This is a genomic window from Olleya sp. KKT75 (assembly GCF_055635485.1).
In genome coordinates this window covers 511,200-972,572 of sequence record NZ_CM145759.1, presented here as the reverse complement: position 1 = coordinate 972,572, position 461,373 = coordinate 511,200, and the positions used below count along the sequence as shown (strand labels likewise).

General features: G+C 33.0%; 418 protein-coding genes, 5 tRNA genes, 1 pseudogene and 1 riboswitch (2 of these 425 running past the window's edge). Of the genes and pseudogenes, 207 read left to right on the top strand and 217 right to left on the bottom strand.

Annotation, left to right across the window (positions count from 1 at the left end):
• Positions 1-162 carry the start of a cell division protein FtsX gene (locus ACZ2G2_RS04355; RefSeq protein ID WP_101204186.1) on the bottom strand. It extends 714 nt beyond the left edge of the window, so the window shows 162 of its 876 coding nt (coding positions 1-162); the start codon lies at positions 160-162; its stop codon lies beyond the left edge, outside the window.
• 139 nt (positions 163-301) lie between these two features.
• Here ACZ2G2_RS04355 and ACZ2G2_RS04350 point away from each other — a divergent pair, with 139 nt between their 5' ends.
• Complete coding sequence (locus ACZ2G2_RS04350) at positions 302-3,355, top strand: leucine--tRNA ligase (RefSeq protein WP_470394170.1); 3,054 nt, start codon at positions 302-304, stop codon at positions 3,353-3,355.
• A 172-nt stretch (positions 3,356-3,527) separates the two neighbouring features.
• On the top strand, positions 3,528-3,830 hold the full coding sequence (locus ACZ2G2_RS04345; RefSeq protein ID WP_470394168.1) for a DUF6370 family protein: 303 nt from the start codon (positions 3,528-3,530) through the stop codon (positions 3,828-3,830).
• A gap of 666 nt (positions 3,831-4,496) precedes the next feature.
• Here the strand turns inward: ACZ2G2_RS04345 and ACZ2G2_RS04340 are convergent.
• Entirely contained in the window at positions 4,497-5,882 is a 1,386-nt protein-coding gene (locus ACZ2G2_RS04340; RefSeq protein WP_470394166.1) for a TlpA family protein disulfide reductase, read from the bottom strand.
• A gap of 32 nt (positions 5,883-5,914) precedes the next feature.
• Positions 5,915-9,253 (bottom strand): transcription-repair coupling factor, encoded by a 3,339-nt coding sequence (gene mfd / locus ACZ2G2_RS04335; RefSeq protein ID WP_470394164.1) that lies wholly within the window; start codon positions 9,251-9,253, stop codon positions 5,915-5,917.
• A 262-nt stretch (positions 9,254-9,515) separates the two neighbouring features.
• On the opposite strand from mfd, the gene ACZ2G2_RS04330 reads away from it, so the two are divergent.
• On the top strand, positions 9,516-9,947 hold the full coding sequence (locus tag ACZ2G2_RS04330; protein ID WP_470394162.1) for a tellurite resistance TerB family protein: 432 nt from the start codon (positions 9,516-9,518) through the stop codon (positions 9,945-9,947).
• 54 nt (positions 9,948-10,001) lie between these two features.
• Here ACZ2G2_RS04330 and ACZ2G2_RS04325 read toward each other — a convergent pair whose 3' ends face one another.
• From ACZ2G2_RS04325 to fbp, 5 genes are read right to left on the bottom strand one after another with little or no spacing between them, the layout of a single operon-like run.
• Positions 10,002-11,525 (bottom strand): ATP-binding protein, encoded by a 1,524-nt coding sequence (locus tag ACZ2G2_RS04325; protein WP_470394160.1) that lies wholly within the window; start codon positions 11,523-11,525, stop codon positions 10,002-10,004.
• Positions 11,525-12,031: a Rab family GTPase gene (locus ACZ2G2_RS04320; RefSeq protein WP_470394159.1), complete on the bottom strand. Its 507-nt coding sequence runs from the start codon at positions 12,029-12,031 to the stop codon at positions 11,525-11,527. The genes ACZ2G2_RS04325 and ACZ2G2_RS04320 overlap by 1 nt, the downstream gene beginning before the upstream one ends.
• A complete protein-coding gene (locus ACZ2G2_RS04315) occupies positions 12,018-12,836 on the bottom strand; it encodes a cell envelope biogenesis protein OmpA (RefSeq protein ID WP_470394157.1) in 819 nt (272 codons plus the stop codon). The genes ACZ2G2_RS04320 and ACZ2G2_RS04315 overlap by 14 nt, the downstream gene beginning before the upstream one ends.
• A gap of 15 nt (positions 12,837-12,851) precedes the next feature.
• Positions 12,852-13,208: a fructose 1,6-bisphosphatase gene (locus ACZ2G2_RS04310; RefSeq protein ID WP_090838239.1), complete on the bottom strand. Its 357-nt coding sequence runs from the start codon at positions 13,206-13,208 to the stop codon at positions 12,852-12,854.
• Positions 13,209-13,257: 49 nt separating this feature from the next.
• Entirely contained in the window at positions 13,258-14,265 is a 1,008-nt protein-coding gene (gene fbp / locus ACZ2G2_RS04305; RefSeq protein ID WP_090838237.1) for a class 1 fructose-bisphosphatase, read from the bottom strand.
• A gap of 119 nt (positions 14,266-14,384) precedes the next feature.
• On the opposite strand from fbp, the gene ACZ2G2_RS04300 reads away from it, so the two are divergent.
• From ACZ2G2_RS04300 to ACZ2G2_RS04285, 4 genes are read left to right on the top strand one after another with little or no spacing between them, the layout of a single operon-like run.
• A complete protein-coding gene (locus ACZ2G2_RS04300) occupies positions 14,385-14,864 on the top strand; it encodes a GNAT family N-acetyltransferase (RefSeq protein ID WP_101204178.1) in 480 nt (159 codons plus the stop codon).
• Positions 14,865-16,115: an aspartate kinase gene (locus ACZ2G2_RS04295; RefSeq protein WP_470394155.1), complete on the top strand. Its 1,251-nt coding sequence runs from the start codon at positions 14,865-14,867 to the stop codon at positions 16,113-16,115.
• Positions 16,116-16,159: 44 nt separating this feature from the next.
• The gene (locus ACZ2G2_RS04290; RefSeq protein ID WP_090838229.1) at positions 16,160-17,977 is read left to right on the top strand and encodes a GNAT family N-acyltransferase; all 1,818 of its coding nucleotides are present in this window, start codon (positions 16,160-16,162) and stop codon (positions 17,975-17,977) included.
• Positions 17,978-18,005: 28 nt separating this feature from the next.
• Positions 18,006-19,082: a carboxypeptidase-like regulatory domain-containing protein gene (locus ACZ2G2_RS04285; protein ID WP_470394153.1), complete on the top strand. Its 1,077-nt coding sequence runs from the start codon at positions 18,006-18,008 to the stop codon at positions 19,080-19,082.
• An 84-nt stretch (positions 19,083-19,166) separates the two neighbouring features.
• Here ACZ2G2_RS04285 and ACZ2G2_RS04280 read toward each other — a convergent pair whose 3' ends face one another.
• The 15 genes from ACZ2G2_RS04280 to ACZ2G2_RS04210 form a co-directional block, all read right to left on the bottom strand.
• Positions 19,167-19,493: an ArsR/SmtB family transcription factor gene (locus tag ACZ2G2_RS04280; protein ID WP_470394152.1), complete on the bottom strand. Its 327-nt coding sequence runs from the start codon at positions 19,491-19,493 to the stop codon at positions 19,167-19,169.
• Positions 19,494-19,607: 114 nt separating this feature from the next.
• Complete coding sequence (locus ACZ2G2_RS04275; protein WP_470394150.1) at positions 19,608-20,150, bottom strand: hypothetical protein; 543 nt, start codon at positions 20,148-20,150, stop codon at positions 19,608-19,610.
• 49 nt (positions 20,151-20,199) lie between these two features.
• Positions 20,200-20,589: a VOC family protein gene (locus ACZ2G2_RS04270; RefSeq protein WP_101204173.1), complete on the bottom strand. Its 390-nt coding sequence runs from the start codon at positions 20,587-20,589 to the stop codon at positions 20,200-20,202.
• Positions 20,590-20,624: 35 nt separating this feature from the next.
• The gene (locus tag ACZ2G2_RS04265; RefSeq protein WP_470394148.1) at positions 20,625-21,047 is read right to left on the bottom strand and encodes a DUF1801 domain-containing protein; all 423 of its coding nucleotides are present in this window, start codon (positions 21,045-21,047) and stop codon (positions 20,625-20,627) included.
• A gap of 25 nt (positions 21,048-21,072) precedes the next feature.
• Positions 21,073-22,011 carry a 2-hydroxyacid dehydrogenase gene (locus tag ACZ2G2_RS04260; protein WP_470394147.1) on the bottom strand — a complete coding sequence of 313 codons (939 nt, stop codon included), beginning with the start codon at positions 22,009-22,011 and terminating at the stop codon, positions 21,073-21,075.
• A gap of 19 nt (positions 22,012-22,030) precedes the next feature.
• Positions 22,031-22,396: a cupin domain-containing protein gene (locus ACZ2G2_RS04255; protein ID WP_470394145.1), complete on the bottom strand. Its 366-nt coding sequence runs from the start codon at positions 22,394-22,396 to the stop codon at positions 22,031-22,033.
• 120 nt (positions 22,397-22,516) lie between these two features.
• Positions 22,517-23,890 (bottom strand): magnesium transporter, encoded by a 1,374-nt coding sequence (mgtE, locus tag ACZ2G2_RS04250; protein ID WP_470394143.1) that lies wholly within the window; start codon positions 23,888-23,890, stop codon positions 22,517-22,519.
• A 4-nt stretch (positions 23,891-23,894) separates the two neighbouring features.
• Positions 23,895-24,692 (bottom strand): 16S rRNA (adenine(1518)-N(6)/adenine(1519)-N(6))-dimethyltransferase RsmA, encoded by a 798-nt coding sequence (gene rsmA / locus ACZ2G2_RS04245; RefSeq protein ID WP_090838212.1) that lies wholly within the window; start codon positions 24,690-24,692, stop codon positions 23,895-23,897.
• Positions 24,693-24,722: 30 nt separating this feature from the next.
• Positions 24,723-25,046 (bottom strand): DUF4286 family protein, encoded by a 324-nt coding sequence (locus tag ACZ2G2_RS04240; RefSeq protein ID WP_090838210.1) that lies wholly within the window; start codon positions 25,044-25,046, stop codon positions 24,723-24,725.
• A gap of 41 nt (positions 25,047-25,087) precedes the next feature.
• Positions 25,088-25,603 (bottom strand): GNAT family N-acetyltransferase, encoded by a 516-nt coding sequence (locus tag ACZ2G2_RS04235; protein WP_470394141.1) that lies wholly within the window; start codon positions 25,601-25,603, stop codon positions 25,088-25,090.
• 8 nt (positions 25,604-25,611) lie between these two features.
• Positions 25,612-27,396, bottom strand: coding sequence for a tetratricopeptide repeat protein (locus ACZ2G2_RS04230; protein WP_470394140.1), 1,785 nt, complete (start codon positions 27,394-27,396; stop codon positions 25,612-25,614).
• A 331-nt stretch (positions 27,397-27,727) separates the two neighbouring features.
• Entirely contained in the window at positions 27,728-29,005 is a 1,278-nt protein-coding gene (gene serS, locus ACZ2G2_RS04225) for a serine--tRNA ligase (protein ID WP_470394138.1), read from the bottom strand.
• A 165-nt stretch (positions 29,006-29,170) separates the two neighbouring features.
• Complete coding sequence (locus tag ACZ2G2_RS04220) at positions 29,171-30,490, bottom strand: HTTM domain-containing protein (protein WP_470394137.1); 1,320 nt, start codon at positions 30,488-30,490, stop codon at positions 29,171-29,173.
• On the bottom strand, positions 30,480-31,394 hold the full coding sequence (locus ACZ2G2_RS04215; protein ID WP_272021742.1) for a bifunctional riboflavin kinase/FAD synthetase: 915 nt from the start codon (positions 31,392-31,394) through the stop codon (positions 30,480-30,482). The genes ACZ2G2_RS04220 and ACZ2G2_RS04215 overlap by 11 nt, the downstream gene beginning before the upstream one ends.
• Before the next feature lie 79 nt (positions 31,395-31,473).
• Positions 31,474-34,290 carry a T9SS type A sorting domain-containing protein gene (locus ACZ2G2_RS04210; protein WP_470394134.1) on the bottom strand — a complete coding sequence of 939 codons (2,817 nt, stop codon included), beginning with the start codon at positions 34,288-34,290 and terminating at the stop codon, positions 31,474-31,476.
• Positions 34,291-34,709: 419 nt separating this feature from the next.
• Here ACZ2G2_RS04210 and ACZ2G2_RS04205 point away from each other — a divergent pair, with 419 nt between their 5' ends.
• Positions 34,710-38,048 (top strand): zinc-dependent metalloprotease, encoded by a 3,339-nt coding sequence (locus ACZ2G2_RS04205; protein WP_470394133.1) that lies wholly within the window; start codon positions 34,710-34,712, stop codon positions 38,046-38,048.
• Between the two features lie 54 nt (positions 38,049-38,102).
• Here ACZ2G2_RS04205 and pth read toward each other — a convergent pair whose 3' ends face one another.
• The 3 genes from pth to ACZ2G2_RS04190 all read right to left on the bottom strand — a co-directional run bounded on the left by pth (position 38,103) and on the right by ACZ2G2_RS04190 (position 40,425).
• Positions 38,103-38,738, bottom strand: coding sequence for an aminoacyl-tRNA hydrolase (pth, locus tag ACZ2G2_RS04200; RefSeq protein ID WP_470394131.1), 636 nt, complete (start codon positions 38,736-38,738; stop codon positions 38,103-38,105).
• Positions 38,739-38,812: 74 nt separating this feature from the next.
• Positions 38,813-39,433, bottom strand: coding sequence for a 50S ribosomal protein L25/general stress protein Ctc (locus ACZ2G2_RS04195; RefSeq protein WP_470394130.1), 621 nt, complete (start codon positions 39,431-39,433; stop codon positions 38,813-38,815).
• A 50-nt stretch (positions 39,434-39,483) separates the two neighbouring features.
• Positions 39,484-40,425 (bottom strand): ribose-phosphate pyrophosphokinase, encoded by a 942-nt coding sequence (locus ACZ2G2_RS04190; RefSeq protein WP_470394128.1) that lies wholly within the window; start codon positions 40,423-40,425, stop codon positions 39,484-39,486.
• A 150-nt stretch (positions 40,426-40,575) separates the two neighbouring features.
• Here ACZ2G2_RS04190 and ACZ2G2_RS04185 point away from each other — a divergent pair.
• Positions 40,576-40,655, top strand: a tRNA-Leu gene (locus ACZ2G2_RS04185).
• Positions 40,656-40,708: 53 nt separating this feature from the next.
• Here ACZ2G2_RS04185 and ACZ2G2_RS04180 read toward each other — a convergent pair.
• Positions 40,709-41,719 carry a LacI family DNA-binding transcriptional regulator gene (locus tag ACZ2G2_RS04180; protein WP_090838344.1) on the bottom strand — a complete coding sequence of 337 codons (1,011 nt, stop codon included), beginning with the start codon at positions 41,717-41,719 and terminating at the stop codon, positions 40,709-40,711.
• A gap of 8 nt (positions 41,720-41,727) precedes the next feature.
• The gene (locus ACZ2G2_RS04175) at positions 41,728-42,699 is read right to left on the bottom strand and encodes a type I phosphomannose isomerase catalytic subunit (protein ID WP_090838192.1); all 972 of its coding nucleotides are present in this window, start codon (positions 42,697-42,699) and stop codon (positions 41,728-41,730) included.
• 153 nt (positions 42,700-42,852) lie between these two features.
• Between ACZ2G2_RS04175 and ACZ2G2_RS04170 the strand changes: the two genes are divergently transcribed.
• The 3 genes from ACZ2G2_RS04170 (at position 42,853) to ACZ2G2_RS04160 (ending at position 45,590) form a co-directional block, all read left to right on the top strand.
• The gene (locus ACZ2G2_RS04170) at positions 42,853-43,443 is read left to right on the top strand and encodes a HupE/UreJ family protein (RefSeq protein WP_090838342.1); all 591 of its coding nucleotides are present in this window, start codon (positions 42,853-42,855) and stop codon (positions 43,441-43,443) included.
• A gap of 120 nt (positions 43,444-43,563) precedes the next feature.
• Entirely contained in the window at positions 43,564-43,995 is a 432-nt protein-coding gene (locus tag ACZ2G2_RS04165; protein ID WP_090838190.1) for a deoxycytidylate deaminase, read from the top strand.
• Positions 43,995-45,590: a S41 family peptidase gene (locus ACZ2G2_RS04160; protein ID WP_470394126.1), complete on the top strand. Its 1,596-nt coding sequence runs from the start codon at positions 43,995-43,997 to the stop codon at positions 45,588-45,590. The genes ACZ2G2_RS04165 and ACZ2G2_RS04160 overlap by 1 nt, the downstream gene beginning before the upstream one ends.
• On the opposite strand, the gene ACZ2G2_RS04155 is transcribed toward ACZ2G2_RS04160, so the two are convergent.
• From ACZ2G2_RS04155 to ACZ2G2_RS04145, 3 genes are read right to left on the bottom strand one after another with little or no spacing between them, the layout of a single operon-like run.
• The gene (locus ACZ2G2_RS04155) at positions 45,587-46,192 is read right to left on the bottom strand and encodes an FAD-dependent oxidoreductase (protein WP_470394124.1); all 606 of its coding nucleotides are present in this window, start codon (positions 46,190-46,192) and stop codon (positions 45,587-45,589) included. The genes ACZ2G2_RS04160 and ACZ2G2_RS04155 overlap by 4 nt on opposite strands.
• The gene (locus ACZ2G2_RS04150; protein ID WP_090838184.1) at positions 46,192-46,389 is read right to left on the bottom strand and encodes a hypothetical protein; all 198 of its coding nucleotides are present in this window, start codon (positions 46,387-46,389) and stop codon (positions 46,192-46,194) included. Before ACZ2G2_RS04150 ends, ACZ2G2_RS04155 begins: the two co-directional genes overlap by 1 nt.
• Before the next feature lie 35 nt (positions 46,390-46,424).
• Positions 46,425-47,006, bottom strand: coding sequence for a MarC family protein (locus tag ACZ2G2_RS04145; protein ID WP_090838182.1), 582 nt, complete (start codon positions 47,004-47,006; stop codon positions 46,425-46,427).
• Between the two features lie 158 nt (positions 47,007-47,164).
• Between ACZ2G2_RS04145 and ACZ2G2_RS04140 the strand changes: the two genes are divergently transcribed.
• From ACZ2G2_RS04140 to ACZ2G2_RS04120, 5 genes are all read left to right on the top strand, one after another.
• Positions 47,165-47,734: a DUF3109 family protein gene (locus ACZ2G2_RS04140; protein WP_470394122.1), complete on the top strand. Its 570-nt coding sequence runs from the start codon at positions 47,165-47,167 to the stop codon at positions 47,732-47,734.
• 610 nt (positions 47,735-48,344) lie between these two features.
• The gene (locus ACZ2G2_RS04135) at positions 48,345-49,325 is read left to right on the top strand and encodes a ribonucleotide-diphosphate reductase subunit beta (protein WP_090838178.1); all 981 of its coding nucleotides are present in this window, start codon (positions 48,345-48,347) and stop codon (positions 49,323-49,325) included.
• A 216-nt stretch (positions 49,326-49,541) separates the two neighbouring features.
• On the top strand, positions 49,542-52,022 hold the full coding sequence (locus tag ACZ2G2_RS04130; protein WP_470394120.1) for a ribonucleoside-diphosphate reductase subunit alpha: 2,481 nt from the start codon (positions 49,542-49,544) through the stop codon (positions 52,020-52,022).
• A gap of 132 nt (positions 52,023-52,154) precedes the next feature.
• Entirely contained in the window at positions 52,155-52,661 is a 507-nt protein-coding gene (locus tag ACZ2G2_RS04125; protein WP_101204155.1) for a zinc ribbon domain-containing protein, read from the top strand.
• The gene (locus ACZ2G2_RS04120; RefSeq protein WP_282069194.1) at positions 52,661-53,407 is read left to right on the top strand and encodes a CPBP family intramembrane glutamic endopeptidase; all 747 of its coding nucleotides are present in this window, start codon (positions 52,661-52,663) and stop codon (positions 53,405-53,407) included. Before ACZ2G2_RS04125 ends, ACZ2G2_RS04120 begins: the two co-directional genes overlap by 1 nt.
• Before the next feature lie 58 nt (positions 53,408-53,465).
• Here the strand turns inward: ACZ2G2_RS04120 and ACZ2G2_RS04115 are convergent, their stop codons facing one another.
• The gene (locus tag ACZ2G2_RS04115) at positions 53,466-54,317 is read right to left on the bottom strand and encodes an OmpA/MotB family protein (RefSeq protein ID WP_101204153.1); all 852 of its coding nucleotides are present in this window, start codon (positions 54,315-54,317) and stop codon (positions 53,466-53,468) included.
• A gap of 64 nt (positions 54,318-54,381) precedes the next feature.
• The gene (locus ACZ2G2_RS04110; RefSeq protein ID WP_470394118.1) at positions 54,382-55,110 is read right to left on the bottom strand and encodes a DUF6503 family protein; all 729 of its coding nucleotides are present in this window, start codon (positions 55,108-55,110) and stop codon (positions 54,382-54,384) included.
• 118 nt (positions 55,111-55,228) lie between these two features.
• Between ACZ2G2_RS04110 and chrA the strand changes: the two genes are divergently transcribed.
• A complete protein-coding gene (chrA, locus tag ACZ2G2_RS04105) occupies positions 55,229-56,353 on the top strand; it encodes a chromate efflux transporter (RefSeq protein WP_470394116.1) in 1,125 nt (374 codons plus the stop codon).
• A gap of 56 nt (positions 56,354-56,409) precedes the next feature.
• On the opposite strand, the gene ACZ2G2_RS04100 is transcribed toward chrA, so the two are convergent.
• Positions 56,410-58,695, bottom strand: coding sequence for an inorganic phosphate transporter (locus ACZ2G2_RS04100; protein WP_470394114.1), 2,286 nt, complete (start codon positions 58,693-58,695; stop codon positions 56,410-56,412).
• A gap of 77 nt (positions 58,696-58,772) precedes the next feature.
• The gene (locus tag ACZ2G2_RS04095) at positions 58,773-59,975 is read right to left on the bottom strand and encodes a porin (protein ID WP_470394112.1); all 1,203 of its coding nucleotides are present in this window, start codon (positions 59,973-59,975) and stop codon (positions 58,773-58,775) included.
• A gap of 396 nt (positions 59,976-60,371) precedes the next feature.
• Between ACZ2G2_RS04095 and ACZ2G2_RS04090 the strand changes: the two genes are divergently transcribed.
• Positions 60,372-60,731, top strand: coding sequence for a toxin-antitoxin system YwqK family antitoxin (locus tag ACZ2G2_RS04090; protein WP_090838160.1), 360 nt, complete (start codon positions 60,372-60,374; stop codon positions 60,729-60,731).
• 60 nt (positions 60,732-60,791) lie between these two features.
• Here ACZ2G2_RS04090 and ACZ2G2_RS04085 read toward each other — a convergent pair whose 3' ends face one another.
• On the bottom strand, positions 60,792-61,964 hold the full coding sequence (locus ACZ2G2_RS04085) for a multidrug transporter (protein WP_101204149.1): 1,173 nt from the start codon (positions 61,962-61,964) through the stop codon (positions 60,792-60,794).
• 42 nt (positions 61,965-62,006) lie between these two features.
• Entirely contained in the window at positions 62,007-64,811 is a 2,805-nt protein-coding gene (locus ACZ2G2_RS04080; protein ID WP_470394110.1) for a TonB-dependent receptor, read from the bottom strand.
• A 201-nt stretch (positions 64,812-65,012) separates the two neighbouring features.
• On the opposite strand from ACZ2G2_RS04080, the gene dgt reads away from it, so the two are divergent.
• Positions 65,013-66,356 carry a dGTP triphosphohydrolase gene (gene dgt, locus ACZ2G2_RS04075; protein WP_090838153.1) on the top strand — a complete coding sequence of 448 codons (1,344 nt, stop codon included), beginning with the start codon at positions 65,013-65,015 and terminating at the stop codon, positions 66,354-66,356.
• Here the strand turns inward: dgt and dxs are convergent.
• Together dxs and ACZ2G2_RS04065 are read right to left on the bottom strand one after the other, a co-directional pair.
• Entirely contained in the window at positions 66,353-68,122 is a 1,770-nt protein-coding gene (gene dxs, locus ACZ2G2_RS04070; protein ID WP_470394109.1) for a 1-deoxy-D-xylulose-5-phosphate synthase, read from the bottom strand. The two genes, dgt and dxs, sit on opposite strands and share 4 nt — an antisense overlap.
• A gap of 22 nt (positions 68,123-68,144) precedes the next feature.
• Positions 68,145-69,140 (bottom strand): energy transducer TonB, encoded by a 996-nt coding sequence (locus ACZ2G2_RS04065; protein WP_470394107.1) that lies wholly within the window; start codon positions 69,138-69,140, stop codon positions 68,145-68,147.
• A gap of 79 nt (positions 69,141-69,219) precedes the next feature.
• Between ACZ2G2_RS04065 and ACZ2G2_RS04060 the strand changes: the two genes are divergently transcribed.
• Positions 69,220-69,669 (top strand): nucleoside deaminase, encoded by a 450-nt coding sequence (locus ACZ2G2_RS04060; RefSeq protein WP_470394105.1) that lies wholly within the window; start codon positions 69,220-69,222, stop codon positions 69,667-69,669.
• Positions 69,670-69,809: 140 nt separating this feature from the next.
• Here the strand turns inward: ACZ2G2_RS04060 and ACZ2G2_RS04055 are convergent, their stop codons facing one another.
• The 8 genes from ACZ2G2_RS04055 to ACZ2G2_RS04020 form a co-directional block, all read right to left on the bottom strand.
• Positions 69,810-70,049, bottom strand: a complete 240-nt coding sequence (locus ACZ2G2_RS04055) for a hypothetical protein (RefSeq protein ID WP_090838146.1) — start codon at positions 70,047-70,049, stop codon at positions 69,810-69,812.
• A 43-nt stretch (positions 70,050-70,092) separates the two neighbouring features.
• The gene (locus ACZ2G2_RS04050; protein WP_470394103.1) at positions 70,093-71,874 is read right to left on the bottom strand and encodes a chloride channel protein; all 1,782 of its coding nucleotides are present in this window, start codon (positions 71,872-71,874) and stop codon (positions 70,093-70,095) included.
• 59 nt (positions 71,875-71,933) lie between these two features.
• Positions 71,934-72,497: a hypothetical protein gene (locus tag ACZ2G2_RS04045; RefSeq protein ID WP_470394101.1), complete on the bottom strand. Its 564-nt coding sequence runs from the start codon at positions 72,495-72,497 to the stop codon at positions 71,934-71,936.
• A complete protein-coding gene (gene aspS / locus ACZ2G2_RS04040; protein ID WP_470394099.1) occupies positions 72,497-74,245 on the bottom strand; it encodes an aspartate--tRNA ligase in 1,749 nt (582 codons plus the stop codon). Before aspS ends, ACZ2G2_RS04045 begins: the two co-directional genes overlap by 1 nt.
• Before the next feature lie 92 nt (positions 74,246-74,337).
• Entirely contained in the window at positions 74,338-77,850 is a 3,513-nt protein-coding gene (locus ACZ2G2_RS04035) for an efflux RND transporter permease subunit (protein WP_470394097.1), read from the bottom strand.
• 11 nt (positions 77,851-77,861) lie between these two features.
• Entirely contained in the window at positions 77,862-79,031 is a 1,170-nt protein-coding gene (locus tag ACZ2G2_RS04030; protein WP_090838138.1) for an efflux RND transporter periplasmic adaptor subunit, read from the bottom strand.
• A gap of 20 nt (positions 79,032-79,051) precedes the next feature.
• Positions 79,052-80,359 (bottom strand): TolC family protein, encoded by a 1,308-nt coding sequence (locus tag ACZ2G2_RS04025; protein ID WP_470394095.1) that lies wholly within the window; start codon positions 80,357-80,359, stop codon positions 79,052-79,054.
• Positions 80,360-80,362: 3 nt separating this feature from the next.
• Positions 80,363-80,968 carry a TetR/AcrR family transcriptional regulator gene (locus ACZ2G2_RS04020; protein ID WP_090838134.1) on the bottom strand — a complete coding sequence of 202 codons (606 nt, stop codon included), beginning with the start codon at positions 80,966-80,968 and terminating at the stop codon, positions 80,363-80,365.
• A gap of 127 nt (positions 80,969-81,095) precedes the next feature.
• Between ACZ2G2_RS04020 and ACZ2G2_RS04015 the strand changes: the two genes are divergently transcribed.
• The 4 genes from ACZ2G2_RS04015 to ric all read left to right on the top strand — a co-directional run bounded on the left by ACZ2G2_RS04015 (position 81,096) and on the right by ric (position 83,706).
• On the top strand, positions 81,096-82,070 hold the full coding sequence (locus ACZ2G2_RS04015; protein WP_090838132.1) for a polyprenyl synthetase family protein: 975 nt from the start codon (positions 81,096-81,098) through the stop codon (positions 82,068-82,070).
• 5 nt (positions 82,071-82,075) lie between these two features.
• The gene (locus ACZ2G2_RS04010; RefSeq protein ID WP_470394093.1) at positions 82,076-82,426 is read left to right on the top strand and encodes a hypothetical protein; all 351 of its coding nucleotides are present in this window, start codon (positions 82,076-82,078) and stop codon (positions 82,424-82,426) included.
• Between the two features lie 62 nt (positions 82,427-82,488).
• Positions 82,489-82,923, top strand: a complete 435-nt coding sequence (locus ACZ2G2_RS04005) for an RrF2 family transcriptional regulator (RefSeq protein WP_090838128.1) — start codon at positions 82,489-82,491, stop codon at positions 82,921-82,923.
• A gap of 48 nt (positions 82,924-82,971) precedes the next feature.
• On the top strand, positions 82,972-83,706 hold the full coding sequence (gene ric / locus ACZ2G2_RS04000; protein WP_101204141.1) for an iron-sulfur cluster repair di-iron protein: 735 nt from the start codon (positions 82,972-82,974) through the stop codon (positions 83,704-83,706).
• 76 nt (positions 83,707-83,782) lie between these two features.
• Here the strand turns inward: ric and ACZ2G2_RS03995 are convergent, their stop codons facing one another.
• From ACZ2G2_RS03995 to ACZ2G2_RS03940, 12 genes are all read right to left on the bottom strand, one after another.
• Positions 83,783-85,780: a TonB-copper family protein gene (locus ACZ2G2_RS03995; protein WP_470394091.1), complete on the bottom strand. Its 1,998-nt coding sequence runs from the start codon at positions 85,778-85,780 to the stop codon at positions 83,783-83,785.
• Positions 85,781-85,849: 69 nt separating this feature from the next.
• Positions 85,850-86,701: a hypothetical protein gene (locus ACZ2G2_RS03990; protein WP_470394090.1), complete on the bottom strand. Its 852-nt coding sequence runs from the start codon at positions 86,699-86,701 to the stop codon at positions 85,850-85,852.
• 104 nt (positions 86,702-86,805) lie between these two features.
• On the bottom strand, positions 86,806-87,201 hold the full coding sequence (locus ACZ2G2_RS03985; RefSeq protein ID WP_470394089.1) for a hypothetical protein: 396 nt from the start codon (positions 87,199-87,201) through the stop codon (positions 86,806-86,808).
• An 82-nt stretch (positions 87,202-87,283) separates the two neighbouring features.
• Positions 87,284-88,066 carry an ABC transporter permease gene (locus tag ACZ2G2_RS03980; RefSeq protein WP_090838117.1) on the bottom strand — a complete coding sequence of 261 codons (783 nt, stop codon included), beginning with the start codon at positions 88,064-88,066 and terminating at the stop codon, positions 87,284-87,286.
• Positions 88,059-88,766, bottom strand: coding sequence for an ABC transporter ATP-binding protein (locus ACZ2G2_RS03975; protein WP_101204137.1), 708 nt, complete (start codon positions 88,764-88,766; stop codon positions 88,059-88,061). Before ACZ2G2_RS03975 ends, ACZ2G2_RS03980 begins: the two co-directional genes overlap by 8 nt.
• The gene (locus tag ACZ2G2_RS03970; protein WP_470394087.1) at positions 88,760-89,995 is read right to left on the bottom strand and encodes a nitrous oxide reductase family maturation protein NosD; all 1,236 of its coding nucleotides are present in this window, start codon (positions 89,993-89,995) and stop codon (positions 88,760-88,762) included. The genes ACZ2G2_RS03975 and ACZ2G2_RS03970 overlap by 7 nt, the downstream gene beginning before the upstream one ends.
• A 4-nt stretch (positions 89,996-89,999) precedes the next feature.
• Complete coding sequence (locus ACZ2G2_RS03965; protein ID WP_470394086.1) at positions 90,000-90,437, bottom strand: nitrous oxide reductase accessory protein NosL; 438 nt, start codon at positions 90,435-90,437, stop codon at positions 90,000-90,002.
• 29 nt (positions 90,438-90,466) lie between these two features.
• On the bottom strand, positions 90,467-91,084 hold the full coding sequence (locus tag ACZ2G2_RS03960; RefSeq protein ID WP_470394085.1) for a hypothetical protein: 618 nt from the start codon (positions 91,082-91,084) through the stop codon (positions 90,467-90,469).
• Positions 91,085-91,236: 152 nt separating this feature from the next.
• Complete coding sequence (gene nosZ / locus ACZ2G2_RS03955; protein ID WP_218701319.1) at positions 91,237-93,207, bottom strand: Sec-dependent nitrous-oxide reductase; 1,971 nt, start codon at positions 93,205-93,207, stop codon at positions 91,237-91,239.
• Between the two features lie 29 nt (positions 93,208-93,236).
• Positions 93,237-93,809 (bottom strand): fasciclin domain-containing protein, encoded by a 573-nt coding sequence (locus tag ACZ2G2_RS03950; protein ID WP_470394083.1) that lies wholly within the window; start codon positions 93,807-93,809, stop codon positions 93,237-93,239.
• A gap of 6 nt (positions 93,810-93,815) precedes the next feature.
• Positions 93,816-94,319 (bottom strand): c-type cytochrome, encoded by a 504-nt coding sequence (locus ACZ2G2_RS03945; protein ID WP_470394081.1) that lies wholly within the window; start codon positions 94,317-94,319, stop codon positions 93,816-93,818.
• Between the two features lie 178 nt (positions 94,320-94,497).
• Complete coding sequence (locus ACZ2G2_RS03940; protein ID WP_198551081.1) at positions 94,498-95,037, bottom strand: alpha-ketoglutarate decarboxylase; 540 nt, start codon at positions 95,035-95,037, stop codon at positions 94,498-94,500.
• Between the two features lie 117 nt (positions 95,038-95,154).
• Between ACZ2G2_RS03940 and ACZ2G2_RS03935 the strand changes: the two genes are divergently transcribed.
• From ACZ2G2_RS03935 to odhB, 3 genes are read left to right on the top strand one after another with little or no spacing between them, the layout of a single operon-like run.
• A complete protein-coding gene (locus tag ACZ2G2_RS03935) occupies positions 95,155-97,911 on the top strand; it encodes a 2-oxoglutarate dehydrogenase E1 component (RefSeq protein WP_470394079.1) in 2,757 nt (918 codons plus the stop codon).
• A gap of 16 nt (positions 97,912-97,927) precedes the next feature.
• Positions 97,928-98,296 (top strand): DUF3887 domain-containing protein, encoded by a 369-nt coding sequence (locus tag ACZ2G2_RS03930; protein WP_090838097.1) that lies wholly within the window; start codon positions 97,928-97,930, stop codon positions 98,294-98,296.
• A gap of 32 nt (positions 98,297-98,328) precedes the next feature.
• Positions 98,329-99,543 (top strand): 2-oxoglutarate dehydrogenase complex dihydrolipoyllysine-residue succinyltransferase, encoded by a 1,215-nt coding sequence (odhB, locus tag ACZ2G2_RS03925; protein ID WP_090838095.1) that lies wholly within the window; start codon positions 98,329-98,331, stop codon positions 99,541-99,543.
• Between the two features lie 683 nt (positions 99,544-100,226).
• Here odhB and ACZ2G2_RS03920 read toward each other — a convergent pair.
• The 6 genes from ACZ2G2_RS03920 to ACZ2G2_RS03895 all read right to left on the bottom strand — a co-directional run bounded on the left by ACZ2G2_RS03920 (position 100,227) and on the right by ACZ2G2_RS03895 (position 107,631).
• A complete protein-coding gene (locus tag ACZ2G2_RS03920) occupies positions 100,227-100,874 on the bottom strand; it encodes a response regulator (RefSeq protein WP_090838092.1) in 648 nt (215 codons plus the stop codon).
• 60 nt (positions 100,875-100,934) lie between these two features.
• Positions 100,935-101,387 (bottom strand): retropepsin-like aspartic protease, encoded by a 453-nt coding sequence (locus tag ACZ2G2_RS03915; RefSeq protein WP_470394078.1) that lies wholly within the window; start codon positions 101,385-101,387, stop codon positions 100,935-100,937.
• Entirely contained in the window at positions 101,371-103,959 is a 2,589-nt protein-coding gene (locus ACZ2G2_RS03910; protein WP_470394077.1) for a CHAT domain-containing protein, read from the bottom strand. Before ACZ2G2_RS03910 ends, ACZ2G2_RS03915 begins: the two co-directional genes overlap by 17 nt.
• Positions 103,960-103,997: 38 nt before the next feature.
• Positions 103,998-105,956 (bottom strand): PKD domain-containing protein, encoded by a 1,959-nt coding sequence (locus tag ACZ2G2_RS03905; RefSeq protein WP_470394076.1) that lies wholly within the window; start codon positions 105,954-105,956, stop codon positions 103,998-104,000.
• A gap of 173 nt (positions 105,957-106,129) precedes the next feature.
• Positions 106,130-107,116 (bottom strand): hypothetical protein, encoded by a 987-nt coding sequence (locus ACZ2G2_RS03900; RefSeq protein WP_470394075.1) that lies wholly within the window; start codon positions 107,114-107,116, stop codon positions 106,130-106,132.
• Positions 107,117-107,190: 74 nt separating this feature from the next.
• Positions 107,191-107,631 (bottom strand): hypothetical protein, encoded by a 441-nt coding sequence (locus tag ACZ2G2_RS03895; RefSeq protein ID WP_090838082.1) that lies wholly within the window; start codon positions 107,629-107,631, stop codon positions 107,191-107,193.
• Between the two features lie 136 nt (positions 107,632-107,767).
• On the opposite strand from ACZ2G2_RS03895, the gene ACZ2G2_RS03890 reads away from it, so the two are divergent.
• From ACZ2G2_RS03890 to ACZ2G2_RS03845, 10 genes are all read left to right on the top strand, one after another.
• Positions 107,768-108,349 carry an RNA polymerase sigma factor gene (locus ACZ2G2_RS03890; RefSeq protein WP_101204224.1) on the top strand — a complete coding sequence of 194 codons (582 nt, stop codon included), beginning with the start codon at positions 107,768-107,770 and terminating at the stop codon, positions 108,347-108,349.
• A gap of 4 nt (positions 108,350-108,353) precedes the next feature.
• Positions 108,354-109,106, top strand: a complete 753-nt coding sequence (locus ACZ2G2_RS03885) for a tetratricopeptide repeat protein (RefSeq protein WP_470394074.1) — start codon at positions 108,354-108,356, stop codon at positions 109,104-109,106.
• Positions 109,107-109,184: 78 nt separating this feature from the next.
• The gene (locus ACZ2G2_RS03880) at positions 109,185-109,952 is read left to right on the top strand and encodes a TatD family hydrolase (protein WP_470394073.1); all 768 of its coding nucleotides are present in this window, start codon (positions 109,185-109,187) and stop codon (positions 109,950-109,952) included.
• 127 nt (positions 109,953-110,079) lie between these two features.
• Positions 110,080-111,111 carry an asparaginase gene (locus ACZ2G2_RS03875; protein ID WP_470394071.1) on the top strand — a complete coding sequence of 344 codons (1,032 nt, stop codon included), beginning with the start codon at positions 110,080-110,082 and terminating at the stop codon, positions 111,109-111,111.
• 71 nt (positions 111,112-111,182) lie between these two features.
• Positions 111,183-111,270: transfer RNA gene (locus tag ACZ2G2_RS03870), tRNA-Ser, on the top strand.
• Positions 111,271-111,491: 221 nt separating this feature from the next.
• The gene (locus ACZ2G2_RS03865) at positions 111,492-112,274 is read left to right on the top strand and encodes a MotA/TolQ/ExbB proton channel family protein (protein ID WP_281847266.1); all 783 of its coding nucleotides are present in this window, start codon (positions 111,492-111,494) and stop codon (positions 112,272-112,274) included.
• Positions 112,275-112,308: 34 nt separating this feature from the next.
• Positions 112,309-112,752, top strand: a complete 444-nt coding sequence (locus ACZ2G2_RS03860) for a hypothetical protein (RefSeq protein ID WP_470394069.1) — start codon at positions 112,309-112,311, stop codon at positions 112,750-112,752.
• A 2-nt stretch (positions 112,753-112,754) separates the two neighbouring features.
• A complete protein-coding gene (locus ACZ2G2_RS03855) occupies positions 112,755-113,363 on the top strand; it encodes an ExbD/TolR family protein (protein WP_101204119.1) in 609 nt (202 codons plus the stop codon).
• A gap of 11 nt (positions 113,364-113,374) precedes the next feature.
• Positions 113,375-113,845: an ExbD/TolR family protein gene (locus ACZ2G2_RS03850; protein WP_281847268.1), complete on the top strand. Its 471-nt coding sequence runs from the start codon at positions 113,375-113,377 to the stop codon at positions 113,843-113,845.
• Between the two features lie 158 nt (positions 113,846-114,003).
• Complete coding sequence (locus ACZ2G2_RS03845) at positions 114,004-114,699, top strand: porin family protein (RefSeq protein ID WP_470394066.1); 696 nt, start codon at positions 114,004-114,006, stop codon at positions 114,697-114,699.
• Here the strand turns inward: ACZ2G2_RS03845 and ACZ2G2_RS03840 are convergent.
• The 18 genes from ACZ2G2_RS03840 to ACZ2G2_RS03755 all read right to left on the bottom strand — a co-directional run bounded on the left by ACZ2G2_RS03840 (position 114,694) and on the right by ACZ2G2_RS03755 (position 135,139).
• The gene (locus ACZ2G2_RS03840; protein ID WP_470394064.1) at positions 114,694-115,299 is read right to left on the bottom strand and encodes a hypothetical protein; all 606 of its coding nucleotides are present in this window, start codon (positions 115,297-115,299) and stop codon (positions 114,694-114,696) included. The genes ACZ2G2_RS03845 and ACZ2G2_RS03840 overlap by 6 nt on opposite strands.
• 53 nt (positions 115,300-115,352) lie before the next feature.
• Positions 115,353-116,813, bottom strand: a complete 1,461-nt coding sequence (gene rpoN, locus ACZ2G2_RS03835) for an RNA polymerase factor sigma-54 (protein ID WP_470394062.1) — start codon at positions 116,811-116,813, stop codon at positions 115,353-115,355.
• 126 nt (positions 116,814-116,939) lie between these two features.
• A complete protein-coding gene (asnS, locus tag ACZ2G2_RS03830; RefSeq protein ID WP_090838062.1) occupies positions 116,940-118,370 on the bottom strand; it encodes an asparagine--tRNA ligase in 1,431 nt (476 codons plus the stop codon).
• Positions 118,371-118,406: 36 nt separating this feature from the next.
• Complete coding sequence (locus ACZ2G2_RS03825) at positions 118,407-120,818, bottom strand: efflux RND transporter permease subunit (protein ID WP_470394060.1); 2,412 nt, start codon at positions 120,816-120,818, stop codon at positions 118,407-118,409.
• 63 nt (positions 120,819-120,881) lie between these two features.
• The gene (locus ACZ2G2_RS03820; protein ID WP_470394059.1) at positions 120,882-122,171 is read right to left on the bottom strand and encodes a DUF5686 family protein; all 1,290 of its coding nucleotides are present in this window, start codon (positions 122,169-122,171) and stop codon (positions 120,882-120,884) included.
• The gene (locus tag ACZ2G2_RS03815; RefSeq protein WP_470394057.1) at positions 122,158-122,895 is read right to left on the bottom strand and encodes a peroxiredoxin family protein; all 738 of its coding nucleotides are present in this window, start codon (positions 122,893-122,895) and stop codon (positions 122,158-122,160) included. The genes ACZ2G2_RS03820 and ACZ2G2_RS03815 overlap by 14 nt, the downstream gene beginning before the upstream one ends.
• Before the next feature lie 77 nt (positions 122,896-122,972).
• Entirely contained in the window at positions 122,973-123,530 is a 558-nt protein-coding gene (frr, locus tag ACZ2G2_RS03810; RefSeq protein ID WP_470394055.1) for a ribosome recycling factor, read from the bottom strand.
• Positions 123,531-123,599: 69 nt separating this feature from the next.
• Positions 123,600-124,307 carry a UMP kinase gene (gene pyrH / locus ACZ2G2_RS03805; protein WP_470394054.1) on the bottom strand — a complete coding sequence of 236 codons (708 nt, stop codon included), beginning with the start codon at positions 124,305-124,307 and terminating at the stop codon, positions 123,600-123,602.
• A 229-nt stretch (positions 124,308-124,536) separates the two neighbouring features.
• On the bottom strand, positions 124,537-125,496 hold the full coding sequence (tsf, locus tag ACZ2G2_RS03800; protein WP_470394052.1) for a translation elongation factor Ts: 960 nt from the start codon (positions 125,494-125,496) through the stop codon (positions 124,537-124,539).
• Between the two features lie 87 nt (positions 125,497-125,583).
• A complete protein-coding gene (rpsB, locus tag ACZ2G2_RS03795) occupies positions 125,584-126,375 on the bottom strand; it encodes a 30S ribosomal protein S2 (RefSeq protein ID WP_470394050.1) in 792 nt (263 codons plus the stop codon).
• A 224-nt stretch (positions 126,376-126,599) separates the two neighbouring features.
• Complete coding sequence (gene rpsI / locus ACZ2G2_RS03790; protein ID WP_090838045.1) at positions 126,600-126,986, bottom strand: 30S ribosomal protein S9; 387 nt, start codon at positions 126,984-126,986, stop codon at positions 126,600-126,602.
• Positions 126,986-127,441: a 50S ribosomal protein L13 gene (gene rplM / locus ACZ2G2_RS03785; protein WP_090838043.1), complete on the bottom strand. Its 456-nt coding sequence runs from the start codon at positions 127,439-127,441 to the stop codon at positions 126,986-126,988. The genes rpsI and rplM overlap by 1 nt, the downstream gene beginning before the upstream one ends.
• Before the next feature lie 225 nt (positions 127,442-127,666).
• Positions 127,667-129,109 (bottom strand): polyprenol phosphomannose-dependent alpha 1,6 mannosyltransferase MptB, encoded by a 1,443-nt coding sequence (gene mptB, locus ACZ2G2_RS03780; RefSeq protein ID WP_470394048.1) that lies wholly within the window; start codon positions 129,107-129,109, stop codon positions 127,667-127,669.
• Positions 129,110-129,204: 95 nt separating this feature from the next.
• The gene (locus ACZ2G2_RS03775) at positions 129,205-130,695 is read right to left on the bottom strand and encodes a cellulose synthase family protein (protein WP_101204112.1); all 1,491 of its coding nucleotides are present in this window, start codon (positions 130,693-130,695) and stop codon (positions 129,205-129,207) included.
• Positions 130,692-131,384: a glycosyltransferase family 2 protein gene (locus tag ACZ2G2_RS03770; protein ID WP_470394046.1), complete on the bottom strand. Its 693-nt coding sequence runs from the start codon at positions 131,382-131,384 to the stop codon at positions 130,692-130,694. The genes ACZ2G2_RS03775 and ACZ2G2_RS03770 overlap by 4 nt, the downstream gene beginning before the upstream one ends.
• Positions 131,381-132,217 (bottom strand): toxin-antitoxin system YwqK family antitoxin, encoded by an 837-nt coding sequence (locus ACZ2G2_RS03765; RefSeq protein ID WP_470394044.1) that lies wholly within the window; start codon positions 132,215-132,217, stop codon positions 131,381-131,383. Before ACZ2G2_RS03765 ends, ACZ2G2_RS03770 begins: the two co-directional genes overlap by 4 nt.
• 16 nt (positions 132,218-132,233) lie before the next feature.
• A complete protein-coding gene (locus ACZ2G2_RS03760) occupies positions 132,234-133,823 on the bottom strand; it encodes a 4Fe-4S binding protein (protein WP_090838036.1) in 1,590 nt (529 codons plus the stop codon).
• Between the two features lie 11 nt (positions 133,824-133,834).
• The gene (locus tag ACZ2G2_RS03755) at positions 133,835-135,139 is read right to left on the bottom strand and encodes an NAD(P)/FAD-dependent oxidoreductase (RefSeq protein WP_470394042.1); all 1,305 of its coding nucleotides are present in this window, start codon (positions 135,137-135,139) and stop codon (positions 133,835-133,837) included.
• Positions 135,140-135,338: 199 nt separating this feature from the next.
• Here ACZ2G2_RS03755 and ACZ2G2_RS03750 point away from each other — a divergent pair, with 199 nt between their 5' ends.
• The 4 genes from ACZ2G2_RS03750 (at position 135,339) to ACZ2G2_RS03735 (ending at position 139,292) form a co-directional block, all read left to right on the top strand.
• A complete protein-coding gene (locus tag ACZ2G2_RS03750) occupies positions 135,339-136,055 on the top strand; it encodes a DUF547 domain-containing protein (protein ID WP_470394041.1) in 717 nt (238 codons plus the stop codon).
• Positions 136,056-136,101: 46 nt separating this feature from the next.
• Entirely contained in the window at positions 136,102-136,968 is an 867-nt protein-coding gene (locus ACZ2G2_RS03745) for a transporter family protein (protein WP_090838030.1), read from the top strand.
• A 71-nt stretch (positions 136,969-137,039) separates the two neighbouring features.
• Positions 137,040-138,038, top strand: a complete 999-nt coding sequence (locus ACZ2G2_RS03740) for a glycoside hydrolase family 113 (protein WP_090838028.1) — start codon at positions 137,040-137,042, stop codon at positions 138,036-138,038.
• Complete coding sequence (locus ACZ2G2_RS03735; RefSeq protein ID WP_470394038.1) at positions 138,039-139,292, top strand: POTRA domain-containing protein; 1,254 nt, start codon at positions 138,039-138,041, stop codon at positions 139,290-139,292.
• On the opposite strand, the gene ACZ2G2_RS03730 is transcribed toward ACZ2G2_RS03735, so the two are convergent.
• The 14 genes from ACZ2G2_RS03730 to ACZ2G2_RS03665 all read right to left on the bottom strand — a co-directional run bounded on the left by ACZ2G2_RS03730 (position 139,289) and on the right by ACZ2G2_RS03665 (position 153,765).
• Complete coding sequence (locus tag ACZ2G2_RS03730) at positions 139,289-139,978, bottom strand: TIGR04283 family arsenosugar biosynthesis glycosyltransferase (protein ID WP_090838025.1); 690 nt, start codon at positions 139,976-139,978, stop codon at positions 139,289-139,291. The genes ACZ2G2_RS03735 and ACZ2G2_RS03730 overlap by 4 nt on opposite strands.
• 32 nt (positions 139,979-140,010) lie before the next feature.
• On the bottom strand, positions 140,011-140,892 hold the full coding sequence (locus ACZ2G2_RS03725; RefSeq protein WP_470394037.1) for a DUF547 domain-containing protein: 882 nt from the start codon (positions 140,890-140,892) through the stop codon (positions 140,011-140,013).
• Complete coding sequence (locus ACZ2G2_RS03720) at positions 140,889-141,770, bottom strand: sterol desaturase family protein (protein WP_218701361.1); 882 nt, start codon at positions 141,768-141,770, stop codon at positions 140,889-140,891. Before ACZ2G2_RS03720 ends, ACZ2G2_RS03725 begins: the two co-directional genes overlap by 4 nt.
• A 56-nt stretch (positions 141,771-141,826) precedes the next feature.
• Complete coding sequence (locus ACZ2G2_RS03715; RefSeq protein WP_470394036.1) at positions 141,827-142,639, bottom strand: purine-nucleoside phosphorylase; 813 nt, start codon at positions 142,637-142,639, stop codon at positions 141,827-141,829.
• Positions 142,620-143,243 carry a TIGR04282 family arsenosugar biosynthesis glycosyltransferase gene (locus ACZ2G2_RS03710; RefSeq protein ID WP_470394035.1) on the bottom strand — a complete coding sequence of 208 codons (624 nt, stop codon included), beginning with the start codon at positions 143,241-143,243 and terminating at the stop codon, positions 142,620-142,622. Before ACZ2G2_RS03710 ends, ACZ2G2_RS03715 begins: the two co-directional genes overlap by 20 nt.
• On the bottom strand, positions 143,243-143,764 hold the full coding sequence (locus ACZ2G2_RS03705; protein ID WP_470394033.1) for a rhodanese-like domain-containing protein: 522 nt from the start codon (positions 143,762-143,764) through the stop codon (positions 143,243-143,245). Before ACZ2G2_RS03705 ends, ACZ2G2_RS03710 begins: the two co-directional genes overlap by 1 nt.
• 4 nt (positions 143,765-143,768) lie before the next feature.
• Positions 143,769-144,596 carry a metallophosphoesterase family protein gene (locus ACZ2G2_RS03700; RefSeq protein WP_101204100.1) on the bottom strand — a complete coding sequence of 276 codons (828 nt, stop codon included), beginning with the start codon at positions 144,594-144,596 and terminating at the stop codon, positions 143,769-143,771.
• A complete protein-coding gene (locus ACZ2G2_RS03695; protein ID WP_470394032.1) occupies positions 144,581-145,915 on the bottom strand; it encodes a sodium:solute symporter in 1,335 nt (444 codons plus the stop codon). Before ACZ2G2_RS03695 ends, ACZ2G2_RS03700 begins: the two co-directional genes overlap by 16 nt.
• Before the next feature lie 3 nt (positions 145,916-145,918).
• A complete protein-coding gene (locus ACZ2G2_RS03690; RefSeq protein ID WP_470394031.1) occupies positions 145,919-147,364 on the bottom strand; it encodes a SusD/RagB family nutrient-binding outer membrane lipoprotein in 1,446 nt (481 codons plus the stop codon).
• 10 nt (positions 147,365-147,374) lie between these two features.
• Positions 147,375-150,566 (bottom strand): SusC/RagA family TonB-linked outer membrane protein, encoded by a 3,192-nt coding sequence (locus tag ACZ2G2_RS03685; protein WP_470394029.1) that lies wholly within the window; start codon positions 150,564-150,566, stop codon positions 147,375-147,377.
• A 41-nt stretch (positions 150,567-150,607) separates the two neighbouring features.
• Positions 150,608-151,294: a TIGR04282 family arsenosugar biosynthesis glycosyltransferase gene (locus tag ACZ2G2_RS03680; RefSeq protein ID WP_470394027.1), complete on the bottom strand. Its 687-nt coding sequence runs from the start codon at positions 151,292-151,294 to the stop codon at positions 150,608-150,610.
• 36 nt (positions 151,295-151,330) lie between these two features.
• Positions 151,331-152,386 (bottom strand): arsenosugar biosynthesis radical SAM (seleno)protein ArsS, encoded by a 1,056-nt coding sequence (gene arsS / locus ACZ2G2_RS03675; protein ID WP_090838003.1) that lies wholly within the window; start codon positions 152,384-152,386, stop codon positions 151,331-151,333.
• Positions 152,387-152,445: 59 nt separating this feature from the next.
• Positions 152,446-152,781, bottom strand: coding sequence for an arsenosugar biosynthesis-associated peroxidase-like protein (locus ACZ2G2_RS03670; protein WP_090838001.1), 336 nt, complete (start codon positions 152,779-152,781; stop codon positions 152,446-152,448).
• Positions 152,782-152,868: 87 nt separating this feature from the next.
• Positions 152,869-153,765 (bottom strand): alpha/beta hydrolase, encoded by an 897-nt coding sequence (locus ACZ2G2_RS03665; protein WP_470394025.1) that lies wholly within the window; start codon positions 153,763-153,765, stop codon positions 152,869-152,871.
• 81 nt (positions 153,766-153,846) lie between these two features.
• Here ACZ2G2_RS03665 and ACZ2G2_RS03660 point away from each other — a divergent pair, with 81 nt between their 5' ends.
• From ACZ2G2_RS03660 to ACZ2G2_RS03645, 4 genes are all read left to right on the top strand, one after another.
• The gene (locus ACZ2G2_RS03660) at positions 153,847-155,088 is read left to right on the top strand and encodes a cation:proton antiporter (protein ID WP_090837996.1); all 1,242 of its coding nucleotides are present in this window, start codon (positions 153,847-153,849) and stop codon (positions 155,086-155,088) included.
• A gap of 5 nt (positions 155,089-155,093) precedes the next feature.
• Complete coding sequence (gene xdhC, locus ACZ2G2_RS03655; RefSeq protein ID WP_470394022.1) at positions 155,094-155,873, top strand: xanthine dehydrogenase accessory protein XdhC; 780 nt, start codon at positions 155,094-155,096, stop codon at positions 155,871-155,873.
• An 87-nt stretch (positions 155,874-155,960) separates the two neighbouring features.
• Positions 155,961-156,968: a hypothetical protein gene (locus tag ACZ2G2_RS03650; protein WP_470394021.1), complete on the top strand. Its 1,008-nt coding sequence runs from the start codon at positions 155,961-155,963 to the stop codon at positions 156,966-156,968.
• Positions 156,965-157,456, top strand: a complete 492-nt coding sequence (locus tag ACZ2G2_RS03645) for a nucleoside-triphosphatase (protein WP_470394020.1) — start codon at positions 156,965-156,967, stop codon at positions 157,454-157,456. The genes ACZ2G2_RS03650 and ACZ2G2_RS03645 overlap by 4 nt, the downstream gene beginning before the upstream one ends.
• On the opposite strand, the gene ACZ2G2_RS03640 is transcribed toward ACZ2G2_RS03645, so the two are convergent.
• The 6 genes from ACZ2G2_RS03640 to ACZ2G2_RS03615 form a co-directional block, all read right to left on the bottom strand.
• Positions 157,453-157,827, bottom strand: coding sequence for a hypothetical protein (locus ACZ2G2_RS03640; RefSeq protein ID WP_198520015.1), 375 nt, complete (start codon positions 157,825-157,827; stop codon positions 157,453-157,455). The two genes, ACZ2G2_RS03645 and ACZ2G2_RS03640, sit on opposite strands and share 4 nt — an antisense overlap.
• Positions 157,828-157,948: 121 nt before the next feature.
• Positions 157,949-158,524 carry a GNAT family N-acetyltransferase gene (locus tag ACZ2G2_RS03635; protein ID WP_470394018.1) on the bottom strand — a complete coding sequence of 192 codons (576 nt, stop codon included), beginning with the start codon at positions 158,522-158,524 and terminating at the stop codon, positions 157,949-157,951.
• Positions 158,525-160,852, bottom strand: a complete 2,328-nt coding sequence (locus tag ACZ2G2_RS03630; protein WP_470394016.1) for a xanthine dehydrogenase molybdopterin binding subunit — start codon at positions 160,850-160,852, stop codon at positions 158,525-158,527.
• Positions 160,845-162,254 (bottom strand): FAD binding domain-containing protein, encoded by a 1,410-nt coding sequence (locus tag ACZ2G2_RS03625; protein ID WP_470394014.1) that lies wholly within the window; start codon positions 162,252-162,254, stop codon positions 160,845-160,847. The genes ACZ2G2_RS03630 and ACZ2G2_RS03625 overlap by 8 nt, the downstream gene beginning before the upstream one ends.
• 237 nt (positions 162,255-162,491) lie before the next feature.
• A complete protein-coding gene (locus tag ACZ2G2_RS03620) occupies positions 162,492-162,965 on the bottom strand; it encodes a nucleoside deaminase (protein ID WP_281847296.1) in 474 nt (157 codons plus the stop codon).
• Between the two features lie 129 nt (positions 162,966-163,094).
• Positions 163,095-163,170 (bottom strand) — tRNA-Phe (locus ACZ2G2_RS03615).
• Between the two features lie 187 nt (positions 163,171-163,357).
• On the opposite strand from ACZ2G2_RS03615, the gene ACZ2G2_RS03610 reads away from it, so the two are divergent.
• The 7 genes from ACZ2G2_RS03610 to ACZ2G2_RS03580 all read left to right on the top strand — a co-directional run bounded on the left by ACZ2G2_RS03610 (position 163,358) and on the right by ACZ2G2_RS03580 (position 171,111).
• Positions 163,358-164,086 carry a type III pantothenate kinase gene (locus tag ACZ2G2_RS03610; protein WP_470394012.1) on the top strand — a complete coding sequence of 243 codons (729 nt, stop codon included), beginning with the start codon at positions 163,358-163,360 and terminating at the stop codon, positions 164,084-164,086.
• Positions 164,086-165,393, top strand: coding sequence for a hypothetical protein (locus tag ACZ2G2_RS03605; protein WP_282069143.1), 1,308 nt, complete (start codon positions 164,086-164,088; stop codon positions 165,391-165,393). Before ACZ2G2_RS03610 ends, ACZ2G2_RS03605 begins: the two co-directional genes overlap by 1 nt.
• Positions 165,394-165,412: 19 nt before the next feature.
• Positions 165,413-166,744: a hypothetical protein gene (locus tag ACZ2G2_RS03600; protein ID WP_470394011.1), complete on the top strand. Its 1,332-nt coding sequence runs from the start codon at positions 165,413-165,415 to the stop codon at positions 166,742-166,744.
• Positions 166,744-167,298, top strand: coding sequence for an LPS export ABC transporter periplasmic protein LptC (gene lptC / locus ACZ2G2_RS03595; protein ID WP_090837974.1), 555 nt, complete (start codon positions 166,744-166,746; stop codon positions 167,296-167,298). Before ACZ2G2_RS03600 ends, lptC begins: the two co-directional genes overlap by 1 nt.
• 63 nt (positions 167,299-167,361) lie before the next feature.
• On the top strand, positions 167,362-167,547 hold the full coding sequence (locus tag ACZ2G2_RS03590; protein ID WP_090837971.1) for a hypothetical protein: 186 nt from the start codon (positions 167,362-167,364) through the stop codon (positions 167,545-167,547).
• A complete protein-coding gene (locus ACZ2G2_RS03585; protein ID WP_470394008.1) occupies positions 167,548-168,837 on the top strand; it encodes a hemolysin family protein in 1,290 nt (429 codons plus the stop codon).
• A gap of 132 nt (positions 168,838-168,969) precedes the next feature.
• Positions 168,970-171,111, top strand: a complete 2,142-nt coding sequence (locus tag ACZ2G2_RS03580; protein WP_090837967.1) for a peptidylprolyl isomerase — start codon at positions 168,970-168,972, stop codon at positions 171,109-171,111.
• Between the two features lie 75 nt (positions 171,112-171,186).
• Here the strand turns inward: ACZ2G2_RS03580 and ACZ2G2_RS03575 are convergent, their stop codons facing one another.
• Together ACZ2G2_RS03575 and ACZ2G2_RS03570 are read right to left on the bottom strand one after the other, a co-directional pair.
• Positions 171,187-172,092 (bottom strand): GYDIA family GHMP kinase, encoded by a 906-nt coding sequence (locus ACZ2G2_RS03575; protein WP_470394006.1) that lies wholly within the window; start codon positions 172,090-172,092, stop codon positions 171,187-171,189.
• Positions 172,092-173,390: a hydroxymethylglutaryl-CoA reductase, degradative gene (locus tag ACZ2G2_RS03570; protein ID WP_470394004.1), complete on the bottom strand. Its 1,299-nt coding sequence runs from the start codon at positions 173,388-173,390 to the stop codon at positions 172,092-172,094. Before ACZ2G2_RS03570 ends, ACZ2G2_RS03575 begins: the two co-directional genes overlap by 1 nt.
• A 147-nt stretch (positions 173,391-173,537) precedes the next feature.
• Here ACZ2G2_RS03570 and ACZ2G2_RS03565 point away from each other — a divergent pair, with 147 nt between their 5' ends.
• From ACZ2G2_RS03565 to ACZ2G2_RS03550, 4 genes are all read left to right on the top strand, one after another.
• Entirely contained in the window at positions 173,538-175,724 is a 2,187-nt protein-coding gene (locus tag ACZ2G2_RS03565) for a S9 family peptidase (protein ID WP_470394002.1), read from the top strand.
• Between the two features lie 29 nt (positions 175,725-175,753).
• Positions 175,754-177,307: a peptide MFS transporter gene (locus tag ACZ2G2_RS03560; RefSeq protein WP_101204082.1), complete on the top strand. Its 1,554-nt coding sequence runs from the start codon at positions 175,754-175,756 to the stop codon at positions 177,305-177,307.
• Positions 177,308-177,380: 73 nt separating this feature from the next.
• Complete coding sequence (locus ACZ2G2_RS03555; RefSeq protein WP_470394000.1) at positions 177,381-179,165, top strand: peptide MFS transporter; 1,785 nt, start codon at positions 177,381-177,383, stop codon at positions 179,163-179,165.
• 102 nt (positions 179,166-179,267) lie between these two features.
• The gene (locus tag ACZ2G2_RS03550; RefSeq protein WP_470393998.1) at positions 179,268-179,819 is read left to right on the top strand and encodes a thioredoxin family protein; all 552 of its coding nucleotides are present in this window, start codon (positions 179,268-179,270) and stop codon (positions 179,817-179,819) included.
• A 6-nt stretch (positions 179,820-179,825) separates the two neighbouring features.
• On the opposite strand, the gene ACZ2G2_RS03545 is transcribed toward ACZ2G2_RS03550, so the two are convergent.
• Genes ACZ2G2_RS03545 through surE form a run of 5 tightly spaced genes read right to left on the bottom strand, consistent with a single transcriptional unit; the run spans position 179,826 to position 184,646 of the window.
• Complete coding sequence (locus ACZ2G2_RS03545; protein ID WP_470393996.1) at positions 179,826-181,856, bottom strand: ComEC/Rec2 family competence protein; 2,031 nt, start codon at positions 181,854-181,856, stop codon at positions 179,826-179,828.
• Positions 181,857-181,876: 20 nt separating this feature from the next.
• Entirely contained in the window at positions 181,877-182,473 is a 597-nt protein-coding gene (locus tag ACZ2G2_RS03540) for a C40 family peptidase (RefSeq protein WP_470393994.1), read from the bottom strand.
• Between the two features lie 8 nt (positions 182,474-182,481).
• Positions 182,482-183,597 carry a lipid-A-disaccharide synthase gene (gene lpxB / locus ACZ2G2_RS03535; protein ID WP_282069133.1) on the bottom strand — a complete coding sequence of 372 codons (1,116 nt, stop codon included), beginning with the start codon at positions 183,595-183,597 and terminating at the stop codon, positions 182,482-182,484.
• Between the two features lies 1 nt (position 183,598).
• Positions 183,599-183,880 carry a hypothetical protein gene (locus ACZ2G2_RS03530; protein WP_101204077.1) on the bottom strand — a complete coding sequence of 94 codons (282 nt, stop codon included), beginning with the start codon at positions 183,878-183,880 and terminating at the stop codon, positions 183,599-183,601.
• Entirely contained in the window at positions 183,870-184,646 is a 777-nt protein-coding gene (gene surE, locus ACZ2G2_RS03525) for a 5'/3'-nucleotidase SurE (protein ID WP_470393992.1), read from the bottom strand. The genes ACZ2G2_RS03530 and surE overlap by 11 nt, the downstream gene beginning before the upstream one ends.
• Positions 184,647-184,801: 155 nt before the next feature.
• On the opposite strand from surE, the gene ACZ2G2_RS03520 reads away from it, so the two are divergent.
• Together ACZ2G2_RS03520 and ACZ2G2_RS03515 are read left to right on the top strand one after the other, a co-directional pair.
• Positions 184,802-186,958, top strand: a complete 2,157-nt coding sequence (locus ACZ2G2_RS03520) for a carboxy terminal-processing peptidase (protein ID WP_090837943.1) — start codon at positions 184,802-184,804, stop codon at positions 186,956-186,958.
• 37 nt (positions 186,959-186,995) lie between these two features.
• Positions 186,996-188,090 (top strand): ABC transporter permease, encoded by a 1,095-nt coding sequence (locus ACZ2G2_RS03515; protein WP_090837941.1) that lies wholly within the window; start codon positions 186,996-186,998, stop codon positions 188,088-188,090.
• Here ACZ2G2_RS03515 and ACZ2G2_RS03510 read toward each other — a convergent pair.
• The 5 genes from ACZ2G2_RS03510 to ACZ2G2_RS03490 form a co-directional block, all read right to left on the bottom strand.
• A complete protein-coding gene (locus tag ACZ2G2_RS03510) occupies positions 188,087-188,806 on the bottom strand; it encodes a 3-ketoacyl-ACP reductase (protein ID WP_090837939.1) in 720 nt (239 codons plus the stop codon). The genes ACZ2G2_RS03515 and ACZ2G2_RS03510 overlap by 4 nt on opposite strands.
• Positions 188,807-188,816: 10 nt before the next feature.
• A complete protein-coding gene (locus ACZ2G2_RS03505) occupies positions 188,817-189,041 on the bottom strand; it encodes a hypothetical protein (protein WP_090837937.1) in 225 nt (74 codons plus the stop codon).
• A gap of 56 nt (positions 189,042-189,097) precedes the next feature.
• Complete coding sequence (locus ACZ2G2_RS03500; RefSeq protein WP_470393989.1) at positions 189,098-189,868, bottom strand: SDR family NAD(P)-dependent oxidoreductase; 771 nt, start codon at positions 189,866-189,868, stop codon at positions 189,098-189,100.
• Between the two features lie 277 nt (positions 189,869-190,145).
• Positions 190,146-190,751, bottom strand: a complete 606-nt coding sequence (yihA, locus tag ACZ2G2_RS03495) for a ribosome biogenesis GTP-binding protein YihA/YsxC (protein ID WP_090837933.1) — start codon at positions 190,749-190,751, stop codon at positions 190,146-190,148.
• A 68-nt stretch (positions 190,752-190,819) separates the two neighbouring features.
• Complete coding sequence (locus tag ACZ2G2_RS03490) at positions 190,820-191,584, bottom strand: alpha/beta fold hydrolase (RefSeq protein ID WP_090837931.1); 765 nt, start codon at positions 191,582-191,584, stop codon at positions 190,820-190,822.
• A gap of 282 nt (positions 191,585-191,866) precedes the next feature.
• Here ACZ2G2_RS03490 and mraZ point away from each other — a divergent pair, with 282 nt between their 5' ends.
• The 18 genes from mraZ to ACZ2G2_RS03400 all read left to right on the top strand — a co-directional run bounded on the left by mraZ (position 191,867) and on the right by ACZ2G2_RS03400 (position 211,553).
• Positions 191,867-192,337 (top strand): division/cell wall cluster transcriptional repressor MraZ, encoded by a 471-nt coding sequence (mraZ, locus tag ACZ2G2_RS03485; RefSeq protein ID WP_090837929.1) that lies wholly within the window; start codon positions 191,867-191,869, stop codon positions 192,335-192,337.
• Positions 192,315-193,220 carry a 16S rRNA (cytosine(1402)-N(4))-methyltransferase RsmH gene (rsmH, locus tag ACZ2G2_RS03480; RefSeq protein WP_282069129.1) on the top strand — a complete coding sequence of 302 codons (906 nt, stop codon included), beginning with the start codon at positions 192,315-192,317 and terminating at the stop codon, positions 193,218-193,220. The genes mraZ and rsmH overlap by 23 nt, the downstream gene beginning before the upstream one ends.
• A gap of 3 nt (positions 193,221-193,223) precedes the next feature.
• A complete protein-coding gene (locus ACZ2G2_RS03475; protein ID WP_090837924.1) occupies positions 193,224-193,541 on the top strand; it encodes an FtsL-like putative cell division protein in 318 nt (105 codons plus the stop codon).
• Positions 193,542-193,604: 63 nt separating this feature from the next.
• The gene (locus tag ACZ2G2_RS03470; RefSeq protein ID WP_470394896.1) at positions 193,605-195,557 is read left to right on the top strand and encodes a penicillin-binding protein; all 1,953 of its coding nucleotides are present in this window, start codon (positions 193,605-193,607) and stop codon (positions 195,555-195,557) included.
• Positions 195,554-197,017: a UDP-N-acetylmuramoyl-L-alanyl-D-glutamate--2,6-diaminopimelate ligase gene (locus tag ACZ2G2_RS03465; protein ID WP_470393986.1), complete on the top strand. Its 1,464-nt coding sequence runs from the start codon at positions 195,554-195,556 to the stop codon at positions 197,015-197,017. The genes ACZ2G2_RS03470 and ACZ2G2_RS03465 overlap by 4 nt, the downstream gene beginning before the upstream one ends.
• Positions 197,018-197,071: 54 nt before the next feature.
• Positions 197,072-198,304: a phospho-N-acetylmuramoyl-pentapeptide-transferase gene (gene mraY, locus ACZ2G2_RS03460; protein ID WP_090837918.1), complete on the top strand. Its 1,233-nt coding sequence runs from the start codon at positions 197,072-197,074 to the stop codon at positions 198,302-198,304.
• Between the two features lies 1 nt (position 198,305).
• Entirely contained in the window at positions 198,306-199,637 is a 1,332-nt protein-coding gene (murD, locus tag ACZ2G2_RS03455; RefSeq protein ID WP_090837917.1) for a UDP-N-acetylmuramoyl-L-alanine--D-glutamate ligase, read from the top strand.
• A gap of 54 nt (positions 199,638-199,691) precedes the next feature.
• A complete protein-coding gene (locus ACZ2G2_RS03450) occupies positions 199,692-200,900 on the top strand; it encodes an FtsW/RodA/SpoVE family cell cycle protein (protein ID WP_470393984.1) in 1,209 nt (402 codons plus the stop codon).
• 9 nt (positions 200,901-200,909) lie between these two features.
• Positions 200,910-202,016: an undecaprenyldiphospho-muramoylpentapeptide beta-N-acetylglucosaminyltransferase gene (gene murG, locus ACZ2G2_RS03445; RefSeq protein WP_470393983.1), complete on the top strand. Its 1,107-nt coding sequence runs from the start codon at positions 200,910-200,912 to the stop codon at positions 202,014-202,016.
• On the top strand, positions 202,016-203,368 hold the full coding sequence (gene murC / locus ACZ2G2_RS03440; RefSeq protein WP_281847316.1) for a UDP-N-acetylmuramate--L-alanine ligase: 1,353 nt from the start codon (positions 202,016-202,018) through the stop codon (positions 203,366-203,368). The genes murG and murC overlap by 1 nt, the downstream gene beginning before the upstream one ends.
• Entirely contained in the window at positions 203,358-204,077 is a 720-nt protein-coding gene (locus ACZ2G2_RS03435; protein ID WP_090837908.1) for a cell division protein FtsQ/DivIB, read from the top strand. Before murC ends, ACZ2G2_RS03435 begins: the two co-directional genes overlap by 11 nt.
• Positions 204,078-204,080: 3 nt before the next feature.
• The gene (gene ftsA, locus ACZ2G2_RS03430; protein WP_090837907.1) at positions 204,081-205,433 is read left to right on the top strand and encodes a cell division protein FtsA; all 1,353 of its coding nucleotides are present in this window, start codon (positions 204,081-204,083) and stop codon (positions 205,431-205,433) included.
• Between the two features lie 68 nt (positions 205,434-205,501).
• Positions 205,502-207,466 carry a cell division protein FtsZ gene (gene ftsZ, locus ACZ2G2_RS03425; protein ID WP_470393980.1) on the top strand — a complete coding sequence of 655 codons (1,965 nt, stop codon included), beginning with the start codon at positions 205,502-205,504 and terminating at the stop codon, positions 207,464-207,466.
• Between the two features lie 207 nt (positions 207,467-207,673).
• Entirely contained in the window at positions 207,674-208,123 is a 450-nt protein-coding gene (locus ACZ2G2_RS03420) for a GatB/YqeY domain-containing protein (RefSeq protein ID WP_090837902.1), read from the top strand.
• 7 nt (positions 208,124-208,130) lie between these two features.
• Positions 208,131-208,204 (top strand) — tRNA-Arg (locus tag ACZ2G2_RS03415).
• A gap of 391 nt (positions 208,205-208,595) precedes the next feature.
• Positions 208,596-210,161, top strand: coding sequence for a glycerol-3-phosphate dehydrogenase/oxidase (locus ACZ2G2_RS03410; RefSeq protein ID WP_470393979.1), 1,566 nt, complete (start codon positions 208,596-208,598; stop codon positions 210,159-210,161).
• A 12-nt stretch (positions 210,162-210,173) separates the two neighbouring features.
• A complete protein-coding gene (locus ACZ2G2_RS03405; protein ID WP_470393978.1) occupies positions 210,174-211,055 on the top strand; it encodes a zinc-dependent peptidase in 882 nt (293 codons plus the stop codon).
• Positions 211,056-211,133: 78 nt separating this feature from the next.
• Positions 211,134-211,553 (top strand): CBS domain-containing protein, encoded by a 420-nt coding sequence (locus tag ACZ2G2_RS03400; protein ID WP_101204061.1) that lies wholly within the window; start codon positions 211,134-211,136, stop codon positions 211,551-211,553.
• Positions 211,554-211,613: 60 nt separating this feature from the next.
• Here the strand turns inward: ACZ2G2_RS03400 and rpe are convergent, their stop codons facing one another.
• From rpe to ACZ2G2_RS03380, 4 genes are all read right to left on the bottom strand, one after another.
• Complete coding sequence (gene rpe, locus ACZ2G2_RS03395; RefSeq protein WP_090837894.1) at positions 211,614-212,276, bottom strand: ribulose-phosphate 3-epimerase; 663 nt, start codon at positions 212,274-212,276, stop codon at positions 211,614-211,616.
• A 42-nt stretch (positions 212,277-212,318) separates the two neighbouring features.
• Positions 212,319-212,726: a BLUF domain-containing protein gene (locus ACZ2G2_RS03390; protein WP_157823477.1), complete on the bottom strand. Its 408-nt coding sequence runs from the start codon at positions 212,724-212,726 to the stop codon at positions 212,319-212,321.
• 140 nt (positions 212,727-212,866) lie between these two features.
• Positions 212,867-213,730, bottom strand: coding sequence for a sigma-70 family RNA polymerase sigma factor (locus ACZ2G2_RS03385; protein WP_090837891.1), 864 nt, complete (start codon positions 213,728-213,730; stop codon positions 212,867-212,869).
• A 256-nt stretch (positions 213,731-213,986) separates the two neighbouring features.
• The gene (locus ACZ2G2_RS03380) at positions 213,987-214,955 is read right to left on the bottom strand and encodes a hypothetical protein (protein ID WP_470393976.1); all 969 of its coding nucleotides are present in this window, start codon (positions 214,953-214,955) and stop codon (positions 213,987-213,989) included.
• A 117-nt stretch (positions 214,956-215,072) separates the two neighbouring features.
• Between ACZ2G2_RS03380 and ACZ2G2_RS03375 the strand changes: the two genes are divergently transcribed.
• Entirely contained in the window at positions 215,073-215,735 is a 663-nt protein-coding gene (locus ACZ2G2_RS03375) for a hypothetical protein (protein ID WP_090837888.1), read from the top strand.
• On the opposite strand, the gene ACZ2G2_RS03370 is transcribed toward ACZ2G2_RS03375, so the two are convergent.
• On the bottom strand, positions 215,732-216,730 hold the full coding sequence (locus ACZ2G2_RS03370; RefSeq protein WP_090837886.1) for a hypothetical protein: 999 nt from the start codon (positions 216,728-216,730) through the stop codon (positions 215,732-215,734). The genes ACZ2G2_RS03375 and ACZ2G2_RS03370 overlap by 4 nt on opposite strands.
• A gap of 136 nt (positions 216,731-216,866) precedes the next feature.
• Here ACZ2G2_RS03370 and ACZ2G2_RS03365 point away from each other — a divergent pair, with 136 nt between their 5' ends.
• Positions 216,867-217,253 carry a hypothetical protein gene (locus tag ACZ2G2_RS03365; RefSeq protein WP_470393975.1) on the top strand — a complete coding sequence of 129 codons (387 nt, stop codon included), beginning with the start codon at positions 216,867-216,869 and terminating at the stop codon, positions 217,251-217,253.
• Positions 217,254-217,300: 47 nt separating this feature from the next.
• Here the strand turns inward: ACZ2G2_RS03365 and ACZ2G2_RS03360 are convergent, their stop codons facing one another.
• Genes ACZ2G2_RS03360 through ACZ2G2_RS03345 form a run of 4 tightly spaced genes read right to left on the bottom strand, consistent with a single transcriptional unit; the run spans position 217,301 to position 220,939 of the window.
• A complete protein-coding gene (locus ACZ2G2_RS03360) occupies positions 217,301-218,500 on the bottom strand; it encodes a hypothetical protein (protein WP_470393974.1) in 1,200 nt (399 codons plus the stop codon).
• On the bottom strand, positions 218,490-219,041 hold the full coding sequence (locus ACZ2G2_RS03355; RefSeq protein WP_282069106.1) for an RNA polymerase sigma factor: 552 nt from the start codon (positions 219,039-219,041) through the stop codon (positions 218,490-218,492). Before ACZ2G2_RS03355 ends, ACZ2G2_RS03360 begins: the two co-directional genes overlap by 11 nt.
• 34 nt (positions 219,042-219,075) lie before the next feature.
• On the bottom strand, positions 219,076-220,128 hold the full coding sequence (locus ACZ2G2_RS03350; RefSeq protein WP_470393973.1) for a hypothetical protein: 1,053 nt from the start codon (positions 220,126-220,128) through the stop codon (positions 219,076-219,078).
• A 16-nt stretch (positions 220,129-220,144) separates the two neighbouring features.
• Positions 220,145-220,939, bottom strand: coding sequence for a hypothetical protein (locus ACZ2G2_RS03345; RefSeq protein WP_470393972.1), 795 nt, complete (start codon positions 220,937-220,939; stop codon positions 220,145-220,147).
• A 170-nt stretch (positions 220,940-221,109) separates the two neighbouring features.
• Here ACZ2G2_RS03345 and ACZ2G2_RS03340 point away from each other — a divergent pair, with 170 nt between their 5' ends.
• A complete protein-coding gene (locus ACZ2G2_RS03340) occupies positions 221,110-222,105 on the top strand; it encodes a hypothetical protein (RefSeq protein WP_470393971.1) in 996 nt (331 codons plus the stop codon).
• Positions 222,106-222,218: 113 nt separating this feature from the next.
• Here ACZ2G2_RS03340 and ACZ2G2_RS03335 read toward each other — a convergent pair whose 3' ends face one another.
• The 3 genes from ACZ2G2_RS03335 to rpsO form a co-directional block, all read right to left on the bottom strand.
• Positions 222,219-223,643 (bottom strand): glycosyltransferase family 2 protein, encoded by a 1,425-nt coding sequence (locus tag ACZ2G2_RS03335; protein WP_470393970.1) that lies wholly within the window; start codon positions 223,641-223,643, stop codon positions 222,219-222,221.
• Positions 223,644-223,840: 197 nt separating this feature from the next.
• Positions 223,841-226,081 carry a polyribonucleotide nucleotidyltransferase gene (locus ACZ2G2_RS03330; protein ID WP_470393969.1) on the bottom strand — a complete coding sequence of 747 codons (2,241 nt, stop codon included), beginning with the start codon at positions 226,079-226,081 and terminating at the stop codon, positions 223,841-223,843.
• 186 nt (positions 226,082-226,267) lie between these two features.
• Positions 226,268-226,537, bottom strand: a complete 270-nt coding sequence (rpsO, locus tag ACZ2G2_RS03325) for a 30S ribosomal protein S15 (protein WP_281846847.1) — start codon at positions 226,535-226,537, stop codon at positions 226,268-226,270.
• Positions 226,538-226,681: 144 nt separating this feature from the next.
• On the opposite strand from rpsO, the gene def reads away from it, so the two are divergent.
• Positions 226,682-227,305, top strand: coding sequence for a peptide deformylase (gene def, locus ACZ2G2_RS03320; RefSeq protein WP_470393968.1), 624 nt, complete (start codon positions 226,682-226,684; stop codon positions 227,303-227,305).
• 40 nt (positions 227,306-227,345) lie between these two features.
• Here def and accD read toward each other — a convergent pair whose 3' ends face one another.
• The 3 genes from accD to tamL all read right to left on the bottom strand — a co-directional run bounded on the left by accD (position 227,346) and on the right by tamL (position 232,244).
• Positions 227,346-228,203 (bottom strand): acetyl-CoA carboxylase, carboxyltransferase subunit beta, encoded by an 858-nt coding sequence (gene accD, locus ACZ2G2_RS03315; RefSeq protein WP_101016852.1) that lies wholly within the window; start codon positions 228,201-228,203, stop codon positions 227,346-227,348.
• 321 nt (positions 228,204-228,524) lie between these two features.
• Positions 228,525-229,592, bottom strand: a complete 1,068-nt coding sequence (gene fbaA / locus ACZ2G2_RS03310) for a class II fructose-bisphosphate aldolase (RefSeq protein ID WP_090837869.1) — start codon at positions 229,590-229,592, stop codon at positions 228,525-228,527.
• A 114-nt stretch (positions 229,593-229,706) separates the two neighbouring features.
• Positions 229,707-232,244, bottom strand: coding sequence for a translocation and assembly module lipoprotein TamL (gene tamL, locus ACZ2G2_RS03305; protein WP_470393967.1), 2,538 nt, complete (start codon positions 232,242-232,244; stop codon positions 229,707-229,709).
• Between the two features lie 163 nt (positions 232,245-232,407).
• Between tamL and ACZ2G2_RS03300 the strand changes: the two genes are divergently transcribed.
• Positions 232,408-233,121: a TrmH family RNA methyltransferase gene (locus tag ACZ2G2_RS03300; RefSeq protein WP_470393966.1), complete on the top strand. Its 714-nt coding sequence runs from the start codon at positions 232,408-232,410 to the stop codon at positions 233,119-233,121.
• Positions 233,122-233,466: 345 nt separating this feature from the next.
• Here the strand turns inward: ACZ2G2_RS03300 and porT are convergent, their stop codons facing one another.
• Positions 233,467-234,192, bottom strand: coding sequence for a type IX secretion/gliding motility protein PorT/SprT (gene porT / locus ACZ2G2_RS03295; RefSeq protein ID WP_470393965.1), 726 nt, complete (start codon positions 234,190-234,192; stop codon positions 233,467-233,469).
• On the bottom strand, positions 234,192-234,923 hold the full coding sequence (gene ubiE, locus ACZ2G2_RS03290; RefSeq protein WP_281846998.1) for a bifunctional demethylmenaquinone methyltransferase/2-methoxy-6-polyprenyl-1,4-benzoquinol methylase UbiE: 732 nt from the start codon (positions 234,921-234,923) through the stop codon (positions 234,192-234,194). Before ubiE ends, porT begins: the two co-directional genes overlap by 1 nt.
• Before the next feature lie 115 nt (positions 234,924-235,038).
• Between ubiE and trkA the strand changes: the two genes are divergently transcribed.
• From trkA to ACZ2G2_RS03270, 4 genes are all read left to right on the top strand, one after another.
• Positions 235,039-236,388: a Trk system potassium transporter TrkA gene (gene trkA / locus ACZ2G2_RS03285; RefSeq protein ID WP_090837857.1), complete on the top strand. Its 1,350-nt coding sequence runs from the start codon at positions 235,039-235,041 to the stop codon at positions 236,386-236,388.
• Positions 236,388-237,893 (top strand): TrkH family potassium uptake protein, encoded by a 1,506-nt coding sequence (locus ACZ2G2_RS03280; RefSeq protein ID WP_272021863.1) that lies wholly within the window; start codon positions 236,388-236,390, stop codon positions 237,891-237,893. Before trkA ends, ACZ2G2_RS03280 begins: the two co-directional genes overlap by 1 nt.
• Positions 237,894-237,986: 93 nt before the next feature.
• Entirely contained in the window at positions 237,987-238,235 is a 249-nt protein-coding gene (locus tag ACZ2G2_RS03275) for a hypothetical protein (RefSeq protein ID WP_470393964.1), read from the top strand.
• Positions 238,236-238,415: 180 nt separating this feature from the next.
• Positions 238,416-238,682 (top strand): hypothetical protein, encoded by a 267-nt coding sequence (locus ACZ2G2_RS03270; RefSeq protein ID WP_470393963.1) that lies wholly within the window; start codon positions 238,416-238,418, stop codon positions 238,680-238,682.
• Between the two features lie 51 nt (positions 238,683-238,733).
• On the opposite strand, the gene ACZ2G2_RS03265 is transcribed toward ACZ2G2_RS03270, so the two are convergent.
• The gene (locus ACZ2G2_RS03265) at positions 238,734-239,924 is read right to left on the bottom strand and encodes a pyridoxal phosphate-dependent aminotransferase (RefSeq protein WP_101204041.1); all 1,191 of its coding nucleotides are present in this window, start codon (positions 239,922-239,924) and stop codon (positions 238,734-238,736) included.
• A 30-nt stretch (positions 239,925-239,954) separates the two neighbouring features.
• Positions 239,955-241,049 (bottom strand): fatty acid desaturase family protein, encoded by a 1,095-nt coding sequence (locus ACZ2G2_RS03260; RefSeq protein WP_470393962.1) that lies wholly within the window; start codon positions 241,047-241,049, stop codon positions 239,955-239,957.
• Between the two features lie 135 nt (positions 241,050-241,184).
• Between ACZ2G2_RS03260 and rsmG the strand changes: the two genes are divergently transcribed.
• A complete protein-coding gene (rsmG, locus tag ACZ2G2_RS03255; protein WP_470393960.1) occupies positions 241,185-241,817 on the top strand; it encodes a 16S rRNA (guanine(527)-N(7))-methyltransferase RsmG in 633 nt (210 codons plus the stop codon).
• 60 nt (positions 241,818-241,877) lie between these two features.
• Here rsmG and metK read toward each other — a convergent pair whose 3' ends face one another.
• Positions 241,878-243,134 (bottom strand): methionine adenosyltransferase, encoded by a 1,257-nt coding sequence (gene metK / locus ACZ2G2_RS03250; protein WP_101204040.1) that lies wholly within the window; start codon positions 243,132-243,134, stop codon positions 241,878-241,880.
• A 352-nt stretch (positions 243,135-243,486) separates the two neighbouring features.
• Between metK and ACZ2G2_RS03245 the strand changes: the two genes are divergently transcribed.
• The 21 genes from ACZ2G2_RS03245 (at position 243,487) to ACZ2G2_RS03145 (ending at position 267,287) form a co-directional block, all read left to right on the top strand.
• Positions 243,487-246,066, top strand: coding sequence for a phosphoenolpyruvate carboxylase (locus tag ACZ2G2_RS03245; protein WP_470393958.1), 2,580 nt, complete (start codon positions 243,487-243,489; stop codon positions 246,064-246,066).
• A 231-nt stretch (positions 246,067-246,297) separates the two neighbouring features.
• Positions 246,298-246,420: riboswitch (SAM riboswitch) on the top strand.
• Positions 246,421-246,540: 120 nt separating this feature from the next.
• Positions 246,541-247,833: an O-acetylhomoserine aminocarboxypropyltransferase/cysteine synthase family protein gene (locus ACZ2G2_RS03240; protein ID WP_470393956.1), complete on the top strand. Its 1,293-nt coding sequence runs from the start codon at positions 246,541-246,543 to the stop codon at positions 247,831-247,833.
• A 93-nt stretch (positions 247,834-247,926) separates the two neighbouring features.
• Positions 247,927-248,931, top strand: a complete 1,005-nt coding sequence (locus ACZ2G2_RS03235) for an alpha/beta fold hydrolase (protein WP_090837842.1) — start codon at positions 247,927-247,929, stop codon at positions 248,929-248,931.
• A gap of 2 nt (positions 248,932-248,933) precedes the next feature.
• The gene (locus ACZ2G2_RS03230; protein WP_470393954.1) at positions 248,934-250,100 is read left to right on the top strand and encodes a trans-sulfuration enzyme family protein; all 1,167 of its coding nucleotides are present in this window, start codon (positions 248,934-248,936) and stop codon (positions 250,098-250,100) included.
• A gap of 17 nt (positions 250,101-250,117) precedes the next feature.
• Positions 250,118-250,408, top strand: a complete 291-nt coding sequence (locus ACZ2G2_RS03225) for a rhodanese-like domain-containing protein (protein WP_470393952.1) — start codon at positions 250,118-250,120, stop codon at positions 250,406-250,408.
• A 10-nt stretch (positions 250,409-250,418) separates the two neighbouring features.
• Positions 250,419-251,420, top strand: coding sequence for a homocysteine S-methyltransferase family protein (locus tag ACZ2G2_RS03220; RefSeq protein ID WP_470393950.1), 1,002 nt, complete (start codon positions 250,419-250,421; stop codon positions 251,418-251,420).
• Between the two features lie 79 nt (positions 251,421-251,499).
• The gene (gene metH, locus ACZ2G2_RS03215; protein WP_470393948.1) at positions 251,500-254,205 is read left to right on the top strand and encodes a methionine synthase; all 2,706 of its coding nucleotides are present in this window, start codon (positions 251,500-251,502) and stop codon (positions 254,203-254,205) included.
• A 112-nt stretch (positions 254,206-254,317) separates the two neighbouring features.
• Positions 254,318-255,274 (top strand): methylenetetrahydrofolate reductase [NAD(P)H], encoded by a 957-nt coding sequence (metF, locus tag ACZ2G2_RS03210; protein WP_470393947.1) that lies wholly within the window; start codon positions 254,318-254,320, stop codon positions 255,272-255,274.
• 26 nt (positions 255,275-255,300) lie between these two features.
• The gene (locus tag ACZ2G2_RS03205) at positions 255,301-255,711 is read left to right on the top strand and encodes an RrF2 family transcriptional regulator (protein WP_090837831.1); all 411 of its coding nucleotides are present in this window, start codon (positions 255,301-255,303) and stop codon (positions 255,709-255,711) included.
• A 126-nt stretch (positions 255,712-255,837) separates the two neighbouring features.
• Positions 255,838-256,089, top strand: a complete 252-nt coding sequence (locus ACZ2G2_RS03200; RefSeq protein ID WP_470393944.1) for a DUF2061 domain-containing protein — start codon at positions 255,838-255,840, stop codon at positions 256,087-256,089.
• Positions 256,089-256,703 carry a phosphoadenosine phosphosulfate reductase domain-containing protein gene (locus ACZ2G2_RS03195; protein WP_282069078.1) on the top strand — a complete coding sequence of 205 codons (615 nt, stop codon included), beginning with the start codon at positions 256,089-256,091 and terminating at the stop codon, positions 256,701-256,703. Before ACZ2G2_RS03200 ends, ACZ2G2_RS03195 begins: the two co-directional genes overlap by 1 nt.
• Before the next feature lie 10 nt (positions 256,704-256,713).
• On the top strand, positions 256,714-257,616 hold the full coding sequence (gene cysD, locus ACZ2G2_RS03190) for a sulfate adenylyltransferase subunit CysD (protein WP_218701460.1): 903 nt from the start codon (positions 256,714-256,716) through the stop codon (positions 257,614-257,616).
• Between the two features lie 139 nt (positions 257,617-257,755).
• Positions 257,756-259,003, top strand: coding sequence for a sulfate adenylyltransferase subunit 1 (locus tag ACZ2G2_RS03185; protein ID WP_470393942.1), 1,248 nt, complete (start codon positions 257,756-257,758; stop codon positions 259,001-259,003).
• A 78-nt stretch (positions 259,004-259,081) separates the two neighbouring features.
• Complete coding sequence (locus ACZ2G2_RS03180; RefSeq protein WP_101204033.1) at positions 259,082-261,172, top strand: HEPN domain-containing protein; 2,091 nt, start codon at positions 259,082-259,084, stop codon at positions 261,170-261,172.
• Between the two features lie 21 nt (positions 261,173-261,193).
• Positions 261,194-261,976, top strand: a complete 783-nt coding sequence (cobA, locus tag ACZ2G2_RS03175) for a uroporphyrinogen-III C-methyltransferase (RefSeq protein ID WP_470393941.1) — start codon at positions 261,194-261,196, stop codon at positions 261,974-261,976.
• Between the two features lie 5 nt (positions 261,977-261,981).
• Positions 261,982-262,563, top strand: a complete 582-nt coding sequence (locus ACZ2G2_RS03170; RefSeq protein ID WP_470393939.1) for a precorrin-2 dehydrogenase/sirohydrochlorin ferrochelatase family protein — start codon at positions 261,982-261,984, stop codon at positions 262,561-262,563.
• 1 nt (position 262,564) lies between these two features.
• Positions 262,565-263,614: an NAD(P)/FAD-dependent oxidoreductase gene (locus ACZ2G2_RS03165; RefSeq protein ID WP_282069068.1), complete on the top strand. Its 1,050-nt coding sequence runs from the start codon at positions 262,565-262,567 to the stop codon at positions 263,612-263,614.
• An 80-nt stretch (positions 263,615-263,694) separates the two neighbouring features.
• Positions 263,695-264,432 carry a serine O-acetyltransferase EpsC gene (epsC, locus tag ACZ2G2_RS03160; protein WP_470393937.1) on the top strand — a complete coding sequence of 246 codons (738 nt, stop codon included), beginning with the start codon at positions 263,695-263,697 and terminating at the stop codon, positions 264,430-264,432.
• A 3-nt stretch (positions 264,433-264,435) separates the two neighbouring features.
• Entirely contained in the window at positions 264,436-265,314 is an 879-nt protein-coding gene (gene cysM / locus ACZ2G2_RS03155; protein WP_101204028.1) for a cysteine synthase CysM, read from the top strand.
• Between the two features lie 70 nt (positions 265,315-265,384).
• Positions 265,385-266,476 carry an acyloxyacyl hydrolase gene (locus ACZ2G2_RS03150; RefSeq protein ID WP_470393935.1) on the top strand — a complete coding sequence of 364 codons (1,092 nt, stop codon included), beginning with the start codon at positions 265,385-265,387 and terminating at the stop codon, positions 266,474-266,476.
• A 67-nt stretch (positions 266,477-266,543) separates the two neighbouring features.
• Positions 266,544-267,287: a head GIN domain-containing protein gene (locus ACZ2G2_RS03145; protein WP_470393933.1), complete on the top strand. Its 744-nt coding sequence runs from the start codon at positions 266,544-266,546 to the stop codon at positions 267,285-267,287.
• Between the two features lies 1 nt (position 267,288).
• Here ACZ2G2_RS03145 and gldA read toward each other — a convergent pair whose 3' ends face one another.
• Positions 267,289-268,182, bottom strand: a complete 894-nt coding sequence (gldA, locus tag ACZ2G2_RS03140) for a gliding motility-associated ABC transporter ATP-binding subunit GldA (protein ID WP_090837814.1) — start codon at positions 268,180-268,182, stop codon at positions 267,289-267,291.
• 341 nt (positions 268,183-268,523) lie between these two features.
• Here gldA and ACZ2G2_RS03135 point away from each other — a divergent pair, with 341 nt between their 5' ends.
• Genes ACZ2G2_RS03135 through ACZ2G2_RS03120 form a run of 4 tightly spaced genes read left to right on the top strand, consistent with a single transcriptional unit; the run spans position 268,524 to position 272,468 of the window.
• Complete coding sequence (locus ACZ2G2_RS03135; RefSeq protein ID WP_470393931.1) at positions 268,524-269,351, top strand: prephenate dehydratase; 828 nt, start codon at positions 268,524-268,526, stop codon at positions 269,349-269,351.
• Positions 269,348-270,490 carry a pyridoxal phosphate-dependent aminotransferase gene (locus ACZ2G2_RS03130; RefSeq protein WP_470394894.1) on the top strand — a complete coding sequence of 381 codons (1,143 nt, stop codon included), beginning with the start codon at positions 269,348-269,350 and terminating at the stop codon, positions 270,488-270,490. The genes ACZ2G2_RS03135 and ACZ2G2_RS03130 overlap by 4 nt, the downstream gene beginning before the upstream one ends.
• The gene (locus ACZ2G2_RS03125) at positions 270,487-271,341 is read left to right on the top strand and encodes a prephenate dehydrogenase (protein WP_198551080.1); all 855 of its coding nucleotides are present in this window, start codon (positions 270,487-270,489) and stop codon (positions 271,339-271,341) included. Before ACZ2G2_RS03130 ends, ACZ2G2_RS03125 begins: the two co-directional genes overlap by 4 nt.
• A 44-nt stretch (positions 271,342-271,385) precedes the next feature.
• A complete protein-coding gene (locus ACZ2G2_RS03120; protein WP_090837809.1) occupies positions 271,386-272,468 on the top strand; it encodes a bifunctional 3-deoxy-7-phosphoheptulonate synthase/chorismate mutase type II in 1,083 nt (360 codons plus the stop codon).
• A gap of 55 nt (positions 272,469-272,523) precedes the next feature.
• Here ACZ2G2_RS03120 and ACZ2G2_RS03115 read toward each other — a convergent pair whose 3' ends face one another.
• Positions 272,524-273,003: a hypothetical protein gene (locus ACZ2G2_RS03115; protein WP_101204023.1), complete on the bottom strand. Its 480-nt coding sequence runs from the start codon at positions 273,001-273,003 to the stop codon at positions 272,524-272,526.
• Between the two features lie 113 nt (positions 273,004-273,116).
• Between ACZ2G2_RS03115 and rsgA the strand changes: the two genes are divergently transcribed.
• The 8 genes from rsgA to rlmN all read left to right on the top strand — a co-directional run bounded on the left by rsgA (position 273,117) and on the right by rlmN (position 282,598).
• A complete protein-coding gene (gene rsgA / locus ACZ2G2_RS03110) occupies positions 273,117-274,067 on the top strand; it encodes a ribosome small subunit-dependent GTPase A (protein ID WP_090837805.1) in 951 nt (316 codons plus the stop codon).
• Entirely contained in the window at positions 274,068-274,520 is a 453-nt protein-coding gene (gene dtd, locus ACZ2G2_RS03105) for a D-aminoacyl-tRNA deacylase (RefSeq protein ID WP_470393929.1), read from the top strand.
• A gap of 178 nt (positions 274,521-274,698) precedes the next feature.
• Entirely contained in the window at positions 274,699-276,567 is a 1,869-nt protein-coding gene (locus ACZ2G2_RS03100; protein WP_470393927.1) for a DUF3857 domain-containing protein, read from the top strand.
• Between the two features lie 4 nt (positions 276,568-276,571).
• Positions 276,572-278,581, top strand: coding sequence for a DUF3857 domain-containing protein (locus ACZ2G2_RS03095; RefSeq protein WP_470393926.1), 2,010 nt, complete (start codon positions 276,572-276,574; stop codon positions 278,579-278,581).
• A 1-nt stretch (position 278,582) separates the two neighbouring features.
• Positions 278,583-278,909: a nucleotide pyrophosphohydrolase gene (locus ACZ2G2_RS03090; RefSeq protein ID WP_470393924.1), complete on the top strand. Its 327-nt coding sequence runs from the start codon at positions 278,583-278,585 to the stop codon at positions 278,907-278,909.
• 40 nt (positions 278,910-278,949) lie between these two features.
• Complete coding sequence (locus ACZ2G2_RS03085) at positions 278,950-280,182, top strand: 3-phosphoshikimate 1-carboxyvinyltransferase (protein ID WP_470393922.1); 1,233 nt, start codon at positions 278,950-278,952, stop codon at positions 280,180-280,182.
• Between the two features lie 86 nt (positions 280,183-280,268).
• Positions 280,269-281,318 (top strand): tRNA preQ1(34) S-adenosylmethionine ribosyltransferase-isomerase QueA, encoded by a 1,050-nt coding sequence (gene queA / locus ACZ2G2_RS03080; RefSeq protein WP_470393920.1) that lies wholly within the window; start codon positions 280,269-280,271, stop codon positions 281,316-281,318.
• Positions 281,319-281,557: 239 nt separating this feature from the next.
• Entirely contained in the window at positions 281,558-282,598 is a 1,041-nt protein-coding gene (gene rlmN / locus ACZ2G2_RS03075) for a dual-specificity RNA methyltransferase RlmN (protein ID WP_470393918.1), read from the top strand.
• Positions 282,599-282,674: 76 nt separating this feature from the next.
• Here rlmN and ACZ2G2_RS03070 read toward each other — a convergent pair whose 3' ends face one another.
• Positions 282,675-283,838, bottom strand: a complete 1,164-nt coding sequence (locus ACZ2G2_RS03070; protein ID WP_470393916.1) for a T9SS type A sorting domain-containing protein — start codon at positions 283,836-283,838, stop codon at positions 282,675-282,677.
• 162 nt (positions 283,839-284,000) lie between these two features.
• On the opposite strand from ACZ2G2_RS03070, the gene ACZ2G2_RS03065 reads away from it, so the two are divergent.
• The 14 genes from ACZ2G2_RS03065 to ACZ2G2_RS03000 all read left to right on the top strand — a co-directional run bounded on the left by ACZ2G2_RS03065 (position 284,001) and on the right by ACZ2G2_RS03000 (position 301,411).
• Positions 284,001-284,978: a polyprenyl synthetase family protein gene (locus ACZ2G2_RS03065; protein ID WP_101204016.1), complete on the top strand. Its 978-nt coding sequence runs from the start codon at positions 284,001-284,003 to the stop codon at positions 284,976-284,978.
• A 102-nt stretch (positions 284,979-285,080) separates the two neighbouring features.
• A complete protein-coding gene (locus ACZ2G2_RS03060; protein ID WP_470393914.1) occupies positions 285,081-287,819 on the top strand; it encodes a T9SS type B sorting domain-containing protein in 2,739 nt (912 codons plus the stop codon).
• A 7-nt stretch (positions 287,820-287,826) separates the two neighbouring features.
• Positions 287,827-288,738: a PorP/SprF family type IX secretion system membrane protein gene (locus ACZ2G2_RS03055; protein WP_470393912.1), complete on the top strand. Its 912-nt coding sequence runs from the start codon at positions 287,827-287,829 to the stop codon at positions 288,736-288,738.
• Between the two features lies 1 nt (position 288,739).
• Positions 288,740-290,776: an OmpA family protein gene (locus ACZ2G2_RS03050; protein ID WP_470393910.1), complete on the top strand. Its 2,037-nt coding sequence runs from the start codon at positions 288,740-288,742 to the stop codon at positions 290,774-290,776.
• A 352-nt stretch (positions 290,777-291,128) separates the two neighbouring features.
• Positions 291,129-291,689 carry an RNA polymerase sigma factor gene (locus tag ACZ2G2_RS03045; RefSeq protein WP_470393909.1) on the top strand — a complete coding sequence of 187 codons (561 nt, stop codon included), beginning with the start codon at positions 291,129-291,131 and terminating at the stop codon, positions 291,687-291,689.
• The gene (locus ACZ2G2_RS03040) at positions 291,676-292,422 is read left to right on the top strand and encodes a hypothetical protein (protein ID WP_470393907.1); all 747 of its coding nucleotides are present in this window, start codon (positions 291,676-291,678) and stop codon (positions 292,420-292,422) included. Before ACZ2G2_RS03045 ends, ACZ2G2_RS03040 begins: the two co-directional genes overlap by 14 nt.
• Positions 292,423-292,454: 32 nt before the next feature.
• Positions 292,455-293,504, top strand: coding sequence for a hypothetical protein (locus ACZ2G2_RS03035; RefSeq protein ID WP_101204013.1), 1,050 nt, complete (start codon positions 292,455-292,457; stop codon positions 293,502-293,504).
• Between the two features lie 397 nt (positions 293,505-293,901).
• A complete protein-coding gene (locus ACZ2G2_RS03030; RefSeq protein ID WP_090837778.1) occupies positions 293,902-295,299 on the top strand; it encodes an arginine decarboxylase in 1,398 nt (465 codons plus the stop codon).
• Complete coding sequence (gene speB, locus ACZ2G2_RS03025; protein ID WP_090837776.1) at positions 295,289-296,227, top strand: agmatinase; 939 nt, start codon at positions 295,289-295,291, stop codon at positions 296,225-296,227. The genes ACZ2G2_RS03030 and speB overlap by 11 nt, the downstream gene beginning before the upstream one ends.
• Positions 296,217-297,191, top strand: a complete 975-nt coding sequence (locus ACZ2G2_RS03020; RefSeq protein ID WP_101016970.1) for a deoxyhypusine synthase family protein — start codon at positions 296,217-296,219, stop codon at positions 297,189-297,191. The genes speB and ACZ2G2_RS03020 overlap by 11 nt, the downstream gene beginning before the upstream one ends.
• Positions 297,192-297,206: 15 nt before the next feature.
• Complete coding sequence (locus ACZ2G2_RS03015) at positions 297,207-297,533, top strand: hypothetical protein (RefSeq protein WP_101204012.1); 327 nt, start codon at positions 297,207-297,209, stop codon at positions 297,531-297,533.
• Between the two features lie 2 nt (positions 297,534-297,535).
• Positions 297,536-298,312, top strand: coding sequence for an RMD1 family protein (locus tag ACZ2G2_RS03010; protein WP_470393904.1), 777 nt, complete (start codon positions 297,536-297,538; stop codon positions 298,310-298,312).
• A 140-nt stretch (positions 298,313-298,452) separates the two neighbouring features.
• Positions 298,453-298,782 carry a hypothetical protein gene (locus tag ACZ2G2_RS03005; protein ID WP_470393903.1) on the top strand — a complete coding sequence of 110 codons (330 nt, stop codon included), beginning with the start codon at positions 298,453-298,455 and terminating at the stop codon, positions 298,780-298,782.
• A gap of 247 nt (positions 298,783-299,029) precedes the next feature.
• Positions 299,030-301,411 (top strand): GAF domain-containing protein, encoded by a 2,382-nt coding sequence (locus tag ACZ2G2_RS03000; protein WP_470393902.1) that lies wholly within the window; start codon positions 299,030-299,032, stop codon positions 301,409-301,411.
• Here the strand turns inward: ACZ2G2_RS03000 and ACZ2G2_RS02995 are convergent.
• Complete coding sequence (locus ACZ2G2_RS02995; protein WP_090837766.1) at positions 301,401-302,672, bottom strand: Pycsar system effector family protein; 1,272 nt, start codon at positions 302,670-302,672, stop codon at positions 301,401-301,403. The genes ACZ2G2_RS03000 and ACZ2G2_RS02995 overlap by 11 nt on opposite strands.
• Before the next feature lie 55 nt (positions 302,673-302,727).
• On the opposite strand from ACZ2G2_RS02995, the gene ACZ2G2_RS02990 reads away from it, so the two are divergent.
• Both ACZ2G2_RS02990 and ACZ2G2_RS02985 read left to right on the top strand, forming a co-directional pair.
• On the top strand, positions 302,728-306,438 hold the full coding sequence (locus ACZ2G2_RS02990) for a metallophosphoesterase (protein WP_470393900.1): 3,711 nt from the start codon (positions 302,728-302,730) through the stop codon (positions 306,436-306,438).
• A 10-nt stretch (positions 306,439-306,448) separates the two neighbouring features.
• Positions 306,449-307,735 (top strand): DUF2254 domain-containing protein, encoded by a 1,287-nt coding sequence (locus ACZ2G2_RS02985; protein ID WP_470393899.1) that lies wholly within the window; start codon positions 306,449-306,451, stop codon positions 307,733-307,735.
• On the opposite strand, the gene ACZ2G2_RS02980 is transcribed toward ACZ2G2_RS02985, so the two are convergent.
• Positions 307,730-308,536: a hypothetical protein gene (locus tag ACZ2G2_RS02980; protein WP_470393897.1), complete on the bottom strand. Its 807-nt coding sequence runs from the start codon at positions 308,534-308,536 to the stop codon at positions 307,730-307,732. The two genes, ACZ2G2_RS02985 and ACZ2G2_RS02980, sit on opposite strands and share 6 nt — an antisense overlap.
• Positions 308,537-308,622: 86 nt before the next feature.
• On the opposite strand from ACZ2G2_RS02980, the gene ACZ2G2_RS02975 reads away from it, so the two are divergent.
• Genes ACZ2G2_RS02975 through ACZ2G2_RS02965 form a run of 3 tightly spaced genes read left to right on the top strand, consistent with a single transcriptional unit; the run spans position 308,623 to position 311,052 of the window.
• On the top strand, positions 308,623-309,309 hold the full coding sequence (locus ACZ2G2_RS02975; RefSeq protein ID WP_470393895.1) for a glycerophosphodiester phosphodiesterase: 687 nt from the start codon (positions 308,623-308,625) through the stop codon (positions 309,307-309,309).
• Entirely contained in the window at positions 309,306-310,517 is a 1,212-nt protein-coding gene (locus tag ACZ2G2_RS02970) for a BaiN/RdsA family NAD(P)/FAD-dependent oxidoreductase (RefSeq protein ID WP_470393893.1), read from the top strand. Before ACZ2G2_RS02975 ends, ACZ2G2_RS02970 begins: the two co-directional genes overlap by 4 nt.
• 1 nt (position 310,518) lies before the next feature.
• Positions 310,519-311,052 (top strand): DUF1697 domain-containing protein, encoded by a 534-nt coding sequence (locus tag ACZ2G2_RS02965; protein WP_470393892.1) that lies wholly within the window; start codon positions 310,519-310,521, stop codon positions 311,050-311,052.
• Here ACZ2G2_RS02965 and ACZ2G2_RS02960 read toward each other — a convergent pair whose 3' ends face one another.
• Positions 311,053-311,613, bottom strand: coding sequence for a TetR/AcrR family transcriptional regulator (locus ACZ2G2_RS02960; RefSeq protein WP_090837755.1), 561 nt, complete (start codon positions 311,611-311,613; stop codon positions 311,053-311,055).
• Between the two features lie 189 nt (positions 311,614-311,802).
• On the opposite strand from ACZ2G2_RS02960, the gene ACZ2G2_RS02955 reads away from it, so the two are divergent.
• The 5 genes from ACZ2G2_RS02955 to ACZ2G2_RS02935 all read left to right on the top strand — a co-directional run bounded on the left by ACZ2G2_RS02955 (position 311,803) and on the right by ACZ2G2_RS02935 (position 316,756).
• Positions 311,803-312,885: a diphosphomevalonate decarboxylase gene (locus ACZ2G2_RS02955; RefSeq protein WP_470393890.1), complete on the top strand. Its 1,083-nt coding sequence runs from the start codon at positions 311,803-311,805 to the stop codon at positions 312,883-312,885.
• A gap of 29 nt (positions 312,886-312,914) precedes the next feature.
• A complete protein-coding gene (locus ACZ2G2_RS02950) occupies positions 312,915-313,844 on the top strand; it encodes a mevalonate kinase family protein (RefSeq protein ID WP_470393888.1) in 930 nt (309 codons plus the stop codon).
• 141 nt (positions 313,845-313,985) lie between these two features.
• Positions 313,986-314,891 carry a geranylgeranylglycerol-phosphate geranylgeranyltransferase gene (locus tag ACZ2G2_RS02945; RefSeq protein ID WP_101204000.1) on the top strand — a complete coding sequence of 302 codons (906 nt, stop codon included), beginning with the start codon at positions 313,986-313,988 and terminating at the stop codon, positions 314,889-314,891.
• 4 nt (positions 314,892-314,895) lie between these two features.
• Positions 314,896-315,846: a carbon-nitrogen hydrolase family protein gene (locus tag ACZ2G2_RS02940; RefSeq protein WP_470393887.1), complete on the top strand. Its 951-nt coding sequence runs from the start codon at positions 314,896-314,898 to the stop codon at positions 315,844-315,846.
• A gap of 55 nt (positions 315,847-315,901) precedes the next feature.
• Positions 315,902-316,756, top strand: coding sequence for a pseudouridine synthase (locus ACZ2G2_RS02935; protein ID WP_101203998.1), 855 nt, complete (start codon positions 315,902-315,904; stop codon positions 316,754-316,756).
• Positions 316,757-316,841: 85 nt separating this feature from the next.
• On the opposite strand, the gene ACZ2G2_RS02930 is transcribed toward ACZ2G2_RS02935, so the two are convergent.
• From ACZ2G2_RS02930 to ACZ2G2_RS02915, 4 genes are all read right to left on the bottom strand, one after another.
• Positions 316,842-317,576 carry an SDR family oxidoreductase gene (locus ACZ2G2_RS02930; protein WP_470393885.1) on the bottom strand — a complete coding sequence of 245 codons (735 nt, stop codon included), beginning with the start codon at positions 317,574-317,576 and terminating at the stop codon, positions 316,842-316,844.
• 38 nt (positions 317,577-317,614) lie between these two features.
• Positions 317,615-318,415, bottom strand: coding sequence for a haloacid dehalogenase type II (locus ACZ2G2_RS02925; protein ID WP_470393883.1), 801 nt, complete (start codon positions 318,413-318,415; stop codon positions 317,615-317,617).
• Between the two features lie 49 nt (positions 318,416-318,464).
• Positions 318,465-319,067: a TetR/AcrR family transcriptional regulator gene (locus ACZ2G2_RS02920; RefSeq protein ID WP_090837742.1), complete on the bottom strand. Its 603-nt coding sequence runs from the start codon at positions 319,065-319,067 to the stop codon at positions 318,465-318,467.
• A 101-nt stretch (positions 319,068-319,168) separates the two neighbouring features.
• Positions 319,169-320,080, bottom strand: coding sequence for a dihydrofolate reductase (locus ACZ2G2_RS02915; RefSeq protein ID WP_090837740.1), 912 nt, complete (start codon positions 320,078-320,080; stop codon positions 319,169-319,171).
• A gap of 262 nt (positions 320,081-320,342) precedes the next feature.
• Between ACZ2G2_RS02915 and ACZ2G2_RS02910 the strand changes: the two genes are divergently transcribed.
• Positions 320,343-320,639: an isoamylase early set domain-containing protein gene (locus ACZ2G2_RS02910; RefSeq protein WP_090837738.1), complete on the top strand. Its 297-nt coding sequence runs from the start codon at positions 320,343-320,345 to the stop codon at positions 320,637-320,639.
• A 62-nt stretch (positions 320,640-320,701) separates the two neighbouring features.
• On the opposite strand, the gene ACZ2G2_RS02905 is transcribed toward ACZ2G2_RS02910, so the two are convergent.
• The 5 genes from ACZ2G2_RS02905 to ACZ2G2_RS02885 all read right to left on the bottom strand — a co-directional run bounded on the left by ACZ2G2_RS02905 (position 320,702) and on the right by ACZ2G2_RS02885 (position 325,831).
• Positions 320,702-321,526: a thymidylate synthase gene (locus ACZ2G2_RS02905; RefSeq protein WP_470393880.1), complete on the bottom strand. Its 825-nt coding sequence runs from the start codon at positions 321,524-321,526 to the stop codon at positions 320,702-320,704.
• A gap of 92 nt (positions 321,527-321,618) precedes the next feature.
• On the bottom strand, positions 321,619-323,307 hold the full coding sequence (locus ACZ2G2_RS02900; protein ID WP_470393878.1) for a NupC/NupG family nucleoside CNT transporter: 1,689 nt from the start codon (positions 323,305-323,307) through the stop codon (positions 321,619-321,621).
• A 10-nt stretch (positions 323,308-323,317) separates the two neighbouring features.
• A complete protein-coding gene (locus tag ACZ2G2_RS02895; protein WP_470393877.1) occupies positions 323,318-323,926 on the bottom strand; it encodes a bifunctional nuclease family protein in 609 nt (202 codons plus the stop codon).
• 114 nt (positions 323,927-324,040) lie between these two features.
• Complete coding sequence (locus tag ACZ2G2_RS02890) at positions 324,041-325,003, bottom strand: electron transfer flavoprotein subunit alpha/FixB family protein (protein WP_101203993.1); 963 nt, start codon at positions 325,001-325,003, stop codon at positions 324,041-324,043.
• 81 nt (positions 325,004-325,084) lie between these two features.
• Positions 325,085-325,831 (bottom strand): electron transfer flavoprotein subunit beta/FixA family protein, encoded by a 747-nt coding sequence (locus ACZ2G2_RS02885; protein ID WP_090837728.1) that lies wholly within the window; start codon positions 325,829-325,831, stop codon positions 325,085-325,087.
• A gap of 241 nt (positions 325,832-326,072) precedes the next feature.
• Between ACZ2G2_RS02885 and ACZ2G2_RS02880 the strand changes: the two genes are divergently transcribed.
• The 6 genes from ACZ2G2_RS02880 (at position 326,073) to ACZ2G2_RS02855 (ending at position 335,244) form a co-directional block, all read left to right on the top strand.
• Positions 326,073-327,050 carry a pyruvate dehydrogenase complex E1 component subunit beta gene (locus ACZ2G2_RS02880; RefSeq protein ID WP_090837726.1) on the top strand — a complete coding sequence of 326 codons (978 nt, stop codon included), beginning with the start codon at positions 326,073-326,075 and terminating at the stop codon, positions 327,048-327,050.
• 77 nt (positions 327,051-327,127) lie between these two features.
• A complete protein-coding gene (locus ACZ2G2_RS02875; RefSeq protein ID WP_470393876.1) occupies positions 327,128-329,629 on the top strand; it encodes a DUF5686 family protein in 2,502 nt (833 codons plus the stop codon).
• 82 nt (positions 329,630-329,711) lie between these two features.
• Positions 329,712-330,806, top strand: a complete 1,095-nt coding sequence (locus ACZ2G2_RS02870) for a methyltransferase (RefSeq protein WP_470393874.1) — start codon at positions 329,712-329,714, stop codon at positions 330,804-330,806.
• Positions 330,807-330,974: 168 nt separating this feature from the next.
• Positions 330,975-331,502 (top strand): inorganic diphosphatase, encoded by a 528-nt coding sequence (locus ACZ2G2_RS02865; protein WP_101203990.1) that lies wholly within the window; start codon positions 330,975-330,977, stop codon positions 331,500-331,502.
• A gap of 246 nt (positions 331,503-331,748) precedes the next feature.
• Positions 331,749-334,169 (top strand): sodium-translocating pyrophosphatase, encoded by a 2,421-nt coding sequence (locus ACZ2G2_RS02860; RefSeq protein WP_470393872.1) that lies wholly within the window; start codon positions 331,749-331,751, stop codon positions 334,167-334,169.
• A gap of 70 nt (positions 334,170-334,239) precedes the next feature.
• On the top strand, positions 334,240-335,244 hold the full coding sequence (locus ACZ2G2_RS02855) for an App1 family protein (RefSeq protein WP_470393870.1): 1,005 nt from the start codon (positions 334,240-334,242) through the stop codon (positions 335,242-335,244).
• 101 nt (positions 335,245-335,345) lie between these two features.
• Here the strand turns inward: ACZ2G2_RS02855 and ACZ2G2_RS02850 are convergent, their stop codons facing one another.
• Positions 335,346-335,960, bottom strand: a complete 615-nt coding sequence (locus ACZ2G2_RS02850; RefSeq protein ID WP_090837716.1) for a deoxynucleoside kinase — start codon at positions 335,958-335,960, stop codon at positions 335,346-335,348.
• Positions 335,961-335,962: 2 nt separating this feature from the next.
• A complete protein-coding gene (locus tag ACZ2G2_RS02845) occupies positions 335,963-336,742 on the bottom strand; it encodes a hypothetical protein (RefSeq protein WP_470393868.1) in 780 nt (259 codons plus the stop codon).
• 161 nt (positions 336,743-336,903) lie between these two features.
• Here ACZ2G2_RS02845 and ACZ2G2_RS02840 point away from each other — a divergent pair, with 161 nt between their 5' ends.
• Both ACZ2G2_RS02840 and ACZ2G2_RS02835 read left to right on the top strand, forming a co-directional pair.
• Positions 336,904-337,818, top strand: coding sequence for a GLPGLI family protein (locus tag ACZ2G2_RS02840; RefSeq protein WP_470393867.1), 915 nt, complete (start codon positions 336,904-336,906; stop codon positions 337,816-337,818).
• Positions 337,819-337,855: 37 nt separating this feature from the next.
• Entirely contained in the window at positions 337,856-340,600 is a 2,745-nt protein-coding gene (locus ACZ2G2_RS02835) for an outer membrane beta-barrel protein (protein ID WP_470393865.1), read from the top strand.
• A gap of 206 nt (positions 340,601-340,806) precedes the next feature.
• On the opposite strand, the gene rodA is transcribed toward ACZ2G2_RS02835, so the two are convergent.
• The 7 genes from rodA to ACZ2G2_RS02800 all read right to left on the bottom strand — a co-directional run bounded on the left by rodA (position 340,807) and on the right by ACZ2G2_RS02800 (position 348,799).
• Positions 340,807-342,081, bottom strand: a complete 1,275-nt coding sequence (rodA, locus tag ACZ2G2_RS02830) for a rod shape-determining protein RodA (RefSeq protein WP_101203985.1) — start codon at positions 342,079-342,081, stop codon at positions 340,807-340,809.
• Entirely contained in the window at positions 342,068-344,044 is a 1,977-nt protein-coding gene (mrdA, locus tag ACZ2G2_RS02825) for a penicillin-binding protein 2 (RefSeq protein WP_470393863.1), read from the bottom strand. Before mrdA ends, rodA begins: the two co-directional genes overlap by 14 nt.
• Positions 344,041-344,547 carry a rod shape-determining protein MreD gene (locus ACZ2G2_RS02820; protein WP_090837706.1) on the bottom strand — a complete coding sequence of 169 codons (507 nt, stop codon included), beginning with the start codon at positions 344,545-344,547 and terminating at the stop codon, positions 344,041-344,043. Before ACZ2G2_RS02820 ends, mrdA begins: the two co-directional genes overlap by 4 nt.
• Positions 344,540-345,355, bottom strand: coding sequence for a rod shape-determining protein MreC (gene mreC, locus ACZ2G2_RS02815; RefSeq protein ID WP_470393861.1), 816 nt, complete (start codon positions 345,353-345,355; stop codon positions 344,540-344,542). The genes ACZ2G2_RS02820 and mreC overlap by 8 nt, the downstream gene beginning before the upstream one ends.
• Positions 345,356-345,368: 13 nt before the next feature.
• The gene (locus tag ACZ2G2_RS02810) at positions 345,369-346,397 is read right to left on the bottom strand and encodes a rod shape-determining protein (protein ID WP_090837702.1); all 1,029 of its coding nucleotides are present in this window, start codon (positions 346,395-346,397) and stop codon (positions 345,369-345,371) included.
• A 242-nt stretch (positions 346,398-346,639) separates the two neighbouring features.
• Entirely contained in the window at positions 346,640-348,169 is a 1,530-nt protein-coding gene (gene purH / locus ACZ2G2_RS02805; protein WP_470393859.1) for a bifunctional phosphoribosylaminoimidazolecarboxamide formyltransferase/IMP cyclohydrolase, read from the bottom strand.
• 174 nt (positions 348,170-348,343) lie between these two features.
• Positions 348,344-348,799, bottom strand: a complete 456-nt coding sequence (locus tag ACZ2G2_RS02800) for a GAF domain-containing protein (RefSeq protein WP_090837698.1) — start codon at positions 348,797-348,799, stop codon at positions 348,344-348,346.
• Between the two features lie 80 nt (positions 348,800-348,879).
• On the opposite strand from ACZ2G2_RS02800, the gene xrtF reads away from it, so the two are divergent.
• From xrtF to ACZ2G2_RS02785, 3 genes are all read left to right on the top strand, one after another.
• Positions 348,880-349,422: an exosortase family protein XrtF gene (gene xrtF / locus ACZ2G2_RS02795; RefSeq protein ID WP_101203981.1), complete on the top strand. Its 543-nt coding sequence runs from the start codon at positions 348,880-348,882 to the stop codon at positions 349,420-349,422.
• A complete protein-coding gene (locus tag ACZ2G2_RS02790) occupies positions 349,423-349,851 on the top strand; it encodes an exosortase F system-associated membrane protein (protein ID WP_470393857.1) in 429 nt (142 codons plus the stop codon).
• A 199-nt stretch (positions 349,852-350,050) separates the two neighbouring features.
• A complete protein-coding gene (locus ACZ2G2_RS02785) occupies positions 350,051-353,998 on the top strand; it encodes a LamG-like jellyroll fold domain-containing protein (RefSeq protein WP_470393855.1) in 3,948 nt (1,315 codons plus the stop codon).
• 288 nt (positions 353,999-354,286) lie between these two features.
• Here the strand turns inward: ACZ2G2_RS02785 and groL are convergent, their stop codons facing one another.
• The 8 genes from groL to miaB all read right to left on the bottom strand — a co-directional run bounded on the left by groL (position 354,287) and on the right by miaB (position 361,930).
• Entirely contained in the window at positions 354,287-355,921 is a 1,635-nt protein-coding gene (gene groL, locus ACZ2G2_RS02780) for a chaperonin GroEL (RefSeq protein ID WP_090837691.1), read from the bottom strand.
• 103 nt (positions 355,922-356,024) lie between these two features.
• Entirely contained in the window at positions 356,025-356,303 is a 279-nt protein-coding gene (locus ACZ2G2_RS02775; RefSeq protein ID WP_090837690.1) for a co-chaperone GroES, read from the bottom strand.
• A gap of 144 nt (positions 356,304-356,447) precedes the next feature.
• Positions 356,448-356,798: a preprotein translocase subunit SecG gene (gene secG / locus ACZ2G2_RS02770; protein WP_470393853.1), complete on the bottom strand. Its 351-nt coding sequence runs from the start codon at positions 356,796-356,798 to the stop codon at positions 356,448-356,450.
• A gap of 13 nt (positions 356,799-356,811) precedes the next feature.
• Positions 356,812-357,726 (bottom strand): hypothetical protein, encoded by a 915-nt coding sequence (locus ACZ2G2_RS02765; protein WP_101203977.1) that lies wholly within the window; start codon positions 357,724-357,726, stop codon positions 356,812-356,814.
• Positions 357,727-357,731: 5 nt separating this feature from the next.
• A complete protein-coding gene (locus tag ACZ2G2_RS02760; protein ID WP_470393851.1) occupies positions 357,732-358,235 on the bottom strand; it encodes an LptE family protein in 504 nt (167 codons plus the stop codon).
• Between the two features lie 31 nt (positions 358,236-358,266).
• Complete coding sequence (locus tag ACZ2G2_RS02755; protein ID WP_090837682.1) at positions 358,267-359,538, bottom strand: sigma-54 interaction domain-containing protein; 1,272 nt, start codon at positions 359,536-359,538, stop codon at positions 358,267-358,269.
• 17 nt (positions 359,539-359,555) lie between these two features.
• The gene (locus ACZ2G2_RS02750) at positions 359,556-360,476 is read right to left on the bottom strand and encodes a hypothetical protein (RefSeq protein WP_470393849.1); all 921 of its coding nucleotides are present in this window, start codon (positions 360,474-360,476) and stop codon (positions 359,556-359,558) included.
• Between the two features lie 5 nt (positions 360,477-360,481).
• A complete protein-coding gene (miaB, locus tag ACZ2G2_RS02745; RefSeq protein WP_272021942.1) occupies positions 360,482-361,930 on the bottom strand; it encodes a tRNA (N6-isopentenyl adenosine(37)-C2)-methylthiotransferase MiaB in 1,449 nt (482 codons plus the stop codon).
• 155 nt (positions 361,931-362,085) lie between these two features.
• Between miaB and topA the strand changes: the two genes are divergently transcribed.
• From topA to ACZ2G2_RS02710, 7 genes are all read left to right on the top strand, one after another.
• Positions 362,086-364,644 carry a type I DNA topoisomerase gene (gene topA / locus ACZ2G2_RS02740; RefSeq protein WP_470393847.1) on the top strand — a complete coding sequence of 853 codons (2,559 nt, stop codon included), beginning with the start codon at positions 362,086-362,088 and terminating at the stop codon, positions 364,642-364,644.
• A 5-nt stretch (positions 364,645-364,649) separates the two neighbouring features.
• Positions 364,650-365,816 carry a formimidoylglutamase gene (locus ACZ2G2_RS02735; protein WP_101203974.1) on the top strand — a complete coding sequence of 389 codons (1,167 nt, stop codon included), beginning with the start codon at positions 364,650-364,652 and terminating at the stop codon, positions 365,814-365,816.
• Positions 365,817-365,984: 168 nt separating this feature from the next.
• Positions 365,985-367,346 carry a T9SS ring complex lipoprotein PorK/GldK gene (gene porK, locus ACZ2G2_RS02730; protein ID WP_177183507.1) on the top strand — a complete coding sequence of 454 codons (1,362 nt, stop codon included), beginning with the start codon at positions 365,985-365,987 and terminating at the stop codon, positions 367,344-367,346.
• A gap of 57 nt (positions 367,347-367,403) precedes the next feature.
• Positions 367,404-368,039 carry a type IX secretion system motor protein PorL/GldL gene (gene porL, locus ACZ2G2_RS02725; RefSeq protein WP_272021946.1) on the top strand — a complete coding sequence of 212 codons (636 nt, stop codon included), beginning with the start codon at positions 367,404-367,406 and terminating at the stop codon, positions 368,037-368,039.
• Positions 368,040-368,085: 46 nt separating this feature from the next.
• Positions 368,086-369,624, top strand: a complete 1,539-nt coding sequence (porM, locus tag ACZ2G2_RS02720; protein WP_470393845.1) for a type IX secretion system motor protein PorM/GldM — start codon at positions 368,086-368,088, stop codon at positions 369,622-369,624.
• A gap of 42 nt (positions 369,625-369,666) precedes the next feature.
• Positions 369,667-370,566: a type IX secretion system ring subunit PorN/GldN gene (porN, locus tag ACZ2G2_RS02715; RefSeq protein ID WP_090837668.1), complete on the top strand. Its 900-nt coding sequence runs from the start codon at positions 369,667-369,669 to the stop codon at positions 370,564-370,566.
• 106 nt (positions 370,567-370,672) lie between these two features.
• Positions 370,673-371,713: an NAD(P)/FAD-dependent oxidoreductase gene (locus ACZ2G2_RS02710; protein ID WP_470393843.1), complete on the top strand. Its 1,041-nt coding sequence runs from the start codon at positions 370,673-370,675 to the stop codon at positions 371,711-371,713.
• Here the strand turns inward: ACZ2G2_RS02710 and ACZ2G2_RS02705 are convergent.
• Positions 371,710-372,114 carry a DUF983 domain-containing protein gene (locus ACZ2G2_RS02705; RefSeq protein ID WP_470393841.1) on the bottom strand — a complete coding sequence of 135 codons (405 nt, stop codon included), beginning with the start codon at positions 372,112-372,114 and terminating at the stop codon, positions 371,710-371,712. The two genes, ACZ2G2_RS02710 and ACZ2G2_RS02705, sit on opposite strands and share 4 nt — an antisense overlap.
• Before the next feature lie 109 nt (positions 372,115-372,223).
• Here ACZ2G2_RS02705 and abc-f point away from each other — a divergent pair, with 109 nt between their 5' ends.
• The 7 genes from abc-f to ACZ2G2_RS02670 all read left to right on the top strand — a co-directional run bounded on the left by abc-f (position 372,224) and on the right by ACZ2G2_RS02670 (position 381,309).
• Complete coding sequence (gene abc-f, locus ACZ2G2_RS02700; protein ID WP_090837663.1) at positions 372,224-374,128, top strand: ribosomal protection-like ABC-F family protein; 1,905 nt, start codon at positions 372,224-372,226, stop codon at positions 374,126-374,128.
• Between the two features lie 80 nt (positions 374,129-374,208).
• On the top strand, positions 374,209-375,345 hold the full coding sequence (locus ACZ2G2_RS02695; protein WP_090837661.1) for an efflux RND transporter periplasmic adaptor subunit: 1,137 nt from the start codon (positions 374,209-374,211) through the stop codon (positions 375,343-375,345).
• The gene (locus ACZ2G2_RS02690; protein ID WP_281846922.1) at positions 375,345-378,542 is read left to right on the top strand and encodes an efflux RND transporter permease subunit; all 3,198 of its coding nucleotides are present in this window, start codon (positions 375,345-375,347) and stop codon (positions 378,540-378,542) included. The genes ACZ2G2_RS02695 and ACZ2G2_RS02690 overlap by 1 nt, the downstream gene beginning before the upstream one ends.
• Entirely contained in the window at positions 378,532-379,848 is a 1,317-nt protein-coding gene (locus ACZ2G2_RS02685; RefSeq protein WP_470393838.1) for a TolC family protein, read from the top strand. Before ACZ2G2_RS02690 ends, ACZ2G2_RS02685 begins: the two co-directional genes overlap by 11 nt.
• A gap of 186 nt (positions 379,849-380,034) precedes the next feature.
• Positions 380,035-380,862 (top strand): Two component regulator three Y domain protein, encoded by an 828-nt coding sequence (locus ACZ2G2_RS02680; protein ID WP_470393836.1) that lies wholly within the window; start codon positions 380,035-380,037, stop codon positions 380,860-380,862.
• Between the two features lie 71 nt (positions 380,863-380,933).
• Positions 380,934-381,116 carry a CPXCG motif-containing cysteine-rich protein gene (locus tag ACZ2G2_RS02675; protein WP_101203968.1) on the top strand — a complete coding sequence of 61 codons (183 nt, stop codon included), beginning with the start codon at positions 380,934-380,936 and terminating at the stop codon, positions 381,114-381,116.
• Between the two features lie 120 nt (positions 381,117-381,236).
• Positions 381,237-381,309: transfer RNA gene (locus ACZ2G2_RS02670), tRNA-Met, on the top strand.
• Between the two features lie 213 nt (positions 381,310-381,522).
• Here ACZ2G2_RS02670 and ACZ2G2_RS02665 read toward each other — a convergent pair.
• Positions 381,523-383,106 (bottom strand): annotated as a pseudogene (locus ACZ2G2_RS02665) (oleate hydratase); the annotation flags it as partial.
• A 208-nt stretch (positions 383,107-383,314) separates the two neighbouring features.
• Here ACZ2G2_RS02665 and ACZ2G2_RS02660 point away from each other — a divergent pair.
• The 16 genes from ACZ2G2_RS02660 (at position 383,315) to ACZ2G2_RS02585 (ending at position 396,006) form a co-directional block, all read left to right on the top strand.
• Entirely contained in the window at positions 383,315-383,773 is a 459-nt protein-coding gene (locus ACZ2G2_RS02660; RefSeq protein ID WP_470393835.1) for a hypothetical protein, read from the top strand.
• A 32-nt stretch (positions 383,774-383,805) separates the two neighbouring features.
• Positions 383,806-384,024 (top strand): hypothetical protein, encoded by a 219-nt coding sequence (locus ACZ2G2_RS02655; RefSeq protein WP_470393834.1) that lies wholly within the window; start codon positions 383,806-383,808, stop codon positions 384,022-384,024.
• A gap of 17 nt (positions 384,025-384,041) precedes the next feature.
• On the top strand, positions 384,042-384,407 hold the full coding sequence (locus ACZ2G2_RS02650; protein ID WP_282068994.1) for an arsenate reductase family protein: 366 nt from the start codon (positions 384,042-384,044) through the stop codon (positions 384,405-384,407).
• 87 nt (positions 384,408-384,494) lie between these two features.
• Positions 384,495-384,881: a hypothetical protein gene (locus ACZ2G2_RS02645; RefSeq protein WP_470393833.1), complete on the top strand. Its 387-nt coding sequence runs from the start codon at positions 384,495-384,497 to the stop codon at positions 384,879-384,881.
• A 6-nt stretch (positions 384,882-384,887) separates the two neighbouring features.
• On the top strand, positions 384,888-386,162 hold the full coding sequence (locus tag ACZ2G2_RS02640) for an MgtC/SapB family protein (RefSeq protein ID WP_090837645.1): 1,275 nt from the start codon (positions 384,888-384,890) through the stop codon (positions 386,160-386,162).
• Positions 386,163-386,410: 248 nt separating this feature from the next.
• A complete protein-coding gene (locus ACZ2G2_RS02635; RefSeq protein WP_101203962.1) occupies positions 386,411-386,677 on the top strand; it encodes a DUF5661 family protein in 267 nt (88 codons plus the stop codon).
• A 156-nt stretch (positions 386,678-386,833) separates the two neighbouring features.
• Positions 386,834-388,435 (top strand): oleate hydratase, encoded by a 1,602-nt coding sequence (locus tag ACZ2G2_RS02630; RefSeq protein WP_470393832.1) that lies wholly within the window; start codon positions 386,834-386,836, stop codon positions 388,433-388,435.
• Between the two features lie 28 nt (positions 388,436-388,463).
• Positions 388,464-389,282: a DUF1269 domain-containing protein gene (locus ACZ2G2_RS02625; protein WP_470393830.1), complete on the top strand. Its 819-nt coding sequence runs from the start codon at positions 388,464-388,466 to the stop codon at positions 389,280-389,282.
• A 42-nt stretch (positions 389,283-389,324) separates the two neighbouring features.
• Positions 389,325-389,825, top strand: a complete 501-nt coding sequence (locus ACZ2G2_RS02620) for a hypothetical protein (protein ID WP_470393829.1) — start codon at positions 389,325-389,327, stop codon at positions 389,823-389,825.
• A 20-nt stretch (positions 389,826-389,845) separates the two neighbouring features.
• Entirely contained in the window at positions 389,846-390,409 is a 564-nt protein-coding gene (locus ACZ2G2_RS02615; protein WP_282068987.1) for an HdeD family acid-resistance protein, read from the top strand.
• Positions 390,410-390,544: 135 nt separating this feature from the next.
• Positions 390,545-392,137: an oleate hydratase gene (locus ACZ2G2_RS02610; RefSeq protein WP_470393827.1), complete on the top strand. Its 1,593-nt coding sequence runs from the start codon at positions 390,545-390,547 to the stop codon at positions 392,135-392,137.
• 59 nt (positions 392,138-392,196) lie between these two features.
• The gene (locus ACZ2G2_RS02605) at positions 392,197-392,835 is read left to right on the top strand and encodes a DUF2238 domain-containing protein (RefSeq protein ID WP_470393825.1); all 639 of its coding nucleotides are present in this window, start codon (positions 392,197-392,199) and stop codon (positions 392,833-392,835) included.
• A 67-nt stretch (positions 392,836-392,902) separates the two neighbouring features.
• On the top strand, positions 392,903-393,379 hold the full coding sequence (locus tag ACZ2G2_RS02600; protein WP_101017137.1) for a Dps family protein: 477 nt from the start codon (positions 392,903-392,905) through the stop codon (positions 393,377-393,379).
• 213 nt (positions 393,380-393,592) lie between these two features.
• Complete coding sequence (locus ACZ2G2_RS02595) at positions 393,593-394,246, top strand: BON domain-containing protein (protein ID WP_090837628.1); 654 nt, start codon at positions 393,593-393,595, stop codon at positions 394,244-394,246.
• Positions 394,247-394,419: 173 nt separating this feature from the next.
• Positions 394,420-395,088 (top strand): BON domain-containing protein, encoded by a 669-nt coding sequence (locus ACZ2G2_RS02590; RefSeq protein ID WP_470393823.1) that lies wholly within the window; start codon positions 394,420-394,422, stop codon positions 395,086-395,088.
• 21 nt (positions 395,089-395,109) lie between these two features.
• Complete coding sequence (locus ACZ2G2_RS02585; RefSeq protein ID WP_470393822.1) at positions 395,110-396,006, top strand: 3-hydroxyacyl-CoA dehydrogenase; 897 nt, start codon at positions 395,110-395,112, stop codon at positions 396,004-396,006.
• Between the two features lie 329 nt (positions 396,007-396,335).
• On the opposite strand, the gene ACZ2G2_RS02580 is transcribed toward ACZ2G2_RS02585, so the two are convergent.
• The 4 genes from ACZ2G2_RS02580 to ACZ2G2_RS02565 all read right to left on the bottom strand — a co-directional run bounded on the left by ACZ2G2_RS02580 (position 396,336) and on the right by ACZ2G2_RS02565 (position 398,595).
• Positions 396,336-396,695 (bottom strand): hypothetical protein, encoded by a 360-nt coding sequence (locus ACZ2G2_RS02580; RefSeq protein WP_090837623.1) that lies wholly within the window; start codon positions 396,693-396,695, stop codon positions 396,336-396,338.
• Between the two features lie 92 nt (positions 396,696-396,787).
• The gene (locus ACZ2G2_RS02575) at positions 396,788-397,195 is read right to left on the bottom strand and encodes a hypothetical protein (RefSeq protein ID WP_470393820.1); all 408 of its coding nucleotides are present in this window, start codon (positions 397,193-397,195) and stop codon (positions 396,788-396,790) included.
• Between the two features lie 24 nt (positions 397,196-397,219).
• Positions 397,220-397,996, bottom strand: a complete 777-nt coding sequence (locus ACZ2G2_RS02570) for an RNA polymerase sigma factor (protein ID WP_470393819.1) — start codon at positions 397,994-397,996, stop codon at positions 397,220-397,222.
• Positions 397,997-398,109: 113 nt separating this feature from the next.
• Positions 398,110-398,595, bottom strand: coding sequence for a hypothetical protein (locus ACZ2G2_RS02565; RefSeq protein WP_470393818.1), 486 nt, complete (start codon positions 398,593-398,595; stop codon positions 398,110-398,112).
• A gap of 167 nt (positions 398,596-398,762) precedes the next feature.
• Between ACZ2G2_RS02565 and ACZ2G2_RS02560 the strand changes: the two genes are divergently transcribed.
• Genes ACZ2G2_RS02560 through ACZ2G2_RS02550 form a run of 3 tightly spaced genes read left to right on the top strand, consistent with a single transcriptional unit; the run spans position 398,763 to position 399,653 of the window.
• The gene (locus tag ACZ2G2_RS02560; RefSeq protein WP_090837615.1) at positions 398,763-399,086 is read left to right on the top strand and encodes a YtxH domain-containing protein; all 324 of its coding nucleotides are present in this window, start codon (positions 398,763-398,765) and stop codon (positions 399,084-399,086) included.
• A gap of 5 nt (positions 399,087-399,091) precedes the next feature.
• Positions 399,092-399,451 (top strand): hypothetical protein, encoded by a 360-nt coding sequence (locus tag ACZ2G2_RS02555; protein ID WP_470393817.1) that lies wholly within the window; start codon positions 399,092-399,094, stop codon positions 399,449-399,451.
• Positions 399,438-399,653, top strand: coding sequence for a DUF6327 family protein (locus ACZ2G2_RS02550; RefSeq protein ID WP_090837611.1), 216 nt, complete (start codon positions 399,438-399,440; stop codon positions 399,651-399,653). Before ACZ2G2_RS02555 ends, ACZ2G2_RS02550 begins: the two co-directional genes overlap by 14 nt.
• A gap of 54 nt (positions 399,654-399,707) precedes the next feature.
• On the opposite strand, the gene ACZ2G2_RS02545 is transcribed toward ACZ2G2_RS02550, so the two are convergent.
• The 5 genes from ACZ2G2_RS02545 to ACZ2G2_RS02525 form a co-directional block, all read right to left on the bottom strand.
• Positions 399,708-400,778, bottom strand: coding sequence for a response regulator (locus ACZ2G2_RS02545; protein WP_470393816.1), 1,071 nt, complete (start codon positions 400,776-400,778; stop codon positions 399,708-399,710).
• Positions 400,771-403,545, bottom strand: a complete 2,775-nt coding sequence (locus ACZ2G2_RS02540; protein ID WP_470393815.1) for a sensor histidine kinase — start codon at positions 403,543-403,545, stop codon at positions 400,771-400,773. The genes ACZ2G2_RS02545 and ACZ2G2_RS02540 overlap by 8 nt, the downstream gene beginning before the upstream one ends.
• A 79-nt stretch (positions 403,546-403,624) precedes the next feature.
• Positions 403,625-404,392 (bottom strand): patatin-like phospholipase family protein, encoded by a 768-nt coding sequence (locus tag ACZ2G2_RS02535; RefSeq protein WP_470393814.1) that lies wholly within the window; start codon positions 404,390-404,392, stop codon positions 403,625-403,627.
• Positions 404,393-404,463: 71 nt separating this feature from the next.
• The gene (gene cls / locus ACZ2G2_RS02530; protein WP_470393813.1) at positions 404,464-405,900 is read right to left on the bottom strand and encodes a cardiolipin synthase; all 1,437 of its coding nucleotides are present in this window, start codon (positions 405,898-405,900) and stop codon (positions 404,464-404,466) included.
• A 3-nt stretch (positions 405,901-405,903) separates the two neighbouring features.
• A complete protein-coding gene (locus ACZ2G2_RS02525) occupies positions 405,904-406,503 on the bottom strand; it encodes a DUF6134 family protein (RefSeq protein ID WP_282068967.1) in 600 nt (199 codons plus the stop codon).
• A 184-nt stretch (positions 406,504-406,687) separates the two neighbouring features.
• Here ACZ2G2_RS02525 and ACZ2G2_RS02520 point away from each other — a divergent pair, with 184 nt between their 5' ends.
• Both ACZ2G2_RS02520 and ACZ2G2_RS02515 read left to right on the top strand, forming a co-directional pair.
• Positions 406,688-407,320, top strand: coding sequence for a YceI family protein (locus ACZ2G2_RS02520; RefSeq protein WP_470393812.1), 633 nt, complete (start codon positions 406,688-406,690; stop codon positions 407,318-407,320).
• Between the two features lie 57 nt (positions 407,321-407,377).
• Entirely contained in the window at positions 407,378-407,752 is a 375-nt protein-coding gene (locus tag ACZ2G2_RS02515; protein WP_090837600.1) for a hypothetical protein, read from the top strand.
• Positions 407,753-407,879: 127 nt separating this feature from the next.
• Here the strand turns inward: ACZ2G2_RS02515 and ACZ2G2_RS02510 are convergent, their stop codons facing one another.
• Positions 407,880-408,455 (bottom strand): DUF2911 domain-containing protein, encoded by a 576-nt coding sequence (locus tag ACZ2G2_RS02510; RefSeq protein ID WP_470393811.1) that lies wholly within the window; start codon positions 408,453-408,455, stop codon positions 407,880-407,882.
• 2 nt (positions 408,456-408,457) lie between these two features.
• Positions 408,458-409,261 (bottom strand): DUF6503 family protein, encoded by an 804-nt coding sequence (locus ACZ2G2_RS02505; RefSeq protein WP_470393810.1) that lies wholly within the window; start codon positions 409,259-409,261, stop codon positions 408,458-408,460.
• A 145-nt stretch (positions 409,262-409,406) separates the two neighbouring features.
• Here ACZ2G2_RS02505 and ACZ2G2_RS02500 point away from each other — a divergent pair, with 145 nt between their 5' ends.
• Together ACZ2G2_RS02500 and era are read left to right on the top strand one after the other, a co-directional pair.
• A complete protein-coding gene (locus tag ACZ2G2_RS02500) occupies positions 409,407-409,865 on the top strand; it encodes an RNA methyltransferase (protein ID WP_090837593.1) in 459 nt (152 codons plus the stop codon).
• Between the two features lie 27 nt (positions 409,866-409,892).
• The gene (gene era / locus ACZ2G2_RS02495) at positions 409,893-410,774 is read left to right on the top strand and encodes a GTPase Era (protein WP_101017179.1); all 882 of its coding nucleotides are present in this window, start codon (positions 409,893-409,895) and stop codon (positions 410,772-410,774) included.
• Positions 410,775-410,825: 51 nt separating this feature from the next.
• Here the strand turns inward: era and ACZ2G2_RS02490 are convergent, their stop codons facing one another.
• Positions 410,826-411,323, bottom strand: a complete 498-nt coding sequence (locus ACZ2G2_RS02490; protein ID WP_090837588.1) for a GTP-binding protein — start codon at positions 411,321-411,323, stop codon at positions 410,826-410,828.
• A gap of 97 nt (positions 411,324-411,420) precedes the next feature.
• On the opposite strand from ACZ2G2_RS02490, the gene der reads away from it, so the two are divergent.
• Positions 411,421-412,731: a ribosome biogenesis GTPase Der gene (der, locus tag ACZ2G2_RS02485; protein WP_470393809.1), complete on the top strand. Its 1,311-nt coding sequence runs from the start codon at positions 411,421-411,423 to the stop codon at positions 412,729-412,731.
• Positions 412,732-412,875: 144 nt separating this feature from the next.
• Positions 412,876-415,626 (top strand): outer membrane beta-barrel protein, encoded by a 2,751-nt coding sequence (locus ACZ2G2_RS02480; protein ID WP_470393808.1) that lies wholly within the window; start codon positions 412,876-412,878, stop codon positions 415,624-415,626.
• Between the two features lie 230 nt (positions 415,627-415,856).
• Here ACZ2G2_RS02480 and ACZ2G2_RS02475 read toward each other — a convergent pair whose 3' ends face one another.
• Genes ACZ2G2_RS02475 through ACZ2G2_RS02455 form a run of 5 tightly spaced genes read right to left on the bottom strand, consistent with a single transcriptional unit; the run spans position 415,857 to position 419,104 of the window.
• Complete coding sequence (locus ACZ2G2_RS02475; protein ID WP_470393807.1) at positions 415,857-416,729, bottom strand: TPM domain-containing protein; 873 nt, start codon at positions 416,727-416,729, stop codon at positions 415,857-415,859.
• The gene (locus ACZ2G2_RS02470; protein WP_470393806.1) at positions 416,726-417,166 is read right to left on the bottom strand and encodes a TPM domain-containing protein; all 441 of its coding nucleotides are present in this window, start codon (positions 417,164-417,166) and stop codon (positions 416,726-416,728) included. The genes ACZ2G2_RS02475 and ACZ2G2_RS02470 overlap by 4 nt, the downstream gene beginning before the upstream one ends.
• A 3-nt stretch (positions 417,167-417,169) precedes the next feature.
• Positions 417,170-417,814 carry a LemA family protein gene (locus ACZ2G2_RS02465; protein WP_470393805.1) on the bottom strand — a complete coding sequence of 215 codons (645 nt, stop codon included), beginning with the start codon at positions 417,812-417,814 and terminating at the stop codon, positions 417,170-417,172.
• Positions 417,804-418,133 carry a MerR family transcriptional regulator gene (locus ACZ2G2_RS02460; protein WP_101203932.1) on the bottom strand — a complete coding sequence of 110 codons (330 nt, stop codon included), beginning with the start codon at positions 418,131-418,133 and terminating at the stop codon, positions 417,804-417,806. Before ACZ2G2_RS02460 ends, ACZ2G2_RS02465 begins: the two co-directional genes overlap by 11 nt.
• Positions 418,133-419,104: a M23 family metallopeptidase gene (locus ACZ2G2_RS02455; RefSeq protein ID WP_090837575.1), complete on the bottom strand. Its 972-nt coding sequence runs from the start codon at positions 419,102-419,104 to the stop codon at positions 418,133-418,135. The genes ACZ2G2_RS02460 and ACZ2G2_RS02455 overlap by 1 nt, the downstream gene beginning before the upstream one ends.
• 133 nt (positions 419,105-419,237) lie before the next feature.
• Here ACZ2G2_RS02455 and alaS point away from each other — a divergent pair, with 133 nt between their 5' ends.
• The 4 genes from alaS (at position 419,238) to ACZ2G2_RS02435 (ending at position 424,080) form a co-directional block, all read left to right on the top strand.
• A complete protein-coding gene (gene alaS, locus ACZ2G2_RS02450; protein ID WP_470393804.1) occupies positions 419,238-421,853 on the top strand; it encodes an alanine--tRNA ligase in 2,616 nt (871 codons plus the stop codon).
• 56 nt (positions 421,854-421,909) lie between these two features.
• Positions 421,910-422,275, top strand: a complete 366-nt coding sequence (locus ACZ2G2_RS02445) for a peptidoglycan-binding domain-containing protein (protein WP_090837571.1) — start codon at positions 421,910-421,912, stop codon at positions 422,273-422,275.
• The gene (locus ACZ2G2_RS02440) at positions 422,272-423,219 is read left to right on the top strand and encodes a GSCFA domain-containing protein (RefSeq protein ID WP_470393803.1); all 948 of its coding nucleotides are present in this window, start codon (positions 422,272-422,274) and stop codon (positions 423,217-423,219) included. Before ACZ2G2_RS02445 ends, ACZ2G2_RS02440 begins: the two co-directional genes overlap by 4 nt.
• Positions 423,220-423,468: 249 nt before the next feature.
• Positions 423,469-424,080, top strand: coding sequence for a DUF4230 domain-containing protein (locus ACZ2G2_RS02435; RefSeq protein WP_282068952.1), 612 nt, complete (start codon positions 423,469-423,471; stop codon positions 424,078-424,080).
• Here the strand turns inward: ACZ2G2_RS02435 and ACZ2G2_RS02430 are convergent.
• Entirely contained in the window at positions 424,075-424,380 is a 306-nt protein-coding gene (locus ACZ2G2_RS02430) for a rhodanese-like domain-containing protein (RefSeq protein ID WP_470393802.1), read from the bottom strand. The genes ACZ2G2_RS02435 and ACZ2G2_RS02430 overlap by 6 nt on opposite strands.
• 88 nt (positions 424,381-424,468) lie before the next feature.
• Between ACZ2G2_RS02430 and ACZ2G2_RS02425 the strand changes: the two genes are divergently transcribed.
• Positions 424,469-425,221: an enoyl-CoA hydratase/isomerase family protein gene (locus ACZ2G2_RS02425; protein ID WP_470393801.1), complete on the top strand. Its 753-nt coding sequence runs from the start codon at positions 424,469-424,471 to the stop codon at positions 425,219-425,221.
• A gap of 1 nt (position 425,222) precedes the next feature.
• Here the strand turns inward: ACZ2G2_RS02425 and ACZ2G2_RS02420 are convergent, their stop codons facing one another.
• Positions 425,223-426,983 (bottom strand): aromatic amino acid hydroxylase, encoded by a 1,761-nt coding sequence (locus tag ACZ2G2_RS02420; RefSeq protein WP_470393800.1) that lies wholly within the window; start codon positions 426,981-426,983, stop codon positions 425,223-425,225.
• A 106-nt stretch (positions 426,984-427,089) separates the two neighbouring features.
• On the opposite strand from ACZ2G2_RS02420, the gene ACZ2G2_RS02415 reads away from it, so the two are divergent.
• Both ACZ2G2_RS02415 and ACZ2G2_RS02410 read left to right on the top strand, forming a co-directional pair.
• Entirely contained in the window at positions 427,090-427,377 is a 288-nt protein-coding gene (locus ACZ2G2_RS02415; protein ID WP_090837559.1) for a Sec-independent protein translocase subunit TatA/TatB, read from the top strand.
• Between the two features lie 297 nt (positions 427,378-427,674).
• Entirely contained in the window at positions 427,675-429,189 is a 1,515-nt protein-coding gene (locus ACZ2G2_RS02410) for a S8 family peptidase (protein ID WP_470393799.1), read from the top strand.
• A 63-nt stretch (positions 429,190-429,252) separates the two neighbouring features.
• Here ACZ2G2_RS02410 and ACZ2G2_RS02405 read toward each other — a convergent pair whose 3' ends face one another.
• On the bottom strand, positions 429,253-430,068 hold the full coding sequence (locus ACZ2G2_RS02405; RefSeq protein WP_470393798.1) for a tetratricopeptide repeat protein: 816 nt from the start codon (positions 430,066-430,068) through the stop codon (positions 429,253-429,255).
• Positions 430,069-430,277: 209 nt separating this feature from the next.
• Between ACZ2G2_RS02405 and ACZ2G2_RS02400 the strand changes: the two genes are divergently transcribed.
• Positions 430,278-431,318: a flavin-containing monooxygenase gene (locus ACZ2G2_RS02400; protein ID WP_470393797.1), complete on the top strand. Its 1,041-nt coding sequence runs from the start codon at positions 430,278-430,280 to the stop codon at positions 431,316-431,318.
• A 30-nt stretch (positions 431,319-431,348) separates the two neighbouring features.
• On the opposite strand, the gene ACZ2G2_RS02395 is transcribed toward ACZ2G2_RS02400, so the two are convergent.
• The 13 genes from ACZ2G2_RS02395 to ACZ2G2_RS02335 form a co-directional block, all read right to left on the bottom strand.
• Entirely contained in the window at positions 431,349-431,783 is a 435-nt protein-coding gene (locus tag ACZ2G2_RS02395; protein ID WP_470393796.1) for a hypothetical protein, read from the bottom strand.
• Between the two features lie 15 nt (positions 431,784-431,798).
• Positions 431,799-432,206, bottom strand: a complete 408-nt coding sequence (locus tag ACZ2G2_RS02390) for a DUF3037 domain-containing protein (protein ID WP_090837549.1) — start codon at positions 432,204-432,206, stop codon at positions 431,799-431,801.
• Entirely contained in the window at positions 432,196-432,975 is a 780-nt protein-coding gene (locus ACZ2G2_RS02385) for a HipA family kinase (protein ID WP_470393795.1), read from the bottom strand. Before ACZ2G2_RS02385 ends, ACZ2G2_RS02390 begins: the two co-directional genes overlap by 11 nt.
• Positions 432,976-432,983: 8 nt before the next feature.
• Positions 432,984-433,625, bottom strand: coding sequence for an O-methyltransferase (locus ACZ2G2_RS02380; protein WP_470393794.1), 642 nt, complete (start codon positions 433,623-433,625; stop codon positions 432,984-432,986).
• Positions 433,625-434,710, bottom strand: coding sequence for an amidohydrolase family protein (locus ACZ2G2_RS02375; protein WP_099570469.1), 1,086 nt, complete (start codon positions 434,708-434,710; stop codon positions 433,625-433,627). The genes ACZ2G2_RS02380 and ACZ2G2_RS02375 overlap by 1 nt, the downstream gene beginning before the upstream one ends.
• Positions 434,711-435,018: 308 nt before the next feature.
• On the bottom strand, positions 435,019-435,555 hold the full coding sequence (locus tag ACZ2G2_RS02370; protein ID WP_470393793.1) for a 3-hydroxyanthranilate 3,4-dioxygenase: 537 nt from the start codon (positions 435,553-435,555) through the stop codon (positions 435,019-435,021).
• A gap of 282 nt (positions 435,556-435,837) precedes the next feature.
• Positions 435,838-436,620, bottom strand: coding sequence for an SDR family oxidoreductase (locus tag ACZ2G2_RS02365; RefSeq protein ID WP_470393792.1), 783 nt, complete (start codon positions 436,618-436,620; stop codon positions 435,838-435,840).
• Positions 436,598-437,032 carry a hypothetical protein gene (locus ACZ2G2_RS02360; protein ID WP_470393791.1) on the bottom strand — a complete coding sequence of 145 codons (435 nt, stop codon included), beginning with the start codon at positions 437,030-437,032 and terminating at the stop codon, positions 436,598-436,600. Before ACZ2G2_RS02360 ends, ACZ2G2_RS02365 begins: the two co-directional genes overlap by 23 nt.
• Before the next feature lie 18 nt (positions 437,033-437,050).
• Complete coding sequence (locus ACZ2G2_RS02355) at positions 437,051-438,487, bottom strand: aldehyde dehydrogenase (RefSeq protein ID WP_470393790.1); 1,437 nt, start codon at positions 438,485-438,487, stop codon at positions 437,051-437,053.
• Complete coding sequence (locus ACZ2G2_RS02350) at positions 438,488-438,895, bottom strand: RidA family protein (protein WP_470393789.1); 408 nt, start codon at positions 438,893-438,895, stop codon at positions 438,488-438,490. It lies immediately after the preceding gene.
• 355 nt (positions 438,896-439,250) lie between these two features.
• Positions 439,251-440,648, bottom strand: coding sequence for an FAD-dependent oxidoreductase (locus tag ACZ2G2_RS02345; protein WP_470393788.1), 1,398 nt, complete (start codon positions 440,646-440,648; stop codon positions 439,251-439,253).
• Between the two features lie 386 nt (positions 440,649-441,034).
• Positions 441,035-442,303 carry a kynureninase gene (gene kynU / locus ACZ2G2_RS02340; protein WP_470393787.1) on the bottom strand — a complete coding sequence of 423 codons (1,269 nt, stop codon included), beginning with the start codon at positions 442,301-442,303 and terminating at the stop codon, positions 441,035-441,037.
• Positions 442,304-442,477: 174 nt separating this feature from the next.
• The gene (locus tag ACZ2G2_RS02335; protein WP_470393785.1) at positions 442,478-443,146 is read right to left on the bottom strand and encodes a hypothetical protein; all 669 of its coding nucleotides are present in this window, start codon (positions 443,144-443,146) and stop codon (positions 442,478-442,480) included.
• A 78-nt stretch (positions 443,147-443,224) separates the two neighbouring features.
• Here ACZ2G2_RS02335 and ACZ2G2_RS02330 point away from each other — a divergent pair, with 78 nt between their 5' ends.
• The gene (locus tag ACZ2G2_RS02330) at positions 443,225-444,019 is read left to right on the top strand and encodes a class I SAM-dependent methyltransferase (RefSeq protein ID WP_470393784.1); all 795 of its coding nucleotides are present in this window, start codon (positions 443,225-443,227) and stop codon (positions 444,017-444,019) included.
• Here ACZ2G2_RS02330 and ACZ2G2_RS02325 read toward each other — a convergent pair.
• From ACZ2G2_RS02325 to ACZ2G2_RS02310, 4 genes are all read right to left on the bottom strand, one after another.
• A complete protein-coding gene (locus ACZ2G2_RS02325) occupies positions 444,016-445,599 on the bottom strand; it encodes a T9SS type A sorting domain-containing protein (protein ID WP_470393783.1) in 1,584 nt (527 codons plus the stop codon). The two genes, ACZ2G2_RS02330 and ACZ2G2_RS02325, sit on opposite strands and share 4 nt — an antisense overlap.
• A 125-nt stretch (positions 445,600-445,724) precedes the next feature.
• Positions 445,725-446,381 (bottom strand): peptide-methionine (S)-S-oxide reductase MsrA, encoded by a 657-nt coding sequence (msrA, locus tag ACZ2G2_RS02320; RefSeq protein ID WP_470393782.1) that lies wholly within the window; start codon positions 446,379-446,381, stop codon positions 445,725-445,727.
• Between the two features lie 142 nt (positions 446,382-446,523).
• Complete coding sequence (locus ACZ2G2_RS02315) at positions 446,524-447,306, bottom strand: zinc ribbon domain-containing protein (protein WP_090837522.1); 783 nt, start codon at positions 447,304-447,306, stop codon at positions 446,524-446,526.
• 3 nt (positions 447,307-447,309) lie between these two features.
• On the bottom strand, positions 447,310-448,404 hold the full coding sequence (locus ACZ2G2_RS02310) for a Nif3-like dinuclear metal center hexameric protein (RefSeq protein ID WP_470393781.1): 1,095 nt from the start codon (positions 448,402-448,404) through the stop codon (positions 447,310-447,312).
• Positions 448,405-448,528: 124 nt separating this feature from the next.
• Between ACZ2G2_RS02310 and lpxK the strand changes: the two genes are divergently transcribed.
• Entirely contained in the window at positions 448,529-449,539 is a 1,011-nt protein-coding gene (gene lpxK / locus ACZ2G2_RS02305) for a tetraacyldisaccharide 4'-kinase (RefSeq protein WP_470393780.1), read from the top strand.
• Between the two features lie 12 nt (positions 449,540-449,551).
• Here lpxK and ACZ2G2_RS02300 read toward each other — a convergent pair whose 3' ends face one another.
• The 6 genes from ACZ2G2_RS02300 to ACZ2G2_RS02275 form a co-directional block, all read right to left on the bottom strand.
• Positions 449,552-451,777, bottom strand: a complete 2,226-nt coding sequence (locus tag ACZ2G2_RS02300) for a tetratricopeptide repeat-containing hybrid sensor histidine kinase/response regulator (RefSeq protein WP_101203909.1) — start codon at positions 451,775-451,777, stop codon at positions 449,552-449,554.
• Between the two features lie 45 nt (positions 451,778-451,822).
• Positions 451,823-452,821, bottom strand: a complete 999-nt coding sequence (gene gap, locus ACZ2G2_RS02295) for a type I glyceraldehyde-3-phosphate dehydrogenase (protein WP_470393779.1) — start codon at positions 452,819-452,821, stop codon at positions 451,823-451,825.
• A 1-nt stretch (position 452,822) separates the two neighbouring features.
• Entirely contained in the window at positions 452,823-453,701 is an 879-nt protein-coding gene (lipA, locus tag ACZ2G2_RS02290; RefSeq protein WP_090837513.1) for a lipoyl synthase, read from the bottom strand.
• Positions 453,702-453,783: 82 nt separating this feature from the next.
• Positions 453,784-454,332, bottom strand: coding sequence for an RNA polymerase sigma factor (locus ACZ2G2_RS02285; RefSeq protein ID WP_090837512.1), 549 nt, complete (start codon positions 454,330-454,332; stop codon positions 453,784-453,786).
• Complete coding sequence (locus tag ACZ2G2_RS02280) at positions 454,323-455,435, bottom strand: glycosyltransferase (RefSeq protein ID WP_470393778.1); 1,113 nt, start codon at positions 455,433-455,435, stop codon at positions 454,323-454,325. The genes ACZ2G2_RS02285 and ACZ2G2_RS02280 overlap by 10 nt, the downstream gene beginning before the upstream one ends.
• A gap of 3 nt (positions 455,436-455,438) precedes the next feature.
• Complete coding sequence (locus ACZ2G2_RS02275) at positions 455,439-455,642, bottom strand: membrane or secreted protein (protein WP_090837510.1); 204 nt, start codon at positions 455,640-455,642, stop codon at positions 455,439-455,441.
• Between the two features lie 199 nt (positions 455,643-455,841).
• Here ACZ2G2_RS02275 and aqpZ point away from each other — a divergent pair, with 199 nt between their 5' ends.
• The gene (gene aqpZ / locus ACZ2G2_RS02270; RefSeq protein ID WP_470393777.1) at positions 455,842-456,531 is read left to right on the top strand and encodes an aquaporin Z; all 690 of its coding nucleotides are present in this window, start codon (positions 455,842-455,844) and stop codon (positions 456,529-456,531) included.
• A 70-nt stretch (positions 456,532-456,601) separates the two neighbouring features.
• Here the strand turns inward: aqpZ and ACZ2G2_RS02265 are convergent, their stop codons facing one another.
• The 5 genes from ACZ2G2_RS02265 to ACZ2G2_RS02245 form a co-directional block, all read right to left on the bottom strand.
• A complete protein-coding gene (locus ACZ2G2_RS02265; RefSeq protein WP_470393776.1) occupies positions 456,602-457,396 on the bottom strand; it encodes an anti-sigma factor in 795 nt (264 codons plus the stop codon).
• A 10-nt stretch (positions 457,397-457,406) separates the two neighbouring features.
• Positions 457,407-457,937, bottom strand: a complete 531-nt coding sequence (locus ACZ2G2_RS02260; RefSeq protein ID WP_090837505.1) for an RNA polymerase sigma factor — start codon at positions 457,935-457,937, stop codon at positions 457,407-457,409.
• Between the two features lie 57 nt (positions 457,938-457,994).
• A complete protein-coding gene (gene murB, locus ACZ2G2_RS02255) occupies positions 457,995-459,008 on the bottom strand; it encodes a UDP-N-acetylmuramate dehydrogenase (protein ID WP_470393775.1) in 1,014 nt (337 codons plus the stop codon).
• Positions 459,008-460,198: a pyridoxal phosphate-dependent aminotransferase gene (locus ACZ2G2_RS02250; RefSeq protein WP_281846956.1), complete on the bottom strand. Its 1,191-nt coding sequence runs from the start codon at positions 460,196-460,198 to the stop codon at positions 459,008-459,010. Before ACZ2G2_RS02250 ends, murB begins: the two co-directional genes overlap by 1 nt.
• A gap of 187 nt (positions 460,199-460,385) precedes the next feature.
• Positions 460,386-460,811 (bottom strand): DUF1573 domain-containing protein, encoded by a 426-nt coding sequence (locus ACZ2G2_RS02245; protein ID WP_090837498.1) that lies wholly within the window; start codon positions 460,809-460,811, stop codon positions 460,386-460,388.
• 185 nt (positions 460,812-460,996) lie between these two features.
• Between ACZ2G2_RS02245 and ACZ2G2_RS02240 the strand changes: the two genes are divergently transcribed.
• Positions 460,997-461,373, top strand: the 5' portion of a protein-coding gene (locus ACZ2G2_RS02240; protein ID WP_470393774.1) for a valine--tRNA ligase. It continues 2,260 nt past the right edge of the window; 377 of the gene's 2,637 nt are visible here — the first part of the coding sequence; the start codon lies at positions 460,997-460,999; its stop codon lies beyond the right edge, outside the window.

Below are 461,373 nucleotides of genomic sequence, written 5' to 3'. Positions count from 1 at the left end.
AACCGTTACTTGCTCTTTAAACAAGTCGGCAACCTTTTTCGCGTTAAGCACTAAAAGCCCTAGTATACCTAGTAAAAATAATACTAAAGCAATACTTAATACGACTGAGAAGTAAGACGAAATTAATCTACGTTTTTGATATCTTTCAAAAGAAGAGCTCATAAATTGATGTTAGTTTATAATGTAAAAATATAAAAGAAAAATGAAACCTATTCATATAATCTATAATTACAACGTCAAACTTTTAATAGTCTTATAATAAGTTTAAATTTGTTGCTTAATAAAGCGGAAAAACACAAAAATGCAATACCATTTTAACGACATCGAAGCCAAATGGCAAAAATATTGGGCAGAAAACCAAACGTTTAAAGCCTCAAATAATAGCGACAAGCCTAAATATTATGTTTTGGACATGTTTCCTTATCCATCTGGAGCGGGATTACACGTAGGACATCCATTAGGTTATATTGCTAGTGATATTTATGCACGTTACAAGCGCCATAAAGGTTTTAATGTTTTGCATCCACAAGGTTATGATAGCTTTGGTTTACCTGCAGAACAATATGCTATCCAAACGGGTCAGCATCCTGCAATTACAACAGAAACTAATATAAAAACCTACAGAAGACAATTAGATCAAATTGGTTTTTCTTTTGACTGGAGTCGTGAGGTCCGTACATCAACACCTGAATATTACAAATGGACACAATGGATTTTTATTCAACTATTTGAGTCTTGGTATAATAACGATTCTAATAAGGCTGAAGAAATATCGACCTTAGTAGCTAAATTTTCTGCGGAAGGAAATACTAATGTAAATGCTGTTTGTGATGATAATATCGAGTCTTTTTCTGCGGAACAATGGAACGCTTTTGATTCTAAAAAACAACAAGAAATACTATTACACTATAGGCTAACATATTTAGCCGAAACAGAAGTAAATTGGTGTCCTGCATTAGGAACGGTTTTAGCAAATGACGAAATAGTAAACGGAGTGTCAGAACGTGGTGGTCATACTGTAATGCGTAAAAAAATGACGCAGTGGAGTATGCGTATTTCTGCTTACGCAGAACGTTTGCTGCAAGGATTAGATACTATAGATTGGACAGACTCGCTTAAAGAAAGCCAACGTAATTGGATTGGAAAATCTGTTGGTGCATCAGTCACTTTTAATGTTATTCCAAATGTCACTCTGAGCGCAGCCGAAGAGTCTTTAAAAATTGATGTTTTTACAACAAGACCAGACACCATTTTTGGTGTAAGTTTTATGACATTGGCTCCAGAGCATGAGTTAGTGCAAACCATTACTACACCAGAACAAAAAGCGGAGGTTGAAGCTTATGTTTTAGCTACTGCAAAACGCAGCGAACGCGATCGTATGGCAGATGTAAAGACCATTTCTGGTGCATTTACAGGCGCTTACGCAGAACATCCATTTAGTAAAGAGCCCATTCCAATTTGGATTGGAGATTATGTTTTAGCAGGTTATGGTACAGGAGCAGTAATGTCTGTCCCTTGTGGTGACCAACGTGATTACGACTTTGCAAAGCATTTTAATATCGCGATTCCAAATGTATTTGAAGGTGCTGATATTTCTGAAGAAGCTTTCGCCTCTAAGGATAATGTGGTTATTGCAAACAGTGATTTCCTTAACGGAATGAACTATAAAAAAGCATCAAAACGTGCTATTTACGATTTGGAGCAAATGGGGCAAGGTGAAGGAAAAACAAATTATAGATTACGTGATGCTGTGTTTTCTAGACAACGTTATTGGGGAGAACCTTTTCCAGTATACTACGTCAACGGGATGCCACAAATGATTGATAAAGCACATTTACCAATTACATTGCCAGAAGTAGAAAAATATTTACCAACCGAAACCGGAGAGCCACCATTAGGTCGTGCAGATGTTTGGGCTTGGGATACCAATACAAATACAGTTGTACCAAATGTCAACCTGAGCGCAGTCGAAGGTGAGGATAACGGGATTTACCCTTTAGAACTAAACACCATGCCAGGTTGGGCAGGAAGCTCATGGTATTTCTTTAGTTATATGGAAGAAAAGGCCAAAAGAGGTGAAGACTTTGCTAGTCAAGATGCACTTAACTATTGGGAAAATGTAGATTTGTACATAGGAGGTAGTGAGCATGCCACAGGACATTTATTATACTCTCGTTTTTGGACTAAGTTTTTAAAAGATAGAGCATTTGTTGGAGTAGATGAGCCTTTCAAAAAATTGATCAATCAAGGAATGATACTTGGGACTAGTGCTTTTGTTTACAAACAATTGTTTTCACATGGAGTTGATAACAGCGGTGAGGTTATTGATTTTATAGAAGAAATAAAAGATTCAATACTAGTTTCAGAAAGGTTTACTAAAGATTTTAATGTTAATGATAAAATTGATTCATTGACAAATGAAGAACTTACTAAGGAGATTTATGATTTTGTGAATACGACATCAAATTTCTTGAAAAATAAATATCCAAACAAAACTGAAATAATTGATTCATTAAAGTTTGGTTTCCAAAGGATGCATGTTGATGTTTCCTTAATCAATTCATCTAATGAATTAGATATTGAAGGTTTTAAAAGGCATCCTTTGTATTCTGATTATAAAAATGCTGACTTCATTAAAGAAGATGGTGTTTATAGAGTTGGTCGAGAAGTCGAAAAAATGTCTAAATCCAAATATAATGTAGTTAATCCAGATCAAATTGTAAAAGATTATGGAGCAGATAGTTTACGTCTTTACGAAATGTTTTTAGGACCATTAGAACAAGCTAAACCTTGGAATACCGCAGGGATTACTGGTGTACATGGTTTCTTGAAAAAACTATGGAAGTTATACGTTGGAGAAGCTGGGTTAATTGTAAACGATGCAACACCAACAAAAGACAACTTAAAAACGTTACATAAAACAATAAAAAAGGTACAGGAAGATATTGAGAATTTCTCTTTTAATACGTCGGTATCTACATTTATGATTGCTGTTAATGAGTTGACTGCGCAAAAATGTACAAGTAAAGCCATCTTAGAACCTTTATTGGTGTTATTATCGCCGTATGCACCACATATTACTGAAGAATTATTCAGTCAATTAGGTAACGAAGGATCAATTGCTACTGCACCATTTCCAATATTTGAGGCAAGTCATTTAGTAGAAAGCAGTAAGAATTATCCAATTTCGTTTAACGGAAAAATGCGTTTTACGTTAGAGTTGCCAATGGATATGTCTAAAGACGAAATTGAAAAAACAGTCATGGCTCATGAAAAAACAATTGCACAATTAGAAGGTCGTACTCCTAAAAAAGTAATTGTTGTTCCTGGTAAGATTGTAAATATTGTAGGGTAATTAGGAGGCAAACTTCATTGCGAGGCACGAAGCAATCTAATTATTGAGATAACTAATAATAAGACAAGTAAGAGTAATCAGGTCACGTCAGTTCGAGTGATATGTTTTTTTAGCATTTTGATCGAGAACTAACATAGTAACACAATTTCAAAATAATAAAAACCTACAAATCATGAAAAATATTAGTTTAGTTTTAGCCTTGTTTTTATGCTTAGCATGTAACAAAAAAGAAGAAGTAAAAGTTGTTGAAATGTCTTGCGGACAATGCCAATTTGGGTTAACATCGGAAGACGGTTGTAGTCTAGCAGTACGATTTGATGACAAGGCTTATTTTGTTGATGGTGCAGCTATCGATGATTTTGGTGATGCACACGCTGAAGGTACTGGTTTTTGCGAGGTGATTAGAAAAGCTGAGGTTACAGGTGCTGTGGTGGATGATCGTTTTCAAGCGACTGCTGTTAACATGTTAGATTAATTTTTTAAGGATTGCGTGGTGCTCTATATTATAAAAAAAGCATCTCGATACAATTTGCTCATGCCTCACAAATCACTCGATGTGACGTTGTGTTTATCGGTGTGTTAGTTTGGTAGTTATTGTTTCTAACGATGTGCTTAGGGTTTGAATTGCTATATAAGTAGGCAATGAGACACGTAAGCAGTTCTCGTCAGTTCGAGTGAAATGCTTTTGTGGCATTTTGTATCGAGAACTATTTTAAGGACATCTCGATACAATTTGCTCATGCCTCACAAATCACTCGATGTGACGTTGTGTTTATCGGTGTGTTAGTTTGGTAGTTATTGTTTCTAACGATGTGCTTAGGGTTTGAAATGCTATATAAGTAGGCAATGAGACACGTAAGAGTAAGCAGTTCTCGTCAGTATGAGTGAAATGCTTTTGTGGCATTTTGTATCGAGAACTATTTTAAGGACATATCGATACAATTTGCTCGTACTTCACAAACCACTCGATGTGACGTTGTGTTTGTCTAAGTTTAAATTGTGTAAAGCGATTTAATATTTTAAAAAATATACCAAATAGTATTAGATAATGATAGAGAGGTAATAGTCTTTATTAAAAACAAAAAAAAAACGCTTGCAGCAATGCAAGCGTTTTTTTGTTTCTATTTTAATTAATAGTGTCTTATTCTTTTTCTAAATCCAATTCGTCTTCGTCATTGACTTCAACCTTAGGTTCTGGTTTTGGTAACGTTTTAAAATACGTTTCAAAAGCTTTGAAGTCGTAAGGTTTTTTGATTATTTTTTTGTCTTTATCTAAAACAAAATAACTTGGCGTTGCTTTTACGTTATAGTTGTCACCAATTGGGTTGTCCCATTTTCCTTCACCAAATACATGATAAAATTCAGGAAACTTGTAAGTCATATCTTTCCATCTGTAACGGTCTTCATCTAAAGCAATAGCAATAACTTTTAATTGTCCTTTATCTAATGTTTTAACTAGTTTATGTAATTCTGGAATTTCGTCTAAACAATGAGAACACGTTGTACTCCAGAAAACAACTAAGTAGTTGTTAGCTTCGTCTAAATCATGCATTTTTTTAGCGGTAGCAGCACCTTCTTCATCATAAATAATGATTTCAAAATCTTGTCCTACATTTCCAACTGATGCATTTTTAAAATATGTTAGTTCTTTTACTAATTCATTATCATTAGTTTGCCTAGCAATATCTAATAGGTAAGTGTTTGCAATGTGGTTAGCTACAGGCTCAATTTCTTCTACTGCAAATTGGTTCCATAAAATTTCTAATATGATTTTCTTTACTTTACTATTGTTACCAATAGCTTTTTCTACCGTATTGATATTGTTGATATAGGATACATTTTTATCATCGTTATCTATAAAATTGAATACGTAATTTAAAGTCGCTTCAATTAAGAAGTTTGAATTTTGAAGTACTGGATTTCCAAAATTGATATGGCTGAAATAAGCTTTTTTAGCATTCTCAGTAAATGTTTTAGCATCAATTAATTGTTGAGGTGCGTAAGGTTGACTAGCAGTAATAAAATTAAGTACTAGTTTGCCTTCTGCTGCTTTTTCAAATTCTGTTTGTGTATTTAAAAGTATTTGGATGATCTTTTTGAAATCCTTTTCTTTTTTTCCACCTGAGCCATAAAATGTATTTAAGCTTTGTCCGATCATAGACATGCTATTATTATAAGAGGTCCAAAGTTTATTTTCTTCAGACGTTACAAATTCTAGACCTTTATCTAAATCAAAAGTTAACTCGATATCTTCATTGTTATAAAGAAAATCAAAGTTGTATTCGTCTTGAGGTTGCGCGTAAACAATACGGTAAGTTCCTGGTGCTTGCGTCTTTTTTAATTCAAAAACAAAGCTTCCGTCTTCTGCAATATCTGCATTGTCTACAAAAATTGAAGTGTCAGCAGTTACTTGGTACAGGAATGCAAACTTAAACTGCTCAGCTGGAGTAAATGTTCCTTTTATTGTGTTTTGTGCAACTATAAAACTAGGCACTATAGCTAATAAAAAAAGTATTTTTTTATACATTATTAATGGGTTTTCTATTATGATTTCAAAAACTATTCCAAAATTGGTTCTAAAGCATTTAATGCCTTTTTTACAGATTTGATGTTGTCAAAGGTAAGTAATAATCGCAAACCATTTCTAGTCTGCTTCTCTTTCATTTTACATGATTTTGGATGCGTTTGCACGTATTTTAGAAGCTTAGTAAAATTAGGACTCTGGTAAAAACTACTTTGTTGGTCATTTATAAAGTAGCTAATTAACTTGCCTTGTTTCATTATTACTTTTTCCATACCTAATTTAGTTGCGATCCATTTAATGCGGACACTATCAATTAAGTCTATAACCTGAATTGGTAATTCTCCAAAACGGTCTAAAAGCTGCTTTTCAAATTCGGCTAATTCAGCCTCAGTTTTAAAGTTGTTTAGTTGCGTGTAAAGGTTTAGACGTTCTGCGATGTTATTTACATAATCATCAGGGAAAAGTAGTTCAAAGTCTGTATCTATGGTAATATCCTTTACATATTCTTTGTTTTCTAAAGGCTCGTTATATAAATCTTTAAATTCATTTTCTTTAAGCTCTTCAATTGCTTCATTTAATATCTTTTGATACGTATCAAAACCAATCTCGTTTATAAATCCACTTTGTTCTCCTCCCAATAAATCTCCTGCACCACGTATTTCTAAATCTTTCATGGCAATATTAAAACCGCTACCTAGTTCTGTAAATTGTTCTAAAGCTTGGATACGTTTTCTGGCATCGTCGGTCATTGCCGAGTATTCTGGTGTTATAAAATAACAAAAGGCTTTTTTGTTACTACGCCCAACACGTCCACGCATTTGGTGTAAATCACTTAGCCCAAAATTATTGGCGTTATTAATAAAAATGGTATTTGCATTTGGTACATCCAATCCACTTTCTATAATAGTTGTACTAACTAAAACGTCAAATTCTCCATCCATAAAACCAAGCATTAAACTTTCTAGTTTTTTACCTTCTAATTGTCCATGTCCAATACCTATTTTGGCATCGGGCACTAAACGTTGAATCATACCGGCAACTTCTTTTATGTTCTCGATACGATTATGAATAAAAAAGATTTGTCCACCACGCTCAATCTCATAGCTTACAGCATCTCTAATGGCTTCTTCTGTAAATCGTATAACATTACTTTCTATTGGGTAACGGTTTGGCGGAGGTGTTGTGATAACGGATAAATCTCTTGCGGCCATTAAACTAAACTGTAATGTTCTAGGTATTGGTGTTGCTGTAAGTGTTAGTACGTCTACGTTGTCTTTTAATGTTTTTAGTTTTTCTTTTACTGCGACTCCAAACTTTTGCTCTTCGTCAACAATTAAAAGTCCTAAATCTTTGAATTTTACATTTTTACTTGCAAGTTGGTGTGTTCCGATAATAATATCAACGTGCCCTTTTTCTAGCTTTTCTAAAGTTTCTTTTTTCTGTTTAGCTGTTCTAAAACGGTTGACATAATCTACAGTTACTGGAAGGTCTTTTAAACGTTCTGTAAATGTTTTGTGATGCTGAAATGCCAAAATGGTTGTAGGTACTAATACGGCTACTTGTTTACCATTATCTACTGCTTTAAAGGCTGCACGTATGGCAACTTCTGTTTTTCCGAAACCAACATCCCCACAAATAAGACGGTCCATTGGACGCTCACTCTCCATGTCTACTTTTATGTCCGCAGTTGCAGTTATTTGATCAGGTGTGTCTTCATACAAGAATGACGCTTCCAATTCGTGTTGTAAATAGCTATCGGGTTTATATTGATATCCTTTTTCTAGTTTACGTTTAGCATATAGTTTGATAAGATTAAATGCGACGTGTTTTACTCTAGATTTAGTCTTTTCTTTAAGTACTTTCCATGCTTTACTACCTAATTTATAGACTTTAGGCGGTTTACCATCTTTACCATTAAATTTGGTTATTTTGTGCAAGGAATGGATGCTTAAATATAATACGTCGCGTTCTCCGTATACTAATTTTATAGCTTCTTGTTTTTTGCCTTCTACATCTATTTTTTGAAGTCCACCAAATTTTCCTATTCCGTGATCGATGTGTGTAACATAATCTCCAATATCTAAATTTGTTAGATCTTTAAGAGTAATGGCTTGTTTTTTAGCATAACCATTTTTAACATGAAACTTGTGGTAGCGTTCAAAAATTTGATGATCTGTATAGACTACAATTTTATTGTCATGATCTACAAAACCTTGGTATAATGAAAGTGTTACCGTTTGATAATGTACATTTTGATCTACGTCATCAAAGATGTCATGAAAACGTTTGGCTTGCTGCTCACTAACGCAAGCGATATAATTGGTGTAATCGTTATTATGATTACTGTTTAGATTGTCTATTAATAAATTGAATTGTTTATTAAAAGTAGGTTGTGGCGAGGTGTTATGTACAATTGTTTCTGTTGGATTAAAAACAGGATACGAACCAAATTCCACTATTGTAAAATCTAATAATTGTTTTTTTAGTTCTGCTGCATTACAGAATAACTCTGATGGTTTAGCGTGTTTTATATCTTGATTAAGTTTTACAAAAGCTGTAATGGCTTTGTCAAAAAAGTCGTCTACACGATCAAAAGTTAAATCAAAGTTTTTACCAAAGACTACTGTTTTTTGAGCGATGTAGTTTAAAAAACTTTGTCTGGACTCGTCCATTAACTTATTGGCGACATTGGGTATGACGCTTATTTTTTTTATTTGCTCCGTGGATAATTGTGTTTCTACGTCAAAAGTCCTGATACTATCAACTTCGTCTCCAAAAAACTCTATACGGTAAGGCTCATCATGGCTAAAAGAAAAGACATCTACTATTCCTCCACGTACAGAAAACTCGCCAGGTTCTGTTACAAAATCGACACGTTTAAATTTGTAGTCAAAAAGAATTTCGTTTACAAAGTCTATAGACAGGCTATCGTTTACATTTATTTTTAATGTGTTACGTTCTAACTCTTTTCTGGTGACTACTTTTTCAAATAAGGCATCAGGATAGGTTACAATTATAGCAGGTTTTTTGCGCGAGTTGATTCTGTTTAGTACTTCTGCACGTAGTAATACATTGGCATTATCCGTTTCTTCTATTTGATAAGGTCTACGGTAACTACCTGGGTAAAACAGGACGTCTGTTTTGTTAATTAGCTGTTCTAGATCGTTTAGGTAAAATGCGGCTTCCTCTTTATCATTAAAAATAAGTAAAAACGGGAGTTGTGTATTTTTAAAAGTTTGAGTGATTATGTAGGATAGGGAAGAGCCTACTAATCCTTTTAAATGCGTTTTACTTTGGGTTTGGGATATAGCAGTTTGCAGTTTTTGCAATTGCAAAGACTGTAAATAGGTCTGCGAGATTAAGGTTTTACTCACTTAACTTTAGTTTGTGCAAATATAAGCATTGCATAAATTAATAGCTTTTAGATTTGAAAATTTTAACTTTTATACGTCTATATTAGTTAACGCGTTAAGGATGGAGTGGTCTGTCTGAGCTCCTCGCAGAGAGCGAGCCACGAGAGCCTGGTTTTTTGCACCTAATAAAAAGGTGCAAAATAAACGCCCAAAAAAAGAAACTTTTAATTTTAAAAGGTGTGCGGTTTAACTATATTTGCAGTCTAAAATTAAACATAAAAGTATGTCATTTTCAGATTTATTCGATAGTGGGTTTAAAAAGCGTAATGAGGATCATTTTGCTGCAATTGTACGTGTAGCCATGAGTGATGGTGTGATTAGTGAGGCTGAGAAAGCGTTTTTAGATCGTTTAGCCCGTAATTTAGATATTAGCGAAGAAGAATATAAGCAGATATTGGTTGACTATAAAGAGCACCCAATTAACCCTCCAACATCTTACGATCAGCGTTTAGAACGTTTATATGATTTGTCAAGAATGGTTTGGGCTGATCATATTGAAGGACCAAAGCAAACTGCTATTTTAGAGCGTTTGTGTGTTGGTTTAGGATTTAAATCTGGTAATGCACAGTATGTGACGCATAAAGCGTTAGAGTTGGTGCATGAAGGTGTTGATTTAGATACTTTTACGGATGAGATTAAAACAATGAACAGATAATAAGATTCTGTTTTATAGTTATAAAAAAAAGCGAACTTTTCAGTTCGCTTTTTTTTATTTTAAGTATTCTTCAATTTTTGACATTAGGGCTTCTTCGTCAAATGGTTTTTTAATGACATCATTAATACCGGCTTTTTTATAACGTTTTAAATCATCTTTAAAAACTCTAGCGGTTAAGGCTATTACGGGCACTTTTTTATGCTCGCGTTCTGGCATTTTTCTAATTAGTTTAGTGATCTCGTCACCATAACTATTTGGTAATTTAATATCCATTAATACTAAATCAAATTCAGAGCTTTCTATTCTTGGTATCACGTCTTCTCCTCTAGTTACTATGTCTAAGAAGTAATTACCTTTGGAGGCTAGTATTTTAAGAATTGATAATTGTGTGATTTCAGAATCTTCTACTAATAAGATGCTGTATTTTTTGTCAGATTTTGGTTTTGAAACGGTTTCTTTCTTTTTCTTTTTAATTTTGTAGTTAAAGTCTAACTTAAAATTAATGTTAGTGGAAAACGTACTACCTTCTCCGGGTGTAGAGTCTACATTAATCACACTATGCGATAGGCTTACTAAATGTTTTGAGATAGCTAATCCTAAACCTGCCCCTTTATTATGTACTTGACTACTGTTAATTTGAGAAAAACTAGTAAAGATATCTTCTAGATGATCTTTTTCCATACCAATTCCGGTATCTTTTATCTGAAAATGAACGTTTGCTTTTTGTGCTCTTATTTGGTTAAGTGATACATTAAAAGTAACGGTTCCTACTTCTGTAAATTTAATAGCGTTTTCTAACAGGTTACTTAGTACTTGTCTTAGTCGTAGCGTATCACCACCCACTACTGCAGGAAGGTTGTCGTTAAAATTAGTTATTAATTCTATTCCTTTTTGTTGTGCTTTTACTTTAAATACTTTTTCTATATCTTCTAGTAGCTCTCTTAAATTAAAAGGATTAATTACTAATTCTAGCCGTCCTGCTTCAATTTTAGAGATGTCTAATATATCTTCTATTAATTGTTTTAAATAGTTAGAAGAGGAGTCTATTACTTTTAGGTAATTAAGTTGCTCTACATTTAAGTTAGTCTTTTTTAGTATATCAGAAAAGGTTAGTATACCTGTTAATGGGTCTCTTAACTCATGACTAAAATTAGCAATAAATGCGTTTTTAAAGGCTTCTTTTTCTTGTAGATAATTGTTTTTTAACTCTAGTATTTGCGAGTTTATAACGGACTCATTTCTTACTTGAGCTGTAGTTTGGTAATTATTATAATGTATTGTCAAGTCTAAAATGACAATCATTGGTAATTGTTTTCCATCAAATGTTTTAACAATAATATCTGTTATTATTGTCTCATTATTTGGATTGGTTAAATGTATACAAGAAAAGACGTGTGTTTGATCTATATCTTGTAATGCACTGTGTACACTTTCAAAAAACGGATGTACTGTAGCTATGTTTTGACCAACTAAATCAGCGAAAATGATATCGTCAGATTCTTTTACGGTTCCGTCTAAATCAACAATTATATATTGATTTACAGATTGCGAGTATTCTTTTTTATATTTTTCTAACATTATTTAGTGGCGTCTTTAATTAAAGCTTGCGCTAAATTAGAAAAAACATCTTCAACATTTTTCCCTGACTTGGCACTTGTGTAAAAATCGACAAAACGTCCAAAAACATCCTTGTTTTGTTTAATAAAGTCGTTTGTAACTAAATCTTTCTTGTTTCCAATAACACGTAATGGTATTTTTGGGTAGCGATCCTTAATGTAATCTAGATCAAACTCTAACTTCTCATACGTAGCTGGTCTAGTCATGTCAAAAACATAAATAAAACCATTAGTACCCATAAGGTAAGATGCTCTGGTATTAGTAATGTCGTCATTACCTTCTAAATCCCAAATTACTAGTGTGATGTCATCGTTAGTTTTTGGAAGATTTACTTCTTTTTTTAAGACGTGTACACCAATGGTTACTTTGTAGTCTTCACTAAAGGTGTCTTCTACAAATCGTCTAATTAATGAAGATTTACCTACACCAAAGTGACCTATTAAAACTATTTTTTTAGATATTTTCATTGTCAAAGTAATCTTTTAGTTTAGTGCTGAAAACCTCACTATCGTTTAAATCTGTTTTGTTTATTATATTCTGAGCAAAGTCAAGAAGTTTGTCTTCAAGCTTGCTTCTGTAAGTAGCAGTAAATGCTCCAGAAATAGCTACTGCAATGTAATACTTTGAGAAGTTTTGTAAATGTATATGGTAGTTTTCATACTCTATATATTCCAAATTTTGGACGTCTGTAGTAAACGCATCTTCTGCAAAACTTTTAATAGCTGTTAGCATACCAGCAACGGTATCTTGATCTATGTTTTCGGTTTTTGAATATTCTGAAACTATTAATCCAGAACCGCTTTCAATAACCATTATTTGTTCGATTTTTGACTTAAATTGATCTTGAATCAATAAGTCGCCTTCTGATACACCTGATTTTTTAGACCTAAACTTTCGCATAAACCCTTTAAAAGAAAAGGTGCTGCTTAAACTTTTGTTTATGTTTTCTGAAAGTATTTGAATCTCTTTCTGCACATATTTTTTAATCATTTTACCCATAATTGGATATAATGCTTCAACTACTGCGTCTTGAGAGGTTTTTATTTCTTCTTTAAGTGCTTCTGTAATTGTAGGTCCTAATGTTGAGGGCATTTCTTTTACAAACTGTTTTAGTTTTTGCTCAAGAATGGGGTCAATATGTTTTGATAAATTACTATGTTCAGTGATTAATTCTTCAAGCGCTTTAATCTTATCTTCTAATCCTGAAGCGTACTCGTGCTCATCTTTAAGCAAGATGTCTCTAAGTATTTTTAATTTATCGTCTTGATTCATGCGTAAATCAAGATTTTATTGACTTATTTTTTCGCCTAATTTGGTAAAAAGTTCACCCAATAGTTTTCGGTCAACCTTTTTTTCGTTTAACGCATCTGCTTTATCTTCAAAACTATTCTCTAATTCTGTAATTCTGATATTAATATCAGTGCTAAGATTGTCAATGTTTTGTAATAACTCAGACTTTACGTCGTCCATTAATGCTTCTAATTCTTGCTTCTTAGTAAGAATGTCTTTTTTTAGTGTTTCAAACTCACTATCGTAAGCTTGCATGTTTTCACCAAAAATAAGTTGCTTGATTGCATCTATTTTTGAAGTTGCTTCTGTAGATGATTGCATGGTTTCGTCCTTAAATTTGTCTGTTTTTGCCATTAGGATAATTTAAGTATCAAAAGTAGCAAAAAAATAGACATAATAGCATTTAATCAGTGTTTTGCATGAATTCTTCTGCTTTCAGGACCATATTTTTGCTTCCGCAGAAAAAAGGCACTCTTTGATGCAGTTCTGAAGGCTCAATATCCATGATGCGTTTAAAACCATCACTAGCTTTCCCGTTTGCTTGTTCTGCAAGGTAGGCCATAGGATTACACTCGTAAAGTAAACGTAGTTTTCCGTCTTGATTTTTTGAACTTTTAGGATACATATAAATACCACCTTTAATCATATTTCTATGAAAATCTGAAACTAGAGATCCAATATACCTTGAAGTATATGGCCTGTCGTTTTCTTCCATTTGGCAATATTTGATGTAATTTTTTACGCCTTGTGGAAAATGTGTGTAGTTACCTTCGTTTACAGAATAAATGTTTCCGTCTTCTGGAAACTCCATGTCTGGATGTGATAAGTAAAATGTACCAATTGCTGGGTTTAGTGTAAATCCATTAACGCCATGTCCAGTAGTATAAACTAACATTGTTGATGTTCCGTACACAACATAACCTGCTGCTACTTGTTGGTTACCTGGTTGTAAAAAGTCTTCGATAGTTACAGGTGTTCCTACTGGAGTAACACGTCTATAAATAGAAAAAATTGTACCAACTGAAACGTTTACATCAATATTAGAAGACCCATCTAATGGATCAATTAATACAATATATTTATTTTGGTTGTTGTCATCTTGACTGTTAATTGTAATAAAATCATCCTCTTCTTCACTTGCAATACCGCACACAATGTTACGATTTGTAAGTGTTTGTATAAATTTATCGTTGGCATAAACATCCAGTTTTTGTTGATCTTCACCTTGGATGTTTGTGTCTCCTGCTGCACCAATTATATCAACTAGACCAGCTTTGTTAACTTCATGGTTTACAACCTTGGCAGCTAAACGAATAGAATTTATTAAACGAGATAATTCTCCAGAAGTAAATTTGAAAGACGCTTGGTTTTCAATAATAAATTCTCCTAAAGTTTGATTTTTCTTAGACATGGGTAGTAGTTGTGTTTATTTGTACAAATATCGCATTTTTTAACAATTATAACGTTGTAGTCTATCAAATTTTGGTTTAAGAAATTTTCTTAAAGTATATTTGAGTAAATTAATGATTTATGGAGTATACTATTCGTTTTGCAGAAAAAAGAGATGTCAGTGCTATTTTAGGCTTAATACAAGAGCTTGCTGTTTTTGAAAAAGAGCCTGATGCGGTTATTGTAACAGAAGCAGATTTGTTAAAATATGGTTTTGGAGACAAGCCATTATTCACTTGTTTTGTGGCAGAAAAAGAAAGTAAAATAGTTGCAATAGCATTAATTTATATTCGTTTTTCTACATGGAAAGGCCAAACGGTGCATTTAGAAGATTTAATTGTTAGTGATGCACACAGAGGTAGTGGATTAGGCACGCTGTTATTAAACGAAGTTATTAAATATGGTTACAGTTTGGGTGTTAAACGTATTTGTTGGGAAGTTTTAGATTGGAATGCCCCAGCAATAAAATTTTATGAAAGTAAAGGCGCAACACTATTAAAAGATTGGTATTTAGTCCAAATGGATGAAACAAGTATAAAAAACTACATCGATAACATATAAATGAGGGTATTTAAATTTGGTGGTGCTTCTGTAAAAGATGCTAATGGGGTTAAAAATCTAATAGCAGTATTAGAGCAAGTTGGTCATGCTAACACGATTATTGTAGTATCTGCAATGGGTAAAACAACAAACGCATTAGAGCTTGTGGTTGGTTGTTATTTTAATGATAAAAGAGAAGTGCAAAGTGCTATTCAGGACGTGGTAGATTATCATAATACCATTATGCTTGCCCTTTTTGAAAACACAAATCATCCTGTTTTTAAAGTTACAAGTGATTTAATTGACGAACTTAAAAACTTTTTGAATACTAATAAGTCTCCTGATTATAACTTTGTTTACGATCAAGTTATTGGATTTGGAGAATTGTTGTCAACAACCATTATTAGTCAGTATTTGTCTTTAATACAAATAGATAATAATTGGGTAGATGTACGCCAAGTTATTAAAACAGATGATTATTATAGAAATGCCAATGTAAATTGGGAAACCACACAACAATTGGTCTCTAAAAACATAGATTCTAAAAAGTTAAATGTGACGCAAGGTTTTTTAGGAAGTGATAAAAATAATTTTACAACAACTTTAGGAAGAGAAGGTAGTGATTACACTGCAGCGATTTTAGCTTACTGTTTAAATGCAAATGATGTTACTATCTGGAAAGATGTGCCTGGTGTTTTAAATGCTGATCCAAGACATTTTAAGCAGACCCAACTGCTTAATTCTATATCTTATACGGAAGCGATTGAGTTAGCCTTTTATGGCGCATCAGTCATACATCCTAAAACTTTACAACCATTACAACGTAAAGAAATACCATTATATGTTAAGTCGTTTTTAAATCCAAAAGCGCCAGGAACAGTAGTTAATAAAACGGAAGGGGTTATACCTTTAGTACCGTGTTTTATTGTCAAGCAAAACCAAGTGCTACTATCGCTTTCAACACTGGATTTTTCCTACATAGTAGAGGATAATATTAGTGAAATTTTTAACCTTCTATCCAAATATAAAATGAAGGTTAGCGTTATTCAGAACTCGGCGATTAGTTTTTCTGTCTGTTTTGATAATAATTACAATAATTTAGAGCATTTATTATTGCATTTAAAAGCAAAGTTTAAAGTGACGTGTAATACGGGTGTATCTCTATATACCATAAGACATTACAATGAAAAATCGGTTATTGATTTAGAGGCAGGAAAGACTGTTTTATTAAAACAAATGTTCCAAGAGACATTACAAATAGTAACAAAATAAATCTAATGAATTACATTTGTAAATTCAAATATGATAAAAATTAAATGGGATTAGTCACAGCAAAAGAAGTTTCGAGCGCTATAAACCTTAGTAAATACGGGTTTTTAGGGACATTTGTTGGTTGGATACTAATGAAAGTATTGAAAATTTCCAGCTTAAATAATGTCTATAATCGCAACAAGCATTTGTCAGATATAGAGTTTTTGGATGGTATTTTGGATGAGTTTCAAATTAAATTCGAAATTCCTGAAGAAGATTTAAAACGTTTACCAAAAGATGGTGCTTATATTACTGTTTCTAATCATCCATTAGGTGGGATTGATGGTATTTTGCTTTTAAAATTAATGCTTGAACAAAGAGAAGATTTTAAAATTATTGCTAATTTCTTATTACATCGTATAGAGCCGATGAAGCCATATATAATGCCTGTTAACCCTTTTGAAGATAGAAAAGACGTTAAATCAAGTTTGGCTGGATTTAAAAGTGCTATTTCTCATTTAAGAGATGGACATCCTTTAGGTATTTTTCCTGCAGGTGAAGTATCTACTTACAGAGATGGTAAATTAGTTGTCGACAAACCTTGGGAAGAAGCGGCTATGAAATTGGTAAAAAAAGCGAATGTACCGGTTGTACCTATATATTTTCACGCTCAGAATAGTAAGTTATTTTATAAATTATCTAAGATTAGTGACATTTTTAGAACTGCCAAATTACCATCAGAATTATTTACTCAAAAACGTAGAGTCATTAAGGTTAGAATAGGGAAACCTATTTCTATTAAAGACCAAGCAGAACATGAATCGTTATCTGATTTTTCAGAATTTATTAGAAGAAAAACATACATGTTGTCAAATGCTTTTCAACCTAAAGAAAAGATTATAGATACTATTTCTTCCAGTTTAAAAGCGCCAAAATCTGTAAAAGCGCCAAAGCAAATTGTAACTCCGGTTAGTCAGGAAGCCATTATTAAAGAAGTGGATGCATTGCGTGAACAAGACTGTAAATTATTGACTAGTAAAAATTACGAAGTCTTTTTATCTACAGCCGCAGCTATGCCTAATCTTTTACGTGAGATTGGACGTTTGAGAGAAATCACATTTAGAGAGGTTGGAGAAGGAACTAATGAACCAATAGATTTAGACGAATTTGATAATTATTACCATCATTTATTTTTATGGGATAGTGAAGCTAATGTTTTAGCTGGAGCTTATAGAATGGGATTAGGTTCTCAAATATTTGCTAATTATGGCATAAACGGGTTTTATTTACAAGATTTATTTGGTTTTGAACCTGAGTTATATAAAATGATGAGCGAGTCTATTGAGATGGGTCGTGCATTTATTATCAAAGAATACCAACAAAAACCAATGCCTTTATTTTTACTTTGGAAAGGTATTGTGCATACAACATTGCGCCATCCCGAGCATAAGTATTTAATTGGTGGGGTAAGTATTAGTAATCAATTTTCAGAATTCTCTAAGTCATTAATGATTGAGTTTATGAAATCTCATTACTACGATCCTTATGTTGCACAATATGTACATCCTAAAAAAGAATTTAAGGTTAAGCTTAAGGATGCCGATAAAGACTTTGTTTTTGATGCAACTGAAGCTGATTTAAATAAGTTTGATAAGATTATTGACGAGATTGAACCGGGTGCTTTAAGATTGCCAGTGTTGCTTAAAAAATATATCAAACAAAATGCACGTCTAGTTGCTTTTAATGTAGATCCATTATTTAATAATGCGGTTGACGGTTTAATGTATATCAAAATTGAAGACCTTCCAGAAAGTACAGTAAGACCTGTTATGGAAGAGTTTCAAGCAGAGTTAGAGCGTAAGATTTCTGATCAGAATGAGTAGGCTTTTATGTAATTTAACGTAGTGCTTTATGAAAAAGATAATCCTTGTGTTTTTAGTTTTTAGTTTGTCATTTAGTTTTGTTCAAGCCCAAGTATTAAAAGGAATTGTAACTTCTCAAGAAACAAGTAGCCCTTTAGAAAGTGTTGAAGTTTATTTTAATAATACGACGATAGGAGTTTTAACAAATGTAAAAGGAGAATTTGAAATACCTTACAATAAAAATTTGAAGACACCTTTGATTGTTTCTTATTTAGGTTATGAGAAATTTTATTTACAAAGTTATAAACCGGGAATTGTTTATAATATTGAATTGGAGGAAGAAGTTAGTTCTTTAGAAGAAGTTGTGATTTATTCAAAAGATAAATGGACGAGAAAAGCTAAATTAAAATATTTTAAAGATCAATTTTTAGGAAAAACATTAAATGGAAAGTCTTGTGTAATTCTTAATGAGGACGGTATAAGACTTAGGTTTATAGAGAGTAGTATGGAGTTAGTAGCAAGTACTTCAGAACCCATCATAATTGAAAACAGAAGACTTAATTATTTAATTGAATATGATTTACAAGACTTTACTATCAATTTTGTGAAAGAAGATATTAAACGAAATGTATTGAAAACTGAAGTTTTGACAAGGGACGATATTGTGAATAGAAATAGAGAAGAACCTAATTCTGGTTATATAGTCAAATCTGTTTTTTTTAATGGGATTGCTTTTTTTAAGGATATTCAAGAGTGCGATAAGAAAATTTTAAAGAGAAGATTAAGGGCTTATGAAGGTTCTAGTTTGCATTTTTTGAGATCGCTTTCAGAAGGAAGGTTGGTAAAAGAGAATTTTCAAATTTATCGCAATGAAAGACTAATTAAAGTAGAAGACCATATAATGGTAGACTTTATAGAAAATGAAAATTTAAAGGAAATCACCTTAGATGATTCTTTTTATATTAAATACAAAAAAAGAGAGTTGTCCTTTATTCAACCACTTTTAAAGTCATTTAAGATTGATTTAATGGGGAATTATACACCTGTTGATAGTATTGTTTTTGGAGGTAGAATGAGTGATGAAAGGCTGGGCGACACATTGCCGTTAGATTATATTCTTGATTAAAAGGAATTTAATTTTTAAAGAAATGTTTTAACTTCCAATTCAGACTTCAATTGTTGAATTGTTAATTAGAACCTTAACTAGTTTTTATTTATTACAATTTACTTGAGTCTTTACAAAAAAGTCATTGACTACACGTCTGCATTCGTTTAATTGGTCTAAATCTATCGAGTAAAAAAGATTTTTACCTTTTACCTTTTGTTTTAATAACCCTATTTTTCTAATCTCACCTAAATGTTGAGATATGGTTGGTTGCGATAACCCGGTTTTTTCTACTAGTGCATTACAATTACAATCTTTGTTTTCGCTTATATGCTGTATCATTGCTATTCTAGCAGGATGCCCTAAAACTTTAGTGAAACTTGCGACTTGATTTTGAGAAGTATTAAACAATTGTCTTTTTGAAAACCCCATAGTAATATGTATAATTAAATATTATTAAAACGTGATATTGCAATATCACAATGATAAAAATACATAAAAAACCAAAATCAATACCGATTTTGGTTTTAAATTTTTGATTTAAAATTATTTACCAAATAATCTTTGAAAAAAGTTTTTAGTCTTTTTAGTTGTTTCTTCAATCACTTCTTTAGCATCTTCTGCTAAGTCTTCTAATTTATCTCCCGCTTCATCAGCAAACTTAGAGGCTTTATCCTTGGCATCATCTAAAAGCTCTTTTGCGTCTTCATTTATAAATTCAGTCGCTTTTGCTTTTACTTTATCGTAAGTCTCTTTGGCATCATCAGATAGCTCATCAAATTTATCTCCTGCTTCTTTAGCCAGTTTGCTTGCTTTGTCTTTAGCATCGTCCATAAATTCTTTAGCATCTTCATTAATAAACTCTGTCGCCTTAGCTTTTGCTTTTTCAAAAGTTTCTTTTGCTTCCGATTTGATATCGTCAAATTTTGCTTCAGCTTTGTCTAATACTTCAGACGTTTTTTCTTTTGCAGCGTCTAATGTTTCATTACTAGCTTCTTTTGCATCGTTAGTTGCATCTTCCACAGTGTTTTCTATATTGTTAATAGTCTCTTCTGCTTCGCTTTCGATGTTTTTATGGTCTTCGCTCATGTTTATTATGTTAGTTTTCTGATGGCTAATATATTACAATAATAAATGATTATTCTAAAAATGTTTTATCTATAGGTTCCCAAAGTTCTATTTTATTACCATCGTTGTCTAGTATCCAACCAAATTTTCCATAGCTGTATTCCTCAATTTCTCCTAGAACAGTAACACCTTCTTCTTTTAAGACTTTTATTAACTCTTCTAAATTCTCTACACGATAGTTAAACATGAACTCTTTTTTTGAAGGTTCAAAATGCTTAGTGTCCTCTTTAAACGGACTCCATTGTGTAGAACAGTCGTTTCCTTCTTTATCTTTCCACCAAAAGGTAGATCCGTAATCGTCTGTATTAAACCCTAAGTGTTTTTTATACCAATCTTTTGAGGCTTTAGGATCTTTTGTTTTAAAAAATAGACCTCCTATTCCTGTGACGCGTTTTTTCATTTTTTTAAATTTAATGTAGATTCATAAATTGTGATCTACTCTTTAATAGTCATTTTACCTAGTAATTGAGTAATCAAATCATAAGGGATATCATCTATCTTTTTAAATCTGATACAACTTTTGCCCATATCTATTTTGTATTTGCAGTGTTTTGGATATTCTGATACAAACCAGCTATATAGTTCTTTGTTTGCATATAAACCAGAGTGATAAATAGCAATAAAGTTTTTTTGAGAGGCAACGTTTATAAACGGTAAAGCCGGAAATGGTTTACAATGGTAACCTGCTGGGTAAATAGATTTTGGTACAAAATACGCCAGCATACCATAACCCATACCTGATTCAAGCCCTTTTGGCATGTGTTTTAGTATTAGATTATGTAGTTTGCTAATAGCAGTTTTTCTTTCTTCTGGTAGTTGTGCTATATAGTCTTCCGGAGTATTTATTTGAGTGCTCATTTTAGTTAGTTGTGTTGTTATAAAACTAAGAAAATTTTGCTTTGATTTTGTCTACAATAGTTTGCGCTAATTTTTCTTTACTTTCTATTGTCCAACCTGCCACGTGGGGTGATAGTATTACTTGGTCTGATTGAATAAGATATTTAAAGGCTTCTGGCATATTGTTATCACTAAATAAGTTTTCGAAAGATGATTTTTCGTATTCTAAAACGTCTAATCCAGCCCCTAATATTTGTCCTGATTTTAAAGCAGAAACTAAGTCTGAGGTTACTACACTTTTACCACGTGCGGTATTGATAAGCCAGAAAGGTTTTGCAAACCCTTTTATTAAATCTGAATTGATCATTTTTATTGTAGATGCTGTTTCTGGTGTATGTAAGCTTAAAACATCTGCTTTTTCTTGAAGCTCTGCTAAGCTAACTTGAGTTGCATTTTTGTCTCCCATATTTGATTTAAGATCGTAACACAAAACAGTGACATCAAAACCGCGTAGTTTTTTAGCAAATGCTTTTCCCATGTTACCATAACCAATTAGCCCAACGGTTTTACCGTCTAGTTCTAGACCTCTATTGTCTTCGCGTAACCATTGGCCTTCTCTAACCTCTTTATCTGCTTTATTTAGCTTGTTAAATAGCGATAGGAGCATGGCTAAGCTGTGTTCTCCAACTGCATTACGATTACCTTCCGGTGCAGCTATTAGTATTACACCCTTGCGCTCTGCATAGTCGCAGTCAATATTTTCTAATCCTGCACCTACACGTCCTATAAATTTTAGATTTGTTGCAGCATCTAAAAATGAAGCATCGATACTAAATCGGCTTCTGATTATAAAACCATCGTATTGATTTATTTTTTGCTGAATAACGTCTTTAGACGATGTAAAATCTTCATGATTAGTATAACCTAATGCGTTAAGTTGCTCTATAAGTAATGGGTGATTGGCGTCTAGATGAAGTATTTTCATTTTGAAATATAAGTGTTGTTTAAATTTTAGGGTAAGTGGTTTGTGTTAATTCGTGTTTTACTGTTCCGGTATGTGCGGTACTTAGTTTTTCGAATAGTAAGACGTGAACCTCTTCGTTATTTTTTGTACAAGGGTTATGTTCTACTCCTTTTGGTACCACAATAATTTGACCAGGATGGACTACTTCTGTACGGTTTCTAAATTGCATGTATAATGTGCCTTTAATTACTTGAAAAAGTTCGTCTTCATTATCATGACTATGCCATACAAATTCGCCTTTAAGTTTAGCTAGTAAGACTTGCATATTATCTACTATAGCAATTTGATGTGGTTGCCAGTTATCTGTAAACTTAGATAGTTTTTGATTAATGTCTAATGTTTTCATAGCTTAAAAGTAGTGTTTTTAAGCGTTAGTGGTAGAAATGGCATCCTTTTTTTTGCTGCCATAAATGGCAAAAAAAAGATATAATGGATGGCACGACCTTTAGGTAACGCCCAAATGATATTAAAAACCTAAGATGGATTTTGCAATTAGAAAGTATAATAATATTCCAAAAACATCATTACTTGTTGTAATAAATGGTCCTGTTGCTACTGCTGGATCGATACCTCTTTTGTCTAAAAATATAGGGATAAAAGTACCAATTAAAGCAGCCATTATTATTACCGCAATTAAAGCTATTGCTATAGTTATGGATATTAAATAGGGCGTTTTAAATACAAAATGAGTAACTACTATTGCAACAAGTGCTATAGCTACACCATTTACCAATCCTAATATAGCCTCTTTAAAAAGGCGTTTTATAATGTTGCCATCTATACTGTTATTTGCAAGTCCTTGTACTACAATTGCAGAGGATTGTACCCCTACGTTACCTGCTGTTGCTTGTATTAATGGTACAAAACTTAGTAGTATAATAAACTCGCCCATGGAGCCATTAAAACCTTCAATAATACTTGCAGCACCAAGTCCACCAAACATACCAATAAGTAACCATGGTAGTCTTGCTTTTGTAAGTTTTAAGATGCTATCATCCGCCTCTACATCCTGAGATATACCTGCTGCCATTTGGTAATCTTTGTCGGCTTCTTCACGGATAACATCTACAATATCATCAATGGTAATACGTCCTAATAGAGTCTTGTTTTGATCTACTACTGGAATGGCTTCTAAATCATACTTTTGCATGATTTTAGCGACCTCTTCAACATCTTCTTCTACGTAAACATAGTCTACGTTGGAGTTAGATAGTTCTGCTATTTTTTGTTCGCTTTTTGCAGTTAGTAAATCTTTTAAGGATAGACGTCCTAATAGTTTTTCTTGCTTGTCTACGACGTAAATAGAGTGGACGCGACTAACGTGCTGTGCTTGTCCACGTATACGACGTAAACAACCGGCAACGGTCCAAGTCTCGTATACTTTTACTAGTTCTTTTGCCATCAATCCACCAGCGGTATCCTCGTCATAGGCTAGTAATTCTTGAATTTCGGCTTTGTGTTCTTGATCTTCTATTTGAGATATAACCTCTGCTTGACGCGCTTCTGGAAGCTCCGCAATAATATCTGCAGCATCATCGGTATCAAGTTCTTCAATTTCTTCTGCAATCTCTTTAGCAGAAAGATTTTTTAAAACCTTTTCACGATTATCCTCATCCAATTCCATTAGGACATCGGACGTGGTCTCAGAGTCTAGAAGTTTTATAACATACATTGCTTCTTCTAGATTTACTTCGTCTAAAATTTCGGCAATATCGGCGTAGTGAAACTCTTCTAAAAGTAGTTTAAGTGCTATATCGTCTTTTTGTTCGATAAGCAACTCTACCTGCTCTATAAGGGCATCTGTAAGCTGAAATTGTATGTTTTGATTGTCTTCCACCAACTAATTATTTGTCGTTTTCGATAAGGCTTGTTAACTCTAAAAATTGTGCAACGCTAATTTGTTCTGGTCGCTTGTCAAAGATAGGGTTTGCTTTTAGACTATCAGACAATTCCATTGTTTTTAAACTGTTACGCATGGTTTTACGACGTTGTTGAAATGCTTGTTTTACAACTCTGAAAAATAGTTTTTCGTCACATGGTAAACTGTAATCTGCTTTTCTAATTAAACGCAGTACGCCAGACTCTACTCTTGGCGGTGGATTAAATACGGTTGGCGGTACAGTAAATAAATACTCTGCATCATAAAAGGCTTGGGTTAACACGGATAAAATACCGTAAACCTTACTACCTTCTTTAGAGCAAATACGTTGTGCAACTTCTTTTTGAAACATTCCTGAAAATTCTGGAATTTGGTCACGAAGCTCTAATGTTTTAAATACAATTTGTGTCGAGATATTGTATGGGAAATTTCCAATTATAGCTAATGGCTCTTCACTAAAAGTTGTGCTTAAATCGTATTTTAAAAAATCTTGCTCTATAATTCTAGGCGCTAAATTAAGATAGTTGTTTTGCAGGTATTCTACACTGTCTCTATCTATCTCAATAACGTAAGTTGTAATTGGTTTTTTTAGTAAGTATTTGGTTAAAACACCCATTCCTGGTCCAATCTCTAAGACGTTTTTATAACCATTTAAAGTTAAGGAATCCGCAATAGCTTCTGCAATACTTTCGTCTTCCAAAAAGTGTTGCCCTAAGAATTTTTTTGCTTTAACTTGATGATTGTTATGTTTTTGATGTGCCATAAAATAGGTTGTTTTTCAGCTTAAGCTGAATTATTTAAACGTTACCGAATACTCGTCCACAATTTGAAGCTCTGTTCTAAAGGCTAACATTTTGTCTGCAAACTTTTTTAATCCTTCATTTCTAAGCGCATCTGCGTCTTCTTTATAATACGCATCTAAAGCTTCTCTAGAATATGATTTATACTGAATAGAATAGGTTTGTCCACCCATTTCCTCGTCAACAAGTACTTTTGTTAAGGTTGCTTTTTCAAACTTACCAGTTGCTAAAACTGTTGGAATGTGTTGTTTGATCCAGATTAACCACTCGTCATGAGCGCTATCATCTATATTTACTGTGACGTTGTATATGTACATTTTTTAGATTTAAAGGATTTCTGCTTAAGCAGAAATAGCTATTAGCGTAAAGTTTTTGCAAATAACATAAGTTCTTGGTCGTCCTCAAAGGGTTTTACCTTTTTTTCGTAGGTTAAACCTAATTTTTCTATCAGTTTTATGGATGCAACGTTATTTGGAGCCGTTATTGCGCCAATTTTTTTGATTTTAAATGTTTCCGTTGCTAATTTTAAAATGGCTTTAGAGGATTCTAACCCAAACCCTTTGCCTTCAAATTCCGGTAGCATTGCAAATCCAAGATCAGGTAACTCTAAATGTTCTCTTTTAGTTAGTCCGCATGTTCCAATAGGTATGTTGTTTTCTGATTTTAGTAACAGTTTGTACAATCCATAGCCTAACTCGGCATAATTTTTTAAATGCCCTTCTTTTATTCTTTGTTGTGCTTTTAGTATTGTGTTAATTTTACGATCGCCAATAAATTTTTTAAACTTTGGGGTGTTAATTAAGTCCATAAAAAACGGTGCATCGTCTACTGTAAATTTAGTTATAATAAGACGTTCTGTTTCTGCTACGATCATAATAGTAGTTAGTTTATAGCATCGCCGCGTAGTGCTCTAAATTTTTTTCTAGCCTCAACAGCATAAATACTATCTGCGTGTTCAAACAATATGGTTTCGTATAATTTTTTAGCTTCCTCTGGTTGTGCTAAATGATTAACTAATAGTTCCGCTAGATTATATAAGGCGTTATCCATTAAAATACTGTCCTTAAAATCTGCAATTATGCGTTGGTAATTTGTTTTTGCTTTTTGATAGTCCTTTTTTGCCTCAAACAAGGCTGCTTGTTTTAGCAAGGTCTGTGGTATAATAACTTCCGTTTTATGTGCTTCTAGAATAGTGTCTAGTAAGTTAATAGCGTCGTCGTTTTTATTTTGATAAGCCAGTAAGTCTGCTTTAGCATATTTGGTTAAAGCAATTTGTAAAGAATCCTCCGCTCTGTTATCACTAATTAGTAGTTTTAAATCTAAAGCATCATTAGCTGTTAGTTGAGAGGTAGACGATTTTAGTATTTTTAGCTGAGATTCTGCCCATTTAAAGTCACCTTTATAATAACTAGCTTTTGCTATTCTAAATCTTGCTTCTTGTGCAACTGTACTATTTTTTAAGTTACGCTCAATCTGTGTGTAATATATTAAAGCTTGGTTAAATTTTTCTTCTAATACTAAGATGTCACCTAGTTCTAGTTTTACTGATGCTAAGTCTAATTCTGAAATATTGTATTTTAAAGTGTCTTTTAATAATTTAATAGCGTCTTCCTTTTGATTTAAATAAAAGGCTAAAAAATGAGCGTAATTAATCTGTAGTTCTAAGGTTTGTGGTGTTTTGCCATAAGTCTCTAAGATTAAAACATAGCTGTCTTTAATTGCTGGATAATCTTTAGAAACCGCAATTTGTGTTTGTATGTCTAGGACTTTTAAGTGTCCCGCTAACTTCATACCATTGTTTTGTGTGCTTTCAATAATAAAATTGAAGACGTCCAAAGCGACATCATATTGTTTCTGCGTTTGCGCAATTAGACCTAATTCTACCAAACGGCTTAAGCTTTCTAACTCTCTTTTATAAATGGCTTTTTCTTGGACAAAAGCTTTATTGTAGTCTTTTTGTTGGATAAATAACCAACTTAGCATCTCATTCCAGATTAGATCTTGAGATTGCTGACTTTTTTTTAATAGAATTTTTCTTAGAAAAATGTTATTCTCACTGTTACCATCCTCGGATATAAACTCGCTAACATTCCGTTTTATCGTGTTTTGATAGTTGTCACTATCCTCAATAAGATTAATGTAACTAGTAAACATTTTCTCAACATCACCTTGCTCTCCATAAATACGCGCTAATTGCATATTAAAGTTTAATGTTGGTTTTAATGCTGAAGCTTTGTTGTATGCTGTAATAGCATTATCTAAAAGGGATAGTTTCTGGAAAGTAGGTCCTACGCGGTACACATTATTTGGATTTTCATCCAAAGTTGCTAAGGCTTGTTTGTAATAGATGTTAGCATTTATAGTATCGTTTTGTAATTGATAGTTATATCCTAAATGCACTATTAGGTCAGGCTGAGCTTTGGTTTGAATGGCGTCAAGTAATCTGTTTTCAGCATCTTTATAAAGCTCTAATTGTTGCTCTATTTTTATTATCTGTATTAGGTAATTGGTGTTTCTACTGTTTTTAGTGTATAATTTTTTATAGCTGATTAAAGCTTTTTCAAATTCACCAGTATTAAAATACTCACGCGCAACAAGATCTTCCTGAGCGTTAGCTGCAAAGGAGAGTGTTAATAGTAATAGTATTAGTACGCGTTTAATAATCATGATTGTAAATATAACAAATACCAAAGTCAGTCATTGTAAATATTATGCAAAAAAAATGCCCGAACAGTGTTCAGGCATTAAGCCAATCTCATAAATGTGCTATTAATCATATATATTCAATATAAGATTCAATTACTTTGATTGGTATTTATCTATGTAATTTAATTTTTTTATTGTTTTCTAGTTGTGTTAACTAGTCTCATGTCAATCAAAGAAAAGTTATTTTTAGCTAAAGACAAAAGAAAAAAGGTTAAAACTAACGTAACAACGCTTGTTTTAACCTTTCATCGGTTTTTTTTAACACAAAAGTAATCTTAATCTTACTTTATCTTTAGTTAATGTATTCAAAACCAGTGTACGGGATTAATACTTCAGGGATTTTTATTCCATCTTCCGTTTGATAATTTTCTAAGATTCCAGCTAATACTCTAGGTAACGCAAGAGAACTTCCGTTTAAAGTGTGTGCCAGTTCGTTTTTACCATCACTGTTTTTAAATCGCAGTTTTAAACGGTTAGCTTGGAAGGTTTCAAAATTTGAAACACTTGAGATTTCTAACCAACGGTCTTGCGCTGTAGAAAATACTTCAAAGTCAAAAGTTAAAGCAGACGTAAACCCAGTATCACCACCACAAAGTCTTAATATTCTGAAAGGTAATTTTAGTTCGTTAAGTATTGCTTTAACATGATCAACCATACCGTCTAATGCTTTGTAAGAATTGTCAGGATGTTCTACTCGTAAAATTTCTACTTTATCAAATTGATGTAAACGATTTAATCCACGCACGTGTGCACCATAACTACCAGCTTCTACTCTAAAGCACGGTGTGTATGTTGTCAAACATTTAGGTAGGTCTTTTTCGTCTATTAAGTCATTTCTAAAAATGTTTGTAGCCGGTACTTCTCCCGTCGGAATTAAATATAAACTAGGCGTAACATTAGTTGCGTGATACATTTGTCCATCTTTATCTGGTAATTGACCAGTAGCAAAGGCTGATGCTTCATTAACTAAATGTGGCACTTGCACCTCTTGGTAACCCGCAGCGGTATTTTTGTCTAAAAAGTAAGCAATTAAAGCACGTTGTAATCTAGCGCCTTTACCTTTGTAAACAGGAAAACCTGCACCAGCAATTTTGGTACCTAACTCAAAATCTATAATGTCATATTTTTTAGCTAACTCCCAGTGTGGTAATGCGCCATCATGTAATTTAGGGATCTCACCTTCAGAAAACACTTCTTCGTTATCGTCCTCGCTGTTACCCTTAGGTACAGACGCATGTGGGATATTTGGTATTTTGTAAAGTGCTTGGTTTAAAGCTTCGGCAGTCGTTGTTAACTGGTCGTTTAATTCCTTAGATTCTTCCTTAAAATCAGCTGTTTTACTTTTTAAAGCATTTGCTTTTTCGGCTTGACCGGATTTATATAAAATACCAATTTCTTTAGAGATAACATTGGATTCTGCTAGTATTGCATCCAATTTAGTTTGCAAAGCACGACGGGCTTCATCTAAATTTATCACCTCTTCAATCATTGCAGTAGCATCAATATTTCTGACTGCAAGTCTATTGATTACTAAGTCTTTGTTTTCTCTAATAAATGGTACTTGTAACATGTTTTTTTGTTTTTTGGCGTTACCTAAAGGTCAGGCTTTCCGTTATATCTTTTTTTTGCCATTTATGGCAGCAAAAAAAAGGATGCCACTTCAATCCTTAACGCAGTCTATTGACTACAACTTTAAGCTGTAAAAGTAATAAGATTTTGGTTGCTTTAAAATAAATTATTTATCTAATTGAGACGGTAATATCCAATTGTTGTGTTTAAAGACTTCCCAACGGGCATTTGCCATGTCAACCTTAGGATTAATTAGTGTTTTAAACGGTCTGCCATTTACACTAGTTTTGGCAGTTACATAAACCTCAATATCTTGACCTTTGCTTTTATAATCCTGTTTTAAATGCTGTGCAAATTGCCAGATAACATCGGGTTTGGTGGCAATCATACGTTTTTGCTTTTTAGAAAGGTAGTTGTTTAGGTTTACAATGGTTGTTTTTTTTGTGTCTTTATCCACCACTTTAAAATTAGCATAGCCAGATTTTGATCTTAGCATCATGCGCCAAGATAATCTATGTCCTTCCTCTGTCCATAACACGTTATCTTCAATAAAATGATGTCTAATTGGTAGTAGTATTTGAATCACAAAGTAAATAGTTGCTAATGTAACTAAATACGGTTTGTAGTTTAGTATTTTGATTTCTGCTTGATTGTAGTATTGTTTTCTTTTTAAAAAGATATTTTTGATTGTCTCTGAGTTAAAAAAGAACAATGAAAAGGCCAGTGCTAAGTATGGAAAAATACCAACGCCAAAGACTATTGAGTTAAATAAATGAAAAAATATTGAACCCCAAAAAGCAAATTTTCGTGTAGATTTATAAAGTAGTAGCGGGATAATTAACCCATCATATAATATACCACCGTAACCAACTAGATAAGTGAAAAATTGGTGTTGTAAAAGACTGCCAATAATTGGGTAGTCCATTTTACCTTTCATTAATTGTGCTGGTACGGTTAAATTAAGCCAGTCTGGATATATCTTAGCAATAGCAGCGTAAGTGTACATTATAAAAAGCTGTATTACAAAAATCCATTTGCACCAACTAGGCATACTTATTTGTTTTATGCTAGGCTTTAGTTTGACATCTATAGACGCGTATTTGTTAGCAGGAAGACAGCACATTATAATGCTTAATAGACATAGTAAATAATAATGATTGTTATAAGATGCTTTTTGCATTAGATAGGTGCTTGTCCACATAAGTGTAAAAGCAATTATACTAAGTCTATATTTGTAACCTACCATTATTAGTAGTCCAAAAACACCCATTATAAAGTAGTAGGCATACATCCAATTACCCGGTAATGGCTGTAAAAAACCTAAACCTATAAAGTTAAACGTGAATTTTGGATCTATTAAAGTGTATTTGACCCAGCCCGTAAATATGGCGCCAACAGATTCTAGAAAACAAAGTAGTCCAAAAATAATTCTGAAAACTATTAATGCACTATTATCAATTTGTTTAAAAAGAAATCTATTTAGCATATTGGCTTAAAAAGGCTTTTGCCTTAATCTTATCTAAATCTAGTTGTTTGGTTAGTTCTTCTAAATTTTCGAACTTTTGTTCGTCTCTAAGACGCTCCAATAATTCGATGCTTAGTTTTTTGCCATAAAGCGATTGGTCATAATTAAAAAAGTGTGTCTCGATAGTTTCTGACTGACCATTTACTGTTGGATTATTACCAATATTCATCATACCAAATTCAGTTTTGTCGTCAATTAAAGCTTTGACTACATAAACACCTTGTTTTGGTATTAGTTTGTAGGACTCTTCTATATTTAAATTAGCAGTAGGGTAGTGGATTGTTTTCCCTAAACCTTTACCTTTTATTATGGTTCCGGTTAGCATAAAATTATACCCTAAGTAAGTGTTGGCTGTTTTTATATCTCCTTCGAGTAATGCGCTTCTAATTTTTGTAGAGGATATGGCGACATCATTAATGTCTTGCATTGAAATTTCTTCAACTTCAAAGTTAAATTGCGTTCCAAATTGTTTTAAATCTTCAATATTTGCGTTTCTGTTACGACCAAAATGATGGTCATAACCAATAATTACATATTTAGATTTTAGTTGATTTACCAATATATCTTCTACATAAACTTCAGCGGTTAATCTAGAGAAGTCTTTTGTAAACTTTTTAACCACTAGGTTAGTAATACCAAAACGTTTTAAAAGTTGCTCTTTTTCGCTTATTGTATTAATTAACTTAATGTTAGCGTCTTTTTGCAGCACCATTCTAGGATGCGGAAAAAACGTTAGTAGTGAGGGTTGTAAATCTTTTATGTTAGCAACTTCAACTAATCTTTTAATGATCTTTTGATGGCCTATATGTACACCGTCAAATGTGCCAATAGTTAGTACTGTATGTTGCTTTTGATTTGTTTTCAATGTGTAATTGTTATTCTACAAAAGTAAAAAAGCCAATTGAATAAAATCAATTGGCTTTTAAGTTATTTAAAATTAGTTTTTATTTTTTAATAAAAGGCAATGTAATAGCGTTACCTGCTTTAGATATTTTAATAAAGTACATTCCATTACTAAACGGAGTAGTATCGATAGTTAAGTCTTGAGCATTGTTAATTTGACTTTTAGTAATTAACTGTCCTAACATGTTGTATACCTGGTAAGCAGTAGGTAAATCACTGTTATTTACCTTAATTGTTAAGGCAGAAACTGTAGGGTTAGGATAGATTGAAATAGTACTTGCTAATTCAAAATCTCCGACAGATAAAGTAGATGAAAGACCAAAGTAATACGTTCCGGTTAATCCACTTGTAAATGTTGCAGTTAATTTAGAATCTGATCCAAAAGCAGTGATAGTTACTGGTTGTACTTCACTTGTAGTATCATTTTTAGCACTTATTGATGCTCTGTCTTGTCCAGTCATAGTTTCCCAGTTAGCAAGTTCTGCTTCTGTAAAATAGAAGCTTATAGTTGCTGTTCCAGTTACTGCATTTGTTGCTGTAACGTCAAACGTTTTAGCAGTTACAAATCCTGTAGCGTCAGTAGCACCGTTATAACCTACTGCTGCAGCTCCTGCAGTTGTAGCATCTCTTGATACAGCCACTGTAGTACAACCATAGTCATCACCACCTGTGTTATCAATATCTAACATGATGTTATTTGTAGTAGCATCTGTTGCGTAAGATTGTCCAATTCCAGTAAGATTAATTTGGTCTGCTGAAGTTGTATTTACTTCCGTTTGAATGTTGGTAGTAACTGCACCAGTTATTGTTAGATTATCAATAGATAAAAAGTCCTTATCTATAGTGTCCCAGTGTCTAAATGCAATGTGTACATTACTTTGTCCTGCAAAAGCGGAAATGTCTAAAGTGTGGGATATTACAGATCCCGTATTTCCTGCATCACCCAATGTTTCAGTGAATGAAGTCGTAGAAGTTACTAGTGTCGAAATATTGTTTGTATTACCAACATATATACTATACTTTTCTTCATCCCAATCTTCAGCAGCAACTTGGGTTGTCCAGCTTGCAGTAATTTGTCCTGTAGCTTGAGATAAATCAATTGCAGGTGTTACAGCCCAATTGTCAGGAGTTAATGCAACATTGTTTATCCATGATCTAGATATTAAAGAGGGGTTGGAAACTGAGTTAATAGTAAATTGGTCACCAAAATTATTGCCATCATTATCAGCATCCGTTATTGTCCAATCAGATATATCTTCATCATCAAAGTTGTCACTATAATATGTAACTGTAGCTGTAGTCTCTACTTGTACATCGTCATTTGTTATTGATGTAATGTAACTTTCTGTTGTGGCAGCAGCATCTCCTGTTGTTGTAACATTTACAGAAAGCTCAATAGTTTCATCTAGTTCAACAAAACTATCGTTGAAAATTCGTAATGTAACAAAGTTACTAGGGAATACACTTCCTGCAGGAAATGTTACTGAGTTGTTAATGAAAATAAAGTCTTCGTTTTCAACCGCTGTACCATTATTTACTAAAACAGCTGTAGCAGTTGCAGAAGCAGGAATAGCAATTTTATAAGCAATTGATATATCCGTAAATTCACAGTCACTACCTTCTAAGATTGAAGTAGGTAATACTGTATTTACTGAAATAGTTGGTTCAACATTACAAACTGTGGATGAATTTAGCTCTACACGTCTAGGTGCTGATGCCATAATAGCTTGTATTCTATCTTTTTGATCTTGAGTAAAAGTATCCATACAAGCATCATTTGTGTAATCCATATAATTTTGAACTTGATCTAGTCCGGGTGATATAGGACACGTATCTGTATTTAAGTTACAGGTATAATTCGGTTCAGATGCATTAGGGGTATCATCACAAAAGTCGTCAACTCCACAACTTCCGCTGTCAGGTCCATCTCCCCAAATATGTCTTAATCCTACCCAATGTCCTACCTCGTGAGTCATTGTTCTTCCTAAATTATAATTATTGTTTAATGTAAACGAACCATCGTTTTCCGCGATTGTACCCATAACATCAAAACCGGCAACGACACCATCAGTGTTAGCGTTACCAGCCGAACCAAATAAACCATCAAGATTAGGTGTGTTGTCTGGGAATTGTGCGTAGCCAAGTAAACCCGATAATCCACCTTGAGATATTGGTAGTCCACCAGGTCTGATAGTCCACATATTTAAATATTTAGTTGGATCCCATTGAGTGGTCGTTTTCATGTTTTGAACATCTGCATTGTTTTCCCAATCAGCGCCACCTGCACCATCAACAACATCATTGCTGTAAGGGGATATATTATGTCTTACAACTCCAGTAGTGGGTGCTCCTATAGGATCTATTTCTGCAATACAAAAATTTAATTGTACATCTACAGCTAACCCTGTTGAGTTTGCTCCTCCCGGAGTGCCAACTAGGCGTCCAAAATCTTCATTTAAAACTTGAATTTGTGACAAAGCTTGAGCATCAGAAATGTTTTCTCCTACAATATTTCCAGGAGTGTTTACGTCGTCTCCATTGTGCACAACGTGAATCACAACAGGAATGTTGTAAACAGCTTGTGTCGATCTACCAGCTAATCTATCAGCTTTTATTTGCGCTATTTTTGGAGCTAACCATGCTTCAAAATCTGTAGTTGTTAAACGATTGGGGTTTTGCTTTTTAAGTGCATTTTCATACTCATCAGTTAAACATCGCGCAAACCCGGTTTCGTTTATTGTTTTTAACGTTTGTGGGGTTATCTCAAAAGAGTTTTCTTTCGAAGCTTTTTTTGAGCTTTGAGCTGCTAAGCTACATGTGAAAAATATGGATAAAATAATGAATGTAATTTTTTTCATTGTTGAATATGTTTTATAAGGGATAAATTTATATAAATTTTTAGAATCAGGCTGTTAAAATTAACAAGGATTGTGTGATATTCTATTATTTTAACAATTTTGTAGTTTTTTTATTACCTAAGAAGTTTATTATTGAGTGGCTAAAAGGAATGTTTAGTTTTTTTTCGGAAAATAGGAATATTGTGTCAGCTATTAATTAAAGCTAATCTAATTTTTAGATTGGTATTTTTTTTGTTTAAAAAGATAAATTTGAAATTATTAGTGACGAGTTAAATAAAACATGACAAATATCATTTCGAAAACCTTGTTATTGTAGGAAAAAAACACAATTTCATTAAACATATACCACTCTAATTGTTAAATTTTAGTCAATTAAACAATAGTTTCTTTAGATTTGAGTATTCAAAAATCTCTCACTTATGAAAACAAAAATACATTATGTTTTTTTACTAACTTTTTTGCTCTTTGCTAATATTGTTTTAGCTCAAGATGGAATATGGTCAAAAACAACATTTAATGAGAATGCCACTGGTATTTCTCTAAAAAATTTAGACAAGGATAACTCTGAAATTTTTCAATTTAATATTCAAAATTTTAAACAACAATTATTAGGAGCGCCATTAAGAAGAGCATCTCATGGAAAATCTAATACTATAGTTAGTTTTCCAAGTATTAATGGACAAAAGCAGGAATTTAGAGTTGTAGAAACTCAAATTTTCTCTTCCAATGATAATCTTGCACAGCATCCTAGTATCAAAACATATCTAGGTTCAAGAACAGATAATTCAGGAACTAGAGTAAGATTTAGTGTAACACCTTTGGGATTGAAAGGAATGATTTCAGAGCCAGGTAAAGAAACGGTTTACATTCAGCCTATTACTAAAGTGTCTAATGGGCAGTATATTATTTATAATAGAACGGCTCAATTAAATTCTTCTGAAACATTTGAGTGTTTAACAGAGGATGTCGATATTTCTAAAAGAATTATTAGCAGCGAGGTGTCTCGCGATGCTAATGACCAATTATTAAGGACTTTTAGAATGGCAATGTCAGTAACTCAGGAGTATACTTCTTTTTGGGATGATGGAAATGCAGCAAATGGAGATGCTAGAGCAGATGCATTGGCCCAAATGATTTCTACTTTAGATAGAAATAATGAAGTTTTTGAAGTTGACATGGCTATTACATTTGTTTTAGTTGATACTGCGGATGACCCTGCGTTGGATTTAATTTATTCTACAGCAGTTCCAGACCCTTATGGAGGTAGTTTAAACTCAGATTTACAATCTAATTTAACAGCAACCGTAGGAGAAACTGATTATGATATAGGTCACCTTTTGACTTTTGCAGCAAATAATGGTAATGCGGGATGTATAGGTTGTGTTTGTCAGAGTGGTAAGGGGAGTGGTTTTTCAGCTCACCAATTTACGGATAATGATGGAGGCCCATTTATGGCTGATTTTTTTGATATTGATTATGTACCGCATGAAATTGGTCACCAAATGGGAGCAAATCATACATGGTCAAATAGTTCTGAAGGAACAGGAGTAAATGCAGAACCAGGTAGTGGAACAACTATTATGGGGTATGCAGGTATTACTGGAGGTAATGATGTGCAGGATCATAGTGACCCTTATTTTCACTATTATAGTATTACTCAAATTTTGGATAATGTAACGACTGCTCCTAATAATTGTGCAGTAACTACTGCTATTACTAATAATCCTCCAGTTGCAGATGCTGGTGCAGATTATACGATCCCAATGGGTACAGCTTTTATTTTAAAAGGAGCGGCTACAGATGCTGATGCTGCTGATACTTTAACGTATACTTGGGAGCAAACAGATGACGGGGTAACGTCGTTTACAAATTTTGCGCCTACAAAAACAACAGGAGCAGTTTGGAGGTCAAGACCGCCAAGTACATCTCCTAATAGATATATGCCAATTTTAAGCAGGGTTTTAGATGGACAGTTGACCGAGTCTAATCCAGTAGAAACAGTAGATAATACTTCTTGGGAAACTGTTTCAACCGTAGGAAGAAACTTAAATTTTGCATTAACAGTAAGGGATCGATCTGAAGGTGGTGGCGTTGGCCAAATGCCTCAAACAGATTTTGATGAAATGTTAGTAACAGTCGATGCTGCCTCTGGACCTTTTGCTGTCACTTCTCAAACTACAAATGTTACTTGGGATGCAGGTTCGACTCAAATAGTAAATTGGGATGTTTCGGGAACAGATGGAGGTGCTGTAAATACGCCTACAGTTAATATTTTATTATCTACGGATGGTGGATTAACATTTCCTTTGACTATTGCATCCAATGTGCCTAATGATGGATCACATGATGTTGTTGTGCCAATTGGAGCAGTGACTTCTATGGCAAGAGTAATAGTAGAAGGGAATAATAATATATTTTATGCTGTTAACTCAACTAATTTTACAATTCAAGAGACTGAGTTTGTTGTTAGTGTAACAAATCCAGAAATGGATGTTTGTGAACCAGCAAATGCAGTTTATAACTTTACATACAATACGTTTTTAGGTTTTACTGGTACTACTAATTTTTCAGTATTAGGTTTGCCTGCAGGAGCATCTGCAGTTGTTAGTCCTACATCTGCTACTGCTGATGGAACAACAGGTACTGTAACGGTATCTGGGACAGGATCATTACTTATTGGTTCTTATCCTTTTTCTCTAGAAGCTGTATCTGGTACGATTACTAAATCAGTGCCATTAACGCTTAATGTGTATAATGGTACTTTAGCAAGTGTTGTTTTGGCATCACCTTTAGATGGAGCTATAGATGTTGCTTCTGATGTAGAATTGTCTTGGGATTTAGATCCTAATGCAGTAGATTATTTAGTTGAAATAGCAACAGATGCAAGTTTCGGAACTATTGTAGAGTCTGCAACAATACAAACTAATATGTATACAGCGTCAATGTTAGATGTAAATACTGATTATTTTTGGAGAGTAACTAGTTCTAATCAGTGTGCTTCTTCCAATCCATCAGCGGTATTTACTTTTAAAACTGCTAATTTGACTTGTGGAATATATACGGATAGTGTAGCACAAAATATCTCTGCAAGTGGAGCAGGAAATACGGTTGTTTCTACTGTCAATATACCTGAAGATTTCCCAATTACAGATGTTAATGTAACCATTGATATTACACATACGTGGTCTGCTGATTTAGATATAACTTTAACTAGTCCAAACGGTACAGTAGTAGAGCTAACTTCGGATAACGGAGGTAGTGGAGATAACTATACAGGTACTATTTTTGATCAAGAAGCAACAGGAGGGTTAATTACAACAGGGGCTGCTCCGTTTACGGGTAGTTTTGTTCCGGAAGGAGATTTATCTACTTTATATAGTGAGATGTCGGCTGGAGACTGGATTTTAACTGTAGTTGATGATGCTAGTGCAGATGGAGGTACATTCAATAGTTTTGATTTAGAAGTTTGTGTAATGCGTACGTTATCAGCATCAGATTTTAATACTTCAATCTCAGATTTTACAGTATATCCTAACCCAAATAATGGGTCGTTTAATGTTAAGTTAAATACCGTTTCATCTAAAAATGTTGTTTTAGCAGTTTATGATATTAGAGGAAGAAGTGTATTTTATAAAACATACCAAAGTTCTCCTGCTTTTAACGAAACAGTTAACTTAGAAAATGTACAATCAGGAATGTACATGCTACAAGTTAGTGATGGGGTTAATAAACAAACTAAAAAAGTTATTGTTAAGTAGTAGTAATACAATTATTAAATAATAAAAAAAGGAAGCTATTTAGCTTCCTTTTTTTTATTTACCATTATATGTATTCATGGTATTATTTATTCCTGCTGTTCCAAATGATTTTACAACCTCTGCTGATTTTTCTAAGCGTTCTGGTAGTTTTTTGTTTTCTTCATCCTCCCATTCGCCTAAAACATAATCAACTTGTCTTCCGGTGCTAAAAGCATCACTAATTCCGAATCTAAACCTATTGTATTTACTAGTGTTTAATTTTTCTTGTGTGTCTTTTAGTCCATTATGTCCACCGTCACTTCCTTTGGTCTTTATTCTTAAACTTCCAAAAGGTAGATTTAAATCGTCGGTAATGACTAATAAGTTTTCTAAAGGAATCTTTTCTTTAGTGAGCCAGTATAGGATTGATTTCCCGCTTAAATTCATGTATGTACTGGGCTTAAGGAGTATAAACGTACGTCCTTTAAATCTAAAAGTAGCAACATCACCTAGTTTTTGAGTTTCAAAGGTTATGCTTTCTTTTTCAGCTAAAAAATCTAAGACCTTAAAACCAATATTGTGACGCGTATTTTCGTACTTAGCACCAATATTTCCTAGGCCAACAATTAAGAATTTTTTCATAGGATCTTGTTCTTCAATGGTGTTTGATACTTTTTTCGTTTTAAAGCGTGTAATAATCCAATCAAACATGATACTTTTTTTGTAAAAATAAAAAAGCATCCTGAATTAACAGAATGCTTTTTTTAAATATTTAACTAAAGATGTTATTCTTGAGTCGCTTCTGGTGCATCTGCTCCTTCTGCTTCTCCTTCATCATCATCTTCGTCTACTGTAATAGCAGCTCTAGAACGTCTTACTAAACATACAACAGTGTTATCTGGGTGCATGAAAGTATAATCTTCATTTACTAAAGAAGTAATATAAAGTTTATTACCAATTTTAAGATCTTCGATGTTTGCATCGATAAAATCAGGTAAATTTCCTGGTACCGCCTTAACTCTTAAACTACGTTTGTTTTTACGTAAAACACCACCATTTCTAACTCCACGAGGGTTTCCAATGTAGTTAAGTGGAATATCCATTGTTACTTCTTTGTCTGCAAATGTTTGGTAGAAATCTACGTGTAAGATTCTATCTGTTACAGGGTGAAATTGGATATCTTGTAAGATAGCGTCAAATTTTTCGCCACTTTCTAATTCAAGAACAACTGTATGCGCATTTGGTGTGTATACAAGTTTTGAGAACGCTAATTCTGGTGCAGAGAAATGCACTTGGTTGTCTCCTCCGTATAATACGCAAGGAACCTGACCAGCATTACGTAAGGCTTTTGTTACTTTCTTGCCCACGCTTTCTCTTTTGGATCCGTTGATTGTAATTGATTTCATTTGTGTTTATTTATATTTAATTATTTGTATTCTTTTTTTTTAGCTCGTTTTTACATTAAAAACTTAGAGCTAATAGACTTATTGTAATGTACATTTTGCATTACTTCAGCAAATAAATCTGCACAACTTAATACTTTTATTTTTTTACTTTCTTGTCTAAGTGGTATAGAGTCTGTTACTATCAGTTCTTCTAATTTTGAATTTTCTATGCGTTTGTATGCATCTCCTGATAAAATTGGATGTGTACAGATTGCTCTAACACTTAGGGCACCACGTTCCATCATTAAATCGGCAGCTTTTGTTAATGTTCCGGCTGTATCTACCATGTCATCAACTAATACTACGTTTTTTCCTGTTACATCTCCAATTAACTCCATGTGAGAAATAACATTAGCTTTAGCACGTTGCTTATAGCATATTACAACATCACTTTGTAGCGCTTTTGAATAAGCATAAGCACGTTTTGATCCTCCCATATCTGGAGAAGCAATGGTTAAGTTGTCAAGATTTAACTCTTTTAAATAGGGTAAGAAAATTGTTGAAGCAAATAAATGGTCTACTGGTTTCTCGAAAAAACCTTGTATTTGATCAGCATGTAAATCCATTGTTACAATTCTAGTTGCACCAGCTGTTTCCAACATTTTAGCTACTAATTTAGCAGCAATTGGTACTCTAGGTTTGTCTTTACGGTCTTGTCTAGCCCAACCAAAATAAGGTAATACTGCAGTGATGTGTCTTGCTGACGCACGTTTTGCAGCATCAATCATTAACAACATTTCCATCAAATTTTCAGAACTAGGATTTGTTGATCCTATAATAAAAATACGTGTTCCTCTAATAGATTCTTCGTAAGATGGTTGAAATTCACCATCGCTATAAGTAGAGGTAATTACTTTACCTAAATCAGTTCCGTAAGCAGCTGCAATTTTCTCTGCTAAAGCTTTACTTTGCGTAATTGAAAATATTTTAGCTTCGGGCTTTGTATTCGGCATTGTTAATCTGTTGTTGTGTAGGTTTTTAGCCTGCGTGATTTTTAATAAGGTGCAAATTTACTATAATTTTTCAGCTTTAAAAGATATTAGACGCTATTTTTAAAGGATTTGTCTAAAATATATTTATTTTTGCCAAATCAAATTCAGATTGCTCAAGTGGCGGAATTGGTAGACGCGTCGGATTCAAAATCCGATTCTTCGGAGTGCGGGTTCGATTCCCGCCTTGAGTACTAAGTAAAACCTTCAGCTTTATAAGTTGAAGGTTTTTTATTTTTAGAACTGTTTATTTTGAAGAATCTCTAATAACTATATCTGTTTCGACAGTTTCAATACTAGTTGTGGTGATATTGTTTTGAAGTTTGTTAATTAAAAGGGTAGCTGCTTTTTCTCCTATAATTTCACCGTGCTGACTAATAGTAGTAAGTCTTGGATTGGAGTGTCTTGCTAAAATACCGTTTGAAAAGGCTAAGATGGAAAGGTCTTCTGGTATTTTTATTCCTTTTTCTTGAGCTATTTTCATAGCTGCAATCGCAACAGATTCGTTTGAGGCTATTAAGGCATCAAATGTATGATCAAACAATGGTCTTACAACTGCATCATGATTTCTGTAATACATCTCATGAGTGGTAATTATAATGTCTTTGTCTTCTTCTATATTGTTGTTCTTTAATCCGGCTAAATACCCTTCATGACGCAATTTCCCAACACTTAAATCCATGTTTGCGCCAGCAAAAGCTATTTTTTTACTGCCTTTGTTTTTAAAATAGTTTACAGCATTTACAGAAGCCATAAAATCGTTAGTTATAACTTTGTCACAATTAATGTCTTCTACAACACGGTCAAACATGACTAACGGAATTTCTTTTTCGATGCAAGAATTAAAATGTTGATACTCTTTTTGAGCTTCTGTTTCTTCAGCAACAGATAAAATAAATCCATCTACTACACCTGTAGACAACATCTGTATTGTTTCAATTTCTTTTTGAAGAGACTCGTTAGATATACAGGTTATTATTTTATATCCTTTTTGCGTAGCTACTTTTTCTATTCCTTTTAATACTTGTGCAAAGTAATAGTTAAGCATGTTTGGGATAATTATCCCAATAGTTTTTGTGCGTTGGTTTTTTAAACTTAACGCGTTAAAATTTGGTGTGTAGTTTATTTCTTTGGCGTAAGCTTTAATTTCTTCAGATGTAGCTTTGCTTATTTCAGGACTGTCGTTTAGTGCTTTAGAAACGGTAGAAATTGAAACACTAAAATGAATAGCGATATCTTTTAAAGTAATTTTTTTCATAGCTTGTATTATAAATAAACTTCTAACAATTGGCAATAGTCGGAAGATAATAAAATGTTTTCAATAGCAGCGGGAAGTAATATGGTTTCGCCTCTTTTTAGACTAAATACATTATTATTCCACTGTAATGTCGTGCTTCCGTCTACACAGATGTATATTACAAAAGAATCTAAAGTTGAATAATCTTTTTGTAAATCACCTTCTACTTGTATAAAATTAGTTTTAAAGTAAGGCGAATGTATTAACGTGTTAGATTTGTTAGGTGCTTTGCTATAGGTTGTTTTATAGTTTTCGTGTACTTCAAAATCAATAACATGTTTTGCTAGCTCTGTATGAAGCTCTCTTTTTAAGCCAGTAGCTTCTTCTATTCTGTCGTAATCATAAATACGGTAGGTTATATCTGATGTTTGCTGTATTTCTGCCAATAATACACCTGCTCCAATAGCGTGTACGTAACCAGTTGGAATGTAAAAAGCGTCTCCTTTTTTTACAACTTCGTTATGCATTACATTTAAGAGTGTGTTGTTTTCTAGGCTTGATTCAAATTGATTTAAAGTAATTTGTTCTTTAAAGCCAACAATTAATTCTGCTTCTTTTTCAGCTTGCATGACATACCACATTTCATTTTTTCCAAACGAATTATGGCGTTCTATTGCTATTTCGTTACTTGGGTGTACTTGAATAGAAAGCGGTGTTTTTGCGTCAATAAACTTAATTAGTAATGGAAAGTCGTTGCCAAAAGTATTGTAAACTGATGTGCCTAAAAAGGCGCCTTTATATTTTTTTATTAATTGTTTTAATGTAAAACCTTTTAATTCGCCCTCTAAAACTTCGTTTTCGTCATTTTTAACATCAGAGATTTCCCAAGATTCACCAATGTTTTCTTCGGTAAAGCTTTTGCCTAATTCTGTTCTCAGTTTGTTGCCACCCCAAATTTTATATTTGTAAAGCGGTTTAAATTTTAGTGGGTATAATGTCATTGATTGCGTAATAGTCTGGGTCAAATTTACCAAACTATCAGTATATTTTATAGTTTTTTAGCAAATCCTTTTTTTTATGGTGTTATAATCACAGAATTTGGAAAGCATTTTTGTTTTTATGTATCTTTACAGCAACCCTAAAACTCAATGTTTATGCTCCAAGACTTTTGGCTACACGTACAATACGGTATTAATCACGTGCTAGATATTAATGCTTATGATCACGTTTTATTTTTAATAGTTTTAGCTGTTCCGTATTTGTTTAGAGATTGGAAACGAGTGCTTTGGCTGGTTACTATGTTTACTGTTGGTCATACTATTTCGTTAGTGTTGGCTAGTTATGGAATGGTTAAAATTGATGGTAATTTAATAGAGTTTTTAATACCTGTTACCATCATGATTGTGGCTATATATAATGTGTTTACAGCAGGAAAACAGTCCAAAAGTCAAAAAATGGGTCTGTTATTTGTTTCTACTCTGTTTTTTGGATTGGTCCATGGATTTGGATTTGCTAGAGAGTTTAGGATGAGTTTAGATAAAGGAGACAGTAAGTTATTAAGGCTTTTTGAGTTTGCTTTAGGTATTGAAATTGCTCAAATTATTATTGTGTTTGTAATTCTGTTTTTGGGATACATTTTTCAAACCGTATTTAGATTTTCTAAACGTGATTGGGTAATGGTTATATCTGCAATAGTTATTGGTCTTGTTATCCCGATGCTTTTAAATAGCCCTATGCTAGACTAGTTTTCATTAAAGTTTTCATAAAACTTATTGTTTAGAATTGTAATTGAAATATGAAGCGAGTATCTTCGTTAGTATTCAAACACGTCTTTGTGCGCGTTTTCATTTGTATATTACCAAATTATGTCAAAACAAAAACAACTTAAATACGATAAAGCTTATCTTAGAATTGCTACAGAATGGGGAAAATTATCTTCATGTAAACGTAAGCAAGTAGGAGCCTTAATAGTTAAAGACCGAATGATAATTTCAGATGGTTATAATGGTACGCCAAGTGGTTTTGAAAACTATTGTGAAGATGACGAAGGTTATACAAAATGGTATGTTTTACATGCGGAAGCTAATGCTATTTTAAAAGTAGCATCTTCTACCCAATCTTGTAAAGGGGCGACGTTATATATAACCATGTCGCCTTGTAAAGAGTGTAGTAAGTTAATACACCAAGCAGGAATTATTCGTGTGGTTTACAATCAAGGATATAAAGACGATTCTGGGCTTAAATTTTTAGAAAAGGCTGGTATCGATTTGCAATTAATAGAACAATTAGAAGAATAATGTCTGAAGCCAAAATATATTTTCCTTTAATAATAGGTGTTGCAATTGCGGCAGGTATTTTTATTGGCGGAAAACTAAATTTTGGAGATACATCAGATAAGTTATTTACTGCTAATAGTAAAAAGGATAAGCTTAATAGGCTTATTGATTATATAGACTATGAGTATGTAGAAGATGTTAATACGGATAGCATCGTAGATGTTACGGTAAATGGTATTCTAAATAACTTAGATCCGCATTCTGTTTATATTCCTAAAGAAGACATGCAGAAAGTTGCTGAAAACATGAAAGGTAATTTTGTTGGTATTGGTATAAACTTCTACACCTTTAAAGATACAATTACAGTCATTAAAACGATTGAGAATGGTCCTAGTGCTAAAGCGGGAATTGTTGGTGGTGATAGGATTGTGTCTGCTAATGGAGAGTCGCTTTTAGGTGGTGGTTATGATAATGACACGCTAGTAGATAAGTTAAAAGGGGAGCGGTATTCTAATTTAATATTAGAGGTCTTTAGAAAAGGAACGCCAGGCCTATTGTCGTTTGACGTCACAAGGGATGAGGTGTCTATTAAAAGTGTTGATGCTGCTTACATGTTAACGGAAACATTAGGTTATATAAAAATAAACCGTTTTGCAGAAAGTACTTATAAAGAGTTTAGTAAAGCATTAAAAAATTTAAAGAAGCAAGGTGCTACTGGTTTAGCTTTAGATTTAAGAGGAAACCCAGGTGGTTTCTTAGAGATTGCAGTAAATATTGTAGACGAGTTTTTGGAAGATGACAAACTTGTAGTCTATACTAGAAATAAAAAAGGAAAAGAAGATAGGAGTTACGCAACAAGTAGAGGTGAGTTTGAGGAGGGTCATGTTTATGTTATGATTGACGAGAACTCTGCTTCTGCATCCGAGATTATTGCTGGTGCTTTACAAGATAACGATAAAGGGACTATTGTTGGAAGACGATCTTATGGTAAAGGTTTAGTGCAACGCGAAATGAAATTAGGTGATGGTAGTGCGGTCCGTTTAACGGTTTCAAAGTATTATACACCAACAGGTCGGTCAATCCAACGTTCTTATGAAAACGGGAACAGAGATTATTACGATGATTTTGCAGATCGTTTAAATAGAGGGGAGCTTTTAGATGAAAAGAAAATAGAGGTAGCAGACTCATTAAAATTTAAAACACCTAAAGGAAACATTGTATATGGAGGTGGTGGTATAATACCAGATGTATTTGTGCCTTACGATACTAGTATGCAAAACGAAACCCTTACGTTTTTAGAGAAAAGAGGGTATTTAAATAATTTTATTTTTGAACAGTTGGATAAAGATAGAGCTACCTATGCAGCTATTTCTAAATCAGATTTTTTTGAGAATTTTACAATTAGTGATACTATGGTGCATGCTTTAGAGGATTATTTAAAACTAAAAACACGATCAAATATTGTTTTTGTTGCTTATAAAGAAGAGGTTAAACACTACTTAAAAGCTACTTTAGCAGAACAGTTATTTGGTTTTGGTGCTTACTTTAAAATTTTAAACAAGCATGATATTATGATAGATAAAGTCATTGATTTAAATCAAACGTCTAGTAACTAGGCTTTATCATGCACTTTAGTGTGCTTTCCATTATTCCATAACGTTAAAATATCCGTAGCAACATGTGCACCGCTTCCTGAAGCGATAGCAAACTGACTTCTCCAACCCGCCAATGTGCCAGCAACATATAAATTGTCTTTGATTAGGTGGTCTGTGTTCTCTAACCAGATTCTATCTTTTTCAATAGCGGCTTTTGGATGTTGTTTAATGTAGTTTTCTAAACCTTTAATGTTTAGTAGATTGGTGTAGCCAACTGCAATTACAACACGTTTTGCGGTGTAAGTTGTTTTGTTGGTTATAATGCTAAAACCATGTTCGGATTCAGTTATTTGTTCTACTTTTTCTTTATCGATTTGTACTACTTGTGGGTATAAAGTGGCTAATTGTTGCGCACCTTCCTCAAGTATGTCTTTACCTAAACTACCAGGTTGTAAACCTAAAACATTATTGAATAAAGCATTTTGTAGATGCGATGTTTTTTGATGCATAACAATAGCAACTGTTTTGCCTTCCGCAAAGGGTTTGTTTAAACCAGAGCCTAAAACTAAGGCACAAGATAAGCCTGCAGCACCGCCACCTATTATTATAGTGTCAAATTGCATTAGCCTTTGGTTTTTGCTTCTATTTTTTTAGAAACACGTAAAATTTGTACTAAAGCAATAGCGCAAAGCGAAGCTAAAATGGTAATCATAGCAACAATACTTTCGCCTTGAAATAAAGCAGAAAAATCAAGTTTGCCAGCGTTGTAAATTATTAACGCAATAGCTAAAATAGTTGTGATATAGGTAAATAGTTTCATTGAAAAAATTTTTACAAAAATACAATAATTACGGATTAAGCTAATAGTATTTTGATGTTATCAGTAAACAACTTGACCGCTATGGCTAATAAAATCACTCCAAATACTTTTCTAATTATGTTTATCCCGTTTTGTCCAATAAAGCGTTCTATACGTCTTGAAGTTTTTAATACAATGTAAATAACAATAACGTTTAAAATAACCGCTATTATAATGTTTTTTATGTCGTATTCTGCGCGTAATGATAATAGGGTTGTTAAGCTTCCTGGTCCTGCAATTAGAGGGAATGCCAAAGGAAACACAGAAGCTGTTATAGGATTTGTGTCTTCTTCTTTATATAAGGTTATACCTAAAATCATTTCTAAAGCAATAAAGAATAAAATAAAGGATCCTGCTACCGCAAAAGAGCTCACGTTAATACCAATTAGATTTAGGATACTTTTTCCTAAAAATAGAAATGCAATTAGGATAACTCCAGCTATAATTGCTGCTTTTTCACTTTGAATATGGCCAACTTTTTTACGTAAATCTATGATAATCGGGATGTTTCCAACAATATCGATTACCGCGAATAGCACCATAAAGACCGTGAATATTTCTTTAAAATTGATAGGCATGATTTTATAATTTAAATTATCCTGAAATTTTCGGCAAAAATAGTGGTAATTCATTGAAATACAATAGTAAACTAACTAGAAGTTTTACTTTTTAGATAAACACCTTATACTTTAATTAGATATTTTATATTTGCTAAAAAAACAATTAAGACGTAATTATGTTTCAATTAGGTAAAACAATAGTGTCTGAGTCTATAATCGAAAAAGATTTTGTGTGTAACCTGTCTGCTTGTAAAGGGGCATGTTGTGTAGAAGGGGATGCGGGAGCACCTTTGAGCGAAGAAGAAGCGCAGATTTTAAAAGAAATTTATCCTAAGGTAAAACCGTATTTGCGTAAAGAAGGTATTGCATCTATTGAGGCGCAAGGGACGTCCATAGTTACCGGTTTTGGCGATCTAGAAACACCTTTAGTAAATGGAGCCGAATGTGCCTATGTTACTTTTGATGATAAAAAAACCGCAATGTGTGGTATTGAGCAAGCTTATAATGCGGGCGAAGTAGAGTGGAAAAAACCAGTATCTTGTCATTTATACCCAATTAGAGTCAAGGATTATACAGAGTTTTCTGCTGTAAATTATGATAAATGGGATATCTGTGATGATGCTTGTTCTTTAGGTAAGGAGTTGCAAGTGCCAGTTTATAAATTTGTAAAAGAAGCTTTGGTTAGAAAATTTGGTGAAGATTGGTATACCGAATTAGAGAAAGTGGCAAGTAAAATGTCTCGATAAAAAGTAGTGTTTATTCTTGTTGCTTTTTATAAAAAGTAGAGCTGCTTATTCTTCGATTTGATGCCTAATTCCTGTTTTGTAAAGCAAATCTGACACGCTAATTGATGTCAATTATTTTCTCAAATAATAATTGTGTTTGTTAAGGCTATTAATCAATAAATATTTTACGATTAAATTCATAAAAAACAATCATTTTAATATTTTTAGGAGGGTCAAAACGACGTTTTTATAGATTTTGTTTTTATGTATTTTGTTGACTTTCAGTGTTGTGATCGCTTGTTTTTTCTGTAAAAAGTTGTTTCTATTTAAGCGTCAGTATATTGCGGATTTCTGAAAATTATCATGGAAAAGGAGTTATAAAGTAGTGATTTTTTTTGTTATTTCAGACTTTTTTCGGTTTAATTTTCGGAATAAAAACTTATTAAAAACTAAATAATTCCGCAACATCAGTAACAGCCACTTGTAGCCCCACATTTCAACAATCAATGTTAAAAACTTTGAGAAAATTTAGCACAAACCACCTTTTAAAATCATAGATTATTTCCAATCTTTGTTAGTCCCAAGTCAAGGCAGATAATCGCAATTTAAAATCACAGAAAAACCCAATACAATGTCGCAAGAAATAGAGCCAATTTTAGCAGAAAACAAAGATAGATTCGTTATTTTCCCTATCCAACATCATGATTTATGGGAATGGTATAAAAAATCTATGGCTAGTATCTGGACAGCAGAGGAGATTGATTTACATCAAGACATTACGGATTGGACAGAAAAATTAACTGACGACGAGCGTTACTTTATCAAACACGTGTTAGCATTTTTTGCTGCTAGTGATGGAATTGTTAACGAAAATTTAGCTGAAAACTTTGTAAACGAAGTACAGTATAGTGAAGCAAAATTCTTTTATGGTTTCCAAATTATGATGGAAAACATACACAGTGAAACGTACTCATTATTAATTGATACGTATGTTAAAGACGAAACTGAAAAAAATGGTTTATTTAACGCTATTGAAACGTTTCCAGCTATTAAGAAAAAAGCAGATTGGGCACTTAAATGGATTGATTCTCCAAGTTTTGCAGAACGTTTAATTGCGTTTGCAGCAGTAGAAGGGATTTTCTTTTCAGGTTCGTTTTGTGCTATATTTTGGTTGAAAAAACGTGGTATTATGCCAGGTTTAACGTTTTCTAACGAATTGATTTCTCGTGACGAAGGAATGCATTGTGATTTTGCAGTACACCTTCATGAAAATCATTTAGTTAATAAAGTGCCAAAAGAACGTATTAAAGAAATTATAGTAGATGCCTTAAACATTGAAAGAGAATTTATAACAGAATCTCTTCCTGTAAGTTTAATTGGTATGAATTCTAAATTAATGACTCAGTATCTTGAGTTTGTAACCGATAGTTTATTAGATGACTTAGGTTGCGATAAGGTATATAATACCGCTAATCCATTTGACTTTATGGAAATGATATCACTACAAGGTAAAACTAACTTTTTTGAAAAAAGAGTGGGAGATTACCAAAAAGCTGGTGTTATGAATAAAGAAGTTGATGAGGATAAATACAATATGGATTTCGATTTTTAATATCGACGTCAAATCGTAAATAATTTTATTTGGAGACATAAATAATATAGGCATTACGTATGTAATGCTAAGTACTAATTTTTGCTCCAATGCTAGGAATATAATTAATCACTAAACAAGTAGGTTGCTGGAATACAGCTTATTGTAAGTTTAGGTTAGGAAGTTAACCCCTTTTCTGAAAGGCGAATCAGGAAAGCATTAAAAAATGTGTAAAGTATGTATGTAATTAAAAGAGACGGAAGAAAAGAACAAATAATGTTCGACAAAATTACTGCCAGAGTGCGTAAGTTGTGCTATGGCTTAAACGAACTTGTAGATCCATTAAAAGTGGCCATGCGTGTAATTGAAGGATTATATGATGGTGTAACTACTAGTGAGTTAGATAATTTAGCTGCAGAGGTTGCAGCAACAATGACGACGTCCCACCCAGATTATGCACGTTTAGCTGCTCGTATATCAGTATCTAACTTACACAAAAACACTAAAAAGACATTTAGTGAAGTAATGCATGATTTGTATGTATATGTAAACCCAAGAACAGGTAAGGAAGCTCCTTTATTATCTGATGAGGTGTACAAAGTTATCATGGATAATAAAGAAAAATTAGACTCAACAATTATCTATAATCGTGATTTTAGTTATGATTATTTTGGGTTTAAAACTTTAGAGCGTTCATACTTATTAAAACTTAATGGACAAATTGCCGAAAGACCACAGCATATGTTAATGCGTGTCTCTATCGGAATCCATTTAAACGATTTAGATTCAGCTATCGAAACATACGAGCTGATGTCTAAAAAATTCTTTACACACGCAACGCCAACACTTTTCAATTCCGGAACACCAAAACCACAAATGTCTTCATGCTTTTTATTAGCAATGCAAGACGATAGTATTGATGGTATATATGACACATTAAAACAAACTGCTAAAATATCGCAATCTGCAGGAGGTATTGGATTATCTATCCATAATGTACGTGCTACAGGTAGTTATATTGCAGGAACAAATGGTACTAGTAACGGTATTGTGCCAATGTTAAAGGTTTTTAATGATACAGCACGTTACGTAGATCAAGGTGGAGGAAAACGTAAAGGAAGTTTTGCAATGTATATCGAACCTTGGCATGCTGATATTTTTAGCTTTTTAGATTTAAAGAAAAATACAGGAGCAGAAGAGTTACGTGCACGTGATTTATTTTACGCCATGTGGATGCCAGATTTATTTATGGCTCGTGTGCAAGACAATGCAGAGTGGACGCTAATGTGTCCAAATGAATGTCCTGGATTAGCAGATGTGCATAGTGAAGAGTTTGAAGCATTATATACTAAGTACGAAGCGGAAGGAAAAGGGCGTAAGTCTATAAAAGCACGTGAGCTTTGGGAGAAAATTTTAGAGTCTCAAATCGAAACAGGAACACCTTACATGTTGTATAAAGATGCAGCAAACCGTAAGTCAAACCAGAAAAATTTAGGGACTATTAAGTCGTCTAATTTATGTACGGAAATTATGGAGTATACTTCTAAAGATGAAGTTGCTGTTTGTAATCTAGCGTCTATAGCGTTACCAATGTTTATTAAAAACGGAGAATTTGACCATAAAGAGTTATTCCGTATTACTAAACGTGTCACTAAAAACTTAAACAGAGTAATTGATCGTAATTACTACCCTGTTAAAGAAGCAGAAAACTCTAACTTCCGTCATAGACCAGTTGGTTTAGGTGTACAAGGATTAGCAGATGCATTTATTAAATTGCGTATGCCTTTTACTAGTGATGAAGCAAAAGCATTAAATCAAGATATTTTTGAAACACTTTACTATGCTGCATTAACAGCTAGTATGGAAGAAGCAAAAGTGGACGGACCATACCAAACGTATGAAGGATCTCCAATAAGTCAAGGACAATTCCAACATAATTTATGGAATATTCAAGAAGATACTTTAAGTGGTCGTTGGGACTGGGATAAATTAAGAAAAGATGTTAAAAAACATGGTGTACGTAACTCATTATTAGTTGCGCCAATGCCAACAGCATCTACAAGTCAAATATTAGGTAATAACGAGTGTTTTGAGCCTTACACGTCTAACATTTATACACGTCGTGTATTATCAGGAGAGTTTATTGTAGTAAACAAGCATTTATTAGAAGATTTAGTAGACTTAGGATTATGGAATGATGATCTTAAAAACGAAATCATGAGAGCTAACGGTTCTGTTCAAGATGTAGATATTATTCCTCAAGACATAAAGGATTTATACAAAACTGTTTGGGAGTTAAGCATGAAAGACATTATTGATATGTCTAGACAACGTGGTTACTTTATAGATCAATCACAATCGCTTAACTTATTCTTAGAAGGTGCAACTATGGCTAAACTAACATCTATGCATTTTTACGCATGGAAAAGTGGTTTAAAAACAGGAATGTACTACTTAAGATCTAAGAGTGCAGTGGACGCTAAGAAAATGACAGTTACAAAACAAAAGAAAGCTGAGCCAGTAGAAGTTAAAGCTACGGTTGAGGTTGCTAATAATGATGGTGTTGCACAAAAGCAGCAAGCAGCAGCAGATGCAGCAGCTAAATTAGCAAATACCTCTAGTGTGCAAGGAGAAGCAATGTCGCCGGAAGAAATGAAAGCATTAATTGCTCAGGCTAAAGAAGCAGAAGGTGATGATTGCCTTATGTGCGGGTCTTAAAAAGAATGGATAAGATTGCTGAGCTTATCTAAATTAAAGTGTTATAATCTAAAAAAGCATCCAGAAATGGATGCTTTTTTTATTTAAAAACTACAATATTATAGTATCTTTCTATTTCAAAACTAACCCTTAATGGAAGCTCCTAAAATTATCACATCCGCATTAGAATGCAAAAACTGCGATTCGGTTATACGAGAAGAAGATTCATTTTGTGAAGAATGTGGGTATCCAATAAAAGGAACAGAACAGGATGTTGCTAAGTTTTATGCTAAACGCGTGATGAATAAGCGTAAAAACAATAATGCAGCTGAAAAAATAAAATCAGCTAGAAATACGCTGTATGTTATAGCGGGTATTGTTCTTGTTTTTGGCTTGTTTTTATACTTTCAAGATAGTGATGTTGGTGCCTTACTTATAAATGTTATTGTCGGTTTTATTTATGTAATATTAGGATCGTGGTCCAACAGAAAACCTTTAGTAGCGCTACTTTTAGGTTTGCTATTATATTTGACTGTTATAGTTATATCAGCTATTGCTGATCCGTTAACATTGGTTGCAGGTATAATTTGGAAAGTCTTAATTATTGTATTTTTAGCTAAAGGAATCTATTCTGCGTCTTCAATAACCAAATCTGCTTAATGGAGTTATCTTGTAAGCATTGTCATGCAGCTTTTGAAACTGAAGTAAAATTCTGTTCTCAATGCGGGACCGCTGTTGGTAAAACGACAACCACAACAAAAATTAAAAATGTAAATACTATTATTGGCTTTTATATAGCAATGTTGGTATTTATCGTATTAGTGTATTATGTAGAGCTTACATTTCCGTTTAATCTAGAAGCTGATATTCTTGTCGAAATTGGTTTTGCTTGCATCGTCGTTGGTTTTGCTTCTTTAAATTTAAAACCGCTTTTAAAGCTGTATAGTTTTGATAATGTGAATTTAAAACTGATTGGGTTTTCAATCATAACGCCCATTATTACTAGTTTTTTTGTTTACTTTTTTATCGAATTTGTTAATTACCTATTTTCGGCAGGAGATGTTGCAAACTATTATGAGAGTTACTTATACTTAGATCACCCTTTATTCTGGGCGATATTATTTACAGCTATTACACCTCCAATTATTGAAGAATTGGCCTTTAGAGGTGTTCTTTTTAATCAATTAAAACAAGTTACTACGGACAAGTTAACCATTGTTGCAACTGCCTTTTTATTTGCTTTAATACATTTTTCTGTGCTATCCTTTCTTTGGATTTTCCCTTTTGGTTTATTGCTAGGGTATTTAAGAAGTCGATACAATACACTGTGGTTAGGAATGATTATTCATTTTTTACACAACTTGATTGTTTTGATGCTAGATTACTATAATTTTTATTCGTTTTAAAACAAAAAAAAGCACCCATTTATGGATGCTCCTTTTACTTTATTTTACTGTATTTTATTTAGTTAGACGCCATTAAAGCAAAAAACTTATCAATGTTTGGCAATATAACAATACGTGTACGTCTGTTTCTAGAACGTCCTTCTTTAGTATCGTTTTCTGTTAACGGTTGGTAGCTACTTCTTCCAGATGCAATTAATTTTTCTGGCGCAACACCAAAGTCTTTTTCAAGTTTTCTAACCACAGAAGTGGCACGTAAAACACTTAAATCCCAGTTGTCTGCAACTTTACTTGTGCTAATACTTCTAGAGTCTGTATGACCTTCTATCATAACATCTAAACTTGGCTCAGAATTTATAACATCAGCTAACTTTTGTAAAATTTTATCTGCTTTTTTGTTAATTCTGTAACTTCCGCTGTTAAATAACATTTTGTCAGATATAGATATCATTACTACAGTTTTGTCTATGCTTATTGAGATATCATCGCTTTCATCTAAATCTGTTGTATCCACAAAACGCTTAAGGTTTAAGGATAAGGCAAGATTCATAGAGTCTTCCACCGTTGTGTAATATTTCATTACATCAGGACTAACTTTACTTAACGTTTCGCGCATTCCAATTTTTGCTTTTTCAGAAATAACAGCTTTATTGCCAACTGCATCAAATTTAGTTTGATTCTCTTCAGTTAAAACGCCAACCTCATTAGTCAGGTTGTTAATCTTAGAGTTGTAATCATTTACTCTAGATTCTATTTTCGCGAATTTAGCTTCTAAATCTTCTTTTTCAACTTGAGTTTTTTGTAATTGGCTAGTAATTTCGCCATTTTGCTGTTCTAGTGCGACATATTTCTTTTTAGATACACATGATGCTAATACTATTAATGCTAGTAGTGAGATTGCTGTTTTTTTCATATTTTGTTTTAACTAATTAATTATAGTATTTACGCACAGCATCACTTTTTAGATGTTTTAAAGTCTATTTTTTTAAGATATCTGTTCCTAAATACTTGTCATCCTTGTTATAGTACCAAGCACGTACTTTTGGAATCTTTATTTGATTTACCTGTAATTGCTCTGTTAGCAAAATATATTCTCCAGTATCTAATTTTAGTTTTCCTTGGTCATCTGTTTTAAAAAATTGATATACTTCCATTGCAAAGGTTTCAGGGTTAAAATAGAAAAACCAAACATCGCTTCCAACAGCTTTATCATAAGATGCTTTTAAGACTAAGTAGTCTTTTCCTTTAAATGTTTTTTGTTGTACTGTTTGGTCTATTATTGTTCCTGGATCTTTTAATTTCATAGGTAAACCATAAAGATAGGTATAGTAATTTTTAAACATTTTGGCTCTTTCACAACTTAAATTATGTGTCTTAGCAAAGGCTGCTGTTATTTTAGAATTACCGTTATAGGTTATGTTACAGGTGTCTTTTCTAACGGTATATTCTGTAGTTATGGTATCTCTTACAGCTTTTAAATAGAAAGTTTCTTGTGGTAGGTTTATTATAATTTGACTGTCTCTACTTGAACTTTTAGGCAGTTCCATTGTTACATTTAAAGTGTCATTAAAGGTGGTCCATTGGTTATTTGGATCGTGATATTTTATAGCGTTCTCTAGTAATTGCTGACCAGTCAGAGTTTGACCAAAAGAGTAGGTTAAGCTTAAGCTGAACACTAATATAAATGCGACTTGTGATAATTTCATATTATAATTTATTTACTAAAATACAAAATATAGGTAAGGTTAAACTAATCCGCAGTATTCTTGTTGTCTTTTGAAGATCTTTGTAATTAATTAACTTAGCATTAAATATTGATTTTTGATGAATACAAAGCTTAAAGAAGTAGCAATTGTTTTTTTTAGATTAGGGTGTTTTGCTTTTGGTGGTCCAGCAGCACATATTGCTATGATGGAAGAGGAGGTAGTAACCAAAAGAAAATGGATGACTAGATCGTATTTTTTGGATTTAATTGGGACTACTAATTTAATACCAGGACCAAACTCTACCGAAATGACCATGCATTGCGGTTATGAGCGTGCTGGTAAAAAAGGGTTGTTTGTAGCAGGATTGGCTTTTATCTTTCCGGCCATTATTATAACTGCTATTTTGGCTTATTTTTATGTTAAGTATGGTGATTTGCCAAAAGTTAAACCTTTTGTAATTGGTATAAAACCTGCAGTTTTGGCTATTATTGCGTCTGCGGTTATCAAATTAGGTAAAAAAGCGGTCAAAACAATAGAACTTACTGTAATTGGTGTTTTGGTGTTGGTAGCTAGTTTATTAGGTGTCAATGAGGTTTTTGCATTGCTAACAGCGGGTGTAGTTGGGATGCTTTATTTTTATTTAAAAGAGCGCAAGGTTAATAGCCTAAATACTATTATGCCCTTTTTTTTGGTGTCTAGTATTAGTGCTTCTATTTTAAAAATAACAGCTATTAATGTGTTTTGGACTTTTTTAAAAGTCGGTGCTATTTTATATGGTAGTGGATACGTCCTATTTGCGTATTTAGATGCCGAATTAGTAACTAAAGGCTGGTTAACTAGGGTAGAACTGTTAGATGCTATTGCAGTGGGACAATTTACGCCTGGTCCAGTTTTATCTACTTCTACTTTTATAGGGTATCAATTGTCTGGATTATCGGGAGCATTAGCTGCTACTACTGGTATTTTTTTACCTTCCTTTTTATTTGTGCTTATTTTAAACCCCTATATCTCAAGAATGCAACAATCTAAAGTATTGCGTTACTTTTTGGATGCTGTAAATGTTGCTGCAGTTGCTATAATGCTAGCGGTTTTAATTATTATGACTAAAGAAACATTAGTAGACTGGAAAACAATAGTTATAGCCTTGACTGCTTTGTTTTTAGTGTTTAAAACCAAGGTTAGCACTATTTGGGTTATTATAATTGGAGCAGCCTTAGGTTATATATTATTTGGTTTGTTTTAAATAAAAAAAGCCACCTTAATAAAAGGTGGCTTTTTAAATTATAAGTTAACTGTAGTTTATTCTTCTTCTATTTTTGCAGGAGTAACAGACGCATCGTGTGCATTGTGATACTCTTCTAAAAGATTCATAGTTGCACTAAGTAAATCTTTAGTTTCTGATAGTAAGTTAAAATATAAAGTTGTGTTTTTTGGACTAGACTCTTCCGTTCTAGTACGCTCTACTTGCTTTAATATTTTAGAAGTCACTAGTTCCATGATTTCTTTCTTTCTACCTAAAATATCTCCTATTTCTTCGAAAGATCCTGAATTAAAAGCGTTTTGCGTGTTATTGAAAAACAAATCAAAACGACCATCAATTTCTTTTAACTCTTTAATTTGACTGAATTTCAATTTTTTATGATTGTTATTCACATGCTTATGACTCATTTTAGTAATGTAGTCTAAAGACTGTGTCATATCTTGTAAGTATCCTAATATGTTAATATAAAAGTTACTTGCATTTAAACTAGATTCATCTAAATTTTTAATAAAATAGAATATGTTATCTCTTAGAGAATCTACTTCGTCAGATAATTTAATGACCTGTTTTTTGTTTTTCTTAAGTAAAACACTGTCTTGTTTAGCTAAACCATTAATAGCGTTAGTGTAAATTTTGTTTCCTCTTTTTACAACGTTAGCAATGTTTTTTGCACTTTCGTGAATAACACCCTGTACAGAACTACTTTCTGAGTCTGTTAAGCTATCCTCAGGAATTGTTTTGTTAGATGTTTCTTTGTGTGCTAAATAGTTTCTTACTAGTAATATTGCTGTCAGTAACAATAATATTGGCGCCATTACTTTAGGATTCCAATTGATTAAGAATACTACAGTTCCAGCCGCAAAAAAGGCTCCAAATGCAGTTCCAAACCAACCACCAATAACATTTAATACACCAGCTACTCTGTAAACAGCGCTCTCACGTCCCCAAGCGCGGTCAGCAAAAGAAGTACCCATTGCAACCATAAACGTCACGTAAGTTGTAGATAAAGGTAATTTCATAGAGGTTGCAAATGCAATTAATACTCCAGCCACCATTAAGTTTACTGCTGCTCTAATCATATCAAAAGCAGGTAAGTCTTTACTTTGTGCTTTAGTTAAAGCTTTTGCACTTGGTTTTTCAAAGCTTCTTCCTATTTTTTCCTGTGTAGATTTTGGTATTATTACACTTAGGTAATCAGATAAAGCAGAGGTTCCTTTAACGATTCCTCTTGATAATATGTTTGGCTCAAATTTTTCATGTGTATCACCTTGACTAGATAGGCTAATTTCCGTCTCAGCAACTGTTTTTGCTTTTTTAGAAAACCATAACGTTAATACCATGATACCACCAGCTATAAATAACAGTAATGGCTCTGCAGGTACTTTTTTCTCTAATATTGCCATAGAGAAATCTGCTGGTAATGTTCCTGATGTTAAAAAAGCATTTTGCATAGCTTCAAAAGAATGGTATGCAGCCATAGGTACACCTATAAAATTTACTAAGTCATTTCCTGAAAAGGCCAATGCTAAACCAAAAGTACCAACTGCAATAACGATGATTAAGACACTTTTTTTAGTTAATTTTTGAAATGCATAAGAAAATAATGTCCAGACAATTACACTTCCTATTATAATGTAAAGCTCATTACCTTCTATAATTCCGTTTATATTTTTGTAAAAAGGAGTTCCTTTTAATCCTTTTAAGAAGATAAAGTAGGTAATTGCAGCTAGTGAAATTCCGCCAAAAATAGCACCAAAATGTGGTGATTTTTTCTCGTATTGAAACGTGAATATTAAACGAGAAACCCATTGTACTAATGCACCAACAGAAAAGGCTATAAACACGGACATGACTATTCCTGTTATAATTTCTATAGCTTTCTTGGTATTAATGTAGTTTCCTAAATCTGCAAAAGTTTGCGTGTCTGACCCGCTAATTTTAATTAAAGACATAACAACCGCAGCTCCTAACAAATTAAATACAATCGAAACTGTAGTAGATGTAGGTAATCCTAAGGTGTTAAAAAAGTCTAATAGTAAAATGTCGGTAATCATAACAGCCATGAAGATGTACATGATTTCTTCAAAGCTAAACATGGCAGGTACAAAAATACCTTTTCGTGCTACCTCCATCATTCCGCTTGAAAACACAGCTCCAATAAATATCCCTAAACTAGCGACTATCATTATAGTACGCATAGAAATGGCTTTAGAACCAATAGCAGAATTTAAGAAGTTGATCGCATCATTACTTACACCAACAACAATATCAACTACCGCCAACACTATGATGGCAATCAACATAAATAAATAAATATTATCCATAATTTTTAATTAAAATAAGTTTGCAAATATCTTTACTGTTTTCCATTGCAATGTTACGAAAATGTTATGTTTTGACTTTAAAAATGAATGTCAAATCCTAGTCTAAAAGTAATGTTGTCCTCGTTACCATCAACTGTTGTGTAACTTAAGTCAGTTTGTACTTTTAGTTTATGTCCAACAAGATATCTAGAACCTCCTAAGGTATATTGTTTTGTTGGAAGACTTCCTGTAACGCTGTCGTATGTTAATGATGTAAAACGACCTGCAATTTCATAATTAGTTTTAAATAAGTAACCCGCTTGTAGGTTTATTGCATTTCCAACCAATACAACATCTCCAGTTGGCGTTGTACCATCTGTGTCTAAAGCAATTGGGTTGTCGGCGTCGCGATTAGCATATTCTGCCATAAAAGAGAATCCTTGGTATTTAAACATGGCATCAGCAAAAAGCGTTGTCACATTAGTTTCGTATAAACTACCATCGCTTTTAAACATATAGTCTCCTAGACCACTACGTTCTCTAACTGCATTTTGGTTATAATTATATGTGAATCCTACCATTAATTTTGGCGTTTCTTCACGTTTTAAATCTGCTTGAACATAATCTCCTTTTGATTTAAATGTTCCGAAAGGTAAAAGTTCTAAACGACCAGTGTATTGTAAACCACCTTCGTTTCCTTCTGAAACATTACGACCTTCTCCTTGAGAGATTGCTAATTTTTCACGCATTAAAAACCCACCACCTAAGTCTGATTTATGTCTAAGTTGAAGTCCTAAATCACGGTCAATATTAAAACGACTGTTTAACATAGAACGATCAATAAGTTGAAGATTGGCTGAAGATACCACACGCTCTACATTACCAGGTAATTTTGTTTGACCTGCCCAAAGCTCCCAGTTTTCTGCAAAATGCCACATAATAACAGCATCTAAGATATATCTAGGTGTATTACGGTTAAATTGATTGGCTCCAGAGATGTCTCTGTTAGATAATCCTAATTCTAGTTTGTATTTTAATTTTGGGCTGTAAGCAAAACCATCAAATTTTAAACGTGCACGACGTACAATAAAATTATGTTCTGGACTTGTGTATTGTGATCCATCATGATCCCATGATGACATTGATCTTACTTGGAAGCGAGGCGCAAACTTTACGCTAAAAGAACTGTCCTTTGCAGTAAAATTGATTAACCCTTTTCCAAAAGAGGTGTCACTTATTTCTTGTGCGTTTACAAATAATGTAAAGCACATAAAAAGTGCTAAGTATAGAATACGTGTCATGTTAAGTTATTAGTTTTTGTCGCTGCAAATAACCAACACTAATGTTAATTTAACGTTTCCTAAGTATTACTATTTTATGTTTTTTTTAACAAATAAAGGCTGCTTTGGCCTAAAGCAGCCTTATTAGAAATCATAATAATGTAGTCGACAAAAACTAATAGATTATATGACGTACTAATTGTATTGTCTTAAGACACTAACAAATATCACTAAGTAAAGTGATATTAATGTAACCCTAATATTATCTAATTATTAAGGATTGTTGTGTTAAATAATTTATATAAACACGTGTATATCAAGATTTTAAATTTCTAATGTTAATTTAATGTTACGTAAATGTTGTATAAATGTTATGTAATGTGTATATTTGGTATATAATATTAAAAACCCATAATTATGAAGAAATCAATTTTAGTTTCAATTGCTTTTTTATTTACTGTGGTTTCTTTTGCTCAAGACAAAAGAGATTTAAAGCTAAATGCAAACACTAACTTAATAGATGTTGTTTATTATCATGACAATGGAGTTGTAAGCCAAACAGGTGCTTATACTACAGATGGTAAATTACAAGGTGAGTGGTTGAGTTTTGACACAGAAGGCAAGAAACAAGTTTCAGCAAATTATGATAATGGTAAAAAAGTCGGCAAGTGGTTTTATTGGAATGATGCCACTCTTAAAGAAGTAGATTATACGAATAACAAAATTGCTAACGTTAGCGAATGGAAAGTAAAAAATCCAGTAGCAACAAGTAATTAAGTTACAATACAAAAAAAAGCCTTGCATTCGCAAGGCTTTTTTTTTGATAATAATTTAGATTTAGTTGATTGTCCAACCTGCTCCCCAAGTTGTGTAATCTGTACCTGTTGCAGTATCTTCTCCAGTTGCAAAGTCAGCATCTGTAAACGTTACTGTTGTATCATTTTTTACTTTATCTGTTACGTCTACAAAAGTAACACCTGTTACTTGAAGATCATCACTAACAACACCGTTTCCAGTTTCTAAATCATCTAAGTCAAAACCTTCAGCATATCCAGTAATCATTATGTTACTAAATAAACCTTGTGTTCCTGCTCTTAATCTTACTGCTTCAGAAGAGTTAGCAGAACCTTCTCCAACTATAGTTACATTGTTTACTGTTGGTTTAGAGAATATTCCAGTAGCATTGCTAAAGTCCGTGTTGTAACCATCTGCTTCGATAGCTTTATCGTCAGACGCTCTGTTAGAAATGTATACATGTTCTAATGTTCCAGAAAAACCTTCTGTCCAGTCTACAGAATCGTCTTCTGCATTAATTACAGAGATGTAGCTAGCATTAACTGTTCCTCCAAAAAACTCGATACCATCATCTTTTCCTGCGTATGCTTGGATGTAGTTTACAGAAGTTGCATTACCAACACCGTAAAAAGAGAATCCGTTGTTTTCAGATTGTCCATCTGCAGCACCACCAGAATACTCTACACGTACATAGTTTAAAGATCCAGAATTGTCATTTGCTACATTTCCTCCGTAAGGTAAACTTGCAATTTCTGATGTAGCAGTGTTTGTTCCTGTTACAGAATTGATAGGTGCTTTTCCTAATATGATTAATCCTCCCCAATCTCCAGCAGCTGGACTTGCAGCGTCAGAAGTAAATACAATAGGACAATCTGCAGTACCGTTTGCTATAATTTTTGCACCCTGAGATATTGCAATGTACACATCTGCTCCGGAAGCTAATGCTTGAATTGTCATACAAGCAGGGATAGTTAATGTTGTACCACTTGTCATTATTAAAGATCCATTTAACTTGTAAGTGTTGTTTGCATCTAAAGTTAAGTCTTCAGTATAAGTTCCAGATAAGAAAATAGTTGCAGGGTCTGTTGTTCCGTCTCCTCCAGAGTTGTTGTTTGTAACACTATTGTCATTAATTACAATATCAGAAGTGTCATCTGTTGAACAAGAGAATACCATTGATACTAATGCTAAGCCTAAAATTATTTGTTTTTTCATTGTTTTTGGTTTTAGTTGTATTTTGTGTTTAAGTTTATTTTGTTAAAATTTATATTTAAGTTGAAGCCCTACATTTAGTCCTCTTTTGTAATCTGTTACTCCTTTACCGTTAGCAGATACTACTAGTACATCGCCTTGATTTTGGTCTTCTCTTACGTATTGAATGGTTGGGTTTAATAAGTTTTTAGCGCTAAGGTTGATTTCAAAATTGTCGTTGATTGTGTTTTTCCAGATAAAGTCTAATGTTGGAACGCTTTTCTCAACAATATTTCCTAAATCTCCAGATCCTAAAGCGTCTATTCTGTCAGAGAAATATGAAAATACTAGGTTGGCAACAGGCTTGTAGTTTTCGAAAGTAGGCGAGTAGCTAACATCTGCATTTAAGATAAAAGGGGATGCGCCTTGTAATTGATCTTTAGTTTTATTGAATGCTAAATCAAATGTACCATCTATATTTTCGTATAAATCTTGATTTGTTTTCATGTAAGTCGCGTTAACTCCGAAGGATAAATTAGTATTATCATCTTCGTCCACTAAAATGTCTTTTCTTAATTCGACTTCAATACCATAAACGGTTGCTTTGTCTCCTGTTCTAACATATCGTTGTGTTCCGGTAGCATCTCCAACAACAACAAGGTTGATTGGATCTTCAATTTGTTTTGTAAAAGCACCGATAGATACTATTTCACTTCTACTAAAAAACCATTCGTATTTAAGATCTATGTTTAAAACATTTGAATAACCAAGGACGTCAGGATTACCACCAATACGTGTCGATACGTCTTCATATACAAACGGTGCTATTTCTTTAAATTCTGGTGTCGACACCGTTTTACTAGCAGATAATCTAAGATTTTGATCATCGCTTAAGCTATATTTAATATTTAAACTTGGTAGTATAAATGTTTCTTTAGATGTTTTAGAATCTACCCCGTTGTTACCTAGGTTTATTACATTGTAATCTATGCTTTGTTCAAAGTTTTCTAATCTTACACCTGGTACAAATAACCACTTGTCTCCGGCTTTGATTTCTGCGTCAGCATAACCTGCATAAACATTTAGTTTACCATTATATGTGTTTTCAAAAAGCCCAGGTCTGTTAGTATTTGATAATGTAGGATATGGTTTTAAAACCTTGATTTGATATAATCCAGAATCTCCAGTATTTAAGTTTAGGTTGTCTAAGTTAAAAACAGCATTAAGGTTATTTACATCTGCAATTTGGTAACCTCCATCAATGATGTCATATCCATATCTGATGTTCGTAAATTGTCTTGTTTTGTGTCTACCGTTGTATCCAAAATTGAATTTAAGATTATCGTTAACGTTATAAGCAAGGTTAACACGACCGTTATATTCGTCGTCTTCAATTTTTTGGAAGTAACGCTGGTTATCAAAAACCACATTGCTATAAAATGTTGGATTTGTTGTTGGATCGTTATCCAATGCGTAATCGTAATTTTCTACACTAAAACGCTTACGGTCTGGTTGGTCAGAGAATACTTTATTGTATCCAAAACCCCAGTCTAATTCAAAATCACCTGATTTGTGATTTCCTATTAATTGATTGACAAACATTTTAGTTTGGTCAAATTGTATGTTTTGTTGGTAAAATCCTTTGTCTGTGTTTAATATGGCATCTCTGTTACGTCCCTGTCCGTCAATACCAAAGTAGCCAACCTCGTCTGAAGAACTGTTTATGAATACCGAATTAAAGCTAATTGAATTATCACTATTTATTTTATAGTTTACATTAGCCATAGCAGTTGTAGTCGTAGAATACTCAAACTCCTCTGAGGCTTCAAATGCTTTTTTCTCTACAGTAGAGAAATCTACAGACTTTCCTTTTCTGTACTCGTAGTTGTTTTCAAATCCACCCGTTAAAAAGAAACTTAATCTAGAACCATTTTCAAAATTGAAAGAACTTCCTCCAGAAGCGCCATAGGCAACATTAATAGGTGTGTCCACAGCAACTGCATCTACACCATGAGATAATACAATCGCAAACGGATTATGCTCGCCACGTCCATAATATCCAAAGTATCCAGTCCCTTCGCTTCTTACAAAGTTTTTATCTATTGCATTGGTATTAAAACCTGTTCCAGAAAAGGCTTCTACAAAACTACCGCCTTTATGTTCTTTAGAAGTAATGTCTACATTACCGGCAGCAAAATCGCCATAAAACTGAGACGCATAAGCCTTACTTATTGAAACGTTTTGAATAACGTCCGAAGAGAATAAGTTTAAGTCAATGTTTTTCTTGTTAACATCATTAGATGGTAATGATAAACCATTCATTGTTGTGTTAAGGTATCTATCACCAAGCCCTCTTACATACACATTACTTGAGCCTTCTTGTTTAGACACACCAGATATTTTGGCAACAGCACCAGCCGCATCGCTTACTCCTTTTCTAGATAATTCTTCAGCACCAATAATTTGTTTTATTTCGACTGCTTTTTTCTGTTCTAATAATAAAGCCGTTTCACTTTCTCTTTTAGTAGTAACAGTTTCTAGTACAACTTCGTCTAATGTTGCAGCGCTTGCGCCCATTACAACATTGATTTTTGTGTTTTTACCAGCTTCAACGGTTGCAGGTATAGTTTGCGTTTCATATCCAACAAAACTAAACTCTATATTATAGGTTCCCGGTTTAAGATCAGAAAAGGTGTAGCTTCCATCCATATCAGATGTTGTTCCGGTTGTAGTCCCTTTAATAAGGATGTTTGCAAAAGACAACGGTTCGTTATTAAACTCCTTATCTGTTAGTGTTCCAGAAACAGATCCGTTTTGTGCGTAAGTTGCAATGCTAAGTAAAGCAAAAAGTAAGTATGTAAAATTTTTCATTTTGACTATTAAATTCTTCATGCAAAGAAACTTCGAACTTGTAAAGTCAAGGTTAACTAGGGATTAATAGTTGATGACCAAAAAGTTAGGATAATGTTATGTAATTAATCTATCTGTAATTTTCTCCAAACGTTAAGTTAACATTGGAAAGTGCTTTACTTTATTTATCAAATAGTTATCTTGCATTTCAAAATATGGACTATGATTTGGGAACAGTTACTCTCTTTAAAACGCTTTGGCGATACCAATAAAAGATTACGAAAAGAACAAGACGAAACCCGTTTAGGGTTTGAGGTAGATTATGACCGTGTCATATTTTCTTCAGAGTTTAGAAGTCTTCAAGACAAAACACAAGTAATTCCTTTATCCAATACAGATTTTGTGCATACACGCTTAACACATAGTTTAGAGGTTAGTGTCGTAGGACGATCTTTAGGTAGAAAGGTAGGGCAGAAAATTTTAGAGAAACACCCACATCTTCAAAATATACATGGTTACCTTCCAAACGATTTTGGAGCCATAGTCGCTTCTGCTGCTTTAGCGCACGATATAGGAAATCCACCTTTTGGGCATTCTGGTGAAAAGGCAATAGGAGAATATTTTATTTCTGGCGAAGGACAACAATACAAAGACCAATTAACAGATAAAGAGTATCAAGACCTTTGTGATTTTGAAGGAAATGCTAATGGTTTTAAAATTGTAACACAGAGTAGGGTTGGACGTGAAGGTGGTTTAAGATTAAGTTATGCTATTTTAGGTGCTTTTACAAAATATCCAAAAGAATCATTACCAAAAAAACCAACCAAGCATATAGCCGATAAAAAGTACGGTTTTTTTCAAACTGAAAAAGAAGCGTTTATTGATGTTGCTAATGAGCTAGGTTTAGCTAGTAGAGGTCAAGACGGAGATATTAGTTACTCACGTCATCCATTGGCCTTTTTAGTAGAAGCAGCAGATGATATTTGTTATACTATAATTGATTTTGAAGATGGTATTAATTTAGGATTAATCCCAGAGGAATACGCTTTAGAATACCTTATTAATTTAGTAAGAGACTCCATAAATACTAAAAAATACCACCAACTTACAAATACTAAAGACCGAGTAAGTTATTTAAGAGCATTAGCGATTAATACTTTAATTAACGAAGCAGTTACCATTTTTATGGATAATGAAGACGCGATTTTAAATGGTGATTTTAATATTAGCCTGTTAGATAAAAGTAAGTACGAGGCGCAGATTAATGATATTATTAAATTAAGTATTGATAAAGTCTATCAGTCGGAAGAGGTTGTAGATAAAGAGATTGCTGGCTATCAAGTTTTAAATACCTTATTGCATACGTACAGTAAAGCTATTAATAATAACTATGCTGGGACTGGTTCTAATTACGATAAGTTGATATTAAAAGGCTTACCTTCTACCTTAGATTTAAATACAGAAAGTTTGTATGTTAGATTATTAGACGTGTGTCATTTTGTGTCTAGTTTATCGGATAGTCAGGCCATCCTTCAATATAAAAAATTAAGAGGGTTTAGTTTTTAAGCTAAACGTGTTAAAAATAGGCTTAGGCTTTTAGAGTCAAGCTGAATAGATTGCTGTAATTCTAAAACGGTTCCGTGTTCAATAAACTGATCTGGGATTCCTTTTAGAATTACCGTATTCTTATAATTATGTTTTGCTGAAAATTCGGCTATTGCACTACCAAATCCACCTATAACTGAAGCATCTTCAATAGTAACAATAGTCTTGTGTGTTTTAAAAACCTCATGAAGCATGTCTACATCCAATGGTTTTACAAAGCGCATATCATAATGAGAAAATGCTGAGGTATCTTCCATTAAATCTAGCGCTTCCGTAACGTTTTTTGCGATACTTCCAATAGAAAGAATTGCGGTTGTTGTCCCTTGTTTTAGATAGTGTCCTTTACCAATTTCAATTTTAGAAAACGGTTGTTGCCAATCTAAGTTTTCGCCACGTCCTCTAGGATATCTAATAGCAATAGGTTGTTTTAGTCCCAATTGCGCAGTGTACATAATATTACGTAGTTCAATTTCGTTTCTAGGTGCAAATAGTATTAGGTTAGGGATGCAACGTAAGTAGGCTATATCATAAACACCATGGTGTGTTGCGCCATCTTCGCCCACCAAACCAGCACGATCTAAACAGAAAATTACAGGTAAGTTTTGTAGTGCCACGTCATGTATTACTTGGTCGTAAGCACGTTGTAAAAAGGTCGAGTATATGTTGCAAAACGGGACCATACCTTGTGTAGCAAGTCCTGCAGCAAAGGTAACAGCATGCTGTTCTGCAATTCCAACATCAAAAGCACGTTCTGGGATTTGCTCCATCATGTATTTTAAAGAGCTTCCTGTTGGCATTGCTGGTGTAATCCCAATTATATTTTCGTTTTGTTTTGCTAATTCAACAATAGTATGCCCAAAAACATCTTGGTATTTAGGCGCTTGCTTAGTGTTTGATTTTGGATTTAATTCGCCTGTATCTTTATTAAACTTTCCTGGTGCATGATAGGTGACTTGGTTTTCTTCTGCCTGACGTAGTCCTTTCCCTTTTGTGGTTATAACATGTAAAAACTTTGGGCCTTTTACGTTTTTTAAACGCTTTAATTCTTCAATTAACAGCGGTAAATTATGCCCATCTATTGGCCCAGAATAGTCAAAGTTTAAAGCTTCAAAAATATTGTCTTGTTTTTCTGTGCCTTTTTTGACGTTGGTTAGGTATTGTTTTAACGCACCAACACTTGGGTCAATACCAATAGCATTGTCGTTTAAGATAACTAATAGATTAGCGTCAGTAACGCCTGCGTGATTTAGGCCTTCAAAAGCCATTCCGCTTGCAATTGAGGCATCTCCAATTACTGCAATATGTTGCGTGTCTAAATCACCTTTTAATTTAGAGGCAATTGCCATACCCAAAGCTGCAGATATAGAAGTAGAGGAGTGTCCAACGCCAAACGTATCAAAGTTGCTTTCTGACCTGTTTGGAAAACCACTTAAACCGCCTATTTGCCTGTTGGTTTCAAAAGTATCGCGTCTACCAGTTAATATTTTGTGTCCATAGGCTTGGTGTCCAACATCCCAAACTAATTGGTCTTTTGGCGTGTTAAATACATAATGAAGCGCTATGGTTAACTCTATTACACCAAGACTTGCACCAAGATGTCCTTCTTTTGTAGCTACGATATTGATAATAAAATCGCGTAACTGTTTAGCAATAACAGGTAAGTCGTCTTGTTTTAAAAGACGTAGCTGTTTTGGGTTGTCAATGGTATGTAATAGATTGTTTTGCACTTAGCAAAAATACGAGATTTTATTAATCTTCTGCATCAAAAATTATGGGTAAAACATGTATAATCGAAACGTTTTTACCATGATTTACAGCAGGGATAAGTTTTGGTAATTTTTTTATAACACGTTCTGCTTCTTTTTTTAATCCAAGATGAGGTGCTTTAATATCAATAAGTGTTATGTCACCATTGTTTTCAATTTTAAAATTTACGAAAACACGTTGTATGCCTTTTAGGTCTAAATTTATAGCTGAATCTTTAGAGAAATTGGCTTTTATAAAGGTGCTTAATTGTGATTGGAAGTATTTTAGTTCTTCTTTTTTTGATAAATTTTTAGGCGTATTTTTAAACTTTGGTAATGTTTCTACGTTATAAATAGAAAAGGGTTCTGTTGTTGGATATTCTATAAATTCCATATCCCCCGTAATATCTATTATTGGAGGTTCTATTTTTAGCGAATCTATTTTTACAGGATCGGGTTTCATTATTATTTCGCCAGTAGTAACGTTTTCCACGATTAAAACACCATCAATAGGAGGGATTACTGCGTTAATGATTTTTGGAGGTTTAGGGGCTTTCTTTTTAGTAACAACACTATCTGTCTCAATAGGTTTCTCGATTAATCCTAAAATATCAATAACTTTATTTTTAGTCGAATCAATAACTTCTATAGTGTCAATTTTTTTTGGTGTTCCGTTTTTTGAAGAGCAGTTAAATAAAGTTGTTCCCATAATAATCATGGCTGCTAAAAAGAACGATTTATAAACGCTATGTTTTTGCTGAATTAAGCTTAACGGAATTATTAAGTTTATAGAATCCAGTTGTGTTTGCTTAATATGTCCACAAATGCGTTTGTCTTTATTTTCTTGTAAAAAATCTTGAATTTGATAAGTGTCCATTTTAGTAAAATCGACAACCGTTTTGTTGCAAGATCCGCAAAAACGACCTTTGTCCTTTGGTGTCATGGTATCCCAACCTTCATGACAAGGCTCTGGTATTTTAATAGAATAATAGTTAGCCATATTATTGATATTTTTCTAATAGGCATCAAAAGTCTTGCCGATTACACTTTATTTTATCAGAAATTGTATTTTTACTGATATGATAAACCCATACGACGATACTTATTTTATGAAAAAAGCACTTCAGGAAGCTGAAGAAGCTTTTGATAAAGGCGAAATTCCGGTTGGTGCTGTAATTGTTATTAAAGACCGTATTATTGCCAGAGCCCATAATTTAACTGAGCTTTTAAACGACGTTACGGCGCATGCCGAAATGCAAGCAATTACTGCTGCTGCTAATTTTTTAGGTGGTAAGTATTTAAAAGATTGTACGCTGTATGTGACTTTGGAGCCTTGCCAAATGTGTGCTGGTGCTTTGTATTGGAGTCAGATTTCTAAAATTGTTTATGGTGCAAGAGATGACGACCGTGGTTGTATTGCGCTAAATACAAAGCTACATCCTAAAACTAAAATGGAAGGTGGTGTGTTGGCTGAGGAAGCATCAGCTTTATTAAAGCGCTTTTTTATTGAAAAACGAAACTTAAATTAATAGACTGTGTTTGCGGTTTAGTGCATTAGCGATAGTAACGACATCCTTTTTGTTTTACTAAAAAAAAACAAAAAGATACAGTGGATAGCGCGACGCTTTGTAGCTTTTTGCGGAAAAGGGTAATGCCCAAATAAGGGGTATTAAAGTTTACGCCTGTCGCCTTCTTTTTTACGCATGTCTTCTATTTTTTCTTTAGTTAACATATATTCTTTTGCATCTCTGTCTTTCCATCTGTGGTACGTAAATAATGGGATTACTACAAAAAACAAGCCTAAAACACCAAAGCCTATTAACTTTTGTGCATAGTCTACTTCTAGCCAATAGCCACAAATAATACTAGCAACTGAGGCGATAAAAGATAATGCGATGATGTATTTCATGTTTTAAAAGACGTTATTTTTTGTAAAGATATAAAATGCTTTACTAAGTGGTGGTATAGTTAATTAATTGGCGTCTGTAAGCGGTTAGTAATTTAGATTTTGAAACAAATCCGAAATACTTACCGTCTTTGATTACGGGCAAATTCCATGCGTTTGAGTCTTGAAATTTGACCATTACGGCTTTCATGGAATCGGTTTTGTAGTCTATAATATCGGGTGGATTATGCATCAAGTCTTCGACTAAAGTGGTATCGTACAGTGCTTGATTAAACATGATTTCTCGGACATCATCCAAAAGGATTATACCTACTAACGCTTTGTTTTTATTGACTACTGGAAATAGGTTTCGTGTAGATTTTGCAACGCCTTTATGTAGCATATCTCCAAGCGTCATGTTGGGGTTTAGTTTTACAAAATTAGTTTCTATCACGCTATCTAAAGACATTAGGGTTAGTACGCTTTGATCTTTATCGTGGGTTAGTAATTCGCCTTTTAAGGCTAATTCTTTGGTGTAAATGGTAAAATCTATGGCGTTTTTTTTAATAATAAATGACATGGATACCGCAATCATTAATGGGATAAATAACTCGTAACCACCCGTAATTTCTGCAATTAAGAAAATAGCAGTTAATGGTGCATGTAGCACTCCTGCAATTAATCCAGCCATACCAATTAAGGTAAAATTGGTTTCCGACACATTAAAACCTAAACCTAAATTGTTGATTATTTTGGCAACTACATTACCCAATGCGCTACCCATTACCATGGTTGGAATAAATATTCCTCCAGCTCCACCAGCTGCAAAAGTAGTAGTCATGGCTATGGCTTTAAATACTGTTATACCAATTAGTAATCCAATAACCACCCAAATATTATCGTTTAGACTATCAAAAGGTGTAGTGCCTAAAGCTGCCAAATGGTTTCCTGCTAATAGGTTGTTTATAAAGCCAAACCCTTCTCCGTAAAGTGGTGGGATAAAATATAACATGACACCAATTGCTAATCCACCAATTATTAATTTTATTAATCTAGATTTAAAACGCTCGAAGAATTTTAAAATATAGAAATACATTTTAGTGAAATAAATTGAGGCAAAACCAGTTCCGATACCTAAAGCGACGTAAAACAGAGTGTCTTTGATTTCGAATTTATCAGCAAAATTAAAGTTGAATAATAAGTCGTCACCCAAAAAGAAGTACGACGTTAACACGGAAGATACTGATGCTATTAATAAAGGTAATAACGAGGCGAAGGTTAGGTCTAAACTAAATACTTCAACCGCAAAAATAATTGCTGCAATTGGTGATTTAAATATAGATGAAATAGCGCCTGCTGCTGCACAACCAATTAATAATGTACGTGTTTGTTGATTAACATGAAACAGCTTACCTAAGTTAGAACTGATTGCAGATCCTGAAGCAATAGCTGGTCCAAGTAATCCGACAGATCCCCCGAAACCAACAGTTAAAGGTGCGGTTATTAAAGGAATGTAAATTTTGGAACGCTCTAATAGTCCACTACGTTTTGATAATTTAAATAATATGGAAGGGATGGCGTGTTCTACCTTTTTTTTAGAGACATATTTGGTAAATAAATAGACTAAAAACAACCCAAATACCGGTAGTATAAAATAGACTTGATTTTTAGAAAATACGACAAGGTTATCTAAAGCACTCTCTATAGTAAACGTAATGTTTCTTAATGTTACCGCAGCTAATCCTGCCAATAGTCCAACTAGTCCACTTAAAATATAAGTAAAGTTTTTTTCGGAGATGTTTTTAATTCTCCAAATAAAAAAACGTTTATGTAGTGGCTGCTTTGGCATTAATTAAATGTAATAAAAAATCCTGCAATTTGCAGGATTTTTTATTATTGTATTGGTTTTTATTCTTTTGATTTAGAAGTGAATTTTCTGAATTTTCCACAATTATTAATTAAATAAATTCCCAAATCTTTATTATATTTTTTTCCTTCTTTTTCTGAATAAGTTTTAGATATTTCATCAAAGTTCTCTTGAGTAATTTTATCAATAATTTGCTTTATATTTTCAGGTGTAGGGTTTTCAGGAATCTCTTCACAAATTTTTAAGCCAACTTTTTGAATAATCTCATTTGAGGTATTGGTTTCAAGTATGTCAGCCATTAATTCTCTATAAGAATCACAATTGTCAGTCATAATATTATTAAATACATCTTCTAGATATTTGAAAATATCATTACCATCAATAGAAGATTTTCCAGTAAATTCTTTAACTACTTTTTCTGTGTAAGCTCTGTTTTTTTTAAAAGCATTTAGACTGCATTCCATAATTAGTTTTGACTTAGTTTCCTTGTCAGCGTTTATGTCAATAGTTTTTACACATTCGCAATTATTTTCAATTAATTCTTTTTCGGTTTGAGAAAAAGTAAAAATTGGTATTAATAGTAAAATGGATAAAATGGTTTTCATTACAAATCTAATTTAAGATTTAATTCTTTTAATTGTGCATCATCAATTGGAGCAGGCGCGTCAATCATGACGTCTCTACCAGAATTGTTTTTAGGGAACGCAATAAAGTCTCTAATAGTTTCTTGACCGCCTAAAATAGCAACTAATCTATCAAGACCAAAAGCTAAACCACCGTGTGGTGGTGCGCCATATTCAAAAGCATCCATTAAAAATCCAAATTGAGCTTTAGCTTCAGCTTCACTAAATCCTAAATGTTTAAGCATGATAGCTTGTGTCGCTTTATCGTGTATACGTATTGATCCACCACCAATTTCGTTTCCGTTAAGGACTAAATCGTATGCGTTTGCTTTTACGTCTCCTGGGTTAGTGTCTAATAATTCTATTTGACCAGGTTTAGGTGATGTAAAAGGGTGGTGCATGGCGTGGTAATGACCGGTTTCTTCATCAAGTTCTAATAATGGGAAATCAATAACCCATAATGGAGCAAATACTTTAGGGTCACGCAAACCTAAACGTGTTGCTAGTTCCATACGTAAAGCACTTAATTGTGCACGCACTTTATTAGTGTCTCCAGACAATACACAGACTAAATCTCCTGCTTTTGCGCCTGTTTTTTCTGCCCATTTAGCTAAATCGTCTTGGTCAAAAAACTTATCTACAGATGATTTGTATGTTCCATCCTCGTTTACACGACAATAAATCATACCTAAAGCACCAACTTGTGGACGCTTTACCCAATCAATTAATTTATCTATTTCTTTACGTGTATATGCGTTTCCGCCAGGAACAGCAATACCAACGACTAATTCTGCCGAGTTAAATACACCAAAGTCTTTATGTTGTGCAACATCATTTAATTCGCCAAACTCCATTCCAAATCTAATGTCTGGTTTGTCATTTCCGTATAAACGCATCGCATCGTCATATAACATACGTGGGAATTTGTCAACCTCTACACCATTTACTTCTTTAAGTAAGTGACGTGTTAAGTTTTCAAACACGTTTAAGATATCTTCTTGCTCTACAAACGCCATTTCGCAGTCAATTTGCGTAAATTCTGGTTGTCTGTCTGCACGTAAATCTTCGTCTCTAAAACATTTTACAATCTGGAAGTATTTGTCCATTCCACCAACCATAAGCAATTGCTTAAAGGTTTGAGGTGATTGTGGTAAGGCGTAAAACTCGCCTTCATTCATTCTAGAAGGGACTACAAAATCTCTAGCACCTTCTGGAGTAGACTTGATTAAGTATGGTGTTTCAACTTCAATAAAGTCGTTACCTGATAAAAAGTTTCTAACTTCTTGTGTTACTTTAGCTCTAAAAATCAAGTTGTTTTTTACCGGATTACGTCTAATGTCTAGGTAACGGTATTTCATTCTAATATCTTCACCACCATCTGTTTTGTCTTCGATAGTAAAAGGAGGAAGTAAAGATTGGTTTAGAATGTTTAATTCTTTTACTAAAACTTCGATGTCTCCTGTTGGGATATTTTTATTTTTTGATTCACGCTCTATAACCGTACCCTTAACTTGTATTACAAATTCGCGACCAAGCTTTTGTGCTTGCTCCATCATTGCTTTAGGTGTACGCTCTTCGTCAAAAATAAGTTGTGTTATTCCGTAGCGATCACGAAGATCTACCCACATCATAAAACCTTTATCTCTTGATTTTTGAACCCAACCTGAAAGGGTAACTTCTGTATTTATATGTGATGCTGTTAACTCACCACAGTTATGACTTCTGTACATAATATTTTATTAGAAATGCAAAAGTAAAAAATCCGAAGTAAAGACTTCGGATTTTTTGTTTAAATCATTGTTGTTATTATTATAAAGAACAATTATTCTTCATTTAGTGATTCTATAGTTAACGTTTCTTCTGTTGTATCTGAAGAAAACTTAGCTCTTAACCACATTTTTAATTTAACTGATAAGAAAAATAATATTGGCACTACAATTAATGTTAAGAATGTTGCGATTAATAGACCGTAAATTACGGTCCATGCTAATGGCCCCCAAAAGACTACGTTGTCTCCTCCCATATATATGTTTGGATCAAGCTCAGCAAACAATGTAAAGAAGTTAATATTTAATCCTATAGCTAATGGTATTAGACCAAAAATAGTTGTAATTGCTGTTAGTAATACAGGTCTTAAACGTGCTTTACCAGCCTTAACAATACTTTCAAAAAGGTCTTGATTAGTTAGGTAGTCTTCTTTTTCTAAATCTAATTCGGCTTTTTTTCTATCAATAAGCAATTGTGCATAATCTAAAAGCACCACACCATTATTTACTACAATTCCGGCTAGCGATATAATCCCCACCATGGTCATCATAATAACAAAAGCACTTCCAGAAATTACAATACCACCAAATACACCAATAAAACTAAGGAAAATAGCGATCATGATTATTGTTGGTTTTGATACCGAGTTAAATTGAAAGATTAAGATGAAAAAGATTAATCCTAAACCTGTAAAGAACGCGCCAACTAAAAATAGCATTTGCTTGTTTTGCTCTTCTATTTGTCCTGTGTAATCAATTTTAATGTTTTTAGGTAAGTCTTCATAACTTTTCATTTCGTTTTGAATTTGACTTACTATGGCAGCAGCATCTGTATAACCTGGAGATAATGCAGAATACACTGTTACAACACGCTTGGTGTCTTTATGTTTAATGGCACTAAATCCTGAGTTGTTTTCGTATTTAGTAACTGCAGAAACAGGGACACTTTTTATTTGTCCAGTATTGTCTCTAAACGTAATGTTTTGATTAAATAAAGCACTTTTGTTGTATCTGTTTTCTTCGTTAAAACGAACGTAGATATCAAAATCGTCACCATCTTCTTTATAAATACCGGCTTTAGATCCAAAGATAGAACTACGTAATTGTTGTCCTACTTGTACAGCACTAATACCAAGTTCTCCTGCTTTCTGTCTGTCAATAGTAACACGCATGGTTGGCTTGTCCTTGTTAACATCTATTTTTAGCTCGTCAATACCAGAAATGTTTTTAGTATTAATAAACTCTCGCATGTTTTCTGCGGTAGCAATTAGCTCGTTATAGTCGTCACCTTCAATTTCAATATTAATAGGTGGTCCAGCAGGCGGTCCGTTAGCATCCTTTTCGACAGAAATTAAGACTCCAGGATAAATACCAACTAATGCGGCTTGTACTTCTTGACGTAATAACTCACTATCTTCTCCACGTCTAAATTTAAACTCACGCATGGATGCTGTAATCTTACCTTTATGAGGCATCTCTGCAGCAGATCCGCCATCAGTTTGTGGGTTTCCGGCACCTTCACCAACTTGAGCAACGGTGCTTTCTACTAAAAAGTTTTTACCCTCAAACATGTATTTTTCTTGGTTTACAACTGTAAAGACACGTTTTTCGATTTCTTTAGTAATAGCATTTGTTTTCTCGATTGCTGTACCTTGAGGATACTCGATATAAACAATAATCTGATTTGGTTTGTTATCTGGAAAAAACTCAACTTTAGTTCTTTTAGCACTTAATGACATACCAAAAGCGATAAACGACGCAATTAATAATAAGAAAGTACCAATACTTAAAACGTAAGGTCTCCATCCAGAAAGAGCACCACGTAATTGACGCTCGTACCAGTTTTCTAAATTTACTAACGCTTTGTTTTGAAAGCTATTTGCCCATTTACGGATAAAGAAACGGTACGCCCATAACATTACAGCAGTAAAAATCATAACGGTACCTAAACCTTTATAAGTCCCACCAAATAATAGTATAAGGATACCAAAAGTAGCCACTATTAATGTTGTTCTGATAATTTGCTTTAGTGGCATGTCCTTATCTTCAATAGTCATGAATTTTGATACCAATACCGAGTTAAAAAATATGGCCACAAATAGGGACGATCCTAAAACTACAGATAATGTTATTGGTAAAATTTTCATAAACTCTCCCATAATTCCTGGCCAGAAGGCTAAAGGTGTAAAGGCTGCAACAGTTGTTGCTGTTGAAATGATAATAGGAAACGCAATTTCTCCAATACCTTTCTTGGCAGCTTCAATCCTACCCATACCTTCGTCTTCCATTAAACGGTACACGTTTTCTACAACCACAATACCATTATCAACCAACATACCAAGTCCCATAATAAGACCAAACAGGACCATTGTATTTAAACTTTGTCCAAGTAGCTCTAATATCATTAAAGACATAAACATCGACATTGGAATAGCAAAACCAACAAATAGTGCGTTTTTAAATCCTAAAAAGAACATTAAAACGGTTACTACCAGTATAACACCAAAAATAATGTTGTTTACTAAATCGTCTACTTGGCCAATTGTTTTTGAAGACTGATCATTAGTAATAGTTACCTTCAAATCTGGAGGAAATACATTAGCAATAGCATCTGCAACAATAACCTGAATTTGCTCAGCAGCAGCAACCATGTTTTTACCAGCACGCTTTTTAACATCTAGCATAACAACAGGAGCGCCGTATTCTCTAGCAAAAGTAGTATGGTCTTCTTCTTGAAAAGATACCGTTGCAATATCCTTTAGGTAAATAGATTTTCCTTTTTCAGATTTAACCACAAAGTTTTCTAATTCTGATGGCTTTTCAATTTCACCTAAAACTCTAATAGTACGTCGTTGTCCGCTTGCTTTTAAATTACCTGCAGACATGGTTAAGTTACCATTGTTTATAGCGCCAATAATATCATTAAAAGTAACTTGTGCAGCCATCATTTTATAGATGTCTACAGCAACCTCAACTTCCTTTTCTTGGGCACCACGGATGTCTGCTTTTTTAATTTCTTGTAAATCTTCAATATCATCTTGAAGGTATTCAGCAAAATCTTTTAATTTTTGAATTGGATAATCTCCTGAAATATTAATGTTCAGGATTGGCATTTCTTCAGATAAACTTAATTCAAACACATCAGGTTCTACTTTAGCACCATTAAAGGTTGGCCAATCTTCGCCTGACGTTTCTGTGTCAATTTCATCTTTAACCTTTTGTTTGGCTTGATCTACAGTAATACCCTCGTCAAACTCTACAATTAACATCGAGTAATCTTCTTGCGATGTTGAGGTAATTTCTACAACATTACTTACTGTTTTTAGTTTGTCCTCTAAGGGATCCGTAATTAGTTTTTCAATATCCTCAGCAGTGTTTCCTGGGTAGATAGAACTAACGTAAATCTTGGTTTCGTTTACTTCCGGAAAGTTTTCTCTAGGCATACTGAAAAAGGCAGCAATACCTAGGTAAAAGATAACAGCAATTAGCACATACATTGTGGTTTTGTTATTAATTGCCCACGATGATAAACCAAATTCTTTATCGACTTGTTTTTTCTTTTTAGTCATATTTTTTTGGTTTAGTATTTAATTACTTTAACAGTTTGTCCGTCTTTAACACTACGTGCACCTTCTTTAATAAGTTCGGCACCATTTTCTATGTTTGATAACACTTCTATAACATCACCTTGCGTTCTTCCTGTTTTGATAATAACCTTGCTAACAACACCCTCGTCGTTATCCTTTTTGTTTTTTACAACATACACGTATTGTTCTCCTTCTGCATTTTCTGAGATAATGCTTTGTGGTACTAGGATGGCTTTCGTGTTTGTATAGTCGTTAATTTTAAGTCTTGCAGTTAAGTTAGGTTTGATACTTTTATCCTTGTTTGGTACATCAATCTCTACTTTAAACGTTCGGTTTGCAGGATTGATAATATCTCCAGCTTGACGGATTTTAGTATCTATTGTTTTTCCTAAAACAGGAAACTCAACCATTACATTTTTACCTTTAACGACATCTGCTACATAGCTTTCAGGGACATCAGTTTCAATATACATATTGCTTAAGTTTACAATCTGCATTAATGGTGTTTGACCAGCTCCAACAACACTTCCTTTTTCTGTAATAACATCATCTATAGTTCCACTAAATGGCGCTCTAACTGTTGTTTTATTAAGTTGTTGCTGTATTTGGTTAATAGCTTGTTGTTGCGCTTCGTAAGAAGATTTAGCTTGTAAAAACTGAATTTCGCTTCCAATTTTCTGATTCCATAAACGCTCTTGACGTTCAAAAGTTGTTTTAGCTAAGTTTGCTTGTATTTTATATTGAGCTAATTGTTGGCTTAATCCACCATCATCAATTTTAGCTAAAATTTGACCTTTAGAAACACGTTGCCCTTCTGTAACATATACGTTTGTAAGGATACCGCTAAACTCAGGTGTAATAGTTAAAAGGTTTTTGGTTGTTACGTTACCTTGTAACTCTAACACATGATTAAAGATCTCTTCTTTTGCAATAATGGTTGTTATTAGAGGAATGTTTTGTGTCGTATCTAATGTTTTAATACGGTCATCTAATAGTTTTATTTTAGAATGAATAGCATCTTGGTCTGCAACCAATGCAGCTCTTTTAGTTCTAATGTCTTCTAAGTTGTTTTTTTCTAGAACTTTTTCTACTGTATTTTTTTTATCTCCATTACAAGAGGCTAATAAAATAGCTAAAAAAGAAAGTGTTATTATATGTTTCATAATTAGTGTATGTAAAGGGATTAGTTAGTTGTGTTTAGTAAAGTATCTAGTTCTGCTTTTTTAGTAATAACATCTAACATGGTTTGAAGTAATTCTTGTTGTGCAGTATATAATTGTGTTTGTGCTTGTCTTAAATCGAAACTAGAGCCAATACCTTCAAAAAATTTAGTTTGATTTTTTTGTTCGATACGCTCTGCCAAGGTTAAGTTATCTTTTTTGTTTTGGTAATCTTCTATTGCAAATTGGTAATCGCTTTTAGCAGCATTTACTTGAAGATTTAGCATCTCTTCAGTTTCGGTAAGATTAATTTCTGCTTTTTCTAAATTGATTGCTGCACGTTGTGTTGCTGCGCTTCTCATTCCTGAGCTAAATATTGGCACATTTAAACTCACACCAAAAATAGAAGAACCAAACCATTTTTCTTGTGTATTTGTAAAGTTGAAAGACTCTCGGTTTCCTGTGTAAGCACCATTAATAAAAGCACTTAAACTTGGTAATGCTTTACTTTTTTCTAACTTGACTAATAGCTCTTTTGCTGTCTTATCGTTTTCGGCTATTTTGTAGTCAATATTATTTTCTACGTTGTTATCAGTATCTAGTACTTCTAATTTTATGTTTTGTAATGTTAGCGCATCTAAATCCTCAGTTAAAACAGTTTTGTCATTAATAGGTTTTCCGATAGTTAAATTTAGCATTTGGTAAGCTAAATCTCTTAAACGTGTGGTATTGTTTAATCTACTTTTTACGCTAGATAGTGTGATTTTTAATTGCTCTACACTTTCTTCTTCTTCTAAACCGTTTTCAAAAATCTTTGTTACTTCGTTTAGGTTTTTGTCCAAAACAGTAATATTTCGATTTAAAATCGAAATACTTTCTTCTGCCAATAAGACATTTCCGTAGGCATTAATTACCGCTTTTCTAACTTCTAAATCTGTTTTAGTTTTTGCGTTTTTAGAAATTTCTAAATACACTTTAGCAGATTGTAATCCCACAAGGTAAGACCCATCAAATAATAATTGACTTAAAGTAGCTGTACCAGTTAACGAGTGTCTTGATCCAACTTGTATGATTTGATCACCAAATACAAATACATTACGTTTTAATGCGTTTTGGTAATCTACTGCAGCACTAAGTTGTGGCAGTCCTGTTGCTGTAGTTTCCCATTTTTGCTTTATGGCTGCATCAATATCTAAAGCAGCATTTTTTACTGTTCGGTTATTTTCTAAAGCATAATTAATGGCCTCTTGTAAAGACAACTGTGTGGCAGTCTCTTGAGAATAGGCAATAGTGCTAAGAAGTAAACTAAATATTATTAGTATGTTTCTCATTATTTAGGATTGATTGTTAGTTATAAATTTGTTCAAAGTTTGTAACCCTTTATCGTTACAAATAGCTCTTAAATGGTATTCTAAATAGTTTTCCATTAAATACTCCATCGTAAATAATTCTGAAGGAAAAATGGTTTCATCCTTAATACCAGACATACCATTAAAATACATTCTAGAAATAAAATCCACATCAATATTTTTTCTAAATAAATCTGTGTCAACTCCTTTTTGTATACTTTCTTTTACGGAAACATGCATTTTCTCAAATTGTTTCATGCGTAATTGAAGGTGTATTTGTGGGTAGTATTTTTTTAGCTGAAACTGTGGTGATGTTTTTTCGTTTTTAAGATAATTCATTACAAACATCTTAATATCGTACAATTCTTCTATTGGATTATGCGATGCTTCGCAAATACAATCTATTCCATCACAAATATTATTAAACATATTTAGTGTGGTTGCTTCTACTAATTTAGTTTTATTAGCAAAATGCTGGTATATTGTTTTCTTAGAGATCCCTAATTCATTAGCAATGTCATCCATTGTAACACTCTTGAAACCAAGTGTTAAAAATAATTCTCCAGATTTATTTATAATTTTTTCTCTCATATTTGACTGCAAATATACAATAGGAAACTTTAAAAACAATAAAAGTTTCCAAAGTATTAGTCGTTTTTTAACATTGGCTTTTTACTAGAGTTTAGTTTGTTAGTACTATTTGCTTTATTTTTGCATGATGCAAAACATTTTATCATATCAATCTGCTTTTACAGATTACTTAGAAGGATACGCGTCACCTAAAGAACCAGAGAATTTATATAGTCCAATACACTATATTTTGCAATTAGGAGGAAAGCGATTACGCCCCGTGTTAACATTAATGACTGCCGAAATTTTTGGTATTGATTATAACAAAGCTTTAGATGCTGCTTTAAGTATTGAGGTGTTTCATAATTTTTCTTTAGTACATGATGATATTATGGATGATGCGCCTTTAAGAAGAGGGCAGCAGACAGTGCATGAAAAGTGGGACCTTAATACTGGTATTTTATCTGGAGATGCGATGTTGATTATGGCTTATCAGTTATTTGAAAACTATAACCCTATTACATTTCAGGCGTTAGCAAAGTTATTTAGTAAAACTGCTTTAGAGGTTTGCGAAGGACAACAATACGATGTTGATTTTGAAACTAGAGATGATGTCACTATCCCTGAGTATTTAAAAATGATTGAATACAAAACTGCGGTTTTGGTTGGAGCTGCCATGAAAATGGGTGCTATTGTTGCAGAAACGTCTGAAGAGAATCAGAATAATATTTATCAATTTGGTCGTTTATTAGGAATTGCATTTCAGTTACAAGACGATTATCTAGATGCTTTTGGTGATCCAGAAACCTTTGGTAAACAAGTGGGAGGAGACATCATTGAAAATAAAAAGACTTATTTATATTTAAAAGCCTTGGCTTTTTTAGATAAGAAAGATAGAATACAATTAGAGCAATTATTTTCAGTACAATTAGATGATAATTCAGATAAGATAGAAACAGTAAAACAGTACTTTATTACTTCGGGTTCTGCAAAAGCAACACAAGATGCTATAAAGGAATATACAGAAGAAGCCTTTAAAGTTTTAGATACACTTAGTATTGCTGATGATAAGAAAAGTTTATTAAAAACTTTTGGAACTAGTTTGATGACAAGAAGCGTATAATATAAATGAAATTACCTTCTACATTTAATCAATTAATAGACGAGGCAAACACTTTAGATCTCTATCAAAAATTAGTTTTACAACTTAATAAAGATTTTTTATACGCTAATATAGATTTGGATTTTGATCCAGATATTTTACCTAGTAGCTTAAAGTTATTATTGCACGAAACGGTTTATAAACTTATTCAGGAAAAATTTACAGAGTACCTAAACCTATTATACATCATAGATGTGTCTGAAGAGGTGATAAAACAATTGGATGGCAGTGATACGTTGCAATTGGCAGATCAGGTTTCTTTTTTAATCTTAAAAAGAGAATGGCAAAAGGTTTGGTTTAGACATAAATATTCTTAATAGGATAAATTAGTCCTATTTAAAAATATTAATTATCTTTGTGTAACTAATTAAGAATTATAATGTTTTCAAAAGCTTGCGAATACGGTATTAGAGCCTCGATTTTTATTGCTAAAAACTCGTTTGATGGCAAGCGCGTTAGCCCTAAAGAAATTGCAGCGGAAATTGATTCGCCTCAAGCTTTTACAGCTAAAATTTTACAAGCATTAGTTAAAAATAACATTGTTAACTCTGTAAAAGGAGCTTACGGTGGTTTTGAAATTGATAAAAAAGACATTGCTTTAATTAAGTTATCTCAAGTGGTTGAGGCTATAGACGGAGATGCTGTTTATAGTGGCTGTGGTTTGGGCTTAAGTAAGTGTGACGAAAATCATCCTTGTCCGGTACATGATAAATTTAAGGTTATAAGAGATGGACTTAAAGTGATGTTAGAAACTACTAATTTAGAAGAATTGGCACTGGGTATAAAATCTGGAGCCTCGTTTTTAAAGACCTAAAAAAAATTTAAACATAAATAGGATAGATTTATCCGAAATAGAATCGATATGGAAACATTACATGAAAATAGTCAAAAAGAGATTGGGCAATTTGTAGCCGAAGATTTTAGAACAGCAGCGCTTTTTAGTAAGTATAAAATAGATTTTTGTTGTAGAGGAAACAGGACGGTAGAGGAGGTGTGTACTAAAAATAATATTGATAGTAATTTATTGTTAGATGAATTGGATGCTATCATGCGAAGCACTACTGGTCAAAATATAGATTATCAATCTTGGCCTATAGATTTGTTAGTGGATTATATCCAAAAGAAACACCACCGTTATGTTGAAGAAAAAACACCTATACTACGTCAGTTTTTAGATAAATTATGCAAAGTACATGGTGCAAATCATCCAGAATTATTTAAAATAAACGACTTGTTTACTGCGTCTGCTGGCGAATTGGCATCACACATGAAAAAAGAGGAATTGATCTTGTTTCCGTTTATAAAGAAAATGGTTAAAGTTAAATTAAGCAATGGTGTTTTACAAGCGCCGGCTTTTGGTAGTGTAGAGAGTCCTATTGCTATGATGATGCATGAGCATGATAATGAAGGTGTCCGATTTAGAGAAATAGCTAAATTAACAGCAGATTACACGCCACCTGCAGATGCTTGTAATACCTATAAAGTAACGTATGCTATGTTAGATGAATTTGAAAAAGATTTACATCTACATATTCATTTAGAAAATAATATTTTATTTCCAAAAGCTAAAGCATTGGAAGCTCAGCTTGAGAACTAGTAGTCTAGTCTACTGTAACACGGAAAAAGCCCATAACACGTAATGTTATGGGCTTTTTTAATGGTATTTGTTAAAATTAGAAGACTACAGATACATTCATGTAAAAATTGCGTCCTTGTCTTTGTATGTTATTCCAATCTGCGTAGGTAGAATATGTTGTGTCCAAAATGTTTTCTACACCATATTTTAGTATAAACTTGTTGGTGTCAAGGAAAAACACATGTCCTAAGTTGAGGTTTAAAACAGAGTATGACGGTGTTTCGTCTTCGCCATAAAAATTACTGTAATTACTTTGGTTTCCATTACCCTCTAATTGTAAAGCTGCATTAAAGGTTTTAATGTTATAGTTTAATTCAGCTAAATAAGAAAACGGTTTTATTAATGGTAAATTCTTGTTATTACTGCCTTTTCCATAATTATAACCAACACTTGCATTTGCCGAGATGGTATTGCTGAATTTGTAAGATGTATTTACATACATATCAAAAATAGAAGCGTTTGGTAACGCATTATAAACACGTACGCCATTGGCTCCAATAGTCATTGGACTTAATGTTGTGTCTATGTCTCCTATGATATAATCCATTAAATAGAAGTAAGACGATTCTAATCCAATAGTGAAATTGTTAAAATTATAATCAGCTTTAAAATTAGCTTCAATAGCTTTTTCGTTTTTTAAGGTTGGGTTTCCTATGTTATCATAATTATCAAAACTATTATATAAGAAAAAGCCATAGCCTTCGCTAACAGAAGGCGCTCTTTCTCCGTAGCCTACTCCAAATGAATAGTTTGATTTTTCTTTTTTTAAATTATAATTTGAAGAAAAGCTAGTTAAAAATCTACTTTTGGTAGCGTCTATTTCTGGGTAAAAAATCTGTAAACTTTCTAATCCAACCGCTTTTGCTATTTTGTTGCGGTGGTATCCTAATCTTAGTGATGTTACAATTGTTTCTTGATTATTTAACGCATAGCTATCTTTTGCATAAATACCAGTGTACAATGTTCTAATATCTGGCCAAGTATACATAAACATGGCAGGTTGGTCAGAGTCGTTTGGATACATGGTCATTTCTGCTAAAGCCCGGTTGTAAAACCCGTTAAAATTAAATGCTAATTGGTGTTTATTAACCTGTGCGGTTGCTTTGCTATAAAACCCATAGGTATCACTCCAACCTGGCATATCCATTCTAATTGGGACATCAGGACGTTTTGAGTCGTCCATTATATGTGTAATAGTATTAAAATATAGCTTGGTTTCTAAGGTTTTAATAAACGTAGAGTCGTTGCTGTAATTATGGGTTATAGATGTAATTAAAGCTTCAGCCAAAGATACATCCATTGGTAATGCGGGATAACCAACGTCTGTTGCTTTATCGTAAATTATGTGAGCATCAAAAGACTGGTTTTCGGATAGTTTGTAGCCTGTTTGAAGCGAGACATTAAATTTTTCGAATTGAGAATATAATATTTCTTTACTATTTCCGGCATCATAATTATCCGATTTACGGTAAATTCCGTCAGCATTAATATAAAATTTGTTTCCAGAATATTCTACGTCTAAGCCTCCGGTTTTATAGTTTCCGTTAGTTTCATAACCTACATCAGCACTAGTTTTTAGTCCAGATTCAAAGTATTTAGATTTTGGAATTTGTAAATCAATGTTTCCTCCAACACAATGTCCATTTTCTGTGCCTTCTTGTCCTGATCCAATACTAACTTTTTCTAAGTTAGAGACATCTACGTAAGATGTAATGGGATCCATTTTATCTGTACAAGCACCAAATATTTGCATACCATCAATGGTAACACTTAAGCGATCACTTGTCATATTATTGATGGAAGGCTCCCAAGCATAATTACCACGTTTAATCATGGTTATTTTGTTTGATTTTTCTAGAAACTCATCAATACTGGATAATGTTTTTTCTTGTCGGTAGTTACTTAGTTTTCGTCTCCCTAAAACAATAACCTCTTCTAACTTTGTAGTATCTTTTTTTGTAAAAGTGGTGTCTTCTTGAGCAAATGTAAATCCGCTAAAAAATAAGCTGATACTAAATATTATAAACTTTTTCATTAGTATTTTATTTAAACAGACACACTACAAACTAATGTGTCTGTTATCATTTTTGAAGTCGGTTTTGAGTTAAAACTCTAGCTCTAAGTATAATGAGCTTTGTGTGTTTTCTTCGGTAACATCTTCACCTTTTAAAACCTCACCATTGGTGTTTAGTAGTTTTAAATTAAGTACCCAATAGCCAGTCATTGTTAATGCTAAATCAGCATTGTACATTTGTTCTGCACTGTTATAAGTTAAATCCGTGTTGTTAGGCGATGTGTGATTACCCATACCTGGCATTCTTGGATCTAGTGTTATTGTAAAGTCTTCTACCACTGGAAATGTCATCATGTTTTCCATTTTGAAAAGCCCAACTTTTAGATCGTTAATCGCAATTTTAGGGTCGTTTGGCTCTACTAAAGCAACAATGTATCTGCTATCATAACTTCCCATAAAACTTGCAGAATTTTGATTGTCATTTTGCAGTACTGTAATCGCGTCTGTAACGGTATAATCTATTCCGTTAATGGTGTAGTTTACTGTTAGAGACCATCCAGAGCCATCAAGATTAGTCATTTGGTAGATTATAAAACCATCGTAAACCGTATCTTTTCCTAACGTTTTGGTTATTGTAGATTTAGGTGAAGAATGTTCCATGGTTGGCATCTGCATCATTGGTATCCAAGATAAATTAGCATCTTCAACATAGCTGTTTGTAGCGTTGTTAATAACTCTTAGGCTTATAGCGTTGTAACCGGTTTTAAATTGACCAGTCGTATTAAATAACTCGATGGTATGAGTGTCATTAATTAGATCCTGAATTTTTGTTAGTCCTGTAACTTCGTTTGTGATTCCTGAGTCATCGTCGTCATTGTCTGAAGAACAAGACACGTTTAATAATGCGATAAAAAGGATTGGAAATATATATTTAAGTTTCATTTTTTTTCTTTTTTGTATTTAAAATTATGCTAAAAACTTCCTGCTAACGTCATAAAATGAGTTAGAATGAGAGTAAAATCAAAATGATTTTTAATCGAAAAAAATTAACTAAAATTTGGTGGAGGTGTGTCTATGTCTAGATACATTTTTGAGACTTTTAAATCAGAAAAATGAATATTTTGTTTTAATACGATTGGTTCTATTGGCTTTGTTTCCAAAGTAAAAATACTTGCAGGACAATACACATCTAGACTGATGCGCTTAGTCTCTTGTAATGGTATGTCAGGGTCATACTCAGGGTTGTTTTCTGTAAGCTCTTTACGTAATTGGCATTTTCCATTACACCCTTTTTGATCTTCTTTTTGGACGCAAAGTGTTTTTGCAATTTGGTCTTGATTTATCACAAAATCAGTAACAATAACCATAGTATTTATATTATTAGCTAATAATATAAATACTAAAACAAACGTGGTTATTTTTGCTGTTATAGCTGAAATCATAGTACAAATTTAGAAATTGTTATGTGATTTAAACATGATTATTGTCATAGAACCATTTAGGTTTATGATGAGTATGTGAGACTTAGAAATCTTTCTTTTTAGATTTGTATATAATTCTAGAAACGGGTAATACAACCCAAACAGAAAGCATTACAAAGGATACTATTAATCCCACATTAGTCCCGAAAAATTGTTTGAAAACAGCGCCAGTATAGCCTAGTAAAGCAGAGATGTCTAGTTTTAAAAGTATTAAAGTTCTTGATAAATCTATAGGATTTAACATGGTGCCTATTAGTGATAGTTTATCTAAAGGATAGTCTTCAAACATAATAAGTGTCATTAAAAATAAGCCATCGTAAATTACTGCTAGAAATAACCAAAGTAAAATAGCATAACCAAACCCTTTAATCTTGTTCTCGTTAGATAGTGCAATATTAAAAGCTAATGCAGTAAAAATTAGAGTTAAAAATGTACCGGTAATTATTAATAATGAAAAATCCCAGATAGCACTACTTTGAAACAGTCCGTAAAACACAAACGGAATCCCTAATCCTAAAATTAAACTCATAGATAACGATAGGGCAACACCTAAATATTGTCCCATAAAAATGGAGGATCGTTTTAATGGTTGTGCTAATAATAGTTCCGTAAATTCTTTATTGTTATAGTAATACATAACACCAAAAATGGTTCCAATTAGTGGTACTAAAACAATGATAACATTCATTAATGTAATGACGGCTTTTGATAAGTCGTTATTTAAAAACAATAACACAATACCAAGTAGTAAATAAAATGCAAAGTAGACGTAACTCCAGCGACTACGCATTAAGTCGTAAAAACTATATTTTAATATTTTAAGCATGATTATCGGTTAATATAGACGCAATTGCATGCTCAAAATCGGGCTGCTGTGTCTTGGTTTTTAATTCTGAAATTGAGCCTTTAAAGTATATTTTACCTTCTAGGATAAATACAATTTCATCTGATATTTCTTCAACAAAACTCATAATGTGTGAGGTGATAAGTATTGTTTTTCCTTTTGCTTTTTCGGCTTTAATTAAATCTTTTAATCGTATTAATGATATTGGATCTAAACCAGTAGTGGGTTCGTCTAAAATAATTAATGGACTATTAAACATAAACGTTAATACTAGATTAACTTTTTGCTTTGTTCCTCCAGATAAATTACCTAGTTTTTTATCTAAAAAAGGTTCTAATTTAAACAGATCTATCAGACGTTGGTCTTCTGAAGTTGGTTTACGTAAATCCTTAATCATTTTGATTAATTCTTTTACTTTTAAATTACTGGGGAAGTTTGCTATTTGTGGCAGATAGTCAATTTTATGCCTGTATTCTGGATTTTTTTTAATGTTTTCTCCAAGGACTGTTATGTCACCTTTATTAGGGATTACCATGCCCAAAATGGCTTTAATCAATGTTGTTTTTCCTGAACCATTTGGTCCTAGTACAGCAAAAATTCCGCCTTCACTAATGCTCAAGTCTACACCGCTTAATACTTGGTTTTTTCCGAACTTTTTATGTAAATTTTGAATGGTTACCATGTTATTTTTTTTATTAGCGGGTTATTATCTAGTAAATTGTCTGGCGTAAATACTGGCGACACTTTTTCTGAAAAATCAATGATATCTATAAACATACTACGCAGTAAAATGATAGTCTCTGGTGTGCGATTCACGATGTAAGAAAACAGTTTTACAGGTCTGTAAGGAACGTCTCCAACACCATTTTTGTCTAAGTCATAACCGGTGTAATTACTCCAGTAATTTTTATCAAAAACATTATCGTTAACATTACTGTTGTAAGCAATGTCAAAGGAATTGTATAAAAAATTGTTTTCCGTAAATGTATTAGTATAACAAGCCCCTTTTACTTTGATGGCCCATCCGTTATTTGAAAAATTATTGTGTTTATAAATAATACGGTTAGAACCCTCTATGTTGATTCCGATGGTATTGTCTTCAAAAGTATTACCTATGATTTCGGCATCATTTATTTCTTTTAATAGCATGCCGTAAGAAGCTGTTCCCCAGTTTTCTTTAAAAAGATTATTGTACATTTTTATGCGCTTTGAAAACATAACAGCGACACCTGCACCATTATTTTCAAAGGTATTGTCTTGGTAGATGTCATCGTTAGAAAACATAAAGTGTAATCCATAACGTACATTTAGGGTGCTCGTGTTGTTTTTGATAAGGCATCCGTCAGAAAATTCTAAATAAATACCATCTCTAACATGCTCTACATAATTATGTTCAATTTGGATGTTTTTACTATACCATAGTTGGATTCCGTTTCCGGAATTGTACTCTTTTACAGCATCACCAATAATTTTGTTATGATATATTTTGCCATCTCTTGATTTTTCAATGTAAATACCAAAAAATAATTTTTCAAGGACTAGATTCTGAATTACAAAATTTTTGCTATTTCTTACTCTAATAGCTGCATAATCTTCCGTATAACTTGTACCTACATTTATTATAAATAATCCATCAACTGTAACATTGTCTGCTTTTATGATGATGATCTCACCTTTAGATTCTCCATCAATTACAGGGTAGTTTTTACCAATAATAGTCAATGGTTTGTCTATAATAATAGCATGTTCTTTATACGTCCCTTTTTTTATAATAATAGTATCAAAGTCTTTTGCTTGACTTATAGCTTTCTTTACAGTGTTAATAGGGCATGTTTTACACACTTCAATAGTTTGTGCAATAGCGGTGTTAACCATAAATATGGCTAACAAAATAAGGCTTGAATATTTCATGTGCCTAGTTTTTTAAATGCGCTAATACTTGTGTCCAAGAATATAACTCACCGCCTTTCTCAGCTTTTATTTTTTCGGCTTCCCCCTTAGTTTTAAAAGCAGTCAAAAATGCACCCATTGGGCTTGGAATACTTTTACTAATTAAAAAAGTGGCTTGTTTAGCATCGGTAAGAGCTTCTGGTTCTGAGAAATGATTCGTCAAGTATAATTCTATTTCTGAAGTATCAAATTCATCAAAATAATTAACCATACACTCCGTTGCATCAAATTTGTATGTTTTACCTTTTTTGGTAACAAACTCTGCAGCGTGCACTTTATCTACGATGGTCATTTTACAAAAGTGACAACCATCGCTACCATATGCTATGGCTTTTGGAGAGACATTACAACTTGTAAAAATAAGGAGTAATAAGACTGGTAAATAGTGTTTTAGTGTTTTCATTGTTTTAGTGTTTTGAAAATATAAAATTACTATGTTGTTTTCTTGATACTTGTTTTTCGGCCTAACCAAAAAGCAACAAGTGTTAAGGACATACCTACAAACATTAGATATCCTCCTGTATGTGGTAAAGAAGTAACATCAAAGTTTAATAGTTTTTTAAAACCAATTAGTGGTGGTTTATATGACATTGGTGACCCATCAGGATTGGTAACTTTTATAATAGCGTGTGGATCTAGATTACCACCGTAATCCACTAGCCAATTATTAAAGTCATACATGCCCAATATACCTAGGACAGACATTAAAATAAACCACCCTAAAAAAAACTTGTAGCTTACTTTGTCTAAAAATCCTAAAATACCAATTATAATACCTAGAAGTGCCATTCCGAATATTACTTTTGGAAACATGGAGAACTCCCACATTTCGTCAGCTTTAGGTATAGTTTTCATACCTATGTAGTGATTTAATCCGTCAATGTTTTGTAAATCAAATTCTGATACGCCTTTAATACCGTCAATATATATATTCATCCCTAATGGGTCTGGATATTGAGGTGCTCCAAGCATAATGTTCCATAACGGAAATTTAAAAAGCCCTAATAACAGTAATGAACCTATAATCATTATAATGCTAGCCTTTTTCATGATAAGTTGTATTTAATGTAGTAATCAGTGAGGTTTCTGTGTAAACAGAATAAAGTGTTTTAAAAAAGAAAGGCGAGAGCGAAAATTCAACTCTCGCCTTAATTAGAGAAATAAACACTAAAACAAAATTTCTCTAATTTTATAATAATTAGTTATTCGATATCTTCACCTAGAGACCACTTAATTGGTGTGTCTGAATCAGCTGCAGATACCCTAATGTAACCTTGCATTTCTTGGTGTAATGCAGAGCAGAAATCTGTACAGTAAAATGGCCATACACCAACTTGTTTAGGTTCCCAAACAGATGTTTTTGTTTGTCCTGGCATTACTAGTAACTCTGAATTATTTTGTCCTATTACCGCAAATCCGTGTGGGACATCAAAATCTTGCTCTAAGTTAGTTACGTGGAAGTATACTTTATCTCCAACTTTTATCCCTTCAATATTGTCAGGTGAGAAGTGACTTCTAATAGTTGTTAAGTATATGTGTACCTCTTTACCTTCTCTAACAACCTTAGTGTCTGCATCAGATTTTGCAGCATATGGATGCTTGTTATCTGCTAGTTTATAGATTTTTTGAGATTGCTCCTTTATAATACTTGCTTCCATTGCAGCAGCGTAATGTGGCTCTCCATGCGTTGGGAAATCTAATAATAGCTCCATTTTGTCTCCAGAGATATCATACAACTGTGCTGAGTGTTCCATCTCTGGACCCGTTGGTAAATATCTATCTTTAGTAATCTTATTCATGGCAAACATGTATTTACCTTGTGGTTTTCCAGAGTTTCCTCCAGGGATTGTTAAGTGACCAACAGAGTAATAAGTAGGTTTTCTATCGATAACTTCCCATGTTCCTAGTTTCCATTTTACAACTTCAGAAGAAATAAAGAATGTCGTATATGCATTTCCTTTTCCATCAAATTCAGTGTGTAATGGTCCTAATCCTGCTTGGTCTACAACGCCTGCTAACACATCTTCAAAGTTTAAAATAGGTATTCCGTAAGCTTCACCTGCAAATTTTTCATTTTTAATAGCATCTAACATTTTTGTAAATGAATGCACTGTTACGTTTGCCGATAATTTACCATTACCTACAATGTATTCTCCAGAAGGATCTACAGCACAACCATGAGGTGATTTTGGTGTTGGAATAAAATAAACAGCTCCAGGAACATCGATTGGGTTTACAACACGAACTTCTTTTTTCATTGTAGATGTCGCTGTATGTGTGTCCTCATCATATACATTATGTGCATAATTAGCAGGCATCATTGTTCCACCACCATTATTTACATACTCTTCAATTTTTTTCCAGTTAATAGCAGCAATAAAATCTTTATCATTTTGTGACGCATTAACTTCTAAAAGGGTATTAGCCTCTTCTGTATTATACGTTGTAAAGAAAAACCAACCATGAGATTTTCCACGTCCAGGGTGCGATAAATCGTAGTTAAAACCTGGCATTAGGATTTGGAATTTAATATCCATGTTACCTGTTTCTGGCGCTACGCTAATAAAAGATAAGGACCCTTTAAAGTTTCCTTTGTAGTCCTTAATTGGCATATCACGTTGTGGAATTGGCACAGAAAAACGTGTTCCTGCAACAACATACTCTGTGTTTTCTGTTACAAAAGAAGAACTGTGATTACCTGCACTATTAGGTACTTCAATAATTTCTTCGGTTTCAAATGTGGTAAGACTAAGTCTTGCAATACGTGGAGTGTTGTTTTCATTTATAAATAACCAACGACCATCTAATTCTCCTTTTGATTGAGAGATATCTGGATGATGCGCATCTCCCCAAGGGATAAATCCGTGAGAGGTGTTTAACATTGGTTTTGTTTCTTCAGAATATCCATAACCAGAGGTTGGAAATTGAGAAAAGACAGGGATTTCTTTAAACATTCTACCAGAAGGTAGACCGTATACTGTTACGTTACCACTATATCCACCTGATAAGAAGGCATAATGCGAGTCGTACTCTCCGGGAGCAACATAGACGCGTTCGGCTACGTTACTAGCTAATGCTCCAGATTTACCACCTGAGTTATTACCTTTGTTGCAGCTTGTAAATCCTATTAGGATAACTAGCATTGCAATACTTGATGTTATTATATTTTTCATCGTTTAAACTGTTTTAGTTAGTGTTTTAGTTATTCTGTTGGCGGTAATAAAACTTTATCTATGATGTGTACTATTCCGTTTCCGGCTTTGACACTACCTAGTATTTTAGCGCCTCCAATCATTGGTTCTCCGTCTACTACTTCTACTTTTACGTAGTCATTATTAGCTTGTCCTAATTTTTTAAACTTCTTTAAGAAATCTTTAGAGTAGTTTCCTGGTGTTACATGGTATTTTAAAATATTTGCTAAAGCCGCTTTGTTTTCTGGCTTCAATAAATGTTCTACAGTGCCTTCTGGTAATGCTGCGAAAGCAGCGTTAGTTGGAGCAAATACCATTAATGGTCCTGCATTAACTAACACGTTTTCTAATTGTGCCGCTTGGACAGCAGCAACTAAAGTGGTGTGGTCTTTAGAGCCCATTGCTATGCTTAAAACCGTTGTGCTTCCAGCATCTTTAATAAAGGCTTGCCCTGTTCTTTCTTTACTGTCACTTTTAGTTTCTTGGTCTGTTGTTGTTTCACTCGTACCGTTAGTTTCGTTTTTACAAGCGTATAAGGTTAGCGTGATAGCAAAAACAAAAAGCAATTGTTTAATTAATTTCATAATAGATTAATTAAGTGTTCTGAAATATTCTAGGACCGCTCTTGCTTCTTTTTCAGTAAGGCCTTGATTTGCCATAGGAGAACCATTAAATTCCATTAATAATTCTTTAGCTAAAGGGTCTTCTTTTACCATTTGTTCAGGATTTAAAATCATATTCATAACCCATTCTGGAGTACGACGCTCTAATATCCCTGTTGGAGGTGGTCCAATAAATTTTTTGTTTGTTCTGTGACAAGCAGTACACATTTTTTTATAAACGTCTGCGCCATGAGTTGCCATAGTTTGGTCTATTTCTGCAGCTAGTGTTACCGCTTTTATTGGTCCTATACCTTTATTAGTTAGGTCTACTTGTTTAGATGGAGGTGTTTTTTCTGCTTTTGGTGCAGTTGTTTTTTCCGTAGTTTCTTTTTTCTTATAAGAAAAGCCTTCTTTTTTCTTTTCTTCTTTACCACCACAACTGATTAGCATGGTAATAAATAATACAGTCATTAATTTTAGTGTTGTCTTCATAATATATTAGTTTTATTGGACAAAAATACAGACATAATAAACCTTAAAATATGATATAAGTCATATTTAGGATAAATTTGTCTTAATTAAAAACAAAAGCTATTTGGGCATAAAAAAACCTTTCTACAATAGTGTAAAAAGGCTTGTTTATTAGGTGTTTATGATGTTTGTTTGGCGGCTAAAAGAATACTCTTACAAATGGAACCAAGGCGTTAGCGTATATGCTTTTAGAGTCGTCAAAAAGCACATCGTAACGTACACCAATAGTTACATTATTTGTGGTGTAACCAGCGCCAATAAATAAGGACGGTACCCAATATGTGTCATCAGCAAATGCAGGATTATCAAAATTTCTATTCACATGATTTTGTTCAAATTCACCTGACAATTGTATGTCTCTAATAGGACTGTATAAACCAAGAATGCTAGCTCCTAAAATAGTAGATTTGTAAACGTTTTTACTTTTATTATAAGTTCCGTTTAATCCAACACCTAAAGCAAAAGCGTTATCAAATTGATAAATAGCAGTGGGTGCTAATGTTGCACTAAAAAAGTTACTTCCGGTACTTAAACCTAATCCTCCTCCAAAACGGACATTTTTCCAAAATTCGCTTTTTTCTTGTGGTAAATTATCTTGCGCATTTGCAAAAGTCATAAAAAAACAGGATAATATTGATAATATGATAATTTTAGGACTGTTAAATGATTCTATTTTCATAATAATTAATTTTGGTGTTTTAGATATGTTATAAATATAATAAAACCATCTCTATATATAGTAAAAGTTGTATTTTTGATAAAATTTTGTTGAAGCGAACACGTCTTAAAGAAAATAATGGATAAATACTCCTTTTTAAACGCAGCACATACAGCATACTTTGCTGATTTATACGAACAATACTTACAAAACCCTGACTCTGTAGAGCCTAGTTGGAGAGCCTTTTTTCAAGGTTACGACTTTGGATCGGAAAATTACGGATTAGATGGAGAGCAAGCAGAAGCGGTTCCGACCCTTGTGCCTGAGCATGTTCAAAAAGAATTTCAAGTAGTTAAATTAATAGATGGTTATCGTAACAGAGGGCATTTGTTTACTAAAACAAATCCTGTTAGAGATCGTCGTAAGTACGAGCCAACACTTGCTTTAGAGAATTTTGGGTTGTCTGATGCCGATTTAGATACCAACTTTAACGCTGGAGATATTTTAGGTATCGGTGCACAAACACTTAGAGAAATTCTAAAACACTTAAATAGTATTTATTGTGATGCTATTGGTGTAGAGTACATGTATATTAGAAAACCTGATGAAATTAAATGGATTCAGAGTAAACTTAACATAAACGATAACCAGCCAAATTTTTCTGGAACGCAAAAAAAGCACATCCTTAAAAAATTAAACGAAGCGGTATCTTTTGAAAGTTTTTTACATACTAAATATGTAGGACAAAAACGTTTTTCTCTGGAAGGAGGAGAATCTTTAATTCCAGGATTAGATGCAGTAATTGAAAAAGCAGCAGAACTTGGTGTTCAAGAGTTTGTAATGGGAATGGCGCACAGAGGGCGGTTAAGTACATTAACAAATATTTTTGGAAAATCTGCAAAAGACATTTTTAGCGAGTTTGACGGAAAAGATTACGAGCAAGAAGTTTTTGATGGTGATGTAAAGTACCACTTAGGGTGGACAAGTAACCGCAAAACAGATAGCGGAAAACAAATAAACTTAAGTATTGCACCAAATCCATCGCATTTAGAGACGGTTGGAGCAGTAGTTGAAGGTATAGTTAGAGCAAAGCAAGATGAGTTTTATAGCGATAACTTTAGTAAAGTATTGCCAATAGTGGTTCACGGAGATGCAGCAATTGCAGGTCAAGGATTAGTATACGAAGTAGTGCAAATGGCACAGTTAGATGGTTATAAAACTAACGGGACAATTCACGTAGTTGTTAATAATCAAGTAGGTTTTACAACTAACTATTTAGATGCTAGATCTAGTACCTATTGTACAGACATTGCTAAAGTAACTTTATCACCGGTATTACACGTTAATGCGGACGATGCAGAAGCTGTAGTACACGCTATGTTATTTGCTTTAGATTTTAGAATGAATTTTAAGCGTGACGTATTTATTGACCTTTTAGGATATAGAAAATACGGACATAATGAAGGTGACGAACCTAGATTTACGCAACCAAAATTATATAAAGCAATTTCTAAACATGCTAACCCAAGAGATATCTATGCGGCCAAGTTAATTGAGCAAGGTATTATTGATAAAGGACATGTTAAGCAATTAGAAAGCGATTATAAAGCTAGCTTAGAAGAAAAGTTAGAAGATTCTCGTAAGGAAGATAAGACGGTTATTACTCCGTTTATGGAAGAACAATGGAAGGATTTTACTCAGGTAGATGAAACCGTTATGATGAAACCAATTGATACAACAACATCTGCGGATAGGTTAGCAGCAATTACTAAAGTGATTTCTAACTTACCAAAAGACAAAAAGTTTATCAGAAAAATAGAACGTCTAATTAATGAACGTCAAAAAATGTTTGACGAAAACAGATTGGATTGGGCTATGGCAGAGCATTTAGCTTATGGGTCATTATTAGAAGAGGGATACAACGTGCGTATGTCTGGACAAGATGTAGAGCGTGGTACTTTTTCTCATAGACATGCAGTAGTAAAAGTAGAGGATAGCGAAGAAGAAATACTATTACTTAATAATATTAGTGATAAACAAGGTCAATTTCATATCTATAATTCATTACTATCAGAGTATGGTGTTGTAGGTTTTGACTATGGATACGCTATGGCAAGTCCAAATACATTAACTATTTGGGAAGCACAATTTGGAGATTTTAGTAATGGTGCACAAATCATGCTTGATCAATATATTTCTGCAGGAGAAGATAAGTGGAAAACCCAAAACGGATTAGTCATGTTATTACCACATGGTTATGAAGGACAAGGAGCAGAGCACTCTTCAGCACGTATGGAACGTTATTTACAGTTGTGTGCAAAAGACAATATGTTTGTTGCAGATTGTACAACACCAGCTAACTTCTTTCACTTGTTAAGACGTCAAATGAAATTTAATTTCCGTAAGCCATTAATCGTGTTTACACCAAAAAGTTTATTACGTCATCCAAAATGTGTTAGCACAGTAGATGAGTTTGCAAACGGAAGTTTCCAAACATTGATTGATGATACAACTGTGGATGCAGATAAAGTAAAAACATTAGTGTTTTTAACAGGTAAATTTTATTACGATTTAGATCAAGAACGCGAAGATTTAAACCGTGACGATGTTGCATTAGTAAGAATAGAACAAATATTTCCGTTACCAACAGAGGCTATTAAAAATGTATTGAGTAAATTTAAAAATGCAGATGATGTAGTTTGGGCTCAAGAAGAACCAAGAAACATGGGAGCTTACTCGCATATGTTAATGAATTTAGACGAAGCTAGAAACTTTAGGTTAGCGTCAAGACGTCCTTATGGTGCGCCAGCAGCAGGTAGTTCTGTTCGTTCTAAAAAGCGTCATAAAGAAGTTATAGATTATGTGTTTGACAAGTCAAAAAATAATCAGCGTTAAGCAATAAAATAGAAACATGAAAAAAATACTTTTAATTTTAGTATTCTTAGTGTCCTCAATAGGCATTGCACAAGAAAAGGATAACTATAAAAAAGCAGTCGCTAGTTTTCAAAACCATTTTAATAATGGCGATGTGACTAGTATCTTTAACATGTTTGACGATAATTTTAAACAAGTTTTAACCCTAGAAAAAGCAAAAGCTTATTTTAAAGATGAGGTAAGTATGGATGCTTTAGGGAAAATTAAAACAATAGAGTATAAGGATACTGTTAGAACAGGAAATAATTATACTATTACTTTTGAAAAAGGAGTTTATAATGCTTACTTCTTTCTTGGAACCGATAATAAATTTGAATTTATTCAATTAAATTCAGCAAAAAAATAAACGATAACACAACAATATAAAGTTACATTAAGATGATTTTAGAAATGAAAGTGCCTTCTCCAGGCGAATCTATCACAGAAGTTGAAATAGCAGAATGGTTAGTTCAAGATGGTGATTATGTAGAAAAAGATCAAGCTATTGCTGAAGTAGATAGTGATAAAGCAACGTTAGAGTTACCTGCAGAAGCAAGCGGAATAATTACGCTTAAAGCTGAAGAAGGAGATGCTGTAGCGGTTGGTCAAGTTGTATGTTTAATTGATACTAGTGCTGCAGCTCCAGAAGGTGACGCACCAGTAAAAGAAGAGAAAAAAGCTGAAGCAGCACCAAAAGCAGAAGCAGTTAAAGTTGAAGCTCCAAAAGCAGATACTTACGCTTCAGGTACTGCAAGTCCAGCAGCTAAAAAGATTTTGGCTGAAAAAGGAATGAATACTAACGGAATTTCTGGAACAGGAAAAGATGGACGTATCACTAAAGATGATGCAGTAAATGCTGTGCCTTCTATGGGAACTCCAACTGGTGGTGATCGTAGTTCTTCAAATTCTAAAATGTCAATGTTACGTCGTAAAGTAGCAGAGCGTTTAGTGGAAGCTAAAAACACGACAGCAATGTTAACTACTTTTAACGAAGTTAATATGTCTCCTGTTTTTGCTTTAAGAAAGGAATATAAAGAAACGTTTAAGTCTAAACATGGTGTTGGATTAGGGTTTATGTCATTTTTCTCATTAGCGGTTGTGCGAGCATTACAAATGTATCCTGCTGTTAATTCTATGATTGATGGTAAAGAAATGAAAACATTCAATTTTGTAGATATTAGTATTGCTGTTTCTGGACCAAAAGGATTAATGGTACCAGTAATTAGAAATGCTGAAAACTTAACCTTTAGAGGTATAGAGTCAGAAGTTAAACGTTTAGCACTTAGAGCTAGAGATGGTCAGATTACTGTAGACGAAATGACTGGTGGTACTTTTACAATTACCAATGGAGGTGTTTTTGGTAGTATGTTATCTACCCCAATTATAAACCCACCTCAAAGCGGTATTTTAGGAATGCATAATATTATCGAGCGTCCAATAGCTGTAGATGGGAAAGTAGAAATACATCCTATGATGTACGTTGCATTATCTTATGACCATAGAATAATTGATGGTAAAGAAAGTGTAGGCTTTTTAGTAGCGATTAAAGAAGCATTAGAGAACCCAGTAGAATTACTTATGGGTAACGACATTAAAAAAGCATTAGAGCTTTAATAACTGTTTATAATACATAAAAAAAGGGAGCAACATTGTTGCTCCCTTTTTGTTGTTATTGATTTTTATTTGTCAAAATAGATAAACAAATTAAAAGCTATTATTACTACGGTTAATATAATAATACATCCAGCAATTATGCGGTTTTGCTCTTGTGTTCTTTTTTCTAAATCCATATTATGTGTTTAATTTAAAAACTCTGCACCATTACAGTACAGAGTTTCCTTAAATAATTCTCCCTAAGAACTAATTAATAGCAATGTAAAGGTAGAGGATATATACGACCTGTGAAATACGTAGAACTACGTATTTTTATCTGAGATCTAGTCATAAAAAAAGCTCCAAAACAAAAGATCGTTTTAGAGCTTTATCAATTTTCCCAAAATTGATTACTAATACTATAAAGGTAAATTATTTATATAACCTATGAAATACGTAGAACTACGTATTTTAATTTGAGGTGATTTCAAAAAAAAAGCTCCAAAACAGAAATCCGTTTTAGAGCTTTATCAATTCTCCCAAAATTGATTAATAGCAATGTAAAGGTATAAGATATAAATGACCTGTGAAATACGTAGAACTACGTATTTTTATTTGGTTTTATAAATATTAAAAGCCTTAAAACATAAAGTTGTTTTAAGGCTTTTAATATATCTTAAGCTAGTGTTATATTGGGTTTTGACTTATATGGTAGCGTCGTTTATTATGTCTTTATTCATATTTGCCCAAAGCATCAACTCGTTATGCGATTTTTTTAAATCTAATTTTTTTACAATATTACTCCTATGCTTCTCAATGGTTCTTGGAGAACACATCAGTTGTTCTGCAATTTCTGTTGAGGTCAGTTTCTCTGATAATAGCTTAACCACCTTAATCTCTGTGGGTGTTAAAAGTTCTGTTAAGGTAGAGCTAGAGTAGGTGACCTTAGCATTAAGGTAAGACGCCATTTCTTGACTAAAGTAATGTTCTCCTTTTAAGGTATGAGCAATACAGGTTTCAATTTCTTCTACAGCAAATTCTTTTAATATATAACCGTAAACATTACATGCTCTAGCCTTATCAAATAAATGCTCCTCGTTATCAAAGGTTATCAGGATAACTTTTGTGTCTAATTCGTTTTTAAAACAAGCTTCTGCAACTTCTAAGCCTGTCATTTTAGGCATTCTAATATCTAATAATGCTAAATCTGGTTTTAGCTTAACAATTAGATTGTAAGCTGTTTGACCATCTTCGGCGCTACCAATAATATCAAATCCTTTGGAAGTAATAAAATCAGAAAGGCCTCTTAGCATTAAGGGGTGGTCATCTGCTATTACAATAGTTGCACTCATAAATTAAAGGGTCTTTTGGGAGGTTGTTTGTAACCAATAAAACTAAATAAAAATAAAGGCTTATACTAATTTTTTAAGGTACAAATATTTTTTTTCGTAATCAATTATTCCTTTTACCTTCTTTAAAATGTCTGCTCCAATTATACCGTCAACAGGTTGTGCGTTGTGGTTTATTAATGCCGTATTAACATGACTTAAATCAAACAATACTAAAGCCGATTTGTATATTTTTAGACGTCCTAGTTTAATAGTATTGTTTTTAGAAACCTGAGTTGCCATATTGGTAGCACCTGCTCCTGCAGCTAGTATTTTAGAGTCTTTGACCTTTTTTAGTTCAAATTTTTGAGCAGCTTCAAAACCAACACAACTATTGGAAGCACCAGTATCTAAAATAAACAATCCTTTTACACCATTAATAGTTGCTTTTATTTCAAAATGATTGGTTTTAGTTAGTTTTAGTTTAACTCTAATATAGTCTTTGGCAAATAAAAAGTCTTTAAGTGTGTTGTTCATTTTTGCGTCTACGTATTATAATCCATAAAAGTAAAGCAATACCTAAACCAATAAAAGTAAAAAGGATATATTTTGTTTTACTAGTTGGTGTGATCGGCGTTAAATGCCCATAATACATAAAGGCGCTCCAGTAATATGGTGACTTTTTTACATTTGAAATAGATGGGTCATTTAAGTAATCTAATTTTGATAAATGATTAGCTGCAAAAGGCGACTTTGTAGTGTTGTAATTTTTGTAAAATGAAGCCATTAATTTAGACGTCGATAAATCATTAATTTTCCATAATGAAAATAGAATGTTTTCAATACCCGCATATTGAAACCCACGAACCAAATTCATGCTACCTTCCCCTTTTGTAAGTCGCCCTATGCCAGTTTCGCAAGCACTTAACACAACCAATTGATTGTTTAAATCAAGGCTGTAAAGATCGTTTAAAAATAATTTTTGGTCAATAAAATCAATGTTTGCTGGGATGTTAAATGTACCACTGCTTGCGTGTGTAGATAAATGTAAAACACCGTAATTTTTTGCTTGTTGTAAGGCATCGTTTTTGGTAGCGGCTTGATGCATTAAAAATTTAGCATTGGTTTGTTTATCTATGCTCTCGGCTTCGTTTAAAGAGTAAGTTAGTGTGGCGTTACTGTTTTCAAATACAGGAAAGACACCCAAAACACTATCGGTATATTTGAAATCAGAAGTGTTTAAATATAATAATGCACTTGTATTGTAGGCTAAAGTTTGGGTATTAGCAACAAAGGGCATTTTGGAATAACTAGTAGTGTTTGTCTTTTGGCTTAATAAGCTTTCAAAAGGAATAAAGTTTAAAAAACCATCGGTTATGATTATTACATTTTTGGATACTGAAGTAGTGTCAAACTGTAATAATTGATAGAGGTTAAAAGCGTCTGCTGTAAAATTTGGGATGTTGTTGTTTATTGCAGACGAATTATTAAAATAGTCAATATACTTTGCTATAGACTGATCAAAAACGGAGTCTTTTTTAATTTTATTAAGCGCTATTTTTTTATCAGAAATTATAAATTGAAAGACATCTGTTTCGCCATAAAAGTACTCAACTAATAAGGCATTATCTTGTTTTAATTTACTTTGAAGTTGTTGGATTGATGCTGAAGTATCTCTGGACTCAGGATATTTATTGTTAATATTTTCTTGTAACTGTTTTAAGGTCCTACTTACTGTGGTTAACGCTTGGCTTACAGTGTCTGTTTGTATCCCGTTTTTTTGATACTGTGCTTTTATCAATGTGTTGGTTAAACGTGCTTGTTGTTTTAAAAAGTAACCTTCTTGTATTAATAAGCTGTCTTCAGGATAACGTTCTAGTAGTGTTTTTTTGCCAACCATTTCCTTTAAAATAGCTGCCTTGTTTTGCTCTGCATAATTAAAGGCGAGTTCAATATAAGTTGTATTAGAGGTTGTTTGAAAAGCATCAAAAAGTAAATTTATACAAGATTCACTTCGTTTTCTGTTGGCGCTTAAATGAATAAGTTTCGCTTCCTGAGAGGTCAAGGTACTAGTAAGCAAGTTGGAGACATAAAAACTTAAATCGTAACAAGCCAATGCATTGTTATGATTGGGTTGTAATACAGCAAGTAAGTCAAAAATATCTATAAAGGTGTTTTCTGGATATAAGGTTTCCTTTTTTGGAAGTCCATCATAATCTTGATTAGGAATCAAAAATTTTAATGCTCCTTTTAGTTCCGTTAAGGACGCTTCAGACTGATCTAATTTATAGTGAAGTTGTGCTTTTTTGACATGCAGTTTTGCTAGCATTCTGCTGCTACTAGTAGTGTTATTATAGGCTTTGGATATTATTTTATTTAAATGTTGGAGCGCCTGTTTGTGTTTTTTTGTTTTGATAGCAAGATTGTAATCTGTTTCTAACGTGTTCAGGTTATACGCCTCCACATTATTTTTGGTAGGAATATCTTCTATACTTGATATAAGATTTAAGGCAATTTGGCAATTAACATTTATTTGAATTAGTTTTTGCTTTTGACTAGCGGTTAGTCCGTTAGTGTTTAATCCATTTTTAGCTACAGTATTTGCAGACTTAAATTTACCAATAGTGTAATATAGTTGTGCTAAATTTATAGTACCACTAATTTTGTTAGGGTTGTCTTTTTGTTTTTCGGCAAGAAAAAGATAGTGTTTAATAGTGTTTTCTGCGTTGGTGTAATCTCCTACCTTATTATAAAGGATGCCTAATGGTTTTAAGCAATACTCTGTAATGTTATAGGTATATACTTTGTTTAACTCTTGTTGGTTATAAACATCTAAAGCTGCTTCGTAAGCTGCAATAGCTTTTGTCTGTTGATTGATATTGTCTAAATGATTGGCTTTGTTTACTAATAAAAATAAGTAGGCAAAATAATGGTCTTTTGTTTTTAGTTGCGGTTTAAAATCGGTTTCTTTATTTAATAATTTCGAAAATGTTTCAGGATTTCGGTTTGCATTAAAAGCTTCTGTAGCAACATAAATAGCTTCTTCTAAATCTTGCGAAAAACAACTTCCGAAGATTAAAAAAAAGAATATGATAAGGCTATGTTTCATAAAAAAAATAAAGGCTAAATAGGGTTTGCTTCTGTTACTTAAAACTTCCAAATGGCATAAAACTGCATGTAGTTGTAGTTTTCTTTAAAATTGAAAACATAACGAGCGCCAACGCTAGGCCCAATTCTTGCAAAACCAGCAGTAGCTTCCACTAAAAAGCCTGTTCTGAAATTGGCAAATGATGACGATTCTGATGTAGTGGATGATGTCGGATCTAAATTTGGGACTGGAAATGTACCTGCTTCATCTTCAAAATAACTGGTAGTTGCGGTGACCTCGCTTTTTTCGCTGACAGATAACATTCCTTGTAATCCTGCGCCTAGACCAATATAATTATTGATGTTGTATCTAGCAAGAACAGGAAGTTCCCAATCAATATTATCATATGCTTTTGTCGTTGTTGTGCGTTCCCAATATGGGAACCCAATTGGTGTGTCTTCATCTAAAGTGTTGGTAAAGGTTGATTGTCCGTTATAGGTGTGAAAACTATTTAAAAGCTCGACTTGCCAATACCATTTATATGATTTGTAAGGTGATATTGTAGCACCAACAAAATAACTTTTAGAATTATCTAAATCTGAAAACGAGTTGTAACCGGCTTTAGCGCCAATTGAAATACCTGGCAAAAACCTAGTTGTCGAGTAATTGGTAATTATAGGATCGTTTTTATCAAAAATTATGGCTGTACGGGATTTTGTTTTTTGTTTATGAAAATCCTTTCCAAACTTAATCTGATACTTAACAAAGCCTTTTGTGGAGTCGTAGACTTTTACATTTTTTTGCTCGCTACCTGGTAAATAAATGTTTTTGAATGTAAAAATGGCTTGCTTTGCAGTGTATGTTGTGTCTAAACAGCTGTATTGCACATCGTGTTTTGGGCAAATCTTGACTTTTGGATACATGTCTAGGACCTCAATAGATGCTTTGTCAAACATATCAGGTATGTCAGTTTCTAGTCTAATGGTAGACGCTGGACCTTCTCCGTTATTCTGAAATCTAATTTTAAACTTCGGTTTTTTAAATCGTACCAATCGGTAGTTTAAAAAAGTCGAGTTTGATGACATTTTATTTGGGTCATGAGATGTCACAATTTCCATTTCCATGTCTTTTACATTGTGGTTGTCATAATTATTATCAGGAATATAAACGCCTCTAACAGAAATTATAGCACTGGTATCTTTTAGCATTTCGGGCGTTGTTTTTAATGTGTAAAATACATTACGCTCCTCATTAGGTTGCATGTTGTTAAAGCTTAATAGACTTGAGTTCTTGTAATTTGCTTTTGCTTCGGCTAGGGTTAATGGTAAGTTTTGTCTTTCGGTAGAATCTTGAGGTGTAAAATAAGCACGCAAGCTTTGAGTTTCCGCGGAAGCGTAATAAGTATTGTTTTCCGTTTTAGACGTGTAAACAAAATCGTTGTTGTCTTGTTTAGTTTCGCCATGATATGTTCTGGTATCAGTGATTTCAAAATTGGCATCGTTGTAAACGGTTTCATTATAAAACAGCATTAGTTTACCATTGGTCGCGTAGTCTTTTTTGTTTTTGTATTTAAATATTACTACTATTTCCTCTTCTGGGATAGGCTCTCTGTTGCGTTGCAAATCTATGCCATCATCCATAGAGGCTTGCTCGCTAATGGTACTGTCAGCATTATCTACCTTAATCTTTTTTGGTCGTGTGGTTGGTGGTTTACCGGTGTCGTAATTATTAGTGGCCCAAAGTTTTACTTCGTATTCTCCTGCTTTTTTATAGCTTTTTGATGGAGTGTTTTCCTTACTGTACGTACCATCTCCAAACTCCCAATAATTAGTGTAAAAAGCTTTTGGGGCACCTGCTATTTGGTTTAATGCGGGTGCATTGGCATTAAATTGCACTTGATTACCAACCATTTTATGTTCTATTGTGGCAATTGGTGTTACGGTGTCATTTACGGGTTGTTGCTGCGCATGACCTAATAGGACAGAGCAGGTTAGAAGTAAGGAGAAAAGCGTTTTCATGTTTGAGATTGATTTAATAGCGGAATAAATTTAGTGATTAATTTATAGATGCCTATTTATAAATCGATTATTGGTGAGTTTGAGTAAATAATTGGTGGGTTTTGGTAAAGGATTAGGATGTAAAAAAGTCAGAAAAATTAATTTCTGACTTTTAAATTTAAGTAGGCTAATGGTTATGGTAAACCATTTATTAATGCTGTTAGTGCAGCTTCAGTACCGGTAGTGGTTTCTGATAAGGTAAACACGATGGTTCCGTTATCTACTATTGTTACTGGTTTGATAGCGTATCTCCAAACCCCATTATCTTCAGTCACAAAAATAACATGACATTCTAATCCAATTGGGATTTGTCCATAATGCTCGCTAAATAATTGTAAAGTATCATCAAAGGTATCCAAAGCTGCTAAACCAGACTCTTCTCCGTCGTATGATAAATAAATAGCACTATTAGAAAAATCATATCCGTTTGGTGCCTGAACTAGTAGTTGTGTTTTTGGCCTAGAATCGCTGTAAAAACGATCTACGTTTGACCATCCAAAACCTTGAAGTATGCCATAATACTCAGTTCCTTCTACAAAAACATCTGCACCTTGTGCTGGGTTATCTACTTCGTCCCAAGTTAGGTTGTCTTCTGCATCAATCTGACCTTCCCAAAGTGACATTAAAGGATCTGCACCGCCTGTTAAACTAGCTGGTATTACTAGTTGTAAACCACAATTGGTAGTTAATGGAATCCCGTTTTGGGTCGCTTCAATAAAAAACTCACCTCCTGATATTAATACACTTTTATCGCCATTTGGCAATTCGCCCATGGTTGGTTTGTGTGTGGTTAGCATACTTCCTTTGTCAAATAGCTCTACATATTCTAAATCTACTTGTCCGCTTACTGGGTTTCCGTTTAATGTTAAGCAGTTTCCGTTGATGTTTATTTGCACACCATTTGCAGACGTTAGTGTAATATTTCCATCGCTAGGATCAAATTGAAAATTTTGTGTGTGATTAGCTAAGGCGTTAGTTCTAATATTTTTAAATTCTTGCGCAGTAGCCGGAATAATGTTGTTTTGAGAGTCAAAATCATCATTATCATCTTGAGGATCACAACTAGTAAAAAATAAAGTGGTGATAAAAAAGGTTCCTAAAATTGTTTTTAAATGTTTCATAATTTTAAAGTTTAGTTGTTTTACAGCTTTATATAAACAGGGTAATGGTTTTGTTACCCTGTTTTAAGTGGTTTTTATTTTGTGTTTCCGTTTGCTATTATTTTGTAGGATACAATATCACCTTTGGCTACTAAATCAATCATTTTTTTAGCTGAAAATTCTGATGTAGAAAATCCCTTAGCATATCCTTTTTCGCTTTTAACTTCCCAAAAGTAAATACGACTATCTTTTTTAAGTAATTCGCTTCTTAGCACAAAGTAGTTGGTTATTTTTCGTTCTAAAACAACTTCAGTCTGTCCTACTATATTAGATCGTTTTTTAGCTTCAAATAATGTTGTTGCAGTCCCGGAAAATGTTCCGTTTGTTGTAGTTACTGTCCAGTCGTAAACTTGGATAACGTCATCGTTAGTAATTTCTAAAAATGTTGTTGAGTTACTAATTGGTTTTAATGTGTTAGCATTAGCGTTTAATAATCCTAATACTACTGTTGCGATAATTAAAATTGAATGTCTCATAATTTCTAAGTTTTAAATTTATTTTTAGTTTTTGTGTTGTCAGATTTTGTCTGTTACACCCTTATATCAAAACCATTTAAAATTTGTTACCCTTATTTACTTAAGTTTTTTTAAATTCGTTGGAAACAAAGGGTTTATGAGTGAGAAAAAAATACACGAAGACCAGAAGTATGTTGATGGCCTAGTGGCTAACAACTCCTTTATTATACAAGCTATATATGATACGTTTGTCCCTAAAGTGATTAACTATATAAAGCAGAATAGTGGCGATGCAGATCAAGCGCAAGACATTGTTCAGGACACCATTATAACTATATATAATCAGGGCAGTCAAAAACAATTGCAATTAACGTGTCCTTTTGATGCTTATTTTTTTTTATTGTGTAAACGTAAGTGGTTAAACTATTTGAAAAAAAACAATAAAAAAGAGGTAACAATTAACGAAGAGGTGCTATCTAAAGATGACGACGCACAAGAGCTGTCTTTTGAAACCTCACTATTTGAAGATAAGCAAGTCTTATTTAATCAAATGTTTCAAAAACTTGGAGCGGCTTGTAAAGATTTACTTAAAGCAACCTTTAAAACCAAGTCAATGGAAGAAGTTGCTAAAAGTTTAGATATAAGTTATGCTTACGCACGAAAGAAAAAATCACTTTGTATCGGGCAATTAACCAAGTTAGTTCAAGAGTCGCCAACATTTAATCAACTTAATTATTAAAGTTATGGAAGCACAAGATTACACCCTTTTTGAATCTTATTTATCAGGTGATTTATCCAAAGAAGAACAAATCGATTTTAAAGCTAGGTTAGACACTGACCATGCCTTTAAAGAAGCCTTTACTATCTATAAAGAATTTTCTTCCAACTTAGAACATAGCATTGGGAACGAAGAAAAAAATGCTGATTTTAAAGCTAATTTAGAAGCAATTTCTGCAAAGCATTTTAATAAAGAAACAACAACGGGTAATGTAGAATCTAAAAAGACATTTAGTTTATACAAATATGCCATAGCAGCAAGTGTTGCTTTAATAATGGGCTTTTTTGTGTATAATCAGTTTTCAGGAGGCGCAAGTTACTCGGATTTTAACACACATCAAACGGTAGATTTTTCGGTTAGAGGATCAGAAGGTAACGTGGGGCTGTTAATTAAAACTACAAAAGCATTTAATAATAAGGAGTATGAGAAGGCTAGGACTTATTTGGAAGAGTTACTACAGGACGACCCTGATAATGTGGAGTATAACTTTTATTATGCTATTACTAATATCGAGTTAGATAATTTCGCTAAAGCGGAAACAACTTTAGAGATAATCTCACAAGGAAGTTCTGCCTATATCAACAGAGCCAAGTGGTACTTAGCGCTTAGTAAGTTAAAGCAAGATAAAAACGAAGCTTGTATTGCTATACTAAAGACAATACCTGCAGATGCAGATGATTATAGTCAAGCACTAACGTTATTGAAAAAATTAGAATAATAAAGACACCTTATATAAGGACGTAAAATACTTATCTAAAAGTCATCATATCCATGATGACTTTTTTATTTTTGCCACATGATAATTACAGATACACATACACATTTATATAGCGAAGCTTTTGATGAAGATAGAAAAACAATGATGGAACGCGCATTGGATGCAGGCGTATCTAGATTGTTTGTTCCTGCAATAGACAGTACATATACAGATAGTATGTTGCAGTTAGAAAAAGACTATCCAAAACAGGTGTTTTTAATGATGGGTTTACATCCAACACACGTAAAGGAAAATTATAAAGACGAGTTAGCACATGTTACAGAGATGCTTAACACGCATAAATTTTATGCTGTTGGAGAAATTGGTATAGACTTATACTGGGACAAAAGCACTTTGGAGATACAGCAAGATGCATTTAGACAACAAATACAATTAGCAAAACAACATAATTTGCCAATTGTAATACATTGTCGTGATGCTTTTGATGAGGTATTTCAAGTTTTAGAAGAAGAAAAAGGTGACGATTTATATGGTATTTTTCATTGTTTTACGGGAAGTTTAGAGCAAGCACATCAAGCCATATCATATAACATGAAGCTTGGTATTGGAGGAGTAGCGACATTTAAAAACGGAAAAATAGATCAGTTTTTAAATCAAATAGATTTAAAACATATCGTTTTAGAGACTGATTCGCCTTACTTAGCACCAAAACCATACAGAGGTAAACGTAACGAAAGTAGCTACATTATTAAGGTGGTAGAAAAGTTAGCTGAAATATATCAAGTCTCAGAACAGCAAATAGCAGATTGTACTACAGACAATTCAAAAGCAGTTTTTGGTATATAAGTTTGGTTTATTAAGCATAAAGGTAAAACCTATTTGCTAACTTATACTTACACTATATTTGCAAGGACTGCGCATAATTATATATTTTAATTAAGCATAATAATTTTGGGTAACACCTACTAAGACTATGACTAAAACTATTCCTAATATACTCCTTATATACACAGGTGGAACCATTGGTATGATTAAAGATCCTGAAACAGGAACTTTGCGTGCTTTTGATTTTGAGAATTTATTAGTCCGTATTCCAGAACTTAAGTTGTTAGAATGTGCTATTGAAACGTATTCATTTAACCAACCAATAGATTCTAGTAACATGAATCCTGACTATTGGATTCAAATAGCAGAAGTTATAGAGACTAATTATGATGCGTTTGATGGATTTGTTGTGTTACATGGTAGTGATACTATGAGCTATACTGCTTCAGCTTTAAGCTTTATGCTAGAGCATTTAGCAAAACCAGTCATTTTTACAGGGTCGCAACTACCTATTGGCGATCTACGTACAGATGCAAAAGAAAACTTAATTACATCAATACAAATATCTTCTTTACAGTATTATAATAAACCCGTTATAAAAGAAGTTGGATTGTATTTTGAATATAAATTGTACCGTGCTAATCGTACCACAAAGATTAATGCAGAGCATTTTGAAGCATTTGCTAGTTTAAATTATCCAGATTTAGCAGAAAGCGGAGTCCATTTAAAGGTTAATAACGAGTATTTGTTTAAACCAAATGCAAGAAAAGGCTTGGTGGTGCATAAAGCATTAGATTCTAATATTGCTTTAGTAAAGTTGTTTCCTGGTATTTCTAAAAACATATTAGAAAGTATTTTTAATACAGAAGGGTTAAAAGGTGTTGTTCTAGAAACGTATGGAGCAGGAAACTGTTCTACAGAAGAGTGGTTTTTAGAGCTGCTAAAAGACACTGTAAATAAAGGTATTCCTATTATTAATGTGACACAATGTTCAGGCGGAAGTGTGTTAATGGGACAGTATGAAACTAGTGAAAAGCTTAAAAGAATAGGTTTAATCTCCGGAAAAGACATCACAACAGAGGCTGCATTGTGTAAATTAATGTATTTGTTAGGAGAAAATATATCTGCTAACTTATTCAAAACCATATATGAAACGGCTTTGCGAGGAGAAATGTCTTAAAATTAACCCATAAAATTTTAACTTATAGTTTTTTTTTTGTTATTTGCCCTACTGTAATTAGTAGTATTTACAGAGAGGTGGCCGAGTGGCTTAAGGCGCACGCTTGGAAAGCGTGTATGCGTTAATAGCGTATCGAGGGTTCGAATCCCTTTCTCTCTGCAAGAAATTTGAAACGGACGGGTGTTTTATTGAAATGGTTTTTACGTTATAAAAAAGCCTTTAATTGACAAACATCTTAAACTTTTGCGTTTTTTTGATAACTTTTAGTAGTAAAAAGCAAAACTTATTGGTTTTACTTCAGCTCTTTTTGTTATTTTTATTTTTAATTACAATTTTTTTATATCTTTAACACTTTAACTAATAAAATTAAGAACAACAAAATGAAAAGAATTTTTTCTATCCTAGCCATAGCGTGTATCATGGCATTCGGAACTGCAAATGCAACTACTAGTGCTGCAATGACTGCTGCAACTACTGTAGTACTTACACAACAAGATACAACTACTGCTGCTGCTGCAACTGCAGACGAAAACTTAACGTTTCACCAAGAACTTAAAAAACGTTTTATTGAAGGTGGACCAGGTTTTATGGGTATTGTATTATTATGTTTAATTCTAGGATTAGCAATCGCTATCGAAAGAATTATCTTTTTAAATTTATCTACAACTAACTCTAAAAAGTTAACTCAAGATGTAGAAGATGCACTTCAATCAGGTGGTTTAGAAGCTGCTAAAGAAGTTTGTCGTAACACAAAAGGACCAGTTGCCTCTATCTTTTACCAAGGTTTAGACAGAGCAGATGGAGACTTAGAGTCTGCTGAAAAAGCTGTTGTAGCTTACGGTGGAGTTCAAATGGGACAATTAGAGAAAAACGTTTCTTGGATTTCTTTATTTATCGCATTAGCACCAATGTTAGGGTTCATGGGAACTGTAATTGGTATGATCCAAGCTTTCGATAAAATTGAAGCTGCAGGAGATATGCAACCATCATTAGTAGCAGGGGGTATTAAAGTAGCCTTATTAACTACTGTATTTGGACTTATTGTAGCAATTATATTACAAATTTTTTATAATTACATTATCGCTAAGATAGATAGTATTGTTAACGATATGGAAGACTCTTCTATTAACTTAATGGATATGTTATCTAAGTACAAGAAATAATTTACTCAATAACTAACTTTAAAAATTAAAGAATATGCACAAGATTTTAAAAATAGTTGCTTTAGTATTGAGTTTAGCTGGTATCGGAGTTTTAGTAAATATTATTGTAAAAGGAGATGAAACTATTAAGGCATTAGCCTTAGATGGTGACACTTCAGTTGTAGAGCCAATGGCTATTATAGCTTACATAACATTAGGACTAGTATTAGCATTTGTATTGTTTTTTATCTTAAAAAACTTATTTACAAGTGGTAAATCACTAAAAAGTACATTAATTGGTTTAGGTGCTTTTGCAGCTGTACTATTAGTTGCTTATGTTGTTTCAGGAGGAGATACTAACATCTATAAATACAATGGATTAGTAGCATCAGAAGGCGAGTCTACAATGGTAGGTGCTGGATTAGTAGCATTTTACATCCTTATTTTAGGTGCAATTGCGACGATGTTTTTTTCAGGTATTAAAAAATTAATTAAATAATTATGGCAAAAAGATCAGCACCAGAAGTTAATGCCGGCTCTATGGCTGACATTGCCTTCTTATTATTAATATTCTTCTTAGTTACAACAACTATTGAAGTAGATTCTGGTATTAGTTCAAAACTGCCACCAGATATCCCACCACCAGAAACTGTTATTAAGCAGAAAAATATCTTTACTGTCGAGTTAAACAAGGACAACCAAATGTTGGTTGAAGAGGAGTTAATGGATGTCAAAGATTTAAAAGCAGCAGCTTTAGCGTTTATTGATAACGGTGGAGGAGAGAATGCAGCAAAGCAGAAATGTGATTATTGTAATGGTGCTAAAGACCCTGCGTCTTCAGATCACCCTGAAAAAGCAATTATCTCTATAACCCATTCTAGAGCTACAGATTACAATACGTTTATTGTAGCTTATGATCAATTGGTTAGTGCTTACACTGAATTAAGAGAACGTTTAGCGCAAAGGCTTTACAGACGTTCTTTTAAAGAAATGGAGTTGACTTATGATGATTCTAAATCACCTCAATTTAAAAGTGAAAAGTTAAAAGCTAAAATTGATAATATTAAGGACAAGTATCCTAGAATTATCTCTAAAGCAGAACCTAAATAATTTATTAAACTATGTCAAAATTCAAAAAAGAAGGCAGTAAAGAATTGCCAGCTATTTCTACAGCATCTCTACCGGATATTGTATTCATGCTATTATTCTTTTTTATGGTAGCTACCGTAATGAGAGACAGTAGTTTGAAAATTAAAAATAATTTACCGTCTGCTGCGGAAACTGAAAAATTAGGACAAAAAAACTTAATCATGTTTATATACGCTGGGAAACCAAGTGACCAATATAAAAGCATGGGTGAGGAACCTAAAATTCAATTAAACGATAAGTTTGCAGATATTAATGAAATTGCATCTTTTGTGGCTGCAGAGCGCGCATCTAAGCGTGAAGCTGAAATACCACAATTAATTGCAGCTTTAAAAGTTGATAAAGAAACAAACATGGGTCTTATATCAGATATCGAGCAACAATTACGTAAAGTAGGACAATTGAAAATTAATTATACTACTAAAAAAGGTAGTGGACTTAAATAAAAATTACTCTTAATTTTATAGCAAAAAGGTGTTTTGAATTTTCAAAACACCTTTTGTTTTTTTATATCTTTATGGTAATGGATTTATCTATAGTTGCAAAACTAGATTATTTTTGTTCTGTTAGGTAATTCTGATTATTATATGCATTTTTTTTACGTATGAAATACATAATATTTTTATTTGGGGTTCTATTTTTTGCACCAACTAGTTTTGCTCAGGAGGCAGTGGGTTACCAATTCGTTGTTGATTCGCTTTACAGAGAGGATCAATTTTATTTGGGTATAACGTATAATCTTTTAAGTAACAAACCAGCTAAGGTCTCTCAAAATTCATTCTCAAGTGGTATTCACATGGGGGTTATTAGAGACATGCCGATAAATAAAAATAGAAACAAAGCTATTGGAGTAGGTTTAGGATTGTCTTTTAATTCTTATAATCAAGACTTATTGATTTCAGAGAGTAATGGAGTAACATCATTCTCGGTACTTGATGAAGACGAAACAAGCTATTCTAAAAATAAATTTTACACTTATATAGTAGAAATGCCTATTCAATATAGATGGAGGACATCTACGCCAACTGAATATAGCTTTTGGAGAATTTATACTGGTTTTAAAATGGGATATGTGTTTGCCAACGGAACTAAATATTTAGGAGATCCTGAAGATGTCAAATTGACTAATTCCGATGCTTTTACTAAGCTTCAGTATGGATTAACGTTGAGTGCTGGTTACAATACGTGGAATTTTTATCTGTACTATGGATTGAATACGATGTTTGATAATCAAACTATAGATTCTAAGTCTTTAGATATGTCTTCAATCAAGGTTGGTTTAATGTTTTATATTTTATAACCAATACTTTAATACTATTAATTGCGGTATAATCCCAATTAGTAACCCTGCTAATAACTCTTTAGGTGTGTGTGCTTCCAGATATAATCTAGATGTCGCTACTGCACCTGTAATTATTGCAAACAAGGCTAAGCTGCCATTTATATTGATACTAAAATGTATCGCAAACGCAACAAAAAACATAAATACACCACCTGTAGCAATTAAATGTATACTGGCCTTAAATTTTAATAGTGCTAGTGCAAGGCAAGTTAAGTTTGATAGTAGTACGGCTACAAAAAAGTAGTGTAACTCTACTATTTGATTTTCTGGAAATACACGGTATATAATTAAACTTACAATAACGCAATTAACAACCAAAGGTATAATACGTTCTTTAGTTGTTTTTAAATGTATAGTCTCCGTTTTACCTAATGTTTTTAATAGAAAATAAACCATTATAGGTAACACTACAGAAAGTATAGTTATGGAAACTAACTTAGCATATACAAACGGTTCTGGACTAAAACGTGGTGATTTTGTAAAATAGAAATGAATTGCCAATAAAGGCATTATTATAGGATGAAAAACAACCGATATGCTTTTAATTATCCATTTCATTTTAAATAGGTATTGAGCTGTTTGTAAGTGTTAATGTTTAGTAATTGATAACATTAGATTTTCTTACGTAATCTAGCAACAGGTATGTCTAGTTGTTCTCTATATTTAGCAACAGTACGGCGCGCAATAGGATACCCTTTTTCTTTTAATATTTTTGCTAATGCCGCATCTGTTAAAGGCTTTTTCTTGCTTTCTTCTTCAATAACAGTTTCTAATATTTTTTTGATTTCTCTTGTAGATACTTCCTCTCCTTGATCATTAGTCATTGATTCAGAGAAAAATTCTTTAATTAGTTTTGTACCATAAGGTGTGTCAACATACTTACTGTTTGCAACACGCGAGACTGTAGAGACATCCATTTCTATCTCGTCAGCGATATCTTTAAGAATCATAGGTCTTAAATTACGCTCATCACCTGTTAGAAAGAACTCTTTTTGGTAATTCATAATAGAACTCATAGTAACAAATAAAGTCTGTTGACGCTGCTTAATAGCGTCTATAAACCATTTTGCTGCGTCTAGTTTTTGTTTGATAAACATAACCGCATCTTTTTGCGACTTAGATTTGTCTTTACTTTCTTTGTAACCTTTAAGCATGTTATTATACTCTCTAGATACATGCAATTCTGGTGCATTACGACCATTTAATGTTAGTTCTAATTGGCCATCTACTATTTTTATGGCAAAATCAGGTACGACGTGTTCTACAATTCTATTGTTACCTGCGTATGATCCTCCTGGTTTTGGATTTAGACGTTCAATTTCGTGAATGGCATCTTTTAATTGAATTTCAGTAATATCAAATTTCTGCATTAATTTTTTATAATGCTTTTTTGTAAACTGATCAAATGCATTATCTATAATGTCTGTGGCTAATTGTACATCTGGTTGTTTCTCTTTTCTATGTAATTGTATGCTTAGACATTCTTGAAGGTTTCTTGCACCAACACCAGCGGGATCTAATTGATGTACTATTTTTAAGACTTTGCCAACTTTTTCTTCATCTGTATACACACTTTGCGTAAATGCTAAGTCGTCTACAATATCACTTAATACACGACGGATATATCCGCTCTCATCAACACTACCTACTAAAAACTCGGCAATATCACGTTCGTCATCAGACAAGCGGTACGTATTTAATTGGTTTACTAAATGTTGCGTAAAAGATGTTCCGGCAGCATAAGGGACACTTTTTTCTTCATCATCCGCGCTGTAGTTGTTTACGCTTGTGCGGTAATCTGGTATTTCGTCATCGCTTAAGTAATCATCTACATTAATATCTCCAGCATCTATTGTTTCGTTATCATCAAAGTCATCTTGAGTATTATCCAGATCGTTATCAAACTCGTCATCATTTTCTTCCTTCCCAGTATCTAATGCAGGGTTTTCTTCTAACTCTTGCTTTAAACGTTGTTCAAATGCTTGCGTTGGCAACTGTATCAATTTCATTAATTGAATTTGTTGTGGCGACAACTTTTGCGATAATTTGAACTGTAAATATTGTTTAAGCATGATTTGTTTTAGAATTAGGATAAAAATAAAAAAAACAATCTACATTTTTGATTTTAGTAGATTGTTTTAATATATAATTTTATTAATTAGATAAACGGTTTTGTTTCATAGTTTATCTAAGCTAGTTTAAAACTCAGCATTTTGAGGTGTTCTAGGGTAAGGTATTACATCTCTGATGTTTCCCATTCCTGTTGCAAACATTACTAAACGTTCAAAACCTAAACCAAAACCAGAGTGTACTGCAGTTCCGTATTTACGTAAATCTAAGTACCACCATAATTCTTCTTCAGGAATATCAAGTACAGCCATTTTTTCTTTTAAAACGTCAAGACGTTCTTCACGTTGCGATCCTCCTACTATTTCTCCAATACCTGGAAATAAAATATCCATAGCTCTTACCGTTTTTCCATCTTCGTTTAAACGCATGTAAAAAGCTTTGATATTTGCTGGGTAATCAAATAATATTACAGGACATTTAAAATGCTTTTCTACTAAAAAGCGTTCGTGTTCTGATTGTAAATCTGCACCCCATTCTTCAATAATATAATTGAATTTTTTCTTCTTGTTAGGCTTAGAGTTTCTTAAAATATCAATAGCTTCAGTATAACTAACGCGTTTGAAGTTGTTTTCTGTTACAAACTTTAATTTCTCGATTAAAGATAATTCGCTACGCTCTGCTTGAGGTTTCGTTTTTTCTTCATCTAAAAGACGCTTGTCTAAAAACTCTAAATCGTCTGCATTATGTTCTAATACATAAGAAATAACCGATTTCATAAAGTCTTCAGCTAAATCCATATTACCCGCTAAGTCCATAAAAGCAACCTCAGGTTCAATCATCCAAAATTCTGATAAATGACGTGATGTGTTTGAGTTTTCTGCTCTAAATGTTGGTCCAAAAGTATATACTTTACCTAAAGACATGGCGTATGTTTCTGCTTCTAATTGACCAGAAACAGTAAGGTTTGTGTCTTTTCCAAAAAAGTTTTTAGTTTGGTCTACGCTACCATCTTCTGTTAATGGTGGATTTTTTTGATCTAAAGTACTTACTCTAAACATTTCTCCTGCTCCTTCTGCATCACTACCTGTTATTATTGGCGTGTGCATGTAGTAAAACCCATTGTCGTTAAAGTATTTATGTACCGCAAAAGATAATGCAGATCGTAAACGCATAACTGCACTAAACGTACTTGTACGCGTACGTAAGTGTGCATTTTCTCTTAAAAACTCAAAACTGTGTTTTTTAGGTTGAATTGGATATGTTTCTGGATCAGAGTCTCCTAAAATTTCAATTTTAGTTACTGTTACTTCAACAGATTGTCCTTTTCCTTGACTTTCTACAAGTTCTCCTGTTATGGAAACTGCAGCACCTGTTGTAATACGTTTTAATAGTGCTTCGTCTGTGTTTTCAAAATCGACTACACATTGGATATTATGTAATGTTGAACCGTCATTTAAAGCAATAAATCTATTGGCTCTAAAGGTACGAACCCAACCTTTTATTTGTATTTCTTGTAATTTGGTTTCTTTAAGTAAAGTGGCTACTGTAAATGATTTCATTTTTAAAAAATTTAATTAAAAATAGAGTGTTCTCTTTTATTTTTCTTCGGAAACAGATGTGTTTTCATCATCATCGTCTCGTGGTATAATATTAATTGTTGGCTCTTTTAATACTTGTTTATTGGCAATGCTTCGTTCTAAAGATAATAATAACGATGGTAATAAAAGTAAGTTAGATAACATCGCAAATAATAGTGTTACTGATACTAATGCACCCAATGCTACTGTACCTCCAAAACTTGAAATTATAAATACAGAAAATCCGAAAAACAATACTATAGATGTATAAAACATACTAACACCTGTTTCGCGTAAAGCGCCATAAACAGATTTTTTTATTTTCCAATTATTGGCCTGTAATTCTTGTCTGTACTTTGCCAAAAAGTGAATGGTGTCATCCACAGATATTCCAAATGCAATACTAAAGACTAATATGGTTGAAGGTTTTATTGGCACACCAATGTAACCCATTAATCCAGCAGTTACGACTAACGGTAATAAGTTTGGAATTAATGATACAACTATCATTCTAAACGATCGAAACATATATGCCATAAATAGCGAAATTAAAATAACTGCTAAAGACAATGATATGGCTAGATTTTTTACTAGATATTTTGTTCCTTTTTGAAAAACTAATGCTTTACCAGTCATGGTTACATTGTACTGTTCTTCGGGAAATACATTAGTAATTTTATCTTGTAAATTTTCCTGAATACGCTCCATTTTGTCAGTCCCAATATCTTTCATAAAGGTGGTGATACGCGCATATTGTCCAGTACTATCAACAAAGTTTTTTAGTAAATCGACATTTGAAGTCGAGTTTTTAGCATAGGATAATATAAAGTTATTTTCCATACTAGTTGGTAATTGGTAGTATTTTGGATTACCGTTATAGTAAGCTTGCTTAGAATATTTTACTAATCCTACAATTGAAATAGGTTTAGAAAATTCAGGAGTCTCGTTTATAAACTCTTCAATTTTATTCATTCGTTTTAAGGTAGCCAATTTCATAACGCCTTGCTTACGCTTGGTGTCAATCATTATTTCTAAAGGCATGATACCATCAAATTCTTCTTCAAAAAATCTGATATCTTGAAAAAATTCTGCTTTTTTAGGCATGTCTTCTATCAGACTTCCAGATATTTTTATTTGAAAAATACCAATCAAGCATACAATTAGTAAAACAATAGAAGTAATATAAATAGTAATACGTTTGTCTTTTACCATACGTACCGTCCAGTTTACAAAACCCCCAATCCAACGCTTGTTTAGATGCTCTAAATGGCGCTCTTTAGGATAAGGTAAAAAGGTGTAAATTATTGGTATAATTAAAAGACACAATACAAAAATAGCAAGTATACTTAGTGAGGCAACAACACCAAACTCCTTAAGTAATGTGCTTTCCGTTAGGATAAATGTAGCAAAACCAGAAGCAGTAGTTACGTTTGTCATTAATGTGGCATTACCAACTTTGGTAATAACACGTTGTAAACTTTTTACTTTATTACCATGCGACTTGACCTCGTGCTGGTATTTGTTTATTAAGAATATACAATTTGGGATTCCGATAACAATTATTAATGGCGGAATTAAGGCTGTTAGCACTGTGATTTCATACCTAAGCATCCCTAGGATTCCTAACGTCCACATTACACCAATGCAAACAACAACTAATGATATTAGTGTGGCTCTAAATGATCTGAAAAACAAAAAGAAAATTAATGAGGTGACTAATAACGCAGCAAGAACAAATAGATTAATCTCATCTACTATATTTTGAGCATTAAGTGTTCTAATATAAGGCATCCCAGAAACTCTAACATCTAAGCCTTCTGCTTTTTCAAAAGACTCTATTTTTTTGACTAGATTGTCTACTATAAAGTCTTTTCTTGCAGGCGTATTAACTATATCTTTTTTTAAGTATATGGCTGTTCTAACCGTTTTGGTTTCTTTATTAAATAAAAAGTTATCGTAAAAAGGATATTGGTTAAATAGCTGATCTTGCAGTTTTTCGATTTCTGCTATAGTTGAAACCGAATCTTTTATAAACGGTTCTAGCGTAAATTTTTCGTGTTCTTGATCTTTTACTAATTTTTGTAGGTCTTTTATTGAAACTACTGTTTCAACTTCTGGTGCGTTTCTAAAACTATCAGAAAGGGCATTCCAGGCATTTAACTTTTCTACGGTAAATAGTGTCGTGTCCTTGACACCTAAGACCACCAGGTTACCTTCTTCTCCAAAGACTTTTAAAAAGTCGTTGTAAGTTATATTTACTTCATGGTCGTCTGGAAGTAGGTTGGCTTCACTATACGTAAAACGCATATACTTCCATTGTGTACTAAAAAGTATAGTAACGACAACTACTCCAAGAAGAATAGTTATTTTGTTGCGCAAAATTACTCTTGCTACAACGTCCCAGAAATTTGCTGAAAATAGTTTAAACATAATGCTCTAAAAAACGGAGCAAAGGTATATAAAACCATTGTATTTAGTAAGACAAATTTAGTTTTATAATGTAATATTAAAAGTGAATTTTATTGCGATATTATCTTCTTCGTTAGGTAAGTGATAAGCACCATATCTGTAAGTCCCGCTTAGTCCAAAACCGAATAGCAATTTGTTAATCTCAAAACCACTTTCTGTATACCCTTGTTCTAGAGTACCAAAGTTTACGTTTTCGTGTCTAGATATATTATTCATGTTACCTACTGCGTAACGCGTAACTAACACTAGTTGTGGATTAAAGTGTTTAGCTATGGCAAAAGGTTTTACATAATGTTTAACAACAAGTGTAGAGAATCTGTCCGAGAAAAACTCATTAAAATACATGGTTTCAAAACTGTTTATACCGGCTACAGAAAATCGTTGCAAAATGGTTTCTTTAGTAATGTTGTTAGGGTAGGCATGATAGAGATGCGTTAAAGGCGTGTTTCCATGTGCTATACCGGCAGATAAAGTCCCTATGGTGTAAGAGTGTTTGTTGTGTTTTATTTTATGAATGGTTCTAAAATCTAACTTAGAAAAATTAAAGTCCGCGTTAAGTACATCTCTAAAACTTTTGGTGTATTGTAATGTAAATTTTGGATACCCTTCATTTTTTATAGTAGCGCCTTCTTTATTTTTTTCGGTATTATTAAATGGATCCCATTGCAATGCTATTTTTGCGGTTGTAGTTTCAAAACCGCTATACTTTTGTCCATTAAGATTATAGTTATAAGCATAAGTTGGTCTTATGTTGCTTATTGCTAATTCGGTTTTTGTGTATAGTTCTGGGGTTATCTCATGTTCTAAAGATATAGAAGAAGTGATATGTTTATGAAATAAATCTATGTTTAGTAATCGCGGTTCGAAAAAAGAAAACGATCGGGTATCTGTTATAAAGGCAGAACTTCCTGTTTCTTTTAAATCGTCAACATAAGAAATGTTAAACCAAGTTTTGGTGTCTTTGTTGATCCTAAATCCACCACCTATTTTGTATTTAAAACTATCGTCTTTAAATCCGTAAACTAAGTAAGAATCAATTCTGTATTTTTCTGAAAATTTATCGTTTGTAATTCCGCCTAAACCTGTTCTAAATCCTTCGTATTGGTTAAATTTAATTAGGTAACGCAAATCAAAATTCCATACTTTGGTAGGAAAAAAACCATTTCCAATTTGCTTTAAAAGTTCTCCGGATTTTGTAGAATCACTTACTTTTAAATTGTTACCCTCAGGATCCTGGGCGTAACTAGAAGTTATACTAAAAAAGCTTAATATAACTAGACAATAGTTAAGCTTTAATAATTTATAGTGCTGCATTTATTGCTTTGGTAAGTACCGTTTTTATATTGGTTCTATAACCTATTTCTTTAGCTACAATATGTCCTTCTTTATCAATAACGATTGATGTAGGATAGCTTTGAACGCCATACGTGGTAATAACGTCATTGGCATTAGGTGCGATTGTAAAGTTGAAATCTGCGTCTTCTAAAAACTGTTCTACTAAATCTTTAGAATTAAAAGTGATAGCCAAAAACTTGACTTTTTTATCCTTGAAGTTAGCCGTTAGTTTGTTTAGTTCTGGCATTTCTTTAATACAAGGTCCGCATTTAGTAAACCAAAAATTAAGTACCACAACATGTCCCTTTAGTTCAGATAATTTAATGGTGTTTCCGTCTAAATCTGTGGTAATAAAGTCTAACGCTTTTTCGCCTTTAGTAAAATTAGCTTCAGGATTTTTAGCTATAACATTGTTTGCCGCTTTAACACGTTTAAATACAATCGATTTTATGGCTTTGTTTTGATCTACGTAAAATAAGGGTTTGTAGTCAGAGTTAGTCATTAATTGTACTTGCGACATTGGTAAAAGTTTACCTTTTTCGTTGTACAATAATACATCTGGAGTAATTGCTATCTCCATAGTTTTTACTTCCTCATCGGATAAAAGACGTTGGTCTGAAGGTAAAAACTTATAGTCTTGTGCTTGTAGTAAGCCAAAACATAAAAATGCCAATAAGAAAGCAATAGATTTTAAAAACTTCATAAGTATTAATTTAAATACTAAAACGTTTAATTTTAATAAAAGTTATAAAAAAAGCGACTAATTAGTCGCTTTTAAGATTATACTGTCATGATCTCAGTTTCTTTACTAGAAAGCAGTTCTTCAATTTTCTTAACGTATTTATCCGTTAATGCTTGTACATCTGCTTCTGCGTTTTTCTGAATATCTTCAGAAGCATCTTCCGTTTTCTTAATCTCGTTGTTTGCATCTTTACGTGCACTTCTTATACCAACTTTAGCATCTTCAGATTCTACTTTTGCTTGCTTAGCAAGTTCACGTCTACGCTCTTCAGTTAAGGGTGGTACACTAATAATTAATATATCACCATTATTCATTGGGTTAAAACCAAGATTAGCAATCATAATTGCTTTTTCTATAGCTTGAAGCATGTTTTTTTCCCAAGGTTGTACTGTAATTGTACGACCGTCTGGAGTATTCACGTTGGCAACTTGACTTAATGGTGTCTGTGATCCATAATAATCAACCATAACACTTCCTAACATGGCAGGGCTAGCTTTTCCGGCTCTAATGTTTACAAATTGTTTTTCAAGATGCTTAACGGCTTTTTCCATTGCTTCTTTGGTGCTGTCTATTATAAATATAATGTCTTCGTTCATGGTAATGTGATTTAATACTTATTGACTTTCAAAAAGCGAGCCAATTTTAAACGTAATATAGTATTCTAATTATAAACTTACTTGTGTTCCTATTTTTTCTCCTGACACTACTTTCATTAAATTCCCTTTTGTATTCATATCAAATACAATGATTGGAAGGTCATTTTCTTGACTTAATGTAAATGCTGTGGTATCCATTACTTTTAGACCTTTACGTAAAACGTCATCAAAAGTGATGTGATCAAATTTAATTGCTGCGCTATCTTTTTCTGGATCTGTATTGTAAATACCGTCTACACGTGTTCCTTTTAAAATAACATCAGCTTCAATCTCAATAGCTCTTAAAACCGCAGCAGAATCTGTAGTAAAATAAGGATTACCTGTTCCACCTCCAAAAATAACAACACGTCCTTTACGTAAATGGCTCATTGCTTTTCTACGAATAAAAGGTTCTGCTACTTCGTTAATTTTAATGGCAGTTTGTAATCTAGTTTTAATATCAGCATCTTCTAGTGCTTGTTGTAAAGCTAAACCATTAATAACCGTTGCAAGCATTCCCATATGGTCACCTTGTACACGATCCATCCCATTCATAGCTCCAGCTACACCTCTAAAAATGTTTCCACCACCAATAACTATGGCTACTTCAACACCTTTTTCTGTAACTGCTTTAATTTCTGCAGCATATTCAGAAAGACGTTCTGGGTCTATACCATATTGACGGTTTCCCATTAGGGCTTCACCTGATAATTTTAGAAGTATGCGTTTATATTTCATGTGTGTGTTATATTGTTTTTCGCTGGTGACATGTGGCTTCCGTCTTGTACTTCTCTTGTTTATAAGAAGAGTGCATTAATGAAGTTTTATAAGTCGTCCTGAAAGTTTAGCAAAGCTAAGTGTTTTTATGCATAAAAAAAACCACTAACTCTAAAAATAGAGTAGTGGTTTTAAATATGTATAATTATTTTTAAATTTTTCGCTTACGCGGAAATAAAAAATAGTTAGTCTATCCTAAAGATACACGTTTGAAATCTGTTACAGTAACATTTTTAGTTGCTACGTAAGCTTCAACAGTTACTTTTTCGTCTTTAATAAAACGTTGATCTAATAAACATTGTTCTTGATCTAAAGTTGTGTTGTCAGAGATGAAACGGTCCATTTTACCAGGTAAAATTTTGTCCCAAATTTGTTCTGGCTTACCTTCAGCTTTTAATTCTGCTTTAGCAGCTTCTTCAGCTTGAGTAAGAACCTCAGGAGTTAATTGAGACATAGAAATGTACTGAGGTACATTTTTTAATGTTTTTCCTAAACGTCCTAATTCGATGTTATCTTTTTCAATTACTGCAATTCTAGCTTCAGTTTCTGAAGCAACAAATGCAGGATCAAAATCTTTGTAAGATAATGAAGATGCACCCATAGATGCTACTTGCATTGCTACGTCTTTACCAACAGTTTCTTCTTTTTCTGATAAACCAACTAAAGCACCAATTTTGTTAATGTGAACGTAAGAACCAACATAAGGAGCTTCTAATCTTTCAAAAGCGTTGATTTCTAATTTTTCACCTACAACACCAGTTTGTTCAACTAATTTTTCTGCAACTGTCATACCACCAAAGTCTGCAGCTAAGAAATCTTCTTTGTTGTCAAAGTTAAGTGCGATGTCTGCGAATTGACCAGCTAATGTTAAAAATGATTCATTTTTACCAACAAAATCAGTTTCACATCCTAATACGATAGCTACACCAACAGTATTGTCAGCGTTAATTCTTACTGCAGCAGCACCTTCAGAAGAATCTCTGTCAGCTCTTTTTTCTGCTACTTTTTGACCTTTTTTACGTAAAACGTCAATTGCTTTGTCAAAATCACCACCTGCTTCAACTAATGCTTTTTTGCAGTCCATCATTCCTGCTCCAGTAGATTTTCTCAAGTCGTTTACTTGTGCTGCTGAAATTTTTACTTCGCTCATAATAAGTATAATTTAAAAAAAGTCGTTTAATATATTTTCAACAAAGAAAAGAATCAAACGACTTATTAGTGTTTTGTAAATGTTATTTTATTCTTCTTCGTCTTTAGCTACTACTGCTTTTTTAGGTGCTGCTTTTTTCTCTACTTTAGCTGCATCTTTACTAGCTTTAGCTGCTTCCTTGTCTGCTTTTTCTGCTTTACGTTCGTTTAATCCTGCTGATACAGCATCAATTACGTGCGTTAAGATTTTGTCAATTGATTTTGAAGCATCATCATTTGCTGGTATTACGTAATCTACTTGACGTGGATCAGAGTTAGTATCTACCATTGCAAAAATTGGAATGTTTAATTTTTGAGCTTCTTTAATCGCGATATGCTCACGTTTAATATCAACAACAAATAAAGCACCAGGTAAACGAGTCATGTCTACGATAGAACCTAAGTTTTTCTCTAACTTAGCTCTTAAACGATCAACTTGTAAACGTTCTTTTTTAGATAACGTTAAAAACGTACCGTCTTTCTTCATTCTATCAATAGTAGCCATCTTTTTGATTGCTTTACGGATAGTAATAAAGTTAGTTAGCATTCCACCAGGCCATCTTTCAGTAATGAAAGGCATGTTAATGCTACCTGCTTTTTCTGCTACGATATCTTTTGCTTGCTTTTTTGTTGCAACAAATAAAATCTTACGACCTGAAGCTGCAATTTTTGCTAATGCATCTCCAGCTTCTTCGATTTTAGCTGCTGTTTTATATAGGTTGATTATATGGATACCGTTACGCTCCATATAAACGTAAGGTGCCATATTTGGATCCCACTTACGTGTAAGGTGACCGAAATGTACACCTGCTTCAAGTAATTCTTTTACTTCTACTGCCATTTTGTAATAGTTTACGTTCTGTTGAATTAGCAATAATTAAGTGGTCATTTATAAATAAATTCGCCTTAATTATTTAGATGCTAGACTAAATCCTGTGTATTTTGTTTTTAAAGACACTAGGACAACAATAACTGTGTTTATACTGATTTTACATCAGTACCTTTTAATTTAGTTTGAATATGAACAAAAATCTGTAAAACAAATTTTGTACATGATTCTGGATATTAACGTTTAGAGAATTGGAATTTCTTACGCGCTTTTTTCTGTCCGAATTTTTTACGCTCAACCATTCTTGGGTCTCTTGTCATTAATCCTTCAGGTTTCAATACTAATCTGTTTTCTGGATCGATTTCGCACATTGCACGAGAGATCGCTAAACGGATAGCTTCTGCTTGACCTGTAATACCACCACCAAATACGTTTACTTTAATATCAAATACACCTTCATTCTCTGTTAAAGCTAATGGTTGGTTTACTTTGTATTGTAAAGTTGCAGTATCGAAGTAGTCTTTAATGTCTTTTTTGTTAATCGTAATATTACCTTTTCCTTCAGATAGGTAAACACGAGCAACTGCGGTCTTACGACGACCAATTTTGTGAATTACTTCCATTACTTGAATTCGTTTAAGTTAATTACTGTTGGCTTTTGCGCTTCATGAGCATGAGCTGTACCAACAACAACATTTAAATTACGGAATAATGCTGCACCTAATTTGTTTTTAGGTAACATTCCTTTTACTGATTTTTCTACTAACCTTGCTGGATCTTTTCCGAACATTTCTGTAGCAGTTAAACTTCTTTGTCCACCTGGGTAACCTGTGTGACGAATGTACGTTTTGTCATTCCACTTGTTTCCTGATAAGTTGATTTTTTCTGCATTGATAACAATTACGTTATCTCCACAATCAACGTGCGGTGTGAAGCTAGGCTTGTGCTTTCCTCTAATTAGTTTTGCAACTTTAGAAGACAAACGCCCTAATGTTTGACCTTCTGCATCTACTAAAACCCACTGCTTATCTACAGTAGCTTTGTTTGCTGAAATCGTTTTGTAGCTTATTGTGTCCACGTTATTAATTATTTTTTATTAAACATTCCTCTCTCAAAAAGAGTTTGCAAATTTACGATTATATATTTGATTACCAAATAGTGATGCAACTTTTATTTAATAAGTCTGTTGATATCTTTTGGGCAATCTTAAACTGTTGATACTATATTATGTAAAGTTGCTAATCTTTATATTGGTATAAGCTAACAACGTTTTTGAAAGGTGTTTTATTTTTACGTTTTAATTTTATTTGATCTCTAAACGTCTACCTTTTGTAAATAATTCGAAAATTATTATCGCATACACTACTAAATACTCGGCGCCAATGATCCATAAATTCTCTGTGTTATCTGCGTTGGCGTAGGCCAAATAACTTATAATAACTATAAAGCTCCAAACTATTGCGTATTTATAATTTGTAAATACGGATAGTAATAAAATAGACGCGATGTACCAGGGGTGAACTGTAGTACTTAGTAGTAAGTATATTGTAAAAGCAATTAGCATACTTTTTACTAAGGTACTAAATACTTGGTTTTTTCTAAATAGTGCAAGGCACCAGATAGATGTAAATATTATGACAGGTAATATTTTACCTATTATGGCTATTTGATTATAGCCTGTTATAAAATAACCAACTTCTCTTGCTAAATAATAGAGGCTTGCGTTAAACTCGAAATTACCAAACCATAACCCTACAGTTTTAGAATAGTTATTTATAAACGTCATTGAGAAAAACGGTGCAAATAACAAAAGTGTTGCTGTCCCTATTATTAAATAAAAGCTAATTAGTTTTTTAAAATCTATTTTAGCGTGATTTTCTTTAAGTCTAAACCATTTTACAAATAATGGTAAAAATAGTAACGGGACTAATTTTGTCGAAATAGATAACGCAAAGACAACTGCAGCCCATTGCCATTTGTTTTTATGTAATAAGTATAAACTTAGTATTAAGAAGAATAACATTACACCTTCAAAATGTAAATTCCCTGTTAGTTCTATTATTATAAATGGGTTTAAGATGTACCAGAATATTTTATGTTGGGATAGTCCGAGTCTTTTTAATAGCTTGGCACCAAAATAAAGGGTTCCGATATCTGCTGCTATTATTATAAGTCTTAATCCTATTACTGATCCTAATATATTTGATGAAGAGAATAGATTGGCTACAATAAAAAGTAGTTGGTTTATGGGAGGATAGTTGGAGTAGTGGCTGGCGTTAAGCTCTTGCATGCCTACTACTAGTTGTTGCGCTTGGCTTATTGGATACTCTCCTAATGCTATAAAATTTGCAGGTGTATGCAAGTAAGGATTAAATCCTTGCAATATCATACGTCCGTCCCAAATAAAACGGTAAAAATCTTGTGATAGATTAGGTATGGCTATCAAAAATACTAATCTACTTATTATTGCAATGCCAACTAAAAGGCTAAAGTTGTCTTTATTGTTGTTTACTATTTTAAGGAATAATCCAAATAATACAATATAAATGGAGATTAGATTGGTGTGGTCTGTTCTAGCTAAATCATAAGCAAATACACCGTACAGGCAAAAACTAGCTAGTATTAGCAGTAGTGTTAATTTGTTAGTTTTTAAAAAGAATGTATTAAGCATGATGCGTCCTGCGTTAGCGGTTGAAATGGCATCCTTTTTTGCGATATTGTAAAACAAGTCTTTGCTATTTACCAAGGGTTTGCTTTATAAAACAGTTTTACATGAAAGCAAAACTGTATCGCAGAAAAGATATAATGGAAGACGCGACCCTTGTGGTAACGCCCAAAATATTAGGCTTTAGAGGTTAGTGATTTGAAAAACACAAATCCAAATCCTATGGTTAACATTAAGTGAAAAGGGAATAAACCAAAGTCTCCACCTTTATCTCCAACCACAAAAGCACTGTACATACCAAACGCAAAGTATAGCATTAATGCACCTTCAAAAATAACATTAATAGATATGTTTTTACGTAAATATTTATTGCCTTTCCAACTGTCTTTTATTGTACTAATATTAAATTTTGGAGTACGTACAAACTCACTACGCTTACCAATATGACCTTCTAATACTGCAATAGAGTTGTGTAAAGAAAAGCCCATTGCTATGGAGAAAAAGGTAAAAAATAGTGCGATATATTTTAAAAAGTCTTTAAAAGTATTACCATGACTTTGCTTGTACATAACCCAATAACATACAAAAAAGATAATTGTACTAACCACAAAAAAGCTCATCACATAAAAGTATGGTCTTAGGTGTGCATATTCGTTTTTAATGTATAACATCGGGATACTTAAAATACCAACTATTAGTACGTTTAAAAACATAGTACTATTTAATAAGTGTAATAACCCGTGAAGTTTAGTTTTAGCTGAAATGTTTTTACTTTTAACGACGCGTCCAAACATTTTTTGGAAGTTTTCTGCACCACCTTTGTTCCATCTAAACTGTTGTGATCTTGCTGCGCTAATTACCACAGGAAGTTCTGCAGGTGTCTCTACATCTTCTAAGTACTTGAATTTCCAGTTTTTAAGCTGCGCTCTGTAACTTAAATCTAAATCCTCTGTCAATGTATCACCTTCCCAATTACCAGCATCTAAGACGCAGGTTTTACGCCATACACCAGCGGTACCGTTAAAGTTTATAAAATGTCCTTTACTGCTACGTCCAACTTGCTCTAAAGTAAAGTGTGCGTCTAAAGCAAAGGCTTGTATTTTTGTTAGTGTGGAATAGTCTCTGTTAATGTGTCCCCAGCGTGTTTGAACCACACCAATTTCTGGATCTTTAAAAAACGGAATGGTTTTTTTAAGCCAATTTGGTTCTGGTAAAAAATCGGCATCAAAAATAGCAATGTATTCTCCTTTTGCTATTTCTAAACCTTCTTTTAAAGCACCTGCTTTAAAACCTTGTCTGTTGGTTCTAGTAATATGGACAATGTCTAATCCTTGTGCTTTTAATTGGTCTACATGTGCTTTTGTAGTGGCAACGGTCTCATCTGTAGAGTCGTCTAAAACTTGTATCTCTAATTTGTCTTTTGGATAGTCCATTAAGGCTATGTTGTCCAATAGACGATCCATAACATACAACTCGTTATAAACGGGAAGTTGAATAGTTACTAGTGGAATTTCTTCCGAGTTATTAAAGTTGAATTTTGGTCCGTTTTCTTCTTTCTTTTTTGCTGCTAGGTAATTAAACAAAAGGTTTAATTGTGCCAAGGCATACATAAAGATAAGAACTAGCGCAATGCTATAAATAATAATGGTAATGGTTTCGAGAATCACTTTTTAAAACTGTATTTAAAAATCCACGTTAGTATTTTAACGCCAGCAAATATACTACCTTTTATTGTTCCTGAAACTTTTGAGACACCAATTCTATTTCTATAGTTTACAGGAACTTCTATATAGCTTAATTTTTGCTTTAACACTTTAAGTTGCATTTCTACTGTCCAGCCATAGGTTTTGTCTTCCATATTCAGCGCCAGTAGTTTATCATATTTAATGGCTCTGAAAGGACCTAAATCTGAAAATTTAGCACCAAAAAAAAGTGACATTAAAGTTGTTGCTAGCCAGTTGCCAAACACTTGTTGTGGCATCATGCTACCTTCCTCTCTCAAGTTTTTGACACGTGCTCCAATAACAAAGTCCATGTTTTGATCTATAATAGGTGCTACAATTTTGGTTAACTCTTCAGGGAAATCACTATAATCTCCATCTAAAAACACCACAATATCAGGTTTACTATCTTGTTTAGCGATATAATCCATACCTTTTAAACAGGCGTAACCATAACCTTTATTATTTTCTTGTAACACAGTTGCACCTGCGTTTTTAGCATTAGCCTCTGTTAAATCTGTCGAGTTGTTGCTAACCACAATCACCTCGTCCACTATAGAAGGTATATCTTTAATTACATGTGCAATCGAGTCTTGCTCGTTATAGGCAGGAATGATGACTTTTATTTTGGTCATTTAAGGTCGCTTAATTTATTTTCTTTTTTGAAGGACTTTAAATCGGTCCATTCTTTTATTTTTTGTCCTGCTTTGTATTTTACAGCAGATATCAACGCTTCGTTTTTATACATTAGACAATACCCGTTTTTTTGATTGTCTTTGAGTTGGCATTTATGATTTATTTTTTCGTTGTCATCATAAAACAACCACCATTTTACCTTTTTATCGGTTAGATAATGGCCTTCCTTTTCTTTTTTACCGCTTTCGCGGAAATATTGCCAGTAGCCAACTTTTAGGTTTTGGTTAAAGCTTCCAAATTTAGATATTACTGCGTTGTTATGATAGAATTTCCAGAATTTATTTTTTAAACCATTAAGATAATTCCCTTCGCTTTTGCTTTTAGTATTGTCGTGATATGTTTTCCAATAGCCCGTTTTAGTGCCATTTATATAACGTCCTTGACTTTTTAAATTGGTGTTTTTATGGTATGTTTTCCAATAACCATTAGCGTTATTATTGGTGTAATTACCTTCTTTTTCTAAGGTGTTACTTTCAAAATAGTACTTCCAATACTCGGTTTTTAAATCAGATGCAAAACGTCCTTTTGCTTTTACTATGTTGTTATCATGATAAAATATCCAGAAATCTGTTTTTAGATTATTTTTGTAATTTCCTTTTTTTTCAACATTTCCGTTTGGATAATAATAGATCCAAAAATCGGTTTTGTTATTGTCAATAGTCCATCCTTTGGATTGTATGTTGCCATTATCAAAGTATGTGGTGACATAGGTTTTTTCCGCGTAAGCGCCAACGCTTAAAACTAAAAACAGATATACTATAAAGGGTTTCATGATTAAAAATGGACGTTTATTTTTTGTTTACAAAATCCATTAAGTCTACATCGTTACCAAGTAATACTTCTGTTGGGTTTATACGTCCTTCCATTGAGTCGTTTTCTAATTTTAAAACTCCTCTTGGGCAAACCGCACTACAAACACCACATCCAACACAACTAGAACGCACTATGTTTTCTCCTTTTTGTGCGTATGCACGAACATCAATTCCCATCTCGCAACTGTTAGAACAGTTACCACAAGAGATACATTGTCCTCCGTTAGTTGTTATTCTAAATTTAGAAAACATACGTTGCTGAAATCCTAATATAGCTGCCATTGGACATCCAAATCGGCACCAAGAACGACTTCCTAATATTGGATAAAAACCAGTACCTATTACTCCAGAAAAGATAGACCCTATGTAAATACCGTAAGTAGATCTTAAAGCAGTTCCTTTAACAAAAAACAGTTGCTCTGTAGTAGATGTAAAATGCATGAATAATAATAATGCAATTACAACAGCATAACCAATAGCTCCAGCTTTTGCATCTTTACCAAGCTCTTTACCTCTAAAGTACATTACTGCAGCAAAAATGATAGTTAAAAATACTATTACTGATGTAATAAAAACATCACGTGTTAACCAAAAGTTATTACTGTCTTTACCTAAATAGCTATATACCATAGCAGTGGTCATAACTACAGAAAACACTAAAACCGTATGTATTAACCAACGCTCTAACTTCCAAGCAGAAAGTTTTTTTGATGATAATTGTCTAAAACTATCTCCCGCAGTTTCTGCCAATCCACCACATCCACAAACCCATGAGCAATACCAACGTTTTCCGTATTTGTATGTTAAAATAGGGGTTATTAAAAAGGTAGATACAATACCAAATATTATTAAGGCTAAACCAAGATTACCATTAGATAAAAAGCCTTTAACAGACCACTCGTCAAAAAGATAATAGTTAAGTGGCCAAACACTTTTTAGATCGTAATATGGTAAGTCATTATTCATGACATACATAAATTCTGGAATCAAAAAGGCAAACCCTAATTGAAAAAACATAACAGACATGGTACGTATTTGTTGGTAACGGTTGTGTCTATATTTTAATATAAACTTATAACCAAAAGCAAGTATTGCAATAGTATATAATGATCCGTACACAAACCATTGGCTAGCATTACGTCCACTTAATAAATTACTTAAAGGGTCAAATAAACCAACCAAACCAGTATTTGGAGCGCCATCTTTGGCTAATCCTAAATATTGTGGGTAAAAGTATAATACAATATAAAAGCTAGTTAATATTATACCTAAAGCCCAGCCCCAAAAACCTCTGGAGGAAATGGATTTAAACCAGGTACCGTCGTTTTTTATTCCTTCTAATTTTGTTAAATAGGCTTCTCTAGAATAAACTACAATACCTACTGAAATTAGTCCGATAGCTAAGGTTAAAAATAATGCGGTATTAGGTAGATTTACATTAAATAAAGCTAGCGCTAGTATTAATAATCCAACAAGTCCAATACCTAAAGCAAACTTTTGTTTTGTTGATATATGAAACGCATCAGGAGATGCTAATGACATACTATGGTTTAATTTATTACTCATATCTGGAAAGGTTAGGCTGTTTGCATTTGGTTATTGTAAGTCTCTAAAATTTGATTTTCAAAATGTTTGTAAAATTCTGGATCAAAATTGGCTTCTTTTAAGTGATTGATAACATAATCAACGTCACGTTGTTCTGTCAGCCATGTGTCAAACGTTTCATGACGCATTCGGATTCCAAAAGTATTAATACCTAAAAACGCTTTAGTGTCTTTGTTGTAGGCTACGGTTATACATTTGGTGTCGTCTTCATGTTTCCAATGGAAGTGTTTTTCGTATTCTGGACGTCCACGCTCTCCAAATACCCAACCGTAGGTTTGGTATTCGATGTCTAAAAATTTAGCACTATTAAACCAATGTCCTGGTTTGTATTGTAGTTTATTACCGCATAATGTTTGGGCTAAAGTTTCGCCCATCATACGTCCTGTATACCAAACGGCTTCAATTGGACGTCTGTTTCCAATTGCTTCGTGTTGCTCTGCACAATCACCAATGGCATACACGTCTTTAACGTTGGTCTCTAAGTAACGGTTAACTAAAATCCCTCTATTAATTTCGATTTTTGAGTCTTTTAAAAACGAAACATTAGGCGATACACCTGCTGTTAATCCAACAAAGTTACATTCTAGCTCTTCTCCAGTTTCTTCAATTATAATAGATTTGATATTTCCGTTTCCGTCCGATTTAATTTCTTTTAAATTGGTGCTTAATCTTAAATCTATATGATGGTTTTTAATATGTCTGTTAATCATTTGACTTTCGCCTTCAGGCAACACGCCATTCCAAAAACTAGATTCTCTAACTAAAAAAGTGACCGGTATGTTTCTTGAGTTAAACATTTCTGCCATTTCAATACCAATTAATCCACCACCAACAATTACTGCACGTTTGCAAGCTTTATTATCCGGAGCGATTTGTTCCATACTATCCAAATCTTGTTTGCTATATAAACCTTGCGCACCATTTAAATCTTGACCTGGCCAACCAAATTTGTTAGGTTTACTACCTGTGGCAATAATTAATTTATCATAAACTAAAGTGTCTCCTTCGGCAAATAATAAGGTTTTGTTATCTGTGTCAATACTATTTACGTATCCTTTTTTTAGCTCAATTCGGTTTTTCTCCCAAAACCAATTCTCGTAAGGTTGCGTGTGTTCAAACTTCATGTGTCCCATGTATACATACATTAAGGCGGTTCTTGAGAAAAAATAATCCGTTTCGGCAGAAACAATTGTTATTTTTTTGTCCGATAATTTTCTGACGTGTCTTGCTAGAGTAACTCCAGAAATCCCGTTTCCTATAATGACGATGTGTTCCATAAATTTAGTTTGTTAGATAGTCTGTCGGTTTTAAAGTTAAAAACTTAATTGGATTTTTAGTTTAGAATCTTTTTAAATAACAAAAAGTGTGTAAGGTTCTAATTAAAAATAAGACGAGAATTTTATTTATTATTTTTGAAAGTTTAACACAAATGTTAAGACTTAAAGTATGTTGTAAGTAATTAAAACTTGATAAATCATGAAAAATAACCTAATAATATTACTAGTATTCTGCGGACTGTTTTCCGCGAAAGCGCAAACGCTTGACGACTTTTTTACACAAACAGATGCCTTTTTAAAAGCACACGTGGCTAAAGGTAAAGTAGATTACAAAGCGGTAAAGGAAAACTCAGAAACTTTAACCTCTATTTTAACAATTGCTAACAAGGTGTCTGTAACAAAAACAGATGCTAAAAACTACCAAGCCTTTTGGATTAATGCCTATAACTTATCCGTTATAAAAGGGATTGTGGATAATTATCCAATAGCATCACCTTTAGATAAATCTGGTTTTTTTGATAAAACTACATACAGTTTGGCTGGTAAAAAGGTGACTTTAAATACTATAGAAAATGAGTTGTTAAGAGCTAATTTTAAGGATGCTAGATTTCATTTTGTGCTAGTTTGTGGCGCTATTGGTTGTCCGCCTTTAATTGCAGAAGCTTATATGCCAAAAACTTTGGAAGCGCAGTTGCAACAACAAACCAAATTGGCTTTAAATGGTGATTATTTTATTAAGGTTAATGATAAAAAAGAAACCGTAGCAGGTTCTGAAATAATGAAATGGTATAACGAAGATTTTGTGCAAAATGGAATGACCGAAATTCAATTTATAAATAAATACAGAACTAATAAAATACCTGAAAATTATAAGCTGACCTATTTTACGTATAACTGGAAATTAAATAAACAATAATAAAATAACGCTTTCGCGGAAATTAAAACACACACACACACAAAACATGAGAAAATTAACCATTGTATTACTTGCTTTATCAACAACCTTTGCAGGTTTTAGTCAAGAAGATCAAACTGAAACAACTAGTAACATCCAAACCTATACACCATCTAAACTATTAAGTAAAGGGCAATGGGATATTAAGTTTTTTAATAATCTATACACTCAAAACGAAAGTACGTTTACATCTGGTACAGAAGCTAGAGAGACTTATTTTACATCCACAGTTGATGTGTTTACAGGACTTAGCGATAGCAACCGTTTTAATGTTGGTTTATTATTAGAATTTAGATCTAATGTTATTGGAGATCGTGATGCTTTAGACGTTTTTAAATTTGATGGAGAGACAAATACTGCACGTTCTGGATTTACATCTTTTGCGCCTGCAATTAAGTTTAACCCGATTAAAAGTGTAAGTAATTTTACCATTCAAACCGCATTTCATATTCCTTTGGTAGATAACGAAAGTGAAAATGGGGTGTTTTTAGATCAAAAAGGATTTACATTTCAAAACCGTTTTTTCTATGATTATAATTTTAACTCTAAATGGCAATTATTTACGGAGCTTAATACAGAGTATCACTTTGGTAAAAAGGAAGAGAGTTTTGCTAATAACAGTTTAAGTTTAACACCAGGTTTGTTTTTAAGTTATTTCCCGAGTTCTAAATTTACTGTTTTAGGATTAGTGCAACATTCACAACGTATTGATACTGGTAACGATTTTGAACAAGATTTTACAGCAGTTGGTGGTGGTGCAAAGTATCAAATTAGTGACGTTTTAAATATCGAAACGTTATACACAACATTTGTAAGAGGTAATAACACAGGGTTAGGGCAATCTTTTAATATTGGTTTAAGAGCTTTATTCTAGAATAGTCATAAAATAATATGTCAAATATATCCTGCTGAAAAGCGGGATTTATTTATATTTAGTCAAAAAAAATGCGAATTAATCCACTATTACTTCTAATTGTGTTACTTCAGTCTTGTACGGCTCAGGTAAAAAAAATTAATGGCGTAAGTTACGTCGCACATAGAGATAGTATTACTCAAAAAAACATAGCACCTTTACTAAATATAAATGCTAATTATGCGGCCATAATGCCTTTTGCTATGATTAAAGACTTGGCACATCCAGTAGTTAATTATGATAAGGAAAGACAATGGTTTGGAGAAACCCTTACAGGCGGTAAGCAATACATTAATACGTTAAAAAAGAACAATATTAATGCCATGCTTAAACCACAAATATGGGTATGGAAAGGTGAGTTTACTGGGTTTTTAGAAATGACAACCGAAGCCGATTGGCTAACGTTTGAAACCACGTATTCAAAATTTATTTTAGCTTTTGCTCAAGTAGCAGAAGATACCAATACTGAGATTTTTTGCATTGGTACAGAGTTAGAAAAATTTGTTGCTGCTAGACCAGAATATTGGTCTAAGTTAATTAAAGATATTCGCGCCATTTATAAAGGTAAATTAACCTACGCTGCCAATTGGAATGAGTTTGAAAAAACACCATTTTGGGATCAGTTAGATTATATTGGTGTCGATGCCTATTTTCCGGTTAGCGATAGTAAAACACCAACAATAGAAGAGTGTTTAAAAGGTTGGGCTAAGCATAAAGAAACACTCAAAACGTTTTCTGAAAAGTATAATAAACCTATTTTGTTTACAGAGTTTGGATACCGCAGTATAGATTATTCTGGTAAAGCACCTTGGACTGTAGACCGTGTAGAAAGTAAGGTAAATCTGGACGCTCAAGTTAATACCACAAAAGCGTTATTTAAAACCTTTTGGAACGAAGATTGGTTTGCAGGTGGTTTTGTGTGGAAATGGTTTATTAACCACGATAAAGTTGGAGGGCTGGAAAACAACCGTTTTACACCGCAAAATAAGCCCGCAGAAACTGTAATTAAAGAACATTATAAAGTAAATTAAATGAAATATTTTCTGTTTTTATTAAGCCTACTAGCAACCATTGTAATGCACTCTCAAAACATTACAGATGTGAAAATTCAAGGTAATAAAAAACTGAAATCTAGTTTTGTAAAAAAAACAGCTATAGTAAAAGCAGGAGCAGTGTTAGACTCCATGCAACTAGAGGAAGATATTAAATTATTAAAACGTTTGCCATCCGTGTCTCATGCGTATTATCAAGTGTTTCCGTCGGAAAATGGCAATTATAATGTGTTTTATAATATTGAAGAAAACTTTACTATTATTCCTTCTTTTAATGTTTATACATCTAATGATGGCGAGTTTGCTTACCGTTTAGGTGTTTATGAATTTAATTTGTTAGGTCAAAATATGATTTTTGGAGGTTTTTATCAAAAGGATATTTTTAGTTCTTATGGTATTAATTTTAGAGCACCTTTTTTGTTTAGTCGTCGGTTTGGTTTGGCGGTAAATCATCAAGATTTACAAACGTTAGAACCTGTCTTTTTTGATAATACAACATCAGATTATAAGTATAGAAATAAGTCTTTTGAAGTTTTGGGTTTATATCAACCTAATTTTAATAACCGTTTTGAATTTGGAATTAATTATTTTTTAGAAGAATATCAATACATGTCAGGAGCTACAAGTCTTAGTGTGCCTCAGGAATTAAGTGTCAAAAAATTATTATACAAGGGTATTTACGAATATAACAACCTAGATTATAATTATCAATACGTATCTGGTTTTAAGAGCCAGTTAAATTTGCAATATGTGACGTCTACTAGTGATGACTTACCCGAGTTTTTAATTGGTTGGAACGATTTTAATTACTACAAAAGAGTAGGGCAGAAAGGGAATTGGGCGACACGAATGCGTGTTGGTTTTTCTAGTAATGATGACACACCATTTGCTCCGTTTTCAGTAGATAATAATTTAAATATTAGAGGCGTCGGTAATACCATTGATAGAGGTACAGGTGCTATTGTGGTTAATACAGAGTATAGACACACTTTATATGAAAAAGGTTGGTTTGCGTTGCAAGGTAATGCGTTTGTTGATGCAGGAAGCTGGCGTAATCCAGGAGGTGATTTTGGCGATTTTAGTGACGCTGATAACTTTAGGGTTTTTCCTGGTGTTGGTTTGCGCTTTATACACAAATCTATATTTAATGCTATTTTTAGAATAGATTATGGCTACGGAGTCTCAGAAAAAGATGGTCAAGGTTTAGTCTTTGGTATTGGACAATATTTCTAGCAAATATGTTTTTTGTAGTAATGATGCAAGTCTTCCGCAGAAGCGCCAAACCATTTTTTGACATATATTACCCAAAAGTGATATTGTAGTTTCCAAATTCCATGTTTCTCGTAGCGTCTTGCAGAGGTTTTAAGTTTGTGGTTGATAACTACAAATTCATTACGTTTATACAACTCGTTAATCAAAATATTGTCTTCGTAGATTGTATATGTTTCGTTAAAACCACCAATATCATTAAATAATGCTTTGGTAATAAATTGACTTTGATCACCACCGCGACTAGCTCTCCATGAAAACTTAGTTAACCAACTAGCCAAGCGTAACCACCAATGTTTACTATCAAATTGTAACCTGAAACAACCTGCGTTATTTCCTTTTTTAATTTCTTCTAAAATTAAATGATCATATCTGTTTGGTGGAAAAGAGTCGGCATGTAAAAAATAAAGAATGTCTCCTTTTGAAGCTTTGGCACCTATATTCATTTGTTTTGCACGTCCTTTTTCAGAATGCAACACTTTAATGTTTAAACCTAATGTATTGATAATTGAAACGGTATTGTCCGTGCTTCCACCATCAACAACAATAATCTCTTGAATGGTGTTTAATGAGGCATTATCAATTAAATGATATAAGAGCTCAGTAATGTGTTCAGCTTCGTTTAAAACCGGGATAATAATGCTTATCATGCTTTATTTACGTAAGTTTTATTAGATTGGTTTTAATCATTTAAGTCCCAGTTGTAATCTTTATAGCTAATTTTAGCTTTCGCTGAAATGGTTACGTCTGTATACTTGTTTAAAAAGTCAATCAAACTGCCATTTTGCTCAAAATCTTTATCAAACCATTTAAATATTTTTGATAATTTCAAACTGTTTTCTTTGATCTCGTTACGTTTAGTATCGCTTAAAAACTGTTTAGTTGCAGCAGTTAATTGTGTTTCTAAACTTGAAGCTGTAAATGCAGTATTTTGTAATTTAGGACAAGAATAAGAGGCGCAAACAATCGCGAAGTGAATACGAGGTTCGTCCATTTTACGCAAAATTTCATGCTCAATGTCTTCTAAACTATACCATTTGTCTCCTAGTTCCCAAAGTTTTTGGCCCCAAGGGTCTTTAATGTCTTTAATGCTTTTTACAGGATAATTTTTTATAATTAAATCTATTGTTAATGCATTGTATGCATTAATCCAATAGGCTAGTTTTTCGTTTTTAGACCAATTTGATTTAGGCGTATTATGCGCTAACTCATCAATATAAACGACTAGTGTTGTTTTGTCGGTTTTAAATTCTTGATAGTTTACATTCCCAGATGCTGATACATATTGTTGTAATAGTGTATTCCATCTTTTATGGCTGAATGTTGAGCTTTCAATCTGCTTAGGTGGTTTTGGAGGCAGGGGAAGTACTTTTGTTTTACTTGTTGCAACTTCTTTATGATCTTCAAATACAATAGTATTAGTATCTGTTTTGATTTCAGCGACAGCTTTTTCTTGTAAAACAGCTGATTCTTGGATTGGTTTTGTGGTGTCTTGAGTAATTTTTTTTGCATTACAACAAGAACTAAACAGGACAATTAAAATTAATACGATGCTATTTTTCATTTTTTTAAAGGATATAATTCTTGACTAATAAAATCTTTTGGAAACGTTTCGTCACCTTCAAAACCTAACTCGATATCACGACCATCATGCGGAATGTAATTGGTTTTAAAAATATAATCCCAAATACTTAACGTGATCCCAAAATTTACTCCATAAGTTATGTTTTTTGGTAAGTGTTTTACATGATGCCAAATGTGCATTTTTGGATTGTTAAATACATATTTTAAAGCCCCATAATCCCAACCTAAATTGGCATGATTTAAGTGTCCAACAGTGATCGCGAAAAAATGCACTATCGCAACATGTTGTGCATCAAATCCACCAATAATGGCAATAGGAATGTATAGCATGGATTTATATAAAATAGGTTCCATCCAGTGGTAGCGTAAATGTGCTGCAAATCCCATTTCTTTAACACTGTGGTGTACTTTATGGAAGTTCCATAAAAACTCAAAACGATGTAATAAATTATGTGTAATCCATTGTGTAAAGTCAGAGATTATAAAAAATATAAACAAGCCTAACCATAATGGTAAATTGTCAACATCAAACAGCTGAAAGTTAGAAATGGATAAACCAACAACACCTAAAATATCATCAAAAAAACCAGCAGCAGTATTAGATAATGCGATCAAAATGATAAGATTAAGCAAAAAGAAATTAAAGAACATATAAAACGTGTCTAACCAAAAATCTTTACGGAAAATAGATTGGTTTTTACGCCAAGGAAACACAATCTCTAAACCCCAAACTACTAACGATATTATGATTAACCCATAAAAATAGTTGTCCCAGTTATTTGGGAATATAATTTGGTGTTTTAGATAGTTCCAATAGCCAAAATAGGCGTTTTTTATAATGTCTATATATTTTTCCATAGCTGGCTAAATTAGCCTTTTAGTTACTTTTTTGATGTAACTAAAGTTACATCGTGTTATAGTGTTTCTATTAAACCTTTAAATAACGTAATCATATCTGGTTCTGCTTGATTAGCCATTGCAATAATTTCGCTAATATCTACCGGTTTTAGATTACTTGGGTCGCATTCATCTGTTAAAACTGACACAGCAGCTACTTTTAAATTTAAATGATTAGCAACAATTACTTCTGGAACAGTACTCATCCCAACAGCATCGCTACCAATAATTTTTAACATTCTGTATTCTGCTCTAGTTTCTAATTGCGGTCCAACAACGCTAGTGTATACACCTTCGTGTAATGTGATGTTGTTTGCTTTAGCAATTGCTTTAAATTTTTTGTTTATTTCTAAATCGTAAGGCGCACTCATGTCAACAAAACGTTCGCCTAATTCTTGAACACCTTTAAAGGCTAAAGGAGAACTTCCTTGAAGGTTAATATGATCGTCAATTAACATCAATTCACCTTTCTTAAAGTTTAAATTAATGGCTCCAGAGGCGTTAGAAACTAATAATGTTTTAATCCCTAGTTTTTCCATAACTCGAACAGGGTAAGTCACGTCTTCCAAACTGTAACCTTCATAAATATGAAAGCGACCTTGCATAACAATTACTTTTTTACCTGCTAGATTTCCGAAAATTAATTTCCCTTTATGAAACTCGACAGTCGCTGTCGGAAAATTAGGAATATGATTATAACTTACTTCTTCTATAATCTCAATTTCGTCTGTTAATTTACCTAATCCAGTACCTAAAATAATACCAACTTCAGGATTGTTAAAACCTTTTTCTTGTAGGTATTCGACTGTTTTATTTATATGTTTTATCATGTTCTATTAATGCTTTAAGTGTGTGGTTATTTTCAATGTCTTCGTAAGTGTCAACATCATTTAGTTGTTCTAACAAAAATACGCTTTCATTTTTTAAATTTTTAATAGTGTCATCAAATACCGTTTCGGTTCCCCAATTTTTATTTTCAAACACGTCTTTATATAGTGTTTTCATGCCTAAAAGGTAATAACCGCCATCTTCAGCAGGACCAATAGTAACGTCGTTAGTGTCCAATGCATCAAACGCTTGTGTAATATGTTTGGGTTGTAAATCGTGTAAGTCACTACCAACAATGACAATTTTAGAATAACCAGCGTCAAAACCAGCTTTAAATGCATTTTGCATTCGGATACCTAAGTCGTCACCAAACTGTTGGTGTTTTTGATATATATTACTATCCCAAAGGTCGTTTTCTCTAATTTTAACCGAGTAGTATACAGCTTTGTCACTGTCTATGTTGCGTAAAACACTTTCAGTATGTTCTAGTAATTTTATATATATCGCTAAAGCGGAAGCTTCGCCGATGGTCTTGGCTAATCTTGTTTTTACTTTACCTAACTCTGGGTTTCTGGTAAAGGTTATTATTAGGTTTTTATGAGCCATTAGTTAGTGTTCTTTTTTGTAGGTTTTACTTCAAATACATGTTCTCCTTTTGTTAACCATTTACTCCACGCTTCATTAAAGGTGTGTACTTGTTCTGTTTCTTTTTCTTCGGAATCAACTACAATAAAATCGTTGTTTTTCCATTCGAAAATACCGCCATAAAGATTAAGTACGTTTGTGTAACCTTCGTCTTTTAGTTTTTTTGCAATCGTTTCTGATCGTATTCCAAGTGAGCAATAGACTACTATTTTTTCATCTTTGTTACTATATATATCGGTGACTGTTTTAATATCAAAAAAATCATAACCAACTAACATTGCATTTTTAATATGACTCACTTCAAACTCTTTAGGTTCTCGTGCATCTAGTATAACAGCGTCAGTTTTTGGCATTGCTAATTCTTGTACGGTAATATACGGGACGCTATTTTTGTTGTGTTTTTTTAATAACTCTTCCAGCGTGTCTTGTGCTATACTTTGTGCAGCAAAAAGACTTATAAATAAAAATAATACTGTTTTCATAGGGTTATAAATTAATTCCGAAACCTTGTAAACCACTTTCTATTGCTGGTAAAATTTCTGTGTTATCCCAAATTCCCGTAATAATGGTTCTTGCATATTCTTCTGGCAACAATCCATTTTTCATTAAACTATTGGTCAACTTATAATTATAGTCGAGGTTATGGTGTGTAAATTTCATTTCGCCATTAACATCTTCTAAAATAGCATACCATACTTGTGGTGTTCCATCATTAGCAGGCATACCAATAACACCTGGATTTAACCATAATTTTTGGTCTTGCTCATGGCTAAAAGGCAGACCGCAATGTCCAGCAATAATAACATCGCTATTGGTGGCTTCTAATGTTTTTGATTTAACAGACCAGTCTGTAGATTTAAACACAAATTCTGATACATTAAAGTAATCACCATGTACAACCGCTACTTTTTTGTTGGCATAGGTAAATGTTATATGATCAGGAATCGTTTTAAGATGTTCAATGGAGTTTTTACTCAGCTGACTTTGGGCAAATGGATACCATAGTTTTGAAAACCCATCACAACGTGAGCCTTCAGTAAAGTCGCAACCACAATCTTCTTCGCCTTCAATAAGTTGTATTTCTACATTACCTAAAACACTATTGGCTTTCCATAATTTAAATAGTTGGACTGTTTCTTCTGGTTGTGCGCAATAGCCAACAATATCTCCAGTACAAATGCAGTTTTCTGGTTTGATCTCTTCTTTTTCGGCAACAGCTTTAAGAGCTTCTAAAGCTTGTAAATTACTGTAAACGCCTCCAAAAAGAAGCACTTTACCAGATAATGTGCCAATATGTTTTATTGTTTTATCCATCTAGGAACGAAATATAAAATGTTACAACTAAAAATCCCCCAAGCATTTACCCAAAGTAAATCGGCATAACGCCCTTTAGTAAAAATTAATGCCTCAGGAAAAGCTTTAAATATTAATAAAAATCCAAAAAGTAAGCCACAACCCACACTTAAATAAAAACTTATTTTGGGTACTTTATAATTCCAGAATAAAAAGATTGGTGTTAAACCAATGACCATAGTTCCGGAAATGGTGGTTGCTGATAGGATTTCGGCATTAAAAAAGATTGGAATGGTCCCTAATAAGGCAATTGCAACCATTGCTAATCTTCCAAAAGAAAGGCTTTTGCCTAAGCCTAAATCCACAGCTAATAATTTTGAAAATGATGAAAAAGTGGAATCTAAGGTTGATGCTGCTGAGGTAATCATTATAAAATTAATGACTAACAATACCACCACACCAAATGCTTTTCCAACCTCAACTGCTGCTTGTCCTTTAAAACCTTGTGTTTGTGCGTAAACACCAATAATACTGAATAACACAATACAAATGGCGCCTAATAAACTAGCCCATAAAAAGCTTTTTCTAGTCACTTTAGGAGAACTTATAAAGGCTCTGTCGGTTAAAACGGGATCGTGAAAAGGGTAACTAAACGATTGGATTATAGCTGCAAAAAACAGATTTAAACCCAGTTCAAAACTCCAAGTTCCTGACGTTGCAATGTCTTTTGCTGTAAAATTTTCCACAGAAAAAATAGTATATAAAATAATGATTAGCAGTACAGAAAACAAGACCATCTGGATCACGTCCGTAAAAATAGAACTACTCAGGCCACCTTTAATAGCATAGCTTAGTGTTAGTAATGTAAATACAATTATGGCTGTGTAGTAGCTGGCACTTCCTGTTTCTCCAAAGTAAGAGCCAATAACCATGGTGTTACTCCAGACTTCATTAAACAATCTAATAATAATCAAAATAGTAAAAACAGCAACTGCTTTTTTACCAAATTTACTGGTTAAAAATTGATGGATGCTAGTGTAGCCACCTTTGGTGCGTAATTGATATATTAGTAATCCTGCAACTGCAAAACTTAAATAGTAACCAGCATAAGCGACTCCACCAACAATACCAAAGTCTAATCCTAAATTAGCCGCATTGGTAATGCTTTTTGCAAAAATCCAAGAAATAATAAGGCTTCCCGTTAGGACTAAAACGTTTGGTGATTTTTTATTGTGATTAGCTTTAAAAAACGACTCGGTAGTTTTAGCGTAAGGGGATAGTAAAAACAAGAGTAAACTTGATCCTACTACCAAAATCCATTGCCAAATTTCTGTGCTCATCTGTTAGTTTTCGTCCCACCAAACTGGGAAGTTTATATCGTTACCATTTGTTGCATTTGCAGCTTGATTATAATTCTCAGCATTTAAAGCATCTTCCTCTGCAGGATAAGGCATTCTAACCGGAATTAATCCATTATTTAAACTTGCAGACACGGTGTTAAATTCAGGGAAACCTGTACGTCTATAGTCTACCCAACCTTCATAACCATTAATAATATTAGCAATCCACTTTTGAGTCATTATTTGTTGTAACGGTGTTGTGCCAACAGCATCATAAGCTGCGTTACCTGTTAAGTAAGTTGCTGGTAAATCAGTCTGCCAATATTCAAAAGCTTGCGTTACTCCTGTGTTGTATAACGCTTGTGCATTTGCTGTAATTAACCCTTTTTCGGCAGCTTCGGCTAGTGTAAAGTAAACCTCCCAAGAGGTCATAAAATTAGCATCTAATACCGAGGTATCTTCTCTAAAAGCAGTTCCTGCTAAAGAGTATTCTGCTAAAGCAATAGACGTTGATGAGGCATCAATACCATTTAGTAAACCGTTATACTCATTAGTTGTGGCGTTTTCAAAAGGTCTGAAAAAAGTGCCTATTCTGTTGTCGTTTAAGTCCGTTAATAGCTCCTCCATAGTTTCGGATAGTACAAAATTATTGAAATCTCCAACACGCAATTGTGCTAGTCTAAAGCTGTTTGGATCAGTATTGGTAAAGTTAAATACTGCGTTTTCAGCTGTAGCTGAAATCAAATCACCTGAGTTGTATAAGGCTTGTAAGTCTTCCGAAACATCGATTTTATCTGATAGTCTCATCAAATATTTCAACTTTAAACTATTAGCAAAAGTTATCCAAGCTTGTAAATTTCCATCAAATAGAATGTCACCTTCCAAAGGAATGGCTAAGCTGTAATTTTGGATGGCTGTAATCCCTTTGTCTAAGTTGTCAAGGATTCCGTTCTCATCTAAATAAATAGATTGCTGCGTGTCATAGGCTGGCGTAACGGTTCCGTTAACACCATTAAAGGCTTCAAAATAGGGCACATCTCCAAATAGATCTGTTAATCCTGCTGCCATGTACGCTTTCAGAATTAAGGCTGGACCTTCATATACTTGAAAAGTAGCTGTTGTTCTGGATTGTGTTAGTATGATTTCGTTATCACGTAAGTTTGTGTAAAAAATAGGCCAAGGATTTCCTCCTAATTGTGGCGATTTTAAATCATGTCTGTCAAATAGGTTAAAGTCTAAAGCAGTTCTGTGTTGCGATAATAAATCACCTGCAACAAAACCTTCGTAACTCATTTGTTCTCCAAAATCGTAAATAACTTGACGTAACAACAAACTTGGTTGTACAGTGTTTGGAGCGTTAGGATTAGTATTAATGTCTTCAAAGTCCTTGGTGCAACTTGTAGTTAAAACAAGCGCGAAAAAACTTAATATATATAATGTGTTTTTCATGATGTTGCTCTTAAAAATTTAAACTTGCTTTTAATCCAAAACTACGTGATGAGGCATAACTCATGTCTTCCACACCGCTTACAAAACCATCACCTTGAACCGCTAATTGTTCTGGGTCAAAATGTGGGTTTTCTGTAATAACAAACAAGTTGCGACCAATTAAGGATATGGCAATATCGCCACCTTCTTCTAACCCTAAAAAACCTTCTTTTAGTTTAAAATTGTAACCAATAGAAAATTGTCTCAACTTTAAGTAAGACGCATCATAGACATTATTTTCTTCATGGTTTCTGTCGTAAAATTGTCTGTAGTAGCTTTCGGCAGATACCGCTACGGTGTTAGGTTGTCCGGAAGCAGTTACACCTTCTGCAACAATACCATCTTCAGGTCTGTACTCGGTTTCTGCTAATTGTCCTCCAACATTACCTAAAGCACTGGTTCTTGATACAATCTCTCCACCTTGTCTCCAATCAAACAAAAAGCTTGCAGTCCAATTTTTATAACTAAAATCGTTATTCCAACCTAATGTAAAATCTGGATTGTAATTCCCTAGTTTTTTAAGTGTATTGTCTGCTATATAGCGTCCGTCGCTATCTATTATAAATTGTCCGTCTTCGTTTTTAAGATACCCTGTACCATAAAAGTCTCCAATTTGTCCACCTTCTTTAACTTGAAACCAAACGGTTTGATTGGCACTATCGTAAATTCGGCTATAAGCCAATGTTAAACGACCATCAGCTTGCGGTAACTCTTCAATAGTTGCTTTGTTTTTCGCGAAGTTAAACGTCGTGTTCCACTTGAAGTTATTGGTTTTTATAGGTGTGATACCTGCAATAATTTCGACACCAGTCGATTTTACTTTACCACCATTAACCACTTGTTGCTCATAACCTGAGGATATAGGAATAGGTAATGATATAATCTGATCTTTGGTAATTGCATTGTAATAGGTAAAGTCAAAACGGATACGGTCATTTAGAAAACGTACATCTGCACCAAACTCATAATTAGTGGTGCTTTCAGGTTTTAAATTAGCGTTAGGAATAAAGTCCTGATTGCTAAAAGTTGGTTGACCATTATAGGGTGTTTGAGAGATAAAAGCGCCCGAGGTTTGATACGCATTAGTATCGTTTCCTACTTGCGCTACACTGGCTCTTAGTTTAGCAAATGACACCGCTTTTGGAAGTGTGGTAACATTAGATAAAATAAAGCTGGCTGAAGCCGAAGGATAGAAAAATGAAGTCCCATCTACAGAAAAAGGGGTTGCTAAAGCACTAGACCAATCATTACGTCCTGTAATATCTAAATAGAGAAAGTCTTTATAGCCTAGTTTGGCAATACCGTAAAAAGAATTAATACGTTTTTTAGAGTCAAACTGAAACACTTCAATAGGAGATGCTGCATTATTTAAACTAAAAATACCAGGTTGTGCTAAGTTAACGGTTTGCGCTTGTTTTGTGGATGCCTTCTGGTCTAAACGATTTCCTCCAGCGGATACATCTACTTTAAAATCGCCAAAGGTCTTATTGTAATTTAATAAAAAGTCAGTGTTAATTTCTCTGAAAAACACATCGTGTTCTGCGTAAGCACCATTTTTAAATCGGTTGCTAGAATAACTACGTTTTAATTCTCTTTTTTCTGAAGAGTAGTCCATTCCTGTTCTTAACTGTAAACTAAAGGCATCGGTAAATTTATGCTTAAAAGCCACATTACCAAACACACGATCACGATTAAAACTGTTGGTGTTTTCGTATAAAATAAAATAAGGGTTATCAAAAAACGTGTAGTTAAAACTATATTGTTGCACACCTTCTAAACCCGGTTGCCAATATTTTTTTAAACTATTAATATCTAGACTTCGTGGACCCCAAGCCACTAAACTGTAATTTACATTTTCACTACCATAACCATTAGATGGTCTATTATCACTAGTTGAGTTAGTGTAAGAAATAGAGGTTGAAATCGTGGTTTTATCCGTAGGTTCAAAATTTAGTTTTGCAGCAACGGTTTGCCTGTCTAAATTGACACCAGGGATAATAGATTCACTTCTTAAATCTGTAAAAGACAAACGATAATCTCCTGTGTCAAAACCATTAGAGATGGCAATATTATTAATTGTTGTGACGCCAGTTTGATAAAAGTCTTTTAAGTTGTCAGGATTGGATTTTAAGAGTGTTGGTGTAATAGTGTCTCCGTTATATAAAGCAGTATCGCCACCACGTACAATCGTTCCGTTTGGCAACACGACAGGACTATCAAATTGCGATGCAAAATTACCTGCGTCCAATTGTGGCCCCCAAGAATAGGTAATATTGTCGTTAATACCACCACCAAGACCATCTACATATTCAAACTGACCAGAATTACCTTGTCCGTAACTATTTTGAAACTCTGGTAATCTAAAAGCAGAATCCACAAATACAGAGGTGTTAATACTAATCCCTAAGCCTTTTGACTTTTTACCACCTTTAGTTTTTATTACAATAACGCCATTAGATGCGCGCGTACCATATAAAGCAGCTGCACTTGGTCCTTTTAAAACCGAAACCTCTTCAATATCATCCGCATTAACATCCATTGCGCCATTTCCGAAATCTATTTCCTGAAAACCTGCAGCAGCTTCGTTTGTAAAGTTGAAAACAGTATTGTTATTGATAGGGACACCATCGACAACAAATAGAGGATTGTTGTTAGAGAAAGAGGCTTCACCACGAATTGTGATTTTTGAAGATGATCCAACACCTGTTGCGCCTTGAGAGATCGTCACACCTGCTAATTTACCTGCTAAATTGTCTAAAAAATTAACTGCTTTAACTTCTGTAAGTCCTTTTGAAGATAAAGACTGTACCACAAAACCTAACTCTTTTGTGTCGCGTTCCAAGCCTAGGGCTGTGATAACCACTTCGTCTAAACTTGAAGCATCTTCAATTAAAGCAACGTTTATAGTGGTTTGATTGGTAATGGCTATTTGTTGTGTTTTATACCCAATAAACGAAAACGATAACGTCTCTATATCGTCTAAAACAGTTATTGAATATTGCCCTTCATTATCCGTAATTGTTCCGCTATTATTGCTAGTCACAATGTTAACGTATGGTAATTTTTGACCATCTTCAGCACTTGTAACGGTACCTGTAATTGTAGTTTGCGCGATGCTAAATGTAGATACAAGAAGCAAAGCACATAAGTAAATGTGTTTCATTTAAAAAGATTAGTTTCAGTAATAAAATGACTTAAAAGTCTTTAGTTTTTAATCGAAACTAATTGCGGAGAACCTTTATTAAAAAGGGTATGATTTATAGTAAAATTTATAACTATAGCAGTGTATAAAAGTATCGCTTTCGCGGAAATACAAAGCTGGAGTAATACTGTTTTTACTGCTTTTGAAATAGTTTTATAGCTATTTAATATTGTAGATATATCTGAAGCCGAATCAATATCAACCAAAGTTTCTAGTAAACTGAAGTTAATATGATTTACAGATAGTAACTGTAATGTGGTTGTTTTTAACGCTGAGGTTTGCCAAGGAAGTTGACTAAAACGTTTAGTATTAAATAACGCTTTATTAAGTCCCATTAAATAAAAACCACCATCCTTAGAAGGGCCAAAGACTAACTGATTGTTATTTAGTTTTTGGTTAGCATCATTTAAATGCTTGGTTTTTAAATGAGGCGTGTCATTTCCTATCGAAATAATATTGGTAAAACCTTTGTCAAAAACGGTTTGTATTGCATGACTAAAACGCGCACCAAAAGACGTTCCTTCTTGCTGCGTTTCAGTGAAATGGAAATAGGGTAATCCCGTTTTTTTTACCTTATTAATGGTTTCATTAGTCAATGTTTCAAACAACTGACTATCTGCAAAAGATTTGCGCTTAGCATCCTCTTTAGCAGAATTTGAAAAAATTAATATGGCAGTTTTTTTTGTCATTTTTTAATTTCCGCGTAAGCGAAAACGCTATTTTAACTATGCAACAACACCTTGACAGCTGCTTCCTGCGCCTGCAGTACAACCATAACAATGTTGAGAAATTATAATGTTTCGTCCTTCTAATAATTCTGTTTTATATTCAGAAATGTGTTTAGATTTACTGTTTACAGGTAGTTCTAACATTTGATTAAAATCACAATCAAATAAATAACCATCCCAACTTACAGACAATGTATTAGTACACATGACGTTTTGTACGGCTGCAGGATTATAAGCTTCTACTAAAGAGTACATGTAATCTTCGTAGTTTTCTGAAGCAATTAAATAATCTAAAAAACGTGCAATTGGTAAGTTTGTAATAGCAAATAAGTTATGAAACTGAATGCTAAAATCTTCTGATAGTGCTTTCTTAAAATCTTTTTCCATAGCCATTTGATCACCAGGTAAAAATGCGCCTGACGGATTATAAACTAAGTCTAGTTTTAAGTCGCTTCCTGGCATACCATAACCAACAGCATTTAATTCTTGTAACGCTTTTATGGACATGTCAAAAACACCTTCGCCACGTTGTTTATCTGTTTTTCCTCTAGTCCAGTGTGGCATAGAGCTTATAACATGGATATTATGCTTTTTGAAAAATTCTGGTAAGTCGTAATATTTTTTATTAGCACGAATAATGGTTAAATTAGAGCGTACAATAAAATCTTTAATTCCAATTTTAGAAGCTTCTTCTACAAACCATCTAAAATTTGGGTTCATTTCTGGAGCACCTCCCGTTAAGTCTAACGTATGCGCGCCAGTTGTTTTTATAACATCCAAGATTTGTTGCATGGTCTCTTGGGTCATGATTTCCTTTCGGTCTGGACCGGCATCTACGTGACAGTGCTCGCACACTTGATTACACATGTAACCCACGTTAATTTGTAGTATTTCTAGTTTTTTCGCTATAAGCGGAAATTGACCAGTTTCAGAAATTTTATCTTTAAAAGTCGGTAATTCGCCATCAGCAAAAATACCACCAGATAAAATCTCTAATTGTTTATTGCTTTTTGCTAAATCGCTTCCTAGTTTTTTAAGGGACTTTGTTGCCATTAATACAGTTATCTTGTTTGTAGTCTACCTACGAAATTAATTAATCAGTGGTTTTAATACTAACCATCTAGTTTATTTACTTTATTCATCATTTGCACACCATGTACTAAAGTTGCACCGCTTTTTATAGCTGCTCCAACGTGAATGGCTTCCATCATTTGCTCTTTTGTAATACCACGTTGTAAGGTGTCTTTGGTATAAGCGTCAATGCAATAGGGGCATTGCTCTGTATGCGCAACAGCTAATGCTATTAATGATTTTTCTCTAGCAGTTAAAGCGCCTTCTTCAAATACTTTTCCATAATAGTCAAAAAACTTGTTTCCAAGTTCTTCATTCCATTCTGTTATTTTCCCGAATTTTCTTAGGTCTGCTGGATCGTAATATGTTTTTGCCATTATGATTTTTTTTAAAGATATAAATCTAAAACCGTTTTGTCGTAAAGTTTTAGTACTACTAACAAAGGTATCTAAATTTATGATAAATTAATAGGTGGTAGGTTTTGGCAATGTGTATTTTTTGGTTTGAATAACCTCGTTTTCTAGGACTGTTTTATTTAAAAAATAAAATATAGCGTCTAGATCTTCAGGATGCACATTTGCAGCATCGTGAGTTCCGTTTTTAACAATGTTCAAAAAGTAAGACGCTTCTAAAGTGTCTAGTTTTTCTGTAATGGTTTTTGAGCCATGTAACATCATATACCCCGGTTTTTTAGTTTGGCAATTTTGGTGTGGAGCACTACCATAAGGTACAGCGCCGTCTTCTGTGCCATGTGTAAGTGCTATGGGTATTGCATTGTCAATAGTTAACGAGTCTATGTCTAAAAAGGCACCAGCAAATCCAATGACACCAGCAAATGTAATGTCTTTATATGCAGTTAAGTCAGGGATAAAAAAACGTCTCATAAAGGCAGCGTGTAATGCGGTTTCGGCACCAGAACTACTACCTGCAGCTATTATTTTTGTGGTGTCTACTTGTAGCATCGTACTATTTTGATAGATAAAATTAGTAGCGTCTAAAAAGTCGATAACTGCTTGGTTAAAGGTAAAAAGTTTATCCTCTTTACTGCAATTGCAACCAAAGCCTGTTTTTGTGCCTTTTCTTAATAATCGGTAAGAAATAGAAACACCAATATATCCATTTTTATTGGCAGCATTTACAATATTGACCTCGTCAATACCATTACGTCCGCCTCCAGAAAAACCGCCACCATGCATCCAAATAACAACAGGTAAACTATCTGTTGGTTTTATATTCTCAGGCGTGTAAATATCTAATTTAAGTGTGTCTAATCCTTTTGTTGCGTAAGTGTATGTTTTCATGTTTTGTGCTGGACTTGAAAAATAGGTTAATACAAGAACTAGTATGTATAGGTTTTTCATAAAACGTATTAAAATCTAAATTTAGTCAAATAACAGATTTTTATGTTAATTATTTTAATTTAGCAATAAATATATTTTTCTATGGATTATTTTGTGATTGCATCAATATTAGTGCTTATTTCTGCCATTTTTGGGTATATAAATGTGCGGTTTTTAAAAATGCCTAATACTATAGGCTTAATGTTAATTACCATTGTATTTACTTTAGGAGTGTTTGCACTAAGTTATTTTGATGACACCTTGTTGAATGCTGAGAAGTTTATAATTACACAAATAGATTTTAAAAGTATTTTATTGGACGTTATGTTAAGTTTCTTGTTGTTTGCTGGTGCTTTGCATACTAATTTTGAACAGCTTAAAGTACAACGTTGGCCCGTATTAGCGTTTGCGACTTTTGGCGTTTTAATCTCGACATTTTTGGTTGGTGGCGCTATGTTTTTTGCGCTACCAATTATAGGCTTACATATAGATTTTATATACTGTTTATTGTTTGGTGCATTAATTTCGCCAACAGATCCAATTGCTGTTTTAGGGATACTAAAAAAAGCAGGTGTACCTAAAAAATTAGAAACCAAAATTGTTGGAGAATCCCTTTTTAACGATGGTGTTGGTGTTGTTATATTTTTAACCATTTTTAAAATTGCCGATTTAGGTATTGAAAATGTTAGTGCTTTAGAAGTTGTAGAGCTGTTTGGTGTTGAGGTGCTTGGAGGGATTGCATTAGGTTTGATTTTGGGTTGGATTACGTATAGATTAATGAAGTCTATTGACGATTATGATATTGAAGTTATTATAACCTTGGCTGCTGTTATGGGCGGAACTGTTTTAGCACAAAAGTTACATATATCAGCGCCTTTAGCAATGGTAACTGCTGGTTTGGTAGTTGGGAATGATACCGTTAGAGATAGTGCGATGTCAGATACTACGGAGGCTTATGTCGATAAATTTTGGGAGTTGTTGGATATTCTTTTAAATACAATTCTGTTTGTTTTAATAGGAATGGAGATGTTAGTGTTAACCTTTAAATTTGAGTATTTAACTGCCGGTTTATTAGCCATTCCTTTAGTTTTAGTGTGTAGATATATTTCGTTATTGGTACCAATAAAATTCTTTGAAAACAAGTTAGACTTTGTTCCAAAAACTAACCTAATTATGACTTGGGGTGGACTACGCGGTGGAATATCTATAGCGTTGGCATTAGGCCTTACAGAAGTTATGGAGCGTGATTTAATTTTGGTAATTACTTATGTTGTGGTTGTCTTTTCTATATTAATACAAGGAATGACCGTTGGTAAATTGGTTAAAAAACTAGAAATTAAATAGCCTTTATGCAAAACTGGATTAGTCTATTATCTGATTTTAAGGCAAAACAACAACCCATTGCTTTTATTACTGTTTCCAAATGTCTGGGGTCAACACCTTGCGTTGTTGGTTCTAGAATGATAGTGACTAAAGACAAACAGATTTACGGAACTATAGGAGGAGGGAAGCTAGAGTTTAAAGCTATTGACGAAGCAATAATTGCTATTAATGATAACAGAATTATAGCGTCCAGTTACACTTTAGGACCAGAGTTTGAGCAATGCTGTGGCGGGAAAGTCGAATTTATTATAGAACCTATGAATCAATCGCCAGAGTTATTTTTATTCGGAGCAGGACATATTGGAGTAGAAATCTGCAAACTTTTAGTAGACACGCCTTTTAAAGTTAATCTTATAGATTCTCGAGACGACTGGTTTTCTAATCTAGAGTTAGATGCTAGTATCGCAACACATCAAACTACCGAAACTGATTTTAAAACGTTTAAGGATGTTGTAAAATGGGGTAGTAACAGCTACGTTTTAGTGTTAACACATAATCATGCAATTGACTTTGATATTATAGCAATGGCGTTACAAAATCAAACTAAGTTTTTGGGGTTGATTGGCAGTAAAACTAAAAAAGTCAGATTTAACAATATGCTTATTAAAGAGATGGCTATTCCTGAAGGTATGACTAATGTAGTTTGTCCTATTGGTTTAGATATTGGAGGTGATACACCAAAAGAAATTGCTATAAGCGTTGTTGCTCAATTACTACAAGTGCATTATAAAAGCTTAGCTAATTAATACTAAGATTTGATGATAATATCCCATCTAGGAGATTACAGAAGTGTCTTGTAAGTAAAAGAATGGCTATTATTGCAGCAACTAAAGATGAAAAAAAACAAATCAATCATAGATAAATTAACTGCGCTTTGGGCTTTAAACGAGTCCGGTTTAGGTGGTTTTTTACATGTGTTTAATTCGCCATTCACAGGTTTGATAGTTGGTGGTGTTTCAATATTACTAATTAGTTTAATTGCTTTTTATGCTAAAAACAAATGGCAAACTATTTTAAAAGCATTGGTTATTGTCTTGATTATTAAAATGGCAGTAAGTCCATATTCTCCATTCGGAGCTTATGTTGCAGTCAGTTTTCAAGCGCTTTTTGGTGCGTTTTTATTTTCTAACTTTTCTTGGAAAGGTTTTGTGCTATTGGTTTTAGGGATGGTGACTTTTTTAGAGTCCGCTTTGCAAAAACTAATAGTACTAACAGTGGTTTATGGTACTGGTCTATGGGAAGCTATTAATATTTATGGCTCATGGGTTCAGAAAAAATTAGACTTTGTTTCAGAAACCTCTACCACTTCTTTTTTAGTGACGTTATATCTTGTAGTATATGGCGTTTGTGGACTATTAGCGGGTGTCTTTATTAAAAGTATTATTAAGATAATAGCAAGTAAACCTGAAGTCGATTTTTATCTAGAAACAATGCCAAAAGCATCGGAAAGCACTAAAAGAAAAGTGCCCTTTAAAACCAAAGTTATTTGGGTTTGGCTAATTACGGTTGCTATAATTGTTTTAGGGTTTTCAATATTTGGAGGTGCACTTTTTGGGTGGCAAAAGGCTATTTATATCGTGTTCCGTAGTTTTCTTATTTTAATGCTTTGGTATCTAGTAATTGGTCCTTTTTTATTAAGATTGGTTCAGAAATACTTAAGTAAAAAGGAATCTAAGTACCAGCAGGATATTACCAATGCTATGGATTTGTTCCCTTATTTTAGGCAGATTATTTCCTATACTTGGAAACAAACGCAGCATTTAAAAGGATTCAATCGGTTTAAGTTTTTTATGGCGAATAGCATTTCAAATTGTATTCATTTTAAAACGCCTACGGAATGATTTATATCCTCACGGGAGCAATACGATCAGGGAAGACTACAGCGCTGTTACATTGGTTTAAAAACAGAAATGATGTTGATGGGCTATTGTGTCCCGACGATGCTAATGGAAAACGTTATTTTCTGAAATTAAAAAACAAAACAATTTTTAAGCTTGAAGCTGAAGCTGAAAATGAAATTAAAGCTATTGTTGCAATAGGGAATTTTAAATTTTTGCAATCGGCTTTTAATGAAGCTAATGACTATTTGATTTTAGAAGCTTCTAAAACAGAGCCTAAATATTTAATTATTGATGAAATAGGAAAGTTAGAATTAAAAAATGAAGGCTTGCACGTTTCAACCAAAGCTTTGATTTCTCAGTTTAAATCTAATGATAACACACATCTTATTTTGGTAGTCAGAGATTATTTGTTGGATGCTGTTTTGGAGCATTATGGGATAACTGAATGTTCTATTTTGACTACAGAAGATTTAGAAAATTTAATCTAACTAAAAATAGTTTCGCCTAAAGCATAATAAATCGCCATTATTGCCGAGTATATTGCGCTTCCAAGAAAACGCCATTTTAATTTAAATCTATTTTGAATCAAGTAATTTGCTAAAAACGAAATAGGAATATTTACCAAAAAGGACCAAAAGGCAATTTGGATAAGGTTAAATCCAATGGCATTAAATTGAGCAGAGAACAATTTGATAAACAACAAGTGTCTTGCAACCCAAAGTGGATTAAAGTATGCTATGGCTAAACCCGTTTTGGATAATACAGCGCGTGCACCTTTTAAATCTTTAGTTTTTTTTACTATCCAATCAAAATAGTTGGGGATTTCAAATGCGTAAAAAGTGGCGCCAACAAATGCCATTCCTAGTAGTCTGTGCCAAGAAAATTCGTCAACAATTAAAGCTGCTATTGTGTCTCCAGCACTATAAATTAGTGCACCCTTTAAGATGTTTTGTGTTTTGTAATGTAGTGCGATAAGGCGTTTATTTTAAATCAGATTGTAGTAAGCAATAAATTTCGCTATCCAAAAATTGACCATTGTAATAAAAATTTTCTCTAAATAGAGCTTCTAATTTAAAGCCAAATTTTAGTAGTAGTGTTTTTGAATTGACATTTTCAAGATTAACATTGGCTGAAAAACTGTGAAGATTTAAATCTTTAAAACCAAAATTAATTAGTGTGGTTAAGGCTTCTGTCATATAGCCTTTACCCCAAAAATTAGGATGTAAAATATAACCAATTTCTCCTCTCGAGTTTTGTTTGTCGATGTGGTGAATCGCGAAATCACCAATAATAGTATTGTTTTCTTTTTCAATAAGTGCCCAAGTTATTCCTTTTCCTTCTTTAAAAGCTTTTATGTAGCCTTCAATTCTTTGTTCAGTATCTTCAATACGTTTTGGTATTGTTGTGTCCATGTATTTAGAGATCGCTTTATTGCTTCTTAGGTTTAAAAGCGTTTGCGCATCTTTTTTTGTGTAAGCTTTAAACAATAGGCGTTCGCTTTCTAGTTCGGGAAAAACATCGAAAACGGACTTATTTATATTTGTTTCTTCAATCATTTAGGCTTTTTTATACAGACTCATTAATACCTTTTCAGGAGTCATTGGCGCGTTAAATTGCATGTTGTAGTTTGGATTAAACGCTTTTATAGCATTCTGAAGTGCAAAATAAGCACCAATCCCATACATTAAAGGTGGCTCTCCAACAGCTTTAGATTTTAATATAGCCATGTCGTTTCCTTCAGTTTCTACAGGAATCACTTCTACTGTTTTGGGTACAGAAAAAATATCAGGAACTTTATATGTAGAAAGCGCATTTGATAATAATTTTCCATCTTTATTATAAGCAATCTCTTCCATAGTCATCCAGCCAATTCCTTGTATTAAAGCACCTTCTACTTGACCTAAATCAATACCTTCACTCATGCTTTTTCCGTAATCGTGTACAATCTTTACGCTATCAAATTCGTAAGTACCACGCATGCAATCTATAGTGGTTGTTGTAATTGCGGTTCCGTAAACATGATAAGCAAAAGGGTGTCCTTTTTCCTTGGTTTTATCAAAGTGAATTTCTGGAGTCGCATAATGTGCGTTTTCAGTTAAAGCAACACGTTTTAACATGGCTTTGCTGACTAGCTCTGTCCAAGTTAAAGCTGATTTTTTGTTGTTGATATAAACAGATTCTTCTTTTAGAGTAATGTCTTTTACTGAAGCTTTTAAGTCTTCCGAAGCCACAATTTTTAATCTTTCAACTAAAGCATTACACGCCATTAAGGTTGCTTTTCCGTTTAAATCTGCGGTAGAACTTGCAGCAGAAGGCGACGTATTGGCAACACGCGTTGTATTGGTTGTTTCTATTTTAATTTTTTCAATAGGAATAGAAAACACATCCGCAGCAATTTGCATCATTTTGGTGTTAACACCTTGGCCCATTTCCACAGCAGCAGTACTAATACCAACGCTTCCGTCTAAATAAATATGAACCAAAGCACGTGCATGATTCATTGGTGTGTTTGTAAACGAAATACCAAAAGTAATGGGCATAAACGCTATTCCTTTTTTGAAACTTGTATTGTTTTTATTGAACGCTTCGACCGCTTGCTCTAAAGCTTCAATATTAAATATGTTTTTAGCAGAATGCCATGTGTTTTTGGCTTCTACTTTTTTAGCGATTTGTCCATAAGAAAACGTGTCGTTTTCATCTAACAAATTCGCTTCTTGAATTGTTCGTGTTGGTACACCAATTTCATGAGCAGCTTTTGCAATAGCAGATTCGATTACAAACATACCTTGTGGACCTCCAAAGCCTCTAAACGCTGTGTTTGGCGGTAAGTTGGTTTTACAACTCAACACTTTTGTTGTTACATTAGGTATGTAATAACTGTTGGTTGCATGAAATAAAGTCCGCTCAGCAATTGCAGGAGATAAATCTGCTGCTGCACCAGAGTTTTGCAAAAACTCGGTTTGATACGCTATAATTTTTAAGTCTTTTGAAAGTCCAATTTTATATGTGCTTTCATAAGGATGACGTTTTCCTGTCATACGTAAATCGTCATGACGATTTAAAATCAGTTTTACAGACTGGTTTAAATGGTGCGCAGCCAAAGCCGCCATTACAGCCCAAGGTGTTGCTTGGTCTTCTTTACCTCCAAATCCACCTCCAAGTCGTGTAACATCAACTTCAATTTTATGCATTGCAATGCCCAAAACTTTAGCGATAGTTTTTTGCACAGCTGTTGGACCTTGTGTAGATGACGTTACTTTTATGTTTCCGTTTTCTAAAGGCTCTGCATAAGCACCTTGTGTTTCGATATATAAATGCTCTTGTCCGTTAGAGAATGTTTCACCTTCAAAAATATACTCACAATCGGCAAATGCTTTTTCTGTATCTCCTAAACTAAAAGATCGTGGTGCATTAATAAAGCTTCCTTTTGCTTTGGCTTCTTTTGCTGTAGTAATGACTGGTAAATCTTCAATTTCAATGTCAATTAAACCTCGTGCTTTTCGAGCAATAAATTCCGATTCTGCAACAATTAAGGCAATTGGCATGCCCCAAAAGTGGACGTCATCCTCCGCAAATAAGGGTTCGTCAGGAATAATACCACCAATTTCATTTTCACCAGGAACATCTTTATAAGTAAAAATACGTTTTACGCCTTCTAGAGCTTCTGCTTTAGAATAATCAATACTTTTTATTTTTCCGTGTGCTTTTGGCGAATCAAACACGACCGCATGAAATGTTCCTTGTCTAATATTAACATCGTCAACATACAATGATTCTCCACGGACATGCGTGTAAGAGTCTAAGTTTTTGATGCTTTGTTTTAATGATTTTGAAACAGCATCTAATTTAGTGTCTAATACTTTATTTGGCTTGTTTTTATGCATGTTGTACAAAATCGTTTAAGGTGAATTGCTTCGGGAATAACGTTGTAAAATGAGCAAAAAATAATTGTCGCCCTAACAAACGTTTGTAGTCAGTTGTCCCACGAACATCACTAATTGGACTGATTTCATTTTGAAGTATTTGATTAGCTTCAATTATAGTGTCTAAAGTCAAAGGTTTATCAACTAAAAAGGCTGAGGTCTCATGCAAATATTTAGGAATTGCAGCAACACCTCCAATGGAAACATGCGCTTCCGATATCGTCTTGTTTTCGATTGAAAGATGTATTGCAGAATTGACACTAGCAATATCTAAATGTGTCCGTTTACACACTTTTTCAAAATTGAAAAATGACTGTTCTGTTGGTAATTTAAATTGAATGCTCTTTAAAAGTTCATCGTCTTTTAAATCGTAAGTTTTGTATCCTTTGTAAAAGTTTTTAAGAGCAATTGTTCTTTCTTTTTCTGCGGAATTTAATATTGTAATATTACTATTAAGCGACAGAAAAAAGATAGTCATGTCTCCAATTGGCGAGGCGTTTACTAAATTTCCTCCAAGCGAAGCCATGTTTCTAATTTGTTCTGAAGAGACTAACTTTAAGTGTTTTTTTAAGTTTGGTAAAATACTATTTAACTCCGTATGATTCCATAAATCTGAAACCGTTGCGTTGGTTCCGATCGTGCAAATACCATTTTTAATGTTAATGCCTTTTAAATACTCCTTTTCGGCTATTAGATGTACAGCGTTATCTGCTAAATGATCCGCTTGTTGGACATATAAATCCGTACCTCCAGAAACATATTTCCCTTTGGGTTGATTTAAATCTTTAGCTTCAATGTCTTTTAATCGTTGTGGGATGTTTTTAAAATATTCAGGAATAAATTGATTTTCAATTAACCAATTAAATGTGGAGTTTGTATTGTTGTCTAGTTTTTTGACAACTTGATGCGCTGCTTTTTCAATTGCTTTGTATCCTGTACATCTGCAAATATTTCCGCTTATAGCGTCAATTGCATTAGTATAATTTTTATCAGAATTTGATAAAGCAAATCCTGTTAAGGCAACTACAAAACCAGGCGTGCAAAATCCGCATTGTGTGGCGTAATTTGCCTTCATGGCTTCTTGAGTTGTGGTTAATTTGTCTTTAAGATTTGTGCCTTCAACTGTAACAATGTGTTTGCCATGTGCATTTCCTAGTGGCGAAATGCATGAGGTAATACTTTGGTATTCTATAGTGTCACCATGACGTGTTCCTACTAAAAGGGTACAGGCGCCACAATCTCCTTCACGACAACCAATCTTTGTTCCTGTTAAGCGTTGTTGATAACGCACAAAATCCAATAAAGTGGTTCCGGAATGTTCCGAGGTTTTTATGGTTTTGTTATTTAGGATGAAGGTTACCATGAGGTTTGTTTTAATTTTTCTTTATGTTCATTTTGTCTTGAAACAAAACGAACCAAAAATTCAAATCAATCTGAGGAAATTCCTGCGGACCATTCGCTTTCAAACTACATGCTCTAAGCTGCGCTTAGCATTTTCGTTTTTCGCTCATTATTTCTGCAGATTGATAATTCCGACTTTGTCGGAAATTGGGACTTGAATTTTTGCTGAGTTCTCTGTATTAATTGAATTTGTTTCTATTTAGTATTCAGTTTTATCCATTTTCTTAGTCCATTCTTGAAAAGGCTCTAATGCAATGTCACGAGCTAATTGCTCAAACGGGATACTTCTTTCTGCGTATGGTAATGGGATTTCTTTGTAGATAAATTCGTCATCAAAACCAATATTGGCAGCGTCTACTTGATTACTTCCATAATATACTTTGTCAGGTCTAGCCCAGTAAATAGCACCTAAGCACATTGGGCAAGGTTCGCAAGAGGTGTATATTTCGCAACCATCTAATTGAAAAGAGTCTAAATTTTTACAAGCATCTCTAATAGCAGTTACTTCTGCATGTGCAGTTGGATCGTTAGTAGACGTTACTTTATTGTTTCCGCGTCCTACAATTTTTCCATCCTTAACAATGACACAACCAAATGGTCCACCTTCATTGTTGTTCATTCCTTTTAAAGCTGCGTTTACAGCTTCTTGCATAAATTGATCTTTATTACTCATACTATAATTTAAATTTTTAAGTTGAAAAATGTAGCATTAGCTAATATACTACTTTTTTATAGTGAATTATTAATCTTTGGTTTAGTTCTTTAAACCAAAAAACCCGATTCAGATGAATCGGGTTTTTTCTGGTGGTGCCTCCAGGAATCGAACCAGGGACACAAGGATTTTCAGTCCTTTGCTCTACCAACTGAGCTAAGGCACCAGTAGCAATAAATTGCGAGTGCAAATATAGTTTCAATTTTAGAACTACCAAACAAAAAATCAAAAAATTTACAATCTTTTTTTACATTTGTGCTTTTATGAGGCTTAGTAGTCTCAATTTCAATATTATAAAATTATTAAGATTTTTATTGCAATCGTTTTGTAAATTTATCCTTTTTAGAAATTATATGAATTTAATAATAGATGTTGGAAATACTAGTACTAAACTAGCTGTTTTTAATAATAATAAGATAGAAAGTAAGACCGCTGTGGAGACTAAGCAGGTTTTAAATTCAATTAAACACATTTTGGAGACCTATCCAGAGGTGCGTTTGGCTATCGTGTCTTCAGTTGGACGACTTGAAAAAGAAGTTTTAGTTTATTTAGAGGCTAATTTGAAACTAGTGGTTTTAAATCATGAAACACCTATTCCTTTTAAAAATTTATATGCTACACCTAAAACACTAGGTATTGATAGGATTGCACTAGTTTGCGCTTCTGTGCAACAATTTCCTGATAAAAATGTTTTGATTATAGATGCGGGTACGTGTATTACATATGATTTTATTAATACAAGTAACGAATATTTAGGAGGAGCAATTTCTCCAGGAATACGAATGCGCTATAAAGCACTGCACAATCAGACTGCTAATTTACCGTTGTTAGAAACAGAACAACCAAAACATGTTATTGGTAATTCTACAATAGAAGCAATTAATAGTGGCGTAGTTAATGGTGTTTTAAGTGAATTAAATGGAATTATTAGTGAATATAGGTCTATATATTTAGATTTAACAATTATTTTAACAGGAGGAGATGCTAAATTTTTGTCAAAGCAATTAAAAAGTAGCATATTTGCCAATTCAAATTTCTTACTAGAAGGTTTGAACTACATATTACAACATAACACAGTCTAATGATAAAAAAACTTGTATTAGTTTTTATTGCATTATTTGCAATTCAAAGTTACGGTCAGAATGGAACAGCTTCACCATATTCTTTTTATGGAATAGGGAGCACAAACTTTAAAGGTTCTGTAGAGAATAGAAGTATGGGAGGTCTTGGGATTTATAAGGACAGTGTCCATATAAACTTTCAAAACCCAGCGACTTTTGCAGGAAATAATTTAGAAGGATGGAATAACGAATCTAGACCTGTAAAATTTACAGTAGGAGGTAGTGGTACATCTTCTAAACTAGAGACGTCTGGCAGTAGTGACAAAACTAAGAGTGCTAATTTTGATTATTTAGCATTATCTATCCCGGTTGGTAAATTTGGTTTTGGATTAGGATTACAACCGTATTCATCTGTTGGATATAAATTAGAGAACAGAGATGCTGAAGAAAATTTAGAATATAGATACACTGGAGAAGGTGGTCTTAATAAAGTGTTTTTAAGTTTTGGTTACCAAATTACAAAGTCTTTGAGTGTTGGTATGCAAGCGGATTATGACTTTGGAAACATACAGAATAGCACAATTAATTTTGCCTATAATGATGAAGGACAATTTTTAGAGCGTCAGACTAAAGAATACACCCGTTCAGATTTAAGTGGATTGAATTTTAATATTGGATTGCATTATCAAGAAATGATAACTGATAAGTTAGAACTTCAAGGATCATTAACTTATACGCCAGAAACAGATTTGACGTCTAAAAATCAAAGAACGTTTTCAACAATAATTGTCGATGTAGATACAGAAAGTGAATTAATTTATAATCAAATAGAAGCAGATTTAGTAGCTTCTGGATTAGATGAAACGGATTTAACACTACCATCAAAATTAAGTATAGGTGCCGGATTAGGTGAACCAAGAAAATGGTTTGCTGGTGTAGAGTATACAACACAAAATACAGGTGATTTTTTCAATCCTCTATATAGTAACACAGGAGCAACTTATGAAGATGCATCAAAATTTTCTTTAGGAGGTTTTTATATTCCTGAATATAATTCGTTTGCTAAGAGCTGGAAAAGAATGACTTACCGTGCTGGTATGCGTTTTGAAAACACAGGACTTGTAATAAATAATCAAACTATAAAAGAGTTTGGCATGTCTTTTGGAGTAGGTATACCAGTTGGAAATATGTTTTCTAATGCTAATATTGGTTTAGAGTTTGGAAAGAGAGGAACAACAAACGCTAATTTAGTAAAAGAAAACTTTGTAAGCTTCCAATTAAGTCTGTCATTAAATGATAGATGGTTCCAAAAAAGAAAATATGACTAACAACATAAAAATTAAGACTATGAAAACTAAAATTACTTTACTACTTGCTTTGATATTTGGGCTAAATATTGGGTTTGCTCAAAGCTCAGAAGAATGTATGACTAAGTTGTCTTTATTGACAGAAGCTGTAAAAGCAAAAAACTTTGATGCGGGTTATAAGCCTTTAACTGATTTGAGAAAAGATTGCCCACAATACCATATTGGAATATATAAGTATGGAGAAGATATTTTAGAACATTACATAAAAACTAAAACGGGTGAAGAAAAAAAAGGACACATTTTAGATTTAATTAAATTATGGGAAGAAAGAATTGCTAACTTTCCTAATGGTAAAAAAGCAGGAGAGTATTCTTCTAAAATATGTCAATTAAGATATGATAATAAAGATGTGTTAGGTTTGAGTGATGCTGTTTTATACGATTGTTTTGATGCATCATATAAAGGAGATAAGGATAACTTTAAAAACGCAAAAAGTTTATACGTTTACTTTAAATTAATGGTTAACCTTTTTGATTCAAAGCAAAAGACAGATCAGCAATTATTTGATAAGTACGATGATGTATCTGATAAAATTGAAGTTGAAACAGAATACAACGAGAGAAAATTAAATGGATTAGTAGTTAAAGAAGACGCTGGTACAGCCTTGACTAAAACAGAAGTTAGATACAAAAAGTATTACGGAGATATGATTGGTGCTTTTGAAAAAGTACAAGATGGTGTTGATAAGGAATTAGGAGATAGAGCTAATTGTGCTAACTTAATCCCATTATACCAAAAAGACTACGAAGCAAATAAAAACAATGGTGTTTGGTTACAACGTGCAATGACTAAATTGTATGCAAAAGGATGTAAGACAGATCCTATGTTTGTTAAAATTTTAAATCAGAAAAACACAATTGAGCCTAATGCTAAAACGTCTTACTACTTATACATTATTACTGGTGAGCAAACGTATTTAGATCAAACAATGGAGCTAGAAACAGATCCAATTAAAAAGGCTAAATTAAATTATACAATTGCATTAGACTTTAAGAAAAGTGGTAATTATGGTAAGGCTAGACAATACTTTCAAGAGTCTTTAAGTCTTAATCCATCAAACAAAAAGCCTTATGATCATATCGCAAGAATGTATGCTGCAAGTGCAAACAACTGTGGAGATACTAACTTTAATAAGCGTGCTGTGTTCTGGTTAGCTGCAAACGAAGCTAGCAAAGGTGGGTATTCTACTTTAGCGACTAGCTATAATGCTAAAGCGCCAACTAAATCAGAAATATTTGCTGCAGGTAATGCAGGTCAAAGTATCAAGATTGGATGTTGGATTGGAAGAAGTGTAACAGTGCCAAGCCTATAATGCAAAAACATAAATTACATATAATTAAAAACACGGTCATAGCTTTTGCTATGACTTTGTTTTTTGCATGTAAAAGCAATCTAAAGGACGTTAAACAAATAGGAATGTCTGCTAATGATCCCGTAGGTGTATCAGACAGTATTAATTTAAAGTATACAGATTCTGGTCGTTTATCTGCTAACCTAATTAGTCCTAAAATGTATGACTATAGTAATAGGGCTTTTGCATATTCAGAATTTCCGGAGGGTGTTATTTTGCATCTATATGATAAAAATGACGCTAAGACTACTATAATTTCGGATTATGCTATTATCTATAACAATACAGATTTAATAGATTTAAGAGGAAATGTAATTGCTGCAACACCAACAAATGATTCGTTATTTGCCGAGCAATTATATTATGACCAAACAAAAGAATGGTTATTTACCAATCTTCCTGCAACGTATAGGTCTAAAGGTTATGTGACTAGTGGTCGCGGATTTGATTCTGATAAAGATTTCAAAAAAGCTGAAATACTTGGAGTTACAGGTCAGTTTGCTGTGCAAGAATAACAATGGCTTTAGATTATAAAGCTTACTTTTTTAGTATATTTACTTAACACTAATTTTATTTTAATGAAAACCTTTAAGTTTTTTCAATACGCTTATTTAGTATTTGCAGTGCTTTTTTTATATGATGCAATTGCAAGTTGGGGAGAGTCTAGAGCTTATATGTCCCTTTTATTAGGTGCAACGGCTGTTTTTATGTTCTTTTTTAAACAACGTTTTAATAAGAAGTTCGAAAACAATGACCGCAAGTAAATGGTGACATCAATTATCATCATTGTAATTTGTCTATTACTGTCAGCTTTTTTCTCAGGAATGGAAATTGCTTATGTGTCTTCTAATAAAATTCATATTGAAATTGAAAAGAAGCAAGACGGGTTTTTAGCTAAAATTTTATCGAAAATAACTGCTAAACCATCCAAATTTATTGCAACCATGCTAATTGGAAATAATATAGCATTGGTTATTTACGGGTTTTTTATGGGGGATTTGTTGATGGATTGGTTCCATAGCTTATTACCAAGTAATTATCCTTTAGTGACGTATTTATTAACGGATTTAAGTCTGTTGTCACAAACTATTTTATCTACGCTTTTAATTTTATTTACAGCAGAATTTTTACCAAAGGTATTTTTTCAGATCTATTCTAATACGCTACTTAAAGTATTGGCTTTTCCGGCTTATGTTTTTTATGTGTTTTTTAGTTGGGTCTCTGACTTTGTAATTTGGATTAGTGATGTTGTGCTTAAAAAGTTTTTTAAAACTGAAGGTGATCAAGTGCAATTAGCATTTACTAAAGTAGAGCTTGGGCATTACATTAGTGAGCAAATGGAAAGTGTGGAAGAACATGAAGATATTGATTCCGAAATTCAGATTTTTCAAAATGCATTAGAATTTTCAGAAGTAAAAGCAAGAGAGGTTATGGTACCTCGAACCGAAATTATTGCTTTAGAACTTCAAGATACTGTACAACATTTAAGTGCTGTTTTTACAGAAACGGGATGTTCTAAGATTTTGATTTATAAAGAAACCATAGATGATATCTTAGGGTATGTGCATTCGTTTGATTTATTTAAGAAACCTAAAAATATTGGTGCTATGATTATGCCAATAGAGTTGGTCCCAGAAACAATGTTAGTCAAAGACATTCTTAATGTTTTAATTAAAAAACGTAAAAGTATTGCAGTTGTAGTGGATGAGTACGGTGGTACATCTGGTATTATGACGGTGGAAGATATTGTTGAAGAGTTATTTGGCGAAATTGAAGATGAGCATGATACTATTGATTTAATTGAAGAGCAAAAAGACGATATTACGTTTGTGTTCTCCTCTAGATTAGAAGTGGATTATCTTAATGAAACGTATAAACTTAATTTGCCTGAAGGCGAAAACTACGAAACCCTAGGAGGTTTGATAGTTGATCATACAGAGCAAATTCCAATGCAAAATGAAGTCGTGTCTACAGAAAAATTCGACTTTAAAATTTTAGAAGCGTCAAATACTAAGATTGAATTAGTTGAGCTTACAATTAAGTCGGAAGACTAAGCTTAGGCTATAAAATCTACTCTTTTTTACATTAGTCTATTCATTTAATTTATTTATTGTGTAAAGTGCTTTTATTATTGAATAGAAAATGGTATTTTCGCCCACTATATTTCACAAAATTTATCACACAAAATGGCAATTTTAAATAAAATTAGACAAAAAACAGTTGTATTAATCTTAGTTATTGCATTAGCGTTATTCGCTTTTATCTTATCAAGTTTATTTGATAATAAAGATGCACTATTCTCTAAGTCTCCTGATGTTGTAGCAACCATAAACGGTCAAGACATTTCTAGAGCAGAATTTTCTAATCTTGTTGAGTTTCAACAAAGACAAATGGGACCAAATGCAACTACTAGTCAAGTAATGAACAGTGTTTTTGAATCTAAGGTCAGAGAAATTGTTATGGACGGACAAATTAGTAAATTAGGGATGACGGTTGAGTCTGAGCAGATGAGAGACCTAATCAAAACTAATTATGCATCGGATCCAACGTTTTTAAACGAAGGTGGTGTTTTTGATGAGTCTAAAGTAAAGTTATTTATTGATAACCTTAAAAGTTCTTCTACTGAAGCTTACCAAAACTGGATTTCTGGAGAGCAAGCATTAGCATCTAACGCATTACAAGCAAACTACTTTAACATGGTTAAAGCTGGTACAACTGCAACGTTAGCGGAAGGTAAATTAGAACATAAATTAGAAGGAGAGAAAGTAGATATCAAATATGTACAAGTTCCTTTTAGCTCTATAGCAGATAGTACTGTAAAAGTATCTACTTCAGAGATTAAATCTTACATAAACAAAAACCCTAAAGCATACCAATCGGATGCAACAAGAGGTTTTCAATATGTATTCTTTAAAGAGGTTGCCTCTTTAGAAGATGAAAAGGCAATGCAAAAAGAACTTACTGATTTATTAAGCGATTCTAAAGTTTATAATGAAGTAACTAAAGCTACAGATAATAAAGCAGGTTTTAAAAACACTACGGATAACGAAGCGTTTGTAAATGGAAACTCTGACGATTTTAAATTTGTTGACAAATACCAATACAAGTCTAGCTTACCAAATGTAATTGCTGATACTATTTTTAAGTTAAACCCAGGTCAAACTTACGGTCCTTATAAAGATGGTAACTACTATAAAGTAACTAAGGTTTTAGATTTTAAAAGATTAGCAGATTCAATTGAGTCTAGTCATATTGTTATTCCTTTTGTTGGATCAACAAGAGCAGGTGCAGATGTAACTAGAACTAAAGAACAAGCTAAAGCGATGATAGATAGTATTTATCCTTTAGTTAAGAACAGTAAAACTAAATTTGCAGAAGTTGCCAATCAAATCAATGCGGATGGTACTAAAGGTAAAGATGGTGTTATTGGTTGGACTAGATTAACAACTTACAATCCTGCAGCTTTTGATCCTGATTTTGCTAACTTCTTATTCTTTAATGATAAAGGAAGTATTGATGTAGTATTATCTCAATTTGGATACCATATTATTAGAATTGACGACAAGAAAAATGTTGACAATACTGTAAAGGTTGCAACTATTGCTAGAAAAATTCAACCATCTTCTAAAACAGAAGATAAGATATTTGCTGATGCTTCTAATTTTGAATTAGCAATTGCTAACGGTAATTTTGCAGAAGTAGCTAAAACTTCTAATTATGATGTACGTCCAATGACTGCTAAGGAATTAGACGAAAGTATTCCTGGTTTAGGAAATCAACGTCAAATTGTACGTTGGTCTTTTGAAGATGGAACAAAAGTAGGAGACTACAAGCGTTTTGATAATGTACCAGGAGGAATTGTAATTGCACAATTAACTGCAATGCAAGACAAAGGAGTTATGAGTGTTGAAGATGCTTCAGTAACTGCTTTACCAGCCGTAAGAAAAGAAAAGAAAGCTAAAATGATTATGGATCGCGTTAATGCATCTTCTCTTGAAGATTTCGCTAAAGCGGAAAACCAAACAGTTAAATCTGCATCTGCTATTAACATGAAAAATCCAACAATTGCAGGAGCTGGAACAGAACCTATGGTTGTAGGTACTGCTTTTGGACTTGCTGAAGGAGCAACTTCTAAATTAGTAAAAGGTAATACAGGTGTATTTATGGTACAAGTAACTAAAAAGACAGCTGCTGTTGAGTTAGAAAACTATTTACCATTTGCTAACCAAGTAAGTACTCAGAAATTAAACTCAGTACAAACAAGATTATATAATGCTTTAAAAGAATCTTCAGAGATTGAAGACTTTAGAGCAAAGACAGTACAATAAGAGACTTAAGTTTTAAACTAAAAAAGCCTTTTCAATTTGAAAAGGCTTTTTTTATGCGTTATATTTTTTATGTCTTTATAAAACCATTGTAGTGTAAGATAGTATCGTGGTATAGCCTTTTGATTTAAAATAGGCTGTTGGGTTTGTGTTAGAAGCAACTAAAATAAAATCACCACCCCAAGCACCTAAACTTTTAATACTGCCATCAAAGTCTTTAAATAACGCGTCTTTGACTGGTGTTTGATTGGTGATTTGACCAATTAACTGCTCATGGGTATCTAATATAGATTGAAAGGCTGTAAGTGTATCGCAATCTATCATACTTTCAGTTAAGGTGTCAATTGCCTTTATGGTTTTAGTTGTGTTATGTCTATTGGCTTTGTAATGTGCAATACCATCGCGGCTGTTTTGCTTTTTATTTAAATGAACAAAATAAAGGTGATCAGAAAACGAAGGATTAAATGTTACTAATTCTATTTTAGGTAATTTGTTGTCTAAGTGATAAAGTAATGCGGTGTCATGTTGTGCGCAAGCAATATCGTATCCGCTACCCCCAAAAGAGTTAGCTAACAATTTATAAGGATCTACTTTTGCCCATTGTGCAATGTTATTGATTAAAGTAGAAGAGGTGCCTAAACCCCAGTTTTGAGGGAATTCTAGAGTAGTCGTTATTTTAAAGCCTTCATTATTATCTAAAAATTCATGATTTAGTTGCTTGGCAGCATTTAAAATCTGAATTAATCTATTGGATACCTCATTTCCTGTATCTTTTAAACTAATAATAGCGGCAATTGTTATAATGTCTGAAAACCACACATTATTTTGATTATCAAAACTAGTCCAATCAATATGCGGTGTTTTAATTGGTGTAACGGTAAGGTGTTGCCCGAAAACAGTAGGTACAGCCAATGCTTTTGCACCATCTAATACAACGTATTCTGCAGTAAGTAATAGTTTTCCGTGACTGTAAAAACTGTCCATTAGGCTCTTAGTTTTTCAATAGCTTCTACTACAGCGCTATGTGTAACAATGTTTGTTTTAAAATGATCTACTATTTTAAGTTTTTCATCTAGTGTAGCTTCAAACTGATTTAGGATATTCATCAAGTGCATTTTCATGTGTCCTTCTTGTATTCCTGTTGTTGTCAAACTACGTAGTGCTGCAAAATTTTGTGCTAATCCTGCAACTGCCACTATTTGCATCAGTGTTTTTGCGTTGGGTTGGTCTAAAACTTGTAATGCTAATTTAACTAAAGGATGTAAATTAGTTAAACCACCTACAGTGCCCAAAGCTAATGGTATTTCCATCCAAAAGGTAAAGACTCCGTTTTCTATTTTAGCGTGTGTTAAACTGCTGTATTGACCATTTCTTGCTGCATAGGCGTGTACACCTGCTTCAATTGCTCTAAAATCATTTCCTGTCGCTAAAACCACAGCGTCAATTCCATTCATGATTCCTTTATTGTGTGTAACCGCTCTATAAGGTTCGATTTCAGCTATTTTTACGGCTTGTACAAACTTTTCGGCAAAGGTATTTGGGTCTATGTCTTTTTCAGCTAAATCTTCAACCTTACAACTCACTTCAGCCCTAACTAAACATTCTGGAACGTAATTAGATAAAATACTCATAATTACATTTACAGGTTTTGGTAAAGTGCTTTCAGCATTAGCTGTAAACGTTTTAGCAAACTGCTCTAAACATGAGTTTATAAAATTAGCGCCCATTGCATCCAAAGTCTCAAAAGTAGCGTGCAGTTGGTAATAATTATCTAAGGCGTTGGTCTTGTTTCTTAATTCAATATCTAATATACCGCCACCACGCTTTTCCATGTTTTTGGTAATAGGCTTGGCGTCTTCAATTAATTGCGGTTTTATAGCATTAAAATAGGTTTCTAAAGCTTTAAAATCTCCGGTGTATGTAAAATGAACTTGACCTATTTTGTTTGTGGATATAACAGTGGTTTTAAATCCACCACGCGTTTGCCAAAATTTAGCAGCTTTACTAGCAGCAGCAACAACAGAGCTTTCTTCGGTTGTCATTGGTATAGTATAAACTTTGTCGTTTATTACAAAATTTGGAGCAACACCTAAAGGTAGGTAGTAATTAGTAATCGTGTTTTCTATAAACTCGTCATGCAATTGTTGCAGCTTTTGATCGCTATTCCAATACTGTTTTAGTGTGTTTTCTGCACCATCATAATCAAATAAATGGTTTTTTATTAACCAATTAACTTTTTCAGTTTTAGATAATTTTGAAAACCCGGAAACTAATCTACTCATGCTATTCATTTTAAAAAGCAAAGATACTATTTACGCTTTCAATTTTTGCTTACTAACATAATATTGCGGATTTATGTGTTAATGTTTACTGTTTTTTGGGTATTTTTTAGTAAACTTGACATCCTATTATTAAATAACTAATATTAAATGAAGATCTTAAGAATTCTATCCCTATTCTGTTTTTTATCAACCTCTTTTTTAACTGCTCAGAATAAGCAAATTACCTTGGAAGAAATATGGAGTGGAACCTTTAGAACTGAAGGATTAGACGCTTTGCACTCGATGGCTAATGGTCAGCAATATTCTGTTTTAAATTTTGATAGAACAAAAGGCGGAACAACAATAGATATTTATGATTATAAAACTTTAGAAAAAGTTAACACACTAGTTAGCTCTTCAGATCTAAAAGCCATCAAATATTTTACAGATTATACGTTTAGTGCAGACGAGAGCCAAGTGTTATTGGCTACGGAAGAAGAGTCTATTTTTAGACGCTCGTCTTTAGGTATTTATTATGTTTATAATACCAAAACAAAACAGACCACTTTAGTATCTGAAGATAAAATACAAGAGCCAACATTTTCTCCGGATGGGACTAAAATTGCTTTTGGATTAAATAACAACCTTTACGTTAAGGATTTAGTGTCAGGTAAAATAACACAGTTTACTTTTGATGGCGTTAAAAACAAAGTTATTAATGGTATTACTGACTGGGTGTATGAAGAAGAGTTTGCTTTTGTACGTGCATTTGACTGGAATGCAGACAGTAATAAAATAGCCTTTATAAGATTTGACGAAACAGATGTTCCAGAATTTTCTATGGATGTGTATGGTAAAGATTTATATCAAACACAAACTGTTTTTAAGTACCCAAAAGCAGGAGAGAAAAATGCGGTAGTGTCTTTACATTTATTTGATTTAAAATCGAATAAATTAAGCGAAGTTAAAGTTGATAAGTCTTATGACGATTTTTACATTCCTAGAATAAAGTGGACTAATGATGCAGATGTATTAAGCGCACAGTTTATGAATCGTCATCAAAACCAATTGGATTTATGGATGATTAACGCTAAAAAAAATAAAGCAACTTTGGCTGTAGCCGAAACTGATAAAGCTTATGTTGATGTTACTGATAATTTAACGTTTTTAGAGGATGATAGTTTTATTTGGACTAGCGAGAAAGATGGTTACAACCATATTTATCATTACGATAGTAAAGGGAAATTAATCAATCAAATTACCAAAGGAAACTGGGAGGTTACTACTTACTTTGGTTATGACGCTAAGACGGACCAAATCTTTTATCAATCTGTTGAAAACGGAAGTATTAACAGAGATGTGTATTCTGTTAAACTAAATGGGACACAAAAAAGAAGATTAACACAGCAAACAGGTACTAATAATGCCGATTTTAGTGCTGATTTCACCTATTTTATAAACACATATTCTAGTGCTACAACGCCTTATTTATACACGTTAAATGACGCTAAGTCGGGACAAGTGCTAAAATCTATAAAGGATAATAGTGCTTTAATTGCGGGTTTAAAAGACTACCAATTATCTAAAAAAGAGTTTTCTACTATTAGTATAAATGGTAACGACTTAAATATGTGGATGATCAAGCCTGCAAATTTTGATGCCTCTAAAACATATCCATTATTTATGTATCAGTATTCTGGACCTGGATCTCAGCAGGTTGCTAATAAATGGAATAGTGCTAACGATTATTGGTATCAAATGCTAGCGCAGCAAGGCTATATTGTTGCATGTGTTGATGGTCGTGGGACAGGACTTAAAGGTGCAGATTTTAAAAAAGTAACACAAAACGAATTAGGTAAATTTGAAATTGAAGACCAAATAGCAGCAGCAAAATTATTAGGTTCAAAATCTTATATTGATTCTAGCAGAATTGGAATTTGGGGATGGTCTTATGGTGGATTTATGTCTAGTAATGCATTGTTTAAAGGTAATGATGTCTTTAAAATGGCAATTGCAGTAGCGCCTGTGACAAGCTGGAGATTTTATGATTCAATTTATACAGAACGCTACATGACTACACCACAAGAAAATGCTAGTGGGTATGATGACAACTCACCAATAAACCATGTGGATAAATTAAAAGGCGACTTTTTATTAATTCATGGTACAGGAGATGATAATGTGCATGTGCAAAATACAATGCGTATGGTGGAAGCTTTAGTGCAAGCTAACAAGCAATTTGAATGGATGATTTATCCTGACAAAAACCATGGTATTTATGGTGGAAACACAAGATTACACTTGTATACAAAAATGACGAATTTTATTAATCGTACATTAGGAGACAAACTTTAAAATAAAACTAACTAACTAAAATATTTAATATGTCAAGTAAAGCTTTACAACCACATCAAAAAGAACTGTTTGGACAACCAATTGGTCTTTATATTTTGTTTTTAACCGAAATGTGGGAACGTTTTTCATATTATGGAATGCGAGCACTTTTAGTACTTTATATGACAACAGCTACTATTGGAGACGATAGAGGTGCTGGTTTAGGTTGGACAAGTCAAGAAGCTTTAGCACTTTATGGATGGTATACTATGTTAGTATATGTTATGTCTATTCCTGGAGGGATGATTGCGGATAAATTAATAGGCCAGAAAAAAGCAGTGTTACTCGGGGCTATTGTCTTGTGTTTAGGTCACGCTGTATTGGTGTTAACTGATATTTGGGCCTTTTATACAGGTTTAGGACTAGTTATTTTAGGTGTTGGTTTATTAAAACCGAATATATCTACAATGGTTGGTGGATTGTATAAAGAAGGGGATATTAGAAGAGATAAAGGGTTTAGTATATTTTATATCGGTATTAACTTAGGGTCACTATTAGCAACTATGGTTGTTGGTGGAGTTGTCGCTAAATGGGGATGGCATGCAGGTTTTGGATTAGCTGGAATTGTAATGGTTTTAGGTTTGATAAATTACTTATACGGTCAAAAGTATTTAAAAGAAGTAGGTAATTTTGTACCTAGTACTGGCGATTCAAATGAAGTGTCTTATGGTCAATTATATTCTAAATTATTCAGTTCTCCTAAGCAATTAACAATTGTAGGTATATTAGTTGCAGCATCAGTATATGGTTGGTATACTTTAGAATGGGGATTTGGTTTATTATTTATCTTTTTAACAGCAATAACAGCGTTATTAATGATGATTTATAAAGAATTAGATAGTCAAGTGTTTAAAGATCGTTTCTTAGTCTTATTACTATCTTTTATTATGGTAATAATTTTCTGGGGTGCTTTTGAGCAAGCTGGAGGATTAATGAATTTATATACAGATACAAAAACAGATAGAATGTTATTTGGATGGCAAATTCCAACAGTAATGTTTCAAAGTTTAAATGCTGGATTCATTATTTTATTTGCAACGTTTATTGCAGGTGTATGGGCTAAACGCAAATTAAAAGGTAAGGAAGCATCGTCATTATTTAAAATGGCTTTAGGTATTATTATAATGGGCTTTGGGTTTTTATTTATGGTGTTTGCAGCAATGGAATTTGAAAAATCAGGAACATCTAGTATGATCTGGTTAGTATTAGCTTATTTTTTCCATACTATTGGAGAGTTATGTATATCTCCAGTGGCATTATCTTTTATTACTAAATTAGCACCGGTAAAATATGCCTCTTTAATGATGGGAGTTTATTTTGCTGCTACTGGATTAGGAAATAAAGTTGCAGGTATAGTCGGAGAGTCTGCTAGTGAATATGGTGAGTTGGCAATCTTTTCAGGTATAGTAATCTTTACAGTAATTATTGGTTTGTTATTTATAGCAATGTTAAAACCATTAAAAAGATTAACACATGGCGCTGAAGAAAGCGAAAGAATATTAAAAAACGAAGAAGCTGAAGGATTTGAATTAGCTGACAATTAAAAATAACTAAATATAAAGACCTCACAAATTTTACTTTGTGGGGTTTTCTTTTTTTAACTAACTAAATTTTATCATGAATACAGATATTGAAAATCTATTTAAAGACAAAGTTATAGGGCATCCAGCTGGATTATTTATAATATTTTTTACTGAAATGTGGGAGCGTTTTTCATTCTACGGAATGCGTATTCTATTAGTATTGTTTTTAACAGCACCTATTGTTAGTGATAATCCGGGTTGGGAATGGCCTAGAGAACATGCATTATCTTTAATAGGTACTTATGGAGCATTACTTTATTTAACGCCAATACTTGGTGGTTGGATTGCAGATAAGTTTACAGGATATAAATGGGCTGTAATAATAGGCTGTTTTATTATGATGTTGGGTCATTTATCTATGGTCTTTGAAACACCTGCATCATTATATATAGGTTTAGGACTTTTAATTGTGGGAACAGGTTTTTTTAAGCCTAATATGACTTCGATGATTTCTGAAATGTATAAAGGGAAAGAATCTAAAAAGGATGGCGCTTACACCATTTATTATATGGGTGTAAATGCAGGTGCATTTTTTGGTATGATGCTTTGTGGGTATTTAGCTGAAAATGAAGGTTGGAGTTACGGTTTTGGTTTAGCGGGTATTTTTATGCTATTTGGTTTAATTCAATTTTGGATGGCTAAAGATTTTTTCGGTTCTATTGGAGAAAAACCATCAAAAGTTCATGAGGTAGAACTACCTCAAAATATTAATGAAGAAAGTGTTACAATTGATATTACTACGCCAGTTGAAGATCAATTAAATCCGTTTACGATGTTAGACAAGATTTTAATTGTTTTGTCTTCTATTGGTGGTTTATTATATCTTATTAATGACCCTCTAGAAAAAATATCAGGTATGGATTTAGTACCTTTTTCTGTTGGGAATTTTACAGGTTCTGAAGTTCTTATTTTGGCATCGTTAGCTATGTTTTTGTTTTTGATTACCACAAGAATTTCTAGATACACTAAGGTTATTAGGGATAGGATTATTGCAGTAGCAATCTTTGGAGTGTTTACAGTATTTTTCTTTGCTGCTTTTGAGCAGTCTTTAGGGTCTATGACAATTTTTGCAAGAGATTATACATCTAGAGCACTTGCTGGTAGTTCTGCAATGATTTTTAAAATTGTGGATTTAATTTTAACGGTTGGTCCATTGGCAATTATTTCATGGGTTTTATATTTATTATTCAAGAAAACATATACTAAAATCGCGGTTTCAAACATTGTATTGGCATTGTCATTTGTCCTTCTATGGGTAATTGTTATTTATAAAATAGATAATGAATTTAGTAAAGAAGGAACAGAAGTGCCAGCAACTTGGTTTGGTATTTTAAATTCATTTTTTATTATAACATTGGCTCCATTTTTCTCTAAATGGTGGGAAAGTAAATACAACCCTAGTGCCGCAATGAAATTTGGTATTGGTTTAGTATTATTAGGATTAGGTTTTGGTGTACTTGTAATTGGTACTTTAGGAATTGATCAAGGTGCAAAAACAGCTTCCGTAAGTATGATTTTTCTAATATTAGCCTATTTGCTACATACTATGGGAGAGTTATGTATTTCGCCAATTGGTTTATCTTATTTAAGTAAGTTGGTTCCTGGGCGTATGATTGGTTTTATGTTTGGTATTTGGTATCTAGCAATTGCTATCGGTCAAAAAGCAGCAGGGAATATGGGAGGAATGATTGATAAAATTTCTGAAGAACATTCATTAAGTACATTCTTTTTAATTTTTACAATTGTACCAATTGTAGTTGGTATTATATCGGCTATTTTAAACCCATTACTTAAAAAATTAATGCACGGTGTTAGATAACATGTTATAATTACCATAAATAAAACGCCTCATATTTGGGGCGTTTCTTTTTTTTGTAAATTTGGAACGCTATTTGCAAATACAAAACAAAACAACTATATAATGAAAAACATATTTTTAGCCTTTACATTACTGTTTGCAGTAAATACTATTGCTCAAGAAGAAATTAATTGGATGACTTTGGAAGAAGCGGTAGAGCTTCAAAAAACAGAACCAAAAAAAATATTAATGGATGCTTACACATCTTGGTGTGGTCCTTGCAAACTTTTAGATGCTAGAACGTTTACTAATCAGGATTTAGTGACTTATGTAAATAAGCATTATTATGCGGTAAAATTTAATGCGGAAGGTGATGATGAAATTACCTTTAAAGGGAAGACTTATAAAAACCCAAGATATGATCCAGCAAAAGCAAAAAAAAGAAACTCGGCTCATGAGCTTTCACGCGGTCTGGGTATAAGAGCCTATCCAACATTATTGTTTTTTGACGAGAATGCGCAGCTAATAGCACCAGTTTCGGGATATAAAACGCCACAACAATTAGAGCTATATTTAAAGATGTTCAAGTCTAATAAGCATTTAGATATGAAAACACAATCAGAGTTTGATAAATACAATAAAGAATTTATAGCAGAGTTTAAAAACAATGCATAAACACTTTTAATAGTCTATTATAAAAGCTCCTGTTTTACCAGTTTGGTAAAATGGGAGTTTTCGTTTTTTACAAGTGCTTGACCATTTGTTTATATAAGATTTGTAGTTGTTACCATCCGCAATAATGCCTTTTGGTTGCAAGCTATCTATTAAGCGTTCTAAATTTAGTTTTGGAGATTGGGTTAAAAGTACATAATCCACAGTCTTCTTTTTAATATCAAAAACGCCAAGACTATCAACAACTAATACATAATTGTTTTTTAGTTTGTAAACAGAATTTAAGGGTTTTGATGTCGTAGTGTTAAGTGCGTTTTTAACAGCATAACTTCTAATTATGGTGTTTGATTCAGCGTGTTCTATGTCGGAATATATTGTTAAACGATTATCGTGTTTTTGTCCAATGATTGTACTTCTGTTTTTATGAAATACTAAAAACCGACTTCCTTCTGTTTGATAATAATTATGGATATAAGTCAGTTGTATAAGTATAATCGAAACTAAAGTCAGACGCATCCATTTGTAGTTTTTGTAATGATACAATTTGTAAATCATAAATATAAAAACATAAGAAACCACAACTTGCACTACTGTAAATGGTATGTCAAGAATTAAAAAGGTTTCTTGGCTAGAAATCCAACCAAAAAATTGATTCATCCAATCAATAACTAATCCAAAAACATCCGATATAAAGCTTTTAGGGACACTTAATAAGGCTAATGTTATAACCAGCAATCCAAGTCCTAATATCATACTTAAAAAGGGGATTACAATCAAATTGGACAACCAAAACAAACTAGGAAATTGATGAAAGTAATACAAGCTAATAGGAATTATCCCAAATTGTGCAGCTATAGTAACGGTTAGTGTTTGCCACAGTAGTTTAGGTAATTTGTATTTGGGGGTCCATAACTGTTCTAGTATGGGTTGAAAGCTTACTATTGCTATTACTGCAGCATAACTTAATTGAAATCCAACATCAAATAAAAAGTTAGGTTTGATTAGCAGTAAAACAAAAACGGAAATTGCTAAGGTGTTATAAATGTTGGTAGGACGTTTTAGATTTATACCAATAGCAACAATGCTAAACATAGTTGTTGCTCTAATTATCGAGGCAGAACCGCCCGCAATTAAAGCATAAGTCCATAGTAGTATTAACAGAATAATAGTCTTGATAGTTTTTCCGTGTTTTAATCGCTCTAGTGGAGAAAATATCAAGTTTAATAGTAAAAGTATAATTCCAACATGTAATCCAGATACAGCTAAAATATGTATAGCGCCAGCATTGGTGTAATTATCATAAACTGCTTTTGTAATGTTTTGTCTTTGTCCTAAAATTAAGGCATTAATAATCGAGAGTTGATCTTTTGTGTATTTGTATGCTGTTAGTTGTGTGTTTATATAGTTTCGGAATGTCGCAGCATAACCAAATAAAGACGTGCTTGTATGTGGTAAATTAAAAATAGTAGTGTGGTCGGCGTACAATTGGTAATGTACTTGTTGCTTATCAAGGTAGTTTTTATAACTAAATTGATCTGGGTTTAATGGTGCTTTAACTTTGGTTAAATTGACGTTGGTTGTATAGATGGCGTCAATAGGTAAAGCAGAATGTATGCTGTCTTTCTTTATGTTTAATAATGCTTTTCCACTAACATGCTTAGTGTTTACGTTTAAAATGTTGACATAATAACGATGACTGTACGCATTTGGTTTTAAAGTTTCTCTAACCCGAAAGTTTATGATTTTACTAGTAGTGGTTTCATTTATTGCGTGAGAAAAATGACTGACATCACGCAGATCTTCATTAATATTAGTTAAAAAAAGACCAAAGAAGAGAAAGGTTAAGTAGGTTGAGATCCCATAAATAAAAACAAAACGCTTTTTCTTTTTTAATATGAAATATAGCAAGACAGTAATTGCAGTAAAAATTACAGCTAGAATAAAGCTATAACTAGTGCTAATTGTAATTAATTTAGCCAGTAAAATACCTAAAATTAAGCATAATGTAAATTTTATAATTGAAAAATGAAATAATTTCATCTTTCAATATAAGCAATTTCTTACAATACACGACGTGCTTGTACAAAAGCAAAGTACCAGTAACGTTCTGACAATAAGCTGGTCATGACGCCTTTGCTAGTGCTAGAGTGTATAAACTCAACACGTCCTGGTCGTGAAGAGGTTACTAATCCGACATGGTTTATCTTTCTGCTATTACGTTTGGTTGCGAAAAACAGTAAATCACCTTCTTCTACTTCTTTAACATCTATCCAGTCGCCTTGTTGCGCCATTGCGCTTGATGTTCTTGGTAGATCAACGTTTTCAGATCCAAACGCAGTATATAGTAATCCAGAACAATCCATCCCTTTTTTAGTAGTTCCACCGTATTTATATCTAACGCCTTCAAAGCTTTTAGCGCTACTTATTATGTTAGCTATTTTTGGGCTAGTAGCTTTAATTGTTGGATAGGTTGGTGTTGTGTTAGTTTCTGGTGTTTCTGTATGTGTTGGTTTTCTGGTTGGTCGTTTTCTATTGCGTTTGGTTTCTGTTTGAGCTGTTGTTTTAGATTCTGATTTTTTGGTAACAACATGTTTGCTTTTAGAACTTCCGCAAGATAAAATTGTAGTTATAAGTAGGAGTAGGGCAATTTTTTTCATTGTAAAAATTATAGTTTTATGGCATCAAAAATTAACTTAGCTGTGTTTTGGCTAGCGCCTTTACCACCTAATTTTTTTTCTAATTCGTAATAGTCTACAAAAAACTTGGTACGTTCATAATCATTTAAAAGTCGATCTAATTCTGTCTTCAAACGTTTAGTATTAAAGTCGCCTTGTATTAATTCGGTAACAGATTTTTTATTCAATATTAAATTAACAAGACTTATATATTCTAAATTAACCACGCGTTTACCAATTTGGTAAGACACCCAGCTACCTTTGTAACACACCACTTGAGGGACTTTAAATAAGCCTGTCTCTAAAGTTGCGGTTCCAGAAGTGACTAGTGCAGCAGTAGATAAGCTTAATAAATCATAGGTTTTATTGCTTATAAAATGAACGTTTGCTTGTTTAATAAACGTTTTATAAAAATCGTAATCTTGACTTGGTGCTCCAGCAATTACAAATTGGTATTTTGGATAGTCGTCCACAACACTAAGCATTACGGACAGCATTTTTGTTATTTCCTGTTTTCTACTTCCTGGTAGTAATGCAATTATGGGTTTGTCGCTTAAACCATGTGCTTTTCTAAATTCAAACTCGTCAACTTGTGTTCTGTCAGAAATAGCATCAATTAAGGGGTGTCCAACAAAGTGAACTGGATAATTGTGTTTCTTTTCGTAAAAATCTTTCTCAAAAGGAAGTATAACATACATTTCATCCACATCATTTTTGATGGCTTTTATGCGTCCTTCTTTCCAAGCCCAAATTTGTGGTGATATATAATAATGTGTTTTAAAGTTTTTTAGTTTTGCCCATTTGGCAATACGTAAATTAAAACCAGGATAGTCTATAAAAATAATGACGTCTGGATTATAATTAGCAATATCAGTCTTGCAAAACGATAAGTTTTTAGCAATGGTTCTTAAATTCATTATAACTTCAGAAAACCCCATAAAAGCTAATGCTTTATAGTGCTTTACTAAAGTTCCTCCAACGTTTTCCATTAAATCGCCTCCCCAAAATCTAAACGTTGCATTAACGTCTTGTTTTTGCAGTGCCTTCATTAGGTTAGAACCGTGTAGATCTCCAGAGGCTTCGCCAGCTATGATATAATATTTCAAATTATAGTCTGTTTATTATAAAAATTAGTCCAATTATTAGTGTGGCCATTAAAACACCTTTTGCTTTGTCGTCCTGCTTTCTGTTTAAAAACAGAAAGAATAATCCTAAGTTAAGCAAAGCGCCAAGACTAACCAACTTACCAACAAATTTAAATTGTAATGCTTGTTTTATAGTAGATTCAATTCCAAACTTTGAAAACAAAACAATATATAGTATCACACCAACACAGGTGCAAAGTATACCTAGAATAAATCCAATTATAATGTCTTTTTTATTTTTCAAATTGCCACGTGTTTAAGTGTTGCATATAATGGTGTGCAGTCAAATCGTATTGTACAGGTACTACAGATATGTAACCGTTTTGTAAAGCATACTCATCTGTATCAGTGCCTTTATCGTAATTTGCAAATTCACCCGTTAGCCAATAGTAATCACGACCTTGAGGTGTTTGGCGTTTATCAAATTTTTCTTTCCAGTTTGCTTTTGCTTGTCGGCAAACCTTAATTCCTTTTAATTCCTTCTTTTTTAAATCGGGAATGTTGACGTTTAAAATAATCCCTTCAGCAATTTTATTTTTAAGCGCGTTTTCTGCAATTTGCTTGATATACTTTTTTGAAGCTTCAAAATCGGCGTCCCAACTATAGTTTAATAAAGAAAACCCGATAGCAGGTATACCTTCAATACCAGCTTCTATTGCGGCACTCATCGTACCCGAGTAAATAACGTTTATACTACTGTTGGAACCGTGGTTAATACCGGATACACAAAGGTCTGGTCGTCTGTCTAGTACTTCGTTAATTGCAATTTTAACACAGTCGGCAGGTGTTCCAGAACAGCTATATTGTAAAGTTTTGTCACCAGGTTTAGAAACTTTATCTAAATGCAATACATTGTTTAATGTTATGGCATGACCCATTCCGCTTTGAGGACTATCGGGAGCCACAACTACAACATCTCCAAGGGTTTCCATAACTTCAATTAAAGCTAAAATTCCTGGTGCAGTTATTCCGTCATCATTAGTGATTAAAATCAGTGGTTTTTTACTCATAAAAGGGGATTTTATTTACGTAGCTAAAATACACAAAATCTCTCGGAACTGTTCAATTTATTCGGTTTAACAAAAAATTAGCTGCTTTAGGTTTTATTGGCATGGTTTTTTCTTTACTTTAGTAGAAATTTCTCGTAAAAATTTAAAAAGAACAGATGAAAAGGAAATATAATATAATATTACTAGTGCTATTATTAGCATTTGGGTCTTGCAGCTTTACTGCAAAAGTAGATGATGATCCTGATAAAGATAAATTACTGATTCAAATCATAACGTTGGCATTAGATCAACTCCACTTTGAACCAAAGGAATTAAATGATGCATTTTCTGCTGAAATCTATTCAGACTACCTAGAGTTAGTTGACCCATTAAAACGTTACTTTTTACAATCAGATATTGATGATTTCAAGAAATTTGAAACTGAAATTGATGACCAATTGAGAGCGTACGATATTTCGTTTTTTAATATGGTTTATGAGCGTTTAATACAACGTCAGCAGGATGCAAAAGAGTATTATAAAAGTATTTTGTCTAAACCATTTAATTATGAGCAAGACGAAGACTATAATGCAGATTACGAGAGTTTAGCATTTGTAAAAAACAAGAAGGCTTTAAAAGAACGTTGGAGACAACAATTAAAATTTAATACATTATCTGGTTATGATATGTTGATTGATCAGCAAAATGGTGAATCAAAAACTGATGATGAAGCTGAAGCTGAAGTAAAAGAGCCTATTGTAAAAAAGTCTTTAAAAGAAATTGAAGAAGAGTCAAGAGCAGAAACTTTAAAAACACTAGATAATTATTTTACAGATTATATAGATGATATGGAACGTGAAGACTGGTTTGCTATGTATGTTAATACAATAGTAGAGGAGTTTGATCCACATACATCTTATATGGCGCCAACAGATAAAGATCGTTTTGACCAACAAATGTCTGGTAAGTTAGAAGGTATTGGTGCGCGACTGCAAAAGAAAATGGACTACATTAAGATTGTAGAATTGATTTCTGGAGGACCAGCTTGGAGAGATGGAAAGATTGAGGTTGGAGATTTAATTGTTAAAGTACGTCAAGACAAAGAAAAAGAAGCGATTAGTGTGGTAGGTATGCGTATTGACGATGCCATCAAATTAATAAAAGGCCCAAAAGGAACTAAGGTTATTTTAACTATGAAAAAAGTTGATGGCTCTTTTGAAGATATTGCTATTACTAGAGATATTGTTGAGCTTGAAGAAACGTATGCAAAATCATCGATAGTTAAAAAGGATAACAAAAATTATGGTGTGATTAATTTACCTAAATTTTATGTGGATTTTGAAGACTATAAAAGCAGAAATGCATCTAGCGATATTAAGTTAGAAATTGAACGTTTAAAAGAACAAGGTATAGAAGGATTAGTATTGGACTTACGTAACAACGGAGGTGGGTCTTTAAGAACAGTTGTTGATATGGCTGGATTATTTATTAAAGATGGACCAGTAGTACAAGTAAGATCTACGGACGAGCCTAAAGAGGTGTTATCAGATACTGATAAATCTATTATTTGGGATGGGCCATTAGTAATTATGGTTAATGAGCTGTCTGCTTCTGCATCAGAGATTTTAGCTGCAGCTATGCAAGATTACAAACGTGCTATTATTATTGGAAGTAAGCAAACTTATGGGAAGGGAACAGTACAAAACGTATTGGATTTAAACCGTATGGTGCGTAACAGTTCTCACGGAGATTTGGGTGCTTTAAAATTAACGCGTCAAAAGTTTTACCGTATTAATGGTGGGTCTACACAATTAGAAGGTGTTAAAAGTGATGTGGTAGTTCCGGATCGTTATAGCTTTATCGACATTGGAGAGCGTGATCAAGAAAACCCGTTAGCTTGGGATAAAATTACACCTGTAGAATATGAAGTTTGGAATAGCTATTTTGATTACGATACAACTATCGCAAATAGTAAAAGTCGTATGGAAAACAATGCACAATTAAAGCTTATTGAAAGCAGTGCTAAATGGGCTAAAACTAAAATGGATGATAATAATTATTCACTTAATTACAAGAAATATAAAGCTGAGTTAAAGTTGAATGAGGAAGAAGCAAAACAGTTTGAGGCTATTGCCGATTATAAAACTAATTTGACTTTTGAATCATTACCATATGAGCAAAAGTTATTTGAACAAGACACAATCTTACGTGATAAGCGTAACAGGTGGCACGAAAATTTAAGTAAAGATGTTTATGTCGAAGAAGCTATTAATGTGCTTAACGACTTAAAAATGACCTACGAAATTAAAAAAGTAGCAACCATAAAAGACTAAGGTCTATCGGTCCTATTGCAATAGGAAACTAAAATTTATGGTGACTAAAACAAATTCATTATCACAAATAGCGCTTCAAAAGTTTAAAAAAAACTTTTGGGGCGTTTTTAGTTTGTGCTTCATAGGTGTTGTTGGGTTAATCTCTGTGTTTGCATATCTATTTGCGCCAGATAATTCGCAAAACGCTAATCAAATGCATGTTTCTATTCATTCTAAATCTCCAGGATTTACAGTAGACATGTTGACTATTCCTTCTCAAATTAAAAATGAACAGTCATTTTTAGATAAAATATTTTTTGGAGTAAAAAATACTGATACTGAAATACCAATAGCTACTTTCAGTGTAAACGATAATCAGTTGACTTATACGGAGTATGCTTCTGATGGTTTAGAGGGTGTTTCTAAAACAATTGCAGCAGATTTTATAATGAAAAATTCAGCTAGACAATATATAAAGTCGGTGACATTTTATTTAGGAACAGACAAGTATGGACGTGACCTATTAAGTAGGTTATTAGTTGGTGCTAGGATCTCGTTTTTTATAGGTTTTGTGGCTGTATTTATATCTTTAGTTATTGGAGTTTTTATGGGGAGTGTCGCTGGTTATTACGGTGGAAAAGTAGATGCTTTTATAATGTGGATTATTAATGTAACTTGGTCCATTCCAACACTATTATTAGTGATTGCAATAACTTTAGCCTTAGGAAAAGGGTTTTGGCAAGTGTTTATAGCAGTAGGTCTAACGATGTGGGTGGAAGTTGCTAGAGTGGTAAGAGGGCAACTAATTAGTGCCAAAGAAATGCAGTATGTAACCGCAGCACGTGCTTTAGGGTTTAAAGACTATAGGATAATTACAAAGCATATACTGCCAAATATTATGGCGCCAGTTATTGTTATTTGTGCAGCCAATTTTGCAGCAGCAATTTTGATAGAATCTGGGCTTAGTTTTTTAGGGATTGGAGCACAACCGCCTATGGCTAGTTGGGGAGCAATGATTAAAGATCATTACAATTACATAATCCTAGGTAAACCTTATTTAGCGGTGTTACCAGGATTATGTATCATGTTTTTAGTAATGGCGTTTATGCTTATTGGAAATGCATTACGCGATGCTTTAGATGTTAAACATTAAGGATTTGTAGACCATAACGCTGCGCTTTTAAGCATAGCTCTTCTAGGTAACTTTAATCCAGCAACGACTAACTCAGCAAAGTCTTCAGGTTGTAAAATACTGTCTTCAGAGTCTCTGTTTGCAATACCTAAATCTACAGACATATCAGATGCAATAGTACTTGGTGTTAGTGTGCATACTCTAATGTTGTTTTTTCTAACTTCCTTCATTAAAGATTCTGATAAGCCTATAACAGCAAATTTTGAAGCTGAATAAGCAGATGTAGTGGCATTACCACTTAATCCTGCTGTAGATGATACATTGATAATGTCACCTTCGTTTTTATCAATTAAATAAGGTAGGACTTCCTTGGTTACATAGTACATACCCATAACATTGGTTTGGATAATTTTAGTCCACTGACTAACTTCCATGTCATTTAAAGTCCCAAAAGCTGCAATACCTGCATTGTTGACTAATATATCAACAGTACCTAAAGTATCTATTAGTGTTTTAATACCTGTTTTTACTTGGTCATAATTACCAACGTCAAACGCAGCATAAGTTGCATTTACACCCAATGCTTTTAGTTCGGCAACAGTTGCTTTTAAAGTCTCTTCGTTTCTACCTGTAATAGCAACGTCAATACCTTCTTTAGCAAATGCTATTGCGGTAGCTTTACCTAGTCCTTTTCCGCCTCCAGTAATTATTGCTTTTTTATTTTTTAAGTGTTCCATTTATTCTTCTTTATTCTACTATTTCGTAATCAATACTTAGTTTTCGTAATGCTCTTAATGCGGATCCTGAATTTTTATCTTCCATTTCGATATCAACGGGATCGCCTTCTAATAAAATGTCTGTAAGCTCATTGGCTAGAGAGTCATTTATGTTTGATGAGATTTCGACAATACATTTAGCAATTGCTCTTTTGTCTGGTCGTTGCGCATCGCAGGATAATAGATTTATTTTCATGATTTTAATTTATAGTTGTAAAGATACTACTGTTTATTTGGATTGACGGTGTGTCCTTACATATTGTAAACACCACCATTAATATCTAATGTTGCTCCGGTGATAAAACCATCATATTCTGAAGCTAGATATAATACAGCTCTTGCAACGTCATCTGCATTACCAGCACGTTGTATAGGTATACCTGCTGTTGTAGCTGCAGCAGATTCTTTTGTTGTGTGTGTGTTATGAAACGATGTACCTAAAATTAGTCCAGGCGATACGGCATTTACACGTGTACCTTGAGGTCCTAATTCTGCAGAAAGCGCACGCGTTAATGTTAAAATAGCACCTTTACTTGTTGAGTAGGCCAATGATCCAGGGTGTCCGCCTTTACGTCCAGCCAAAGAAGCTAGGTTGACAATACTACTGTTGTCGTTTTTTGCAAGATGCGGTGCAGCTGCTCGAGTAACAAACATCATAGAGGTTAAGTTTATGTCCATAACTTTATGCCAAAACTCAGCTTCCATTTCGTTAAGCAGTTTACGGGCAACCAGAGAACCTGCATTGTTTATTAATATATCTAAACCACCAAGTGCTTCTACTGTTTTTGCAACTAATGCGTTTGCATCCTCCTCTTTTGTTAAATCACCGCTTATGGCTACTGCTTTTTGTCCTTTTTTGGTGGCGTAAGCTGTCAAGTCATTAGCAGTGTCAGCACTAGAAAAATAATGTATTGCAACATTGGCTCCGCTATCAATAAAGTGCTTAGTTATAGCTTCTCCAATACCTTGTGCTCCAGCTGTTATAAGTACATTTTTTCCGCTTAATTTAGTGTTGTTTGTCATGTTGTTCCGTCGTTTAGTATAATTTGTAATTGCATCAAGCCTAAAAAGAGTGTGTTAGGCTTAAAATTTGGTTAAGCAACTAAAGTAATAAAAAAGCTGAAGAGTAGCGGGTTTTCAATGTGAAAGTCTAGTTAAAACATGATTGTTTTAACTAAGTAAAATGATTGCGTAACTAATACGTGTATAATAGGTACGTGTTTTAGTTGCTATTTTTTAGAAAGTAGCAGTTAATTGCTCTGCAGCGTGAATTTGTATAAGAAGTAAAAGATGTTAGACTTTAGTCTAAAATAAAGCTTTGGTTTAGGCTGTCAATATATTGTAATACCTCTTCTTTACCAATGTCCTTACTAGAAGACGTTATAAAGTAGTTTGGCATTTCTTCCCAAGTTTCTAACAAGATGTTTTTATAATCTTCAACATGGTTGTCAATAGCTTTAGGTTTAAGCTTATCCGCTTTAGTAAATATGATAGAAAACGGAATGCCTTTTTCTCCTAAATACTGCATAAAATCTTGGTCAACAGGTTGAGGTTTGTGCCTGATGTCTACAAGTACAAATGCAGTTACCAGTTGTTCACGTTGTTCTAAATACTGAGTGATAAATTTTTGAAAAACCTTTTTGATGCTTTTAGAAACCTTAGCATAACCATAACCAGGTAAATCTACTAAAAACCAATCGTGATTGATTAAAAAGTGATTTATAAGCTGTGTTTTTCCTGGGCGACCAGATGTTTTTGCTAAACTTTTTCTGCTGGTAAGCATGTTTATTAATGATGATTTACCAACGTTACTTCTACCAATAAATGCATATTCTGGTAAGCGATCTTTCGGACACTTGGCAGCGTCAGAATTACTTGTTATAAATTCGGCAGACTTGATGTGCATTGTAAAACTGTTTTTGGTATCGCTAAAGCGAAAACTTTTAGTGTAAGATATGTAGTAACTAGTTTGGTTTAAATATTTCGAGTTTTAAACCAGTCAAATAAAATCTGATTAAATGTATCAGGATGTTCCATCATAGCAGCATGACCACATTTGTCTATCCAGAATAAATCAGAATTTGGTAGTAATGCATTAAACTCGTCAGCCACATCAGGAGGTGTAACACCATCATTTTTACCCCAAATGATACATGTTGGTGTATTCATTTTTGGTAAATCCTTAGCCATATTATGTCGGATAGCACTTTTAGCAATTGCTAAAGTTTTAATTAATTTGTTTCTGTCGTTTACCGTTTCGTAAACTTCGTCAACAATTTCTTTGGTCGCTACAGCAGGATCATAAAAAACTTCTTGAGCCTTTTTCTTGATAACTTCGTAGTCACTTCTTTTAGTATAACCACCACCCATTGCACTTTCGTAAAGTCCAGAACTTCCTGTAATGACTAAAGCTTTTACTTTGTCAGGATGCATTTTAGTGTGATATAAACCAATATGCCCACCTAAAGAATTGCCTAAAAGCACAACATCATTAAGTCCTTTGAATTCAATAAAATCGTAAAGATATTTTGCAAAAGATTTAACGTTAGTTTTAAGTAAAGACTTACTGTATATAGGCAGTTCGGGTATAATTACTTTGTAGCCATTAGCACTAAAAAAATCAGTGACAGCAGCAAAATTACTTAGTCCTCCCATAAGTCCGTGAAGTACAATTATTGGTTGTCCTTCACCAACTTCGATATAGTTAAATTTTCCTTCTTTTTTAAGTGTACGAGCCATTAATGATTACTAGTTTACATCAAAAGCAAATATAAGTATTTCATTTAAAAAACAGCTATTTTAATCATTTAGTTCATTGCGGTTTTATGAAATAAAATTCATAATTACTCCCACTTGGTTCTAATTCTTTTAGTTGTCTGTTCTCTTGATATTTGTCTGTTTTTGAGCCTGATTTATGTGTTAAAGTTACAATACTTATTAACAATGTGGTAGAATGTGGTAAAAAGTGGTGTTTTTTTCAATATATTTGATTTTTACAAATTTTGATAGGTAAAAACGGTTGTGAACTCATTAATAGGAACATACGAATGTAAAGTAGACGCAAAAGGGAGGCTTATGCTGCCTGTTGCGTTGAAAAAACAGTTGGCTCCAGAGTTGCAGGACGGTTTTGTTTTAAAAAGAGCAGTTTTTCAGGAGTGTTTGGAGTTGTATCCAATGCAGGAATGGAATGTTTTGATGCAAAAGGTAAATAAGTTAAATAGATTTAAAAAGAAAAACAACGATTTTATACGTCGCTTCACAGCAGGTGTAAAAATAGTTGAAGTAGATGCTAGTGGGCGTTTGCTGATTCCTAAGGATTTAGTTGCTTTTGCGTCGATAACAAAAGAGATTGTAATGTCTTCGGCTGTAAATATTATCGAGATTTGGGATAAAACAAAATATGAGAAGGCTATTGATGATGCAACTGTTGATTTTGCAGATTTAGCTGAGGAAGTAATGGGTAAAGACGATGACGATGACAGCATATCATAATCCAGTATTATTAAATGAAACCGTTGGTGGCTTGGCTATCAAGGAGGATGGCGTCTATGTGGATGTTACATTTGGTGGTGGTGGACACAGTAGAGAAATATTAAAACGTTTAGGAGAAAACGGTAAGTTATATGCTTTTGATCAGGATAAAGATGCGCTTGAAAACGCAATTGACGATCCTAGATTTGTATTAATACATGAAAATTTTAGATACATAAAACGCTTTTTACGCTTTCATGGTGTAAAAGCTGTGGATGGTATTTTGGCGGATTTTGGAGTGTCGTCACATCAATTTGATGTTGCGGAACGTGGATTTTCTACTCGCTTTGAGGCGGAGTTGGATATGCGTATGAATCAAAATGATACACTGTCTGCTTATCATGTTATTAATGAATATGATGAAGAGCAACTTAAGCAGGTGTTGGCGCAATACGGAGAGCTTCGTTCTGCTTCAGCTATGGCGGGTTTAATTGTAGAGCAACGTAAAGAAGAGGAGATTAGAACTAGTGATCAACTTAAAAAAGTATTGCAACGCTTTTTGTCTCCAAAACATGAAAACAAAATATTAGCGCAAATATATCAAGCGATAAGAATAGAGGTTAATCAAGAAATTGAGGCTTTGAAGGAGTTTTTACAACAAACGCCAGAGATTTTAAAGCCTAATGGGCGTGTTAGCTTAATTTCTTATCACTCTTTAGAGGATAGATTGGTGAAACGATTTATTAGAAATGGCTTGTTTGAAGGGGAGCCGGAGCGTGATGTGTTTGGTCGTTTTGAAGTGCCATTAAAAAAAGTCGGCGGTTTAATTATTCCGTCTAAAGAAGAAATAAAAATTAACAACAGAGCACGTAGTGCAAAGTTGCGTATTGCAGAAAAGATTTAAGCAATGAAAAAAAGTATCTATAGTTTATTGCGAGGGACTTTTTTAGTAAGTGAAGATTCTTTTAAAAACTGGAAAGTAATATTTTTTCTTTCGGCTTTAGCCTTAGTGATGATTGCTAGTTCTCACAGTTTGGATAAGAAAGTATACGAGATAGCAAAACTTAATAATCAAGTTAAAGAATTGCGATCCGAATTATATGATGGAAGGACCCGATTGATGCAACTAAAAATGGAGTCCTCTGTTGTGAAAAAAATGAAAGAAAAAGGGTTGGCGCCTTCAGTAATTCCGCCTAAAAAAATAATTGTTAAACCAGAAAGCTAAGTTCAAATCGTGGCATTAACCGAAAAGAACATATTAAACAGATTGTATTTTGTCGCAGGATGTATGTTCGTCTTTGGGCTGCTTGTGGTTGGGAAATTGTTAACCATCCAAGTGGTGCAAGGTGATAAGTATAGGGCGCTTGCAGACAAGCGTGCTTTAAAGGATGTTGTCATTCCTGCAAACAGAGGTAATGTGTATTCTTCAGATGGTAGCTTATTAGCAACTTCAATACCTAAGTATGATATTTTGTTTGATGCAGTAACGCCATCAGATAAAAATTTTAAAGCAAACATAATTGCTTTAAGCGAGGCTTTGTCTAAATATTCTGGTAAGTCTAAAACGTATTATAAAAAGGAATTAGGGAAAGCTAGAGCAAATAAAAATAGATACTTTTTGTTAGCACGAAATATTGGTTATTCAGACTATTTAAAGTTTAGAGAGTTTCCTTTATTAAAATTAGGCGCTTTTAAAGGTGGGTTAATTGTGGAGCAGAAAGTGAAAAGAGAACATCCTTTGGGTGAAGTTGCGCAACGTACTATTGGGTATGAGCGTACGGATGATGAAGGTAATATTACAAGAGCAGGTATAGATGGTGCTTTTGGAGTGGATTATTTAAGAGGTAAAGACGGTAAGCGTCTTAAGCAGAAAATAGGAAAAGGACAATGGAAGCCAATTTTAGACTACGATCAAGTAGAGCCTAAGGACGGTTTGGATGTATATACAACTATAGATGTTAATATTCAGGATATTGCGCATCATGCCTTGTTAGAACAGTTAGAATTGTACGAAGCAGAACACGGTACTGTGGTGGTTATGGAAGTTGCTACGGGAGAGATTAAGGCAATTTCTAATTTAGGAAAAACAAAGTCTGGATATTATTACGAAAAAAGGAATTATGCGGTTTATGAGTCGCATGAGCCGGGTTCTACTTTTAAGCTAATGGCTATAATGGCAGCTTTAGAGGATAAAAAAATAGACACGTCAGATGTTATTGACACGGGTAATGGGTATAAGGTGTTTTATGGAAGAGGAATAAAGGATTCTCACGGAAACGGAAAAATATCTGCAGCTAGAGCTTTGGAGGTATCTTCAAATATTGGTTTAGCAACAATTATTGATGATGCTTATGCTAAAAATCCAGAACGCTTTTTAGATATTTTAAGCAGTTGGAATTTAGATAAAAAATTAGGTATTTCTATTAAAGGAGAAGGAGCACCAATGATCCCGAGACCGGGAGATGAAAAATGGAGTCGTAATGCGCTTCCGTCTATTGCTTATGGTTATAATCTTAGGTTGACGCCTTTGCAAACGCTAACTTTTTATAATGCGGTTGCTAATAATGGAGTAATGGTTAAGCCTAGGTTTATTAGAGAGGTTAAGGAATTGGATAAGCAGATAGAGTCTTTTGAAAGGTCTGTGATTAATCCAAAAATCTGTTCGGACGCTACGTTAAATGCTGCTAAGGCAATGCTTGAAAATGTGGTGACTAGAGGTACTGGGCGTTCATTGTACTCTGATTATTTTTCAATGAGCGGAAAAACAGGTACTGCAAGGGTAGAGTATTGGATGGATGACTGGGCTAAAAAGCCAAGATATATTTCGTCTTTTGCGGGTTACTTTCCTTCGGATAAGCCTAAGTATTCTTGTATAGTCGTGATACATAAGCCGAGTATTAAAAAAGGATTTTATGGAGCAGATGTCTCTGGTCCTGTATTTAAAAAAGTAGCTCAAAAAATATTTACAGACACACCGCTAATTGATGAGGTGGCATCATTAAATGTTGTTGATGCATCAGTAGAAAAAGAGTATGAAGGGTATTATAACGTTGCAAATACTTATAAAACGATTATGCCAGATGTAACCGGATTACCAGTTATGGATGCATTGGCTTTGTTGGAAAACATGAACGTTAAAATCAAAGTCCAGTGTAATGGGGTTGGTGTAGTTAATAAGCAATCGGTAAGTAAAAATACCAAGTTAAAAAGTAATCAAATAATAGTTTTAGAAGCGTCGTGAATTCATTAAAAGACATATTATATAAGGTAACGCTAGATGCGGTAGTTGGTAGTACTGATGTTTTGGTGCGCAATATCCAGTTTAACTCTCGTAGTATCGCGGTTAATGATGTTTTTGTGGCTATAAAAGGTAGTCTTACGGATGGTCATCACTATATAGATAAAGCAATTGAGCAAGGTGCTATTGTTGTGGTTTGTCAAGAAGTACCTGTTACTACTAAAATAGGAATTACTTATATAAAGGTGGATGATTCTAGTCGTGCTTTAGCGATTATGGCAGCTAATTTTTATGGTAATCCTTCTGAGAATTTAAAGTTAGTTGGTGTAACGGGTACCAATGGAAAAACAACTGTTGCGTCACTTTTGTATCAATTATTTAAAAAAGCGGGGTATAAGGTTGGGTTGTTGTCTACGGTAAAGATTATGGTGGATAATGAAGTGTTTACGGCGACACATACAACACCCGATTCTTTAACAATAAATCAATATCTAAAGCAGATGAATGATCAGGGTGTTGAGTTTTGCTTCATGGAAGTTAGCTCGCACGGGATACATCAAAACAGAACTTTAGGTTTGAAATTTGAAGGTGGAATTTTCACAAATTTATCTCATGATCACTTAGATTATCACGATACGTTTGCAGAGTATAGAGATGTAAAAAAACGCTTTTTTGACGAGTTGCCTAAATCGGCATTCGCGTTAATTAATGGCGATGATAAAAATGGAAGCATTATGCTTCAAAACACTAAAGCAAAACAATATACTTATGCTTTAAAAACCTATGCGGATTATAAAGCTCAGATTTTAGAGAATCAGTTTAGTGGTTTGTTATTAAAGCTTAATGATAATGAAGTTTGGGTAAGATTAATCGGAACATTTAATGCTTATAATATTTTGGCAATTTTCGCTACTGCGGAATTGTTGGGTCTTGAAAAACAAGAGTCGTTAAGGCTAATTAGTGAGTTAGAGAGTGTGAGTGGGCGTTTTCAGTTTGTGATTTCTGATCAGAAAATAACTGCTATTGTAGATTATGCACATACACCGGATGCTTTAAAAAATGTGTTAGAAACTATTAATGATATCAGAACTAAAAATGAAGATGTTATTACTGTTGTTGGTTGTGGAGGTGATAGAGATGTCACTAAAAGGCCAAAAATGGGGCATATCGCTTCGGCTTTAAGTACTAAAGTTATTTTTACAAGTGATAACCCAAGAAGTGAAGTGCCTGAGGCTATAATTGAAGCAATTGAAGTTGGGGTGGAGTCTCAAAATTTTAAAAAAACACTGTCTATTGTAGACAGAAAACAAGCAATAAAAACAGCGTGCCAGCTGGCTAAACCAAATGATATCATTTTAATAGCCGGAAAGGGGCATGAGACGTATCAAGAGGTAAAAGGAGAGCGTTCTGATTTTGATGATTTCAAAATAGTAAAAGCGTATTTAAAACAATTAGAAAAATAAATTTTGATGGTCTCTAGAAGTAGAGCTTCAAAAACAAAATAAAATATTAAGAGAATGCTGTATTACTTATTCGATTTTTTAGAAAAAAACTATCAATTTCCTGGTGCTAGTGTGTTTCAGTTTATCACATTTAGGGCTGCGTTGGCAATATTATTGTCGTTGTTGTTTTCTACAATTTTCGGAAAACGCATCATAGTAGCTTTACAGAGAAAGCAGGTTGGAGAATCTGTAAGAGATTTAGGTTTAGATGGTCAACTAGAAAAAGCAGGTACTCCAACAATGGGAGGTATTATCATTATTCTAGCTACTCTAATTCCTGTGTTGTTGTTTGCTAAGTTGGATAATATTTATGTGATATTATTAATTGTTACCATGTTGTGGATGGGAGCAGTTGGTTTTACAGATGATTATATAAAAGTATTTAAAAAGAATAAAGAAGGGTTAAGTGGTAAGTTTAAAGTTTTAGGTCAAGTTGGTCTTGGTTTATTTGTGGGGTCTGTGATGTATTTTCATCCGGGTATTACTATTAAAACAGAAAAGGTTAATCCTGTTTTTGAAACTGAATTAATTACACAGAATTCACCTAGAGAGTTTAATGTAGCGGAACAGTCTTTAAAAACAACGATTCCTTTTGTAAAAGATAACGAGTTTGATTATACAGATTTAGTGACTTGGATGGGTGATGAGTACGCTAAATATGCGTGGTTAGTATTTATTCCAATCGTAATTTTTATTATCACAGCAGTCTCTAACGGGGCTAATTTAACGGATGGAATTGATGGTTTAGCAGCAGGTAGCTCCGCTATAATCGTCTTTGTGCTTGCTATTTTTGCTTTTATATCTGGTAACATCGTGTTCTCGGATTACTTGAATGTCATGTTTATTCCGAATCTGGGAGAAATGGTGGTGTTTATAGCTGCTTTTGTTGGGGCTTTGATTGGGTTTTTATGGTATAATACCTATCCAGCTCAAGTGTTTATGGGTGATACGGGTAGTTTAACTATCGGTGGTGTGATTGCTGTAATAGCAATTGCAGTAAGAAAAGAGTTATTGATACCGGTGCTTTGCGGAATTTTCTTTGCAGAGTCACTATCAGTAATCTTACAGGTAGCTTACTTTAAATATACAAGAAAGAAATATGGTGAGGGTCGACGCATTTTTTTAATGTCGCCTTTACATCATCATTATCAGAAAAAAGGATATCACGAAAGTAAGATTGTAACACGTTTTTGGATTGTAGGTATTTTGCTTGCTATACTAACTGTTGTAACCTTAAAATTAAGATAGGATGAAACGATTAGTGATTCTTGGAGCAGGAGAAAGCGGTGTCGGAACTGCGCTTTTGGGACAAGCCAAAGGGTTTCAGGTCTTTGTTTCTGATAAAGGAAAGATTAAAGATAAATATAAAGAGGTTCTTATACATAATAAGGTTGAGTGGGAAGAGGAGCAGCATACTGAAGCTAAAATATTAAATGCAGATGTTGTGATGAAAAGTCCAGGAATTCCTGATAAAGTAGCTATTGTAAAAGCGCTTTTAGATAAAGGAGTTGCTGTGATTTCGGAAATAGAATTTGCAAGCCAGTTTACTGATGCTACAATAGTTGCAATTACAGGTAGTAACGGTAAAACAACAACAGCTATGTTGACGCACCATGTGTTAAAACAGGAATTAGATGTTGGATTGGCAGGTAATATTGGGGATAGTTTTGCAAAGCAAGTTTTAGAGCATGATTTTAAAAATTATGTTTTAGAAATAAGCAGTTTTCAATTAGATGGCTGTGTAAACTTTAAACCAAATATTGCTGTAATAACCAATATTGTACCGGATCATTTAGATCGATATGATTACAAATTTGAAAATTACATTGCTTCAAAATTTAGTATTACTAAAAATCAAACAAAAGAAGATTATTTGATTTACGATGCAGATGACGAAGTGATTTTAGAGTACATAAAAAAGAATACCATTCAAGCTACATTATTACCGTTTTCGTTAACAAAAACAATTGAAAATGGTGCGTATTTGGATCAAGACAACATTATAATAACAATAGATAATAATCAGATAATTATGCCAACAAAAAATATCGCTTTAGAAGGAAAACATAACGTAAAAAATGCAATGGCTGCATCTACAGTTTCACATTTATTAAAAATTAGAAAGCAAACTATTCGCGAAAGCTTAGAAAACTTTCAGGGTGTTGAGCATCGTTTAGAAAATGTGCTTAAGATTAATAAAGTACAGTATGTAAACGACTCTAAGGCGACTAATGTAAATGCAACTTATTTTGCTTTAGAAAGTATGTCATCTCCAACGGTTTGGATTGTTGGAGGAGTGGATAAGGGTAACGATTATAAAGAGTTGTTTTCGTTTGTAAACGAAAAAGTAAAGGCTATTATTTGTTTAGGTGTAGATAACCAAAAGCTGTTGGCTAGCTTTGGTGATATGGTTGATGTTATTGTTGAAACGCAGTTTATGAGCGAAGCTGTAAAAATAGCTTACAAAATAGCGGAAGCTGGTGATAGTGTATTGTTGTCTCCTGCATGCGCGAGTTTTGATTTATTTGAGAATTATGAGGATAGAGGGCGTCAGTTTAAAGATGCGGTAAGAAATTTATAATATATAATTTTAAAAAAAACAAGTAAAAGCCTGTTTAGGTGGGATTGTGAGATAATGCAAAATTCAATAATAAATAATATAAAGGGAGATAAGTTAATATGGGCTATATCAGCACTGTTGGCTATATTTTCGTTTTTACCTGTTTATAGTGCTGCTAGTAATTTAGTAAATATTAGTGGTGACGGAAGTACGTTTGCATATTTTGTAAAACACTTTATGCATTTGTTTTTAGGGTTTTCTATTATGTACGGTGTACATAAAATACCATACAGATACTTTAGAGGGTTGTCAATGGTTATGATGCCTGTGGTTTTTGTATTGTTAATTTTAACGGTATTGCAAGGGACTACTATTGATGGGGCTAATGCAAGTCGTTGGATAAGTATACCTTTTGTTAATATGTCATTTCAAACATCTACGTTGGCAGCAGTGGTGTTAATGGTTTATATAGCACGTTACTTATCAAAAATTAAAGACAAAACAATTACGTTTAAAGAGTCGATTTTACCGCTTTGGATTCCGGTGTTTTTAGTGTTAGCATTAATTTTGCCTTCCAATTTTTCGACAACCGCTATTATTTTTGTGATGGCTTGTGCGTTGTTGTTTTTAGGTGGGTATCCTTTACGTTATTTAATAGCGATGGGTCTAGCTGGTATTGTTGGTTTAGCCATGTTTGTGTTGGTTGCTAAAGCATTTCCAGATGCTATGCCTAACCGTGTTGATACCTGGATAAGTCGTGTAGAAAGTTTTTTTAACGGAGAGGATTCAAAAGAAGATTATCAAATAGAAAGGGCGAAAATTGCAATTGCTTCTGGAGGAATTGTTGGTGTTGGTTCAGGGAAAAGTATTCAGAAAAACTTTTTACCACAATCATCATCAGATTTTATTTATGCAATTATTGTTGAAGAATACGGTTTAATTGGTGGCTTTGCATTAATGGTGTTGTATATGTGGTTGCTATTTAGAATAATAATAGTGTCTCAAAAAGCAGATACGGTTTTTGGTAAGTTACTTGTGTTAGGTGTTGGTTTGCCAATAATTTTTCAAGCAATGATAAATATGGCGGTGGCTGTAGAGTTGTTTCCTGTAACGGGGCAAACACTACCTTTAATTAGTAGTGGAGGTACTAGTATTTGGATGACCTGTTTGGCTATTGGAATTATTTTAAGTGTAAGCGCGAAAAGAGAAGAGTTAATTAATAAAGAAAAAGAAACCGATGTAGATAACCCGCTAGAGGTGTTGTCTGAGGCGTTGGAGGATTAAAATAGAACAGTGAATAGTAAAAATAAAACATATAAAATTATTTTATCAGGTGGTGGTACGGGTGGTCATATCTATCCTGCTATAGCAATTGCTAATGAGCTTAAGTTGCGTTATCCTGATGCTGAGTTTTTGTTTGTTGGTGCAAAGGATAGAATGGAGATGGAGAAAGTGCCTCAGGCTGGTTATGCTATAAAAGGGCTTTGGATTTCAGGTATTCAGCGTAAGCTAACACTTAAAAACATGATGTTTCCGTTTAAACTAATTAGTAGTTTATGGAATGCGAAAAAGATAATTAAACAATTTAAGCCAGATGTAGTTATTGGGACTGGTGGTTTTGCAAGTGGTCCATTGTTGCAAGTTGCAACGTATAAAGGAATACCTAGTTTAATTCAAGAGCAAAATTCATTTCCAGGTATTACAAATAAATTTCTGGCTAAAAAAACCGAAAAAGTATGTGTGGCCTATAACGGTTTAGAACGCTTTTTTCCTGCTGAAAAAATTATAAAAACAGGTAATCCTGTACGTCAGGATTTATTAGATATTTCTTCTAAAAGAGCAGAAGCAATAAAGTATTTTGATTTAGTTGAAAGTAAGCAGACGCTTTTAGTGTTAGGTGGTAGTTTAGGAGCTAAAGCAATTAACGAGTTAATGGTTAATGAACTAGATTTTTTACAAACACTAAACATACAAGTGATTTGGCAATGTGGTAAGTTGTATTATCAGAGTTATAAGTTGTACGGTAATACAAAGCATGTTCAAATACATGAGTTTATAAATAAAATGGATTATGCCTATGCTGCTGCAGATTTTATAATATCTCGTGCGGGAGCTGGTTCTGTTAGTGAGTTGTGTATCGTTGGGAAGCCTGTAGTTTTTGTGCCTTCTCCATATGTGGCGGAAGACCATCAGACTAAAAATGCATCGGCAATAGTTAATGAAAACGCAGCGCTTTTAATTGCACAAGACGATTTAAAAGTAGACTTTAAAAATAAGTTTGGGCAGTTAGTGGCTTCAAAAGAAAAACAAGAAGAGTTAAGTAAAAACATAAAAAAATTAGCATTAGTAAACGCAACCAAAGACATCGCGGACGAGGTTGAAAAATTGCTAAACAAATAATGGATTTAAAAAAGATACATAACATTTATTTTATTGGTATTGGAGGTATCGGTATGTCTGCTATTGCACGCTATTTTAAAGCAAGTGGTAAGCAGGTGTCTGGGTATGATAAAACACAAACAGATATTACTAATAGTCTTCAGGATTTAGGTATAACGGTGTGTTTTGAAGATGCTATGGCTAATGTGGAGGGATGTTATTTAGATTCAGAGTCAACCTTGGTTGTGTATACACCTGCAGTACCTAAAAGTCATTTGCAATTAACCTATTTTAAAAATAATGGGTTTACGGTTTTAAAGCGTTCTGAAATTTTAGGGCTAATAACAGAGCATACATTTTGTCTTGCTGTTGCTGGTACGCATGGTAAAACAACAACGACAAGTATTTTAGGGCATTTATTAAATGAATGTAATGTTAAGTTGACTGCTTTTTTAGGTGGGATTAGCGAAAATTATAATTCTAATCTAATATTAAACGGTGACAAAGTTAGTGTTGTAGAGGCAGATGAGTTTGATAGATCTTTCTTGACATTAAGTCCAGATATGGCGTGTATAACGTCTATGGATGCGGATCATTTAGATATTTATGGTGATGCTTCAGAGTTAATTAAAACATTTGAAGATTTTACCAGAAAGCTAAAACCTAACGGTAAGTTGTTTGTTAAAAATGGGTTGCCTTTAAATGGGATTACTTACGGAATAGAAGATGATGCAGATTATACTGCTCAAAATATAAGAATAGAAAATGGGGCTTATGTTTTTGATGTTAAAACACCAGAAACAGTGCTCAAAGATTTTAAATTTAATTTGCCGGGAAGACATAATTTATCTAATGCCTTAGTGGCTTTGGCTATGTCTATAGAGTATGGTGTTTCTGGACCACAGCTTGTTGCGGCACTAGCATCGTATTTAGGGGTTAAACGCAGATTTACTTATCAGATAAAAACGGATGATTTAGTTTTTATCGACGATTATGCACATCATCCAGAAGAAATTAATGCGGTACATCAAGCAGTGCGTGAGATGTATCCAAAGGATAAGGTTGTAGCTGTTTTTCAGCCACATTTATTTTCTAGGACTAAGGATTTTGCTGTCGAATTTGGAAAAAGTTTGTCGCAGTTTGACGAGGTTATTTTGTTGGATATTTATCCAGCAAGAGAATTGCCTATTGAAGGCGTGACATCGGAATGGTTGTTGAGTTTAATAGATAATGAAAACAAAAAATTAGTATCAAAAACGGATCTAATTAGCAGTATAAAGCAAAGTAGTGCAAAAATTGTATTGACAATTGGAGCCGGAGATATTGGAGTTGAAGTTGCAAAAATTAAAAAAGCATTAATTAATGAAGATTAATTGGGACTATATAAAAATGATGGTACTACTAGGTTTAGTAGTGTTTTTGTATGCGTTTTCTTCAGCAAGAAATGCTAAGCGAGAAGTGTCAAAACCTCTAGTGGAATTTGTGGGTAATAAAAACCTGTTTATTACGCATGAAGATGTTAGTAAGTTGTTAATACAAAATCAACAAAACGCTACCAACAAGTCCAAAGAAATTTTAGATTTGAATTTGTTAGAAAGTACCCTAAACGCAAATCCAATTATCGAGTTTGCAGATGTTTACGTTAGTGTTACCGGAAATCTGGTAGCTAAGGTTAAACAAAAAATGCCTATTGCTAGAGTTATAGACGAGACTTCTTTTTATGTAGATAGTAATGGTGGCTTTATGCCTCTGTCAAAAAACTACACAGAACGTGTCCCAATTGTAACCGGTATTGTGGACAAAAAAGACTTAGGAAGGATTCATGAAATAGCAACAAAAATTCAAAAAGATGAGTTTTTGAAAAAACATGTAGTACAAATTCAACAAAATAAGGATAATACTATAGATCTTAAGTTAAGACAGTGTAATTTTGTAGTCAAAATAGGCAGTTTAGAGCAATTGGATAAAAAAATCAACAATCTAAAAGCCTTCTATTTAAAAGCCACAAAAGATAAAACCTTAAATAATTACAGTAAAGTAAACTTACAATTTGGTAGTCAAGTTGTGTGTACAAAAGCATAAGTTATGGAACAGAACATTGCAGTAGGATTAGACATAGGTACAACTAAGATTGTAGCTATGATTGGTCGTAAGAACGATTATGGTAAAGTCGAAATTTTGGGCATAGGTAAGTCTAAAAGTTTAGGTGTACATCGTGGTGTAGTAAATAACATAACGCAAACCATACAATCCATTCAGCTAGCTATTCAAGAAGCAGAAGCTGCAGCAGCAACAAAAATTGAAGGTGTAACTGTTGGTATTGCCGGGCAACACATTAGAAGTTTACAACACAGTGACTATATAACAAGACCAAATAGCGAAACGGTTATTGATGATGATGACATTGATAGGTTAATTAACCAAGTGCACAAATTAGTGATGTTACCTGGAGAGGAAATTATCCATGTATTACCACAAGAGTATAAAATTGACGGTCAAGCCGAAATCAAAGAACCAATTGGTATGTATGGTGGGCGTTTGGAAGCTAATTTTCATGTTGTAGTTGGTCAAGTGTCATCTATCAGAAACATTGGTCGTTGTGTGCAAAGTGCAGGATTAACTTTGGAGGGTATTACTTTAGAGCCTTTAGCTAGTGCAAACGCAGTACTTAGTCAAGAAGAAAAAGAAGCAGGAGTTGCCTTAATTGATATAGGAGGAGGTACAACAGATTTAGCCATTTTTAGAGATGGTATAATCCGTCATACTGCAGTTATTCCTTTTGGAGGAAACGTTATTACAGAAGATATCAAAGAGGGGTGTTCTATAATAGAAAAGCAAGCCGAATTACTTAAAATTAAGTTTGGAAGTGCTTGGCCGGGAGAAAACAAGGATAATGAAATTGTTTCTATCCCAGGTTTAAGAGGGCGTGACCCCAAAGAAATTACTTTAAAAAACTTGTCTAAAATAATTCACGCTAGAGTTGTGGAGATTGTAGAACAAGTGTACGTAGAGATTAAAAACTACGGTCACGAAGAGCAAAAAAAGAAACTAATAGCTGGTATTGTATTAACAGGTGGAGGAAGCCAATTAAAACACTTAAAGCAGTTAGTAGAATATATTACAGGTATGGATACTAGAATAGGGTACCCAAACGAACATTTAGCAGGAGATAGTGACGATACTATTACTAGCCCATTATTCGCAACAGCGGTAGGATTAGTAATGGACGGGTTAAAACGTCAAGATCGTAAAAAAGCCGAAGCTAAAATTGAAGAAGCTATCCAAGCACAAGAAGAGGCTGTTATAGCACAAGAGGAAGCTACGCAAGCAGAAGCTGAAGCAGAAATAGAAAAAATAGAACCACCTAAAAAACAACGTAAGTCGTTTTTAGATACGTTAACAGACAGAGTCAAAGACTTTTTGGATAACGCAGAATAATTTTAATAAAAAGTAAGCGATGTGTGTATCGCGAGAATAATAATAATTGATCCAGTAAAATAGAATTTATGAGCAGCAACAACGAATTCGAAAACATATCATTCGACCTTCCAAAAAACCAATCCAATGTGATTAAAGTCATTGGTGTAGGTGGAGGAGGTAGTAACGCTATTAACCACATGTTTCTTCAAGGAATAAAAGGGGTGGATTTTGTAATCTGTAATACAGATGCGCAAGCCTTACAAAACAGTGGTGTACCAAACAAAATCCAATTAGGTCTTAATTTAACCGAAGGGTTAGGGGCAGGAGCTAATCCAGATGTAGGAGAGCAGTCAGCTGTAGAAAGTTTTGACGATCTACAACGCATGTTGGATACTAATACCAAAATGATTTTTATCACAGCAGGTATGGGTGGTGGAACAGGTACAGGTGCAGCACCAATTATTGCTAAAATGGCTAAGGATTTAGACATTTTAACAGTTGGTATTGTAACAATGCCTTTTCAGTTTGAAGGTAAAATGAGAAACCAACAAGCCCAAGAAGGGATTGAAAAATTACGTAGAGAAGTAGATTCTTTAGTAGTTATTAATAATAACAAACTTCGTGAAGTATACGGAAACCTAGGTTTTAAAGCCGGTTTCTCTAAAGCTGACGAAGTATTATCTACTGCTGCCCGTGGTATTGCAGAGGTAATAACACACCATTACACACAAAACATTGATTTACGTGATGCTAAAACAGTCCTAAGTAATAGCGGTACTGCTATTATGGGATCTGCTTCTGCATCAGGTCAAAATCGTGCACATGAAGCGATATCTAAAGCATTAGATTCACCTTTATTAAACGATAATAAAATTACTGGAGCTAAAAACGTATTGTTGCTAATCGTTTCTGGTGCTCAGGAAATTACTATTGATGAAATAGGAGAAATCAATGATCATATTCAAAATGAAGCGGGTCACGGTGCAAACATTATTATGGGAGTTGGAGAGGATGATAACCTTGAAGAGTCTATTGCTGTAACAATTATTGCTACAGGTTTTGATGTAGAACAACAAAACGAGATTAGTAATACAGAAACTAAAAAGGTAATTCATGCTTTGGAAGATGACCAAAACATGGAGCAAGATTTAACAGGAAAAGAAAAAGAGCCTACTATAATCATGCCTACAATAGAGTTAGAAGATAAAAAAGAAGCACCTCAAGCTATTGTTAAACATACATTAGATTTAGATGAAGAAGATTTATCTGATATCGAAATCACACAAGTTAATAAGCCTAAAAACAACAGTTACCAAGATTTAGATTTAATTCCTACTAGCGAGTTTATTAAAAATATTGACGTTAAGTATAGCGAAGTAGACGTGGTGATTGATGAGACAGAAGAATTTAATATTATAGATTCTAATGTTAATAATATTGAAGTTGTTAAAGTTGAAGAAGAGAAAAAACAACAAATTACTTTAAGCTTTGACATGCCTTTATCAGAACCAGTAGTAGACACTATTGTTGAAGAAGAAGCTCCGGTTATAATGAATTTGTCAGACGATATCAATAACATGGAAGTTAACGATTTTGTTGAAGTTATTCCTGTAACTGAAAACTCAGAAAAAGGAGAAGTAAGATATGCTTTAGATGATTATATTGAGGCAGAGTCTACAATAAATAAAGTAGCAGAACCAAAAGTTGAGGTTGATAAAGAAGTTGTTTTTGAAAGAAAACAAGTAGAAACTGAAGCGGTTGAAGTTGATGCAGATGCTGAAGTAGATCCAATGAATACGCCAATATCTGAATTACTAAAAAGTAGAGCAGATGAGCGTAGAAAGAAAATGAAAAACTTTAACCACAAGTTTAATAGTTCTAAAATTGAAGATATTGAGAAAATTCCAGCTTATAAACGTCAAGGTTTAGAGCTTAATGATAGTCAACATTCTTCAGATAATAATATTTCTAGAACCTCTTTAGGTGTAGATGATAATGATGATATTCAGTTAAGAAGTAATAATTCTTTCCTACATGATAATGTAGATTAATACCAATCATAATTAATAAAGATTATTAGTATTAAACCTATTTAATAGCAGGACTAATAAATTATATTAATCCATTTCTAACCCGAAAAGTTCCCTCAAACTTCTCGGGTTTTTTTAACCATAAATAAGTAACTGCTCCGTGAGACTTATAAACAGTAAACTAAATACTATTTATTATCTTCGTAGCTCAAATAAAACATAAAAAAGATGAGTTTATCTACAGATATAATGACAGCCTTAAAGGTGGCAATGAAAAGTAAAAATACAGTTGCGCTAACAGCATTAAGAGCGGTTAAGTCAGCTATATTATTAGCACAAACAGAGAATGGTGCAAAAGAAGAGTTAACAGAAGAGCAAGAACTTAAAATACTTCAAAAGCAAGTAAAGCAACGTAAAGATAGTGCTGCTATATTCTTAGAGCAAGGGCGTGAGGATTTAGCGACTCCAGAATTAGCTGAAGCAGAAGTAATCTCTCAATTTTTACCAGAAGCTATGAGTGATGAGGATGTTGCTAAAGTGGTTGAGGCTGTAATAGCTAAGACAGGAGCAGAAGGTATGAAAGACATGGGTAAAGTCATGGGAATGGTTAGTGGTGAATTAGCTGGTAAGGCAGACGGAAAAACAATTTCTACTATTGTAAAGGCTAAATTGTCTTAATAAGTTAGGCCTCGTAGTTCAACTGGATAGAATGTCAGATTTCGGCTCTGATGGTTGGGGGTTCGAATCCCTTCGGGGTCACGAATAAATAAAAAAGTTGCATGTCAAATCAAGCTCGCTTGAATTTGTAAGTGCAACTTTTTTATTTTCAAAGCTGAGCTTTGAGGATCACGTATTGCAGCGGAGTAATCCCTTCGGATTGTCAAATCAAGCGCGCTTGAATTTGTAAATAAGTATTTTTTATTTTCAAAGGGCATTTTTCAGATCAGTTAGTAATCCTCTCGAGGTCAACAATAAACATAAAAAACCAGAGTTAAAGTTGAGTGTGTTCAATATTAGTTCTGGTTTTTTGTTGTCTTTTATTTTCCAGTTTAGTATTGTTTTAATTCATCTGTTTAGCTTCTTTTAGGTTTGTCGTATAAACAGTTGGTATTTTATATATTTGGTAAACATTGTAATTTTTAACTATAAGATGTTTAACAGAGAAACTTTAGTAAACCAGGTAAAATCTAATTCAAATTGGGACGTCATTATTATTGGTGGTGGCGCAACAGGATTGGGTGTTGCTTTGGACGCCGCAACAAGAGGTTATAAGACCTTATTGTTGGAACAGGTTGATTTTGCAAAAGGAACCTCTAGCCGAAGCACAAAACTAGTACATGGCGGTGTTAGATATTTAGCACAAGGACATGTGGATTTAGTACGTGAGGCTTTATATGAAAGAGGTTTGATGTTAAAAAACGCTTCTCACTTAGTAAGCAAGCAGTCCTTTATTATACCTAATTATAGATGGTTTGATTCCGCTTTTTATACGCTTGGATTAAAAGTGTACGATCTATTATCAGGTAAGTTAAGTTTTGGAAAATCTACAAGGATTAATAAGTCAGAAACGGTATCCCGGTTATCAACCTTAAAAAACGATAAATTAAAAGGAGGTGTCGTGTATTACGATGGGCAATTTGATGATGCTAGATTAGCTGTTAATATCGCACAAAGTTGTATTGAAAACGGAGCAACTGTTTTAAATCATTTTAAGGTAAATACGTTACTCAAAAATACGGATGGTAAGATTAATGGTGTTGTTGCAAAAGATACAGAGTCGGGATTAGAATATAAGCTAAATGCAGCAGTTGTCATTAATGCCACAGGTGTGTTCTCTGATGCAGTATTAAAAATGGATAATATAAGCGCTAAAACGTCTATACGACCTAGTCAAGGGATTCATTTAGTTTTTGATAAATCTTATTTACCAGGTAATGATGCTATCATGATTCCTAAAACAGAGGATGGTCGGGTGCTATTTTTGGTGCCTTGGCATAATAAAGTTGTAGTTGGTACTACAGATACTTTATTAGATAGCCATAGTTTAGAACCCAAACCATTAGAGCAAGAAATTGACTTTATTCTTCAAACAGCAAATAAATATTTAAATAAAAAGGCAACTAGAAAAGATGTGCTTAGCATTTTTGCAGGATTAAGACCATTGGCTGCTCCAAAGGATAATTCTGAAAAAACAAAAGAAATTTCACGAAGCCATAAAATTATCGTGTCATCTTCTGGATTGATTACAATTACTGGAGGAAAATGGACGACCTATAGGAGAATGGCGCAGGATACTATTAATAAAGTAATCGCACTTAAAAAGTTGCCAAAATTAAAATGTAAAACAAAAGACTTGCTAATACATGGTGCAAATGGGATAGTGGATAGATCCAATCATTTATATATTTATGGAACAGATCAAACACTTATTGCAGATTTAATTACAGAAAATCCAGACTTATCAGTACGCTTACATCCACGTTTACAATTTACAAAGGCGGAAGTTGTTTTGGCTGTAAGAAATGAAATGGCTAGAACTATTGATGATGTGCTTGCTAGACGGGTTCGTGTTTTGTTTTTAGATGCTAAAGCAGCTATAGAAATTGCACCATTGGTTGGAGAGCTTATTAGAGAAGAATTAAATAAAACAGCAGCATGGAAAGCTGAACAAATTTCTGACTTTGTGAAGATGGCAGAACAATACGTTTTAAAATAAGATTTACTTCATATGCTTCAACACGTTTCTACAGAATTACAAGAAAACCCCTTGATCGATAAATACGTGATTGGTGGTTTTGCTATTATATTATCTATTGTAGTTGTGGTTGGAGCGCTTGTTTGGTTTTTCAATTTAATAGAAAGTATCTATGTAGATTATATTAGAGGTAAACCTTTATTTAGACATTTTTACTTTCGTATAAGAGATTTAAGCCCTAAACAGAAACATATTCTTGACACCGAATTTAGTTTTTATAAGTCGTTAAAATCTAAAGAGCAACGTTATTTTAGACATCGAGTTCATAAATTTTTAAGTACTACGGAATTTATTGGTAAGGAAGATTTAGTTATTACAGAGCAACAACGTGTTTTAATTTCTGCTACAGCAATAATGTTAACCTTTGGATATCGTGATTATGCCATCAAATTAGTAGATAAGATATTAGTTTATCCCTCTAGCTTTTACTCTAACCTGGATAAAGCGTATCATAAAGGACACTTTAATCCGGGTTTTAAAGCGGTAATATTCTCGTGGGAAGATTTTTTAATCGGTTATAAAATAGAAGACGATAATATAAACTTAGGGATTCATGAGTTTATTCACGCCATACATTTAAGTGCTTTAAAAACGGGGTATAAAAATAGTGTGTCGTCTTATTTGTTTCTGAGCGGATTACAAGAGGTAACGGATTTTATTAATGCAGACAGTAACTATAAAAACAAAATTAAACAATCTGAATATTTTAGAGATTACGCCTTTACAAATGACTTCGAATTTATTGCAGTCTTGATCGAAAATTTTATCGAAACTCCAAAAGCATTTAAATCCCAATTTCCAGAAATCTATAATAAAGTAAAGCGCATGCTTAATTTTAATTTCTCAGGATATTAATTCTATTTCTACTGACTTTTATCATGTTTATTTAGCGCTATTAATCATAACTTTAGGGTATTAATAAAAGCTATCACCATGAAAAAAAGAACACCAATATCAGAGATTATGACAAGTAATGTCATTGCTTTAAATAAGACTGATGATCTAGAACAAGCAGAAAAATTATTTAAAGCCCATAACATAAGACATATTCCTGTGGTTAGTGGAGATCAAATAATTGGTATGTTAAGTTACACAGACTTACTTAGAATTAGTTTTGCAGATGCTGCGGACGATTATGCTGTGGATGTAGAAAGTGTGGTCTATAACATGTTTACAATAGAGCAGGTAATGGCAAAAAACCTGGTAAGTGTATCTAGTAGCACCACAATTAAAGAAGTTGCTCAATTATTAGCAAAAAAAGAATTTCACGCATTGCCTGTTGTAGATAATAACGTTTTGGTTGGTATTGTTACTACAACAGATTTAATTAATTACTTAATCAATCAGTTTTAGGGATAATATATTAATTAAGTAATTAAAAAAAGGCTCCATATTTTGGAGCCTTTTTATATTTTAACTGTTAGCTAATGCTTTAAGGTTTTTTATAGTTTCGGTTTGATTGTCACTTTTAAAAACATGACTACCAGCTACAAAAACATCAGCACCTGCTTCTACAAGTTTTTTAATGTTTTTATCAGTAACACCACCATCAATTTCAATTTTAGTGTCAAGACCTTGCTCATCAATCATTTTGCGCAATTTTTTAACGCGTTGATAAGTGATTTCTTCAAATTTTTGACCACCAAATCCAGGATTGATAGACATTAGTAGCACCATATAACATTCTGGTAAAATATCCTCTAAAACGGATATAGGTGTTGTTAAGTTAAGAACAATACCAGCTTTACAACCAGCATCTTTAATTTGTCTTAAAGTACGGTGTAAATGGACTGTAGACTCATGATGTACAGTAATTATATCTGCACCAACCTTTGCAAACTCCTCAATGTAGCGCTCTGGCTTTTCAATCATTAAATGGACGTCTAAAGGCTTTTTAGCATGTTTTTTTATGGCAGCAATTACCGGCATTCCGTAAGATATGTTTGGTACAAAGTGACCATCCATAACATCAATATGAAACCAGTCGGCATCACTATTATTTACCATTTCTGTGTCGCGTTGCAGGTTACCAAAATCGGCAGCGAGCATTGACGGAGCAATTAATTTTGAAGACATTTTTTTAGTTTTGTGTTGTTTTTACAAAGCTAAGGTTTTTTATTAGTGGTCACTTAATAGGCCTTCAATTATTTCTAAAAACAATGGACTGTTTTCATGTTTTTGCTGGTTTAAATTGGCAACAAACTGTTGTAAGCTATAAAGTGTGTCAACATCCTTAATAACAGAATAACCTATGTCAAACGTTTTAAAACTTAATTGTGGGATAGACGTGTTTAAAAACTCAGTAATATTGGAGTGTCTACGGTCTTTTTTTATGTCCTCGTAAACAGTGTCTATAATTATTGGGTTACCTTCTAATACCTGAAAAAACACATCGTTTCTTTTAACTAAAAACCCAGTAATATTATGACTGTCGTTTTTTAATTGTGTTTGATTAAATAAAGCTTCAAACTCCAAGAGTTGTAGTGTCTTATTGACATCGCTTTTGTAACAAATGGTTTTTAACATACCCATAAATAATAATAAAAAAATAAAAGTATAAAGATTTAGTGTCTAAAATGAGTGAACCCGAAGTAATCAGCTTCGGGTTCTTCATCAATCAAAAAACGAACAGTTATGAATAACTGTTTGTTATCGTAACTCAGGTTTTATCCTAAGTAAGTTTTTAATATTTTACTTCTAGACGTGTGTTTTAATCTACGTATAGCTTTTTCTTTAATTTGTCTAACACGTTCTCTAGTTAGGTCAAACGTTTCTCCAATTTCTTCTAAAGTCATTGGGTGTTGGTTACCTAAACCAAAGTATAATCTAATAACATCAGCTTCACGAGGCGTTAGTGTTTCTAAAGCACGTTCAATTTCAGTACGTAAAGATTCGTGTAATAATTCACGATCTGGATTTGGTGACTCACCAGAATTTAATACATCATATAAGTTAGAATCTTCACCTTCAACTAATGGTGCATCCATACTTACGTGACGACCAGAATTTTTCATAGACTCCTTAACATCGTTAATAGTCATGTCTAATTCCTTAGCAATTTCTTCTGGACTTGGTGGACGCTCATGCGCTTGTTCCAAGAAAGCAAAAGTCTTGTTTATTTTATTAATAGATCCAATCTTATTTAATGGCAAACGTACAATTCTAGATTGCTCTGCTAACGCTTGTAAAATAGACTGTCTAATCCACCAAACAGCATAAGATATAAATTTAAAACCACGTGTTTCATCAAAACGTTGTCCGGCTTTAATTAATCCTAAGTTACCTTCATTAATTAAATCAGGAAGTGTTAATCCTTGATTTTGGTATTGCTTAGCTACAGATACAACAAAACGTAAGTTAGCCTTAGTCAGTTTTTCAAGAGCTACTTGATCTCCAGCCTTGATACGTTGTGCTAATTCTACCTCTTCATCTGCGGTAATTAAGTCAACTTTCCCAATCTCTTGTAGATACTTATCTAAGGATGCGGTTTCACGGTTAGTAACCTGTTTGGTAATTTTTAGTTGTCTCATCTAAATAAGGGTAATTATTATTTGTGAATAATTTGCTATCAGTAGTTATACGTACAGAAGTTACAATTTGTTACAAAAAAAAGCAATTATTTTTTAGCGTTACCCTTTTAAGCCAAAAAAATGGTTTAAAAGCGTCAGGCTGTCCGTTATATCTTTTTTATTTGCACTTTACCTATGTTGTTCATGCTTCACAAAATAGATCAGGCAAAATAAAAAAGGATGCCACTTCCATCCTTAACGCGCTTACTGTTGTGGCTTACTCAAAATCTAATACCTGTGTCGCTTCTATTAATTGTTTTAAGGCATCGATTTTAGAAAATAGTTTATTAAAAAAATGATTGCGTTCTTTCTCTCCTGTTGTATTTAGTAATTTACTGTTCTGTAATTGCTTTTTCAAAAAGTGCTCTGCCTCTTGACACGTGTGTTTATCTTCCGTTTTGTAATAGGACAACAATGTAAATGGCACATATAGCATTTGGTTATTTGGTGTGCTAACCAAAACATTGTTATTCATTAAATGTAATTCATTATAATATAAAGAAAAAGTATGATCTTCAGAAATTAACTTGGTAAAAATTGACGTAATTAATTGTTTTAGTAAATCACACAATAGTAATGCAGTTTTAGATTTGACCTGCCCAGCCTCAAAGTAAAAGTGTATTTGTTTTAGAGTACTGTTAATAGTCGTAATATCCCAAACTTCTTGCGTGTTTAAATTACTATATAAACTGCCTAGTTGTTTTCCCGCTTCAATTAAAGATGGGCTAGGCGCAAAATTATCAAAACTTTTATTAGCCAGTTTAGGGTCTAATAACTTTAGCCACACATAATATTTAAACTGACTTAAAGGGTCGCCGTTTAAATTGTAAAATAAAGGAATGTCTTTAGCCGAGTATAATAGGGTGCTATTCTTTTGCTTTAATAAAGGTAATAGTGATTGGTAAGAGGCTTCAAAATAACGTTGCAATTCGGTTTCGTTTTCAATATGCTTTGTTTTTTCAATAGTAACAAACTCCGTAGATGTGGTTTCAAATAAACGATCTAAAGATAGATTGTAATATTTAGCTAAGGCAATGCTTTCGTCTAAAGACAGTTTGCTTTTTAAACTTACACGCCTATGTGCAGCATCATAACTTATATCTAATGCTGTAGCGACTGCATCAATAGTTGAGGTGTTTTCTGGTAATTCATTTTTTAAGTGCTGTAAAAAAGTAGTTTGAAACATAAGGTAAATTACTAAATTTTGCGATAATCACAAAATTTACTTTTGCGTTTCGTGATAAGCTCCATTTCAAATGCGTTTATAGCAATAGATTTGACTTGAATTTAAAAAACAACACTCATGAAAAATTTATTGTTAACCATAGTATTACTAATAAGTGTTCAAATTAGTAAAGCACAAAACGATACACTTTATGTGACCAATAGTAATCAATATCACGATTATTATAAAGCGTATTTTAAAACCGTGACGTTTAAAATAGGAGGAGGTGTGTTATTGCCCCAAGGTAAATTACAAGATTATTTTGGTCCATCACCTGTGTTGGAATTAAGTTTAGATTTTCCGGTAACCAAAACAAAATCTTTAGAGTTAGCGTTACAATTTGTAATTCCAGATCAAAAACAATCTTTTTTATTTGTCAGAACCACGGATACTATACAAGCAAAAGCCTCTTTTATGTTTAATCCGATGCTTAGATTTAAGAAAAATCTAAGTCAAAATGTAAATTCGCAATTACATCTTAGTTTAGGTGTTGGAGCTTCAGTAATTAAAACAGATGCTAGAAATCCTTTTTATACTGGAGACAATCAAGATAGCGAAAAATATGAAGTCGTGACTGCTTTTTTAATGGCTCCAGCTTTAGATTTTGTCAAAAAATTTAGAAGTAATGAGGAGCTAACCTTTAGTTTGGGTTTAAATTATTCGCCTTATAAAATAGAAGGCGCTCTTCAGGAAAATATTGGAGCAATTAGTTTAATCCCTCGGATACGATATAGTTTTTAATCAAATTGAAAATTTACATCAATTAGAATTCTTTCTTTTAATTTATTGATTTTTTGATGCATTTTATTAAAAAACAAGGTGCGGTCTTTTTCTCCAGAATGTACTAATAACTTAGAGTTGGTCATTTGTCTATTAAAAAAATCATCCATAATGTTACAGGTGTCTTGATGCTCTATTTTTAAATACTCTAGCACAGTATACGGAACAAAAAATGTTTTTCTATGTTTGGTTTTTACCATGATAATATTACTCATTGTTAATAAATCACTTTTATATAAATGGTAAGACGCATTGTTTTTTGAATTAATGATGCTCTGTTGTATGGTTTGTTCTTCAATATGATTAATAATTTCTTCTAAATCATCACATATTTTTAAAGCCAATGTTTTGGATAATAATTGAGATTCGTAGAAGTATATTATTTGCTGTATGGTCCCGTTAATTGTATTGTCATTCCAGAATTCGGTTATGTTTATAAAGTTATAAGTTTCGCCAAGTTGTATGGCTTTTTCTATTAAAGATTTTGGTATGGTATCAATAAATTGATCAAAAGAAATTTTGCTTTTAGTCATTTCTTTATTGGTTAATTTTAACCAAACGTAAATTTTATAACGTGTTATAAAGGAGTCTTTTAAGGTGTAAAATAAGGGGATATCTTTTGCAGAGTATAAAATTGAAGCACTCTTTAATTTAGTTAACGGAGTTAGGTTTTCAATGGATTTTGAAAAATAAGACTCTAAGTGTGCTTCATTAGATATAATTGGTGATTTTTCAACTAAAACAGTGTTTTGACTACCAACCTGGTAAAGGTTGTTAAGTGATATTTTGTAATGTTTAGCCAATATAACAGCTTCTTCTAGGCTTAGGCTTGTTTTGTTGTTAATACGTCTATAAGCTGCGTCATACCCAATGTCTAAAACGGACGCTATCTCATCAACAAAAGAGTTGTTGTTGGCACTTTTCTTTTTTAGGTAGGTAAAAAAATGTTCTTGCATATTTTACAAATTATAACTTGAATTTAGTTAAAACTTGTGATATACAATAGTTTATGTTCTGATTTTTAGCATTATTTAATACATCTTGTTAATTATTGCAAGTAATTTAGAGGTGTAACCAATAAAATTTTTAATTATGAAAACAATTAAATTAGTATGTATCAGTTTAACGATGTTAATCATGTTACAGAGTTGCCGAGTGTATCATTCTCAGACAGTATCTTTAGAGGAAGCTTCTAAATCACAAAAAAGGGTGAAGGTTAAAACAAATGATAACAAGACCTTGAAGTTTAATAAGGTTGTTTTTGAGGATGGTCAGTTTTATGGTTTAAAAGGAAAAGGAGATAACGTTAGTAAGACTGTTTTAGATATGGACGATTTAAAGCAGGTAAGATTACACAATAAAAGTCTGTCTACTATTTTAGGTGTAGCTGTCCCGATTATAACAGTTGTGGGTATATTGGTTTTAGCAATTACCAATTGGAATGGCCCACAAATTGGTGATATCCAACCTTCTAATTAATATAAAAAAGCCCATCAAAATACGATGGGCTTTTTAGACTAACTAATTTAAAACTTGTATTCTAATCCTCCAAGAATGGATAGCGTGTAGGTTTTTGAGTCTAACCTGTTTTCTAAAGGTTTAAAGTGGTACTTAAACATAGGTTCCAAAACAAAATGTAATTTTTTAAGTAATAAAGTATCAAAACCTAAACCTAAATTAAGAGACATGTTTGTGTTTTCTATAGATTCTATTTGAAGATTATTTTCTATACCATCCGTATATATGGAGGCCTTATCAAGCATTAAATAACTGACGCCTGCAATGATTGATGTATTAGCTTTTCCTTTTAATATTCTTTGTTTGATTTCCAAAGGAATTTCATAATAACTGATTTTTTCTGTAAAATTATATGTGTCTTCGTTTGATGTAAAGTTTAAATCTAACTTAGCGACTCCAATCCTTAGAGAAATATCTTCTGTGGCTAAATAGCTTAGTTTTATTCCATAATTAGTGGACGTATTATCTTTTGTAGCATGATTTAAACTGCCAAAATAGTCTAGAGAGGCATAAGGCATTACGCTCCATTTTTTTATTATTTTTTGATTAATACTATCTGTCTTAACTGCATTTTTTTGTTTTAATACTTGTTTCTTAGAGATACTATCGGCTTGTTTTTTTAATGCTAAGAGGTCTTTTTTAACAGTGCTTGTTATCAAACTATCTGCAGGAATTATTTTTTGTTTTTTTGTTGTATTACTTAAAGTTGTAGTCTTAAGTTTAGTTGTGTTATTTGTTTTATTTAAGATGGTATAACCGCTAGTGTTAGTTGGTTTAGAAGGGTTGTTCTTAAACTTGCTATTGCTATTTGTTTGGTACTTGTTAGTAGATGTGTTATTATTTAGTGGTTTATTTTGCTTAACAGTAATGCTACCTATAGCATTACTATCTAAACTAGTGGTGTTGTTATTTGACTTGCTAAAGTTTGTTTTTGTACTTATTGTTGTTGTGTTTTTAACCTTATTTATTGAAGTATTAGATATCGCATCCGTATTTATCGTTGCTTCTTTTTTGTCTGTCTTTATTTTAAATATTAATAACAGTATTAAGGATAGGCCAATAGTTGGAAGTAAGAAAAACAGAAAGCGTCTTTTCTTTTTCTTTTTTAAATCAGCTTCGATTTTAGCCCAAACCATAACGTCTGGAGCCTTATTTAGGTCTTTCAGTCGGTGCTTAATTCCTTCACCTATGTCTTTGTTAACTTCCATAGTATAATTTAGGTTTGTTATTATTTAGTGTAGTAATTTTTTCCTTTAAAATAGCTTTTGCTCTGTGTAAATTAGATTTAGATGTGTTTACAGAAATATTTAATAGGTCAGCTATTTCTTTATGCGAATAGTCATCAAGTTGGTATAGGTTAAACACTAAACGATATTGGTCTGGTAACTCTTGGATACAGTTTAAAATACTATCTAGTTTTATGTCTAAATCGTCTTCAGTAACTGTTGTGTCCTCTAGTATGTCATTTTTAATTTCAATATTAAAGGGTCTTTCTTTTTTATATTTATTAATAGCTTGATTGATGGTAATGCGTTTCATCCATCCTTCGAAAGACCCTTTACCTTTATATTTTTTTATGCTATTAAAAATTTCTATAAAGGAATCATGCAGGTTGTCTTGTGCTTCGTCACTGTTTTTGGAATATTTAAGGCACAGTATGTACAAGGTGTCTTTATATTTTTGATATAAATCGCCTTGTGCCTTTAGGTTATTTTTTCGGCAAGCTTTTATAAGTTGTTCTAGCTCCAAATACTGTGGTTTAAATAAACAGTTGATTAATTGATTAACAAGGTTGTGCTATGATTAATATACTAATAGTATAATAGGTGTCATCCGTTAGGTTTTCAACACGAATATATACATTTTGAAATTGTGATGTATTTAGGTAAACTTGGTCCGATAGTATTGGATTTGTGTTGTTTTCTGCATCTTCTTCTGTTTCAAAATAAATAAGGTTTGTTGTTGCGCTGTCTATTTGAAGTATGTTTGTAATACAAAACGCATAGTTATCAAAGATGAATTCAGCAACGCCAGGAGTAGCTTCTAATTCACACTCTTCAAACGCGAAATTTGTACATTGAGCATAATCATCATCACAGTATTGATGTATGACAAATGATTTTTCTTCATGTGTTAATTTTAGGGAATTGCTATCAAGGTAGTCTACTTTCCAATCATAGTTAAAATAATCTCCAATAATACCACTGTTGTTTAGACTGATATTTATATGCATTTCTCCTTCAATAAATAATGTAGACCAAGATCCAAAAAGTAATTGATCATCATGTGTAAAAGCTGTAGATCCATTGTCTTCATTAAATACGGCACCTAGATAGGTGTTGTCCATATCTCTAGTGTAACCCACTTTCCATACACAATTGTTTATTAAAAACAGACAGGCTTCAGCTTCAATTGCCTCTACCTCTTCAATACAAGATTCTATGTTTTCTTTTAACTCTTGATTGTTATTAATGGTAAATGTGGTGCCATCTTCTAGTTGTGTAGTTATTGGGTAACTAATACTTATAGAATAGTCGTCTTCTAAGTTATTTAAGTAGGTTAAGAATAAGGCGTCGTTTTGTATTAATGTAGTGGTTAATAATTGTAGGTCAGCATCAAATGCATACATGGTTATAGGATAGTTAAATTCTACACAGGTTACAGGTAACTCTTCTTCTGGATCATCTGTCATTCTAGCTAAGTTGTTGTATAACTCAGAGTGTACCGCAATTACTTCTTCTGCATTAATATTTAGTCCTCCAATAGGTTCGTTTTCGCAGGACAAGAAAGAAAGTAATAGTATAAATACCGATAATAGTTTAATAGCGTTTTTCATATGTTTTATTTTATGATTAATAATAGATGTATTCAGTAGTTAAAGAGGTTCCGAATTCAGCACTTTCTTGAGTTCGACTAATAGGATAATTAGAGTCGTTGTAAGTATAAATTAAATCAACATGATCAATAATGTTATTCCCGTTGTATTCAAAACTTAAGGCATTATTATTAGTGCCTGCGTTTATAATATCGTCTAAACTGTGGGCTTGATTTAAGATGTTTTTTGAAGCAATATTTTTGAATAACCCATTTTTATCATCGTAAGTGTAGGTTATTGAGTAGTTATTAGTGGTTAAGGTTGTTCTATTACCATTGTCATCAATTATATAATTATTCTCTCCAATGTTTTGATCTTGTATGGTATAATCTCCGACGTATATGTTATCAGTAACAGAGTTGCTTGTATTGTAAATTAGATCGTGCTTTTGAGCAGTCATATTAGATTCCTCAAAAGTTATATAACTAATAAATTCGTCGTTGTTATTATAGTAAAATAGTACATAGCTTGTTAAATTGTCATTTTCATCGTATCTGTTAGCTCGAATAGGAAGGTTGTTATTATTGTAAGTGTATGTAAAGACGCTAATAAGTTCTTCTTCGCTATTATAAAGGTGTTCTCTTGTTAGTTTGTTTTCTGTATAGAAGTATTCTACAATCCTATATAAATTATTATTAGGGAATCGTGTAGTTGCTTTTTGTAACAATATCGGATTTTCAATAGGCAGTGTTTCATCTATATCATTATTATTACAAGAAAATAGTACTAATAGTGTTGAAAATAGGAATAAAATTTTAATAGCGTTTTTCATTATTAATGGTTTAGAGGTTTACCTATAGTCTCTATATTTAAAAAAGGTTGCGTGGAATAAAGATTTATTTTAATGTTTGGATATCTTTTTTTTGAAATACTTCTCTTATATTGAGCATCCTAAAATAATTTTCAACCAATTTTCAACCAATTTTAATTAAAATGTTTAATATGAAATCCCATTTTTTAGTACCATTATTATTATTTACAACATTGTCTTTGTCTCAAAGCACTAATTTAGATAGAGAAAAAGTTAATGTCTCTTATGTTAGTTTGCCTTCTAATCCTATTTTGGAAAAGGAAAACCGAACGTATTCTTCAAATGTCTCTGGCCTGACTATATCAGGATATAAAAGAGAATCTGAAGGAGGAACCTTAGATATTGATTTTGCCTATCACGGTACCCAGGTGGAAGATGTAAACGTAAATAAAGAAAAACATGAAAAAAAGGATAAAGAAGGAAATGTAACCTCTACTACTTATACCTACAATGTAACCGCCAATTATACATCTACAGGAACAATGATGGTTAATAATATTATATCCGGAGCTGCTAAAACTAAGAATTATTCTGAAAAAGAGGTTTTTGAAAGTAAAGATTATACAACTTACAAACAGGCAAGTGATTATTACAATAATAATAAGAATAACCTGAGAAGTAAATATAATAGTGCGCATAAAAGCACTATTATAAGTAATGCTAGAGGTTATTTGAATGCGACTTTTGGGTTTGTTCCTTTCATTAATAAGTACGATTTTTTCTGGATTCTAGGTTCTAAAAAGCATCCTGAATTTGCTAAACATCATGAAAATTTTGACAAACTGAAAGAGATTATTGATAATATGGAGTATGATCAACCTATTGGTGAATTGGAAAAAGAGTTAGAACCTATTATTCTTTATTTTGAAAATGTGGTAGATAACTACCAAGGGAAGAAAAAGAAAATGAGAAAAGTAAGGTATGCAAGTTATTTTAATCTTGCTAAAATATATTATTATTTAGATCAGCCAGATAAATGCGCAGCATATGGGCAAAAAATAATTGATAATGATTATGACAAATCTGATGGTAAATATTTTATAAGAATATCAAAAAATTTAAAGCAAAAATTTGAAGCTAATAAAATTGAAACTAGACATTTTGAAATTGATTATTTAGAAGATTAGTTTTGTTCTAATTAGATTTTTTAAATTTAAAACGGATTAATTATAAGGTGTTGTTGATTTTTATAATCAAATAAAACGCCTGCAATTAATCCGTTTTTTTATATATAAAACATTTATTTTTCATTAACTAAATCACGCGTTAACCAACCGCTTCTGCTAGCTGTGGCTATGGCGTAAGGTGTAATCCAGAATAATCCAAAGGTATATAAGATGCTATACGAGTATGCCCAAAAACCTTGGTAAGTTTTATGTTGATTAGTAAAAAACAATAATGAAAAAGTAGATAGTATTAAAATGCTTACCAAAGTAGAACCAATAAATAAGAGCGGATGTACTAAGACAAAAAACAACATAAATAAAACCATAGGATAGCTCATTACTAATTTAGAAAACTGGCTAAAAAATAATAATCGTGTACCTGTTTTATTTCCTTCTCTAAAATCTGTAAATACATATTTAGCCATTTCTAAACTCTCTCTAACATTGCTTCGTCCCCAACGGATAAACATTTTATATAACCCTAAATATTCTTCAGGGACATTAGTATAAGCTACTGCATTACTTTGAAATAGCACATGTTCACCTTGTTTTAGTATCATGTTTGTTAAGGCGCGATCCTCTCCAATGTCTGAAGGTTGTCCCATAAATTTTTGATTGATCCATTCCGGCAAACAGTTAAATACCGCCTGACGTCTGTATGCTGCTAATGCTCCCGGAGTGCATAATACTGAGTTTAAATTACTCTCTGCAGATCTTACAAACTCAAAACTCATTACAAAACTTACATCCAACATTTTTGGAAGCATTTCATTTTTATTATTTAATACTCTAATATTACCTGCTACAGCACCACATTTGTCATCTTTTATAAAAGGACTTACTAAATTTCTTAAAGTATCCGGCGTAACAATTGAGTCGCTATCTACAGTAACAAAGATATCTCCTGTTCCAAGATTAAACCCGCGATATAATGCTTGACGCTTGCCTTGATTTTTAGGTTGTTTAAAAATTTCTAAACGATTTCCTAGTTTTTGTTTAGCATCTAGTATCCATGTCCAGGTGTCGTCTAAACTTCCATCGTCTATAGCTAGTAATTGTAATTTGTGTTCTGGATAATCACTTTTTGCTAAACTCATTAGTGTATCCCAAACTTGTTTTCCTTCGTTGTAAGCAGGTACTATAACCGTTACGGTTGGTAACTCTTTATCTGTAACAGACGTAATTGGTTTGTACTTAAAGTAGTTGTATCCAGTGAATATAAAAAACAGAATTTTGTATGCAAATAGGCTAGTGGCTGCTATTATAAAAGTAAACCCTAATGTTGTGTTTAGTTGCGTGTTGTTAAAAGCTTCGAAGTCGTTATGAAATACATAGAAAAAATAGACGCCTAAAGCTATAAATAAGAAGGTGCTTAATAAGACTAATCTATTTTGTGGGCTTCCTGTAATTCCTTTACTATGAAAGAAGCCATTAATGCGATTGCTTAATCTTGGGTTTAGGGATTTGTTTTTGGTAAGGTTGGTAATTTTAGTAGCCATAAATTTTAGGGATTTTATAAATTAAAAACTACTAGAGTTACGCTATATACAAAGGTTTGGATGTTTTGTTTGTCACTTTTAAGAAAATTTTATAATTTGAAAGTCATGTGTAAATAAAAATGATTAGTTAAAATAACTGCATAAAAAAAGCCCAACATAACTGTTGGGCTTTCTTATTATATAAAGTTTAAAAAGAATTAATCTTTTTTCTCTTCTCTTGGTTTTCTGTCATCACGACCTCTGTTGTCACGAGAACCTCTATTATCACGTCCACCAGAACGTTTGTCATCTCTTGGTGGTCTTGCTACATAACCTTCTGGTTTAGGCAAGATTGCTTTTCTAGATACTTTTTCTTTACGAGTTCTTGGATCAAGTCCGAAATACTTCACATCAAAAACATCACCCATATTTACAACGTCAGAAACATTTTCTGTACGTTCCCATGCTAATTCACTTACGTGTAATAACACTTCGTTTCCTGGTGCATCTAAATACTCAACAACAGCTCCAAAATCTAACATTTTGATCACTTTTACTTCGTATACGCTTCCAACGGTAGGTTTGAATAAAATAGCATCAATTTTTGCCATAACAGCATCAATACCTTTTTTACCAACTCCTAATATTTCTACGATACCTTCTTCAGTTACTGGATCTTCGTTAATAACGATAGTTGTCTCAGTCTCTTTTTGCATCTCTTGGATTACTTTTCCTCCAGGTCCAATTAAAGCACCAATAAATTCGTTTGGTACACGTCTTGTAACCATTGTCGGAGCATGCTCCTTAACATCAGCGTTAGGCGCTTGGATAGTATCAGTTAATTTTCCTAAGATGTGGATACGACCATCACGAGCTTGTGCTAATGCTGATTCTAATACATCGTAAGACAATCCTTTTACTTTAATATCCATTTGACAAGCAGTAATACCTTTAGAAGTACCAGTTACTTTAAAATCCATATCTCCTAAGTGATCTTCATCTCCTAAAATATCAGATAATACAGCAAATTTACCAGTCTCTGCATCAGAAATTAATCCCATTGCAATACCTGATACAGGTCTTATCATTTGTACACCAGCGTCCATTAATGCCATAGTACCAGCACAAACAGTTGCCATAGAAGACGATCCGTTAGATTCTAATACTTCAGATACAACTCTTACTGTGTAAGGGCAATCTGCAGGAATCATTCCTTTTAAACCACGTTGTGCTAAGTTACCGTGACCAACTTCTCTTCTTGAAGTTCCTCTTAACGGTCTAGCTTCACCTGTACAAAAAGGAGGGAAGTTATAATGTAAATAGAAATTCTCCTCACCTTCGTAAGATGGCATATCTATTTTGTTTGCGTCTCTTGATGTTCCTAAAGTAACTGTAGCTAATGCTTGAGTTTCTCCACGAGAGAAAATTGACGATCCGTGTGTAGATGGTAAGTAATCTACCTCACACCAGATTGGTCTAATCTCGTCAGTCTTACGACCATCTAAACGTAAACCTTCATCTAAAGTTAAGTTTCTAATAGCAGATTTTTCTGCTTTTCTGTAATATTTTGAAACTAAATCTCCGAAATCTGCTAATTCTTCTTCAGAAAAAGTAGCTTTAATACCGTCTTTAATTTCAGCAAATGCAGCTGTTCTTTCATGTTTAGCAGATCCAGCTTTTGCTATAGCATATACTTTATCGTATGCCATATCGTAAACTTTCTTCTCTAAAGCTTCATCTTCTCTTTCTCCTTCGTACTCACGTGTTTCTTTTTTACCAAAAGCTTCTGCTAATTTTACTTGAGCAGCACATTGTACTTTAATAGCTTCATGGGCAAATTTAATTGCATCTGCCATTTCTTCTTCAGAAATTTCATCCATTTCACCTTCAACCATCATTACAGAATCAGCTGAAGCTCCAATCATCATATCGATATCAGATTCTGCTAATTGTGCTCTTGTTGGGTTGATTACAAATTCTCCGTTGATACGTCCAACTCTTGCTTCAGAGATAGGGCATTCAAACGGGAAATCTGATAACTGGATAGCTGCAGATGCTGCTAAACCAGCCATTGCGTCTGGCATAACGTTTTCGTCATGAGACATTAATTGGATCATTACCTGTACTTCAGAGTGGTAATCCTTTGGGAATAATGGACGTAAAACACGATCCACTAAACGCATAGTTAATACCTCACCATCACTAGGTCTTGCTTCTCTTTTGAAGAAACCACCTGGGTAACGACCTGCTGCTGCAAACTTTTCACGGTAATCTACCGTTAATGGTAAAAAGTCTACTGGAGATTGTTTGTAGTTTGAAACAACCGTACATAACATCATACATTTTCCTGACTGTACAACAACGCTACCGTGCGCTTGTTTAGCCAGTTTTCCTGTTTCGATAGAGATTTCTCTTCCATCACCAAGGTCAATGACCTCTTTAAATACTTTTGGAATCATAAATTTTTTAATTCTAATTAAACAATGGTCGTTGTGTTGTGGTAGTGTAGTAGTAGTTGTAATGACCAATGAAAAACCGATAGACCTAAAGTTTATTTAGACCTAGCTTCTTATTAATTAACTCGTTGTAATCGAGTTGTTTTATATCAAAAAACCACGCTAAAAAGCGTGGTCTTTGTATTGAGATTATTTTCTTAATCCTAATTCTTTTACTATTGCACGATATCTTAAGACATCTTTCTTAATTAAGTAATCAAGTAAGCTTCTTCTTTTACCTACTAACATTACTAAAGAACGCTCTGTGTTATAATCTTTACGATTTTGTTTTAAGTGCTCAGTTAAGTGTGAAATTCTAGCTGTGAATAATGCTATTTGACCTTCTGCAGATCCAGTATTCTTAGCGTCTTTACCGTGTTTTGCAAAAATCTCTGCTTTTGCTTCTTTTGTGATGTACATTCTAATATTATTGTAAATGATTGTTATGTATACGAAAGTTTATCTTTCGAGGTGCAAATATAGTTATTTTTATTAAATAACAAACAATCCGCTTACTATATAAAAGGTGTAAATTAGTGAAAATTGTAAACTCTATTTTTTAAAATGAAAAATTGTATTAATCTTATAGTCATATTACTACTAGTAACTAGCTGTGGTACTAGTAAAACCAAAGTAACTAAAAACTTTTCAAGTAAGCAAGTAGGTATGATAATGAATGGTAAGGCTTTAGAGCCGATGCGTGTGTTTAAAATAAATAATACACAAGACTCTATTTTATTGCGTTCTAAAAGTGCTTATGTTAAACCGGATGTTAACGATCTTGTTTTGAAACAATTTACAGACCGCCTTTTTGCTACAGTTAGAGATAGCATGTCTATGGGTGTTGGTATTGCTGCACCACAAGTTGGGATACTTAAAAACATTATTTGGGTACAACGTTTTGATAAAGACGAGGCGCCTTTTGAGGTTTATTTAAACCCTATAATTACTAACTATTCTGATATTAAGCAGACACGACGTGAGGGCTGCTTGTCTATACCAGATCGAGTTGAGGTTTTAAATTCTAGGTCTAAATCAATTACTATTGAGTATGATACTATGGAAGCCAAGCATGTTGTAGAAACAATTACAGATTTTACTGCTGTAATTTTCCAGCATGAGATAGACCATTTATATGGTATCCTTTTTCTGGATCATTTAGATAAGGAGATTAGAGATGCTAATTGACATAAAAAAAACCTTACTGAAAAGTAAGGTTTTTTTTGTTTTATGCTCTTAGAGGCTGATTTGTAATCAGGTCTATATATAAATTGACTTTGTTTTTTAGTTCTTTACGATGTGTAATAAAATCTAAGAAACCATGTTCTAACAAAAATTCTGAGGTTTGAAAACCTTCTGGTAATTCTTGTCCTGTAGTGTCACGCACTACACGTGGTCCTGCAAATCCTATTAATGCACCTGGCTCTGCAATTGTAATATCACCTAACATTGCAAAAGAAGCTGTTGTACCACCTGTTGTTGGATCTGTACATAATGAGATGTAAGGGATTCCAGCATCAGCTAATTGTCCTAGTCTTGCAGATGTTTTAGCTAATTGCATTAAAGATAATGCAGCTTCCATCATACGTGCGCCTCCTGATTTAGAAATAATCATTAAAGGCAATTTCTTTTTTAAAGAATATTCTGCAGCACGTGCAATTTTTTCTCCTACAACACTACCCATTGATCCACCAATAAAGGCAAAGTCCATACAAGCGATTACCAAATCTTTTCCTTTAGATTTTCCTACTGCACAACGTACAGCATCTTTAAGGTTTGTTTTCTCTTCAGCAGCTTTTAAACGGTCTGGATATTTTTTAGTATCCTCAAATTTTAAAGGGTCTTTAGAGGTTAGATTTTCGTCTAGCTCTTTAAATTTATTGTCGTCAAATAGGATTCCAAAGTATTCTTTACTTCCAATTCTTACGTGGTAACCATCTTCTGGGCTTACGTAAAAGTTTTTTTCAAGCTCTTTAGAGTCTACTATTTTACCAGTTGGAGATTTATACCACAACCCTTTTGGGATGTCTTTTTTCTCTGCGGTTTCAGTTGTTATTCCTTTTTCTTTTCTTTTAAACCAAGCCATATTGATTTACTATTTTGGGATTAAGATTTTTAGATGTTTTCTAAAAGTCTATGCTTTTGTTAGTTTTAGTTTGCTTTACACAAGCGTACAAAATTACTGTTTTTATTAATCAAACTCAAAAATAGTAGTCGCTATCTGTTTGTTGTTACTTTTGAGGTATAAAAAAATCCCGTTTAAGTGCTGTGGTTAATCAGTTTAAACGGAATTTTATTTTATGTAATTATGTTGGCACGCGTTAGGGATTGTAGTGGCATCCTTTTTTGTCTTTTTTCAAAAAAGATATAACGGAAAGCCCGACCCTTGGGTAACGCCAAAATAAAATTATAGTGTATTGACGTTATTTAAATCTTCGAATGCTTTTTTAAGACGCTCTACAAATGTAATTTCTCCTTCTCTTAACCATTTTCTTGGGTCGTAGTATTTTTTGTTTGGAGATTCTGGACCATCTGGGCTACCTATTTGAGACTGTAAATAGTCTGTTTTGTCTGCCATATAATCTCTAACTCCAGTCATAAATGCATATTGCATGTCTGTGTCAATGTTCATTTTTATAACACCGTAACCTATTGCTTCTCTGATTTCTTCTAGAGTAGATCCTGATCCACCATGGAAAACAAAGTCGATATGGTTATGTGGTAAGTTGTATTTTTTAGATAAAAACTCTTGAGAATTTTTTAATATTTTTGGCGTAAGTTTTACGTTTCCTGGCTTATATACACCGTGTACGTTTCCAAAAGCTGCTGCAATTGTAAATTGGTCGCTTACTTTGCTTAACTCTTCATATGCATACGCTACTTCTTCTGGTTGTGTGTATAATTTAGACTCGTCTACATCACTATTATCTACACCATCTTCTTCACCTCCTGTAATACCTAATTCTATTTCTAAAGTCATACCCATTTTGCTCATTCTAGCAAGGTATGTTTTACAGATTTCTATGTTTTCTTCAAGTGGTTCTTCACTTAAATCAATCATGTGCGAGCTGTATAATGGTTTTCCTGTTTCTTTAAAATGTTGCTCACTAGCATCCAATAATCCGTCTATCCAAGGTAATAATTTTTTTGCACAATGGTCCGTATGTAATATTACTGGCACGCCATAAGCTTCTGCCATTAAATGCACGTGTTTGGCACCAGCTATACTTCCTGCAATTGCAGCTTTTTGACCGTCGTTACTTAATCCTTTTCCTGCGTTAAATACACCACCTCCATTTGAAAACTGTATAATAACAGGAGCGTTTAAAGCTGCTGCTGTTTCTAAAACACCGTTTATGGTATTAGAACCAACTACGTTTACTGCTGGTAATGCAAAACCTTTTTCTTTTGCTAATTTGAAAATTTCTTGTACTTCTTTTCCAGTAGCAACTCCTGGTTTGATATTGTGAGCCATTTTGTTTTTTTTTAGTTGAATTTGAATAGTACCAAAAGTAACAAAAAATGATATATTTTATTCATTTTTAGTCAAAAAAGCACGCAAACGTTGTCGGTAATTGGTCTGTTTTTATTAGAAAGGATAGTTGATTCCGATGTTGTAAACAGCGTTACCAAAGTTGTAGTCATTAAACCATCGGCTACCTGTTGGGTAGGATGGGTCGTATGTTTTAAAACCAATATCACCACGCAGTACAAAAAAGCTAAAGTCGTAACGGATACCAAAACCAGAACCGACTGCGATATCTTTTAAAGATTTAAAACCAGAAAATGTAGCATCTTCTTGGTTAATATCATCAAGGACATTCCAGATATTTCCAGCATCAATAAATATAGCGCCATTAAAAGCACCAAATAAATTGAAGCGTTGCTCTGCGCTTAATGCTATTTTTAGATTGGCTTCATTAAACTCGTCAGTTGTAGTTAAACTTCCTGGTCCAAGACTATAGGCAGTCCAAGCTCTGTTATCATTTGCTCCTCCAGCAAAGAAACTTTTAGAGAAGGGGATGTTAGTGGAGTTTCCATAAGGTATTGCAATACCAAAAAAGGTGCGTATGGCTAATACGTTTTTGTAGCCTAAGCTCCAGTGTTTAATATAATCTAATTCTGTTTTTATGTATTGTGAGAATGCGACATTAAACATCTCGTACTTACCATTGGCGTTTTTTTCTAGTCCTAATATTTTTGATGTTGCAGAAAATAGGTTTCCTGCTAATTCTACACGGGTCCTGAATATAGAGAAGTCTTCGTCTGTTAAGTCGTCTCTATTGTTTTTAACGTAACTAAAATTGGTTGCGAATATAAGGTTGTCTTCCGTTAGTCTTTGTTTTCTTTCGCTAATGGCATTAGCTGTATCTAAATCGTCCTGAGATAAGACGCTGTTATAAGTACCATTATCAATAAGGTTTAGAAAACTATCTGCACCAGCAGGTATGCTTAAACTCTCTGATGAGGTTATAAAACCACTAGTTTGGGCAATTGTATTTAAGGAGTTGTATGAGTTTTCATAAACATTAAAATAATTGGCAATATTTAAGTTTTTTACAAATTGAATATTAAATAAATCTAATTTATTGGTTACCTTTTTATTTGGATACCAACGGTAATTAAACGATCCTGTAAAGGTCTGTTTATCTAGCCCTATATTGGTTTGACTAGAGGCTGCAACTGTTAAGCTGGTTCTAGGAAACATGAATTTAGGGATTATTTTTTCTGTGTTAAAAGGTGAAAATAACCTTGGTATAGTTAGTTTTAAGTTTGCTCCGATCTCGTTAATATCAAAAAACTTGTCAGTGGAGCTGTTGGAGTCTTTTGAAGCTCCTATAGATGCAAAACCCGATATTTCTAATGTTTCAGCAGCATTAAATATATTTCTAATTAATAGGCTTGGGTTTGCTGAAAACCCGATGGTTTGAATATTACTTTGTAAGGCTTCTGCACTAAACTCTAATTCAAACTTTTTTAATGGTGTTAAGTAGATGTTTGCTGTTAGTGTAGTGTCTTGATTTTCTACGTATGATATGTTAGGGTATTTAAAGGTGCGTAAATCACTAATTTTTCTAGATGTTAAAGGTCTGTTTTTATCCCTAAATACCGTGTTTGGTGTTATAAAAACAGCGTTGGTTAATGCTTTTGGTTTGTAATTAAGCTTTCCAATACTATAGATGTTATAACCGTCAAAAACAGTAGTATCGTTTATGGTTGCGTTTCTGTCTTTAAAAGAGTTGTTGGTGTAAATATTAACATCTTTTACCTTGTATATTTTAAACTTTTCTGTTCTCGTAATTTCGTCTTCTCTAATAATACGGTCTTCAATAATGGTTTCAATATTCATTTTATTATTACCAAAATTATTGTCTGCTTCAAACTTGACATAATCTTTACTAAAATGATACACACCATTATCACGCATTAACTCCACAATTCTATCTTCTTCGTTATAAACTTTAGATAAACGGTATTGTTCTCCTGTTTTTATTAAGCTTTTGTTTTTGTGTTGGTTGTAAATTTTTTCTACTTCCGGAGATCCTATTTTGGAGTAAATAGTGTCTAATGTATAAGCTTCTCCTGTATCTATAATATAATCTATTGTAGCTTTTTTATCATCCCCTTTATTGACTTTAAATTCTGCTTTAGCATCAAACCAACCATTAACTTTATAATAGTTTTGGATGCGTGTAATTGATTTACTAGTTAATGACGTGTCAATAATTACTGGCGCTTCACCACTACGTTTGATCCATTTATTAAAATTAGATTTAGACTCTATTCTTTTATCTAATTGTTTTCTAGATAAAAAGCGTGATTTACGTGCCATTTTCTCGGGATTGCTATAGTATTTTTCATTTAATATAGAATCCATATTGGGACGTGCTGTATTGTAAAAATATAGCTTAAGCGGAATGTTTGTGTAGGGGATAGGTAGCCTGCTGTTTGGTTTTTGATACAGCAAGTTGGATATTGTATCGTTAGTTACTTTTTTGTCGTTTATAGTTAACGTGTTTTTTGTTAAAAGGTGTTGGTTTTCTGCAACGCGTTTTACTGAGTCACACCCACTAAGTAGCATTGTAAAAGCTAATAAACCGACTATTTTAAACTGAAAATTTTTCAAAGGAAATGTTTACTAATTCTAACGTTTATTACAATTTTGATGCCTAATATTTACATCACATTCAAAAATACACTATTTATTGTACAAACAAATTTTAAATAAATAGAAACACACAAATGGTAACTGCATTTTTTTTATTTTCTTTATAAAAATTTTCAAAATTGTGATTTCTAAAAATCAAATTAAAAATATGACGCGTTTAAAGCAAAAAAAATATAGACAACAAGACGGTTTGTTTATTGCTGAAGGCAGAAAGGTTATTGAGGAGTTTTTAAATTCTACTTTTAAATTGGTAGATTTATTTACAACCGAAACTTTTGATGTGGATCAAGAGGTTATTATATCTGAAAACGATTTAAAAAAAATAAGTTGTTTAACCACACCTAACAAAGCATTGGCTGTTTTTAAAATACCAGAAGACTTAAGCTTACAATCTGACGGTTTAATTTTAGCATTAGATAGTGTGCGTGATCCCGGTAATTTAGGAACTATTATTAGATTATGCGATTGGTTTGGAGTTGATCAATTGGTGTGTAGTCAAGAAACAGTGGATTGCTATAATCCAAAAGTAGTACAAGCTACAATGGGGTCTTTAACAAGGGTCGCAATACATTATGTGGATCTTGAATCCTATTTACAAAAAGTAGATTTACCCGTGTTTGGAGCCTTTATGGAAGGTAAAGATGTGTATAAATCTAAGATGCCTAAAGCAGGTGTTTTAGTTTTAGGAAATGAGGCCAACGGAATATCCAAAGCTATTGAGGTGTGTGTTACTGATAAGATCAGTATCCCAAGATTTGGAGCGCTTCAAGCAACAGAAAGTTTAAACGTCGCTACTGCAGGAGCAATTTTATTAAGTGAATTTAGAAGAGGATAGTCTTATAATTTGTGATGAAAGCATTAAAAGATGAAACAGGAATTATAAAAATAAGCAGATTAGTAGCTTTATTGTCCTTTTTGTTTGGGTCGCTTATTTTGTTTTTTTTTTACCTGACAGAAAACACTCTTTTTATGTTGCTAGGTATGGTCTTCCTATTTGGGGCTTTTATTTTAAATAGTATTTTTTTGATTGCATTACTCTTAAAATATTCTGAAGGTGACGCACAAAAAGATTTGAGAATTAGTATCTTAATAATATTAGCTAATATTCCAATTGCTTATTGCTATTACCAAATAGCAATGCACATTTTTAGTACTATAATTGACTAAGTGTAAGTTGTCTTTACTGCACTGTAAAGTTAATAAAAACGCCACGTGTTTGCATTTGACTAATGTTACCTGTCCAAGGACTATTAGGGTCTCTGTCTCTAATAAGTTCGTCTTTCATGGCAAATACACCTCTAATTGATGGTGTAAATTTAAAACGATCTAAGTAAAAATCTATACCAAAACCAATTTCAAAAAACTGCATATTTTTTACCATTCTAAAATCTCCAGCAGAATTGTCGTCAGGGTTTTTCTCGTTACTAGATAAGTTAATCGCTGTAGAGACACCTGCCAAAACAAAGGGCTTAAAGTTATTGACACGTTTTGTAGATATTTTTAATAGTAAAGGGAAATAGACATAAGTCGATTTTACCTCACGTAAAAGGTCGGAGTCATTTACTTCGTCGTCAAAATCTGCGAAATAATTTTCTTGATACATTAAATTACGTTGTGCAATTACTAAACCTGGTTCTAGACGTAAATCTAAATACTCATTAATACGTAAGTTACCTAAAAGTCCAACATTAAAACCCGTAGTGCGTTCTGTTTGAATGTCTCCAATATTACTATTGTAATCAAACTTAAAATCTAGATTATTAAATCCTAAGTAATAACCCCAGCTTATTCTAGCTTTGTCTACAGATTCAAGGTTTTTAATTTTTTCTTTAGAAAAAAGTTGTGCTTGAGACGCTGTTGTAAATAATAAAGTAAACAGTAATAGGTAGGTGTATCTTGTATTCATTATTGTTTTGATGCTTTGTAAATTGTAGCTACACCAAATGTTTGAGGCATATCTGTAACATTAATAAACCCAATATTACGTAAAATATTGTTCAACTTTTCTCCGTAAGGAAAAGCATTAGCACTTTCGCTTAAGTATTTGTAAGCTGTTTTGTCCTTAGAAAAAAGTTTTCCAACAGTAGGTAAAATTACTTTAGAATGAAACTGGTAGCCTTGTTTAAAAGGAAACTTAGTAGGTACAGATGTTTCTAAAATAACAAAAACACCACCCGGTTTTAATACGCGTAAAATGTCTTTTAATCCGTTTTCTAAAGTTTCAAAATTGCGGACTCCAAATGCTACTGTTATGGCATCAAAACTATTGTCGTCAAAAGGCATGTTCTCGGAATCACCAATAACCATGTCAATTTTTTGATCTAATTTCTTGGCTTTAATTTTTTGTTTTCCAACCTCTAGCATTCCGCTACTAATGTCTAAGCCTATGATTTTTTCGGCACTAGTTTCTGCTAGGTTAATTGCTAAATCACCGGTTCCGGTTGCAATATCAAGGACATTTTTAGGATTGCTAGCTTTGACTATTTCAACAACTTTTTTTCGCCATTTAATATCAATACCAAATGATATTACACGGTTTAAGCCATCATACTCTCCAGAAATGGTGTCAAACATTTTAGCAACTTGTTCTTTTTTGCCTAAGTCACTATTTTTGTAAGGATTTATTTTCGTCAAAATCAATTTTTTTACAAAGATAATGCATTCAGAATAGTCTATAAAACTTCAAAAGAATAAATAATTGACCCTTAAATATTTAAATTAATTATCTTTGTACTCCCATTATTAAATAAATATGAAAATAATTATTGCTGGAGCTGGTGAAGTTGGATTTCATTTAGCAAAATTATTGTCTTACGAGTCTCAAGAAATTACACTTATTGATACGGATAGAGACAGTTTGTCTTACGCAGATAACCATTTAGATATCAAAGTCATAAAAGGTGATGCGACGTCAATTGCTATTTTAAAAGAGGCAAAAATTGACCGCGCAGATCTTTTAATTGGTGTTACAGCATCCGAAACAACAAATATTACAGTTTGTGTTTTGGCCAAACAACTAGGAGCAAAACGTACCATTGCAAGAATCTCTAATACCGAGTTTATTAAACATAAAGATGAGGTAGGGTTTACTAGATTTGGTATTGATGAATTGATTTCTCCAGAAAGTTTAGCAGCATCAGAGATTGAGTTACTTTTAAATCAATCGGCTTTTAAAGATAGTTATGAGTTTGAAGATGGTGCATTAACCATGGTAAGCTTAAAGCTTTCAAGAACCGCAGGTTTTGTTGGAAAAACAGTGAAAGAAGCAGCCGAGTTATTTTCTGAAATACATTTTGTGCCCATTGCAATTCAACGTTTTGGAACACAGTATACAATTATTCCTAGAGGAGATACTGAGTTTAGAGAAGGTGATAATGCCGTATTTATTACGTGTGCAGGTGGAGGAGAAGAGTTATGCAGAATGACCGGTAAAGCCAATACTCCTGTAAAGGATGTTATGATTTTAGGAGGAAGTAAAATTGGTTTTAAAACAGCAAGAGACTTATCTGCTAATGGTTTTAATGTTAAATTAATAGAAAATAATAAAGATGTTGCTTTTGATGTAGCAGATGATTTGCCAAAAGTACTGGTGATAAATGGTGATGGTAGAAATGTAGAATTATTAGAAGAAGAAAATATTAGCGATATGGATGCTTTTATTTCTGTAACTGGTAATTCAGAGACTAACATCATGTCTTGTTTGATGGCTAAGTCTAAAGGTGTAAAGAAAACTATTGCTTTGGTTGAGAATATGGACTATTTTGAATTGTCTCAATCTATAGGTATTGATACACTTATAAATAAAAAACTACTTGCAGCAAATAACATTTTTAGATATATCCGTAAAGGTGATGTTGTTGCAATGACTAAACTTAACAACATGAATGCAGAGTTGTTAGAGTTTAAGGTCAAGTCTAGTTCTAAGATTTGTAATAAATTAATAAAAGACGTTAAGTTTCCTAGATCAGCTATTGTAGGCGGTGTAATTAGACACGGTGAAGGTTTAATAGCTTTAGGAGGTTTTAGGATCGAAGAAGGCGATTATATCGTGGTATGTTGTTTACCAAGATCTATAAAAGAGGTTGAAAAATTATTTTTATAATGAGAAAACGTTTACGTCTTAACTACAAAATAATATTTTATTTTTTCGGATTGTTATTGGTGTTTAATGGTGGCTTTATTTTGTTGTCAGCATTAGTCAGTCTTATCTATGAAGATGGGGTAACATTAAATCTGTTTTTATCTGGTTTTGGAGTGTTACTTTTTGGTCTTTTAGGGATGTTTAATCATCGGGACCATAACAAAGAGTTAAACAAACGTGAGGGTTATATTGTAGTGTCCTTTGGGTGGATTGTAATGTCACTATCAGGTGCTATTCCATATTTAGCTACAGGAGCTATTCCAAGTTTTACAAATGCTTTTTTTGAAACCATGTCCGGTTTTACAACTACGGGTGCTTCCATTTTAAATGACATTGAGATTGTTCCAAAAGGGGTATTGTTTTGGAGGAGTTTAACGCACTGGATTGGTGGTATGGGTATTATTGTGTTGGCAGTAGCCATACTTCCATTATTAGGTATTGGAGGGATGCAGTTATTTGCTGCAGAAGCACCTGGTCCGAGTGCAGATAAATTACATCCGCGCATTACAGATACAGCTAAGCGTCTGTGGTTAATCTATTTTGGATATACAGCTGCCGAAACTATTTTACTTAAGGTAGCAGGAATGAGTTTTTTTGATGCTATAAATCACTCGATGTGTACTTTGTCTACTGGTGGGTTTTCTACAAAAAATGCCAGTGTTGCCTATTGGAATAATAAGCCTATTATACAGTATATTATTATCTTTTTTATGTTTTTGGCAGGGTCAAATTTTGTCTTAAGTTATTTTGCTTTTAAAGGAAAAGTGCAAAAGGTAATCCAGGACGAGGAGTTTAAATTGTACTTCATGTTTGTGGCTATTTTTACTATTGTATCAGCTTTAATTATTTATTTTAGAGCAGATTTATCATTATCGTCTATAGACCATCCAATGGTATGGGGACGTGGAGAGAGTGCTTTTAGACATGCTTTATTTCAAGTAATATCAGTAATAACAACCACCGGATTTGTTACCGCAGATTATACACTGTGGACACCATTTTTAGTTGTGCTTTTCTTTGGGTTGATGTTTTTAGGCGGGTCTGCAGGAAGTACCGCTGGAGGTGTAAAAGTAGTGCGCCACATGGTATTAATTAAAAATGGGTTTTTAGAATTTAAAAGAACGTTACACCCTAATGCTATAGTACCTGTTAGATATAACAAAAGGGCAATTTCCAAAGAAATTGTATTTAATATATTAGGATTCTTTATTTTATATATGATCTCTTTTATTATCGGTGCTCTTGGTTTTTCTATGATGGGTATTAATTTTGAATCCTCTATAGGTATTGCGGCTTCTAGCTTAGGTAACGTTGGACCTGCTTTAGGGCAATTTGGTCCAGTAAATAACTACGCATCATTACCTGCAATAGGTAAGTGGTGGTCTGCGTTTTTAATGCTAATTGGTAGATTAGAGTTGTTTACGGTGCTTATTTTATTGACGCCTTTCTTCTGGCGAAACAGATAATACAAATCAATTACTTCCATGTATTTTAATGTTGTACTGTAACATTTTAAAGACTACCTCGTCTTTATTATATAACCAATACATCAATCAATCATGGAATTATCAATCAACACACAATCATTAGAACCAAACTCAGTTATTTCTTTTAATAATTATTCAGGTATCTTAAATACAAATTACAAGTCTATTGTTATTTCAAATTATAGAAATTTCAAATCAAAATCTCTGTTTAACAGAAGGCAACAATTAAAAAGTTGGTCTTATAATAGAACTTGTTGTGCCACTGCGACACTAATTAAAGTGGCATTGTTTGCGGCTATGTTAGTATTAATTGCTACTTAATTTTATTAGTCTTTTGTTATTTTCTTTATAAAGAAATGTAACATTTATCAAAAAGCTGCTACTTATATGTAAAGCAGCTTTTTTTTATGGAATAATTTTAAGGTAGTTGAATTAACTTCAACTGTCCACGAATTATTAATGTTTAATTTCTGAAGTCATTCAGACTAAAATTTAAAAATCATGGGAGGAGAAGGCGCAATGATGGCTGCAAACCAGTCGTTAAAAAGTAATAGAAGTATGATGGCAAAACGTAAAGAGAAGTCTTTTAGTTTTGTTACTAATTCTACAGAGAAGACAGAATATAATTTACCGAATATCACAGAGCAAAAGATTCTAATGTTACGCAAGAAACTGCAGCAAGAGCAAAAATTAAGGCGTACTAAACAAGTCGTAGTTTTGTCAGTTGTGATGCTGATTTTAATTGGAACGCTAATATATTATATGTAAAAAAAAAAGCTTCACCTAAGTGAAGCTTTTAATAATTTATAGGGTTGCTAGTTAGCTTACCACTTCTTTGATACGCTTAATAGCTTCAATAATTTCTTTTTGTGAAGCCGCATAACTTATTCTGATACAATTAGAATTTCCGAAAGCATCACCAGTTACGGTTGCTACTAAAGCTTCTTCTAGTAAATATAAAGAAAAGTCTGTTGCGTTATTAATTGTTTTTCCTCTTAATGTCTTTCCAAAAAAGTAAGACACATCTGGAAATACGTAAAAAGCACCTTCTGGTGTGTTAGTTTGAAAACCTTCAATGTTACTAAGTAAATCAAGAACTAAATCACGACGTACTTTAAACTCGTCAATCATAAACTTTACAACACTAGGATCTGCATTTAAAGCTGTAATTACTGCACGTTGTGCAATACAGTTTGCACCACTAGTAATTTGACCTTGCATTTTGTTACACGCACGTGCAATCCAATCTGGGGCACCTATGTAACCAATACGCCATCCAGTCATAGCAAATGCTTTAGAGACTCCGTTTACTGTAATAGTGTTGTTAAACATACCATCAATACCAGCCATACTTGCGTGTGCTTTACCTGTATAATTGATGTGCTCGTAAATCTCGTCAGAGACTACATAAATATTTGGATGTTGTCTTAAAACAACCGCCAAAGCTTCTAATTCTGCTTTGCTATATAATGATCCACTTGGGTTACAAGGACTACTAAACCAAACCATTTTTGTTTTTGGTGTAATAGCTGCTTCTAACTGTGCAGGCGTCATTTTAAAGTCTGTATCAATACTTGTTTTAACTTCAACAGGGACACCTTCACTAAGTTTAACAATATCAGAGTAACTAACCCAGTAAGGGCATGGTAAAATAACCTCGTCTCCTTTGTTTAACATAACAGCAGCTATATTTGCTAAACTTTGTTTAGCTCCTGTAGAGACAACTACTTGTGGTAACGTATAGGTTAAGTTATTATCACGTTTAAACTTTGTAATAACCGCTTCTTTTAATTCTACATAACCATCTACTGGAGAGTATGAATTATAATTGTCGTTTATAGCTTGGATAGCAGCATCTTTAATAAAGTCCGGTGTATTAAAGTCTGGTTCTCCTAAACTTAATCCAATAATGTCTTTGCCTTCACCTCTAAGTTCTCTTGCTTTTGCTGCCATAGCTAAAGTGGCAGAGGTAGACATGTTTAAAATACGGTCAGAAAGTGGTTGGTTCATTTGTGTGTTGTTATGTTGTGCAAAAATTAATTACGCTATGTTAGGGTTTTGTCCTAACATTTTTAGTTGTTGGTAATGCTCTCCAATAGCTTTCCACATCGTGTTATACTCGTTGTATGGTAAGCTAAATTCATGCGCTGTATCTTTTACTATTTTAGCAATGTTTTTGTAATGTACATGACTAATATGTGCAAATAAATGGTGTTCTACCTGTCTGTTTAATCCACCTGTGTAAAATTCTACTAACCAATTTTTAGGCGAAAAGTTAGACGTTGTAAATAACTGGTGAATGGCCCACGTGTTTTTCATGTTACCGTTTTCGTCAGGTAAAGGCATGTCCGTGTTAGGCATAACGTGTGCTAATTGAAAGACAACGCTTAAAATGATTCCTGCAGTATAATGCATGATCAAAAAGCCAATTAATACTTGCCACCAAGCATAGCCTAATGATAAAGGTAGGACTACCCAAATAGTGTAGTATAAGATTTTACCAATAATTAATTTAGTCCATTGGGTTGCAGGCTTAGGGAAATCTCCATAAGATAATTTTCTTTTTAAGTAAATGTAAGTTTGCTTAAAATCTGTAGTGATAGCCCAATTTACAGTTAATAAACCGTAAAGTAAAAAGGCATAATATTTTTGGTATTGGTGAATTTTTAACCATTTAGAATGCTTAGAGAAACGTATGATTCTTCCAGCGTCAATATCTTCATCGTGCCCTTCAATGTTAGTGTAAGTGTGGTGTAATACATTGTGTTGTACTTTCCAGTTATAATCATTACCAGCTAAAATGTGTATGCTACTTCCCATTAAGCGGTTTACCCATTTTTTACTAGAAAAGGATCCGTGATTAGCATCATGCATAACATTCATACCTACACCAGCCATACCAATACCTATAACCATAACAGATATAATTTGTAGCCAAGCTGGTAAGTCAACCGTTAATAACAATACTAAAGGACCTAGTAATAATGTAAACATTACTACTGTTTTAATATATAATTTCCAGTTACCTGTTTTTTTAATCTTGTTTTCTTTAAAATAATTATTAACACGTTTGTTAAGTGTTTTAAAAAATTTTGCAGAGTCTGTTCGAGAGAACGTTACTGTTTGTTTTGTCATCGTAATAGTATTCTTTTTTATCTTAACGAAAAAAATCGCTAAATAATATTTATTACAAAGATAATTAATTAAGCAAAACAGAACCTCCCTTTTTAGTGTTAAAATGCATATTTTTGCCAAAAATTATAAACGACTATGGAGCTGATTTTAAAGTATTTTCCTGATTTAACACCTTTACAAATAGAACAATTTACTAAGCTTGAAGCTTTGTATCAAGATTGGAACCTTAAAATAAATGTGGTTTCTAGAAAAGATATTGACGAGCTGTATTTACGTCACGTATTACACAGTTTAGCGATTGCTAAAATTGTTGATTTTAAAGCAGGAAGTTCTCTTATGGACGTTGGTACTGGTGGTGGTTTTCCTGGAATACCATTGGCTATATTGTATCCAGAATGCGAGTTTCATTTAGTAGACAGTATTAACAAAAAACTAAATGTGGTACGTGAAGTTATGGCAGGTCTTGAGCTTCAAAATGTAAAAGTAACACACTCTAGAGTTGAGGATATTAAAGAAACTTACGACTTTATTATTAGTCGTGCGGTTGCAGCAATGCCAACCTTTGTACATTGGATAAAAGGTAAAGTAGCTAAGGGACAACAAAACGATTTGAAAAATGGAATCCTATATTTAAAAGGCGGTGATTTAACGGAAGAGTTACAAAATTATCAAACCGCTAAGATTTTTGATATTTCAGATTTTTATGAAGAAGAATTTTTTGAAACTAAAAAAGTGGTGCATTTACCTATAAAGTGGAAAGCAAACTAATACATAAAAAAAGCCTCTCAAATATTTTGAGAGGCTTTTTTTATATCAGTAAGTTGGTTATTATAATCCAAACTCAGCTTTTACTTTATCTACGTAGTCTAATTTCTCCCAAGTAAATAATTCAACATCTAAAGTGATGTCTCCTCCGTTTGGTCTTGAAAATGTTTTAGATACGGTTTCGTTTTTTCTACCCATATGTCCGTATGCAGCAGTTTCGCTGTACATTGGATTACGTAATTTTAAACGGTCTTCAATAGCTGATGGACGCATGTCAAATATCTTAGATATTTTTTGAGCAATTTCGCCATCTGTCATATTAAAAGGACATGTACCATAAGTATCAACAAAAATACCCATTGGTTCTACTACACCAATAGCATAAGATACTTGTACTAAAACTTCGTCAGCAACACCTGCCGCAACTAAGTTTTTAGCAATATGTCTTGTCGCATAAGCAGCACTTCTATCTACCTTACTTGGATCTTTTCCTGAAAAGGCACCACCACCATGGGCTCCTTTTCCTCCGTAAGTATCAACAATAATCTTACGACCTGTTAATCCTGTATCTCCATGAGGTCCACCAATAACAAACTTTCCTGTTGGGTTAATATGGTATTTGATGTCGTCATTAAATAACGCTTGGATAGTTTCTGGTAATTTAGCAACTACTCTTGGTATTAATATCTCAACAATGTCTTTTCTAATTTTAGATAACATCACGTCATCTACAGCATCAAAATCGTCATGTTGTGTAGACACTACAATAGCTTCAATACGTTGTGGTGTATTATCATCACTATACTCAATAGTTACTTGACTTTTAGAGTCAGGTCTTAAGTAAGTGATGTCTTTGTTTTCACGACGTAACTCCGCTAATTCAATTAAAATTTTATGAGATAAGTCTAATGCTAAAGGCATAAAGTTTTCAGTTTCGCGAGTAGCATAACCAAACATCATTCCTTGGTCACCTGCACCTTGCTCTTCTTTACTAGCTCTGTCAACACCACGATTAATGTCATCTGACTGTTCATGTATTGCGCTAAACACACCACAAGAATTACCGTCAAACATATACTCACTTTTAGTATATCCAATCTTATTAATGGTATCTCTTGCTATTTTTTGTACGTCTAAATACGTGTTTGATTTAACCTCTCCAGCTAATACAACTTGACCTGTAGTTACTAAAGTTTCGCAAGCAACCTTACTGTCTTGGTCAAATGCTAAAAAATTATCTATTAAAGCATCACTAATTTGATCTGCTACTTTGTCTGGGTGTCCTTCAGACACACTCTCTGATGTAAATAAATACGCCATATTTGTTTTTTAAAATGTATATAATAGATTTGACGAAAGCGTCTAAGGAAGTTTACACTGCCTTTAGCATTTTTTAATGAGGTTGCAATCAGTCAAATCCGTCCTCTAAATTTATTGAGGTGCAAAAGTAGCAAAATAAAGTAAGTTATAAAGGTTACTAAAGTTAAAAATAGTTAATTGATCAATTCAAATTATTATTTCAGATTTAGTAAAAATCAAAAAACAGAGGTTAAATTATACATTTCGTATTAAGTAAACGATATAGTATTATAATTCGCAAAATCTTTGGCTAAAATTATATAGTAAACGATTGTTGCTTAACTTTATAAATTAAATAAACTTAAATAGCGTTATGTCTTTACAACCTAAATTAACACGTTTTAATCAAAATGTATTGTCAAAATATCAAATATACAATGGTATTTTTATGACGCTTCCTTTTGATACAATTACAAAAACAGGAGTCTTACTTCCTTTGTTTCATGAGACTTGTAAAAAAGGATTTGATAGTGGAGATAACCCTACCGTGATTGTCGATACTTTTTTTAAAAAGTACCAAGCTAGACGTTCGGATTCATCCAAAATAGATTTATTATTTAGGTTTATTCAATATATAGAACGTCAAGTCGTGTTATTTGATGCTATTGAAGATGCAGCATTTCCTATTGTTAATAATATGGAAGGGATAGGTACGCTTCGTAGTTTAAAAGAGAGCGCTGCTGCGGAAGGGAAGCTAGATAAGTTACGTCAGTATTTAGAAGAATTTAAAGTGCGCATTGTACTTACAGCGCATCCAACACAGTTTTATCCTGGAGCAGTTTTAGGTATTATTACGGATCTTACAGAAGCCATAAAGCAAAATGATTTATTAAGAATCAATGATTTATTGGCACAGTTAGGAAAAACACCATTTTTTAAACATGAAAAGCCAACGCCTTATGATGAAGCGGTTAGCTTGATATGGTATTTAGAAAATGTTTTTTATGAATCCTTCGGAACAATTTACGACTACATCCAGCAAAATATTTTTGATGGTCAGCATATAGATAACGAGATTATTAATATTGGGTTTTGGCCAGGAGGAGATAGAGATGGTAACCCATTTGTAACGCCGGAAATAACAGTAAAAGTGGCAACAAGGTTACACGAAACTATTATTAAAAACTACCATAAAGATGTTAGAAAGTTAAAGCGTAAACTAACTTTTCAAGGTGTTGAGGAGCGTATTTCTAAAATCGAAACTGAGTTATATAAAAAGATTCTTAACGAAAAATCGACTTTAACTTTAGACGGTTTTGTTTCAGAATTAAAAGAAATTAAGCAAGTCATTATTGACAAGCATCAGTCGCTATATGTTACTGAGATTACTAGTTTGTTAAACAAATTACATCTGTTTGGATTTCATTTTTCAAGTTTAGATATACGTCAAGATAGTAGAGTGCATCACTCCATATTTACGTCTATGATAAATAGTATGATAGAAAATGGAAGTAAAGATATACCTGCAAATTATCATGATTTATCAGAGAAGGAACAAGTAAAACTATTATCTGAGGTAAAAGGTACAGTAGACTTGTCTTTAATTAAAGACGAAGAAACGCTTAAAGCACTTAATACAATAAAGGCTTTAAAGTCCATCCAAGAGACTAATGGAGAGTTGGCAGCAAACCGATATATTATAAGTAATAATCAAACAACGTTGCATGTTATGCAGTTATTTGCTATGCTAAAATTGGTTGCTTTTCAAGATGATTTAACCGTAGATGTCGGTCCGCTTTTTGAAACTATTACAGATTTAGAAAATGCACATCTAGTTATGGAAGAGTTGTATACTAATCCTGCTTATGCCAAACATTTAAAAGCTAGAGGAAATAAACAAACCATTATGTTAGGGTTTAGTGATGGAACTAAAGATGGAGGGTATTTAATGGCTAACTGGGCTATTTATAAAGCAAAAGAACGCTTGACTGCTATTTCTAGAAAATATGATATTACAGTAATATTTTTTGATGGTCGTGGTGGACCGCCAGCAAGAGGTGGAGGTAAAACGCATAATTTTTATGCATCTTTAGGACCAACTATTGAGGATAAAGAAGTGCAATTAACTATTCAAGGACAGACTATTAGTTCTAATTTTGGAACGTTAGATTCGTCACAATATAATTTAGAGCAATTAATCAGTTCTGGTATTTACAATAGTTTAAGTGATACGGATTTGCGTATGTTACCAGAAAATAGAGTGGTGATGGATAATTTAGCAAAACTGAGTTATCAAGCTTATGTAGATTTTAAAAACCATCCCAAGTTTATATCATATTTAGAACATATGAGTACTTTAAAGTACTATGCTAAAACTAATATTGGAAGTAGACCATCCAAACGTGGTAAAGCAGAAGGTTTGGTGTTTGAAGATTTAAGAGCCATACCATTTGTAGGATCTTGGAGTCAATTAAAACAGAATGTACCAGGATTTTTTGGTGTTGGTACTGCTTTAAAGCATTATGAAGATGCAGGCGAATTTGAAAAAGCGCAAAACTTATTTAAAACGTCTAGTTTCTTTAAAACACTAATAGAAAATAGTATGATGTCTTTATCAAAGTCGTTTTTTGATTTGACTAAATACATGAGTGATGATCCAGAATATGGTGCTTTTTGGAATGTTATCCATACGGAATACGTTACTACAAAACGCTTAATTTTAAAGCTTACGGGTTACACGGAGTTAATGGAGGAAGAACCATCAGGGAAAGCGTCTATTAAGGTCAGAGAATCTATTGTTTTGCCACTTCTAACTATTCAGCAATTTGCTTTAAAACAAATTCAAGAATTAGAAAAAGCAGAAGTAAAAGACACAGCACTTATTGCAGTTTATGAAAAACTAGTAACACGATCGTTGTTTGGAAATATAAACGCGAGTCGTAATTCGGCTTAAATTTCTTAAAAAATTATTTTTTTTACTAAGGGTGTATGGCAGGTTTGATCTTTTTCAAACTTGCCATACTTGTTTTTATTAGTTTTTTATTCTGTTTAAATTGCATTATTAAGAAATATTTTCTGTTTAATTAATTATTTGTTAATTATTCGGAAAAATATTCTGTTTTGTTTGTTTGTAAACAATATATTTTGCAATATTTGTATTCACAAAGTTCAAAAACTTACTGAAATGTTATCAAGAAAGGTGGAGAGATAGACTCGCTGAAGCCTTAGCAACCCTTAGACTTACTAAGAAGGTGCTAAATTCTACTTAATTTTCGATTCATTAATCGAAACATTGGATAGATAACTCAAATCTAATTACCCATCTGTAATTAGTATTTTCTTTTTAACATTTTTCTATTATGTATGTCTCACAAAGAGACTTATTTGACTTTTGGTTTAATTTATTTAACTCGAAAAACTTAGAAAAATGAGTACACAAAAATTTGCAACACAAGCATTACACGCAGGTCACGACACAACAAAAACAGGAGGGACAAGAGCGGTTCCAATTTATCAAACAACATCATACGTTTTTGACGATTCTGATGATGCAGCAGGACGTTTTAACTTATCCGTTCCTGGGTTTATTTATACACGATTAAACAATCCTACAAACGATGTTTTAGAGCAACGTATTGCGGCGCTAGAAGGCGGTATTGCGGCAGTCGCAACAGCGTCAGGTACAGCAGCAATTTCTACAACATTATTAACGCTATTAAAAGCAGGAGATCATATTGTTGCCTCTAGTAGTTTGTACGGTGGGACGTATAACTTATTAAGTGTAACCTTACCAAGACACGGTATTACAACCACTTTTGTGGATCCATCAGATCCAGAAAATTTTAGTAAAGCAGTACAAGAAAACACAAGAGCTGTATTTGTAGAGTCTTTAGGGAATCCAAAATTGGATGTATTAGATTTAGAAGCCATATCAACACAAGCAAAAGCGCATAAAGTACCATTAATTGTAGATAATACAGTTGCGACACCTTACTTGTTAAATCCTATCGCGTATGGCGCAAACATCGTCATTCACTCCTTAACAAAGTACATTACAGGTAACGGGACCTCATTAGGAGGAATTATAGTAGATGCAGGAACATTTGATTGGACTAATGGAAAATTTCCAGAATTTACAGAACCTTCTGCAGGTTATCATGGTTTGGTTTATAGTGATGTTATTGGTGCAGCAGCATTTATAGCAAAAGTGAGAATTGAAGGTTTACGTGATTATGGTGGTGCATTAAGCCCTTTTAATGCGTTTCAGATTATTCAAGGATTAGAAACTTTAGAACTAAGGATTTTAAAGCATTCTCAAAATGCATTAGAATTGGCAAAATGGTTACAAGAACAACCAGAGGTAACTTGGGTAAACTATCCAGGATTACAAACTAGTAAATACAATGCTTTAGCTAAAAAGTATTTGCCAAAAGGACAAAGTGGTGTTGTAACGTTTGGAGTTGATGGTGGTTTTGAATCTGCTAAAAAAATAGCGGATACTACTAAACTGTTTTCATTATTAGCAAATATTGGAGATACAAAATCATTAATTATTCATCCAGCAAGTACAACGCATCAACAACTTAGTGATGAGGCACAACATGCTACAGGTGTTACAAAAGATTTAATTAGACTATCTGTGGGTATCGAGAATATTGACGATTTAAAAGCCGATTTAAAAGAAGCGTTTGCAGTAGTTAAAAAAACAGTTTTAGCATAAGCATAAAATAATTTTAGTTGTTTAACCCGAAATATAGTTTCACGCTTTTTAGTTGCCATTTTAAAGCGTGAAACCTATTTCTAACACAATACCATGAGTCAGTTAAAACACATAGATATACCTGATTTTGTTACTCAAAACGGAACAGTAACCAATATTAATTTGTCATATCAAGTTTTTGGTAAGCCATTACATACGGCGCCAATTATTTTGGTTAATCATGCGTTAACTGGTAATAGTAATGTTACTGGAAGTGATGGTTGGTGGTCTGATTTAATTGGAGATAATAAGTGTATAGATACATTACATTATACCATTTTGGCTTTTAATATTCCAGGTAATGGGTTTGATGCTAATCCCGCAAATCTGATTCATAATTATAAAGATTTTTCGGCACGTAATATAGCGCAGCTATTCGCCTTAGGCTTACAGCATTTATTAATAAATAAGTTGTTTGCTATTATTGGAGGTTCAGTAGGTGGTGGTATTGCTTGGGAGCTAGCTGTGTTAAAACCAGACTTAGCAACGCATATTATTCCTATAGCTACAGATTGGAAAGTAACAGATTGGTTAATTGCTAATTGCCATATTCAAGATGCTATTTTAAATAATTCAAGCAAGCCTTTAGAGGATGCAAGGATGCATGCTATGACTTTATATCGTACGCCAGAGTCGTTATCCAAAAAATTTGATCGTAATCAAAACTCAGAATCCCTTTTTAAGGTGGAAAGTTGGCTTAATTATCATGGAGACAACCTAAATAAGCGATTTAATTTATCTGCCTATAAATTAATGAATCAAGTTTTAAAAACTATAGACATAACCAGAAACAGATTAGCTTTTAAGGAGGTTGCTTCTAGAATTAGTGGGACGGTACATATCATAACTATTAATAGTGATTTGTTTTTTAAGGCTGAAGAAAACTGGGAAACGTTTATTGACCTAAAATCTGTAAAACAAAATGTGACTATTGGCGAAATAAAATCCATACATGGTCACGATGCTTTTTTAATCGAATTTGAGCAATTATCAAAATTATTAACACCCGTGTTTAAAATTGAAAACACAAGCGATGCTGTATTAAAAAAAGCAATATAAATATGAAACACCATTTTGAAACCGAAGCTATTAGAACACAGACGGAGCGTAGTCAGTATTTAGAGCATTCTACGCCATTATATTTAACGTCTAGTTATGTTTTTGAAGATGCTGAGGATATGCGCGCTTCTTTTGCAGATCAGAAAGTGCGTAATATTTACAGTCGCTATTCTAACCCAAATACATCGGAATTTATAGATAAAATATGTAAAATGGAAGGCGCGGAAAGTGGTTATGCATTTGCTTCAGGTATGTCTGCTGTGTTTTCTACCTTGGCAGCGTTACTAAATGCAGGAGATCATATACTGTCTTGCAGAAGTGTTTTTGGTTCTACTCAAACCATGTTTAAAAATATTTTGCCTAAATGGAATATTAGCACTAGTTATTTTAAAATAGATGAAATTGAAAGCATAGAACGTTTAATTCAACCTAATACAAAAATTATTTATGCCGAAAGTCCAACAAATCCAGCGGTAGATATTTTGAATTTAGAAGCTTTAGGAAGCATTGCCAAAAAGCACAACCTTATTTTAATTATTGATAACTGTTTTGCGACACCTTATTTACAGCAACCAATACAATTTGGAGCAGATTTAGTAATTCACTCTGCTACAAAATTAATAGACGGACAAGGTCGTGTGTTGGGCGGTATAACTGTTGGTAATGCTAAGTTAATTAAGCAAGTGTATTTGTTTTCAAGAAATACAGGACCAGCATTATCACCATTTAATGCTTGGGTGTTATCTAAAAGTTTAGAGACGTTAGCAGTAAGATTGGACAGACATTGTGATAATGCTTTAAAAGTAGCCGTGTTTTTAGAAAGTCACAATAAAGTAAATCTTGTAAAATATCCCTTTTTAAAATCACACCCGCAGCATCAGTTGGCTAAAAAGCAAATGAAAGCAGGTGGAAGTGTTGTTGCATTTGAAGTTAAAGGCGGTATTGATGCAGGACGACAGTTTTTAAACAGTATAAAACTATTGTCATTGTCAGCAAATTTAGGTGATACCAGAACTATAGTTACACACCCAGCATCTACCACACATGCAAAATTAACAGAAGAGGAAAGACTGCAAACTGGTATAACCGGTGGTTTGGTGCGTATTTCAGTAGGGTTGGAGCATCCCGAAGATATTATTAACGATTTAAAACAAGCTTTAGCTTTTTAAAATAAAACATATAAATTATGAGTAGTAACCCAGAATTTAAACACATCCAAGAATACTTAGACAAAGGTGCTGTAATATTAGATGTCAGAACTGAAGTAGAATATAATGAAGGTCATGTTAAGCAGTCCTTGCATATTGTTTTGGATGATTTAGAAGACGAAATTGAGCATGTAAAAGCACTGCAAAAACCCATTATTACATGTTGCAGAAGTGGTGCAAGAAGCGAAAGGGCTAAAGATATTTTGGCGGATTATGGGGTAGATGTCATTAATGGCGGTCCTTGGCAAAACGTTCAATCTTATCTTTAAAATATAGGTTATGGCAGATATTTATAAAGAAATACAGAAACGAATTTTAGTCTTAGATGGCGCGATGGGAACTATGTTACAACGTTATAATTTTTCTGAAAAAGATTTTAGAGGAGAACGTTTTAAGGATTATCCGTCTTCCTTAAAAGGAAATAATGATTTGCTGTCATTAACACAACCTAATGCTATCGCAGATATACACCGTAAGTATTTTGAAGCGGGAGCAGATATAGTAGAAACCAATACATTTTCTGGTACAACAATAGCTATGGCGGATTATGACATGGAAAATTTAGTCTATGAACTTAATTATGAGTCTGCTGTAATTGCTAAATATGTCGCAACGGAGTTCACTAATAAAGACCCAGATAAACCACGTTTTGTAGCAGGTAGTATTGGTCCAACAAATCGTACAGCAAGTTTAAGCCCTGATGTTAATAGACCAGAATATCGTGCGGTAACTTTTGATCAATTACGGGTGGCTTACAAACAACAAGTAGAAGCTTTAATTGATGGCGGTGTAGATTTGCTTTTAGTCGAAACTATTTTTGATACCCTAAATGCTAAAGCGGCATTATTTGCTATAGAAGAAGTCAAGGAAGATCGCAATATAGATATTCCAATTATGGTGTCTGGTACTATAACAGATGCTTCCGGTCGCACATTATCAGGACAAACAGTAGAAGCTTTTTTGGCTTCGGTATCTCATATTCCGCTATTAAGTGTTGGATTTAATTGCGCACTTGGAGCAGAGCAGTTGCAACCTTATTTAAAGCGGTTGTCTAATCAAACTGAGTTTTATACATCGGCACATCCAAATGCAGGATTACCCAATGCTTTTGGCGAGTATGATCAAACACCTAAACAGATGCAGGCTTTAATTGAAGCATACTTAAAAGACGGTCTAATTAATATTATTGGCGGTTGCTGTGGTACAAATCCAGAACATATTAACGCCATTGCTGAGGTTGCTAAAAACTATAAACCAAGGCAAACAGATGTTGCTGTTTAATATAATCAATTTGACATTTTTACTTCTGATAAAATAGTTTAAACACACCTGTAAATTATCGCTTTCGCGGAAACTAAACATGAAAAAAAGCACCAATAAATATTTAACACTTTCTGGGTTAGAACCCTTAATTGTAACGCCGGAAAGTAATTTTATAAACGTAGGAGAACGTACTAATGTTACTGGGTCTCGTAAGTTTTTAAGATTAATTAAAGAAGAAAAATATAACGAAGCTTTAGAGGTTGCAAGGGACCAAGTAGATGGTGGCGCGCAAATTTTAGATGTCAACATGGACGAAGGGATGTTGGACGGGGTTTATGCCATGACCACCTTTTTAAACCTGATTGCTTCAGAACCTGATATTTCCAGAATCCCTATAATGATTGATAGCTCTAAATGGGAAATTATTGAAGCCGGCTTAAAGGTGGTCCAAGGTAAATCAGTTGTTAATTCTATAAGTTTAAAAGAAGGTGAAGCTAATTTTATACATCAGGCTAAATTAGTTAAACGTTATGGAGCAGCTGTAATTGTTATGGCTTTTGACGAAGATGGTCAGGCAGATACTTATGAGCGTAGAATTGAAATTTGTAAACGGTCTTATGACGTTTTAGTCAATACCGTGGGGTTTCCTCCGCAGGACATTATTTTTGATCCTAATATTTTTCCTGTAGCAACAGGAATGGAAGAACATAGAAAAAATGCATTAGATTTTTTTAATGCCACAAAATGGATTCGAGAAAATTTACCTTATGCTAATGTGTCTGGAGGTGTTAGTAATGTGTCGTTTTCTTTTAGAGGAAACAATACAGTGCGCGAAGCCATGCATTCTTCATTTTTATATCACGCCATTAAAAATGGGATGAATATGGGAATTGTAAATCCAACGATGCTTGAGATTTATGACGAAATTGATAAAGCCTTGTTACAGTGTGTGGAAGATGTTTTGTTTGATAGACGTGACGATGCTACAGAGCGCTTATTGGATTATGCAGAAACGGTTAAAGATAATTATAAAGCAGCCGATGTGGCTGTTCAGGAATGGAGAAGCGAACCACTTCAAAAACGAATTACACATGCGTTAGTTAAAGGGATTGATGCCTTTATTATTGAAGATGTTGAGGAAGCAAGGCTAATTGCTAAAAGACCAATTGAAGTTATTGAAGGTAATTTAATGATTGGAATGAGTGTTGTTGGAGATTTGTTTGGTAGCGGAAAAATGTTTTTGCCACAAGTTGTAAAATCGGCTAGAGTAATGAAAAAAGCAGTTGCTTATTTACAACCTTTTATAGAAGCAGAAAAAGACGGAAAACAGGAGTTTGCTGGTAAAATTTTAATGGCAACGGTAAAAGGAGATGTGCATGATATTGGAAAAAATATAGTGAGTGTTGTTTTGGGTTGTAACAATTATGAGATTGTGGATCTAGGCGTTATGGTTCCGCCAGAAAAAATAATAGAAACTGCTATTAGAGAGCAAGTGGATATTATTGGTTTAAGTGGATTAATAACACCATCGTTAGATGAGATGGTTTATATCTCTAAAGAAATGGAGAAAAATAATTTAGATATTCCGTTAATTATTGGAGGAGCAACAACATCCAAAGCGCATACATCTGTTAAGATTGCACCACATTATAAAGATACCGTTGTGCATATTAATGATGCATCTAGAGCAGTAACTGTGGTTGGCGAGCTGTTAAACAAAAACAATGTTGTTTATAAAGAACAGATTAGAACGGAGTATGATAAGTTTAGAGAGCAGTTTTTAAATAGAACAAAACAAAAGGACTATATCACCATTGAAGACGCTAGGAAAAGAAAGTTTCCAATCGATTGGAATACCACCACTATTGTAAAACCTAAGCAATTGGGCATCGAGATCATTGAAGATTTTGATATTACTAAATTAGAGTCGTTTATAGATTGGTCTCCGTTTTTTAGAAGTTGGGATTTACATGGTAAATATCCTGATATTTTAACGGATACTATTGTTGGAGAACAAGCAACGGATTTGTTTGCTGATGCTCAAGAATTATTACAGAAAATTTTTGATCAAAAGTTATTAAAAGCTAAAGCTGTTTTTGGACTATTTCCTGCTAATACCATAAATGATGATGATATTGAGGTTACTCTCAATGATTGTCACACGGAGCACAGTCGAAGTGTGTTAGAGGACCAACTAACCTTCCTAACCTTACGTCAACAATTAAAGAAAAGAGACGGTGTGCCTAATCATGCATTAGCAGATTTTATTGCACCAAAAGACACTGGAATCCAAGATTATATGGGCGCTTTTTGTGTATCTACTGGATTTGGAACTGCAGCATTAGCTAAGCAGTTTGAGGATGATAACGATGACTATAATTCGATTATGATAAAAGCATTAGCTGATCGGTTAGCGGAGGCTTTCGCCGAATATTTGCATAAAGAAGTTAGAACCAACCATTGGGGGTATGCACAAGACGAAAGTCTTACTAATCAAGACTTGATTAAAGAAAATTATAAGGGGATTAGGCCAGCACCTGGTTATCCTGCTTGTCCAGATCATCTAGAAAAGCAAACCATTTGGAAGCTGTTAAAGGTTGAAGAAAATATTGGTGTGCAATTAACAGAGAGTCTAGCAATGTGGCCTGCAGCTAGTGTAAGTGGTTACTATTTTGGAAATCCAGAGGCTAAGTATTTTGGCTTAGGAAAAATAAAAGAAGATCAATTAAATGATTATGCAAAACGCAGAGGCATTAGTAAAGCAGAATCAACCAAATGGCTAAACCCAAATTTAGCGGATTAGTGCGTTAGTGATTGAACGGTTTGTCTGAGCTCCTCGCAGAGAGCGAGTAGTGAAAGCGCGACCCTTGCGGTAACGCCAAAAAAAGTAGTACTATAATAATTTTAGGCACAAAATGAAAGTAACAGAACATATAAGTAGAGGTGAAGGGAAAACGCAATTTTCTTTCGAGATTTTACCACCTTTAAAAGGGCAACACATACAGAAGATTTTTGATAATATTGATCCATTAATGGCCTTTAATCCGCCTTTTATTGATGTGACGTATCACCGTGAGGAATATGTTTATAAGGATTTGGGTTATGGTTTGCTTAAAAAACAGGTGGTTAAAAAGCGTCCGGGAACGGTTGGTATTTGTGCTGCTATCCAGAATAAATATAATGTGGATGCTATTCCGCATATTTTATGTGGTGGTTTTACTAAAGAGGATACTGAGAATTTTTTGATTGATTTGGATTTTTTAAATATTGACAATGTTATGGCGTTACGTGGTGATGCGGTTAAAACCGAAACCTATTTTACGCCAGAAAAAGAGGGCCATGCCTATGCTAGTGATTTGGTAAAACAAATAGCAGCGCTTAATAAGGCTAATTATTTAGATGATCAATTACTTAATTGTAGTGCCACAGATTTTTGCGTTGGAGTTGGTGCGTATCCTGAAAAACATATGGAGGCACCGAGTTTGGATAGTGATATTCATTTTTTGAAAAAGAAGATTAAAAATGGCGCTGAATATGTGGTCACACAAATGTTTTTTGATAACGAAAAGTACTTTCAGTTTGTAGACAAATGTAGGAGTGAGGGGATTACGGTCCCGATTATCCCGGGATTAAAACCAATATCTACTTTAAAACAGTTAAATGTTATTCCGCATCGTTTTCATGTGGATTTACCAGAAGCGTTAATTAAAAGTATTATTAAATGTAAAACAAATGTTGAGGTTAGGCAGGTTGGTATTGAGTGGTGTATACAGCAATCTTTAGAGCTTAAAAAAGCAGGATTACCGATGCTACATTACTATTCGATGGGAAAAAGTGATAATATAAAAGCAATCGCAGAAGCTGTTTTTTAATAATAAAAAACGCTTACTTTTGTATCATGCTTTCTAAAAAAACAAAATACGGAATTAAGGCGCTTACTTTTCTAGCAAGACAGGATACACATGTGCCTGTTAGAATTGCTACAATATCTGAAAGCGAAAATATTTCTTTAAAATTTTTAGAAACGATTTTATTATCGCTTCGTAAAAGTGGTTTTTTAGGTTCTAAAAAAGGCAAAGGTGGCGGTTATTATTTATTGAAAAACCCAAAAGATATTCCTATGACGGAAGTTATGAGAGTCTTGGAAGGTCCAATAGCCATGGTGCCTTGCGTAAGTTTAAACTTTTACGAAAAATGTCAAGATTGTCCAGATGAGGATATTTGTGCAGTCAATAAAATTATGCTTAAAGTACGTGATAGTACATTAGAGATTTTTAGAAATACGACATTAGCGGATTTATCTAATTAGCAGATTCTCAATAATCATCCCTGTTTTTTTAACTATTATTCTTGATTTATAACATATAAATTTATAGGTTTGCACTATTACCCTACTAAATCTATAGGGTATTATGAATTAAAGTAATGTAGTGATATGGAAAATGTAATAAATCAGCAAGTAAGTTTGGATAGAGAAGAGGTAGCGCCTTCAGAGAATATTAAAAGGAGTTTAGTAAAAACAATAAGTTGGAGAGCGGTTGGTACAATTACAACAGTAGCAATCTCTTATATAATTACCGGTACGATGGCTTTGGCTTTTTCGATTGGTGGGATAGAATTAATTTCTAAAATGGTACTGTACTTTTTTCATGAACGTGCTTGGGAAAAAATTAAATGGGGTAAATAATGAGCTTAGATTTAGATAAAATTAATAAAGACTTAGAAGGTAAAACACCTCAAGAGATTGTAGAGTGGGCAATTAATATAGCAGACACTCCTGTAGTAACTACTAATTTTAGACCTTATGAAGCTGCTATTTTAAAAATAACTAGCGCAACCAAAAAGGATATTAAAGTTATTTGGTGCGATACGGGTTATAATACGCCAAATACATATAAACACGCAGAAGAGGTAATTAATATATTAGGTCTTAACGTTAAATTATATGTTCCAAAACAGACAACAGCACATCGTGATGTTGTTTTAGGTGTGCCAAGTATTGAGGATCCAAAGCATGCAGTGTTTACAGAGCAGGTTAAGTTAGAACCTTTTAAGCGCGCTATGGCAGAGCATAAACCTGACGTCTGGTTTACTAATTTACGTAAAGGTCAAACCGCTTTTAGAAATAGCATAAATATTGTGTCTCAGGATAAAAATGGCGTTATAAAAGTAAGCCCATTTTATAATTGGACAGATAAAGAGTTGGATGTCTATTTAGAAGAAAACAATTTGCCTAATGAGTTTAAATACTTTGATCCAACTAAACAATTAGAAAATAGAGAGTGTGGATTACATGCTTAAAAAGATAAAAATGATAGATACTTCAAATATAAATCCGTTAGAAAACGAAGCCATATACATAATGCGAGAAGTCGCTGCGCAGTTTGAAAAGCCAGTGCTTTTATTTTCGGGTGGTAAAGATTCCATTACATTAGTACGCTTGGCTCAAAAGGCATTTTACCCAGCAAAAATTCCGTTTCCATTAATGCATATAGATACAGGTCATAATTTTCCTGAAACTATAGAATTTAGAGACCGTTTAGTAAAAGAATTAGGTTTAGAGCTTATTGTAAGAAACGTTCAAGACTCTATTGATGATGGTAAAGTAAAGGAGGAATCGGGACGTTACGCTAGTAGAAATCAATTACAAACGACCACACTTTTAGATGCTATTGAAGAGTTTAAATTTGATGCTTGTATCGGTGGAGCACGTCGTGATGAAGAGAAAGCAAGGGCTAAAGAACGTATTTTTTCTGTTAGAGATGATTTTGGGCAATGGGATGAGAAAAATCAAAGACCAGAATTATTTGATATGCTAAATGGTCAAATTGAATTAGGACAAAACGTACGTGTTTTTCCTATTTCTAATTGGACAGAGTTAGATGTGTGGTCTTATATTCAAAAAGAAAATATTGAGATTCCTTCTATTTATTTTGCACATACAAGAGCTACTTTTTTAAGAGACGGATTAATCTGGTCAGCAGATGATGAGGTTGTGTATAGAGATGAAGAAGAAGAAGTTGTAGATAGAATTGTACGTTTTAGAACGGTAGGAGATATGAGTTGTACGGCAGCAGTGTTATCTGAAGCTTCAGATATCTCAAGTGTTGTTCAAGAAATTAGAGACTCTTCTATATCAGAAAGAGGCGCTAGGATTGATGATAAGCGATCTGAAGCAGCAATGGAAAAACGCAAGCAACAAGGTTATTTCTAGAATGTTTTTAGAATAATACAGCGTGATAGCCTTTTGGTTTTTAGCCAATAGCAAAAAATAGAATATATAATAGAAATAAAAAATTAGGTTATTTATTAGTAGTTAGTCGCTACATATAAATGATTAAGAGCCCAAAAATATGGACGTTTTAAAAATAGCAACAGCAGGAAGTGTAGATGATGGTAAAAGTACTTTAATTGGTAGATTACTATACGATACAAAATCACTGACTTCAGATAAGTTAGAAGCTATAGAAAAGAAGAGTAAACAATTAGGTTATGATTATCTTGATTTTTCTTTAGCAACGGATGGTTTAGTAGCAGAAAGAGAGCAAGGTATTACAATAGATGTTGCACATATTTATTTTTCGACAGCAACTAAAAGTTACATTATTGCAGATACACCAGGTCATGTTGAATATACAAGAAACATGGTTACAGGTGCCTCTACATCTCAAGCAGCTATTGTTTTAATAGATGCAAGAAAAGGGGTGATCGAGCAAACTAATCGTCACTTTTTTATCAATAATCTATTGCGTATAAAAACAGTAATTGTAGCGATAAATAAAATGGATTTGGTTGATTTTTCTGAAGAAAGATATAACGAAATTAAAGCTGACTTCGAAGCATTAATGAGTAAGCGTGATTATCAAGATCAAAGCATTACGTTTATTCCTGTAAGTGCATTAAAAGGGGATAATGTTGTTAATAAATCTGATAATACACCTTGGTACACTGGTGAAACTTTGTTAGAGCATTTAGAAAGTATTGATCAAAAGGATGTGTTTAATGCAGGGACACCAAGATTTCCTGTACAATATGTTATTCGCCCAAAAACGGAAGAATATCATGATTTTAGAGGCTATGCAGGAAAAGTGTATGGTGGTGAATTAAGTGTTGGTGATGATGTTGTAATCTTACCATCACAAACTAAATCTAAAATTAAAGAGATTCATTTTTACGATCAAAAAGTACAAACAGCTTCACGACGCTCATCAGTATTAATTACGCTAGAGGATGATGTCAATATTAGTCGTGGTGACATGATTGTTAAAGCTAATGATTTACCAACAATTGATAAAAAATTTACGGCAACTATATCTTGGATGGATTCTCAAAATTTAGCAGCAGGGAATAAGTACGTTATTCAGCACGGTGTTAATAAGGTGTTGGCTAAAGTAGATACTATTCACCATAAAATTAATCCAGATTATTCAGGAATAGAGGAATCTGTTCAGGGCTTGGGTATGAATGATATTGCAACTGTTACGTTTAAATTAAACAAACCAGTGTTTTATGATGCCTTTAAAGACCATAGGACAAATGGATCTTTTATTATTATAGATACTAAATCTAATAATACGGTAGGAGCAGGGTTTATTCAATAGAAATATTGAATACCCAACACACCTAAATAAATTCATTTTCAATACCCTATTAAATCTATAGGGATTATATATAATTAAATGCAAAGTTTTAGAACAGAAATTGAAAACCCTTTAGTACAAAAGGATATTGTTGAATTAGCCAATAAGATTGAGCTGTTTAATAACGGGAAAATTGATGAAGAAAAATTTAGAAGTTTACGTTTAGCACGTGGGGTTTACGGTCAGCGTCAGGAAGGCGTACAAATGATTAGAATAAAACTACCTTACGGGAAAGTGTTAAGTAACCAATTGCGTCGTATTGCCGAGGTGTCTGATGAGTATTCTAGAAGTAGGTTGCACATTACTACACGTCAAGACATCCAAATCCACTATGTAGATTTACAACGTACGCCAGAACTTTGGGCAGAATTAGAGCGTGATAATGTCACACTAAGGGAAGCTTGTGGTAATGCGGTAAGAAACGTAACAGCTAGTGAAACTGCAGGGATAGATCGTAACGAGCCTTTTGATGTGTCTCCATATGCGGATGCTGTTTTTAAATTCTTTTTACGAAACCCAATCTGTCAAGAAATGGGACGAAAATTTAAAGTGTCTTTTTCTGGTACAGATGAAGATACTGGTTTATCATACATGCACGATTTAGGATTTATTGCTAAGATTGAAAACGGTGTTAAAGGATTTAAAGTAATGCTTGGTGGTGGACTGGGGTCTCAGCCAAGACACGCAGATTTGTTTTATACCTTTTTAGCTTCAGACAAAATCATTCCATTAATGGAAGGTGTTTTAAGAGTTTTTGATCGTTATGGCGAACGTAAAAGTCGTGCGAAAGCAAGATTAAAATTTTTAATAAAAGATATTGGTTTAGAAGCGTTTAAAATTTTAGTTGAAGAAGAACAAAATGCAATAGAATTTAAGACGGTTACTATTGATGAAGCCAATTATTCAGCTTCAATACCGGTGTCAGTTAAAGCTCCGGTTATAACTATTGAGGATACAGAAACTTATAATTTATGGCAAGCGACTAATGTAATACCACAAAAGCAAAACGGTTATTTTGCTATTGGTATTAAAGTGTTATTAGGCGATTTTTACACAGATAAAGCAAGATTATTAGCAGATTTGGTGGAGCAGTATGCTGCTGGAGAAATCCGTTTATCATTAAGACAAAACATCTTAATTCCGTTTGTGAAAGCAGAGTTGCTCCCATTTTTTTATACTGAATTAAAAAAATTAGGGTTTACGGAAGCCGGTTATAATAAAGCTGTAGATATTACAGCTTGTCCTGGTACTGATACCTGTAATTTAGGTATTGCTAGTAGTACGGGAATAGCGGAAGAATTGGAACGTGTTATAAAAGCAGAATATCCTCAATACTTATCTAATCAAGATTTAGTGATTAAAATTAGTGGGTGTATGAATGCTTGTGGACAACACAATATGGCAAATATTGGTTTTCAAGGGATGTCTATTCGTACAAAAGATAAGCTGGTTGCTCCTGCATTACAAGTGCTTTTAGGTGGTGCAAATCTTGGAGATGGTAATGCTTATTTTGCAGATAAGGTTGTAAAAGTCCCAAGTAGAAGAGGTCCAGAAGCGTTGCGTCGTATTTTAAACGATTTTGAAGCTAATGCTAACGGGCTTGTGTTTTCTGAATATTATAAACAACAAGGCGAAAAGTATTTTTATCAATTACTTACAGATTTATCTGATGTTGACAACCTAACACAAGAAGATTTTATTGATTGGGGAACCGAAGAAGCTTATGTTAAAGCTATTGGTGTTGGAGAGTGTGCAGGTGTTGTTATTGATTTAATTGCAACATTATTTCTTGAAAGTGATGAAAAAATTGCAGAAGCGCAACAATCCTTTAATGACAAAGTTTACTCGGGTGCTATCTACGAAGCGTACCGATCTATGGTTAATTCCGCGAAAGCGATATTAATTTCTGAAAACATAAAAACAAATACACAAGCTGGTATTGTAAGTCAGTTTGACGAGTTGTTTGTGGCCTCAAATAAAATAGACTTAGGAGTTTCTTTTTCAGATTTAATCTACCAAATAAAAGTGTTTCCTCCAACGGAAGCGTTTGCTTCTCGATATATCCAAAATGCAACGCAGTTTTTGGAGAAAGTAAGAACATTTAGAGAACAAGCAATCGCAACCGTTTAATAATATTAAAATCACGTACTCATGATAAATCCAAGATTAACAGTTGTTGGCGCAGGGCCAGGAGATCCAGAATTAATTACATTAAAAGCAATAAAGGCTATACAGTCTGCCGATGTTATAATGTATGATGCTTTGGTTAATAAAGCACTATTGGAGTACGCTTCAAAAAATGCAGAACTTATTTTTGTGGGTAAACGTAAAGGTTGTTATGCTTACCAGCAAAATCAAATTAACGAATTAATTGTGGTGCGCGCTTTAAGAGGTAATCATGTGGTTAGATTAAAAGGTGGAGATCCATTTATTTTTGGTCGTGGTGCAGAGGAGTTGGAATATGCTAAGGAATATGCAATTGAAGTAGCAGTGGTTCCTGGTATTTCTTCGTCTTCTGCAGTGCCAGCTTATCAAGGTATTCCGCTTACAAAGCGAAATGCTTCAGAAAGTTTTTGGGTAATTACAGGGACGACAAAATCTCATGAAATTTCGTCAGATATTGCATTAGCAGCACAATCTACAGCAACCGTGGTTGTATTAATGGGTATGGGGAAGTTGTCAGAGATTGTTTCCATTTTTACTTTGGAAGGTAAGGCAGATACAGCAATTGCGGTTATTCAGAATGGCACCCGAGAGGATGAAAAAGTAGGGATTGGTAAGATCAGTACTATTGAAGCTATTGTCGCAGAAAAGCAATTGTCGTCACCAGCAATTATAATTATTGGAGAGGTGGTTAATCAACGTGTTAATTTAGATACGATGTACGAAAAAGCAAATCAAGCTAGTCGAATCAAACAACGTGCAATCGCATAATAATTATGGAAAGAAATAATCTATATCCGGTATTTTTAAAAGTTAAAAACTTAGAAGTTTTGATTATTGGAGGCGGTTTTGTTGCTGAAGAAAAACTAACGTTTTTGTTAAAGTCAAGTCCAGATGCTAATGTTACTATGGTGTCTCCCATGTTTAGAGAAGGCACTATAAAAATAGCCGACACAGGAAATGTTACAAGGATAATTAATACGTATAACGATTCTTATTTAGAAGGTAAACATATGGTTGTTGCAACTACAGATTTACCCGAGGTAAATGTTCAGGTTTATAATGCTTGTCGCGCACAAAGTAAGTTAGTTAACGTGGCTGATAATCCGCCATATTGTGATTTTTATATGGGTGGTATTGTGACTAAAGGTAACGTAAAGGTTGCTATCTCTACCAACGGGAAGTCGCCAACCACAGCAAAGCGATTACGTCAGTTTTTTGAAGACGTGATACCAGAAAATATTGATGATTTAGTAAAAAATCTAAACGAATATAGAAAAACTATAAAAGGAGATTTTGAACAAAAAGTCGAAACATTAAATGAATTTACTAAAGGCTTAGTTGAAAAAATAAAATAGTATGATTAAAACAGATATATTAATAATAGGAGCTGGACCAACAGGTTTATTTACCGTTTTTGAAGCGGGATTGTTAAAATTAAAGTGCCATTTAATTGATGCACTACCACAACCTGGAGGACAATGTTCTGAATTATATCCTAAAAAACCAATTTATGATATTCCTGGTTTTCCAGAGATTTTGGCAGGGGATTTAACGGGTAATCTATTGGAGCAAGGTAAGCAGTTTGAGCCAGGGTTTACTTTAGGAGAACGTGCAGAAACAATAGATAAACAAGAGGATGGTAGTTTTATTGTAACTACTAATAAAGGGACAAAACACCATGCGCCAATTGTAGCTATCGCTGGTGGTTTAGGTAGTTTTGAACCAAGAAAACCTAAATTAGAAAATATAGAGCAGTACGAGGATAAAGGGGTTAATTATTTTATTAAAGACCCAGAACTGTATAGAGATAAAAAAGTGATTATTGCTGGAGGAGGAGATTCGGCTTTGGATTGGGCTATATTTTTAGCAGACGTCGCGTCAAGTGTTACTTTAGTACATAGACGAAATGAGTTTAGAGGGGCTTTAGATTCTGTTGAAAAAGTTCAGGAATTAAAATTGTTAAATAAAATAAATTTAATCACGCCGGCTGAAGTTACTGCATTGCATGGAGATGATCATATAACGGGTATTACGGTTTCAAAGGATGGAGAAGCAACCACTTTGGATACTGATTATTTTATTCCGCTTTTTGGGCTATCGCCAAAACTAGGGCCAATTGGTAATTGGGGTTTAGAAATCGAAAAAAATGCGATAAAAGTAAACACGGTTGATTACCAAACTAATATAGATGGTATATTTGCTATAGGAGATGTTAATACCTACGAAGGTAAATTAAAGTTGATTTTATGTGGTTTTCACGAAGCAACATTAATGTGCCAATCGGCTTACAAAATATTAAATCCTGGCAAGAAATTTGTTTTAAAATATACAACTGTAAGTGGTGTAGATGGGTTTGATGGAACACGTAAAGAGTCTCCAAAAGCAGTGGTAAAAGCTATAGTTTGATAAACATGACGTTATTAATACTTTTAGCCAGTGCCCATTATTAATATAGAGTAGTAGCTAAAAGTATTAAATAATATAGTATGCAAAAAGAATTGCAAATTCCATTTAGGTTTAAAGAAAAGGTAGAAGATTTAGCAAAAGAATTGTTTTATTGTGCTTTAGAAGGTTCAGATAAACAAGAACAGCTTTTAGAAGATTTAAAGGCAGACTTTTTTTATGTGTCAAAAGCACTAGATTGCGGTGTTTGTAATACAAAATGGGGGCAGTTTAAAACGGATATAAAAACCTTAAAATCTAAATTGCAATTAGATGCAGAAGCAGCTTATAATAGTGATCCTGCAGCAAAAAGTGTAAAAGAAGTGTACTTAGCGTATCCGGGATTTTATGCGATTGCAATGTATCGTATAAGTCATATATTATGGCTATTAGAAATCCCTATTTTACCAAGAATGATTTCGGAATATGCACATGGTATAACAGGTACAGATATTCATCCGGGAGCAACTATTGGAGCCTCATTTTTTATAGATCATGCAACGGGAGTTGTAATAGGTGAAACTGCTGTTATACATAATAATGTTATTATTTACCAAGGGGTAACTTTAGGTGGTATAACTGTAGAAAAAGCATTGAAAAACACAAAACGACATCCAACAATACATGATAACGTAACTATTTATGCTAATGCAACCATATTAGGTGGTGATGTTGTTATTGGAAAAGGGTGTGTAATTGGTGCCAATGTTTGGATTACAAAGTCTATACCGGAGAATGCATTGGTTACTTACAAGTCAGATATAAAAATAACTAATAGATAAGTTATGAGTGTTTTAAAGCAAATAGGAAATACACCGTTAGTAGAGTCTACAAATTTAGTTTCTAAGCCTAACGTCAAATTATTTCTAAAACTAGAAGGTAATAATCCTGGCGGAAGTGTAAAAGACAGACCTGCTTATAATATGATTGCCGAAGCTGTAAAACGAGGTGACATAAAAAAAGGGGGACATATCGTAGAGGCTACAAGTGGTAATACAGGTATTGCACTAGCTTATGTTGCAAGTTTATTTGGGATTAATATCTCTTTGGTAATGCCAGAAAATGCAACAATAGAACGTGTTAAAACAATGCGTGCTTATGGTGCAGAGGTAGTATTGACAAGTGCAGAAAAGGGAATAGAAGGTGCTAGGGATGTTGCTTTTAATATGAGAGACCAAAAAGGGTATTTATTATTAAATCAATTTGAAAATAATGACAATTGGAAAGCACATTATAAAACCACAGGGCCTGAAATTTGGAGAGATACCAACGGGACAATAACTCATTTTGTCTCAGCAATGGGAACCACAGGAACCATAATGGGCAACTCTACATATCTAAAAGAAAAAAACAGTAATATCCAGATTATTGGTGCACAACCAATGGATGGTTCTAGGATACCAGGAATAAGAAAATGGTCTCCAGATTACGTGCCAAGTATTTTTGATGCCTCTAAAGTTGATCAAATAGTAGAAGTTAGTCAGGACGAAGCTATTGCTATGACAAGACGATTAGCAAAGGAAGAAGGTATTCTTGCAGGTATGAGTAGTGGTGGCTCTGTAGCGACTGCTTTAAAAATAATTGAAACCTTAGATGAAGGTGTTGTTGTTGCTATTATTTGTGACCGTGGCGATCGTTACTTGTCTTCAAGTTTATTCGAATAGTAATTCTGTAATAACTACGCTACACTTTATTTAAATTAGTTACTTTTGTGCCCTAACTTTCAGTATTTAAATGAAGTATTATTTTAGTTGTTTACTCTTGATTTTTGGAGTGTTTGCTTTGGCTCAAGAAGAAAAAAATCCGTTTACATTAGATCTTAACCTTTTTTATGGAAACATAGCGGAGCATAATAGTGATATTTCACATTTAATAAAAGGGCATCCTACAGGATTTATTTTAAGTTATAATCAAAAAACATTTGGTAAAAAAGCTTGGGAAAGTAGATTTAACTACCCAGATTATGGGGCTTCAGTTATTTATCAAGATTTAAAAAACGAAACTTTAGGAAATAATTTTGGTGTTTATGCGCACTATAATTTTTACTTTTTCAATCGTAACTTAATGTTTAGGATTGGTCAGGGTTTAGCATATAATACTAATCCATATGACAAAGTAGATAATTACCTTAACAACGCATTTGGTACAGCCATATTAAGTAGCACTTATTTAATGCTTAATTATAAAAAGGAAAACCTATTTAAAGGTTTTGGGTTGCAAACGGGTTTGACTTTAATACATTATTCCAATGCTAACGTAAAGGCACCTAACAGTTCTATAAATAGTATCGCTTTTAATTTAGGAGTAAATTATATTTTTGATTCAGAAAACACCACGGAATTTATCGAACATGTAGACCAAGCATTTACTGAGAAAGTAAAATATAACTTTGCTTTAAGAACAGGAGTTAACGAGAGTGATATTATTAATACTGGTCAGTATGCCTTTTACGTAGTGTCTGCTTATGCGGATAAACGTTTAAATCATAAAAGTGCGATTCAAGCAGGTACAGATGTATTTTTCTCTAATTTTTTGAAAACTCATATTAGATATAAATCTGTTGCTTTTCCGGAAGATAATGTGTCAGGAGATGAGGATTATAAACGTGTTGGAGTATTTGTAGGACACGAATTGTTTATTAGTAAAACATCATTAATAACCCAGTTAGGTTACTATGTGTATTATCCTTTTGATTTTGAAGGACGTGTTTATAATAGAATAGGTCTAAAACGTTATTTTGGAAATAAAATGTACGGTGCATTAACCTTAAAGTCACATGGTGCAAAAGCAGAGGCAGTCGAATTTGGAATTGGAATACGTCTGTAATTTGTTATTTCGCGCTTGACGCGGAAACTTTTTAAAATTTAAAACATACCGCTTACGCGGAAATTATATGAAAAAAATATTACTTATTTTAACTACAGTTTTTCTGTTAGGGTGCAATTCGGAAAATGCTCCAGATTGTTTTCAAAGTACAGGAGATATCATTCAGCAGGACATTGAAGTTGATTTGTTTACTAAAATATTAGTTTACCAAAATGTAGAGTTGTTTGTTGAACAAGGATTAACTCAAAAGGTGGTTTTAGAAACAGGCGAAAACTTGCTGAATGACACACAAGTTTATGTTGAGAATGGACAATTAATTTTAAAAGATAATAACGGATGTAATTTGACAAGAGATTACGGTGTTACTAAAGTTTATGTTACTACACCAAATCTAATTGAAATAAGAAATAGCAGTGCTTTTGATGTAAATAGTATTGGTATGCTAAACTTCCCTGAATTAAGGTTGTTGTCAGAAGATTATAATGGAGAATACTATAATGTGGGTAATTTTAATTTAGAAGTTACTTGTACTAATTTATCAGTGGTAATTAATAATGTAACTACAAATATCATTTCTGGAACGACTGAAAATTTAAATATAAATCACGCGTCTGGTGATGGTCGTTTTGAGGGTCGTAATTTAATAGCACAAAATGTTACCATCTACCACAGAGGTAGTAATGATATTATTGTTAACCCTCAGGTTAGCTTAATAGCTAATTTGGTTAGTACAGGAGATGTTATAGCTGTAAATACGCCATCAACAGTTACAAAATCAGAACTATTTGATGGACGAGTAATTTTTGAGTAACTTAACTAGTTAGCTCTTGAAATAAAGTTTCTAAACTCGCGTTTTTCTGATTAAGCTGAAGAATCTTAAGTTCGTTATCATGTGCAAAATCAAACACGTTACTGCGCATATCTTCAGAGGTTTCAAAAGTGATTTCGTAAATAAAATCATGTGTATTTTTTACCTTTTTAGCATTGGGTAATCTAAGTAAAAAAGCATCTTCTACTCTGTAGTCAAACTCGACAACAACAATTTGTGCTTGTCCATCGCGTAAGTCTTTTAGTTTTTTATTGGCAACAATTTCGCCTTTATTAATAATAATCACACGATCACACATAGCTTCTACTTCTTGCATAATATGTGTTGATAAAAAGACAGTTTTGTCTTTTCCTAAATTTTTAATTAGGTTTCTGATATCAATTAATTGATTTGGATCTAAGCCGGTTGTGGGTTCGTCTAAAATTAAAACCTCTGGATTGTGCAGTAAAGCATTTGCTAGGCCAACACGTTGTCTGTATCCTTTACTTAGTTGTCCAATGGTTTTATGTGCTTCTGGTGTTAATCCTGTTAATTTAATAACCTCTTCAATACGTGTTTTGTCAACATTATAGACGCTGGCATTAAAGCTTAGGTACTCTCTTACATATTGTTCTAAATACAAAGGATTATGCTCAGGTAAATAGCCTACACTTTTCTGTACGTTTTTGGTGTCTGTTAAAATATCGTGGCCATTAACAGCCGCTTCACCTTCGGTAGGACTAATATATGTGGTTAAAATCTTCATCATTGTAGACTTTCCGGCACCATTAGGCCCTAAAAAACCAACAATTTCGGGACGATCGATTTCAAAAGAAATATTATTTAAAGCTTTCTGTGAGCCGTAAACTTTAGTGATGTTTTCAACTTTAATAGACATACTTGTAATGTTTACTCAAAAATAGACATTCTGTAATTTAAACCACACATTATTAATAAATCTTTAAATCTTTACTAAAAAGCACAAAAATAGATGCTTAGTGTTTTGTTATATCATTTTATTATTTACTTTAGCAGTATTATTACAAACATGAGCACAATAAACACTACATATTTCAGCTGGTATTATTTCTTTTTTAACAAAAGGAACGAGACACTGTATATGTAATTTTACAACATATATTTTTTAAAAAGTCTCGATATATATCGAGACTTTTTTTGTTTTTATAGGTCATGATTGTGTAAAAAAAGAATGAGGTAAATCAGTAAAAAAATAATAATTTGATAAAATCAGTAGCCATACAAGGTATAAAAGGATCGTTTCATCACATTGTGTCTCAAAATTACTTTAAGACGCCTGTTAATATAGCGCCATTTATGTCTTTTGATCAAACGGTAGATAGTGTTCTTAAAAAGGAGACGGATGCAGCTATAATGGCTATAGAGAATTCAATTGCAGGTTCTATTATTCCTAATTACGCATTAATAGATACTAATAATTTGCACATTGTTGGCGAGTATTATTTGGATATTCAGCATAATTTAATGGCGCTTCCCAATCAAAAGATAGAGGACATTACAGAAGTGTATTCTCATCCTATGGCGTTGTTACAATGTAAAGCCTTTTTTAAACAATATCCTCATATTAAACTTATAGAAGATAAGGATACTGCTGAGGTTGCGGAGCGTATCCATAAAAAACAATTAAAAAACACTGGGGCTATTGCTAGTGCTTTAGCTGCAGAGATATTTGAGTTAGATATTTTAGCAAAAAGTATTCAGACGATTAAGCATAACGAGACCCGTTTTGTTATTGTAAAAGAAGATAATTCTGAAATCGCTGAAGCGGAAATTAATAAAGCATCTATCAAATTTGAATTAGATCATAAAAGAGGAAGTTTAGCAACCATTTTGAATGTTATGAGTGATTGCAAATTAAACTTAACAAAAATACAGTCTTTACCAATAATTGAAACTCCTTGGAAATATGCCTTTTTTGTAGATGTTACATTTCAGGATTATCAAGATTTTAAAAAAGCCAAATCTATAATGGATATTATGGCCACACATTTTAAGATTATTGGTCAATATAAAAATGCGAAAATATAATGAAAGTAGCTAATAGATTACATAGTGTAGAGGAATACTACTTTTCTAAAAAATTAAAGGAGGTCAATGCTTTAAAAGCAGCAGGAAAACCTATCATTAATTTAGGAATTGGAAGCCCAGATTTACAACCATCAAAACAAGTTGTTACAGCGTTAACAGCAGGTTTGTTAGATGCTAATGCACATAAGTATCAAAGTTATCAAGGCTTACCAGAGTTTAGGCAAGCTATTGCGGATTTTTATAAAGCACATTATAACGTATCAATTAATCCAGATGCAGAAGTGTTACCATTAATGGGAAGCAAAGAGGGAATTATGCATATATCTATGGCTTTTTTAAATAAAGGTGATAGCGTATTAATTCCTAATCCAGGATATCCAACGTATGCAGCTGTGACTAAATTAGTGCAAGCTAATCCTATCACTTATAATTTAGATCAAAGTAATAATTGGTTACCTAATTTAGAGGAGATTGAAACCTTAGATTTAAGTAACGTTAAGATTATGTGGACCAGTTATCCGCATATGCCAACAGGTGCTAAAGCGTCTAAAACGGATTTGAAAAAGTTAGTCGATTTTGCTAAAAAGCATGATATTTTACTAGTAAATGATAATCCTTATAGTTTTATTTTAAATAATAATCCATTAAGTATTTTAAATGTTGAAGGTGCAAAGGATGTTTGTTTGGAGCTAAATTCTCTAAGTAAAACTTTTAATATGGCTGGTTGGAGAATTGGAATGGTTTTAGGAAGTCCAGAACATATAAACGCAATTTTAAAAGTAAAAAGTAACATGGATTCTGGTATGTTTTACGGGATTCAAAAAGGAGCAATAGCAGCATTAAATAGTCCGCAAGAGTGGTTTGATAGTTTAAATACGGTATACACAACACGTCGTGAATTAGTTTGGCAGTTAGCAGATAAATTAAACTGTACCTATGATAAAGAAGCTTCAGGTTTATTTGTTTGGGCAAAAGCACCAGAAGGTTACAAGTCAGAAACATTTATAGATACTTTGTTACACGATAAAAGCCTATTTATAACACCAGGGACGGTTTTTGGAACACAAGGCGAAGGGTATGTAAGATTTTCGTTATGTGCAACTGTAGAGCAAATAGAAGAAGCAATAGCAAGAGTATGATACAAAATATATACATAATTGGTGTTGGATTAATTGGCGGTAGCTTGGCGTTGGACATAAAAAATAAACGTCCTGAAGTTACAGTTTATGGTATTGATAAATCCGAAGACCACATCAATCAAGCTTTAGAGCTTGGTGTTATTGATCATAAAGCCACTTTTGAAGATTTAGATAAGGCAGATTTAGTAGTATTAGCTATTCCTGTGGATGCTTCTGTTAGTGTTTTGCCCGATGTGCTTGATAAAATATCAGATTTTACGTTAGTTGCTGATGTTGGTTCGACTAAGTCTGATATCTGCAAAGTGGTAGCGAACCATCCAAGACGACGCAATTTTTTAGCAATGCATCCTATTGCAGGAACTGAGTTTTCAGGACCAAAAGCAGCAATCAGAGATTTGTTTAATCAAAAGACAAATATTATTTGCGAAGTAGAAAAAACAGCCTTCAAGCTACAAGAAAAAGCAGTCGGTTTGTTTACGGAAATAGGAATGCGTATGCGTTATATGAATCCAGAATCTCATGATAAACATATTGCTTATGTGTCGCATTTATCACATATTAGTGCATTTATGTTAGGGAAAACGGTCATTGAAAAAGAAAAAAACGAGCGTGATATTTTTGATATGGCGGGTTCGGGATTTGAAAGCACAGTAAGATTAGCAAAAAGTAGTCCTGCCATGTGGACACCAATTTTTAAACAGAATAAAACTAATGTAGTCGAAACATTAGAGGATTACATCGCTAATTTAACACAGTTTAAAAACCTTATAGAAAACGATGATTTTGAAGGTGTCTTTAACGAAATGAAAGACACCAATTACATCAAACAAATATTAAACGGAATACAATAAATAGTAACATTCTATAAAATTTTATAGGATTAGATAAGAAGATTATGGAAAACAAAAAAGAAATGAGAAACTGGTTGGATGACATGAAGTTAGATCATCCATTAGTAATCGCTGGACCATGTAGTGCAGAGACAGAAGAGCAAGTATTAAAAATAGCGCACGAGCTAAAAGATACGGATGTTAGCTATTTTAGAGCAGGTATATGGAAACCACGTACTAGACCAGGAATGTTTGAAGGTGTTGGTGCTTTAGGTTTAAATTGGCTTAAAAAAGTAAAAGAAGAAACAGGTATGAAAACCTGTACAGAAGTTGCTAATGCGGCACACGTAAAATTAGCTATAGAAAATGATGTTGACTTACTTTGGATTGGAGCGCGATCTACAGTTAGTCCATTTATCATGCAAGAATTAGCAGATGCATTGGCAGGAACAGATAAGATTGTATTAGTTAAAAATCCAGTAAATCCAGATTTAGCCTTATGGTTAGGTGGTATTGAAAGATTATATACTGCGGGTATTAAAAACTTAGGAGCAATCCATAGAGGGTTTTCTACTTACGAAAAAACGAAGTATAGAAACATTCCAGAATGGCAAATTGCTATTGAGTTTCAAAACAGATTTCCAGATTTACCATTAATAAACGATCCATCGCATATTACTGGAAAACGTGATATGGTTTTTGATGTTTCTCAAACTGCATTAGATTTAAATTTTGATGGTTTAATGATTGAAACACATACAGATCCTGATAATGCATGGAGTGATGCTGCACAGCAAGTAACACCTGCATCTTTAATTCAAATGATGGTAGATTTAAAGATTAGAAAAGAATCTGATCCAGAAGCAGAATACAATCAGGAATTAACTAACCTAAGAGCGCAAATTGATGTTGTGGATAATCAGATTATCGAAGCTTTAGGTAAACGTATGAAAATTGCTGATGGAATAGGAGGTCTTAAAAAACAGAAAAACGTTGCAGTTTTACAAAGTAAACGTTGGAACGAGATTTTAGGAAAAATGGTTTTAGAAGGTGAGTCTAAAGGTCTAAGTGAAGAGTTTATCTTAAAAATGTTTAAGGCTATTCATCAAGAGTCTATTAATCATCAAGAAAAAATTATAAAAGGATAATTTTAGTTTTGAATATAAAAAAAAGCCTCTTAAATTTAAGAGGCTTTTTTGTGTTTTAAAGTGTTCGTTTAAACGTATATCTTGTAATAAAAATACCTTTACCATCACCTTTTCCTCCTTCACTTTCAACACCAGTATTAATAAAGGCTAATTCCCATCCTTGGGCAACCATGTCGTTAACTTTTGAAGTCATAACAGCATCGTTAGCAGCTATATTTTGAAATCTAATTCCACCTAAATTATAAAAGTTTAATAGCTTAGTTTCGTCATAATTTTTAACTCTGATTTCACTTCTTTTAGATTTGTTTTTTTCATCAGAATCTTTATCGTCAGAGCGCACAGTTGTATATTCTTTGTAATCTTTAGTCTCATTTGCAGATATCATTCTAGAACGACCTAAGCCATTAGGTACTATAGATTCTACAACAGTTACAACTTTATACTCTACCTGAGCTCTATTGTCAGATTTAGTAATAAAAGAAAAAGAAATAAAGCCTACTATGGCTAAAGCGATAAATAAATAGTTTTTTTTCATAATATGTGTTTAGATTAAGACACGAAGTTAATAAAAAAAATAAACAGACCAAGGATACCATTTGATACTGATTTTTGTTGGTTGAGACCATAATAATTTTCATATTTGTAATAATGACAGGACGCGTATATAAATCTACAGGAAGCTGGTACACAGTAAAGACCGAATTAGGTCAAACTTACGAGTGCAGAATAAAAGGTAAGTTTAGACTTAAAGGTATTAAAAGTACAAATCCAATTGCGGTTGGAGATTTTGTAGACTTTGAATTGGATACAAAATCAGATAAAGAAACAGGGGTTATTGACAAAATTCACGATAGACAAAACTATATTGTGCGTAAGTCTGTAAACCTGTCTAAGCAAACGCATATAATTGCTTCAAATATTGATTTAGTCTTTTTATTGGTCACGATAGACAATCCACCAACATTTACAAGTTTTATTGATCGCTTTTTAGTTACTGCGGAAGCTTATGATATAAAAGCAGTTTTGTTATTTAATAAAATTGATACTTATGATCAAGATACTTTGGATGAGGTTAGATACCTAGCTCATGTATACAGACATATTGGTTATGAGTGTATTGGTATTTCGGCGAAGACCGGAAAAAATCTAGACCAAGTTAAGGCGCTAATGGAGGGCAAGGTTAGTATGTTTACAGGACATTCTGGTGTTGGAAAATCTACATTAGTTAATGCAATAGAGCCTACTTTGGATCTAAAAACAAAAGCAATATCATCACAACATATGCAAGGTCAACACACCACAACATTTGCAGAGATGTTTGATTTAAGTTTTGATGCACGAATTATTGACACGCCCGGTATAAAAGGGTTTGGAATAGTCGATATGGAAAAGGAAGAAATTGGAGATTATTATCCCGAATTTTTTGCTTTAAAACAAGACTGTAAATTTAATAACTGTTTGCATATAGAAGAACCTAAATGTGCGGTTAAAGAGGCATTAGAAAAAGATGAAATTGCAGCATCACGATACAAAAGTTATGTACAACTTATTGAAGGGGATGATGAACATTACAGAACCGATATTTGGGAAAAAGAATAAATGAAAGCAGTTATCCAGCGTGTTAGTAAAGCTAGCGTTACCATTGAAGATAAAAAGGTAGCTAGTATTGATAATGGATTACTGGTTTTACTTGGTATTGTTGCAGAGGATACGGAAGAAGACATTAAATGGTTGGTCAATAAAATTGCTAATTGTCGTATTTTTAATGATGATAATCAAGTCATGAATTTATCGCTTATAGACTCCAAAGGTGATATTATTGTTGTTAGTCAATTTACACTACACGCAAGTACAAAAAAAGGTAACAGGCCAAGTTATATAAAAGCAGCAAGACCTGATGTGGCAATACCATTGTATGAGGCGTTTGTTAAATCAATACAATTAGTTTTAGGGAAGCCCGTTCAAACCGGTCAATTTGGTGCAGACATGAAAGTCGAACTGGTAAATGACGGTCCAGTGACAATAATTATGGACTCTAAAAATAAAGAGTAATCTTCTGATTTTTCATGTATAGTTCCTGTTTTTGTTGAATAAATTAAAATGTAGGATATTTATTACTGTTTTCGTTTTAATTAGTACCGAACAGTTTTCGTTTTTATCATAATATGTCTATATTGTTGGCTAATTAGATGTAATGCCTACAAACACATTCTTAAAAAGTATACTATGTATGCTTTTCTTTTCAGTCAACGTATTTTCTCAAGATAGTTACCAAGCTATAGTTTTAAATCCTGATTTACAATCAAACGCAAATGCTATAGTACGATCTAGTACAATAGATATCAGTATTGAAGCAAGGGATAAAATAGTTATTACAGAGCAACGCGTTGTTACTGTTTTAAACGAAAGAGGTCAAAGACACGTTGGAGCGGTCGTGTATTATGATCAGTCAAAGTCCATCAAAACATTAGAGGCAGTAATTTTTAATGCTTTTGGAAAAGAAATTAAAAAGTTCAAGAAAAAAGATTTTATAGATGTTAGTGTTGCTGACGGTGTATCTATTTTTACAGATAATAGAGCGCGTTATATCGACTACACACCTGTGTCTTATCCATACACTGTAGTGTTTAATTTAGAAGTGGTGTCCTCTAATACTGCTTTTATACCTCAGTGGTTTCCTATTGATGACTATTACTTAAGTGTAGAAAAAGCATCGTATAAAATACAAAATCAAACAGACATACCTTTAGATTTTAAAGCCAGCAACTTAGAAGCGTTTAAAATTGAAAAAATGTCAGACTATAATTATCAAGCCAATAATCTATCAGCGATAAAAAGAGAGGCTTATAGCCCGTCGTTTTATAGCGTGGCACCTTCCGTTAAATTTGCGCTTAAACAATTTAGTATGCTAGGTGTTGAAGGGGATAATAATAGTTGGAGTGATTTTGGTAAATGGATGAGTGATAAGCTAATTGATGGTACTCAAGAACTTCCAGAAATTGTTAAGGTAGAAATTAAAGCACTTACTAAAAATGCAAAAACAGATTTAGAAAAGGCTAAGATTGTATATCAGTTTATGCAAAATAAAACACGTTATATAAGTGTGCAAGTCGGGATTGGAGGTTGGAAGCCTATGCTTGCAAGTGATGTGGATAGATTAGGATATGGAGATTGTAAAGGGTTATCAAATTACACAAAAGCGCTTTTGGATGAGGTTGGAGTTACCTCTTTTTATACAATTGTTTATGGAGGACAAGATGTGCGGAGTATAGATGCATCGTTTTCATCTTTACAAGGTAATCATGCAATACTGTCAATACCCGACAACAATGGTTATATCACTTTAGAGTGCACTAGCCAGTCCACGCCTTTTGGTTACAATGCTAACTTTACAGATGACAGAGACGTTTTAATTGTTACGCCATCTGGAGGTGAAATAGTCCATACAAAAGTATACAGCACAAATGAAAACAGTCAGGTAATTAACTCCAATATTATATTAGATAGTTTAGGAGGGTTTAAAGCCAAGTTAAATATTACTTCTAAAGGGACGCAATACGATAAATACAGACGTATTGAAGTCCAAACAGAAAAAGAAAACCAGCTATATTATAAGGATAATTTTTCGGATATAAATAACCTACAAGTAAATAATATGCTTTTTAACAATGATAAAGATAATATTGTTTTTAAAGAAGATTTAGACCTACAAGTAGACAAGTATGTAACTAAAGCTGGAGACAGGTGGTTAATGCAACCTAACTTTTTTAATAAATTTAAAACAGCACCGCCAAGATATAAAAACAGACAATTGCCTTTTGAGATTGATAGAGGTTTTGTGGACGAAGATCAATATCAAATTACGTTACCAGAGAATGTTAAAGTAGAAGCATTACAGGACGATGTCGTAATAAAAAATAAGTTTGGAGAATATCACTATTCAATAAAACAAACAGATGACAAAAATTTAGTATTCAAAAGAAAAATTATTATAAATAAAGGGCAGTTTTCAAAAGAAGATTATAGTGCTTTTAGAAAATTTAGACTCGCTATTGTTAAACACGATAAATCAAAAATAGTATTAACCACTACTAATTAAATAAATGAAAAAATTAACCATCCTTGCGTTTATGTTTATGTCCGTTGTAGGACAATCACAAAATTTTAAATTTGGAAAAATCAGTAAAGAAGAATTAAAAGAAACCAGTCACCCAAATCATCCTGAGGCAAATGCAGTAGTGTTGTTTAAAAAACAATATACTAGTTTTCCGTTTAATAATGAAGACGGTTTTACGCAAGAGACAAGATATCATGAGCGTATAAAGATATACAATAAGGAAGGCTATGATTGGGCCATAAAAAAGATAAGCTTGTATGATGTTAGTAATACTAGTCAACAAAAAATTGAAGGCCTAAAAGGGTATACTTATACACTAGTAGATGGCGAAATACAAAAAGACAAGCTTAGAAATGAGAATATTTTTGAGAAAAGAACAAGTAAATATTACACGTCTTGTACTTTTACTATGCCAGGATTAAGTGAAGGGTGTGTTATCGAGTTTGAATACTCAATAAAGTCACCTTTCTTAAGTATAGAAGATGTTGTTTTGCAGTATCAAATTCCTATCAATCAAATTGAAGTAGATATTATAACGCCTGAATTTTATAATTATAATAAGGTAGTCAATCCAAAATCTTCTTTTTTACCCAAAATAAATGAATCACAAAAAGTGCGTGATGAAAAGATTCTAACAAAACAAAGTATCTTAGGTAAAACTTCAACCACCAAATTTTCAGAATCAAACCTTGCTTTTAAAGAGAATGTAGTAAGTGTTTACATGGAAGATATTCCAGCATTAAAAGAAGAACCGTTTATAGATAACTTGAATAATTATAGAGCACTAATTGCTTTTGAATACGCGTTTTATAGAGGTCCGGATTTAAAAATAAAAAGTGTGGCTACTAGTTGGGAGCGAGTGACGGAAACAATTTATAATGATGAGGATTTTGGTGGGCAACTTAATAAAAAAAGATATTTTGAAGAGGCAGTGGATGCTGTAATTGCAAAGGCAACCTCTGATGATGAAAAAATTCTATTAATTTTTAACCTAGTTAAAAGTAAAGTTAAGTTTAACGATTACATTGGTTTTATTGCCGAAAATGGTGTTAAAAAAGCATTTAAAGAAGGAACAGGAAATGTAGCGGATATCAATTTAATGTTGGTAGCAATGCTAAGATATACCGGTATAAATGCTAATCCAGTTTTAGTAAGTACAAAAGATAATGGGGTGCCACTTTTTCCAACACGTTCAGGATTTAATTATGTGATTTGCGCAGTAGAGGCACAAGATAGTGTGTTGCTTTTGGATGCTTCTAGTCGTTTTACAAAACCTAACATTATTCCAGAATATGTGATTAATTGGCAAGGAAGATTAATTAGAGAAGACGGAAGTTCGACTTGGATTAGTTTAAGCCCATCAGTACAATCTAAGGATATTGTGTCTGCCAGTGTACAAATCAATGCGGATTTATCAATGGAAGGTAAGTTAAGAAAGGCTTTGACAGCATATCAGGCACTTAGTTATAGAAATAATAAAGCAGGATTAACCAATGAGTCTTTAGTACAAATTATAGAAAAAGGAAATGCAGGACTTGTAGTCTCAGATTTGGAAGTTAAAAACGTTAATAACGTGTATAAACCAATAATGCAATCTTATAATTTTACTTTGGATGGAGCGGTAGAAGATATAGCGGGTAATCTTTACATTTCGCCTTTACTATTTTTAACTAGCGAAGAAAATCCTTTTACACAAGATTCTAGAGCGTATCCAGTAGACTTTGTGTGTCCGCTTTCAGATAAATATATTGTTAACATAGACATACCGGAAGGCTATCAATTAGAGTCTTTGCCAGAAAGCGAAGCAATTAACTTTAATACCGATGCATTAACTTTTTCTTATCTTACAAAACAAATTGGCGATAAAATTCAAATAGTTGTAAATTTGGAGATTAATAACACCTATATATTACCGTCTGATTATAGTAATTTTAAAGAGTTTTATAAAATTATGACAGATAAAAAGGCTGAGAAAATAGTGCTTAAAAAACAATAAAATGGATATTAAAAATGCACAATTAGAAGTAGATAACTGGATAAAAAACCATGGAGTGCGTTATTTTAACGAGTTAACTAATATGGCTCAGTTAACAGAGGAGGTTGGAGAAGTTGCGCGTATTATTGCAAGGCGTTACGGAGAGCAAAGCGAAAAGGAATCTGATAAAAATAAAGATTTAGGAGAAGAGCTTGCAGACGTTATGTTTGTAGTTTTATGTTTAGCAAACCAAACAGGAATAGATTTGCAAGAAGCATTTGATAAAAAGTTAGATATAAAAACAAAACGTGATCACGATAGACATCACAAAAATCAAAAATTAAAATAAAGTTTAGTCATTTCTGCGTAAGCAAAAAGTTAGTATTTACATGAATTTACACCTTAATAAATCAACAATACATAAAGCTTCTACTATCCAAATAACAGGTTCAAAAAGCGAGTCTAATAGATTATTGTTGTTGCAAGCCTTATATCCAGAAATAAAAATAACTAATGTGTCAAATAGTGATGACTCTGTGTTAATGTCAAAAGCATTGGCATCACAGGACAACATTATAGATATACATCATGCAGGGACAGCGATGCGTTTTTTAACCGCATATTTTTCTACGCAAGACGGTAGGGGTATTGAGTTGACGGGTTCTAAACGCATGAAGGAGCGTCCGATAGCAATTCTTGTAGATGCATTAAATCAATTAGGAGCAGATATAAGTTATAAAGAAAATCAAGGATTTCCGCCATTATTAATCAAAGGAAAAAAGCTTACTAAAAATAAGGTAACGCTAAAAGCAAATGTTAGTAGTCAATATATTTCTGCTTTACTATTAATTGCTCCAAAATTAGAAAACGGAATAGAGCTAACACTTGACGGAGAAATTACATCTGTACCGTATATTAAAATGACACTTAGTTTGTTAGAAGAGATTGGTGTAAAAACTAAATTTGAAGGCAATCTAATTACTATAGCACCTAAAAAACAATCAGAAGTTAATGCACAACAGTTAACCGTAGAAAGTGATTGGTCATCAGCGTCGTATTTTTATAGTATTGCTGCTATGTCTGCTATTGGGACAAGTATTACGTTGTCTTCTTACAAACAAAATAGCCTGCAAGGCGATTCCGCTTTAGCGACAATTTACAAATCTTTTGGTGTGACAACAACATTTAAAGACAATAGTGTTACGCTTCAAAAAGTGGAAGGAGTTACTTTGGATACTCAAATTAATTTCGATTTAAAAAACGCGCCAGATATTGCACAAACTATTTCGGTAACCGCATTTGGTTTAGGATTAGAGTGTCATTTAACAGGATTACATACTTTAAAAATTAAAGAAACCGACCGTTTAGTAGCCTTAAAAACCGAAATCGAAAAATTAGGAGGTCAAGTCGCTATTACAGATAACAGTTTGACATTAAAAAAAGCAACTAATAGACAGCAAAATATTACAATAGCAACGTATAATGACCACAGAATGGCTATGGCATTTGCACCATTGGCCTTAAAAGTGCCAATAATTATTGAAGATTCAAAAGTAGTATCAAAATCTTACCCAACGTTTTGGGACGATTTGGCTGCTTTAGGGTTCATTTTTAGCGTTTAATAAATAATAATTGCCCATTTACTTGACAAGGCCTATCTCCAGATTGTATATTTGCAGTCTTGTTAACTTAACAACTATATTAATAAATGAAATTATCACACTTCCATTTTGACTTACCAGATGAATTATTAGCAGAATATCCTGCTGAAAACAGAGACGAGTCTCGTTTAATGGTATTAAACCGTAAAGAGCAAACCATTGAACATAAAATGTTTAAAGATTTGATCGAGTATTTTGATGAAAAGGATGTGATGATTCTTAATAACACCAAAGTATTTCCAGCACGTTTATTTGGTAACAAAGAAAAAACAGGAGCTAGAATTGAGGTGTTTTTATTACGTGAGTTAAATAAAGAACAACGTCTGTGGGATGTATTAGTAGATCCAGCACGTAAAATACGTATTGGTAACAAATTATACTTTGGTGATGACGAAACGTTAGTTGCAGAAGTAATAGATAATACAACATCTAGAGGACGTACATTACGTTTTTTATACGATGGATCTTATGAAGAGTTTAGAAAAAAACTACAACTTTTAGGAGAAACGCCATTACCAAAATATATCAAAAGAGAGGTAGAGCCGGAAGACGAAGAACGTTACCAGACAATCTATGCAAAAGAGGAAGGTGCAGTAGCAGCTCCAACAGCAGGATTACACTTTTCTAAACATTTGTTAAAGCGTTTAGAGATAAAAGGTATTGACTTTGCAGAAGTAACTTTACACGTTGGATTAGGGACTTTTAACCCAGTTGAAGTGGAAGATCTTTCAAAGCATAAAATGGATAGCGAAGAGCTTAAAATAGAAGCGCCAGCAGTAGAGATTATCAATAATGCTAAAAAAGAAAAGCGTCGTATTTGTGCAGTAGGTACAACAGCAATGCGTGCTATAGAAAGCTCAGTATCTTCAAGCGGAACGTTAAACGAAATTGAAGGATGGACAAATAAATTTATCTTCCCTCCATACGATTTTAGTATCGCTAACGCCATGATCACAAATTTTCATACACCAAAATCAACATTAATGATGATGGTATCTGCATTTGCAGGTCATGATTTTATGAAAAAAGCATACGAAGAAGCAGTAAAAGAAAAGTACAAATTTTACAGTTATGGAGACGCGATGTTAATCATCTAATTCTTTCTAAATAAATAATTAAAACCTCTTTTGTCTGTAATCAGTAAAAGAGGTTTTTTTATGGCATTACCCAAGGGTCGCGCTCTCGACAGTCGCTTTGCATTTGCTTATTAGGCAAAAGCAAGAGCTTCAACAAATGTCTCCATCGCTAATGCGCTAGCCAAAGGTTTGTTATAAATTAAAGTAAAGTAAATCAACAGTCGTCAATCGTCATTCAAAATCACTATTTTTGCAATCCAATGGACATCAAGAAAAAAGACATACGCGCATTAACTAAAGAGCAACTTAGAGAATTCTTTGAAAAAGAAGGAGATAAAGCCTTTAGAGGTAATCAAGTTTACGAATGGTTATGGAGCAAAGGCGCTCATACCTTTGAGGATATGACAAACCTCTCTAAAGAGACGCGTCAAATGTTAGAAGATAACTTTGTTATAAACCATATCAAAGTGGACGTTATGCAGCGCAGTAGCGATGGTACAGTAAAAAATGCAGTACGATTACATGATGATTTAATTGTCGAGTCTGTTTTAATACCAACAAAAACCAGAACCACAGCCTGTGTGTCTAGTCAAGTAGGATGCAGTTTAGACTGTAAATTTTGCGCAACATCACGATTAAAACGAATGCGTAACCTTAATCCTGACGAGATTTATGATCAAGTAGTAGCCATAGACAGAGAAAGTAGATTGTATTTTGATAGACCATTAAGTAATATTGTGTTTATGGGGATGGGAGAACCATTGATGAACTATAATAACGTACTTAAAGCTATCGAGAAAATTACATCTCCCGAAGGTTTAGCTATGTCACCAAAACGTATTGTAGTCTCTACTTCAGGTGTGCCAAAAATGATTAAAAAAATGGCAGACGATAATGTTAAGTTTAAATTAGCAGTATCACTTCACTCTGCAATTGACGAAGTAAGAACATCCATAATGCCATTTAATGCAACATTCCCGTTATCAGATCTTAGAGAAGCATTAGTATATTGGTACGAAAAAACTAAGAATCGTATTACTTATGAGTATGTTGTTTGGGAAGGCATAAACGATAAACGTAAGGATGTAGATGCATTAGTACAGTTTTGTAAGTTTGCACCAAGTAAGGTTAATATTATAGAGTATAACCCGATTGATGACGGAGAGTTCCAACAAGCTAAATCAGAAGCCATAGACATGTATAAAAATGTGTTAGAAGATAATAATATTACTGTAACTGTAAGACGTAGTAGAGGTAAGGATATTGATGCAGCATGTGGACAGTTAGCTAATAAAGAATAGTTTATTATTAAATAATAAGCATAAAAAAAGCGACTTTCAATTAATTGAAAGTCGCTTTTTTTGATTGGTGTAAAGTTTATTCTTTAATAAATTTCATTGTTTTTTCTTGATTTCCAGCAAAGATTTTCATGAAATAAATTCCGCTTTTTAAATCATTTATATTGATTGTGTTTTCAATCATACTGTCAGCTTCAACTTGCATAACACGTTGTCCTAGTTGATTAAAAATTTCAATAGACGTAAGTTGTGATTTAGATTTAATACTAATACTGCTTTTAGCTGGGTTAGGATAAAGACTAAAAGTAGTAGCTTCAAAACTAGCTGCAGATAAAGCAGGGTCTGCTTCTGTAGTAAATGACCAAACAGCACTAACAGTAGACCCAAAGCAATTAAATGACTCTACAGACCAATAGTATGTCGTATCATAAGCCCAGTTAAAAGTAATGCCGTTTCCATTAGTAGCACCATCTATAGTACCAATATCCGTTCCTGCAGTATCTGTACCTAAAGATAAGTTGAAAACGGTAGCAGATGGTCCAGCAGTCCAATTAAAAGGAGTAATTAACGGTGTTGTACCTGTAACATCTATAGCAACATTTGTGGCACCATTAACAGGATTAGTTGCAGTTGCAGCAGTTGGAGCAGTAGTTTCTGTACAAGAAAATACTTTTACATTATCAAAAGCCCAAAAATATGAATAATCTCCAACCCATCTAAATCTTACTTTTGCATTACTTACACCTGCTAATTGTGCAGATACATTATAAGATTTAAAACCAAAATCAAGTTCGTTGGCTCCACTAGTATTGTTTGTGCTGTTAAACAATACGACTTGTACCCAAGCTGTACCATCAAACACTTCAACAAAACCATTACCAGCAAATTCAGCACGAATAACATGATTAAATGTTAATTGTACATCAGTTAATGCAGAAGCATCAAAAGTTGGGCTTTCTAAATAAGCATCTTCAGGTTCGCTATCATTACCTATAGCATCACTATCAAAAATAGGATAGCTTCCAGAGAAACCTTCGTCATATAAAACAGTGTTTGCTGCCCCAAAACCTGGAGCTTCACCGCTATTAGCAAAAGACCAAACACCACCATTAGCAAGGTCAGTGTTAGACCAACCAGTTGGTGTGCTTAAGCCGGCATCAAAATTTTCGTCAATCAAAACTTGACTAAATGCAAATGATGTGGTAAGAAATAAAAATAAAAATAAAAATGTAGTTTTTTTCATAAGTAAAAGATTACAGCGTTGATTGTTAGTTGAATAATAGTACCATAAAGGTAAAATTTTTTTTTAAATATTATAATTTTTATAGAATAATTACGAATTATTAATATTAGGGTCTATAAGTTTATTTGTATTTTTGGTATCAATAAAAATTAGATCTAAATTTTGAAGATTACAGAACAGATAAAACAGCCTATTGCTTTTGAAATGGATCTTTTTGAGAAAAAGTTTAGGCTGGCTATGTCTTCAAAAGTAGCACTTTTAAACAGGATAACGTACTATATTGTTAACCGTAAAGGGAAGCAAATGCGTCCAATGTTTGTCTTTTTAGTAGCTAAAATGGTATCTAATGGAGAGGTAAGTGAGCGTACCTATCGTGGCGCCTCGGTAATAGAGCTAATACATACTGCGACTTTGGTCCATGATGATGTAGTAGATGACAGTAATAAACGTCGTGGGTTTTTCTCCATCAATGCTCTATGGAAAAATAAAATAGCTGTCCTGATAGGTGATTTTTTGTTGTCTAAAGGGTTATTGCTTTCTATTGATAATAACGATTTTGATTTACTTAAAATTATTTCTATTGCAGTAAGGGAAATGAGTGAAGGGGAATTACTTCAAATAGAAAAAGCAAGAAAGTTAGATATAACTGAAGATATCTATTACGAAATTATTAGACAGAAAACAGCAACGCTTATAGCAGCATGTTGTAGTCTAGGCGCAGCCTCTGTAAAGCCTAATTCTGTTGAGGTAGAAAGTATGCGTAAATTTGGAGAGCTTATTGGAATGGCTTTTCAAATTAAAGATGACTTGTTTGATTATGGTACACAAAGTATTGGTAAGCCTACAGGGATAGATATTAAAGAGCAAAAAATGACCTTACCTTTAATTTATGTTCTAAATAACTGTTCTAAAAAAGATAAAAAGTGGGTAATCAATTCGATTAAAAACCACAACAAAGACAGAAAACGCGTCAATCAAGTTATCGATTTTGTAAAACAAAATGGCGGTTTGGATTATGCGGTTTCAAAAATGAAATCTTTTCAAGAAGAAGCTTTAGTCTTGCTAAATGGATTTCCAAAATCGGAATATAGAGATTCGCTTGAGTTGATGGTTAATTATGTTATTGAAAGAAAAAAGTAGTTTTCTAAACCTATAAGTTCTTTGTTTTAAATTAAATAACTGTTTTCTTTCATTTTATTGGATGTAATATATAACTTGCTTTAAATCTAAATTTAAAGCGTATTGAAAAATATTACCTACTTCGTTTTAGTTATTCTATTTTTTTATTCAGTAAAAGTACATGCACAATGTAATGCCCAGGAGACTGTTGTTATTTGTGATATGACAATTATTGATAATAATAATGATGGTGTCCCTGATGGAATAATTAACTTATATGATCAATATAATAGTCTTACAGGAGCAACACTCTCAGTAGCAAATGGTACTTGGTTTGATCCTAATTTCAACTTTGCTTTAGATGAGGCTAGTGGTGATTTATTTTTATGGGATTTAGATGATTCTTCAACAGCAATAACAGATTTTCAGTTTCAGCTAATTGATACTAATTCAAGTTGTACAAATGGTGTTTTAGTCACTATTAATTTAGTGCTAGGAGCTTTTGAAGGTAACCCATTGCCTCCACAAGGTGTAAATGATGCAAATATTACTATATGCGAAAGCATATTGTCATCTTTTGATTTATTTCAAGTATTTGAATCACAACCTTCTCCTCATAAGAACGGAGTGTGGGAATTTGTAGGTAATTTAGGAGATCCTTCTAATTTTTTAGGATTTGGAATAGTACCTAGCACTTTTAGTGCAGATATTCCGTACGAGCCTTTTGGAAGTTTAATAGAGTTTGATGTTTTTGAATTTACGTATACCGTACCAGGTATTTTACCATGCAGCCCAGCTTCAGTGTCAACTTTTAAAGTAGAAGTTATTAGAGATGTGTTGTCCGGTGAAGGAACTAATTATTTAATTTGCGAAGAAGATATTTTAGCAGGAGTTTGGGATGCCGATATTAATTTAAGAGATGATCAATATTTACTAGGTGAGGATGTAGAAGGGCTTTGGTCTGCTGATGTTGATCCAACTGGGCAAATTTCTGACCCTGTTGATTCTATAGTTAATATAAGAGAAATTTATGATGCTTTAAAAGCATCAAATCCTATGTTTTCTTGCGAAACTTTTACTTTTGTATACACCGTTGAAGCGCGATCAACATTAACTGATTGTCCTGATAAGTCAACAGGAATATCATTTACTTTTTATGAACCATTACGCTTTTTTGAACAAGAAGAGTCGCCTTTGGAAATCTGTACGGATGATTTTCGTCCTTATGCTATAAGTTTATATGATGAGTTACTTTTTACAACAGAAAATGGAATATTATATGAATATCCTAATTCACCATTTACAAGTTGGACATTGGTTTCTGGGCCTTCAGATTTAAATATTCAAGTAAACGGACAAATAATTTTATATGATCACGAAGTGCTAACCCCAGGAGGTCTTATATCAGTAGAAGGAATTACAAATGAGGATGCAGGGACTTATGTGTTTAGTTATAATGTAATGTCGGATTATGTGTGTGTAGGAAATCCTTGTGCTGATCGTAGTGCATTGGTGACAGTCGTTATTAATCCTACATTTTATGCAGGAGAGGATACTGTCGATTTAGAGTTTTGTGAAACAGATCCTATGGTCGCTTCTCCCTTAGATTTATTTAGTCTATTAACAACCAATGGTATAGATGATCCAATTTATCAAGGCGACGCTGGACGTTGGTTAGATAGTAGCGGTACAGAAATTTTAAACCCTTTAACGTTACCGGAGATAACGGGTAGTCAGACTTTTGCATATGTTTATTCTACATTAACACCAGAAGGGTGTTTGGATAGAGCTAATTTGTCTTTTACAGTTTTTGAAAACTATAATTCTGGAGAGGATGCAGCAATTGATGTTTGCGACAATAATGCTATTTTTAATTTGTTTGATATTTTAGGAGGTACGCCTAGTACAGCCGGAACTTGGTCAGGACCTGATGGGTATGTTACAACAGATCATCTTGGTGTTTTTGATCCATCTTTATTAGAAGGCGGTGTGTATACTTATACAGTACCCGATAATATAAATGGAGATAATGTTATTTTATGTCCCGGTAGCCAATCTATTGTAACTGTAACTTTATTTGAAAGTCCAGAAATTGGCGAAGGTGGATTGTACGCGGTATGTAAATCAGAATTGCAAATTGATTTATTAGATTATTTAGATGCTATTGCAGATTTAAGCGGTGATTTTATAGATGTAGATATGACAGGCGTTTTATCAGGAAGCATTCTTGATGTGTCGCAGTTAATTGAAGCTAGGTATGATTTTACATATCAAATTCAAGGTAATCCGTCTTGCGATTTATCTAGTATACTTATTTCTATTTCAGTTACAGAGGTCGAAGCTCCAATTACAGAAAATCAAACGTTTTGTGCAACCGAAGGCGCTTTAGTAAGTGATTTAGTAGCAAGTAATGGTCAGGATTTTAATTGGTATGACACCCTAACGGATACTGTTCCATTGGATGTGGACAACGCATTGATTAATGGTGCCGATTATTTTGTAGCAGCTATAGATAGTAATGGTTGCGAGTCTTCTCGAGTAGCAATGATCGTAAATTTATTGCCTTTTGGAAATCCTGATTGCGAGGATTGCATCAGTGATGGTGTTTCCGCAAACGATGATAACCAAAATGATCAATTTGATTTATGTAATCTACCGATTACCTTTCCTAATTTCGAAATTGAAATTTTTAACAGATATGGTACAATTGTATATAAGGGTAGTAGAAACACACCTTTATTTGATGGCGAGTCAAATGTAGGTATCGGAAAAACATTACCTACAGGTGTATATTATTATGTTTTTGACCCAAAAGATGGTATGACAGATCCTTTTCAAGGTAACTTTTATTTAAGTAGATAATTTTAGAATGAGACAAAAATTACTAATACTATTGATGTTATGTGGCTGGTCTACATATGCGCAACAAGAACCTCAGTATACTCAGTACATGTATAATATGAGTATCGTAAATCCTGCTTACATGCTAAACGAACCTGGAATTATCCAAGTTGGTAGTTTGTATAGAACCCAATGGGTAGGAATTGATGGTGCGCCAAAAACCGCTAATGTTTTTGCTAACATCCCCCTAAACGATAAAATTGAGTTAAGTGTAAATTATTTAAATGATAACATAGGAAGTGATGTTAATTTAAGCGAAAACTTATTTAATGTTGATGCAGCTTATAAAGTTAACCTTAATGATGGGGTAAATCTATCTTTTGGTTTAAAAGCAGGGTTCGAGCATATTAATATTAGTGCTATTGGAAGTAATGTAGCAGGAGATACAGCTTTTGGTAATAGCAATAAAACGTTATTAAATATTGGAGCAGGAGTATTTTTTTTTACTGATAATTATTATGCAGGAATATCTTCTCCAAATTTAATTCCAGCCAGTTTAGATATAGATAATGAGACCACATATACTAATAAACCACATGTCTTTTTAATTGGTGGTTATGTGTTTGATGTTATAGATGATTTAAAATTGAAGCCTTCAACTGTTGTAAAGTATTCTCTAGGCGCACCACTAACTTTTGATTTATCTGTTAATGCATTATACAAAGAGAAGTTTGAACTAGGGTTATCTTACAGATATCAAGACGCTATTGCTGGTTTAGCAGGGTTTAATATTTCGTCTAATTTAAAAATAGGTTATGCCTACGATTTTAATACAAGTAAACTGAATGATTTTAATAGTGGAAGTCACGAGTTTATCTTGTTATATAAATTTGATTTACTAGGATTAAGTAAAAAGTATTCATCCCCAAGATTTTACTAATATGATAAAAAGATTAAGTGTTATTGTAGCTCTATTGTTTTTTCAAGTGGGTTTAGCTCAAAAAACAAGAGCGGATAGGTTTTTTGAAAAAGGAGATTATTTAAATGCTGCTAAATATTACGAAGCAGAATTAGGTCAAGAGCGTCATAAAAATGCATTACAGAATGCTGCTATTTCTTATTACAACACCTTTCAGTATAAAAAAGCATCTATATATTTAAAACAACTTGTAAAAGGGCAATTTGGAGAGAAAGATATAAGTTATGATAACCAGTTTAATTTTAAATTGTATCAAGTATTATCTGCTTTAGGAGATTATGAAACAGCTTTGGATTATTTAAGATTATATAAAGAGAATGAATCAGTAACTATTGATAAAGCAGAATTAATAGATACTATTGAGGCTTTTAAATTAAAAACACCAGACTATCAAATAGAGAAAACACAGTTTAATTCTGAAGCTTCGGATTTTGGAGCTGTAAGGTTAGGGGATAGTGTTTATTTTGTCTCAGACAGGGCAAATAAGCAATTGTTATCTAAAACTTATAAATGGACACATAAACCTTTTTTGGACATTTATGCGACTAAAGTAAATGATAAAAATGACACGTTAGGACACACTAATACTCTAAGTAAAACTATAAATTCTAAATTACACGAAGGTAATTTTTGTTTCAGTAATGATGGTAATACGTTATATGTATCAAGAAGTAATACTACGGATGGTAAAAAAGAATTTAATGAAGAGGATAATAATAATATTCATATTTATAAAACTGTAAAAGTTGATGGTAAGTGGCAAGCGTTAGAGAAGTTGTCCTTTAATATAAATGGATTTTCATTTCAACATCCTGCGTTAAGTCTAGATGGTAAGCGCCTTTATTTTTCTTCGGATATTGATGGTGGTTATGGTAGTTTTGATTTGTATTATGTAACTTTAAACGTAGATGATACGACTAGTAATCCAATTAATTTAGGACATGTTATTAATACTGAAAATAGAGAGCATTTTCCATTTATCTCCCAAAAAGGGCATTTGTTTTTTGCTTCAAATGGACATTTAGGACTAGGGTTTCTTGATAATTTTGTGTCTGAGACTATTGATGGTAATTTTACCGCGCCTGTAAATTTAGGAGCTCCAATCAATTCGCAATACGATGATTTTAATCTTAACTATTATAATGATACGGAAGGATTTTTTGCTTCTAATCGAAATAAGTTAGATGATAATATCTTTCAATTTAAACAGGTTGGAGAAATTTTTATAAGAGAATATAATAATTCTTTTGAGGTTAGAGATTTTGAAACTAAAGCTTATGTAAATAATGCTAAAGTTGTTTTATTAGATAAAAAGCAAAACGAAATTTATAGTAATACTTTAGGAGATTCAGCTGTATTTAATAATAATTTATTAGTTGGTAAGTATCAGTTTCGGGCAGAGAGTGATGGGTATTATTCTGGGAATATTCCTGTGGTTACAAAAGAAGCAGAAGATCAAAAGCATATTTTATATTTAAAACGAGTACCACCGCCGCCACCAATAGTTGTTGTTCCTGTTGACCCTATTGAGGCAGTTATAGTAGAAAAGAAAATAGATAAAAAACTTAAGAAAGATGATCCTAAGCGTTTTGAAATGCTAACAGATTTAAAGGGGCCTCCAATTATAGAGAAAGATGGTAAGTTATTTTTTCAATTAGAGCCAATATACTTTGACTTTGATATGTGGAGTATTAGAGCTGATTCTAAACTGATTTTAGATGAATTGGCTTCTAAGTTAGAACGTTACCCTGATATTTATTTAAAAATAAGTGCGCACACGGATAGTCGTGGAACCGTTAGGTATAATCAGATTTTGTCTGAAAGACGTGCAGAATCTACTAGAAATTATCTTGCATTAGTTAGTTATATAAATGCTAGACGTTTAATGTTTGAAGGTTTTGGAGAGTTATCTCCAATAGTGCCATGTCCAATGTTAGATTGTACGGATCAAGAGCACCAATTAAACAGACGTAGTGAGTTTGAAATTGTTAAGTATTAGATTAGACTAAACTTGTATAGTCCTTGAGTTATTTATTAATATAAACTAATACTTGGGCTATGCGACAATTGCTTTAAAGGCATACTAATTCTATTTTTAATCACTTTATTCAAAGTATTTTACTTCTCTTAGTAGGATTAATGCTTTTCTTTAAGTGTATTTTTTTTATTTTATATACTTAGCAATATATCTTCTTATTTGCTAGTAATACAGTGTGTTTTAATAGTATTGTTGTAAATATTATTAACACTATTCTCTTTTATTTATTTTTTATTTTTTTATTGAGGCAACCTTTAGTATAATTTTTGCGTCTTTATAAATAGAATAGAAGACCAAACTAAACAACACTTTCGTGAAGGTAGTAACTTTATTTAATAACGAAACTAAGCTTATCAAAAAAGCTGCTCAGAATAATCGTGAAGCCCAACACGTATTGTTTGAAATGCATGCACCAAAAATGTTAAGTGTTTGTCGTTACTATGTCAAAAACTTACAACATGCAGAGGAGGTTATGCTTAACGGGTTTTTAAAAGTCTTTACAAATTTAAATTGTTTTAGGGGCGAAGGTAGCTTTGAAGGTTGGATTAGGCGGATTATGGTTAGAGAGTCAATTTCATTTTTGAGACAGAAAAAAACGATTCAATTTGTAGACGACGATTATGAACATGTCGAAATTCAGGATGAAAGTTCGCAACAATATGATGTGGCACAATTACAAGAATTGATAGATAATTTACCAGAAGGTTACAAAATGGTGTTTGTAATGTATGCCATAGAGGGGTATAAGCATGCAGAGATAGCTAAACTTTTAAATATAAGTGAAGGGACTTCTAAATCTCAACTATTTAAAGCGCGTAAATTATTACAGAATAATATTAGAATACTTAATACCAAGGAATATGGCACCAAATAAATTTGAAAAGCAATTAAAAGACACTTTAGAGCGTCGTACAATTGCACCAAGTAAAACAACTTGGAGTCAATTAGACACACTATTAGATCAACGTCAAGATAAACGTAAAGTCTCATTTTGGTGGCTGAGTATTGCAGCAACACTTGTAGGCGTTTGTTTGACGGTTTTTATTTTTAGAAATCAATCAAATACTATTAATGAGGTTGTTGAAGAAGTGAAAAATGAAATAAATATACCAAGAAAAATACAGGTAGTACAGCCAGATGTAATTGTAAATAAAAAGGACGCTAAAAGGGATGTGTTAAATGAAGAGCAAGAGCAGCAGTATCAAGTAAAAAAGAACAATGTTGTTATTACGGCACCTACAAAAAAAGCAAGCGTAATTAATGTAGCTTCAGGGAATTTAAAACCCATCAGCTTAGAAGATGAGGGTAATACTTTAAATACCGCTTCTAACAGTGTGACTAGTACAGTTGTTGCGCAATCTCAGTCAGTAGATACACAAATAATTAAGAGTAAAATTTTAACTAATGAAGCAGATTTGCTTTTAAATAAAGCTTATGCCAAAGTTAAGGCAACAAATACGGGGTATAAATCCGAGAAAATAGACGCGAATTCGTTACTAGAGGAGATAGAGATGACATCAGAAAAGTCTCTAAAAAACAGATTGTTTCATGCTGTAAAATCAGGCTATGAAACTTTAAGAACGACAGTAGTAGAGCGCGATAATTAAATCAATTAATCATTAAAAAAAAACGAACAGTTATGCAAAACATTACAAAACATTTAGTGTACTTGTTTTTATTGTTGGCAGTAAGTCAGCTTAAAGCACAAGTAACGGATTCAATACCAAGAATAGAATCCATAAAAGAAACAATTACTACCGAAGAGCGTGATGCCTTGAAATTAGAAATTGAAACAATAAATGATCAATTAGAGGAAGATGAGATTACTTTTGAAGAAGCAGAACAATTAAAAAAAGAAGCTGCAGAAAAAAGAGCATTAAATATAGAAAATAGAATAGCTATTGCGGTAAATAGATTAGAGTTTTTAACTCGAAATAATCAAGGTTCTAAGGATGATATTCAAAAAACAGTAGTGTCTATTAAAATTGGAGACAGTGATAGAGAGATTTTAGGGGTAAGAGCAAATAGGAAACCACCCAAAAAAGATATCCGTACAGGTAACCAAATGCTTTTTGCAATGGGGTTTAATAATACAATAATTGATGGTGTTAGTTTAAGTGATACGCCATATAAATTAGGAGGTTCTGGTTTTGTAGAGCTAGGATGGCTATGGAAAACTAGAGTACTAAAAGAGTCTAATTTTTTACGTTTTAAATATGGGCTTTCTGTGCAATGGAATAAATTAGATATTAAGAACGATATGTATTTTGTTCAAGATGGTAATCAAACAACATTACAGTCTTTTGATGGCGATTTAAAACGCGCCAAGTTTAGAACCACTAGCTTAGTTATTCCTATGCATCTTGAGTTTGGTCCATGGAATAAAAAAGACTATAAAGATGGTCGTGTCCGTTATTTTAATCATAATAAGTTTAAAGTAGGATTGGGAGGTTATTTTGGTGTAAATGGTAATGCAGTACAAAAATTAACCTACAAAGAAAACGGAGATCGTGTAAAGGAGAAGATTAAAAGAAACTTTAATACCAACACTTTTACGTACGGTCTTAGCGGATATATTGGAGTAGGAGATTTAAGTTTATATGCTAAATATGACATTGCCCCACTATTTAAAAATCAAACGTTTGATCAAAACAATATTTCTTTAGGTATTAGATTGGATTTGGATTAGTTTTTAAAGTAATTTAATAAAAGAAGTGCTTTTGTGTTTTTTAGAATTGTAAGTGCTCTTGTTATCAGGGTATTAAATATTTTTTATTTTTTTAATAAAAAAGTTTTTAATTCAAAAAAAAGTATTTCATTTGCAGTATAATAGCTGAACACTTTGAACTCTGTTTCTATGTTCGGGCTTTTGAAAATTAGGAAGTCATATTCAAAAGCAGCTTACAGATTAAGCGACCGAATTCTAAAGCTAACTTCCGCTTTCACATCTATATATGCTAGCCAGCATCAGTTTGGCTTTGCGCCTACTTACGACCTTAGAATTCAAATTTGATAGTCACTTTGTTATTTTTTTTAACAAGGATTTTTTTACTATTTATATTTTAATTTTAACGTTTTAAACAAAAATGAACACAAAGTACATAGACTTAATCAGTCAAACTTTTGATTTTCCTCAACCAGAATTTAAGTTAGAGGACAAGACATTACAATTTCATGATATCGATTTAATGGAGTTAGTAGAAGAGTATGGAGCACCTTTAAAATTTACATACTTACCACAAATTTCTAACAATATACAACGTGCAAAAACATGGTTTAGAGATGCCATAAAAAAACACGATTACAAAGGGAACTACAACTATTGCTATTGCACAAAAAGCTCACACTTTAAACATGTTTTAAATGAGGCTTTAAAAAATGATATTCACATTGAAACATCATCTGCTTTTGATATTGATATTGTTGAAAACCTTAAGAAGGAAGGTAAGATAACTGACGAAACATTTATTATTAGTAATGGATTTAAACGTGATCAATATGTTTCAAACATTGCTAGGTTAATTAATAACGGTCAAAAAAACTGTATTCCAATTATTGATAACTACGAAGAAATAGATTTACTTTCTGAGCAAATTGATGGAAACTTTAAAGTAGGTATTAGAATTGCATCAGAGGAAGAGCCTAAGTTTGAGTTTTATACTTCAAGATTAGGAATTGGGTACAAAAACATAATCCCGTTTTATAAAAATCAAATAAAATCTAATCCTAAAGTAGAGCTTAAAATGCTTCACTTTTTTATCAATACGGGAATTAGAGATAATGCGTATTACTGGAACGAACTTTTAAAATGTTTAAAAGTATACACGAGTTTAAAAAAGGTTTGTCCTAGCTTAGATAGTTTAAATATTGGAGGAGGATTTCCGATTAAAAACTCGTTAGCATTTGATTTTGATTATGAATATATGATTGATGAAATCATAAATCAAATCAAACAAACGTGTGAAGAGGAAGAAGTAGATGTGCCAAATATTTTTACAGAATTTGGAAGTTTTACAGTAGGAGAAAGTGGTGGCGCTATTTATGAAGTGTTGTATCAAAAGCAACAAAATGATCGTGAAAAATGGAACATGATAAACTCTTCTTTTATTACAACATTACCAGATACTTGGGCAATTAACAAGCGTTTTATAATGTTAGCGATAAACCGTTGGCATGACTCTTATGAGCGTGTTTTACTAGGAGGTTTAACTTGCGATAGTGATGATTATTATAATAGCGAGCAGCACATGAACGCTATTTATTTACCAAAATACAACAAAGAAAAACCATTGTATATAGGTTTTTTTAATACTGGAGCATATCAAGAAACAATTGGTGGTTTTGGAGGATTACAACATTGTTTAATACCATCTCCAAAACATATTTTAATAGATAAAGACAAGGATGGAAACATCACAAAAACATTATTTTCTGAACAACAAAAAAGTGAAGACTTACTTAAAATTTTAGGTTATGCAAACTAAAACTTATGCTGGGATTCCAGAAGAATTAGCAAAATTAGAAAAAGCTAAAATTGTTTTAATTCCTGTACCTTATGATGGTACTAGTACATGGCAAAAAGGGGCTGATAAAGGTCCTGAAGCATTTTTAGATGCTTCTGCAAATATGGAACTTTATGATATCGAAACAGATTCTGAAGTATACAATCAAGGGGTGTATTTAGCAGATGCTGTAACAGAAAATAGTTCGCCAGAAGCAATGGTAGAAGCTGTTCATCAAGCAACTAAAAAGTATATTAAAAAAAATAAGTTTGTTACTATTTTTGGAGGAGAACATTCTATATCTATTGGTACAATACGTGCATTTAACGAGATGTTTCCTAGTTTAACAGTATTGCAATTAGATGCGCATGCAGATTTGCGTAAGGAGTATGAAGGTACAGCATGTAACCACGCGTGTGCATTATACGAAGCAAGTCAAAATACTAACTTGATTCAAGTAGGTATACGCTCTATGGATGCTATTGAAAAGACTGTAATGGACACAGAAAAGACATACTTTGCGCATGAGATGGCATTGGATGATACTTGGATGGATAGTGCTATAGATCAGATGACGGATAATGTATTTATTACCATAGATTTAGATGCATTTGACCCTTCAATTATGCCAAGTACTGGTACGCCAGAGCCGGGTGGTTTATTATGGTACGAAACTTTAGAGTTTTTAAAGCAAGTATTTGAAGAGAAAAACGTGGTTGGATTTGATATTGTTGAATTATGTCCAAATAAAGTGGATAAATCTTCAGACTTTTTAGCTGCGAAATTGTATTATAAAATGCTAAGCTATAAGTTTTTAAATCAAGGCGCAGAAGACGATTACGACAACACATACGAGAAAGACACACAAAAAAATAACACTTCTAAATTCAACGAAGACGATGAGTACTAAAGGACCAGTTTCACAATTTATAGAACACCATTACTTACATTTTAACGCAGCAGCTTTAGTAGATGCAGCAAAAGGATACGAAACACAATTAGACAATGGTGCTAAGATGTTAGTGTCTCTTGCTGGTGCTATGAGTACTGCCGAACTTGGTAAAAGTTTTGCAGAAATGATTCGTCAAGATAAAGTGCATATTATTTCATGTACTGGAGCAAACTTAGAAGAGGATATCATGAATTTGGTAGCACATTCGCACTACAAGCGTGTGCCTAATTACCGTGATTTAACACCTCAAGAAGAGTGGGATTTATTAGAAAAAGGACTTAACCGTGTAACAGATACTTGTATTCCTGAGCACGAAGCGTTTAGACGTTTACAACACCATATTGAAAAAATATGGAAAGATGCTGAGGCTAATGGAGAGCGTTTTTTACCACATGAGTACATGTACAAAATGTTATTGTCAGGCGTTTTAGAAGAGTATTATGAGATAGATTTAAAAGACTCTTGGATGTATGCTGCAGCAGAAAAAAACTTACCAATAGTTTGCCCAGGTTGGGAAGACAGTACTATGGGTAACATTTTTGCTAGCTACGTTTTAAAAGGAGAGCTTAAGGCTAGCACCATGAAATCGGGTATCGAATACATGACATTTTTAGCAGATTGGTATACAGAAAATTCTCAAAACGGAATCGGATTTTTCCAAATCGGAGGTGGTATTGCGGGAGATTTTCCAATATGTGTAGTGCCAATGTTATATCAAGATATGGAGCGTACAGATACACCATTTTGGAGTTATTTTTGCCAAATAAGTGACTCTACAACTAGTTACGGGTCATATTCTGGAGCTGTACCTAACGAGAAAATTACTTGGGGAAAACTGGATATTGATACGCCAAAATTTATTGTAGAGAGTGATGCAACAATAGTTGCTCCGCTTATATTTGCTTACATATTAGGATTATAATTGCTTTCGTAAAAAATGAAAAAACCAGACAATTTAAAACGTGTCATAGTAGACTTTAAAAAACTAACACCTGAAATTTTAAAGTTGTTAGTAGAAAAGTATCCTGATGGCTACGATGAAGATCATATTATCGAGTTTAGAAATGCTAAAAACGAGCTTATAGAAGCTGTAGAAGTAACTACGGAAGACACTAAGTATTTAGTCAAGGTTAGTACCAAGTTGGTAAAAACTATGGAAAACTACGACGAAGATGATTATGAAGATTTTGAAGACGATGACGCAGAAGCAGTTCAGGATCCAGAATCAGAGCCAAGCGAGGAACAAGATCACGACGATTTCTAAGCATGTACACTGTAGTTGCCTATCAGGTAGCTAGCACTATCAATATAAAACAATGTAAACAACAACTGTCTTGGCAGTTGTTGTTTAATGATAGTGACGAGCTGTATTACAAATGCGACGATAATGCGTTTGTGTACATTTTTCAATACGGAATAGTAAGCTTCTTTAATATGACCACTCAGTCTATTAATAAGGTGCTTGCTAGTATGGAGCCATTCTCCAATAATTATTTGTCAGAAAAACTATCCGAAGAGGTTAAGGTACTTATCCAGCCCAATAGTTTAAAAGTTGATTTTAATCATATAGAGTTACCAAAATTAAACGATGACATGATTAGGTTAGTCATGCTTAACGTGTCACAAAGTGTGGCGCTAGATCGTTATTCTGATATTACGTATGATCTTTTAGAAGAAACGAATAAACACACGCTTTATCTTGAAAAGAAGGGAAAACTAGATATTTCAGGAAATAAGCTAAAACGATTTATAGGTAGAACTTTAAATATTAAAAACCGAATTTCGGAAAATCTATATATTTTTGATTCTCCTGATAGTACATGGGAAAACGAACAATTAAATCAGCTTAATCAGGATTTAAAACAGACGTTTGATTTAAAAGATAGATACCGATTAATACACGATAGAATAGAAATTATAAAAGAAAATCTTGAGCTTTTTAAAGACATAATGGATCACAAAGAAAGCAGCAGGCTAGAGTGGATCATTATTATTTTAATTGTAATTGAAGTTTTTGATATGTTTCTTACCAAGCTAATGTAATCTAAATAACACCTTAAAAACGTATATTATTTGTACCACGCGTATTGCAAAATAAAACAATACTAAAAGCACTTTTGGACTTGAGGTGGCTAACTTCCGAAAACAACAAACAATACAATAATTTAATAAATTTTTTTAAAATGAAAACAAAATTAATTATTATCGCATTAGCTTTTTTTAGCTTAACATCATTCACAACTACAGATCCAATAGTTGTAACAGGTACTTACAAAGGTGTTGTAGAATATGATTATGTATTTAATGTTATAGAAAATGGTAAGAGCCAAAAAATGTTATTTCAATATGTATCAGAAGATGCTTTAGAGGCTTTTGATTTAGAATCTGACGATTTTGTTGGAAGTAAATTTGTGGTTACTTATGAGAAAACAATGGAAATGAGTGAAGATGCAGAAGGAAACGAAATAGAAATTGAAGTATTAACGATTACTGGTTTAGAGCTTAAAGACTAATATCAGTAGTATATATAACTAAGAAAAATCCGGAATTTATTCCGGATTTTTTTGTTTTAAATTGGTTTTGTGTTAATAAAATGTTTGTTTTATAATGTTTTAAGAATTTTTAATTTTCTGTTTTGTATCTTTAAAAGAGTCCGTATTTAGTCTAGTAGTTTTTAATAAGACAAAAAGATGTCAACTTATCTAAAATATCACGACTAATAGTGATAATGCGTATCTTTGCCGAACTTTAATACTATCGATGATCGATTTAAACGACAATATAAATTTACCGTTTTCGTTACAAATTAGTTTCAATAAATTAATTGAACGTTACAAACCATTGGCTAAAAGTGAAGATCCATTCACCGCAGCTAAGGCAAAGCGTATACTAGAAATTCAAGAAGCAAACCCTATTCTAAAAGAAGGGTTTAGTAATATTTCTATTTTAGAAAAGTATAAAGACGAAATTCAGATACTATTACAAGATTCGTTTAGCGAAGTTTTAAGTTTAAACGAGATTAAGACCGTAAGTGTACCTTATCATAATTTTATTTTTAATGCGTCAAAACGTTTTGAAAATATAATTAAAACAGCAGGTCCCGATTTTAAATTGGTTATAAAAAATATGCCGGAAAATGACTGGTATATTTTAGGGTGTACCATTATTATGAGTTTTTGTTATGGCTTTGATGCTAATTTCAAACGACCATTATATTATGAAATTCCGGATGAAAACGGACTGATTAGAGTTTATAAAATCACGTATAATGCGGATTTTATGGAGATTTTACCAACGGATAAAGCACCAAAATTAACACAGTCAGATTTTGATGAGTTGTTGGATAATTTTGACAATATAGAGTTATGGAAAGCTAAGTTTCCGCCAAACAGTTACATTTCTAATGGATTTGTAATTTCTAATATGTTTGATGTTACTGATGATCAAGCAATATCTAATATTAAAACGACTTTAATAGGAAACAACAAACGTAAAGACGAAAGCTTTATGAGTGATTTCCAACAAGTATTTAGGTCTTTGTTAGGGGTTAGTGATTTGCAGGTCGGTTTTTCTATATTCAATAAAGAAGAAAACACGTTAATGAAAGTGCATGACTCTGCTATTAGTAGTTTTTTATTAAAAGCAAAAGAGCAGTTTAAATGCGAGAATTTATTCTGTCATTACAGTTATGATAAAATATTAAAGGAGAAAACAAACTTTGCAATCTCTGATGTTGATAAAGGGTTTGAGCTTTCAAAGGGATTAGTACCTCAAATAAAAGTTTTAAAAGAACAAGGTTTTAAAAGTGCCATTTTTGCTCCTATTGCAGAAAATGGAGAATTGTTGGCAGTTTTAGAGTTGGTGTCTGCAACACCAAGAGCTTTAAATAGTATAAACTCTAATAAATTGGTAGATGTGATGCCTTTTATTTTGTCTGCAGTAAAACGTTCTAAAAGAGACGAAGAGAATCTTATTCAGGCTATTATCCAAAGAGAATGCACTTCTATCCATCCAAGTGTAAAATGGAAGTTTGAGACTGCAGCTAGGCAGTTTATGCAAGAAGATTATAGTGGAGTAGATAACCCTACTTTTAATAAAATTAGTTTTGAAAACGTATATCCTTTATTTGGACAAATAGATGTTAAAGGGTCTTCGGAAGCTAGAAATAATGCAACTCAAAAAGATCTAGCACTTCAACTTAAAATGGTTGAAAAAATTATAAAAGTAGCTTTAAAAGAAGAGCATTTACCAATATTTGAGCAGGTATTGTTTCAAATTAAAACCTATAAAACAGCTTTAAAAGTTGATTTTAAAGTAGATAGTGAGCAAAAAATCACTCAGTTTTTTAAGTATGAAATTGAACCACTTTTTAGATTTCAACTTAAAAACAAACCCTATTTAAAAGAAGATATAGAAGATTATTTTAGTAAAGTAAATACTGATTTAGAAGTTATTTATTATTACCGAAAAAATTATGATGACACGATAAGTCTGATTAATAAAAACATGTCTTCATTATTAGATAGAAAGCAAGTTGAAGCACAAGCAATGTATCCTCACTTTTTTGAGCGTTTCAAAACAGATGGTGTAGAGCATAATATGTATATAGGAGAGTCCATAACAAAAGAAGATTCTTTTAACGAATTGTACTTGTATAATTTACGCTTGTGGCAAATGCAAGTTATGATAGATATGGAAACTGCTTTCTATAACAAGCAGCACAAATATCCAATTGCTTTGGATGTTGCTTCTATGATATTGGTGTTTAATCAGCCATTATCTATAAGGTTTAGGGCAGATGAGAAACATTTTGATGTTGACGGAACTTACAATGCAAGATATGAGGTGGTTAAAAAACGTGTAGACAAAGCTAACATTAAAGGCACTACAGAACGTATTACAGCTAAAGGTAAATTAACCATTGTCTATTCTCAACAAGCAGATGAGTTTGAGTATTTAAAATACGTTAAATTCTTACAGTCTAAACATAAGCTAGGGGACGAGGTAGAAATTCTTGAATTAGAAGATCTACAAGGCGTAACTGGTCTAAAGGCTATTAGAATTAATATGTTATACCAAAAAGATTCTAGTAAAAAAGAGTTTTATACCTACGACGATTTAATGAATGAAATTAAAGCATAGCTACAAACGTATTAGCAACACCATTTGGTAATACGGATTGTATGTGTGTAGATGTGTTTAAAACGTCTTGGATATTAACACCTGGGTTGTTTTTTACAGCTATACCAAAAGCTAATAGAGACACTATTATTCCAATCATAAATACGGTGTACGTTATTCTTAATAAACGGTATTTACGTTCTAAAACTAATCCTAAAAAGTATAAATCTTTGGTTAGTGATTTATAGATGTATTCTTTATCACTAATCATTTCATTAATAGCCCATTCAAATTCTTTAAGCCCCATTTTATGGAAGTTTCCAAAAAAGGTAAGGTTTACTTCCTTGTTTTTTACGTCTTCTTTAGTAAATTGTCCGCTAGTTACATTTGGACGTGTTGCTATAATGGACATTACCATAGATATTACACTAAATAATGTAAATATCACTGTAGGCCAAATCAAATAAGGGTTAGTATCTAATTTTGATATTAAATTAGCTAAGACTACAGATATTATAATGGCATTTACAGATAATAAAATGTTTGCTTTTGTATCTGCAATATCACTCAGTTTTATATGGTTTTTTAAAGCTGTTCTGTAAAAAGATTGTATAGCACGTTCTGGACTTTCATTTTTGTATTGCGCTTTATATTTTGCTTTTAGCTCTTCATTTTTAATTTTTGTCTTCTGTTTCTTTTTGGTTTTAATAAGCTTCGCTAAATTCTTTTCTTTTCTAGATTGCCAGTTTTTTAAAGCGTAATCTGTATGATATTTGTGTTTTTTAGATAATACTTTTATGTTTTCGTCTAACCATTCACTAGGTGTATAATTAGCTATACCGGATAACTCTAGCTCTTTTCTTAAAAACTCGCTAGCTTCAGGGAAGTATTTTTTTCCAAAATGAGAGCAATCTGCATCACGAATTATTTTTTCTAACTCATTTTGCGGCTGTGCATCAAATTGAGTTGCTAATATGCAATTTTCAACACTTTTAATAAGACTTTCGCTCGCATTTTCAGATGTTAAAAAATCTCTAGCAATTTTCGCGCTAACAACTTCATGACCGTCTCTAGTTTGTGTATATCCTACGTCATGTAATAAGGCAGCTAATTCAAGTATTTCCGCATCATTAACATCAATTTTAGAATTTTCTATAATTTCTTTTGTACTTTTAAATACTCTTAGGGTATGCGTATGATTGTGGTAGACTATAGTGTTTGGAAGCTCGTTTTTAAGGAGGTCAAATACAAAAGCTTCGGTTTTTTCAACTAGTTTAGACATAGGTATGTAATTATTCTTATCCAAAGTACTAAAAAAATAAAACTATCAACCTTTAATGACAAAAAATAACATATTTCTAACGTTTGCACTTGCTCTAATTTTAAGTAATTGCGCCAGTTTTGAAGCACAATACAAGGATGCAGATTCAGCAATTATAGCGTTGCCTAATAAAGCGGTTCATAAAACCTTTTATTTGGTTGGTGATGCCGGTATTTCTCCAGAAAACGGATTTTCTAACGGGTTAAAAGCCTATAAGAATTTCATTAAAAATAAAGACACAAAAGGAGATGTGACACTTTTTTTAGGTGATAATATTTATCCTGCAGGTTTACCCTCAAAGGAACATAAATCGTATAACGAGGCTAAAAATAATATTGAAGCACAAGTTAAATCTGTTAACGATTTTGATGGGCAGGTAGTATTTATCCCTGGCAATCATGATTGGTATGCCAATGGATTACATGGTTTAAAAAATGAAGAGAAATTTATAGAAGAGGCTTTAGGAGAGGATACTTTTAAACCAGAAAATGGTTGCCCTTTAGAAGTTGTTGAGATTAGTGATCAAGTAGAGCTAATTATTATAGATACGCAGTGGTATTTAGAAAACTGGAATAAACACCCAACCATAAATGATGATTGCGAAATAAAAACAAGAGAGCGTTTTTTGCTAGAGTTGGAAGGCGAATTTAAAAAAGCCCAAAACAAAAATGTAGTTGTAGCCATGCATCATCCGATGTATACTAACGGTTCTCATGGTGGTTTTTATACTAAAGACAAACACTTGTTTCCTTTTCAAAGTAATTTGCCTTTACCATTTTTTGCATCTCTAATTACGCAAATTAGAACCCAAGGTGGTGTCTCTATTCAGGATCGTTATAACGAGCGTTATAACAAAATGATGAACCGTATTAAAACCCTAGCCTTAGAGTATCAAAATATTGTATTTACTTCTGGTCACGAGCATACGTTGCAGTATATTGAAGATAGCGGTATCAAGCAAATAGTATCGGGTTCTGGGTCTAAAAGTTCTGGTGCGTCTTTAAGTCATAATGGATTGTTTGCTTCAGGACAACAAGGGTTTGCTACATTAACAATGTTTGAAGATGGTAGTAGTTATGTTAGCTTTTATGGCGAAGATAATGAACAAGCAAAACTGTTGTTTACAAAACAAGTATTAGATAAAAAAGCTGCAGAATATGATCTGTCGCAATTACCAGATAGTTTTCCAACAACAACGCAAGCGTCTATTTATTCAAAAGAAGAAACAGATAAAACAGGGGTGTATCAAGCATTATTTGGGGAAAAATATAGAGCGTTATACAGTCAGAAAATTGAAGTACCTGTAGCTACTTTAGATACACTTTATGGTGGGTTAGAAATTGTAAGAGAAGGCGGAGGGCATCAAACCCGCTCTTTAAGATTGCAAACCAAAGATGGGCGTCAGTTAAATATGAGAGCATTACGTAAAAGTGCAACACAATATTTGCAGACCGTTTTATTTAAAGAAACGTATTTAAGTGATGATTTTGATAAAACTAAAGTCGAAGATTTAATATTAGATTTTTACACAGCAGCGCATCCCTACGCGTTTTCTGTAGTTCCGGATTTATCTCATGCAGCAGATGTATACCATACCAATCCAAAATTATATTATATACCAAAACACAAATATTTAAAGGATTATAATTACAATTATGGAGGCGAATTGTATTTAATTGAAGAACGTCCAGAAGACAATTATTCTGACGAAAAAAACTTTGGTTATGCGGATGATATTGAAAGCACACATGATATTATTAAGAAAATCCGTAAAGATGAAAAATATAAAATAGACGAAAATGCATTTGTTAGAGCGCGTTTATTTGATATGCTTTTAGGAGATTGGGATAGACACCAAGACCAGTGGCGTTGGGCACAATTTAATCAAGAAAATGGAGATAAATTATATAAGCCAATACCAAGAGATAGAGATCAAGTGTTTTCTAATTTTGATGGTGCCATCTTAGATGTAATGCGTTTTATTTCTGGATCAACTAAGCAATTACAAGTCTATGATGCCGAGTTAAAGGACATCAAATGGATGAATAGTGCTGGAATAAAATTGGATAAAGTGTTAATCCAAAAATCGGATAAATCGGTTTGGTTAAAGCAAGCGCAATACTTAATAGATCATATTACAGACGATGTGATAGAAGAGGCATTTAGTAAAGTGCCAGAAGAAGCTCAAGACCAATCATTACAACAAATTAAAACCTTTTTGAAAGGAAGACGTTCTAATTTGTTAGATATAGCGGGACGTTATTCGGATTATTTAAACGAATTAGTCATACTTACCGGAACAGATAAAGACGATTATATTGAAGTAAAAAGAATTGGTGATAACGAAACTCAAGTCATAATTTCTAGAATTAAAAAAGGAAAGAAAGCAGATGTTATTGTTGATCGTACGTTTAATAAAAACATCACTAAAGAGTTATGGATTTATGCACTTGATGATGATGATGTTATTGAAGTAACGGGAAAGGCTAATAACTTGATTTTTACAAGAATTATTGGTGGTCAAAATAATGACGAATATATTATTAACAACGGAAGACGCGTACGTATTTATGACCACGAGTCTAAGCCTAATACGATAACTAAAAATAATGGAGCCAGAATAAAATTCACGGATGTTTATAACAATAACTTGTTTGATTTTCAGAAAAACATAGTTAAAACCAGTGTCTTAACACCAAGTTTGGGATATAATCCGGATGATGGTTTTAAAGTTGGTTTTGGATTAAATTATACTATCAAAGGGTTTACTCGTAATCCATACTCGCAACAACATCGTTTTAACGCGGGATACTTTTTTGCAACTAGTGGGTTTAGTGTGAACTATGATGGCGAGTTTGCTAATCTTTTTGGAGATTGGAATTTGCATGTCGCAGGTCAAGTAACTAGTGAGAATTTTACAAATAACTTTTTTGGATACGGTAACCAAACCGTTAATAATGACGATGTTTTAGAATTAGATTATAATCGAATTAAAACAAGTACTTATGCGGCAAGTGTTGGTATATTGAAAAAAGGTGATTTTGGATCAGACTACGGTGCTAAATTATTAACTGAAGCTATTGAAATTGGAGAAACACCAAACCGTTTTATTGAAACTTTAGAGCCATCTACAACAAACGACGATTTTTATAAACGACGTGTATTTGTAGGCTTAGAAGGTAACTTTAATTATCAGAGTTTTGATAATGCATCTAATCCAACACGAGGGATGACTTTAGGTTTGGATGTAGGGGCAAAAACCGAGATAAACGATTCTAAGTTTACTTATGGTTACATAAATTCTGAGTTAGGGTTTTACAATGCGTTGTCAACTAATAGAAAATTAGTATTAAAAACCGATGTGCGTTCTCAATTGCGTTTTGGTGACGATTTGGTATTTTATCAAGCAGCAAATATTGGTGGTAACAATGGATTAAGAGGGTATAGATTGCAGCGTTTTACTGGGCAGAACAGTTTGACCAGTAGTGCAGATGTGCGTTATAGTTTTAATCAGTTTAAAACACGTGCGTTACCATTACAATTAGGTGTTTTTGTTGGTGGAGATGTTGGGCGTGTGTGGCTTAAAAACGGAGATTCTAAAGTATGGCATAATGATTATGGATTAGGGTTTTGGGTAACTGCAGCAGATAGTGTTTCTGGGACTTTTAACTTTTTTAATAGTGAAGAAGGTTTACGATTTTCTTTTGGATTTGGGTTGAATTTTTAACAACCAATACATGAAAAATATAATAGTCAGTGGGTTTGAATATTTAAAAAAGCTAGAAAGTAAAATAGCGTTTTATCCAACGGTTTATAGCTTAGTTGGTGTAGGCTTTGCTTTTTTTATGTTTTACATAGAAAATAAAGGGGTTTCTGCCTATTTAATGGATCATGTTCCTTTACTGGTTATTAATAATACAGAAACTGCTTTTAGTATTTTAACCACGTTTATTGCTGGGTTAATTTCAATAATGGTGTTTAGTTTTTCGATGGTTATGGTTTTACTTAATCAAGCGTCAAGTAATTTTTCGCCAAGAGTATTGCCAGGTTTGATTTCTAATAAACGCCATCAAAAAATATTAGGTATTTACAATGCAACGTTACTGTATTGTATATTCACAATGGTTTCAATAGAGCCTGATGGTGATAAATATCAATTACCAGGTTTTTCAGTGTTATTGGCTATTGTTTTAATGGTCGTTTGTTTGGGGGCTTTTATTTATTTTATTCATTCTATTTCTCAAGAAATTCAAGTGCATAATATAATGCAGCGTATTTTTTCTGAAGCAAAAAACAGATTAGACCAACTTATTACATCAGAAAAGAATGGTGATCATGATTTTCCTGACACTGATAATTGGACGACTTATAATTCGGTTTCAACCGGTTTTTTACAAGATATAATATTAGACCCTGTGTTAGAGTTTGCTAAAAATAACAATTGCAAATGCCATGTGGTAGCCATAAAAGGACAGTATATCTATAAGGATAAACCCTTATTTAAATGTAATGCAGAAATAGACGAAGAGGCTCTTGATGATTTATTAAGCTTTTTTCAGTTTTCTAGAGATGAAGTTATTGAAGATAATTATGTTTTAGGGTTTAAACAAATTACCGAGATTGCAGTAAAAGCAATGTCGCCAGGGATAAATGATCCCGGAACTACAGAAATTGCAATAGATTATTTAACAGAATTATTTGAAAAAAGAATGCAGAAGCAAGATGTTAGTATTTTACAACATAATGATGATGCCTTGATTAAAATTAATTCGGTAAGTTTTAAAGACCTATTATTTTCTGTTTTAGCACCAATTAGGACTTATGCCAAGCATGATGTTGTAGTAGTGGTTAAATTAATGCATATGCTTAATCACTTAGCTTTTACGGTTGGTTGTAATAATAAAACCTATGTTAATGCTGTGCATGAAGAGGCTAGTAAGCTTTTTGAAGATGCTAAAAAGGCAATTACTAATCCAGAGGACGTAAAGCTAATTACGCTTCAATTAAAGCCCTTTAATTTATAGTTTAAAGCTGTAAATGTTGTTTCCATCTTTTCCAGAATCTTCATCAGTAATATAAACTGTTTTGTTGTCTTTAAAGCAAATGCCTTCCTTTTGGCTGTCGTGTTTTAAATCTATTTTGGACACAACACCTTCAAAAAAGTTATCTGTATTATATTCCGTTAAGGTCCATATGCGATCATGATTTAATAGTACAACGGTTTTGCCATCAGGACTTATGTCTGCAGAGGTTACACGTGTGTCTTTTCCTTTTAATTCATATTCTGTAATGTAAGTAGCTACATGTTCTCCTACTTTGTTCGGGACTTTAAGAAGCATTGTCTTTTTGTTCTCTTTACTAAAAACATAAAAGCTGTCTTTCCATAAAAAAAACGATTCAAAATCTTCTGATTTTACATCTTTTGGTAATGTAAAACTAATCGTTAATGCTTCGGTTTTATGATCCACATTTGCTAAGTTTTCAATTTTATAGATGAAGAATTTTTTTCGTTTTCTAGAGTTATTTCCAAGATCACCTATGTATAAATTGCCTTCAGTATCGCTAGCTAAATCTTCCCAGTCTTGATTTTTAATGTTATTAACATCAATGTCTTTAACAATGTCACCTTTTAAATCTAAACCGTAAATATTATTATTGTTTCCGGCGTCTTGTATGGTCCAAATTAAATTAGAGTTTGTAACCATTTGTGCTGCAGAAGCTTCTTCTAAATCATTATCAATAGACCCAACTACAGTTAGTTTTCCGGTGTTGCATGACATAAAAAGTAATGCTGAAACTAGTATTGGTTTTAATTGAAATGTCATAAATTGTGATGATTTTAAATTCAAATAAATATAAGCATATATCAAACCAAATGTAGTTTTGGAATCTTAAAATATTGATAAAATTAATGAGTAAATTTCTTAAAATTGGCCACCGTGGCGCTAAAGGTTATGTTACGGAAAACACGTTAGAGTCTATTGTAAAAGCTATAGATTTAGGTGTTGATGGTGTGGAGATTGATGTGCATGTCTGTAAAACAGGAGAGCTAGTTGTTTTTCATGATTTTATTTTAGATCGTATTACAAATGGGGTAGGTGCAATAGCTAATTTGACTTTAAAAGATATTAAAAAATTAAAAGTAGATAATCAATTTAAGATACCAACTTTAATAGAAGTGTTGGATTTAATTGATAATACTATTGTAATAAATATTGAATTAAAAGGCGAAGGAACTGCAATTGCAACAGATCATATTGTTAAAGATTATATAGATAATAAAGGATGGGCTTTGGATAATATTATAGTTAGTAGTTTTAAGCATTCCGTATTACTTGAGCTTTACAATATAAATCCTAATATTCCATTAGGTGTATTGACAGAAGATAATTTTAGTGAGGCTTTAGCATTTGCGAATGTTATAAAAGCGAAAGCAATTCATCCTAAATTTTCCTTGTTAACCAAACTTAATGTTGCGCAAGCTCAAGCATTAGGGTATAAGATTAATACATGGACGGTTAATACAAAACAAGATATAAAACAAGCCATTAGCTATCAAGTAGATGCTATAATTAGTGATTTTCCAGACAGATTATGAAACAGTACGATGTAATTATTATAGGAGGCGGAGCAGCAGGTTTTTTTGCTGCAGTAAACATTGGAGAGCTACATCCTAACCTAAAAGTAGCCATATTAGAAAGAGGTAAAGATGTCCTTGGTAAAGTTAAAGTGTCAGGTGGTGGGCGTTGCAATGTGACGCATGCCGAGTTTATCCCACAAGAATTAACGACGTATTACCCTAGAGGGGAAAAAGAGCTATTGGGGCCTTTTCATACTTTTATGACAGGAGATACTATGGGCTGGTTTGAAGCGCGTGGTGTACCACTAAAGATTGAAGATGATGGACGTATCTTTCCAACCAGTAATAACTCTCAAACTATTATAGATTGTTTTTTAAATGAAGCGGATAAGCACAATGTTGATGTGTTGACTAATCAATCTGTGATAAGTTTTGAAAAAATAAATACGCAATGGAGTATTAGCACTAAAACAGATCAGTTTTTAGCAAATAAATTAATAGTTGCAACTGGAAGTAATCCAAAAATATGGTCTTTTTTACAGCAATTAGAACATACTATTATAAAGCCTGTTCCATCATTATTTACGTTTAATATTAACGATCAACGTATAAAAGATATTCCTGGTGTAGTCGCTCAGAATGTTACAGTAAAAGTCGTTGATTCTAAATTAGAATCTTCTGGGCCATTATTGATTACTCATTGGGGGATGAGTGCACCTTCAATTTTAAAGCTATCTGCTTTTGGAGCTTTAGAGTTAGCAAAAAGAGATTATAAATTTGATATTGAAGTTAATTTTATTAATCAAGAATTTGAAACAGCGTTGTCAGATTTAAAAGACATCAAACAGGACTTGTCTAAAAAAACGGTGTTTAAAGCAACACAATTTGATTTGCCAAAACGCCTATGGAAAACACTAGTTTTAGCTGCAGATATTACGGAAGATAATAGATGGGCAGATCTTAATAAAATACAATTAGAGGCCTTAGCTGGACAATTAACAAAAGCTGTTTTTAAGGTAGATGGAAAAAGCACATTTAAAGAAGAGTTTGTTACTGCAGGAGGAATAGATCTTAAAGAAGTTAATTTTAAAAATTACCAAAGTAAGGTCCATGATAACTTATATTTTGCTGGCGAAATAATTAACGTAGATGCAGTTACTGGTGGTTTTAACTTTCAAAATGCATGGACAAGCGCCTATATTGTAGCTAAAAATATAGATAATTAGCATGCAAAAATATATTGCGTTTTTAAGAGGTATTAACGTTGGTGGTCATAATAAACTACCAATGCAAGATTTAAGAGCGCTTATGGATTTGTTAGGATTTTTAGAGGTGAAAACCTATATTCAAACGGGTAATATTGTGTTTAAGTCGGATGTAACAGATATAGCTATAATAACCTCTAAGATTGAAGCGGGTATTGAAAATAGTTTTGGTTTTAAAATCCCCGTTTTAGTTAAAACACCAAAACAAGTGGCGCTAATTTTAGAGAATTATCCCTTTAGCGAAACTGAAAAACAAACCAGTTATTTTGCATTATTGTACACAAAAGTAGGTCGCAATCAAAAACAATTGATCACGACCTTTAGTTTTTTAAACGAAAAATTTAAGCTTATAAATGATTGTGTGTATTTATATTCTAGTACAGGTTACGGTAGGGCAAAAGCCAATAATAATTTTTTAGAAAAAAAATTAGAAATCTCGGTAACTACCAGAAATTTTAAAACACTAACAAAGTTACTCGCATTAAGTGAGGCTTAATTAACGTTGGTTTTTAATACAATCCCAAGACATAGCAATAGCAGTCTTTAAGTCGTCTCCTTCCATGTCTAATTCTCCTTTAGTTTTTAACCAAACTGCAGATACAACATTACCATAAGCATATTGTAAAACTAATCGTAATGGGGCATCTCTAAGATGTTTGTCTTTGATACCATTTAAAAAGAAATCTCTTACAGAAGAAAAATGGACTACTGTTTTGTCCATAACTTCCTTAGAAATAATAGGAGGGACACCAATAAACTCTACAAATTGAAAAGCAAGAGGATTACCAATAAAGTAGTTATATAAATTCAACCACATCGCTTCGTATTGTTTTTGGAAACCTTCATTTGGTAGGTTTGCCATCAAAACAACGCCGTAATCTTGATAAATCATATTATAGATCTCTTCAATAATTTGATTTTTGTTTTCAAAATAGTGATATATTGTTCCTACTGCAACATTAGCCTCTCGGGCAACCTGTGACATTGGCGTAGCGTGTACACCTTGTTTTACCACTAGCTCAAGCATAGTGATAATTATACGTTGTTTCTTGTCCATGAAATAGACTTGTTATAATCGGTAAATTAGCTAAAAGCGAAGTTTTAAGGGAACCTTTTTACCTATTGTTAGTTATTAAATATAGTAAATAAAACTCAGTTTTTATCAGAAACTGAACGATTATTCGGTAGCAAAATTAAGAATTTATATAAAATAATAGACCTATCTTTGCTAAAACTTATAAAATAAATGAATTCAACTCGTTTTAAACTAGGTAAATACACGAATACTCTTACAAGCGGATCAGCGTCTTGGTCGTCTCCAAGTAACATTGCTTTAGTTAAATATTGGGGAAAAAAGGAACATCAAATTCCGGAAAACCCTAGTATTAGTTTCACTTTGGATGCCTGTAAAACAATTACCGAAATAAAATTTGAGAAAAGAGAAGGTGATCAATCTACTTTTTCATTTGAAGTTTTTTTAGATGATATGCCAAAACCAGATTTTCATCCTAAAATTGAAACTTTTTTCAATCGTATTGAAGCATATTTACCCTTCTTAAAAGAATTTCATTTTACAATACATACGCAAAACACGTTTCCGCACAGTTCAGGGATCGCGTCTTCAGCATCAGGAATGAGTGCTTTGGCTTTGTGTTTAATGAGTATTGAAAAACAATTAAATCCTACATTATCGGATTCAGATTTTATTCAAAAAGCTTCATTTTTAGCCAGATTAGGGTCAGGAAGTGCTTGCAGAAGTTTGGAAGGTGATTTAGTTGTTTGGGGTGCACATCCAGAAATAGAAGGAAGTAACGATCTTTTTGGTGTTAAATATCCATATAAAGTACATGATAATTTTAAAAATTATCAGGATACTATTTTGTTGGTTGATAAAGGCGAGAAGCAAGTCAGTAGTACAATAGGACATAATTTAATGCATGGTCATCCCTTTGCTAAGCAACGTTTTGATCAAGCAGTAGGTAATATTTCAAAAATTAAAAACATATTAGAATCTGGAGATTTAGAAGCTTTTATTGCTTTAGTGGAGAGTGAAGCATTAACCCTTCATGCCATGATGATGACCAGTATGCCTTATTTTATATTAATGAAACCAAACACTCTAGAGATTATTAATAAAATCTGGAGTTTTAGACAAGAGACAGGTTTGCCAATCAGTTTTACATTAGATGCAGGAGCAAATGTACACGTGTTATATCCAGAAAAAGATGCAGACCAAATTTTAGAATTCATTAAATCACAGTTAGTTGCATATTGCCAAAACGGTCACTATATTTGTGATAAAATTGGTTTTGGAGCAAAACAGTCGTAACTTTATAAAATCAATGATTTAGATAGCATATGAAAGGCCCTTTATTTTATTCAAAAATTTTATTGTTCGGAGAGTACGGAATTATTAAAGACTCTAAAGGACTGTCTATACCTTATAACTTTTATAATGGTGCACTTAAAACGGAAGAAAATCCGTCTGAAGAGGCTATAAAATCTAATAAAAGTTTGAAACGCTTTGCGGACTATCTTGCAAAAGTTGATAGTGATTTGGTGGTGTTTGATATTAAAACATTAAAATCAGATGTTGAAGCAGGTATGTATTTTGACTCATCAATCCCACAAGGATATGGTGTAGGAAGTAGCGGAGCACTTGTTGCAGCTATTTATGATAAATATGCTCAAGATAAAATTACAGTTTTAGAAAATTTAACTAGGGAAAAATTATTAATTCTTAAATTGGTTTTTGCTGAAATGGAATCTTTTTTCCATGGTAAGTCGTCTGGTTTAGATCCATTAAATAGTTATTTAAGTTTACCAATTTTAATAAACTCTCAAGAAAATATTGAAGCTACAGGTATCCCCACGCAAAGTAGTGATGGGCAAGGTGCTGTGTTTTTATTAGATTCTGGTATTATTGGCGAAACAGCACCAATGGTAAGCATTTTTATGGAAAGCATGAAGCAAGAAGGGTTTAGAAAAATGCTTAAAACACAGTTTATAAAACATACAGATGCTTGTGTTGACGATTTCTTAAAAGGCGATATAAAATCGTTGTTTAAAAATACCAAGCAATTATCTAAAGTGGTGCTAAATAATTTTAAACCGATGATTCCTGCTCAGTTTCATGAGTTATGGAAAAACGGAATCGAAACTAATGACTACTATTTAAAACTTTGTGGTTCTGGCGGTGGGGGTTATATTTTAGGTTTTACACCAGATATTAAAAAAGCAGAACAAGCACTAAAGGACTATAAATTAGAAGTTGTTTATAATTTTTAAAATTAATTTGAGATGGAAACAACGTTAAATGATTTTTCAATAGGTTTATTTTTAATGCAAATACTTGGTTTTCTTTTGAGTTTTGCCATTTTATTTATTGTTTATAAGGTTTTAAGAAAATTCTTATCAAATAAATAATTAATGTTTACCAGAAAACAAAAACATCTTTACTTAAAGTTTTTTAGTATGTTTTCTGTAGTTAGAGGCTATAATATTCTTATTATAGTTATTGCTCAGTACTTAGCATCTATTTACATCTTTGCATCCGATAAACCATTAAAACAAGTATTGTTTGATGTTAATTTATTAATGCTAGTTTTAGCCACAGGAGCTGTTATTGCAGGTGGTTATATTATCAATAATTTTTACGATTCTGAAAAGGACTTAATTAATAGGCCTAATAAGACAATGTTAGATAAGTTGGTTAGTCAAAATACTAAGTTGTCTTTCTATTTTGTGCTTAATTTTTCAGCAGTTGTTATGGCTAGCTACGTTTCTTTTAAGCCCGTATTATTCTTTTCATTTTACATATTCGCTATTTGGTTTTATTCGCATAAGTTAAAAAAGAGACCTATTGTTGGTAATATTGTTTCGGCTATTCTAACCTTGACACCTTTTTTTGTCATTTTTGTGTATTACTATAATTTTAAGTCAGTTATTTTGGTACACGCCACCTTTTTATTTCTTATAATTTTTATAAGAGAGTTAACTAAAGATTTAGAGAATATAAAAGGAGATCTGACTTTAAATTATAGAACCGTACCTATTGTTTATGGCGAAAAAATGTCCAAAAAAATAATATCGTTTTTAGTTATAGCAACCTTATTTCCGGTGTATTTTTTAATTACCAGATTTGATATAGGACAGATGTACCTCTATTTTTACATGTGTGAAATTTTATTAATTATTTATCTAGTACTACTTTGGAGATCAAGCACAAAGACACAATACTTGTGGCTTCATAATATTTTAAAATTTATTATTGTAGCAGGTGTTTTTAGTATCTTGTTAATTGATATTGATTTAGTTTTAAACCGAATACTTTAAAAACATGGAACACACTTTAAAAGTGGCTATAGCCCAAATTACACCTGTACTTTTAAATAAACTAGAAACACTTAAAAAAGTAGAACAATCTATAATTGATGCAGCACATGTTGGATCAGAATTAATTGTTTTTGGAGAAGCTTTAGTGCCAGGTTATCCGTTTTGGGTGGCATTAACTGGGGGAGCAGAATGGGATACTAAAGTTAATAAAGAGTTGCATGCGACGTATGTTAAAAATTCTATCCAGATAGAGGCGGGAGAGTTAGATCGTATTTGTGATCTTGCTAAAACTAACAACATTGCGGTTTATTTAGGTATTATGGAACGCGCCAAAAATAGAGGCGGTCATAGTATTTATGCTTCTCTTGTATATATTGACGCTACAGGAGTTATTAAATCTGTGCATAGAAAATTACAACCAACCTATGATGAGCGATTAACTTGGGCGCCTGGTGACGGTAACGGTTTGCAAGTGCATCCTTTAAAACAATTTACAGTAGGAGGTCTAAATTGTTGGGAGAATTGGATGCCATTACCAAGAACTGCATTATATGGTTTAGGGGAAAATCTTCATATTGCTGTTTGGCCAGGAAGTGATCATAATACTAAAGATATCACTCGTTTTATTGCAAGGGAATCAAGAAGTTATGTGATTTCGGCTTCAAGCCTTATGACTAAAAAAGATTTTCCTGAAAGTACACCGCATTTAGATACCATTTTAACTAATGCTCCGGAGGTGTTAGCTAATGGTGGAAGTTGCATTGCTGGACCTGATGGCGAATGGATTATTGAACCTGTTTTGCATAAAGAAGGGTTGATTACTGCTACTTTAGATTTTAATCGCGTGTTGGAAGAACGTCAGAATTTTGACGTTGTTGGACACTACTCTAGACCAGATGTTACCAAGCTAACAGTGAATAGACAAAGACAATCTACAGTCGAGTTTAACGATTAAGAATCTTTTTAATTTATAATCAAAAAAACATTGTAAATTTGCACAAAATTATATCATGAGTAAAGCACGCGAAGGAAAGGACAAAGGAAAAGGGAAAGCTAAGCCAAGAGCACCTTTTAGACCTAAAAAAAGAGGGAAAGATGTTGCCGATGAGTCATCTAAGCCTGCTTTTGATAAAAAACCTGGACAGAAAAGAGTTTCTATTCCAGGCGAAATACGTTTAAATAAATACGTTGCCAATTCTGGTATGTGTTCTCGTAGAGAAGCAGATCAGCATATTGCAATGGGATTAGTGTCTGTTAACGGTAAAGTAGTCGTTGAAATGGGCTATAAAGTAAAGTTAGAAGACGAGGTGCGTTACGATGGAGCAAGAATAAATCCAGAAAAAAAGGCTTACGTTTTATTAAACAAGCCAAAAGGATTTGCAACTACTACTAGTGACCAGAAAGGTAAAACGGTAATGGATTTAGTCGGTAATTCTACAAGTTCTAGAATTAAACCAATTGGACGTTTAGGACGTAACTCTACCGGGTTATTGTTGTTTACTAATGACGAAAAAGTTGTTGCTCGTTTTACAAATTCTAATAAAGGAGTTGAGCGTTTATTTCATTTAGAGTTGGATAAAAACTTAAAAATGGAAGACATGAAGAAGATTAGAGAAGGATTTAAAGTAGAAGGTAAATCTGTAAAAGTTGAAGAAATTGACTACGTAAATAATACTAAAAACGAAGTTGGTGTAAAAATAAAGAATACAGGTAATACTATTTTACATACTATTTTTGAACACTTAAAATATGAGTTAGTAAGAATAGATTGTGTACAGATAGCACATTTAACTAAAAAAGATATTCCTAGAGGTAACTGGAAAATTTTAACGGAACAAGAAGTTAACACCCTTAAGATGTTATAATAACAGTTTATAATCTTAGATTATAAAATCATATAAAAAAAGCAAAATTCTAATATTAGAATTTTGCTTTTTTTTGTTTAATCAATTATACTAAAGCACCATTGGCGCCAATAACTTGACCAGAGATCCATTTGGAGTCATCACTAGCTAAAAACAAAACGACTTTAGCGATGTCTATTGGTTTTGCTAATCTGTTAAAAGCATTCATGCTACTTAGTTTATCTATAAATTCTTGTGATTTTCCTTTTAAAAATAACTCAGTTTCTGTAGCGCCTGGTGCAATTGCATTTACGGATATTCCTCTTCCAATTTCTTTTGAAAATACGCGCGTTATTTGCTCTACAGCAGCTTTAGAAGCCGAATAAAGGGCGTAGGTTGGAAACATTAATTTTACTGTGCTTGATGAAACGTTTATAATAATTCCATTATCGGCTAACTTACTGTCTGCTTCTTGTAGCGTATTAAAGACACCTTTAACATTGATGTTAAACTGCTTATTAAAATCGTCTTGTGTGTTATCCTTGATTTTTTTTGAAATCATTACACCTGCATTGTTTATTAAAACATCAATTTTACCATATTGCGCTATAGCTTGATCAAATAATCTAGTAACATCTTCTCGGTTACTTACATCTGCTTTTATCGCTATTGCCTCACCGTTATTGTCTTTTATACTTTGTACAGTGTCCGAAGCTTCTTTTTCGCTATTAGAATGATTTACAATTATTTTAGCTCCGTTTTTGGCTAATAATTGTGCTATTTCTTTACCAATTCCTCTAGAAGAACCAGTAACTATGATGACTTTGTTTTCTAATGTCATGTGTTTTGATATTATGAGTTATTAATTTAGGATGATACTTATTTTAAAGCTATTAATTGATCTGTAATTAAAGCTAAATCTGAGGCTATAATTTCGGGATTTTCTGCTAATGGATATAATTGTGCTCCTGGTCTACTAATAAATGCACCACGCCAATTGGCCCAAAGTGCTCCTGCAATATCCCAACCATGGGCAGCAACTAACAGGCATTCTTCAGGTTTTATTTGCATTTTTCTTGCAGCCCAAATGTAAGCATCTACGTGTGGTTTAAATTTACCGATGTCTTCTACACTTAGTCTTTCATCAAAATAATTTAATAAGCCTGAGTTTTTAAATTGTGTTTCTACACCTTTATTAGAAGAGTTTGTAAAAGATACCAATTTGTAACCTGCATCCTTTAATTTTTGTAAACTAGCTTTTACTTCAGGATGTGCTGGTAATGATCTTATAGGGCCTAGGATAGAAGCTTTAGCTTGAGCTTCGGTTAACGTAATTCCGTTGTTGGCAGCTACCATTTGTAGGGCAGCAGCACCTATAATACCAAAATCGTTATATTGGTTTCCAACTGTACTTACTAAGGAGTATTGTAACATGGTTGTAAACCAAAGGGATAATAAATCTTTTCGGCCACCTAACACTTGCCCCACACTATCTTTCATAGCGGTAAGATCTAATAACGTCTCGTTGACATCAAAAAATATAACTTTAGGTCTTTGGGCTATTGTTATAGTGTCTTGCGTATTTTCAGTTGATGTTGAAAAGGCTAGGTGGGGCGCTACTAAACTTGCTAATGCTGCCTTTTTAATAAAATCTCGTCTTTTGTTTTGTTCTTTCTTCATATATAATTATTTAAAACATACTACATGGTATGTTTTGTTTTAAAAAAAATTACGCTTTAATTTGTTTTAGGTATAACGATAATCCATCGATATATTGGTCTAGAATATCATCAGTATCATACAGCTTTCTGATGCCACGTATCCCTTCAAAAGCACTTATTAAATACACGGCTATAGCTTTACTTGATAGTGTTTTGCTAATGGTGTTTTCTTTTTGCCCTCTATCTATTAAGGTTATTAATGCCGCTTTCCAATCCTCAATAATACGTCGTAAAGCTAATTGGTAGGCAACTTCAAGATCACCAACTTCATTTATAAAATTATTCATGGGACAACCATGCTGTTTGTCGTAAACTGGAAATGATTTTAAGCGGTCTAAAAACGTAGTCTCTAAAATCTGTAAAGCATTACCAGATTGGTACAATGGTGTAATCATACCTTTGTAAACACGTTGTTGCACTTTTAGACTTATGACTGCTAGCCCAAGTTCTTTTTTGTTTTTGTAATGATGATAAAAAGCACCTTTAGTTAACTTTGTTGCTTTCATTATCTTATCTACGCTAGTGGTTTTAAAACCATTTTCGTAAAACAATGTAAACGACTTGTCTAAGATTATTTGTTTGGTAAGTTCTGATTTTTCGTTTTGCAACATGTTACAAATGTATATTTAAAAGATACTAAGAGGTATGTTTTTGGTGTTAAATTTAAACTAAAGTTAGATTACCCTTTTTTTTAATTAAATTTTAGAGTGAATTAATCTCTTTGATAAGTTACAAATGAAAACTCAAAGTCATGGTTTTCGTCTTTTGTATGAAAGGTATTTGCAGTTTCTTTCCAAACAGATAGATCAATCTCCGGAAAGAATGTGTCTGCATCAAAATTTGAATGTACACGAGTTAATTCAAGTTTAGAAGCATAGGGCATAGCTAGTTTGTAAATTTCTCCACCCCCAATAATAAATGGTTGTGCATCATCTTTAGCTAAGGCAATAGCAGCTTCTATATTGTTTACTACAATAACACCTTCAGGTACTTTATAGTCAGACTGTCTTGAAATTACAATATGTGTACGGTTAGGTAATGGCTTTGGAAAGCTCTCAAATGTCTTGCGCCCCATGATTATATGATGACCAGAAGTTAGTGCTTTAAAGCGCTTTAAATCATCACGTAAATGCCAAATTAAATCGTTGTTTTTACCAATTTCATTATTCTCACCTGCAGCAACAATCATGGTTAGATTGTTAATCGCTTTAGTTTGTTGCGCTTTAAAAACTTCACTTTTTGCAAGTGTTAAATCTTCTTTCTCCACTTGTAGTTTTAATTTTTCAATTCTGACCTTCTGCTTAGTGACTAGTTTTGCTAATTGTTGTTCTTCCCATTCTTTACCCATAAATTTTGAAGTTACAAAGACACTAAATAAATGATATAAAAAGAAAAACAGCCAAGCCATAATAGCAAATACAAACCAATCAATTCCAAAAAATTTGGTTTCTTTTCCTATTCCTAAAACGGTGTTTGCTACTATTAAAAATACAGCACCAATTAAGAAGATTACAAAATGCGCATACAAACGCTTTTTTTGCTTAATTCTACGCTGAGCATTTTTAATTAATTCTAATTGCTCTTTATCTATTTGAGGTTTTTCTTTTTTCTTTATTCCGAACATAGGTCGCTATTATTATGTAAAGTTAATGAATTTATGAGATTTGCTTTTAATATTTGTAGACGAAATCGATATAGTTTGATTATCAATTGTTTACAACTGTTTTTGTATTAATAATATTAACAATTTATTGCCATTAAATTAACGAAATAGATGTTTTTAGGCAGTAATTTTAGTAATCTCATAAAAGTTTAAAATTAGTTATTTTTTATTTTGATGGCTGAAAAAATCTTATCTAATTTTGAACCTTTAAAACACTTATATTATGGCTATTAAGAAACAATTTTTGAAAAGTAAACCAGTTTGTAAAGTAACTTTTACTGTTCCGGCAGCAGAAGCAAAGCAAGTTACTGTTGCAGGTAATTGGAATGAATGGAATACGGAAGCAGAACCATTAAAAAAGTTAAAAAACGGAACCTTTAAAGGAACTGTAAACCTAGAAGCAGGTCAGGCTTACGAGTTTAAATATGTTGTTGATGGACAATGGCAGAATGACGTGGAAGCGGATGGGTATGCTTGGAATGATTATGCTGCTGCAGATAATAGTGTGATAAACTTATAAAAACAAATAGAGCGCTTAGTTATTAAGCGCTCTATTTGTTTTTGTAATTAAAAGGATACTGTTTAAACTGCCACAGCACCTTTGATATGCGGATGTGGGTTATAGTTTTCTAATTTGAAATCTTCAAATTTAAAATCAAAAATATCCTTTACATCAGGATTAATTGTCATTGTTGGTAATGGTCTCACCTCTCTAGATAGTTGTAATTCCAGTTGCTCAAAATGGTTGCTATAAATATGTGCATCCCCAAAAGTGTGTATAAAATCACCAGCTTCATAACCACAAACTTGTGCAATCATCATAGTAAACAAGGCATAAGAAGCAATATTAAAAGGGACTCCTAAAAACGTATCTGCACTACGTTGGTATAGTTGGCAAGATAATTTGCCATCTGCTACGTAAAACTGGAAAAAGGCATGACACGGTGGTAATGCAGCTTTTCCATTAGCAACATTCTCAGAAAAACTTTTGGAATTGTCAGGTAAAACAGACGGGTTCCATGCAGACACTAACATACGTCTACTATTAGGATTGTTTTTTAAGGTGTCTATAACGTCTTTAATTTGGTCAATCTCATCACTATTCCAATTTCTCCATTGGTGTCCGTAAACAGGTCCTAAATCACCATTTTCATCAGCCCAAGAATTCCATATTTTAACGCCATTTTCAGTAAGGTAGTTGATGTTTGTATCTCCTTTTAAAAACCAAAGTAACTCATAAATAATAGATTTTAAGTGTAGTTTCTTGGTTGTTACCATCGGGAAACCTTTACCTAAGTCAAAACGCATTTGATAACCAAAAACGCTTTTTGTGCCAGTGCCTGTGCGGTCTCCTTTTTCGTTTCCATGTTCTAATATGTGCTTAACTAAGTCGTGATATTGTTTCATATTTCTTAAGATTTCAAGAATTTAAAAGTATAAAAAAGGGTTAACATTAAAATGTTAACCCTAAATAATATATAAAAAGTTATTAACTGTTATTATCCAATAATCATACCTGCAATAGTTGCAGATATTAGTGATGCTATAGTACCTCCAAGTAGTGCTTTCATCCCGAATTTAGACAAGGTTTTACGTTGTCCTGGCGCTAAAGATCCAATACCTCCAATTTGTATTCCAATAGAGGCAAAGTTAGCAAAACCACAAAGCATATAAGTTGCCATAATTATTGACTTCTCATAAGATAAGTGTGTTGCATTAGCTACATTTTTAAGTTCGGCTAATTGTATGTAACCTACAAATTCACTTGCAGCTAATTTAATACCTAATAGCTGCCCCATAAGTGCCATATCTGCTTGTGCGACACCTATTAACCACATTAGTGGTGCAAAGATGTAACCCAATATAAGTTCTAGAGATAAAGCTTTATAACTTGTGTTTAAAGCAATCCAGGCGTTTAGGTTAGTAACATCTCCAACCCAACCTAAAATACCATTTAACATGGCTATAAAAGCAACAAATACTAATAGCATTGCTCCAACATTAACTGCTAGTTTTAAACCTTCAGTTGTACCGTTGGCAATAGCGTCTAATATGTTAGAACCTATTTTGTCTTGAGAGACTTCTACATCTGTATTTACCTCTTCTGTTTGAGGAAATAATATTTTTGAAATAACTATGGCACCAGGAGCTGCCATTACGGAAGCTGCTAATAAATGCTTAGCGTAAAATAAACGTAACACTTCATCATCACCACCTAAAAATCCAATATATGCAGCAAGTACTGCTCCTGCTACTGTTGCCATACCTCCAATCATAACTAAAAGCATTTCTGATTTAGTCATTTTTTCTAAGTAAGCTTTAATAAGTAACGGCGCTTCTGTTTGTCCTAAAAAGATATTTCCTGCAACACTTAAGCTTTCTGCTCCAGAAATTTTAAGCGCTTTTGATAATAACCAAGCCATAGCTTTTACTACTCTTTGGATAATACCTAGATAAAATAATAAAGAAGTTAATGCAGAAAAGAAAATGATAGTTGGTAATACTTGGAAAGCGAAAATAAATCCGAAAGTATCCATATCAACCACTAATCCTTCGAATAAAAATTTACTTCCGGCTCTAGTAAAATCTAAAACACTTATAAATAAACCTCCAATAAATTCGAATGCTGTTTTTATAAAATCAACTTTTAAAACACCAATTGCAATTAGTAACTGAAAGGCTAAACCAATCACTACAATTTTCCAATCGATAGCTTTTCTGTTGCTACTAAATAAAAATGAAATAAATAATAAAGCAACCATTCCTAAAGCACCTCTCCATAGACTAGTTACAGAAAAACCACCACTAGGAATTATTTTGTTAGCTTCAGATACTGCAAGTTGCGCAGCTGTTTTTTCTTTTATTTTAAACGAATAAATGTTTTCTTTTTGTTTGAAAACTAAAGTAGAATCTGTTAAGGTTTGTACTTTTAAGCGTTGAGAGACATCGCTAGGCGTATCATAATAAAATACTAGTACATTGTTTTGAAATAAATAGTCTCCAGATAAATTGTTATGATTAAAACTACCATCTTTAATGGTTAGTACATCTTTATCAGATAAGTCTAAACTTGTCGAGTCTAATTTAGTTTGACCTGCTTCAAGCTGCCATTCTTTTTCAATATCCTGAGCATAGGTAGATGTAATGCTCGTTAAAGTCGCTAGAATAGCAAGTATAAAATATTTCATTGTAAAGGGATTATCGTTTAGAGATTTCATCTCTGATTTTAGCTGCTTTTTCGTAATCTTCATTAGTTACAGCTTCGTCTAAAAGGTTGTGTAGTTCTTCTGTTGTTTTAGAAAAATAATCGTCTTGTTCGTCTTCTAATTCAAACTCTTCGTTTATTATATCTTCAACAAGGATGTTCTCTGGATCATTTTCTTGCGTAGGGTCAACCTTTAGGTATATTCCGGCTTTGTCCAGTATGTTTTTATATGTAAAAATTGGCGCTTTAAAACGTAAGGCTAATGCAATAGCATCGCTAGTTCTAGCATCAATAATTTCTTCGATTTTATCGCGCTCGCAAATTAAAGAGGAGTAAAATACACCATCTACTAATTTATGAATAATAACTTGTTTAACCACAATATCAAAACGATCTGCAAAGTTTTTAAATAGGTCGTGGGTGAGTGGTCTTGGTGGTCTAATTTCTTTTTCTAATGCTATAGCAATAGACTGCGCTTCAAAAGCACCAATAACAATTGGTAATTTACGATCGCCATCAACTTCGTTTAAAATAAGTGCATACGCACCATTTTGTGTTTGGCTGTAAGAAATACCTTTTATATTTAATCGGACTAAACTCATAGTGTATAAAAAACAAAGAACCGTTTAAATTAGGACTTTACCAAACTACGATAAGTAGTTTTTGTACATAATTTAAACAGTCCTTTGTTAATAAGAACTTAATTTTATAAAAACTTAGGCGTTTGCTGCCTTAAATGCTTTTAACTTTTCTATTAATTGTGGTACCACTTCAAAAGCATCTCCAACAACTCCATAATCTGCTGCTTTAAAGAAAGGTGCTTCTGGATCTGTGTTAATAACCACTTTTACTTTAGAGGCATTAATACCTGCTAAATGTTGTATTGCACCAGAGATTCCGATTGCAATATATAAGTTTGATGCTACTGGTTTTCCTGTTTGTCCAACGTGCTCACTGTGTGGTCTCCATCCTAAGTCAGATACGGGTTTAGAACATGCTGTTGCTGCTCCTAAAACATCTGCTAACTCTTCAATCATTCCCCAGTTTTCTGGTCCTTTCATTCCACGTCCTGCAGATACTACTATTTCAGCATCAGCAATAGTTACTTTGTCTGTTGCTTTATCTACAGACTCTACAGTTACTCCTGTAGCAGGTAAGCTTGGTGCAAAATCTTCCGCAGCAGCGCTAGCACTTTTTTCTACTAATCCAAAAGAGTTATTAGAAACACCAACAATTTTTACATCTGTATCAATTGTAGTTAAATTAAACGCTTTATTTGTAAATGCTGTACGTTTTACTGTAAAAGGAGCGGTAGATGATGGCGCTTCCATAACATTAGAGGCGTAACCAGCTTCTAAAGCTACTGATAATATAGGTGCTAAATACTTGCTATCTGCACTTTGACTTACTATTACAACTTTAGCATCTTCGTTTTTTGCTGCTTGTGCAATTGCAGAAGCATAAGATTTTGCATTAAAGTTATTTAAAGAAGCATCTGATATTTTTAATACCTTATCTACTCCGTATTGTCCTAATTCTGAAACATCATTTGCATTAACTGTTACAGCTGTTACAGTTGTTCCCATTTGGTCTGCAACTGCTTTTGCATAAGATGCTACTTCTAGAGCTGTTTTTTTAAAGGCTCCGTTTTCTGATTCTGTATATACTAAAACTGACATAATTTTTTATTTTAAAAATTAAAACTCCAAAGCTATATTCCAAAGTTTGATTTCTTGGAATACGGAATTTTAATATTGGATTTATATTACTTTAGCTTCGTTGTGAAGTAAGTTAACTAACTCATCTAAATTATCAGGAGCAACTAAAGTTACCGCACCTTTTGGAGTAGGTTTTTCAAATTTAACAGAAGACGTTTCAACAGACGCGCCAACTGGCTCAACAACAGTTAATGGTTTTTTTCTAGCCATCATAATCCCTCTCATGTTTGGGATACGTAAATCACTTTCTTCGACTAAACCTTTTTGACCACCAATAACTAAAGGTAATGCAGTAGCAACCGTTTCTTTACCACCATCAATTTCTCTTACAGCTTTAGCAGTTGTACCATCCACATCTAAGCTAATACAGTTTGTTACAAAATTAGCGTCAATCATTTCTGCAATCATACCAGGTACCATTCCACCGTTATAATCAATAGACTCACGACCAGCAATTACTAAGTCGTAACCACCTTCTTTTACTACGTTAGCAATTTCTTTAGCAACTTGGTATCCATCTTTAGCTTCCGTATTAACTCTAATAGCGGTATCTGCACCAATAGCTAAAGCTTTACGTAAAGTAGGTTCTGTTTCTGGTCCTCCAACATTTATAACATCTACAGATGCACCTTGTTTTTCTTTAAACCACATAGCACGTGTTAAACCAAATTCGTCGTTTGGATTAATTACAAATTGCACTCCAGTTGTGTCAAATTTTGAATCTCCATCTGTAAAATTAATTTTTGATGTCGTATCTGGTACATGACTAATACACACTAAAATTTTCATATTATTTTTGTTTTATGAGTTCTGTTACGTTAGATGTAATCAACTATAACGATATAGTTTGTCTAACTTTTATTTAATTTTTGATAAATTTAAGTCTTTAAAAATCCGCTTAAATCTTACGGACACGAAGATAATTATTTTATTTCGAAAAAATACTATGCATGCATAGTAAATTTTAAATAATTCTGTAGTTAAAAGTTTTTCATTTATTGTTATTTTTGCTTTTCAAATTATTATTTAGATGAAGACAATTCAATTTAGAGAAGCTATATGTGAAGCCATGAGTGAAGAAATGCGCAGAGATGAAAGCATTTACTTAATGGGAGAAGAAGTAGCAGAATATAATGGTGCATATAAAGCATCAAAAGGGATGTTAGATGAGTTTGGTGCAAAACGTGTTATTGATACACCAATTGCCGAGCTTGGATTTGCTGGTATTGCTATAGGTTCTACCATGACAGGTAACAGACCAATTGTAGAATACATGACGTTTAACTTTTCGTTAGTTGGTATTGATCAAATTATAAATAACGCTGCTAAAATTAGACAAATGTCTGGTGGACAATTTAATTGTCCTATTGTATTTAGAGGTCCTACAGGAAGTGCAGGACAATTAGGTGCAACACACTCTCAGGCTTTTGAAAACTGGTTTGCAAATACACCAGGTCTAAAGGTAGTAGTACCTTCAAATCCGTATGATGCTAAAGGTTTATTAAAATCTGCAATTCGTGATAACGATCCTGTGATCTTCATGGAAAGTGAGCAAATGTATGGTGATAAAGGAGAAGTGCCAGAAGGAGAATACACAATTCCATTAGGAGTTGCTGAGATAAAAAGAGAAGGTACAGATGTAACAATCGTATCTTTTGGTAAGATTATTAAAGAGGCTTACATCGCAGCAGAGCAATTAGCTAAAGATGGTATTTCTTGTGAGATTATCGATTTACGTACAGTACGTCCAATGGATAGAGAAGCCATTGTTAAATCTGTAAAGAAAACAAACCGCTTAATAATTTTAGAAGAAGCATGGCCATTTGGAAACGTTGCGACTGAAATTACTTATTTGGTACAAAGTGAAGCATTTGATTATTTAGATGCTCCAATTATAAAAATAAACACTGCAGATACACCTGCACCTTACTCTCCAGTATTATTAGCAGAATGGTTACCGGACCATACAGATGTTATTACTGCTGTTAAAAAAGTAATGTATAAATAAAAAAATAGTATTTTCTATTTATTAAAAGCTTCATTAGCACGATTGTTGATGAAGCTTTTTGTATTAAATGCCTAAATATGAATAGTAAACTTTTTTGCCTCTTTTTTATCTTCGGAAGTCTTTTTGCAATCGCACAAACTAAGGTCAGTGGTGTTGTTTTTGACGCGTTTGATCAGCCAATATCTTTTGCAAATGTCGTTTTTAAAGGATCGTCTGTTGGTGTTATTACCAATGAGGAAGGTCGTTTTTATCTTGAAGACGAAAACACATGGGATACCATTGTAGTCTCTTTTATTAGTTTTGAAACACAAGAAATTAAGCTTGAGAAAAAAGTTAATTACGATTTAAAATTTATTCTAAAAGAAGAAGTTGCTGCACTTGACGAAGTCTTTATTGTATCAGGTAAGCAGTCTAAAAAAAATAACCCAGCAATTGATATTCTTAGAAAAATCTGGGCTAACAAACGTAGTAACGGTTTAAAAAAGTACAAACAATACCAGTATGATAAATACGAGAAAGTAGAGTTTGACCTTAATACCGTGGACAGTACTTTAATGGAAAGTAAACTGTTTAGAGGTATGGAGTTTGTTTTTGATCAAGTGGATACGTCTAATGTTACAGGTAAAACGTATTTACCAATGTTTATTAATGAGTCGTCTAGCGAGGTCTATGGAGATAATATAACCAAGGCAAAGCGTGATATTTTAAAAGGAAACAAAAACTCAGGGTTTAGTAATAATCAAATTATTATTGACTTTGTGGATGACTTATATTCAGAATACGATGTGTATGATAATTACCTTAAGTTTTTTGATAAAAGTTTTACTAGTCCAATTTCCAGAACAGGAATTCAGACCTATAACTACGTATTAGCAGATAGTAGTTATATAGATAATAAATGGTGTTATAATATTATTTATTATCCAAGACGTAAAAACGAATTAACTTTTAAAGGCGATTTTTGGGTTGCAGATACCACCTTTGCAATTAAGGAAATTAATATGCAGGCTTCTAAAAGTGCCAACATAAACTGGGTAAAAGAAATTTATATAGAACAAGAGTTTGAGGTCCTAAACGACTCGGTGTTTTTAATAAAGCGTGATTACTTTATGAGTGATTTTGCTTTTAATAAAAAAGAAAAATCAAAAGGTATTTATGGTAAGCGTACTACATTGTACGATAACTATAAGTTTGATCAAGAAAAAGACCCTAAGTTTTATAAAGAAAAAGTATTCAGTTTTGATGAAGATATCTATAATCAAGACGATAGTTTTTGGGACCAAAACCGAATGGAAACCTTAAGTAAGGACGAAAAAGGCGTATACGTCATGCTGGACTCTTTAAAAAACACTCAAAAATTTAAACGCCTATATAACTTAGGAAGTATACTAGCTTCTGGTTATGTAGAGTTTCCTCAGCTTAATTTAGATTATGGTCCGATCTTTTCAACATTTGGTTATAATGAAGTGGAAGGAGTAAGGTTAAGAGCAGGCGGACGTACTTATTTTGGGCAAAACGATTTATGGCGTATTGAAGGATTTACAGCCTACGGGTTTAGAGATAATAAGTTTAAATATGGTCTATCAGGTAAATGGTTACTTGATAAGCGTAGTCGTTTAATTATCTCTGGAGGTAACCGTCGTGATGTGGAGCAAATTGGAGCTAGTTTAACCACTAGTACAGATGTTTTAGGGCGAAGTTTAGCCAGTAGCTCCGTAGTTGGGACAGGGACAAATGATAAATTAACTAACTTAAATTTAAGTACATTATCTATCGAAGCTGAGCCTTTTAGAAATGTAATTACTCGCTTAAGCGGAAGTTATAGAACGTTGGAATCTGCCTCTCAAACATTTAGTTTAGATTATTTTACAGATGCCACACAAACAGCAACTAAATCTGAAGTTAAGCAATACGAAACAGCCTTTTCTATGTCTTATTTTCCAAAACGTGAAATGACAGGGTATGGAGTAGAGCGTCGTACTAAAAACGATGATTTTGCAAGGCTATTTGCTCAAGTAACTGTTGGAGATAAAAGTGTTTTAAATAGTGATTTTGATTATACAAGATTACAATTTTCTTACACCCAACCATGGGCTTTAGGAGGTTATGGTCGTTTATATACTACTATTGAAGCAGGAAAAACATTTGGAGAAGTGCCATTAGGATTACTTAGCGTTGTGCCAGGTAATCAAAGTTATTTTTCAATATATAATACATTTTCAAACTTAGATTTTTATGAGTTTGTTACGGATGAATATGCAACATTGCATATTGAGCATAACTTTAACGGACGTTTATTTTCTCGTATTCCATTTCTTAAAAAGTATAATTTAAGAGCTATTGTTGGAGCAAGAGGCGTTATTGGAGATGTTTCTCAGGAAAATAGAGATATTAATGCGTCAGGTTTAGTTTATAGAGCACCAAAGACTGAAGCGTATTATGAGTATAGCGTTGGTGTAGGTAATATTTTTAAAGTCTTTAGAATAGACTTTAATTTTAGAGGTAACTATTTGGATCCAGTAACTAATCCAGATGCTAGAAAATTTGGTGTTACCGGTAGTTTTGGTTTCTACTTCTAAAAACCAAATAGTAAATTATTGATTTCAATCTTACGTCTTGCGTGCTGTTGTAGTTTGCAAAACGTTTCAATTTAAAATATATATGGCTGTATCAAAAGCAGAAGTAAATGGCATGTCAGAGTTAACTCTAAATAAGCCAGAAATAATTGTTTCAGATAAACAGTTAATGTTATTTAGTAAAGGAACAGATGTTAGATTAACAATAAAAACATTAGAAGCTGGTCATCCTGTATTAATAACAGCATTTTATAGTAATGGATTAACACTATTAAAGGAGTTAAAAGTTTACTTATATAAAAAGTTGCCTAATAAGTCTTTTAAAGAGCAACGCGAATACAGAGCGCAATATAAAAAATTGTCTAGCTTAATTTTGATCGAAATTGTTGATTATAAATTAGCAGTCAAAAAAGCACCAGCTATTGGTTGGTTAGAAAAATTATATCCAGAAGCTAGTCGTTTTTTATTGCCTTTTGTACAAGTCCAAGGACTTAACAGTGCATGGCAATGGTATGAAAATGGTGTAAACATTCCTGTGTTACGTAATAAAATACATCCTTATTTTGGGACGTACTTTCCAACGCGTTATGATCATTTAATTTTATTTGACAATTGGTTAAAGCGTTATGAAGGACCAAAAAAATCCGCAATTGATGTGGGAATTGGAAGTGGTGTGTTATCACTTCAAATGGTAAAACACGGTTTTCAAAAAGTACATGGTACGGATACTAATCCTAATGCTATTTTTGGATTAAACGAATCTATTAAGGATACCAAGTTGTCTAGAAAAATTACGTTGGAATACGCTAATCTTTTTGGAACACATGAAAAACAAACGGAGCTGATTGTTTTTAACCCACCGTGGTTACCAACGTCTAGTCGTTTAAATAGGTTAGACGAAGCTATATATTATAACGAAAGTTTGTTTCCTGACTTTTTTGAAAGTGCAAAACAACGTTTATTGCCAGACGGTAAGTTAGTCTTGTTGTTTTCGAACCTGGCTCAGATAACAGAAGTAACTAAAGCACACCCTATAGAAAAGGAATTAGCAGAAGGTGGACGCTTTGAGTTAGAAAAATGTTTAAAACGTAAAGTTAAGTTGGCTTCTGATAAAACAAAAAGAGACCAACATTGGCGTGCTTTAGAAGAAGTAGAACTGTGGGTTTTAAAGCCTATATAACTGGTTGTTTTTGACTTAGTCTAAATTGAAAATGGGATAAAAATAGTGTTGTTGGCAAAAATCAAAACGTTTCTCTTGCCAATACCTAAATAATCTCGTACTTTCGCATCCCGAAAAAGTAAAAATTAATATTTAAATTCCGCTTGACGGAAACTAAAAATAAAGAATATGAGTCCAGGAGGAAAATTAACATTTGATGTATTAATAGAGATACCAAAAGGAAGCAGAAATAAATACGAATACGATTTTGAATTAAATAAAATCCGTTTTGACCGTATGTTATTTTCTTCAATGATGTATCCAGGAGATTACGGTTTTATTCCAGAAACATTAGCATTAGATGGTGATCCATTAGATGTTTTAGTTATGGGAACTGAGCCAACTTTTCCAGGTTGTGTAATGGAGGTTAAGCCAATTGGTGTATTCCACATGGCTGATGAAAAAGGACCAGACGAAAAAATTATTTGTGTACCAACTACAGATCCAATTTGGAATAGCTACAACGATATTGACGATTTAAATCCTCACAGAGTTAAAGAAATCACTCACTTTTTTCAAGTATATAAGGACTTAGAAATGAAAAAAGTAGATATCGGAGCATGGGGTGATGCAAAAGAAGCCTATGAGATTTTAAATAAATGTGTTGAGCGTTATGAGAATAGCGAGCATAAGACAAATGGTAATTTTACTATCTAAGACGTAAATTTATCCAAAATATTAAACCCCTTTTACTGCAAAGTAAAAGGGGTTTTTGTTTTGCACAAGTATTTGTATTAGTAATCTGTTAATACAAAGTCAATTTATTTTGTTTTTTTGATGTTTAATTGGTTTTAAAATTATTGATAATATAATTTTAATGTTAAAAAATTATCATTTTAATATTTTTGTTTCTGTTTGATTTGTTACTTTAGCAATACTTAACAACCTAATAAACAAACTTATATGGAATCAATGATGATATATATGCCTATTGCTATGGCAATTTTGGGCTTAATTTACATGATTATTAAACAATCTTGGGTAATGAAGCAAGATGCCGGAGATGGCAAGATGAAAGAGATTTCGGATCACATCTACGAAGGGGCTTTAGCTTTTTTAAATGCCGAGTATAGATTGCTTTCAATTTTTGTAGTTATAGTAAGTGTCTTACTTGCTGTAGTCGCGTATTTTGTACCCACTACTAGTTATTTAATAGTAATTGCTTTTATCTGCGGGGCTATTTTTTCTGCTTTTGCGGGAAATATAGGTATGAAAATCGCAACCAAAACTAACGTTAGAACAACTCAGGCAGCAAAAACAAGTCTGCCAAATGCTTTAAAAATATCTTTTGGAGGCGGAACAGTAATGGGACTTGGTGTTGCAGGATTAGCTGTTTTAGGGTTGACTGCCTTTTTTATAATATTTTACAAGTTTGTATTTATGCCAGATGGCTGGACTAATACAGAGGACATGACACTTGTGTTAGAGACCTTAGCTGGGTTTTCTTTAGGTGCAGAGTCAATTGCTTTATTTGCTCGTGTTGGTGGCGGTATTTATACTAAAGCAGCCGATGTTGGTGCTGATTTAGTAGGTAAGGTAGAAGCTGGTATACCAGAAGATGATCCTCGTAATCCAGCAACTATTGCAGATAATGTTGGTGACAATGTTGGAGATGTAGCAGGTATGGGAGCTGATTTATTTGGGTCTTATGTTGCAACAGTACCAGCAGCAATGGTATTGGGTAATTATGTGATTAAAGATATGGGAGGAAATATAGATGATGCTTTTGGAGGTATTGGACCAATTTTATTACCAATGTCTATTGCTGGTGTCGGAATTATTATTTCTATTATAGGAACTTTATTAGTTAAAATAAATAGTAATGATGCTAAGGAGTCCGAAGTAATGGGCGCTTTAAATCGTGGTAATTGGGTATCTATTGCATTAGTAGCAGCAGCTTGTTATGGATTAGTAACTTGGATGTTACCAGAAACTATGCAAATGAACTTTTTTGGAGAAGGTACTATAGAAGTGTCCTCTATGCGTGTATTTTATGCTACATTAGTTGGGCTATTTGTTGGTGCTGTAATATCATCTGTAACGGAGTATTATACAGGATTAGGCAAAAAGCCGATTTTAAAAATTGTACAACAATCAAGTACTGGAGCAGGAACAAATATAATTGCAGGTTTAGCTACGGGAATGATTTCTACATTTCCATCGGTATTATTATTTGCAGCAGCCATTTGGTCGTCTTATGCATTAGCAGGATTTTATGGTGTTGCTTTAGCTGCCTCTGCTATGATGGCTACAACAGCTATGCAATTAGCAATTGATGCTTTTGGTCCAATATCTGATAATGCCGGAGGTATTGCAGAAATGAGTGAGCAAGATCCGATTGTAAGAGAGCGTACGGACATATTAGACTCGGTTGGTAACACAACAGCTGCAACAGGAAAAGGGTTTGCTATCGCATCCGCAGCATTAACATCGTTAGCGTTGTTTGCTGCTTATGTAACGTTTACAGGAATTGACGGTATAAATATTTTTAAAGCACCGGTTTTAGCAATGTTATTTGTTGGAGGAATGGTGCCTGTTGTGTTTTCGGCTTTAGCCATGAATGCGGTTGGTAAAGCAGCTATGGAAATGGTAGAAGAAGTACGACGCCAGTTTAAAGAAATCCCTGGTATTATGGAAGGTACCGGAAAGCCCGAATATGATAAATGTGTGGCTATATCTACTAAAGCGTCTTTAAAAGAAATGATGTTACCGGGGTTATTAACTATTGGGTTTCCGTTGGTGATAGCTTTTGTGCCATTACTTTTTGGAATGCATCATTTGGCTGTTGCCGAAATGTTAGGAGGTTATATGGCAGGTGTTACTGTTAGCGGTGTTTTATGGGCCATTTTTCAAAACAATGCTGGTGGTGCGTGGGATAATGCAAAAAAGTCTTTTGAGGCTGGTGTAGAGATTAATGGCGAAATGACTTATAAAGGAAGTGATGCACATAAAGCTGCTGTTACTGGAGATACAGTTGGTGATCCGTTTAAAGATACGTCTGGACCATCGATGAATATTTTAATAAAACTAACGTGTTTAATTGGGTTGGTGATTGCACCAATTTTAGGTGGTCATGCTGATACAGGCGTAGCGCATGCGGAAGACGTTACTATTGAAAAACAAATGGTTGCAGACAGTAATGTGGCTGAAGCTGTTATAACATATACTATTGTGGTTAATGGAGAAACGGTTGTTAAAACGGAAACCTTTAAGGGTGTTAAGACTGACGTCGAAACTAAAATAAAAGCGTTTGAAGCCGATAATAATACACGTATTGAGGCGGATAGGAAAATTATTAAATCGGTAAATGTCAAAAAGGGCTAACTGTATTAAAATTATAAATTTTACGCCTGCTAATAACATTAGCAGGTTTTTTTTATGCTATATTTGAGTAATGAGTTGGTTTAAGAAAGATCCCTTACAAATTATTTCGTTTTTGAGTTATGGTACGCCCAGCCATTTGTACCATCGCGGTCGTGCGTTGGAAGACGAAACTATTGACTTAGACCAAAAAAGTATGTTTAACCTTGTTTTGAATACGTGGAAACGATTTGAAACCGACGAAATAAAACATACAAGACTTAAAATTACACTCCCTAATAATCAAGTATTTTACACTGAAACGGATAAGGATGGCTATTATAAAATAGATGAAGCTATTTCTGATTTTGGCGATTTTATAAACACGGAAGGTTGGTTAAATTTTGAGGTGTCTTATGATGATGCGTCTTTAAAACGAACAATACAAAGCCAGAATAGATTCCGTGCAGAGTTGTTGATACCTAATCAGGATTCTGACTTTGGTGTTATTAGCGATATTGATGATACTATTTTGCACACTGGTGTGGTGTCTGTTTTAAAATGGCGTGTGTTGTATAATACATTTTTTAAACATGCTCAAAATAGAATTCCGTTAGAAGGTGCAGCAGATTTTTACCATAAATTGCATAAAGGTCCTACTAATAAAAAGTCGAATCCTATTTTTTACGTAAGCCATAGTCCATGGAATTTATACCGTTATTTAGAGTTTTTTTTAAGAACTAATAATTTTCCTAAAGGCCCAATTTTATTGAGGGGTTTTAGTACTATTTTTAAAAAGAAAACTGCTGATAGTAAGCCTGAAAAACAGTTAGAGATTGAAAATATTTTAAAGACGTATCCTAAGTTATCAATTATTTTAATTGGTGATAGTGGAGAGCATGATCCTGATATTTATCTACAACTTGTAAATGCCTATCCTGACCGTATTAAAGCAGTATATTTAAGAAGTGTTAATGATAAGAAGAAAACCAAACGGGTAAAAAGTTTACTTAGTCATTATAAGCAAACTCCAGTGTTATTGGTAAATTCTAGTAAAGAGGCTATAGTCCATGCTAGAAGTCATGGTCTTATTAAATAAGCCCGCGTTAGTGATGGAAATGGCATCCTTTTTTTGCTGCCACAAATGGCAAAAAAAGATATAATGTACAGCGCGACCCTTGTGGTAACGCCCCAAACGATCTAGAATAAACCGTTTATTTCTGCGTCTATTTTATTGATAATAATACCTAAGTCTTCAGGGTTTGCAACAAAGTCCATATTGTCTACATCAATAACTAATAAATTACCTTTTGTGTAACCATGTATCCAAGCCTCGTAACGCTCGTTAAGTCTGCTTAGGTAATCTATGCTTATTGAGTTTTCGTAATCACGTCCACGTTTGTGGATTTGAGATACCAAATTTGGGATAGAACTGCGTAAGTAAATTAATAAATCAGGACTGGCAACAAAACCTTCCATTAGATCAAAAAGAGATTTGTAGTTTTCAAAATCACGATTGGTCATTAAACCCATAGCGTGCAGGTTAGGAGCAAATATGTGTGCATCCTCATAAATAGTCCTGTCTTGTATGATGTCTTTTCCACTTTCGTGAATTTGAGAAACCTGTCTAAAACGACTGTTTAAAAAGTAAACTTGCAGGTTAAAACTCCAACGTTCCATCTGATTATAAAAATCGTCAAGGTAAGGGTTGTCTACAACGTCTTCTAATTGCGCCTCCCAGTTAAAGTGTTTGGCTAATAATTTAGTAAGCGTCGTTTTTCCTGCGCCTATGTTTCCTGCTATGGCAACGTGCATAGTTAGTCTGTTTTAAGTTGGTATTGAAATAGTAATTTACGATTGTAAATATACAGGATTTGATTGGTTACAAAAAACTGACTTATTAACATATTTGGTAATTTAATAGGTATCAGTGTTTTGGTTTTGTGATTATAAAAAATTAAACCGTTTTGGTTTTTAATTATTAGGTTTTTGTTGGAGGCTTTGATGCTTGAAAAGCCATCGTTTTTGATTTTGTAAACAACACTTCCAAAATAATTATAACAATACAGGTTGTTTTCTGTCAATAACCAGCAGTAATTGTAATTACTTGTTATGTCTAAAACCTTTGAGGCTACTGGTATGGTTTTGTAACGTGTGGTTTGTGTTTTGTAATCGTATAATTCTAAATACTGAAAATCTTGGTTAAATAACCAAACAGTATTATCAAAACCGGTAGTTACATGCGATACGTTTTTGTAGTCTTGTAATGCGTTAAAGTCTATTTTAGAGACTTCGGCTAATCTATTATCTAATATAATCACAGTGTTTAGGTCTGCATAAAACACGTTTATTTTTAACGGATTAAAAGTGTGTGCGGTGGTTATGTTGCCTAACTGAAAATTACTGTAGTTTATAGTATTGCCATCTTGGCTTTTTATAAGCGTATTGTCTTTTATGTAATAGAGGCTTTCAAAATTATTTTTAGAAATAAATTGATCGGCATCTAGACTGTCCTTTTGGACTAAAGTCGCGCTTATCGCATCTTGAGCGTATAAGGGAAATGATAAAATACAGAATAATATTAGTATTGCCTTCATGGACTACCAATGTACAAAAACTAAACCAAAGGTGTATCAGAAAACATATTTAGAGGACTATTGTTTTTGCTAATTTAATTTTTAACACTTTTAGATTAAACCATTATCTTTTTTTGAGGTCTAATGGACGTATTACCCTTATAAATTTAAAATCTATTACAATGAAACTAAAAACTACTATTAAAAATCTGGCTATTCTAGTGGTCATGATTATGTCATCAAATGCGTTTGCACAAGATGGTTTTCAAGGTCAAGCTATTTATATGTCAAAGACAACTGTTGATATGGATAGTTTTGGTGGACGTGAGATGAGCCCTGAACGTAAGAAGTCTATTATGGAGCGTATGAAGAGTATGCTTGAAAAAACATTTATTCTAGATTTTAATAAAACAGAATCTATGTATAAAGAAGACGAAGCTTTAGAAGCACCAAGTGGAGGTAGAGGTGGATTTAATATGGGTGGTATGTCTGCAGGAACGGTATATAAAAATGTTAAAGACAATCAATTATTGCAAGATCAAGAGTTTTTTGGTAAGCAGTTTTTAATTAAAGATAGTTTAGTCAAGTTAGATTGGAAAATGACTGGCGAGTCTAAGCAAATTGGTAAGTATACTTGTTTTAAGGCTACTGCTACTAAAAAGGTTGATGCTTCGGATTGGACCAACATGAGAAGAAGAGGTGGTGATAGAGGAAAAAAAGAGGCTGATAAAAAAGAAACTGCAGAGGTTAAAAGTGATAGCACAAAAGCAGATGCGCCAAAAGATCCTTTTGAAGATATAGAAATCCCTAAAGAAGTTGAGGTTGTTGCTTGGTATACTATGGATATCCCTGTAAGCGCTGGTCCTGGAGAATATTGGGGACTTCCTGGCTTAATCTTGGAGGTTAATTCTGGTAGAACTACCATTTTATGTACTAAAATAGTCATGAATCCTTCTGATAAAAACGAAATCAAAAAGCCTACTAAAGGTAAAGAAGTTACTATGGAAGCGTATCAAGACATTGTAAAGAAAAAAATGGAAGAGATGCGCGAGATGTTTAGATCACGTGGAGGAAGAGGCGGAGGACGTCGTAATTAATTTTTTAGTACATAACCCAACCAATTAAATAATACAAATGAAACATATTTTAACCACGCTGCTTTTATTAGTGGCTAGCACCTCGTTTGCCCAAGTCAAATTTGAAGGTGTAGTAAAAGATAGCACAGGTGTTGCATTAGAGCTAGCTAATGTAATTGCTATAAACCAAGAGACTAAAATATTAGAGTCTTACGCTATAACTAACGATAAAGGACGTTATAAGCTTAATTTAGATGTTAATTCAAGTTATAGTATTAAGGTAAGTTATATTGGAATGCAACAAATTTCTGAGACTGTTAATACTAAAGAAGCAGGTATTACTAAAGACTACATAATGACTATTGATAATAGTTTAGATGAGGTTGAAATTACTTATGAAATGCCAGTGACTATAAGCGGAGATACAATTACATATAACGCAGATTCTTTTAAAAACGGAACGGAACGTAAACTTGGTGATGTACTAGAAAAAATGCCAGGTGTTGAGATTAATGACGATGGAGAGGTAGAGATTGAAGGAAAGAAGGTTGGTAAAGTTATGATTGATGGTAAAGAGTTTTTTGATGGTGATACTAAATTGGCAACAAAAAATATCCCAGCAAATGCTATTGATAAAGTTCAGGTTTTAAAAAATTATTCTGAAGTTGGTCAATTAAGTGGTGTGACTAATAACCAAGATAATATTGCCATTAATATTAAATTAAAAGAAGGAAAGAAAAACTTTTGGTTTGGTACTATTACTGCTGGAGCGGGAGATTCTAGTAGTGGTGAGCTGTATTTAGCACAGCCTAAATTATTTTATTATAGCCCTAAAAAGAGTATTAACTTTATTGGTGATTTAAATAATATTGGCGAATTAGCATTGTCGCGTCGTGATATTTTTAATTTCTCAGGAGGCTTCCAACAACCAAGTCAGCAAAGTGGAACTAATATTAGTTTAGGTAGTAATGATTTAGGTTTTAGACAACTTCAAAATAATCAAGCAAAAAGTATTAATACTAAGTTTGGTGCTGCTAATTTTAGCTACTCTCCAAAAAGTACTTTAGATGTTAGTGGATTTGCCATTTTTGCAAGTAGCAGGATAGAGTTGCAGGAAAACAGTGCGGTATTATATACAGATCAGACGTTAGGTATTCCTGATGAAAACACACAGAGCAATACGCAACAAAAAAGTGATTTAGGGTTGGTTAAGTTTAGTGCTAAATACAAACCAAATGCGAGTAATCAATTGGATTATGATATTTTAGGACGTGTGTCTAAAGACGAACAATTAAACGGAACGTTCTCTAACGTGATTGGACCAATTGATCAAAATGAAGAAACTAATCCATACAAGATAAATCAAAATTTAAATTATTATTACACAATGGATGAGGATAATATTTTTGCATTATCAATACAACATTTACTGCAAGATGAAGATCCATTTTACAATGCTTTATTGCAAAATGATCCAAGTAATAATACTGATACTGATCCAAGTAATAGGGATCCTTTTGATGACACTGCTCAAGGTTTAGGTTTAGACGGGACGCAGGTTAGTTATGATGTTAATCAGCAAAAACGTGTTAAAACTAATCAAGTAGATGCTAAAGTAGATTATTGGAATATTCTAAATAAAAAGAGTGACATAAACTTTACAGTTGGAACTATTTATAGCAATCAGCAATTTGATTCTAATATTTTTCAAACCTTAGATGATGGTTCAGAGTTAGACACCAATACCACAATAACAGGTTTATCCGATGTTAATGATATTAAGTACACGTTTAGTGATTTGTATCTAGGAGCGCATTATCGTTTTAAAACTGGTAAGTTTACAATTAGTCCTGGAGTTTCTGCACATGCTTATAGTGCTATTAACGATCAGTTTAGTAATAAGACAACGGATAACTTTTTTAGAGTATTGCCAGATTTAAATGTGCGTATTCAATTAAAGGGGACAGAAACTTTAAATTTATCTTATAAGATGCAAACGCAGTTTACGGATGTTAATCAGTTTGCTCAAGGTTTAGTTTTAAACAATTATAATTCTACGTTTAGAGGAAATCCTGATTTAGAAAGCTCTTTAGCACATAATATAAACTTAAGTTACTTTAGTTTTAACATGTTTAATTATACTAACGTGTTTGCGTTTATTAACTACTCTAAAAACATTGATAATATTAGAAACGTATCAGAGTTTCAGCCGGGATCTGTTATTAGAACAAGTACACCTTATAATTCTGGTTTAGATGATGAGAGTTTAAGTGCAAGCGGACGTTTTCAAAGACGTTTTGGAAAATTACAAGCTAGTGTTAGAGGTACATTTAACTACTCTAAATTTAATCAGTTTATTAATAGTCAAGTTTCGGTTAACGAAAACTATAGTCAAAGTTATACAGCTGAGTTTAGATCTAATTTTAGAGAAGCTCCAAATTTTAAATTACGATATACGTATGGTTTAAGTGATAATGACCAAGGGACAAGGCGTACTAAAATATATACCAATGCCCCATCAGCAGAATTTGATGCGTTAATATTTAAAAAATTCACCTTTAAAACAGACTATACATACAACCGTCAAACGCTAGAAGGTAATAGCAATAGTTTTGGATTATGGAATGCTAATTTAGCGTATAGAAAAAGTAGTGATAGTAAATGGGAATATGAGCTTAAAGCTACAAATTTATTAGATACGGATTCTAGAGTGCAAAATAGTAACGATGCTTTTTCTGTAAGCACTAGTGAGTATTTTATTCAACCTAGATTTGTTACAGCTCGATTTATTTATAATCTTTAAGATGAAATAAAATAAAATTTCAAATCCCTTTTAACGTCAAGTTGAAAGGGATTTTTTTATGTGTTATTTTAAACCGAAACAACTAGTTGTAATCAAGTTGTGAAAAGGAGTCATTTTTATATAAGTGAATGTTTAAACTTTGCAAAAGGCAAAAGGCAAAAGGCAAAAGGCAAAAGGCAAAAGGCAAAAGGCAAAAGACAAAAGCACTACCACTCATTAATACGATTAGAATCTAGCTTAATAAAGATAAATACTAAGATTGTAAAACCCCAAAGACCAGAGCCACCATAGCTAAAGAAGGGTAGTGGTATACCAATGGTTGGTATTAATCCCATGACCATACCAATATTAATCATAAAGTGTAAAAAGAGTATGGCGCCTACTGCATAACCATACATTCTGCTAAATTGTGTTTTCTGTCGTTCGGCAAGTATAAGTATCCTAATAATTAGCAAAAGAAAAACAACTACCGTTAAAAAGCTACCAATAAAACCCCATTCTTCTCCAACAGTACTAAAAATATAATCAGTGTGCTGTTCTGGTACAAAATTACCTGTGGTACGTGTACCTTCTAAAAATCCTTTTCCTTTAAATCCACCACTACTAATGGCTTTTTCAGATTCATTTAAGTTATAGGCAACGGTCTTTTTCATGCGCTCCAATTTGTCTGGGTCTTTTTCAAGACTCAACCAAATTGTAATGCGGTCTTTTTGATGCGCAGGAAGAATATTATCATAAAAAAAGCGCACACTAAATGCTAATGATGTGCACAATAATATAACAGTAATTGGTTGTATAATGGATGGTCTTTTCTTTCTTGTAAAGTAATAAGTTAATACAACTATAGATGTAATTAACAGCGTGCTGACTACTCCAAATTTTAATGCGAATATGGAAAGTAGTATTAAAAGGACACCTACAATTAAGTAAATGTGTGGTAGACCTTCTCTGTATAAAACAAAGAAAAAAGCACCGTAAACAATGGCGCTTCCTGCATCAGGTTGTAATAGCACTAATAGAGCAGGGATAACAATTATAGCAAAGGTTTTAAGCTGATCATTAAAACGATTTATATCTGTGTTCAAATCGCTTATATATTTGGCAACAGCTAGAGCAGTGGCAACCTTAGCAAACTCTCCTGGTTGAAACGTGAAACTACCAATTGGATACCAAGATGTGGCACCATTTATATTTTTTCCAAAGACAAATAGACCCGCTAAAGACAGGAGGGCAATGATGTAAATAACACTAGAAAAGCGTTCGTAAAACTTGGCTTCTATGGATAGAATAAGGATTATTAATAGTACAGACAGTCCAATAAACACTAATTGCTTGCTGTAAAAATGCGAGAAATTAGAAAACTCTAACGCTTCTCCAGAATGTGAAGCAGATATAATGTTTACCCAACCAAACATAACTAGTATAAAATATAGTAGTATGGTTAACCAATCAAATTTAAAATGTCTATCAGTTTGCCTCATTTACGTGTATTGGGGTAGCTTGTATTTGTTGTTTTTCTAAGTTTGTTTTTGGTGTTGCGTTTATGTCGTTTTTATTCGGAGCAGGTACAATTTGTAACTGTGTTTCTCTGTTAATCTTAAAAGGCTCTCCAGAATATTGTTTAGCATATTCATTTTCTAAACTATGGGTTAAAATCCATTTTTCTAAATCTGTACGACTAATACTTCCGTTTAAATATTGTTCAATCATTAAAGTAGAAATCTTTCCAGCAAAACGACTTCCCCAATACCCATTTTCAACAAATACAGCAATGGCTATTTTAGGATTGTCTTTAGGTGCAAATGCAACAAAAATGGAGTGGTCTGTTAACTGCGTTTTTACACCATCAATTTTAGCATAGTTTTCAGCAGTCCCTGTTTTTCCGCAAATTTCTATTCCTTCAACTTGTAAGTTTTCTGCAGTACCTTTATTAAATACATCGTACATTCCTTCTACCACGGGTTCAAAATGTTTGCGGTCTACAGTTGTGTATCTTGGTGTTGTATATTTTTCGTCAATAGTTTCGCCTTCAATACTTTTTATAATGTGTGGTGTTATAAAGTATCCTCTGTTGGCAATAGCTGCAACCATGTTAGCTAATTGTATAGGGGTTGCTTCAACTTCTCCTTGTCCAATCGCGTTAGAGGTCATAAATGTAGAACTCCATCTGTTTTTACCGTACCATTTGTCGTAAAATTTACTGTCTGGAATACGTCCTTTTCGTCCAACGACTAAATCATATCCTAAATAATCACCTAATCCAAAACTCTTGGCATGATTACTCCAAACATCCATACCTTCAGCTGAGGTTGGGTATTTTTCTAAAATTCGTCTATAGACATTAACAAAGTAAGCATTACAGGATTCGTAAATACCTAAATTCATATTAACAGGACTTCTATGGCTATGACAACCGTGTAGTTTTCTACCGTTATAATAATATCCCATTCTACAAGTAAACTGTTCTGAAGTAGTTACCACGCCTTCTTGTAAACCAATTAAGGCATTTATAACTTTAAAAGGAGATCCAGGTGCATATTGCGCTTGTAGTCCTCTGTCAAATGTTGGATTTGCTATGGAGTCATTATATAATTTTGTAAAGTTTTTTGAGCGATCTCTACCTACTAAAATATTAGGATCATAACTTGGTCCAGATACTAATGCTAGAATTTCGCCTGATTTTGGGTCTATAGCAATAATACCACCACGTTTGTTGGTCATTAATAGCTCGCCGTACGCTTGTAGGTCTGCATCAATGGTTATTTTTATATCTTTTCCAGCTTCTGGTAATGTGTCGTGTATCCCGTCTTGGTAAGGTCCTAGGTTTCTGTTAAATCTGTCTTTTTGTATAAATTTAATACCTTTTTGTCCTCGTAAAGTAGACTCATAAGACGCCTCAACACCTGCTTTACCAATTAAGTCTCCTGATTGATAATAGTTGTCATTTTTAATGTTTCTATCGTTTACTTCACCAATATCTCCTAAAACATTAGCGCCAATAGTAGTTTCGTATTTCCTTAAACTACGTTTTTGAATATAGAAACCTTCATATTTACGCATTTTTTCTTGTAAAATGGCGTAATCTTCTTTGGATAAGTGTGACACAAAAACGTACGGTAGTCGTGGAGAATACCTGTTAGCTTTTGTAAGTTTTTTTATAAATGTAGGCTTGTCAATTTTCAATAAGTTACAAAACTCTAAAGTATCTAGAGGCTTTACTTCTCTAGGTATTACCATGACGTCATAAGACGGTTGGTTGGATACTAATAGTTTGCCATTACGGTCATAAACAAAACCACGTTTAGGGTAGTCAAATACTTTTCTGATGGCGTTATCCTTGTATAAATCTGTTGAGGTTGCATTGTATACTTGAAGGTATAGTAATCTACCTGTAAAAACGATGCCTACAATTATGACAGATAAAAGAAGTAAAAGTTTTCTCATTTAGATTTTTTGCTAAAAATAGAGGTTATTAAGATGCATAGTATAATAGTGAATATACTAGAAAACAACGTATTTTGTAACACAAAAATTACTTTAGAAACGTTAAATATTTCAAATAGAAAATAGGTTAGTGTGTGTGCAAAAGTTAATATAGAGATATAAGTTAATTTTTGTCCAAAATCTATATTATTAAATTTAAGAGCTTGATGTTCGTAAACCGCACCAAAACTGAATTTTAAAACTGCCGGTCTTATAAAAGCAGTCACTAAAGCTGCTGAGGCATTAATCCCTCCAGAATCCATGAAAATGTCCACACATAGGCCTAATAAAAAGCTTAGAAATAAAAATAAGATGCGGTTATTTTTTACTGGAAATAGTATGATAAACAGGATGTAAACATGTGGGTTTATGTAGCCTAAAAAGTTTATTTTATTAAATAATAATACCTGAAGTAAAATCAGTACAAAAAACCTAACAGTATGTATGGATAATAGGTTATTCATTAGTTTTTTGTAAGTCGTCTATTAGTGGTTTGTCTTTGTTTTCAATAACACTAACGTGCTCTAGATTTGTCATGTCATTAAATAAAAGCACATTGACTTCAAAAAAGTTTTTAGTGACATCTAATTTAAAATCTTCAATAGTGCCCACTAAAATTCCTTTTGGGAATATGGCAGAACGTCCAGAAGTAACTATGGTGTCTCCTTTTACTAATTTTGCGCTTTTCTGGATATCCGTTAATTGTATTAATCGTGGTGATTTACCATTCCAACTTAGGGTTCCGAATTGATTTGTTTTTTTTAATTGACCACTAATTTTATTGGTGGTGTTTAAAATTGAAATTACTGTTGCGTATTTGCTATTTGTATTGTCAATAATACCAATAATACCTTTGGAAGAAATAACACCTAAATCTTGCTTTATGCTATCGCGACTACCTTTATTTATTGTTAAATAATTATTCTGAAGCGAGTAGCTGTTTTTTATAATTTTTGCAGTAGTAAAAGTATATCTGCCGTTAAAAGAAGTCGAATCTATAAACGTTTTTGCATCAATATTTTGATTAAAAAGTAACGATCTTAATCGTGTGTTTTCTTCGTGTAGTTTATCGTTTTCTTGTTTTAAACCAAAATAACTACTTACGGAGTTGCTTGTATTATAAACACCGCCAGTAATACTGTTAGCGGAGTTTATAAACTTGCTTTTATGATAAGAATGTGATTGTATAGTAAGTCCAACCGAAACACATAACAGCAACAAGAAAAACAAAAAAGATTTGTTTCTAAGTATAAAATTTACAATTTGTTGCATTTAGTTTCTATTACTACTTTATCAATACACTTTTGTACTTCGCTAAATTTTTAAGTGTGATTCCCGTACCTCTAACTACAGCACGTAACGGATCTTCAGCAATATAAACAGGTAAGTCTGTTTTTTGAGATAAACGCTTGTCTAAACCACGTAACATAGATCCTCCACCAGCAAGATAAATACCAGTGTTGTATATATCGGCAGCTAATTCTGGAGGTGTTTGTGATAACGTTTCCATCACCGCGTCTTCAATACGTAAAATAGATTTGTCTAAAGCTTTAGCAATCTCTCTGTAGCTAATTTGTACTTGCTTTGGCTTACCAGTTAATAAATCACGTCCTTGGACACTCATATCTTCTGGCGGAAGATCTAAATCTTCAGTAGCAGCACCTATTTGTATTTTAATTTTTTCAGCAGTACGTTCTCCAACATATAAGTTGTGTTGTGTACGCATGTAATAAATAATGTCGTTTGTAAAAACATCACCTGCAATTTTTACAGATTTGTCACAAACAATACCACCAAGCGCAATAACTGCAATTTCTGTAGTACCACCTCCTATATCTACAATCATGTTTCCTTTTGGTTGCATGATATCTACACCAATACCAATAGCAGCAGCCATAGGTTCGTGTATTAAATAAACTTCTTTTCCATTAACACGCTCACAAGATTCCTTTACTGCACGCATTTCTACTTCTGTAATCCCAGAAGGGATACAAACTACCATACGTAAAGCAGGGGTAAATAATTTCTTTTTTAAAGCGGGAATATTTTTAATAAACAAACTTATCATTTGTTCAGAAGCATCAAAATCTGCAATTACACCATCTTTTAATGGTCTAATAGTTTTAATGTTTTCATGGGTTTTACCTTGCATCATGTTGGCTTCTTGACCAACTGCAATGATTTTGCCCGAAATCCTGTCTCTAGCCACTATGGATGGAGCATCAACAACAACCTTGTCGTTATGAATAATTAATGTGTTGGCAGTACCTAAATCTATAGCGATTTCTTCTGTCAGGAAATCAAAAAATCCCATGTGTTATTTGTAATTATAAGGCGTTATTAAAAAGATGCTGTAAAAGTAATAAAAGTATGGTAATATAAGGATTTAATGCCTCACAATTTTTATTAATCGACGTATGAATAAAAGATACGTTTAAAACAAAGTTTTAGATGTTTTGCTTACGCAGAAATTTAGCCAGATGGGATAAAAAAAGCTTCGGTAATTAAACCGAAGCTTTTAGATGTTATTTAAGTCGCTTTATTCTAAGAGTAGACTTAGTGCTTAAAATGACGTGTACCAGTCATTACCATTGCTATATTGTTAGCATTACAGTAATCAATACTTAATTGGTCTTTAATAGAGCCTCCTGGTTGGATGACACTAGTTATTCCAACGTTACCTGCAATTTCCACACAGTCTGGGAAAGGGAAAAATGCATCACTAGCCATAACACTGTCTTTTAAATCAAAATTAAAAGATTGTGCTTTATGTATGGCTTGATTTAAAGCATCCACACGACTAGTTTGCCCAGTTCCACTAGCGCAAAGTTGTTTGTTTTTAACTAAAACAATTGTATTTGATTTTGTATGCTTACATATTTTTGAAGCAAAAATTAAATCGTCAATTGCAGCACTTGAAGGTTTACTTTCTGTAACATACTTTAAGTCTTCTACAGTATCCGTTTTATTATTTTTGTCTTGTACTAAAACGCCATTTAGACATGTTCTAACAGTTGTTTCTGCAAAGTCGGTGTCTTTTAAAACTAATAGGATTCTGTTTTTCTTACCTTTTAAAATGCTTTCAGCTTCAGCTGAAAAAGAAGGTGCAATTACGACCTCGCAAAATAAATTATGAATATCTGTCGCTGTTGCTGCGTCTATTTCTGTATTGCTAATTAAAACACCACCAAAAGCAGAAACAGGGTCTCCTGCTAACGCATCTGTATAGGCTTGAGATACTGTTTCGCGTTGAGCAAACCCACAAGCATTGTTATGTTTTAAAATAGCAAATGTTGGTTTTTCGCCTTTAAATTCTTGAATTAAATTTACAGCAGCATCAACGTCTAAAAGATTGTTGTAGCTTAATTCTTTACCATGTAATTTAGTGAAAAGTGCATCAAAATTTCCGAAGAAAAAACCTTTTTGATGTGGGTTTTCTCCGTAACGTAATACTTTACCATTAGTTTCGCTTATTTTTAAAGCAGGAATAGCATGGTCTGCATTAAAGTAATTGAAAATTGCAGAATCGTAATGAGAAGAGACATTAAATGCTTTGGCAGCAAATGCTTTTCTATCCGCTTCAGATAAATCACCTTTTTTATTTGTAATTAACTCTAAAAACTCGGCATAATCATCTACAGAAGAGACACAGATTACATCCGCATAGTTTTTAGCAGCAGCACGTATTAAAGAAATACCTCCAATGTCTATTTTTTCAATAATATCTTGATTTGAAGCTCCAGAAGCTACTGTCTTTTCAAATGGGTATAAATCTACAATTACAACATCTATTTGAGGGATGTCAAAATCTTTCATTTCTTTTACATCTCCATCATGGTTTTGACGGTTTAAAATACCACCAAAAACTTTAGGGTGTAATGTTTTTACACGTCCACCTAAAATAGAAGGGTACGACGTTACGTCCTCTACGGGAACAACATCTATACCAAGATTTTTAATAAAAGTTTCGGTTCCTCCAGTAGAATATATGGTGACACCTTGTTTGTGTAATTCTTTAACAATAGGTTCTAGACCGTCTTTGCTAAATACTGAAATTAATGCAGATTTAATTGTTTTGTTGCTCATTATAGTTGTGTTAATAAGCAAGCAAATTTAAGTAAAAGTAAATTGGTATAGTTGAAAATAAATAGTGGTTTTTCAACTAAAACACTAAGTTGTTAACAAGCAGTAGTAAATATCAAATTCCGGAAGCTGTTAATTGTAATAATTAGTAGCTTCCAGAATTTGTAATTATATATGTTACAATAATGTTGCTACCTTTTGGCAAACAAATTCTAAAAAGCGCTCATCAGCTTCCGTAAATGGATCTGGAGTATTAGAGTCTATATCTATTTGACCTAAATTTTCGCCATTAACAAATATAGGAATCACTATTTCTGCTTTTACAGTAATACTACAAGCTATATAATTGTCTTGTGCAGCGACGTCAGGTACTACAAAGTTTTCATTACTAACAGCAACTTGACCACAGATACCTTTTCCAAAAGGAATAATGGTATGGTCTGTTGGAGCGCCAACGTAAGGTCCAAGTTTAAGTTCGTTTTTATCTCCATTTTTAAAATAGAAACCAACCCAGTTGTAATACGAGATGTTTTGGTCTAATAACTGACAAATTTGTAATAATTTATCATCAGTGGTAGTTGTTGTGTTAGAAACAATAGTTTCAATTTGAGGTTTTAAAGTTTCGAATGTCATTTATTTGAAAATTTTGGTAAAAGTATTTAAAAAGGCGTAATTTCAACTCCTAAAAAATCTTAAAATTTATTCTTTTTTAATTGAAAGCATTGCTCTTAAAATATAAGCCCGTTATAAAATTTATCTTAACCTTTTTATTGGTTTACGGCGTGCTAAGTTTAGCTTATAGTTATTACTTAGATTTTTCTAAAGGCGGAGCCTATTATCCTGATTTATTTACCAGTTTGGTCGCGGAGCAATCTCAAAACTTACTAGAGGTTGTTGGGTATAAAACACAAATGATGCCACATCCGGATGAGCCTTCTGTAAAAGTGATTGTTGAGGGTAAATATGTGGCCAGAGTTATAGAAGGTTGTAATGGCCTAAGTATTATTATTTTATTTATTGCCTTTATAATTGCTTTTGCTGGTAGATTTAAAACTACTTTTATTTATATTCTGACTGGTAGTGTGCTATTGTATGTGGTTAACTTAATTAGAATTGTTATTTTATCAATAGGCTTGTATCATTACCCTTGGAGAGAGGAGATATTACATAGTGTCATTTTTCCTGCTATGATATATGGTATGGTATTTTTGCTTTGGATGTTTTGGGTTAACCGTTTTTCTCATATAAATAAGTAAATGGGTAAGTATTCTAAATATATAGGGATAGCGTTTGTGTTTTTGTTACTTGCATTGGTAAGATGGTTTGAAAACGAATTGTTTTATGATCCGTATTTGTTGTTTTTTCAGAATGATTATCTATATATGGATTCTCCTAGGCAGGAAACATTAAAGTTAGTTGCTAATACGGCTCTTAGATTTTTTGTAAATACAGGGTTGTCTTTATTAGTATTGTACCTCTTTTTTAAAGATATTAGTATTGTTAAGTTTTCTGCGTTAGTGTATGGTGTTTCTTTTTGTATTCTAATTCCATTGTTTCTTTTTTACATACTAGATCCTAAACAAGAAAACTATTATCTCTTTTTTAATATCAGACGCTTTTTGATTCAACCCATCTTATTGTTGTTGTTATTGCCTGCATTTTATTACAATAGACTTAACCAGTAGTTAAATGTTTTTTGATTGACTAACAACTACTTAGTCGTGTTGTTTGACGATTATATACGCATATTTGTGTTTTTTAGCGGTTATTATTGCGTTTAAGCGGGTTAGTTTTTTTTAAGCATTGGTAAAAGTTACTTTTGTATCATAATCGTTTTCTTTGCCCGAGAGAATGATTTATCCCTCAAATCTAATATTTTAACCTATGAAGAAAACTACTTTGTTTTTCAGTGTGCTTTTATGCGCCATGTTTTGTGTCTCTTTTACAACACAAGCACAAGAATCAGATTTTGACAATGACGGTATTGTTGATCGACTAGATGTTGACGATGATAATGATGGTATACTTGATACTGTTGAGTGTCCTGCTATTGCAGGAGCTGCTAGTCCGCAAACAGATCAAATAGCTTGGAAGCTTAATCAATATAAAGTTTTTACAATCAGCGCTAACACCAATGGATTAGGATATCAAGAATCTGGATACCAAGAAGAAGTGTTTAGTAGAGGACAACCTTTAACAGTGCTTAATGGTGCTTCTGATTTTTCTTTTCCAGCGTCTTCTTTGACTGCTGGTTCTGCAAATACTAGCGTCGGTACTTTTGCTAATGGTACTTTGTCTTTTGAAGATAATTATTATAGAAGAACAAGTTCTCCTAGAATTAATTTGTTTAGATCAACTACAGGAGCTGGTTTTACTTCTGGAGATGGTCCATCTCATGGTCTTTATGTTAAGCCAGAAGTTGCTGCTGAAACTGGTGATTTTTATTCAGTACACATAAATTTTACGGAGCCTGTGGCTTCATTTAGTTTTGATTTTGTTGATGCTTATGATACCAATGCAGGTGCGGGAGTAATGAATTACGAGGTGTATGCAGATGGGGATTTAATAGCCTATTATAGTGATACTTATTTTGGAGATGACTTAGTTGGTGTTATTGAGTTGTTTGATGCAAATGGAGTTTCAAAGGGAGTTGTTTCAGCTGGTCAAAATATTGAAAACACTATTGGTTTTGTAACTAGTGAATTAGTTAGTCATGTTGAGATTAGACATATCGTGACGGCGGGAGCATTAGTAGGAGGTACTCACGATCCTCATGGATTAGATGGGTTTGCTTATAGCTTTTTATGTCAACCACAAATCGATATTGATGTTGACGAGGATGGAATACCTGATAATGTAGAAGCTCAGACTACTACTGGCTATTTAGCACCAAGTGGAGTTGTTGGTCCTAATGGGTTATATACAAATTATGGTTCAGGATTTACGCCAGTAAATACGGATGGTACAGATTTACCTGACTACTTAGATACAGACACTGATAATGACGGTATTTTAGATATTAATGAAAATGGGCATGTTAATATTGTAGTTAATACAGATTCTGATGGAGATGGACTAGATGATAACTTTGATGTTATTTCTTCTGTTTATGATTCTAACGATGAAGTAACAACCGGAGACGTACCAAATTTGGTTAGTTCTTTTGGGGATTTTGATGCAGATGCGGCTACCGGAGGAGATTTAGATTATAGAGATGCAAATACTGCAATAATAGGTTCTAGTACTATTGATTTTGATGGTGTTGATGATTATTTAGATGCACCTAATTTTATTAGTGATTGGTCCAAAGCAACAATCATGGCTTGGGTTAAAATAGAAGGAGATAATACTGCTTTGCCTAATCTTTTTAGTATTGCAGGGCAAGAAAATTTACGTTTGTATATTAGTAATGGTCGATTACCTGGTTTTCTTGTTTACACTCAGGCTCAAGTAACGTCTTCAGATAATTATCCTGACTTAAGTTTTACTGCATTACCGGATCCTTCGCTTAATTTGAAAATTGAAAGTGATGTATGGTACCATATTGCAGGGGTTTTTGACGCGTCAACTAATTCAGTGAAGTTATATGTTAACGGAGAGTTGGTCGGAGAAAAGGTAGATCCATTATTAAATTCAGTTTTATTGACTAAAAATTTTAATGGTTCCAATCATATATATTCTACTAGAGATTTTACAGTTGGTAAATACCCAACACAAACTTCTGATTTTGGTCATTTAGATGGTAACATTGATGAGGTTAGAGTTTTTAAAGAAGCCTTGACATCGGATCAATTACAGAGTATGGTATATCAAGAAATTGAAAATAATTCAGGTACAATTAAAGGTGCTGTAATAGATAAAGATATTATAGATTTTACTTCAGGAGCTTCAGTACCTTGGTCAGCCTTAGAAGCTTACTATCCAATGACAAATATTGTTAATGGAGAAACTTATGACGAGTCTAATAATTCTCGCGTTTTAAAATTAAATAATATTACGACTGTTCAAGAACAAACCGCTCCAATGCCTTATGAGAGTGTTTCTAATGGACCATGGGTTGATGAGAGTACATGGTTACATGGAGATGTTTGGGATATTGAAAATTTACCAAATAAAGATTGGTCCATAGTTCATATAAAAAACAGAGTAACAACAAGTGCGTCACATACACATTTAGGATTGATTATAGATGATAATAAAAGACTTGTTGTTAACGGAAGTAACGAAATCAATAACTATTGGTATTTAGAATTAAATGGGGTTTTAATTTTAAAAGATGAGTCTCAATTAGTGCAAACTAAACTAAGTGAATTAAAAGTAACAAGTTCTGGTAACATAGTGAGACGTCAAGAAGGGACTAGTAATTTATTTAGATATAATTATTGGAGCTCGCCAGTAGGTGTGGAAAGTACAACTTCAAATAATACAGATTTTTCAATTGATATGTTAAGGGATGCTAATGGTCCTATTCAGTTTACTAATGGATATTCTCCTGCAGTAACAACGCCAGCGACATTAAGTACATATTGGTTATATACTTTTAAAAATGGAGTAACTTATTATGATTGGGCTGGTTTAAATGAATCATCTCCAATAGAACCAGGTGTGGGGTATACGCAAAAAGGAACAGGTGTTGGAAGTGGTGATTTTCAATACATCTTTGAAGGTAAGCCAAATAATGGAGAAATTTTAGTAAGTGTAAATGATACAGGAGGTCCAGGTTCTGTAGGAGGTACAAGTAAAACTGAATATTTATTAGGTAATCCTTATCCTTCAGCATTAGATGTTCATGCATTTATAGATGATAACGCAGGAATTATTAATGGAGCTGTTTATTTCTGGGAGCAATGGGCTGGAGAAAGTCATGTGTTAAGTCAATACCAAGCAGGATATGCTACTTTAAATAAAATTGGAGGTACAAAGGCGTATCAATTTGTAGGTTTAGATGGAGCAACTACTGGTGGTGTATCGGGTCTTAAAACACCTGAAAGATATATTGCAGTTGCGCAAGGTTTTATGGCGGAAATTGTTGGAAGTGGTAATGTGGAATTTAATAATAGTCAAAGAGTTTTTAAGACAGAAGCTTCGGGAGAATCAGAATTTTTAAGAACGACTGCTGTTGCGGACCAAGAGACTGATGCATCCGAACTTCAGATAATAAGATTAGAGTTTGTAACGTCTAATGACCTAAGTAGAGAATTGTTATTTGGTTTTGGAGAGGATATTAATGATGATGCTTTTGATTATGGGTATGATGCTAGAGCTAGTGAAGTTTTTGCAAATGATTTATTATCTACTTTAGATGGAGAAGATTATATTATTCAAGGGTATTCTACTATTCAATCTGACAAGGAAGTTGCTTTAAGACTGAAAAGTGAAGCAGTAGCGATGTATACTATAAAAATGACAGAAACTAAAAATATAGATGCTTCTCAAGAGATTTATATATATGATAGTTTGGAAGGTGTTTATCACGATTTACGATCAGGAGATTATAATTTTACTGCTCAAGCTGGTGACGATGCGGATCGTTTAAAAATTGTTTTTCAAATGGAGCAGTCATTATCTAATGAGGATTTTGAAGCAATAAACAATGTTTCAATATTTGTGAATAATAACCTAAATCAATTACACATTAAAGGATTAGATCAAGATATAAAAGGGTTGAATTTAATTAATATGTTAGGTCAGAATGTAATGCGTTTGTCTAATGTAAACGCTACTCAAGCAAGTTCAGGAGTGAAATTGAATAATTTGAGTACAGGTGTTTATATCGTAGATGTAACATTAAAAGATGGTCGTGTACTTTCTAAAAAAGTAACCATTAATTAAATAGAGTAAAAGATTATAAAAGCCTCAACATATTTTATGTTGAGGCTTTTTTTTATGGTAATAGATCTAATATCTAAAAGTAAGCTAATTACAATTTGAAGACTAGTTTATTCGAGTTGTATGTAATAAGAGTAACTTTCTAATTGATATCAGTAATTAATATCGTATTCATGGTAATTTGAATCTCGTTACTATAAAATAGTTTTAAGTCATATAAATCAGAATCCAAATAAAAAGGCCTCAACTAATGTTGAGGCCTTTTTTTTGTATTTATAGATGATGTTTTTATTACATCATTCCTGGCATACCTCCACCCATTGGCATTCCGCCTCCAGCTGGAGCAGCTTCTTTAATATCTACTAAAGCACACTCTGTAGTTAATATCATTCCTGCAACAGAAGCAGCATTTTCTAATGCTATTCTTGTTACTTTTTTAGGATCGATAATACCCGCTTTAAGCATGTCTACGTAAGTTTCAGTTTTTGCATCATATCCAAAGTCATTTTTGCCTTCCATGACCTTAGAAACAACAACACTACCTTCTCCACCTGCGTTTTCAACAATAGTACGTAACGGTGCTTCAATAGCACGTGCTACGATTTGTATTCCTGTAGTTTCGTCTAAGTTTTCAGTTGTAATGTCATTCAATACAGATTTTGCTCTAACTAAAGCAACACCTCCACCAGCAACAATACCTTCTTCTACTGCAGCACGAGTAGCATGTAAAGCATCATCAACACGGTCTTTCTTTTCTTTCATTTCTACTTCACTAGCAGCACCTACATAAAGTACAGCAACACCACCTGCTAATTTAGCAAGACGTTCTTGTAGTTTTTCTTTATCGTAATCACTAGTTGTAGTTTCGATCTGAGCTTTAATTTGGTTAACTCTATTCTTGATTAAGCTCTTGTCTCCTGCACCGTTTACAACAGTTGTATTGTCTTTATCAATAGTTACACGTTCTGCCGTACCAAGCATCTCTAAAGTCGTGTTTTCAAGTGTAAAACCTCTTTCTTCAGATATAACAGTACCTCCAGTTAAAATAGCAATATCTTCTAACATTGCTTTTCTACGATCTCCAAATCCTGGCGCTTTTACAGCTGCAATCTTAAGAGAACCACGTAATTTATTAACTACTAATGTTGCTAATGCTTCTCCATCAACATCTTCAGCAATAATTAATAATGGTTTTCCTGATTGTGCAACAGGTTCTAAAATAGGAAGTAAATCCTTCATTGTAGATACTTTTTTATCATACAATAAAATGTAAGGATTCTCTAAATCAGTTACCATTTTGTCACTGTTAGTTACAAAATAAGGCGATAAATACCCTCTGTCAAATTGCATTCCTTCAACGATATCTACGTATGTTTCAGTTCCTTTAGCTTCTTCAACAGTAATAACTCCTTCTTTACCAACTTTACCAAATGCTTTAGCGATTAAATCACCAATAACGTCATCATTGTTAGCAGAAATTGAAGCCACTTGCTTAATCTTTTCAGAAGAGTTTCCTACTTCTTTAGATTGTTTTGCTAAATCAGCAACAATAGCCTCTACAGCTTTATCAATACCACGTTTTAAATCCATTGGATTTGCACCTGCAGCAACGTTTTTTAAACCTTCCTTAACTATTGCTTGAGCCAATACAGTTGCAGTAGTTGTTCCATCTCCAGCTAAATCATTAGTTTTAGAAGCAACTTCTTTTACCATTTGTGCCCCCATATTTTCTAATGGGTCTTCTAATTCTATTTCTTTTGCAACACTCACACCATCTTTAGTTACTATTGGTGCTCCAAATGAACGTCCAATAATTACATTTCTTCCTTTTGGTCCTAAAGTTACTTTTACTGCGTTTGCTAATGCATCTACACCACGTTTTAAACCGTCACGTGCTTCTACATCAAATTTTATGTCTTTTGCCATAATAAGATTATTTTGAGATTTTAATTGTTATTTCTAACTTATGGTTGCCCATTGAAGATCAATTAAAATATTTAAATTAGTTTTTAGTTTTTGAAATTTCAGACTAGATAATTGCCAAGATGTCTTCTTCGCGCATCATTAGGTATTCTTTTCCTTCTAATTTGATTTCAGATCCAGAATACTTTCCATAAAGTACAGTATCTCCAACTTTTACCGTTAAAGGTTCGTCTTTTTTACCGTTACCTACTGCAACGATTGTTCCTTTATGTTGCTTTTCTTGTGCTGTATCTGGTATGTATAAACCAGAAGCTGTTTGTGTTTCGGCAGGTAGTGCTTCTACTAGCACACGATCTGCAAGTGGTTTAATGTTTAATTTACTCATAATATATATGTTTAATTAATTATAACTATAGTGCTTAATAATAAGCTAAAAATGTGCCAATAGAGTACAACTGACAAACTTGCAGAAACAAAAAATGCCAACTTATAAAGTTGGCATTTTTTGTTATGTTTTAGTGATAGCTTATTACTCAGTAACTGGGTCTATTACTTTAGCAGCATCATCTGTTGTAGGTGAAGCAGTTGGTGTCGGTAAATCAATACTGTCGCTTTCTAAAATTTTAGATTCTGCAGATTGACCATTTTTGTCAATACCTAAGCTAGAGGCTAATATTAATGCTAGTAAGATAGTAGCTAATGTCCAAGTACTTTTATCTAAAAAGTCTGTTGTTTTTTTAACACCACCTAGTTGTTGTGTACCACCGCCACCAAATGAAGAAGATAATCCTCCACCTTTTGGGTTTTGTACCATAATTACAACTATTAGTAGAAATGCTACTATTACTATTAAGATCAAAAAGATTGCAAATGTGCTCATTATAATTTGTTATTTATTCTTGTAATTTTTCTATTGCTTTAATTTGGTCTGCAAAGAAACCACTTTTTTCTGGATATTTCAAACTTAAAATTTTATAAGATTGAATCGCTTTTTTATAGTTTTTTTGTTCGACATAAATACGAGCCAATGTTTCTGTCATTAATTCGTCTGACTGTATCATCTGCGCTTGCGCAATGTTATGTGTCGACACCTTTGCTTTTTTAGCTTCAAGCTTAGGATTTTTGATAATAAACTGATCTATTAAATCAAACTTTTTAGCGCGTTCTAAATTTGCTTCTTCCTTTAAAGGGTCTTCTGGTTCGCGTTGTATTGGTTTGAATTTAGCAATATTCAACCATTCATTAAAACTATGAGTTTCGTCTTTTTCAAATTGAAGTGGTTTTCCAATGTTTAAAAAGTCTTCAATTTCTTTTTTACTTGAATTTAGTGACGCATCATTTTCTGTTTTGGTAGTCTCATCTTTAATTAAATTTGAGCTAATGACAGGTTGTGTTTCTGTTTTAGGTTGAAATAAATCAGGATCAAGTATACTTCTAGTCTCCTCAAGTTGCTGCTTTAAGGTTGGGTCTGTAGATGTTGTGTTATTTACAGAAATATCTTCTACAAAAACATCTAAACTATTAATATAGTCAGCGTTTTGTTTAATATACTCCGAGATTTCATTTTGATTAAAGGTGTCGCTTGTAATAAAATCAAACAATATACTTCTGTCTGCTGTATAAGCAGCTGTAACTCTTAATGCTTGATTGTATTTAAAACTCTCTTTGTTTTTTAAGCCTTTAAGAAAAACGGCACGTGCTGATTGGAAATAAGGAAATTCTTCCAATATGGAACCCAACATAGCGGTCTGCTCTGCAGTTACTACTTGTGGTAGTTGTAATACGTTTGTTAATTCTTGGCTAGTCATTAGGTTTACCAGTTTGCAAGTGATGCGTTAAAAATATCTTGTGTCAAACGTTCAAAGATCTCTTCGTAAGCCAATGTTTTTGTTGTACCAGATAATAATTCGCTTCCTGTATAATCATAAAAGAATGAAAACGATTTTTCAAAATCCTTTTCACTATCCTGTTTATTGTAAAATCTTACTTTTACACCTATGGTTAAGCGGTTTTGTGCAGCTGTGCTATTAGCGGTAGCAGTAGTAGGAGAGATTCGGTAATTTGTAATATCACCTTCATAAACTAAATCGGCACTAGAATTAACTAGACTTAGACTGGTTTGATCTTGTATTAAATCTTGTAATGCTCTTGTAAAGTCTAGGTCCAATCCTGGATCTATTAAATTGGCTGTGTTTTTAAAATAATTAACTTGAAATGTTTTTGCGGTACCAATATCTGCTCCAGTAAAAGAATACGCGCCACAACCAAATATGGTAAATGATATTAATAGTAATAATATATATTTAAACTGTTTCATTTTAGTTTTTGTTTAGAATTACAACGTGATATTATAAATCAAATTGCTTAATTTTTCTATAAAGTGTACGTTCGCTAATTCCTAATTCTTCTGCAGCTAGCTTCCTTTTGCCTTTATGACGCTCTAAAGATTTTTTGATTAATTCTAACTCTTTGTCATGTAACGATAGCGTTTCTTCTTCCTCAATTTCTTCAGCAAAATGGTACTTATCTTGTGTATTCTCAGTTTCTATTGTGCTAGGTGGTTGCATTGCATTTTGAGATATTGACAACACTTCCATGTCTTCTACATGCTCATCAAACTCAGTATCGCTATCGTTCTCACCATAGATTTTCTGAATTAAACCTTCGTTTTCTTTCTGTACTTCTTTAGCGTTACCAGTTTTCATTAATTCCATGGTTAGCTTTTTTAGATCGTTTAAATCAGCTTTCATGTCAAATAATACTTTGTATAAAATCTCACGTTCACTTCCAAAATCGCTTTCTGATTTGGTAGTGTTAATTACAGCAGGTAAATTACTACCAACAGGTAAATAACTATGAAGTGTGCTTGCGCTAATGGTTCTGTTTTGTTCTAATACCGAAACCTGTTCTGCAACGTTACGAAGCTGTCTAATATTTCCGCTCCAGCGATATTTTATTAATAATTGTACAGCGTCATCAGTTAATTTTATAGTAGGCATTTTGTACTTTAATGCAAAGTCACTAGCAAATTTTCTGAATAATATATGAATGTCTTCTTGACGCTCTCTTAAAGGCGGTAGGTTAATGTCAACTGTGCTTAATCGGTAAAATAGGTCTTCTCTAAATTTTTCTTTTTTAATAGCGTCAAACATGTGCACGTTTGTAGCTGCAACAATACGCACATTTGTTTTTTGTACTTTACTAGATCCAACCTTAATAAATTCGCCATTTTCTAAAACTCTTAGTAAACGTACTTGCGTAGTTAAGGGGAGTTCTCCAACTTCATCTAAAAAAATAGTTCCACCATCGGCTACTTCAAAATAACCATTTCTAGTTGCTGTTGCACCAGTAAAGGCTCCTTTTTCATGGCCAAAAAGCTCACTGTCAATAGTTCCTTCTGGTATTGCACCACAGTTTACAGCAATATATTTACCATGTTTTCTGTGAGAGAGTTGATGGATTATTTTTGGAATACTCTCCTTTCCAACACCACTTTCTCCGGTTACTAAAACAGAGATGTCTGTTGGCGCAACTTGCATCGCTTTTTCAATAGAGCGATTTAAAGTTGGACTGTTTCCTATAATTCCGAAACGTTGTTTTATAGATTGTATTGATTCCATGTAAACTCAGAAAGTGTTTAGTTAACGTAATTAAAGGCTTCTTCTTGTACTATTTCAATACCACTTAAAGAAAACACACCACTTCTAGATGTAATTCTGTTAGTGCTATCGTAATTAATCATTAAAGTAACGGTTGTACCTTCTGATGATACAGAGTTCCAGTTGTTACTACCATGAAATTGAACTATTGCTGGCCCAGCTTCGTCTTCGTAATCATCGTCTAGAATTGATAACCAGTACTGATCGCTGAATCCATCTTTTAATGGATTTGCAAAACTATCAAATCCGTATGTTGTTGTATTGTTGAATTCTCCAGTTGAAACTACAGAAATACAATTGTCATTAGCGTCATAAGTTAATATTTCTGATTGAATAAGTTCTCCAGCTTCAAAAGAAGATTTGTCTATTAATTTACCAGATCCATCCGCAGTATATACAGTAGTGACAGGGTTGCCAGGTTCTGTTTTGGTAATTTGATTATTTAATGTTGTAAAATTAAAGGTGTAATCCTCTGCGTTATCATCAAAATCGTCATGTGTTATTTGAGAAATTGTATTGCCTGCAGAGTAAAAGATGTCTGTTTGACTTACTAATGCGCTACCGTCAAAAGTCTGTATTGCTGTAATTTTACCATCTGTATCTCTTATTACAGTTCCAGTAGTAGTAAAAGGAAAGCCAAATGCGATAGTTTCGACATTTAAAGTGTTTACCTTATTGTCATCATTAAAATTAAAGTCTGAGTTAAGAATAAGTGGCCCGATAAACGGAGCTTCTGTCTCAACATCATAGGTGTAGCTTGCTAATTTTAGCTCGTCCGTAGTGTTTCCAGGAATTGTACCTTCATCGCTATCAAGAGCAGCGAAGTAGCCTTCAACAGGCTCGTCATTACAAGCTGTGAATAGGCTTAACGATAATAATAAAACTAATACTTTTTTCATGATTCTTAATTATTATTTGATTTTCCAATAGCTTCACCTATTAGTGTTGCTTTTGTGCAATCTGTTACAGTTACGTTTACAAAATCTCCAATTTTATACTCGCCTTTAGGAAAAACAGCAACAATGTTCTGTTGTGTGCGTCCAGACCATTCTTGGTTAGATTTTTTAGATTCTTTTTCTACTAACACTTCAACGGTTGTATTTATAAACTGTTTAGTTCTAAACTCGCTATGCTTAAGTTGTAGTGCTATAATTTCGCTAAGACGTCTACTCTTAGTTTTTTCAGGAACATCATCTTCAAATTTACGTTCTGCTAAAGTTCCTGGTCTTTCAGAATACGTAAACATATAACCAAAATTATATTTTACATACTCCATTAAACTTAATGTATCTTGGTGGTCTTCTTCAGTTTCTGTTGGAAAACCAGTTATCATATCATGACTTATAACACAATTCGGAATTATTTTTTTGATATTATCAATTAACGTAAAATATTCTTGTCTTGTGTGCAGACGATTCATTGCTTTTAAAATACGATCACTTCCACTTTGTACAGGTAAATGTATGTGATTACAAATATTATCATATTTTGCCATCATTTTTATCACCTCAAGATGCATGTCTTGCGGATTAGATGTGCTAAAACGGATTCTCATCTTTGGTTGTGCAGTAGCACATAGCTCTAAAAGTTTAGAGAAGTCTGTTGCTGTAGCTTTTTCTAGATCAGAAGCTTTGTCAAAATCTTTTTTCATACCACCACCATACCAAAGGTAGCTGTCTACATTTTGACCTAAAAGTGTTATTTCTTTATAGCCTTTACTCCAAAGATCATTAATTTCTTCTATAATACTTTGTGGATCACGACTACGTTCTCTTCCCCTTGTAAAAGGAACTACGCAAAACGTGCACATATTATCACAACCTCTAGTTATAGATACTAAGGCAGTAACACCATTTGTATTTAAACGGACAGGGCTGATGTCTCCATACGTTTCTTCTTTGGATAGTACCACGTTTATTGCATCGTGTCCGTCTTCAACTTCTGCAATTAAATTAGGTAAGTCCTTATATGCATCAGGTCCAACAACTAAGTCTACAATTTTTTCTTCTTCTAAAAATTTACTTTTTAAACGTTCTGCCATACACCCTAAAACACCAACCTTCATGTTAGGGTTGATATCTCTTTTTACAGCATTATATTTTTCTAAGCGTTTACGTACAGTTACTTCTGCCTTGTCTCTAATAGAGCAAGTATTAACTAGTACTAAGTCTGCTTCTTCTAGATTTTGTGTTGTATTATAACCTTCGTTTTGCAGTATAGAGGCTACTATTTCGCTATCACTAAAATTCATCGCACAACCATAACTTTCAATAAAAAGCTTTTTTGTGTTTTCTTGGTTTTTAGCTATTACTAATGTTTCGCCTTGTTTGTTTTCGTCTATTGTCTTTTCCATAAATATATTGAAATCACTCATCTCCAATAAGCACGCAAAGATAGGATTATTTTAAAATTATGACAATCTGACAGACCTAAAATTTTAGCTAATACTTATTAAATTAGGATGATAAATTTTTTTTGATATACCTTTGCACTCATAAAAATCGAAGAATGGCGAAGAATTTAGTAATAGTTGAGTCACCTGCAAAAGCAAAAACAATTGAAAAATTTTTAGGAAAAGACTTTAAAGTCGAATCCAGTTTTGGGCATATTTCTGACTTACCATCTAAAGAATTAGGAGTAGATGTAGAAGGAGATTTTGATCCAAAATATGAAGTCTCTTCAGATAAAAAAGCACTAGTAAAAAAATTAAAACAACTTGCCAAGAAAGCCGAAATGGTTTGGCTAGCAAGTGATGAAGATAGGGAAGGAGAGGCTATTGCATGGCATTTAGCAGAATCTCTAGACTTAGATAAAGATAAAACAAAACGTATTGTTTTTCATGAGATTACTAAAGCTGCAATCCAGAAAGCAGTTGAAAACCCAAGACAAATTGATTACGATTTAGTAGATGCACAACAAGCCCGTCGTGTATTAGATAGAATTGTAGGTTATGAGTTGTCTCCGGTATTATGGCGTAAAGTAAAAGGAGGTTTGTCTGCAGGTCGTGTACAATCAGTATCTGTTAGATTAATTGTAGAGCGTGAACGCGACATTCAAAATTTTACACCAGAAGCATCTTATAGAGTGGATGCTGAATTTTCAAATGAAGCAGGGCAGTCTTTTAAAGCTAAATTACCAAAAACATTTTCGACTAAAAAAGAAGCATTAGATTTCTTAGATAGTAACGCAAGCGCAGATTTTAAGGTAGCAGACTTAACTAAAAAGCCAGCTAAAAAATCTCCTGCAGCACCATTTACTACGTCAACATTACAACAAGAAGCATCACGTAAATTATATTTTTCTGTTAGTAAAACCATGACCATGGCACAACGTTTATACGAAGCCGGTTTGATTACTTATATGAGAACAGATAGTGTTAATTTATCTGATGAAGCTAGAAAAGGAGCAGAGAAAGAAATTGTAGCGGCTTACGGTAAAGAATATAGTAAGGAGCGTAATTTTAAAGGAAAGTCTAAAGGGGCGCAAGAGGCTCACGAAGCGATTAGACCAACAGACTTTAAAACACACAGTGTTGATATAGATTACGATCAAGCACGTTTATATGATTTAATTTGGAAACGCGCCATCGCATCGCAAATGAGTGAAGCACAATTAGAGCGTACAAACGTAAAAATTGAAGCAAACACGCATAACCAAACGTTTACAGCAAATGGAGAGGTTATTAAATTTGATGGATTTTTAAAAGTTTATTTAGAAGGAACAGATGATGAGGATCTAGAGCAAGAAGGAATGCTTCCTGCAATGAAGACTAATGAGACCTTACTAAATAAATATATTACAGCAACGGAGCGTTACAGTCGTGCGCCTTACAGATACACGGAAGCTTCTTTAGTAAAGAAACTAGAAGAGTTAGGTATTGGACGTCCGTCTACTTATGCACCAACAATTTCGACAATTCAAAATAGGAATTATGTAGAAAAAGGTGCTATAGATGGTGTGGAGCGCGAGTATACACAATTAGTATTAGAAGAAGGAACAGTAAAGGATAACATGCTTTCGGAAAAAGTAGGTTCAGATAAAGGTAAGTTAGTGCCAACAGATATTGGTATGATTGTTACAGACTTTTTAGTTAACCATTTTGAAAGTATTTTAGATTATAATTTTACCGCAAAGGTAGAAAGTCAGTTTGATGATATTGCCGAAGGTAAAGAGGACTGGAAAAAAATGATGAAAACATTCTATAAGAAGTTTCATCCAGTAGTTGTAGATGTTCAGGAAAATGCAGATAGAGAATCTGGTGAGCGTATTTTAGGTAAAGATCCAAAAACAGGAAAGCAAGTTAGTGTGCGTCTTGGTAAATTTGGTCCTATGGTACAGATGGGAACGGTAGATGATGAAGAAAAACCAACATTTGCAAGTTTAAGTCCTGATCAACAATTAGGTAATATTACTTATGAAGAGGCAATGGACTTATTTAAACTACCTAGGACTCTAGGTCAGTATAAAGATGAAGATATTGAAGTTAATAACGGACGTTTTGGACCTTATGTAAAATTTGGTAAAAAGTTTGTGTCTTTAGCGCCAGGTCAAGACCCAATAAGTATCGAGTTTAAAGATGCTATTGAGTTAATTAAAGAAAAAGAAATTGCAGATGCACCAGTTTACCATTATAAAGATCATGGTGTAACTAAAGGGAAAGGGCGTTTTGGACCATTTATTAAATGGAATGGTTTGTTTATCAACGTTAATAAAAAATACGATTGGGATACTTTAACTAATGAAGAAATTGAAGAATTAGTAGATGCTAAAATTCAAAAAGAAATAGATAAGGTTGTCCATAATTGGGAAGAAGAAGGAATCCGTGTTGAAAAAGCACGTTGGGGAAGACATAATATCCTAAAAGGAAAAGTTAAGATAGAATTGGCTAAGACAGTTGATGCAGCAGCTTTAACTTTGGAAGAAGTACAAGATATTATAGAAAAGAAAGCACCTAAAAAGAAAGCAGCTGCAAAGAAGAAAGCACCAGCTAAAAAGAAGGCAGCAACGAAAAAGACGGCTACCAAGAAGCCGGCAGCAAAGAAAAAAACTACAGCAAAAAAGAAGTAATATAAATGAATTTTAATTTTCTATCTCCAGTTTCAGATACTGTTTTAGCGCATAATCAATTATTATCACCTTTATGTTTAGGTCAAAAAATTAAAATTCATTCTGAGCAACAGGGGATTCCAGATTTAAATAACGTTAAGATTGTTATTCTAGGAGTTTTAGAAAACAGAAATGATATTAATTACATCGGTGAGGATTTTAATTTAAACGAAATTAGAAAATCGCTGTACACATTGTATCCTGGTAATTGGGGTACAAATATTGTAGATTTAGGTGATATTGAAAAGGGAGAGACAGCAGAAGACACTTATTTTGCATTAAAAGAGACATTGACGTTATTGGTTGAGAATAGAATTATTCCAATTATTATCGGAGGTAGTCAAGATCTTACATACTCTGCCTATCGTGCTTATGATAGTTTGATACCAATGGTAAACATTGTTAATGTCGATAAATCCTTTGATTTAGGCGATACGTCTAAGCCGATAAACAATACTAGTTTTGTAGGAAAAATTGTACTAGATCAGCCGTATAACCTATTTAATTATTCGATAGTCGGATATCAGACTTATTTTAATAGCCAAGAGGAAATAGATTTAATGGAACGCCTATATTTCGAATCTTATAGATTGGGAGAGGTGTCTAATGACATTACATTGGTAGAGCCAGTAATGCGAGATGCTAATATTGTTACCGTTGATTTGGGCGCTTTAAAGGCGTCCGAAGTTAGTTTAAGGCAAAAGGTGTCTCCAAATGGATTGGATGGAAAAGAGATATGTGCAGTAGCGCGTTACGCAGGGATAAGTAATAAGGTGAGTTCATTCGGTATCTATGAATACAAACCATCTCAGGATGATGAGATAACAGCAATGTTAGTATCACAAATGATTTGGTATTTTATAGAAGGTGTTAATTGTAGAGTTAATGATGATGATTTTTCTAAGTCAGAAAATCATCAAAAATTTATTACATTAGCGGAGTCGCATGAATTAATATTTTATAAGAGTACAAAAACAGGACGTTGGTGGATAGAAATACCATTTTTAGCAAATGTTAATAATAAATTAAAAAAACATACGTTATTACCATGCACCCATCAAGATTATTTGGATGCTTGTAATGATATTATCCCAGAAAGATGGTATAAGGCGTATCAAAAAAACAGTGTATAATCGTTATAGACGAATAGATAAAGTACGTTTTAAATCGTTAAAATGTTAAATTTTTACGATTAAATGGGTTTATTTTTGATTAAAAAGTTGTTTTTTAAAAAATATATAAATATGTTTACGCTCTTAAATAATTTAAGAGTTCAAATTAACCTCGAGTTTTCAATGAATATGAAGAAGTTTGTATTATTAACAGCGGTTTTCGCACTATTAGTAAGTTGTGGATCAAAAGACAAAGGTCAGCTAGTAGGTGCTAAAGGAAAAAAATGGCACCCAGAAAAACCTTACGGGATGACATTAGTCCCTGGTGGTGCGTTTATCATGGGTAAAGCAGATGATGATTTAGCAGGAATCCAAGACGCTCCAGCAAAAACAGTTACTGTCGCATCTTTTTACATGGATGAAACGGAAATCACAAATAGTGAGTACCGTCAGTTTGTAGAATGGGTAAGAGATTCAACAATTCGTACTAAGTTAGCAATTTTAGCTGATGAGGTAGGGATGACACCTGCTGATGGTGGTGTTGGAGAGTTTGCATTTAAGGATGCAGATACTACCAATATGTCTGCTTACGAAAAGTATATGATTGATAACTATAGTGGTTTAGGTGAAACAGGTTACGAAGGTAGAAAGCTTAATTACGAAGCTGAGTTACTTTTTGATACCTCGGAATATCCAGATGAATACTATGTTGAGGTTATGGATACGATGTATTTACCTTTAGAAGAATCTTACAATGGACAACGTACTTGGGATGTAACTAAATTCAAGTTCCAGTATACTTACATGGATATTTCTAAAGCAGCAAAAAACAAAAACTTAAGACGTAAAGATGTTATAGTTAGAGAAGAAGTAGAGATTTATCCAGATACTACAGCTTGGATTAGAGATTTTGCTTATTCTTATAACGAGCCAATGCATAACGATTATTTCTGGCATGATGCTTACAGTGACTATCCAGTAGTTGGTGTGTCTTGGCAACAAGCTAAAGCGTTTTGTGAGTGGAGAACAAAATATCATAATGATTACAGAAGATCTAGAAAAATCCATAACGTAGGTCGTTATAGATTACCATCAGAAGCACAGTGGGAGTATGCTGCTAGAGGAGGTTTGCAAGCTGCAACTTTCCCTTGGGGTGGACCATATGCTAAAAACGACAGAGGATGTTTTATGGCTAACTTCAAACCATTACGTGGAGATTACGCAGCAGATCAGTCTTTATATACTGTAGAAGCTGATGCTTATGAGCCAAACGATTTTAACTTATATAACATGGCAGGAAACGTATCAGAATGGGTAGACTCTTCTTACGATCCGGCATCTTATGAGTATGCTTCAACAATTAACCCAAGTGTAAACGACCCTAGTAACAAACGTAAAGTTGTTCGTGGTGGTTCTTGGAAAGATGTTGCTTATTACTTACAAGTAAGTTCAAGAGATTACGAATATTCAGATTCTGCAAGAAGCTATATTGGTTTCAGAACAGTACAAGATTATATGGGAACAGATGTTACTGCTAACGCAAGACAATAATCCTAACAATACTATTAACCTAACTAACAAAAACTTAACAACTAAAACTTAGAAATTATGGCACAAAAAGGAAAACTTTCAACAATGAACATGGTGTACGGATTAGGAGCAGCAATTGTAATTATTGGAGCTTTATTTAAAATTCAACACTGGCCTCATGGTTCTTTAATCTTAACTATTGGTATGATTGTAGAAGCTATTGTATTTACTATTTCAGCTTTCGAAAAGCAAGGTGGTGAATTAGATTGGTCATTAGTTTATCCTGAATTAGCAGGAGGAGCGTCTTTAGGAGCTAAGAAATCTAAAGAAGAGCCAAAAGATGCTGAAGGTTTATTATCTAAAAAATTAGACAACTTATTAAAAGACGCAAAAATAGATGGAGAATTAATGGCTAGCTTAGGTGAAAGCATTAAAAACTTCGAAGGAGCTGCAAAAGGAATTTCTCCTACTGTAGATTCTATGGCTGCAACTAAAAAATATGGTGAAGAAATGACATTAGCTGCTGCTCAAATGGAGTCTTTAAATAGTCTTTATAAAGTACAGATGGAAAGCGCTAGTCGTCAAGCATCAATTAATGAAGAAGCTGTTGAAAATGCAGGTAAATTAAAAGAGCAAATGCAATCTTTAGCGTCTAACTTATCTTCTTTAAATGGAGTATATGGTGGAATGTTATCTGCAATGAACAAAAACTAATTAGTGATTAATATCAACTAATATTAACAACTAAAACTAATTAGAAATGGCAGGAGGAAAACAGTCCGCAAGACAAAAAATGATTAACTTGATGTACTTAGTATTTATTGCAATGATTGCAATGAATATGTCAAAAGAAGTATTATCAGCATTCGGTTTAATGAATGCAAAGTTAATAGACAACAACCAATCGGCAGATGTGCGTAATGCACAATTTATGCAAGGTTTAGCAGACAAAGTGTCTGAGCAACCAGCTAAATACGCGCCTTTAAAGGCAGAAGCTGATCAAATCACAACTTTAGGTAATACTTTAAGTACTTATTTAGAAGGTTTGAAAGGTGAAATGATGGCTACAGTTAAAGATCCAAGTAACTACGAAACAATGGATGGTACAGCTTGGTTAGATGAGTATTTCTTTAACGGAGATAAAATTACTCCTAATGGAAATGAATTTTTAGCACAGATAGCAGCTTATAGAGAAGGTGTTAAAAAAGTGTTAGGAGAAAATGCAGATCTTAAAGATATCGTTGCTGATGTAGAAAAGAAGTTTTCTACTGATCAAGAAACTAACAACGAAGGAAAAAAATTAGAATGGTTAGATTACCATTATAAAGGTTTCCCTTTAGTAGCTTCTATGACTAAAATGACGCAATTACAGTCTGATATTAAAACAACAGAAGCAGAGATGTTATCTTCTATGCTAGCTGGAAAGCTTAAAGTAGAAGCATCTTTAACAAACTTTGAAGCAATTGTAGTAGCTGATAAAACAGCTTTCTTTAACGGAGAGCAGTTTACAGGTAAGATTGTTTTAGGGAAAAAGGATGAAACATTACGTGCTGATAAGGTAATCGTAAATGGTAAGGAATTAGGTGCTGACGCAATGAAAGCTGGAGAAACACTTTTAAAGTTTCCTGCAGGTAGAGTTGGTGAGCAAAAAATTTCTGGAGAGTTTCAATTTAAAGAAGGAGATTCTATCATTACATTACCATTCTCAAGTTCTTATGCAGTAATTCCTAAGCCTAATGCAGCAACTATTTCTGCAGACAAAATGAATGTAGTATACAGAGGGGTTTCTAACCCAATGACTATATCTTTTGCAGGTGTACCGGATAATAAAGTAAATGCATCAGGTTCTGGATTAACATCTAGAGGTGGTGGTAAGTATACAATGACACCTGGAACAGGTAAAGAAGTAACTATTAACGTTACAGGAACATTACCTGATGGTTCTAAAGTGTCAGACAATGCTAAGTTTAGAATTAAAGATATTCCAAAACCTTCTGGTACTATTGCTGGGAAGTCTGAAGGATCTTTACCTAGAAATAACATTGAAATTGGAACAATTAAAGCAGAATTAGAAGATTTTGATTTTGATTTACCATTAACAGTAACATCATTTAAAATCAAGATACCTGGACAGGCAACTGTTAACGTATCTGGAAACAAATTAAATGGTCAAGCTAAAGCTGCTTTAAGAAAAGCAAGACGTGGAGATGCTGTTCAAATATTTGATATTAAATCTAAGTCTTCAGGAGGACCAAGAATTAAGCCAGCAAGTCCAATAGCTATTGAAGTAGCTAACTAATCAAATTATTTGATTAATAAAATATTAAAAAACAATTTTCAGATGAATTATAAATCTTTATTAGCAGTTGTATTCGGAGTGTGTTTTGCATCTCAATCAGTTGCGCAATCTAATATTCTTAATGCTAAATCTCCTTCAGAGATTGGTGTTAGAACAGCAGAACAAAAAGCGTTGGATAATGACAAACCTTTAGAATATGGTTATGTTGATGATAGAGATATTATGTTTGCTAAAATGACTTGGGAAAAAGTTATCTTAGACGAGCGTGTAAACTTTCCTTTATACTATCCTGTGGATACAAATAATATTGGAAGCGAAAGACGTTCTTTATTTGATGTATTAACTAAGGCTATTGATGAAGGTAAGATTGAAAACGTTTATAACGATTCTTATTTTACTGGAAGACGTACTAAAAGTGAATTAGCTCAGATTAGAACTGCTGTAGATACAATGGATATTGGATACGATCAGTTAAATGCTGATGGATATGTAGATCCAGAATATATTACAACTACAACTATTTCGTCTTACGATGTTTCTGCTTATTTAATTAAAGGTCTTTGGTATTTTGATAAGCGCCAAGGTGAATTAAAGTACAGGTTATTAGGTTTAGCTCCTGCTGCACCAGATGTTAACTATGTTAACTCTAATGATGAAGCAAATAAAGAGCCTATTCCTTTATTCTGGATTTTCTTTCCAGACGCAAGAGATGTATTGCATGAAGCAAAAGCGTTTAACGCTAAGAATAGTGCTATGCCATTCTCATTTGATCACATTTTAAACTCTAGACGTTTTAATAGTGTTATCTATAAAGAGGAAAATGTATTTGGAGATCGTAAGGTTGAAGAGTATGTGGCAGAAAATGCATTAATGCAGTTAATGGAATCTGAAAGAATTAAAGAAAAAATTAGAAACTTTGAGTTGGACATGTGGTCTTACTAAAAGAATCAAGTTTAAAATATTTAAAAAACGCTCACTATTATAGTGAGCGTTTTTTTTGTTTTATTACAGTAATGAGAAATCCGCTTAGATAGTATATTTTTGTAATATGAATGTAGATTATATAATTGTAGGTTGTGGTTTAGCGGGTATTTCTTTTTGTGAAAAACTGAAAGAACAAGATAAAACATTTGTTGTTTTTGATGATGGTTCGCAGCAGTCGTCAATTGTTGCAGGAGGATTATATAACCCTGTAACGCTAAAACGTTTTACGCCAGTTTGGAAAAGTGAAGCACAATTAGAAGTTGCTTTACCAGTTTATAAAAAATTGGAAGATAAGTTAGGCGTTAGTCTTGATTATAAAATACCTGTCAAACGAAGATTTACCTCTTTAGAAGAACAAAATAATTGGTTTGCGGCGTCAGATAAAGTCGGGCTTAAACCATTTTTAAATACATCCTTATTTGAAAATACTAATCCTAAAGTTAATGCAGATTTTAAGTTAGGTGAAGTTTTACATACCGGAAGATTAGATACAAAACAATTAAGCGAAAGCTATAAAGGTTACCTTTTAGAACATAATTTATTAGTAACAGATAGCTTTAATCATGCAGACTTAGTTATCGAAGATAGTAGTGTTATTTACAAAACTATTACTGCTAAACATATTGTTTTTGCAGAAGGATTTGGTATAAAACAAAACCCCTTTTTTAAAGATTTACCTTTAGGTGGTACTAAAGGGCAACTCTTAACTATCCATGCGCCAGATTTAAAACTAGACTACGTGTTAAAGTCTAGTGTCTTTGTTATTCCTTTAGGAGATGATATGTATCGCGTGGGCTCTACTTACGAGCAGAAAGACAAAACCAACACAATTACTCAGGATGCAAAGGATATGCTGTTAGATAAGCTAAAAACATTTGTCGATTGTGATTTTGAAGTGGTTAGTCAAGTAGCGGGAGTCAGACCAACTGTAAAAGATAGAAAACCTTTAGTAGGAAGGCATCATACTAATCAAAACGTCTATTTATTTAATGGTTTGGGGTCAAGAGGCGTTATGATTGCTCCGTTTGTGGCCAATCAGTTATTTGATTTTATAGAAAAAAATGTACCACTTGATCAAGAAATTGATTGTAGCCGTTTTTTCTAATTAGTAGTTTTCTTCTTCGCTTTAGCAGCCAATACTTTGTCATAGCTCATAAAAATATTGATCCAAATATTTCTAGAAAGTCTTACTATTATCGGATAGAACACAATTAAAGTGATAACAATGGCAATAAATGCAATATTAGGTGTGCTTCCCAAAAAGAAATAACTAATAATAAAAGCAGCAACTGCAAACGCAATACCTACGCCATAACTAACATACATAGAGCCGTAAAAGAAAGAGGGCTCAATCTTATATTTAGTATTACAATGGCTACAACGCTCGTGCATACTAAAAAGTTGACTAACGTGATATGGGTTGGTATCGGTATACATAGATTCCTCATGACACTTCGGACAAACGCCTGTAAAAATTGAGTATAATCTAGAGCCTTTTTTAAACATAATAAATGTGTACTTTTGCAATTCAAAAAAAATCAGTGTTGAAGTAAGTCACTTCAATAACAAAATTAAGTTTTATTCTTTCAATTTTAAGTAACATAAGTCACAATTCATGCTAAATATTCATAATTTATCAATTTCATTTCAAGGAGAATACCTTTTTGAAGATATCACATTTAAATTAGGAAATGGAGATAGAGTAGGGCTTATCGGTAAAAATGGTGCAGGTAAATCTACTATGCTTAAAATTTTATCTAAAGAGCTTGAGCCAGATTCGGGTCAAATTGCTGCAGATAAAACACTTAAAATAGGATTTTTAAAGCAGGATATTGATTTTGTATTAGGAAGAACTGTACTTGAGGAGTCATATCAAGCATTTACAGAGATAAAGGAGATTGAAGCTAAAATTGAATATATCAATACGCAGTTAACAGAACGTACGGATTACGAAAGTGAAGCCTATCATGATTTAATGGTGGAGGTTAGTGATATTCAACATCAATATGAGATTCTTGGTGGTTATAATTATCAAGGTGAAACTGAAAAAATACTACAAGGTTTAGGTTTTAAACGTGAAGATTTTGAGAAATTGACTGATACTTTTTCTGGTGGATGGCGTATGCGTATTGAATTAGCAAAATTGTTATTACAGAATAATGATGTATTGCTTCTGGATGAGCCGACCAATCACTTGGATATAGAATCTATTATTTGGTTAGAAGGTTTTTTAAGAAATTATGCTGGAGCGGTAGCAATTGTATCGCATGATAAGATGTTTTTGGATAACGTTACAAATCGTACTATCGAGATTAGTTTGGGTCGTATTTATGACTATCCAAAACCTTATACCCAATATTTAGTACTAAGAGAAGAAATTAGAACACAACAATTAGCGTCTCAAAAAAATCAGCAAAAACAAATTGAGCAGACTGAAAAGTTAATCGAAAAGTTTAGAGCTAAAGCCAGTAAAGCAACAATGGCGCAGTCTTTAATGAAAAAATTAGACAAAATTGATCGTATTGAGGTTGACGAAGATGATAATAGCGTGATGACTTTAAATTTTCCGGTTTCAATTACGCCAGGAAAAATAGTAGTAGAGGCTAAAGATGTTTCTAAAAACTATGGAGAGAATCAAGTATTATCTGGTGTTGATTTATTAATTGAGCGTGATGTTAAAACAGCATTTGTTGGACAAAACGGACAAGGTAAGTCAACTTTAGCTAAAATATTGGTGGGAGACTTAAAGCATGATGGCCAATTAAAGCTAGGGCATAATGTACAGATTGGTTATTTCGCGCAGAATCAAGCCGAATATCTAGACGGTAGTAAAACGGTGTTAGATACAATGATTGATGCTGCAAATGAAACTAACAGAAGTAAAGTTAGAGACATATTAGGGTCGTTTTTATTTAGAGGTGAAGAAGCAGAGAAGTACGTTAGAGTATTATCTGGAGGAGAACGTAACCGTTTAGCGCTTGCTAAATTAATGTTACAACCTTTTAATGTTCTAATAATGGATGAGCCGACAAACCACTTAGATATTAAATCTAAAAACGTATTAAAAGATGCTTTAGAGCGTTTTGAAGGAACGTTAATATTGGTGTCGCATGATAGAGACTTTTTAAAAGGGTTAACTAATACTGTTTTTGAATTCAAAGATGGAAACATTAAAAAGTATTTAGGAGATGTGGATTATTACCTAGAGCAACGTAATGTTGAGAATTTACGTGAGGTAGAAAAACGTACTATAATAAAAAGCCAACCTAAAGAATCTCCTAAGCAATCATACGAAGACCAGAAAAAGCAAAAATCTTTAAATAACAGATTAAGTAATTGCGAATCTAAGATTGGTCAAATTGAAAAAGAGATTAAAACTATAGATGCAGAAATGGCAGCTAACTATGATGAAGTTGTAGCCAAACCCAACTTTTTTGAAAACTATCAAGCTAAAAAGGATCAATTAGTTAAGTTAATGGAAGATTGGGAAGACATAACGACACAGTTAGAGGCGTTTTAATCGGTTCTTTTAGGTTTTTTTTAACGTTTACCCTCTAAACTAAAGTCTAATTTTGCGGTCATACTATCAAAACCAAGTTCATGCGCAAAATTATACTATCTATTTTAGGTGTTTTATTTATTATTGCTTCCTTTTATATTGCTCAAAATTTAATAGCAAATAAAAAGAAACCTAAACCAGTAGCTTCTAAAGTTATAAAAACAGTGTTTACAGATACTGTTCAAAATACAACAGTTCCTATTGTTATAGCATCAAATGGTAATCTTACCGCAAAGCAACGTGTTGAGTTATATTCTGAAGTACAAGGGATATTTAGAAGTGGTAGTTACTTATTTAAACCTGGTCAAAATTATCGTCAAGGACAGACTTTAATTCGTGTGGATGCATCAGAGTATTATGCCAGTGTACAATCTTCAAAAAGTAATTTATATAATTCTATAGCAGCTATAATGCCTGATTTACGTTTGGATTTTCCAGATGTGTTTCAAAAATGGCAATCTTACTTAAGTGGTTTCGACTTAAATAAAACCACACCAAAGTTACCAGAAATGACTTCTGATAAAGAAAACTATTTTATTACTGGTCGTGGTATTGTTACCAATTATTACAATGTAAAAAATCTAGAACAACGTTTATCTAAGTACACTATTTCTGCTCCTTTTTCAGGGATCTTAACAGAAGCTTTGGTAACGGAAGGCTCTTTAATTAGAAGTGGACAAAAATTAGGAGAGTTTATTAATCCTTCGGTTTATGAGATGGAGGTTGCTATTAGTAAAAGTTTTGCTAATATTTTAAAAGCAGGCGAAAGTGTTAGCTTAACTAATTTAGATAAAACAGAAACTTATACGGGTAAAGTCTCACGTGTAAACGGAAGTATTGATGCAACTACGCAAACCATTACTGCTTTTATTGAAGTAAAGGATGCTAACCTAAAAGAAGGTATGTATTTAGAAGCTAGTTTAAATGCAAAAAGTATTGAAAATGCAATTGAGATTGACAGAAACCTGTTAACGGATAATCAAGAAATATTTGTAGTTAGAGACAGCTTGTTAGATATGATTCCTGCAAAGGCGATTCATTTCTCAGATACTAAAGTAGTTTTAAAAGATATTCCAAACGGAACTGTTATTTTAAAAAGACCAGTGCCAGGTGCCTATTCAGGTATGTTAGTTCAGCCATTTGTAGAGCAATCTAAATCTAACAATAGCGCGGAATAATGAGAAAAATAATAACTTATTTTATCAAGTACCATGTAGCAGTTAATGTATTTATATTAGCATTTGCTGTGTTTGGTGTTATTGGATATTCGTCTTTAAAATCGTCCTTCTTCCCTTTGACTGATTCTAAAATAATCAATGTTAGTATTGCTTATCCAGGAGCTTCTCCTCAAGAAATTGAAGAAGGTATTGTACTTCAAATAGAAGAAAATTTAAAAGGATTAAAAGGTGTAGACCGTGTGACTTCAGTATCACGAGAAAATAGTGGAACCATTACAGTAGAGATTGAGAAAGATGAAAATCTAGATTTCATGCTATTGGAAGTAAAGAATGCAGTGGACAGAGTGCCAACGTTTCCGTCAGGAATGGAACCTCTGGTTGTGTCCAAGCAGGAAGCGGTTAGGGAAACTATTTCTTTCGCTTTAAGCGGAAAAGACATCCCGTTAGCAACATTAAAACAATTAGGGCGTCAAGTTGAAAACGATTTACGTGCTATTGATGGCGTCTCTCAGATAGACGTTTCTGGTTACCCTCAAGAAGAAATTGAAATTGCAGTTAACGAAGGTAATTTACTAGCTTATAATTTGACTTTTGCAGATGTTGCAAATGCGGTTAGCGCTTCAAATATATTAGTGACAGGAGGAACTATTAAAACAGATGCTGAAGAGTATTTAATTAGAGCCAATAATAAGGAGTACTACGGAGACGAGATGTCTAATATTATTGTAAAAGCTTCGGCAGACGGAAAAGTGATTCGTTTGAAGGATGTTGCTATTATTAGAGACCGTTTTTCTGAAACACCAAATGCGACCTACTTTAATCAGCAATTGGCAGTTAACATTTCTGTTACTAGTACAAATAATGAAGATTTAATTTCTTCAGCAGAAAAAGTAAAAGCCTACATAGAAACGTATAATCAAAAACATAATAATGCGCAGTTAAATGTTGTACGTGATTTATCAATAACCTTAAACCAACGTACCGATTTATTAACGGAGAATGCTATTGTTGGGATGATTTTAGTGTTGGTGTTTTTATCCCTTTTCCTTAACATGCGTTTAGCATTTTGGGTAGCTTTTGGATTGCCAATATCATTTTTAGGGATGTTTATTTTTGCAGGACAATTTGATGTTACCATTAATGTGTTGTCTTTATTCGGGATGATTATTGTTATTGGTATTTTGGTGGATGATGGTATTGTAATTGCCGAGAATATTTACCAACATTACGAAAAAGGAAAGTCGCCAAAGCAAGCAGCAATTGATGGAACAATGGAAGTGATTCCTCCTGTGGTTTCGGCTATTATAACAACCTTATTAGCATTTTCTTTATTTTTATTTTTAGATAGTCGTATTGGAGAGTTTTTTAGTGAGGTCTCCGTCATTGTTATATTAACATTGGTAGTGTCTCTTGTAGAAGCATTAATTATATTACCTGCTCACTTAGCACATTCTAAAGCATTAAGACCTCCTGTAGAAGAAGAAAATCCTTCTAAAATAAAGCAGTTTTTTGCTAAGATGAGATTTATAAATAGAGCGGGAGATAGGTTAATGTCTTTTTTAAGAGACCGTATCTATTCTCCAACATTAGATTTTGTTCTACAATTTAAGATATTGTCTGTTGGGATTTTTGTTGCGCTTTTGGTTTTAACCTTTGGAGCAATGGGTGGTGGTGTTATTGGTGTTACTTTGTTCCCAAGTGTAGCTAGTGACCGTGTGTCTATTACATTAGAAATGCCTAATGGGACTAATGTAAAAGTAACAGATTCTATTATTTCTTTAATTGAAGAAAAATCATTTATTGTTAATGAAGAATTGAGTGATAAATATTTAAAAGGAACAGGAAAAAAATTATTCGAAAATACAATCCTAACAATTAATAGTAGTTCTAGTGCATCACTTAGATTAAATATGTTGCCAGGAGAAGAACGTCCTGATGCGATAAAGTCTTCTATGGTTGCCAATAGATTAAGAGAGTTGGTTGGTCCTGTGATTGGAACGGAGCGTTTAATTTTTGGTTCAGGAGGAAACTTTGGTGGTAGTCCTGTGTCGGTCTCATTATTAGGAAATAATATTGACGAACTTAAAGCGTCCAAATTAGAATTAAAGCAATACTTAGAATCTAATCCGTTGCTAAAAGATATCGAGGATAATGATCCTGCAGGTATAAAAGAAATCCGATTACAGCTTAAAGAAAGCGCTTACCTTTTAGGGTTAGACTTACGTACTGTTATGGCTCAGGTGCGTTCTGGGTTTTTTGGTTCGCAAGCACAACGTTTTCAACGTGGACAAGATGAGATTAGAGTTTGGGTACGATATGATAGACCAAACCGTAACTCAATCAACGATTTAGATGATATGAGAATTTTAACACCCATCGGAGAGCGTGTTAATTTAAAGGATATTGCTAATTACTCTATTGTTAGAGGAGATGTTGCTATTAATCACTTAGAAGGACTAAGAGAAATTAGAGTGTCTGCAGATTTAAAAGATCCTAGCACAAGTAGTACCGATATTTTAGATGATATTAAAACAACTTTTCTGCCAAATTTACAAGCTAAATATCCTACAATTACCGCATCTTTTGAAGGACAAAATAGAGAAGCTAGCAAATTGTCTAGCTCAATAAAAAGTGCAGGTGGTATTATTCTATTACTAATATACATCACGATAGCTTTTACTTTTAGAAGTTATAGTCAACCTATCTTATTATTACTGTTAGTACCTTTTAGTTTAACCGCAGTTGCATGGGGACATTGGTTATTAGGATTTCCTGTAAACATTTTATCATTATTAGGTATAATAGCATTAATTGGTATTATGGTTAATGACGGGTTGGTATTAATAGGTAAGTTTAATACTAATTTAAAGGAAGGTATGACCTTTGATTTGGCTTTGTCTGAAGCTGGTAAATCTAGATTTAGAGCTATATTTTTAACCTCTCTAACTACTATTGCCGGTTTAGCACCTTTATTATTAGAAAAGAGTAGACAGGCACAATTTTTAAAACCAATGGCTATTTCTATTTCTTTTGGTATTGCTTATGCGACTATTTTGACGCTATTAGTGTTGCCTTTATTTTTATCTTTTAGTAATACTATAAAGCAGAAAGTAAAGTGGTTATCTACAGGTAAGGAAGTAACTAAAGAAGAAGTTGAACGTGCTATTAAAGAACAAAATGAAGAAAATGAACATTAAATATAGTGTAGTTATAGCAATATTTTGTTGTGCTTCAATTGTTAAGGCACAAACTGTTTTAACACAGGCAGAAGCTGTTAAATTAGCCTTAGAGAATAACTACGGTATTAAGATCGCTGCAAATGCAGTAGAAGTTGCCGATAATAATACTAGTATTTTAAATTCGGGATATTTACCAACACTTACAGGAAGTGCGGGTGCAACTTATAATTTAGATAATACGGAAGCTGAGTTTTCTAACGGAACATCAACTGTTTTAAATGGTGCAGAAAGTGATCGTTATAATGCATCTTTGAGTTTAAATTATACACTTTTTGATGGATTGGGTAGACGTTATAATTATAAAAGTCTTAAAGAACAATACCAATTGTCAGAATTGCAGGCTAGAGAAACTATCGAAAACACAGTAATTCAGCTGTTTTCTGTATATTATTCAGTAGCACAGTTATCGGAGAATTTAGAGGCGTTAAGAGAAACTTTAGAAGTGTCTAAAGATAGATTGGTACGCGCACAGTATCAATTTGATTACGGTCAAAACACAAAACTTGGAGTGTTGAATGCAGAAGTAGATATTAATAATGATAGTATTAATATTATTTCATCTTATCAGAGTTTAAAAAATGCTAAACGTGATTTAAATGTGGTATTAGGTAATGCGTTAAGTTATGACTTTTCAGTAAGCACAGCTGTTGATTTTACACTTCAATTTAAAAAGGATAGCTTGTTTGATAAAGCTATAACACGAAATGTGGCATTGCTACAATCAGAGAAAAATATTGCTATAAGTCAATTAAGTATCAAATCTAGTAAGTCTGGTTATTTGCCAACAGTAGGATTAAATGGGACTTATGGTTGGAATAAAAACAATAACAATGCAGCGTCTTTTGTTGCAGTAAGTACAAACACAGGATTGTCTGGAGGTTTGAGTTTAAGTTGGAATCTGTTTGATGGTGGTAGTACAATAACTAGCGTTAAAAATGCTAAGGTTAATTTAGAGACTCAAAAACTAGAGAAAGAAAATATTTTAATTGGCATTACTCGTGATTTTGAGAATGCATGGGAAGACTTTGAAAACAAGTTAAATATCTTTAATATTCAAGAACAGAATATAATAACGTCTCAAAGTAATTTTGAACGTACACAAGAAAAATTTAAAATTGGTCAAGTCAATTCAATCGAATTTAGACAGGCACAACTTAATTTACTAAATGCAGAATTAAGTAGAAATCAAGCCAAGTATCAAGCCAAGTTAGCAGAGCTTAGTTTATTACAATTAAGTGGAGAATTACTTAATGTAGAGTTCTAAATTGCTGGATATTAGCATAGTATTTTATCGATAACACTAGAATGATTTTATATTGTTTTAGTGTTTTTCGTTTAAATACATCATTAATTCAGTTAAATGTTAATTTTTGTTGCACTTAATCGAATTATTTTGTTTTTAGTCTCCTTTCGTCCTATATTTGTTGCAGTTAATCTTAAAAACGTAACTATGAAAACGATAAAACTAACTTTACTGATGTTTCTTTTTGCTTGTGTATCTTTCGCAGGTGTATCTAATTCAGAAAAAGAAGCTTTGATCGCTTTATATAATAACACAAATGGAGCAGAGTGGAATACTACTTGGGATCTTGACGCGTCAATAGATACTTGGCATGGTGTAACGGTTTTAGATTCTAAAGTAATAGGATTAAATTTATCATTTAATAACTTACAAGGGGTAGTGCCAACAGAGATTGGTCAATTAAGTAACCTTGAAGTTTTAAACCTTAGCTTTAATAAGCTTAAAGGAGATTTACCAGAATCTATTTCTACAATGCAAAACTTATTGTCTTTACAATTGTTTTTAAACCAATTTGAAGGTGAAATTCCAGCTTGGATAGGTAACTTATCTAACTTAGAGTTTTTAGCATTATATAGTAACAAGTTTACAGGAACAATTCCTGAGTCAATAACTAACTTAATTAAATTACAAAGCCTAGAATTAGGTAGTAATTATTTAACAGGAAATATCCCTTTTAATATTAACAGTTTAAAATCCCTTAAAAAATTAAGTCTTTTAGATAACCAATTAGAAGGTCAGATTCCAGAAAGTATCGCAGATCTAGTAAATCTTGAAGAATTAGTTTTATCTAGTAATAACTTATCTGGGACATTGCCATTTGAATTATCTCAATTAGCAAACCTTAAATTAGTTATGGTTAGTGATAACGAATTAAATAACGATTACGTTACTGTTGTAGGTGACGCTCCAAATAAAATGTCCTTATACTTAGAAGATACAGAAGTATTAGCTAGCAGTCAACGTATCGAGGATTAATATATGTTAAAGATATATTTAAAATAGTCAGCCTTTGGTTGACTATTTTTATTTTTGGTAAAAAGTAAATTATGTACGAACATTATTTTCAATGCCCTTATTGCTGGGAAGAGGTTTCTATGCTACTTGATCCAAGCGTTACAAAACAGACTTATGTGGAAGATTGCGAGGTTTGTTGCAATCCAATACAGGTGACTCCAAATTTTTTAGAGTTAGAACTTGTTGGTTTTGAAGCTGTTAATATAGAACAGTAAAAAAAGAAAAAAAAAGACTTGTTATATCTAAAATAGATTGTATATTTGCAGTCCGAAACAACTAGGTCGCCATTATGAAGCGAAAGTTTAAAGCTAAGTTAGTTGTTCCGAATTTAAAATCGCGGGATAGAGCAGTAGGTAGCTCGTCGGGCTCATAACCCGAAGGTCACTGGTTCGAGTCCAGTTCCCGCTACTAAGCAAAGCTTCACAGAAATGTGAAGCTTTTTTATTTTATATAGTTTTGTATTAACTTAGATTATCCTGACAGTGTAATTAAATAATCTCAGACGCATCAGGATTGATTATCTGTCTCTATATAACACACAATAGCTTAAAAATAAAAAACCGAAGCAAATGCTTCGGTTCTTGAATCCTCAATAGTCTAGGATGATTAGTTCTTAACTCTTTATTTAATGGCTTTAAAAAAGGAATCTATAAGGACTTTGGGTGATTTATCATGTTTTGTAATTTTAGGTATTTCCAGATCAATATTTAATAATTGATAGACCGCTGTTTGAGCAGCTCTTACAGAATATTCTACAGTAAATACAACATCATCAGCAAGTTCTACAAACTGGCTCACGAAGGCTAAGTTTTTGGAGCTTTCAGGTACAGGTTTTGGTCTGTCGTTGTAAGCACGTGGCATAAACATAGAGGTTATATAAGGCATTCTGCAGGGTACGCAAATAGCGTCTTCAAAAACATTGTCATCAAAATTAAAATGACCAGCCAACTCTTTAAGGATGTCTTGTCCGTTACTTTCTACCATTGTTTTTGGTATAAAATCACCAACACGGTTACCGTGTAACGCATATCCCCAAAGAATATAGATATCTTCCGGTTGATCTATAAAATGCGGTTGGTTGTAAAGCACAACAGACATTAGCCAATTTGAATCTTTAAAGGTTACTAAGCCTCCGGTTCCTGCTTCGTTTCCTGTCATTTTTTCTATTTTATCAAAAAACTCAGAAGATTTGAATGTTACCGTAAACGATTCCCAAAAAGATTCAGGAATACTACTATTAAAAGGAGCTGGATTTCCAAAATCAGGTCTTCCTTTTGCTAATTTTTCCCAAAGTGTCCATCCTTTACTTTCTAGTTTTGTTTTTTTAACTGGGGCTTGTGTCATAGAGCCTATACTTGAAGCATCAACCATAGATCCATTTTGAAAAATAACAATGTCATCAGGGTTAACACTAACTTGTTTGGGACCTTCTTTGTTAATAACTGTAAGTGAAGTAACGGTAACTTTTCCATTTATGTCTTCCACAATTATATCATCTACGGTAGTTGCTAGTTCAAAATTAACACCTTTGTCTTTAAGCCAAGCTATTAACGGAAGCACTAAAGAGTCATACTGATTATAAATGGTTCTTTTAACCCCTCCAAGTGTATTAATTCTCGGAAACTCATTCATAAAACGATGTAGATAACGTTTAAATTCTACTGCACTATGCCAAGGTTCAAAAGCAAAGGTGGTCTGCCACATGTACCAAAAGTTAGTATTAAAAAAGCCGGGAGATAACCAATCGGTGATTTTTGAGGTGCCTAATTTTTCTTCTGATGCTTCAAGAAGTTTTAAAAATTCTAATCTATCATGCATATCAAAACCCATAGTAGAGGTATCTACAATATGACAGTTTTTGTCTACTAAACGACCTTGTGAGTGTGCGATATGTTTTTTATTAAAAGCAATCGTTTCGTCTTTTACAGACATGCCTTTATTATTAATGGACGGGATGTCTTTAAATAAGCCCCAAAAGCATTCATAAGCATCTGTGGTTAGCATTCTACCACCACGAAGGGAATAACTCCCGTCATCAAGTCGTGCACCATCTAGGCAACCTCCTAATGTTGGTAGTTTTTCAAAAACAGTAATTTGATGTCCAGGAATACCGCCATCACGAATCATGAATACAGCTGCAGATAATGAGCCAAGTCCACCACCTAAACAGTACGCTTTAAAATTATTAGATTTCATATTTTTAGTTTTTAAATTAAATCTTGTTGTGTCTTACAAAATTAGGGAGCGCTCTGGGGTTTGTAAATGATGTAGGTCAGTCCGCATTTTAATTTAAAAATTTAACAAGCTTTATTTATAAATAGTTGTTTTTCAGATATTAAAAGGAGGTAAACTGACCAAGATCATTTTATAAGCATCTATTCTTGGTTACATTTACTTTTAAAACTTTATTGACATGAGCGATTTTAGAAACAGACCAAAAGATAACTTTATTCACGAAGCAACGTGGGAGCAGTTGTATGTGCTTACAGAGCATTGGAAATCTGATATTGAATTTTATAAACAGGATTTAAAATTTTTACATCATTTGATCGATAAATATTTCTTATACCTCACAAAAAAGGAAAATATTGATGTCATACTTGAAGTTGAAGTAAGCTTATTAGAGGTGGAAAAGCAATGCAGCATATTATTGCAAAGAATAGATAAACACTTACATCATTTAAGTGCGTTGGTAGAAGATCCTTTTACATACGTTTCAGATAAGTTTAGAGAAGAGCACGAGCAATTAGAGGACGATTTAACTCAGTTTTTAAAAGACTTCAGACAAAATAGAAAAGAGGTTTTTTCAATAACAGAACATATGATTGGGGGAGAAGAATTAATCAAACAACTAAATGTTTTACATAAATAAAGTATTTAATTTTTAACCATAAATAAAATTTTATGAAAGACCTACAAAAAGTATTAAAAGACATAACACAGCTTACTATTGATATTGAAACCAATTACCCTGAGCTTTATCGTTCTTTAGATGAAAACCCTTTGACATTGCCAATAAGCAAACATCCACATATGGATAAAAAAGTATTGACGGACTATTTAGCAAGTTTAAAACAACTTTTAGACCGTTATGTTCAAGAAGAAAAAATTAATAAACAATAGGTTTTAATAATCAAATTATGGGAGAGATTGCGACATCAAATAGACAAATAACACTATACTATAATTCTAAATCAGCAAGAGCAAAACAAACGTTAGCTTATGCTTTATCGGATGGGTTTAAGGTTGAAGAAATTGATATCTTAAAAACAAAATTGACGGGCACACAAATTGTAGAACTAGCCAAGCGGTTACATATTACAGTAGCAGACCTTATTAATCAAGATAGTCCAGCATATCAAGCTAGTTTTGAGCCCCATAACTTATCAACGGATGATTGGATAAAAATGATACAACACAATCCACAAATAATGAAACAGCCAATAGCGTTACGTGGTAATAAAACAATTTTGGTAGAGACACCAACAGATATTATTAAAATATAAGTTGTGTATTAGTCTTACTGACCTAGGTCATTTCAAGCATGTAAGTAAAATACAATCTTTGTGATATAATTTAAATAATTAATTATCATGGAAAAAGAAATTATATACAACTCAAACATGCACTTTGAGCACGAGCAATGGAAAGGTGAATTAGCATTTTGGAAACAAGAGTTATTGTTTTTTAATAATAAATTAAGCGAACTAGTAACGCGATGGACTAATAAAGATGTGTTGGCACAATTAGAGCATTATCAAAACCAATTTATACTTCATGGTGGTGTTATTGAAGACCTACAAGAAACTATAGAAAAACACGAAACACGTATCGCAGCACAATGCATAGAAGGCGAAGATGCAATAGATGTTCGTCTAGCAGAACAGCATGTTGCGTTTAGAGATAAAATGGAAACACAACGTGAGATTTATGCAGATCTTAAAAAAGAATTTTTCAGGTTTCTAGAAAAGTACATGTAATATTAAATGCAAATACAAGAAGAGATAAATCAGCTCGTAGGATCTTATATTCTAGGAGTATTGATAAGTTTAGGGATTGGTCTTATACTTGGTCTAGAACGGGAGTATGATAAACTCAAAGAAGACAATGGTATAGCAGGTATAAGAACATTTCCTATAGTGACTATTCTTGGATTTACACTAGGTAATCTTACTACAATTTATACCGTATGGCTCTTAATTATAAGTTTAGGAGCCTTTATTTTGTTTTTAGCATTCAATCAATATGCTCAAAATAAAGAACTCCGTAGTCAAGATTTAACAACTAATTTAGCCTTAATAACAACCTTTGTATTAGGGATAATGGTTTCGGCGGAATATTATAGAGATGCAGTCGCGACAGCAGTTATCATAGTTACATTACTATCATTAAAAACAAGGTTTCGCACAGTCATTCAAAACATTACTTCAATAGAGCTTTTTGCATTTATAAAATTCGCAATAATAGCCTTATTAATACTTCCTTTTCTACCAAACAAAACGTACGGACCAGATAATTTATTAAACCCTTACGAGATTGGTTCGATAATAGTCATTGTGTCTTTCTTAAATTTTATCGGTTATTTTCTGGTTAAGTTTATTGGCTCAAAAAGAGGGATCATACTAACAGCCATACTTGGTGGGCTTATTTCTAGCACAGCGGTAGCTTGGAATTACGCATCTAGTAGTAAGGCCTCTCCAGAACTCTCCAAAAAATATAGTGCAGGAATCATTGTAGCTTCAGCGATTATGTTTCCCAGATTAGCCTTTTTGGCCTATATTTTTAATAGCGCCATACTGGTTAATTTAATACTCCCATTTGGACTATTAACACTGGTTTGTATTGTAGCAACCTTATTATTAATGCGCAAGGACGACCCTAAACCAGATACCAATATAAAATTAGGTAATCCATTAAACATGTTAAATGCAATTGGATTTGGTGCCGTGTATGTCATCATCCTTTTTGCTGTTTATTATAGCAATCAGTTTTTTGGAGAAAGTGGTCTATATTATTCGGCCTTAATTGCGGGACTAGCAGATACAGATGCCATTACAATAAGTATGTCCAAATTTGCTTTAGATCAAGACAAACTAACACTAGCATCTTCCGTAATCATTGCTGCAACCATCAGTAATATGTTAGTCAAATTAGGGATCACCCTATTTAAAGGCTCCAAAACTACAGGTAAACTTGTTGGTTATGCGTTTGGAACCGTCATTTTAGTTGGTATTATTTACATTCTTATTATTAGAAGTTAATTATATTTTAATAATTAAAAGTTGGGCGTGACCATAAAGGTCAGGCTTTTCGCTGTAATTCCTCGCGCCTCCTGCGTCGGGCTGTGGGATTTTCGCTGCAATCCTTCACGCAAATTCACCCTTTTTAATAGCTTTTTTTTGCATCAAGTTGACCTAGGTCAGTGCAAGTGGTCTTTTAGAAAAGTAATTTTATGCTATAAGTTTTGATAGCCATTTTATTGGGATTCTGTCAAATAAAGCACAATACAATGAAAAAAGTAAACACACAACAAGCAAAAGAGATTGGAGATAGTCTAGGTATCCAATGGGTGGATATTCAATTAGATGAATTTACAAAAGGAATAAATGTCGAGTTTGAACATGGAACAAGATATCCAGAAACCAATGTTACTAATAACGATAAAGCTTTAACAGGAAAAATAGCTTGGGCGCATTTAAAAGAGTTTCCTGATTACTATACCCGTTTAGAAAAAATGGAAAATGAAGCAGAAGCATATTGGAGTAAAAAGGAATAAACTGATTTAAGTCAGTTTACTCAGACTGACTCAGGTCAGTGCGTTAATCAACATAACATTCTAATTTTGAAGTATTAATAAATAGGATGAGTAAGAGGTTCTTTTTGATACTTAAACAAAGAAGCTTCTTAATTTAACAAGACAAATAGACTTATTATGAACACAAATAACAAAGACAAAAAAGCATATTTCATAGGGGGTGGGATTGGCTCTTTATCTGGAGCAGCATTTTTAATTCGTGATGGTGGCTTCGCAGGTAATAATATCACGGTCTACGAAAGTTTACCAGTATTAGGAGGTAGTTTAGATGCCGGAGGTAATCCCGAAGATGGCTACACCTTGCGTGGCTCTCGTATGTTTACATTAAATATTTACGAGTGCACCTGGGAGTTGTTTAAATCCATTCCATCGCTTTCAGATCCTAACACATCTGTAACCGAAGAGACTATAGCCTTTAATAACAAAGTAAAATCACATTCTAAAGCGCGTCTAATAGATAAAAACCGCGCAATTGTAGACTCATCTAAATTAGGGTTTTCAATGTCGGACCGCACAGAGCTTCTTAAATTAAGTGAAGCAAGCGAAGAAAAATTAGGTAATAGTGCGATTTACGATTGGTTTTCGCCTTCATTTTTCGAAACTAATTTCTGGTTTATGTGGCGCACAAGTTTTGCGTTTTCACCTTGGCATAGTGCGGTAGAGTTTAAGCGATATTTACACCGTTTTATGCAAGAGTTTCCTAATGTAGAAACAATGACAGGTGTTAAACGTACCGTATACAATCAGTACGACTCTATGATTTTACCATTAAAAGTTTGGTTAAAATCTCATGGTGTTAATTTCAAAACAGGAAGTACAGTTACAGATATAGACACAACGTATGCTTTGGATCCAAAAACAGAAACCGAAAAAGTAGTTGTAAAAAAACTAATGTATGATACGGCAGGTCATTCTGAAACTGTAACAATTAATGAGGACGATTTAGTTTTCTATCAAAATGGATCAATGACAGATGCTTCTAGTTATGGGTCGATGACAAGTGCTCCAAAACATTTCACAAAAAAAGACAGTCAAGGTTGGGTGTTATGGGAGAAATTAGCAAGTAGATATCCTGGATTTGGTAGACCAGAAGTGTTTAATACCAATATCGCAGAATCATTTTGGGAATCGTTTACTGTCACTTTAAAAGACACTGCGTTTTTTGATCAAATGGAACAATTTTCTGGTAACAAAGCTGGAACAGGAAGTCAAGTAACTCTTAAGGATTCTAATTGGTTTATGAGTTTTTCATTAAATGAACAGCCTCATTATAAAGACCAACCAGATCATGTGCAAGTCTTTTTTACCTATGGATTACATCCAGACCGCGTGGGTAACTTTGTAGGTAAGCCCATGACAGAATGTTCTGGAGAAGAAATTCTGAGAGAGCTTTGTGGACACTTAAAATTTGATTACGATATTGTATTTGCAAATGCAATCTGTATTCCATGCAGGATGCCATACATCACTAGTATGTTTATGCCACGCTTAAAAACAGACAGACCACTTCCTGTACCTAAAAACTCTAAAAATTTAGCTTTTATCAGCCAGTTTGTAGAGATTCCTGATGATGTTGTTTTTACGGTAGAGTATTCGGTTAGAGCAGCACAAATGGCAGTATATCAATTACTAGATATCGATCTTGAAATTCCGCCAATCACAAAATTTGATAAAACACTTAAAGTGGAACTTCAAACAGTTGCTAAAGCATTCCACTAAACAAATATTAATTTTAAAACCTATAAAAATGGCAAATATTATTGTTGTTCCGTTTAAGGAAGAAAGTAAAGCTATTGAAGCTTTACATAGAATTAAAGAATTGGATGCCTATGGAGATATCACGCTGTATGAGCATATGATGATTCGTAAAAAAGATAACAAACAATTCGAGATCTTAAAAAATCAAACCGATGGAGAAGGTTGGAGGTTGTTTACTGGTATGGCTCTAGGTGGGCTTGCAGGTGCTTTAGTAGGGCCTTTAGGATTTATCATTGGATTATATACAGGAACTGCAGTAGGTGCAGTTTGGGATGCTAGTCGGTATGACTTTGAAGCAGAGTTTCTTAAAAAGGTAAGTAAAAAAATGGCTGTCGGTACTATTGCAATTGTTGCAGAAGTAGCAGAAGATAGTTCCGTTTTTATAGACCAAGCACTCAATGGACTATCCTCAGAAATTATTAGAAGTGAAGCTGGTATAGAGTTCGATGATTATGTAGATGAGCAAGTTGAAAATTTTGAAGATAGTATTGAAGACGAACGTCAAAAACTTAGAAAAGCAACAGCACATGAAAAAGACACGATTAAAGCTAAGATTGCCGATTTAAAGGCAAAACGAAAAGCGCATATCGTAGGGTTGGAAGCTAAAAGAAAAGCAACACTGAATAAGATTAAAAGTGACACTAAATCTAGAATTCACAAACTAGAAACACGCTTGGATGGTTTTGAACAATCTGTGAGCGATGCATACGCTCAGGCTAGAAAAAATAGACTCAGTAAAAAAATCAAAAAGGAAGAAGAAAAGTTATACCAATTGCATAGTGCATTAGGTGAGGATATTGTGGATTAATAACCAATAAAAAACTTAGTAATTAACTTAAATAATTTAGATATGAAAGCAAAAATTTTAGCCTTAGCTGTAATCGTTTTTATGGCAGGAAGTACATTAATTGGTTGCGGGCAAGCCTCTAAACAAGATGCTAAATCTGTTAAAGAGGATGCAAAAGTACTTGGTAACGATCTTAAAAAAGGAGCAGTAGATACCAGTAAGGAGATTAAAATGACTGTGAATGAGAATTGGAAAAAGTTTGAAAACAGATCTCAGTCTGCTATTAAAGCAACAGATGCTCAAATTAAAACATTGAGAACTAAAATGGAGTCGGCAGGTAAAGCAGAAAAAGAAAAGCTAACGATAGCTTTAAATCAACTAGAACAAAAAAACGAAGCACTTAAAAATAAATTAGCCGAAAGGGGTAAAGAATTTAAAGATGGTGTCATTTCTTTTAATGAAACGACTATGGCTAATGAACAGGAATTTGAACGCGAATTTACGCATGATATGGACGAGATTGGGGCTGCTTTAAAAGACCTTTTTAAAGATAATGTTGATTAATAAATTTAAATTATAACATTATGGCAACTACAATTTTAAGTTCTACACAATCCACAGTAAAAAATTGGTGGATAACGCTTTTAATAGGTGTTCTATACATTATCGCCGGGGTTTGGGTTTTTCAAACACCAGTAGCGAGTTATGTCTCTTTAAGTATAATTTTTAGTGTATTCATTTTTATATCAGGAGGCTCACAAATTGTGTTCTCTATTTCTAATAGACACGAGATAAGTAGTTGGGGTTGGTATTTGGCAGGTGGTATTTTGGATCTTATTATAGGGCTACTATTAATAACGCATCCATTGATGACTATGGCAATTCTGCCTTTTTATATTGGTTTCTGGTTATTGTTTCAGGGGTTTATGGCTATTGGATTATCATTTCAGATTAAAACATTTGGAATCCTATCTTGGGGTTGGTTATTGTTTTTGGGATGTCTAATAATACTCTTTTCTTTTCTGCTATTAGCTAATCCAATAATTGCAGGGTTAAGTATTGTATACATGACCGCTCTGGCATTTATTTCTGCAGGTATTTTTAGAATCGCTTTAGCATTCAATTTAAAAAATCAAAATCACAATTAAAACATTGTAAAGCATTGCTGTAACTGTAAATGCGAGGTAGTTTTAGTATTTGTTAATAGGTCCGAATAGTATAACTAATTTGAAGAAGACGACTAACAGTTACTGCTTTGCTTTTCAATTATTATAAATAAAGTTATGAGTAAAACAAAAAATAAAAATCCAGAAGATGCTAAAGTTTATCTTATTGGAAGTGGAATAGCATCTCTGGCAAGTGCGGTATATCTAGTAAAAGATGCGGGTGTACAAGGTAAGAATATTCATATTTTAGAAAAAGATAATATCTTAGGAGGTGCTCTAGATGGTGCAGGAGATAAAGAAGAAGGTTTTGTTGTAAGAGGTGGTAGAATGCACGAAGCGCATTATACATGCTATTGGGATTTGTTATCTAATATTCCGTCTTATGAAGATCCCAATGTTTCTGTTAAAGACGAATCGTTTGAATTTAATAAACGGTTTGTATCTAATGGGCAAGCAAGACTTTTAAAAGAAGGTAAAATTATGGATGTATCTTCTTATGGATTATCTATAAAACAACAAGCGGAATTTTTAAAGTTGATATTCGCTTCAGAGAAATCGTTAGGAAATAAAAGAATCGAAGATTGGTTTGAACAAGCCTTTTTTGAAACTAATTTTTGGTATATCTGGTCTACGATGTTTGCTTTTCAAAAATGGAGTAGTGTTGTAGAGATGAGACGTTACATGAAACGCTTTATTCATTTAATTGATGGTTTAAAAAAGTTAGGAGGAGTCATGCGCACCAAGTACAATCAATACCATTCTGTAGTTATTCCTTTAAAAAATTATTTAAAAGATTATGGTGTAAATTTTGATGTGGGTCACGAAGTTGTTGATATTGATTTCAATTTGTCTTCAGATAAAAAAACAGCAACCGTTATTCACTTAAAAGATAAAAACGAAATTGTTTTGGGAGCAAACGATTACGTCTTTATCACCAACGGTTCTATAACAGAAAGTACCGATAATGGTGCCTGGGAAAGACCTGCAAAACTAAAAGGAATTGAAGCGTCTGGGGCTTGGCAATTATGGAAAACACTAGCAAAAAAAGATAAGGCTTTTGGTAATCCTGATCCCTTTTGTGATAACATCGATTTACAAAAATGGTACTCTTTTACAGCAACATTAAAGGATAATACGTTCCATGATTATATGGAAAATTTTTCAGGAAATGTTGACGGTACGGGTGGTTTGGTAACTATGACAGATTCTAATTGGTTAATGTCTATTGTCATTGCGCGTCAACCTCATTTTCCAAACCAACCGGAAGATGTTAAAATCTTTTGGGGGTATGGCTTATATCCAGACAGAAAAGGAAACTACGTTAATAAGACGATGGCGGAATGTACTGGTAGAGAAATATTAGAAGAATTGTGGTATCATTTAAAAGTACAAGATATAATGAGTCCTGTTGTAAAAGCGGGAAAGGTAAATTGTATACCAACAGCAATGCCTTATATTGATAGTTTATTTATGCCAAGAAAAATTGGAGATAGACCAAAAGTCTTACCAAAAGGAGCTACTAACTTTGCTTTTTTAGGACAGTTTGCTGAGGTGCCAAAAGATGTTGTGTTTACTGTAGAATATTCTGTAAGAACAGCACAAACTGCTGTTTTTGGTTTGTTTGAAACCGATAAAAAAGTACTGCCAGTTTATGACTCTATACACAGTCCAAAAGCATTATTAACTGCTGTAAAATCTATTAGCGGTTAACGGATAGTAACACTAAGAGGTGATAATTTTATTGGCGATTATTAAAATATTTTTTTTAAATGAAATTACAAAGCAGTGTTGTAACTGTCATCGGACATAAGCTTTTTTGGATTAGTTTATTCTTTGGTATCGTTTGGGCAAATGCGCTCATAGGTACTACAGATCTTAAAAATTGGCTTATAGAAAATACGTTAACAGTTTTCGCGCTGCTTTTTTTAGTCTTTACATATACTAAGTATCGTTTTAGTAACACTAGTTATGTTTTAATTTGTGTTTTTCTATGCCTGCACGTATATGGTTCTAAATATACTTATGCCCAAAACTTGTTTGGTTATTGGTTACAAGAACTATTTCATACTTCAAGAAATAATTATGACAGAATAGTACATTTTAGTTTTGGAGCATTACTCTATTATCCTTTGCAGGAATGTCTTTCTAATGGACTTAAAATATCAAAAAACTTAGCCTTAAGATTACCCGTTTTAATCATTTTATCGGCAAGTGCATTGTATGAAATTTTAGAATGGCTAGTTGCAGATGTTTTTTTTGTGGAACAAGGATTATCGTATCTGGGAACGCAAGGCGATATCTGGGATTCTCAAAAAGATATGGGACTTGCCTTTTTTGGGGTTGTATTGGTGGCGGTCTGTTTTTATTTATATTCAATATTGAAAAATAGAAAAAAAAGACAAAACTGACCTAAGTCATTACCAGTGTTTAAGACATCCAATACCTTTACTTAATAATTAATTAAATTCTACAAAGATGAAAACACCAAACATAGGCATTTCAGCAGAAAACAGACAAGCTATAGCAGATCAACTATCTAAAATATTAGCAGATGAATTTGTATTGTATTCTAAAACTTTAAATTTTCATTGGAATGTTGAAGGACCAGATTTTCATTCTGTACACCTGTACCTTGAAACATTATATGAGGCACAACAGGAGGTTGTCGATACGGTAGCAGAAAAAATAAGAATGCTTGGTCATTATGTACCTGCAACATTAGAAAAGTACTCACAATTAACGCATCTTACTGAAAAAGTAAAAGGTAAAAATGATAGCCAAAGTATCTTCGCAGAATTGTTAGAAGATCATGAAAGTATTATTGTTTTTATTAGAGAAGAAATAAAACCTATTGCAGACAAATGGCAAGCCGATGGGATTAGTGATTACATTACAGGGCTTATGGAGCAGCACGAAAAAACAGCTTGGATGTTAAGATCGCATTTAAAATAAGTTAGTCAATTATTAGTTAAAGTGACCAATTTAAACCCAAATAGCTACACGGCTGTTTGGGTTTTTTTATGGGCAAATGTTTTTAAGGCATAAAATGATTTGTATTGTTAAATTTTTAAAAATAAAATCAAGACTGATATAGGTCAGTGTCAAAGGGTTATGGTCTTGTTATCTTTAATGTATATTAATTGTTTAATTTAAATCATAGAAATTATGAGAACAGATTTAAGTATTAAAGAAGACATCTTAGACGAATTAGAATGGCAACCAAGTATTGACGAAACTCAAATTGGAGTTGTTGTAAAAGATGGTATTGTAACACTAACGGGAACGGTGGATAGTTATGTTAAAAAGCGTGAAGCAGAAAAGGCAGCTAAAAGCGTTGTAGGTGTTAAGGCTGTAGCCGAAGAGATTGAAGTAAAGTATAATACTACGTTTCAGAAATCAGATTCAGAAATTGCTGCTGCTGCAGTAAATGCATTAAAATGGAATATTTCTGTCCCTTCTAACAAAATCGAGGTTAAAGTTGAAGATGGCTGGGTGTATTTAGGAGGTGATGTCATGTGGGATTTTGAAAAAAATGCAGCTAAAAAAGCGGTTGAAAACTTACAAAGTGTAAAATATGTAGTAAATAATATTGCATTAAAAAACGCAGTAAGAGCAGAAGACATAAAAGACAAAATTAAAAAAGCATTCGAGCGCTCTGCAGATATTGACGCTAAGGATATTACAGTAAAAGCCGAAGGTCACAACATTAAATTGACAGGTACAGTACATTCATTAAAAGAAAAAGATGATGCTAGACGAACCGCTTTTTACGCACCAGGAGTTTGGAGTGTCGATAATGAGTTAGTAGTAGAGTATTGATTTTTTTAAGTTTATAAGACAGAATAAATTTGCTGCCTTATAGAGAATCACCCTATCACATAGTACTGTGCTAGGGTGATTTTTTTTAAGACTGACTTAGGTCATTATGTAATATAACTTAGTGCCGTAAATTTATACAGACTTAGGCATTATAATATTTAATAGGGATAAATATGAAAACAGATTTTGAAATTAAAAAAGACGTTTTAGAGGAATTAGCATGGCTACCAAATATAGATAATACTCAAATAGGCGTTACTGTAGATGATGGCGTTGTTACACTTACTGGCGAGGTTAATGAGTTGCCGAAAAAAATAGCAATAGAAGATGCAGTTAAGTCTCTCTGTGGTGTCAAAGCTTTAGCAGAGGCAATTACAGTAAAGTATGGCAGTACAGATAAGCAATCTGATATAGAGATAGCAAAAGCCGCCATAAATACGTTAGAGTGGAATGCGTCTGTCCCTTCAGAAAATATTATTGTTGAGGTGGAAGACGGGAGGATTTATTTAACGGGAGAATTAGAATGGCCTTATCAAAAAAGTTTTGCAAAAAGAACTATCGAACATTTATATGGTGTAAAAGAAGTTGTTAATAATATCCATCTAAAACCTAAACCAACGCCCCACAATGTCGGTCATCTAATTCAAAAAGCATTTACACGATCTGCAAATATTGATGCTAAAAATATTAAAGTAGCGGTCAATGATCATGAGTTAACATTAAGCGGGACAGTGCATTCTATTAAGGAAAAAGATGATGCAGAAATTGCAGCATATAATGCACCAGGTATAAATAATGTGATCAATCAATTAAAAGTAGACTATTACCCAATGTATTTATAAAAACAAATAAAAATTATTAAAATGAATTATAAAAATATAACTGTAGCAGGAAGTGGTGTTTTGGGGTATCAAATAGCTTTTCAAACCGCATTTCATGGGTTTAATGTCACTGTTTATGATATTAATGATGCTGTTTTGGAAAAAGCAAAATCAAAATTTAATACCATGTGTGACGTGTTTAAAAGGGATTTAAATGCAACACAAGAGCAACTAGATGTAACACGTCAAAACTTAAGTTACACGTCCGATTTGGCAGAAGCGGTGAAAGCTGCAGATTTACTAATTGAAGCCGTACCAGAAAACCCAAAAATTAAAATAGAGTTTTACCATAAGTTAGCTAAGGTTGCACCAAAAAAAACGGTGTTTGTAACAAACTCTTCCACACTATTACCAAGTCAATTTGCTGAGGCAACAGGACGTCCAACACAATTTTTAGCGTTGCATTTCGCGAATAATATTTGGGTTCATAACACTGCAGAAATTATGGGTCATGCCACTACAGATCCTGAAAATTTTAAAGATGTCGTAGCGTTTGCTAAAGCTATTGGGATGTTGGCTTTACCATTGCAAAAGGAACAACCAGGATATATCCTTAATTCTTTGCTTGTACCATTATTAACAGCAGCCACTAACTTATTAGTAAATGAGGTGGCGGATGTACAGACTATAGATAAAACATGGATTAAAGCAACGGGAGCACCTGTTGGACCTTTTGGTATCTTAGATGTTGTAGGGATTACTACTGCTTATAATATTAATAAAATAGCAGTAGAAAAAACAAATGATCCTTTAAAAATCAAAACCGTAAAATACTTAAAAGAGCATTTTATAGATAAAAATAAATTAGGAGTTGCCACAGGAGAAGGGTTTTATAAGTATCCAAACCCAGCGTTTATGGAACCTGATTTTTTAAAATAGGAGTTTATTTAGCTAAGAAAAAATACGTGCAGTGCAAAACGAATTAAAAGTAACCGCTATTAATAATAACGATACCAGTTTATCAATGTTATAGGTGTCTGCATGGGCGATCCTTTATGCAAGTTAGTATTCAGATTAACGTTATATTTCTTGGTTCTTGAAAGGGCTTTGTCCATATAAAATTGGAGGTGTGGGCGGTGTGCGATTAATTATATAACAGGATAATCTCTTGTCGGTAAAATAAAAATAACACAAATGTTATCAATTTATGATGGTTCTGATTAATGACCAATTAATCTATAAATCACTTTGTAAAGCTTTTTAATTAATTACTGTACATCATTAAGAAATTCTTTTAATATATCTACTTGAAAGCTACCAACAAGCGGTAAACTTTTATCGGCATTCATTATTACCAATCCATACCCCAAATGCGATAATTTACAATCTTGAACAATTTGTTCATTTAACCCACTATATACAGGCATAAAATGCTTGTTTGTCTCAATATTAGACGTTTTTGCAATTCTTATGGCTGCTGCTACTGCTTCTGAGATTTGGTCTGGAGATAATCCTTTTTTTAAAAGATCACTGGCTAAATGCGTCATATGTAAACTATGGTATAAATCCAGAAAATTATTAATTACATCAGCGTTATTGTATGTTGTAGTATATAGTGATAATTCCATAGTTATGGTGTTTAAGTGTTTTATGTTTAAAAATAACTACTGAAGATAATGTGTTTAAAAGACGACACTAATGTCCTCAGTAGTTGTGAGAATTATAAGCTTTTTGAGTAGTCAAAAACTACTTTTTTAAAGGTTTTGAAATCTTTATTAAAAGTGGCTATTCTTGATAAAAGCTGGGCGTGCTTTTCTCTGTAATCATTATCAGATATTCCTTTTTCTGCTAGCTCTATTTTAGATAATAATTGTTCATGTACTTTCACGCTTTCTTCTAAATCATCAAACAAATCATCATGTACTTTATTTAAGTTTTTTAACATGTTTTCATAGTCTGAGTTGCTTTTTTTAGAAGCTTCTTTACGCTTTAATAAGTCATTAAAAAATCTAATTTCGTCTTTCCAAAAGGCAATAGTATTTAGCCATTCTCTACTTTCAAAGTGTAAAACATCTAGTCCTGCACCAAGTAAATAGTCTGTTTTTGGGTTTGAAGTTGCTGTATTCATAATAATATATTTTAAATTAGTATTCTATTTAGTAGTATATCTGTTTAATAAACTAAGTTGTAACGCTTTTTTTGCATCTTTTAAAAGGTGTTCTACATCTTTAATAGTGTTGTTTCTAATTTGTGCAATTTCTTCTAGACTTAGTTCTTGAGTAGTAAATAATTCAAAAACATTGCGCATTGCAGAAGGTAGGTTGTGTAACACCATGGAAATGTGTTTTTTTATATCTTCTTCACTTAAATCTTTATCAATTTTTTCAATCCATTTTTTTTCTTTATTCTCAATAAATACGTGGTTTAAAGTATAGTCATTATGGTTGTAAGAGCGGTCTTCAAATTCTTCAATTAACTTTAAATGACCATCTCCATCTGCATCAGAACTATATTTTTCTTGCATAGCATCCCATTCTGGCTTAGAATAATCATCAATATTTTTAAAGAAAAAATCATCAAATTCTTCTGTTATACTAAGGTCTTCTAACAAAGCATTTGTTTTTTTATATAACCATTGATAGAAGTGTTCTTCTTTTTTTACTTCTTCTATATGGTCATAAATTTCAATAAATAGTTGATCTATAATATCGTCTGCTTTGTACTTGTTTTTTGAAAAATGGCCTTTTTTAATAGCGATGTTTAATTGTGTATTGACATACTGTCTAATTTGTGGCATCATTTGTAATACTAAGGCATTAAAAGAGGTTTGATTACCTTCTTTTTTTAGTTTAATTAAATCAGTAAACGATTTAGTAACTAATACACGGAACGCTTTTTTATTTTGGTAATAAGAAACATTTGTTTGCATGATATAGGTCTTAATAATTTATTTGTAAAGATGGATGCTTAACGTTTGGTATAAAATGACTTGGGTCAGTTAGTTAGGAAAAAAAAGTAATTTTTTTGTATCATTTTTTATTATTAATTAATTGTTTCTTCTAATTGCTTTAAATCGTTTTCAAATCCTCTAAAAATCACTAAATATTCTCCTTGATGTAATGCTTTTAAATAAGTAAACGCTGGCTTTTTATCAATACCTAAACCTCTTAAAATACCATAAGGCCCTGTTAGCATAGTACCAATTTTTTTAAGTTCTATTTCTTGTAAAAAAAGAGATACAAGAAACCCTGTAATAAAAATTGTTCCAATGTCAGGGTTAGAAAGAATGCCAAAATCTATGGCGTTTTTAAATAAAGCTTTACATTTTTTTTCCATGTCCTCTTCTAAAGCAATTAGGGGGGTTGCATCATCCAAATGGTCTTCGTCAACCTTACCAATAATAGAAATTTGTAGGTTGCTATTATCCGTTGTTTTAATGGCTTTTATTGCTTGTTCTATTTGCTGAAATTTTGAGTATGATTTTAATAAAACGTGCTTTTGCTTTGTTTTGTTAATTTTCGATTTCATAGTAATTTCATATTATAGTTCTAATGTAATGTGCTTTATACAATAGAGTAATGACCTATGTCATTCTGATATTTTTAGTGTAGTGACTTAGGTCATTTTAAATAAGTGATAGTTGCTTTAATTTAGTGGTATAGAAATTAATTTATTAATCTTTTAAACACGAAATTATGTCAAGTACTAAGGAAAACACATTATTAGCTTTACTGGCTGGAGCTGCATTAGGTGCAGGAATAGGGGTGTTATATGCTCCAGATAAAGGGACGAAAACTAGAAAAAAAATTAAGCAAAAAGCAGAAGATACAAGACACGATATTTCTGAACGTGTATCTCACGCTAAAGCGGATTTGACAAGATCTGTAAATGAGAAAAAAGAAGAAATGAAAGAGAAGTTAGATGAAACTATTTCTCATATGAATGGTAAGGCAGAAGATATTATTTCTAGCTTAGAACGTAAGTTAGAGGAGCTAAAAAAAATGGAGCCGCAAAAATAATAATTATGGCTTTTGAAAAATTTAAAGAAAACGTTTTAGACACAGAAGTTAATATTCATGCTTATATAAAAAGTAATGAAGACTATTTTAAGCTTAAATTTTTTAAAGTATTAATGTTAGGGGTTACTTATATAACTAAAGTAATTGTTATTGGAGCTTTAGCGTGTATAATGTTACTAATCTTATCTTTTGCTGTAGCATTTAGGTTAGCACAAATTTTGGATGATACGTTTTATGGTTTTTTAATTGTAGGCTTTTTTTATTTACTAGTTATAATGGTTGTTTATTTATTAAGAGATAAATTTAATGGGCCATTATTAAAAAGATTTTCTAACTATTATTTTACAAAAGATGATGCCAAATAGCTACAACTCCTTTGAAGACATAGATAATCAGTTAAAAATTATAAGTCTTCAAAAACAGATTTATAAACAGCAGATAAAACTTAATTTAAAAAGCACCAAATCTAGTTTTAGTGCTACCAGTATTAAAAGTGAGGTTAAAAACACGTTACAAGTCAAGTTGCTAGAATATATTACTACTAATTTGATTAAAAAATTTAGATAAAAAAAGGAGTTTTACTAAATAATTATAGTAAAACTCCTTTGTCTTTAATAACTGTTATCCAAATTCTGCAATTTGTTTTAGACTGACTTTGTTTAATAAAATAAGTTTTCTATTAGACTCTACCTCGATTAACCCTTCGTGTTTAAATTCGGTTAACATGCGTATAGCAGTTTCTGTAGCAGTGCCAATTAAACCTGCAAAATCTTCTCTAGGGATGCTAATACCTTCATGACTGTTGTCTTTAATTAATCCTTTTTGATCCAATTCTAACAATGCTTTAGCTGTTCTTTGTCTAACGGTGGAGTAAGCCATGTCTACTAAATGCTCTTGCATGTCTATTAAATTATTTGAGATAAGATCTATAAATTTATTAGAGACCTCTTTATTACTGTAAAGTAGTTTAGTAAAGTCTGCTTTTGGAATGCCACAAATCTCAGCATCTTCCAATACACTTGCGGTTTCTATGTATAAGCCTTTATCCCCTAATAATGATAATTGACCTATAAAATCTCCTGGCCCATAAAATCCCGTTACAAATTCTTTTCCAGACTCTGTTGTTCTGTAGGTTTTAACGTTTCCTGTTTGTATAAAATATAATTGATGCGCAGCGTTACCTTCTGTAAAGATGCAATCTTTAGTCTTGTACTTTTTAAGTTTGCGATCTTGAGAGAGTTCTTCTAATTTTAAATACTCTGAGGCATCGTTAATAAAAGCGCTAAGACCTTCCATGTTTTTGGCGAATTCTTTCTTTAAAAAGGCGCTTTTTTTTATGCGACAAGTTATAGCATCTAAAAGTTCGTCTTCTTCAAAAGGTTTGGTTAAATAATCATCTACACCAATATTCATCCCTTTTCTTACGTCTGTTTTTTCAGATTTAGCAGACAGAAAAATAAAAGGAATACTTGCTGTTTTATGGTTTTTACTTAAGCTTTCAAAAACACCGTAACCGTCTAAAACAGGCATCATAATATCGCAAATAATGATGTCAGGGTTATGCTCTATGGCCATATCAACACCTATTTTACCGTTTTCTGCTGTAATGACCGTGTAGTTTTCTAATTCAAGAATATCTGCTGTATTTTCTCTTACGTCTTGATTGTCTTCAATTAATAGTATTTTATTCATTTTGTTTTTGATTTAAAGGAAAGTCGATGTAGAAGGCGGAGCCTTTATTTATTTCGCTTTTAAAGTGTATAGTTCCATCCATTAATTCGATATACTGTTTTACGATATTTAATCCTAAACCAGTACCCTGGATGTTTGAAACATTATTTGCGCGATAAAAGCGTTGAAACATGTTGTTTTGATCTTCGATTGGAATTCCAATGCCTTGATCTTTGATTTCTATGCAGATACGTTGGCTTTTGATTGTTATGTTTATACTTATATCCTGATGTTCTTCAGAATATTTTATGGCATTAGATACTAGATTGTAAATAATATGCTTTAGTAATTTTATATCTAAAAAGACATTGATGGCGGTTTGTTTGCAATGTAAATTAATGGTTTGACCTGTTTTTATTATGCCTTCAAATTCTTCAATTAACGTTTCTGTAAAAGCAATTAAATTAAACCATTCTGGATGTGCGATTATTTTTCCTTCCTGCAATTTGCTTAAAGATAAAAAGTCGTTTAGTATGACAACTAGATTTTTTACATTCGATCTAATTTTTGAGACATATCTAATTCTTTTATCCTCTTTTCCTGGCTCGTTTTGTTTTTCAATTAATATAGCTGAAGACAAAATGGCACTTAAAGGTGTCCTAAATTCATGTGAAGCCATAGATATAAAACGTGATTTTAATTCGCTTAATTCCCGCTCTTTAGTTAGTGTTTTTAAGATATCAAGTTCTACCTGTTTTTGCTGTGTGATGTTATTATTTACTAATAATATCTGTTCAATTTGATTCTCGTTATTTAGTAAAGGAGTCGTGTTAACTAGGTAAGATCTATTCTGAATATTTATTTCAAAGGAGCAATGCTCACCTTTAAAAGTTTTTTTTATTTCTTTTATTAAGATGTCTCTAGTAACTTCCGTTATTCCGATGCCATCATATATTGTCGCATTTATATGTACCAGGTCGCTAAAGCCTAATGATTCTAATTCTTCACCATCTATAAAAACAATGTTTAAGCTATGGTCAACGACCACTACAAATCCTTTTGGGAAGTTTTTAGTAATGTTTGCAAGGACCTGTTTGCTATTAAGAGCTATGTTTTCAGCTTCCTCGGTGATTAATATTTGGTCTTCAAGACTAAGGTTTGCTGCCACTAGTTTTTGCACAACAGAAGTTAGTTCTTTAGTGCGTTCTGTTACCTTAGTTTCTAACGCTATGGTATAGTTTCTTAGTTTTTCTTCGCTTTCTTTTAATTTTTCTTCTGCTAATTTCTGTTTTGTAATACTATTGGTTACACCTATTATGCGTTCTGGTGTGCCATTAGAGTTTTTAAAAACCTTTCCTTTTTCGTGAAGCCAATGGACAGATAAATCCGGATGCGTTATTCTGTACTGTATAGTGTAATTACTGGTGTTTTTTATAGCTTTAGTTATTGTTGCTTGCACTTTATCCCTGTCTTCAGGATGTATATTACTTAAAAAATCTTGATAAGTAGTCGTGTACTCTTCGGTGTTCATGCCAAATAGAGCATTTTGGTAAGTGTCTCTTACGATCTTGTCAGATAATAAATCCCAATGCCAAGAGCCAAACTCGCCGGCTTCTAATGTTAATCGTAGTCTTTGTTCGTTTTCTAGAATTTTTTTTTCTGCATTTTCACTTTCGGTAATATCGCGGATAATGCATAAAAAATTATTGGTTTCTGTTTTAACTATTCGTGATTCAAAATGTATCAACTTCCCCATGATGTTAAGTGAGTATTCTACGATTTGATTTTTTTTAGTTTTTTCGCAATCAGCAAACCCTTGTCTTATTTTTTCACAGACTTTTTTTGGTAGAATCTTATCTATATTATGACCTATGTGATCGTGATAAGGCGCTACAAGTTGATAATTTTCTGGTGAATGAACTTCTAGGTGATTGCCATGCTTGTCATAAAGAATCATGACATCAGGTAATGCTTCAAGTATGGCTTGCGTTTTGTCTTTACTATTTTTTAGTTTTAATTCATTTTCTTTATGTCTAGTAATATCTTGAATGGTACCATATAGTTCTTTTGGTTTTCCAATGGTATCATATAGTACTTTTCCTTTTGTTAAAAGATGTCTTATTGTGCCATTTGGTCTTATAATTCTGTGTTTGTGTTTATATGGGGTTTTATTTTTTATAGCATTATTTATTGCTTGAATTGTCGATGATCTATCTTCTGGATGAATAAAATGTCTTACGGATTCTGAATTTAGTTTTTTGTCACCAGGAATAAGACCAAGGATTCTATAAAACTCGTCTGACCAACTTCTCTCATTAGTTTGGATATTCCAACTCCAATTGCCAACGTGCGCAAGACGTTGCGCTTCCGTCATTCGACTTTCACTAGTTAGTAGGGCTTGTTTTGCAGCGATTCGCTCTGTTATATCTATTATAAAAGCAATGACAATTTGTTGGTTTTCAATATTGGCGGGGCTTAAACTAATTTCTAAAGGAAACTCCGAGCCATCTTTTTTTAGGCCCCATAAATCTAAATTTTGTCCCATACGCCGTGATGTAGGGGTTTTAGAAAATTGAATGCGATGCGATTTATGATTGCTTTTAAATTTATTGGGAATAAGAATTTCTAACCTTTTTTGAATTAACTCGTCTTTGTTATAACCAAACATGAGTTGACTAGCAGGATTTGCTTTAATAATTACTCCAGCATCATCAATAACCAAAATACCTTCGACTGAAGATTGGAAAATGCTTTTAAAAAGAATGTTGTCTTTTAATTGACTACTCATTTTTATGGCTCTAAATTAGATGTTGAGTTAATTGTTATATAATAATTTTAATGCTTTATCTGAAAAATTATAGGCGTAATTACGGTGCTAATATGTTTTTATTTTCTTCTAGAGCTTTTTTTGTTGCTGTATAACCTAAATTAAAAATAGCATCTATACTATTCATGTCAAAAGTGCCGTAATTATTTAACTCTTGCGGGGAGATAATTAAAGCACAACTAGGAAATTTTAGCATAGACTCTGATGCAACTTTAATTTTATAAGCTCTTTCTACAACACTATAAGAATGTTTTAAATCGTTAATGCTTATTTTTTTTAAGGGATTAACATAGATGCCTATAATTTTCTCGCAGTCTTTTTGTAAAGGTTCTACCGGAAAATTGTTTAAAGTACCTCCATCAATATAAAATTTACCATTAATCTCAGTTGGGGTAAAAACACCTGGGAAAGACGCTGACGCAATAATAGGTTTTATAAGTTGTCCTTTGTTAAAAATTTTTAATGTACCATCGATTACATTGGCAGCTGTAATGTAGAGGGGTTTTTTTAAAGCTTCAAAATTATCAATTGGAAAATAGGTTTTAAGGTCGTCATAAAATTTTTCAGAGTTTATAAAACCAGGTTTATTTCGGGCATATCTTGTCGTTTGAAATATGGATATGTTTTTAAAAAAGGCTAACATTTCTGACCAACTGACCTCTGCAGCATATAAAGCGCCAATAATTGCGCCTGCACTTGTTCCAGAAATATGTGTTGGTGTAATCCCATACTCCTCTAATGCTTTTATTGCACCTATATGTGCAGCTCCACGAGCGCCTCCTCCAGAAAGAACTAAACCTGTATTCATTTTATAAGTTGTGTTAGTTAAAGTAAAGGTAGTGCGTTGGTTACATATAAATAATGATTATTATCAGTTGCTTATAATACAGGACTAAATACTTTTGCTAACCCTTCCTTCAAGCGGTCTGTTTTGGGTCTTTTAAGATGTTGTTTATAGTTCATTTGACTACTTTTATTACAGTCTTTTAAAAAATCTTGTTTAAGGTCTATCGTTATTTTACTATCGTATATAAGTGTATTTACTTCGTAGTTTTGCTCAAAGCTTCTAATGTCTAAATTAGCAGTTCCTATGGAGGTTAAGGCATCGTCTGATATAATAACTTTGCTGTGTAAAAAACCATCAGGATATAAATAAATTTTAACACCCGCTTCTAATAGGTCTTCAAAATAGGCACGAACATTCCATTTGACTAAGAAGCTATCGGAATTAGTGGATAGCAAAAGCCTAATATCTACACCGCTCATGGCAGCGACTTGCATGGCCTCCAATATAGCTTCTCCGGGAATTATATACGGATTGGTTATATACACATAATCTTTAGCATTATTTATTATAGAAAAATAGAGTTGTTGTACCGAAGAAAAATCAGAATCAGGGCCACTAGCAACAATTTGTGCTATAGATTGTCCTGGTGCAGTGTGTTTTAATATGTATTTAGTGCTTAGTAAATTATGTGTGCCACTAGCAAAACTCCAGTCCATTGCAAATACCGCTTGTAAACTATTAACTATTGTCCCTTTTAATTGCAAGTGCATATCGTACCAGTTTCCTAAAACAGGATCTCCAATGACATATTTGTCAGAGACATTAATGCCACCAGTAAAACCTATACGACCGTCTACAATTACAATTTTACGATGGTTTCTATAATTAACAGAAGAGAGTAGATGCCCAAATGTCATGGGTAAAAAAGCATAGACTTCTATACCTTCTTTCTTAAGACTATTAATGTAAGTTTTGCTTAGTGATCTGCTGCCTAGCGCATCATATAGAAAACGAATCTCGACACCAGTCCTCGCTTTTTGAATTAAAATGGATTTAAATTTTTCGGCTAAATCACCATCTTCAAAAATGTAATATTGAAGATGAATAAATTTTTCAGCATGCTCTAAAGCTTGGAAAATAGCTTTAAAAGTCGCTGCCCCATCTTTTAATGGAAGTAATGCGTTGCCTAATGTAGGTGTAAATTTAGAGCCTTTAGTTATTAGTTTAGCTAACTTAATGTGTGTTTTAATAGCTTTTGGGATGGTCGTGTTTTTATCGTTATCCAATGTGCTATAATAAGCTTCAACTTTTTCGTAATATTCAGCTATCGCCTTAGTTTTTTTAAGTGTATAAAATTTGTTTTTCCTTCTGTTTCTTCCTAACACAAAGTAAAACAGCATACCACCAATAGGGACTGTAAAAATAGCGAGTAACCAAGCTAGTGTTTTAGTGGGTCTGATGCCATAAATTAATAGTTTCCCCATTAAGAAAAAAGCTAAAAGAAAATATAGAATAATGGCTATTGTCATAGTCTAATGATTGCTTTTTCTTATTATTTCAAACTGAATAAGTCCTCCATCTATAGTGGCTTTGGTTAAAAGTCCGTTTTTGTAATAGTATAAATTTTCATTATTGCTTGCATTTACTTTCTTATATATATGGTTTCCCATGGCTATTATGGTATTAAAATCCCCATTTTGTTCAGAATAGCAAGTCGTGATGTTTTTGGGTTCTTCAAAATACAACTGGACAGTAGCATAGGAGATGGCGTTAGTAATTGTAGCTTCATTCTTCCCATTTTTAATGACTTGGTAGTTAGTGTCATCCCATTCTGTAATAGTCTTAGCATGTGATTTTTCATTTACTGTAATGTTTACATTGGATTGCTCTAACGATTCAGACTCAAAAATGACGTCGTATTTATAATTAACTCTAATTTCTTTTATGATTTTTGCATTAATACTAGTCGAACTTTTATAATAAGTTTTAGAGTCCTTGATTATTTTAGTTGCTTTTAGGCTGCCAATTACTTTTTCGTTACGAATAACATCAAACAATATTTTTTCTTGAGAAGTGTACAAATCGCTTCCTAAGGTTATAAAACAGACAATAAGCACTAAGTTCTTGATCATAAAATGTTGATTCTAAATTTATTACTAAAGGTTTAAGTGGCAAATTAACAATTTTAAAAACAAGTAAAACTGACTTACGTCATTTCAGGAGGCTTTTACTATGTCTACCTTTGTCATTGTTAACACTTAATAATAGGGTAAACGTGTTAAATACAATTCTTAAACATAATATTATATCTGTTTTATGAAACGACTATTTAAAAAAACAACTTATTTGGTTTTAATACTATTAATATCTTCTTGTAATACTTCAAAAAAAGAACAGAAGATTATTGATCAGCGTGACGCGATTAAAGAAGATAAATTATATACAATAGATACTGAAGGTGTTTTGGTATCATGGACTGCATATAAGTTTACCGATAAGCTAGGGGTAAGTGGTCAGTTTGATGATTTTAAGTTTTCTGGAACTAATAATGCTGCAACTATTGAGTCGTTATTAAAACAGGCTAAAATAGAAATACAAACGGCTTCTGTTAATTCTAATTTAGAAATAAGAGATACCAAATTAGTCGACTCTTTTTTTAAAGTATTTAATACAGATACTATTGTAGGAGCTGTAGTTGAGGCAGATCAAGGTAAAGGCGTTTTTAATTTGAAGATGAATAATAGGATGCACCCGTTAGAATGTGCCTATTTATTTAAAAATGACACCATAACATTGTCTGCAAAAATTGATTTAAATATATGGCAAGGAGAAAAGGCTATGCAGTCTTTAAATAAAGTGTGTTATGATTTACATACCGGAACAGACGGGATTTCAAAATTGTGGCCTGATGTAGATGTACAAATCAAATTACCTGTTAATACAAAATAAGGTTTTAATTGATCTTAAGTAAGTGGTATAGTTAACTCTAATTTTAATAGAAAAAACATGAAAACAGAAAAAAACTTAGGAATATGGATGGATCATTCCACCGCAAATCTGATTGATTTAGAAGTCCAAAATGCAAATAAAACTATAGATTCAAAATTTAATTTTAACACTAAAGAAGAAGCATTGAGTAGAAGCGAAAACTTGATGCATAATAAGCGACAGCAAATGAATGACGCTTATTATAAACAAATTGCAAATGCTATTTTAAACTATAATAATGTGGTGTTATTTGGACCAACAAATGCAAAAACAGAATTGTATAATGTCTTGAAAAAAGATTTGCATTTTAAGGATGTTAAAATTGATGTTGAACCAGCTGATAAGATGACAGACCACGAGAAAAGTGCTTTTGTGAAAAAACATTTTGAATAGAACGTTCTATTTTAAACGATCTATAACTTTAATTTTCGATAAAATAAAAAAAACCGATGAAGCTAACTTCATCGGTTTTTTAATATAAAATAGTGTCCCTTGTTTTGGGTGACTGATTTTATTTAACTTATTTTAAAGTAATAGGAAACTCAGCAACTGTAGTATCCCATCCAATTTTTAAATGTACTGTGTTTTTTGAAGCTTTATAAAGTGAAACAGATAAATTTTCGATCTCTTTCTCACTTTTTGTAACAGGAACAGTTACACTAGCAACATCTTTGCTAGAATCGTATCCGTAGTTACCCCAACCATCTAATTCAGTATTTAATTTTAAAGTCCATTCTGTAGCAGTAGGAATAATAATTACTGTGTAACGTCCAGCTTTAATCTCTTTTCCACCAAAAGTAACGTCGTTGTTAAATAAGATTTCAGTAGACTCATTAGCTCCAACTCTCCAAGCTTCACCAAATTTTAGTAATTCACCAAAAACAACTCTTCCTTTTTTAGCAGGACGCGAGTATGTTACACGTATTTGTGGTTCTGCTGCTTTTTTCTCTGCATCGTCTTTTTTAAAGGTTCTGTGTGGTGCATCACTTGGGTAGTAAGCACGGTCCATTGGGCTTTTGTCCATTTTAGCAAACTCTTGTGCGTTTACAGTTGACCCTGTTAATACAATTGCGATAATAAATAGTAATTTTTTCATGTCTAGTTTTTGTTTAAATTAATTATGTTCTCAGTTTTTATTTTTGAAAGTTCTTTTAGTTGCCCAGCTTCAAAAAGGACTGGTAAGTCTTTTAATGGTGTGCCCACTATTGCTTCGTAGTTTATGTAATCTTGAAACGTTATACCGTCAATAACTCTTGGACTGTAAGCGCTTCTAAATCTTACACCACCATCATTTACATTATAGCTATACGCCAAATAGTCAATTTTTTTAGTGTCTATATTTATCCAATAGTAAAATTGGTCGTCATGGTCTTGCCCGCCACCAGCTTCATTAAATGTAACTTTTATAGCATCGTAATTTTGGTCTTTGATGGTAAGACTTTCCACGTAAGTGCTATTAACAGCTTTGTCATTTAACTTGTAAGGCAATGTTGCAAAATAAATTACAGAATTAATTGCACCAGTTCCAATTGCAATGTCCTTATCAGATAGTACTACTGGCTTATTGTTTATGGTGCGTGTAAAGACGTTGTTTTTTAATACATCTTTGATACTGTCTGATTTTTTTTTGTAACTTTTAATGTATGTATAATCCGTTCCGTTGTTTTTAAACTGATACTCAATACCTCTAAAACTAAAAGCATAATGTGCTGTATTATAAAGGTCACCACCATGCGCTAAAATAGTTTGGTTTAAAAGTTTTTGTGCCTTGCTTAACGTTACAACTGGAGTTGTAGTAGTAGGTTTAGTGGTAATAGTTTCAGTTTTGTTTTTATCTTTTGTATTACAAGAGGTGATCAAGACTAGAGATAAAAATAGTATAACTGATTTAAGTGTTGTCATTTATTAAATTTTGCATGAAACTACAATTTTTGTCGTTTTTATGTCAAGACCTTTCAGTTAATTAATAAAACTTTAAGACATTGTCATTAATTGATATAACCTTTGTGATTGTTTATATATTATATAAAAATTTTACTTTTGTAGCATGGTAGATAATTTTGAAAACGAATATTTTGGAATCGGCATCCAAAATGGTAAAACACCTGAGAATTTAGGTGTACTGTGGCGTACAGCACAAAATCTAGGCGCAAGTTATATTTTTACTATTGGTAATAGATATGCTAAACAGGCGTGTGACACACATAATGCGGTAAAGGCAATGCCCTATTTTCACTATGCCACGTTTGAGGAGTTTTATAACAACATCCCAAAAGGTGCTAGATTGGTTGGTGTGGAGCTAGATGATACTGCTGTAGATTTAGAAACCTTCCATCATCCTAGACGTTGTGTTTATTTATTAGGTGCTGAGGATCATGGATTATCTAAGCAAGCCATAGAGAAAAGTCACTTTTTAGTTAAATTTAAGTCCCCTTTAAGTTTAAATGTATCCGTTGCCGGAAGTATTGTGATGTACGATAGAGGAATAAACAAACCAAGGTCGTAACTTTGCGGTCTATTAAATAAGATTAAGATGGCACATAAAGCAGGTTTTGTAAATATTATTGGTAACCCAAATGTTGGTAAGTCAACACTTATGAATGCGTTTGTAGGCGAAAAACTGTCTATAATAACGTCTAAAGCGCAAACTACAAGACACAGAATTCTTGGTATTGTAAATGGTGAGGATTTTCAGGTTATATTAAGTGATACGCCAGGGATTATCAAACCAGCTTACGAGCTGCAAGCCTCTATGATGGATTTTGTAAAGTCCGCTTTTGACGATGCTGATATCTTAATTTATATGGTAGAGATTGGTGAAAGAGAATTAAAAGACGAAGCGTTTTTTAATAAAATCACTAACGCTAAAATTCCAGTATTATTATTACTTAATAAAATTGATAAATCTAATCAAGAGCAGTTAGAAGAACAAGTGCAATCTTGGGCTACTAAAGTTCCAAATGCAGAGATTATTGCAATTTCTGCTTTAGAAGGGTTTAATGTGAAAGAAGTTTTTGACAGAATTATTGAATTATTGCCAGAATCTCCAGCTTTTTATCCAAAGGATCAATTAACAGATAAGCCAGAACGTTTTTTTATAAACGAAACTATTCGCGAAAAAATCTTAATGCATTACAAAAAGGAAATCCCTTATGCGGTTGAGATTGATACTGAAGAGTTTTTTGAAGAGGATGAAATTATTCGTGTACGTTCTGTAATAATGGTAGAGCGTGAGACTCAAAAAGGAATTATTATTGGGCACAAAGGAAGCGCATTAAAACGCGTAGGTGTAGAGGCTAGAAAAGATTTAGAGAAATTCTTTGGAAAACAAATTCACTTAGAACTTTACGTTAAAGTAAATAAAAATTGGAGAAGCAATCAACGTCAATTAAAACGTTTTGGTTACAATCAATAAAAAAATAAAACAGATATTTAAAAGGCTTTAGTTAATTACTAAAGCCTTTTTTTATGCGTCTAAAACACCACTCATAAAAGTATAGAGTGCTGTCATTTCGGTTTGGTTTGATGTTTTGCTCATGCGTCCGGCAAAATAAAGTATAAACCATAATAGTGTCGTCCCAACAATACCCCAAACCTGAAGTTGGTAATCTACTTTTAAGGCGTAGTTAGAATAAGCCCAAATACAAAAGGCGATAAAAAAACCTGCAACTATAAAATGTAAAAACATAAATAAAGTCCAAACGGTTGGGTTGGGACCAAACAATCCGTAGAGTTGACTTTTATTGTTTTCTAGATCATTTATCTCTAAATGTAGCTGTGGCGACCAAAAATGTTGCTGTGCTTTGGGTAATTTAATAAAAACATGATCGTCTATTCTAGAAACAATAAACTGACTCTGGTCATGTCTTTTAGCTTCAAAAGCATCTAAAACACTGGTATGTTGTTTGTTTAGCTCTATTTTAAATCGTGGACGAAGCACGACTTCATTTAAATTTTCGTTCATAATTATCTCATAATGAAAGTAAAATACTATTTTTTCTCGAACTAAACACTACCTTTGCACGCGCTTACAGGATATGTAATGCATAAAAATATAAATTATGAGTAGTATAGTAGCTATAGTAGGAAGACCAAATGTAGGTAAATCAACATTTTTTAATCGTTTAATCCAACGTCGTGAGGCAATTGTTGACGCTGTTAGTGGTGTAACAAGAGATAGACATTACGGAAAAAGTGATTGGAATGGTAGAGAGTTTTCTCTAATTGATACAGGTGGTTATGTAAAGGGAAGTGATGATGTTTTTGAAGCAGAAATCGATAAACAAGTAGTTTTAGCAATTGAAGAAGCTGATGCTATTATTTTTATGGTTAATGTGGAAGACGGTGTTACTGGAATGGATGAAGATGTTGCTAGATTATTACGTAAAGTAACTAAGCCTGTCTTTTTAGTTGTAAATAAAGTAGATAACGGTAAGCGTGAAGAAGATGCTGTCGAGTTTTATAATTTAGGATTAGGAGAGTATCATACTATTGCAAGTATAAACGGTAGTGGTACAGGAGATTTATTAGACGATTTAGTAAAGGCTTTACCTGAAGAAGAGGAAGAAGAAGTAGTAGAAGATGCAATACCACGTTTTGCTGTAGTAGGACGTCCAAATGCAGGAAAATCTTCTTTTATTAATGCTTTAATTGGTGAAGAAAGATATATAGTAACAGATATTGCAGGTACTACAAGAGATGCAATTGATACTAAATACAACCGTTTTGGTTTCGAATTTAATTTAGTTGATACGGCTGGAATTAGAAAAAAATCAAAAGTTAAAGAAGATTTAGAATTTTATTCTGTAATGCGTAGTGTACGTGCTATAGAGCATGCAGATGTATGTTTATTAGTTGTAGATGCTACCAGAACGTTTGATGGGCAAATCCAAAATATTTTTTGGTTAGCACAACGTAACAGAAAAGGTATTGTAGTTTTAATTAACAAATGGGATTTAGTAGAAAAAGATCATAAGTCTACTAATGAATATGAGAAGCATATCAAAAAACAATTAGAGCCTTTTACAGATGTGCCAATTATCTTTATTTCTACATTAACTAAACAACGTATTTTTAAAGCTATTGAAACTGCTGTTGAAGTTTACAACAACAGAACAAAACGTATTAAGACTAGTGAGCTTAACGAAACTCTATTACCAATAATAGATAATTACCCACCACCAGCTTACAAAGGTAAATTTGTTAAGATTAAGTATATTATGCAGTTGCCAACACCGCAACCCCAATTTGCTTTTTTCTGTAACTTACCGCAATATGTACGTGAAGGTTATAAGCGTTATTTAGAAAATAAATTACGTGAACTTTATGATTTTAAAGGTGTTCCGATTAGTATTTACATGCGTAAAAAATAATCGTTCTAAATTACTTTTAAGTTTTTCTTAAGACTAAGAATAAGATTACAAGTTTATTTTCGTTGAAAATCTAAGGGCTTTTTATTAAGCCCTTTAACATCAACCAAAACCAAAATGCGTTATCTAATCTTAATTTGCACTTTTTTGTGCACAGTATCCTCATTTAGTCAATCCAAACAATTTATTATAAGCGGTCAAGTATTTGACGACTTAGATCAAGCACCCCTTGAAGCAGCAACAGTCTATCTAGAGCGTATTAAGGATAATAGCTTGGTAACTTATACCATTACTGAAAAAGATGGCGTCTTTAGTATGGAGGACGAGACATCTTTAGATAGTTTAAACCTTCTAGTGTCTTATGTTGGTTATAAATCTTACAAGAAAAAAATAGCAATCACTTCAGGACCTATTAATTTAGGAGCTATTAATTTACAAATTAGTAATGCCTTAGATGAGGTTGTTATTAAATCTTCTGCGCCTGTTACAATCAAAAAAGATACGTTAGAGTTTAATGTTAATTCTTTTAAAACAAAAAAGGACGCAACAGTTGAGGATTTACTTAAACAACTACCTGGTGTGGAAATTGATGAAGAAGGTAAAATTAAAGTTAACGGTAAAGAGGTTAATAAAATCTTAGTTAATGGGAAGCCTTTTTTTGGAAACGACCCGTCTATTACTATAAAAAATCTGACTAAAGAGATTATTGATAAAATCCAAGTAGTAGATACCAAAACCAAAAGTGAAGCATTTACTGGAGAAGAAGGCGATAAAGAAAACAAAACTATAAACTTAACGATTAAGGAAGAAAACAATAAAGGTGTTTTTGGACGTGTTGCAGCGGGAGTAGGGACTGATGATAGATATGAGTTTGCAGGAATGTTTAACCGTTTTGATAATGATCAACGTGTAAGTGTATTGGTTGGAGGTAATAATATAAACTCTCCAGGTTTTAGCTTTGGCGAAATCAAAAAAATGTTTGGTAGTGGAGGTTCGCGTAGTTTTAGTAGCAACGGATCTTTTAGTATTAATGGTCGCCAATTTGGAGGTGGAGAAGGGATTACAACTTCTAAATTAGGAGGTGTGAATTATGCAGATGCCATAGGTGAAAAAACAGAAGTAGCTGCAGATTACTTTTATTCTAATAGTAATTCTGAAAACAAATCAGCTTCTCAACGAGAAACTATTTTATCGGACTCTAGATATTTTTCTAATTCAAGTTCTCAATCTAGTAACGATACCCAAAGTCATTCTGTAAATTCTGATTTTGAGATAAAATTAGATTCTACATTTTTTATTAATATAAAACCATCATTTTCTAGATCTACAAGTACAACAGATTATACAAGTCAAGACGAAACCTTAGATCAGGATTTAATATTAACTAACCAATCTGCTTTGCGCTCTTTTGTAGAGAATAAGTCTAACAATTTTTCAAATCAAATTTCTGCTACTAAAAAGTTTGGAACCAAAGGTGCCTTTCTAAAATTTGGAATAGATAATGGTTTTAGTAATAGTGAAAGTGATGATTTTATAAATTCAAATACTGAGATTTTTGGAACTGATCCAGAAACAATAGACCGTAATCAATTTACAGATGGTGATAATGATAGTAATACGCTTAAAACAGATGTAAGCTATAGGTTGCCAATTAAAACCAAAGTGTTTTTTGTGAATTTTAATTATGAATATCAATATAATAAAGATAAGAATAAGCAAAGCACATTCGATTTTAACGAGCTTTCAAATGGTTTTGACACCTTTAATACTGCGTTAAGTACAGATTTTGAATACACAGACACTAGAAGTTCTCCTGGAGTAAGTTTAAGCTACCGTAAGGAAAAATGGTCAGCACGATTTGGTGCAGATTATGTGATGCGCACCTTAAAAAATCAGGATGGTTTGAGACCTGAATTTAATGTAGAACGTGATTTTAATACAGTCGAATTAAACTCTAATTTTAATTACAGATTTAGTAAAAAGGCATCGTTTTATTTAGGGTACAGGTTAAGAAATAGACCACCTTCTGTAAGGCAGTTACAAGCTTTTGAAGATGTTTCTAATCCTTTAAACACCATTGTAGGTAATCCAAATTTAGAGCCTACAAATCAACACAGTTTATATATGGGTTTTAATGCTTATAACTGGAAAGAACGCACTGGGTTTTATGTTTACGCCAATATGGAAAAAAGTCAAAATGCAGTAGTATCAAGAACAACAGTTGATGCAGAGACGTTAAAGCGTACAACAACTTATGACAATGTAGATGGTAATTACAATGGGTATTTTGGAGTTGATTTTAGTAAGAAATTTAAAATAGATTCTTTGCAAACAGTGAGGCTGAAAATAGGGAATTGGTCTAATTTTTCTAAAAACATTAATTATAATAATGATGTGCAATATGCTAGTAACGTGTTAGTATTTAATCCTAATGTAGGGATTGATTATGTTTACAATGATGTGTTTGAGTTTAAGCCACGTTACCGTATTACATTAACAAATAATATGTATGATATTGATGCTTTTGAAGATAGAAACTTTACGTCTCATAATTTAGATTTAAATTCCGCTTTTTTCTTACCAAAAGGATTTGAATGGCGAAATGATATAACCTATAATTACAATGCTAATATTGCGGATGGCTTCCAAAAAGACGCTTGGTTCTGGAATGCTAGTGTGGCTTATTCTGTATTAAATGATAAAGGCTTGGTAACTTTAAAGGTTTATGATTTATTAAATCAAAATACTAATGCAAGACGTACGGCTACTAATGATTATATCCAAGATACACAAAGTACAGTGTTGCGTCAATACTTCATGCTTAATTTTAGTTGGAAGTTTAATAGCTTAGGATCTAAAGTAGAAACTAAAGATAGCGGAATGTATTTTATGGATTAATTAATCCATTCTTTTTAATAGAAACACCATTATCAATAATCAAATAAGCCATAGCAGAAATAATCTGTTATGGCTTTTGTGTTTTACAACTATTGATGTAATTAGTAATGAGTTTTAAACTGATACTTGAGATTGTATTTTTGTTGTCTGTAGTTTTAGAGTTTATCTGTCTGAAGATATTTATAAGACGTTATAAATTGCTTGTTTAAAGTAATTGACTTCATAACGGGTTACCACCCACCTGAAGCACCACCACCTCCAAAGCCTCCGCCTCCGAAGCCTCCACCAAATCCACCACCTCCAGAAGAACCGCCAAAATCGCCTCCTCCAAAGCCTCCAGAACCACTTCTGTAACCACCACGACCGGAGTTACTTAATATAATGGCTTCAAGAATACTTCGTGTTGAATTGCTACCGCCACCAAAATTATCAGTACCATTCCCGCCTCGTCTGTTTTTAGATATCGAAATTAAAATGATGATAAAAATAATGACTAAAAAGAAAATGACACCTATTGGAAACTCTTCTGATGTATCATTTTGACGAGAACCTTTATACTCACCAGTCATAACCTCAAAAATAGCATCGGAACCACGATTTAAGCCACCGTAATAGTCGTTTTGCTTAAAAAATGGTATAATGTCTTGCTCGATAATACGACTAGCTAAGGCGTCGGTTAATAAGTGTTCTACACCATAACCCGTACTGATATTTATTTTTCTATCGTTACGTGCTAAAAGTATAAATATACCGTTGTCTTCTTTTTCTTGACCAATACCCCATTCGTGAGCCCAATTAGTCGCTAAATAGTTAATGTATTCGCCTTGTGTAGACGGTATAATGGCCACCACTATTTGCGTAGATGTGGTGTCAGAATAACGTATTAGTTTGTTTTCTAAAGTGCTTTTTTGTGCAGGTGATAATAAATTAACGTAGTCATAAACACTAGTTTGTCCACCATTAGCTTTATCTGGTTTTGGCGGAATTTTATATTGCGCAAAACCATTACTAACCCAAAGCAATAAACATAATGTAACAAGATGTCTGGCTATGTGTTTTAAAGTTTTTGGACTAACTGTTGACCACTGATTACTTAATATCATCCTTTAGAAATAGTGTTTGATAACTCATTTGTATTGTTATCCTCAACCGGAAAGTGTTTTTTTAATTGTTGACCAGCGTGCAAGATTCCGTCAACTAACCCTTGTTTAAAATTGGCATTTTTAAAATGAGTTTCTATGACAGCTTTAGTGTCGTCCCAAAATGTTTTAGGAACCACTTTATTGATGCCTTCGTCGCCATAAATACTAAACTTATGGTCATCTACAGCAACATATATTAAAACACCATTGCGATGTTTTGTGTTATTCATTTTTAAAACCGAGAATACTTGTAATGCGCACGCCTCAACGTTATCATTACAAGTACGCTCGATATGTACTCTTATTTCGCCCGAGGTCTCATCTTCGGCTAACCTAATAGCTTCAACAATTTCCTGTTCTTCAATAGTCGTTAAAAATGATTCAACTTGATCTTGCATAAATTAAAATTGTACTTTAGGTGCATTTTCACTTCCTGGAGAAGATTTAAATAAACCAAGTGCGCCTTTGTTAATGTAGTCTGCAACATAGCTAGTTGGGAATTTTGCAATAAAGATATTGTAAGCTCCTGCTAAATTGTTAAATCTGTTACGCTCTACATTAATTCTGTTTTCTGTACCTTCTAATTGGCTTTGTAACTCTAAAAAGCTTTTGTCAGCCTTTAAATCAGGGTAACGCTCTACAGATACTAATAGTCTAGATAAAGCACCGCTTAAACCTTGTTGTGCTTTTTGAAATTGTGCAATATTTTCTGGAGAAATAGCACTTGCATCTACATTAATTGTAGGTTTAGTAGCTTCTGCTCTTGCTTTTATTACAGCTTCCAAAGTGCTTTTTTCGTGATCGGCATATCCTTTTACAGTGGCAACAAGATTAGGTATTAAATCCGCTCTTCTTTGGTAAGAACTTTCTACGTTTGCCCATTGTGCAACAGCAACACCTTCTTTTTCTATAATTTCGTTGTTAACTCCAATTCCCCATCTAAATAATGCAAAAGCAAGGATTCCGATGATAATAATAGGGATAAGTAATTTTTTCATAGTCGAAGATTTTTTAGTTCCGTTTTCTGGCAGTTGTTTATAGTTCATTTTTTAATTTTATTAATTGTGCTTTAACACCTTCCAATTTAGTTATAATTTCAAAATTATCTAGTGTTTTCTTTTTTTCTTCTTTTAAATGTGTTTTTGCACCGTCTAACGTAAAGCCACGTTCTTTTACTAAATGATAAATTAGTTGCAAGTTTTTGACATCTTCGGGTGTGAATTTACGGTTTCCCTTTTCTGTTTTCTTTGGTTTTAAAGCATCAAATTCTTTTTCCCAGAATCTAAGTAGTGATGTGTTGACATCAAATGCTTTGGCAACCTCACCTATGGTATAATACCGTTTTTCTGGAAGATCAATAATCATTAATCTAGAGATTGATTTTCTAAAGAAGCACGCTCCAATAGTTTATTAAATTCTTCAGGAGATAAACTTCCGTAGTAAAAGTTAATAGGGTTGATACGTTCTCCGTCTTTAAATATTTCGTAATGTAAGTGTGGTGCTTCAGAGCGACCAGTACTACCAACAAACCCAATTAAATCGCCACGTTTAACACGCTGGTTTTTTTGAACATTATATTTAAATAAATGCGCGTATAAAGAGACATAACCATAACCATGGTCAATTCTAATATGATTACCGTACCCTGCAGAGTTACTGTCTGCACGTTCTATTTTACCGTCTCCAGAAGCGTAAACAGGTGTTCCTCTTGGAGATGTAAAATCCATCCCCCAGTGCATTTTTCTTAATTTAGTAAAAGGATCAGATCGCATACCGTATCCAGAAGCCATACGTGTCAAGTCCTCGTTACTTACGGGTTGTATTGCTGGAATAGCTAGTAGTAATTTTTCTTTTTCTTCAGCTAAAACCGCTATTTCATCTAAAGATTTAGATTGCACAACAATACGTTTTAGTAATTTATCAATACGTTGGCTGCTACTTATAATTAATTCCGAATTATCGTAACCATCTAATTTTTTATAACGATTTACACCACCAAACCCAGCTTTACGTTGCTCTTCAGGTATTGGGTTAGCTTCAAAATATAAACGGTAAATAGCATTGTCGCGATCTTCAATATTGGCTAAGACTGTTTCTGCCTCTTCCATTTTTTTATTAAGTAAATCAAACTGTAACTCTAAGTTTGATAATTCTCGTTTTAACGCTTTTTCTTTGGGCGATTCAAAGTAGTGCCCACCAATAAAAACAAACAAAAAACCGAATAAGGCAGCAGCAATTAAGAATAAAGATATAAACTTAAATGTGCGTCTTTTTCTACGCTCTATTTTTTTATAAGAGAGCGTTTCAGAATCATAATAATATTTTACCTTACTCATTATCTAATTTATACTATTTTTGTAGTTATTAAAACTGAATTTTTCAGTTGATTAAAATAGTAACGAATAACAAATATATAAATTGTTTTAATAAGCGTTAAGCTTATGCTAACAAGATTATCAACATTACAATATGAATTCTCAAGACATACGCGCAACTTTCCTTAAGTTTTTCGAAGATAAAAAGCACAGTATAGTGCCATCTGCACCAATGGTGTTAAAGGATGATCCAACTTTGATGTTTGTAAATGCCGGAATGGCACCTTTTAAAGAGTATTTTTTAGGAAATAGTGAGCCTAAAAATAATCGTATAACAGATAGTCAAAAATGTTTACGTGTTTCTGGTAAGCATAACGATTTAGAAGAAGTTGGTTATGATACTTATCACCATACATTATTTGAAATGTTAGGTAACTGGTCTTTTGGTGATTACTTTAAAAAAGAAGCTATTGCTTGGGCATGGGAGTTATTAACGGAAGTCTATAAAATTGATAAGGATATTTTATATGTTACCGTTTTTGAAGGTAGTGATGATGATGATAACCTTAAAATGGATACGGAAGCTTATGACATTTGGAAACAATATATTAGTGAAGACCGTATTTTAAAAGGAAATAAAAAAGATAACTTTTGGGAAATGGGAGAACAAGGACCTTGCGGACCTTGTAGCGAAATCCACGTAGACATTAGGTCTGCGGAAGAAAAAGCAAAAGTAGATGGTAAAACTTTAGTTAACGAGGACCATCCGCATGTTGTGGAGATTTGGAACTTAGTTTTCATGCAATACAACCGTAAAGCAAATGGAACGTTAGAAGGGTTACCAAACAAACATATTGATACAGGTATGGGGTTTGAACGTTTATGTATGGTGTTACAAAACGTACAATCTAACTACGATACTGATGTTTTTACACCTATTATTAGAGAAATAGAAGCTATAACAGGTAAAGATTATGATGTAGACGAGAAAGTGGATATTGCTATTCGTGTAATATCTGATCATGTACGTGCAGTCGCATTTTCTATTGCAGACGGGCAATTGCCAAGTAATACAGGAGCGGGGTATGTAATCCGTCGTATTTTGCGTCGTGCAGTACGTTATGGATTTACATTTTTAGATAAGAAAGAACCATTTATTTACCGTTTAGTTAATGTTTTAACGGAAAAAATGGGTGCTGCATTCCCTGAATTAAAAGCACAAAAACAATTAATAGAAAATGTAATTAAAGAAGAAGAAGCCTCTTTTTTAAGAACATTGGATCAAGGTTTAGCTATTTTAGATCGTATTGTAGATAATGCAACTGATAAACAAGTATCTGGTTCTAAGGTTTTTGAGCTTAAAGATACCTATGGTTTTCCTGAAGATTTAACTGATTTAATTTTAAGAGAAAAAGGTTTCTCTTATAATAAAGGTGAATTTAATAAGCGATTAAAAGAACAGCAAGGAAGAGGTCGTGAGGCATCAGAATTAAAGTCTGATGATTGGACTGATTTAATTGAAGATGAAGATCAAGAATTTATCGGATACGATCAATTAGAAGCTAAAGTAAAAATCACAAAATACCGTAAAGTCGTTTCTAAAAAAGATGGCGAAATGTATCAACTAGTCTTTAATTTAACACCGTTTTATGCAGAAGGTGGAGGGCAAGTTGGAGATAAAGGTTATATTCAAGCAGGTAATGGTGATGTGTTTTATATCGTTGATACTAAAAAGGAGAATAACATTATTATTCACTTAACTAAAGAGTTGCCTCGTGATGTAAATCAAGTGTTTATTGCTAAAGTAGATGCTAAACAACGTTACAGAACAGAATGTAATCATACAGCAACACACTTATTGCACCAAGCATTAAGAGAAGTTTTAGGAGAGCATGTGGAGCAAAAAGGAAGTGCGGTACACTCTAAATATTTGCGTTTTGATTTTTCTCACTTTTCTAAGTTAACTGTAGAAGAATTACGTGATGTAGAAAACTTTGTAAACTCTAGAATAGAAAGTAAGTTGCCATTACAAGAAGGACGTAATGTGCCAATGGAAAAAGCTATTGAAGAAGGGGCTATGGCGTTATTTGGCGAAAAGTACGGCGATGCTGTACGTACCGTTAGATTTGGTCAATCTATAGAGTTGTGTGGTGGGACGCACGTGGATAACACTGCAGATATATGGCATTTTAAAATAGTGTCTGAAGGCGCAGTTGCTTCTGGAATACGTCGTATTGAAGCAATTACAAACGATGCAGTTAAGTCTTATTATCACGAAAATAATAGATCATTCTTTGAAATGAAAGATATGCTTAACAATGCGCAAGAGCCTGTTAAAGCATTACAAAATTTGCAAGATGAAAATACAGGCTTAAAAAAGCAAATAGAACAATTACTTAAAGATAAAGCTAAGAATATAAAAGGCGAACTTAAAAACGAAATCACAGAAATAAATGGGGTTAACTTTTTAGCTAAGCAATTAGATTTAGATCCGTCAGGAATTAAAGATTTATGTTTTGAGTTAGGTAGTCAGTTTGATAACTTATACTTATTATTTGGAGCAGAAAACGATGGTAAAGCAATCTTGTCATGTTACGTATCTAAAAGTTTGGTAGAAACTAAGTCGCTTAACGCAGGGACTATTGTAAGAGAATTAGGGAAACACATCCATGGTGGAGGTGGTGGACAGCCATTTTTTGCTACAGCAGGAGGTAAGCATCCAGAAGGTATTGTTAATGCTTTAGAGGCTGCTAAAGGGTATATTTCTTAATTAAGAATAGACTATCAGAATTAATAAACAAGTAAAGGAACTAAAAGAAATAATTTATGAAAAAGCGTTGGTTGTTACTTTTAGTTTTTTTTCCTTGTATGTTGTTTTGTCAAGTAAGCCAGTCGATTAGTTTTGATACGTTTGATAATGGTTATGTGTTTTGCGAATCTGTAGATTTAGAGGGCAATACTAAATGGGTGAAAACAGTTTTGTCACCTTCAAAAGCACAAGTTTTGCAAATCCAAAAACAATTAAATTACTTAGGTTATAACTTGAGTGAGACAGGTATTTTGGATGATGAAACTAAAAAGCAATTAGAACAGTTTAATTTTGATGTCGGTTTAGGTAAGTACCCTTATATTTTGTTTAAAACAGAAAAAAAGCTGAAAAGAAAATGTTTAAAAAAACAAAGATCTAATTGAATCTTCAAACCAAAATACCATTACAAAAGCAAGAAAGTAATCTAATAAGCTATAACTCGAAAGTGTTTTTATTAGGGTCTTGTTTTGCGGAAAACATTGGTGAAAAATTTGAGTATTTCAAGTTTCAGCATTATGTTAATCCGTTTGGTATTTTATTTCATCCTGTGGCTATTCATAATTTGGTTATTAATGCATTAAGTGGGAAGAAATATGCGGATACGGATGTGTTTCTTAACAACGAGCAGTTTCATAGTTTTGATGCACATTCAAAATTAAGTCAACATACAAAAAGTTTATTATTACATCAGCTTAATGCGGCGTCTCAAAAAACGGGTCATTATTTAAAGCAAAGTTCTCATGTGGTTATCACTTTAGGTACAGCATGGATTTATCGTTATATAAAGACTAATAAAATAGTTGCCAATTGTCATAAAATTCCGCAGCAGCAATTTCAAAAACAAATATTAGGTGTGGATGTTATCGTGGCTGCACTTCAAGCTATTATAACGGAGGTTAAAAAAGTTAATCCTGCGGTTAATTTTATTTTTACAGTATCTCCTGTAAGACACATTAAGGATGGTTTTGTGGAGAACACACAAAGTAAATCACATTTAATAACAGCTATTCATAAAGTTCTGGGCAGTCAAACGCATTATTTTCCATCTTATGAAATTATGATGGACGAGCTGAGGGATTACCGTTTTTATAATCAAGATTTTATTCATCCAAGTCCATTAGCAGTCGATTATATTTGGCAGCGCTTTAATGATGTTTGGATTGCCGATTCCGCAGAGAAAATTATGACAGAAGTCGATGTTGTACAAAAAGGAATACAGCATAAACCATTTAATCCTAACTCTGAAGCACATCTAAAATTTACAGAACAATTACAAAATAAACAAGAAAGTTTAGTTCGTCGATTACCTTATATTAAATTCGAATGATTCGCAACCTATTGATATGTAAGCGATTTAGTACAAATGATGTTTACAACAGATTAATATCCGGTTTAACGAATAAAAAATATTTTAACGTAAAGTAGCGCTACTTTTATCGAGCTATTAATCATATATTTCAATTAAACACCAAATCAATAATCTGCTTCTGTAGTTTTTGTTTTGGTGTTTTTTCTTTTCTAAAATTTTTAACTTCACGTTGTAGATAAATTCAAAATCTAATAGTACTTTTATTGTATGCGAAAAATAATTATTGGTATAGTAATAGCATTTGTTCTGTCGTTTGTTTTAAAAAAATGTACAGAAGGTAGTGCAGACAGAACTGTTATTAGTGAGCACTCTGCTTTAATACAAAAACAAATTAATAATGTTGGTAAGCTAATAGTGACTGAAGGCTATTTTAGTGATGCATACAGTTATAAAAACTCCAAAGCATTATTTGCTAACTTAACATCAGATAAGCAAGCGTTAGTTATAGTAAATGCTGAGGTAACCGTTGGTTACGATTTAAGTAAGATCGAATACCAAATAGATAGTATAAATAAGGTATTGAAGATTACTAAAATCCCTAAGGAGGAATTAAAAATCTATCCTAAATTAGAATATTACGATGTAGAAAGTGGTTACCTTAATGCTTTTAATCATGACGACTATAATAAAATACAGGAAACGGTTACCGCACGAATCCGTAAAAAAGTAGAGGCGTCTAACTTGCGCATAAATGCTAAAAACAGGTTAGTAAGTGAGCTGTCTAAATTTTATATTTTAACCAATAGTTTAGGGTGGACGTTACAGTATAATGACAGTAAGATTGATAACGAAGACCGATTGGAAATATTAAAACTATAATTTTCCCGATAGGCTTTGCCATCCACCACCATTCATAACCTCGAGACCATTACTGCGTAAAATAGCTGCAGCACTACCAGAGCGCATACCACTTGCACAACAAGTAATAACAGGTTTGTCCCATTGTTTTATCTGATTAATTTTGGCTTGGACTTGTTGTAACGGAATATGTTTTGAGCCTGGAATAGCGCCAGAATCATATTCTGCTTTAGAGCGCACATCTAAAATAATAGCGTCTCTATCTGTAAATTCTTTTATTTTGTTGGTTTTATTCCCAAAAAGAAAACTGAAAAATCCCATAGTATAATGTTTCCTTCAAAGTTAATAAATTTAGAAGATTTAAAAGTCTTAAATTTGTCTATATTCAACTATAAAAAATAAGGATTACATGTCTCAAGCATACGTCAAACAAACCATAGAGAATAACGTAGGGTATATTACGTTTTTTACACCAGAACATAACGCAATGCCAAGCCCGATCTTAAAACAATTGGAATTAGCTATTAAAGACGCTGGTAAAAATGATGATATTAGGGTTATTGTTTTAAAAAGTGGCGGAGCGCGTACGTTTTGTGCTGGAGCAAGTTTTACAGAGTTGGTTGCTATTAATAATTTGGAAGAAGGTAAACGCTTTTTCTCTGGATTTGCTAATGTGATTAATGCTATGCGTAAATGCCCAAAACTAATTATTGGTCGTGTACAAGGTAAAGCTGTTGGAGGTGGTGTTGGATTGGCAAGTGCAACGGACTATTGTTTGGCAACAAAATTTGCAGCTATAAAATTATCAGAAATTAGTATAGGCATCGGACCATTTGTAATAGAGCCTGCAGTAACCAGAAAAATTGGGCAAACTGCTTTTTCTCAAATGACAATTGACGCGGAAACATTTTACACAGCAGATTATGCAAAACAAAAAGGCTTGTACGCAGATGTGTTTGACACTGTAGAGGCTTTAGATGATGCAGTCTTAGCTTTAGCTACCAAATTAGCATCGTATAATCCTGAGGCGCTATTAGAACTTAAAAGAGTGCTTTGGCAAGACACTAACGAGTGGAGCGTCTTGCTTATTGAGCGTGCCGAAATTAGTGGTAAATTGGTCCTAAGCGACTTTACTAAACAAAAATTAAAGAGTTATAGTTAATCTATACCGCAATTTCTTGACTAGCAATCTTAACACCATCATCAATCAAATGTCCAACCTCTGGTCTGTTTTGCTTGATAGTTTCAAGATGTGCTAAAATACTATTGCAAAGCTCGTTTTCATTACCTTTTTTAGCCAGTTCAAATAACTCGATTGGTAATAACCAATCCATAGGAAAACGATTTACCAATTGTTCTAACACCTTAGTTCTAGAAATAGTTGGGTTTGTCCCTTCGCGATAATCACGGACTTGTTTGTAAAGGTCAATTAATTCTAACTTTTCAGCAGAATGCTTAACATGTATTGTCGTGCTGCTTACTTTATGTGTAATTAAATCAAAACTATGTAAGTCTGCAGGACCAGAATAACCAGAAAGTACTTCTTTACCAACAGCCATATCGTAAAGTCCCCAAGTAGGGTCAAATAAGATCGTGTCTTTATGTGTTACTGTACAGTTTTTAAAGCTAATTAATATAATTTTACCCTGTAAGTTACGTGTACCGGTAATAATTTCTCCGGTAACAATAATGTCATTTTCAAACTCTAAAGTAACGGTTTCACCTTCATAAATATCATAAGCACGTAAATCGCGTGGTGACATGTCTTCAATAGCAAGATTAATACCTTTTAATTTCCCGATAGGAGATCCAAAACCATCCGCATGTTCTAAAGTACTATGTCCAACCAATTCTTTATCTCGGTTAGCTAAGGCAGTTTTCCCTGTAGTTTGTATGTAACTTACTTTACCATTATGTTCAATCATATTAGTAAACACACCCGATATTTGTAAACCTGTACTAAGCTCTATTGTTCCTAAAGCTTGACTATGTATTAATTTTTTAATAGCACTTGGTCCACCGGTACGCAGCGCCATAGTGTTAGCAAAAGACTCTAACACCAAACTAAGGTGTGCAAAATCCGGAGTGACGTATAATTGTGGCTGTGGTTTTGTAATGTCAAAATTCTGAAAAGTAGAGTCTATTGTATAAGGCAATTTTTTAACCTTATCAGTCATACACCAAGCGCTCTCTCCAATAGACGATAATAAACCAGCACCATAAATTTTAGGATCTTCAATGGTTCCAATCAAACCATATTCAACCGTCCACCAATGTAAGTTTCTTATTAAAGCCATCTCACTTGGTTCACCCATATTATTTTGTAAATCTTCAACCGCTTTTTCAGCTAAATCAATTTGATCTTGTGGTGTATTAGGCGCTTCCTTAATAATAGATAAGTGTCGCACAGCTTCGTATAATTCGTAATCTTTGGCAGAACTGATGGCTTTACACCCAATTTCACCAAAACGTCTTAAGTACTCAGCATACTCTGGATTTGCAATAATTGGAGCATGACCAGCACCTTCATGTATAATATCCGGAGCAGGTGTGTATTCAATATGTTCCAATTGTCTAATATCACTAGCAATTACCAATACATTATAAGCCTGAAACTCCATAAAAGCATTAGGAGGTATAAAACCATCTACAGCAACAGCAGCCCAGCCAATAGCCTTTAAAATACGATTCATCCCATACATATTTGGGATAGCATCTACGCTAATTCCTGTTTGCTGTAAACCTTCTATGTAAGTGCTATGGGCCACTTGACTAAGATAATCTACATTTTTACGCATAGCATAACGCCAAACCGCTTGGTCAATAGCAGAATAATCCTCATAATCCTGAGGCTTAATAAACTGTCTTAAATGCTTCGGTAAACGATCTAAAATTGGATTAGACTCAATATTTTTAAACTCCATAGCTTTGTGTTTCACTTGACGTAAAAATACAAAAATCGTACTAAAAGACTCTTAAAAAAAACAGTAGTTTATTCAAACAATCAAAACAACTTAGTATATTTGTACCATGGTTAAATTAACAACATTTTTATTTATAAGCGGAGGAGAAATATTTTTCATCCTGCTTATCGTTGTTATGGTGTTTGGCGCTAAAAATGTGCCGGATATTGCCAAGGGATTAGGTAAAGGTATGCGTCAACTTAAAGATGCCACTAATGATATCAAAACCGAAATCACTAAATCTGCAGAACGTAACGGTTTGGATACAAGCATAACAGATGGTGTAAACGAAGAACTTAAAAAAGTTAAAGACGATCTAGAGGAGTTTACCGGATCTGTACGTCGTAAACTATAATCCAATTTCCGAATCAATTATAGGGGCGTTACCACAAGGGTCGCGTCATCCATTATATCTTTTTTTAGGATATTCTCAATAGTATTTTAAGTGTCCATTTAAATATAATTTACCACAGCTAGTGCTATTTAGTTTAAAAAAAAGGATGCCATTTCTACCGCTAACGCAAAATAAAAACAACTTACCACTAAGATTTTACTACTTTTAAAGATGTTTAATAGGTAAATTGATAACCAAATTAACTTTTTTTTAAGAAAAATGTATATATTTAAGCATCAACCTTAAACCATATACAAAATGAAAAGACCATTACTAAAACTATCAGTCCTTCTGATAGCTTTGACAGTATTTAACGCGTGTCAAAAAGAAGACGCATTAGATGCTCCGGAAGACACAACAATAGACTACAGTCAAAAACCCGCGTTAACCGTTCCTGAAATAAATGCCTTAATTAATCAAAGCTTTACCGAAACAGGTGCTTTTGACTGGAAAGATGTCACACCACATACATTATGGAGTGCAGTAGTTAGAGGTAATAATATTTTAACCATTGGTTACGGAGAAGAAAACGAAAGTTTTGCTGAGGTTAAATCAGAACGCTTAAAAGCAACATTATCTAATATTATACAATTGGTAGAGGATAATGAAGATTATAAAAAAGACGAAAAAACAATGTTTGAACACGATATTATAAATGTCGTAGATGTACAGGTTGCAAACTTTGAGACTATTAAACAATTATTACAAACTGACGGTGTTAGATATTTGGAGCCAAACGGATATAACCAATACGAAACCGTAAATAATGGGCGTTCAAGCTCTGGATGCGATAAAAATGCAGACACAATTAATGCTGCACATTACACGACTATAGCGCCAAATAATGCGCAAGTGTCTTGGCATTTTTACAAACACAATATCCCACAAGCTTGGAGTCAAAGTACAGGAGCAGGGATAACTATTGGTCTGATAGATACAGGAGTGTCTGCTTCTCAGCCTTTATTGAATTCGTCAGGAATTAATGATGGGTATTCAAATGGGCGTTTTGTTCAAAAATATGGAACATTTATCGACTCTAATTGGTGGTGGTCAAATAACTATGATGGTATACATGATAAATGTGGACATGGTACAGCTATGGCATCAACAATAGCAGCGCCACGTAACGATAACGGAATGCCTGTTGGTGTTGCTTATAATGCAAATTTAGTAGCGTACAGAGCAACAGAAGATGTATTACTTAATGACTATCATGAGCGTAAAGGAGTATCTAGCGCATTAACACAATTAGGAAATAGAAGTGATGTGAAAATTATATCAATGTCTATAGGGTATTTATGGTCTATCGGAAATATAAAAGATGCTGTTAGATATGCTTACAGTAAAGGTAAATTAATTTTCGCAGCAGGTGGGACGTCTACTAGTTTTACAAACGGTTACGGGGTTATTTTTCCTGCAACTATGAGTGAGACTGTTGCGGTAACAGGTGTAGATGATGGACCAAATTACGATAGATGTGAGGTGTGTCATAGCGGAAGTAAAATAGACTTTACTATTATTATGGAAGGTAATAACAATACTAGTAAAGCACCGCCGGTATTAGGTTTTTACAACGGAGATAGAAGTTACACAGGTGGATCATCTGTAGCAACAGCAACAACAGCTGGTATTGCTGCATTAGTTTGGTCTAAGCACCCAACATGGTCTAGAGCTCAAGTGTTAACTAAATTAAAGCAGTCTTCAGAGTTTTATCCTAATAAAAATTCAAGTTTTGGATATGGTAATATTGATGCTTTACAAGCAGTACAATAAAAATTATAAGTGTTAATGTAAAAAGCCTCTCGTTTTATGAGAGGCTTTTTTTTATGTTGATTTTTACCACCTTACTTGATATGGATAGGGTTCATAAATGCTGTTTGCCTCATTTATAGTATTTCCTAGAGCTGCATCTTCTTTAGCTTCAAGTATAAAAGTTTTGCTGTCTTCAATCTTGTTTTGATGGCGTAAGCAAATTGATTTATAATACTTCGCGTCAGAAAATGTGGGATATTGTGCTATTACTTTATCGAAAGCAGTTGTTGCTTCCTGCCATTTACGTTGTTCATATTTACTTATTCCGAAATAAAATAAATCTAAAAAATGTGGTTCACCCCATTCCTTTTCCTGTTCTATTATGTCTTTTTTTAATAGGTTTTCTGCTTTTTCAAACTCATTAAGTTGTAAATAAGATAGCGCAATATAAAATCGGTAAGTATGATCCATTACGTAAGTATTTCCTTCTCTTTTAATGCATTCTTCAAAATCTACTATTGCCGATTTATATGTTTTAGCAAAAATACATTTAATAAATGCTCTGTAACTTAGCCATCTTTCGGGTTTGTATAAAACAGCTTTGTCTAAGTACGTCATACCAACCTCATATTTTTTAGCTTTAAAATAAGGCATTGCTTTTTGTTGCCATAAATAAGCGACCGTACTATCAACTTTTAAACCAGTATCTAAACAGTTTTGCCATTCTGACATTTGAAAACTATAATTGAAATGTTCAGCACAATTTGTAACATATTTTTCAATTATTGCCTCTTGTTTTTTTGTTTTATCCTCATTTTGAGAGGATTTTATGTCATTGCTTGTTTTACTATTGCATTGTAAAAATAAGAATGATAAAATAATTATTATTGATTTATTCATGCTAAACAAGTGGGTTTTATTGTCAATCGGTTTGGATTATTAATCGGAATGTCTTTTTATTTAGACTTAAACGAAGTTCGACTTTTTTAATGAAACAATCAAAAGCTCTTGAGCAATTCATTGTTATAAAAAAACAAAGCAAATTAGTGATTTCATCTTTAATCAATATATTGTTTTTACTTTCGCAAAGAATTAAAATAAAGGATTAAATGTTGGATTATGTAGTCATTGGAGGTGCACAAGCAGGATTAGCTATGGCTTATCATTTAAAACAAATGAACGTCAATTTTATAGTTTTAGACGGTGAGGCAGAAGTTGGTGCGTCCTGGTTAAACCGTTGGGATTCTTTAAAATTATTCACACCAACAGAATACAATCATTTACCAGGTTTAAAATTTGAGGCGCCTAAAGGGCATTATCCAACAAAGGTTGAGGTTGCTAATTATTTTAAGACTTACGTTACTGCATTTGAGATTCCTGTGCAATTAAACACATTGGTGACTGCTGTTACTAAAACAGCAAAAGGGTTCCATGTACAGCATAAAGATGGCGAAATTGAGGCTAAAAATGTAGTGGTTGCTACAGGTCCATTTCATATTCCTTATACACCGCCATGTCACACAAAAATATCGGATAGTACATTACAAATGCATAGCAACTACTATAAAGGTGTTAAGCAATTACAACAAGGTGATGCTTTAGTTGTTGGAGGTGGGGATTCTGGTTATCAAATATTAAACGAGATTTCTAAAGACAGCTCTAGGACTGTTTATTTTTCTGGAGATACTAGTGTAAAATCATTACCTCAAAACTTTTTAGGTAAAACACTATGGTGGTGGTTTACTGTCGTTGGTTTTTTAAGTTATAGTAAATATAGTTGGGTTGGTAAAAAAATTAACTCTTCAACACAACCTGTTATTGGTACGGATGTAAAAGAGATTTTGTCTCGAGAAAATGTCATACCTGTAGGACGCACAAAAGATGCATTAAACGACGATATCTTTTTTGAAAAAGAAAAAAAATCGACTATTAAAAATGTGATTTGGGCAACAGGATATCGACCTAATTTTAAATGGATTCAAGGTTTAGAACTGGATGCTAATAGTTATCCTAAAAACTATAGAGGCGTTAGTAATATTGATGGCTTATACTTTATAGGTTTACCATGGATGTTTACACGTGGATCCGCAACGTTAGGAGGTGTGTCTAAAGATGCTAGTTATTTGGCTGGTGTTATGAGTAATAAATAAGAGTAAAAATAGCTTTTAAAAAGGGGAGGTTTATTTATTATAAAGCTCTGGTGTTACAGAAATCTCCATGGTAAAAGCACCATTCTTATCGTAATACTTGTAATCTAAAGTGATGTTATTATCTCTGTATGTTTGTAATTCAGGGCTGTTTTTTACGCTTTCGATGATGTTGGGTCTTATGTACTTATTAGCTGTGTCTATATTGACTTCAGATTTTGCCATATCTAAAAGTGTGTAATGGTAAATAAAATTAGTTTTTCCTTTGGATGATGCACTGTCTAATCTTGTATATTGATCAACTGCTATGGGTGTTGATTTATTCATTTCTATAGCTACATTTTTTAATTCAGTAGCTATATCTTTTTTAAAAAGTTGTTTAACAGCATAAAATGAAATAAGAAAGGCGATAACGCCTACTGTTATTCCAATAATATTACTTTTCTTTTTTGGCTTGTCTTCTGTCATTACAATGTTGTTTAATTAGATTAAAGCATCTGTCTCTTCACACAAAACATAAGATTTAAAAATAGATTCTAGTTCTTTTTCTGGATCCTCTGTTAATCCAGCATGTGTTTTAGAACTTTGTATAATAGTACTTCTTGCGGCTGCTAGCCATCTGAATCTATCAGATACTTCAAATTGACCAATAACCCCTGCAGAAGGATCTCCTTTGCAAATTAGTTCCCATGATTTTAGATAGCTATTTAAAGCTTCTAAGTCTAAGTTGCAGGCAAAGGCTTTTAACTTAGCATCGCTGATTTTATATTTTACACCAACAAATTTTCTGCGTTTAGAGTATAAAATAACACCAATATTAAAAAACTCTTCACGTTCTACTTTAGGGACAAGCCTAATAATCGCGTATTCAAAAGTAACTTTATCTTGCATCTTGAGCTTCTTTAACTAGTGAGTCTATCATAGCCAGTTTGGCATCTAGATAATCTGTATACGCGTCTCGTATTTCTGATGGTGTTAAGGTGTCGCCCTCACTTATCAACCAATCTTCTGGAATAGTATTGATAATGTTTTTAATAGTGGTTTTATCTAAAGCTTTAATTATTTCTTTTGAAGCATTTTCCAATTCTGTAGCACGACTTAAAAGCACGTGGTCTTTTATTAATGGAAATGTTCTTGTTAAATGGTTTTTCCACGTGTCCCAATTATGATGAAAATAAAAACTAGCACCATTATCTATTACCCATAATTCCTTATTCCAATTTAGAATGTTCGGGTTTTTAGAAGTTCGATCTATATTACTAATGATACTGTCTAATAAAACGACTTTAGAAGCTGTTTTAGCATCTGCAACAGACGCCAATGGATCAAAGGTTATACTACCGCTTAAATAATGTAGTCCTAGGTTTAAACCGACGCTAAACTTAAGTAAGTCTTGTATTTCTTCATCGGGTTCCATTTTACTAAACGAATCATCTAAATTCATAAAGACCAATTCGGGTACTTTTAAGCCAATAGCGCGTGCTAATTCGCCACCAATAAATTCGGCAATCAATGCTTTTTTTCCTTGTCCTGCACCTCTAAATTTTAACACGTATAAAAAGTCGTCATCTGCTTTTACAATAGCAGGTAAAGAACCACCTTCTCTTAGAGGTGTGATGTATTGTGTGACATCAACGGTTCTTATATCTAATTTACTCATTAGTAATATTATATTTTTCGGCTAATAGTTAAACCATCTCTAATAGGTAATAAAACGGTTTCGATTCTTGGATCTTTTTTTAAGAGTGTATTAAACTCTAAAACAACATTAGTAGAAACGTCTTTTGGATCCACTGGTTCAACTACTTTCCCGTGCCATAAAACATTGTCAGATAATATGATTCCGCCAGGTCTTAATTTGTCAATAATTAAATGAAAGTAATTGACGTAGTTAGGTTTGTCAGCATCAATAAATACCAAATCAAAAGATTTGTCTAGCTTTGGAAGTATATCAATTGCGCTTCCTAAATGCTGATGTATTTGCTGCCCAAATTCTGATTTATCAAAATATTTACGCTGAAAATCTTCCAACTCCTCATTAACATCAATGGTGTGTATTTCTCCTTCAGGATGTAAGCCTTCAGCTAAACAAAGGGTTGCATAGCCGGTAAAAGTACCTAATTCTAAAACAGATTTTGGTCTAATTAATTTAGAAATCATGCTTAGTACGCGACCTTGATAAGGTCCAGACAGCATAATAGGTTGTAATATTTTTTGATAAGTTTCTCTAGTTAATTGTTGCAATAACTCGGGCTCATCTTGACTGTGAGCAACAACATAGTCGTCTAATTTTTCTGGTAAGAAATACATTATCCTAAAATACGTTTAACAAGTTTATCTTTAGCTGCTTGGTCATCTCCACATAACCATTGGATCACGTTATCTTCCCAAATAGCATCTCGTTCTGTTTCTGTAATAATTTTACGTTCGATAGCTAAATCTAAAATTTTTCCGGGGTAAGAACTTTGTTTTTCGCTTTCCATTTCCCCTAAAGGGTAAGGGTCATCTAGTCCCATTAAGACCTGTTTAGAACCTTGGTTTTTTAATAATAAATCTAATCCACCAGTATCATGTACTAAGGTATCGAAAAATATGTTTTTATGTCCAACCGCTTTTCTTGGATGACTTTTACCTTCAAATAAATCTGGTCTACCATCAAAACCTTGTATACGTCGTCCTAAGTTTATTTGTGCTAGTTGTCCACCATGTGCAAAGCATGTTCTCATATTTGGGTACTTATCCTGGTAACCGTTTAAAGTTAAAAAGTGGTAGGCATCTGCACATTGTGCTAGCATCCATATTAAGTGAAAACGCCAAGACGTGTTTTCTAGTTTTATAAACTTTTCACCATCATACGGGTGTATTTCTACAGCTAGATTATACTTGTTAGCCATTTCAAAAATAGGCTCGTTTTCTTCATCAAAAATACAACGCCAAGTTCCAATAGTATCCATGTAGTGGGTTGGTAAGCATAATAATTGCATGCCTAATTCTTCTACACAACGTTCAATTTCCCAACAGGCTCCTCTAACAAAACCAGGATGTACTACAAAACCGCAAGTAAATTTACTTGGGTTTTCACGTTGTACTTTGGCATTAAAATCGTTCTGAAATTTAAGCGCTTGCTTCATTTCTTCCACACGCAAACCGTTACCGTATAATTGCGATAAATTTAAAACAACTGCATGGTCAATTTTAAAACGTTCCATCCAAGCTAGTTTTTCATCTAAAAAGAAACTAGAATCTGTAATTGGTCTGTTCCAATCTTTTTGAAGCATAAATTTTCGGTCTTTATCGACCCAAAAAATTTCTTTGTCCTGCATAAACTGAGGGATTTCCTCAGGATATGGCAATAGGTGTGAGTGACCGTTAATTCTAAGTTTGCGTTTTTCCATATGTTTTGTCATTGCTAGTCTTAAGACGTGGCAATCTTTGTCTTAAATTATTTGTTTTATTCATTTTGCCTTGATGCAAAACGAACCAAAAAATCAAATTGAAATGAGGAAATTCCTGCGGAACATTCATTCTCGGAATTACGTGCTTAAAGCTTCGCTTTGCAGCTTCATTCCTTCATTCATTATTTATGCATTTCAATGTTCAATTTTACAAATTGATTGGGGACTTTCAATTAAGCTAATGTTATTTTTAATCCCGGCTTTTATTTTCTTTAGCTAACTGCTAACTGCTAACTGCTAACTGCTAACTAGTTTTCTAACTGTACCTTTTGTGGTGGTTGCATGATGGCCGAACAGTTTGGACATGTACGTTTGTCCAAATCGCCATAATATTTATCGAATATTTTTGGCATATCGGTTTCAATATTTTTTACTGTAAAATCTTCTTCGTACAATTTAGTTGTGCAATTTTCACAAAACCATAATAAGGCATCTTGCACACCTTTTTCTCTTGGGTATTCAATCACCAAGCCAACTGTGTTTGCACCACGTTGTGGCGAGTGCGGTACTTTTGGAGGTAACAAAAATATTTCGCCCTCTTTAATATGAATATCTTTTGGCATACCGTCTTCAATAACTTTTAAGACAATATCACCTTCAATTTGATGAAAAAACTCAGGTGTCTCGTTATAATGGTAATCCTTTCTATTATTTGGTCCACCAACAACCATAACAATAAAATCACCATCCTTCCAAACCACTTTGTTACCAACTGGTGGCTTTAAAAGATGTCTGTTTTCTTCGATCCAAGCTTTAAAATTTATAGGTGGAAATAATTTACTCATATTATATTATTTTGGGCGTTTCCCTAAATAGGGTCAGGCTTTACACTATATCTTTTTTTAAACTTGTTCTCGATACATTTTGTTCATACTTCACAAAACACTCGAACTGACGTTTAAAAAAGGATGTCGTTTCAAACCTTTAGGTTCACGAAATCAATATATTAAAATATTGACCAGTGAGTAATCCTTAACGCAGATTCATGAATTCAATAAAATTAATGATAATTGAACAGATTGCCACGATTTTTTAAAAAGAAAAAAATCTCGCAATGACAGATAGAATTATAAACTCTTTGTTCTTCCGCCATCAACCGGAAGATTAATTCCGTTAATATAACCAGCACGTTCGCTTGCTAAAAATGTAATTGCATCAGCTAGTTCTTCAGGCTTGGCAAAACGTTTTGCAGGAACCGCACTTTTCATAACATTTGCAGATTCTTCTTCGGTATTTCCTGTTTTAGCAGATTTGTTTTTAATAATTTCAGCCAAACGATCGGTTCCTGTCGCACCAGGTAAAACATTGTTTACCGTGATACCAAATTGACCAAGTTCGTTAGCTAAGGTTTTACTCCAATTGGCAACAGCACCACGAATGGTATTACTCACGCCAAGTCCATCTAAAGGTTGTTTTACTGATGTAGAAATTACATTTATAATGCGACCAAAGCCTTCATTTTTCATAAACGGAACTACTGCTTGTGCTAACACGTGATTACATTTTAAATGCTGAGTAAAAGCAGCTTCAAATTCGTCTACATCTGCCGAAAATACTGGTCCTCCTTTTGGTCCTCCTGTATTATTTACTAATACATGAAATCCATGATTCTCTTTTATGTAAGCCTCTACCTTTTCTTTTAATTCCTTCGGGTTAGAAAAATCGGCAACTATATAATCGTGATTTCTATGTTGAGGTAACTCAGTTAATGTTGCTTTTAACTTATCTTCATTTCTAGCAATAAGTGTTACTTGTACACCTTCTTCAGCTAAAGCTATTGCTGTGGCTTTTCCTATTCCTGCTGTGCTTCCGCAAACTAGCGCGTATTTATTGTTTAAGTTTAGATTCATTTCCTTCTTTTGATTTTATAAAATGACTTATTTTTTGAATTAAGATAACAAGAGTTAGCACAATCGCAATTGGTTTGTCTTTTAACCAAAAATAATATATTAAAGCACCCATAATAAAAGGTGAAATAAAATCTATAATATTGCTTAATACCCTCAATAATGACTTAATTGAATCAGGTAATTTTGAAACTATTTTTTCTCTAAGTGAATCAATAAATATACCTAAAAAGTAGAATGAAATATAGATTGATAGAATTATAATAATTATCGTTCCAATAGTTCGAATATCATTAAAACTATTCTCTCTAAAGTTATTAATTAGAAAGTTACCGCAAAATAATATTATACAAATAAGTAATATAGGTCTTAAATATTTAGTCCAAATATAGAATGTAAACTCTCTTCTAGTCAATTTTATTTTTTTAATGAGTTAATATTTTATACAAACATTCTTAGCTTCAGTAAAAAAACGTAACGCTTCAAAACCACCTTCACGACCAACTCCAGAAGCTTTTACACCACCAAATGGTGTTCGTAAATCACGCATCATCCAAGTGTTAACCCAAACTATTCCAGCTTGTAGTTGGTTGCTCATTTGCATGGTGCGTTTTAAGTTGTTAGTCCATAATGTTGCAGATAAACCATACTTCACTTTGTTTGCCATTTGCAATACTTCGTCTTCTGTATTAAAAGGCATAATGGTAACTACAGGTCCAAAAATTTCTTCTTGATTTACTCTGCAGTCATCATTTGGTACTTCAATAACTGTTGGTTCTAAATAGTATCCGTTTTCATAACCTTTTACAGTCACTTCATTTCCGCCACAAAGGATTGTTCCGTTTTCCGCTTTAGCTATATTTATATATTCTTTTACTTTTTCTAAATGTGGTTTGGAGACTAATGCTCCAATATTGGAGGATGCTTTCGATGGATGACCAACTTTTAAAACTTTTACTTTAGCAACAAAATCTTTCTTGAATTTCTCATAGATAGATGCTTCTACAAATATTCTACTTCCACATAAACAAATCTGACCTTGATTGGCAAAAGACGAACGTACTGTTGTGTCTAACATATCGTCATAATCACAATCTGCAAAAATGATATTTGGATTTTTCCCGCCTAATTCTAACGATAGCTTTTTAAACATTGGAGCTGCTACTTTTGCAATATGTGCTCCTGTTGCTGTTCCTCCTGTAAAACTAATGGCTTTTATGTCTTCATGTTCTATAATGGCTTGTCCAGTAGATCCACCAAGTCCATGTACAATATTTAAAACACCTTTTGGGAGACCGGCTTCGTTACAAATTTCGCCCAATAAATATGCGGTCATTGGAGTGATTTCACTTGGTTTGGCAACAACGCAGTTTCCTGCTGCAATTGCTGGAGCGATTTTCCATGTAAATAAATAGAGTGGAAGGTTCCAAGGTGAAATGCAACCTACAACACCAATGGGTTGGCGTAAGGTGTAATTTATGGCTTGTCCGATGCTTTCGTGGCTTTCGCTTGCGAATTGTGTTATGGCATTTCCGAAGAAACGAAAGTTACTTGCTGCTCTTGGTATATCTACTGCTTTTGCTAAGCTAATCGGTTTTCCGTTGTCTTTACTTTCGGCTTCTGAAAAGCGTTGTAAGTTAGCTTCTAGTAACTCTGAAATCTTTATTAATATTCTACTACGCACTTCTATACTAGTTTGTGACCAACCAGGAAAAGCTGATTTCGCAGCGATATATGCGTTTTCTATATCCTCTTTTGACGAGTTTGGTATTTGTCCGTAAACTTCTCCATTACTAGGATTGTAGTTATCTATCCAATGGTTTTGAATTGGATTGTGGAATGCTCCGTTTATGTAGTTTTGAATATTCATTTATTGTTTCTTATAGGCCATAACTTTAATCTCAACAACCAAATCGGGATGCGGTAATTGATGTACAGCAACTGTAGTTCTGGTTGGTCCTGTTTCTTTATCAAAAAATTCAGCGTAAGCTTTATTATAATCTGAAAAGTCATTCATGTTTACTAAAAAGGAAGTCACATCTACAACGTCTTTTAAACTGGCGCCAACTTTTTTAAGATTGGTGTCTATGTTTTTTAAAACTTCTTGCGTTTGTGTGTAGGCGTTTAATTTTTTAGTTCCCATTTCGTCAATAATATCTACTCCTGCAATGGTATTGTCTGCTCTACGTGAACTTGTTCCTGAAACAAAAATGAAATCGCCAACTTGTTTTACGTGTGGATAGGCTCCTCTTGGTGTTACTTTAGTTCCTTCGTTCATTAATTTTATTTTTTTTGCGTCATCCTGAGCTTGATTCACGATCACATTATTTTTCTTCTTCTAATTTAAAATGTCACACTGAGCGCAGTCGAAGTGCTTTTTTTATCCAGTATCTCGTCATTCTGAACTTGTTTCAGGATCTCATTATTCTTTCTTTCTGTTCATTTTGCCTTGATGCAAAACCCTTCGACTACGCTCAGGATAAACCAAGCCAAAAAATCAAATTGAAAAGAGGAAATTCCTTCGTTCATTATTTCTGCTTTTCAATGTTTCAATTCTCATGAATTGATTTGGGACTTTTATTTTTCTTTTGTTCTTGTTTAGCCCAAAATAGTTTCTTTTTGCTAAATGCCAACTATTTCAATCCTGCAACTCTATCGTCTTGTAAAATAGCTTCGGTTTCTTCCTTTACTTGTTTAAATATACTACTTAAATTATCGGTTGTGTTAATTTTTTTATCTGCTAGTAAGTTTAAAATAGCTTTGTCTTGCGCTCTTCCTTTTGTCATTGCTGTATGATACGGGATGTCTTCTTTGAAAGTTACCATTGAGTATTTTGAGAAATAATCATTTGGAAATTCTTTTTCTAAAGCCATTTCAATCGCACGTTTTTCTTTAAAAATAGGATTCGCAACATGATCACGCATTTCGTAATAATTGTCTATTGCTAAATCAGCAATAGCGTCTGTATCTGCTTTTCTTGTTTTTTCGTAGACCTTAAAAATGGTTTCCCAATCACCTTCGTATTGTTCTATAATACTATCAAAAACAGTGACATCCTCAAAAGAAGCGTTCATACCTTGTCCGTAAAATGGAACAATAGCATGTGCTGAATCTCCTAATAACACATTCTTGTTTTGGTAATGCCAGGGGGAACATTTTACTGTTCCTAAAGCACCTGTTGGGTTGTTAAAAAACTCGTCTGCTATATTTGGTATTAATGCTAATGCATCTGGAAATTGTGTTGCAAAGAATTCTTTTATGGTGTCTTCTGTAGTAAGATTGTTGAAATTGTATTTACCTTCTTCATAACTCAAAAATAGTGTAACCGTAAAGCTTCCGTCTAAATTAGGAAGTGCAATTAACATGTAGTCACCTCTTGGCCAAATATGAAGATAGTCTTTACTTATTTGATGCTTTTTTTTAGCGGAAGCGGGAATCTCTAACTCTTTATAACCATGCGTTAAGTAGTTTTGCGAGTAACTAAATAAAAACTTACGTTCTAGATAATAGCTTTTTCTTAATGAAGACCCTGCGCCATCTGTACCAAAAAGCACATCGCCTTTAACTTCTGTTTCTATTTTTGTTTCATAATCGTATAACCTGGCAGTATTATTTTCGATATCAATACCGTTACATTTTTTGTTGAAATGAATAGTCAGATTATCGTACGAGTCGGCTTCAGTTAATAGTAAACCATTAAGTTCTCCACGAGAAATAGAGTTTATGTATTCGTTATCTCTTCCTGAATAATTAGAAGGAAACGTATTGCCTTCTATATCGTGTATTAAACGACCAAACATAGGGATGCATAACGGTTTTACTTTGTCTTCAACACCCGCTAATCGCATAGCTTTTAGTCCGCGGTCAGAAAGCGCTAGGTTTATAGATCGTCCTGCAGAAATATCTGTGGTACGTAAATCAGGTCTGCTTTCGTAGACGTTTACTGTGTAACCTCTTTGCGCTAAACGTAAGGCTAGGAGAGAGCCGCAAAGCCCTGCTCCAATAATTAGTATGTTGTCTTTTTTGCTCATATCAGTAGTGTTGTCTTTGACTTGGTATTAGTCTTCGTTATCCTAATCTTGATTCAGGATTTTATTATTTGTTGTTCTTTTTCTATTGCAAAATGTCACACTGAGCGCAGTCGAAGTGTTTATTTTACAATTAATTTGTCTTGATACATTATTTAGGATGCAATGTCTGGTAGACATTTTTATTCTAAATACAAAGCCAAAAAGCATAGCGAAAATAGGGAATTCCTGCGGAACATTTTCTTTCGGTATTATGTGCTTAAAGTTTCGCTTTGCAGCACCATTCCTTTGCTCATTATTTCTGCATTTCAATGTTCAAATCTGTGAATTGATTTAGGATTTGAATATTAACTATGTTTAGTATATCTGAAATCTTAATGTTTTTTTATTTAATTCAATATCTCTTTCAACTTCTCCACCATTCTATACACATCTTCAAATGTGTTGTATAATGGCACCGGAGCGCAGCGTATTACATCTGGTTCTCTCCAGTCGGTAATAATATGTGCTTCGGTTAATTTTGTATGTAAATTTTTGTCAGCATCTTTTACTTGAATGGATAGTTGGCAACCACGTTCTTTGGGATTAGAAGGTGTGATGATTTTGATTTTATTGTTATTCAGTTCGTTAATTAAAAACTCGAAATAACCAGTAAGTTTTTCTGCTTTTCTGCGGATGGCATCCATACCAACGTCGTTAAACATATCTAAAGATGCTTTTATAGCAGCCATGGATAAAATTGGCGGATTACTTAGTTGCCAGCCTTCTGCTCCCGGAATAACATCTAACGGTTGACGCATATTAAATCGGGTTGATTTATTATGGCTCCACCAACCAGCAAAACGTTTTAAATCTTTATTATGTGCATGTTTTTCATGGACAAAAACGCCACCTAAACTTCCTGGTCCAGAATTTAAATATTTATACGTACACCAAGCAGCGAAGTCTACACCAGAATCATGTAACTCGGGTTTTATGTTTCCTGCTCCATGTGCTAAATCGATACCTACCTTGCAGTTTTTTGCATGACCAAGTGCTGCTATTTTTTTTAAATCTAAGTATTGTCCGGTGTAATAGTTTACGCCTCCAATTAGTAATAACGCAATGTCATCCCCGTGTTCTTCAAGAATAGTTTCTAAATCTTCAATATTTAAAAGCTCTTCTCCAGGTCTTGGTTTCCATTCTATTACGCCTTCACTAGCATCAAAACCATGAAACTCTAATTGGGTTTGTACCGCATATCTATCACTTGGGAAGGCGTCACTTTCTATAACAATCTTGTATTTTGTTTTTGTTGGTTGGTAAAAACTTACCATTAATAGGTGCAAGTTGGTCGTTAAGGTATTCATTATAACAACTTCAATTGGTTTTGCTCCAACAATTTTCGCCATAGATTCTGTTAAGAATTCATGATAAGGCATCCAAGGATTTTTTGCTTCAAAATGACCTTCTACACCTAGATTTGCCCAATCTTCAAGCTCTTGATTAATATAATCTTTAGTAGCTTTTGGTTGCAAACCAAGTGAGTTTCCTGTAAAGTATAACCAATCGTTTCCTTGTTTGTCTTTTGGGATATGAAATTGAGTTCTGTACTGCGACAACGGATCGTTTTTATCTTCTTGCTTAGCGTAATCTAGACCTTGTTTGTAGTTGGACACGATGTGTGGTTTTTCGGGTTTACACAAAAATAAGAATTATTAATTTAGAAATGAAGCCCAATATTACTGCATAAAAAAGGGTTTCATAAAACTAGTTTATGAAACCCAACAAAGTTATAGTGTCGCGTAAAGCGGAATTATTTTATATACGTTTGTAACCTGTTATTTAGATGTTTACTTTTCTGTTTTTATAGAAATATCAGTAAAATAAAGGTTCCAGTTGCCTTCTGATTTTTTATGATCTTTAGCTATTTTAATACCATTAAAATCTTCGTAATTCTCAAAAGACGTTATCATTGATGGTGCTGCAGCATTTCCTTTTCTAAAAATCCATTCTTTGATCATGTAGTTGTCATCATAATAAAAATCGTAAGCATCACCAGGAGTATAGCCACCAGCATTACTATAAGCTAAGGTTAATTTGTTTAATGCAACTTTACTAATAGGTGCAATTTTGTTAACAGAATCAGTTATTTTGGTATCTGTATCCCAAACCAATTGGTAAGGTGCTAAAAGCCAATATTTGTCATTAATAAATCCTTGATCTGTTTGTATAGATAAGCTGTCTATTTTACCTCTATTATAATTAATGGTGTCTTGTCCAACAATTAAAGAAACTTCATTTTTTTTAGGTTTCCAAGACCAAGAGCGTTGAAAATGACTACTGTCTTTATCTACATTAAATGTAAAGTCAATTTGAGTTACTTTATCCCAGTTGCTAAGCCCATGTGCGTTTGCTATTTTATCAGCGGTAGTTAAGGTTGTAGTTTCTTTTGCTGTTTTTGTATCTGTTTTACACGAAAAACAAACCATTGTAATAAGTATAAGTAGTAATTTTTTCATCTTTTAGTTTTTTGCAAATATAAGGAAGCGTTTCTGTTTAAAATAGAAATATTACATTAGTGGTATAATTAATTAACAATGAAAATAAATTACTTCGAAATAAATAAAGCTACTTGGAATACAAAAGTTAAGGTGCACGCTACAAGTGAATTTTATAACATGGATGCTTTTAAAAAAGGAGAAACCTCTTTGAAGTCATACGAATTAGATGCTTTAGGTGATGTAAATGGGAAATCACTTTTACATTTACAATGTCATTTTGGACAGGACACATTAAGTTGGAGTAGGCTAGGAGCAAAGTGTGTAGGTGTGGATTTGAGTGATGTTGGTATCGCGTTAGCAAAACAGCTAAACCAAGAGCTGGATTTAGATGCAAACTTTATATGTTGTAATGTGTTAGATACCTCTAAGTATGTAAAAGCAACTTTTGATATTGTTTATACAAGTTATGGTGTTATTGGCTGGTTGCCTGATTTGAAAGCCTGGGGTCAAATGATTGCAGATCGTTTAAATGTTGGTGGGAGTTTTTATATGGTCGAGTTTCATCCAATAATTTGGATGTTTGATTATCTAAAAAGTAAGCCTGTAATAACTTATGGTTATATGCAAGACGATGCTATTTATGAAGAATACGAAGGAACATACGCTGATACAACTTCAAAAATGATTAGTAAAGAGTATGGTTGGAATCATGGTTTAAGCGAAGTAATAAATGCTTTGACTACTGCAGGATTACACATAGAATTTCTAAACGAACATAACGAAAGTCCGTATAATATTTTGCCAGATTTAGTCGAAACTGAATCTGGCAAATATGTTACAAAAGATAAATTGTATCCTTTAGTTTTTGAAATAAAAGCAACTAAACTTTAGTTTTTTATAATATATTTTGTGTCTACTTTTTTACCTTCTACATAAAATGAAAGTAAATACGAACCACTAGAATAGGTTGATAAATCTATTGATGACTGTCTATCGTTTATGTCTTTTGCTAATATCTCTTGACCAATTAAATTGTATAATTTAATATTGGAGATAGTAGTGTTAGACTTAAAATTGATAGTATTGTTAGCGGGGTTAGGGTAAACGCTAAACGCTAATTTATCAAATTCTGAGGTGCTTAAAGTACTTGTTGTGATTTCTATATTTTGTGTTGTAGAAAAATACTTTACAGGCGCATCCGTTAAAGATGTTGGTCCAAAAGAGTAGGTCACAACGTAGTTTCCGTTATCTGAAGCTGCTAAGTCAATTTCTCCTGTTGTTTGATCTATAACTAATCCTGCGCTACTAGTATAAATTCCATTAGCTACACCTGTTGTTAACGTTGGAGTAGGGTCGCTATCCGTTGTGCTATCATACAAGGTGTTGTCGTAGTTAAACCCTGTAAAATCATCATAATGTGCAGTAACATAATCTACCAATACAGAGGCGTAGTCTTGAGCAAAATAAAATAATGTTGGACTTTTTGTATCAGTTCTGTTATAGCTACCGCTACCCGCGTAAACAGATCCTAAATGGCGTACATCTCTGTTAACTTCTGTCATCATTCCGTCAACAGTTCCGCCACCACCGTTTAGTGTTCCTCCACCAGAAAGTGCAGTAGATGTGCTTGAGTCTCCAGATCCATGACGTACATTACTGTAATAATCTCCTGAAAAGTATGCAGATCCATTTGGGGTTGTGTCATCACAACCTCCAGAATTGTAATTACTTGGTACAGCTCTATAGCCTACTGTTCTTCCGCACTGTTGGTAAGTACCACTACTTGTTGTATTGTAAAAATCACCACCCGTTATTTGAAAAAGTTGGCCTAAACTTTGGCTACCTCTAACTAATTGGTCTAATGTTAAATTTTGTAGGTTATCGTTTTTTAAGTTTTCAATTGTAGAATATGCAATACTATTGCTTAATGTTCCATTATCTAAGGTAGAAGTTGATATGTTGTATCCAACATCAATTCTTTTTGGAGTATGACTTTGCCCATGTAAATCAATATAAAAGCCTTTTCCGTAATCGGTCATGACTTGCATTGCAGCAGTGTCTATAAAATCATGATATGCATTAAAATAAGGCACAGTTGCAGCGTTGTTACACGTCGCAACAGACTCAATTCTATTTGGGTCTAATTTAGAACGACTTAAATTATTGATTATAATGTGAGGATATCCTCCCATTAGTGCATAACATTGTTTTTGTATTTCACGAATTAAGATGTCCGTGTTGTTGTCTTCCTCGTTAGTACCGCAACCTGATCTAGTTGGTAAATCGCTGGCAACTAGTTTTCCGCCATGTGGTGCAGATATTACTATTGGTAAATTACCAGGGATGTATTCGATGTATTGTTTGCTGTTATCTAAATATTGTGGCGTTTCAGGGACAGCGTCAGGTACAGTTTGGGCTAAAGCCGAAAGATTAAGTAATACAACAATACTAAAAAGTAAAGATTTCTTCATAGGTATAATAGTGAAATAGAGTTAGTCAGTAAATATAATTGGCTTGTAAGCTATATAAATTACTGACTAACTATAGGTTTGTTTAATCGCTAAAATACAAAATTTGACCGATGAAGTGTTGATTTTTAATGTTTATCTTTTAATAGTTCAGGCATTTTAGCTTTAAATTTATTCAATCTTGGGATAGATACATTTTGAATATAAGGATTTTCTGGGTGCAGTTTTTCGTAATTTTGATGATAATCTTCACCTATCCAAAACTTTTGAAACGGGTATACTTCTGCAGCAATTGTAGCATTCAGTTTTTCGGCTAAAGCCTTTTTCTTCTGTGTTATTATTTTCTTTTGGTCGTCATTTTGAAAGAATAGTATAGAACGGTATTGACTTCCTCTGTCTGGACCTTGTCCATTGGCTTGAGTTGGGTTTTGAGATGCAAAATAAACATCTACTAATGTTTCAAAACTAACTATTTCAGGATTGTAAATTACTTCTACAGCTTCTGCATGACCTGTTCGTCCTGTATTGCTTTGCTCGTATGTTGGGTTTTTTGTAAAACCTCCAGCGTAACCGTTTATAACGTCATCTACTCCTTTTACACTTTCGTAAATAGCTTCTACGCACCAAAAACAGCCACTTGCAAAGTATGCTTTTGCCATACCGTCTTCTAAAGGTACGCTAACAGGTGTTGCTATTTTTAGAGCTTCTTGCTTTGGATTAGTCTGTGCTTGATTGTTGCAGCTAAACAGTATTGTTAATATTAGTAATGGGATTAATTTTTTCATTTTATTTTTCTTTTTTCAATTAGACGTTTAAAATACTCAAACCTAAATTTTAAATGTGATAAATATTTCTTAATTGTTTTAAATTTAGGGTATAAAAAAAGCCTTTACATTGTAAAGGCTTTTTTTATATGTTAGGAAATGTTTACGATAATTTTGAAAACAATTTTTCCATTTTAATTTTTTGTTCATCAGCTAAAGCTGCATCTACAAGTATACGTCCACTGTGCTCATCCGTAATAATTTTTTTACGTGCAGCAATTTCCATTTGTACTTGTGGTGGAATTGTAAAGTATGATCCTCCTGAAGCTCCTCTCTCGATTGGTACAACAGCTAAACCATTTTTTACGTTTACTCTAATACGGTTATAAGCTTTTACTAAACGCGCTTCGATTTTTTTCTTGTAATCGTCAGCTTTTTCAATAAGTGCTTTTTCTTCTTTTTCAGTTTCTTTTAAGATAGCATCTAATTCACTCTTCTTATGTTTTAAGTGAGTTTCACGTTGCTTGTTATGCTCTTTTGTTTTAGCAATAACATCTTTTTTCTGATCTATTTGAGCTTTAAACTCTCTGATATGCTTTTCAGCTAATTCAATTTCTAACTCTTGAAATTCAACTTCTTTAGTTAAAGAGTTAAATTCTCTGTTATTTCTAACATTTTTTTGTTGCTCAGAGTATTTTTTAATTAAAGCTTTAGCTTCTTCAATTAAGTTTTTCTTAGAAGTAATATCTGCATCAACAGAACTTAAACTATCTTCTAATTTTTCTAATCTAGTTTTTAATCCTGCAACTTCGTCTTCTAAATCGCTAACCTCTAGAGGTAATTCTCCACGAACGTTTCTTATTTCGTCAATTCTAGAGTCTATTAATTGTAGATCGTATAACGCTCTTAAACGTTCTTCTACTGTTGCTTCTTTTGTCTTTGCCATATATTAAAAATACTTAACAGGATTGGTATTTGTGTTTGATAAAATAAATGCAAAATTAGGAATTTTTTTCGTAAGTATTGCTACTAAACCAGATTTTGTGTATTGTTCGCTTTCATAATGACCTATATCTGCTAATAAAATAGCGTTTTCGGCTTGAAAAAAGTCGTGATATTTTAAATCTGATGTTACAAAAGCATCCGCTCCTGCTGCTTTGGCTGCATTTATTGCGAAACTTCCTGATCCTCCAAGAACTGCAACTTTTTTTACTGGTCTATCGGATAATTTTGAGTGTCTTATTAGAGAAATGTCCATTTTTTCTTTCAAATAATGTAAAAACTCAGTTTCTGTTTGTGTTGTTTTTAGCTCTGCAATCATGCCCATACCGATATTTTGGTTGGTGTTTTCTATAGTTGTAACCTCGTACGCCACTTCGTCGTAGCTATGTGTTTCAAATAGTGCTTTTAATACAGATTTCTCGACGTGTTTAGCGTAAGTAATGTTTAGTTGCGTTTCGGCTTCGCTATGATTTTTACCAATAACTCCAATTACAGGATTCGCTTTTTCTGTGGCATTGTAAGTTCCAATACCATTGACATTAAAACTGCAATTTTTATAGTTACCAATTTGTCCTGCGCCAGCGTTAAATAATGCTGTTCTTAATGTTTCAGCTTCAGCAACGGGAACATAAGTTGTTAGTTTTTTTATAGTTTGCTTTTGCGGAATTAAAATACGTTGATTTATCAAGTTTAATTGATTACACATCATGGCGTTTACACCATTGTTATCATTATCCAAAGCAGTATGTATGGCATAAATAGCTATGTTATTTTTTATAGCCTTTAGAACGGTGCGTTCCACATAGTTTTTTCCTGTTAAGCTTTTTAGTCCTTTAAATATTATTGGATGAAAGCTTAAAATAAAGTTACATTTTTTAGCAATAGCTTCATCTACAACCTCTTCTAAGGTATCCAAAGTGACAAGTACATTGGTTACTGTCGTGTTTTTATCGCCAACAAGAAGCCCTACATTGTCAAAATCTTCGGCATAGTTAAGTGGTGCTATTTCTTCAAGATGATTTATCAGGTCTTTAACTAACATACTTTTTTGTCTTTATTATTTAAAACAAATATAAAATATTTACTTTCGTTACTATTAATGTTGCTTGCATTTCATTTTTAAATTAAATGTAGCTGTTTTGTTTAATAGACTATACATTGTTTTAATGAAATTTTTACGTGTTATCTTATTACCCATTGTACCTATTTACTATGTTATAACTTGGTTTAGAAACCTAATGTTTGACAAAGGATATAAGGCGTCTAAAAGCTACGATTTACCTATTATTTGTGTTGGTAATTTAAGTACTGGAGGTACAGGAAAAACACCTATGGTGGAGTATTTAATCCGCTTGTTAAAGGGTAATACTAAGTTAGCAACGCTTAGCAGGGGATATGGTAGATCAAGTAAAGGCTTTGTATTAGGTAACGAGACGTCTGATGCTTTAAGTTTAGGGGACGAACCGTTTCAGTTTTACAACAAATTTAATAAAGATATTTTGGTGGCTGTTGATGGTAATAGGCAAGAAGGGATTGCTAAATTATTAGAGCAAAATCCCATGCCTGATGTTATTATTTTGGATGATGCTTTTCAGCATAGAAAAGTACAAGCAGGATTTAATGTGTTATTATCTACTTATGACAATTTATATACCGATGATTTTGTTTTACCAACGGGTAATTTAAGAGAGCCTAAAAGTGGGGCTAAACGCGCTAATATAGTTGTTGTTACTAAATGTCCTAGCGATTTAAGTGATCAGATTAAACAAGATATTATATCTAAAATTAAACCTCTAACACATCAAGAGGTGTTTTTTAGTGTAATTAGATATAGTGCCGATGTAATTTTAGGGGATAAAAAACCTGTTAGTCTAAAACAATTACCTGCATTTAAATTAGTTACTGGTATTGCTAATGCAACGCCATTAGTAGATTATTTAAATACCATTGGTTCAGAATTTGAACATATAGCTTTTAAAGACCATCATATTTTTAGTCGTGGTGAAATTGATGAGATGTCTAAATATGCCTGTATTGTTACAACGGAAAAAGATTATATGCGCTTAAAAAGCGAGCCATCTTTACAAGGTAAGTTGTATTATCTACCAATAGAAGTTCAAATTGATAGACCAGAGCAGTTTAATACGCTAATTAAAGACTTTGCAATTAATAACTAGGAAATCTTAAGCTTACTCTTTTTCAGTTAGCATTAATGCGTTAAATAGCTTCTTCTCAAACTCTTCTTGCTTAAATGGTTTTGGAATGATATCCGTGAAACCGGCTTCGTCAAATTCTTGCATTTTATCTTCTATAGTTACAGCGGTAAGTGCAAAAATAGTAAGCTCTTTATCAAACGATCTAATGATTTTAGTGGCTTCCATACCACTAATCCCTGGCATATGAATATCCATTAAGACAACATCATATTTTGTTGTTTTAACTTGTTCTACAGCGTCTTCACCATTATCCACAACATCACAATATAGTTTCATTTTATTAAGGATCTTTTTAGTAATCATTTGATTAATCTTATTATCCTCAACAACTAATATTTTAATATTACTTAATTCAATTTCATCGACTTCATTAAAGTAATTGGCTTTCTTTTCAACAATAACCTCATTACTCTTTTTCATAGGTATTTCAAAGAAGAAGGTTGTTCCTTTTCCTAACTCACTCTTCATATAGATCTTTCCTTTTAAAATATCTATTAATCCTTTTACAATAGAAAGACCAAGACCTGTACCACCATATTTTCTGTTAATTTGGATAGATCCTTGAGAAAAACTTTCAAACATATTTTGTTGTTTTTCTTCACTTATCCCAATACCATTATCTTCGACTTCATATCTAACTTCATAGTTATTGTCGTTTTGACTCTGCTTGATAATTCTAATCCAAATGTCTCCATCTTTGGTGAATTTAATAGAGTTTCCGATTAAGTTAATTAGTATTTGTGAGATTTTTAATTGGTCTGCATTAAAATTAGTTGGAAGCTCTCTATCGTATTCTAAATGTAATTTTATATTGTTGTCTAAAGCCGAATTGTTTAATGCTGAAATAACATTTTCTGCTTTCTTTTTTAAGTTGAACACTTCTGGTTCTATATCAACTTTATTAGCTTCAATTTTGTTAATCTGAAGGATGTCATTAATAAACGTCAATAAATAATCTCCTGAGAATTTTAACGATTTTAAGTGTTGTATTTGAGCAGGTTTCGGGTCTTCTTCCAATAGCATATTGGTTAATCCTGTTACGGCATATAAAGGCGTTCTAAGCTCGTGCGTTACTGTAGATAAGAAGTTAGCTTTAGTTTTTGTTGCTAATTCAGCTTTTTCCATTGCTATTGTTAATTCTGCATTTTTCTTGTGCAAAATGTTATTAGATTTTAATCTAATATTATTGTTTTTATATAGTGATAATGTCAGTAATGATAAAATAGTAATTAATGCAATACTTAAAATTGTAGTCAGTTTTTCTAACCATGTAGAACTCGCTTCTTTTTCTAAATCTGCTTCTTTTTCTAATTGGTATTCTATTGGGTTATTGTAAAGCTTGTCTAATCTTTTTTCTGGCGAAAGATAGCTGCGTTTTACTGCTAAGATAGAGTCGTTAAGGACTAAGTGTTTTTGTAAATAAGAATTAGCTTGTTTGTAGTCTTCTTTTTTAGTGTATAAATCACTTAAAGCTTTATATGCATTATTAACAATACCTCTGTGTTTTTCTTTTATAGCTAATGTTAGTCCTTGATTTATTGTGTTTTCAGCGTCCGTTAAGTCTCCTAACTCAGCTTTTGTTTTACCAAGATTAAGATAAATACTACTTAATATTTTATTGTTTTGGTAACGTTTTGCTAAGCTTATAGCTTCTTCATATTGCTCTATAGCATTATCAAATTGCTTTAGATTGTAGTAAGCGTCACCTTTATACATTTTGGTTTCTGCTATATAATCATATAGATTTTCTTGTTCAAAAGCACCTTGAGCAGAATTGTAATAATCTAAAGCTCTACTATATTCATTACGACTCATAAAAACATTACCTATTGTTTTATAAGTTTCAGCTATATTAAGGTTGTCTTCAGCAAAGCGTTGTTTTTCTACAGCTTTAAATAGTGTTTTTAAAGCTTCAACAGGCTCTTCTGATATAAATTGAATTTTACCTATTTTAGAATAGATTAATCCAATGCTCCTGTGGTCTTTTATTTGATAGGCTAGGTCAAGCGCTTGATCTAAGTCGCTTTGAGCTTTGTAGAATTCGTTATTGTCTATGTTTTTTTGAGCAATACTAATGTTGTAATTAATAGTGCTTTGTATAACCTCTTCTTCTTTTTGGGTAATATCTTGTGCTTGCAGATTTAGTCCTGCAAAAAAGAAGATAATGAAAGCGAAAGTTTTAATTATTTGGGATTTCATTTATTTCAATTATGAAAACAAATATAAATATTTATCCGACAAAAGTTATTTTTTTGCCGACAAATTGAATATCAAGTCTATAATTCGACTAGAATATCCTGTTTCGTTATCGTACCAACCAATTATCTTGACCATATTGCCAATAACAGAAGTCATTTGCGAATCAAAAATACATGAGTGCGGATTTCCTACAATGTCAATAGATACAATGGGATCTTCAGTATATTCTAATATGCCTTTATATTTTTGTTCCGAAGCCTTTTTAAAAGCATCATTTATCATAGGTATAGTAACCGCTTTTTTGACATTAAAAGTAATGTCTGTAAGTGATCCGTTAGCAACAGGTACTCTAATTCCGCAACCACCAATAACATCTGATAGTTCTGGGAATATTTTAGTTAATGCTTTTGCGGCACCAGTTGTGGTAGGTACAATACTTTGTCCTGCAGCTCTGGCACGTCTTAAATCGCGGTGCGGTTGATCATGTAAGCTTTGATCTGTGGTGTAAGAGTGTATTGTTGTTATGTAAGCTTGGTTAATGCCGCAAAGCTCATTAATGACATCAATCATTGGTGCGGCATTGTTTGTGGTACATGACGCATTGGATATTATAGTTTCCGTACCGTCCAATTCTGTTTGATTTACACCTAACACAATTGTTTTTATGTCATCTTCCGTTGCCGGAACACTTAGGATAACACGTTTTGCACCATTATTAATATGATGTTGTAAATCTGCAGTGGTTTTAAATTTTCCAGTAGATTCTATAACAAAATCAGGAGCAAAAGGTGCCCAATTAATATATTCAGGATGTTTTTGATTTAAAAGCGGAACGCTAACACCGTCAACAACTATATCTGTTTCTGTTGATTTAATTACAGCAGGAAATACACCATGAATACTGTCGTATTTTAGTAAATGGCTAAGTGTTTTAGCATCAGCTAAATCATTAATAGCAACAATTTTAATGTTTTTATTATTATGAAGTAATCTAAAAACACGTCGTCCTATGCGTCCAAAACCATTAATGGCAACAGTAATCATATTAATTAATGTGTTTTTGAGCTTTGTAAGAAGAGCGTACTAAAGCACTACTTTCGACATGTCTAAATCCTAATTTTAGACCAATTTCTTCATATTCTTTAAACTCATCAGGTAGGATAAAACGCTTCACTGGTAAGTGTTTTTTACTTGGTTGTAAGTATTGGCCAATAGTAACAACATCTACATCGTTATCACGCAAGTCATGCAGTGTTTGTATCACTTCTTCGCGCTCTTCTCCAAGACCTAGCATTATACCAGATTTTGTTCTACGTTGTCCTTGTTGTTTTAAGTATTTTAAAACACCTAAACTTTTTTCGTATTTAGCTTGTATACGGACTTCTCTTGTTAGTCTTTTTACAGTTTCGATATTGTGAGAAACAACTTCTGGAGCTACATCAATAATTCTATCAATATGCATCTCTACACCTTGAAAATCCGGAATCAAAGTTTCAAGTGTTGTTTCAGGGTTCATTCTTCGGACAGCCTTTACAGTTTCTGCCCACATAATACTTCCCATATCTTTTAAATCATCTCTATCCACACTTGTTAAAACAGCGTGTTTAATACCCATGATTTTTATAGATCGTGCTACTTTTTCTGGCTCGTCCCAATCCACATCTTCTGGACGTCCTGTTTTAACACCGCAAAAGCCACAAGATCGTGTACATACATTACCTAAAATCATAAATGTAGCAGTCCCTTCTCCCCAACATTCTCCCATGTTTGGACAGCTTCCTGACGCACAAATTGTATTTAGGTTGTATTTATCTACTAGACCTCTTAATTCCGTGTATTTTTTACCCGTAGGTAATTTTACGCGTAACCATTTTGGTTTAGGTTGTCTTTTTGGTAAAATATTAGATGCAGTTTCTGTGTTCATAATTGCAGTTTTCTATACGCAAAGATACGAAGTATTTTGTTTAAAATTTAAGTAGAAGTCTTAAAGTCAATACGCGTTAGACTTACTTTTTTTGAATAATTTCTGCTAACAATTTTTTAGCACGAAGTAATTTAACTTTAATATTATTTATAGGTTCTTTTAATTCTTCCGAAATTTCTTTATAACTTAATTCTTGGAAGTATCTAAGATTTATAACTGCTTGATAATGCGGTTTTAATTTTTTAATATCGCGTAATAATTTGGCTAAGTTTTGTTCTGTAATAAGTTTGTCTTCAACAGATGGAGACTCATCTGCCACTAAATAAACTTCGTTTTCTTCTGTTTGAGACAGGGCTTGTTTAATACTGTTTTTTTCCTTTCTTATAATATCAATGTGAATATTTTTAGAAATAGTAATCAACCAAGTGTTAAAAGCGTAAGTATTGTCGTAGGATTCAATTTTATCAAAAGCTTTAGAGAACGTTTGAATGGTGATGTCTTCTGCATCATTTTCATTCTGAATACGTTTTAACTGAAACCCGTAAACTTTATCCCAATAATTATGTAGTAGATAGTTAAACGCTTTTTGGTCGTTTTTTTTAGCTCTTATTATTGCTTCGTCTATTTCCAATAATTTGGTTTTGATATTTTGTTTGTTATAAAGATACTAAATTGAAGTATAATCAGGGTTATTTCTAAAAAAGGTAATAATAGAATTGTGTCTAATTCGTTTAGTTTTTTTGCTGAAAATCCTAAGGATAAATATTGCGTTATAAATCTAATTATAATAAGTCCTGCTACAAAAGGCCATAAGTAAGTTGTAATGGCTAACGAAATTCCTAATGTCCAAAATAAAACCTGCGTTATATAAAAAAGTGCTAATAAAAATTGATGCTTAACTTTATAGTGTTTGGCAGTAGATACGTGTCTTCGTTTCTGTTTAAACCAATCTTTTAAACTCATTTTAGGAATAGAGGTTGTAAAACTTTCCCGGGTTGTACTTATACTTGTGTTTTTAGAGTTAGCAACTTCATTTATAAATAAATCGTCATCACCAGATCTAATTTTCATATGTTTAATAAATCCGTTAGATTTAAAAAACTCGTCGCGGTGATACGCTAAGTTTCTTCCAACACCCATGTATGGGATCCCAATTTTGGCAAACGAAAAATACTGTGTTGCTGTTATTAGGGTTTCAAATCGGATGATTTTATTTAATAAAGAGTTTTTAATTTTATCATAGGCACCATAACCTAAGACAATTGTGCTTTGATCTGAGAAGTTTGCACTCATCTGTGTTATCCATTGATTGGATAACGGTTTGCAATCTGCGTCTGTGAATAATAAGTGGTCGTATTTAGCAGCTTTAATACCTAAAGACAGGGCGTATTTTTTATTTCCCCAGAAAGCTTCTATATTTTTAACATTGACAATCTTTATGTTATCGTGTCTAGATTTAAAATCTTCAAAAATATCAAGCGTATCATCATGAGACGAGTCGTTAATTAATACAACTTCAAAAAAAGGATAATCTTGCTCTAAAATAGTAGGGAGAAAATTTTTAATGTTTTCAGCTTCGTTTTTAGCGCAAATAATGACGGAAACAGGAGTGCTTTTGACAGGTTTAGAATCGCTTTTAGAAAAAGCAAAACTACCAAAAAGTACGGCGTAATATAATACTTGAATAACCACTACAGTTACAAAACTGTAGAATAACACCTCAAGTATTAGCATGCTTTATGAGTGTTGAGTGTCGGTACAATTCTCAAATTGATCTGGCGTTTTTCCGCAAAACCCACAAGATTCTCCTTCTGTATTTAACATAGGATTTTGACTTGCACAAGTACCTGCAAATTTACCGTCTTTTTTAGCCCAAATTTTAATTGCAATTCCTGCAAAACCTAAACCTAATAGGCCTATAGTAAGTAATAAAAGTTTCAAAATAGTTGCTTTTTTAGAGGTACAAAGATACGATTTTTTAGAAAAACAAGACCACTTTTAACGTTTCAATAGTCTTTGTCACATTATTTTGAACATTAAAATCAGTTTTTTAACGAAAATCTCATTTAGATGGATGTAAAGTGTCTGAATTCTTATTTTTTTTATAATTTACTGCTCTAACTTTTTAACAATTTAAATTATGAAAAAATTATTTGCAGAATTTTTTGGAACCTTTTGGTTGGTCTTTGGAGGATGTGGTAGTGCTATTTTTGCTGCTGGCTTCCCTGAATTAGGTATTGGGTTTGTAGGTGTGGCTTTGGCGTTTGGTTTAACAGTTTTAACCATGGCTTATGCTGTTGGTCATGTTTCTGGAGCGCATTTTAACCCTGCAGTGTCCATAGGGCTTTGGGCTGGAGGAAAGTTTCCTGCTAAAGAATTACCAGGTTATATAATTGCTCAATTAGTTGGTGCAATAGTGGCAGCAGTTGCATTAATGTATATTGTATCTGGTAAAGCTGGTTTTACAGATGTGGGTGGTTTTGCAGCTAATGGTTATGGAGATTTGTCCCCAGACGGGTATTCTATGATGTCTGCTTTGGTTGCAGAGTTTTTATTAACCATGTTTTTTCTTTTAATTATATTGGGTAGTACATATCCTAAAGCGCCTAAAGGTTTTGCAGGTATTGCAATTGGATTAGCGTTAACATTAATACATTTAATTAGTATTCCAATTACAAATACATCTGTTAATCCTGCTAGATCTACAAGTCAAGCATTATTTGCAGAAGGTGGAGATTACCTTGGACAACTATGGTTGTTTTGGTTAGCGCCGATTGCAGGAGCAATTGTTGCGGGATTGATACACAAAGCCTTTTTTAGTAAAGACTAACTTATTTTAGTTTAAACAAAAAAGCCTCACTTAATAAGTGAGGCTTTTTTTATGCTGTTATGCGTTGTCTTTAATCGTTAAGCTTTAAAGATATTTCGGCAACGGGGGTGTCGTTTGATCTTACCTGACTACCGCCTTTAGGTTCTATAGAGATACTTAGACCTAAAGCATCTTCCGTATAAGGGATTTCTTGAAGACGTCTGTCAGCTTGGCTTAAAACACCTAAGTTAACCATCTTATCCTGTAGTTCTGCCCAAATTTGATATACTTTATTGTCCGGTAATTGAGGTAATGATACTACATCAATCATTGATTTTTTTTCTTCAGGATTAATGTAAGCTACTGTTTTTAAATTTTTAGCTCTTGTATTTCCTTTTAGGACATATTTTTCTGTTTCAGGATTGTTTAATTGCTTAAACTGCTCTAATAATTGTGTTAATGTGCTGTTGTTGTTTGCAATGTCACTTCTTAGATCAAATATTTCGTCTGCAATTGTCTGATTTTCGCTTGATAATTGCTTGTTTTGGTTATAAAGATACACAGAGCTTACACCTAGCATTAGAGCTGTAAGACTAGCAGCAATAGCTAAACTGTACCATTTTCTTGTGCGTTTAGGTTTTAATGCAATTAAGGGCTTGTCATCTAATGCATCTAACACATTACTTAAAACTAACTTAGGTGCTTTAACGGCATTTAATTGCGAGCTAAATTCTAATTTATCCTGTAGTGTATTGTATGCTTTTTTTACTTCTGGAAATTCAGAAATATAATGCTCAACCTCTAAGGTTTCAGAAGCATTAGTTTGACCTATTAAATAGTTGTTTAATAAGTCAGAGTTTAAAAATGTAATTATTTTGTCATTCATCACTTTACAATTAAGGGTTGTAAATTTTCTTCAATTCACGTAACGCAATTTTTAATCTTGATTTTATAGTACCTAAAGGTATTTCCAATTCTTCGCTCGCTTCTTGTTGCGTCATTCCTTCAAAAAAGAGCGCGTTAACAACAACCTGATACTTTAAATCTAGAGTGTTTAAATGCTTTTTAATATCTAAAACATCCTCGTTTAAACTATTAGTTGTCAGTTTATATACGTTGGAATCTTCTATTTGGACTTCTTTTTTAGATTTATTATTTACGGATCTAATTTTATCTATAGCAGAGTTGTAAGCAATACGATATAACCAAGTAAATAATTTAGCTTTATCAGGATTGTAGCTTTTTCCTTTTTTCCAAACCTTTATAAGTGTTTCTTGAAGTACGTCTTGTGCTAAATCGTCATCAGAGATTACTTTCTTAATAACACCAAATAGGGCATCAGCATAGTTTTCATACAACAAGTTTATGGCTTGTTTATCACCATTTTTAAGGTGAGCTATAATATGTTCTTCTAATGAAAAATTCAAGCTTAGTAATTAAGGGTTGTTAGTTTAATTATTTTGAATTGAAGGTGTTGTGTGTCATTAAAAAATATTGACTTCGGCTTCAATAGAAATATTAAAGATACGATAAATAGTATTTTGTATCAATTTTGAGAGCTTTAATATGTCATCTCCTTTAGCATCACTATAGTTAACTAAGACTAACGCTTGTTTTTTATGAACCCCATAATTGCCAAATGTTTTGCCTTTAAAGCCCGCAGTTTCGATTAACCAACCGGCAGGAACTTTAACTTCTGTATCAGAAATTGTATAATGCGGTGCATTTGGAAAGTTTTCTTGAAGTTTAGAAAAAGCAGTGTTTGAAATGACTGGATTTTTAAAAAAACTACCAGAATTACCAATCTCTTTAGGGTTAGGTAGTTTGCTTTCGCGAATAGCAATAACAGCATTAGACACCTCTTGTATTGTGGGCTGCGTAATATTGTTTTGTTCTAATTGGGCTGTGATAGCGCCGTAATTAGTATGTAAAGTGTGGTTTTTAACACTAAGTTTAAAAACCACACTTGTTATAATATAGTGTCCTTTTGCTTCTTGTTTAAAAATAGAGTTACGGTATCCAAATTTACAGTCTGTATTACTAAATTCTTCTAACTCTAAAGTTTCTAGATTTAGTGCGGAGCAAGCGTAAAAGTTGTCTTTTAACTCAATACCATAAGCGCCTATATTTTGTATAGGACTTGTGCCAACATTACCCGGGATTAAGGATAGGTTTTCTAATCCTCCAAAATCTTGATTTAAAGTCCATAATACAAACTCGTGCCAGTTTTCGCCAGCTTGAGATTCGATAAAAACTTCAGTCTCTGTTTTTGAGATAATAGTTTTACCTTTTAGATCTAGATGTATTACAAGCTTATCCACATCTTTGGTTAGTAGCATATTGCTACCACCACCAAGGATAAAGGTGTCTTCAATTTTGTTAGTAGAAAATACAGCTTTTAAATCGGCTATGTTTTTAACGGAAACAAATTGCTTTGCATTAACATCAATACCAAAAGTATTGTATGGTTTTAGGGATATGTTGTTTAAAATTTGCACTAATCTTTGTATACTTTAAGAGCTTCTTTTAAAATATTTACTGCTTTTTTTAAGCTTTCAGTATTTAACACATAAGCAATTCTGATTTGATTTAAACCTACGCCTGGCGTACTATAAAAACCTGCAGCAGGAGCAACCATAACAGTTTCGCCATCTACATCAAAATCTTCTAAAAGCCATTGCGCAAAAACATCACTATTTTTTACAGGCAATTGTGCTATACAGTAAAAAGCACCTTTAGGGTTAGCAACTTGCACACCTTCAATCTTATTTAATTCTTCAATTAAAACGTTTCTTCTTTCTACATATTCTTCAATAACATCATCAAAATAACTTTGTGGTGTTTCTAAAGCGGCTTCACTAGCAATTTGTGCTAATGTAGGAGGACTTAAACGTGCTTGTGCAAATTTTAAAGCAGTTGCAATTACGTCTTTGTTTTTAGAGACTAAACATCCAATACGTGCGCCACACATACTGTAACGTTTAGAAACAGAATCTATGACAATAGCATTGTCGTCTAATCCATCAACTTGCAAGATAGAGTAGTGCGTTGCACCATCATAAGCAAACTCACGATATACCTCGTCAGCAATTAAAAATAAATCATGTTTTTTAACAATTGCAGCTAGTTTTTCTATTTCCTCTTTAGAGTATAAATAACCTGTAGGGTTCCCTGGGTTACAAATTAAGATAGCTTTAGTCTTAGGTGTAATTAATTTTTCAAACTCTTCAATTGGAGGTAAAGCAAAATTGTCTTCAATTTTAGAAATTACAGGAACAACCTTTACGCCAGAAGCAGTAGAAAATCCATTGTAGTTAGCATAAAATGGTTCTGGTATAATAACCTCGTCATCTACATCCATAATACTTCCAAAAGCAAAAAGCAAGGCTTCACTACCACCAGTAGTTACAATAATGTCATCGTGTTTTACGTGGATGTCATTATTTTTGTAGTAGTTGGCTATTTTTGTACGGTATTGTTCTGATCCTTCAGATCTTGAATAAGACAACACCTCTATATCAGCATCTTTTACAGCTTGCATTGCTATAGTTGGTGTTTTAATATCTGGTTGACCTATGTTTAGGTAGTAGATACTTTTACCGGCTTTTGCAGCTTTTTCTGCAAATGGCACTAATTTTCTTATTGGTGACTGTGGCATGGATAGCCCTTTGTTAGAAATTTTTGGCATTACAAATTATTTAGATTACAAATTTGCGAAAATAATTGATAAGTTTCCTAATAAAAAAGGTCTTTTAAAAAAGCGATATTGTTAAACTTTTTTTTACCTGGAAAAACAATTAGTTAATTGTAAAACAATAACAAAAAAAAAGCCGAAACATTATGTTTCGGCTTTTTTGTATATATGTTAATAAAGATTATTTCTCCATTACACTTTTTCCTTTTTTCTCTAAAACACTTGTTTTAGATGGGTCAATAACTTCCCCTTTTATTTTAAGAGATACTGTTGGCGTTTCAGCATTAGATAAAACAGTAATCGTTTTTCTAATTGGCATAACTCTTTGTGTATCGTATTTTACTTCAATTTCTCCAGTTTGTCCTGGCATTACTGGTGCTTCTGGTTTTTTAGGCACAGTACAACCACAGCTAGAACTAACTTTAGATACTATTAAAGGCGCATCTCCAGTATTAGTAAATTCAAAAGTTCTAATTCCGTTATCACCTTTGTTAATTGTTCCGTAGTCAATAGTAGTGTCCTTAAACTCTATTTTGGCCATTTTTTCTTGAGCATTCATCGATAAACTAATCAGTCCGATAAATAATATTGTAAATAATTTTTTCATTGTATTTTGATTTTATTGGTTTGTAAATCTAATTACTTTTTATTCCTCTTGCAAAGTTATTAGATGTAATGCACACTTGCAAATACTTATAACATATTTAACTGTACATTAATCTTCGTTATAATTTCACAAAAACAGAAATATAAGTACTTTTGTAAGATATATTTCAAAAACTATTCCAAAGTATGCAAATTCCATCAAAATATAATGCTGTTCAAGCAGAAAACAAATGGTACGACTACTGGATGAAGAATAATTATTTTCATTCTACACCAGATGACAGAGAGCCATATACCATTGTAATTCCTCCGCCAAATGTAACAGGAGTCTTGCATATGGGACATATGCTTAACAATACTATTCAAGATGTTTTGATACGTCGTGCACGTTTGCAAGGTAAAAATGCCTGTTGGGTACCTGGTACAGATCACGCATCAATTGCTACCGAAGCTAAAGTTGTTGCTAAATTAAAGGAACAAGGTATTGACAAAAATGACCTGACAAGAGATGAGTTTTTGGCACATGCTTGGGAATGGACAGAAGAATATGGAGGCGTAATCCT

Coding starts and splice junctions, on each gene's coding strand:
- rpoN (WP_470394062.1), bottom strand. CDS start 116,813: ATGCTTAAACAATATTTACAGTTCAAATTATCGCAAAAGTTGTCGCCA.
- ACZ2G2_RS03565 (WP_470394002.1), top strand. CDS start 173,538: ATGAAGATCTTAAGAATTCTATCCCTATTCTGTTTTTTATCAACCTCT.
- ACZ2G2_RS03120 (WP_090837809.1), top strand. CDS start 271,386: ATGGAAAACAAAAAAGAAATGAGAAACTGGTTGGATGACATGAAGTTA.
- ACZ2G2_RS03050 (WP_470393910.1), top strand. CDS start 288,740: ATGATAAAAAGATTAAGTGTTATTGTAGCTCTATTGTTTTTTCAAGTG.
- ACZ2G2_RS02905 (WP_470393880.1), bottom strand. CDS start 321,526: ATGAAACAATATCACGACTTAGTTAAGCACATATTAGAACATGGAAAC.
- ACZ2G2_RS03230 (WP_470393954.1), top strand. CDS start 248,934: ATGAAACACCATTTTGAAACCGAAGCTATTAGAACACAGACGGAGCGT.
- ACZ2G2_RS03975 (WP_101204137.1), bottom strand. CDS start 88,766: ATGGTAACCATTCAAAATTTACATAAAAAGTTCGGAAAAAACCAAGTA.
- ACZ2G2_RS03490 (WP_090837931.1), bottom strand. CDS start 191,584: ATGGCTCGTACACTTAAAAAAGAAGGAAAATTTAACTATATCGAAGTT.
- msrA (WP_470393782.1), bottom strand. CDS start 446,381: ATGAAAAAATTAATCCCATTACTAATATTAACAATACTGTTTAGCTGC.
- ACZ2G2_RS04005 (WP_090838128.1), top strand. CDS start 82,489: ATGTTTTCAAAAGCTTGCGAATACGGTATTAGAGCCTCGATTTTTATT.
- ACZ2G2_RS03885 (WP_470394074.1), top strand. CDS start 108,354: ATGGAAGCACAAGATTACACCCTTTTTGAATCTTATTTATCAGGTGAT.
- rlmN (WP_470393918.1), top strand. CDS start 281,558: ATGGACATCAAGAAAAAAGACATACGCGCATTAACTAAAGAGCAACTT.
- ACZ2G2_RS03200 (WP_470393944.1), top strand. CDS start 255,838: ATGGAAAATGTAATAAATCAGCAAGTAAGTTTGGATAGAGAAGAGGTA.
- ACZ2G2_RS03740 (WP_090838028.1), top strand. CDS start 137,040: ATGCGAATTAATCCACTATTACTTCTAATTGTGTTACTTCAGTCTTGT.
- ACZ2G2_RS03345 (WP_470393972.1), bottom strand. CDS start 220,939: ATGAAAAACGCTATTAAAATTTTATTCCTATTTTCAACACTATTAGTA.
- ACZ2G2_RS03610 (WP_470394012.1), top strand. CDS start 163,358: ATGAATTTAATAATAGATGTTGGAAATACTAGTACTAAACTAGCTGTT.
- ACZ2G2_RS02810 (WP_090837702.1), bottom strand. CDS start 346,397: ATGGGATTTTTTGATTTCCTGACAGAAGAAATCGCTATAGATTTAGGT.
- ACZ2G2_RS04055 (WP_090838146.1), bottom strand. CDS start 70,049: ATGAAATACATCATCGCATTATCTTTTATCGCCTCAGTTGCTAGTATT.
- ACZ2G2_RS04120 (WP_282069194.1), top strand. CDS start 52,661: ATGGAGTTATCTTGTAAGCATTGTCATGCAGCTTTTGAAACTGAAGTA.
- metH (WP_470393948.1), top strand. CDS start 251,500: ATGAAAAAAAGCACCAATAAATATTTAACACTTTCTGGGTTAGAACCC.
- cysM (WP_101204028.1), top strand. CDS start 264,436: ATGAGTGTTTTAAAGCAAATAGGAAATACACCGTTAGTAGAGTCTACA.
- ACZ2G2_RS03090 (WP_470393924.1), top strand. CDS start 278,583: ATGGATATTAAAAATGCACAATTAGAAGTAGATAACTGGATAAAAAAC.
- ACZ2G2_RS03890 (WP_101204224.1), top strand. CDS start 107,768: ATGAGTGAGAAAAAAATACACGAAGACCAGAAGTATGTTGATGGCCTA.
- murD (WP_090837917.1), top strand. CDS start 198,306: ATGAAACGATTAGTGATTCTTGGAGCAGGAGAAAGCGGTGTCGGAACT.
- ACZ2G2_RS02510 (WP_470393811.1), bottom strand. CDS start 408,455: ATGAAAAAATTACTATTTATTATCGCAATTGTATTAACAGGGTCAACT.
- ACZ2G2_RS03725 (WP_470394037.1), bottom strand. CDS start 140,892: ATGAAAAATAGCATCGTATTAATTTTAATTGTCCTGTTTAGTTCTTGT.
- ACZ2G2_RS03280 (WP_272021863.1), top strand. CDS start 236,388: ATGAGAAAACGTTTACGTCTTAACTACAAAATAATATTTTATTTTTTC.
- lipA (WP_090837513.1), bottom strand. CDS start 453,701: ATGAACACAGAAACTGCATCTAATATTTTACCAAAAAGACAACCTAAA.
- ACZ2G2_RS03475 (WP_090837924.1), top strand. CDS start 193,224: ATGAAAAAAAGTATCTATAGTTTATTGCGAGGGACTTTTTTAGTAAGT.
- ACZ2G2_RS02750 (WP_470393849.1), bottom strand. CDS start 360,476: ATGAAAAAAGTATTAGTTTTATTATTATCGTTAAGCCTATTCACAGCT.
- ACZ2G2_RS03735 (WP_470394038.1), top strand. CDS start 138,039: ATGAAATATTTTCTGTTTTTATTAAGCCTACTAGCAACCATTGTAATG.
- ACZ2G2_RS03070 (WP_470393916.1), bottom strand. CDS start 283,838: ATGAAAAAAACTACATTTTTATTTTTATTTTTATTTCTTACCACATCA.
- ACZ2G2_RS03340 (WP_470393971.1), top strand. CDS start 221,110: ATGAAATCCCATTTTTTAGTACCATTATTATTATTTACAACATTGTCT.
- ACZ2G2_RS03590 (WP_090837971.1), top strand. CDS start 167,362: ATGAAAACCTTTAAGTTTTTTCAATACGCTTATTTAGTATTTGCAGTG.
- ACZ2G2_RS02855 (WP_470393870.1), top strand. CDS start 334,240: ATGAGTTGGTTTAAGAAAGATCCCTTACAAATTATTTCGTTTTTGAGT.
- ACZ2G2_RS04235 (WP_470394141.1), bottom strand. CDS start 25,603: ATGATCGTAGCAGAAACAGAACGTCTTATTATAACTAAATTTACAGTA.
- ACZ2G2_RS02555 (WP_470393817.1), top strand. CDS start 399,092: ATGGCTTTTGAAAAATTTAAAGAAAACGTTTTAGACACAGAAGTTAAT.
- ACZ2G2_RS02875 (WP_470393876.1), top strand. CDS start 327,128: ATGAATAGTAAACTTTTTTGCCTCTTTTTTATCTTCGGAAGTCTTTTT.
- ACZ2G2_RS03600 (WP_470394011.1), top strand. CDS start 165,413: ATGAAAACTAAAATTACTTTACTACTTGCTTTGATATTTGGGCTAAAT.
- ACZ2G2_RS03895 (WP_090838082.1), bottom strand. CDS start 107,631: ATGAGACATTCAATTTTAATTATCGCAACAGTAGTATTAGGATTATTA.
- ACZ2G2_RS03755 (WP_470394042.1), bottom strand. CDS start 135,139: ATGGAACACATCGTCATTATAGGAAACGGGATTTCTGGAGTTACTCTA.
- ACZ2G2_RS02610 (WP_470393827.1), top strand. CDS start 390,545: ATGAGTAAAACAAAAAATAAAAATCCAGAAGATGCTAAAGTTTATCTT.
- ACZ2G2_RS02600 (WP_101017137.1), top strand. CDS start 392,903: ATGAAAACACCAAACATAGGCATTTCAGCAGAAAACAGACAAGCTATA.
- porL (WP_272021946.1), top strand. CDS start 367,404: ATGGCACAAAAAGGAAAACTTTCAACAATGAACATGGTGTACGGATTA.
- ACZ2G2_RS02435 (WP_282068952.1), top strand. CDS start 423,469: ATGCGAAAAATAATTATTGGTATAGTAATAGCATTTGTTCTGTCGTTT.
- ACZ2G2_RS03390 (WP_157823477.1), bottom strand. CDS start 212,726: ATGTTAAAAACCATTTGTTACAAAAGCGATGTCAATAAGACACTACAA.
- gap (WP_470393779.1), bottom strand. CDS start 452,821: ATGATTACTGTTGCCATTAATGGTTTTGGACGCATAGGACGACGTGTT.
- ACZ2G2_RS04170 (WP_090838342.1), top strand. CDS start 42,853: ATGCTCCAAGACTTTTGGCTACACGTACAATACGGTATTAATCACGTG.
- ACZ2G2_RS03620 (WP_281847296.1), bottom strand. CDS start 162,965: ATGAGTAATAAAGATCAATTTATGCAAGAAGCTGTAAACGCAGCTTTA.
- purH (WP_470393859.1), bottom strand. CDS start 348,169: ATGAGCAACAAAACAATTAAATCTGCATTAATTTCAGTATTTAGCAAA.
- ACZ2G2_RS03650 (WP_470394021.1), top strand. CDS start 155,961: ATGAAAAAAAACAAATCAATCATAGATAAATTAACTGCGCTTTGGGCT.
- ACZ2G2_RS02405 (WP_470393798.1), bottom strand. CDS start 430,068: ATGAATAAATCAATAATAATTATTTTATCATTCTTATTTTTACAATGC.
- ACZ2G2_RS03435 (WP_090837908.1), top strand. CDS start 203,358: ATGAAGATTAATTGGGACTATATAAAAATGATGGTACTACTAGGTTTA.
- chrA (WP_470394116.1), top strand. CDS start 55,229: ATGAATACAAAGCTTAAAGAAGTAGCAATTGTTTTTTTTAGATTAGGG.
- ACZ2G2_RS03500 (WP_470393989.1), bottom strand. CDS start 189,868: ATGACAAACAACACTAAATTAAGCGGAAAAAATGTACTTATAACAGCT.
- ACZ2G2_RS03470 (WP_470394896.1), top strand. CDS start 193,605: ATGTTCGTCTTTGGGCTGCTTGTGGTTGGGAAATTGTTAACCATCCAA.
- ACZ2G2_RS03125 (WP_198551080.1), top strand. CDS start 270,487: ATGATACAAAATATATACATAATTGGTGTTGGATTAATTGGCGGTAGC.
- ACZ2G2_RS03945 (WP_470394081.1), bottom strand. CDS start 94,319: ATGAAGACAACACTAAAATTAATGACTGTATTATTTATTACCATGCTA.
- rodA (WP_101203985.1), bottom strand. CDS start 342,081: ATGAGGCAAACTGATAGACATTTTAAATTTGATTGGTTAACCATACTA.
- ACZ2G2_RS03765 (WP_470394044.1), bottom strand. CDS start 132,217: ATGAAACCCTTTATAGTATATCTGTTTTTAGTTTTAAGCGTTGGCGCT.
- ACZ2G2_RS04030 (WP_090838138.1), bottom strand. CDS start 79,031: ATGAAACATATAATAACACTTTCTTTTTTAGCTATTTTATTAGCCTCT.
- ACZ2G2_RS04135 (WP_090838178.1), top strand. CDS start 48,345: ATGTCGCAAGAAATAGAGCCAATTTTAGCAGAAAACAAAGATAGATTC.
- ftsZ (WP_470393980.1), top strand. CDS start 205,502: ATGAGCAGCAACAACGAATTCGAAAACATATCATTCGACCTTCCAAAA.
- ACZ2G2_RS03370 (WP_090837886.1), bottom strand. CDS start 216,730: ATGCAAGAACATTTTTTTACCTACCTAAAAAAGAAAAGTGCCAACAAC.
- ACZ2G2_RS02735 (WP_101203974.1), top strand. CDS start 364,650: ATGAATTTTAATTTTCTATCTCCAGTTTCAGATACTGTTTTAGCGCAT.
- ACZ2G2_RS03405 (WP_470393978.1), top strand. CDS start 210,174: ATGCTTCAACACGTTTCTACAGAATTACAAGAAAACCCCTTGATCGAT.
- ACZ2G2_RS02250 (WP_281846956.1), bottom strand. CDS start 460,198: ATGCCAAAAATTTCTAACAAAGGGCTATCCATGCCACAGTCACCAATA.
- ACZ2G2_RS02430 (WP_470393802.1), bottom strand. CDS start 424,380: ATGGGATTTTTCAGTTTTCTTTTTGGGAATAAAACCAACAAAATAAAA.
- ACZ2G2_RS03095 (WP_470393926.1), top strand. CDS start 276,572: ATGAAAAAATTAACCATCCTTGCGTTTATGTTTATGTCCGTTGTAGGA.
- ACZ2G2_RS02415 (WP_090837559.1), top strand. CDS start 427,090: ATGGTTAAATTAACAACATTTTTATTTATAAGCGGAGGAGAAATATTT.
- groL (WP_090837691.1), bottom strand. CDS start 355,921: ATGGCAAAAGACATAAAATTTGATGTAGAAGCACGTGACGGTTTAAAA.
- mrdA (WP_470393863.1), bottom strand. CDS start 344,044: ATGAGAAAACTTTTACTTCTTTTATCTGTCATAATTGTAGGCATCGTT.
- ACZ2G2_RS02850 (WP_090837716.1), bottom strand. CDS start 335,960: ATGCACGTTGCCATAGCAGGAAACATAGGCGCAGGAAAAACGACGCTT.
- ACZ2G2_RS04205 (WP_470394133.1), top strand. CDS start 34,710: ATGAAAACAAAAATACATTATGTTTTTTTACTAACTTTTTTGCTCTTT.
- ACZ2G2_RS04045 (WP_470394101.1), bottom strand. CDS start 72,497: ATGAAAACCATTTTATCCATTTTACTATTAATACCAATTTTTACTTTT.
- ACZ2G2_RS02925 (WP_470393883.1), bottom strand. CDS start 318,415: ATGAAGAAAGAACAAAACAAAAGACGAGATTTTATTAAAAAGGCAGCA.
- ACZ2G2_RS03235 (WP_090837842.1), top strand. CDS start 247,927: ATGAGTCAGTTAAAACACATAGATATACCTGATTTTGTTACTCAAAAC.
- ACZ2G2_RS03220 (WP_470393950.1), top strand. CDS start 250,419: ATGGCAGATATTTATAAAGAAATACAGAAACGAATTTTAGTCTTAGAT.
- ACZ2G2_RS03000 (WP_470393902.1), top strand. CDS start 299,030: ATGATCGATTTAAACGACAATATAAATTTACCGTTTTCGTTACAAATT.
- cysD (WP_218701460.1), top strand. CDS start 256,714: ATGATAGATACTTCAAATATAAATCCGTTAGAAAACGAAGCCATATAC.
- ACZ2G2_RS03585 (WP_470394008.1), top strand. CDS start 167,548: ATGGTGACATCAATTATCATCATTGTAATTTGTCTATTACTGTCAGCT.
- ACZ2G2_RS03745 (WP_090838030.1), top strand. CDS start 136,102: ATGAGAAAATTAACCATTGTATTACTTGCTTTATCAACAACCTTTGCA.
- gldA (WP_090837814.1), bottom strand. CDS start 268,182: ATGTCTATTAAAGTTGAAAACATCACTAAAGTTTACGGCTCACAGAAA.
- der (WP_470393809.1), top strand. CDS start 411,421: ATGAGTAGTATAGTAGCTATAGTAGGAAGACCAAATGTAGGTAAATCA.
- ACZ2G2_RS03170 (WP_470393939.1), top strand. CDS start 261,982: ATGGAAAGAAATAATCTATATCCGGTATTTTTAAAAGTTAAAAACTTA.
- ACZ2G2_RS04010 (WP_470394093.1), top strand. CDS start 82,076: ATGAAATTACCTTCTACATTTAATCAATTAATAGACGAGGCAAACACT.
- ACZ2G2_RS02965 (WP_470393892.1), top strand. CDS start 310,519: ATGCAAAAATATATTGCGTTTTTAAGAGGTATTAACGTTGGTGGTCAT.
- ACZ2G2_RS02840 (WP_470393867.1), top strand. CDS start 336,904: ATGAAACTAAAAACTACTATTAAAAATCTGGCTATTCTAGTGGTCATG.
- ACZ2G2_RS03005 (WP_470393903.1), top strand. CDS start 298,453: ATGAAAACAAAATTAATTATTATCGCATTAGCTTTTTTTAGCTTAACA.
- ACZ2G2_RS03225 (WP_470393952.1), top strand. CDS start 250,118: ATGAGTAGTAACCCAGAATTTAAACACATCCAAGAATACTTAGACAAA.
- ACZ2G2_RS04125 (WP_101204155.1), top strand. CDS start 52,155: ATGGAAGCTCCTAAAATTATCACATCCGCATTAGAATGCAAAAACTGC.
- ACZ2G2_RS03035 (WP_101204013.1), top strand. CDS start 292,455: ATGCAAAACATTACAAAACATTTAGTGTACTTGTTTTTATTGTTGGCA.
- ACZ2G2_RS03855 (WP_101204119.1), top strand. CDS start 112,755: ATGGCAAAAAGATCAGCACCAGAAGTTAATGCCGGCTCTATGGCTGAC.
- rpe (WP_090837894.1), bottom strand. CDS start 212,276: ATGTCTTCAAAATTAATTGCTCCGTCAATGCTCGCTGCCGATTTTGGT.
- era (WP_101017179.1), top strand. CDS start 409,893: ATGGCACATAAAGCAGGTTTTGTAAATATTATTGGTAACCCAAATGTT.
- ACZ2G2_RS02690 (WP_281846922.1), top strand. CDS start 375,345: ATGAGAAAAATAATAACTTATTTTATCAAGTACCATGTAGCAGTTAAT.
- ACZ2G2_RS02705 (WP_470393841.1), bottom strand. CDS start 372,114: ATGTTTAAAAAAGGCTCTAGATTATACTCAATTTTTACAGGCGTTTGT.
- def (WP_470393968.1), top strand. CDS start 226,682: ATGAAAAATTGTATTAATCTTATAGTCATATTACTACTAGTAACTAGC.
- ACZ2G2_RS02525 (WP_282068967.1), bottom strand. CDS start 406,503: ATGATCAAGAACTTAGTGCTTATTGTCTGTTTTATAACCTTAGGAAGC.
- ACZ2G2_RS04035 (WP_470394097.1), bottom strand. CDS start 77,850: ATGACTAAAAAGAAAAAACAAGTCGATAAAGAATTTGGTTTATCATCG.
- ACZ2G2_RS02575 (WP_470393820.1), bottom strand. CDS start 397,195: ATGAATACAGCAACTTCAAACCCAAAAACAGACTATTTACTTGGTGCA.
- ACZ2G2_RS04130 (WP_470394120.1), top strand. CDS start 49,542: ATGTATGTAATTAAAAGAGACGGAAGAAAAGAACAAATAATGTTCGAC.
- ACZ2G2_RS03100 (WP_470393927.1), top strand. CDS start 274,699: ATGCTTTTCTTTTCAGTCAACGTATTTTCTCAAGATAGTTACCAAGCT.
- ACZ2G2_RS02475 (WP_470393807.1), bottom strand. CDS start 416,729: ATGATATTAAGTAATCAGTGGTCAACAGTTAGTCCAAAAACTTTAAAA.
- asnS (WP_090838062.1), bottom strand. CDS start 118,370: ATGAAATCATTTACAGTAGCCACTTTACTTAAAGAAACCAAATTACAA.
- ACZ2G2_RS02425 (WP_470393801.1), top strand. CDS start 424,469: ATGTCTCAAGCATACGTCAAACAAACCATAGAGAATAACGTAGGGTAT.
- ACZ2G2_RS02845 (WP_470393868.1), bottom strand. CDS start 336,742: ATGAAGGCAATACTAATATTATTCTGTATTTTATCATTTCCCTTATAC.
- ACZ2G2_RS02765 (WP_101203977.1), bottom strand. CDS start 357,726: ATGACTAGCCAAGAATTAACAAACGTATTACAACTACCACAAGTAGTA.
- odhB (WP_090838095.1), top strand. CDS start 98,329: ATGATTTTAGAAATGAAAGTGCCTTCTCCAGGCGAATCTATCACAGAA.
- ACZ2G2_RS03545 (WP_470393996.1), bottom strand. CDS start 181,856: ATGAAATTATTTCATTTTTCAATTATAAAATTTACATTATGCTTAATT.
- mraY (WP_090837918.1), top strand. CDS start 197,072: ATGCTGTATTACTTATTCGATTTTTTAGAAAAAAACTATCAATTTCCT.
- ACZ2G2_RS02625 (WP_470393830.1), top strand. CDS start 388,464: ATGGCAAATATTATTGTTGTTCCGTTTAAGGAAGAAAGTAAAGCTATT.
- ACZ2G2_RS03635 (WP_470394018.1), bottom strand. CDS start 158,524: ATGATTGAAGAAACAAATATAAATAAGTCCGTTTTCGATGTTTTTCCC.
- ACZ2G2_RS02585 (WP_470393822.1), top strand. CDS start 395,110: ATGAATTATAAAAATATAACTGTAGCAGGAAGTGGTGTTTTGGGGTAT.
- ACZ2G2_RS02935 (WP_101203998.1), top strand. CDS start 315,902: ATGAGTAAAGCACGCGAAGGAAAGGACAAAGGAAAAGGGAAAGCTAAG.
- ACZ2G2_RS03275 (WP_470393964.1), top strand. CDS start 237,987: ATGGAATTATCAATCAACACACAATCATTAGAACCAAACTCAGTTATT.
- ACZ2G2_RS02470 (WP_470393806.1), bottom strand. CDS start 417,166: ATGCAAGATCAAGTTGAATCATTTTTAACGACTATTGAAGAACAGGAA.
- ACZ2G2_RS02960 (WP_090837755.1), bottom strand. CDS start 311,613: ATGGACAAGAAACAACGTATAATTATCACTATGCTTGAGCTAGTGGTA.
- ACZ2G2_RS02950 (WP_470393888.1), top strand. CDS start 312,915: ATGAAAGGCCCTTTATTTTATTCAAAAATTTTATTGTTCGGAGAGTAC.
- ACZ2G2_RS03410 (WP_470393979.1), top strand. CDS start 208,596: ATGTTTAACAGAGAAACTTTAGTAAACCAGGTAAAATCTAATTCAAAT.
- ACZ2G2_RS02645 (WP_470393833.1), top strand. CDS start 384,495: ATGGAAAAAGAAATTATATACAACTCAAACATGCACTTTGAGCACGAG.
- ACZ2G2_RS04175 (WP_090838192.1), bottom strand. CDS start 42,699: ATGACATTATACCCACTAAAATTTAAACCGCTTTACAAATATAAAATT.
- porN (WP_090837668.1), top strand. CDS start 369,667: ATGAATTATAAATCTTTATTAGCAGTTGTATTCGGAGTGTGTTTTGCA.
- ACZ2G2_RS03880 (WP_470394073.1), top strand. CDS start 109,185: ATGATAATTACAGATACACATACACATTTATATAGCGAAGCTTTTGAT.
- ACZ2G2_RS02775 (WP_090837690.1), bottom strand. CDS start 356,303: ATGAGTAAATTAAACATTAAACCACTTGCAGATCGTGTGCTAGTAGAA.
- ACZ2G2_RS04350 (WP_470394170.1), top strand. CDS start 302: ATGCAATACCATTTTAACGACATCGAAGCCAAATGGCAAAAATATTGG.
- ACZ2G2_RS04145 (WP_090838182.1), bottom strand. CDS start 47,006: ATGCCTATCAATTTTAAAGAAATATTCACGGTCTTTATGGTGCTATTC.
- accD (WP_101016852.1), bottom strand. CDS start 228,203: ATGGCTTGGTTTAAAAGAAAAGAAAAAGGAATAACAACTGAAACCGCA.
- secG (WP_470393853.1), bottom strand. CDS start 356,798: ATGAGCACATTTGCAATCTTTTTGATCTTAATAGTAATAGTAGCATTT.
- ACZ2G2_RS02900 (WP_470393878.1), bottom strand. CDS start 323,307: ATGAAATATTTTATACTTGCTATTCTAGCGACTTTAACGAGCATTACA.
- ACZ2G2_RS03015 (WP_101204012.1), top strand. CDS start 297,207: ATGAAAAAACCAGACAATTTAAAACGTGTCATAGTAGACTTTAAAAAA.
- ACZ2G2_RS02535 (WP_470393814.1), bottom strand. CDS start 404,392: ATGAATACAGGTTTAGTTCTTTCTGGAGGAGGCGCTCGTGGAGCTGCA.
- ACZ2G2_RS04180 (WP_090838344.1), bottom strand. CDS start 41,719: ATGAAAAAAATTACTTTAAAAGATATCGCTATTCATTTTAGTGTTTCA.
- ACZ2G2_RS03700 (WP_101204100.1), bottom strand. CDS start 144,596: ATGGATAAAACAATAAAACATATTGGCACATTATCTGGTAAAGTGCTT.
- ACZ2G2_RS02760 (WP_470393851.1), bottom strand. CDS start 358,235: ATGAAACAGTTTAAATATATATTATTACTATTAATATCATTTACCATA.
- ACZ2G2_RS03020 (WP_101016970.1), top strand. CDS start 296,217: ATGAGTACTAAAGGACCAGTTTCACAATTTATAGAACACCATTACTTA.
- ACZ2G2_RS02345 (WP_470393788.1), bottom strand. CDS start 440,648: ATGAGCAAAAAAGACAACATACTAATTATTGGAGCAGGGCTTTGCGGC.
- rpsB (WP_470394050.1), bottom strand. CDS start 126,375: ATGGCAGTAGAAGTAAAAGAATTACTTGAAGCAGGTGTACATTTCGGT.
- ACZ2G2_RS02870 (WP_470393874.1), top strand. CDS start 329,712: ATGGCTGTATCAAAAGCAGAAGTAAATGGCATGTCAGAGTTAACTCTA.
- ACZ2G2_RS02355 (WP_470393790.1), bottom strand. CDS start 438,487: ATGAATATTCAAAACTACATAAACGGAGCATTCCACAATCCAATTCAA.
- ACZ2G2_RS03350 (WP_470393973.1), bottom strand. CDS start 220,128: ATGAAAAACGCTATTAAACTATTATCGGTATTTATACTATTACTTTCT.
- ACZ2G2_RS04160 (WP_470394126.1), top strand. CDS start 43,995: ATGTCTGAAGCCAAAATATATTTTCCTTTAATAATAGGTGTTGCAATT.
- ACZ2G2_RS03365 (WP_470393975.1), top strand. CDS start 216,867: ATGAAAACAATTAAATTAGTATGTATCAGTTTAACGATGTTAATCATG.
- ACZ2G2_RS03905 (WP_470394076.1), bottom strand. CDS start 105,956: ATGAAAACGCTTTTCTCCTTACTTCTAACCTGCTCTGTCCTATTAGGT.
- ACZ2G2_RS03115 (WP_101204023.1), bottom strand. CDS start 273,003: ATGAAAAAAAACTATTTATTTATCGCTTTAGCCATAGTAGGCTTTATT.
- ACZ2G2_RS02940 (WP_470393887.1), top strand. CDS start 314,896: ATGGAACACACTTTAAAAGTGGCTATAGCCCAAATTACACCTGTACTT.
- ACZ2G2_RS02300 (WP_101203909.1), bottom strand. CDS start 451,777: ATGAAATCCCAAATAATTAAAACTTTCGCTTTCATTATCTTCTTTTTT.
- ACZ2G2_RS04270 (WP_101204173.1), bottom strand. CDS start 20,589: ATGAAAAAACGCGTCACAGGAATAGGAGGTCTATTTTTTAAAACAAAA.
- ACZ2G2_RS04265 (WP_470394148.1), bottom strand. CDS start 21,047: ATGAGCACTCAAATAAATACTCCGGAAGACTATATAGCACAACTACCA.
- ACZ2G2_RS02915 (WP_090837740.1), bottom strand. CDS start 320,080: ATGTTCGGAATAAAGAAAAAAGAAAAACCTCAAATAGATAAAGAGCAA.
- ACZ2G2_RS03660 (WP_090837996.1), top strand. CDS start 153,847: ATGGATTATTTTGTGATTGCATCAATATTAGTGCTTATTTCTGCCATT.
- ACZ2G2_RS04025 (WP_470394095.1), bottom strand. CDS start 80,359: ATGAGAAACATACTAATAATATTTAGTTTACTTCTTAGCACTATTGCC.
- ACZ2G2_RS03970 (WP_470394087.1), bottom strand. CDS start 89,995: ATGAAATATTCAAGCCTTATTTTGTTAGCCATATTTATGGTTAACACC.
- ACZ2G2_RS02835 (WP_470393865.1), top strand. CDS start 337,856: ATGAAACATATTTTAACCACGCTGCTTTTATTAGTGGCTAGCACCTCG.
- ACZ2G2_RS02490 (WP_090837588.1), bottom strand. CDS start 411,323: ATGAACGAAAATTTAAATGAAGTCGTGCTTCGTCCACGATTTAAAATA.
- ACZ2G2_RS02455 (WP_090837575.1), bottom strand. CDS start 419,104: ATGAGTAAGGTAAAATATTATTATGATTCTGAAACGCTCTCTTATAAA.
- ACZ2G2_RS04295 (WP_470394155.1), top strand. CDS start 14,865: ATGAGGGTATTTAAATTTGGTGGTGCTTCTGTAAAAGATGCTAATGGG.
- ACZ2G2_RS04330 (WP_470394162.1), top strand. CDS start 9,516: ATGTCATTTTCAGATTTATTCGATAGTGGGTTTAAAAAGCGTAATGAG.
- ACZ2G2_RS04090 (WP_090838160.1), top strand. CDS start 60,372: ATGAAGAAATCAATTTTAGTTTCAATTGCTTTTTTATTTACTGTGGTT.
- ACZ2G2_RS04325 (WP_470394160.1), bottom strand. CDS start 11,525: ATGTTAGAAAAATATAAAAAAGAATACTCGCAATCTGTAAATCAATAT.
- miaB (WP_272021942.1), bottom strand. CDS start 361,930: ATGGAAAAGACAATAGACGAAAACAAACAAGGCGAAACATTAGTAATA.
- ACZ2G2_RS03555 (WP_470394000.1), top strand. CDS start 177,381: ATGAATACAGATATTGAAAATCTATTTAAAGACAAAGTTATAGGGCAT.
- ACZ2G2_RS03850 (WP_281847268.1), top strand. CDS start 113,375: ATGTCAAAATTCAAAAAAGAAGGCAGTAAAGAATTGCCAGCTATTTCT.
- ACZ2G2_RS04240 (WP_090838210.1), bottom strand. CDS start 25,046: ATGTACATATACAACGTCACAGTAAATATAGATGATAGCGCTCATGAC.
- ACZ2G2_RS02685 (WP_470393838.1), top strand. CDS start 378,532: ATGAACATTAAATATAGTGTAGTTATAGCAATATTTTGTTGTGCTTCA.
- pyrH (WP_470394054.1), bottom strand. CDS start 124,307: ATGAAATATAAACGCATACTTCTAAAATTATCAGGTGAAGCCCTAATG.
- ACZ2G2_RS03680 (WP_470394027.1), bottom strand. CDS start 151,294: ATGACAAAAAAAACTGCCATATTAATTTTTTCAAATTCTGCTAAAGAG.
- ACZ2G2_RS02785 (WP_470393855.1), top strand. CDS start 350,051: ATGAAGAAAACTACTTTGTTTTTCAGTGTGCTTTTATGCGCCATGTTT.
- ACZ2G2_RS02890 (WP_101203993.1), bottom strand. CDS start 325,003: ATGTCAGTTTTAGTATATACAGAATCAGAAAACGGAGCCTTTAAAAAA.
- ACZ2G2_RS02590 (WP_470393823.1), top strand. CDS start 394,420: ATGAAAACAGATTTTGAAATTAAAAAAGACGTTTTAGAGGAATTAGCA.
- ACZ2G2_RS02865 (WP_101203990.1), top strand. CDS start 330,975: ATGAGTCCAGGAGGAAAATTAACATTTGATGTATTAATAGAGATACCA.
- ACZ2G2_RS04155 (WP_470394124.1), bottom strand. CDS start 46,192: ATGCAATTTGACACTATAATAATAGGTGGCGGTGCTGCAGGCTTATCT.
- ACZ2G2_RS04100 (WP_470394114.1), bottom strand. CDS start 58,695: ATGGATAATATTTATTTATTTATGTTGATTGCCATCATAGTGTTGGCG.
- ACZ2G2_RS03195 (WP_282069078.1), top strand. CDS start 256,089: ATGAGCTTAGATTTAGATAAAATTAATAAAGACTTAGAAGGTAAAACA.
- ACZ2G2_RS04320 (WP_470394159.1), bottom strand. CDS start 12,031: ATGAAAATATCTAAAAAAATAGTTTTAATAGGTCACTTTGGTGTAGGT.
- ACZ2G2_RS04150 (WP_090838184.1), bottom strand. CDS start 46,389: ATGAAACTATTTACCTATATCACAACTATTTTAGCTATTGCGTTAATA.
- lptC (WP_090837974.1), top strand. CDS start 166,744: ATGCAAAAACATAAATTACATATAATTAAAAACACGGTCATAGCTTTT.
- ACZ2G2_RS02565 (WP_470393818.1), bottom strand. CDS start 398,595: ATGAAATCGAAAATTAACAAAACAAAGCAAAAGCACGTTTTATTAAAA.
- ACZ2G2_RS02515 (WP_090837600.1), top strand. CDS start 407,378: ATGAAAACAGAAAAAAACTTAGGAATATGGATGGATCATTCCACCGCA.
- ACZ2G2_RS03205 (WP_090837831.1), top strand. CDS start 255,301: ATGCTTTCTAAAAAAACAAAATACGGAATTAAGGCGCTTACTTTTCTA.
- ACZ2G2_RS02790 (WP_470393857.1), top strand. CDS start 349,423: ATGGGTAAGTATTCTAAATATATAGGGATAGCGTTTGTGTTTTTGTTA.
- ACZ2G2_RS04340 (WP_470394166.1), bottom strand. CDS start 5,882: ATGTATAAAAAAATACTTTTTTTATTAGCTATAGTGCCTAGTTTTATA.
- ACZ2G2_RS04015 (WP_090838132.1), top strand. CDS start 81,096: ATGCAAAACATTTTATCATATCAATCTGCTTTTACAGATTACTTAGAA.
- ACZ2G2_RS02325 (WP_470393783.1), bottom strand. CDS start 445,599: ATGAAGAAATCTTTACTTTTTAGTATTGTTGTATTACTTAATCTTTCG.
- ACZ2G2_RS02350 (WP_470393789.1), bottom strand. CDS start 438,895: ATGAACGAAGGAACTAAAGTAACACCAAGAGGAGCCTATCCACACGTA.
- ACZ2G2_RS03550 (WP_470393998.1), top strand. CDS start 179,268: ATGAAAAACATATTTTTAGCCTTTACATTACTGTTTGCAGTAAATACT.
- ACZ2G2_RS03935 (WP_470394079.1), top strand. CDS start 95,155: ATGGATAAATACTCCTTTTTAAACGCAGCACATACAGCATACTTTGCT.
- ACZ2G2_RS02445 (WP_090837571.1), top strand. CDS start 421,910: ATGAAAAAGCGTTGGTTGTTACTTTTAGTTTTTTTTCCTTGTATGTTG.
- dtd (WP_470393929.1), top strand. CDS start 274,068: ATGAAAGCAGTTATCCAGCGTGTTAGTAAAGCTAGCGTTACCATTGAA.
- ACZ2G2_RS04220 (WP_470394137.1), bottom strand. CDS start 30,490: ATGCTAAATAGATTTCTTTTTAAACAAATTGATAATAGTGCATTAATA.
- ACZ2G2_RS02580 (WP_090837623.1), bottom strand. CDS start 396,695: ATGGAATTATCACTATATACTACAACATACAATAACGCTGATGTAATT.
- ACZ2G2_RS03240 (WP_470393956.1), top strand. CDS start 246,541: ATGAGTACACAAAAATTTGCAACACAAGCATTACACGCAGGTCACGAC.
- ACZ2G2_RS02920 (WP_090837742.1), bottom strand. CDS start 319,067: ATGTTGCAAAACGAAAAATCAGAACTTACCAAACAAATAATCTTAGAC.
- ACZ2G2_RS03860 (WP_470394069.1), top strand. CDS start 112,309: ATGCACAAGATTTTAAAAATAGTTGCTTTAGTATTGAGTTTAGCTGGT.
- ACZ2G2_RS03760 (WP_090838036.1), bottom strand. CDS start 133,823: ATGAGTAATAAATTAAACCATAGTATGTCATTAGCATCTCCTGATGCG.
- ACZ2G2_RS04315 (WP_470394157.1), bottom strand. CDS start 12,836: ATGAATCAAGACGATAAATTAAAAATACTTAGAGACATCTTGCTTAAA.
- ACZ2G2_RS03685 (WP_470394029.1), bottom strand. CDS start 150,566: ATGAAACACATTTACTTATGTGCTTTGCTTCTTGTATCTACATTTAGC.
- ACZ2G2_RS03980 (WP_090838117.1), bottom strand. CDS start 88,066: ATGCTTAAAATATTAAAATATAGTTTTTACGACTTAATGCGTAGTCGC.
- ACZ2G2_RS02245 (WP_090837498.1), bottom strand. CDS start 460,811: ATGAAAAAATTATTTACAATATTATTTATCGGACTGATTAGTTTATCG.
- ACZ2G2_RS03640 (WP_198520015.1), bottom strand. CDS start 157,827: ATGGCATTTGTTGGCGCCACTTTTTACGCATTTGAAATCCCCAACTAT.
- ACZ2G2_RS03990 (WP_470394090.1), bottom strand. CDS start 86,701: ATGAAACTTAAATATATATTTCCAATCCTTTTTATCGCATTATTAAAC.
- ACZ2G2_RS03940 (WP_198551081.1), bottom strand. CDS start 95,037: ATGAAAATAGAATCATTTAACAGTCCTAAAATTATCATATTATCAATA.
- abc-f (WP_090837663.1), top strand. CDS start 372,224: ATGCTAAATATTCATAATTTATCAATTTCATTTCAAGGAGAATACCTT.
- cls (WP_470393813.1), bottom strand. CDS start 405,900: ATGACAATAGCCATTATTCTATATTTTCTTTTAGCTTTTTTCTTAATG.
- ACZ2G2_RS03845 (WP_470394066.1), top strand. CDS start 114,004: ATGAAATACATAATATTTTTATTTGGGGTTCTATTTTTTGCACCAACT.
- ACZ2G2_RS03950 (WP_470394083.1), bottom strand. CDS start 93,809: ATGAAATTAATTAAACAATTGCTTTTTGTTTTTGCTATCACGCTAACC.
- rsgA (WP_090837805.1), top strand. CDS start 273,117: ATGACAGGACGCGTATATAAATCTACAGGAAGCTGGTACACAGTAAAG.
- ACZ2G2_RS03505 (WP_090837937.1), bottom strand. CDS start 189,041: ATGAAAATAAATCTATTATCCTGCGATGCGCAACGACCAGACAAAAGA.
- ACZ2G2_RS03145 (WP_470393933.1), top strand. CDS start 266,544: ATGAAAAAAATATTACTTATTTTAACTACAGTTTTTCTGTTAGGGTGC.
- ACZ2G2_RS02955 (WP_470393890.1), top strand. CDS start 311,803: ATGAATTCAACTCGTTTTAAACTAGGTAAATACACGAATACTCTTACA.
- ACZ2G2_RS03385 (WP_090837891.1), bottom strand. CDS start 213,730: ATGAGACAACTAAAAATTACCAAACAGGTTACTAACCGTGAAACCGCA.
- cobA (WP_470393941.1), top strand. CDS start 261,194: ATGATAAATCCAAGATTAACAGTTGTTGGCGCAGGGCCAGGAGATCCA.
- ACZ2G2_RS02410 (WP_470393799.1), top strand. CDS start 427,675: ATGAAAAGACCATTACTAAAACTATCAGTCCTTCTGATAGCTTTGACA.
- ACZ2G2_RS02990 (WP_470393900.1), top strand. CDS start 302,728: ATGACAAAAAATAACATATTTCTAACGTTTGCACTTGCTCTAATTTTA.
- frr (WP_470394055.1), bottom strand. CDS start 123,530: ATGAACGAAGACATTATATTTATAATAGACAGCACCAAAGAAGCAATG.
- ACZ2G2_RS02505 (WP_470393810.1), bottom strand. CDS start 409,261: ATGACAACACTTAAATCAGTTATACTATTTTTATCTCTAGTCTTGATC.
- ACZ2G2_RS03705 (WP_470394033.1), bottom strand. CDS start 143,764: ATGAAAACAGTATTATTTTTATTTATAAGTCTTTTTGCTGCACAAAGT.
- ACZ2G2_RS02420 (WP_470393800.1), bottom strand. CDS start 426,983: ATGGAGTTTAAAAATATTGAGTCTAATCCAATTTTAGATCGTTTACCG.
- ACZ2G2_RS03515 (WP_090837941.1), top strand. CDS start 186,996: ATGGTGACTAAAACAAATTCATTATCACAAATAGCGCTTCAAAAGTTT.
- ACZ2G2_RS04300 (WP_101204178.1), top strand. CDS start 14,385: ATGGAGTATACTATTCGTTTTGCAGAAAAAAGAGATGTCAGTGCTATT.
- ACZ2G2_RS03965 (WP_470394086.1), bottom strand. CDS start 90,437: ATGAAAACACTAAAACACTATTTACCAGTCTTATTACTCCTTATTTTT.
- trkA (WP_090837857.1), top strand. CDS start 235,039: ATGAAAATAATTATTGCTGGAGCTGGTGAAGTTGGATTTCATTTAGCA.
- ACZ2G2_RS03560 (WP_101204082.1), top strand. CDS start 175,754: ATGTCAAGTAAAGCTTTACAACCACATCAAAAAGAACTGTTTGGACAA.
- ACZ2G2_RS02500 (WP_090837593.1), top strand. CDS start 409,407: ATGGTAGATAATTTTGAAAACGAATATTTTGGAATCGGCATCCAAAAT.
- fbaA (WP_090837869.1), bottom strand. CDS start 229,592: ATGGCTCACAATATCAAACCAGGAGTTGCTACTGGAAAAGAAGTACAA.
- aqpZ (WP_470393777.1), top strand. CDS start 455,842: ATGAAAAAATTATTTGCAGAATTTTTTGGAACCTTTTGGTTGGTCTTT.
- dgt (WP_090838153.1), top strand. CDS start 65,013: ATGATTTGGGAACAGTTACTCTCTTTAAAACGCTTTGGCGATACCAAT.
- ric (WP_101204141.1), top strand. CDS start 82,972: ATGGAAACATTACATGAAAATAGTCAAAAAGAGATTGGGCAATTTGTA.
- ACZ2G2_RS02560 (WP_090837615.1), top strand. CDS start 398,763: ATGTCAAGTACTAAGGAAAACACATTATTAGCTTTACTGGCTGGAGCT.
- ACZ2G2_RS04115 (WP_101204153.1), bottom strand. CDS start 54,317: ATGAAAAAAACAGCAATCTCACTACTAGCATTAATAGTATTAGCATCA.
- ACZ2G2_RS03010 (WP_470393904.1), top strand. CDS start 297,536: ATGTACACTGTAGTTGCCTATCAGGTAGCTAGCACTATCAATATAAAA.
- ACZ2G2_RS04020 (WP_090838134.1), bottom strand. CDS start 80,968: ATGAGAGAAAAAATTATAAATAAATCTGGAGAATTATTTTTAACACTT.
- speB (WP_090837776.1), top strand. CDS start 295,289: ATGCAAACTAAAACTTATGCTGGGATTCCAGAAGAATTAGCAAAATTA.
- ACZ2G2_RS04285 (WP_470394153.1), top strand. CDS start 18,006: ATGAAAAAGATAATCCTTGTGTTTTTAGTTTTTAGTTTGTCATTTAGT.
- fbp (WP_090838237.1), bottom strand. CDS start 14,265: ATGTCTAAGAAAAATCAAACTTTAGGAGAATTTATTATTGAAAACCAA.
- ACZ2G2_RS03840 (WP_470394064.1), bottom strand. CDS start 115,299: ATGAAATGGATAATTAAAAGCATATCGGTTGTTTTTCATCCTATAATA.
- ACZ2G2_RS02365 (WP_470393792.1), bottom strand. CDS start 436,620: ATGAATCTAAACTTAAACAATAAATACGCGCTAGTTTGCGGAAGCACA.
- ACZ2G2_RS02970 (WP_470393893.1), top strand. CDS start 309,306: ATGAAACAGTACGATGTAATTATTATAGGAGGCGGAGCAGCAGGTTTT.
- ACZ2G2_RS04195 (WP_470394130.1), bottom strand. CDS start 39,433: ATGAAATCAATTACAATCAACGGATCCAAAAGAGAAAGCGTGGGCAAG.
- ACZ2G2_RS03330 (WP_470393969.1), bottom strand. CDS start 226,081: ATGATTCCAAAAGTATTTAAAGAGGTCATTGACCTTGGTGATGGAAGA.
- ACZ2G2_RS02375 (WP_099570469.1), bottom strand. CDS start 434,710: ATGGAAAAACGCAAACTTAGAATTAACGGTCACTCACACCTATTGCCA.
- murC (WP_281847316.1), top strand. CDS start 202,016: ATGGATTTAAAAAAGATACATAACATTTATTTTATTGGTATTGGAGGT.
- ACZ2G2_RS04210 (WP_470394134.1), bottom strand. CDS start 34,290: ATGAAAAAAATTACATTCATTATTTTATCCATATTTTTCACATGTAGC.
- ACZ2G2_RS03630 (WP_470394016.1), bottom strand. CDS start 160,852: ATGCATAAAAACAAGCCAAATAAAGTATTAGACACTAAATTAGATGCT.
- ACZ2G2_RS03820 (WP_470394059.1), bottom strand. CDS start 122,171: ATGCAGCACTATAAATTATTAAAGCTTAACTATTGTCTAGTTATATTA.
- rpsO (WP_281846847.1), bottom strand. CDS start 226,537: ATGTACATCACAAAAGAAGCAAAAGCAGAGATTTTTGCAAAACACGGT.
- ACZ2G2_RS04110 (WP_470394118.1), bottom strand. CDS start 55,110: ATGAAATTATCACAAGTCGCATTTATATTAGTGTTCAGCTTAAGCTTA.
- ACZ2G2_RS03570 (WP_470394004.1), bottom strand. CDS start 173,390: ATGAGTAGATTAGTTTCCGGGTTTTCAAAATTATCTAAAACTGAAAAA.
- ACZ2G2_RS03625 (WP_470394014.1), bottom strand. CDS start 162,254: ATGGTAACCTTCATCCTAAATAACAAAACCATAAAAACCTCGGAACAT.
- ACZ2G2_RS02910 (WP_090837738.1), top strand. CDS start 320,343: ATGGCTATTAAGAAACAATTTTTGAAAAGTAAACCAGTTTGTAAAGTA.
- ACZ2G2_RS02370 (WP_470393793.1), bottom strand. CDS start 435,555: ATGAGTAAATTATTTCCACCTATAAATTTTAAAGCTTGGATCGAAGAA.
- ACZ2G2_RS02310 (WP_470393781.1), bottom strand. CDS start 448,404: ATGTTAGTTAAAGACCTGATAAATCATCTTGAAGAAATAGCACCACTT.
- ACZ2G2_RS03960 (WP_470394085.1), bottom strand. CDS start 91,084: ATGAAAAAGGCTAGCATTATAATGATTATAGGTTCATTACTGTTATTA.
- ACZ2G2_RS02520 (WP_470393812.1), top strand. CDS start 406,688: ATGAAACGACTATTTAAAAAAACAACTTATTTGGTTTTAATACTATTA.
- ACZ2G2_RS02615 (WP_282068987.1), top strand. CDS start 389,846: ATGGCAACTACAATTTTAAGTTCTACACAATCCACAGTAAAAAATTGG.
- ACZ2G2_RS02400 (WP_470393797.1), top strand. CDS start 430,278: ATGTTGGATTATGTAGTCATTGGAGGTGCACAAGCAGGATTAGCTATG.
- ACZ2G2_RS03865 (WP_281847266.1), top strand. CDS start 111,492: ATGAAAAGAATTTTTTCTATCCTAGCCATAGCGTGTATCATGGCATTC.
- ACZ2G2_RS02315 (WP_090837522.1), bottom strand. CDS start 447,306: ATGGCAAAGACAAAAGAAGCAACAGTAGAAGAACGTTTAAGAGCGTTA.
- ACZ2G2_RS03875 (WP_470394071.1), top strand. CDS start 110,080: ATGACTAAAACTATTCCTAATATACTCCTTATATACACAGGTGGAACC.
- ACZ2G2_RS03150 (WP_470393935.1), top strand. CDS start 265,385: ATGAAGTATTATTTTAGTTGTTTACTCTTGATTTTTGGAGTGTTTGCT.
- ACZ2G2_RS03575 (WP_470394006.1), bottom strand. CDS start 172,092: ATGGACAGTTTTTACAGTCACGGAAAACTATTACTTACTGCAGAATAC.
- ACZ2G2_RS03985 (WP_470394089.1), bottom strand. CDS start 87,201: ATGATTTCAGCTATAACAGCAAAAATAACCACGTTTGTTTTAGTATTT.
- ACZ2G2_RS04095 (WP_470394112.1), bottom strand. CDS start 59,975: ATGACACGTATTCTATACTTAGCACTTTTTATGTGCTTTACATTATTT.
- ACZ2G2_RS02605 (WP_470393825.1), top strand. CDS start 392,197: ATGAAATTACAAAGCAGTGTTGTAACTGTCATCGGACATAAGCTTTTT.
- ACZ2G2_RS03400 (WP_101204061.1), top strand. CDS start 211,134: ATGAAAAAAAGAACACCAATATCAGAGATTATGACAAGTAATGTCATT.
- ACZ2G2_RS04085 (WP_101204149.1), bottom strand. CDS start 61,964: ATGAAAAAACAAATAATTTTAGGCTTAGCATTAGTATCAATGGTATTC.
- ACZ2G2_RS02630 (WP_470393832.1), top strand. CDS start 386,834: ATGAACACAAATAACAAAGACAAAAAAGCATATTTCATAGGGGGTGGG.
- ACZ2G2_RS04255 (WP_470394145.1), bottom strand. CDS start 22,396: ATGAAAACATTAGACATTAATCAAAAACTATCTAAGTTTACAGATAAC.
- ACZ2G2_RS02980 (WP_470393897.1), bottom strand. CDS start 308,536: ATGACATTTCAATTAAAACCAATACTAGTTTCAGCATTACTTTTTATG.
- ACZ2G2_RS03030 (WP_090837778.1), top strand. CDS start 293,902: ATGAACACAAAGTACATAGACTTAATCAGTCAAACTTTTGATTTTCCT.
- ACZ2G2_RS02895 (WP_470393877.1), bottom strand. CDS start 323,926: ATGAGTTTAGTCCGATTAAATATAAAAGGTATTTCTTACAGCCAAACA.
- ACZ2G2_RS03540 (WP_470393994.1), bottom strand. CDS start 182,473: ATGAAAAAAATTGCCCTACTCCTACTTATAACTACAATTTTATCTTGC.
- ACZ2G2_RS02390 (WP_090837549.1), bottom strand. CDS start 432,206: ATGCAAGATAAAGTTACTTTTGAATACGCGATTATTAGGCTTGTCCCT.
- xdhC (WP_470394022.1), top strand. CDS start 155,094: ATGCAAAACTGGATTAGTCTATTATCTGATTTTAAGGCAAAACAACAA.
- topA (WP_470393847.1), top strand. CDS start 362,086: ATGGCGAAGAATTTAGTAATAGTTGAGTCACCTGCAAAAGCAAAAACA.
- ACZ2G2_RS03730 (WP_090838025.1), bottom strand. CDS start 139,978: ATGATAAGCATTATTATCCCGGTTTTAAACGAAGCTGAACACATTACT.
- ACZ2G2_RS02540 (WP_470393815.1), bottom strand. CDS start 403,545: ATGAGTAGTCAATTAAAAGACAACATTCTTTTTAAAAGCATTTTCCAA.
- ACZ2G2_RS02885 (WP_090837728.1), bottom strand. CDS start 325,831: ATGAAAATTTTAGTGTGTATTAGTCATGTACCAGATACGACATCAAAA.
- ACZ2G2_RS02570 (WP_470393819.1), bottom strand. CDS start 397,996: ATGCAAACAAATGTTTCTTATTACCAAAATAAAAAAGCGTTCCGTGTA.
- ACZ2G2_RS02265 (WP_470393776.1), bottom strand. CDS start 457,396: ATGAATGACAAAATAATTACATTTTTAAACTCTGACTTATTAAACAAC.
- alaS (WP_470393804.1), top strand. CDS start 419,238: ATGAATTCTCAAGACATACGCGCAACTTTCCTTAAGTTTTTCGAAGAT.
- ACZ2G2_RS03900 (WP_470394075.1), bottom strand. CDS start 107,116: ATGAAACATTTAAAAACAATTTTAGGAACCTTTTTTATCACCACTTTA.
- yihA (WP_090837933.1), bottom strand. CDS start 190,751: ATGCACATCAAGTCTGCCGAATTTATAACAAGTAATTCTGACGCTGCC.
- ACZ2G2_RS03260 (WP_470393962.1), bottom strand. CDS start 241,049: ATGACAAAACAAACAGTAACGTTCTCTCGAACAGACTCTGCAAAATTT.
- ACZ2G2_RS04275 (WP_470394150.1), bottom strand. CDS start 20,150: ATGAGCGAAGACCATAAAAACATCGAAAGCGAAGCAGAAGAGACTATT.
- ACZ2G2_RS03720 (WP_218701361.1), bottom strand. CDS start 141,770: ATGGAAAAATATATAGACATTATAAAAAACGCCTATTTTGGCTATTGG.
- ACZ2G2_RS02945 (WP_101204000.1), top strand. CDS start 313,986: ATGTTTACCAGAAAACAAAAACATCTTTACTTAAAGTTTTTTAGTATG.
- ACZ2G2_RS04140 (WP_470394122.1), top strand. CDS start 47,165: ATGTTTCAATTAGGTAAAACAATAGTGTCTGAGTCTATAATCGAAAAA.
- ACZ2G2_RS04290 (WP_090838229.1), top strand. CDS start 16,160: ATGGGATTAGTCACAGCAAAAGAAGTTTCGAGCGCTATAAACCTTAGT.
- ACZ2G2_RS02860 (WP_470393872.1), top strand. CDS start 331,749: ATGGAATCAATGATGATATATATGCCTATTGCTATGGCAATTTTGGGC.
- ACZ2G2_RS03750 (WP_470394041.1), top strand. CDS start 135,339: ATGAAAAATAACCTAATAATATTACTAGTATTCTGCGGACTGTTTTCC.
- ACZ2G2_RS03360 (WP_470393974.1), bottom strand. CDS start 218,500: ATGGAAGTTAACAAAGACATAGGTGAAGGAATTAAGCACCGACTGAAA.
- ACZ2G2_RS02330 (WP_470393784.1), top strand. CDS start 443,225: ATGAAAATAAATTACTTCGAAATAAATAAAGCTACTTGGAATACAAAA.
- ACZ2G2_RS03420 (WP_090837902.1), top strand. CDS start 207,674: ATGAGTTTATCTACAGATATAATGACAGCCTTAAAGGTGGCAATGAAA.
- ACZ2G2_RS03180 (WP_101204033.1), top strand. CDS start 259,082: ATGCAAAGTTTTAGAACAGAAATTGAAAACCCTTTAGTACAAAAGGAT.
- ACZ2G2_RS02995 (WP_090837766.1), bottom strand. CDS start 302,672: ATGTCTAAACTAGTTGAAAAAACCGAAGCTTTTGTATTTGACCTCCTT.
- ACZ2G2_RS03710 (WP_470394035.1), bottom strand. CDS start 143,243: ATGGCTCATAAAAACCTAATAATAACCTTTACCAGAAACCCAGAGTTA.
- ACZ2G2_RS02395 (WP_470393796.1), bottom strand. CDS start 431,783: ATGACAGAAGACAAGCCAAAAAAGAAAAGTAATATTATTGGAATAACA.
- tsf (WP_470394052.1), bottom strand. CDS start 125,496: ATGAGCGAAGTAAAAATTTCAGCAGCACAAGTAAACGACTTGAGAAAA.
- ACZ2G2_RS02380 (WP_470393794.1), bottom strand. CDS start 433,625: ATGTATTTCTTACCAGAAAAATTAGACGACTATGTTGTTGCTCACAGT.
- ACZ2G2_RS02660 (WP_470393835.1), top strand. CDS start 383,315: ATGAGCGATTTTAGAAACAGACCAAAAGATAACTTTATTCACGAAGCA.
- serS (WP_470394138.1), bottom strand. CDS start 29,005: ATGTTACAAGTACCATTTATTAGAGAAAACAAAGACTTAGTAATCAAT.
- ACZ2G2_RS03690 (WP_470394031.1), bottom strand. CDS start 147,364: ATGAAAAACACATTATATATATTAAGTTTTTTCGCGCTTGTTTTAACT.
- ACZ2G2_RS03605 (WP_282069143.1), top strand. CDS start 164,086: ATGATAAAAAAACTTGTATTAGTTTTTATTGCATTATTTGCAATTCAA.
- queA (WP_470393920.1), top strand. CDS start 280,269: ATGAAATTATCACACTTCCATTTTGACTTACCAGATGAATTATTAGCA.
- ACZ2G2_RS03920 (WP_090838092.1), bottom strand. CDS start 100,874: ATGAGTGCAACTATTGTAATAGCAGATGACCACCCCTTAATGCTAAGA.
- ACZ2G2_RS02460 (WP_101203932.1), bottom strand. CDS start 418,133: ATGATTATTGATCTTCCAGAAAAACGGTATTATACCATAGGTGAGGTT.
- ACZ2G2_RS02640 (WP_090837645.1), top strand. CDS start 384,888: ATGCAAATACAAGAAGAGATAAATCAGCTCGTAGGATCTTATATTCTA.
- ACZ2G2_RS02710 (WP_470393843.1), top strand. CDS start 370,673: ATGAATGTAGATTATATAATTGTAGGTTGTGGTTTAGCGGGTATTTCT.
- ftsA (WP_090837907.1), top strand. CDS start 204,081: ATGGAACAGAACATTGCAGTAGGATTAGACATAGGTACAACTAAGATT.
- ACZ2G2_RS04345 (WP_470394168.1), top strand. CDS start 3,528: ATGAAAAATATTAGTTTAGTTTTAGCCTTGTTTTTATGCTTAGCATGT.
- ACZ2G2_RS02680 (WP_470393836.1), top strand. CDS start 380,035: ATGAAAACGATAAAACTAACTTTACTGATGTTTCTTTTTGCTTGTGTA.
- porM (WP_470393845.1), top strand. CDS start 368,086: ATGGCAGGAGGAAAACAGTCCGCAAGACAAAAAATGATTAACTTGATG.
- porT (WP_470393965.1), bottom strand. CDS start 234,192: ATGAATACAAGATACACCTACCTATTACTGTTTACTTTATTATTTACA.
- ACZ2G2_RS02465 (WP_470393805.1), bottom strand. CDS start 417,814: ATGAACTATAAACAACTGCCAGAAAACGGAACTAAAAAATCTTCGACT.
- ACZ2G2_RS03375 (WP_090837888.1), top strand. CDS start 215,073: ATGAAAAATTTATTGTTAACCATAGTATTACTAATAAGTGTTCAAATT.
- ACZ2G2_RS03270 (WP_470393963.1), top strand. CDS start 238,416: ATGGGAGGAGAAGGCGCAATGATGGCTGCAAACCAGTCGTTAAAAAGT.
- surE (WP_470393992.1), bottom strand. CDS start 184,646: ATGAGTAAAAAACCACTGATTTTAATCACTAATGATGACGGAATAACT.
- ACZ2G2_RS02650 (WP_282068994.1), top strand. CDS start 384,042: ATGGGAGAGATTGCGACATCAAATAGACAAATAACACTATACTATAAT.
- ACZ2G2_RS02595 (WP_090837628.1), top strand. CDS start 393,593: ATGAGAACAGATTTAAGTATTAAAGAAGACATCTTAGACGAATTAGAA.
- ACZ2G2_RS03520 (WP_090837943.1), top strand. CDS start 184,802: ATGAAAAGGAAATATAATATAATATTACTAGTGCTATTATTAGCATTT.
- ACZ2G2_RS03040 (WP_470393907.1), top strand. CDS start 291,676: ATGGCACCAAATAAATTTGAAAAGCAATTAAAAGACACTTTAGAGCGT.
- ACZ2G2_RS02695 (WP_090837661.1), top strand. CDS start 374,209: ATGCGCAAAATTATACTATCTATTTTAGGTGTTTTATTTATTATTGCT.
- ACZ2G2_RS04165 (WP_090838190.1), top strand. CDS start 43,564: ATGTCAAAACAAAAACAACTTAAATACGATAAAGCTTATCTTAGAATT.
- ACZ2G2_RS03645 (WP_470394020.1), top strand. CDS start 156,965: ATGATTTATATCCTCACGGGAGCAATACGATCAGGGAAGACTACAGCG.
- ACZ2G2_RS02820 (WP_090837706.1), bottom strand. CDS start 344,547: ATGAATAACCTATTATCCATACATACTGTTAGGTTTTTTGTACTGATT.
- ACZ2G2_RS03910 (WP_470394077.1), bottom strand. CDS start 103,959: ATGAAACATAGCCTTATCATATTCTTTTTTTTAATCTTCGGAAGTTGT.
- porK (WP_177183507.1), top strand. CDS start 365,985: ATGAAGAAGTTTGTATTATTAACAGCGGTTTTCGCACTATTAGTAAGT.
- ACZ2G2_RS03770 (WP_470394046.1), bottom strand. CDS start 131,384: ATGACCAAAATAAAAGTCATCATTCCTGCCTATAACGAGCAAGACTCG.
- ACZ2G2_RS02545 (WP_470393816.1), bottom strand. CDS start 400,778: ATGAATAAAATACTATTAATTGAAGACAATCAAGACGTAAGAGAAAAT.
- ACZ2G2_RS03930 (WP_090838097.1), top strand. CDS start 97,928: ATGAAAAAAATACTTTTAATTTTAGTATTCTTAGTGTCCTCAATAGGC.
- ACZ2G2_RS02280 (WP_470393778.1), bottom strand. CDS start 455,435: ATGCTAATACTTGAGGTGTTATTCTACAGTTTTGTAACTGTAGTGGTT.
- ACZ2G2_RS02385 (WP_470393795.1), bottom strand. CDS start 432,975: ATGAGTAAATTAGATATAAGAACCGTTGATGTCACACAATACATCACA.
- ACZ2G2_RS02985 (WP_470393899.1), top strand. CDS start 306,449: ATGAAAAATATAATAGTCAGTGGGTTTGAATATTTAAAAAAGCTAGAA.
- ACZ2G2_RS02550 (WP_090837611.1), top strand. CDS start 399,438: ATGATGCCAAATAGCTACAACTCCTTTGAAGACATAGATAATCAGTTA.
- rsmG (WP_470393960.1), top strand. CDS start 241,185: ATGGAGCTGATTTTAAAGTATTTTCCTGATTTAACACCTTTACAAATA.
- ACZ2G2_RS03815 (WP_470394057.1), bottom strand. CDS start 122,895: ATGAAGTTTTTAAAATCTATTGCTTTCTTATTGGCATTTTTATGTTTT.
- ACZ2G2_RS03085 (WP_470393922.1), top strand. CDS start 278,950: ATGAATTTACACCTTAATAAATCAACAATACATAAAGCTTCTACTATC.
- ACZ2G2_RS02335 (WP_470393785.1), bottom strand. CDS start 443,146: ATGAAAAAATTACTACTTATACTTATTACAATGGTTTGTTTTTCGTGT.
- rsmA (WP_090838212.1), bottom strand. CDS start 24,692: ATGGCACATCAAAAACATAACAATCATCAAGTTAAAGCAAAAAAATTC.
- rsmH (WP_282069129.1), top strand. CDS start 192,315: ATGACGATGACAGCATATCATAATCCAGTATTATTAAATGAAACCGTT.
- ACZ2G2_RS04080 (WP_470394110.1), bottom strand. CDS start 64,811: ATGAAAAATTTTACATACTTACTTTTTGCTTTACTTAGCATTGCAACT.
- ACZ2G2_RS03450 (WP_470393984.1), top strand. CDS start 199,692: ATGCAAAATTCAATAATAAATAATATAAAGGGAGATAAGTTAATATGG.
- ACZ2G2_RS02620 (WP_470393829.1), top strand. CDS start 389,325: ATGAAAGCAAAAATTTTAGCCTTAGCTGTAATCGTTTTTATGGCAGGA.
- ACZ2G2_RS03580 (WP_090837967.1), top strand. CDS start 168,970: ATGGCAATTTTAAATAAAATTAGACAAAAAACAGTTGTATTAATCTTA.
- ACZ2G2_RS03915 (WP_470394078.1), bottom strand. CDS start 101,387: ATGAACAACACACTTAAAGACTTTTTATTTGCCAAAGACTATATTAGA.
- ACZ2G2_RS02635 (WP_101203962.1), top strand. CDS start 386,411: ATGAAAAAAGTAAACACACAACAAGCAAAAGAGATTGGAGATAGTCTA.
- ACZ2G2_RS02655 (WP_470393834.1), top strand. CDS start 383,806: ATGAAAGACCTACAAAAAGTATTAAAAGACATAACACAGCTTACTATT.
- ACZ2G2_RS03995 (WP_470394091.1), bottom strand. CDS start 85,780: ATGAAAAAGTTTATAATATTTAGTATCAGCTTATTTTTTAGCGGATTT.
- aspS (WP_470394099.1), bottom strand. CDS start 74,245: ATGTACAGAAGTCATAACTGTGGTGAGTTAACAGCATCACATATAAAT.
- ACZ2G2_RS02755 (WP_090837682.1), bottom strand. CDS start 359,538: ATGGAATCAATACAATCTATAAAACAACGTTTCGGAATTATAGGAAAC.
- ACZ2G2_RS03245 (WP_470393958.1), top strand. CDS start 243,487: ATGTCTTTACAACCTAAATTAACACGTTTTAATCAAAATGTATTGTCA.
- pth (WP_470394131.1), bottom strand. CDS start 38,738: ATGTTTGATTGGATTATTACACGCTTTAAAACGAAAAAAGTATCAAAC.
- ACZ2G2_RS03335 (WP_470393970.1), bottom strand. CDS start 223,643: ATGGCTACTAAAATTACCAACCTTACCAAAAACAAATCCCTAAACCCA.
- ACZ2G2_RS04280 (WP_470394152.1), bottom strand. CDS start 19,493: ATGGGGTTTTCAAAAAGACAATTGTTTAATACTTCTCAAAATCAAGTC.
- ACZ2G2_RS04060 (WP_470394105.1), top strand. CDS start 69,220: ATGATAAACCCATACGACGATACTTATTTTATGAAAAAAGCACTTCAG.
- ACZ2G2_RS02880 (WP_090837726.1), top strand. CDS start 326,073: ATGAAGACAATTCAATTTAGAGAAGCTATATGTGAAGCCATGAGTGAA.
- ACZ2G2_RS04065 (WP_470394107.1), bottom strand. CDS start 69,140: ATGGCTAACTATTATTCTATTAAAATACCAGAGCCTTGTCATGAAGGT.
- ACZ2G2_RS04260 (WP_470394147.1), bottom strand. CDS start 22,011: ATGAAAATACTTCATCTAGACGCCAATCACCCATTACTTATAGAGCAA.
- epsC (WP_470393937.1), top strand. CDS start 263,695: ATGCAAAAAGAATTGCAAATTCCATTTAGGTTTAAAGAAAAGGTAGAA.
- metF (WP_470393947.1), top strand. CDS start 254,318: ATGAAAGTAACAGAACATATAAGTAGAGGTGAAGGGAAAACGCAATTT.
- ACZ2G2_RS02930 (WP_470393885.1), bottom strand. CDS start 317,576: ATGACATTAGAAAACAAAGTCATCATAGTTACTGGTTCTTCTAGAGGA.
- ACZ2G2_RS03510 (WP_090837939.1), bottom strand. CDS start 188,806: ATGGAACACTTAAAAAATAAAAAAGCAATAATTACTGGAGGCGGAAAA.
- ACZ2G2_RS03055 (WP_470393912.1), top strand. CDS start 287,827: ATGAGACAAAAATTACTAATACTATTGATGTTATGTGGCTGGTCTACA.
- ACZ2G2_RS02975 (WP_470393895.1), top strand. CDS start 308,623: ATGAGTAAATTTCTTAAAATTGGCCACCGTGGCGCTAAAGGTTATGTT.
- nosZ (WP_218701319.1), bottom strand. CDS start 93,207: ATGAAAAATATAATAACATCAAGTATTGCAATGCTAGTTATCCTAATA.
- lpxK (WP_470393780.1), top strand. CDS start 448,529: ATGAAATTTTTACGTGTTATCTTATTACCCATTGTACCTATTTACTAT.
- ACZ2G2_RS04190 (WP_470394128.1), bottom strand. CDS start 40,425: ATGCCGAATACAAAGCCCGAAGCTAAAATATTTTCAATTACGCAAAGT.
- ACZ2G2_RS03665 (WP_470394025.1), bottom strand. CDS start 153,765: ATGAAAAACCTATACATACTAGTTCTTGTATTAACCTATTTTTCAAGT.
- ACZ2G2_RS03265 (WP_101204041.1), bottom strand. CDS start 239,924: ATGAACCAACCACTTTCTGACCGTATTTTAAACATGTCTACCTCTGCC.
- ACZ2G2_RS02800 (WP_090837698.1), bottom strand. CDS start 348,799: ATGACATTCGAAACTTTAAAACCTCAAATTGAAACTATTGTTTCTAAC.
- ACZ2G2_RS03380 (WP_470393976.1), bottom strand. CDS start 214,955: ATGTTTCAAACTACTTTTTTACAGCACTTAAAAAATGAATTACCAGAA.
- ACZ2G2_RS03695 (WP_470394032.1), bottom strand. CDS start 145,915: ATGAGCACAGAAATTTGGCAATGGATTTTGGTAGTAGGATCAAGTTTA.
- ACZ2G2_RS04230 (WP_470394140.1), bottom strand. CDS start 27,396: ATGATTATTAAACGCGTACTAATACTATTACTATTAACACTCTCCTTT.
- rpsI (WP_090838045.1), bottom strand. CDS start 126,986: ATGGAAGTAATTCACAAAATTGGTCGTCGTAAGACCGCAGTTGCTCGT.
- metK (WP_101204040.1), bottom strand. CDS start 243,134: ATGGCGTATTTATTTACATCAGAGAGTGTGTCTGAAGGACACCCAGAC.
- ACZ2G2_RS03185 (WP_470393942.1), top strand. CDS start 257,756: ATGGACGTTTTAAAAATAGCAACAGCAGGAAGTGTAGATGATGGTAAA.
- ACZ2G2_RS04050 (WP_470394103.1), bottom strand. CDS start 71,874: ATGCCAAAGCAGCCACTACATAAACGTTTTTTTATTTGGAGAATTAAA.
- ACZ2G2_RS02675 (WP_101203968.1), top strand. CDS start 380,934: ATGTACGAACATTATTTTCAATGCCCTTATTGCTGGGAAGAGGTTTCT.
- ACZ2G2_RS03165 (WP_282069068.1), top strand. CDS start 262,565: ATGATTAAAACAGATATATTAATAATAGGAGCTGGACCAACAGGTTTA.
- ACZ2G2_RS03670 (WP_090838001.1), bottom strand. CDS start 152,781: ATGGCAAAAACATATTACGATCCAGCAGACCTAAGAAAATTCGGGAAA.
- ACZ2G2_RS03825 (WP_470394060.1), bottom strand. CDS start 120,818: ATGTTTAAACTATTTTCAGCAAATTTCTGGGACGTTGTAGCAAGAGTA.
- ACZ2G2_RS03715 (WP_470394036.1), bottom strand. CDS start 142,639: ATGATAAAACATATAAATAAAACAGTCGAATACCTACAAGAAAAAGGT.
- arsS (WP_090838003.1), bottom strand. CDS start 152,386: ATGGCAACAAAGTCCCTTAAAAAACTAGGAAGCGATTTAGCAAAAAGC.
- ACZ2G2_RS04310 (WP_090838239.1), bottom strand. CDS start 13,208: ATGGCAAAAACAGACAAATTTAAGGACGAAACCATGCAATCATCTACA.
- mreC (WP_470393861.1), bottom strand. CDS start 345,355: ATGCAACAAATTGTAAATTTTATACTTAGAAACAAATCTTTTTTGTTT.